Source organism: Sphingobacterium anhuiense, from assembly GCF_042686355.1.
GTDB classification, from domain to species: domain Bacteria; phylum Bacteroidota; class Bacteroidia; order Sphingobacteriales; family Sphingobacteriaceae; genus Sphingobacterium; species Sphingobacterium anhuiense.
Genome location: NZ_JBHUPE010000005.1, coordinates 57672 through 519044 on the forward strand (window position 1 = coordinate 57672; position 461373 = coordinate 519044).

Sequence of the window (461373 nt, forward strand, 5' to 3'; positions counted from 1 at the left end):
CTGATAGTCAAGGTAAAATTAAGGCAGAGGCTATCTGGGCTGGTACTTACGTAATCGAAAACAGTCATATGGCCGATCAATCAGGAACTTGGAACGATAAAACCTACAATAAGAATTGGCAGGGACTTACCGCAAGTTTTCAAGTAAAATAAAAGAAAAAGCGTCATCTAGAACGGTAATTCTAGAATGACGCCAAAGGTAGTCTAACGGTAATTAGGCTGCCTTTACTACTACGTTAAGCATGTAGTATATCCCTAAAAGTGTTACAATTAAAAGACAATGCAAAATAGCAAAATAATATTGACTATTGGTATGTCGTTATGCGTTTTGAATGGCGTAGCGCAAAATAAAACCAATAGTTATAAAGGCCAGGTAAGATCTGCGACTGAGGTGGTTCCTTTCGCAACAGTAAAAATAGATCAACAAATTATTCGTGCTGATAAAAATGGAAATTTTTCATTTACAAATAACAAATCTACTGTTGATATCCAAATAACTGCCGTTGGTAAAATCACGGTCAATAGACAGCAAGTGGTTTTGTCCAATTACTTCAATAGTCCTATTCTTATCGAAATGCAAGATGATAGTCAAGGGATCGATGAAGTAGAAGTGATGGGGCTTACAAAAATTAAAGAGATAAATCGTCAAGCCTTCAATGTTACAGCGATAGATGCAACAAAATTATATAATTCAACATTAAATATTGCAGATGCACTGGATAAAGTATCTGGTGTACGTGTACGTGAATCAGGTGGTGTGGGTTCGAATACGAGTCTGACACTTAACGGGTTCTCGGGTAATCATATCCGTTTCTTTTTGGATGGAATTCCAATGGACAATTTCGGTACTTCTTTTCAAATTAATAATATACCGATCAATTTAGCAGAAAGAGTAGAAGTATACAAAGGTGTTGTTCCCATTTGGTTAGGTTCTGATGCCTTAGGGGGAGCTGTTAACATTGTTACTTCTACTAAAGCACGCACCTTTGTAGATGCTTCATATTCCTATGGTTCTTTTAATACCCACCGAACAGCTGTCAATGCTGGTGTTACCAATAAAAACGGGCTTACGGTATTGTTAAATGCCTATCAAAACTACTCAGACAACGATTATACCGTAACAACATTAGTCTCTAATATCAATACTTGGGAATCGAAAGAAAATGTTAAAGTAAAGCGGTTTCATGATAAGTACCATAATGAGGCTTTAGTAGCTCAGGTTGGCGTGTCCAATAAAAGTTATGCAGACAAATTATTGCTAGGTATTACTTTGGGGCAGAACTACAAAGAAATCCAAACCGGAGCCCGTATGGTTTCGGTATTTGGAGGTTGGCACCGTCGCGGAAATACAGTTATGCCGACTTTAAAATATCAGAAAAATAATTTGATAAAGGGTCTGGATGTTACTTTAAACGCTAACTACAACTTTGGTAAGGAGCAGAATATTGATACGCTGAATAGACGGTACGATTGGTACGGTAATTATAAAGAAATGGGTACCAATGGGGAGCGTAGTCGACAGCTGTATGTTTATAAAAACAATGAAGGTATTGCATCTTTAGCAGCTAACTATAGACTTTCTGATCGTCAGTCTCTTTCTTTAAGTAATGTCGCGACTACTTTTAACCGTAAAGGAGAGGATGAACTCAATCCTCAAAATAGTAATCTTGAACAAGGCCAACGTTCTATCAAAAACGTGATGGGTTTAGGGTATAGTTATGATGTCAAAGATCATTGGAGTACAACAGTTTTTGGAAAAATGATCACACAGAATAATAAACTTGAGGAAGCTGAGTCCTCTTCAGTTACCCGCTTCGGGTATGGACTCGCATCTACATATTTTATTCAGCGGGATCTACAGATAAAAGCTTCTTATGAAATGACAAATCGAATGCCGACTTCCTACGAGATCTTTGGTGATCTGGAAAATCAAGAAGCCAATGGTAACCTCAAACCCGAACGCAGTCACAATATTAATTTGGGTGCTATATATGGGTGGAAGCAGGGCGATGATCATCGTTTTTCTGTAGCTGGAAATCTGATATATCGCTATTCTTTTGATTTTATTTATAATAGATTGAATAATAATCAATCGAAATTGGTGGCTGATAACCGCGATGGTGTGAGCACACGTGGAGGAGATTTAGATGTACATTATTCTTATAAAAACTTTTTGAATTTTGGAGGTTCATTGACTTACCAGTACTTACAAAATAAGCAAAAGTATGAACCTGGGTATACAGGAGTGAGCCCTGTTTATAATGACCAGATGCCAAATATTCCTTATCTATTTGGAAATACCAATGTAGATGTTTCATTCCATGATTTTGGTGGGAAAAATAACAAGCTAACGGTCGGTTACAATCTATTGTACGTACACGATTTTTGGCTGTATTGGCCTAGTCGTGGAAATTCATCTGCCAATAAAAAACAGATTCCTAAACAGTTAAGCCACGATGTTAATCTTGTATATAGCTTAGGTTCTGGTAAATATAATATTGGTGTTGAGGGACGCAATTTGGCGAACGCAAATCTTTACGACAATTTTAGTTTGCAAAAACCTGGACGCTCTTTCGCCATTAACTTACGCTATTATTTTCAGCGTGATCATAAATAAACAAATAGTAAATTTTAAATATTAATACATATAGCATGAATAATACACTTAAAACCGTGATTGCCATCGCTTTTTTAGCAAGCACGACAGTGTCATGTAGCGATAAGGATAAAATAGATCTTGATACAGTCAAGGGCAATTATGTGCTGGCAGTTTCTCCTGTAGCATCGACAGGTGTGGCAGATTATTTATTGACTGCACCAGATTTGGAATCGGGAAGAGTAACCACTGCAGGGCAGGGTGTGGAACAAGATGGTACCTATCGTTATTACGTTACACACAACAATAAGTTTTTTTCCATGCTTTACGGCCAAGGTAACCCTGGAGCAGTAGCCGTTTATAATTTATTAGATGGTAGATTAAACAAGCTTTCTGATTTTGTGACAGAAACTGTACAGGCTTTTGCACCCGTGAATGAGGATATCGTGATGATGAAAATTACGCGTGCTATGACTAATCCGTTGGTAAATTATTATCGATTGAATACCGATAATCTCTTGTTAGCAGGAGAAGGAACAATAAATGTACAAAAAGTTGCCGGAAACGGAGAGTCAGCATTCTTCACTTGGATAAAACAAGTCGGAAATAAAGTATATGCCCCTTATATGTCCATCCAGGCTTGCTGTAAAGCCGCATTTGATACTGCTTATCCTGATAGTGCTTATGTTGCGGTCTATTCATACCCCGAAATGAAATTGGAAAAGGTAATAAAAGATGATCGCATGAGTTATATCGGTCGTTATTTTAGAGATGGATTAGCCGTTGATGAGCAAGGGGATGTCTATGCTTTTTCTTCGGCAGTAGCCACAAAAGGTGGAGCTATTACCTCTAAAAAACCTTCTGCTATTTTACGTATAAAATCTGGAACTACTGAATTTGATAAAGGATATTATATCGATATCGAAGCTATCAGCGGGGGAAAAAACATTACAAATTGGATCTATGTAGGTAAGGGGAAATTTGTTGTTCAGATGACCACAAAAGCAGAAAAAGGTGGGTATACAGATGGAAAACGTATTGGTATACTGGATGTTTATAATAAAACATACCAAGATGTAACCGGAATGCCTGAACTAAGTAAAATTAAGGAGATTTCATATAATAATTATACAGCAAAAGATGGAAATGCTTTTATTGGAGTTGCATTAACAGATGCGGTGAGTTATGTATATAAAGTTAATGCGTCTACTGCAGTAGCAACACAGGGTTTGAAAGTTGAGGGGGGATCAATAACTGCTGTCACACGTATTCAATAAATATTTAGTATAAAAAATTGTTTCATATCAATAACAGATAGAGCATAAGGGAATCTCAAAGAGATTCCCAAGTTCTATCTTTTAATTTGCTTTTCTCATTATGATAAGTACAGTATGTTTAATATTGTTTATTGCATTTATGTTATGGATGAATACTTCCAAACGTATTGCATGGAAGAATAAATCCAAACTTTGGTCCTATCTTGCCGATCGAAAAAAACAATCACGTACAATAGCAATAGTTCTGTTCCTAATAGCTACTGCCTGCTTGATTTATGCTGTAGGTATAGCCAGTGGAATATTTGCTTTTTTTGTTATCCTGATGTGTATGGGCTGTCTAGTAGTCTTTTTCTTTCCTTTTTCCTACTTTGGTTATCGTGTAGTATTAGGAGTTTATTTATGTTCATTTCTGATTGAAGTATTTATCCATTAATATATGCCTGCTAATAAAAAATATTTAACAAAATCTCCCTGGATAAGGCTTTGTCGTATTTTGTTGGGAATCCTAGGTGGTTATACGGTCATGATCAGTTTTCATGTATTATTAACAGTATTATTTCCACCAGAAAATGTAATTGCTACAGCCTTCTTTACCGGATATTTACTTTGGGCATTTTTATTATTCTGGGCATTTTTAGAACCTAAATTGTGGCGGTTGGCACTAACTTATATTGGCCTTACTTTATTGTTTTCGCTACCTTATATTATCAATCATTAAGTTTATACCATGGATCAAAGAAAATATAATATTTACTTTCATACCCACACGATCAGTGGTATTGTTATCGCAGCACTGCTTTATGTGATCTTTTTTGCAGGCTCTTTCTCTTTTTTTAAAGATGATATCGCCGCATGGCAGAAAGGTAAATCACTTAGCAATGTAGAATCTCCTGCTGACTTCAATTATATATTGGATTCGATGGGAACAAAATATAATCTCCAAGGTAGAAATTTCGACTTCTATTTATTGAGGCAAGGACACGGGACTTATGTTAATATGAGTGTGTCACAAGATACAACGATCAGTAAACCTGTACCCAAAACCGAAAAATCAAAAGGTCGTAAGAGACGGGGAGCAAAAAATGAAGATTCGGCCTATTTTTTACACTCATTTGTAGACAAAACACAGAGTTCTTATGATGAAGGTTATGATATGGGTGAGTTTTTATATCGCTTACATTTCTTAGCTCCGCTTAATCAGATTCCGATTCGATTGGGAACTCCATTTGGTTACCTCCTGGCAGGAATTGTTTCATTTTTGTTTCTGTTTGCCTTGATTACAGGTTTATTTCTTCATTGGGATAAGATTAAAAATAACTTCTTTTTATTTAGACCTTGGAGTAAATGGAAAACAGTCTGGACCGACATGCATACTGTTTTGGGTGTTATCGGATTTCCATTTCAATTGATATTTGCCATTACAGGAGTTGTTCTTATCGTCAATTACGTATTGATTTCACCATTTAGTAAATTTATTTACAATGGTGATCAGGATAAATTATATCAGGAACTTCAGTATAACAGAACGATGGCGCCAACTTACAGTTATCAACCCTTAGCCAAAAAATTAGATGTCAATGCATTCGTAAACCAATGGATGAATGAATGGCCGGAATCGGACATTTCGAGACTTTATATCCGAAATTTTGGAGATAAAAGTATGGAAATTGCTTTAGAAACTAAACCTAAACCAAGTGCCAATTTTGCAGGTTCTGGTTACGTTCTTATGAAAGTAGCTGAAGGAAAAACTTCATCAATAAAATCGCCTAAAACAGATGCGACATACGTTGATTGGGTAAAAAGTTTAGTTTATCACCTGCATTTTGGCGATTTTGGAGGTAGGACGTTGCGTATTGTTTATTTCGTTTTGGGTTTACTGGGCTGTGTTGTCATTATATCAGGCATTATGATTTGGCTGGTTGCACGAGAAAAACCTAATATTCCTGCATACAAAAGGAAGTTTAATTTTTGGGCAGCCAATCTGTTTATATCTATGTCGCTAGGGATGCTTCCTGTCACTGCATTTAGCTTTATCGTCATCAAACTTTCCGCTACCGTTAATCAAAGTTTTATCTATAGCCTTTATTTTTATAGTTGGTTGGTGATGATCATTTATTTATTAATATTGCGTGATCTAACGAAAGTAAACAAGCATACGTTAGTTTTATCAACTATTTTGTGTTTGGCAGTGCCGATCGTAAACGGGATTGCTACAAACCTTTGGATCTGGAATACATTTCAAGCTAAATCATATGATATCTTATTTATAGATATGCTTTTTATTACGATGTCTATATTAAGTGCATTTGCTTTTTTTAAAGTAAAGAAACAAGCTAAATCCTTTAAAATATTGAAATAATTTTGTCCTGTTGTTTATCAGGAATTATAAGCATCTGGTTAAGTAAATTTTAAAAGCGTCATTCTAAATAAAGATATGACGCTTTTGTTGTTCAATACGCTATTTGCTAATCATATAACGAGCATGGAAAATTTTAAATGATGATAGTCTCCATCTCGATGCAGAGCTTTAAACTATTTCCAAATATTCTATTTCTCATTGCTATATCGTTAAATTTAAAAATGAATTTATTTTAGAGCACTTACAATATACTATCTTTACAATAGCTAAAAGTGAAAAGATGATAACCGTTGCCATAATAGAAGACGAGCCTGCAGTTCGTAAAGAGATCGCTTACCTGATACAGCAAGAAACCAATACCGAACTTGTCGGTTGGGCAGACAGCGTACATAAAGCCATTAAGTTGCTTGAAGAAAAGCAACCAGATGTGATATTGATGGATATTCAGCTCAAAGATGGAACAGCATTCGATTTGCTGAAAAAATTAAATCCCATTCCACAAAATATCATTTTCATTACTGCATTTAATCATTTTGCTATAAAGGCAATCAAGTATGGAGCACTAGATTATCTGCTCAAGCCTATTGATGAGGTAGAGCTCCATGAGGCATTAGAGCGGTACCGTCGTCGAAGGGAAAATAATCCGCAATGGATGCAACAATTGTCTTTAGCACAGAACTCAATTCAGATAGGTGAATTACCAGAAAGTATTGTTTTGAATTCCATTAATAACACACGCATTGTTTCTGTCAGTGATATTGTCTATTGTAAAGGTGATGGTCCATATACTTTTTTCTTTTTAAGTAATGGTGATAAGGAACTTATTTCAAGACCTCTAAAATATTACGAGGAACTTTTACCAGCTCCACATTTCTTGCGCACGCATCAGTCTTATTTGGTTAATCAGCAATATATTTCAGGCATTAATCGATCCGAATATATTGTTCTGAAAAATAAAGAAGAAATTCCAATTTCTACGCGACGGAAGAATGCAATATTAACCCAACTTTTTTCTAAAAAATGAGGCAATTACTATCCGTTATTTTTTCGGCATGGATGATCGTATATCTTTTTTCTTGTACAGAGAATGATAAGAAAGGTTTGCTGGCAAAATCTGATGATGCCATTTCGGATCAGATAAATGATTTGGAAAAAGTAGGAGCTAATCCAATCAATAGAGATTCATTGATTACTGTTTGGCGAAAACTCGATCGAAACCTCATTGTGAAAAATGATACCATACAATCATCAACCGTTAAATATCAATTGGCAAGGCTTTACAGTATGAAGGGCAATGATTCTGCTCGTGTCCTTATTGAAGATGCACTTGAACTGATAGATCCTATAGATGGTGGTTTTAAGAATAAGGCACTTATATACAATGGGATGGGGAATGTTTTGAGCATGAGTGCCCGGATGAAAGAAGCCAGTTATTATTATAACAAAGCAGCCGCAATTGTTTTAGCAGACTCAACGGTAGATCTGTCATTTATAGCAAAAACATCTATGTTACTATCTGCAGCACAAAGTAACCTCCTAAGCTTTCAATATGACTTAGCTGAAACAATGAACCGTGCTGCTTTGCCTATGGCAGATTCATTGCCACAAGGACATATTAATCGACAACGTGTGCTGGTACAAATGATACAGACTCTGAATAAGCGCCAGAAACCAGCAGATAGTATGGCTTTTTATCTTCAAAAACTGGAAGTGTTACATGCGCAGAACCCTGATAAATATAATATTAGTTTTCTATACGATTCTAAAATTCAATATTTTGAAAAACATAAGCAACTTGATTCGTTACTTCATTATCAGCTGCTAAAAATTAAATCAGATGGATATCTGTACAATGAAGAGGCAACTTCGAGCGAAATTAATAATCTTTTTATCGATTACTGCAATATTGCAGCTATTTATACGGCTCAAAAACACGCAACATTAGCCTCACAATTTCTTGAAAAAGCAAAACTTCTTAAGGAAAAACATACAGGACTAATTTTCGCAGACAGTGATCTCGTTTATCAGCAAAGCTTGGCATCATTGTACAATTTACAGGGAAAGAAAAATGAAGCCATAGCGGTATTGACTCAAACAGCAGAATTACAAAAAGGAATCTATCAGACAGAAAATACACAAGCTGTTGCAGAAATGAATGCTCTTCATCAGTTGCAGACTAAAGATCGCTCTATTCATAAATTAAATGAAGGTATAAAAATTAATAAACTGCAATTGCAACAAAATCGTTTATGGCTTGCCGTATCTGTTTTAGGTATCATCCTCCTTGGTGTCACCATATTGTTTTTGTTTTATAGTTTTCGTCAACGTCGTTTTCTTCAAGAAAAAGAAAAAATACTATTGCAGCAACAATTGTTACGCACACAGATGGAACCCCATTTTATCTTTAATACATTAGCAGCTGTACAGAGTTTTGTGCGGTTGGATAAAAAAGAAATTGCCATCAAATACCTCAACCGTTTTAGTCGATTATTGCGTAGCAGTTTAGAGCTCAGCCGCGAAAATCTTGTACCTCTAGATGAGGAGATTGAAACGTTAGAAAACTACTTAAGTCTGCAGCAAATGCGTTATGAAGATGCATTTAGGTATACTATATTACAATCAATCGAACATGATCTGGGAGCAATTATGGTTCCGCCAATGCTTATACAGCCTTATGTAGAAAATGCGATACTTCACGGTATCGATCTGGAAGACGGTCTAGGAGATATTAGTATTCATTTTGAGATAGAACAAGATATCTTACAAGTAAAGATTGCAGATAGTGGTAAAACTGAAACAAGTAATTTTGATCCTGCACACCGGTCATTATCAGGTACGATCAGTCACGAGCGAATACAATTATTGGGTAAAAAAGCAAGCGTCTCTATTACAGAAATTCCAGAAGGTGGCGGTACATTAGTAATTTTACGCATTCCTGTCGAATAGGAATAAATGTTCTGGAACTCATTTTATGTTTTGGCACGGCATTCGCCTTACTATATACAATATTATTCAATATGGCACAGAGACTTATTTTAATTTTATTACTATTCCTCATAGGAGATATTTATTTTTATCAGGCAATAATTACACTTTTTTCAAATCCGCTGATCCATGTCATTTATTGGCTTATTGATATTGTCGTACTGGGTGCTATTATAGTCACTATATTTCTGCGGAAACGTATTAGCGATATTCAGCGTTATGCATCGAGTTTGATCACAGCGATGTTGCTTATCTTTATTCCAAAATTATTTTCTGTTCCGATTCTATTATTGGAAGACATTGGTCGACTATTCCGCAATTTTCCGCCCAGGAATTTTTACGTTAGTGAACTTGTCGCAGTACTTGCTGGCATAGTCTTTTTGGCGATTATTTTCGGGCTGACTAGAGGTCGCCATTTTTATAGGGTTAGAAAAGAGATCTTGCATTTTTCAGATTTACCCGAAGCTTTCGATGGTTTTACCATTACACAATTGTCCGACATCCATTCTGGTAGTTTAAGTAACATAAAAGGTGTACAGAAAGGTATTGATCTTGCGAATGCCCAAAACAGTGATCTGCTCTTATTTACAGGAGATCTCGTCAACAACATGGCTTCCGAGATGGATCCATGGATTGATCTTTTTACCACCTTAAAAGCCCCTTATGGGAAGTATTCTGTTTTAGGTAATCATGACTATGGTGATTATACCAAATGGTCCAGTACATCACTTAAAGAGGCAAATCTGATGCGTGTTAAAGAAATACACAGTGAGATGGGTTTCAAATTATTACTTAATGAAGCTGTCTTACTGCATAAGCATGGACAACGTATTGCATTAGTGGGGGTGGAGAATTGGGGCAAAGGCGGTTTCCATCAGTTTGGCAATCTCAACCAAGCAACAGCTGCCATACCTGCCGATTCCTTTAAAATCCTGATGTCGCATGATCCATCACACTGGGATGCAGTTACTGTAGATCACGCTAAACATGTTCACCTCACCTTGGCCGGTCATACGCATGGTATGCAGTTTGGAATTGAGCTTTTTGGTTTTAAATGGAGTCCTATCCAGTACTTTTATAAACAATGGGCAGGACTGTACCAACGAGACGGAAAATTTTTATATGTCAATAGAGGCTTCGGTTATCATGGTCTAAAAGGCAGGGTGGGCGTGTGGCCCGAAATCACAGTTCTTACCTTAAAACGTTCTACCGACCAAGTAGAATAAATGAACCATTTGCAGTTTAATCTTTTCTTAAAATACCCTTTTCCACGCTTTCGTTGATGAGTTCTTCAGCATACTTCCATATCATAGTAGATCCCTCATTAATGATTTTCTTTTTTTCGAATACCTTACTGTAATCAACATCAAACTCTTTCCAGGTTCCCCCATTATTTGAAGTGTTTTGCAAGAGAGGTTCCAATCGATCCATTGTTCTCGCAAACTTAGCTTCAGGAGTTAGACCTGCCTCAAATTCTTCCCATACTGCAATAAATTCTTTCGACTGTTCTTGAGGTAACAGTCCAAAAATCCGATTAGCAGCCAGTCTTTCTTGGTCTGTATTAACATGATTTTTTTGCATATCGTAGATGAAGGTATCTCCAGCGTCAATTTCAACAATATCATGGATCAGAACCATTTTTACCACTTTCAATACATCAATTGGTTCGTTTGCATGTTCAGCCAAAATCAATGCCATCATCGCCAGATGCCAGCTATGTTCCGCATCATTTTCATTACGGTTACTATTGAACAATTTAGTTTTCCGTTGTATGTATTTGACCTTATCGATTTCTTTTATAAAATCAATTTGTTTCAATAAGATTTCAAAATCCATCTTGATAGTGTTAAGAGATTGTCTTACAAAGATAGTTTAAATTAAAAAAGTAATCCTACCTGGCTCTTTGATAAATTATTAAACATCATTTACTAAGTCATTTAGCCCTTTTCTAAAAGAAGTTAATAAAGCATGCATTTCATGTTAATATTGAATGCATACTTTATGACTTTACTCTATAGCTTTATAGGAAGAAAAACAATTTAATAATAACCAATTGCAGCTATTAGCATCTATTTATTTTAAAAGTTGATTAGGCAATCTATTAATTTATCAATTCGTATTGACACATTGATTTGATCGATCTCCTATAATTTATGAAAGTTGTGCTATCTGCAGTTTGTATTCAAAATATTTTTAAAAAATGAGTAAACTCCGACTAACCATCTTGTTTATAGTGCAAATGCTGATATTCGAAGCATTTCCGCAGCAAGAGAAGAATAACTATAAAATCGTTTTTAATACGCCATCTATCAACGAAACCGGTAATGTTCCAATTGGTAATGGCAGTCTAGGCAGTAACGTCTGGGTAGAAGAGAATGGCGATCTTTTACTATATCTGTCACGTAATGACTCACATTCTGAATTACAACGGCTGTTAAAGTTAGGAAGGATCAGGATTTCCTTTTCAGAGAGTCCTTTTTTTAAAGGGAAGCCCTTCCGTCAGGAATTGAATCTGAAAGAGGGAACATTAAAAATTCTAGCGGGGAAAAAAGGAGAGAAGTTAAATTTAAAGATCTTTATTGATGCAAACTCACCTGTGATGTATATTTCTGGATATAGTGAAAAACCAGTTCAGGTAAAGGTGACTTTGGAAAACTGGAGAAAAAATAAACATGAACTCAATACGGAAGAACTTGCTTCTACCTGGCTCTATAGAACCGGAGTTCCGGACGGGGCAGAAGCCTGGGAATCTGCAGATGTTTTTCTTAAAAAAACGGATGTTATTGCTTGGTATCATCGAAATGCCTATAGCAGTGTGCCTGTGCACATTAAGAAACAAGGAATGGAAGACTATGCGAATCAGATTATTGATCCCTTGAAGGATAATACTTTTGGAGGTTATATCAAAGCTTCAGGTTTAGTAAGTCTTTCCGATACCGTTTTACACACCAAGAGACCATTAAAAAACATTGATATTCGGATAGCAGGCTATACCCGGCAAACGCCTGATCCGGTAACTTGGAAAAAGGAAATTGCTGGATGGATTGCTCAGTCTCCTAGTCCTAAAAAAGCCTATGAACAAACCGCTAGGTGGTGGACAGATTTTTGGAATAGAGGATGGATTGATATTAATAATGGCTCTGATAGTTTATCAACGTACACCCAGACTTATATTCTGTCTAAATATCAGTTGGCCTGTCAGATGCGGAATGAATTTCCTGCTCGGTTCCAGGGAGGAATTTTTAATGTAGATCCAAAGTATGCCTATTATGGACCAGATGTACGTCAAAAGAATTACTCTGCAGATTATCGATTTTATGGTGTGAATTACTGGTGGCAGAATGTGCGCTTTTTATACCTGCCACAGTTTGCACAGGGTAATTTTGATATGATGAAGCCGTTTTTTGATTTTTATATCAAGCAATCGAAGACTTTTGAGGCTAGATCAAACAAATATTATGGTGCATCGGGTATCTATATGCAGGAATGTATCAGTACATTCGGCTTACCGGGAATGGGCGATTTTGGATTGGAATCCGATGTATATTCTGAAGAATATACAAAAGATATATGGCAACAATGTTTAGAGATGTCAGTGATGATGCTCGATTACTATCATTATACCGGTGACGAAGCATTTTTAAAAACAAAAGCGTTGCCTTGGGCACGAAAAGCACTTCAGTTTTACAATACACGTTTTAAGAAAGATGAGCAGGGCAAGTTACATATTTTTCCAAGCCACGGATTAGAAACATATTGGACGGATGTTGTCAATGATATGCCTTCTATTGCAGGACTTCATTATGTATTAGAAGAACTGTTAAAACTACCTCAAAGTACATTAACTCCTGAAGATAAACAGAATTGGACTACTATGCTGTCCACTATTCCCGATCTGCCGAAGAAAAAGGATAGTCTTGGGAATGTTGTGGTGGACAATGCCGCTTTTTATAATCCTCAAAGAACAAATTATGAAGCACCGGATTTATATTGTTTATTTCCATTTCGGATTTATGGAATCCATAAACCCAATATTAAAGAAGTTGAGCGAGCCTATTTCAATATGCCCAATCCAGGTCGGGTATGCTGGTATCAAACAGGAATTTTTGCTGCTCGTTTGGGTCTTGCCACAGAAGCTGCCAAAGATATTAAAGCCCGCAGCAGTGCATATCTAAAAGGTTTTCGATTTAAAGGATACATGGATAGCCCGCACGATTGGAAGCCAGATTATGACGGTGTTGGCAATATGATGAATACCTTACAGGAAATGTTGGTGCAATGTGACGGAGATAAGATTTATATGTTGCCGGCTTGGCCAAAAGACTGGGATGTAAATTTTAAAGTACATGCTTTTAAAAACACGATTATTGAAGGTACTTATAAAAATGGGAAAATGGAATTCTTGAAAGTGATGCCCGAAAGTAGAAGAAAAGATCTCATCTTTTAATGAGATGCCTCTTATAGAAATATGGAAAAAATTGAATTATAGTGTATGAATAGAGATAGTTTTAAAGGACTAATTATTTATACACTTATGAAAAAGCCACATCGCGTTGACTGTGAATAGAAAGAGTCTAACTCTTCGTGATACAACGTAGCGATGTGGCTTTTATGGTTTTAATTATTGTAGCGATATTGACGATGATGTCAAAATATCCAGCAGTTGCTTCGGTTTATCAATAATGAATGTTGCTCCATGTCGCTTTAATTCTTCGACTTCGCGAAAGCCCCATGAGACCCCGATTGCTTGCACACCAGCATTGTTGGCAGTATCCATATCGACCGACGAATCACCGACATAAAAGCAATCATCAGGTTTTACGTTCAGTATATTGAGCGTATCGAATACAATATCAGGATTAGGTTTAGCCGGATGTCCATTACGATGACCCAATATCAGATCAAATGAAATCTCTGGAAAATATTTAGTTACCAATGGCAGGACAGCTTCATGGTATTTATTCGATGCAATTGAAATCAAATAACCTGACGATTGCAGATCTCGTAATAATTGAATAATACCGGCATATGGTTTAGTATGGCTCTCGGCTTTTTCTTCGTAATATTTCTTAAATGCTGAAAGTAGGTGGGTTATAGTATCGTCTGTCCTCGCATCTTGAGGCAGTGCTCTTTCGATAAGCATTCGGACACCATTTCCCACAAATTTTTTGTAAGATTCAAGAGGATGAGTTGGATAGCCATATTGCTCAAGGATCGCATTGCAACTATCACCAAGATCTTGTAACGTATCTAACAATGTTCCGTCTAAATCAAATATTATAAGCTTCATGCCTTAAATCTAATAAAAATGATTTAAAAACAGTTTTGTGTATATACGAATTGATTGCAATAGTGCTACTTTAAAAAATATAAACGGATTTATACAAAGTAGCGACGATGGGATTGGTCATTTATTCTTTCAGAAGTATGTCGAGCGCACTCAATAGTAAGTAGAAATTAAAATAAAATCTTAATAATTGGATACAGATCTTTTTAAGTGAAGATTTCATATCTACTTAAAGAAGTAAAGACTAACTTTAAAAAGATATTTTACAAGCATGAACATTCAATTTTTACTCATACAAACTGGTTATTTAGATCCTGTCGATTTTATTACTCGAATTGCGATCGCATTTGCCTTAGGACTTTCAATAGGAGCAGAACGTCAGTGGCGGGACAAGAGCGCCGGACTACGTACAAATGCGCTGGTATCCATTGGAGCCGCAGCATACATGTTGTTATCTGTATACCTATATGGTGCAGATGGTGGCGATCCAGGACGTATTGCAGCACAGATTGTGACCGGTATAGGATTTCTCGGTGCAGGTGTTATCATGAAAGATGGCTTGACGATACGTGGACTCAATACCGCCGCAACGATTTGGTGTTCGGCCGCGGTCGGTACCTTATGTGGTATGGCCTTATATATTGAGGCTACTATTGTGACCGGTGCGATCCTGTTTACTCATATTGCTATGGGGCCGTTTAGTGATTGGTTAGGTGCATTAAAATCGTATAAAAGCAGAAAAGTACAGGAAGCCTTTTATTTAATCAAAGTCGCCTGTAAAGTTGAAGATGAAACCGATATCCGGAGTCATATTGTTGGTCAGATTGAGAATAGACATACATATTTGCTACGATCTGTCTTACGCAATGTGTCTGTAGAGAATGCAAACACGGTCATATTAAATGTAAAACTTTCAACAGTTGGTAAAAGTGACGATAAAATTGAAGAACTGATTTTTGAATTGACCAAAGTAAAGCACGTTCAGGAAGCCAGTTGGTTTTATTTAGGTAACTCTATGGAGAATTAAATCACTGGTTTACTTTTTCATCGCCATATGTTCTTTTTATAAAATGCAAGAGAGATGAATAGTCAGACAGGATTATCCATCTCTTTTAGTATTTTCGAATAACCAAAAACCATCTTTTTTATCCGGAATTAGGTAAGTTCCAAAGATCGAAAATCCACTTTCTTTATCACTTCGCCATTATCATAATAGTTTTAGCTTTATTTAGGCTAAAAGCAATTCCTTCTTTGTAATATCACTGAACATTATTTATTTGCGATGAAGACTGCGCAATCGATTGATTTAACTTATTAGTTTAATATTTGAGGTCATTTATTTATCTTTAAGTATAAACTTAAATTTTAATAACCACCACTGGAACTTTCTGAATCAAATAAGAATAGTCAAGAATTAGTTTGACCATTCTGTAATATCATGCATTATGAAAATAATATTTTGCCCACTATTTTTTTTATTGTTTCAATTCATTGTTCAGGCTCAGATCAAACCTGTGAAATTTGATACGAAGATCCTTTATAAGTTTACCTATCAGAATGATAGTACATCAATTGCTTCGAGGAAAAGTGTTTTTACACAACTGATGATTGGTGATCAAGAAAGTCATTTTCAGACCCTATCAAAATTTAGAGCTGATTCAGCATTATCCTTAAGTTCATTTAAAGTTGGTATTTTCTATAGTTATGGTTCTATACCACTTACTAATTTTTTAATTATAAAAAAGGATGATATGATTTATACCTATGAGCCTGTGAATGGGATAGGATTTGACGGTAATAATGAGTTGTCCTATTACGAAGAAAAGAAGGAGGGTATGCAATGGGAAATTCATCCAGATACAATCCATTTACATCAGTTTGTCTGTCAAAAAGCTGCAACCAATTGGGGTGGGAGAAAATGGACAGCCTGGTTCACCATGGATATTCCTATTTCAGATGGTCCTTATAAGTTTTGTGGACTTCCGGGTTTAGTTTTATCCGTATCAGATCAGGATAAGTATTTTACATTCGATATAGCTTCCATAAGCAAAGTAAATAGCATCTCATTCACTTTAGATCAACTACGTCCAGATCTTGATCTTCAAAAGACAACAAAAGATGCTTTTTATAAAGACCGAAAGAATTTAAGAAACAATATGACCGCATATGCTTTAGCAACTGGAACAAGGTTGAATGAAGAAGCTAAACGAAGAGTCACACTAGATACAAAGACAGATAATAACCACATCGAGCGGTATTAATTTGATGAGCCAAAAGATCATATGAGAGATAAGCTCTTTTTTACAGTCATTTTTATATTTGTTAGTTTCCATTCATTTGCCCAAACTTTTATTACGGGGAAATTACTCGACGAAAATCAAAAGCCAATCACTAATGTTTCGGTATCCTATAAGAAGATCGGTTCTGCAGCGTTGTTGGGGTTTTCAAAAAGCGATGCAGGCGGAGTCTTTAAATTGACGATCAAAGTCACCGATGTAGATTCAGTACAGATAGATTTTAATCATCTTAGCTATGCCAAACGTAGCGTACATGTTGTCAATGCTAGCGCTAACTATGCTTATATTTTAAAAAGCGAGGTGAGGAAGATACAAGAAGTAAAGGTATCTGATGTACCCGTTTACAATCGAAAAGATACGATCAATTATAATGTAGCCTCTTTTACGGGAAAACAAGATCGGGTAATAGGTGATATTATCAAGAAGCTTCCAGGCGTAGAGATGCGTGGAGGTGAGATTTTTTATCAAGGTGAACCTATCCAGCAGTATCGCGTCAATGGTTTGGATATGATGGGAGGACGCTATGGACTTATCAATCAAAACCTTCCTGCAGATGCGGTTTTGAAAGTACAGATTCTTGAAAATCATCAACCGATTAAAATGTTGGATAAGTTGGTTTTTTCCAATCGCGCCACACTTAATCTGCAGCTTAAGAAATTTACCACTACAGGTACAGGGAAAATTAGTTTGGGTGCCACCCCAGCGCTTTGGGATGCGAATATAACGCCGATGACATTTGCCAAGACCTTTCAAATACTTAATTCATTTCAGACCAACAATGTTGGCGACGATGTGTCACAGCAGTTAAAACCATTCTATTCAGGTACCGGGTATTTTTCAGCCCGATCTAGCTTTTCCGATGGTCCGACTTATCTTTCTATTCGAGATGTGGCCACTCCGGGTTTCGATCAGAAAAAATGGTTGGACAATCAAATTTTTCTAGTGAGTAGCAATATGATTCAAAAGTTGAAGAGTGGTCTCGAAGTCAAAGGCAATTTTTCTTACTTCCATGATAATCGAAAGCGTCAGGGGGCGACCATGACCCAGTATTTTACAAACGATGAAGTGATTCAAAATCAAGAAGTCGTGGACAATAGTTATGGTGTCGATGAGTTAAATATTGGGGTATTGGTCGAGAAAAATGAATCCAACATTTATCTCCGCAACAGTACCAATTATCGTAAGCAATGGAACAACAGTGTTGGCAATATTCTTTTTAATGAAGACATTCCTATACATCAAGACAAAAAATTTTCAGACGAAGCCTTTCTTAATTCTTTTTCACTTGGCCGTTTTATAGGTAAACAGTTGGTCAATATCACCTCCACGATAGAGTGGCACAGTACACCCCAACGTCTTTCAGTCAATCCAGGTCAATTTGAATCGTTGATCAATGACGGGAAACCATATGATCGGATGGGGCAGATCGTCCGTTTTAAGAGCTTTAATTTTGAAAACGGCTTGAGTCTATCACGTAAGATCAAAAGATGGACATTCTCGCCCAGTGTTCATCTGAACTATAATAGCAGTAAGTTGAACAGTCATATCGAGATAAAAGATCAGGATGACGTTCGAAAATTGGACACCGGTTATTTCAATGATATGAATAGTGCGCAGATGCAGTTGCGTATGGCGCTCCAAATTGGAAAAGAAGTGCGTAAGTTTAGATACAGTTTCAATCTGCCATTCAGTCAATATTACTATAATGTCAAACAGCAAGGGGTACAGCGCTTGAAAAATGAATTCCGGAGCAGTTGGAACCCATCTGCCTCGATGACCTATCTGCTTAACAGTAAAAACAGTCTCGGTACAAACCTGAGCGGAGGGAGAAACTTTGGTGGGCTTGGCAACTTCTATAATGGTTACATCATCAGTCAGTATCGGAGTATCCAAAAGTATGATGCACGCTTACTTAAAGATGAAAATCTCAGTACTGGAATAAATTATGAGTATAAAAACACGTTAAAGGCCAATTTTGCCAATCTGGGTTATAATGTCAGGATGAGCTGGCGCGACTATATGTTTAGTACCGCATTGGATAGTCTGGGACGCAGCACCACCGGTATTAATAATCGAGATGCAGAGAGTCTGTCTCAGGGGATAAGAGGAGGACTTTCTAAGTTATTTATAAGCATCAAAACTGTTGCTAAAATGAGCGGAAACCTAAGTTGGAGTGTATCAGATTATCTGCTCAATGAGCAGCTGGTTAAGCAACATGTAAATAGTCAATCATTCACTTTTGAGTTGATCAATTCATCATCATCACTGATTTCAGGAGATTATCGAGTTGCCATGGGGCGCACCCATAATAGATTGGCCGATGGGCTGAGCAATGAACTGTTGTACAACAATCACTTTTTCAACCTGGTATTTGTTCCCCATGATCGACATTTAATAACGTTGTCTAATTCTTTGTATGGGAATAATGTAAAGGCACAAAAGAGCCAATATTTTATGGATGCAACTTATCGGTTCCGGCTAACACGATGGCGTACAGATTTAGAGTTGACGGCATCCAATATTTTGAATAATAGAAATTATTTGCAACAGTTCTCTTCAGATTATGAGCTTATACAGAGTTATTTCGAACTCAGGCCAAGACAGTTTTTGATAGCAATGAGATTTAAAATTTAGAGCTTTTTCGCTATGTTCGATAATTCGAACAGATTTTGGTTTTTAAGGTCTTGGTTTATATTTGAATTGTAAAGAAATAGAATATGAAAATTACGACGCTATAACATGATTTTACAATGATAAAGATTTATTTGTGAGCTCTTAAATGGTGAATCTCCCTCTTTTAAATATTTTTTTTGCACTTTAGCAACATCAAATCTAAAGAACATAAGATCATTATGAAATTGAAAAAAATCTATGCAATATTGGCATTCCAGCTTATTGCTGGAGGTCTTTTTGCACAGGAACAGCTCGATAGCCTTGCTGTTACAAAATTAAGTCCCCTCTTTTCTCAACCGACTCTGAAGAATAACAAGCTGGTTGTCCCACAGATAAAAGGATATGAAGTCTCTCTGATCGGGTCGGATAATAAAGTGGTGATTGACTTAAATGGTCATATATCGCAACCTCTGATCGATAAAAAAGTTAATGTACTCTACAAGATCGTCCGTAAATCGGATCGGGCTTTTGGTGAAATTCCGATGAAAGATATTGTCATCAAAGGTGTATATGGTGATAAAGGAGTGGGGGAACAACCTTTCGTAATTCCTTCCTTGCGCGAGTGGTATGGTGTGAATGGCGTATTCCAATTGCGTCCTGAATCAGCGATCGTACTGGAACAACAAAATGAAGAGTCGTCAAAAGCTGCACAGCTTTTAAAAGAGGATATCAAAAAGTTGATCGGACTGGATCTGCCTGTGCGAACTGGAGAACCAAAAGCGGGTGATATTTTTATTGGATCTAAAGGTGACAAGGCTCTGGGAAATGAAGGGTATTCGCTAAAAATTGATGATGTCTTCAGTATTCAGGCTCCAAATTATAACGGTAAGGTTTTCGGAACGAGAACATTACTTCAATTGCTTGCTCAAAATAAAAAACAACTGAGCATACCGAAAGGTTTCTCTCGTGATTATCCTACATACCAAGTGCGGGGATTTATGCTGGATGTGGGACGTAAATTTTTTACGATCGATTTCTTAAATGATTATGTGGAGATGATGTCTTATTACAAGATGTCAAATTTCCATATCCACCTTACGGATAACGCCTTCGATAAATATTTTAACTACGATTGGGATAAAACCTATGCAGGTTTTCGGTTAGAAAATGAACGCTATCCAAATCTTGCCTCTAAAGATGGACACTATACCAAAGCTGAATTTATTGCCTTACAGAAAAAAGCGCTTCGTTATGGGGTGACTATTATTCCGGAAATCGATGTGCCTGCCCATTCATTGGCAATTAGCCATGCTATTTCTGAAGTAGGGAGCCGTAAGTTTGGAATGGATCATCTTGATCTGGATAATCCAAAAAGTTATGAGGTAGTCAAAAATATTTTTGATGAATATACAAAAGGCCCTAATCCGGTGTTTATCGGAGAAGAGGTACATATCGGAACGGATGAGTATGCAAAAAGTGAATCTGAGAAATTTAGAAAATTCACCGATTACGTGATCAAAGTGGTGCAGGATAATGGTAAGAAAGTACGTGCCTGGGGTGCTTTGACACATGCTCAAGGAACAACACCTGTTCGGGTTAAGGATGTACGATTAAACATGTGGTACAATGGTTATGCCGATCCTATCGCGATGAAAAAATTGGGTTACCAACAGATCAGTACTCCTGATGGTTGGTTGTATATCGTACCGGCTGCGGGTTATTATTACGACTACCTCAATACCGACAACCTGTATAATAATTGGGAGCCGAGAATGATTGGTGATATCACCTTTGAAAAAGGTGATCCGATCGTTGATGGTGGTATGTTTGCCGTTTGGAATGATATCGCAGGAAATGGGATATCGGAAAAAGATGTGCATAACCGTGTGTTCCCGGCCATACAGGTACTTGCTGAGAAAATGTGGGGAGCAACAGATCAACATACAAGTTTATTTACTTTCAATCAAAAGAAAAAATCAGTCATTGAAGCTCCAGGTCTAAATATGAGAGGTCATTATGCGGCTCTTGATGCTGTAATTGTTCACCTGAATTTTGATTCGCAAACGCGCAATCAAATGGATAACGAATGGAAAGAAGCTAGCACCACGGGTACTCAATTTGAAAAAGGTATAAAAGATAATGGTCTTAAGTTTACGGGTGAAACAAGTAAATTGATTTTACCTATTACTGAAATTGGTGAGCAGTATACGGTGTCTTTCTGGATCAAACCTGAGACAAATTTAGTTGGTGATCTGTTTGTATCGAAAAATGCAAAAGTTTTCAGTGATGGTAAAGGTCTTGGATATGCTCGTGACGGTTATCAATACTATTTTGATTATACTTTACCTATAAATGAATGGAGTCAGGTAAGCATCACAGGTGATCATATCGGTACACAATTGTATGTGAACGGTAAATTGATCAAGGATATGAAACCTTTTGATGTGGTGATGCCTTATAAGGATAAGAATAGTGGTAAAGAAATCAAGTATAAGAAAGTGCAGACCTTAGTTTTTCCGCTGTCCGAGATCAGCTTAAAAAATGCTATTTTAGATGAGCTAAAGGTTTATAATAAAAAATTGACCAGTCAAGAAATTGTGAGTGAATTTAGAACATACTAGCACTTTTTGACAATCATTTCGAACTGCTCTTTATATCTTTCATGCCTGCCATTTTGAAATGGTAGGCATGTTTGTTTTGAGTATAATCGTAAAAAAAGATATCATCCAATCTTTGGATGATCTCTTTTAAAAACTTTATTTTAGGATATAAGACGAAATGGAATAGTGCTGTTGCAAATTAATTTGAAACAGCGATGATGCTTTCAAATACTTTGTCCATAAAGAGTACAGTATCCATATTTTTTTCATACTTCCTATGTTCAAATAGAAGTTCAAAATTGCCGTTATATTTCATGGCAACAAGTTCAAATTTGCGTAGTTCCAGCCAGGTTGGAATCTCCTCGATACCGGGTACTGCGCAGGTGATGGTTTTAAAATTTCCTTGTTGCGTAATGCTATAATGAACATGGACCGGAGTAGAGGTCTTCTTCGGATAGCTGACCATAATGTTTTGTTTCATACTGAATATAAAAATGAAAAAATAGTTGATGCTGCTCACTACGAAGAGCAGGAATCGCTAAGTGCAGACGATCTGCCTAAAGCCTGAAAGATAGAAGAAGAGATGTCGTTATCAATGAACGAGGACGTAGCGTAATCTCAGTTTTTAATCACATTTATGTAAGATACTGAAATTAAGTTAAATAAATAAATAAATATTAGGCAATTGTTGTTTACACTATCATACCTTTTTAGAGCGTAAAATTATTGTGATTTATCGGTTATTTAGCGTTAAATTAATATCTTTAGAAATAGAGTCAACAGCATGTCTGACCAATTTCAAATAAACCGATCAAAATAATACCAAGATTATTATGAATACAAGAAGAGAATTTCTCCAAAAGGGATTTTTGGGAATATCTGGATTAGCCTTAGCCAGTACATTTCAATTGGAGGCACAAGCAACTACTTTAGTAAAAAAAGAAAAAGAAGATGGCTTCCATTTGGGGGTTGCAGGTTATAGCTTTGTCAATTTTAAGTTAGACGAGTCTTTAAGCATGATGAAACGGATGGATATTAATTACCTATGCATCAAAGATTTTCATCTTCCTTTTAAGAGTACAGCAACCGAAATTAGTAATTTTCATGAAAAGCTAAAGCAATCTGGTGTAACGGGTTATGCTGTAGGTCCGATTTACACCAATTCGGTAAAAGCAATCGACGATGCTTTCGATTATGCTAAACGTGTAGGTGTTAATCTAATCATCGGTATTCCGAATAAAGAAGATTTGGCCTATCTATCCAGTAAGACAAAAGAAACAGGGATACGATTTGCGATTCATAATCATGGTCCTGAAGATAAATTGTACCCGAATGCTACGGTGATTTATAATCTGATCAAAGATTTAGATGCTAACCTGGGGATGTGTTTTGATATGGGACATGATACGCGGGATGGACAGGACGCGATCAAAGATTTACAACAATATCACAAAAGAATATTTGATATACACCTCAAAAATGTCACTTCAGCAACTGCGGAAGGGACTACATGTGAACTTGGTCGCGGAGTCATTCATATTCCTTTATTTATAAAAGCATTGCGTAAGGTGAACTATAGTGGTAAGTGTAGCTTGGAACATGAAAAAGATATGGAGGATCCTTTGGCAGGTTTGGCCGAATCGACAGGATATTTTAGAGGTGTTTGTGCTGTTTAATCTGTTAAATAAATTATATGTTTTCAACTAAGTTAATCCCATATTTTACATCAGTGAATGTATGGCTATCCTTCTTGCTTTTCTTTATGATTGTTGTGGATGTAAGGGCGCAACATCAGGATCATGTTTTATGGTATAAAGAACCTGCTAAAAACTGGAATGAAGCATTGCCTGTCGGAAATGGCCGTTTGGGTGCTATGGTATTTGGAGATTATAATAAAGAGACGATACAGCTTAATGAGGAAAGTTTATGGGCAGGTACCAAACAAGATGCAAATGCGGATGCTGCTACAAAATTGCCAGAAATACAAGCGTTATTGATCGCTGGTGAAATTGAAAAAGCTGCTGCGCTATCCGAAAAATACCTAAAAAGCGACCCGTTAAGAATACGCTCTTACCAGTCTTTTGGAGAACTACAGATTGATTTTGCGAACGAACGGTATAAACCTGAACAGATTACAGATTATAGACGTGAATTGGATATTCAAAGTGGTATTACAACTGTCCACTATCAATTGAATGGGGTACAGTATAAAAGAGAAGTTTTTGTCTCGGCTCCTGACAATGTGATCGTCATCCGCTTGACGGCAGATAAACCGGGTAAACTTACTTTCCGTTTATCGTACGGCAGGGAGCAGGATGCTACTGCGATGCCACAGAGTGAAAAGGAACTGCGCATACAGGGACAGATTGCAGATCTTCCACAGAAAGATGCGAGTGAACCAGGTCTACATATGAAGTTTGCAGGTTTGATGCGAGGCGTAAACAAAGGAGGTAGCCTAGTGGCGACAGCCAATTCATTTTTTGTGAAAGATGCCGATGAGGTGTTGTTCTATTTTACCGCTACGACCGACTATAATTTCTCGATATTAAATTATGATCGTACGATCGATCCATTTTTACGTTGTCAGGAAATCATCGATAAGGTTAAAAATTTACCCTTTGACGAGGCTGAGAAACGTCATGTAAGGGATCATCGTAAATTATTTGACCGTGTGGTTTTTAATATGGGTACCCCTTCTCTGTTGCCCACCAATGAGCGTCTAAAAATGGTGAAAGACGGTCAACTGGATTTGTCTCTGATTAGTCTATATTTTCAATACGGACGCTATCTATTGATGGGATCATCCCGTGCGCCAGGTGTACTTCCTGCTAATTTACAAGGTATCTGGAATCAGGATATGAATGCGCCATGGAGTTCTGATTTTCATACCAATATCAATATCCAGATGAATTATTGGCCAGCAGAGGTGTGTAATCTTTCTGAAACGGTAGTACCTTTTTCAAACTTTATTTCGGCTTTACGTGAACCCGGTCGTGTCACCGCCCGGAAAACATACAATGCTTCGGGATGGACAATGAACCACCTCACGGATTTATTCGGACGTACCGCGATAACGGATGGTGTTGGATGGGGTACTTTTCCTATCGCAGCTTCATGGCTGGTACTACATCAATGGGATCATTATTTGTTTTCAAAGGATAAAGAATACTTGAAGAAAGAGGCTTACCCGTCAATGCAGGAAGCAGCGCAGTTTATGTTGGACTATCTTGTCGAAGATAAAAATGGAAATTTGGTCACAGCTCCTTCGAATTCTCCTGAAAATCAATATCGCATGGCTGATGGAAAGCAGTTTATGTTAACGTATGGTGCCACCATGGATGTACAGATCATCAATGAATTATTTCAAGCATGTGTGGAAGCAGAAACAATTTTAGGTCAAAAATCTGATTTTTCTGATCGCTTGAAAAATGCAATGAAAAAACTACCTCCGGTTAAAATTAGTCCACGCTATAACACGATTCAGGAATGGATAGAGGATTATGAAGAGGTTGAACCGGGTCACCGACATATTTCGCATCTTTTTGGTTTATATCCCGGGAAATCAATTAATGCAAATGACCCTGAAATTTTTGAAGCTGCACGCAGAACGATAGCCCGTCGTCGTTTTTATAATGAGAATGAAGGTAACCGTATGGGAAGCTATACGGGATGGAGTCGAGCTTGGATGATTAATTTTTATGCACGTTTGTTGGATGGCGATGAGGCTGGAAAAAATGTGCAGGAGCTCCTAGCTAAAACAACATTAAATAATCTGTTCAACACACATCCTCCGTTTCAGATAGACGGTAATTTTGGAGGTACTGCTGGTATAGCCGAAATGCTGATTCAGAGCCATAATCAGGAGATTCATGTTTTACCAGCATTGCCACCGACTTGGGCAACGGGTGAAATGAAAGGATTGCGGGCACGTAACGGACTGGTTGTGGATATGAAGTGGGAAAATGGAGTACTGACTTCAGCTACTTTATATACCATAGAGACTAAAAAGGTAACAGTGCGTTATAAAAATAAAGTAAAAACAATGAAAGTAACTGCGAATAAACCGCTGATTGTTCAATTGTAATTTTGATTTATCAATAAACACAAAGGGCTCCAATGCATTGGAGCCCTTTGTGTTTTTAATGGTATTAAAAAAAAAACCAACTGCATTTTAACCTATAAATACGTATCCAAAACTTAGTTCAAAAAATTTTAGATCCATTAGTAGTAAGCTAATGCATGATTGTTTTGAAGACTGTTGTCTTTTGCAAAGAAAACATAGGTAATAGTCAAATTTGCAGTAGTTGCTTAGCAACTATAGTTGAATCTTTACATCGTACAAATAGATCAGTATTTGTGCATGATAATTATAATATCTAAATCCAAAAGTACTTGAACTCATTCATCATATTTTTTGAATTACCAAAACTAATCTTACAGATGAAGTTCTAGCCTTTTATTCGGTATACGTATATAATAATGGAGACGCAAACACAGAATTTTAATCAATTATTTAAAGAATATTATACCAGGTCTTTTTTGTTTGCAAGATCTTATGTGCATTTGTGCGAAGTTGCTGAGGATATTGCGTCAGAGTCATTAGTGGTGATGTGGGAACGCATGCAAGTTGAAGAGATCTTGTCTCCAAAAAGTTTTCTTTTTAAAGTTGTTAGAAATAAGTCTTTGGATTATCTTAAACATCAAAAAATACGTGTCAGAGTGGTGGAATCTCTTGATGACTGGGATCGGAAAGAATTGCAGGTAGAAGCTTTACAACGAATGGATAATGAGATTTTTCTCGCTAAAGAAATTGCAGAAATTACTTTGGAAACTATCGCATATTTACCTTTAAAAACTAAAGAAGTATTTGAGATGAGTCGCCAGCAAGAGCTTAGCGGTAAAGAAATAGCGGACCAATTGGGGATTACGGTTAAAGGAGTAGAATATCATATAACCAAAGCCTTGAAAACATTGTCCGTCAGCTTAAGAGACTATTTGGTCGTTTAATAGTGTAGTTTTTTAGTATATATAACATGAAGTAATTAATAATAGATACTTCCTTATTTTAAAGGAAATTTTATACAGAAGTATTTTAAATCTGTAGATTGGTTCGTTTATGTTTTTTTGAAATTTGGAAGTATAACATGTATAATCTGGGAATAGATAAAATAATATTGGGAACTGCTGGTTTAGGTGGGGTATGGGGAAATGTAAAGGCAAAGGAATCGATCACTACAATTGAGTATGCCATGTCGCATGGTATAAGTGCAATAGATACTGCCCCAGCATATGGAGATGCTGAACAATTTGTAGGCAAAGCACTTGTACAATGGGAAGGTGAATTACCTAAGATTAGCACTAAAGTGGGACGGCTAAAAAGTTATAAGGCCGATCAGGCATCATATGATTATTCTGCAGATGGGATGAAAAGAAGTGTGGAAAATAGTTTAAAAACGTTAGGTATTTCGAATATTGATGTACTTTTTTTACATGATCCAGCGGCAATTCCTGCTGAAGAAATCGAAAATGTTGTTTCACAAATGCAATATTTTAAGCAGCATGGTTTTGCAAAGAAAATAGGTATTGGGGGTAATTTACCTGTTGCATTTGCGCCATACCTTGGAGATGATGTATTTGATGTTATCATGGAATATAATAGGCTTAACGCTTGTTGCATTGATGCGCTTCGTACAACTATACGAAGTTGTGAAAATACCCATAAACACTATTATGCGGCTAGCCCATTAAATATGGGACTATTAGGATGTAACTTTCAAGAATTTTTAAACTTCCCGCCAAGTTGGCTCGATATGAAGAGTATAGAACAAGCCCAGAAGATAGATGCAATTGCGCAACGATATCATATTCCCTTAGACGTATTGGCCTTACGCTTTATATGTACAATCCCTGCTTCATTTAAAATGGTGTTGGGGGCCGCAGATCATGAGCAGCTTATGAGTTCGCTCCATGCGATTGAAGCCGGTATTTTGCCAGCAGCTATTTATAATGAAATCCTTCAAACCTTTAAAAAATAATAAATGAATGAAATAGATGACGAAATTTTTAATGTTCAAAAAATTAGCATTAGAGTTTTAGAACCAGTGGCTAACGTCACGCCCTTTCAGGATGCAACAATGGGTCCATTTCCGTCTTTTGGCTTATCCATTATCAGAATAGAAGATGAGGATGGCTATATAGGAGAGGCACCGGTATACAATAGCTACACAAATATTTTAGAGACTTGCTTATTTCCAATTTTGTTTCACTGTAAAGGTATTCCATACAAAGAGTTTTTTCCGAAATTATATTGGTCAATTCGAAACGAAGGATTTAAAGGTGCGGCTTCAGCCTTATTGGGTCAGGTCGATATGGCTTTATACGATCTGGCTTCGAGACGTAAAAATATTCCTTTGTACCGCTATATTGGTGGCACTCGAAATACGGTCAAAATATATGGTAGTGGTGGCGGAACGAATTATACGCTGCAACAGTTGGAGGATGAGGTGCGTGTGTTTATGGAAGCTGGAGTGGATTGCTACAAGATGAAAATCGGAAAAGATTTTGGAACAAATATCAGTGAAGATATTGAGCGCGTAAAACATGTTCAACGTTTGGTGAACAATAGGATGAAGGTGGCAGTGGATGCCAATCAGATCTGGTCGTGTAAAGATGTGTTTAAATTTATTGACGCTATCGGCGAGCAATCTCTGTGTTGGATAGAAGAACCGATCCATTCTGCCGCATACGATCAGATCGAAGAGCTTTGTAAGCAAACCTCATTGACTGTCGCTTATGGAGAATCGGAAAGGACTTCAAAAATTTTTCCTATGCTGGCTAATTGTGGTGTTGGCCACCTGCAACCGGTACCGACACAATTTGGGGGTATGAAAGAATGGATGGAAGTACGAGATTTATCTAAATCACGCAATTTACAGCTTTCTTCTGGAGGTTATTCTTTATATTCGACCTTCCTAATGACTACTGCCGATGATAATGGAATGATCGAATACCTCTATTCGCTGATGTTTGGATTAGAAAAGTATTTTTTGATCTGCCCTACTTTAAGCAATGGACAGTTTCATTTACCTGAATCTGAAGGATTACCGGTACGGATAGATTGGGATTATTGTTATAAAGAAAATAAAGTAATACGGGAACAGATATGGGAAAAGCATCAAGTCTCGAATTACAATCCATTAGTAACGATGTAATAAAATAAAAACAACCATATTGTGAGCTTATCATTCAATTATATTGATTATTTAGTTTTAGGATTATACGCGTTAATCTTATTATATGTTGGATTTCGTTTTAATAAAAAGGAAAAGAATCAGCAGGATATATTTTTGGGTGGTCGCACACTGAAATGGTGGCAGATCGGTTTTTCTATTTTTGGTGCTAATGCTGGCCCTATGATGTTGATCGGTTTTGCAAGTATAGGTTTTACGCATGGTATTGTTGCAAGTAATTTTGAATTATTGGCCTGGGTCTTTCTCATGTTGCTCGCGATGGTTTTTCTTCCCTATTATTTGAAAACGAAGATCACTACAATCCCTCAATTTTTACTGATACGTTTCGGTAAGCGATCTTATAATTTCTTGATTGTATATAGTTTGATTTCTATTCTGGTGGTGTGGTTAGGAAGTGCACTTTATGCAGGAGGTTTGCTCATATCTGGAATATTCGGTATTACGTTATTTACTGCGATCGCAGTGATCGCGGTGATTGCAACAAGCTTTACGGCAATTGGGGGATTGAAAGCAGTGGTCCGGACCGGTGTATTTCAATCTGTTATCATTATCATCTCTTCTGTTATACTTACATTTTTAGGGTTTCAAAAAATTGGCAGTGTTGATGCATTAGTCAGTCAAACGCCAGAATCTTATTGGAAACTTTTTTTGCCAGCATCCAATGCCGCATATTCTTGGGTAGGAATTTTATTAGGTTATCCTGTCGTCGCAATTTACTATTGGTGTGCCGATCAGACCATTGTTCAGAAAGTGCTGGCGGCTAGAGATCTGAAAGAAGGACAGTACGGTGCTATCTTTATTGGAACCTTAAAAGTGATTATGCCGATTATATTTATCCTGCCGGGTATCATGTGTTATGTTTTATTTCGTGATACAGCGCCTGATAATGCTTATATCACAATGATCAAAGAGCTTATGCCACATGGTCTTCTGGGTTTAAGTATTGCCGCATTGATAGCTTCGTTGGTCGATACTGTATCATCAAGCTTGAATTCATTCTGTACTGTTTTTACGTTGGATGTTGTCCAGCAGTTTAAAGTTCTCAATCGGGAACAGCAGGTCAGGATGGGCAAATGGGTTACGGTGGTTGCAGCAATTGTTGGTGTAGGTATTGCACTTTTATTTTCGTATTCAGGTAAAGGATTTTTCGATCTAACACAAGGATTAGTGTCCATTCTTTCGCCACCCCTTGCTGTTGTTTTTCTATGGGGCATCTTTTGGAAGCGTATTAATGGTAAAGCGGCTGAAATCGTACTCTACGGTGGAGGATTCATTTGCTTGGTGTTAGGTGCTTGTCATGTACTTAATTATCCTTATGAAGGATATTGGCCTCATTTTTTAATGCTTTCTTTTTATATTTTTGTAGCATTGAGTGTTGTTATTGTTGCTGTAACTTTATTAACAAGGTCAGAAGTTAAAATGGAGGTCCCTACATTATTGGACGTTAAAGATAAAATGGGCAGTTCTAGTTCTATTTGGTGGACATGGGCTGCTCTTGCAACGGTTATGATTGCGATATATATTTATTTTAATTGATATAGTTATGAAAAATTTTAGGATAAGTTTTGTTTTATTATGCAGTTCTATCTTATTTGTCATGTGCAAGCAACCTGAAAATAATCAGGGTCCTACAACATTTGAAGAGAAAGTTTTTGTTGTGAATACGGTTGATAATGATGAAAAGCTACAGGAATATTTAACTTATCATAAGCAGGTATGGCCTGAAGTTGAGGCTGGATTTAAGAAAGCAGGCTATAAACGGATCACACTTTATCATTTTAAAGATCTCATTGTAATGACGATATCTGTCCCTGTGGGTGCTGATCTAGATGAAATGGGGAAAGTAGCTGAAGCCCATAATCCCAAATGCGCTTCATGGAATAAGTTAATGAATACCTATCAAAAAGGTGTCAATGGAACAGAAGAAGGGGAAAAGTGGGTAGAGGCTTTGCCCTTCTATGAATTTAACAATTAAAGTGATTCAATCTCGGCGGTAATTTTGTATTTCTTGGCAAAATCTCGAGGTGAACTTCCCTTGACATCTTTAAAATGCTTGTTGAAGTTGGAAATATTATTATAACCACTTTTGTAGCAGGTTTCCGTGATGTTGTAATTCCCTTCCATTAATAATTTGGCAGCATGCCCGATACGTATTTCCTTGATGAAATCGACTAATGTTCGGTTGGTCTGCATTTTGAAAAATCGACAAAAAGCAGAGGTGGACATCGGTACGACAGAAGCCACATCCTGAAGAGAAATATCTTCTTTAAAATGCTTAAATATATAGTCGAATACACGATTAATTCGATTGGCCTCAGTCGAAGTTTCGATAATATGAAATGAGGGTGATGATAGCGTTTTACATGTAGACGATAAAGCCAATTTGTCCAATAGTTGTAACATTAGAACTGCGCGTGTAAGTCCAGTGGCAGTCAACATTTGGTATAATATTTCCTTTGCATCAACCACAATTGTACCGGTGAACAATACACCTTTTGATGCATTTTCGAAAAGTTGATTCAAGTGCACTGCTTCAGGTTTTGTCAATAGATCTTTTCCGAGGAAATCGGGATAGAAATGTACGATAATAGCATCAGCAGGACGCTTGCTATTTAGCGTATTGTAATATTGCCAACAATGAGGCAAATAACTCCCCATAAGTACGAGTTCGTCTCCCTTAAAATCTTCAATATGATCACCTATAAAACGCTTTCCAGTACAGTTTTCCAATAAGGCTATCTCAAAATTCACATGTGATTTTAAGGAAGTATATTTCTTGATTTCCAATTCTTCTGCACGAATCGTAAATGATTGATCCGGCGGAAAGGTGAAATTTTCGTAGATGTGTTGCATAATATTAGTAATAAATTCTGGTAGAAGAGCAGATATTATAACGGGTTATATTCTTAGTGCACCTAAAGATATATAAAAAATGTAACTAAATAAAGCTGTTCTGCTTAAATATAATTGTGCGCAAAAATAACATTATAAAATAGCAAATTATTGGTGGTTATCCCTTTATATAATATTGAGATTTATTCCGATAAACAATCTGCGACCACAGGTTAGCATATCAAAACCAAATTATGAATTATACTATTGGAAGACAGGCATAAACTAAAGACTATGCAATTCTTTAGGTATAAATACTCTAATGAAAAATATAATTGCCTATGGATAAGAATATAGACGAATGAAAAAACAATGAAGGAATGCGACTCCTTCATTGCCCATTAATTTCCTAATTAACTAATCAAGAATATACTAAATTATGAAAAATGTCAAATTAATACACATTCTAAATTTTGGCAAAAAGACAAAGAATCTAACACTATTATGTGCGCTGGCTGCGATCAATAACTCGACCCATGCAGCAACAGAATTTGTTACTTTAAATACTGGTCAAATTGAGCTTGAAAATCAGAAAAATAATCAACAAGAAATAATTGTTTCCGGTAGGATCGTTGATGTAAATGGAAATCCTTTGAAAGGGGTTACTGTAGCTGAAAAAGGGAAGCGAAACCAGCAGAAAACAGAACAGGACGGTACATATCAAATAAAAGTTTCTTCTTCAAGTTCTTTAGTTTACACCTACATCGGATATGAGACTCTTGAGCGTGCAGTTCAGGGTAAAAGTGTTCATGATATCACAATGAAATTGGGAATCAGTGATTTAAATGAGGTTGTAGTTATTGGCTATACTTCTCAAAAGAAATCATTATTGACAGGAGCGGTTTCTACAATGAAAGTCGATGAAACATTAAATACAATTCCTACAACCTCAGCGGGAAATTTATTGATTGGAAAACTGCCTGGTGTAAATGTTAGTACTGTAAATGCGATTCCTGGATCGCAACCAAGCATCAGTATTAGAACAGGATCATCTCTTAATGATCAAAACGTAACTTACGTGATTGATGGTGTGGTGAGAGGTGCAGGAGATTTTAACAATTTAAGCCCTAACGAGATTGATGATATTACCGTTTTGAAAGATGCCTCATCAGCAGCTATATATGGTTCTAGATCTGCTGGTGGTGTTATTTTAGTGACGACAAAAAAGGGAAGTTTAGGTAAACCGACTTTTAATTTTTCGACGGGATATAGTATCGATACACGTACTAAAAATATGGGTCTAACCAGCGCAGTACAAGCGGGGGAATTGTATTCGCGCATCAATGGATCAGCAGATCCTGCTGGTTGGGCATGGTCACAGGAAGAATTGGACCATTATAAAAATATCAATAATGGATGGGGCTACGATCAGCTGGCGGATGTCTGGCAAAATCCAACAACGCAAACAAATAATTTAAGTGTTAATGGAGGTAGTGAAAAGGTGCGTTATTTCGGAGCTGGGTCTTACGTAAAGCAAAAGGGTTTTTTAGAGCCGATGACTTACGATAAGTATAATGTGAGAATGAATGTGACAGCTGATATTACGAAAGATTTAGAAATTTTCACAGGATTTGCGTTGTACAATGACATGACAGGACGCATTGCTGATAATGCCGATCCTGCTGATACTTATGGTAAATTGAGGATATGGCAACCTGATCAACCCGTTTATACAAATAATGGACAGTTTATAGATTATGGATGGATCGGTAATGTAGGAGCTCGTGTTACAGGCGCTAGTGGTTACGATAAGGAGAACCATTTGAAGCCACAATTGATTTTGAGTGGTACTTATAAAGCTCCTTTTTTAAAAGGTTTGAGTGCAAAGGCGATGTATAGTAGAAGTTGGGCTAATAATATGAGAAATCGCTTCTTTACAAATTATGATATGATGGTGATGAAGAGAAGTGGAACGAATAATCGTATTGTGTCTACCGATGATAATGATATTACAGGTGTGAGGAGATCAACATGGGTAGGTAAAGATTTTATTGAGCGCAAGTCTACTTGGAGCGATGACAAACAGTTTAATATGCAATTGAACTATGCAAATGTTTTTAATGAAAATCATCGCGTATCTGCAGCCTTAGTTACTGAATGGTATGAAGGTGCTGGTTCTGGTGTAACGGGGGGACGCGAAACCTTTCCAGTTTATAGAACGGATCAATTTTGGGCAGCGAGTGGTGCTAGGGCAGACACGTGGGGGGATGGAGATACGGATTGGGTGAGTGGACGTATGTCCTATATAGGTCAGTTTAATTATACTTATGCTAATAAGTATTTGTTTAACTTTTCTTTTCGTGAAGACGGTTCTATGAATTTTGCACCTGAACAACGTTGGGGCTTTTTTCCCGCTGGATCTGTTGGTTGGGTGATTTCTGAAGAAAATTTCTTTAATAAGTCAATCGTTCAGACCTTAAAATTGCGTGGATCGATTGGTTTAACGGGTAACGATGCTGTAGGAGGTTGGCAATGGCAACAATCGTATCAATCGGGTAGTTCAGCATATTTTGGTACTAGTCCATCGCGATCTGTAGGGTTAACTTATGGAAACGTAGTTAATCCAAATCTAACTTGGGAGAAAGCACTGAGTTACAATTTTGGTATGGATATGAATTTTTTGAAAAAATGGAATTTATCTGCGGATTACTGGTTCCGTAATTCTTATGATATTTTAGGAAACCGTCAAAATACACTACCGTCAACCTATAGTTTATCAATGCCTGCTGAAAATTATGGCGAGATTGATGCACAGGGAATGGATTTGCAACTGGGGTACCGCGATGGAGATGACAAAGTAAGTTATTTTGCAAACTTAACCATGTCTTACGGGTGGAATAAAGTAATTAAACAGGATTATGCAGAGAATGCGCAATGGATTGATATTCCTGTCGGTAAATCTAGAAGCAATATCACGGGCTGGGCGTTTGATCAGATTATCCGTACTCAGGAACAATTAGATGCTTTTAATCAAGCCAATCCTAAATATAAACATAATGGATTATCGCCTGAATTAGGAATGATGGTCTATAAAGATTTAAACGGACCCGATGGTGTTCCTGACGGAATTATAAACGATTGGGACCGGGTTATGCTCCGGTCAAAAAATTTCCCCGTCATATTTGGTCTGAATCTAGGAATAAGTTGGAAAGGGTTTCATTTAGAGACCATGTTATCTGGACGTTTAGGGGAAAAGAAATGGATGTCAGATTTAGCAGGTGGGGTAGAATGGAACCGAATGTGGGATCAATGGTATGATGATAGCTGGACTTCGGAAAATCCAAATGCAACCTTGCCGAAACGTATTGGAGCAAATAATGCAAAGACTTACCAAACGAATAGTGAATACTGGTTAAAAGACGCCAGTTTCATGCGCATGAAATATTTGACACTGAGTTATAATCTGCCTAAGAATGGAGCATTTTACAATAAAGTATTTGAGAATGTACGCTTGTTTGCTACAGGTACGAATCTATTTGTGTTGAGCAAATTTAATAAATATTATGATCCGGAGATCGGTAATGGGAATGCTTTTCCAGTGTTAAGGTCCTACAATTTTGGTATCGATGTTAAATTCTAAACCTAAGACGATATGAAACTTAAGAATATTATATATAGTACTGCTTTTGCATTGCTGTTAAGCAGCTGTAGTTTAGATTATGAAAATACGGCTACAATTAGTCCAGAAAATGTATGGTCTGATAAAGTGATGATCAATGCTTTTATGACAGATATTTATGGAAGGATGTTGCCAGAGTGGCCAATAGCTGCAAATGGAACGGATGAAGGTATGAATGGTCCTACAGATATGGGAAACTTGGCTAGGGGATTGATCGACGTCGATAATCAAGGTCAAAAGTGGGATTATGCAAATATAGATCGTATTAATTTCTTTTTAAAACAATTGGAGACCGTGACGGTATTGTCCGATTCAGAAAAGAAAACGATGATTGGTCAAGCTAAATTTTGGAGAGCCTGGGATTATTGGGGTAAGGTATGGGCAACAGGAGGCGTACCACTTATTTTGGATGTTCAAGATATTACAAATGTGCCTTCCTTGTTTGTCTCTCGCAATACTACCTCAGAATGCGTTGCTCAAATATTAAAGGACTTGGATGAAGCAATCGCCGTATTACCTGATACTTGGACCGGTGCAGATTATGGGAAAATTGATAAAGGAGTTGCACTGGCTTTTAAGGGACGTCTATTGTTGCAGTATGCAAGCCCGCTATTCAATCCATCTAATGATAAGGTACGATGGGACCAAGCTTATTTAGCAAATAAAGTGGCTGTTGATTTTTTAAAGACAGTAGGAAAAGGATTGTTTAATGGCAAATTTGAAGATATCTGGTATAGCGAACGTAATAATGAAGTAATTATGGTCAATCAGTATTACTATCCTGATCATAGATTGGATCAAAAGAATATTCGTCCTGAGCCATTAACTAAAGATAATGCCAATTTTAATCAAGCTATTTTACCCCTATTAATGGCTTATCCTAAAAAGAATGGATCAAAACTTGTCTTGGATGAAAATCGGTTGAAAAATGATCCAGCCTATAACGAACAGTTTATGACCGATTTTTATGTGGATCGGGATCCACGCTTCTATGCTACTGTTTTTTCTCCAGGTACAGCTTATCCAGCAAGTGATGTACTGTCAGGAGGGATGAAATATTGGAATGCCTGGCGTAAAGTGGCTGATCCGAAAGCAGAATTTGGCTTTAAGTATACCACCCTAATATTTGATCAGTTAGGTAAGGGAGTAGGTGGTAGTGCTTCCGGATACTTTCAACTCAAAGGTATTGATAAGGCATTGACCATACCTACAGTATATGATGCACAGACAGATTGGGTTGAAATCCGCTTTGCAGAAGTGCTCATGAACTATGGTGAATGTGCCAATGAGGTTGGAAAAAGTGCAGAGGCATTACAGGTACTGTATGACATACGTAAGCGAGCGGGAATTGAGCTGGGAACAGGAAATTATGGTATTACAGCTACTGATCAAGCTGGCATCCGCAAAGCGTATATGGACGAACGATTCATTGAATTTGCTTATGAAGGCAAACGTTGGACTGATATTCGTCGGTGGAAAAGATATGACTTGCTCAATACCATTAAGTTTCGCTCTGGACTTAATGCTGTAATTAAAAATGAACAAGATTTGAAAAATTTTGATTGGGCTAAAGATATGTATGATCCATCAGTACGCAAGTTGTTCCGTTTTGAATTTGTAGAATGCCTAGATGGTGATAAACAATATCAATTTAAATTGGATTTAAACCATTGGTTTTATCCGGTCCATAAGGATGTACTGAATCGGAATTCTAAAATAGAACAAAACAAAGAATGGGGAGGAACATTTGATCCTCTACTTTAAGATTTTTTTAACTAAGATAAAATGGCAACTTATTCACAAAATAAGTCGCCATTTTGTTTCATGAGAAGCCATCATTAGTTTTGCTCATAAGCATAAGTGCAAAATAACATTATAATAGATCAAATTATTGGTGGTAATCAAGATACAATATAGTGAAGTTTACGGTTGAATCTTTGAGATAAAGATTTACAGGAACGTCATGATGTTGTTTCTTGTTTAGAATCCGTAATAAAATTTCAAAGTTCTTCTTAAAGGATAATTAACAATTGAACCATTTTAACCTTAATTAAGGTCGGAAATGTAACTTATGCAGTTGGATCCGAAACTCGTGAAGAGGGGTTTGTTGTGATAAAATTGTGGGTGATAATGGCGACATTGAATGAACTGTTGAGATTAAAATGGATGAAACAACTTGGTATGTTATTGAGGATACACAAAAAAATAGCCAATGAAAATAAGTGAATTAATAGCTGTAACCTATGGGTGTCTGATATCAATATCCGTTTGCGGACAAAATTGGTTACCGGAGAAAAGAGACAGTCAAGTAAAATTACGATTATTGGACTGTTATTATGATAAAGCGAAATTAGTAAAGAACCAAGTGATCGGATCAGATTCGGAAAATTGGGAAGTTAAGCAAACAGTTGAAATCCTAAAAGATGGAGAGCAATCCATCTATCGTTTTACTTTTAAAGCTAAACGGGCAATGGACAATGTTGGCGTTGCTGTAGCTTTTGATGAATACGATTGGACCAGCGATAATTTTGTGATGATACCAGCAGTGGTTTATAACGGAAATAGACAACGCATTGTTAATCGGGAATATGCAACAGGATTGGATAAGTCGGATTATTTCAGAAAAGATCTGGCTCTAACGTCTAATCCGATTCCACAGCTTTCTCCTGAATTTGGAGCTAAATCGTGTATCGAAGTTAATGTGAGCAACACAGCAACGCCTTTAATCGCCTACTTGGACAGAAGTAAAGAAAGAGGAACTTTTTTATTTACGGATCAGGGCATTGATGTGAAAGAAGAAGTGAAAGATCATGCGTTGATTGTTGAAGAAAGTGCAGATCGTCGGGTGGCCAGCTTCGTCGTCAGTGCGCCTGGAGTAAGGGAGAAGAAACCTGAATTTATTGGCTTTAGTGAAAGCCCAGATCGAGGTGTTTCGGTTGCTATGGGCGATGAAATAACGATCAGAGTAACGAAGATTAATTTTCAAAGTAAAGATGTTGGAGCTTTATATAATCGTTTTATGCGTGAAAGAAAGGCACATGTTACAGCGGAAAAACCAAGAAATCTGATACCGATGAGTGAGGTACTCCTCAAGATGGCGAAAAATATCGATGAGCGTTATTACGTTGGTGATGGTGCTGCTTTTTATTGTCCAGAAAATGCAAACTGGATGTCTTATGGATGGGTCGGTGGTTTGATGAATACCTATCCCATGTTAGCACAAGGTGATAAAGAACATTTGGAAAAAGTGAAGAATACATTTGATTTTGCTCTTCTCCAAGGTAAAGGTAAAAGCGGATATTACTATGATGTCCTTGGTGCCGACGGAAAAGTCATAAACCGAGATGCAGCGAAGTGGATTCCTGGAATCGGATTGACCCGAAAAAATGCAGATATCTTGTACTGGATGATCAAACAGTTTATGTTGCTGGAGAAACAGGGGAGATCCAATGCGATTTCAGATGAATGGAAAACGAATATACGACAGCTTGCTGATGCTTTTGTAAAAACGTGGAAAGAAGAGGGAACATGGGGTAATTATTTTGCTATTGAATCGGGAAAGATAGCTGCATATAACACAACGGGCGGTGCTATGGCAGTAGGTGGCCTAGCACTTGCTTCGTTGTATTTTAATGTTCCAGAATATTTGGAAGTAGCTCACTTGGCAGCCAAGGACTATTACGATGGTTTTGCTTTGGTCGGTTTTACTTCTGGTGCTTGTGGGGATATTCTTCAAAATGCTGATTCAGAAACTGCTATTGCACTGACCACATCGTTGATGACCTTGTATGAAATAACAGGAGATGAGCACTATTTAGAAAAGACAAAACAATTGGCAGATTACACAGCATCATGGACGGTTTCATTTCCGTATCGTCTTCCAAAAAATACGGCATTGGCAAAGTTAGGAGCAAATTTAACTGGAGCTATTTGGGCCAGTACACAGAATAAGCATGGTGCTCCTGGATTTTGTACCCAATCTGGTGATGTGCTTTTTAAACTGTACCGTAAAACACAAGATACGCTATATGCAGATTTTATACGCGATGTGATTCATGCACATGCAGAAGGTATACAGCCGAACGGCAAGATAACAGAGCGGTTAACCTACTGTGACGCTGATAGCCGTGGTTCACGCGGAGATGGAGGACAAACCGGATGGAACGAGACCAATGGAGCAATGATGGCGCTGGAAATACCAGGGATACATGTACGTAAAGATCTGGGTATAGCTTATGCATTTGATCATGTCGAAATCAAGAGTACTAAAAAGACTAAGTCTGGGATGATCTTGACGGTAAGCAATCCTACTGCATTTGATGCGATCATTACAATTTTCGCAGAAGATGCCGCCACAGCTGGAAAACCTCTAGGGGAGAATGCGTTTTTGGATTGGAAGCAAAAGGTGACAATAAAAGCAGGAAAGTCTGCGACAGTAAAAATTTAGTAAATTCAACTTATAAAATAATTGATGATGTACGATAATAAGAGTTTTTTGAGATGTTATGGTTTGTTTCTATTTCTGATGGGAATCGGTCTTAGTTTGCAGGCACAAACTGTTTTGCAGACTGCATATTTTAAGATCGCGATAGATGGAAAGGGGTATATAACCAGTATGCAGAATATCACAAAGCATCCTTATCGAGAGTTTAGTCCTACCGATAAACCGTCACCTTTGATGACACTTTATAATGCAAAAAAGAGAACCTATTCTTACCCAGAGAAAGCGGTCTATTCGAAAAGTGAAAAAATTATTACAGTAGCTTATCCGAATGGATCTTCCGCAAGAATTCATATTGAACCGCATGCAAAATATTTTAAAATGAAGCTTTTGTCTTTGACAAATTCACAAGATATTGAAGCAATTCAATGGGGTTCATACCATACGAATATCACAAACCTAATGGGAGAGATTATTGGCGTGAGCCGAGATACAAGTGCTTCAGTAAATTATGCTATAGGTATGCTAGCGCTTAATGATAACACCATTGGCGGGACTGCCGATATTCAGGGTGATGCCGCTCCATTTCAATATATTATTCATTCTCCCGATGAAAAACGGTTTCCGTTGCCTTCTCATTTGCATGAAGGACAGGTTTTTACCCTTGGTGGAGATGGTGTTAATGATGTTGCATTTTACGGACATAAAGAACCTTACTATCGAATTTTATATGGAAATGCTGCGGAGGTGGATAAAAATGGTCGAATTTCAATTACTTATCAGTCGAGAGACAGACGTAGTGAACGCGAAGTGTATTTTTCTTTGATTCCAAATATGGCGATTAATACACCAAATCATTTACAGGTTCAACCTTTACCCGGTGTAGATTACATCGGATCTTCGATCGCATTTTGGGGTAGTCCAGACAGTACAGCATTAATGGATGTTGTACAAAATATTGTCAAAACGGAAGGTTTGCCTTATCCAACTGTAAACGGTAAATGGATAAAAGATCCAGCAGCTTACGTGCCGGATGTTCTGACGGAAGGTGGACAATATGATCATATGATTGATTATACGCATAAATTGGGTTTTAAAGCAATTAGTTTATATGATCAGGGCTTTGTTAGACCGGATCGCGGAAATTTGGGTTATTTAGATGGACGGAATTTTGAAAAAAAACCTCTGAAATTAACAACTGGAAATCTATCTCATAAAGAATTTTCTGATTTAGCGAAGAAGTATAATATCGTGATCGGTAGAACTCCTATTACTAATTCTTTGGCCCCTGGAACGAAAGATGCTAGTCCTATTCCCAGCGATAGCATATGGTACCAACAGAAACGTTTATTGGCGAAAAATATTGATGCAGTTGACACGCTACTCTATGTCAACGATCCGACGCATTTGCAGGAAATTGGAAGTTGGGAAGGCCATTCAAAGAGCTTGAACATTATTAAAATTGGTAAAGAGCTTATTCATTATCTAGGTGTGTCGGATAAGGCTCCATATCGATTGTTGAATGTTAAGAGAGGTTATTGGGATACAAAAGCAACTCCGCATCTGGCGCTGGATACGCTTTATAAACTGCAGGTAACGATTAACTATGGGTATGACGGACTGATTCCGAATATGCAATTGCAGGATAAGATTGCCGAGTATTATGCCGATTTAGCCTATATTAATGGATTGGGATATTATGATTTTGATGGTCAAGAGTTTTTATTTAACAACGGGCATGGGTATTATTCTACTAAAAGGTTTTTCCGAAAAATGTTTGAGAAAGCTAAGGTGCACGGTATAGCTGATATCCGTTTTACTGGTGCTACCCTTTCGGAAGGCTCTTGGCACTATCAAAGTATCTGGAATGTAGGTGGGGGGAAGAATCTGTATGATGCTGAGACACGAGAATGGGGCAGTGCCACAAGTCAGGGTAAAGATCTAAGAGATGTTTCTTATGCTAATTATTTTCCTGTGGGAATGGGAGGTAACTTTCCGATTACAGAAAAATCAAAAGTAGAAGAGTATGAACATATTCAGGCAATGGCTGTTGGTACGGGTGCTACATATAGCCTCAAATTAAATCAGAAAAATGTAAAAAGTTGCCCGCAGAAAGATCAGATTTTTAAAGTGATCCGTACTTGGGAAAATGCGCGTGCTGCAAATGCTTTTCCAAGATGGGTAAAACAACATCTTGTCGATCCAACGCAAAGTTTTAGATTAGAAGAGGTAGATGCAAATAACTGGAATCTATATCGTGTCAACCACAAAACTTCTGGGAGACAATTAATAGCAAAGTTGATTAGATCTAAGGGGTATTAAGTTTAGACGAATTAAAATGATGAGGTATCGTGATCTACATATTGTATTCGCTATTTGTACATGAAGAGTAATATTTAAAAAAATCAATATTTTGAACTATTAAAATAAAAACAGTTTAATTACAAATAATTCAAATGTAGTAAATAGTATTAAAGTATGAATAAGGATTGATTTGAAGAGATTTATCTTTATTTAGGTACCCGTATGAAAAACTCCATTCTTTATTAATAAAGAATGGAGTTTTTTTATGGAAAGCTATCTTTTCACTATGAGAAGGTGAATGATTGTATTTTTTTTATTATTTAATGATTTGATAATGAATTTGTTATTTATTGTTTAAATTGAAATATGATTATTTTTTTGAATTAGCAGTAAAATAGATTTTTTCTAATCTTCTGTTTAAGGTAATAGCTCTTATTTCAGGTTATTTGTTTTACACGCGGATGGTTAATTTAAAAAAATTAGACTTTTTAAAGATAGGCGTTATATCTGCTATGTTTGAAAGTTGCTAAAATAGCGTCATAATAAGTTAATATATAGCTTCTAAACGAAAGTTGATTTGTTGAAATTTATAGGTTAGAAACGAGTTGCATAAATGCGATACGTAGAAAACCAATAATATTGGTCAAGGGATAGAAATATAGTATTATACGATTCTAAACTAACATACCAGATCCAAATTATATCCTCAGTAATTTAATCTTCAAATAGAAGTAGCCTAAATTAATAAAGAGGCCATCTGTATGGATGTTTAATTGATCAGGTTAAGATGAAATGGTATATTAAAAATAATTTTGAATAAATATGTTGTTATTGGGAATAGACCTGGGTACTTCTTCGATTAAAGTATCTGTTATTGATGCCGTTACAAATAAGAAAATTATCTCTTGTCATTTTCCTGAAACGGAAGCAGAGATTTTATCATTAAATACAGGTTGGGCAGAGCAGGACCCTAATCTGTGGTGGACAAATACACAATTGGCCATTAAAAAAGCAAATGCATCTGGATTATACGACCCTTTGGATATTAAGGCTATCGGTATCGCTTATCAGATGCATGGGCTAGTAGTGGTAGATAAAGAGCAACGCGCCCTGCGTAATGCCATTATTTGGTGCGACAGCCGCGCTGTAAATATTGGTCAAAATGCATTTTCTGCATTAGAAGGAAAGGGATTTTTGAATAGTCATCTCAATTCACCAGGTAATTTTACAGCTTCAAAATTAGCATGGGTGAAAGAACATGAACCAAATGTTTATGAAAAAATAGACAAGTTTATGCTACCTGGAGATTATTTGAGCATGCGTTTAACTGGTGAAATCAATACAAATGTAAGTTCGATATCAGAAGGAATTCTATGGAATTTTGAACAACAGCAAATTTCAGATACGTTACTAACTTTTTACGGTATTGATCGCGAATTGGTGCCTAAAGTACAACCCGTATTTTCTAATTACGGATCGCTTCGTTCGGATGTAGCAAATGAACTGGGATTATCACCGCAAGCAGTGGTTTGTTACAAGTCCGGTGATCAGCCCAACAATGCATTATCCCTGAATGTTTTTGAACCAGGCGAAGTGGCCGCTACTGCTGGTACATCTGGCGTTATCTATGCGGTTACTGATCAAAGAGCACATGATCCGCAATCTAGGGTAAATACTTTCGCGCATGTTAATTATGAGTTCGAATCGGAACGTTTGGGTGTGCTATTGTGCATCAATGGGACAGGTATACAAAATAGTTGGATCAGTCAGGTCACTGGTAATGGAAATGATTATGAAAGTATGAATGCGAAAGCTTCACGTATAGCCATTGGATCTGAAGGTGTAAATATACTGCCTTTTGGAAACGGTGCCGAGCGGATGTTGAATAACAAAACGATAGGAGCACATATTCAAAACTTAGATTTCCTCAGACATAGCACGGCTCATCTTTGGAGGGCATCACAAGAGGGAATAGCATTTTCCTTTCGCTATGGATTAGATCTCTTAAGGGAAAACGGGATCACACCGCAAGTCATTAAAGCTGGTCATGCCAATATGTTTTTGAGTCCTGTTTTTCAAGAAGCATTTGCAGGAGTAACGAATACACCTGTAGAGCTTTATGATAATGATGGAAGTGTAGGGGCTGCTTTAGGAGCGGGTTTGGGTATTGGCATATTTGCGGATCGACAAGAAGCTTTTAAGGGGCTTCGAAAATACAAAACAATCGAACCAGAACATACTTCGCAATATGAGGAAGTATATGGTAAATGGAAACAATTATTAGAAGACAAACTATAAATTAAGATAAGATGAAAATTTTGACAGGAAATCATGTGTTCTTTAAACATGTAGAACAAGTTCAATTTGAAGGTGTAAATTCAGACAATCCGTTGGCCTTTCGTTGGTATGATCCAACACGAGTTGTCGCAGGAAGAACCATGGCAGATCATTTTAAATTTGCTTGTGCATATTGGCATTCTTTTAATGGTAATGGGGCAGATCCATTTGGTGGTCAAACGCATTTTTTTCCATGGGATAAGAAAGCAACAATCATGGAGCGTGCAAAAGATAAAATGGATGCTGCTTTTGAATTTATGACGAAAATGCAGTTGCCATATTACTGTTTTCATGATGTTGATTTAGTGGATTATACCGATGATATTCATGAAAATGAACGCCATCTTGATGAGATTGTTGCTTATGCAAAAGAGAAACAGCAACAGAGCGGTGTGAAATTGCTATGGGGAACAGCAAATTTATTCAGTCACCATCGCTACATGAATGGAGCATCTACCAATCCTGATTTTCATGTTTTGTCCCATTCAGGTGCTCAGGTTAAAGCGGCAATTGATGCAACGATTGCATTAGGCGGTGAGAATTATGTATTCTGGGGTGGTCGTGAAGGCTATATGTCCTTGCTTAATACAAATATGAAAAGAGAGAAAGAGCATTTAGCGAAATTTCTACATATGTCAAAAGATTATGCACGTAAAAATGGATTTAACGGTACGTTTTTTATCGAACCAAAACCATGTGAACCAACAAAACACCAATATGACTACGATGCCGCAACAGTGATTGGATTTCTTCGTGAATTTGATCTAATGGATGACTTTAAACTTAATCTTGAAGTAAATCATGCCACATTAGCGGGCCATACATTCCAACATGAACTACAGGTTGCTGCTGATGCTGGTTTATTGGGATCAATTGATGCAAACCGTGGTGATTATCAAAATGGATGGGATACGGATCAATTTCCAACCGACTTAACCGAATTGACCGAATCACTGATGATTATTCTTGAAGCAGGAGGCTTGCAAGGTGGAGGTGTCAATTTTGATGCTAAAGTGAGACGTAATTCGACAGATCCTTTGGATTTATTCTATGCACATATCGGTGGTATGGACAATTTTGCACGTGCATTGGTTACTGCAGATAATTTACTTCAAAATTCACCTTATAGAGAATTAAGAAAAGAGCGTTATAGCAGTTTTGATACAGGTGCTGGAGCAGATTTTGAGCAAGGAAAACTATCTCTTGAAGATCTTCGTGCTTATGCTATTAGTGAAGGAGAACCAAAGTTGGTGAGTGGTCAACAGGAGTTTATGGAGAATTTGATCAACCGTTATATATAACATATTATTCATTTATTATAAACCTACTTCTAATTATATGAATAATATCTTGGCGACCAAAGATTATTTGGTTTTTTTCATCTACTTTATCATCGTATCGGGGTACGGTATTTGGGTCTACCGGCAAAAGAAGACCAAACTCAATGGTACCGATTCTAAAGATTATTTTTTAGCAGAAGGCTCACTAACTTGGTGGGCCATCGGCGCTTCCTTGATTGCATCTAACATCTCTGCCGAACAGTTTATCGGTATGAGCGGCTCGGGCTTTAAGATGGGGCTTGCTATTGCGACGTACGAATGGATGGCCGCTGTGACATTGATTATTGTTGCGGTGTTTTTTATTCCGGTATATCTTAAAAATAAGATATTTACGATGCCCCAATTTCTGCACCAACGCTATAACGGAACCGTTGCCATGATTATGGCTGTATTTTGGTTGATGTTGTACGTAGTAGTCAATCTAACCTCAATTTTGTATTTGGGAGCACTCGCAGTTAGTAGCATTTCGGGTTTCGATTTAGAGGTGTGTATGTATGCTATCGCTTGCTTTGCTGTTATTATTACATTGGGAGGAATGCGGGTTATTGGGTTTACAGATGTTATTCAGGTTTTCTTCTTGATTCTAGGAGGTCTGGCAACCACGTATTTGGCGCTGAAATTAGTGGCAGAAAATTACGGTGGAGAAGGGGTGCTAGAAGGATATCAGATTATGGCTACTAAAGCAACTGATCATTTTCATATGATCCTACATCAGGATAACGAGAATTATTTGGATTTACCAGGGCTCACGGTATTGATTGGTGGTATGTGGATTGTAAACCTCAATTATTGGGGCTGTAATCAATACATCACACAACGTGCTTTAGGGGCAGATCTTAAAACTGCCAGAAATGGAATTTTATTTGCAGCTTTCCTGAAGCTTTTGATGCCCATCATTGTTGTACTTCCAGGAATTGCAGCTTATGTGCTATGGAAGGATGGCTTATTCCAACCTGAAATGCTTCAGAATGGTGAGGTAAATCCAGATCGTGCATATCCAGTATTATTAAATTTACTTCCTTCGGGTTTAAAAGGTCTATCATTTGCGGCTCTGACTGCTGCAGTAGTTGCTTCATTAGCTGGTAAATCGAATAGCATCGCGACCATCTTTTCATTGGATATCTATCAAAAGGTATTTAATAAGAAAGCAAGTGAAAAGCAATTGGTCAATGTTGGTAAAATAACGATCATATTTTCAATGGTACTTGCGGTGATCATAGCTCCTCATTTAGGGATAGATAGTAAAGGTGGTTTTCAATATATTCAAGAATATACGGGATTTGTTTCTCCAGGTATTTTTGCCATGTTTATCCTAGGATTCTTTTGGAAGAAAACAACTTCAAATGCAGCTTTATTTGCAACAATAGGTGGGTTTATTTTATCTGTTCTATTTAAATTTTTACCGCATATTGCAGATCTCTCGTTTTTAAGTGCTACTGGTTTTTCTATTTTAAATAAAGCGTCAGGACTGTACGAAATTCCATTTTTAGACCGTATGGGTTTTGTATTTGTCATCTGTATTATTGGTATGTTGATCATTAGTTTAATCGATCAGCGAAATGGTGTTGTATCAAAAGGATTGGAAATAGACAGAACAATGTTTAAACCGCATACCGGATTTATAATTGGCGCATTGTTGATCATCCTGTTGACGACTGCGCTATATATGATTTACTGGTAATTTAGAATGAAATTATTTTTTACAATGTTAACGTTGATTTGTTTAACCAGATCAACGTTTTCGCAAGACAAGGTGTTGTTTGAAGTGGGTGAAAAAGATAGTAAATCTTCTGAGTTTTCATTGTCTCCAAACCAATATGATAGTTTTCTAGCTAGTTTTTCAGGAGAGCCCACGTATTATGTGGGCTATTCTTTTTCAAATAAACAATGGCCTTATGTATTGCCAGGACCACTGGACCATTGGGCAGGTGGTGGTTATTGGGCGGGATTTCATCCGCGTCATTTTCCGTCGCTTTATTTTGAGCTAGTGCAGTTGGCAACTAAAGGTGAATGTGAATTTACAATTGATTTTGTAGGTGCGAAAACGGGAACCAACAAGATTCGTATCGAAGTGAATGGGCATCGTTTTGAAGAAAATATTGAAGGAGTGGATAGTAATACGCTTTTGGAAGGGAAAGCGCAAGAAACACACCCAGCTCATATCAAGATTCGATTTCCAGTTTCTTGGTTGAACAAGGGAATGAATAAGATTCAATTAGGGACAATAGCTGGCAGCTGGTCTATTTTTGATGCGATGGAATTGAAAACTCCAGCAACAGTAACATTAAAGCAAGCATCTTCTACATTAATTCGATCGGCCGAGACAGCGCCATTTGAATATTTACGAGATCAGGGCATGCGTATACAGCCCGTTCTTGTAGATATGTCTCAATTTGATGTAGCTAGAAAGTTGAGTTTTGAAGTGGATGGTAAATTAGTTGAAACACGTATCATTGAAGTCGGTGCTTCTATTCAAGAGATATATTTACCAGCACTACCAAACAAAAATGGAGTAAAAAATTCCATTTTAACCATAAAAGATGGTCAAAAGGTTGTTTATAGTGGTTCCATAAAGCGTTCGCGTCAAGAGCTACATAAACGGACAGATTATGTTGATTTGTTAATGGGAACAGGTAATTCCAGATGGATGTTTAAACCATCTCCAGCTCTTCCGTTGAGTATGGTACAGATTGCACCCGATAATCAGGATGAAACTTGGAAAGCCGGCTATGAATATACCATTGAGAATATCATGGGTTTTAGTCACTTTTGTGACTGGACCATGACTGGACTCTTAATGCAGCCTACATGTGGCGAACTCCAAGTTACTCCTGGAAGAGAAGCTTTTCCTGATGAAGGATACCGGTCTCGTATCGATAAAAAAACGGAGGAAGCAAAAGTGGGACATTATTCGGTATTCATGACCGATACGAAGATAAAGGCTGAATTGACTGCCACACGTAGAGCAGCATTGCAGAAGTATACTTTTCCTAAGCGCAATGATGCACGCATCATGATCGATATGTTTACACCAAGTGAGTATCCGCATAATTTGACGGATGCTAAAATAACCAAGGTAAATGATCGTGAAATTGAAGGCTATGCAACCTATTATAACGCCTTTACAGGTTATTCTCTTCAACAGGAGTACACGGTGCATTTTGTTTTGCAATTTAGTAAACCTTTTGACGCTATGGGAGGATGGGTTAATGAAGGTGTTGAGGCAGTGAAAGGTTATATACCGGAATGGAACCGGAATCATGAGTTTAAAAGTACAAATGATATCCGCATGGATATCAATGAAATTCATGGAAAAGGAGATCTTGGTGTTTTTGTGAACTATAAGACCACCGAGGGAGAAGAAATACTCGTACGATCCGGAGTTTCACTTGTGGATATCGCTGGGGCAAGAAATAACCTTAAAACTGAACTTTCAACTCCATTTGGATGGGATTTTAATCAGGTTGTTGCTAATTCGAGAACAATCTGGGAAGATTATCTAGGACGTATAGAGGTTGAAACAGATGATTACCTTCAAAAAAAGAAGTTTTACACAAATTATTATAGAGCTTTATCGGCTAAAGCAATCTGGAGTGATGTGGATGGTCGTTATCGTGATGAAGATGAGGAGATCAGACAATTAAAGGATAAGAAGGATGCTATTGTAGCGGGTGAATATTGGAATACTTTCTGGAATAATCAGCAACTTTTTAATCTCATTGCTCCGGAGATTTCATCTACTTGGGCACGTTCAGCTATACAACTTTATCAGAATACGGGTTGGTTTAATACCGATCCCGCAGGTATTGAACATACTGGTGTCATGGTCGCGATGCATGTAGCCTCTCAGATTCAAGGGGCATGGCAAAGTGGTATTCGAGACTTTGATCTCAGCATAGCATATGACGGATTAAAAAAAATGCTGACGGTTTCTCCTCAACGTTATCCAGGCGGTGGTACAGTTGGGGTGGAGCATCTGGACGTTTATAAAAAGTATGGCTATGTTCCTGCTGGAAAAGGTTATGTATCCAATACGTTAGAATATGCCTATGACGATTGGTGTCTAGCCCAAATGGCTAAAGAGCTAGGAAAAAAAGATGATTATAATTATTTCCTGAAAAGATCTGAAAACTGGAAACATATTTTTGATCCTAAAACCGGTTTTATGCGACCGAAGGATGAAAAAGGAAATTGGATAGAACCATTTGATCCTTATCATACTCCTGGATTTGTAGAAGGAAATTCTTTTAATTATAGCTGGTTTGTGCCACATGATTCCAAAGGGTTAGTAGAAGGTGTCGGACAATCACGGTTTATAAACAGACTGGATGAGGCAATGGAGAAATCAGCAAAAGCAAATTTTAATGCTGCTGGTGATAATTTTAGTGCTTATCCGTTGAACCATGGTAATCAGACATCAATGGAAGTGGCATATTTATTTAATTGGGCTGGTGCTCCTTGGCTGACCCAAAAGTGGTCGAGGGCCATACAAGAACAGTATTATGGAACCACACCCTACAATGCATATCCAGGCGATGAAGATCTTGGACAGATGAGTAGTTGGTTTGTAATGAGTGCCTTGGGTTTGTTTCAGTTAGATGGTGGTGCATCAACGACACCTACTTATGAGTTGGCTTCGCCACGTTATCCTAAAGTAACACTAAATATGGGAGGACGCTATGGCCGTGGTCAAAAATTTGTGATTGAAGCAAGAAATGCATCAAAAGAAAATAAGTATATCCAAAATGTAACACTTAATGGAAAGAAAGTCGAAGGATTTTTAATTCCTCAAAGTGCAGTATTGAAGGGGGGAAAATTAATTATAGAAATGGGAAGTACTCCTGTTAAATAGCGGAGAGTACTATTCCGAATTAAATCAAAAAAGTCATCGGGATGTCTACTTCCGATGGCTTTTTTGCATTACTCAGTAGGGATCAGTAATTGCAATTTTCTGTTTTTTTTTACTAGGGAGAATTCGTTTTGAATCGACTTAGTTATTGCACATCATGTTTTTAAGTAGAATTAAATCAAAATCAAGTTGATGATTGGAAACTAAAAGTAGAGATGAGTGAACCAGGTTGTACGAGCTATAAACATAAAAATATAATGAAATACTAAACGATGAGGAACAAGTTGAAAATATTATGGACGCTATGTTTCATCTTCATGTTGACCAATCTGAGTCAAGGTGTAGAACTGAAAACGAAACAAACTCAAATTACGCTTGATGACAAGGGATATTACAGTTCGATTAAAGTCGCAGGAAAGGAATTGTTAGGCAAAGGTAGTTATCCGATTTTGTCAGCAGTCAAGGCACAACAGATTATTCTACCTAAAGAATTAAAGATTAAAGGAGATCAGTATTTGCTTTCGATGGAAGATGGTCAACAAATTGAACTTAAGGTAAAACAGCTGGCGCAAGCTATCACTTACGAAATCATTAAGATCAGTGATGTATACAATATGGTTGTTTTTGGTCCGGTAAAGATCAATTCACATGAGGTTGTGGGAGAAATTGTGGGTATTGTACAGGATGTTGGTGTCGCATTTGGAATGCAGGCATTAAATGCAAAAACCAATGGTGGAATACCACAGGAATCAGCAAGTTTATATAGTTCTAAATTTACATACACAGGTGCTAATACGGAACTTTCAGTAGCCAGCGTTCCTTTCTATAATCTGGTCGCGGTTGATGCAAAAGATGGAACGGTTTTTCAATTGTCAGCCCGTAATAGACAAAAAATTGAATACCGGAAAGTGCAGCAGTTGGAAAAATCGCTGACACTTCCAGTTGCTGGTCCTGATGGATCGATAATCGGTGCGAAGATCGCTCTCTTTGGAGATCATAGGGATGCAATTTTAAATCGCATAGGGCATGTAGAATTGGAACAAGGATTACCACATCCCATGCTTGATGGTGAATGGGATAAAATATCCCGATCAGCGATGGATTCTTACCTGATTTCAAATTTTTCAGAAGAGGATTTTGACTTTGTTTTGGATAAAGTACAGATGGCCGGCTTTAGGAATGTGTATCATACGGATCCTTTTGAGACATGGGGCCATTTTAAATGGAAATCGTCTTTTGTTAAGGATGGAGATCAGGGTGTAAAGGTTCTGGTAGACAAAGCGAAGGCTAAAGGTATTCGTGTTGGGGTGCATACGTTAACTAATTTTTTAACCACTAATGATACTTATGTCACTCCGATTCCAAGTAAGCACTTGCTTAAACAAGGTGAGTTGAAATTATTGCACAATTTGAATGCAGATCAGCAAGAAATAGAAATTCAAGTGTCCGGTTTATTTGAAATGCCACTTTCCCTTAATGCTATGCAGATAGATGATGAGCTGATTACATTTGGTAAAGTTGAGAAAATGAACAATCGGATGCGGTTGACAGATTGTAAAAGAGGGGCTTTCGGAACAAAGGCTACTGCACATGATCAGGTACAACCGTTGTATAAATTATGGGATTATCCTTACAAGACATTATTCCCTGATTTGGTGCTACAGGATGAATTTGCACAACGACTAGCGACCATATTCAATACAACAGGCCTCAAGCAGATTTCATTTGATGGCCTTGAGGGCAGTATGTATACGGGTCATGACTACTATGCTACAGCACGTTTTATCACAGAATATTATAAAAACTTGAAAGATAAGACCGATTTGATTAATGATGCAAGTCGATTGGATCATTTTTTATGGCATACGCATACCCGTATGAATTGGGGAGAGCCGTGGGGTGAAGAAATGCGTAAGGGACAGGTCGAAAATAGAATCAAGAATCAGGAATATTTTAGACGCAATCTATTTCCACGTATGCTAGGTTGGTTTTTGGTTCGTTTGGCAGATCGTAAGTTTGAAACAACAACTTTAGAAGATCTGGAATGGGCTTTATCAGAGTCAGCTGGTTTTGATTCCGGATATGCAATGAGTATTAATATGCAGACACTCCGAAAACATGGTCAGATTGATCAGTTATTAGAAGCAATGAAAAATTGGGATGTGTTGCGAAAAGCGAAAGCTTTTAATGACGATCAAATGAAGCGTTTGCGGGATCCAGAAACGGAATGGCATCTTAAAAAAGTAACTGAAGATCAGTTTTTGCTCTATCCACTTTATATTTCAGATCGCTATCGTTGTGATTTATCGGAAATGCAACCCGGACAACCTGGCGGAGCTGATTGGTTCTGGCATGCCCCCAACGAAGGAACTTATGCGCTACGTTTAAAAGTAGAAGGTGGAGGAACAATTTCAAATCCTTCATTTACAACTTCCAAAGGTGTGATTAAAATAGAAGGAGCGATCGAAACCGATCAATACTTATTATTGGATCATGACGGAAATGCCTTGTTGACGGACAAAAATTTTAATACGATAAAGAAGCTTCCTGTCCAAGGTAAAGCCGTTTTGCCTCAAGGTAATTCAAGTATTGCATTTGCCTGTGACGTACAAGATGATACTCCAACAGAAGTATTGGTGCGATATAGTGTGAGAGGGGAAGCGGAGAAGATAACGAAAAGAAGATAAGGTAATCTTGAGCGCATCATCATCATATAGGATGCGCTCAATGAATGATAAAAATTAATGACTGCAATAATATTTGATATTACGTGTTTATCAACAGCAGGTAAAGTTATGGGCAGATGCCAAAAAGATATTATGATTAAATTTTTGAATTACAGCATTAGGAGTATGATTTGCTTCCTACTGTTTTTGTCATGTTTTTCAACTGCTAATGCGCAGCAGGTTTGGTCTCCAGATAATGGAAATGGAACATTTACAAATCCATTGATGTGGGGTGATTGGCCCGATCCGGACATCATCCGTGTCGGAGATGACTTTTACTTGATCTCGACAAGCATGCATTATGTTCCTGGAAGCCCAATAGCAAAATCTAAAGATTTGGTGAACTGGGAGATCGTTGGATATCCTGTAGAGCGTTATGATGAAGATCCACGTTTTGATATGAAAGGTGGTACTTTGTATCTCAATGGATCGTGGGCCAATACCATCAAGCACCATAATGGAAAGTTTTATGTTGGATTTTGTACACCTAAGAACTGGGGATGGGATAGAGGAAATTTTTCTATCTGTATTGCTGATAAACCAGAAGGACCATGGGAAAGAACTATTTTTCCAGAATTCTTATACGATCCAGGACTGTTTTTTGATGATGATGGTAAAGTTTATGTAGCGCATGGTCAAGGAACTTTGTACCTAACGGAATTAAATGCCGATGCTAAATCTGTAAAAGGTAAAGACGTTAAAATTTGGGACAAACGTTTTAAAAACGCTAATGAATTTGGAGGTGGATTTGGTATGGAAGGTGCTCATATGTATAAGATTAATGGAAAGTATTATATTACTTGTCCAGCTGGAGGTACGGAAGGATGGCAGATTTGTCTACGGTCGGACAATATTTACGGACCTTATGAGCATAAATTAATTATCAATGATAGCAGTTCTTATCCACCAAACGGTTTACACCAAGGTGGAATGGTGCAGTTAAAAAATGGAGATTGGTGGTTTATTATTATGCAAGATCGTGGGGCGATTGGTCGAGTACCTGTTCTTTTGCCTGTTGAGTGGAAAGACGGTTGGCCGATGTTAGGAAGCGGAAATAAAGACGTGATTACTTATAAAAAACCTAATGTTGGTAAAGTGTATCCTATTAAAAGTCCTGCAACAACAGATGAGTTTACAAAGCAAAAATTAGGTTTGCAATGGCAATGGAATCATAATCCTGATAATGAAAAATGGTCTTTAACAGAGCGCAAAGGATATATGCGCTTAAAAGCATCTTATGCCGATTCATTAAAAGTTGCACGTAACACACTGACACAACGCGTTCAAGGCCCCAATTCAGAAGGAACAGTTGAGATTGATTTAACGGGTCTGAAGGATGGTAACGTCGCTGGATTCGGAGTTTTTCAGTTTCCTTATGCTTTTGTAGCAGTAGAACAGACGGATGGTCAAAGACGTATTATTATGAATAACAATGATAAGATTATCGAGCAGATCGATAATTTTAATGGTGATAAAATTTGGGTCAGAGCACGTGTTACTGATCGAGATTTTATTGCTAAGTTTTACTACAGTATAGATGGAGAAAACTTTTTTGTTATCGGAAATGATCTCAAGATGCAATTAGAATTATATTGGACAGCCAATCGTTTTGCTTTGTTTAATTATAGTAAAGCTAAGACTGGCGTTGATGGGTATGCCGATTTCAATTGGTTTAGATTTACAAATAAATAATTTAACACGCAAAAAAGAAATCCCGCCGATCAATGATTAGCGGGATTTCTTTTTTATACAGACTTACCAGTTTCAGTAAGCGGTTTATTTTTTTATATCATCCAACGGAATAAGCTTGCGCCCCAAGAGAAACCAGCTCCAAAGGCTGTTAGCATAACAAGATCTCCAGTCTTCATCTGTTTTACATTTTCCCAGATACATAATGGAATTGTCGCTGCGATTGTATTCCCAAGGTACTCAATATTACTTAAGGTACGGCCTTCAGGAATATTTAATGAGCGACCTACAGCATCGATAATACGTTGGTTTGCTTGATGTGGTACTACCCAGTTGATATCCTCAACGGTTAAGTTGTTGCGCTGCATGACCTGCGTGCAGGCATCACTCATTGATTGTACTGCTTGTTTAAATACGGTTTTACCGTCTTGACGTAAGTATCTTTTTTGTGTATCTTGATCCGATAAGCTTATTGGATATTGAGTTCCACCAGCTTCAATATTTAGGAAAGCGCGACCATCTCCATTACTTCTCAAGTATGCGTCCATAACACCTCCTTCTGTAGAAGGTTGTAGTAATACAACTCCAGCACCATCTCCAAATAGGATGTTGGTTGAACGGTCATGGATATCGACATAAGTACTGATATTATCAGCCCCTACGATAAGTACATTTTTGTATCGTCCTGTCTCAACAAGTGAAGCACCCATATCCAGCGCATATAGAAAACCAGAACAAGCAGCGTTTATATCAAAAGCCCAAACATTTGTAAGACCTAGTTTTTCAGCGATGATGTTCGCAGTCGCTGGCATGGGCATATCAGGAGTTGAAGTTGCTACTAAAATTGCATCAATTTCAGCTAAATCTTTACCATACTTTGCTACGAGATCCTGAATCGCACGAACGGCCATGTCAGAAGTCGCCAATTCTTCTTCTAAGATGCGGCGTTCTTTGATACCAGTTCTTTTGATGATCCACTCATCATTCGTATCACATAATTTTTCTAAGTCAGAATTTGTTCGTTTATTTTGAGGGATATAACCTCCGATTGCGGTAATTGCAGCGTAAAGTTTATTCGGGAGAGTTGTATTCATATATTATGGTTATCATATTCAAGTATGATCCGCCTTTTGGTATTTAGTTTAATTTTATTATCTCTAATGAGTATGTTTATTTATTCTGCCTTTTTCTTTTTTCCAAAAAGAGTTGTAAAGGAGGTGTAAAAATAGGATAATTTCTACAACAGTATGAAAAATATTAAGATTGTGACAAAATGATTACGATGAATCACTTTTTTTGAACCGTTTTGCAAAACGGTCTAGTTATGATACCGTTTTAGTTTTATTGTTTAGAATATAATTTTGATAAAGTTGCTGTTGACAAAATATGTGAAATTATTGTAATGCAATTAAAACACGGTAAAAAACAGTCTGTTATTTAGATTTTTAGCCCTTCTTTATTATTTAACCATAACCTGCCGGAAAAAAAACGAAAATAATAAATTTCCAGAAATATTTCATAGATCCCTGTTGAATTAACGAATGGTTTTCTTAATTTGTTGTTCGGGAGCTCATTTTTTATAAAGGCAAAGCTTACCCCAATTGAATTTCTGTTATTAAAATATATATGCAATGATTCCATTTTCTATTCAAGCACCACTCGAAAATAGTAAGATAAGACTAGTTCCGCTACAGGATAATGACTTTGAAAGGCTTTTCGCTGTCGCTAATGATCCTAAAGTATGGGAGCAACACCCTAATAAAGATCGGTATAAAAGACCTGTGTTTGAAAATTTCTTTGAAGGTGCGGTAATCAGTAAAGGTGCCTACCTGATCCAGGATAAACTGTCCAATGAAATCTTAGGAAGTACACGTTTTTACAATTATAGTTCCGATGATAACAGTATTTTCATCGGTTACACTTTTTATGGTACAAAGACATGGGGCACTGGTATAAATCCTCAAGTAAAAAAAATGATGCTCGATTATATATTTGATCATGTGGATACTGTATATTTTCATGTTGGGAATAATAATGAAAGATCAAAAAAAGCAATGGAGAGATTAGGGGCACAAAAAATAGCTTTGGAAGAAGTGGCTTATCATGGTGAACCCACCCGTATCAACGTTCTGTATGCAATTAGAAAAGATGACTATTACAAAGTATGATGGGATTTAATAGGAGCTTTTTGCATTTTAAAATATAACATGCTGTACAAGTGCAAGCGCATATGTTTAGGAGATATTAGAATCATTAATTTTTGCGAAAATTTGAGTTAACTCGGACTTTTAGTTAGATGATTTCAACTTAGTGCAAAGAAGATTGTAAAAAGAACAAGATTTCATTGCTAATCTTGTCATTTTTGCTTGTGTAAATAGATTTTTCTACACCTAACTGTTTCATATGCTATCGTTTATCTTCAAGAAAATAAGTTAAATTTGTTTATAGCTCAATTATAAATGGAAACTTACGGCAACCCAGTATTAAATCGCTTACCCCAACATCTGAAACGTTTTATTGTACCGCAACAATATGATCGTTATACGGCAATTGATCAGGCTGTGTGGCGCTATGTCATGCGTCAGAACTATGCATATCTTCGTAATATTGCATATTATCCCTATATTCCAGGGCTTCATAAAGCAGGATTAACGATTGAGGAAATCCCAAATCTGCAAACGATGAACGACAGTCTTAAACATATGGGTTGGGGAGCGGCTACAGTGGACGGTTTTATTCCTCCTGCAGCTTTTATGGAGTTTCAAGCTTATCGGGTACTCGTGGTAGCAGCAGATATACGTCAGATTGAACATATTGAATATACTCCTGCACCAGATATTATTCATGAATCATCTGGACATGCTCCGATCATTGGAGAGCCTGAGTATGCGGCATATTTGCAATATTTTGGCGAGATTGGTACAAAGGCAATGTTTTCAGAGAAAGATTTTGAACTGTATGAGGCAATTCGTAACCTTTCTATCCTTAAAGAAAGTAGTAGTGCAACCGAAGAGCAGCTGTCAAGTGCAGAAGCAAAGCTTACTGCGATACAAGAAAATATGGGTGAACCTTCCGAAATGGCATTATTGAGTAGATTGCATTGGTGGACGGTTGAGTATGGACTAATTGGAACAGTAGATGATCCCAAAATTTATGGGGCAGGGCTTTTGTCATCAATTGGAGAAAGTGCGTCCTGTATGCGTAAAGAAGTTCCTAAATTACCTTATTCATTAAAAGCATTAGCATATTCATACGATATTACGAAGCCACAACCTCAATTGTTTGTTACGGAAGATTTTAATCAGTTGCGAGAGGTTTTAGATCAATTTGCAAATACCATGTCATTTCGGGTAGGGGGAAAAGTTGGTTTGGAAAAGGCTATTGCTTGTAAGAACCTATGTACTATTGTGTATAGCTCCGGATTGCAGGTCTCCGGACTTTTTCAGACAGGTATTGCTGGGAGTGAAATAGAATATATCAAGACTGTTGGTCCAACGGCATTAGCTTATGCAGATAAACAGCTTTCTGGTCATGGAAAGACGTATCATGCTGATGGATTTGGGTCCCCTGTTGGGTATCTGTTAGGAGCAGTCAAAGCACTGGAAGATTTTGATGCTGCTGATCTAAAAGAATATGGCATTGAAATAGGGCTGCACACCACACTTATCTTTACTTCTGGAATTGAGGTAAGAGGAGTTGTTCAGTCTATAGAACAGCGGGATAAAAAAAATCAATTGATTACCTTTTCTCCATGTCAGGTTGTCGATAGTAGATCCTGTCAGATTCTATTTGATCCAGAATGGGGAACTTATGACATGGCTGTAGGGAAACAGATTATATCTGTTTTTTGTGGAGCAGCAGATAAAGAAGCGTATGAGCAAGGAGCCTTTGTGTCAGAAACTAAAACAATCGTGCATCAACAAAATGAGGTCGAAAAATCAAAAAATAAGCTTTATAAAGTTATTCGTGACCGAAGAACAGGTCAAGAATCGGATGTTTTACTTAGTGAGATTTATCAGAATATAACACATAACTATCCCGAAGATTGGCTTGCTTATATTGAAACACTGGAATTGGCTATTCATGATGGAGATCATTTGTTAGCAACTCAAATTGAAAATCGATTGCTGGAAATTATTCAAGATCATCAACATTGGAGTAAATTGATTTTGGATGGCATTAACTTAGCTAAAAACGACCAAATAGCATTGCTTTTAGGACCTAAGTAATGCATATCTACGATTAGAACGAGATTTATTAGTATCCAGGGATACTAATAAATCTTTTCAGGGCTTCTAAGTAATAAAGAACTGCCATGAGCTATTGGTTTGATAGCTCATGGCAGTATGTATTTTGAACCGTATTTTAATATTAGGCTCCTAATAAAAGAATTTGCCAAGCTGAAATCAATTCACCTTGGTCTAACAGTTTTGCGGCATGCATCTGGAGCAACTTACGTCTTAGGGCAAGATCTCCGTGAGATTTTTCCCAGATTGCTATAATTTCAGGATTTACTAATAAAGTCTTCTCGTCATTCAATACAGGTAATTGCTCTACATTTGCCAATCGACCTAACTGATTTCCCGTAAGAATATCCGAATAACGGATATGTTCGGGAAGTGCGTCAACTCCTATACCTAAATTGCGGAGTGGCTTTGGGACTTCGAAGAGTGATTCTTTTGTTACTCGACTGTACCAATTCCCACCTAAACGGGCAACGAGATCAAGTGATTCCTGTGAGACTTCATTTTTATCATTTAGTAAGTTTTCATGAATATGCATCCGGACTATTTCTGCAATGACGAGATTTCCTGCTCCCGGACCATCACCGAGATTGATAATTTCATGAACTTTACATTCCAATTGAACTGGTGATTCTGCCACACGTGGAGGGCTGATCAGATCTGAAGCAATAGCCGTAAAACCTGATTTATCAAATTCATTAATTCCCTTTCCATATTCGGTGCTTGCGAGAGACTGTTGCTGCACCATGGAATAATTCACAATATTAATAACAACCTCTGGTACTTCTAGCATGTTGTCCAAGGTATGTTTAGTAGAACCGTCGCGCATTCGCCGCAATGGTGAAAAAACACAGATAGGGGGTTGCTGAGACATAAAATTAAAGTAGCTAAAAGGGCTCAGGTTGACATTTCCTGCCGCATCAATTGTACTTGCAAAACAGATAGGGCGTGGAGCTACCGCATATTTGATAAGATTATCAAATATTGCTTGTTGTTCAACTGGATCTATTACTGTTGTTTTTTCTGTAGTCATATGTTGAGTAGCTTATTTAATTTAGTGTTCTTAATTATTTGCGGCTATGATGTAATTTTGTAATCGACCTAAACCGGTAACTTCCATTACGATTTGATCGCCGATCTGTAACCATTGTTCTTTATGAGATGGATCATGCAGCTTCGCAGTCCCATTAAGCTCCAGAAAACAACCAGTACCAACAGTACCTGAGCCGATGACATCTCCTGGAAATACTTCAACACCATAGGATACACGTTCTATGATTTCAGCAAACGTCCAGTTCATATCGCGCAGGTTTCCTTTGGATACTAATTTTCCATTAACTGAGCAGGTCATTTCAAGATCATAACAGACGCCAATATGGCCCACGGGCGGATCAACACGATATTTTTCCAATTCATCTGCTGTGACAAGACAGGGGCCTATCACCGTAGCAAAATCTTTTCCTTTAGCAGGCCCCAGGTTAAGTTTCATTTCTTCCATCTGTAATGCTCGGGCACTGATATCATTCATGATCATGAAGCCACCAATATAAGAGTCCGCTTCTGATGCAGTTATATTTTTACCCTGTTTATCAATAACAATAGCAACTTCCAATTCAAAATCCAGTTTGTCTACATGTTTGGGCATGCAGGAAACAGCGCCTGGACCGTAGATAGCACGGTGGTTTGAAAAATAGAAGACAGGAAATTGATCAAATTCAGGAATCATCGCTAAACCACGGTTTCTACGGGAGGTTGCTACATGCTGACGAAATGCATAAGCATCGCGTAAAGAACCTGGACGGGGTATGGGAGCTTCTAAAATTGTGTTAGCAAGTGTATGGTGTGTTTCTTCATTTTTTGAACTAAAAAGCTTTTGATAGGCATCCTTCATGGCAGCTTTGATACTTAAAGCTGCATGGAGATATTTATCCATAGAATCTGGAAATTTAGAATCAACCTTCCTACAAGGATATATAGATATACCAATTAAAAAAGCCAGGTGTTCACTATCTTCCAGAATACAGGTAACAAGTTTCATAATGTCATGAATATAGTATTGAAATCGGTTTTCTCTTTTATTTATATATACGTTTCCAACGTTAAAAGAGAATTTTTGTACACCGTTTTTGATGTAATTTGGTTAAATATAGGAAGTTCGGGGTTAACTTTCTTTGTTTTTTATGAATTATTAAAAATTAAAATATTATATTTGATATAAACAAAAATCCAATTATGAACACCAGCAGACTCACATATGTAAGAGTCATTTTCGGAATGAGTGCTTTCTTGAAGGCCTTGATCGCTGCTGTGGTGTTTGCCCAGTATTAAATTTTTCCTCTTTTCTTATTTATCTGTGCTTGTGTCATTCGTTTGATCCATGCTTCACTATATATATCATTTCACTTTTTAAAACTTATTTACTTATGCCAATTTATCATCAATTGGGGAAAGTTCCTTCTAAAAGGCATACCGTATTTCGGAAACCTAATGGTGCTTTGTATTCCGAAGAACTGGTTTCTACACACGGATTCTCAAGCACATATTCGTTGGTTTATCACTGTCATCCGCCAACATTAGTTAAACGGATTGGAGAACCCTATGATGTGTCTCCTAAAATAGCACGGCGAAAGCATTTGAAACACACGAGTCTAAAAGGATTTGCTATAAAGTCGAAAGACGATTATCTGGAAAGTCGGGTACCGGTTCTGGTCAATGATGATTTGCATATATCCTTAGCGGCTCCTAAACAATCTATGACAGATTATTTTTATAAAAATAGTCAAGCAGATGAAATTATTTTTATTCATCAGGGATCAGGTGTCGTTAAAACAGGTTATGGTCAGATTCCATTTTCATATGGTGACTATATTGTTATTCCTCGCGGTGTGATTTATCAGATTCATTTTGATAAATCTGAGAATCGATTATTTATTATCGAATCCTTTTCGCCGATCCGTACGCCAAAGCGCTATCGAAATGAATTTGGTCAATTGATGGAACATGCGCCATTTTATGAACGCGATATTAGAAAACCGTCACAATTAGAGACTAATGATTCATTAGGTGACTTTGAAGTAAAAATTAAAAAACAGGGATTAATATATCCGTATGTGTACGGTAGTCATCCTTTTGATTTCATTGGATGGGATGGTTATCACTATCCTTGGGCGTTTTCAATCCATGATTTTATGCCTATTACGGGGAAATTGCATCAACCGCCACCGGTACATCAGACCTTTGAAACCGACAGTTTTGTTGTCTGCAGTTTCTGTCCACGTCTATATGATTATCATCCGGATTCGATTCCAGCTCCTTATAGCCACAGCAATGTGGACTCCGACGAGGTTCTATATTATGTAGATGGCGATTTTATGAGCCGTAAAAGTGTAGAGCGTGGTCAAATTACGCTACATCCTGGAGGAATTCCCCACGGTCCGCATCCTGGAACAGTGGAGAAAAGTATCGGTCAGAAACAGACCGATGAATTAGCGGTTATGATCGACCCTTTTAGACCATTAATGCTGACAGAAGAAGCTTTGGAAATTGAAGATCAAGAATATTTTAAATCCTGGTTGAGTTAATAATAAATTATAAAAGAAATCTAAAATGAAACAGACTTTTGCTGAAAAAATAGCTTTGGCGCAAGATTTTTTGCCCATTAACGGTACTGACTATATTGAATTTTATGTGGGCAATGCGAAGCAGGCCGCACATTTTTACAAGACGGCTTTTGGATTTCAGTCCGAAGCATATGCTGGACCAGAAACGGGGGTACGGGACCGTGCATCCTATGTTTTAAGACAAGGTAAGATTCGTCTGGTGTTGACTACCGCATTACGGTCAGACCACCTCATTTCAGAACATGTTAAAAAGCATGGTGATGGCCTTAAGATTCTTGCCCTCTGGGTAGATGATGCTACAAAAGCTTTTGAAGAAACAACTAAGCGAGGTGCTCAAGTGTATCAGGAGCCACAGGTATTATCTGATGAATATGGAGAGGCAGTTACCTCGGGTATCTACACTTACGGTGAAACGGTTCATCTATTTGTAGAACGTAAAAATTATAACGGTGTATTTTTACCAGGTTATCAAGCATGGGAAAGTGATTATCAGCCAGAAGAAGTAGGCTTGCTATATATTGACCATTGTGTGGGGAATGTTGGTTGGAACAAGATGAATGAAACGGTCGAATGGTATCAGCAGGTTATGGGCTTCGTTAATGTACTTTCTTTTGATGATAAGCAGATCAATACCGAATATTCTGCATTGATGAGCAAAGTGATGAGTAATGGAAATGGATATGTGAAATTTCCGATCAATGAGCCTGCAGAGGGACAAAAGAAATCACAGATTGAAGAGTATTTGGAGTTTTATGAAGGTGAAGGTGTACAGCATGCTGCATTAGCGACGAAAGATATTGTCAAAACAGTAAAAGAGCTGAAAGCGCGAGGTGTTGAATTCTTAGGAGCACCACCAGAAGCGTATTATGATATGTTACCCGATCGTGTCGGTCAAATTGATGAAGAAATAAAAATTATTCAAGACCTCGGAATACTTGTTGATCGTGATGATGAAGGTTATCTCTTACAGATTTTTACTAAGCCAGTAGAAGATCGACCAACTTTGTTTTTTGAAATCATACAACGTAAAGGTGCTCAGAGTTTTGGTGCTGGAAATTTTAAAGCTTTGTTTGAAGCAATAGAACGTGAACAGGCAAAGCGAGGAAATTTATAATCATAGATTAGCGAGAATATGGAAAACATGAAAGATCTGCTGCAGGCGTTTGAGCGTAAAAGACCTGAGATTGTATTTGAATGGAAAGATACGGAAACAGAGGCTGAAGGCTGGGTCGTTATCAATTCTTTGCGTGGAGGTGCCGCAGGAGGAGGGACACGCATGAGAAAGGGGTTAGATAAAAATGAAGTTGAATCATTGGCTAAAACCATGGAGGTTAAATTTACAGTTTCTGGACCTCCAATCGGTGGGGCTAAATCTGGAATTAACTTTGATCCTTCAGATCCACGAAAAAAAGGAGTACTTGATAGATGGTTTAAGGTGGTCACTCCGTTACTTAAAAATTACTATGGTACAGGCGGTGATCTGAATGTCGATGAAATTCATGATGTTATTCCTTTGACAGAACAGTATGGTCTTTGGCACCCGCAAGAGGGGGTATTGAATGGATATTTTAATGTGCGTGAAAATGAACGAATTCATCAGATAGGGCAGTTGCGGTATGGTGTTTCTAAAGTTTTGGAAGACCCGCAGTACAGTCCGGATATGAAGCGCAAATACAAAATTGCTGACATGATTACTGGTTATGGTGTGGCAGAAGCTGTTAAACACTTTTACAGATGTTACGATACCGATTGTATTGGTAAAAGTGCAATTATACAGGGATGGGGGAATGTAGCCGCGGCGGCTGCATTTTATTTAAGCAAATTAGGGGTTAAGATTGTAGGCATTATTGACCGTGCAGGAGGTTTAATAAATCCGTTGGGCTTTACAGAAGACGAGATCACTGCACTATTTTTAAATCGTAAAGGAAATGAACTAGCAAGCCCAGATTTGTTATCTTTTGAAGAAGTCAATAGCCAGATCTGGCGTATGGGTGCATCTATTTTTATTCCGGCAGCTGCTTCTCGTTTGGTTTCAAAAGAACAGGTAAGCGAATTAGTCACACACGGATTGGAGTTGATTGCTTCTGGAGCGAATGTTCCCTTTTCAGATCGGGAAATATTTTATGGACCGGTCATGGAATATGCTGATTCACAAGTCTCTGTCATTCCAGATTTTATAGCAAATTGTGGTATGGCTCGGGTGTTTGCCTATCTAATGCAACCTAATGTAGAAATTTCTGATGATGCGTTATTTTCGGATGTATCTCGAGTTATCGGGCAGGCAATAGATCGAATTAGAGCAATATCAGAATCGAAAATACATCTGTCTTCAAAAGCATATGAAATTGCACTTAAACAATTGGTGTAATCGAGATGTCAACATACAATGGAAAAAGCATTTGCTGAACGGCAAATGCTTTTTTCTGTAATTGATTTTTGATATCGTTTATTGTCTACCGTCTTTTTGTATATTTTCATTCGAATTATTTATACTAAACTCATTCTCTTTTAGTTCTTCTTCTTTCAGTTCATCCAAAATTTTTTTCAATTGTTTAACATAGGGACTATAAATATACTTCGTCCAAGCTAGAATGGATAAAATAAAAGTGAAACTGACAACCAATGTAAGAATGATGAATGATATAGTTTCGCTGTGAGATTCGGTAGTAAAACTGTCACCTCTTTCTAATTTAATTGTATTTACATATAATGCAATAGCCACAAGTGCTACGGGTAGTAAAAGAAAGCCAAAGGCATGGTATCGCTCAATATTAATTTTAAGCTCATAGTATATTTCCAATAGACTATCCTTTGTATCGGCTGTATAATCGTTGATTTTGTTGTAAAATAAACGGAAAAGGTTGAGATAATAGACTGATATAACAACTAGCAAAGCATAAGATGTGTAATAAATAATATACAACGATGGATGGATATGCATGACTTGTGGAAAGAATAGTAAAAATAGGATAGCTATAAACTGCATATACCATTCATTTTTCATTTTCCGTTTTAGTTTATCTAAAGGATGCTTAGCCTGCCCGAGCTGTTTTATTTTTGCTGGAATACGCACGTCATTTGTGCTTTCGGAATTCCATGCCGTTTTTAATTCATCAAGATTCATAATTTGTTTTTTTTATGATTTGTTGTAATTTTTCTTTCGTTCTATTCAATTTTACACGTACATTTCCTTCAGTTAAACCGAGCTGTATGCCTGTCTCTCGATGCGATAGTCCTTCCATAAAGTAAAAGATCAAAGCTTTTTCCACTGCATTTAGTTCCTGTACCGCCTGGTAAAAAATCTCTAGCTGTCTATCTTTTTCAGGATTGTAATCTTCATTTTCAGGCTCTTTTATATTGTCGTAAGTATAGACATCACTTCTTCGTTTTTCTTTTTTAAAATAGGAAATGGCTGTGTTAATGGCAACCCGGTACATCCAGGACGAAAAGGCACTCTCTCCTTTAAAGTTCTGATAGGATCTCCACAATTGTATGATGATTTCCTGTTGCAAATCTTCCCGATCTTCTGAACTGTCCATGTACAATCGAGCGACCTTATGCAAGATGCCTTTGTGAACCTCTACTAGGTTTAAAAATGTTTTTTCGATTAAAGAGTCTGCCTGCATATTATGCTTTTGCAAATGTTTTAATTAGTAATGCTTCATTTCTTTTCATAAACCTATTGCTTAAGGATATGTTCCTTTCTGTTTGTTAGTAAGTACAGGGTCCTGTTATTTCGTTACACTTTTTTTTGCTAAATTAAATCAATTCTTCTGGGCTGTTCTAAAAATAGGATTTTATCCGGATGAATTTACAAGTGCACATAGCCTAACTGAATTACGATTGCCATAAATTTCCTACGTCATGTATTTGTCCTGTTTTATGAATGGATTAATGCTATTGGTAATCCATTAGGTATTTGATTGTTCCGGAAGTTAGCTCAAAACTTTTTATATTGCCCTACACATACTGTGTACTTTTAAGTTCACTTCGGTTTTGGAAATCATTTATGCATGGCTTATTTATATACTATAACAATAAAACTATGATATTGATTTTTAATATTTCGTTTAGTAATTTGTTAATTACCCTAAGTTAAAATTATGTTAATCTTTTAATTTATTAGATTAAATGATGTTTAATTAGGGATTAGGGAAGTATTTGAGATTATTCTGAACCTGAGCATATAGGTTTAAAAATGAAAATGCCTCAGGTTGGGAGCCTTAGGCATTTTCTAACCAATTATTAATCTAAATTATGAATAAAAGTTATTTCAAATGTTGTGCCAAAAGATAAACTAGTTATTATTAATTGTGTTACATTAACAATATTACATGATTTGCAGTAATTTTAGTTACTTTCTTTAATTACTTTCTCTAATTGATAAGAGTTTTCGCCTAGTTTTGTAACTTTGATGGATATTCCCGCTTCAAGTTCCAACTCTTGTGCAGCAGCAGTTCCCAGACTGAGCACATGTGAACGATCCCTTCTATATGAAAAGGAACACTCATATTCATTATCAATAAGAATTCGGATTTTTTTTGTCTTATTTGGGAACAATTGTTTTAGATCCTTCGTTATCCTAATCTGATTTTTAGTAACATCTTCTGCAGTGATCTGATTTCCTTTCGAGGGAAGGATTGCCGTTTCTAAATTTATTGTTGTATTTTTTACTATTGAAGGTGTTCCATCAGTTGTTTGAGTAGCTTCTGATGCATTATTGTCTGCATTACCTTGATTAGTTACAGTAATTTCAGCTTTTTCAGTTTGAGCTTGCCCTTTCCCTTGTTTCTGATTATTGGTCGCACTTTTGGATTTCGCAGAACTTGATTTTGTATTTTCTTGTTTTTGATTTCCGGAGATATTTTCTGCTTGATCAGGGGGATTCTGCGTATTCACAGTCTTTCCTTGATGACTAGATACACTTTCTGTTTTGGTGGAATTCGGTGTATTTACCACCTTATTTTGCCCCGGATTGTTTTGCTTTCCTTGATTATGTCCTTTATGTCCTGTTTGCGCGGAACTGGAGTGAGACTGTGTCGTTTTTAATTGATTAGGAGTAGGATGCTCCGCTTTCGGGACGGCAGGAGTAGCCGGTGTGACTTTATTGATGATATTTCTAATGTAGTAATTCTTTATTCTTGATTTTTCAGTATTCCGTTCTTCAATCTCAAAATCTTCTTTATAAGCCTTGAAAAGGTGCGATATTTTTTCATATCCATAATTACGGGCATCAAAATCAGGTTTTCTTTTATTAAATAAACTACCAATTTCCCCTAAAAATGCCCATCCGCTTTCATCAGCCGTATCATCTACAGTGTCTTTTAATAGTTCGAGAGTCTCTTCATCCAATGCTGATATTTTATTCCGTTCAATTGGTGATGGTGTCGGACTGGTATTATTGTTTTTCTTTTTTACCGCCTTTTTTGAAACTTCTTTCTCAAGAATTTCCACATAGATAAACTTATCACATGAAGATATGAACGGTTTTGGTGTTTTTCTTTCTCCTATGCCAATGACAAGTTTTCCTGATTCACGTAGCCTAGTTGCTAAACGTGTGAAATCACTGTCACTTGAAACAATGCAAAATCCATCTACCCGATCCGAGTGTAGGATATCCATGGCATCTATGATTAAAGCCGAATCGGTCGAGTTTTTGCCCTGTGTATAACTGTATTGCTGAATAGGTGTTATAGCATGTGTCAAAAGACTGTCTTTCCAGTTTTCAACATAAGGACTAGTCCAGTCTCCATAAATACGCTTGATAGTAGGGATCCCATATCGCTTTACTTCATTCAATATCTCTTCTATCTTTTTATAGGAGATATTATCAGCATCAATTAAGATCGCTATTTTTTTTTCTGTTTCTTCTGGCATCCCTTATTTCTTTAATATGCACGATCTATTATTTTGCAATAAAATTCTAATCATTTATTTCTCTAATGTAATCTGAACGAAGTATAGTTGATAAAAAAAGCAGCGTAATACACTTCGTGGAAAAGTATTTAACGTTATTTTAATAGCTCTTCTCTTGTAAATATAATGGTTTCATTTAATATTTTTCTTAATCCATGTTCCGCTTTTTTCAATTATTGAAGCTATTTCATTGTTAGAGATTAAAACTGTTTATTTATGAAGGTATTATTGACCAGACTTGATCCTGTATAAAGCACTGAATGCCCGGCATCGTCTTTCTGTCAAAAACTTATTATTTTTGTTAAAATTTCAATCTTATGTTGATTATCGATTCACCTTCTAATAATGCTTATTTTAATATAGCATCGGAAGAATACTTATTATATAAATACCCAAAAGAAGCTATTTTTCTTCTGTATATTAATGCACCTTCAATTATCATAGGCAAATTTCAAAATACATTAGCTGAAATTAACTTGGATTATGTTCAAGCTCAAGGAATAAAGGTCGTTCGAAGGATGTCAGGTGGAGGAGCGGTTTATCATGATCTTGGGAATCTGAATTTTTCTTTTCACATCTTGTTGGGCGAAAATGATTTTATGGATTTCTCGACATTTACTCAGCCCGTCGTATCGTTGTTAAATAGTATGAACATACCTGCAAAATTGGAGGGGAGAAATGATCTGTTGATTGAAGGTAAGAAATTTAGTGGAAATGCCAAACTTGTAAAAAATGGAAAAATGATCCAACATGGTACGTTATTGATTAGTTCGCAGATGGAGGTACTGGGTGATGCGCTAAAAGTTAATCCTTTGAAGTTTATAGATAAAGCTGTCAAGTCCAATCGTGCACGTGTAATTAATCTGAATGAGTACTTACCACAAGATATGACAGTCTCAGCTTTCAAGCAATTATTGATTGAGGAGATGAGGAAGAATAATCCTGAAGCTAAGATTTATAAACTAACGGATGAAGATATTCTGGGGATCGAAAAATTGGTAGCAGAAAAGTACAGTACCTGGGAATGGAATTTTGGCTTTTCTCCAAATTACAATTTTAAGAAAGCAATAAAGATACCTGCTGGATTTATTGAAATACATTTAGATGTCCATAAAGGGTATATTGAAAAGGCGAAGATATTTGGAGATTTTTTTGCATCAAAACCAATTGAGGAGCTGGAGAATATATTGATCGGACAAAAACATGAGGCTGTCCACCTTGCACAATTACTGGAAAAGCATGATGTAACGGCTTACTTCGGTAAAGTCAATATTGCAGAATTAATGGAATTGTTCAAATAACTGTGGGTTATTTCAGTAGTACTCTTCGCTCGTTATTGAATTTTTAAGCCAATTTGAAGAGTGTTCATAATTTTTAAGTCTTACTTTACCCTTTTTCTTATTTGAAGTCAGCAAGAAGATCTCGCATCTTTGATAATTATGCTTCATTTTAACAAGTCCCTGACAAATGGACTTGCCGTCTTTAATCTTTATGGTTATGTTTGTCGTTTTGGGCATTGAAATTTGAAAACGGAAGTTTCAAATTTCAATGCCCATTGATTTAATATTAAAAAACGTCATGATTGCCGAAATAGAAGACAAAGAAATTAAACAGATTTATCAAACATCAATCATTCAGCAAACGGCCTATTGGTCTGAAGTAAAAAGATTACAGGGTGTAACTTCAAAAGCATTTAATTTTAAAACTAAAATAGCAGATCTTTATGTCGATTCCGAAGACAGTGCCTATTTTATAGGAGATCTATTGATTTTGATTCAGGCTATCGATCAAGAGCACAGTATTGCCTACGTTCCCTACGGACCAGAGATCGAACCATCGGTTGAAAATCAAGGCTATTTCTTGGAGCAATTGTCCGAGAGTTTAAGATCTTGTTTGCCTAAAAACTGCATTATGATTCGTTATGATTTATCTTGGGAATCACATTGGGCAAAAGACGATGATTGTTATGATATTAATGGCAACTGGTTAGGAGTTCCGGATAAAAAAATTCAGGAAATCCGTTTTAATTTTAATACCAATAATTGGAACTTAAGAAAAGCCAATACCGATATCTTACCTTCAAATACCATTTTTATGGATTTGAGAAAAGATGAAGATAGCTTATTAGGTGCAATGAAGGCCAAAACGCGTTATAATGTCCATTTAGCAAAGCGAAAAGGAGTCAACATTCGCTCTCTTGGTATGGATAGTTTAGCGATTTGGTATGACCTGTATAAACAGACTGCAGTGCGGAATAATTTCTTTTTACATGATGTCAGCTATTTTAGAATTGTACTTTCTGCTCGTGCTAATGATACCCTTTCACCGGCAGATGTTCATTTATTAGTTGCTGAGGTCGAGGGCAAACCCTTAGCAGCCATGTTTTTAGTCGTGTCAGCAAATAGGGGAACATATCTTTACGGAGCATCAGCCACAGAAAATAGAAATTATATGGCAACCTATGCATTGCAATGGCGTGCTATGCAAATCGCAAAAGAAAAAGGCTGTACTGAATATGATTTTTTTGGAGTTGCTCCGCAGGCAGATGAGTCACATCCGATGTATGGATTGTACCGATTTAAAACGGGTTTTGGTGGTGAAATCTTTCATCGTATGGGCTGTTGGGATTATCCACTGGATAATGAGAAATATAAATATTATACTTCTATGGAATTCAAGAACCAGAGTTACCACTTGAGTTAAATTAAAAAGGGTTGATCATCGCTATGATCAACCCTTTTCGATATTGAAATATGTTCCTATTTCTTGGATGAGTAAATTTTACACGGTTTCTTTTACTGCATCTACATTCCAACCTGATAGGATACCTCCATAAAAATAAAAAGTGACGTGGAATTTTTTATTACTGATTTTATCAGACACCAAATAACGTTCTGTAACATCATAGGAAGCTACTTTTTTGAAACTTGATAATTTTACCGCAGGAAGGCTGGTTGCAGTTTCTGAACCAGATACCATCTTTTGGATTTTAGCTGTGATCAAATTCATAATACCTTCTTTTTTGAAAGGATCTTTTTCAACCTTATTCGTCCCTACAAGAGGCATTATTCCATTGTTAGCTGCTTTTTTTGCTTTTGCCTGTGCAGTATAATTTTTAAATTTCTCTTTAATTTTAGGATCACGTATGCTGTTTACCGTAAAAATTGCGATTCCCTGTGCGCCATGATTTAAAGCTTCGTCCATCTCTGTAAACATAGCATCGCTATTACTAGCCATTAGTCCACAGTATAAACTGGTCATTTTATTTTTATCTCTTGCATTTTCAATTGTACAGTCTCTGACGAAACTTGCATCTTCCGTGTAGAAATTACTGTATACCATTGGGAATACCATATCCAGATTCCACTTTCCCCAATCTTGTCTTACCATTCGGGATGCCATTTTAGGAGTTGGAAATGGCGATGCTGCCATAATTTTTCCACTAGCATGTACAACGTCTGCGATCATATTAGCCACATCTGTAATCTGATCACAACGGAATTGTCTCCATTTAAGATCACTGGAAGGATCTTTCTGTGCTCTAGGATCATAGCCATATTGATCCTTAAATTTTTGGATTGCGACGGGATGATAACCATAATCCCAGGCCGCATATTCGCGATCTTGAACAATATTATATTTTGGCCAAAGTGTAGTTGGGAGTACAACATCTACATAGCGGTGATAATCGATCGATATACCATCTAAGCCCTCTACAGCACAGTATGATTCAATTTTCTTTTTAATATAGTCTTTGACTTCAGGTAAGACTGGAGATAAAAATTTATAATAACCGACGTATGCTGTTGTATCTGCTAGGCTTTTTCCGTTACGGTTTACACTGAACCATTCCGGATGTTCCTTTAATATCTTCTCGCGATCATGCTCCAGGTTCATGGTCCATAACCAAGCCACCACTTTAATACCATACTTATGTGCTATCGGGATAGCAACTCTGTAATCGTCGGGTGATGGTGCATTGAGCATCACTCCGTCAATACCTAGATATTGCATTTCACGGCATAAGGAATCAAAATTGCTTGTAGGTCTGTAATCCAACCAAGTCCAGAACATAGGCTGACCATCCTTTTCGGCCGCTTTTGTTTCAGAAGCGGTAAATAGAAATAGCCCAAAGAAAAAAAGAATGTAAAAACGCATGCGTGACAAATGAAGGTGATTCATAATTTATAGCTTTATTGAAACACGGTTTTGGTTATGTTTCGATTTATACTGTTTAAGCTGCAATATAAATATTTTTCATCAAAATGGACTAAATGGTTATAGCCTTTGGTTCGTTTTAATCATTAATTAGACAAAATGATTTTTATTGTTTGATCCAGCAAAAATTAAGGATAGCGTTAAATTTCTAAAAAACAACGTTACATGGTGTACTAAAAAACGCCTGAAGCGGGGAACTCCAGGCGTTTTAACTAACCAATTATTAACCTAAATTATGAATACATACTAAACGCATTTAGTATGCCGATTAATATAATTGAACATGAATTTTAACAGATTTTAACTATTTTCCTCACAATTTGATCATTTGTGTGGTATATTTAAGCAATAAGGTCAGTTGAGAGAACTCTTAATATGATGATGAGGAACATATCAGTTCTCTGTACGCAATGATAAAGTGGCATTATCATTGAAGAAAAGTAAAAAATGAAAAGTATACGAATTATTACGATGCCTTTAGGTTTTACCATTTTAGAAATTTCCAATAGTACAAGAGAAATTTTTAACAGCCATATGCCTGCTGTATTTTATAATGTAAATAGCATCAGCATACTCTAATTTTATTATTACGCAATTTCAAGCTGTTCTACATGAGAGAAAAAGTAAATGCCAGTCAAGAGATAAAACAACTTTTTGAAAGATTCGAGGCTCAACTTAGTGATCCAGCCTACATCGAGCTGGATTTCTTGGCTGCATTAATAGATATCTTTAGACCAAAGCGACGATCGTTATATTACCAGGTCGATATTGCGCCATTATTGATTTATTTAGAAGCTTCACCTGATGTCAGGTTCAGTTTTTCTTCTTATGTGCGTCGAGTTATTGATCATAAAGATTTTGATCAATTAATTTCAGATACCGGAATTATCAGTTATGCCGATTTTAGGTATGAGATCAAAAAGAGAATAACGGAGAAATATCTTCCTTCACAACCTCCCAAATCAACATTGCAATATGTGTTAAATCAGCTTTTCTATCATTCGCAAGATGCAGATTGGGTTGCCGTCATTCCCAATGATCAGTTGCAACGACTCTATCAGATATGTGATTTTAATTCATTATACGAGAGTGATGTAAACTTCGAAATCAAGGAGATTCTCTATGGTCTTGAAGTATTGGTTCAACGTATTACAGGTAGGGCAATGGAAACAGATGTCAACAAGATGGTTCCTGAATTTCAAAATTTTGATAGTCCATTTATTGCCATCATGCGTGAGTTTAGCGAACTTAACGATCGTTTTTTAGCGGGTAACTTGCATTTTATGACCTCGGATGATCTTGCTTATAAACAAATCCTGGTTTTGCATAAGCAATGTGAAAATTATATTGATACCGCCTTTGCAAACTCTCATCGTTTTGGCATCTCAATTAAGGTCAATCAATCTTTATTAAGGATCCGGCAACAATTGGAAAGAATTAAAGCCATCATTTCTTTTTTGGTTATTGATAAAGAGCAGGAAAAGGTTGATAAAAGTATTGCTTTTGCTCAGACGTTGATTGGTTACAACTGCCGTAAGAGTAATGTACGGAAGTTAGTTGGACAGAGCACACAGTTGTTAGCCTATGAAATTACGCACCATACTGCACAGACGGGAGAGCATTATATTACCTCAAGCAAGAAGGAATACTGGAATATGTTTCGGTCTGCATGTGGCGGAGGCATCATTGTAGGCGTTATGTGTATTCTGAAATTGTTTTTAGGAAAAGTAGAAACAAGTGAGTTTGGACATGCTTTACTTTATAGTCTGAACTATGCGATCGGATTTACAGCTATTTATCTCTTTGGCGCAACATTGGCGACAAAACAACCCGCTATGACTGCGTCTGCTTTAGTTGCTGCCATTGAGAATGGTGCATCAGGACAAGATGAGACCAGACATAGATACTGGAATTTTGCGGTATTTTTTGCAAGATTGTTCCGTTCACAATTCATTGCATTTGTAGGCAATGTGATAATGGCTTTTCCCGTAAGTCTTGTTTTAATATGGAGTATACAGGAACTTTTCCATTATAATGCGGCAGCAGGGAAATGGATGACCTTGGTCAATGATCTTAATCCGACCGAAACTCCTATGATCTTGCATGCTTGTATAGCAGGTGTTTTTTTGTTTTTGTCAGGAATTATTGCCGGTAGTATCTCTAACCGTGATAAACACAATTCAGTGTATTATCGAATCGAGGAACAACCGGTGTTAAAGAAAGTATTTGGGAAGGAGAAAACGGCAAAAGTTGCTCGTTTTTACGAAAAGAAATGGGCGGGGATCGTTTCGAATATCTGGTTCGGGGTTTTTATGGGAACAACAGCTTCAGTCGGTATGTTTTTAGGTCTTAATTTAGATATTAGGCATATTACATTTGCGAGCGGAAATTTAGCTTTAGGCTTATTTGGGAATAACATGTCGCTGACTACAGATATGTGGATCTGGGGCATTTTAGGTATAGGGCTTATCGGTTTTTTTAATTTTGCTGTTAGTTTTTCGTTATCATTGACGCTCGCATTTCGATCCCGTAATTTGTCCTTTGGAGAATTGATTAAAATGGCAAAAGCAGTCTGGATTTATTTTAAAATTAGTCCGAGGTCATTTTTCTTTCCACCTCAAGATAAATCGTAATATAGGTCTGCACATGTTAGCTATTTTAACTGGCCTTTTCTGATGGTGACACATAAAAGTTGATACCCTTCATCTGTTCTTAAGAATTCAAGATGATCCTGAACCAAATCCTTTTTGTTCTTATGGGTAATAATGATAGACATGGTCGGATATAGCCAATCCTTTGATTCACCACAATTATTATAATATTTATGAAATTCTGGAGCATCGAACATAAAGGGATTTAAGCCATCTGCCGAAATGAAATAATCCGTTTCTGAGCTTGTAATTTCCATCAGTTTAGTTTTAATAAGATCAAAATTGCGTTCTATAAACATGGTCTTATCCGATTTTTTCCAAGCATCAATCGCCTCCCAGGTAACTTGAGGATAAGTTGCTATTAATAGTTTTGACTTTGTTAAATCAACCAGTAAGTCTGTCTTTAGCCAATTTTCAAATTCTTTTTGAAAATTAATAAAGGAATAATGTAAACCGTCAGTTCCGAGAAAAGAAATTCGAGCGGGATCATCCAAAAGCTCTTTTGTTTTTTGGAGAGAGAAAAAATTTAGGGTTGGTTGGTATTGAAAATTTGCAATTAAAACATGATTACTGGTATCTAAAAGTACCTCTTGACCACCTACCCAAGTTATTAAGCTGTCTATTCCGACTCGTTTTTTTGTAGCTCCTTTTAAAGCAACCAGGAGACCCTTATGAACGCGGGTCAAGCCACTATACATCGCAGGAATGGCTATATCGCCATTCCGGTTAAAAAGACCTGTTAAATAGGTTTGCGGATCTCTAAATCGGATAAATCCCTCACTTTCACAATCGGCGCCATTGTCAATGATATGCAAACTATCGTGGCCAATTTTACGTCCTGATTTTGTTAGATAGAATGAATTCCATTGACCATTATTTTTTTCAGTAGCAGCTAAGATGTCATCAAAACGATTTGCTCTTGTGACACCTTCAAATTTTGGTTTGATTTTCACATGGCCAAGTCCATCTTTAAAACCAATAAGAGTACTGTCTTGATTATAAAATGCATACCATGGGTCACCTTGTTGGGCAAACAGATTACAGTATGTAAATACTAAAAACAAGGACAGTGTGAAATATCTCATAGGACTAAAAATAAAAATCTAATAAAAAGGTTCTGATGTAAATTCTGATCCGCTCAGTTTATTGCAAAGCTTGTTCGAGGTCTGCAATTAAATCTTCGATGGACTCCAGACCAACACTGATGCGAATAAGACCATCCGTGATACCGGTTTTCAGTCTGATTTCCCGAGGTATACCGGCGTGCGACATTGATGCCGGATGCGAGACTAAAGTATCTACAGTGCCGATTGAAACAGCTCGTGTACATATCTGTAGCTTATTGACAAAATCAATTGATTTTTCATATCCACCTTTTAGCTCAATACTCATGACAGATCCCGCATGTCGCATCTGCTTTTTGCTAATTTCAAAATCTGGGTGGCTCGGTAGACCGTTATAATGTACGCTAGTAATTTCCGGATGATTATTTAGAAAATAAGCTACATCTATGGCATTTCGGCAATGCTGTTCCATTCTTAATGGTAACGTTTTTATACCCTGTAAAACTAAAAAAGCATCAAATGGATTACTGTTTACACCCAATAATTTATGAGTCTGGTGCACGTAAGTCTGCATGGCATTTAGATCACGGCCAATCAGGACACCACCGATTGCACTACCGTGTCCATTTAAAAACTTTGTAGTGGAATGAAAAATAAAATCCACCTCATATTTAAACGGCTGTTGTAAATAAGGCGTTGCAAAAGTATTATCTACAGAAACCAGCTTATGATATTTTTTGGAAATCTGAACAACACGTTCAATATTGATGCATTGCATCGTTGGATTAGCGGGGGACTCAAAATGAACAAGCTTAATTTCGGGATTTGCTTTCAAAAGTGCTTCCAGTTCAGTGACATCTGTCATATCCGAAAAATAGGTTTTGATCCCAAATTTAGGGAGCATTTTCGTGATAAATTCATGAGTGCCACCATAAAGAGAAGGCGTAGCCAATAGTGCATCTCCGGCATTTAAGCAAGAGATAAATAAGGTTGACATCGCCGCCTGTCCACTTGAGGTTAACAGTGCCCTGGCACGCATTGGCGTTCCGTCTTCATTTAAGATCTTCCAGGTTTCAAGATCGGCTATAGCTTGAGCTGTGGCATCAGTAGTTGGATTTCCAAACCGGGAGTAAATATAACCAGAATCTTCACCGGAGAATCTTCGCATACCCTGTTCGGCACTGTCAAAAGTAAAAGTGGAACTGGCATATATGGGTGCTAAATGAGAATGGTGACCATGATTATGCAATTGATGTATGGCAAGTGTTCCAAAATCGATGCTTTTGTTATTCATTGGGTGTAGGTTTTAGGTGTATGATGAGTTTATTATTAAAATTACTTTCGGAAATTGTAGCAAAATATCAGATATTCCTGCAATACGAGCGCATGCGTGTGCTCTTTATCCTTAGCAGCATAAAGTAAGGTTATGATGGGATGCTCTTCCCATTTATCCAGATAAGAAATTAACTGTTCATTGTTTAGGAGTTCGTTTTTGTACTGGATTTTAAAGGTGTCCCATCGTTCCGGAACATGAGCATAGGCGAGCCGGGTTGCGGTAGAAGGTGCAATCTCAGTAGCCCATTCGTCAATATGAGCTTTTTCCTTAGTAAAACCTCTTGGCCATAGTCTATCCACCAAAACTCGATAACCGTCATGACTATCGGTTTCTTCATAGATACGTTTAATACTTATATCTGGTCGCATAGTTTAAATTTAGTGATAAATCCTGATAGCAAATCTATTTATGCATAATTAATATAAGTACAAACTGCTTATTTATTTCACTGGTAAATGGATCGATATCGAAATAAGTAGATCAATTATTAACAGATTTTAATCTACACAGAAACTTCTGAAACGTGTTAAACAGTAATTTGTATACTTATTTCAGTAATGGTGGTAAGTCACAATACATGATACTCACGATATTTGCTTTAGACCGAAGATCATTAAGCGATCGTGAGGGAAATTGTCTTGAATAAAGTTTAAAATGATATAAAGATTATGTAAGTGAGCAGAAGTAGAAAATGAAATGTAATTAGTTGTTTTTACTTTGGTCAATTTATGTTTAGTTTAGTTAGCTCCGAAACCCCATTTCGGAGCTTTTTTATTTCATTCTTTTAAAGAAAACGTAATTTGGTCTATAGAAGATGCAGATGGCTTCTTACAGATAGTTCACAATACCAGTCAGTAGCAATCTAAAATAAGGACAATTGAATGCCTGGTTTATTTGGATCAGGTTTCTGGGCTTTCCCCATTACGGTTCGACCATCATATTTCCAGGAATCGCGACGCTCCTGCTCAATGATTTCCTGAATATCAAACTGTGGGGTGAAATTCGATTCAGCCTGTAGAACAATTTGATGCAGTTTATTAATCGTACGTAATTTATCAGACTGTCCCAATTTTGATTTTTCTATTCCTTTTCTTAAAACAGCTATACTATCATCATATATAGTTATTGGTACAGGAAAAGGGTGGCCATCTTTACCACCGTGCGCAAAGGAAAAACGGGCCGGATCTTGAAATCGTGATGGACCACCGTGTATAACCTCACTGACCAAAGCTAGGGACTGCATGGTGCGGGGGCCTACACCTTTTAATAGCAACAGTTCTTCAAAATTGTCTGTCTGTAGTTCACGGGTTACGTATAATAAGGCACCCAGCCTTTTAAGATCAACATCAGAAGCTTGGATATCATGTCTTTGAGGCATGACTAGATGAGCAAACTCCTGTATAATCTTGGCAGGGTCTGTTTTTGCAATGGTAAGAATTCCTTGTCTGTTGGATATAGCGCCCGCAGCGGTCAGGTTTAATATCCGGCCCTGTGATATTCCGTTAATGCCCGTGTGAGGTTCATCAAGGAAAGATTTTAAATTTTCAGAATGCCAGTGATATCTTCTAGCTGTACCATCGTAATCATGCATACCCTGTTGCACCACCGTCCAGTTACCTTGATCGGACAAAATGAAATTATGTAAATACAGCTGATAACCATCTTGAATGGCAGTATTATCTACTTTTGCAGTTAATTTGCTAGCACGTACTAATTCATCTCCTGCTAGTCCGGTATGGTCGGCAACACGTAATAGTTCCATTGGAGTATCTTTGGATAATTTGCCTTTTCCTCCACATATATAGAGCCCTAAAGATGTGGATTGTGGATTGATAGCCCTTTTCAGAGCCCCCATAACTGATGTCGTGATACCAGAAGAATGCCAGTCCATACCGAGTACCGCACCAAAACTTTGAAACCAAAATGGATCGGACAAACGGCGTAAAACTTCATCTTTACCATAATCCGCCAGAATTGCCTCTACAATAGAAAGTCCTAATGCCGACATACGTTCATAAAGCCAAGCAGGCACTTTTCCATAGTGAAGAGGTAAATCGGCTGTCCCGGAACGTTTCATGTTGTTTTTGCTAATATTATTAGTGTAAATGTACAGGGATTTATTCTAGAAAACAAATGTCCGGATCAGCCTTCATTAAACCTAAGATTACAAAGTTTTTCGATCGTATTTTTGATCTTATAACTATTGTATCAAAAATAATTATTTTGTGAAAATTTAAATAATAACTTTATTTTCAACACTCTTATAACATAGTAACTCTTTGGATTGATTTTTGATTTTACTATCGTGGAGGCTTATTTAAACGTACCGCACACAAACAGTTTATTTAATACCCAAAATAAAAAACAGTCAAAAAGTAGAAGAACTAAATTATGATTTTAATAGTTGATGATAAACCAGAGAATATCTATTCCTTGCAACAACTGTTAGAGTCTAGAGGGTTTAGTGTAGATACCGCTTTTTCAGGAGACGAAGCATTGAGAAAGACGTTTAAGAATCGATATGCACTTATCATTCTAGATGTAAAGATGCCCGATATGGATGGATTTGAAGTGGCTGATCACTTGGCAAAGTATAGCAAAACCAAAGATATTCCGATTATATTTTTATCAGCAGCTAATCGCGACAAGAGATTTATAGAACAGGGCTATAAATCTGGCGGTATTGACTATGTGACCAAACCAGTTGATATGGATATATTACTGCTCAAAGTAAAAAATTTTTATCGACTATATGAACAGACTTTGGTTCTTAATGCCGTGCAAGAAGATTTAAAGGCCGAAATTGAACGCCGAAAAAAAGCCCAGTATTCGTTAGTCGCCAAAGCCAATCATTTACGTTTGATATTAGAAGCTCTTCCACAGATAGCATTTACTGTAACACCGGATGGGAGGATTGATTTTGTTAATCGTAACTGGTTTACTTTTTCTAGGACGCAAAATGATTTTCCAGAATGTCATCCAAACGATCCAGCTATTCTGGTAACTTTAAGATCACACATTCAAAAAGGAACTGCTCTGGAAATGGAGGTTCGAATAAAACCTCTAGATGCACAACTTTACCGTTATCATCTTTTAAGAATTGTACCTATTGAAGAGGATCAATTCATTACCCATTGGGTTGGTACTTTTACAGATATTGATGATCAAAAACAGCTTTCACAAAAGAAAGATGAATTTTTGAGTATTGCGTCACATGAGTTAAAAACACCACTTACCAGCATGCGTGGTTATGTGCAACTTCTGAATCGTTCTTTAAAAGACGAGCCACATTCAAAAGCATATAAATATATGAACCGGGTTGAAGGACAATTAAATAAACTAAGTACTTTGGTTGCAGACCTGCTCGATATTTCAAAAATTGATAATGGTAAATTATACGTCGATCACCAATTTTTTGATTTAGATGCTGTGATTGATACAGTGGTCGATACGATGCATCAGACTCAGGAAAAGAGAATATTAAATATTGAACGCACAGGTGAAAAGTTGGAAATCCCGATTTTTGGAGACGAGATGCGTATAGAACAAGTTTTGATCAATTTTATGAGCAATGCAATTAAGTATGGCCCAGATTCTGACCATATTATAATTCATACGGAAAAGGATGATAAGGAAGTGAAAGTCAGTGTGCAAGATTTTGGTATTGGTGTTCCGCCCCAAAATCAAGCGCCAATATTTGATAAATTTTATAGGGTAGAGGAGACTTCCGTACGCTTTCAGGGATTGGGATTGGGTTTGTATATCTGTGCAGAAATTATCCGTCAACATGAGGGACAATATGGTATGACGAGTAAAGCAGGTGAAGGTACCACATTTTATTTTACACTTCCTTTAAGAGTAGTACACTAAAATTACCAGAGTTTCCAAAAATGTGAAAAACCTCATTATCACCCTTGATGAAAATGAACATACTACAAAAATTTAGCACGAACAGTTTAAAGATAGAGCCATGGATAATAGAAAGAAGATTTTAATATTTGAAGATGATGTTTCCATTTTAGAAATTGTGACCATTATTTTAGAAGATGCGGGATATCATATTGCCATATCTGAGACCTCTCACGATATTATAGAGAAGGTTGCTGAACTGACACCCGATTTGATTTTGATGGACAATTGGATTCCGGATATTGGAGGGAAAGAGGCAACAAAATTATTGAAACAACATCCTTTATTTCAACATATACCCGTTATTTACGTTACGGCAAATAGTGATATTGCCTCTCTTGCAGCAGATGCAGGTGCAGATGATTATCTTGCTAAACCATTTGATTTAGAAGATCTTGAAAATATAGTTGCTAAATATCTGGAGTAGCATTTGAATTACTTAGAAACCTTTGATAAAATCACTTTTGAGAAAGACCAAAGATCAATAATCCAATAATAATCGTTCAGATTACAGTGACGACTATTATTGGATTATAGTAATGAACTAACTTAATTGCGGATCCGTTTTTGAATGTTTTCCAGTTTCCACACGGCCTGCAAAATGGCGTTCAAAAGCTGTATTAACTACATGTAAACTGAGATCATACCAGCCAGACTGTTGGTGTGTGTCAATTTTCCAAGTGATCGATTTTCCTGCAGGTAATGATACTTTTTTATGCCAGTTGCTATATGCATTATCTTTTGCATCAATAAGTAAGGCTTCTTTTCCTTCATTTATTAAAGTAATCAATAGGTTACCTGTTGCCTGCTTTCCTTTATCCAATTCATAAGAAGACTGTACCTGTAGCGCTTCATCTTTACCTTTAAATCCGCGCATAAATCCATTCGGGCCATAGGCTGTTAAAGTATAGGTATGGTCTTTAAAGTCCGATAAATTCCAGCTGAAATCTAGAGATTCTCCAGCAAGAACAGCAAAAGGCCAAAACTTCACACCACCTTTATAAGTTGAGCCTGCGTATACATTGTATGGACTGCTTAGCGCCATTTTTCCAAAAATGGAATTCCCTGCTTCTAGTTTTAAATTAATTTTGTTCTCTTTTTTATCAATTTTTTCATGCACATATAGTTCGTAAGCGAGTGCATTAGATGGTCGTTGTCCTTTTTCTTGCTTCGCTAATAACGAATTGCTTTTTTTATGAAGTTTCAATTGTACAATATCTTCCTCTGACCATTGGTGAAAATTATTGGGCAGTGGTAATTTTTTGGCTTCATCAATAGCTCGAATTTGTGCATTACGATCCAAGAAAGGAAGTTTTTTAGCATTGCCTGAAACAGCAGTGCGAAAGACAGATGTCAGATCTCCAGTAATTGCTCTTCTCCAGGAACTAATATTATCTTCATGGATATTTTTACCATATTTTTTATTTACGAATTGCTCAATAAATTGAATAGTAGACGTAATATCAAAAACTTCGGAATTGACCCACCCACCTTTAGACCAAGGGGAAGCTATAACTAAAGGAACACGATATCCTAATCCGACAGGTCCTTCTGTGGCATTCTCCTTATCAACACCTGCGTCCAATTCCTGTTGCAGACTGACATACTCGCCAGAAATATCCAATCCAGGCGATACTTTTCCCGAAGTAGGATCGACAGGATTCGGTGCTACAAAAGGAGGAACGTGGTCAAAATAACCATCATTTTCATCATAATTTAAGATGAAAATTGTTTTACGCCAGACATCTGGATTTTCAGTTAATATGTTTAAAATTTCTGAAGTAAACCATGCACCATACATAGGGGCACTAGGATGGTCTGAAAAATACTCTGGGGCGACCAACCAAGAGACAGTCGGTAGGTTTCCCGATTTTACATCTTGTCTAAATTGATGTAATACGTCACCTTTAGGAACCCGAATGTCTGTACCATGTTCATTTACGGTAATGGCTTCGCGATAATTCGGGTCGTTTTCATTTGTTTGGAAGGCACGACGGAAAAGGGCTTGTTCTGATGGTGATAGCTTGTTGAAGGAATCCGGTGTTAATGACTCAAGCTTTTTCTCAAAACTTAGCAACTGTTCTTTCTTTTGCTTCAGTTTATTCTGTTCTTTTTGTACACTTGTTGCTTGACCGTCCTGAAGGAGCTTCTCTATACCAGCGATTTCAGCTGGAAGCTCTGCTACGCGTTTCTTTAGAAATGCTAAATGACTTTCCTTAAATTCTATATGATATTGTGAAAACCACTCCAGATTATTATCCGTGTAATTGCCCAGTAACCCATCGTCTTGTAAGCCAGATTGTATGCTTACTTCATTTTGGTAAACCTTCCAAGAGACAGCCGCCGCCTCAAGTTTCTCTGGAAATGTTTTCCAGCTCGCCCAGCGGTTAAAATAAATATCCGAATTGCGTACTAATGGTTTTTCTCCTTTACCCGGTACACAGGTACCTGTCCAAAAAAAATGTCGGTTTGTTGTCGTACCGGTTATGGAAGAACAGAAGTTTTGATCGCAGATCGTGAAAGCATCAGCAAATGCATAGTAAAATGGATTATCTTCCCGTGTATAATAACCCATTGTTAAAGGTATGTCTCTAAAATCCTTATAGTCAGAACGTTTTGCGTCTATCCAATTGTCGTGTTTTCCCTGGTTGCGTGCAGCAGATTGATTCTCCCAGGAGTGTGGTAGATAGCTCGTCCAGGCCGCCTTAGATCTTTTAATATCCAACCGGAAAGGAGAGAATGTTTTTCCATCTTTTCCAGATTGTAACCATACTGGATTTCCATTCGGTAATTGTATCGCTCTAGGGTCTCCATAACCACGTACACCAGACAGCGTACCAAAACTATGGTCAAATGAGCGATTTTCCTGCATAAGCATGACAATGTGCTCCGCATCTAAAAAACTAGATCCGGCAAGAGGCTCGATTGCCATCGCTTTCTGTATGGCGTCGGGCAATCCCCATTCTAAACCCATCGCTCCAGCTAAAAGGGAGGCTTTCTTTAAAAAATCTCTTCTATTGTCCATTTCGTGTTTTATTGTCTTAATTAGGTTTAAAAGTAAAAAGAATTTGTAAGTATGTTGTGTAACGATTAGGTTTCAAAAAAAACTGTGGAAGATTTTTTCTCTCCCACAGTTTCATCATTAGCTAACGGTTTATTTCAAGATCCAGATCAGGTTATTGATATCATCAACACCATTAAATTGTCTTTTCAATGCTTCGTCCAGATTTGCACTGTTATTTTGAAATTCTACACTTGGGTAACGCCAGCGTACTGGAATTTTAGTCGGAGCGTCAGCATTTAAACTAGAGGCTGGATTGATCTTCCATTTTGGATAACCTGTACGTCTGTAATCGTAGTACGGCGTGATGCGTGCCTGTAAGAAACTAGCTAAGTACTTTTGATTAATAATTGCCTCGATTTGTTTTTCTTGATTTGTTGGAAATGTTGCCACATATTGTGCTGTCGCAGCAGCAATATAGTTAGCATCCATAGGCATGTCGTGTGTATATTGACTTGTAGCCGGTGTATTGCTAGCAATGAAACTCATGGAGGCCTCAATTCCTTTTTTATACCAATCAACAGCCGATTCTTTAATCCAGCCCCGGGATGCCGCTTCGGCAATTACGAAGCAGAGATGTGCATAACTGTACTGTTGTGTTGGTTCTCCTGTTACCAGCTCTGTATAGCGATCATTGAGTTTTGAAAAATCTTTAGATTTTGCAATTCCGCTCAGATTTTCAAAAGGTAAAGAAGGATCAACTCCAGTATAGGCATCAAAGTTATTTGGCTTTAAACCCTTTTCAAGTTGGGCTGCTGCAGGATTTGCATAGAAAAATAATCTTCTATCTTTTAATGCTTTCAATGGGCTGATGATTTCATCAGATACCATCGGATAAATGACAAAGTTATTTCCTACCTTATAAAAAGGATATACCTGACCACTTTTATCCGATCGCATTAATTGAAAGTTATCTGAATTTGAAGTGAAAATAGGTTTTCCAGCTAGAACATTTGCAAATCGTTCTTTAACTTTTAAATCAGTATCATCAGCTTTCTTACTTAACTGAATCAATACATTCAACTGAAAGCTATTGACAAGTTTACGCCATTTAGCCACATCACCGGCATATAAGGGATCTCCTTCAAATTTTGTTCCGGCAGCAAATAATTGATCTGCTTGATCCAGTTCTTTCAAGATACCTAAGAATACATCTTTTTGGCTTTCGTATTTTGGAAAATACACTTTCTCCGATTCACCTTGAAGAGCTTCACTATAAGGGATATCTCCAAGACTCATCGTTAGATCATAGAATTTGATGGCACGCGCAAAATGCATTAAGCCGTCATAAGAGCTTTTAAGTGCTTCACTGGTTGCAAATTTACCCATAAAGTGAGCGTCATTGATAGACGTTAAGCTCATATCCATGGTTCCCAATCCATTATATTGATAGCCTTCAACAAGTTCAGTCCATACAATCTGTTTTGTTAAAAGATAGGGTTGCATAAAACTCTTCTGACTGGACTGATTACTGATGTTTAGAATAATCCGTGTTGCCAACATCGAAGATTTTACTTTTTCAGGTGTTTCCGGATTGGTATTTATTTCGTCAAATTTAGAACAGCTTGAAAGACTAACAAGAGCTAAAGTAGCCATTGTTATCCATGTACTTTTTATTTTCATGATGGTATAATTGGTCTGCATTAAAAAGTCAGGTTAATATTAAATCCGATGTAGCGTAAAGAAGGCGAGCTTAAATCTTCCGATCCTACATCTGGATCAGCATATTTATATTCTTTGGTCCACAGAAATAAATTCTGTCCCGTGATACCTATACTTGCTTTTTTAGCTTTCATTTTGCTTGCAAATGCTGTTGGAACAGCGTAGCTCAATGAAAGTTCGCGCAATTTGATAAAAGTTTCATCCCAATAATTGCGACGGCCAGAATATGCAGATTTCCAGTAGGATTCGTAAGATACTACTTTGTCATTCGGTGCAAATACGCGTGTATCTTCTACAGCTTGACCGTACTTATCATAGGTCACACTTCCCGATACGATTTTTACACCTGGAGCAATATATGTTTTATTACCATTGACCACTTCTTCATAACGGTATTCATTATCCGAGTCGGGGTGGGCACCTGTTTGCCATAGACGGGCGTTTGTACCGGAATAGGACATCCCTTTGATACGTCCATCGATACTCAAAGATAGTTGGAAGTCCTTATAGCGAAATTGATTTGATAAACCCCAGAACCATTTTGGAGCTGTATAGCCAATCAGCTGACCAGCATATTTTCCAGATATTGGCATTCCTGAACTATTATGTACAATTTCCCCATTTGGCGATCTTTCCCAGTCTGAAGAGACAATGTAATCCGTTCTTAGCCCTTTTTTTACATATAGCGCATCAGCAGAATATTGTGGATCCAACTTATGGAAGTAATTCATGTTTTGAGATAGGTTTCCAATAATATCCCATTGAAAATCAGTGTTTTTTATTGGTGTTCCACCTACGGTGATTTCATGCCCTTTCGTCATGATCTCTTCTTTTGTATTGATCAGGCGGCGCTCAAATCCGGTCATGTTAGAGATAGAAGCATTAAGCATCTTGTTATGCTCGAGGCGGTAGTAACGCGTGTAGTTACCAAAAACTCTATTTTTTAAAACGGCAAAATCGAAACCAAACTCATATGAATCATTTTGAGTAGGTGATATGGCGTAATCCTTTATTGAATTTGGATAAGAAGCTGTTGGATAGCCATCCCATACGTTATTACTGATTGAAAATGCCTGTCTTACATCATAAGGATTAGGTGTTTTTTTGGTAACTACCCATGCGCCCCTTACTTTAAATTGATCTAACCACGATAGTTTAAAATCAATGAGATCAGTTAGTGATGCACTTGCGGAAAGTGAAGGGTAGAAATAAGAGCGGTTTTCTTCCGGTAAAGTCGATGACCAGTCATTACGGCCAGTAGCTTCTATAAAAAGAGCATTTCTCCAAGAAAGAGCTAATCGTCCATATAGCGCATTGGTCATTAATTCCGAACGACTCTGAACGGTACTGATCGGGTCAATAGAATTCCGTAAAGAGTAATAACCTGGTATTGATAGGCCATTAACGGTAGATGAATTACTCGTTTTATCTAATTTGTAATAAACCGATCCACCGGCCATTCCGTCAAATCCAAAGTCACCCCAAGTTTTCTTTGCCGTAAAGATGATATCTGAATTAGAACTGAATCCATTATACTGTGCATTCTGGAATTTTCCTTTATTATGAAATCCACCAAAACCTTCAAATCCTCCACGGGTACCATAAATACCCATCGGGTTTTGTTGCGTTCTTTCTTTACCATAATAATCATATCCCGAACGCACAATCACTTTACCCCAGTCATTAACTCTATAATTTAAGGTAACTGCTGCGTTAATTTTGTTGATCAGCTCCGGTGTTGTTTTTTCATAAGCAGTCAAATAAGGATTGTCATACCAGCCTTTGTACATCCAATTTTGAGATTGGTCTTTTACCAGCCAATAATCTTGATAATCTCGTAAATCATATTCTGCTCCAGTCCAAACTAAGATATTATAGATGTAACCTTGATTATTGTATCCCGATCCAAAATTACTGCTGGACGAATTGCGGTTGTAGCCAAGATTTGTTTCTAGATCGACTTTATTGCTTAATTTGGTTGTTCCCGTTACCGATATATTGGTTAAGTTCAACTGTTGATTTGGGTATTGCCCTTTGTTGTATATGTGACTTATGGATGTACGGACACTTCCGTTTTCACCCTGATTTGTAAAGCTCAGTGAGTTATTCGAAATAAAGGACGGAACTAGAAAGTTTCTGAAGTTATCTTTCCCACGAGAGGTGAGCGGCTGATCCTCCATTTGTTTGGTCATTGGATTCCATTGTGAATAGATTTTGCCAATATCCATTTTATCGCCCCAGACATAATCGTTATTGTTGAATTTTCCACCCTCTCCAGACGAATAAGAATGCTGTACCTCAGGGAGCTTAAGAAAACCAGAGAAGAACATATTATTGCTATTTACATTAATTTCAGCACCTTGTTCTTTCAATCCTTTTTTTGTGGTGATCATGATTGCACCTCCAGAGCCTCTTTCTCCATAAAGAGCCGCGGCTGCGGCACCTTTAAGAACATTCATATCAGCGATATTATCAGTTGGAATATCGCGCAGTGTCATATTTTCATAAAGTACACCGTCGATAACCAAAATCGGATTTAAACCGCGTACCTGAATAGCAGGTGTAGTATTAAATTCAGTACTGTTTAATACACGGACACCTGAAATTCTTCCGGTTAGTGTTGTTCCGATATCAACCCCTTTTACTTTTGATAATTCTTCACCACCAATATTTTGCGTGGCATAACCCAAAGATTTTTTATCCCTTTTGATTCCGAGTGCTGTTACCACAACCTCCTGTAATTCAGAAGCTGTTTTTTGCAATCGGACTAATGAAATCTGTGAAACAGGTATTTCTACAGTACCGTATCCAATATAAGAAATCTGAACAATTGCAGACGGATCTACTGTTTTTAAACTAAAAGCACCTGTATTATCGGTGCTTGTTGCATGAGTTGTTCCCAGCACACGGATTGTTACTCCGCTTAGGGGTAAACTAGTTTCTTGGTCGATGACCTTACCTTTTGTTTCACTTTGTTGTGTAGTAGCTGTGATTTGATTGTTTTGTACACCTTTCAAAGCACCATTCTTGGTGATCACATACATCTTGTCGTCAATTTTGTTGACCGATAACTCCCCGTTAGAAATCGTCTGGATGAAAGTCGCGATGTTGCTTTTGTTTACTTTGCTTAAGTCTGAATTTTCGCGCACCTGTTGGTTGGAAATAGAAGCATCATACCCAAATTTGATGTTGAGTTTCTTTTCCACTCTGGTGATCACAGACCCAATCCCTTCCTCTTGCATCGCGTGGGACGCCATTACCTGTAAGGCAAGTGCTTGAAGAAGGATCCCTGTTCCCATAATTTTAAAATAGTAATTGGTTTTTTTCATATTACTGATGTTTATAAATAATTGTCGTATTAAAAGCTCGATTTAAGATCTCAAGTGATTTATCCAGGTCATTGGAAGGTAAGTAGCCCGTGAAAATTTCAGCTTCAAATTTCTCATTGAGTCGTAGACGCTGCTCAGGATAAAGACTGTTTAAATCCGAAAATATTTTCTGTATAGGCTCCCGGTCAAAGGCAAGTAAATTATTTATCCAGTTGGAAGATTCAATAGTGTCAGTAGGAGAGACCTCAAAAGATTGTTTTGATTTATCAAATGCTGCTTTCTGCCCCGGTAGAATAATCACTTGTTTTAAACCACTTTTTACCTGTACTTTTCCATGGTTTAGGACCAAGATATTTTTGTAGGGGGTATTGATTAGGTTGAAAGCTGTTCCGAGTACTCTGACATCAAATGCACCCGAATTTTCCACGACAAATGCTTTTTTAGGATTCTTTGAAATTTCAAAGAAAGCTTCCCCGATTAATTGTACACGTCTTATGGTATCCTGTACAAAATCAGACAGTACGAGCAATTTAGCTCCTTGTTTTAAGGAGATTGTACTTCCATCATTCAATTTTATTTGCTTAACAAATTTGGTGGTGTTTTCGAAGTTAGATTCAGGTTTGTTGTGGTCCGAATTAATTATTCCCCTGTTATTTAAATAGAATAAGATGGAAAACCCAGTTATTATGAGTGCCGCCGCAGCTCTAAGAAAAACTTTGCTTTTCCAGATCGGTCTTACAGCTGGATATAATTTTTCACCCGTTATTGAAGCAAAAATCTCATCCGATTTATGATCGTTTAAAACAATATTTTTGTTCTCACCCTTTAAAACCTCTTCTAGGTTTGGGAGATCTTGTTCATCACAGTCCTGCAAAATCGTCAAGATTAATTCACGATCTCTATCCGAAGTCTCGGGAGATAAAAATTTTTTATATAAAAAGGTTAATTCTTCTTTACGCATCTTTTCGTATTGTTATAGTATATACGGGTGGTAAAGACGAAAAGACGATGGTAACTTAAAATATTCTTAAAAAAATTAAAAGCGCAATAGAATCCTTCATATGGGCTATGAGGTATTGCCTAACAGATTTATTTGCTTTGACCAATTGATCGCGGACGGTATTGACCGAAATACCCAATTGATCTGCGATTTCCTGATTATTTAAAAAAGCTTCTTTACTCAATAGAAAAACCTCTAATCGTGCTTTGGGAAGTTTACCGATTGCTTGTTTGTATAGGTTTTCTAAGTCTTTATAAGCGATGGACTCTTCGTTTGAATTGTCTATTTCATTATTTTTGTTCGCATCTGTTGTACTGTAGTCCAAGCGTACTTTGACTTTACGGAGTTCATCAAAAACAAGATTTCGGGAAGCAGTGTATAGATAAGCGCGCATATTACCCTCTTCATCCAGCGTATCCCATTTGTTCCATAATTTGGAAAAAACCTCCTGTACAAGATCTGCAGCCATTTCTTCATCTTTAAAATGCAAAAAGGCATACTTGAAAACTTTGTCTTTATAGGTTAAATAGAATTGTTTAAAATCTAAGGTTTTATTCTTAATGGCTAACATCCCCATATTCTCTCACTCTAATATTACTGCAAGTTTAGTCACAATTTTAGAAAAGAAAAAATGATCATCGTCTAAATGTGTTTTTAAGATCCATTTTTAAACTACCGAATAAGAGGTACTTAGTGCTCATATGACGTCAGTATTAAGAGGGTGTTAAATTAAGATCATGTTTTAAGCTGTGAAAAAGCTTACCTATCATTCCGAGATCTATTTTATGAAGAGCAATCTGTTATAAGTGAAAAAAAAAATCAATGAGGAACATATAAAATTAGAATTCCTAAGTTTTTCCTAAATGTGCCTATAAGTTTGTTTCAAACATTAATATCATGAAATTTATATATACACTTTTATTCTTTCTGTTCGTTTCCAACCCTTCATTTGCACAAGAAACCACAATACCTAAGCCAGCAAAAGTAAAGCACGCAGAACCGCTTTACTTAGATCTCATGCGGGATCTAGGCGCTAGAAAAGGCGAAGCAGAATTTAATGTGGGGTATGGAACAGGTCGTTTTAAAAATAAAGTCGAGCATAATGCCTTTATTGAATACGAGTGGGCTGTTGCCAATCGTCTGGGACTGGAAGTTGAAGTTCCTGTGCTATTTGCAAAAGATAATGTAGGGCAAAGAACCAATCATGTAGAAGGTTTAAAGTTAGGAACCCAATATACGTTTTTGGTGGATGAGAAAAGGCAAACGTCTTTGGCTATCGGGTATGTGCATGAAATGGAATTTGGCCGATCAAATCCAACTGTAAGAAATACACCTCTTTTTGATGGTTTTGTATCATCACCCTTCTTTATAGCAGCTAAGAATTTTCATCAGATCAGTACCTTGATTTATACAGGACCTGAATTTGAATATCACTTTAAAAAGAAAGAAATGGAAACCAATTTTGTATTAAATGCAAACGTGCATTATATGGTTCCCAATTCAAGTCATTATATCGGTATTGAAAATGATATGCGTTTGGAGCATGGTCATTTGGAATATATCATGAGACCTCAGATGAAGCTCGCATTATCTCCGAATTTTGCAGTAGGTTTAGTATGCGGTGTTCCGATAAAATCAAAAGAATTTCAAATGGATTTTATGACCAGATTAATTTGGGAACCAAAGTTTTAAGCCTACCAGCCTTGTTTTATAGTTTCTTTATATATTAAAAAAGCCTCAGTATTGTAATACTGAGGCTTCGGTTTCTTATGCTTCTCTTCTCATATCAAAAGATATGTAATTTTCAAAATACTCCAATGATCTTATGGGAGTAGTTCGATTGCTCAACAGTTCTAGATAATTTTTTGCCATCAATCTCCATGTTGATAGTTCTCCAAAACTTTGCGCTTTGAACCGATACCAAGCCAATAATCTTGGGGAATGATATAAAAGACTGATGTTTTCGCGCATCGCTTCTATATCATCGAAAGGTGTGAGTATGCCTCGGTCATCGATCAATAAATCCTTAGCGTGCCAATAGGGAGTAGCAATAACAGCTGTTCCAGCTCCAACTGCGAACGATAGTGTTCCACTACTTGATTGTTCCTTATGTTGATAGGGAGATACATAAATATCGCATGCTGTAAGATATTCTTTAAGCTGCTCATCAGATAAAAACTCATCTACAAATACAACTTTATCCTGTAATTCTAATTGTTCGACCAGATTTTGTAATTCATAACGATAGGATTCCCCTTCACTTGCCAATACATGAGGATGTGTCTTGCCGACAATAAAGTATTTAAAATCTGGTAAATTGAGACCTACCAAAGATTTAATGGCATATTCCAAATTTTTACTCCGTCTTATTAAGCCGAAGGTCATCATCATAAAATGTTGCTGTAAGCCTAATTTTTGTTTCGCTAGCCCTTGATTATAATCAAACTGAGGAACCCCATGTGGAATCATTTTAATCTTTTGATGATCCTGATTGGGAAAAATCTCTTTCAAAATTGTACACCCTTTGGGCGAAAGAGAAATGACCTGCTTTGATTTTTTCAGCAGTGATTCCATGATTTCTTTTTTCCTTAAGGTTGGATCTTGTATTATAGTGTGAAAAACCGTAATTAATGGTATATTTAAGTTATTGATCAGGTTATTGATGAAAATTCCGTCAGCACCACCAAAAATTCCAAATTCATGCTGTAATATGCAATAGTCATATTCTTCATTAATGATGCACGAGGCTTGAATATAACTATCCACTCGATCTTTATCAATAACAAATCTTACTGAGCTGTCAAATTGCTCTTTACCCAGTTTACATACTGCAATAAGGTCGACTGTAACATCTGGATCGAGTTCCATTCCTTGCTTCAGATCATTTGTGAAGGTTGCCAGTCCACATTGTTGGGGAGGGCAGGTACTAATAATGACTATCTTTTTCATATTACTGCCACTAATTAATGTTATTTTCTTCCTGCTCAACAGGTATATCCAAAATCGCCATCAATAATAAGTAGTATCCCCTGTCTAAGCCCATTTCTTTTGCTTTTTGATCGATATGCTCCATGATATATTATATAAATAAATGCTACGTTATTTTATGCAGATTGTGAATCAAAAGATGTACCTAAAACTTGTTTTTATGTACATAACCGTAGTTTTTAGGTCAGTTAAAGTAGATTATTACTTATCTACAGTACTAAGCGTAGAGCGTGCGTATTTGTACGGGCACATAGAAATATTCTTGTTTTTAGCGTTGGCTGATAAGGATTGGTTTGCTTTTGTTCTGAGGTAAAAAGCGAGATTACCATGCAAGAAATAGATAATTAAATATAATTTGCTTACAGGTGGTCGATAATTCAGCAAGAATGAATGTGGTCATTCATTAAATTTATTTATAAAAAATAAAAAGGCTTATACATAAAAATATGTATAAGCCTTTTTAATGTGGAGCATATCGGAATCGAACCGATCACCTCTTCACTGCCAGCGAAGCGCTCTACCAAATGAGCTAATACCCCAGTATGTCGTAAGACAGGACCAAGATAGTACTTTAATATGAAATTCAAAACATCGGCGTTCTAATTTTTTCATTAAGCTCTGTATTTTTTATTAGAATAGCTAGAGTAAGAGACTATTTTAGTTTATGCAGATTTAAAACTGTTTATTTTACATAAGTTAATTTATTGTATTTGAGGGTAATAATCTGTTTTCTTTATTTTTTAACCATAAATTTTTGATAAGTGAGATTTCACAAAGCCTCAACTTCGGACTATTATGTTCTTGTTAAATTTTGTTAAAAAATAATTACTTGAAAATGAGTGATTTGCTGATTGAATTTCTATTTTAATAGAAAAGACTACTAAATCTATATATAAAAATATTACTTTTGCCACATAATAAAGACTACCTAATTAGTAGACTATTGATTTTCAATAAATATGAATAAAAATAGTGTCTATGTTATATGCTTTATAAGTGCAGTATTAAAATTCTAAACAGTATTACATGCAGTTAACAAACAAAATTTTTCCATTAGTAGCCACGGTATTAACCGTATCAAGTGTGAGCCAGCTCCAGGCACAACAACGCAATGTACAAGGTAAAGTTACAGATGCCACAACAGGAAAAGCACTAGCTGGAGTCAATGTTGTATTCACTGGACAGACTAGGGGAACAACAACCAATTTAAATGGCGAATTTACACTTCCTGTACAACAGGTTACCGACGCCACTATTGAGTTTTCCTACATTGGTTATGAGTCACAACGGGTAAAAGCCGATGGCTCTAATCTGACTGTCGCTTTGCAGGTCACCAGTCAAAACCTTGATGAGGTTGTTGTAGTGGCTTATGGTACTTCTAAGCGTGCGAATATTACCGGTTCAGTCAGCACGATCAATGCAAAAGCAATTGAAAATAGACAGGTATCCAGTATTTCGAAAGCTTTGGAAGGTCAAGTACCCGGTTTACAGTCGGTCGCATCTTCTGGTCAGCCCGGTACCGATGCGGCGATCAGAATCCGCGGTATCGGTTCTATCAACGCCTCCAGTTCACCGTTATTTGTCGTGGACGGAAATCCATTTTCAGGAGATATCAACTCGATCAATCCCAATGATATTCAATCCGTTTCTGTTTTGAAAGATGCTGCTTCAAGCGCCTTATATGGATCTAGAGGTGCTAATGGTGTCATTATCATTACGACAAAAAGTGGTAAGTCTTCTGAAAATACGACGATCAATCTCAATTTTACCCAAGGTTATTCTGGAAGAGCGGTTCGTGACTACGATCAGGTATCTACGGATGATTATTTCCAAATGTATTGGGAGGCACTTCGTAATAAAAACCTTTCAAATGGCTTGACAGCCGCGCAGGCAGCAACAAATGCGACGAACAGTGTTATAACTGATTTGAATAAAAATCCATATGGGTCGGCATTTCCGCAGCCGGTAGGACTGGATGGGAAATTAGTTCCAGGAGCAAAAGCATTATGGAATGATCCATGGACCGATGTTTTGCAACGTACAGGTGTGCGTACACAAGGAGATTTAAGTTTCAGTGGCGGTGGTCCTAAAAATACCTATTTTATGTCCGGGAGTTATTTGGATGATCAGGGTATTGCAATTGAATCAGGTTTCAAACGGTATAATGTACGTGCCAATATCGATGGAAAGATGAAATCCTGGTTAAATGCAGGTCTCAATATAGCAGGTAGCAGTACACAGCAGAAATATCCGCAATCCGAAGATAGCAACACCGCTAATATTATCAATTTTTCCCGCTTAGTACCTTCTTTTTATCCTTACTACGAGCGTGCAGCAGACGGTTCTTATGTGCTGGATGAAAACGGAAATAAAATATATGATTTTGGACTTTACCGTCCGAGTGGCGCTACTCCAAAGAACAATCTGGCAGCTTCACTGCCTTTAGATAAAAATGATATCCGAAGAGAAAATGTTGCCGCTAGAGCCTACCTTGAGGCTGTTTTTTCAAAAGATCTGAAATTCCGATCTACTTATAGTCTAGACTATATCAATAGTAATACCCATAATTATACCAATCCTACGGTTGGTTTTGGTGTCGATACAAAAGGATCTGTGTCCAAATCCAATGTACGAACAGTAGGACAAACTTGGAACAATATTTTAACGTTTGATAAGCAGTTTGACCTACATCACTTGAATGTATTGGCAGGTCAGGAATATTATGATTTCAACAGTTCCAATATGAGTGGTAGTCGTCAGGGATTTGTACTTCCAGGATTTTACGAACCGGTCGCAGCGTCGCAATTGAATAATTTTACAGGATCTAGCGTCGATTACAGCTTATTGAGTTTCCTTGGACGTGCCGAATATAACTATGATAACCGTTATTATTTCTCGACCTCATTACGTACCGATGGATCATCCCGTTTTGCACCTGAAACCCGTTGGGGAACTTTCTGGTCAGTGGGCGGTTCATGGAAAATTGCGCAGGAAAATTTCTTGAAAGATGTTTCAGTTCTTAATCAGTTAACCTTGAGAGCTAGTTATGGAGGCCAGGGTAATGACAACTTGGGAACTTACTATGCTTACCAAGGCTTATATACTATTTCCAATAGTTTAGGTGAAGGCGGAACGGTTACAAGCCGATTGCCAACACCAGATCTGAAATGGGAGACAAACTTGAACTTTAATGTGGGTTTGGATGTTGCTGCTTTTAAAAATCGAGTTTCTTTAAGTGTGGAATATTTTAATCGCCAAAGTAAAGATCTGTTATTTACAATGCCGATGCCTTATTCGAGCGGTTATTCAGGTTATGATGCCAATATTGGATCACTTCGAAATAGAGGATTCGATATCGATATACACACGATCCCAGTACTGACTGAAAACTTCAGATGGAACTTGGATGTGAATCTATCTCATTATACCAATAAAATCACCTCACTGCCAAATAATAACAAAGATATCATTACGGGCACACGTGCATTACGTGTTGGTGGTACGATCTATGATTTCTTTATGCCGGAATGGGCGGGTGTAAATCCTGAAAATGGATTACCTCAATGGTATGTGGCCGATCAGGACGGGAAAAAAACAGATCAAAAAACATCTGAGTATACTAAAGCTGGATTTTTTGATGCCGGAAGCTCATTGCCTGATTTAATAGGTGGTGTAAGCAATAGCTTTAGTTATAAGAATTTTGATTTATCTGCTTTGGTCAGCTTCAGTTTAGGTGGACAAGTATTGGATAACGATTATATCCAGTTGATGCATACCGGAAATAATGTGGGAAGAGCGTGGAGTGTTGAAATGTTGAATCATTGGACACCAGAAAATACAGCTACAAACGTCCCAAAGTTGACGACAGATAATTTAAACTGGACTTCAACCTCCACACGCTTTTTATATGATGCAACGTATGCACGTTTAAAGAATGTGAGTTTAGGCTATAGTTTACCTGGAGATTTAATCCGACGAATTGGACTCGGTAAATTACGCGTATTTGCAACAGCAGAAAACTTGCTGACTTTTTATGGACATCAAGGAATGGATCCGGAGCAGACATTAAATGGAGCTACTTATTTCCGGTACCCGGCTATGCGTACCATTTCAGGAGGTTTACAGCTTGTTTTTTAATGTTTAGGCAATCATATAAAAATAAAACAGTATGAATATGAAATTAAAATCTACCTATATACTTTTGGCAGTTTCCTTACTCGGTACATCTTGTAAAGATGTCTTGGACACGAATCCGACAACTGCCGTCGCTGAGTCCGAGATTTATAAAACGACCGCGAATGTTGAAACGGTTATTAATGGAACTTGGAAATACCTCAATGATACGTTTTTCACGTATGCCAATCCAGGCTATTCAGCTATTTTGCGTACCAGTGATGCCATGGGGAGTGACGTTGCTTTAACGACAAAATACGGGTACCGCGATGCCTATACGTTTTCTGAACTCAATAATAACCGATCTTACCGCATTAACTCTTTCTGGACTTTGCTTTATAAAGTCATCGATAACGCCAATAATGTTGTTGCTAAAGTCGATGGCGCTGAAGGTAGGACAGAAGATAAGAATAGGTTAAAGGGGCAGGCAAAAGCACTCCGAGCATTTGCTTATTTAAATCTAGCATTTTTTTATCAGTTCAGCTACCAGAAAGATAAAAATGCGCTGACTGCACCAATTTATACCGAACCAAGTACGACAGCGACTAAAGGAAATCCGCGGGCAAGTCTCCAACAGATTTACGATCAAATTTTAAGTGATTTAAAAGATAGTCAAACACTTCTTGAGGGATATACACGTACCGAGAAATATAAGATCAATCAGAATGTTGTTCAGGGTCTCTTGGCTAGGACTTATCTGCAGGTTGGTGAATGGAAGCTAGCAGCAGAGGCTGCAGAAAAAGCAAGAAATACTTACAATCTAATGGGTGCAGCTGATTATCAGGCAGGGTTCAATGATCTTGGAAATTCAGAATGGATATGGGGGCATAAGCAAACGACTGAACAAAGCAATGCTAGTTATACCTTCCATTATTTAGACGTATCCTCGGATGCATCTTATTATTTCAGCTTCATGGCAGATCCTTACTTTAAGAATTTATTTGACGAAAGCGATACGCGCTACAGTTTATTCGAGTGGGATCCATTGGCTGGACGTGAAGGGTTTTTAAGATATAAAAAATTCAAATTTAAGCCCAATGTGATCGGAGATATCGTATATATGCGTTCTTCCGAGATGGTATTGATTGAAGCCGAAGGTTATGCGCGCGCAGGGTTGCAGGACAAAGCCATTGCTGCATTAAACACATTGCGTACAGCCCGTCAAGCAAAACTTTATGATGTGAGCCAAGGGAAAAACTTAATTGAAGAGATCTTGATAGAACGACGTAAAGAACTTTGGGGAGAAGGCTTCGCTTTATCGGATATTATTAGAACGCAAGGAAAAGTACAGCGTAAATTGTTTATTGATGAAACAGGTAAACCAATCCAAGTTTCGATCAAAACAGCAAATGGAGGTACTAAACTTGTTAATGGACAGGGACATCGCGTAGTGAAATTTCCGGATGGATCTAATTTCGTCGCTAATAGCCCATATTATCTATTCACTATTCCAAACGAAGAAATTGTTAGAAATCCTAATTTATAATATGAATTGCTTTTTAATAAAAATAGGCCTTTTACAGTAGTAAGGGCCTGTTTTTTTATTACTTATTTCACGCTCATTTTTAATCTTTCTGATTACATACTATTATATACTTTCAGTCAACTATAATTATTTTAGAGGTACTCGTTTGGCTAATGTTTTTAATGCTCCTTTATAAGAATCGACTCCGCCAAGAAAAGGTTTTCTTGTGTCCGAAAACAGTTGCCTTCCAGTCGCATCATAAATAGTCATTAAAACTTTTGTATCATAATTTGTACTGGTATAGCTGTTATTTGATTGAACCACAGTACCCTTTGTTTTATTATCTTTTTTCTTGTCATCATAAGATGCTACCCCAGAACCATAGCTGAATGTTCCTTTATTTTCAATATCATAAACCCCTAATATAACATAATCTACGCCAAATAGTTTAGCTAATTCCTCCGGTGTATGATTGGCAATTTCAGCCAGGTTAATATTATTTTTAGCTAAAGTAGCATTTGTCGTCCTTGCATCTTGGACTTGAATAGAAAGTGATCGTGACCTCAAAGCGTCGACACAGGCCTGCTGTACTTCTCGTCTCATCACATCGGTGGTAAGACCTTGGTCATTACTGGCAATTTCAAATGGAATAACAGCAAGTCTGTTCCCGCCCTGTATAGCGCTAGCTTGTAATGCTGTTGCATTTACTGTACTGCTGGCATTACCAGCTGACCTAAAGGATTCTTCTCTTCCATTGGCAAATACAATTTTATCAATTAAAGATTTTTTAAGTTCGTATTGTAACTCTTCACCAGTATAAGAAAACTTGATGATTTCGTCCCCAATCGTGATGACTTTTCCTTTTTTCTGTCCACCGTCCATCAGATAGATGACATCTTCTTTTTGCTGTGCAATAGTTGTGGTGGCGCATATCAGTAAAGTGAAGAGATAAATTGTAAATTTTAGAATGCGTTTCATAGTTATGTTAGATTAATTTTACCAGATTAAAGTTTTCTATCGTAGATTTTACACCATAAGCTGGCCCTGGGGATTAACAAATATCCATTAGAATTGGTTTTTAGTTGAAGGAAGTTTTCTTGAAAATAGTGGTTCTCTTTTAGCTTTTATTACTATTTCAGTTATTTGAAGAATATTTTTTCTAATGAAATAAACTGTTGCAGTTACTGTAGTGATTAAATCAAAAAAAACTTAGATTGTTAGTGTTTTTAGTATGAGCTAAATGTGAAATCTAAAATTTGTTTGATCGTATAGTATACCTTTAGATTACAAATATTGACTAGGTGTTTTTCGTAAAAATTTTTTAAAGAATTCTATAAAGGCACTAGAACTTGAGAAATCCAGCTCATCAGCTGTTTCGTTAACATTTCTACCATTGGTTAATAATTCTATTGATCGATGCAGCCTCCATTGTTGCCTCCAGTCTTGATAAGACATGCCTGTTTCTTTCATAAAAATGCGTCCAATTGTTTTTTCAGTTATCCCGATTTCTAACGCAAATTTCTTCATTATCGGAGGTTTCGACTTCCCTATATTCCATTGGTCTATATAGGGTTGAAATCTGGAATCCGATGGCTCTACTAAGGTTAAGTTTTCACGAGATGCGTGCTGAAATTCTTCAAAAAAAACAGCTGTTATATTTTTCTGATTGCTCCAGTGCATATCCCAGGGCCAATGCGATATACGTTCAATAACTTCTTTTAATAAAGGACTTATATTCATGATTATTAATTCATCAGGTAGGTTTTTGAACTTGTTGGGATCAAAATATATAGAACGATAAGCGACTGTATTTCTAATCGTAACGCTATGTAATACATTTGGTGGAATCCATGCTGCCATTGTAGGTGGTAATAAACTCTGCGTACTGTGTGTACGTATTGACATGCATCCGCTTGGAGCATATAATAGTTGCGCTTTTTGGTGTTTGTGGTTTCCTGAATCATGAGCATTCAATTCTGACGCAATACCAATTACAGCAGCATCTATTTGGTCGGGATCAAAGTAATCATCTTTAGCTATATATGTCATTGTCTTGTTATTGATATTTTTTGTCTTAATACCAATAACAAGGTACGATAAATCATGTGTTATTTTGCAAAATAATTAAAGTGAAAAATGAAAAATAAACCAAATTTAATGCTATTAATCATCTTGATTATGTTTCCACAATTTGTCGAAACAATTTATAGCCCTGCATTACCCGGTATCGCACAAGCTTTTCAGGTAAGCAATCAGCAGGCGTCGTTAACCCTATCATTTTACTTTATTGCTTTCGCATTTGGTGTAATCTTTTGGGGCATATTATCCGATATAATAGGGAGAAGAAGTGCTATGATCTGGGGACTATTTTCTTATGCAATTGGAGCTGTTATGGCACTATTTACCAGGGATTTCAATATGATATTAATCGCTCGGGTAGTCGCTGCTTTTGGAGCTTCCGTAGGTTCTATTATAACACAGACTATCCTTCGGGATGTATATCGAAAAGAAGACCTAGGTTCTGTATTTTCTATTATTGGAATTGCGCTCTCTTTAAGTCCTATTATCGGTTTTATAACAGGAGGTTATATGACTGAAAGCTTTGGATATCAGGGTGTATTTATGGTAGTTTTGTTAGTTGCGGTATTGTTGTTAATCAATGCTATTAAGTTTTTGCCTGAAACAAAAGCGCCTATTAAACAAGACCGTCCGAAAATTGGAGCAGTTTTGAGACAATTATTAAGTGATCGGATGATTTGGTTAAGTGCCCTATTAGTAGCATTATTCAACATCATGTTATTTAGCTACTACTCTTTAGGTCCATTTATATTTGAACAATCAGGGCATAGTGCAACACAATTTGGATATAGTGGCATTTTACTTGCCATTGGTTCATTAGCTGGGGGGGTACTGAATAAAAAACTTATTCATTTAAATTTTTCTGCACATCGATTGGTTTATATTTCATCGGCGATTTCTATAATCGGTGCAGTAGGCACCTTTATATTGCAGGGCAGTCTATGGTTTTTATTTCCCATGCTTTTCATACTGATTGCATTTAGTATTGCAATACCCAATATATTAAGTCAGGCACTTATTAAGTATAAGGATGTTGTTGGAACTGCGGGAGCCCTCTTTGGATTACTCTATTATATACTTATCGGTTTAGGTCTTACAGTATCAGGGTGGATTCAAGATTTTGGTTTAGTTCTTATAATTTCGTCTATATTGGCCATATTATTTGCTGGCGCATATAAAAAATCCGCCTCACGCACGCATTAGCACTATTGGAAAAAATAGTTACTTTTAGCCCATATCAGATCTAGTCAAGTGAATAAATTATTATGAAGAAAATAGCTTTTTTACAGATACACATTTAGGTCAGTAAGTTAATGTAGTACATGACGGTTTAGGTTCTGAAAAAATGAATTATCGGCAAGAGCCAGATACACATAAAGAAAATTTCACTGAAAAAATTTTGAATATTGATCACTGCATCAGCTAAAAATCATTTCATTGGCATGTCCAGTGAATGTTCCTATATCTAACATCGCGGGTTTTACTATTAATTTGACAATAAATTGTTCACTTCTGCTATGATTTCGTTGAGATCAAAAGGTTTTGCAAGAAAGCGGTCAGCTCCCGCCTCCATGGCAATCTTATTTCCATCCCCGCTTGCCGATATTACAAGAACGGGTAACTTTTTTATCTCCGGATTATCCCGAATTATTTTTAAAATCTCATCCCCCGGTAAGATGGGCATCCAAAGGTCCAGCAATAGCAGATCGGGCGATTGCATTAAAATTTCATTAATAATATGAATACTATTGATCTGTGGCAAAACCTCAAACCCTTCAATCTCCAGTAACATCTGGAGCACATCAAGTATTCCTTGATCATCATCACAAATCATTATCTTTTTCTTATCCATAGCATTAATTTTTTATGACCGGTAACGTAAAATTAAAGGTCGATCCTTCGCCAACTTCACTCTCTACCCATAACGTTCCTTTATGATTCACGATAATTTCATGAGAAACATATAGTCCGATTCCTAATCCGGGATATTTCTTTTGAATATTACTTGCTCTAAAAAACCTTTCAAAGATTTTAATCTTATCTTGGTGGCTGATACCCATTCCAAAATCTTTAACCGAAATTTTTACAAAATTTCCGACAGTATTGATGTAAACTTCGATATTTTTAGATCCTGGAGCATACTTGATTGCATTTGAAATTAAGTTGTTGAACACCTGTAAAATCTGCATTTCATCACCAAGTACAGAGGCATTTGTACATCCGGAAAATGAGATCTCATACTCAGGATTAACAACAGATAGGTTTTCAATTGCTTCTTTTATAGTTTTATCAATTTCAAAAGGTTCTAGATGTAGTTCTATATTGCCGGAATGAATTTTTGATGTGTCCAGTAATTTAGAGATCAGCTTATTTAGTTTTTCAATATATATAGAAACTTTATCAAGAGAGGTTGTGAACTGATCTGGGTTTTTAGCAGGATCCATACGCTGAAGTAGTTGTATCAGACTTTTTATTGTCGTTAACGGTGTCTTCAGTTCATGGCTTGCTATAGAAAGAAAATCATCTTTTCTGCGGTCCAACTCTTTTTTATCTGTAATATCCTCTATAGCAATGAGTATTCTATCCTTGTACTGTCCTTCAAACTCTATTCTATAAGCATTAAGAAGCATCACTTTTTTTCCAATATGTTGAAAATGATGCTCGACTTCATAATCGGTGACCGGATTATTTGTTGGCAATATTTTCGTTAAAAGATCTTTTAAAGTATCAATGTCCCATTGATGGTTTCCGAGTTCGAAAAGTACTTTCCCGACAGTCTCTTCCTGAGTAACTTTAAATGAACTTAGGAAATGATTATTGGCACTTAAAACAACATAGTTAGAATCGAGTACCAATAAACTTTCTCTTACCGTTTGAATGATACTGGCTAAAAAAGCTTCTTTTCCCATCAGTTCTTTCGTGCGTTGCTGTATTTTTTCCTCTACAGATGATTTCTCTTCACGCAAATCATACTCTATTTTTTTCCGATCTGTTACATCATTTTGTACTCCGATAAAGTGGGTGATCATTCCATCATCATTTTTAACAGGAGATATGAACAGTTCATTCCAGAACAATTGACCATTCTTTCGGTAGTTTCTAATTTCAACCCTACATTCTTTCCCATCTCTTATACTTTCTTTAATAAGTTGTCGCTCAGCTTGCGATCTGTCTTGTGCTTGTAAAAAGCGACAGTTGTGACCTATTATTTCATCCTTGTTATAGCCAGATATTTTTTCAAACGCGCTGTTACAATATATGATAGGATTATCGGGCTGCAAATTATCTGTGATAATAATACCCGAGTTTGCCGAATTTAAGGCTTGAAGATATATGTTGAGATTCTCATTTATCATAAAATTTATTTTCGTTACATGAAGTCTTTATCAGGATGTGTAGACTTCATTTCAAAATATATTAATTATAGAATCAATTTTACAAATACTATGCCTTTACAAGCAACTTATATTTTATAATTTTCTACAAGCGGATCATTTACGGCGCATTAAACCTTCCCGATAATCATCTTATTTAAAGATGCCTTACCATCATTTAGTGGACTTTATTTAGGTTTTAACGGTTAAAAATAAGTGAATTAAGTTTTTTATATCCATCCAATGGAAAGATAATTTATAACAAATTAGCATTGTCGATCAAACAGTATTTTTTGAATGAATATAACGTAGTGTTGTAGTTATAAACCGTAGAAATTCGTGAAGGCTAGGTATTTTTTGATTGTTCTTTACATGCCATAAGGAAATACGAATTTATTACATTTCGTTGTTAAAGATGATTTAAAAATGATGTTTTAATTGCGTTGGAAATTTAATTCCCTACTATATGTAATTTATAAATCGATCTTCTTGTTTAACTTTTACGTTCAGCGTTCATCTCCAGGACTTTGTCACAAATTGAATAAAATCAAAAGGGCCTAATTTTCATTAGACCCTTTATCTTGGCGTTCAACTGCACAGTAATTTTATGTTTCTTATCGTTTCCTCTTTTTTGTTTCATCATCCAAATGGTTTTGGGACAATTGGACTTTATTACTGTACTACGTCATTTATCGTTTTATACTAAATTAAAAGTATGTTTACTACTGATTTGTACTAGATGAACACCTGTCTTCAGAAAAAGTTCAAATAATTTTAAATATTTTTTATTTTAAGGATTTTCTAAATTAATTACACATATTACTTGTGTGCCTTTTTGTATATCATAGAAAGTATTCCGAATATCCAACCAGATATTTTTAAAAATTATAGCTGTTCTATCGAAGGTGTTTCGGCTTTAAATTTTGTTCTGCGGATTCGACGATTTCAGTAATTCTTTTTTGTCGCACCTGCGGTTGTCTGGCAAGAACAATCCATTGTAAAATAGCTTTCTTGACCGATTTGCTTAAACTTACATAGAACGCTTTAGCATGAGGTTTGGTTGCAAATGCGACTTCCAGATCTTTTGGAATAATTAATTCTTCTACCTCATCCAGTAATATCCACGAACCATTTTCTTTTGCGATTTCTATGCTCTTATGACCAGCATCGTGCATCAGTCCGCTGTCAATAAGATTGAGCACTTTTTGTTTATTAATTTTGGACCAAGTGCTTTTAGGTTTACGTTTGCTAAAATATTGATGAGAAGTTTCGTTGTCTACAGAAATCTTTTTACTGTCAATCCATCCAAAGCAAAGTGCAACATCAACCGCCTCACTCCAGGTAATCGATTTTTTTTCAGAACTTTTTTTATGAAAAACAATCCATACAGCCTGTTTTGTCTGATGGTTTTCCATTAACCATTCGCGCCAGGCGCTACTATCAGCGGGATAAAATATTTCTATTTCTTGCATCATCATTTAAAACGATTGTTTCAGGTTCTATTGCTCCAATATCGAGCGACTTATTATACCTTAAATGTAAACATAAACTTAATTGTACAGTTGCATTTTATTTGAAAAATAGAAAAAATGATGATTAGTCGCATTGTTTATACCTAAAACTCTTGCTGATTAATACATTATAAATCAGCAAGAGTTGTTTCATAAGAGGTACAGTTTATGTAGGTAAAGCAGTATCTGCTATTGATTATAGCGTTGCCATATTAATGACAAAACGGTACCGAACATCACCTTTTTCCATCCGCTTATACGCTTCATGAATATCTTTAATATCAATCAGTTCAATATCTGATACAATATTATGTTCAGCACAGAAATCTAACATTTCCTGCGTTTCTTTAATACCGCCTATACCTGAGCCGGCTAGACTTTTACGTCCATCCAGTAGTGCAAATGGTGGTATTTGAGAAGGAACTGCAGGAATTCCAACACAAATATGAGTTCCATTTGTGCGTAGGAGAGACAAATATGATGCGATATCATGTTCTGCACTGACGGTATCTAATATAAAATCAAATGTTCCTTTAGCCGCTTCAAACTGTTGAGGATCTGTTGTTACAACAAAATGGTGGGCACCTAATTTTTTAGCATCAGCTTCTTTTTTAGGTGAAGTACTGAGCACCGTAACATCAGCACCAAATGCCACAGCAAATTTCACTCCCATATGGCCTAAGCCACCTAATCCTAAAATAGCCACTTTGTGACCTTTTCCCACTTTCCAGTGGCGTAGGGGAGAATACGTAGTTATGCCAGCGCATAATAAAGGGGCTATTGCAGCTAAATCTAACTTATCAGACACATGTAGAACAAAATCTTCGTTAACGACAATTGTTTTAGAATAACCACCATAAGTAGGCATACCATCCGTGTATGGATTTACACCATTGTATGTTTGTACGTTACCATTTTTACAATACTGCTCCAATCCATCCTTGCAATTTTCACAATCTCTACAAGAGTCTACCATACATCCTGTTCCTGCTAAATCCCCGATTTTGAATTTCGTGACTTCAGCTCCTATTTGGACAACCTTACCTACGATTTCATGCCCCGGTACCATGGGAAATAAACCTTCAAACCAATCATTATTAATCTGATGTAGATCCGAGTGACAAACCCCACAAAATAAAATATCAAATTGTACGTCTTTAGGCCCCAGTTCACGACGTTCAAAATTCCATTCGGCAAGCTCAGCACCAGCCTGCTGAGCCGCATATCCTTTCGTTGTAATCATAGATTCTGTTTTTTATATAAATTAATGTTTTATTTGATAGCTTTTTCTAAACGCTTGCGGAGTTAAGCCTATATTTTTCTTAAAAAATTGATTGAAATTTGATTGATCTGCAAAACCGATGCTAAACCCTATCTCTTGTAAACTCCAGTCAGATTGTATCAATAAAGCTTTGCTCTCTTCCAGCAAACGATTTTTAATGTGCGTACTCACATTTTGCCCCGTATACTTTTTTAATATCGCATTTAAGTAATTAGGATGTATAGCGAGCGAGTTCGCAAATTCTTTAGCGGTTTTAATACGCACCGGATTATGCCTATTGATATCCGAAGCCTCAGCTTCCAATAATTGAAAAAAATCGTGGATCTGTCTATATTCTTCACTTACAATATCAGGTTTTGGAAAATTAGCAACTTGTAAACTTTCAATCATTACCATTTGCATATACGTTTGTAAGCGGTCCTCCGTCATGCCATCCTGATCTTCATATTGTTTAAGCATAATGGCGAACCAATGATTTAAAGAGTCTAGATCATTTTCGCCCAATCGAATGACATTTTTCTCTATTTTACTAAACAGTTCATATTTTTCCATTGCAACCTTTAAGATCGGCTGTTCATCCAGATAACGTTTTTTAAACAAGACGTAATATCCGTCAGAATCATCAGAAAGATTCTTCCAGGAGATAATTCCATTCGGATGCAGAAAGATAATTGTCGGCCTATCGATGTAATATGTGTGTGTACCGATAGTAAGAATACCTGTTCCTTTAGAAATATATAATATTTTATAAAAATCCCTGCGATGTGGAGACAAATAATTTTTACAAGGATCCTCTTTTCGGCTCACCACACGGATATTCCAATTCTCAAAATAAGCATGGCTTACCGGTAAGAAATCCGCTGAGTTTCGTAGCAAATCTACCTTTTCGATATCCGAAGTTTTCAACATAATGAGCTATTAAATATTTTATAGAATACAAATGTACCGCTTGTCTTTTTCAAAATATTATGATTTACTTTCTGTTTTTTATGAAAATCAAAGGTCACATCAAAACAAGATCCTGATAAGTGAAAATCAATATAGATGCGCCATAGCTAATTTAAATAATATTTAAGATAGTTGCTCTATTTCATTATCGGGGAGATCAGTATGTACTCCCATTTCTTCAAAATATTGGGGTCAATAAAAGCTGGAGGATTTGATGTTTCAGATTGGAGTATAAAAAAAATCCTTCTGAACTATTCAGTTCAGAAGGATATCAAGTGCGGAAGAAGGGACTCGAACCCCCACGCCTTGCGGCGCCAGATCCTAAGTCTGGTGCGGCTACCAATTACGCCACTTCCGCATTAGGATTTCTTTGATGTCGCAAATATAAAAACGAAACCTATACTTTGCAAGTATTCTGCTCTTATTCGTTATGGCCGATACAGATGATGCTGTTTATGAGCAGAATATTTTTTTAGCAAATTCATTTTTTTGTTGTTTACAATTCTATTTTAGCTTGATGATAATAAACATCAAGCTTTGAAAATATGATTTTATTTTGAAGCTTTTGCTCCCCAAAGCACCCAAATTAATCGAAAACTAGATTCATTTAATGTTCTGTATCAATATTGTTTTTTTTATAAAGCTGTTTTATATAGAAAACAGCTACTATTAGCGGGTTAAGAATCTTGGTAAATGGGTTTAAATATCCTAATTTTTATTTTAATATATTCATTTATAGGTTTTTGTGAAAGTGTGATAGCGATGTGAAATATCTTTTTTCTTTGATTATTTATTTAATGTTAATCTTTACCGCAGAAATAATTGAGCTATGTTTATGCTTTGCTGATGGTGACAATAGGACCATCGATTGGTAGTGCATATTACTTTTTTGATTATTAAATGAAATTTCAATTGTATGTTCATAATGGTACAGTTGAATTCACCTCAACAGGGATTAACGTGATCCTTGTTGAGTTCATTTTCTTTAAATATTATTGAACATCGATATTTGTGGTCACAAAATATCCTTCTAGCATGGAATTAATAAAAGGCGTCGATCAAATATTAGTACTGTATCTTTTGCATGAATTGCATAAAATCAAAAGAGTTTTAAAGTAAGGATGATGCTTTACTTAGCATTATCCCAAGGTTTAAAATCAGATGAGATCGGTTTTGTCAGATCAAATTCGACTGAAAAAACCCGTTCAGAACCTATTCGCCTGAGGTTGTAAGAAAACTTAGTTTCATTAATTGTTACCCACCAGACATTAAAAGCAGCGTAGTCGATTAGTTCTTCGGTTGCTGCATCAGCAGGAAATAGCTGCATCTCAGCTGTTCCTTCGTTGGTAGCGGTCCCGCCATAAAAAGTGATATTGTCTGGATTTCCATCTGGCTTTCTATGATCATGTTTTAACGCTACAAGATTATTGTTCAAGGAGAAGATCCAGGTACGTGATTTGTCGTCCCCTACAAAGAAGGGAACCTTGACTTCACTGTCACTATAGCGCATTACCTGCATCAACAAGCGTTTGCCGGTAAACCCGTCACCTTCCTTTCCGCCAGCAATAATAGTTCCTTCATAATAATTACCTAAATGTGTTTTAAAAGCTTGTATAAAAGCTTTTGAATTTGATTCCTGAGCATTCGATACGCTGATAACGAAATACGCAAGGACGAAGAATAGGGCTTTTTTCATATACATTGTTGATCGCGTTTACAATCTTATTTTATGGCTTTACTGCTGATTGCTGTATGAGATATTACAGTTTCATTCATAACAGTAATTTATTTTGAATTCTATAAAAGTACAAAAAATAAGCTTGATTTTGGCAGTATATTTAGCACTTAGAAAATATCGGTGAGCGATTTTGAGGTTCATAAATTTTTCACCTATCCTTAATACTCAATTTATATTAAAGCGAGATATTTGCTACAGATGAAACACCTTTGATCTAAAGAGTATACCTGTGAAAACAATAGACGAAATTCTATTAAAACGCCTTGTTGATGCTGATTACAGTGCTTTTAACGAGATTTATGACCATTATTGGAACCTGCTTCTTCGTATTGCCATTAAGAAAATAGGAGATGTTGATTTGAGCATGGATATCGTGCAAGATCTTTTTGTGGACCTTTGGCAAAGACGGCACACCATTACCATTCATACCGGATTACGGGCATACCTCATTTCGGCCTTATATCATAAACTCTTTCAGCATTTTAGAAAGCAAGGGATCCATGAAAAACATATTGACCAATACAAGTTATTAATACATGACGGTTTGTAAGAAATATTCACTGTGAATGGCTACGAAGAAAACTATACCCATGTTTTAGTTGCCATCGAACAGTCTATAGAAGATATGCCAGATCGCATGCGTGTCGTCTTTAATTTGAAATATCAGCGTAGTCTCAGTAATCTTGAAATCGCAGAACAATTAGGGATATCACTTCAGACTGTTAAAAACCAATTAAGCAAAGCATTGACACTTGTGCGCACACATATGCAACAGCAACAGTTAAATCCGATGGTCTATTTGTCGGTTTCATTATTATTGTTCTTCTAATCGGGTTTGTTGTACTGTTACAGATCTGTCCTTTTATTTAAAATAAACTTAACATAAACTTCATGCATTTTGCATGGTACGATCTCTTGGTTATCGCAACTATAGGGTGTATGCAAGATAGAAAAAGAGAACTGGAAGAGTTGATCAATAAATATTCGGAGGGACGGCTTACTGATCTAGAGCGTGGACACTTAATGAAGTGGATGCGCGAATTGGATCTTTCGAACGAAGAGCAGATTGATATGAACCAATCCTATCATAAAATGAAAGAACAGATTGATTCTCGTTTACTCCTGCGGGAGGTAGACGCCAAAAAGGTTGGTCATTCCTGGCAACTTTTGGGACAGGTGGCAGCAGTCTTGCTTTGTTGTCTTTCTTTGGGCTGGTATCTAGTAGACCGAGATCGTATTCATGAACCGCAGAAAGTTGAATACAGCACAATCATGCCATCTTTGATAAAGGCAATCAAGAAGGTTTGTACGGTGTCTAAGGATAGTTTAGTGGTATTGGAAGATGGTACTCGCGTTCATCTTTTGGCCAATTCGACGATGACTTGGACGCAACCCTTTCCGGATGACTGCCGTGCAATTCAATTGCAGGGAAAAGCATTTTTTGAAGTGGCCCACGATCATGAACGTCCATTTACTGTTCTAGCAAGCAATATTCTAACAACAGCGCTAGGAACCTCTTTCTGGGTTGTGCAGGACAATAAAAGTGCAAAACCCAAAATACGCCTGGTGACCGGACGGGTTTCCATCAAAGAGAAAACAGCAGATGGCGCAGTACGCTTACTTGCATTTTTGACTCCTGGGCAGTCGTGGAAAGAAACGGTAGCACCGGCTAGACAGCGCGATCGTCATCCGGAAGTAGAGGAGCGAATAGTGGAAGCAGCAGTCATCGATACGCTGACTTTTCATCATAAACCTTTAGAAGAAGTCTTGCCTGCCTTAGCATCATTATACCATACAACGATTCGCTTTTCTTCAAAAGAAGTTTCAGGGCTTTCATTTTATGGTACTTATACAAAAGATGATGATATCGCACAGATCTTACAGACAATCTGCTTTGCCAATGATTTAGAGATGACGTTTAATGCTGCAACCAATACCTATGCGATTACAAAAGTAAGCCAGTAAAAAAATAAAAAATAACCAGCAGCACCCTACGAAAAAGAGGGAGCCTGGACATATTATGCACAATTATTAATGAAAAATATGCGAATATCTTTAACTATGAAAATGCCTTCCAGCAGGGCTTTATTACTGCTATTAGCTATTGCTTTTGGCGAAATGGGCTTTTCCCAGGAGCGTGGAGAACTTGTTGTTATCGTGCAGGACGCGAAGGCAAAAGGTCTGGCCAATGCTACCGTAACTGTAAAGAATAAAGTGAATAATTTGAAGCGATCCGGCCAAGCTGATCAGCAAGGAAAAGCGGTGTTCAATAATCTGCCCGTAGACAGCAATTATTGTATTTTAGTAACTTATACCGGATTACAACCGAAAGAAGATTGCCAATACATCGTCACTTCGGGCAAGCGCTCAAGTGTTGTTTTTCAATTGACAGATACTGCTTCAAATAACATGGATGAAGTTGTCGTCATCGGTTATGGTACCCAGAAAAAAACCAATCTTTCCGGTGCTGTAGATTACATCAGTGGAAAAGTACTGGAAAGCCGTCCGATTTCAAATGCCGCACAGGGACTTCAGGGTATAGCACCAAATTTAAACATACAGTTTAATTCAGGAGCACCTGGTGCTGTGCCCAATATTAACATTCGCGGTATCACGTCCATCAATGGTGGAGATCCACTTATTTTAGTAGACAACGTACCTGTTTCGGCGGCTGAACTGATTCGTATTGCCCCACAGGACATCGAATCATTTACCGTGATTAAGGATGCTTCTGCTGCGGCAATATATGGCGCGCGGGCATCTTTTGGTGTTCTAATCATCACCACTAAAACGGGTAAGGGTGATGTTAAAGTAAGTTATTCAAATAATTTTACTTGGAATACGCCAACTGTTATGCCTGATAAAATAACGGATCCATATGTGTTTTCCAGATTATTGGAAACCTCTACTGATAATACCCCTTGGGATAATGTGAATTACTCCGATCAATTTTACCAATATGCAAGAGAGCGCTCTGACAATCCTTCTATTCCCGGAGTGCGGATCAATCCATCAGATGCCAAAGCTTGGGAATATATGGGCAATCGGGACTGGACACGTTACTTCCTTTCAGATTGGAATTCAACCCATTCACACGACCTGTCCATCTCCGGATCCAATGAAAAAGTACAGTATTACATCAGCGGAAGTTACAATCGCCAAAATTCACCCGTTAAACTTACAGAAGATTATTTTGACCGGTACAATCTGCGATCAAAAGTAAACTATCGACTTTCAGATTTTATATCATTCGGCAATAATACCGTGATTGGTAGTACGCGACGACTTGAACCTTCACAAATGAATTTGGCCGATATCTATAATATTTTTCCAACAAGCTACGATAAGAACCCTGATGGCACATGGGCTAATGCTGCAGCCGGAAATATCGCCGCACGGATGGTGGATGGCGGTAAAAGTGATCAAAAGCGTTTGGATGTACAGTCTACTTTTAATACAGAACTTCGTTTTTTTGGCAACAAGTTTAAACTGAATGCAGATTACACTTTTCAGCGCAATTCACTGAATAGAAACTGGTATACGACACAATATCAGATCGGATATGGACCTGACGATGTGCGCAAAGAAGGAACTACGGGGGCTTTCCGCGAGGCTGGCTTCTCCTATTACAACGTCTATAATATATACGGTACCTATATGCAGTCTTTTAACAAGCATCAGGTAAATGCTGTGGTCGGCTTTAATCAGGAAGACTATCGTTATGAGCTTATTAATGCCGAGCGTTCGGGATTGATTTCTGAATCATTCCCTACGATCCAATTTGCTACAGGAACCATGAGAATGGGAGAGGCTATTGATACCTATGCATTGCGCGGTGCATTCTATCGGTTAAACTACACCTACGACGATAAGTACATCGTAGAATTCAACGGCCGATATGATGGATCTTCTCGTTTTCCAAAAAGTAAGCGTTTTGGTTTCTTCCCTTCCGGTTCTGTTGCCTGGCGATTAGACCGTGAAAATTTCATGTCATCACTATCAGGTATTGATTTATTAAAGGTGAGAGCGTCATACGGACAACTTGGTAATCAGTCTGTATCCAACTATGGTTATCTTCCTTCTATGGAGAAAAAAGATTCAGATTACTTGCTTGGTAGCGAGCGAGGTATCTATATTCAGGTCCCTTCCTTGGTATCACCCAATTATACCTGGGAGAAAGTCAATACTGTCAATGTCGGCTTAGATGTCGCTGTGCTTAAAAATAAATTTTCAGCGAGTTTTGATTATTATTCAAGAAGCACATTGGGTATGCTGACGCTCGGTAAAGACCTTCCAAATATACTGGGAGCTGCAGAACCACGGGAAAATGCTGCTGATCTCAGAACTAATGGGTGGGAGTTGACGCTTAATTTTCAGGAACGTTTTGAAGTGGGTAATTCGCCATTGCACTTTAATGCTAAACTGCTGTTGTCAGATTCGCAGTCTAAGATCACCCGTTTTGACAATCCCAATAAAAGTATTTTACAATATTATGATGGCATGCAGTTAGGTGAAATCTGGGGATTGGAGAATAATGGTCTTTTCAAAGATCAGGCAGAGATTGCCAAGCTTGACCAGACTTCCATCATTCCTTGGGGAGCGTTATCCATTGTACCGGGGTGGCCGACCTATGTTGATCAGGATAATAACGGTAAGATAGAGAAGGGATATACCCTGGGCGACACAAAAGATCTTAAAATCATCGGAAACTCCACGCCCCGTTATCAATTTGGGGTAGACCTATCAGCAGATTGGAAAGGTCTTGACCTACGCGCATTTTTCCAGGGCATCGGCAAACGTGATTATTACCCTTTAGATTACCTATACTGGGGTACCTATCAGCAGCCTTACGGAAATTTTTATGGCCATTTGCTTGATTTCTACCGCCCTGAAAGTGATTCGGAGATCGATCGCGCAAAACATTCTCAAGCATACCTCAATCTAGGACTTGCAGATCAAAACCTCGATGCCGCTTATCCCATATTGCAGTCATGGCTGGCCGACCGTAATTTAGGGACACGTATCGATCAGGCACAGGGACTAGCGATTCCACAAACAAATTATTTACTGAATGCCGCTTATTTGCGACTCAAGAATTTAACGATCGGTTATACTTTACCTAAATCTTTTACTTCAAGAGCCAAGATCCGTCAGCTTCGGGTATATGTGAGTGGTGAAAACATCCTCGAATGGTCTGCTGTAAAACGCTATTTTGATCCTGAAACCCTTAATGAAAATACCTACACCAATCCTACCGCGGGTTCAGATCGTGTCGGCAATGGACTTACTTATCCTTTTCAACGCAGTTTTTCTGCTGGTGTCCAATTAACTTTTTAATCGAATATCATGATAAATAAATATATAAAATTAGCTTTTGTGTTTTCGGGGCTTTCACTTTTAGGAGGCTGTAATGATCAATATCTGGATCGTGTTCCAGAAACGGCAATCAATAATGAAAACTTTTTTAATACCGCCACCGATCTGGAACTGTACATTACAGGCTTGTATAATTTTTCTGGATTAGGCATTTATCAGGCAGACGCTACCAGTGACAATGCAAGTACGACCGGGAATGTGGAAATCAAAACCCTTATGGCCGGAAATGCATCTGCAGCAACTATTTCAGGTGGCTGGAACTGGGACCAACTTCGTAAGGTGAACTTCTTTCTGCAGCATATGCAGAAAGCACAAATCAGTGCGAGTGAGAAGGCACATTATGAAGGTCTGGGCAGATATTTCCGTGCCAGATTTTATGTCGAAAAAGTACAACGGTTTTCTGATGTACCTTGGGTGGATAAAGCATTGGAGGTGGGCGATACAGAGTATCTGTTTGCGAAACGCGATCCTCGCGCTACTGTTGTCGAAAAAATTATGGAAGACTTTGAGTTTGCTGCAAAAAATGTAGAGCCCAGAATCAAATTGGGGACAGTTAATAAGTGGGTTGTACTGCAAGAGTATAGTCGTTTTGCGCTCTATGAAGGCACTTACCGTAAGTATCACAAGGAGTTGGATTTAAAAGTTTCTGCAAATGATTTTTTGACCAAAGCACAGCAATTAAGTGAGCAAATTATGCGTGAAGGATGATTTAGTATTCATCAAACAGGAAAACCCAATCAGGATTATGGATCCTTATTTTTTAGTGAAAATTTAGAAAACAATAAAGAGGTTGTATTTGGCCGCTTTTATGCCAACAATGTACTCAATGCCGATTCATGGCCAGGTATGTTCGGTAATTATGAATATTATCCCTTGCGGGATCTGGTACAGTCCTATCTGATGAAAGATGGTTCCTTCTATTCGGCTCAAGTAGGATATGATAAGAATTCATTTGTGAAGGAGTTTGAAAACAGAGATCCCCGTTTATCACAAACCTATGCCTATCCGGGATGGGAGTTGATCTATTCCCACACTTATGCACAGGGAGCGGGATTGTATGTACAACAACTGGCGAAAAACTTTTCTGGCTATCATCAAATTAAAGGTTTTCAAAATACGCTGAGTCTAGAGGCTCGTAATAACTTAGATATTCCCTTGTACCGATATGCGGAGGTTCTTTTGAATTTTGCCGAAGCAAAGGCTGAACTGGGGTTGCTGACACAAGCCGATTTAGATCGAAGTGTCAATCTATTGCGTACAAGAGCGGGTATGCCCGCTATGACACTTGGCGAACGTATAGATCCAGTCTTGGCATCACGCTATGCCAATGTTGAAAGTAATCAACGGAATCTTGTATTGGAGATCAGAAGAGAGCGCCGTGTCGAACTTGCATTTGAAGGATTCCGATTTACAGATCTCATGCGTTGGAATGTGGGTGAATTATTAAAAAATAAGCGTGAAGGTGTCTATTTCTCTGGATTAGGAAAGCATGATATGACCGGTGATGGTATTCCCGATGTCGTACTGCTTGCATCTTCATCTTCAATTCCCGAAGTCAAAGAAAAAAATAGCCTGGGACGAGAATTACAATACTACCGTGTTGGACATTTTGGTCAGGATGTGGGGGTGTTTTTATCCGATGGCAATAGTGGTACTGTAGAGACGGTTGAAAATACAGGAACTTTTGAAACCCCAAAATTTTATTATCGTCCTATACCACAGGGAGAGATACTTTTAAATGATAACCTTAAACAAATATTCGGATGGTAAAGCATAATCCAATAATACGATTAACAGTAAGTTGTCTATTCTTGATGCTCTTTGGCATAAAGACCGTACAGGCACAAGATTTTAAATTTGCATTTCTGACCGATATGCACACGCATAGTGACTCTACATTGGGACAGGTAGCACAACGGCTTAAATTATTGTCGCCACAGGTGGAATTTATTATGAGTGGTGGAGATAATGTCGATATCGACAATTTAAAAAACACGGATCTACCGCTGGGAGAAAAACGATTCAAGTTGCTTAAAGATGTGTTTGAACATACAAAAAAGCCTTATCATATGGCTATCGGAAACCACGATAGATTACCGCGTGATCTAAGAAACGGTAAAAATGATTTTGAACTTTTCGAACGCACTTTTGGTCAGACTTATTACACCTTTGATCATAAAGGATGGAAGTTCATTGTGCTCAATAGTGTAGAAGTGCAGGATAATCAATACATCATTGGAGAGCAACAGTTTGCTTGGTTAAAGGGTATTATTAACAGTACAGCGAAAGAACAGCCCCTAGTTATTGTGTCCCATGTTCCTTTTTTATCCGTTTATTATCCTGTCCTGGAAGGACGTTATACCGCTGCCGATACGTTTACAAATCAAAAGCAGGTATTTGATCTTTTCAAAGAGCATAATCTGAAATTAGTACTTCAAGGGCATATGCATTTATATGAAGAGATTAAAGTGAAAGGTGTACAATTTATAACAGCAGGTGCAGTTTCTGGTAATTGGTGGCAAGGTAGTTTTGAAGGTACATTCCCAGGTCATCTTGAAGTTGACGTAAAGGGACAAAATTTTAGTTGGAAATACATCAAATAGACCAAATATTTCAGTAAAGTACTGTCGTAACTATCCCCCGGGAAATATTAAATTTTCTGGGGGATTTTTATTTTACTTCTCGCAAGGGTGGACTAGGTACGTTGCTTTTTATGCGTGATTTCTATCCATAATTTCTATTTTTTTTAACAGAAAAATAGTCTTTTCAGATGTCGATCACTGTTTTTAATACATCAAATCCAATTTGTATGATTTGATTTTATTTTTGAAGTATCAGCTATATTTATCTTTTAATGGTTCTTTTATCAGAAACATTTTTTTCCTTTATGCTGATTGCATTTGAAACTTAAAAAGTAAAGATATGAACCTTAAAAGTGTATGTTAGCTCTCTGTTAAAGGCTTAGGTATTCAGGTTGTTAAGGTGGTGTAGTGGCTTTTGGGTAGATTTTGCACATAATGGTAGATCGTATATCTAAAAGGTATTGCCTTGTATAAAAATCCGTTATGCCTGTGCATTTTATTTGGATTTTTTACTAAGTTTGAGATAAGGAAACTGTTGATTACAGGATTATTTATACCACATTTTATTGGAGAATAAGCAAAATATCGACCTTCTAAAATATTAAATATACTTTCCAAAAATAAATTATAATGGCAAATCAAGAAGATTATACTGCAAGCACTAGAATGTGGTTTAAGCAGATAACCAAGGAAAAGAAAGATGTTGCGTCCATTTATATATATGCCATTCTCAGTGGTCTTGTACAGTTGAGTATTCCGTTGGGTATCCAGGCTATTGTCAGTTTTGTTTTGGGTGCCACCATGGTCACATCGCTCTATCTGCTGATCGGTTTTGTGGTGCTGGGTACATTTTTATACGGGGTTTTCCGGGTTAAAGTCATGCAGATTATTGAGAAGATCCAGCAAAAGATTTTCGTAGAATATTCCATCGCTTTTGCCAAGAAACTTCCAAAAATAGACCTCGCCGCCACCAAGAAATATTATCTACCCGAACTTGTTAACCGTTTTTTTGATATTCTGAACCTACAAAAAAGTATTTCTAAAATTCTGCTCGAAATTCCAACAGCTTTGATACAGATCTTTTTTGGTATCATCCTGCTGTCTTTTTATCATGTCTGGTTTTTAGTATTCGGAGCAGTTGTGATCATTATTGTGGGTTGTATTTTTTATTTTACAATGGATTCGGGTATCCAGTCCAGTGTTGAAGAAAGTAATAAAAAATATGAGGTGGCTTCATGGCTCGAAGATATCGCCAGCGCTATAAAAACATTCAAGATTAATTCAAAATCAGATATGCATTTAACAGGTACGGATGAACGGGTGGTTCAGTATCTTGATCACCGGACTTCGCATTTCAAGGTTTTATTGTTTCAGTACAAATCCATCATTGGTTTTAATGTGACCATTACATTGGTTATGCTGGGAATAGGGACTTATTTGTTGATCAATCAAAAACTCAATATCGGTGCATTTGTTGCAACAGAAATTGTGGTGATCATGATTATGTCCGCGGTTGAAAAGCTGATTAAAAGTCTCGAAAGTTACTACGATATGATTGCTTCGGTACTCAAACTTCACAAGGTGACGGGGCTTCGTGAAGAATCCAATGGCGAGATTGTATTGGAGAGTACAGCAAGAGGAATGGAAGTTGTTTTTAAAGATGTCAGCTTAAATTTTGCTGACAGCCGTCCGGTTTTTATCCATTTGAATTTTACTATTCCGGCCAATAGCCTGACCATGATCTCGGGACAGGTAGGTGCCGGGAAATCCATGCTCTTAAATATGATAGCCGGTTTTTATGAACCCTCTGGAGGAACAGTCCTTTTTGATAAAATACCGATCAAAAATATTGACAAAATTGCCTTACGAAATCGCATAGGCCTGTACATGGAAGATATGACGATTATCAAAGGTACTCTTCACGAAAACTTAGTGCTTGGACGTGAAAACATCAGTACCGAAGATATACTCCGACTTGCTGAAGCAATCGGTATTGAGCAGCTATCCGATCAATTTAGCAACGGTTTTTATACCTTATTGAGTGAGACAGATACCGAGATTTCTTTTAGTTCAAGGAAGATGATCTTAATTCTGAGAGCGCTTCTTGGAAATAACCGTCTACTTCTATTGGAGGATCCTCTTGACGGGATGGATGAGGTATTTCGTAAAAAACTGACACAATATCTGGATGAAATCAAGCAACATACAACTGTGATCTTAGTGTCTAAAGAAAAAGAAGTAATGGAGATTGCGGATCAGCATCTCTACCTGCAAAACCGTACTATTGAAATTAAGTAAAGATAACGTGAACAGATGAAACTCAAATCATTCGATAAAATATACCATATCCATAAGCAGTCTTCAGTTAAAAACTGGTTTATCTTCATGGGTATACTGTGCTTTGTGACGCTTTTTTTACCCTGGACACAGAATATTAAGGTGAAGGGTACTGTGACCACGTTGTATCAGGATCAGCGTCCGCAGCAGCTCAATTCGCCTATTCCAGGTAAAATCATGAAATGGTATGTCAAGAACGGCGATTTTGTAAAAAAAGGTGATACCATACTGCAGCTAGCTGAAGTGAAAGATGACTATATGGATCCGCAGTTGCTGGAACGTACCGAGCAGCAGGTCAGCGCGAAGAAAGGTGTCCGTAATTATTACGAAGCCAAAGTGGGGACTACTGCAGATCAGATCAAAGCTCTCGGTGCTGGGCGAGAACTTAAGCTGGCACAATTGAGAGTGAAGATCAGTCAGTTAAATAATAAGCTGCAGGCGGAGCAGGCAGAACTTTTGGCTATAACCAACGAGTTGCGATTAAGCGAAGATCAATTTAACCGACAGAAAAAAATGTACGATGATGGTCTGGTGTCCCTTACCCAGTTGCAACAGCGAAATGTTTCCTACCAAAATGTTTTAGCTAAAAAAACAGCCATAGACAATAAGCTGGCGCAGACAAATCAGGAGATTCTAACGGTACAGATCGAAGAGCGCGCAACGATCCAGGATTATACTGAAAAGCTAAGCAAAACAGAAGGTGACAGATTTTCGAGTTTGGGGCAGATTGAGGGAAGTACTGGCGAAATAGCAAAACTTGAAAATCAGGTTGCCAATTATAGAGCGAGACGGGGATTATATTTTGTGCAAGCTTCTCAGGACGGACAGATTGTACAACTTAATAAAGGTGGTATCGGAGAAATCCTGAAGGAAACCGAAAGTATCGGTACGATCGTGCCCAGCAAGGTTGATTACGCTGTCGAAATTTTTGTGAGACCCGTAGATTTACCTTTACTCAAAGTTGGACAACGGGTGATGTGTGTGTTCGACGGTTTTCCTGCCATTGTATTTTCAGGCTGGCCAACCACGAGTTACGGAACTTTTGCAGGTCAAGTAATTGCTGTCGAAAATAATATCAATGCGAGCGGACTTTTTAGGGCTCTGGTCATGGAAGATAAAGGACAAAAGCCATGGCCTCCACAGATTAAAGTGGGGGCTGGGGTGCAAGGTATTGCGATCCTGAACGATGTGCCGATCTGGTATGAGCTGTGGCGAAATATTAATGGTTTCCCTCCGGATTATTATACAGTCAAAAATGAAAATAAAGCAACAAACGATGCAGCGGCAAAATAGTTATATCATCCTTATTCTGATATGTTTTTTCAGCCAATCTTCTTTTGGGCAGGATACTTTAAGATTATCGCGGAACGAGTTTTTGGCCATCGTCAAAAATTATCATCCGATGGCTTTCAAATATCGCTTAGAGAACCGTATTGCTGCTGCTGGTATACAGCAAGCTAAAGGTAATTTTGATCCTGTTCTGGACGCTAAAACGGGAGAAAAAACCATTGATGGCACACAGTATTATCAACAGCGTAATATTGGTCTAGGTATTCCGACTTGGTATGGTATAGAGGTGAATGGTAGTTACAGCTATTTAGATGGAGAAAAACTCAATAACAGTGATACAAGGGGAGGTTTATATCAAGTTGGCGTAACTGTTCCGTTGGCAAAAAATCTGCTGTATGATAAAAGACGTGCTTTATTGGAGCAAGCACAGATTGCGCAGCGTATGACGGAAGCCGAACAAACCGTGTTGACCAACGAGCTGATGCTGGAAGCGGAAAACAGCTATTGGGAATGGGTCAAACAATATGAGCTCTATCTACTGCAAAGGGAAACAGTTAACATCAATAAAGAGCGGCTGGCACTTGTGATCAAAACTTTTCAGTATGGTGAACAGGCTGCAATTGATACCACCGAAGCACTTTCGCAGCTGCAGAATTATGAGCTGGAGCAGCAGGATGCTTATCTTCAATTTGTCAGTGCGACACAAAAGCTTTCGGTATATTTATGGGAGGAGGACCTTAAGCCATATCCCGTGACTGAAGGGCTTATTCCCTCAGAAAGATTGCAGAACAATACTGACGATACGCAATACACCGATCTATTGGCGCAGGTGGATGCGCATACGCTAAATGGCCATGCTTCTGTACGTTATTATGATGAAAAAGGCAAAATATTAGAAAGCGAACGTCGCCTCAAATTGCAGAGCTTATTGCCCAAAATAGATTTTAGCTATAATTTTTATAATAAAGAAGGGTATACACACCAGTTTTTTCCACTTTTTGATAATAACTTCCAATATGGTTTAAAACTTGAAATACCGATTTTTTTAAGACAGGCAAGAGCTGATTATAAAATGGCAAAATTGAAGATCGATCAGAACAGTTTGGATCTGGCTTATAAAAGTCAGGAATTGGCAACTAAGATAACCGGCTACAAAAATGAAATCTACAACTATTGGAGTCAGATCGGTATCGCCACCAAAAACATGGATAATTATAAACGATTACTGATGGCCGAGCAATCCAAATATGCTAATGGCGAAAGTTCGTTATTTCTGATCAACAGCCGCGAAAATAAGCTTATTGATGCCCAAGAAAAGATCTTAGAATTAAGACTCAAATTTCTCAAAAGTTATAATAAACTGAAATGGACAAATGCTAATTTTGATTCGTCGGTAGCACTGCGCTAGTCAACACCATAGGTGTTTTGTGAAATGAATGGAGACCATTCTTTAATACCGCACGTTTTGGATTTTATCATTCCTTTCGTCACACTAGCTTTGTGTTAACCAAAAAATAAAACACGATGCAAATTTTTAAAGATAAGGTGATCCTAATTACAGGAGCCAATAGGGGAATAGGCCAATCACTTGTAAAGGTTCTACTTAATAATGGGGTAGGGAAAATATATACAACCTGCAGGGATTTAAAGAAAATGCCATCATTTAATGACGATCGGATAGTACCGTTAGAACTAGACATTACAGATGACCAACAAGTTGCATGGGTAGCAACCGTAGCTCAGGATACTGAAATTCTTATCAACAATGCCGGAACAGTAAACTCTGGAAATATCTTAGAAGGAGATCTCCTGGGAATGGATAATGATTTACAGGTTAATTATTTTGGAACAATAAAAATGATGCGGGCATTTGCACCAATTCTGATTCGAAATAAACCCTCCATTATGATCAATATTGTTTCTATTGCCGCTTACTCCCCTTTGCCATCTATTGCAGGATATGCGGCTTCAAAAGCAGCTCTTTTTTCTGCTACACAATCCGTACGAATTGAATTGGCTAAAAAAGATGTATCCGTCTATGCGGTCAATCCCGGAGCAATTGACACGGATATGAACAAAGGTAGTGATTGGGATATGCCCGATCCAGACAGTACTGCTATCCAAATACTGCAAGGTGTAGCTGACGGTAAACTCGATAGTATACCTGACGAAATGGGGCAGGGCATGTATAATGCCTGGAGAGAAGATCCTGCTAAACTGTCGAAGCTATTTGCCGACCTTTATTATGCGGAGAATGCGAAATAAACTTATCTTTTATCAAATCTTATTTTAATGTAAGCACAAGCTATACGGATATTCTTTACAATTGAATAATCGTATAGCTTGTAGTGACTTGATGGGATTTATTTCGTTAATGAAGTATTACGAATACTAATATCGATCGTGACCGAATAAAATAGTTTCGGCTGATAATGACGCTCTGTGCTTAAGCCAGCCATCTAGGTATCTTGTATCATGGACATTGTTACTTCTGTCCTTTGTCCATTTCATACCCCCTTGCACGCCTTTCATTTGTTCTTTAGAAAGCATGGTTGATTTTTCTTTTAACAATTCTAAATTTTTCATAGTGATAAAGTTTTATTTACGAAATTAAGATAAGGACAATTTACTGCTGTAATCGCTATAAATGTATATTCGGGGATTTTGGATTAATATTCGTTTGATCTTGGAACAAGATCAAACGAGCACTATGTGATTTTGCTAAAACGTTTTAAATATATAACAAGAAATTAAATTTAATTTTATTGATCGCTCCATTTATCTTATATTGGGCTCTTGTTTTTCTTGATTAAAACAGTTGTTTGGTTAATTAAACAGTAGTGAGATCATAGAATGTAGCGATCGGTTGTTAGAAATTGGTGTAGAAAAGATAACAAAAGAGGAAGTCGAGGAAGTTTAAACTAAGTGATCAAACTCCCGTAAAATAGCCATGATGATCTTCTTTTAGGGGTGATAAATAGTTGTAAATAAAATTTAAAAAAAAGCGATATATACAATGAAATATGTGAATTATATGGTTTGTGCAGGTCTATTCGTTGTTTTAGGCTGTGCTTCCAAAAAAGATAACCAACGTGATTCTTATGCAAAATCTGTTAATCCTTTTATAGGGACAGATTTTACGGGGAATACCTACCCCGGAGCGCAGGCTCCATTTGGTATGATCCAATTAAGTCCTGACAATGGTTTACCAGGCTGGGACCGCATATCGGGATATTTCTATCCGGATAGCACCATCGCTGGTTTTAGTCATACACACCTAAGTGGAACAGGAGCAGGGGATCTATATGATATCTCTTTTATGCCAGTTACGCTTCCTTACAAAGAAGCAGAGGCTCCACTCGGTATTCATTCCAAATTTACGCACAGCGATGAACAGGCACATGCCGGTTATTACCAAGTAAAATTGACTGATTATGATATCAATGTCGAATTGACAGCAACCCCTCGTTGCGGTATTCAGCGTTATACTTTCCCAGAAGCAGATGCTGCTGTATTTTTAGACCTGAAGAAAGCAATGAACTGGGATTCGACAGTTGATTCCCATATTGAAGTCGTCGATTCGGTTACGATACGCGGTTATCGATTTTCTGAAGGCTGGGCAAGAGGGCAACGTGTCTATTTCGAAACTCGATTTTCAAAACCCTTTATTGCCGTACACTTAGATAGTACTGCGATCTTATCCGTTACAGATACCTTAACAAAAGCTACTAAACGAACTGGAACAGCTTTTAAAGCCCGTTTTGATTTTAAAACAGCTAAAGGAGATCAAGTCACATTGAGTACAGCACTTTCCGGAGTGAGTAGGGAAGGAGCATCAAACAATTTAAAAGCAGAAGCGCCAAAAGATGATTTTGACTATTATCTCGCGCAGGCTGAAAAAAATTGGAATGATGAACTTGGCAAGATCGCTATCCAGACAGCAGATAAAGATACCAAGGTGAAATTCTATACCGCATTATACCATAGTATGTTAGCTCCTACCATATTTGGAGATGTAGACGGGTCTTACTTTGGTGCTGATCGGAAAATACATAAGGCCGAAAATTGGACCAATTATAGTACTTTTTCATTGTGGGATACCTATAGAGCATCACATCCATTATTTACCATCACTGATCCAGATCGTGTAAATGATATGATTAAGTCCTTTATTGCCTTTTACGAGCAACATGGTCGTTTACCGGTATGGAATATATATGGAAGCGAAACCGATATGATGATCGGGCACCATGCTATACCTGTTATCGCCGATGCCTATTTAAAAGGGATCGGTGACTTTGACATCAATAAAGCGCTTGAAGCTTGTGTCGCTTCAGCAAACACCGATGCATACAGAGGAGTTGGACTGTATAAAAAACTTGGCTATGTTCCTTATGACGTTGCTGATAAATACAATGCAGAGAACTGGTCCTTATCGCGCACATTGGAGTATGCTTTCGATGATCATTGTATAGCCGTAATGGCAAGCAAGATGGGGAAAAAGGATATTGCTGCTACATTTTTGGCGAGATCAAAAAACTTTAAGAATGTCTATAATCCAGCAACTTCGTTTATGCAGCCACGTCATAGTAATGGTCAATTTATAATCCCATTTGATCCTGAAGATTATAGTGAACATATCTGTGAAAGTAATGCATGGCAATATTTTTGGTCGGTACAGCATGATATTCCCGGGTTGATCAATTTAGTTGGTGGGGAAGAACGCTTTGGACAAAAGCTCGATAGTATGTTTACTTTACATCCTTCAGATACGACCAAACTGCCTATTTTTAGCACCGGTATGATTGGGCAGTATGCACATGGCAATGAACCGAGCCATCATGCTTTATATCTATTCAATGCTGCCGGACAACCTTGGAAAACTCAGCAATATGCTGCTGAGGTAATGGAAAAACTGTATCTAAATACTCCTTCTGGTTTGAGTGGCAATGAAGATTGTGGACAGATGTCTGCATGGTATGTCTTCAGTGCATTAGGTTTTTATCCGGTAGATCCTGTCAGTGGCCATTATGAGATCGGGACACCGCTTTTTGACCATAGTGAAATTATGCTTGCTAACGGTAAGAAATTTACAGTCAAAGCCAATCACGTCAGTAAAGAGAATATCTATATCCAATCTGTTTCAATAGATGGTAAGCCGCTTGAAACCAGTTATATCACGCATCAGCAATTGATGTCGGGTGCGACGTTGGTATTCGAAATGGGGAACAAACCAGGGCCAGTATGGTATAAGAAATAACTTGTAGGAATTAAAAAGCCCGGCATGGATCAACCATGCTGGGCTTTTTAATTTCTATTGATTTCAATAGGTTGTTTTTGAATAGGTAGGAATAAAAGTTAAACTATGAAATAAATTTATAATTTAACTTTTATTTATTCTGGATACAACGTACTGGATAGCTGAACACTTTAGAATAATCATTTGCACCCCATCTACAGAACTCCTATGACTCTCCGCAGGAAATGATAACATAATGTCACTGCTCTTTCTATTGGTCATAATATGTGCAGTTGTAAAATCTCATAATTCAGCTGAAGTGCAAGAAAATGGAATCCAATTCTTTGAACTTCTAATACCATGTTGTATTCTGTACTTCAAAGTTAATAGGTCAGTCGATCAAAAATGCGTGATAAACCTATCATATTAATATCACATTGCTACTTCATTAAGGTATCCTACTTGTAATGAGTTTTTTGTGTTGATTATTGAAATTAGTAAAATAAAAATACCGTCAATAGCTTCTGTGTTACCTCTCTAATAAAATGCTTGTATTGTTTAGTGATAATATTTTTCATCTATTGTAATGGTATTTGTTTAATAGCCGTGCTCATGTGTGATATATTTGTGATATATCCTTATTGTTTCCTTTTGAGAAATCATTGCAATATTTGTGGAAATTAATTAAAAATTTTATTAATCATCAAAAAATTAGAAAAATGGTTTTAGAAACACAGATAAAAAGAAGCTGGAAGACACTGGTTCTATCGGCTTTGGTGTGTGGGTCTTTGTATTCCTGTAAGGAAAGCAAAGACAGTGTAGCAGCGAGCGGCAAGGCTAGCGTCAATATCCACTTACTTGGCGTAGAAAACCCAGTTGTCGTCAATAAGAAAGCAAGTAATGGGAGCAGTATTGGAAACACAGCCCAGACTCAGGTGATTCCTTTAACAAACTCAAGTTCTTTTGAGGCAACATTGACAAACAAGTCTTCCGAGGCTAGTGGTAACCTATTACGGTCCTCATCGGGAAACCGTGCCGCAGTTACCGAAGAGAGGACACCATTGGCAGCTAATGTCAAGTATAAAATCGTGGTGTATAATGCAGATGGGGATTATGTAACAGAAAAGATCTACACAAATTCTGTTGACAATAATAGTGAAATCACATTGGATGCTGAAAAGACCTATACTTTTGTAGCCTATTCAGTCAATAGTACGGCAACAGTTCCAGGGGTGACTGCACAGAACGAACTCGCTAATGCCAGCCTGGATAACATAAGTGCAGATCTGATGTACTTTAAGAAAGATTTAACAGTTCATTCAGGTGAGAATAATCTTGATGTGGTGCTGAAACATCAGTATAGTGAGGTAACGACCAATTTAAGTATGGCAACTGAAATGACTGGAGCAATAACAAGCTTGGTTACGCCAACGATAAACCCTACGCATCCTAGTGCAAGTTTAAAATTAGCAGATGGTACGATATCCTACAATGGAAATACTGCAACTACTGCTGTACAATTTCCAGCTTTGGGAGCGGGCTTACGGACTGTATCGAGTATCCCTACACTGTTAATCCACCCTGGCGCTGCCAATGGTGTATTTAGTTTTGGATCAATTACTATTGATGGAGAGACAAGATCTAATGTAGGCGTTGCTGGATTACAGATTATACCAGGTCAACGTTATAACTTAAACCTAAACTTCAAAACTTGTACACAGCCAGTGACAGGAGGTGCGGATCTAAACTGGGATTATGCTGCTTCTGGATCAGGTGCCACTGTCAATGGTACATTTGTTCCTAACGGAAGCTTAGTTACACAGACATTGACAGCACCAGGTGCTGATTATGGATTTGTGTTTGATATTCTTCAATTAGACAACTCATTTAATATGGAGGTTAATGGTATCAAGCTGGCCACACAAGAAATTCAATTTGAATCTGGTATTGCCATTGCCCAAAAAAATGTGAGATATGTAGATGGAAGTGTTTATGGCGGAAACAATGTGGAAGGCGGTACAATCCAACAAATTTATGATATGGTAGGTACGGTAGCGCAGCCGCTTATTAGAGTTGTAATTAGTCGTACCGGTGAGGTTACTATGTATGGTAGCAAGACCTCAGGAGGTGCACTATATCCACTTGAACTGACACAAGGTTCATTTAATACGGTGCCATGGAGTTCGACTTCCAATACTGTAAAAATCACACAGGTAGTACAGGGTAAGACGACGATGGTGGGGTCAGGTAGTGGCAGAAAGAAAACTGCTTGTACACTGTAGGTAGAATCACAGAATGTTAACTTTTATTAAAATCATATTATGAATACTAATGAGCCCAAGAGAATCTATTTAAGTCCACGAATCGAATTGATGACAGTGGAAATGGAACAAGGTATTGCAGCGGCATCTGTTAGCTCCGACGTGCAACAATCATGGGATAATGCTGATGATGATAATCGTACCATCGACTGGTAATTTATCCGAACTAATTATTGTTTAATTCATCTTAGTTGCTCGACAGGTTTTAATAATTCCTGTCGAGCTTTTTTATGAGATAGACTAAAGATTTTAAACTGGGTACAGGAACAAATTCAGTTCAAATAGACTTCGAAAAGTCCTTAATCAGGGAAAAAAAGGTTCTTCTTTCATAAGAAGGACTTTCTTTTTTAGGGGGGGCGGACGTTTCCTGAATCCTCAAGTTTAAATTATTTGTTTTTTTTATGGTGTTAAGTGGTTGTTTATCAGTTTTTTATAAAGTGTGATATGAATGTGAAAGGCGGTTTTTTTTGATTCATTCTTTTAATGTAAATATTTGTCAAGCAGAATAAGGTAAGACATTCAGTCCAGGAATTGCGGGCTATAATGAATTATCGCTCGAACCTAATTTGTGTGGAGGTCCGTGATAATATAGTTGAATTTAGTCTATGGGTATCAATGTGGAGCTGTCGATTTTAATTGCTATTTCTTCTAAAAAAAAAGCAAAATTGGCAGCTAGCGGTTGAAGGAATTTATCTCAAAAGGATGGAAATATAGAAATGAGAATTTACTAAAAAATGATATATAATGGAAAGGAATAACTTCAATAATTTAATTGCTTTAGCGAAAAACAATAGCGCTGAGTTTTTGACGCTGTTCAGCGAAATCTATCCCGATTTTGTTGCCTCTTTAAAGACAATAAATCCCAAAATCCGCAGTAGTGAATTAGAATTTTGTGCCCTGACCTTTTTGAATTTTTCGACCAAAAATATTGCCCAATATACTTTTGTCACCATACGTGCTGTACAGGTACGCAAAAATAGATTGCGTAAAAAACTGAATATCGCTTCTGATATTGATTTTAATTGTTGGATGCGCGAGCAGGTCCAGCGAACTCCAATGATTGAACAAGAGCATATAGCTATTGAAACTATTTAGCAATGTGGTAAGTATTGAATTTCCCCTTGCAATTTTGAATTGATCAGTAATATTAAAGAAAATTTTAGGGAAGATTTATTTTCTTGCCTGAACAGCTTTTCAAGCACTAAATATTAAAATTTAATGACATATATAAAAGGAGTACAGTGTTGATATAATATGAATTCAAAAAGTTTTCCACTATTTATATTTTATATTGATCGATTCCAAGTTAGTAAATGATGGTTAGTTTTTATGTGATATCTATGTGATAGGTCATTTATCATCGTTTGTATTTCAAAATCCTAATCTTTGTTCCAACTAGTTTCATTTGATTTTGCAATTGCTTACGGCTGTGTAATTCGAAGGTTTATTAAATCATCAATCTAAAATTATAAATGGTCAGAAAGATTTATACCAAATATAAAATTGAAAAATAAATAGTCATGGAAACAAAAAATCAAAAGAAAAAGGAAAATTATATTCCTCCGATTTTGAGTATTATAATTGTAGCAACGGAGCAGGGGGCGGCTACTGGTTCTGCACAGGTTTCCCAGGGCGGATCGCCATTAGACGATGATTATCGGAAGTTAGAGGATTAGACAATTCGGGATGAAAAATGTATTCTAGAGATGCTTTGATATCTGTTTAATGATTTAAAATATCTAGATTTGCATCGCAGTAATTTAGGGCTGAAGGGAGCTTTAGACTGTTGTGATAGAACTATATAACAATTGATAACCTACCTAATGAGAAAACAACTTCTTTTATTTATTTTATTATTATTTACGATTAAAGCAATAGCTGGTGATGACAAGAAGCAAGCGATTGATTCACTCTTAGCGAAGTCGATGGAATTTGCTAGTAGAGGAGATTTGGTGACCTATATTGAGACGGTGATAAAAGCGCTTAATTTGGCCAATGCCGCCAAATATGACGAGGGAAAAGCAAAAGGGGGCTCTTATCTAGCAGAAGGTCTTGTGACTATAGGTTTATTTAAGGAAGGACTGAAGCAAATTGACCGTATTGAAACTACGGACTTCTATAAGAATGAAATTTTCATGCAATCAGAAGTTCATCGGTTACGGGGAAGAGCTTATGGGGGGCTCATGCTTTATCAGCAAGCCCTTCGGGAGTTCCGTGTGCAGCAGGGAGTGATCAAAAAGCTGGCAGGGGAAAAGCAAATAAAATCCTACCAGTTTAACTATGAAAATTTATCTGTTGTTTTTCAGCGTCTGGGACAACTGGATTCTATGCAAAAATATACAGAACTACAATTAGAGAACCTAAAGGTCTTTGAGGAAAAAGATGCGGCAATGCGTTATCAGATTGTTTATGAAAATCTGGGTAGGTTATATGTACAAAAGGGCGATTTAGTGAAGGCGCAACAATACCTTGACAAATCCGTGGAACTCATGGAGAAATATAAAATCCCTGTTGTTATGAATACCTATGGTGCTTTGGCTCTTTTGGAGAAAAAAAGAAAAAACTTTAAAAAAGCTGCAGCTTTTTATGAAGAGAGCCTAGCAAAAAAGCGGGCAGCCGGTAGCAGAATTGGAATGAAAAATTCATATCGGGAGCTGGCTGATTTATACCGAACAACCAACTTGGACAAAGCCAAAGCTGATCACTATGAAATGGCCTTTAGCCGACTCAATGATTCTTTGGAAAATGAAAATAGACAGGTCGTTGATCAGGTGCTCAATCAGATTTTGAAATTAAAAGATCAGGAATCTGATACCAAGGTGTCAAAATCAGTTACCGTTTCAATAATTGCTTTAATCGTGCTCATTGTTGCGATCACTTTTTTTGTATGGCGATCTAGGCACAATCGTAAAGTTTTGGGAGAGAAAGAAGATGCTTTACAGGAAACAGAAACCATCAACAAGGAACTGACAGAGCAGATCGGAGAAAATAAATTCAATAATCTGATAGAGCTAGCAAAAAGTAATAATCCAGAGTTTCTGACTTTATTTACCGAATTGTATCCGGAGTTTATACAGGCGTTGAAATCACTTGACTCAAATCTTAGAAGCACCGAGCTTGAGTTTTGTGCTATGGCCTTTCTCAACTTTTCAACAAAAAATATTGCCGAATATACGTTTGTGACAGTCAGAGCAGTACAGATTCGGAAGAACAGATTGCGTAAAAAATTTGAAATCCCTTCGGATGCGGATTTTAATAACTGGATGCGCGGACTTACGGAAAAGGTATATTAATGTTTCCATTATGTCAATCCACATACATGTCTCGGACCATTTATATTTCTATCTAATCTGTTCAATAGATCACAAACCAATTGTATCACGCATCAGCAAATGATGTCGGGTCCGACGATGGTATTCGAAATGGGAAACAAACCAGGACCTGTATGGTATAAATAATAATTGTGTGTAGTAGCACCGTTTTCAATTAGAGCGTTGCAAAAAGTTAATGGCTTTTTGCAACGCTTTAAAATGTTACAGCCCCTTTAAATATGAACAATCCTTCCACTTCCTCCAACTACTTTTATTCCAGTAGGGAATGTTTTCCAGAAACGGATGTAATGAAACTTACTTTCAAAGTCTTCACCACTGTAATTTCCTTTTAATTCCATGGTCAACGTAATAACTGCTGTATCATCTATGATGTTTAGATGTTCCATATGGGGAATAAGCTCACTGATTTTTAAGTTACCGTCACGGTAGCTCTGTAAATCCATTTCCTTTGTGATGACGTCTCCACTTGGAAGTACAAAAAGAAGATCATCGTGCAGCAATTCTTCAAGCACGTTTATATTACTTTTCTTGATCGCTTCATAAAGCCTATTTTCCTGATCTAAAATATCTGTGTCTATCATTGGTTATTATATTTTTAGCGTCCAACTTAAATGATTTATTTTTACTCCACTACTAATTTAATAAACTTTTAAAGAATAATTCTCCTCCTACTCCTGCTACATATATGGATAATTGCTGTGTGCCGAAATTACTATTAAATGGTAGATTGATAATTTGAAAGTGGCAACTGCGAAAAAGATATTAGTCCAGGCCCTTCTAGAGCATTGTATAACCTTTGAATATCGCCTTCCTTCGCAATTTGGTGTATTAACAAGGTGTTATTTTCCATGGAAACACAGCGTACATTATAGCGATGTAAAATTTCCCAGATGTTCTCATTTGTGTCGAATGATATTTTAAACAATGCGGCATTTAAAACAGAACCAAAAGTGATTGTAACATCCAGTACATCGGCTATTTTTTTAAGATTGAGTATTGTATTATCGATTAACACTCCTGGCATAGCTACTTCAATCGTTATCAATACTATTTCCGGAATATCTGTACGGGATTGTGAAATGGTCTCAATTTCTAATCCTAATTGATACATTGTTGAAATGATATCTGATAGTAAATCACGTTGATTTTTGCAATTCAAGGTGAACAATTTAGAGGTCATATTTTTCTTTTTCATAACATGGAATCAAAAAAAAAGCTTCCCAAATTTTTTGGGAAGCTTTTTATAATATTATTTATTTTTAAATATCTTACAAAGTATTAACCTCCCATTTTGAACAAATAATGACGATGACCACGACTGTAGCATTAATCAAGATGTTAATATTAATCTGTCCTAGATTGTTCATTATGAAAGTGTTTTCTTTTGTGTTTTTACAAAGAAAAGAAAATACTTTTATTATCCAATTTTTTTGAAGAATAATAATTTTTTTGATCAGAGTAAAATCACTGATCGCGTTTCATTGTCCATATTCATTTTGCAAGCCGCATGTATATCTCTGAACAGCAAGCCAAAAGGATGGTCTTATCATTCATTAAAACAGTAAATTAGAACTAATTACTTCTTTACTGCGTCAATTAAAATGGCAAGTTGTATACATGGATGATCGGAGCGGTTGCTCCAAGCGTGGTTAGTGCCCCTCTGAATGACAATATCTCCTGCTTTTAAAAGCGTTTCACCTTCGTCCATGATCAGATAAAGTTCTCCTGAAAGAATGATGATGTAATCCAAGGTTGAAGTTTGATGCATCATCGGGTGGGGCTGTCCGATTTTTACATGCACCCCCAGTTCTTTATCAGGAGGGATGGAGACATAACGAAAATACGTTCCGTTTTTTGGCGTTTCAGGGAAACCCTTATTGGGGATCTGCATTTCATAATCCAGGCTTGCAGGCATCTGTTGCGTATTCCAAACATCTGATATCACCAAATTAGGGAAATGTTCTACAGCATTTGCTACAATTTTATCTTCAAGGATCACAGACTTTCCGTTTTGGATTCCGGTGACGATTCTTCTTGGTATTTTATTCATGGATCATTATTAATTTATTTCCGTTCGTTTGATTGTATTTAAGCATACGATGAGCTTCCAGCACTGTTTCCGAGGAAAGCTTGCCTACAATTTTATAACTTGGCGGACTTATGGTTCCGTCTTGGATCATTTCCGCAATACGCTGGAGATTATCTTTGTAGTAGGCGTAATTTTTGGTTACGCTGTGCGCATAATTGGAGATATTCAAGATGCTTATTCCTTTATTAAAGAGCGTTTCACGGGATTTCGTAGTGGTCATAAAAGTAACATCAACATAGGTTCCATTAATTTTTAGCAATTCCGCTGTAATTTCGGCAATCTCGTTTCCAACCAGATCGATTCCAATATCAAATGGTTGATTATTGTTAACTTTAATCAGGTTATCTCTTAGATTAGGCAGTTTATAATTGACGATCTGATTTTCCTTTAGTCCCATATTCAAGAGCAGTTTAGTATTTTCCTCACTACCAGCAGTAGCAATGATCTGATCAATATTATGTGCCAATAATATCTTGACAAGAAAAGATCCGACTCCACCCGAGGCTCCCGTGATCAGGATTGTATCTTTCGGATAGATCTGGAGTCGATTAAAAATTTGTAGAGCAGTCAGCGCTGCCGATGGTACTGCCGCTGCTTCTTCAAAGGAAATTCGCTTAGGTTTGACAGCAACAATAGCTTCAGGAACGGTAATAAATTCAGCATATGTACCATTACTTCCCATTGATCCACTAGCACAGAGAACTTCATCACCAATTTGAAATTCAGGTACTTGAGCACCCTTATCCACTACGATTCCTGCCAGTTCTCGTCCCAATATCGGCGAACTGATCAGTTTTCTTTCGTGTTCATTTTCCAGCATCTGATAATCGATGGGATTAAAACCGCTTGCTTTTATTTGGATCAAAACTTCATGGTCTTTCGGTATTGGTTTAGGAATAGATCGATCTTCCAGCTGACCATGTTTATTGAGCATAACTACTTTCATGACGTGTTGATTTTATACAAAGGTATAGACAGAATAGTTTATATTTGCCACTAGTTAACCGTTGGTAACTAGTAACATGAAGGTAACTATTATGGCAAATATTATAGATAATGGTGTAGAAAGACCGGCGACATGTACAGAAGAGCTTTTTGCCATGCGCGACAGTCTCGATGTATTGGGAGGTAAGTGGAAACTGATGATTTTACGTTATCTGACCAACAGAACGGATCAACAAATTCATTTTAAGAAATTGCAACGCGGGATAGAAGGGATTTCTGCAAAAATGCTGAGTAAAGAACTCCGAGAGCTTGAAATCAATCTACTGATTACAAGAACCATTCAAGATACCAAACCCATTACGGTCATTTATGCTGTAACAGAATACGGGAAATCTGTATTTCCGGTAACCGAGACGCTGGTAAACTGGGGGTTGATCCATAGAGATAAAATTAAAAATTCGTTGTCATAAAATATCCTATTCCCTATTCCCAGTTAAATGGAAAAGGAAATAGGATATTTAACGTCAGTTGTTAAGCCATTGATCTACTTATGGAGTAGCTGTCAACAGGATGACAACACTTCTTCGGTTATTTTCTAAAACAGGATTTAATCCAATATTCATTAAGAAGTCTCCGGATAGGATCAGGTTTTCAGCGATCGTTTTATCGTCTTTATTCAAGTTTATTTCTTGGACTTTGTACGATTTATTCGGATCTAAACCTTGCCATTTGATCGGTTTAGTGGTTTTGAACACATGGTTATAAAAGGTGAGGTAATTGAACATCACTGCTTTACTTTTATCGCTGTTTATGTAGGCAAGACTAGCATAATTGTTTTCTCTAGGATTAGAAAAACGATAAAGATCACCATGCCACACGATATCTTTGATGTTATCGTATGTTTTGACGGCTTTTTGTGCGAAACTTAATTCTTCCGGACGCAATTCTTCTAGATTGAGGTCAAAACCCATTTTTCCCATCATGGCTACATCAATTTTAAATTTTAGATCCTGCTTCCCAAAAGTGGTGACATGGTTTGCACTTCCTATTGCGGGAAAGAACAGGGAGTTTTCATATTGCATAAAAATCCGATCGTAAGGATCTGTGTTATCACTTGGCCAATATTCACTAAAGTAATTTAATGCACCGTAATCGATACGCCCACCACCACCAGAACAAAGCATCATAGGAAGTTTCGGATACTTGGCGCGGAATCGTTCTAGAATCTTGTATAAGCCCAAGGTGTAGTCAACATAGAAATTATTTTGGTCACTTTGGAAACTCGAGTATGCATTGTATATGACGGCATTACAGTCCCATTTGATATAAGCTAAAGAAGGATTTTTCTGTAATAATTGATCAAGAGTGTTGAAGACAAAATCTTGTACTTCGGGATTGGATAAGTCCAGCACGAGCTGATTTCTAAAATAATATTCAGGCCTGTTTGTCTGCTTCACCACCCAGTTTGGTTTCTTTTCATAAAGTTCACTTTTGGGACTTATCATCTCGGGTTCTACCCAGATACCAAATTTCACACCAACTTTATCGGCTTCTTTGGTGATTGAGGCAATTCCATTGGGTAGTTTTTTCTTATTCTCATTCCAGTCACCTAATGCAGATGTGTCCGCATTTCGGGGATATTTATTTCCAAACCAACCATCATCTAAAAGGAAAAGATCAACACCTAATTTTTTTGTGTTTTCCAGCAGATGAAAGATCTTCTTTTCATCAAAATCAAAATAAGTACTTTCCCAGTTATTGAGCAAGGTGAGGCGTTCTCCGTTTCCATCAACCAGACGATTATTTTTTGCCCATCGATGGAAATTACGAGATCCCTCACCTATACCTTTCGTCGACAGCGTATAAGTGAATTTTGGGGTAGTGAAAGCTGTTTTAGGTTTTAAAGCATAATGCGATGCATAATTATTAATGCCTGCAATGACTCTTAAATTATCCTGCGGATCTTTTTCAAAATCAATTCTAAAGTTGCCGCTCCAATCCAAGCCACCTAGTAATACCGTTCCCTGTGTTTCATTCCATGTCTTATCCATACCAATGGCAAAGTAAGAACTCATCAATAAGTTGGTCCGGGTACCCAGTTTACTATCCAGTGTTTTGATACCATGGGTAAGTCTTTCTGTTTCTGGTTGCATTTCGGCTATCCAGTCACCGTGATAGCTACGCAAGTAGAAATCGTCTGATTTCAGGTTAAGATTAGCCGAAGCAAATTTGGTTAGTTTTACATTTTTTTTCTCTTCATGCCGAATAACCGTCCATTGTTCAAAGATGTTGTCCTGATAATTTGCCTGATAATGTAATTCGACATAAAAGGGGTATACTTCATCTTTCATAAAAATGGTGACATGCTGTTTTCCTGCGGTACTAATATCATTTTTATGGTCGATATATTTAAGATCTAAAGATTGATTTCCGTCAGCATGCTCGACGCTTATAGCAGGTTCAAGTAAGCTTCGGGTGCCCGAAGCCGCATAAGCAGATTGATACATGCTGGTATAATCATTAGCCTGTTTATATTGTTTGGTTACTTGTGTGTATTCATCCGATTTTGATAGTTTATTTCCAAGGTAGACCATATTGACATCTTTGTTTTCCTCTACATTCAGAACCAGTGCGATGTCAGCAGTTTCGAGAATGATATTTTTTGTTGTTTTGAGCTGCAATTGCGTTTGTTGTGCACTACTATCAAAAAAAATAGGGAGCAACAAAAATAGGAGCATAAATTTTGTCATATTGTTGGTTTAGGATTATGAAGTAACTAGCGCTTTTTTATTAAAGCCTGATGTATTCCAAATCGTATAGATCGGATGCATCGGTCTCGACTATAATAAATAGTAACGGTTCAACTAAGATAGTGATTGCTAGATTGTTCTCAAAATGATCAATCGTTATAATCAGTATTGCAGATTACTTATTTGATTTTTTTATGGTCTGTAGGGTTGAAGCTTATGAATTTTATCCAGGATATCAATGCCTGGGCAAAAGCGACATAATAAGTTAGCTATATGCTTTTACATATAATATGTCATTATATCATATTTTTATATGCTTATGCATATAATTTGATATTTTTTCTTATTTTTATATGTAAAAGCATATAAAATGAATATAATAGCAGAATTTGTAAAATCTAAAAGAAAGCAACTCGGACTCACACAAGAGGATCTTGCTGAAAGTGCTGGAGTAGCTTTAACAGTTGTCCGTAAGATTGAGCAAGGTAAAGATAATTTAAGTTTAACAAAAGTAAATCAGGTGTTAATGCTTTTTGGACATTTTTTAGGACCAGTTAATGCTAAAGATTATGAGACAGGGAATCATTAAATATAATAATATAATTGCAGGAACACTTACGGAAACAGAAGAAGGGACATATGTTTTTCAATATAATGAAGGATATATTAAAGAATTTCCTGATCAATTTATAACATTTCAAATGCCTGTAAGGAAGTTTCCGTATAATAGCGTGTCCATTTTTCCATTTTTTGACGGATTGATACCTGAAGGCTGGTTATTAGATATTGCAAGTGCAAGTTGGAAATTAAATCAAAATGATAGAATGGGATTATTATTGGCTTGTTGTCAAAACAGTATTGGCGCAGTATCCGTACACCCTATAGAATTGAACGAAGATGAATAAATGTCTGTATTGCTATAAAGAATTAGGTGAAAGGGAAATCGATTATCATCCTAAATGTTCTAAATTGTTTTATGGAACAGAGGAACCTCCCGTTCTACCATATCGTTTGGATGAAATGGAATTTTTGGCAAGAGAATCTGTACAACGTTCAATCACAGTACCAGGTGTACAACCCAAACTTTCTCTGGGCTGGATAAAAAATTTGTTAACTGATGGTCAACGAGGGCGATTAACGATTTTAGATGCCTTGGAAGGTAATTATATTTTAAAGCCACAAAATGCTTTGTATAGCCAAATGCCAGAAAATGAACATTTATCCATGAAATTAGCGGAGTTGTTTAACATAAAAACAGTTCCATATGCTATGATCAGACTAATCACTGGAGAGCTCTGTTATATTACCAAGCGTATCGATCGCAATGTAGACGGTTCAAAAAATCATATGATAGACTTTCTACAGATATTGGAGTTGGAAAACAAATATAAAGGTAGTATGGAATTGGTGGGTAATATGATAGGAAAATTGTCAAACCATACTTTGTTAGATAAACGTCGATTTTTTGAACTAACTGTTTTCAACTTTATCATTGGAAATAACGATATGCATCTAAAGAACTTTTCTATGCTAAACGATTCTTCTATGGGCTGGGTGTTTTCTCCAGCTTACGATTTGCTTAATGTCAAGATCATTTTTCCTAAAGATAAGGAAGATACAGCTTTATTATTAGGCGGGAAAAAGATGAAGTTTAGTAAAGGATATTTTAATCGATTGGCTGAAGTTTTGGGTTTAAATGATAAGCAAGTTAAAACGGTTTACAAAAGAATACTAGAATGGAATCCAAAAGCATTACAGCTCATTGATATTTCTTTTTTGAACGATGATAATAAATCTGCATTCAAAACATTAGTCGAGGAAAGAGCAAGTTTATTTTTATAATTTTTTTCTTTTCTACATTTCATATTCAAATGGGACTTGGAAATCAATGAATAGAAGTTATTTTTGGGATTTTCTGATTCCGTTTCCTGAGATAGCGACATAACATCAGACGCTAAAAGTAGCGCTCGCAAAAAAATATGAGTATAATTGTCTAAGTTATAGAGGTGCTAAAACTGATTTTATAATTAAGATTAGAGCAGGGGCTAAAATTTTTATTTAAATAATAAATTACAAAAGTATTTCCGAACAAATTATTGATAATTAGGAAATGCTTGCAAATCATATATTTACAAGAATTTCCGGTATTAATCGACTTAGAATGTCTTGCCTTAATCTACTGATTTATTATTCCAGATTGAATAGAAATTCTCCGCCACCTTGTTTCAATTTCATTGTTTTATCTTCCGGTCTAAATTCTAAAACAATCCCTGCCTGTTCAAATTTGAATTTATCTTTTTCTGTTGCTTCAAGAGGAAATGCCGATTGTCCTGTTGCCTGAGCCATCAACGTTTTTTTGTCTTTTGTAATCGTAATTTTCAAGGGGATTTGTTTTGACGCATAAATACCTAAATACTTGTCCAGATCTTCTGAAGATACTTCATGGCTGGAGAAATTTGGAATATCATATGGTTTATTATAAACGGCACTTAATAGCGCAATAGCAATATTATTATTATTGAAATTAGTTCCGTTTGAAGTTAAAGCAAAATCAATATTCTCGTCATCAAAATGAGAAAAGACAGAACTAAAACCATCAATTCCTCCGGTGTGTCCATATCCAATTTTGTCATAAAAAGGAATTTGAAATAAGCCTACCCCATATTGATCTTTGATGCTTTTCATGATTTCAAGATTTTCAGGATTCAACAATTTGCCATTAAACAGTGCATTGCTGAAATCGACCAAATCACTTGGTGTAGAAACAACTCCTCCAGCCCCCAAAGGAATAGAAATATCTGTTTCAGGTTGAAGAATCCATTTCTCATTAAAGGTATATGATTTGCATTCTTCTTTCGCTGGATTAATTTTTCCTCCCATATAGGTATTCTTTAAATCAAGAGGCTTTGTGATAAACTCTTTTAACAGATCTGTGTAACTTTTTTTGAAACTTTTTTCAAGCATGTAAGTTAGCAGTACAAAATTTGAATTGCTGTATTGCGCTTTGCTGTCAGGTTCAAAATCACTGCCCGCTTTTGCAATAATTGCTACCATTTCTTTTTCGGTCTTAGGCTGTAAATTCCAGATTAGATAATCCTTGTCATCCGTAAAATTATGTATTCCACTTCTGTGACTTAATAAATGTTCTACGGTTATTTTTTCAGCATTTTTAATCGTTGGAAAAAAGCTTTCGATGGTTTGATTTAGTTTTAATTTTTTCATTTCTACAGCTTTCAAAACCAAAACAGAAGTAAATGTTTTTGAAATGGAGCCAATTCTATACTTAGAATTTGGTGTTGCTTTCTTATTGTTCTCAAGATCAGAAAAGCCAACCGATTTGGAATAAATAAGTGTACCATTTTTTGATATAGCCACACTTCCCATAAATTTGTTATTTTGCTCCAGTGATGCAAAATACGAGTCTAGTTTTTGGGAGTCGAAATTTTGCGCATAGCTACCAGTCGAGATCAAAAGAAGTACGAAGTAACTTGAAATTTTTTTAAGCATAATAATTTGTCTTATGGTTTTTAATTTGATGGATAAAGAGCTGTCTTAATTTACAGTCTTCTTAGACTTTAAAGATAATTGTTTTAGTTTATATTTTAATACTTTACGAGTTTGATTTTCTCTAAATAAAATCCATGCGATCATTAGAATTGTGCTTAAAAAAATGGAGCCCAACAGTGTAAATAAGTTTTTATAGTAAATCATACTGATTCAATTGCACTGTCAATGATTTTTTTAATAGAATTCCTGTATAAAGAAGGGCGTTTTCATTTTTAACTCTATCATTACCTTAAATGCTTTATATTTGAATGATGATGGTAAGTGATATTTTTTACGGTAATTTCGAACTTGAAGATATTCTTAGCGAGCTAATAAACTCGGAGCCGGTTCAACGTTTAAAAAATATTCATCAGGGAGGTGCCATTTTTTTGGTCTCTCCACATGTTGATCACAGCAGATATGAACATGCTATCGGCGTTATGCTTCTGGTGAGGAAACTTGGAGGGAGTTTGGAAGAACAGGTTGCAGCTCTTTTGCACGATGTCTCCCATACGGCATTTTCACATGTTATCGATTATGTTCTGCAGCATAAAGGCGAAGATTATCATGAGCAAATTTTTGAAGAGGTAATAGCATCGTCTACGATACCTAACATTCTCGCTAAATATGGATTCAGTACTTCCTTATTGGAAGATCCAAAGCATACCTTGCTTGAGACGCCGCTACCTGCTCTTTGTGCTGATCGGATAGATTATACCATTAGGGATTTATATCATTTTGGCCTAATCGATATTGTGGAGGCACATGATTTTATAAGCGAACTTGGTGTTCAGGATGGTAAGATTGGTGTTCAGAGTGAAAGGGTAGCTTCATGGATTAGCAGTAAATACCTTCAGCTCAATAATGCATATTTCAGAAAACCGGAACATATATTTGCCAATACCAAGCTTGCAGAATTGATTGCTTTAGGACTGGAAAAAGGTATTCTTGTTTTATCAGATCTTTGGAAAGATGATCCTGCAGTTTTATCCATAATAAAGACCGATCCTGATCTCAATGCCGAACTTGAAAAAATCAAAAATTTGGAAGGTTTTGAAAGTTTTTCTGAATCTCAATCTAGAAAAATTTTCAAGGAAAGGATACTAAAGCCTATGGTTATAGGTACTTACTAACGAAAATCTTTTTTACCTCCACTAAATAATTTATATCTGCCAATTCCCCTTATAAATCGGTCAGAATAAGTGTGTGCACAGAAGCCTTAAATCCATATTTATAACAATAATGTTACAAAATGTATTACTTCAGATACTATAGGTTTTTTTTTGTCGTTAATTATTTGATAATGCTTAAATTTTAATGTAAATGTTTTCATTAAAATACTTTTTATTAATCGTTATCGACAATTTATAGATGATCTAAACTTAAAACCTTTGTATGAAATTTAGTGCTACCCAATGTAAACTATGGTTGTCGTATTATGCACCATCCTTGTTTTTTTTGCATGTCCTATTCATTATTCCTTGCGCTTCGGCAGCGCAGCAAAAAACGATCCTTGGTAAAGTGATCGATGCAGTGACAAAGACACCTTTACTCGGGGTTACGATAAAGCTTGACGATAAAAATGGTACGACCGTAACGACAGATAAACAAGGTGGTTTTGTATTAGACAATGGGGCAATAGGACAATCGCTTACTTTTTCATTTTTGGGTTATTCCAGTCAGACGATAAAAATAGATACGCGTACAAGCTATACAATAGCTTTAGCACCTATTTCCAATGTGATCGAAGAAACGGTTGTGGTGGGATACGGCCGTCAGAAAAAGCGAAATCTAACCGGCGCTATTGTTTCTGTAGGTGCCGCTGAAATTGAGAAAACAACGTTGCAGGATCCGATTTCCATTTTACAGGGACGGGCAGCCGGCGTGCAGGTATCGTCCAATTCTGGAGCGCCAGGAGGAGAAATGAGTATCCGTGTCCGGGGAAGTTCTTCGCTGAATTCGGGTAATAATCCGCTTTTTGTTGTAGATGGTATTCCGCTAGAATCCAATTCTATTTCTTCTTTAAATGGTACAGAAAATTCAGGTCTAAATCCAATGGCGGATATCAATCCAAGCGATATCGCATCCATTGAAATCCTAAAAGATGCAGCCTCAACAGCAATTTATGGTTCCCGGGCCGCCAATGGGGTTGTGATGATTACGACCAAACGGGGCGCAGCAGGAAAGCCAGAAGTAATATTGAATGCAAATGCAGGGGTAAGTTCCTTGACGCGAAAACTAAGTGTTCTTAATGCCAGACAATACCGAGAAGCAGTGTTGGACTCTTATCGTGGCATGACAGTCCCAGAAGACCCTTTCTATACGATTATCGATTCCCTCAACCCCATGAACAATGGTGATGTAGATTGGCAGGATGAGTTGATGCGTACAGCAAAACAGTATAAGTTGGATCTTTCTGTAAGAGGAGGTAATGAAGGAACAAAATATGCCTGGAGTTCTTCCTATTTGGATCAAGATGGAGTCATATTGAATTCGAATTATAAAAGGTTCACCTCCCGACTGAATGTTGACTTTACAATTTCAGATCGCGTGCGGATAGGGCAGAGCATTTCCTACACAAACGCGGTCAACAACCGAACGAATGCTGCTGGATCAGGGAATTTGAGTATTATTAGGAGTTTATTGATAAGGCCACCAAATATGTCGATGTACTTGCCCGATGGATCACTGAACGGCTATATGATTGGTCAGCGGAATCCTGTCGGTATGGCTTTGTTTTCGACCAATCTCAATAAGAGTAATCGTATCATTGGAAGCCAATATCTAGAAATTGATATCTATAAAGATCTTAAATTCCGGAGCAATGTCAATCTGGATTATATTGCAATGAAGGAAGATGAATTTATGCCATCGATACTGGACTACCGCGAAGGATACAATAGCGGTGCTGTACGATCTTCTGGAAATCTTACTTGGGGAAATGAGAGTTACTTTACTTACACCAAAAATGTAGCGGATAAGCACCATATTGGGGCGGTATTTGGGATGAGTTTTCAGAAATGGCGTTATGACCGAACAGGTCTCAATGGAGAATATTTTCCAAGCGATGATATCCGTACCCTAAATGGTGCATCTGTGATTTCCAACCAAGGTGTAAATGTCGCCTCCGAACATGCTATGCTTTCTTATTTCGGCCGGGTTACTTACGATTATGAGAGCAAATATCTGTTAGAATTCAATCTTCGTACTGACGGATCTTCCCGCTTTGGCCGTGATCGACGGTTTGGCTTCTTTCCCTCTGCATCCGCAGGATGGCGTTTTGTGGAAGAAGAAGGTATCAAAAATTTGGGCTGGCTCAGCGACGGTAAGCTCCGTTTTAGCCTCGGAAGTACTGGAAATGAAGCCATCGGTGATTACACATCGAGAGGAGAGTTTACCTTAGGAACAAACTATTTGGATTTTTCTGGTGCTGCGCCGACAGTGATGCCCAATCCGAGCCTAACTTGGGAGACTACCCACCAATATAATCTGGGTTTAGAGCTTGGATTTTTTAAAAATAGAATCCTGTTTTCAACAGATGCGTACTTGAAGAAAACAAAAGATCTGCTCTATAATGTGCCTACCCCCGGAACTTCTGGTTTTGAATATATTACGCAAAACATAGGGTCGATTGAGAATCGGGGCTTGGAATTTAGCCTACAGACTCGTAATCTAGAAGGAGCCTTTCGTTGGAGCACCAATGTAAACATTAGCTTGAATAGGAATAAAGTGACTTCTTTACCTGAAAATTTACTGACTAACGGGCATATCCAGAACGGTAATTTCCATATACTAAAAGAGGGTTTACCTATTGGCGTATTTTATGGATGGAATTTTCTTGGCGTGTATGCGCGTGATGAAGACAATACAAACAAGCTAACAAACGGAGCCAACGGAGCAGTCTTTGTAGGTGGAGACCCCATTTGGAAGGATGTCAACAATGATAAAATTATCGATCAGAATGACCGGGAGATAATCGGATATGCAGAACCTAAATATTTCGGCGGAATCTCCAACGATTTTAGCTATAAGAACTTTCATCTGAATGTGTTTTTTCAGTATGCTGTCGGTAATCAGATTTACAACGAATTGAATCATCAACGAAACTCAATTGTCCGTTACAACAATCTATCTAGCGATGCTCTTGATCGGTGGCGGGAGCAGGGGGATCAAACAGATTTTCCCCGATTGATTCGGGACGATCCAAAACAGTCCGATAGCAGAGTCCAAAGTAGATGGGTTGAAGATGGTTCGTATCTCAAATTAAAGAACGTCAATTTAAGATATTCTTTTGATTCAGCTTTGAGCAAACGGATCGGCCTGCGCAAACTGGATGCATTTGTTACTGCTACGAATCTGATCACCTGGACAAAATATACGGGCTTTGACCCCGATGTCAATTCCTATTCCGGTCTTCGTGTAGGGTTGGATGAAGGCTCTTACCCACAGAGCCGCACATTTACGTTTGGTTTAATCTTTGGACTTTAATAAATAACGATGAAAAAAATGTATAAATACATATTTTGGTCTATTCTTTTTCTATCTGTTACCAGTTGTTCTAATTCATTGCTGGATAAGGAACCGATTAGTAATTTTTCTGGAGAAGGCTACTATAAAAAGCCCAGTGATGCCCAAGCTGGAGTCAATGGAATCTATAATGGTTTACAAACTCTTTTCCGTCAAAATTATGCCCACTGGGGCGAGGGACGGGCTGATAATGTGGTGACCCGTCACGCCGGTGATCCTGCCGCGCTACAACAAAATACGTTAACGCCAATTATCAATTCAGCCCGTTGGGATAATTTTTATACTGTTATATCCCGCGCGAATTACGCAATCAAATATATTCCCCAAGCATTTGGAGATGAGGATAGCGAACTAAAAAAACAATTACTCGGGCAGGCACATGCATTGAGGGCACTCGCTTATTTTTACTTAGTTCGGATCTGGGGGGAGGTACCTTTAGTCATCGAACCGTACGAGGGTTTGGGTCAGGAGCTGTTTGTTCAAAAGAACACGGAGGCCGAAGTATTGGCTAAGGTAGAGGAAGATTTGATGTTCGCGACGGAGAATTGTGCGACAAATTATTCAGGAGCCGGGAACCGCGTGCTGATCACCAAAGGAGCTACTTATGCATTTCTGACGCAACTGTATATGTGGCAAAATAAATATGCGCAGGCGATAGAAATGTCCGAAAAAGTGCTCGCGGATCCGCAATATACCTTGGTATCGATCGAGGATTGGAATAACATTTTTGTAAAAGGGAGCAGTGCCGAAAGTATTTTTGAAGTCGGCTACAATGAAGTACAGACCAATAACCTCCGTATATGGTATGCCATGGGATCAGATAGTGACTATGTACCCAGTACATCTTTTATTGCGTCTATCGAACCGGGGGATCTCCGCAAACCACGAATTTACGATGTGTCCCAAGTGCAGCCACGTAAGATCTGGAAATTTTTTGGACAGGGATTTAATGACGAGAGTCCAGAACCTTCGTCAGGAAATATGGTACTTACCAGAGTGGCAGATATCGTCTTATTAAAGGCCGAAGCACATGCAAATTTAAACCAGCCCGTTGAAGCATTGGACTTACTGAACCGTATCCGCATTCGTGCAGGACTCGTTGCTTTGGATCAAAATAAAGCCAATAGCCAATTTGGAAGCTTACTAACCGGTATTTTGCACGAAAGATCTATAGAGCTTTGTTTTGAAGGACATCGGTGGTTTGATCTTGTACGTACTGGTACTGCAATTTCAACAATGAAACCGATCAACGGTCTCTCGGACAATCGAAATCTGCTATGGCCAATACACGAAGGTGAACTACTTAAAAATCCAAATTTGAAACAAAATGAATTTTATAGATAATCATATGAAGAAGATCAAATATTTCGTTACTTTTTTTCTGTGCATTTTTACTGTGTTGGTTACTTTTTTTAGTTGCGAAGTACAGGACAGCTTTGAATACGATTACGCAGAAGACAATAGCAAATTAAATATGTCTGCATGGGCCTATATCCAAAAAGATGATTCTTTGTCTTCCCTAAAAGAAGCAATTATGCTAGCTAAGGATGAAGCATTATACGAACGTACAGAGAAATCGACCTTTATTCTGCCCACGAATCGTGCGTTTAAGGCGTATTTAAAAGAAAATAATTACGACGCCATTGGTACAGTTCCAGTATCCATATTGAAAGATATGTTGCGTTATCATATTGTAAAGGCAGTAGTAAATTTTAATGATCCTGCTTTGGCTCCAAAGAACAAGCCCATTGCATATCAGACTGAAAATGGTCAGATTATGTACCTATCCCATACCGGTACGTATGTGGGGCTCATCAATGAAGGAACCAATAAGCAATGGCAAATCCGTACGTCAAATCTTGTTCCGGAAAATGGTGTTATCCATATTGTTGATCAGGTTGTTTTCTATTCCGAGAAGGTAAAATAGGCATATTGTTCCTGCATTTCCACAACAGTGAAAATGCAGGAATTTAATTTTCTGTGAGAAAGTACTGGATGTTCAAGACCTGATCCAATTACTTCTTATTTTGAAAGCCTGATTAAATAGTTTTTTTGTTCTTTCCGGTTCTATTAGATCAGTATCAGTTCCCCTCATCGCTTGTTAAAGATCCATATCATTTGTCTACGCAATTGTCGAAACTTCAATCGGTTATTCTTATTTGAATAATATTTTTGTTAATATTGGTATTACAGTACTAATTATAAATTTTGATGCTCCGTAGTACCTTACTGTCGATCAGTATACTTCTTTTTTCATGGATTACTAGTTTTTGTTTCAGTCAAGAGCAAGGAACAGTCTATTCTTTTAAGAACATCACTTCCGATCAAGGATTGGTACATAACCATATCAATTGCAGCCTACGAGATCAATATAATTACATGTGGTTTGGAACGGAATCTGGACTTAGTCGATTTGATGGACTTCAATTTACAAATTTCCGGTATTCATCAAACAAAGGTTTTGGACTGAGCAGTAATCGTATATCGGCATTATTTGAAGGACCAGGGGAGCAAATTTGGATCCGTACCCATTCGAAAATGAATGTGTACGATCAAAAAAAAGGAGTAATCATTCAAAATATAGATTCCATTCTTCAGACATGGAATTTACCGATTGGAGATCCTCAACTTATCCGCCATTTTGAAGATGATGAATATGCTGTTTTGTACAGCGATAATTCATTCATGCTAACACATACGATTTCAAAAAAAACGAGAAAATTTTCACCACTTAAGAATCAAAAAATAGTCGATGTTGTAAATTATTCGAAGGAATCTTTTTGGATAATCTATGAAAACGGGTTGACACAGCTCGTACAAAAAAAGACCTGGAAGATTCTTAAACAATTTTCTTTACCCGCCAGCAAACAGCGCGTTACGTATGGTTTATTTATAGATCGCGAAGGAGATCTGTGGATTTATTCAAAAGATGTTCCAATCGGCGTATTTTGGGTCAAAGCTGGATCGGATGAGATCAGTCATATCAAAGAGCAACTTTCGAATGTATTTGTAGGCAGTATCGTTCAAGATGAACAAGGTTTGATTTGGTTAGCTACTGATCATGGTGGAATCAACGTCTTTAATAAAAAGACGCAATCACTTTTTGTGATCAATCACGAGGCGTATAATTTAAGAAGTTTACCCTATAATAGTATTACCTCCCTGTATAAAGATCAGAAAGGCATCATCTGGGTTGGGACATACAAGGGCGGCATCAGTTATTATCACCCAAACTTACTGCTTTTTCCGGTATACCAAAATTATGCAGGATACGCCAAAACATTGCCATTTGATGATGTCAACAGGTTTATTCAAGATCAAAATCATAATTTATGGATCGGTACAAATGGTGGCGGTCTCTTGCATTATAACTTTCAAGATAAAGTATATAAACAATATCTGCACAATCCAAATGATGCAACTTCTTTACCCAGTAACGTTGTCGTAAGTCTGCTTCTGGATCAAAAAAATATACTTTGGGTAGGTACTTACCACGGGGGATTGAGTCGTTTCGATGGTAAAAGTTTCAAAACATACAACAAGGGTACTGATCGATTACCAGACGATAGCGTCTGGGAAATATTTGAAGACTCAAGAGGTCGTTTCTGGGTTGGAACACTATCTGCTGGTTTATATTTGTTTAATAAGGATACGGAAACGTTTTCCACCTATCGCTCGGGTGAGGGAAAGACAATTTCCAGCACCTATGTATCTGTCTTATTTGAAGATTCAAAAAATAATATCTGGGTTGGAACTGCTACAGGCATCGAACTGATTCGGTCAAATGGAGAAATACATCAATTTAATGAAAAAGAAGGCAAGTTGCGTCTTTCCAATGATTTGATATATGATATTAAGGAAGATGAGCTGGGTCGCATTTGGGTGGCCACTCAAGAAGGAATTAATATCATTCAGGATGAAACGATCCAATTCCTCAATACGAGCGACGGTCTGATTGACAATGCCGTACTGGCATTAATCAAAGATAATAAGGGCAATATGTGGGCCTCAACAGCAAAAGGATTATCTGAAATTGTTCCCAATCAAAATGCTAAGCAATTTGTCATTCGTAACTTCACCAAAGAACAGGGACTACAAAGCAATGTCTTTAATGAAAATTCAGCTTTAAAGATGGATAACGGACAGCTTATATTTGGAGGCCCCAATGGTTATAATATTATTGATCCAAATCAAATTTTGGGATCAAAAGAAAATATAACACCTGTTCTATCCAATATCTATCTCTTTAATCGTAAAATCAATGTTGGTGAACGTGTAAACGGCAAGGTTATTTATAATGAGGCACTGACCAATGTGAAGAAATTAGAACTGCCATATGACCAAAATGCGATCTCCTTGGAACTATCCTCATTTAATTATTTGCAGCAGGATAATCGGATCTACCAGTATCAGTTGGATGGACTCAGCGAGGAATGGTTTGATTTTGAAACGGGAACAATGAAGGCCAATTTTACGAATCTTGATTCCAAAACATACCGATTTTACATCCGACATTCAGTCGATAATGAAAGCTGGTCTGAAAAAACATTATTATTAACCCTCGTGATTGAGCCTCCTTTTTGGAGGAGCAATTGGGCATTAATGCTTTACGTGCTGATTTCTATTTCCTGTATCTACCTGTGGCAAGCTTGGGTAAAACTGCGGACAAAGACACGAAATCAACTGATAATGGTCAAAGAACAGGCGTTGCAAGCAAAAGAACTCGAAGAGTTGAAGACACGCTTTTTTACTAACGTAAGCCACGAGTTCAGAACGCCGATCAGTTTAATTTTAACCCCATCAGAGCAGCTTCTAAAAGAAGAAACAGATCTGCATAAAAAAGAAAATTTAAGGCTAATCAATAAAAATGCATCTCGTCTATTGATTTTGGTCAATCAATTGCTAGATTTTCGAAAACTGGAAAAAAACCAGCTTAGCCGTATGGATGAATATGGCGATTTAATTCTTTTCTGTAAAGAGCAGATTGAGCCCTTTTTCCAATTGGCCGAAGTCAATTCGCTCTGCATCGAGGTAATATATAACCGCGATCATTATCTCGGTAATTTTGACAAAGGAAAATTGGAAAGTATCCTATTCAATCTATTGTCCAATGCCATTAAGTTCAGCAGATCGGGAGGTACAATACATATCACGAGCACAATTAAGGAACAAAGCGATGACCTCGATATATGGCGATTAGAGATTAAAGACCAAAGTCCCGGGATACCGGAAGAATATCAAAATCGGATATTTGACCGTTATTTTCAATATGATATCAACAGTGGCCGTTTAAATCAAGGTACAGGTATTGGATTAGCCATTGTGAAAGAATATGTCGAGTTTCTCAATGGAAATATTTCCGTTCAGAGCAAAGTCGGAGAAGGATCATGTTTTGTGGTTGAAATACCGATTGAAGCGATTTCGGAAACATCAGTACGCCCAGAGAAACAAATCAACAAGAGAAATCAGATTTTGCTGATTGAAGATCATGTGGAGTTTTTAGAATATTTGAAAAGAAATTTAAACGATGAATACTTAGTTGATGGTGTCTGTACCGTACAGGAAGCAAAAGACCATCTGACAAAAAAGGAGTATGATTTAGTGATTGCCGATATTCAGCTTGCTGGTGAAAGCGGTATCGATTTTTGTACGTATCTAAAATCATCAGAACGTTACCGACATATTCCTGTCATTATGGTAACCGCTGTGCTGGATCAAAAAATACAGCTGCAGGCACTTCGTGCAGGGGCTTCAGATTATATTCTAAAACCATTTAATTTTGAATTGCTGAAATCTAAAATCGCCAGTGTTCTGGATCAAAAATCATCCCTGGTTAAAAAATACAAAAAGCAAATCGCAATCGAACTCAACCAGCCAGAGGTTGAGTCTGCCGACGAGAAGTTCATCCGCGAATTCATTCTTGAAGTCGAACGAGATTTGTCAGACTCGACCTTGTCGGTTGAAATATTAGCCGGAAACATGCACATGACCCGGGTGGGACTTTATAAAAAGATATTAGCCATTACCGGATATTCACCAACAGAATACATCAGGCATATCCGTTTAAAAAGAGCGATGCATCTGATACAACATTCCAGTTTATCGCTTTCCGAGATTGCGTATGAAGTTGGTTTTAGTAATCCCAAGCAATTTACGAAATACTTTAAAGGCACTTTTGGATTTTTACCATCCTATTATCGTAAAAGTCTGTAAATTAAATTATTGTGGTTTATTAGGGATCTTTATAGATCTCAGCAGTTAACATTAGATACCCTAATTGTTAACATAACACCCCCTTCTGGAAATAACTACTGCGCTATATTTGATCCTACCAATTCAAACGGTAAAAGGGAAATAACCAAAATTAAACCAGTAATTATTTATATATGCAAAACCTAAAGTTTGCTCTGAGCGGTATTATGCTTTTTGCACTTGTCCATCATGGAAATGCGCAAGTGAATAAATCCAATTTTATAAAAACCCAATCAGGTGTCAAGGTCAGTTTCAAAGGATCTGAAAGTGCCATTGATCAAGATGTTTATCTGGATGTGATCACGGATAAAATCATTCGCGTCACCGCACTTCCTTATGGCAATCCATTTCCATCACAAGCAAGTTTAGTGGTCGTAGACTCTTTACAGCGTCAGCTTAAATCCTTTCATGTACAACCAACAGATTCGACGATAAACTTAACAACATCGGATCTTATCGCTAAGGTTTCTTTGGTGAGCGGGAAAGTTGAATTCTTTGATTCATCAGGTAAGAGAATTTTGAGTGAATCAAAAAGAAATGCAGATGCATTCATTCCCGATAGTTATGCTGGCGATGCATTTTATCGACTAAATCAAGATTTTATTGTAGACACCGCTGAGGGTATATTTGGACTTGGGCAGCATCAAAACGCGATTATGAACTACAATCGCGGTAAACAGGTGACTTTGTTGCAATATAACACCGAAATCGGAATTCCTTTTTTAGTTTCGACAAACAATTATGGGCTTTTATGGCACAACTATTCCATCACCAAGGCTGGAGATACACGCGCTTTTCTGCCCCTCAATGCGTTTAAATTAACTTCTAAAGAGGGCGAGCAAGGTTGGTTGACAGCAACCTATGTGAATAAGCATAAAGATGACGAAGTTTTCCTGTCACGTCCCGAATCAATCATTGAATATAGTTATCTGACTGATCAGCATAAGTTTCCGAAAGATGTCAAACTCGTAGACAGTAAAGTTATCTACGAAGGCCGTATATCTTCTCCCTATTCAGGAAAACATGTGCTCCATTTTAAATACTCGGGTTACATGAAAGTGTGGATTGATGGCCATTTGGTTGCTGATCGGTGGAGACAATCCTGGAATGCAGGAACCTTTGAAATTGAACAACAATTTAAACGGGATGAGGATCATGATATCCGTATAGAATGGTTGCCAGATGGGGGAGAATCTTATTTTACATTCAATTGGCAAAGCCCTATTCCAGAGCAGCGTAAAAATATGTTTTCTTTTAACTCTGAAGCCGGTGATGCGATTGATTATTACTTTGTACATGGTCAATCGATGGATGAAGTCGTTTCTGGATATCGCCACGTGTCAGGAAAAGCACCAATTATGCCTTTATGGAGTTTTGGTTACTGGCAAAGTCGCGAACGGTATAAAACGCAAGCGGAGATTGAAAGTGTCGCAACAGAATTTCGAAACCGAAAAATTCCCATTGACAATATCGTACAAGATTGGTCATACTGGTCAGAGCCCGACTGGGGAAGCCAGCAGTTTGATAAGGCGCGATTCCCTGATCCAGCAGGGATGATCAAAAAATTACATGATCAAAATTATAAGTTGATGATTTCGGCATGGCCCAAGATCAATGAACAATCTACCGTCTACAAACAGTTCAGCGACAATAAATGGATTTACACCAGAAATATTTATGATGGACGGAAAGACTGGATCGGAAAAGGATATACATCGACTTTTTATGATCCCTTCAACAAAGGAGCACGCGATGCGTTTTGGCAATTATTAGACAAAAATCTTTTTCAAATTGGCGTCGATGCCTGGTGGATGGATGCCAGTGAACCTGATATACATTCAAACATCGATCTGAACGAACGCAAATCTGTCTTTCAGCCCAATATCGGATCATCAGTCCGCTATTACAATGCATTCCCACTTCAAAATGCAAAAGGAATCTATGAGGGACAGCGCGAAACAGATCCCAATAAACGTGTATTTATTTTAACACGTTCCTATTTTGCGGGCCAGCAACGCTATGCCGCGGCAGCGTGGAGTGGCGATATTGCTTCAAGATGGCATGATATGAAGGATCAGATTGCTGCTGGAATCAATTTTTCAATGTCAGGTACGCCTTACTGGACGATGGATGCCGGTGGCTTTTTAGTAGAGAATAGATTTCATAAGCCCAATCCTGCAGATCAGGAAGAATGGCGCGAAATGAATTCCAGATGGTATCAGTATGGAACGTTCCTACCTATATTCCGCGCCCATGGTCAATTTCCATTTCGCGAACCTTTTCATATAGCGCCAGAAGATCACCCTGCATATAAAAGCATGGTGTATTACATCAATCTGCGCTATAAACTTCTGGCTTACAATTACAGTATAGCCGCAAAGACATTTTTTGAAGACTACTCGATGATTCGTGGATTGGCAATGGACTTTCCAAAAGATCAGAAGGGGTTTAATATTAATGACCAGTACCTCTGGGGACCATCCTTATTGATCAGCCCAGTGACAGAAATGGGAGCCACTTCGAGAGTCATTCATTTACCCGAAGGAAGAGATTGGTACAATTTCTATACGGGCAAAATGAGTCAGGGAGGACAAGATATCACAGCAGAAGCTGCTTATGAGCGAATGCCCGTATTTGTAAAAGCAGGATCAATAATGCCAGTAGGCAGAACTATTCAATACACCACTGAGCAAAAACAAGATCTGCTCAACCTGTATGTTTACGATGGATCCGATGGTCAATTTACGCTCTATGAAGATGAAGGAAGCAACTATAATTACGAGAAAGGACAATACAGCCGTATCGACATGACCTATGACAACAAGACGAAAACACTCGTGCTAGCTGACCGTGTTGGTACGTTTGATGGTATGCTAAAGGATCGAAAATTCAATATCGTTTTTGTTGATCCTGCTCACGGCGCCGGTATCGATATCAAAGCAAAAAAATCAAAGATGATTTCTTATTCCGGAAAAACACTACAGGTTAAACTAAAATAAATACAACCGATTTTAAATTTAAATTATATGATAAGTAAGCAATTGTTTAAAAAGGGAATTGCCGTCGTCGTCATGACGGGCATGACCTCAGTTGTCTGTGCACAATCCTTTTCGGGATCCGTAGTTTCTGCTGATTCCAACTTGCCAATCGGGGGCGCAAGTATTAAAGTGAAAAATCAGGCAACCTCAACAAGTAGTAATGAATCTGGGAAATTTTCCATACCTGCAGCAAAAGGAACGATCTTGGTCATTTCCTATGTCGGTTATAAAACAGAAGAAATTGCTGCCTCAGGTACAGATCTGGTCATTCGTCTACAACCACTGGTATCCGATCTGGATGAGGTGGTTGTCATTGGCTATGGTGTACAAAAAAAGAAATTAAATACAGGAGCAAATCTTAAAGTAGAAGGCGAAGATCTGCAAAAACGTAATCAGCTCAATCCGCTACAGGCACTTCAAGGACAGGCACCAGGTGTATCCATCACATCGACCTCAGGGCAACCGGGAGCAGATATGAAAGTTGTCGTTCGCGGTTTAGGTACGATAGGCAACTCCGGACCATTATATGTGATCGATGGTGTGCCTGGAGGAGATATATCGGTATTAAATGCGGCAGATATTCAGTCGATAGATGTCTTAAAAGATGCCGCTTCTGCAGCAATTTACGGGTCTCAGGCTGCAAATGGAGTTGTTTTAGTGACCACAAAAATGGGTTCCTCCGGTAAAAGTATCTTGTCATTTGATGGCTTTACCGGAATTCAGAATGTAGCCCGAAAAGCAAAACTATTGAATGCCGACCAGTATAAAGTCATTATGAATGAGCAGTCGCTTAATTCAGGGGCATCCGTGATTAATTTTGATGGTATGGAAGGTTTAGCCAATACCAGTTGGTTGGACCACATGTTTAAAGACAATGCCCGAATGGATAACTATAATATTGGATTAACCGGTGGATCGGAAAAGTCAACCTATGCGATGTCCTTAAATTATGTTGCGCAAGAAGGGATTGTTGGGGGCAAGGATGTTTCCAACTATGAACGCTATGGCTTTCGCAGTAATTCGGAACATAAATTATTGAATAACTTTCTAAAAATAGGACAGCATCTCAATTTCAACTACATAAAAAATAGAGGTGTGAGTGTTGGCGACCAGTACAGCAATACGTTACGGGGTGCATTTAGCACATCGCCATTGTCTCCCGTCTATTCGGACAACGGCCTGTTCGGAAGTCCATTTAACGATACCTCCAATTCGCCTTGGTACAACGGAGACGGTAATCCCTATGGTAGTATGATGACCAATTCCAATAATAGCAATGATGGTCAGAAATTGCTGGCCGATGTTTTTGCTGAAATTGAACCAATCAAGGGTTTGAAAGTCAGGTCGCTGTTGGGATTTAATTATTATGCATCCGAATATAGAAGCTTTACGCCCATGTACCGCTTTTCAATTTACACCTACAACGAAGATCATACGACAACTTCTCAGAACATGAGCAAAGGTCATACGCTGACCTGGACCAATACAGCATCCTATGATTTTAATATCAATAGCGATCATCGGTTTTCAGCTATGGTGGGTATGGAATCATTGCGTTATCAAGGAACATATCTATCTGCTTCCAATTGGAATCTATTATCGCAGTTCAATGATTTTTCGCATGCTTACTTGGATAATACCACAGGTCAGGCGCACTTAGATGAGAAAGGTAATGTTGTAGAAACCCGGACAGTGGCTGGTAAACCGGAGAATATTACCCGCAGGGTATCTTATTTTGGACGTATGGGTTATAATTACAAAGAGAAGTATCTTTTAAATGCAACCCTAAGAGCCGATGCCTCATCCAAATTCTCCAAAGACAACCGTTGGGGTTATTTTCCTTCGGTATCTGCCGGATGGGTGATCTCTTCTGAAGATTTTTTTCAAGACAACTTAAGTGCGATAAACTTTTTTAAACTTCGAGCATCCTGGGGTCAGGTGGGTAACCAAGATATCGATGATTTTCAATATGCTTCGCCGATAAGTACTTCAACAGGTATCACTTCTGGCAACCCCGGAGCGCACTATGTATTTGGAACAAGCAATAACAATATCGCTGGAGCTTATCCAAGCCGGTTATCTAATCCATACCTGACATGGGAAACTTCCGAGCAGACCAATATTGGTATAGACGCCAAATTTAGCAATAATCGTTTGGACATTGTTACCGATTTCTATATAAAAACTACCAAAGACTGGTTGGTTACGGCGCCCGTACTGGCCACAACAGGTACAAGACCGCCATTTATCAATGGTGGAGACGTCAAGAATACAGGGGTTGAACTTGCAGTCAATTGGTCTGACCGCGTCAATGAACTGAAATATAACTTTGGTGTCAATGGTGCTTATAACAAAAATAAAGTTGGTCAGATTCCGACTGAAGACGGTATTATTCATGGTCGAACAGCTATGCTTTATGACAACTCGGAAGAGTTTTATCGTGCCGAAAACGGTCAGCCGATTGGATATTTTTGGGGATATAAAACCGATGGCTTATTTCAAAACCAAGCCGAAATTGATGCATGGAGAGATGCCGGAAAGGGTGTTCTACAGGCAGACGTACGACCAGGCGATGTCAGGTATGTAGACCAAAATGGCGATGGTGTTATAAATGCAACCGATAAAGTAAATCTCGGTGTAGGTATGCCAAGTTTTACCTATGGATTTAATCTAGGATTAGATTATAAAGGAATTGATTTTTCAATACAGGCCTATGGATCAGTAGGAAACAAGATCGTACAGTCCTACCGTAACCATGCGAACAAACAAGGAAACTACACCACACGGATCTTGGACAGATGGACTGGTGAAGGCACTTCCAATACCATACCGAGGGTTACCGAAACAAATGTCAACTGGCAATTCTCCGATCTCTACCTGCAAGATGGCGATTTTCTGCGCATCAGTAACATTACATTGGGTTATGATCTATCCAAAGTTCTCCGCTGGAAATTCACCAATCAGATCCGCTTCTACGTACAGGGTCAAAATCTATTTACCTTCACCAAATACGACGGTATGGATCCCGAAATCGGTTACGGCACAGATGGTTGGGTCTCAGGTATAGACTTAGGTTATTATCCACGACCTAAAAGTGTCTTGTTCGGTCTAAACGTTAAATTTTAAACACTAAAAATCATGAATAAATCTCATTTCATATACAGTTCTTTTTTAATGTCGGCCTTACTGTTCAACTCTTGTTCATCCAGTTTTCTCGATGTCGAGCCGATGACAAGTGTTTTAGAAAGTAATTTCTATAAAACAGTAGCCGATGCAGATATGGCCTTAGTGGGTTGTTACGATGGTTATCAGCGTACTGTGTCCAATGGTAGCCAGTCCTTTTATTTAACAGCTGAGGTTGCCGCAGACCAGTGTTTTGGCGGTACAGGTACGACAGATGGGCGTGCATTTCAGGCGATCGATCGGTTTGATATTTCAGAATCCTCTTCAGATAACAATATTTTTGATGGTACCTGGTCAGATTATTATGCCGGTATTTTCAGAACGAATACCCTTTTGGGTAAATTGGACGGGACAGACTTTGCTAATCAAACCGCTGCTAGAGCAAGGATTGAAGGGGAAACAAAATTTTTACGGGCCTTGATGTATTTTGATCTGGTACGTTTATTTGAAAAAATCCCTTTGCTAACGAGTGCTACTAATGAAAATATACCCCAAGCAGATCCTAAGGATGTATACAAACTGATCGTCGAAGATCTTAAGTTTGCGGCAAGTCATATTCCTGCAGATGCCTATCCAAAATCGGCAGCAGGAACCAATGATGGTCGGGCAACACCTTTAGCGGCAAAAGCATTATTAGCACGTGTCTATTTATTTTATACCGGATACTATGGTACAGAAGATATAGGTGTCACTAAAGCCGAAGCACTCGCCGGATTAGAAGATGTGATCAGCAGTGGGCAGTTTGCCTTAATACAAGACTTCAATGCGCTATGGCCGGCAGCGAGTTATGTTCCCAACAAAACCAACAACTCGTTAGATATATCCAAGTATGCCGGAAAAGGGAATTCAGAAGTGGTGTTTGCGCAAAAGTTCAATAATACCTCCAACTATAATGGTTATGTTGATGGCAATCGCTGGATCGTTTTCTTAGGACTCAGAGGTAAAAGCTGGTCTCCGTATGGCCAAGGTTGGGGTGCCTGTACCGTTAGTAAAAACTTCTATAATAAATTTAGTAATAATGATACGCGAAAAGAAGCCTCTATCATTGACATCGATGGAGAGGGCATTACTAATTTTGATCTGAGAGATCAACGTGAATATACCGGATATACCGTAAAGAAATATGCGCCAACCGCTTTACCGGACGGAACGACCAATACGGGAGGAGAGAAAGATATGCAGCTTTCTCAAGATCAGGATTATTTTGTGATCCGTTATGCCGATGTATTACTGATGGCTGCAGAGCTGGGTTCGGGCAATGCTCAAAAATATTTTGATGATGTGCGAAAAAGAGCTTACAAAAGCAACTTCACAGCTACCGCTGTATCCAAGGCTGCTATTTTAAGAGAAAGAGAATTTGAGTTTGCATTCGAGGGAATTCGTTATTGGGACGTTTTAAGACAAGGATTAAATAATGCTGCGGGCATACTGGAAACTTCCGAGGATGTGCTCAGTGGTTCTGTTCCTGAAAAAGTAACCGTTAAAAAAGAGAACTTCTTAAAGACAAGAGGTTTTATGCAGATTCCTAATAAACAGATCACCCTATCGAATGGCGTGCTAAAACAAAATGACGGATGGAATTAGTAAAACCGATCGTTGTTTGCTTTGATAAAAATTGTACAAAGATGAAAAATATAGTAAAGTATAGCATCTATTTCTTTATTGGAATAGTTCTGTTTGGAGCCTGTACTCCTGAAAAATATGAATTAGGGGATATCGATATTGCACCGGCCCAGATCGTAGAGGGCGTATCCTATAAAATTGAACATGATGCTTCGAATCCCAATATTATTTATTTGACCAGTTTGGTGGATGCAAAATATACACCCTTGTGGGAGCATCCTCAGGGACGTAGCCAAGATAAAAAGGTTACTCTGAGAATTCCATTCCCTGGAGAATACAAAGTGAAGTTCGGCGTTGAAACCCGCGGTGGTATTGTATATGGAGAACCTGCTACTTTTAAGGTAGAGGATATGTATGCCGAGTTTATCAGTGACGAAACTTGGACACTGTTGGCAGGTGGGGCAGGAGAAGAGAAAACCTGGTATCTGGATCTCGATCAAAATGGACTGTCTAGAGTTTTTAAAGGGCCATTATATTTTTATGGAACAGGTGACTGGTGGGGCAATGTCAATCAGCAGGGAAAACCTCTTAATAGCGATTCTTGGCTTTGGGATCCCACCTGGAAAGAAAATACCTGGCTTATGCCAGCAGGTGATTATGGAGAAATGACTTTTAATTTAAAAGGAGGAGCCAATGTCATCGTTAACCACAATATGCTAGGTAGAAAGCAAAAAGGATCATTCATGATCGATACGGATAAGAAGACGATCCGTATGGTTGATGCAACACCCTTACATGGTAAACCTCAAGATGGTATCGTGGTCGATTGGGGGGATGTTCGCATTATGTCACTGAATGAAAATACTATGCAACTGGCTGTCTTACGAGATCCTGTTCTATCACAAGAAGGTGCCGCCATGTTGACGTATAATTTTATTAGTAAAGCTTATCGAGAAAGTTTGGAGTCGAGCGATTAAAAATGGGAGTTACGTATTTTAATTTTCCAAAACAACAGATACGGAAGCACGTAAATCAATATTATTTAATCGTGATAAGCTACAATTTGCTACTCATACGTGTAGCATTATTTTTCGATATCGAGAAAGATTGATTGCGGTAGTAATAGTTATTATAAATAGAAGGTCTAATGAGAATTAGACCTTTTATTTTGGCGTTCAGTTAATCCAGTAATTAAGAAATTTTTTCCATTAGTTCGAAAATGAAAACACTATCAATATTATCATTAGTATTGAGCTAGCTTACTATGGCTTTGATACCGCGCGATTAAAAATTGAAGTTCCTGAAAAAGTTACTCAGGGACATGCTGTTCCAGGTTTCGCGGTTATAACGCTTGTGGTCGATTCTGAAAGAAATGTTAAGAGCTCAGAGATGATCAGATTCAAATCTGTATGTACCGATGAACTTGATTTTTAATTAGGAAATAAGTTGACGCATAAAATTTAAAAAGAATTGATAAGAAGTTAGAAATTCAACTATCAATGAACAAGGACGGTAATAGTCTTTTAATTAATTTTGTTAATGGCGAGGTGAAATGGACTAATGTTTCAATAAAAGGAAATTCAAAAGAAGATCTTAATATTTTTTTCTCCTCTGGAAAAGATGTACTTAATCCTGATGGAAGTCTCTGATATGTTAATGGTCAAGTAAGTGAATCTAATTTGAAAAAAAAGCTGTAGAAGTTTAAAAGGTTGGTATGGTGACAGTAAAATTTTTAACAATACTGAAAATGAATAGAGGGAGTCAAATCATAACACTGTTAATTCTGACAATTAGTAATTTTTTTCACAGTTGTAATTCTTCAAATATAAGAGTAGTGAAGTTAAAGGATGTGAAAATGAAAAAATTAGAGGTTGTATATAAGTACTGTGAGACGAATTTTAATAATATATACTTGGTAAATAGATATTATGCATCGCAACAGGACACAACGGATATTGAAAAATACTTTCTTTCGGTCCAAAATGATACTACTTATATTGGTTTACAACTTAGAGATTCATTGTTTTTCTTACCTTATTTGCTTAGAAAATCAAATGATTACACTGTATTTGATTTAAATGTATTTTCAAGAAGTGATGAGATTATTTTAAATTCCTCTGGTAAATTAAGAAAAGTTCAAGAACAACAAGGCCTAGACATTTATCAAGGTTTTGATTTTGAAAATGTTTACAATGAAAATATTACATTAGCTTTTGACGAAGGTTATATTGTGAAATCAACAAGGACAAAATATTTTCAATTTGAAACAGATACTACATTTACAGAAAAGTCTAGTAAAATTAAGATTAAGAATTTAAAATATTTTAAATAATTACTACTTGTTTATACTTTTGATATAAGAAGTGATTTTTCAAATTAAGTGCGTGAATGTAAGTGAATTATTTGTAAAATATTATGATGAAAATATATTTTACCCAAATATATAGAAATTATAAAACGTTATTCTTTGTACAATTCATATTTATAATATTTATTCTAAATTTTCAAAATTTGCTTTAATTATATTATATTATAATAGCAACAATTTCAATATTTGCAATTTATAGGATTGAGTACTGTTGTGGTGGACTTTTATTTCATTTTATATAAATGAAAGTACGTAATTAACGAAGTAAGTATATGGAACAAAATTTATTAGAAAATTATATAAAGGAGATTAGAACTATTGATTTAGCTAAGGCAAATATTTTTTCTCTGCTCTTATTCATACCCATCATTTTAGTATATGGTCTTCCCTTTTATTTGATATGGGGTGAACTGGATTTTATTGGAGTATTTGTGAATAGTTTTAGAGAAAACCCCCTCTTTCCGATAGCTGTTGTAATCGTTCTACTTGCTGGAATAGTTGTACATGAATTAATTCACGGCGTTACTTTTGCTCTTTTCGCGAAGCATGGATTTAAATCCATAAAGTTTGGAATCTTATTAAAGATGTTAACACCCTATTGCCACTGCAAAGAACCTTTAAGAGTTAGACAGTATATAGTGGGAGCTATTATGCCAGCCATTATTTTAGGAGTACTCCCGGCCTTTATCGCAATTTTTACAGGTAATGTGTTCTTGTTAATCTTTGCTATATTTTTTACGGGAGCCGCAGCTGGTGATTTTATGATCATCCACCTGATATGGAAAGAAGATAAAGATACGATGGTCTTAGATCATCCCTCAGAAGCAGGTTGCTTTATTTTCAAGAAAATATAATCAATACCTTACCCTACGTTTGTCAGAATTTATAAAAATACGCCAGTACAAACACCTCCAATAGCTTTAGTGATAGGGAAAATATATCGGAAAGGGATACATGATATAATTTTTCTTGATAAGCTTCAGAACCATTTATATTTCTTTATTAATTCCTCTAAAACTTTTTAAATAATATTTCCAAAATAGACTAGGGATTGCCTCTCCTCGGGGAACCTACTTCTATATACCTGTGGATACAAAATTTGGTAAGGTAGATCATTCTTACCATTAGCTCCGTGCGACAGCACGAATGTTACTTTGGCACCATACCGTAAACCAGGCTCTTAGTAGCACACAAAATTTTATGAAGGTTGTCATTACACATTTTACTGTCTGTGTGCCTTTCCACTGTTTCGTGTTGTGTTTAACACTTTTGACGAGAATGGGAAAGGCCAGGCGTATATTTTTATAGCCATTATAGGTAACTTTATAGTAATGGTATTGGTAATGAACTAGTTATTGACCCATGATAGACGTTAAGATAAGTATCCTTACGGATGAAGAACTCCTTCATATGTTGCAGACCGGCAGCAATCAAGCGTTTACGGTATTGTACGATCGCTATTGGAAGAAACTGTATACAGCGGCGGCCAATAAGCTCAACAATCTAGAAGAAGCCGAAGACATTGTGCAACAGGTCTTTGTCAGCATCTGGAACCGGCGGGAGGAACTGGAGATCCATTCTTCTTTCAGTTCGTACTTAGCCGTTGCTGTCAAGTATCGGGTACTTAAGTGCCTCAATGCGCGGTATAAGCACAAGCATTTCAGTGATATCGCTGCTGAATCTGTACTCTCCGAGCTTTCGGACGATTCTACACAGCAGTGGCTCGAATTTCATGAAGTCAATCAAAGGCTCCAGTTTTTGGTTGAGGCGTTACCTGAGAAATGCCGCCTGGTCTATGAGATGAGCCGTCTAGAGGGGCGCAGCCATAAAGATATCGCATCCGCACTCGAACTGTCGGAGAAAACCATTGAGTACTATATCACCAAAGCGTTGAAATTTATCCGGACAGGATTAAAAACATTTTTTCTCACCCTATGATAGTAGAACAGAAGCTGTGTGCAGTAATGAAGAAGAAAAAATATATAAAAGAGCTTCAGGGAGGTGTAAAGCTTCGTCCGAAAGAAATTTTGATCCTTCGGTTAGGGAAAGCTTTCCGATTTGGAACCTTAAGTAAAGCCGTGCAACAAAATTGATATGGAAAATAAACGCATCGAGTATCTAGCTTATAAATGGTTGAACAATACGATCAGCCCCGAAGAGGGACTCGAGCTCAATCAATGGTATCGTCACGGATTAGACAATCCGGTCTTCATTGGAGCAAACTATGCGACCACGGAAGAAGAACTTCGTGACCGCATGTATCAAGTTATAGAAAAGAATATTAATCGAAAGAGGAGAAGCGGTCATTGGCTCCGTATGGTAGCTGCAGCATTTGTTGTTTTAAACATCGGAGTTGGTATCTATGTGTATAGCACTAAGGAACAAGACCAAGAATTAGTAATTACCAATAGCGGTACAGCAGATATTGCTCCGGGGGGAAATCAGGCAACCTTGATACTTTCCGATGGTAGACGTGTTCAATTGTCGGATGTCGCAGACAGTGGAAGACTCGCCCTTCAGGAAGGCGTAGTCATCTCCAAGACAACCGACGGACAATTGGTCTACCATGTCAGTAGTAGCGCAAAGGCTGATCCCAAGGGTGTCATTGCTTATAACACTATTGAGACACCTCAGGGCGGACAGTATCAAGTTGTATTGCCCGATGGCACCCGCGTTTGGCTCAATGCCGCTTCCTCCTTTCGTTATCCCACCAACTTTTCTGCTACAGGCCGTAGGACAGTACAGCTAAGTTATGGTGAGGCCTATTTTGAAGTCAGTCCAGACAAGGAGCATCCGTTTGTGCTGTCTTCGGGTCGGCAGCAGCTGGAGGTGCTGGGCACACATTTCAATGTCAGTGCCTATACCGAAGATGCTACGGTGAAAACTACACTGTTGGAAGGAAAGGTCAAATTGACCGACAGACTCTCCAAGGAAGAAGTTATGCTTCGGGCGGGACAGCAGGCACAGCTATCGGGTACGGGCATACAGGTCAAGAACTTGGATGAAGGCAATCAGCAGCTTTGGAAAGATGGTAAGTTTATTTTTAACAATGAACCCATGGTATCCGTTATGCAGCAGATATCCCGTTGGTATAAAGTCAATGTTGTGTTTCAGGATTCTGTACAAGATGTGCGGCTGAATGGATCAGTATCCCGGTTTGAACATTTGTCTACGCTGCTGAGCAAATTGGAGCAGACCGGTCTGGTCAGTTTTAAACGGGAGGGTAATAATTTAGTGGTCATGAAACCTTAAATAAGAAACGAGAACAGGAACGTGAATACTTTTGCTTATTTAAATAAGACCGTAGGAGGGAAACCTCTTACGGTTTTTAAAAACACAGTAAGCATTTTTATAGCGATGCCTTTCGATCAAAATACTGTTTGAGTGTAGCTTTGTAATGAAACCGTAGGTGCGCGAGGTGCTTACGGTTTTTTGATGGAGCGTTTATGGTTAGCAAAAGGACTTCAAGTTTGACGTTTATTTTAGCTAAACCGCTAGGGATGTTGCGGTTCAAAGGAACATATTATTAGGAAAGACCAATATAAGATCGCACATAGGTAGATTTTTGGTAGCCGCAAAGTATAATTGCTTTGCGGTTTTTTTTGTTAAAACATGAGTACACGTTCCGCTTCATATGAAACAAACATTTTTTTACTGGGATCTCTAGGGATGCCCTGTTTCAAAGGAACCTTTAAGTATAAACTTACATTAAGGATTCATTATGAAATTGACAACGTTTTTTTGTTTTTTACTATTTTTAACAACATCTGTACACGCGCAGGAAAAAGACAAATACGGCAGACCGCCACTTGTACCCGGTATCGCGGAACTCAAAATCGGTGATCAGGTGCCCGATATTCTGATCGACAATATTATCAATAATGACAAACGCTCGATACGCACTTCAGATTATAAGGATAAATTATTGGTGTTGGATTTTTGGGATATATATTGTGGTACCTGTATTGCGAGTATGCCCAAATTAGATTCCTTACAAAAGGTTTTTGGTGATCAAATCAAATTGCTATCTGTAACCTGGCAACCTGAAGAAATGATCACAAAATTTTTTAAAACCAATCGTTTTTTAACAGAACATAAGCCACCTGTTAATCGTGCATCCGTGGTTGATGACCGTGCACTTCGTACCTATTTTCGTTATGAAACCAATCCGCATGTGGTGTGGATCTATAAGGGAAAAGTAGTGGCTATCACTGGAGGAGAATATATTACTGCTGGAAATATTCAAACACTATTGCATGGTAAACAGGTAGATTGGATTTTAAAAACAGAACGGTTTGATACTACTATTCCATTTGTTACCGTAAATCCCTTATGGCAAGAAGGCGCTGATTCACCCGATTTTGGCTATTCGGTTTTGGCAGGACAGGCTACTTCCGTTCCTTCATTAGGTGGTATCAATTACATACAAGATAAGGTGCATAATCAAAGTCGCATAGCAATTTATAATCAATCCATTTTTGATACTTATCAGATGTTACTTTATAACACAAAGCCAGATGAGATTACCTATAGCTTGCATCCTGCTCGTGTAGCATTAGAGGTCAAGAATCCCTCTCGCTATTTGTATAAAGAGGAATACGGTGAACAAACCGATTGGAATAAAAAGAATCTATTAAACTATGAAATGGTAAAGTCTGGTACTGTTAAACAAACTGAAATGTCCAAATTAGCGTTAGAAGATTTGAATACCAGACTCAAGATCAATGGCCGTTATGAAATGCGTAAAGTGAAATGTTTGGTCTTTGTTAAAACCGATAAACCTATTATGGATACGCTCGCAGTAGAATCGGGAGGAAAACCTATTGAAGGATTAGTAATTATGCGCTTAGATATGACACATAAGTATCCACCTGCAATCAATGAAACTGGTTTCGATGGCGGATTACGCATGGAACCAGATGATGGAACCATAGCTGGTTTACGTAAAGAAATTCAACGTCATGGCTTGGATTTAATTGAGGCCGAGCGTGAAATTGAAGTTTTAGTGATCTCTGATGCGAAATAGTAGCTTTAAATAGCAGGACCAATAAAATGTAGATTTTTTATTTTTTACTAAGCCGCAAAGTAACATTGCTTTGCGGCTTTTTTTATAGCACATGAATAGATATTTATTGTTTTGCTTTATCTTATTCCAGGTATATTTCTTTAGTTATTCATTTGCACAAGATTTTGAACTACGGGGTCGTGTGCTGGATTCACTTCAAAGAGGAATTGCAGGTGTATCTGTTCGTGTTTATACTGATAATGATAGTTTGAGTAGCGGAACTGACAAGAATGGAAACTTTTCTTTTCGTTCACTTCAAAGAGGAAATTTGAGCCTTATTCTTAGTAGCCTTGGTTATGAAACTTACAAAAAGAAATTGAATTATATAGGTGAAGATGTTATTTATGAATTACCAGCTATTGTCCTACGTATCCAGTCTCAACGCTTGCAGGAAGTTGCGATCAAAGTACCTAGTCCTATTCGAATTTCAACAGATACGATCGAATTCACGGCATCAGCATATCAAGTCGGCGAACATGACCGCTTAGAAGATCTCTTACGCCAATTGCCGGGATTGCAGATTGATGCCACGGGCAATGTGACAGCGATGGGGGAGTCTATGTACAAGTTACGGGTTAATGGGAAAGATTTTTTTACCAATAATCTGAAAGATTTTTTGAAACAGCTTCCTGCTGGTATCGTTGCCAAATTGCAGGTTATCGATGACTATGGCGATCAGGCCAATTTTACGGGGATCAAAGTGGGGAAAACTCAGAAAATGCTTAACCTGGTCATTAAGGATGGACAAAGCAAAGGTGTTTTTGGCAGTAATGAAGTTTCAGCCAGTACGCAAGGATTATGGAGCGTGGGACTGCAAGGTAATGTCTGGCTGGATGTCCATCAGCTCAGTGCCTATGCAAATCAAAATAATAACCGAACAGCTGAGGGTAGGCAGCGCAGTACAAATGCCGGGACTAATTATCGGTATTCATCCGATCAGATCAATTACTATGGCAATTATGGGTATAACGCATTAAAAAGTACAGGCGAATCTGAAACTTATGTCGAAAGTGTGACCAGCCAGGGCACCTTGTTTAACCGTATGCAACAAAGCAATAGTAACGACAATCAAGGTCATCAAATACAGTTAAATTTGCAGTCCCGCAGAAAAAAAGATTTCCTGAGTTTGCAGGTGTCGGGACAAAAAAATACAGGTTCATCCGAAAATCACAATATTTCGAAACAGACGGGTGTGATTGTGCAGGATCTGGATCATACGATTCAGAGCGACTCTAAAAATAACACGGGAAATATTGCACTCTCCTGGAGCCGGAATATGAGCAAGCTGGGACGAAGCTTAAGCGCCAATTTATCTGGTTCTGCACAAGGAGTAACAGCGGAGAGCCATATTCAGGATCAGCTCCGTTTTTACGATCAGCATATAGGCAGTTTTTTGAAAGATTCGATCAATATGCGTTTGTTGCAGGAAAAGAAAGAGCTAACGAATCTGGGTTTCACTGCTAAATATGTAGAACCCTTAAATGATCATGCCACAGAGACAACCAAGCGCAGTATAGATCTGGGCTATAGCCTTTCTCTGCGTAATGATCAACAGCACAGAGAAACGCATGTTAAGCAAGAAGATTTATTAATGCGCATCGATTCACTGAGTAATAACTATAACAGCTTATTCAACACGCAGCAGCTGGATATGAGTTATCGTGTAGCATCGCCCAAATTGCAGTATAGTTTAGGTCTCAGTCTCCAGCCTGCTCTTATGCGGATGGATGAGCGAGTACAGCATAAAAAGGTGGACTATCCTATGTTCAGTATCTTACCTATAGCCAGTATGCGTTATTCCCCTTCGTTAAAAAACAGCATCCAGATCAATTATACAGGTACTGTTACCGCACCAGCTAGCGATCAATTGATGCCCATAAGAGATATGCGCAATCTCCAACAGATCACGGTAGGCAATCCCGATTTAAAACCCAGTAAAAATCATGGGCTAAGTGTCAACCTCGCTCAATTAGAGCCTGCAAAGGGTAAAACCTATAATCTTTCTTTTAATGGATCGTTGCTACAAGATCAAGTCACGACCAATATTTTACTTTTGCCCGATACTTTGGGGACATTGCGTCAAGAGATCCATTATGTCAATGTAGATGGATCATACAATTTGGGTGTAAACTACGACATGACGCTACCTTTTGCAAAATTCTATCAATTCCGCTGGGCAACACAAATGAGTACGAATCATACTGTGAACTATCTGGACGGTATAAAAGGAGCAAACAAAACGCTTTATTTCAGTCAGCACCTTTCGTTGTCATGCAATAAAGAAAAATTGCGAAGTACCTTAAATTTCAATTATTATGCGACTAAGAGTACTGCTGGAGTGAATTCAGTTTTGCAAAATCGTATCGCAACTTGGGAAATAAGTGGTCATGCGCGTTGGACGATTTTCCCTTGGTTGATTGCAGGAGGCGATGGCAGTTATCGGATCAACAGCGGGTATAGCATCCCGATCAAAAATCCAATTTTGGTCAATGCTTTTATGGAGCTTTATTTAACAAAGCGAAAAGAACTCAGTGTACAAGTGCAAGTTTATGACCTCTTGGATCAACAGCAAGCTGTCGCCCTGATGGTTAGCTCGAATGCTGTTACACAGCGCAGCTTTAACCGGATCGGACGTTATGCGCTACTGACAGTTAAGTACAACTTGTCGCGCTTTGGAGGAACGTAATAATATTTATGTCTTTTACATTAGGGATAAGTTCTGCTATCGGAACTTATAAATACTAACCACTAAAACAAACTAAAAATGGAGCAACCACTTATTTTCCGATCCGACTGATAGTCTATAGGCAAAAAAGCCACGCTATGTTCGCGCATAGGCATGGCTAAATAGCCGGGTTCACAAAAGCAATCAATTTGAAATTTACCTATTAAACCCAACTAACCCAAAAGTATGGATTATTTTTATTTTAAACAAGGGGGACGGCATCGCTGGATTTCACCCCATAGTATGCTTGTTATGAAAATAACGACATTTTTACTGCTTATCGGTTGTTTGCATGCAAATGCAGATACCTATGGGCAAAAAGTTACCCTTTCCGAGCGGAATATTTCACTAGAGCGGGTTATTAGTATATTGAAACAGCAGACCGATTACGATTTTCTTTATGGGACGGACTTGAAGGCAGATGTCCGAAAAGTCAATATTGAAGCCAAAAATCAGGAACTTTCTATGGTATTAAATCATTTGTTTGGAGACCAATCTTTTACGTATACGATCTCTGATAAAACGGTTGTTATTAATTCGAAAAAATATTCGAATGATGATACAGAACAACAGCGTACGGTTCAAGGTAAGGTACTGGATGAAAATCGAAAACCTCTGCAAAGTGCTACGGTATCTGTGGAAGGAACGAGTCAGCGTACCCAAACGGATATTTTTGGTATGTTTACACTAGAAAATGTAATTAAAAATGCGACCATTCGCATTACCTATATGGGTTATGACACCCGAAAGATAAAGATATCAGATGTAGAAGCTTTTCTGGACGTGATTATGCGACAGTCTGAAAATACATTGGAAGAAGCTAATGTTGTCAGTACGGGTTACTACACTATTCCCAAGGAACGAGCAACAGGATCCTTTGAGTATGTGAATAATGAATTATTCAACCGGAATGTAGGGCCCGATGTGATCGGTAGATTAAAAGGAGTTACAACAGGAACAACTTTTGATACCAAGACTGAATATTATTTTCCAATGAAGGAAAGTAGCAATACCATTGCAGGCACTAGGAAAATAACACCTTTAAATACTTTTACCATGAGGGGGATTAGTACTTTAGATAAGTCTACAACTTTTAATGCAGGCACACCCGGAATATTTCCGCTAATCATTTTAGATAACTTCCCTTATGAAGGTGATATCAATCAGCTCAATCCCAATGATGTAGAAAGTGTGACGTTATTGAAAGATGCCGCAGCTGCTTCGATCTGGGGAACCCGTTCTGCAAATGGAGTTATTGTAATTACAACTAAAAAAGGAAAGCTGGATCAGCCGATGCGCATATCGTTTAACAGTAATGTCACTATTCGGGAGCGGTTGAATTTATTTTATACCCCTGTCATGAGCAGTTCGGATTTTATTGATATTGAAAAAGTTAATTTCGATCGAGGAGTATACAATAATCCATTAGCAAATTTCTATTCAACTGTCAGTCCAGTAGTAGATCTCTTAGCAAAACAAAGGGCATTACCACAGAACGATATTGCAGGACGTGCGGCTATTGATGTCGAGATTGATGCGTATCGCAATTATGATTCTCGGAAGGATATTTCCAAATATCTGTATCGCAAAGGTATATTGCAACAATATTCGATGAATTTGAATGGTGGTGGAAGGCAATTCAGTTATTATATCTCTGGAGGCTATGATCATAATGTCGGAAATGAGGTGAATGTTTATAATACGCGTAAAAACCTACGCAATGCCATGACGTTAAGACCGTTCAAGAACTTGGAGGTGAATAGTAATCTTTACTATAATAATACTCTGTACCATTCACCAACAATCTTTGATGGCAACCCTCAAAGAGTGATCGAGCACTTGCCAAATCAACCATATGTTCGTCTGGCCGACGAGCAAGGAAATCCTCTTGAGGTAATTAATCCGCAATTTTTTGGTGCGAATCTAAAGCATGGTTATCGGAAAACTGTAGGAAATGGAAGGTTGTTGGATTGGACTTATTATCCCTTGAATGATATTAATACCAATTACAGTGAAAGTGATGCCCATGAAATCTTACTTAATCTCAATGCATCGTATAAACTTCCCTTCGGTTTTGCAACCCAGATCAATTATCAATACAGTAAAAATAGTGAAATCACAACACGTTTTGTAGATAGAAACTCCTATTATATGCGAGATTATATCAATAGGTTTGCTTTATATGATGAGGACGATATCAATACCCCCGTCACCTTTCAAGTGCCTATTGGAGATGGTATTGAGCAACAAAACATTAATCGGGTATCATATATGTTGCGTGGTCAGTTAAATTTTGATCGAACTTTTAAAGATAAGCATCAGGTCAATGCCTTAATTGGTGCAGAACGAAGCGAAGCTCGAATTTTCGGACCACCTTATTACTCTTTGTTGGGGTATAATGCCGACCCGATGAGTTTTACACCCATTACCTATGATACCAATTTACCTACTTTAAATGGTTTATCTTCAGAAAAGATACAACGTGTTTTAAACATTCAGCCATCCTATTTTAACAGAACAACTAGCATATTTATGAATGCAGCCTATAATTTTAGCAAGCGTTATTTTTTAACCATAAGTGGGCGTAATGATGCGGGTAATATCTTTGGTATGGAGGCGAGTCAACGTATAAAACCTACATGGTCCTTTGGTACTGCTTGGAATTTGAGTGAAGAAGCATTCTTTCATCGCAATGTGTTAGAGTTGTTGAAATTTCGGGCGACATTCGGCTATTTAGGCAATGTCAATAATTCGGTTTCGGCATACCCAACGATAGTTTATGTCAATAAACCCAATGAGATTACAGGACGTACTTATGCTACGGTATCCTCTCCTCCTAATCCTGGTTTATTGCCTGAGCGTTCGGGGATCCTTAATCTGGGTGTGGATTTTGCCTTTAAAAATAACCGCTTATCCGGAACGATTGAATGGTTTAATAAAAACTCTAATCAGTTGATCGCTCCAACACCTGTTCCCATAAGCAGTGGTTTTCAGCAACTGTTCTATAATAGTGGATCGCTAAATACAAGGGGTATAGAAATGAATCTAAAATCCGTGAATGTGCAATATAAACAATTCAAGTGGATAACCGATTTCTTGTTGAGTTATTCAAAAACAATTGTCACTAAATACCTGCTTTCTATGAGTGAGGATTCATTTTGGTATGTTCCTACAAGTGGTTCAAATATCCGATCTACTTATAGAGAAGGGTATGCGCCTTTTAACCTATGGACTTATAAATTTGCCGGTCTAGATCCACAGACAGGAGATCCGCTTGGATATGATACTAACGGCAATCTGACAAAAAACTACGCGGAAATATTAAATAGTAGTAAGCTCAAGGATCTAGATGACTATGGTTCTATCTTTCCTGCATATTTTGGTACGTTTCGCAATACCTTTACTTGGAAATCAATATCCTTATCTGCTAATATATTTTATAAATTTAAATTTAAAATTATAAAACCAAGCCCTTTTAATACCTATGGCTTGACCAGTCCGGAGACATTGCCTACTGCAGAGTATGCGAATCGCTGGCAAAAACCTGGTGATGAGAAGATCACAAATGTACCTTCCATGGTGTTTCCCGGGGATGCGCTTCGAGATGAATTTTATGCTAAATCTTCTGCGCGAGTTATCAGTGGGGATCATATCCGTTTAGAAGATATCCGAGTCGATTATCGTTTTCCAAATATGAATAAATTATTTCGAAGTTTGCAGTTGTATTGTAATGTCAATAATCTAGGCATTATCTGGCGAGCTAATCGCTTTGGCATAGATCCGGATCGGTTTTTGGCTCCGCCGACCCCAAAAGCAATAACAATTGGTGTGAATGCTACCTTTTAATGAATTAAATTACATGAATTATGATATATTATAAAATTATATTTATCACTTTTTTGTTCCTTGCGCTGAGCAGTTGCAAGAAAGGTTTTCTGGATCAAAAGCCTGATCTTACAATGGCTGTACCACATACATTAGCCGATTGTCAAGCCATGTTAGATGATTATGCCCGTATGAATGCAGGCTATCCGGATCATGGGGAAGCTGCTGCAGATAATTTTTTTTTCTCGGATAATGTCTATAGAGATTTGATATATTTTAGTGAAACACCAGAAGATAAAGATAATTATCTTTGGAATCCGGCCGGTGAGCACGTTGAGCAGTGGCAAAACGGTTATAATGTGATCTATAGTGCGAATATGGTGTTGCAGGTATTGGAAAAATTTTCATCCTCAGACCGTGATTATAACAGTATAAAAGGCTCAGCTTTGTTTTATCGGGCCTTTGCCTTTTATAATCTGGCTCAATTGTTCTGTAAACCTTACATAGCCGAAACTGCAAATGCTGATCTGGGTATTCCACTGCGTATGACACCGGACCCTAAAGAACCCGTTACGCGAGGTACCGTAAAAAAATTATATGATCGGATCACACAGGATTTAACAGAAGCAGTAGCGCTATTGTCGAAAGATGTACCGGTTAAATCAAGACCATCTAAAGCTGCAGGATATGCTGCATTAGCACGAACTTATTTGGCGATGGAAGATTACGGTAATGCTGAAAAAATGGCCGATGAATGTCTAAAAATGCAAAGTATTTTAATAGATTACAATGTCACAAGTAATCCGGCAACGGCCACAACGGTAAATCCGAATGGATTTAAGCGTTTTTTAAGGTTTAATGCGGAGGTGATCTTCCAAGCAACAACAGGCTTTACACAATTGAGCTATGATCAGGCTATGGTTGATTCTGATTTGTATGATTCTTATTTATCGGGTGATTGTAGAAAGACCGTATTTTTTACCATGTCTTTTGATCCTTATACGGGGGAACCAGGCCATGCTTTTATCGGGAATTATGATGGAACTGATCCGAATAGGGAGAGCCCTAATTTGTTTGTTGGTTTTGCGACCAATGAGCTATATCTTATTCGTGCCGAATGCCGGGCGCGTGCCGGTCAAACGGGATCGGCCATGGCGGATCTGAATACACTTATGGCAAAGCGCATGAAACCTCCTTATGTGAACAGGACAGCAACAAGTGCTGAGGATGCATTGAAGCAAATTTTAGAGGAACGTCGTAAAGAATTGTTATTTCGAGGACTTCGTTGGACAGATTTGAGGCGCTTAAACCAAGATGCTCGTTTTGCTAAGACATTACATCGCAATATGAACAATCTGATTTATACACCCTTAAAACCAGATGATCTAAGATATGTAATGCTGATTCCTACCAGAGAGGAAATCAATTTAACCGATATGGCTCAAAATCCAAGGTAGTTTAGTGATTCAAACATTAATTAAAAATGAAGAAAATGAAAATATACTATATAAAATATAGCATCCTTTTTCTATTCGTAGTGCTGCTGTTTGCCTGCAAGCGAGATGATCTACATCCAAAGAATGTCCCATTGGCGAAAGTTATGGTATTCAATGGTATTGTTGAAGGAGGAAATATCAAGGTGAGTGTATCTCCACAAGATAAGAGCTGGAGTAGTATACCCGATGCTCAGTTCTCGTTTAATCGCCTCACTATGATTCCCTTTCTTACTCCCTCTGGAGTAAATATCGTCAAGGCGGTACAGTTGGCGGATACCACCAAAATATTTTATAGAAATCATGTGACCTTCCAAAACAATAATTTCTATACTCTTTATTTAACGGGTACAGCTACGAAGGTTGATACATTATTCCGAAAAGAGGTAAATTTACCCATCTATGTTCCTCTTGATGTTCGAAAGAAACTTACAGCTCAAGATAGTATGATTAATATTCGTTTTATTAACCTGTCTTATAATGGACCAAAAATAAATATTAATATAAAAAATAAAAATACGAATGAAGTTAGTGATCTTGATTATCAAAAATTTAGTAATTTTAAAGTTGTTAGTGCAATTGCAGATGAGATTGTTTTTGAAATAAGAAATGCTGCAGACCAGAGTTTGCTTTTAACATATTCATTAAATGCAAGATATTTTAGGTTTAAAACTGTAGATTTTGCTATTGTGGGATCGTATGGGAATCCGAATGTTCCTTACTTTGATCAATATAGCGTTGCTATTAATTCATTATTTTAATCTATATATTTTAGAATAATTTCATTTAAGCATTTTTTTTCAATAGGTTAATAACAAATACCTGTAGAATTTTTTCTACAGGTACTTTTGAACTGCTCGAGGGCAGGGTGACATCAGTCAATTTAATTCATCTTCTACTATTCAGAACAACAGAATCAAAGGTATTGATTTTGACGGCGCACTATAAATTTGTACCGTTCATTAAATTATACGTTTTCCCAAATCACTACGCAGGTCTCAGCAGTACGTTTGTACTTTCTAACTGATTATGCTGTGCGCGAATGATTTCACGATATAAGTTTGTTGTAAATATTGGGTGCCCCGAGTTATCAGACGCCTGAATCGCACATACTTTTATTTTAGGTGAGGCACATGAGGGAGGATTGCTTCCTACAAGTGTGTATTGATTAGGTTCTGATGGATCTTGTGGGCTTGCCGCTCCGGGGGTGAATGAATACCAAGGCATAATTTTAGTGCTTTTATAGATCAAAAAGCATAAACTTTATAATTGTGCTTACTCGATTGTAGGGTTTTCAGCATCGCCCTTTGCTTACTCGATCAAGGATTTTCAGCTTTCTCCTTTTGTCTGGCCAGACTACCTGAAAGACTATAAGTTTTTCAGGATTTCTTTGATACTATTTTTACCGCGTTGCAGTAGAATATTTTCAGTGTCTTTTTTCAACATAATAGCGTTGTACATTTCTTTTATCAGTTCATCCGTAATTACTGGCAGATTCTCATCACTAATTGCATGGATTGCGTAAACATGACTTTTAACTAAAGACCCTTGTTGTATTGGCTTACTTTCGCCATTGTATCTAATATATTGGTTGGATTCCGCAGGATCTTTAATTCCCTCTGATGGCGGTGTAAATAAAAACCAAGGCATAATATTCTCTTTATTTAGCTTAGCATGACTAAACTTTATGTTTTGCTTACTCTATAACAGGATTTTCAGCTTCGTCCCTAATCAAGTTTCATTTATCGGTTTTTTACTAAGGTTTGAGTAATACATTTGCACTTGCTGTGCCATTATGCTGTGCTCGAATGATCTCTCGATACAGCGGGATTGTGAATATAGGTTTCCCCATATTGTCCATAGCTTGTATCGCACAAACCTTACAACCTCCTAGACACGTGGGAGGGCTCATTCCAACTAATGTATATTGATTAGGATCAGATGGATCTTCTGTCCCAATTCCTGGTGGAATAAATTGATACCAAGGCATAATTGTAGCGCTTTTATACATCAAAAAGCATAAACTTTAATTTCTTTTAGTCTACTCTGTTTAGGATTTTCGACATGCTCCTTATTTTTTAGAAAGTTTTGCTCTAATCATTTATAGTTATAACTATGGCTTTAAAAGAACATTTGTACTTTCCGTGCTGGTTTGAAGTGCATTTGCTATCTGGCACACTAAACCCAATGTAATTATAGGTGATCCCATATTATCACTTGCTTGAATAGCACAGAGATGGATATTTGGACTAGGGCAAAAGGGGGGCGTGCTCCCTACAAGAGTGTAACTGTTTGGGCTACATATGTCCCCTCCAGTATATGAATACCAAGGCATAATTGTGGTGCTTTTATACATCAAAAAGCATAAACTTTAATTTTTTCTACCTACTCTGTTTTGGATTTTCGGCGTTCTCCTTTATTCTTTTTTATAGGTGGTACCAAATCTTATTGGTACCCTCCTGCAGGAAATATTCCTGTCTTAGAATGATGTTTTCACTGTCGCATCCCGATAATACCGCCGCTGACATTTCTTTTTGTAGCGACTCATCAATGATGGGCAATCCGGCTGCATCAAAGCAGGCTTTGATGGCGTAGATCTTGTCTGAACAGTCCCGGTTGGAGGGCGATTTTTTGCCGACTACATACCGTGTGTACTGCCGGGGATCGGTAGGATCCAAGCGCGTACCTTGTCTGGGTGTAAAGAGATACCATATTCTCATCTTGCTTTGCTTTGAATGAACCTAAATTCCTTTTCTTGCTTACTCGCTTACAGGGTTTTCAGCTTTCCCCTTTTTATCGCTACCATTTCTTGTTTTGAGGCGATGGTAAGCCCGTACCAGCATTTACTCTTATGGGCAAGTGGCCGGGCCTACAGCATGCACCTAAAATTAGAACACTATGAACATTATGATTTTCTAATCACATTCTTTGCAATGGCTTCCTTTGAGCAGTACATTTGTTGTGCTGGTTTGATTTTCCAATGCACAGCAGATCTCGGCTTCCAGATCGCAGGTGATATGGGGCTTTTTATGGTGATCCATCGCTTGTATGGCGCAGACCATCAGGTGGCCCTCACAGTATGGCGGATGATTGCCGTATAATGTGTACTGGTTTTCGTCCTTCGGATTTCCATCCTTTGAACAGCAGGGGGTGAATGTATACCAAGGCATAATCGGGTTGCTTTTATAGATCAAAAAGCGTAAACTTTAGTTATTTAAATAAATTAAACTGCATCATTAATACGCCCACAAGCGCGATACCTGTTAACCAGATGTTGACTTTTAAATGTTTCCGCCAGGTCATGTGTTTAAACATGCCGCCGCATGGGCAGGGATAACGTTCATAGACCTGAAAAATAATCCCGGAGACGTAGACTGTAAAAATCAACATCAGTGCGAATGAAAAGTAGAGGCCTAACAATCTGGTCTCCGGGAAAAGCAACATGAAGACAACCGAAAGCTCCAGCAGCGGTATCAGCAAAGTCAGGATCGGTACGCTCCACTTGGGGATTGCCTGTGAACCTAGTATATCGTGAAAGTATTTCATCTTGAAAAACTTCGGTATGGATGTGTAAGCCCAAAGCAGGACAAACAACAGAACAATAGCATATGTAATAATAGTCGCAATCATAATTGTAGTTTTTATCTGTGAACTAACTAAGACTAATTTCGCCAGAAAAGTGAGGGAAGGGTTATCAACTATTTGACAGTTTTGTAGTTGAAATTTTATCAGTAAAAATGTTTAACTAAAGACAGTTTTATTGTCAATAAATTGCACTATTTGTTGTTTCTCAATATATAAGGGGATTTCTTCTAAATAAATTTCTTTTTAACGAGAAATTTAAGGAAACGTATTCTAGTTTGGTATAGCCATTGTGGGATATAGAAAGTAATAACTCGAGCAGAAAAGTTTAAAAATTTCAACCCTATTTTTTGTTAAAAATCTGTTTATGATTTTACATGCTTAAACAACTTTTCAGTTGTCTTACTGGTATGGAATAAGTTTCTGCTTTTGTTTTTTTCGAGTCCACATGATATTATTGAGCTTGAAATCTTGAACTGGCTGAAAGACGCTCTATGGAAATGTAGAAAAAAAGTGAAGAGGTGCCGTAAATTTATTGATTTGTTCTACTTTTTTTTATCAAATAAAAATCCCCAGCACTTTCAGAACTGGGGATATCCTGGTTGATTTCTAATAAGCAAGGGGATCCACCCAACTTCATGTTTAAATAAAATAAATGATTTTTCAGTAACACATCTCATCTTTAAGGTCTTAAGAGTACGTTGATTCCTGTCATTCTATTTTGTAGCGCATTTGCGATCTCGCATATTAATGCAGGGGTAAGAATAGGATATCCCATATTGTCGTAAGCTTGGATAGCACATAAGTAATTATTTAATCCCGGACAAGAAGGTGGAAGCATTGTTAATAAGGTGTAATTATTAGGGTTACAAAGATCTCCCGGAAATGTAATCGGTGTATAAGAATACCAAGGCATAAAAGTTAGTTAGTTAGTTAGTTAGTTAGTTAGTTAGTTAGTTAGTTAGTTAGTTAGTTAGTTAGTTAGTTAGTTAGTTAGTTAGTTAGTTAGTTAGTTAGTTAGTTGTCTAATTAGCACATTTATTACGATCATCCAATCGGACATTGATCGTGTCGATCTCAAGTTCTAGGGCATTTATAATTTCCATACGTAACATCATATCGATATGGGGTAGCCCGCAATTGTCATCTGCTTGTATGGCCGCAAAAAAAAGTTTGGATTCAGAAGATTGGGGTGGCAAATCTCCCAATAAGGTATAATTAGTTGGATCCTGAGGATCACAAGAAGGCAATATTGGTGTAAAGGTGTACCATGGCATCATGAAGTGCTTTTATGAATCAAAAAGCATAAACTTTAATAAATGCCTACTCTGTTAGAGGATTTTCGGCATACTCCTGTGGTTTATAGTTGATTCTGTTAGATCGTGTATTGCATTAGCTTTCTCATCAAAAAGTAATCTTTAACCTGGATGAGCAATCCCAAAGACTTAAGAAGTATTCACGCTTCTTAAGTCTTTGGTAATTACATCATGAGAAAACCGAAAGCTCCAGCAGCGGTATCAGCAAAATTAGATTCGGTACGCCTCATCTTCGGGATTGAATTTGAACAGTATTTTGATATAAAAGTGCAAGTATTTGGTGTTTAAAATTTTTATCGATGTGCAGTGTCCATTTCCAATAAAATCATCTTTTGAAATGGGACAACAGTACATTGGTCGTATCTCTTCGGTTCTGTAGCGCCTGCGCTATCTCTCCCTGCAATGCTCTGGTAATAATGGGATGACCTAAATTATCACTTGCCTGTAAGGCTGATAAATAATAATTGGGCCCGGCGATGAAGGTGGAACAGATCCCACTAATGTCCAGTTATTGGGATTGGTGGGATTGGAACGACGTGAAGGCGTATATAAATACCAAGGCATAATCGTGATGCTTTTATAGATCAAAAAGCCTAAACTTTAAAATGTTTTAGGTCTACTCTATTATGGGATTTTCGACAGGCTCCTTTCGATTTTTTTAGAGGTGGTACCACACTTTGTTGGTGCCTTGCTGATAATATTCCTGCCCAGGATAATATGTGCACTGTCGCAGCCTGATAATGCGGCGGCAGCCTGCAGGGATTCATCAATAATGGGCAAGCCTGCAGCATCAAAGTAAGCATTGATGACATAGATCTTATCGCTACAGTTCCGATTGTGCGACGATTTTCTGTTCACACAGAGCGTGTGTAATGATGGGGACCTGAAGGATCTACCCGTTACCTTTCATGAGGGTAAAAGTTCTGCAAAATCCCCATCTAGAGTTTTTAACTATATAATCAGTTGCCGACTAATTGATTAATTTGTTTTTGACTTCATCCTTTTACCTCCTCTGTTAAAGGATTCCGGCCAATGCTGTGGTTGCTGTTATAAATTTCTCTTAAAGATACTTAAGAACGCAGTAGAACATTAACAGTGTCTATATGATTAAGAAGCGCCAGTGCTATTTCATTACACAATGCTGGAGTAATATTAGGTTTTCCTAAATTATCTGCAGCTTGTATTGCACATAGGTTATTATTTGGACCTGGGCAAGAAGGAGGGGTAGATCCTACAAGGACATAATTGTTTGGATCACATGGATTGTGTGGAAAGGAATCTATTGGATTAAATACATACCAAGGCATAATCGTGGTGCTTTTATCAATCAAAAAGCTTAAACTTTAATGAGGCTTACTCTATTACAGGATTTTCGGCATACTCCTATTGATAATATTTTTATAAATAATTTAACATCTCCTTACATTGGACAATTGCACATTTGCTGTATCTATACTATTTGAAATTGCATATGCAATCTCAGCGCAGGGTACAATAAGAGGTTTCCCCATATTATCCATTGCTTGTATGGCACATAGAAAAATATTTGGTGCTGGACATGGTGGTGGAGTAGATCCCACTAATGTATAATTATTTGGATCACACGGATCACAAGAAGGTGGAACAGGAGTGAATGCATACCAAGGCATAATCTTAACGCTTTTATCAATCAAAAAGCATAAACTTTAATAAATGCCTACTCTGTTAGAGGATTTTCAGCATACTCCTGTGGTTTATAGTTGATTCTGTAAGATCGTGTATCGCATTAGTTTTCTCATCAAAAAGTAATCTTCAACCTAGATGAGCAATCCCAAAGACTTAAGAAGTATTCACGCTTCTTAAGTCTTTGGTAATTACATCATGAGACAACCGAAAGCTCCAGCAGCGGTATCAGCAAAATTAGATTCGGTACGCCTCATCTTCGGGATTGAATTTGAACAGTATTTTGATATAAAAGTGCAAGTATTTGGTGTTTAAAATTTTTATTGATGTGCAGAGTCCGTTTCCAATGAAATCATCTTTTGAAATGGGACAACAGTACATTGGTCGTATCTCTTCGGTTCTGTAGCGCCTGCGCTATCTCTCCCTGCAATGCTCTGGTAATAATGGGATGACCTAAATTATCACTTGCCTGTAAGGCTGATAAATAATAATTGGGGCCCGGCGTTGAAGGTGGAACAGATCCTACTAATGTCCAGTTATTGGGATTGGTGGGATTGGAACGACGTGAAGGCGTATATAAATACCAAGGCATAATCGTGCTGCTTTTATAGATCAAAAAGCCTAAACTTTAATAAATGCCTACTCTGTTATAGGATTTTCGGCAACCTCCTTTAAGCTTATTTCATGGTCCATTCTGAAACAGGAGTATGAATTGCTGTTCCCCTTGAACTCGTTGGTTATACTAAGTTCGATAGAAATGTGATCGGGAGGTTAGCAGGTGATTGACAGTTTTACTGTCTTTGTGTAGACAAACATTTTTAAAAATAATGTCAGTTTAACTGTCAAAAACTTTACAGTTTGTTTGTAAAATCTTTGACAGTTTTTTGAATTTTATCTTCCCATGAGTTTTTTCTTCAGTCCTGTGTAACCCTGGCGGGTTAAGCCGACATGCATGGCCTTGGTTCCGACCGATGCAATGTTGCAGAATAAAGAATTTTCGGCTTCAAACTTCACGATCCGTTCACAGGATGGTTCGTTGAGCAGTAAGATCCGATGTTGTGAGGCCTGCTCATTGTGTACAATGATCTGCTCGATATGTGCGGATACTTCCGGAAATTCTTCCCGCAGGGTCAGCGCATCGCGGTAACTCATTGATAGCACAATGCCGGGTTCCAGCATCTGGATATAATGGGTTCGATCTTCGCCGCGAAGTAGGCTTGAAGCAAATAAAATAATTTCATTTTTCTTCCAGATCTGAGTGCCATAAGTGGCTCCTGTGGTTTTATTATAATAGTAACTGTGCACCATAGCCTGAGTCGAGAGCCATAAACGGCCCTCGTTTGCAGAACCGGGCGATTCGAGATCTTGGTATTTGATGGTTTTCTGGATCTGACACATGGGTGCGACACGCTCGAAAAGTAAAGCCTGTCTTTCGGGTGTCATGGTGAGTTTGGTTTCAATGTACTGTTTAATTACTTGGTTTTTATAATCTTTCATAATGGTTATATATTAACTTGAATCCCAGGAGGTATTCGGTATTGAATTGGTTTATTAGGTCAATAATAATCACGGTCTTCATACTTATTCCTGTTAGTCTGCGATACGGTACCTGATCCAAATCATAAAGGGATAAATGACCGTGCTGTTTGTTGTACTGCTGTTGATTGTGGGGAGCGGGGTGCTCGATACAATAATGTCTTTGACACCTGGTTTATCATCTGCTGCAACCGTCTCTTTGTCAAAACTGACATGAAGCTGCGCCTCCCAGGTGGTGGCGATGCCTTCGGAGAGGGTGTTTTTAAAGCTGGTGGGCATGTTGCTGATCTGCACGATCTGATTGATATGCAAATCGAAATGGGTGTTCATAAATTGGGCAAAATCGGCACGGATGTCTGCGATCAACACTTGTCGCTGTGCCAGGGTAAGTTGAAATAACTCGGTTTGAAATGCTGCAACTCCCGCATTGTTCAGGATTTTTTTCATAATACTTTTTTTTTAGGTTTTATTGCATAAAATTCGACACTTTTAGGAAACGAGTCAAGGGGTAAAATAGGTATTTTCTAAAATGTACATTTTTTGTACATTATTTTTTATCGTTGAATTTGCTGCCTTTAGGCCATATTTTGGCGAATTAGTGCTCTTCCTGTTGCATGAATGGAAATGGATGATCAAAAAAAAAAGAGGGATCATTTTTTAAAATTTTAACGTTAAATTCCCTGCTGCTTCGCCTTTTATGGGGCCTTTTTTCGGAAAGGTTTACTGTTTAAATATAGGGGAGGTATGGGATGCTGAAAAATGGACTCACGTATTCGGAAGTAGAGGGCCTGCGTATACATTTTACCATTCAATATTGTTTTTTATTTCGTTTAAAAGTAAAAAAATTTTATTTTGAAAATAAATCACTAATTTTAACTTGACATATGTGCTTAATGATGCCCATCCTTGTTTCAAGGTAGGCTTGCACTTCTAGCTATCATAAAACGATGAATACCTGAACCTTTTTATGAGAGTACCTGACCAAGGATGGAATACGTAATAAACCACGTTTTAGCAACGAATATTAAATATAAAAAATAGTTTTGCATCTTGCTTGCATGCAGGTATGGCACCAACAGTTCTACATTTGTTGTCAACTGTTTTTTTCCTTGTATTAAACCTTTATAAATATGAGCCAAAAATTAAATGAACAGCAATCCTTGCTACAGGTCGTTGTAAGTGAAAATCAGGAACGTCAAATTCGTTCAGAACTGGAGAATTTGGACTTACAGATTGATCCTAAAATTATCTTTTTTGATTTAGAAAGATTGAGTTTGCCAGATGGTTACTTGTCCATCTTCTCTTTCTACGGTAGTAACTTATCCATGCGCCTGATAAACTGTGTTTCAGAAAGTGAAAAAATGCTGTTTTCTACTCCTATTGAACCTGTCGTTACTTTTCATATCCAGATGACAAACGATCATTATAGTTGTTTTGAAGGCGACGCTAACCGGAGTCTGTGGATGACAGATCAAACCCGGTTATTTTGGCAAAATCAAGATACGGTTATCTATGAATTGCCATATGGCTTCTGCAACCATTTGGATCTGTTTTTTAGACCAGACCATTTTTTAGAAATGGCCGATCGATATCCCGTTTTGCGTGAAATGGCGATGGAAGTCAAAACAAGCGTATCTGGAAACTTAGATTTTTTTGTTGCACAGCTTGACGGCGATATCCATGATCTGATAGACCGGCTATTGGATGAGCTGCAGGATTATGCGGTGAGCAAAGAACGCTTTCAGCATCTCATTGAATGTTTACTCTTGCGCTGTATGGGTGTTGTTGTACCTGTCGAACCGATACCTGATGACGCTATACATGCAGATGATTATTATTTTGTCGATAATACCCCCCATACTTCTCAATACCATCGTAACCCCAGTTATTACAATAGGGAAGAATTTCAAAAACTTGTTGAGCGTATGCTGTGCTACACGGATGTAATATTGAAAGATAAATTTTATGCGGAAAAACTTGCCTATTTTGACCGCAAGAAAAATATAGTGGCGAGCAGGATGCTCATGAATAAAATAAAACATACTTATGCTACGATCATGGTTGATGTAAGTAATCTCGTGGCAGATTTATACTTGGAAATCGCTACATGTTTAGATAAGCAATCTGTAGATTATCCTTTGAATGAGAGTGGTTTGGAGGTGGTGGCTGAGGCCATTACATTTGTCTGTGATCAATCTTTTGCGCTGCGCCAGCCAACACATGAGGCTTTAGAAATGTATCACAAATGGTCTAAAAAAAGCGACCAGAATATGGATGAGGCAAGCAAGCTGTTGGAAAGTTTTTTATCAAAAATGGATATGAATTTGCCTAAGCTGGATGGATCTAAAGAATCTAAGGCGATCTTTTTTGAATATATAAAAGAGCATTTTGGTATGAAACCGCTTTCGTATTTTATAGGTGAGCAGGAAAAAGATAAACCCAAAGAGGTTGTTGAACTATACCACAAGCTAATGCAACATTTGCCAGATGAATTTACCATAACGGACGATGGTGAAATCAAGAAAAGCGACCTGATCCGTATTCTGGATGCCGCTTATGACACAAACGATGTTATTCCGATGTTGTTGGTCGAAATTGAACATTTTTCCAAGGACGTGCAGTATGTCGAACAACAAAGTTTTGAAAAAATATGCTGGTGGCTACTGGCTATAAAAGAAGGGAATAGCGATCTTCATCACCAAGATCTTGTGTTGCGTCAAGAGCGGCTATTTGGTCTGATGCAAGTTTATGAATCTGCGCTTGATGGAATGCATGCGCTCGAATGGAGTATTCATCAAAGTAGAGAGGTTTTCGTGGATTTGGCATCCAAACTTTTAAAAGTGCGATTCAGGATGGAGGAACAGAGGAGTAGCGGAACTTTTATGCTGTGCGTAAAAGCATTTATTCGAGCAGGAGATACCTATAAACTGCCAAAGGAGTAAGGATGGGAGCGTATAGACTTATTTGAAGGGTATAAGCCAGTCCATTGATACCGTAAAAAGTACGTGCAATAAGCAGTAACTATTTCTTAAATATTTTACCACTAAAAATGTGCTAAAAATAATATCTCACCGGCAAGTAATGGTGCTTAATCTTTTGTTTATACGATGCTGGTGAAGCTGTGGCTATTTTTAGTGACTGCTTTGTCCTGAGTATGGACTGGCTCGGCAAACCTTAGGTAGTTCTTTGCTAGCTGATCGCCAATATACCGTACACAAACAGCAATAAAAGGGTACAAAAAAGGCAAGAAAGGTGTAACGGAGTCTGCAGGGAGAAGCCTTGAAGGAATAAAGAATAAGCCTACAAACGGTAATGAATCGGTCATGAAATGCCAGACAAACGACAATGAAATGGTAATAAATAAGCAAGGAAATACCATGAAAGTTTAACATGAACTGCAATAAATAGGCAGACCACGACCGGAGCAAACAGACCACGATTAAAAAAATCTATTCTTTTCCTAACCAAATTAACACCAATTTCTAAGTTTCTTCGACTCGGCTTCGACGTGGCATCGGGATTTCATCGACCACAGTGCATGAAAAGTCGAAGCACGGTCGAACAAAAGTCAAGTGGAAGTAGAAAAAGAGGTGAAGAAAGGGATGAGCAAGTGTGCCACGAAAAGGACGGTGCAACTACGGTGTAAGTGTGGTACAGTTACGGAGAAACTTACGACAAGGTTAAAAGAAAGTCCAAACAAAGTGAAAACAAACACTTGTCAAAAAAACGTTTTTTCAGGATGAGGATGTTGTTAGCAACATATTGCTCAAAAGGCTTAGTGTATAGCTTAAGCGTTCGTAATGCGTATGCTAAGTATGGCTAATGCATTATCAACGATTAAGCTATGCTTGATTCATACTTAATCTGTACACGGAAAGCACTTTATTTCAAATGAGTGTTTTTAAGCGATTGATTTTATCAAGTCAGATAATTAGACTGGTTTTGCGTTAATGATCTGTCTAATCGCTTAAAAAGCTCTTCAAATCAAATGTATGGGGAGATGAGTGATGGTTTTATGGAAGATTTTATTGTTATTGTGGACTTCTGGGTAGCTGACCCGACTACGGGGAAAACGGTAACTTTTAGATTGTATCGCTTACTTGTCATAGTCATTGTCATCTTATTTTTTTATCAAAAAAACTCCCCAGCTGTTGCGGAGCTGGGGAATCATGGCTGGTTTAATTAAACGGGCGGAATCTTTCATTACCGAACGATTATCTATTTTATCCATTTGAACTATGACTAAGGTATAAAAGATATTCAACCGCGCGTTAGCACATTTGCGACACTTTTATTGTCAACCGCTTAACAAAAAGATTTGACGAATTAGGATCGGTATAATCAGGTCTAAGCTTGCCCCAAGCCAAAGAAGTAGGCGATGATCTTTAAGCCTTCAGCGGGTATTTTTCACAAAATTTTTCTTTAAAAAACAATAAGAACTTGATTATTGAAAGTAAATAATTAATTTTATCGTGATTGCCGTGTTCATGTGAAAGAAATCTTTGTTTAAAGATTGATTTGGTCATTATGCTATTTTATAACAATCAAGACGGGATTACATTAAAATAGCTGCTGATCGGCTTCCGGACACGTATAAACCAAATTATTGAAATGAAGGATACTTGCTTTATGTTGGTACACCAGCTATTTGCCAGAAGGTAATGGGAAAGGTACCGGTATGCTAATGTCAATTGCTTTCCCTTACGCTTGTTTTTAAACTCTTATAAATATGAACCAGATCGCTAAAGATAAGAAATCAAACCTACATGTTTCACTAACAGATTCTCCGGATCGCGCTTCAGTTCGCCTGGAAAAAGATTTTTATAATGATCGTTCTGGTGTTAAGCATAAACTAGTGGAGTTTGTCACAGATGGTGGGGGTGTCAATAATCAATTTTATTATGGTGATGATGCAACCCTGCGCTATTCTTTATGTATAGGAGACGGTGGAACCCCGTTGTATTCGATTCCGGAAGAACCGGTGGTTATGTTTCATATCCAGCAGGATAACGAGCAATACGCAAAATTTGAGCAATCGGATGAATGGAACCGCTGGAGCAGAGGTGAAATCAGATTAACCTGGCAGAGCAATGAGACAATCGTGTACGAGTTGTCTCCGGGTTATACCAGTCATATCGATCTGTTTATGCGGCCGGATCTCTTTCTCGAATTGGCCAACAAATACCCCGTCTTACGCGAACTGGCTATGGAGGTCAAAACTGCCCAGAATGGACATCTTGATCTGTTCGTCAGAAACCCTGATTTGTCAATTCATCTATTTGCAGCCGAAATGCTGGATGAACTTCAACGTTTTGAAGTAAGTACCCAACGGTTTCAACATTTGTGCGAGTGTTTGCTATTACAGAGCATGGGTATTGTACTCCCCGTTGAACCTCGGGCTTCGGATGCTGTGAAAAGGGAAGAGCATTTGGATTGGTCTCACTTTGATGAAAGCTTATTTCAATTTGATGATGACGACGAAGAGGATGAGTACGAAGGTGATGATCTATTTACACCTTACCAGGATTATCTTTTGGATAATTTGAAGGAATATGGTAAAGAAGAACTTGTCCGTAAATTTGATGTGGCAAGATTTGAATTCAATGAACTGAAATGCGATTATTTAAAAAATAAAAAGCTTCTCAAAAACCTGAAAGAGGGCTATTTGCTGATTATGGAAGATTCAGGTGAACTGCTGGCTGAGGCATACTTTAGCATGGCGCTAGCTCTGGATGCACAGACGGGAAAATTCTTGTTTGATGATCGCGAAATGAACATCTTGAAAGACGCAATTGTCTGCGTCAGTGATCAATCTTTTGAATTGCGCGCAGCGAAACCGGAACAGGTGGATTTGTATACGAAATGGAGTAAAAAACCTTATTTTCCAAAGCCGGAGATCATTGAATTTGAAAGTATGATGGAGATCATTGGGGCGCAACTTAATATTGATGTGTCCGAATGGGGCGATACAAAAGAAAGTACAGCTGTTTTTTGTGAACACCTGCAGGATCAATTGGGTGGCTTTCGTTCCTTTTCTAATTTTATGGGAAGGGATGAAAATGATAAACCGCAAGCACTTATCGAACTCTATCATATGCTGATGAATCAGCTGTCGGATGAGTTCACGATTACTGATGAAGGGGAAATCAAAAAAAGCGATATTATACGTATCCTGGACCATGCTTATGATATCAATGATCCGATACAGATGCTCTTGATAGAAATCGAGTACTTTTCTCATGATGAAAATTATGTTAAGATGCAGGATGAGGATAAAATACGTTACTGGATAGTGGCATTGGAGGACCGCAGTAAAGAACTTCAAAAACAAATTTCGATGCTGGAAAAGGATCGTCTATTTCGTTTGATCCACATTTATGAGCAATCTTCAGCTAGGATACAAGCGATCGATCAACAGGCCTACAGTGAAAAGGAAACGTATCAAAATATCACGGAATCACTTTTGATTATTGTAAAGGGAATGGAAGCATGTGCTACGAAAGAAATTGTGCTGGGGATCGCTAAATCAATGATTATCGCTAAGTGAAATGAATTGGAAAGTAAACTGTTAGTGACCTTTAAAAGCTCTCCAATTTTTATTCCGTGATGGGATCACTTTCTTCAATTGGATTGCTCTTGTCGTGTAAAATTGCTTGTCAAAATGAAGTATTGCTACTTGATGGTCCCTATGTAAAATAGGGACTGACCCTAATCCTTAAAATAAATCTTAATCTTTTTATTTTAAGGATTAGGGAAGTCTTCGGGTTTCGGAACCTTATTTCGGTAGAGTTGCTGTAAAAGCATGATCTATACCTTTATCGATGATATCCTTGTACCCATAATTTTATGAAAAGTAGATTCTTATTGCTTATTCTTTTTTTACTGTTAGCATGTACGGTAGATGCCCAAAATAAAGATGCTCAGTTGTATGCCAAAACGATAAATAGCAACAATGCGAGATCGCATCTCACTATACTGGCTTCGGATGAATGGAAAGGCCGTGAAGCGGGAACGCTCTGGGGCGATAAAGCAGCACAATATATTGCCGCTTATTACCAAAAAATAGGGTTGAAAGGTGCCGTTAACGGAGCTTATATGCAAGCGATAAATGCAAAGCGGGTTCCGCTATCAGAATCGCTAAAAGTAAACGGTGGTTCTTTTAAACCGGTGATCGATTTTTTTAATATGCCCGCTTCCATTTCACTTTCGGGATACGACATGCAGACGGACAGCATCCTCTTTGCCGGATACGGAGTTATTGACGAGGGCATGCAGCCTTATAATGATTTTCAGGATCATACCGTGGAAGGTAAAGTGGTCATGCTGCTGGGGTCGGGACCTCGGGATGCTGCATTTTCTTTTCAGCAGAAGATCAGCTACCTGTCCTTTCATAAAGCCAAAGCGGTACTCTTGGTAGAACCCGTAGTGGATAATAAATCGGATGGACTGCTCTTGCATCTCTCTGGCAATCCGATGATGCTGGAAGGATCTCCGGAACTGGCCTCGCTGGAAAAGATGGCGCAGGGGATGCCGATCATCTATCTGGGTAAAAAGGTAGCAGATGCGCTTTTAAAAGATGCGGGTACAGATCTTGCTGCTCTGCGCAAAAAACTTACTGAAACAAACAAGCCCTATCCTTTTGTTTTTAAAACGCATTTTTCAGCGCAGGCTTTGCGGGCATTGGAGACTGTTCATCCCGCCAATGTACTGGGCTATATTGCTGGCTCGGATCCCGTGCTGAAAGATGAGGTGCTATTGCTGAGTGCACATTACGATCACTTGGGTATAAATCCTTATGTGAAAGGGGATAGTATTAACAATGGTGCGGACGATAATGGATCGGGGACAACAGGGATGTTAATGCTGGCAGATGCATTTATGCAGGCAGTTAAAGCAGGAAAAGGACCTAAACGCAGTATTTTGTTTATGGCCACGACAGGCGAAGAAAAGGGCTTGTTGGGGTCGACCTGGTATGTCGGCCATCCGGTGATGCCTCTGGATAAGACGATTGCCAACCTCAATGTGGATATGATAGGCCGTACCGATACTTTACCGCATCCGGATAAAAATTATATGTATATCATCGGTGCTGACCGGTTAAGCTCTGACCTGAATCGGATCGTGAAAGAGACAAATACCAGCTATAACAAACTGGAACTGGATGAACGCTATAATGTGCGAAGTGATCCTTTTCAATTGTATTATCGGTCTGATCATTATAATTTTGCCAAGCATGGAATTCCGGTGACGTTCTATTTTGGAGGTTTTCATGGCGATTACCACAAACCCAGCGATGAAATTGAAAAGATCGATTTTGAACTGCTGTGCAAACGTTCGCAACTTATTTTTTACACGGCCTGGGAACTGGCAAATGCTGCGACAAAGCCGGTAGTTGACAAAAAAGAAGAAAAGTAGCCACTGCCCCAGCCAAGCACGTCCTGTCTCGGTTGTTCCTAGTGGTACCTCGAGGATTTGATCGTTGACGGTTTGTTGCATGCGCGTGATCTGTAGATTCCGTTCAATCTTCGCATGCTGTTTTCCTGCCGTTAACGGCAACATGTTGTGCAGGTGGCTTAACAGCACTTTTTGTTTTAAATCTTGCATAATCGTGATGAAATCTATCGCTATAGCGCTTATGTTAAAGGTTTTATGTTAAACGACATGAATTGCTTTTTTGCTACAATATATTGGTCTTGGCTAAAATAAAAACTTCTATCGGATTAAAAAATGACTTTCATCACATTTTTTTGTGCTCTTGGTCACATATCCTCTTTTTTCTTTCTTATCATCCTTTTTAGCTTCGAATCTATCGGTAAAAATACCCCGATATTCGGACTCTTTAAATCTATTTTTTTTTTGAAACGAAAGTAGAAAGTAATTTGCTTCGAGCTTGCGATATCGGAAATTGTTGTTCCATTAAGGTAAGTTGTAAGAATTCATTGCGAAAGTTTGCAACTCTGAGATGATCTGATGATTTTTTTAATTTTCGATTTTTAGCTGGTCTATCTATTACGTGTTTGCAATATTTATCTGTATTTTTAAGCTTCTGAAATAATTAGTTTAGAAATTGTATGTTTTTTTCATCTATTTTGAGTAAATTTTCGATTTAAAGGAAGTTAATCTTTTAATTGAAAATAGTGTATTTATTTTATTATAGTGAATTGTTTTTTCTATTATTTGCGGTTTTGTTAGGTTGAATTTTTATTTATTATTTGAAACAAGATTTTACTTTTGTAAGTTTACAATTTAATCTATACCTTTCTATATGATTAACGTATATGTAAAAAAGTATGTATTTTATCTTATTGGCATAATATTATTTTCGTTGCTTATTAATCTGGGAACTGCCTGGGATGATGTAATGGCCCGTATGCTAAAGCCGCTGTTTCGACAGGTCTTGATCGCGACCATTATCTTACTGCATTGCTATTTGTATTTTATTCAGAAACTGTCCTTTAGATTGCTAAATACTTGTCCATGGTTTGCTCAACTGGCGGATTATCGTAAATTTCGATCTTTTGTTTTTCTGAACGCTTTTCCGGTACTCTTTATTCATCTCCTGATTTTGAATTTTTTACTGTTGCAGCGAAATCATGGTTCACTGTTTAGAAGCGATTATTTTCATACAGACTTTTGGTTCTTCTTTATTCCTTTAATATGCTATACAACTTTTTTGTATTTTAAACCGCAGGAATTTTTGTTCCGAGCTTCTAAAAAGAAAGAAGTAAATCTTCCTGAGCAGGAAGATCAACTTCAATCAGCATCATCCCAAATTGAAACTAGCAAGAACCAGCAAAAAGATCGGTATTTAGAATTGTGGAAAGAGACCAAGGTGAAGAAATTTTTACTTGATCACTATTATGAGAATTATAAAAATCAGCAATGGCTTCTTAACGAGGATATTCCGCTCTGGAAATTGGTTTTATTTGAAAAAACAGCAACGGTTATGTTCGGTTATTTTGCAAATGGTGAAAAATGGGCACTGCTTAATTTTGATGATACCATTTTAAATAATCCTTGGGTGATAAAGATCAATCAAAGCACTTATGTCAACATGTTGTATGTTCTAGAGAAGACGGATTATCGTGTTATTTTAAAGATAAATGAACAGGTTAGCGAGCGTCCTAAAAAAGAGATCCGTGTAGAAGTCGTGACACTTTGTGAACAGGTGCAAAGAAGACTGGAGGCTGTTATTGATTGTGAAAAAATGGATTTCTTACTGCAGATAAGCCGCAGGATGAAATATAAAAATTATAACAACTTTTGGAAAGATGCCTATCTGGAACAGTTGGATGAAAGTAGACTAGAGGATCGTGTTGGAAGTATTGAAGACTGAGTTTGCTCCCATGCCTGATTGGTTTGCTATTTGTTTTTCATCACAGTTGCAGTTGCACAGGTTAAGTAAAAGGTGAAGGAAAATATCAAATCGGAATTGAACTCGTCTTTTTAATTGCTTAATTTTTTACAAAATTAAACATTGCGCATCTTCTGATAAGCGTTCCATTAAAATTGTTACCTTTGCGGAAATTTAGTGAAAACGATATGTTGGATAGGAAAAGGAATAGTTTTTTGTTTTTGATTTACTTGGTTGGACTGAGTATTATTGGTTTTTTGGCAACGGATATGTATTTGCCGGCATTTGATAGGATGCGTCTGGATCTTTCGACAGATAAAAGTAGTATCAGCGCGAGTTTAAGTTTATTTTTAGCAGGGTATGCTCTTGCGCAACTGGTCTGGGGGCCAATAGCCGATAAGATCGGAAAACCGAAAACCATCCTTATCGGACTCACATTGTTTACGCTGGCTTCTTTGTGTATCTTTTTTACCAACGATGTTCTTTCGTTACTTGTTTTACGTTTGCTACAAGCGATAGGTGTCTGCGCCGCCGCGGTAAGCTGGCAGGCTCTGGTTGTTGAATATTATCCGGCATCGCAGACCAATAAAATTTTCGCGACGATCATGCCGATGGTGGCTTTATCTCCGGCTCTAGCTCCTTTGCTGGGTGTCTATCTGTTGCAACATTTTGGATGGAGATCCATCTTTATCACCCTAGCTGGTATAGCCGTGCTCCTGATGCTGTATACCTTGACTTTAATGCGTAAACAAAAGTCGGATGCTCCGCATGATATAAAAACAGGTGAAAAAACGAAACAGTCTTATTTTTCACTTTTGAAATCTAAAGCGTATGTTGGAAATGTATTGCTCTATGCGTTCTGCTCGGGTTCGTTTTTTGCCTGGTTAACGGGTTCTCCATTTTTTCTCAAAGAACTGGGATACGACGAAAGTCAGATCGGTTTGAGCTTTGTTCCGCAGACCATTGCATTTATGCTGGGCGGATATGGCTATAGGGCGCTGGCAAACCGTATTGAGACAAAAAAACTGATGCCGGTTTTACTCATTTTATATTCCGTTTCTCTTCTAGCGATATATGCTATGAGTGTCATGATGACGCCTACGTTGACGTTATTACTGATTCCTTTCTGCGGCATGGCATTAGCAAACGGTGCATGTTACCCGATTGTAGTTGCGCAAGCACTACGTGTTTTTCCAAATAATCTGGGTAAAGCAGCGGGCTTGCAAAATGCAATTCAGCTTGGAATCTGTTTTATAGCGAGTGCTATCGTTTCTGTTTTTTCAAAAGATGCACTATTGGCTACGGCAATCGTTATGGTCGGGACAATTCCATTTATGTTAATCGCTTATAGGTTGACTTTAAAAGGTAAATAAAGATCATTTTACGGTCCCCGCCTCATGCTTTCGCCGACGGAAAATTCTCCCGGGTAGAGCAGTATGATATAATGATTGGGATCTTTTAATAATTTGAGATCCTGTAAAGCTGAAGCGTCTGGGGCAGTTGAAAATTCAACAGGATTGTTTGTTTTAGAGATCTGTACGGGGTAGATTGTTTTTTCTGTTAAGGTATCAGAATGTGTTTTTATTTTGATATAATTTGGATGATCAGGATCTAGTGTAATAATTTCTGAGTAGGGTTGTTGCGTTGTATCATCTCCAGAAACATACTGTACTTCGATCAAGCACATCCGTTGTTTTGCGATCAAGAAATGGGATACAGCATAGAGGAAGAATAGACCAGCGATCATACCCATAAAATAAATCAGTTGCTTCAACTGAAAATTGGAGAAAGTTACATGAACTTTCATAGACGTTCTTTTTGAGGGCGGTTTTTCCCTGGGGGTTTCCTCCCGGGAAAACCGCTCTTTTTTTTTGTCTTTATTTTTTAAGATAACCTCCTCATCGCTCGAATCGTCAGCAGAAGCTATTTCTGCCTCTTTATTTTCGAGTATTTCCTCGTCCGCTATGTGATTTTCCTGTTTTTGACTCCCTTGATCAATTGCTGTCGTATTTGCTTCAGGTACGATCGCTTTCTCATTATGATCAGGATCGCAAAATTCAGGTGTTCTTTTTTTTAAATGGCGCAATTCCCGCCATTTATGGAATGGTCTTGGGCCAAACTGTGTGAGTATGGCCAGTAATTTGACGATGTTTTCGTCGGGATTGCTGGTTTTGGCCGTTATAAAATTTTTAAGCGGTTTCAGTTTATCTAACGGAAATCGACGGATGCTGGTCTCCAGATCATCATATCGTTTGGTAGGATTAAAGAAATCCTGAAATACCTGTGTATCTTCTTTCGATAGTCCATTTGCAAATAATTTTAAACTCAAATCTCTTAGATTCCCAGGTGTGGGATTCTCAAGTTTTAGATCTAACTCATGTTGGGAAAGTAACTCCCTAAAGTTACTTATCACCTCTTTTTTAAATTCTTCAAACTCAAACATTGTCCCAAAATTAAAGTAACCCTAGTACCCGATTTTACGGTTTTCCGTAAAATAATAGACTCTTTACGCACTTTTTTGAACTGGAATTTTCGGAATTCTAATGGAATTTCTGGAATAATAACGGAAAGATTGGAAAGGTCGGAATCCTTTGATGTTTAGCTTTTTATCTGCGCTAATTTTGATTTCGAAATCAGTTGATCAATCGACTAGTTCTTTCTAGGAAAGCGACGAAAAGATTTCATAAGGAGTGGATATCGCGGTCGTTTTTAACCGGTTTGGGAAGCAGTTATTGGTTCCCGCGATTGAAGCTCACACACTTCCCAAAAAATTCAGAAGGCCTTCTGAAAACATTGTAGTAACCCCGGGCATGAAGCCCGCGGGACTACCAGGTTTTTGACTTTTAATTTTTTGAAAAATGTGGTATTTCATTTTAGCACTTTTATTTGGCAATCCTTCCAATACAGATACAAATCACCCTCAAGCATTATCCTCTGTGCAGGATGTGGACAATGAAGGAAATACTGGTCCTGTTCGTCCTGGTAAATAAGGATAAATAAATATCAGTTAAAATAAGGCAACAGAAGGTTGCCTTATTTTGTTTTTAAGCGTCTGGTTGTTTTTCCAGTAAAATTTCGATAAATTCGAACAAAATAAGTTCCTTATTGAAACGCTTTAGCTTATACATACTTATTGTCTTTTTTTATTCCTGTCAACAAGCAGTTATTCAAAAGGAAATTCCTATTGATAATCCGGCTTATGATAAGGCATTCGAGTATCTCGAAATGGGGAAAGCAGATAGTTCTTTCTTCTATTTTAATGCGGCAAAACAGGTCTTTTTGGAAAAAGGAGATAGTCTGCAAGTAGCCAAGTGTTTAATCAATATGGCGATTACCCAAAAGGAGCAGGGGGACTATTTTGGATCTCAGGAAACAGCGCTGCAGGCTGTTCCTTTTTTGGATGAAAATAATCCTGAACATCATAGTTTTCTGAGTATGAATTTCAATGCTCTTGGACTTTCTACAGATGAACTTTATGATTATCCAAAGGCTATTCTCTTCTATGAATTAGCAATTAAGTATTCTGACGATCCGCAAAATACACTGATCTATCGTAATAATTTAGCGAATGCTTATCTCTATAATAAGGATTATAAAAAAGCTCGTGAGATATATGATGGTATCATTGGTGGTACACATAAAAACGCAACTGAGTATGCGCGTGTGCTGTCTAATCTGACAAGAGTGAAATGGAAGCAGGATCCAACTTACCCTGCAATAAATGACTACCAAAAAGCATTAAAAATTAGGCAACAAGAGCATGATCTTCGTGGGCAAAATTCTAGTTTACTGCATATAACAGAATATTATGAAAATCGAAAACCTGATTCCGCGCTGTTTTATGCTAAAATACGTTATGATATTGCTAAAAAAATTGCTAGTCCAGACGATCAAATAAAAGCACTGAAAACATTAATTCAATTGAGTCCAAGTGACTCTTCAAAATATTATTTTAAAATTTATAATGTTCTAAACGATAGTATTCAGGAAACACGTCTTGTCGCAAAAAATCAGTTTACAATGATCCGCTATGAGGTAGAGAAAAATAAGGCTGATAACTTAACCCTGCAGAAAGACAATGCTGAAAAAGCCTATAATATTGTTAAACAGCGGATCTGGACATTCTGCGTTTCCTTGTTGTGTGTTACGGTTATTGTGGGCGGTACCTTGTGGTATAAGAGACGTAAGGAACGCTTGCAGTTTGAGGCGCAAAGTAAAATAAAAGCGAATCAACTAAATATCTCGAGAAAGATTCATGATGTGGTAGCCAATGGCCTTTACCGTGTTATGACAGAAATTGAGAACAGGGAAGATATTGACCGAGATGGGATCCTGGATCGCCTGGAAATGATGTATGAAAAATCCCGTGATATTTCTTACGAAACCGAAATAACTCCAGATGCGGAGCCAGATTGGCAAAAACAAGTTGCTGAACTATTAAAATCTTTTGTGACCGAAAATAGAAAAGTCATTATTGCTGGAAATGATGCAGAGCAATGGGAGGGGGTTACGGCACATATTAAGCATGAAGTCCATCACGTACTGCAGGAGCTGATGGTTAATATGCGTAAGCATAGCCAAGCAAGCGATGTGGTGATCCGTTTTGACTGGTCTCCTGGTCTATTGCGTATCTTTTACAGTGATAATGGTGTCGGGATGCCCGAATCGCAGGTAAACGGTAATGGTCTTACCAGTACGGGAAACCGTATTTCTAATTTAGATGGTAAGATTACCTTTGTCAATAATGCAGGGAAAGGGCTAAAGGTTGAGGTGTCCATTCCTATTTTTTAAAAAGATCTTATTATATGTTTAAAAAAGTACTTATAGCCGAAGATCATGAAATTGCCAATATTTCGGTTCAGAAAACACTTCAGGAGCTGGGGATCCAGACAGCAAAATATGTCTATTATTGTGATGATGCATTTACCTGGGTTAAAAATGCACAGCGGGACGGTGAACCCTACGATCTGCTGATTACCGATCTGACTTTCGAAGAAGATCATAATCCGCAACGTTTATCGGGAGGTCTGGCTCTTATTCAGGCAGTTAAAGAGATCCAATCCCAACTAAAAATTATTGTGCTATCTGCGGAAAGTCGGACTGCTGTTATTGATGAACTGTTTAAAAGCAGAGCCATCGATGGTTATGTGCGTAAAGCAAGACGCGATGCGCAATACCTGAAAGAGGCTTTACAGGCCGCACATCAGGATAAACTTTATCAGTCCCCTGAAATTAAACAATCTATCCGGGAAAAGAATTCACATGAATTTACTACGCTCGATATTCATATCATCGCCCTACTGGCAAAAGGAATACTGCAGAAAGATATTCCACATCATTTGCAGCAGCAACAGATCAAGCCATCCGGACTGAGCAGTGTTGAGAAAAGATTGAACCTGATGAAAGAGGTGCTAGAATTTTCGAAGAATGAACAGCTTATTGCTTATTCAAAAGATATCGGTTTAATTTAAATAAACCGATATTTTATCATTTCCGAGCCGGTTATACAAGGCTTTTGAATTTATATTCACAAAGCCAATTTCTGTCTATTTAGCACGTATTTTTTGTTATTGTAAAGAAGGTTTTAAGAGTTGAAACTGCAACCCTAAACGAAAGACATTTAAACGGGCAGCATCTGATGAGGATGCACCATCCATCTCCCCTCTATAGTTTTTAGTACCCCAGGCGTAACCGGCAAATACCGTATAACGGTCATAATTGACGTTGAACTGTAGGCGGGGTCTAAGATCCATTTTCATGATATCCTTGCCTCTGTCATTTTCAAATTCGGTTTCATTGCCTTTGTTGTCTTCAATACTTCCTTTTTCTTTGATCTGAAGTGTGTTGGCGATATCAACGCCCAGTTGCATATCCAAAGTAATAGGTTCAAATGAAAAGCGATAGCCAATGAAAGGATTGAAATTTAAAAACTGTTGGTTCAGCTTGGTCATGCCTATGGTGTTGTTCGTGTTTTCTGAGCTCTGAAGATATATTTTAGTTTGCAAGCGTTCAAATGCACCTTCTACACCTAATAAGAAATTGTTGCTAAATACGTAGCGGTAGTTGATCGCTCCGCCCAGGTTTATGCCATACTTTACTCCAAAAGGATTGTTGGTATAATAGTCCTGTGGGCTAGAACCGTTCAGGTTTGATCTAGAATCGCTTCCTGCTCCTGTAAAATTGGAAGAACCTGAAGTAATACCTATCCGCAATTCATGTGATTGGGAAAATGCAAGAATCGGGATACTGCATGTGAATAAGCTTGCTAGAATGATTTTCTTCAACATAAATGGAATTTTTAAATTATTTCATAACAAAGAAACAGTTGCTCCTTATATTGTGTTTAAATTTAGGTAAATCATGGCAATAAACCTTATTAAGAATTATTTATTTCGTGTACATTCATGTTGACAGGAATAACAGATCTTGTTGTCCCATAGCTACAAGGAGTGATATCGCTTTTTATTTGCGAAGAAAGTCGTGTTCGAAATAAAAACATCCCGTAATCGTTAGATTACAGGATGTTTTGAATAAGCGGTTTTACCAACCTGGATTTTGCTTGATTTTAGGATTAAGCGTCATCTGATCAATTGGAATTGGAGATAAATAATCCCGCTTCACTTTGAATTGAAAGCCATCTTTCAGCCCAGCTACGTTTTTGAAATATTCAATGTAACCATTTGCATCAACCGGTAAGCTTAATGCTGCCTTTGCTACAGGCTCAGGAATAGCTGCACCTTCCCACTGTGCTCTTTTTGCTCCTTTAGGTTTCCAGCCGACAAATTTTTCATCCATCGCTGCCCACCTGAATAAATCATCTGCGCGGTAGCCTTCAGCAGCCAGTTCGACTCTGCGCTCACGGCGGATCTCATTTAATAATGGACTAAGACTTGGAAACTCTTTGTTAGGATCATTCACAATGCCATTGATTTTCATGGTTGGCATGCCCACGCGGCTACGCAATTTATTAATGGTCAGATCCAAATCTGCATCTGTCAATACGCCAAGCTCGGCACGAGCTTCTGCATAAATCAAGTGCGCTTCTGCAAATCTGAAAATAATCTGTCCGGTTGTTCCCAGATCTTGCTGCTGGTTGTAATCGGGATTATGACCTTTGTATACCTGATAGCCGGTAATGGATTTATTCTCATTTGCGGCTTCGAATGTGGGGTATTCAAAAAGTGCGGGAGCTGCTCCTCCGGGTCTGTTGTTAGTCACGATGTGTTCATTATCGTTAACATATAAGGTCTGACGAAGACGTGGATCTCTGTTGGTGACTACATCTTTTAATGTCGCATCGCCTTTATACAGATTGCTGACGCCGATTGGACTTCCATCGGTGCACAAGTAAGCATCGACCAGGTCTTTTGTTAAACCTCTTCCAGCTCCTGTATTGGAGTACCGGTGCCAGCGGTGTCCCAGATTTAAGCTAATGTTGAAAGCTCGCCATAACAAGATTTCCGGATTGGTACTGTAATCTACCTGATTGAATAGTTTCCAGTAATCATTGGAGTTTGGTGCAAATGTAGCCAGGGCATAACCACCGGGATTGTCCAATAAATTTTTGGATACTGTTGCCGCTTTTTCAAGGTATACTTTACCTTCAGATCCTGCAACACCAAAGTCTGTTCCTTTATGGTATTTTTCCCAGGTACCTTCATATAATGCGATACGTGCCTGGAATAGCATCGCAACTTCTTTATTGATTCTAGAGGCTCCGGCTTGACCTTTAGTTGGGAGATAACTGATGGCCTGATCTAAATTGGACAATAAGGAATCGACAATGACATTACGCGGTAAGCGCTCATTATATACCTCCGGTGACGTAAGTTCCAAAGGTTTTGAGATCCATGGTAATGCACCAAAGGTTTTTAGTTTTCCGTAATAAAAATACGCTCTAAAGAACAGGGCTTCGCCGACATACTTTTTAACATTGTCAAAAGGTGCTTTTACTTTCGTATAATTGGCCAATAGGTAGTTGACATTACGAAGTGCGCTCCAGTCACTATAACTACCATATCCTCCTGCGCTTCCTGGTATGATGGTTTCGCCATTAAGCGCCGAGTTGTAACTGTTGTAGATCATATTGTCACTACCATCGGCATCTAGACTATAGATCCCCATGCTACCCCAATTGGTATAATTGGGAAGGGTACTGTAGAAACCATTGGCATATAACTTCAGGTCATTTTCGGTCTTCCAATATTCGCTGTCGCTGATTGCGGTAGCGGGTTTTTGCTCTAGAATGTCTTTCATACAGCCTGTGAGTGCTGAAAGTACAAGTCCTGATGCTATAAAAAATTGAATACGTTTCATTTTAAAGATATTTAAGCATTAAAAGGATAGGTTGATACCTGCTGAATAAGTCCGTTGCAAAGGATAGATTTTTGCATCATTGATGGATAATTCGGGATCCATTGTCTTGATCAACTTGGTCGATGTAAACACATTGTCAATGCTGACGTAGATACGCGCTTTACCAAAACCGGCTTTTTCTAACCAACTTTTAGGTAAACCATAACCAAACTGAAGATTTTTCAATCGCAGATAGGCGGCATTTTGAAGATAGCGTGTTTGCGTCTGGGTATTTTTACCATTTTCGCCAGTCAGGTAAAACTTCGGAAAGTAGCCATCTGGATTGGATTCAGACCATCTATCCATGTGCACATCGAAGGGTGAACTTTGCCACTCATCGCCGGTGATACCCCAGAAGTAGTTGGAACCTACCCATGCATCGCGTTTGCCGATACCCTGAATGAAGAAGGACATATCGAAGTTTTTATAGGTCACATCTCCTGTAAATCCATAGGAATAACGTGGAGTGTTGTTACCGATGACACTTTTATCGCCCGGATTGTCTACAGTATTCGTTCCAAAATCAATACCATCTATACCATTCCGATCAACATAACGCACATCACCTGGCTTCCAGGTCTGTCCGGATATTTTGCTCTGCGAAGGTGCTGCATCGATTTCTGCCTGATCTTTAAATAAACCATATGTGGTGTATCCCCAGATTTCCCCCATGGTCTGACCTGTATACCAGGTGCTGAGTGATCCTGTTGGATTTGGAAATTGTGTTATTTTTCCTTTATAATCGCTTAAAACAGCACGTAGACCATATTTTACATCGCCTATCTGATCACGCCATGCGACGCTTAATTCGAACCCTCGGGTCTCCATGGCTCCGTCATTAACAGGAGGAGGTGTGGTACCTAAAATACCGGGTAATGCAACAGAAGAAACGGCAAAATCATTTGCTTTCCGGATGTACCAGTCAAAGGATGTATTTAATTTATTCTGAAAGAAACTGATATCAGTACCTAAATTCAGCGTGGTCGTAGTTACCCAGGTTAAATCGGGGTTAACAATGCCTGGAGCTCTAACCGCAGCTTCACGGTTGCCTCCAAATAGCCAATCTGTTGAAGTTGGACTGGTTGTCCCTAAGCCAGGGTAAAAAGGATAATACTGTGGATTATTAGGATCAGTATCTAAGAATGCCTGATCACCTAGTGAACCGTAAGAACCTCTTAGCTTAAATGCAGAAACGGTCTCTTTGATCGGTTCAAAGAAGTTTTCTTTATCGATATTCCAGCCTACGGAAACACCTGGATAAAATTTCCAGCGCTGTTCTTGTAAAAACCGTGAGGTACCGTCGTAACGGCCATTGAATTCAAATAAATATTTTTCTTGGTAGTTGTAATTGAACCTTCCGAAGAAACCATCGGACGCTATTCTACGCACCTGATCGCTGATACCTGGCGCAGTGCCGTAAGTACCGGATAAGTAAGGAATATTGTCCGAGTACAATTGACTGTTATTGGCACCATAGTATTGGTATTCATAATAGTTCCGGACAAAACCTCCCAAAACACTGAAGTAATGGTCATTGACCTGCTTTTCATATTTGGTGAAAGCATTGATGATATGATTTTGAACCCGGTAATTAGATCTACTGAATGCATTTGGTGTTGTTCCTCCAATGGCTGTTTCCGCGCCACTTGGACGAACAGTAAATAGGGTCTTGGTATGTGAACTTTGATCCTGGAAAGATGCATCGAAAGTATAATTGGTGGTTGCTGTCCATCCTGGTGCCAGTTTGAAATTAAATTCGCCGGTCAGCATCGCTTTGTCAAGCGTGGACTTTGCACGCCCACCATCTTTATGCAAAAGGACGTCACTTGGGTCAGAATAATTTCCGTCAGGATTTTTTAATGCTACTGTTGGGAATTTACGCGCAATCTGATGCATGTAGTTTCCGCCTGTTTTTCCGCTGTACGTGTTTGGACTGTTGGTCAGTTCTTTGGAGAAACTGCCTCTCAGACTGAATTCCAACCAAGGGGAAATGGTCGTCGTTAGGTTTGTTCTTACATTGAAACGTTTGTAACGGTCATCTCCAAAGTTGTATAAACCTGCACGGTCGTTATAACCTAAGCCGACGTAGTATTTGCTGTTTTCGGAACCACCTGATACCCCCACATTATGTTGCTGATTAAAAGCAAGGTCTTTAAAATAAATTTTAAACCAGTCATTATTGGCATTACTGGCTCCCCATGCTAAATACTCATCTTTGCCGGCACCTGGGTCTGCAATGGTTTCCGTTTTTAGGGTACCATTTTGATAGGCAATAATCCGATCTATGGTTTCCTGATTAAAGATGGCACTTCTGCCGCCATTGATTGCCGCTTCATTGTAAAGGTTAGCAAAATCCAAAGAATTCAACATTTTCGGGAGATTGATCGGTTGGGCCCAGCTCAGGTTATTGCTGTAAGTAAGGGCTGGTTTACTCCCTTTTTTACCTTGTTTAGTTGTGATGAGAATCACACCGTAGGGTGCGCTGGAACCGTAAATAGCCGATGAGGCCGCATCTTTCAATACGGAAATGTTTTCAATATCATCCGGGTTGATTGAGTTGATATCGCCCCCTTGTACACCGTCGATGACGATGAGTGGTGAGCCCGAGGTGCCTAGGCCTGTGAAACCGCGAACATTGATATTTTGCGTCGCATTTGGAGCGCCCCCTCCAGATGCAGTTGTAATATTCAGACCAGGTAACTGTCCTTGCAATGCTTGACTGACTCTCGTGATGGCACGGTTCTGTAAGACCTCGCCACCAATTTGAGCCACAGCTCCTGTAACCAGTCGCTTATTCTGCTTACCGTAACCGACGACAACGACTTCATCGAGGTTGCTGGTCTGGCTTTTTAAAGTAACAGCAATAGTAGCCCCTGTGACTACTTTTTCTTGACTGCTATAGCCAAGGGCTGTTATGATCAATACTGAGTTGGATGAAGCCGCTATGGTAAACTGTCCTTTCGTGTCCGTGGATGCAGCAATGCTGGTACCCTTGACTTTGATGGTTACACCGGCAATAGGTTGTCCCTGTTCATCGGTGATTTTTCCAGAAATTGTTTTCTGTGCAAGTATACCCTTTCCATCTGGGGTATTGTCCAACACATTTGGCACGTGAAAGGGTGCTGCCTGAGCAATATTCGCCAATACACAAAAAGATGCGCCGATAGAGGCAACATGTTTTTTGTTGATCGGATACAGATAACCATATCCAATAGATTTTAAAAGTGATTTCATTAATGTAGGTTTTAACAAAAAAAATTAGGTTTTGCTGTTTGCTTGTTTTTTTGTTAAAATAGGCGTGCTTAGGTAGTGTTGTTGTTTAAGCAATAATTAATTGGTGAGATTAATTATCCTTGTTAAGTATCCCCCCTTTCTCTTTTAGTATCATATTTGTTTTTTTCATTTGGTTGTAATTGATAATTATTGGTTTGTTTGTGTTTAGGACTAAAATATAAAAAAAAGGCAGTATAACGTTTTAGTGAAGAATAAAAATGATTTAGCAAATTGTAACATGCAGATTACTAGTGTATTATTTTTATTACAAAGTTATTTTTCAGTTCTGTCTACGTAACGGATAGTTCATTTTACAAAGAAAATAAGATTTTATTTTGGTTGCTTAGGTAATTATTCTCATCTATGTGAAAAAATTATTTAGGGATAAGGATATTATACGTTATTTTTCTAATTATTTGTAATTAAGGTTGTTGTGATAGGGGTCTTCTTTTTCGGCAATCTGTTGAAGAATGTAGGAAATGGGGTATCAATTACCTTTCTTAATAAAAAATGGTTAACGTAGGACCTGTACGTTAACCATCTGTAAAAAATTACTAATTAATCAATTTGTTTGCAATCGATCTAGCTTTTTAGGGATAAACTGTATGCGACTGCAAACGTTGTAAATAAAAATTCGCACCTACCTTTAATGTGAATGATACAAAGTTAAAATTCCTGCTAATGGGATTTTACGGTTTCCCGTAAAATTTTGATTTTATGACATTTTTAATTTAATTATCCTTTTTAAAGCCAATAGACGCCTATTTTTTTTAAAAATATTTTTTTAAAATATGAATTCCACTATGCTTAGTCATTTAATAACATGCTCATTGGGAGAGGGAAGTTTGACTATGTTGTGATGATGAACCCGATTAAAATCAGTCCTAAACAGAAAAAGACACATCGTACTACAATGTGCCTTTTTTAATATGCTTTGAAACTGCAGCCCTAATCAATTATAACGATGCGAATTTCATCCAGTCTGCATTTTCTTCATAATCCATTAACGGATCTGCTGTGTTGTTGCTATGCAACTGACCAGCAAACATCGCTAGATCCATCTTGATATGCTGACGTGTTATTTCGGTCATCTTATCGTTAAACCCTGCATTGTTGATCAACAATACATATTGATAACAAACAACGCGTGCGATCATTCTTCCCAAAGTCATCATTTCGCGTTGTTTTGGCTGATCTGGAAGATTGAAATTTAAAATTTCACTGAAAAATGGTGCAGCAAGTTCTGTTCCTTTATATTGTTTTAAAAATGACAGAAGATTGTTTTCTTTGCTTTTGCGCATCAGTTTAGCAATTGCTTCAGCAATCTGTGTATATAACATTTCATTAGATCCTTCAAAAATCTGAAATGGTCTACTGTCTACAACACCTCTGCCGGCAATATGGTCTAAACGATATCCGTTTGCTCCGGATAATTGCAAGCATATCTGTGAGGCTTCCTGCATCAGATCTGTCACAAATGCTTTTACACTATTAGCATCTACACCATGACTAGATAAGTCATTGCTGATTGAGCTTACTGTGGTGCTGTATGCACACATAGCCGAACATAGTGTAAAGGCTGCCTGTAAACGTGATAACTGAAATTTAACAGCGTCCATTTCATTAAGGCGGATGCCTGTAACACGTCTTTCATGGCAATGTTGCATCGCTTCATCCAGCATACGCTTGATAAAGCCCATACCCATACCGGGAAACTGCAGTCTGCTACGGTGCAGTGTATCCAGCATTAACTTTATCCCAGTACTTTCTGGAACCAATCGCTGTGCTGCAGGTATTTTGATGTCAATATTATTGATTCCATAAGGAATAGCATATAGACCAAGACTGTTGTAACGTCTTTCAACTTCAATTTTTTGTTCTGCGGCTGCATCTTCCGTTAAAAAGAAATCAATATCACGGGTCAGATCGCCGTTTTCATTTCTTTTACGTGCAGTCACCAACCAGTAATCGGCAGCTCCTGTAAGACCTTGCCAATGTTTCTGGCCCTGTATGCTGTAATGATCTCCTACCTGCTCATAAGAAGTACGCATATTGAGCGCATCGCTACCAAAATCAGGCTCTGTGATCATCAAGCCACCCATTGCCTGGTTTTCCAAAAACTGTTTGAATACTTTTTCCTGAACGGTGATATTGCCATACTTCGCTAATGGTTCTAGAAAAAGGGCAATGTTGATTCCGAAGATAAGGGACAGCGATAACGATTCGTAAGAAGCGGCAGCTAGTACTCCCAGACACTCTTTAACATGTACTCCACGACCACCATGGCTTTCTGGAATAGCAACCGCAAGCGGTGTCATGTCCATGATTTTGCTCAAAAAATCAGGCGGTAAATCGCGCGATAGACTAAGGTTATTATAGTCATATTCCTGATTAAATAAGCTGGATAATCTTTCCTTAAATGAGGAAATGTAAATATCAAAATCTTGCGTCATGGTTGATTGTTCTAAAAAGTTAAGCATCTTAAAATGTAGGATTAAATGATGAACAATAACGAAGGGGCTTATGCAGATACCATTCTTGCTCAGCGTCTCCTAACTTCTCTGATGAGAAGTGAGTACTGAAGTAAGGTAACAAAAAACTTGTTAGCAAAAAATACATTTTTTTCTGGTTTAACATGAGTTTTATAAAAGTGATTGCATATTCACCATCGCTTTGTACAAAAATAAACCTAAAAACGCAATCTCTTTGTTTTATTTAGTATAAAGATTAGGACAAATCGTGCATGTGTGGCACGAAACTACCTCGCTTTATTTCGATAAGAGGTTGGTGACATGCCTACAATTTTCTTAAAGATGCGTGAGAAATAGGACGGATCGGAGAAATCCAATTCATAACATATGTCGGCAATGCTTTTGTTGGATTCGAATAGCAGGAGCTGGCTGTGCATCACCAGAACTTCCAGAATAAGTTCCTTTGATGATTTTTTAAAAACAGCGGAGACACATCTATTGAGATAATTGGGCGATACGGCTAATTTATCGGCATAGAAGCCAATTTCTTTCTGTTTCAGGTAATTTTTGTGCACAAGTTGTTTAAACATCATCGCAATCTCCTGACTGCGGTTGAGCATGTTGTTGGTATTGGAAAGCTTGATGATTTTTAATAGCGCTGATTTAAGCAAGCTTTCAAATAGTTCTTTATACGGAGATGCCGTATGCAACTCTTTGTAAAGCAATCTAAATAGCTGGTGCAGATCGTGATCATCTGCTGCAGAGAGATTGTGAAGCGGTGATATGGTGAAAATATTTAAAATTTCCTGCTCTCTGAAAATAGAGGTCATGGCTGCATCATTGACCAAAATACAATGTCCTTTGGCAGATTTATCAACTGATCTGATCACAGATATATTACCGTAGTTGCTCATGAGTATCGCCGGCGCCTGAACCACATATTCTTTGGGGCCGATCTGGTGTTTAAAATAGCCCTCGGTTATATGAACAAGTAAATTGTAACCCAGAAAAATAGGCGGTGTCGGAAATTTAATATACGGCGCAATTTCGCTCAGTCGAAATATTTTCACTGACGATTGCATGTATTTTAGATGTTCCAGACTGCCGGACATAAACCGTTCGACAAATTCGTTCGCATTTACTTGTTTTTCCATTCTTGATCCTAATATAATATTTCAGGTACTTACCGCCAAAGCTAAAAGATGTTTCTTTTCTGTACCAAAGTTACGCAATGAAATGATAGCAATTTTATACTAATCTTGTGCCAATAATCACCTTTATACATCTTTCTCCATCATATTAAGGTCGAGACTGCGCTAGGATGCCAATGTTTCTATACAGAAAAGGGCTATGTGTAAAACATAACCCTTTCTTTATTATTAGCTAATAGATTGCAGGATATGGTATTATCTTACTAATCCTGCTTTATATTATCTGTAGATCGCAAATTCTTCCATCGGATTTCTTACTTTCTTCATTGGCGCTAACCAATCTTTTTCAGCATCACGGTAGCCCACGTACATTAATGATACGCTTTTTAAACCTAAGCTTGCTAAGTCAAGTACTTCATCTACAATCTGATTGTTAAAGCCTTCAGCAGGAGTAGTGTCAACACGCAATTCCGCAGCCTGTGCCAATGCCAGCCCTAAAGCAATATAAGATTGTTTTGCGGTATGTACAAAATGCTGTTCTTCTGTCTGAGATGCGTATAGCTTTTTGATCATATCTGTATAACTATTGAATCGTCCTTCAGGCAATTCACGCTCTTCTGTTGTACGGTTGTAGATGGTATCGATGCGTTCTTCGGTATACTTATCCCATGCAGCGAATACCAACAAATGAGAACAGTCGCGCATACACTCTGGATTTAAAGCTCCAGCAACTAATCTTTCGCGTACTTCTTGACTTTCGACAACGATGATTCTAAAAGGTTGCAATCCTGAAGAAGTGGGTGCTAAGCGTGCCGCTTCTACAATTTTTTCGATGTCTTCTTTACTTACTTTTTTTGTGGGATCGTATGCTTTTGTAGCATGGCGCCACTGTAAATCTTCAATTAATGCCATTGTTTTAATTTTAATGATATGTTGATAACGGAGCGTGCAATTTTGATACTAAAAGATTTGTTCTTTTTGGTGTTTTCAATTGTCAGCTACTCCTGATATCAAGGTTATACTTCTGTTACTATTTTACTTTTTAATATTTTATTGGCAATGTTGCGCATACTTTCAATCTCTTCAGCACTGATCTCCAGTTCTTCTATTAACTTTTGCGGTATGCACTTAGCCTCTTTTTTCAGATCTTTTCCAGCTGTTGTCAGGAAGATTTCGACAACCCGCTCATCAACAGTACTCCGTTGTCGCACGAGCAGATGTTTTTGTTCGAGACGTTTCAGTAAAGGTGTCAGTGTACCGCTATCTAAAAACAGTTTATGACCGATCTGATTGACGGTCTGCTGGTCTTTTTCCCAAAGAACCATCAATACCAGGTACTGTGGATAGGTCAGTCCGATCTCATCGAGATGAGGGCGGTAGCGCTGAATGATTTCCCGGCTCAGTGCATAGAGGGGAAAACAGAGCTGATTGTCCAACTTTAAAAGATCTTTCATATCAATTTTGTTTGCGGTACAAATATAAGTATTATTTACAATTAAGTTGTGTGCAATTTAAAAATTGGACATTTTAATGTGTTTGTTGACAATGATATGGCATAGATGGGGATAGCAATATTCTTTAAAAAGTTGTCTTGCTATCCTTTTTTAATCGTTTTCCTTCAAGAGTTGTTTCCTAAGAAAATATATAAAATACGGTGTGGTTGAATTAGGTTAGAATTAACTGAAATATGATCTAAATAAATTGTATTTATAATTTTTAGTGTTAATTAATTGTTTTTAAGGGTGTTGTGGTTTATTTGAAAGTTTGCAAAACATTTTGACGGAGGCATTGGTTTAACTGAGAGTAAAGGATACTGATTACTTACTGTTGGCTTAGATTAGAGTCTTTATGAATAGACCAATTACTACTAAATACCGATTAACAATATTAATATCTTGTTGTTTACTGTTTGTGCAGCCCCTTTGTGCGCAACTGATTCGTTATGAGACAAAGGATTCGCTGAATGGGAAACCTAAAAGTACCTCTTTCTTAATCGGTCGTTTGAAATTAAACGGAATCTACGATATCAAGGGTAACCTGCATGGTAACAGTTCTTTTTTAATTCACGAAAATGATGTGTATGGTCGTGATAGGCCGGCATTTTGGGTGGATATGCGTCAGAGTCAAATTCGTTTTGCTTCTACAACGCAGCTTAAGAATGGCAAAGAGATCAGTGCCATGTTGGAAGGTGATTTTGAAGGCGGGCCTAACCGGACTTCACTGTTCAGACTGCGCCATGCCTGGATTAAGTATGATCACTTTACTTTGGGACAGAATTGGTCCACCTTTGGAGATCCAGATCTGTGGCCGGCAAGTTTGCTGGACTGGGATGGTCCGACCGGGATGGTTCTGAGTCGTCGCATTCAATTGAATTATAAAAACAAATTTACGGAAAAGGGCGGTGCTGGTTATGAACTTGCGATAGAGCAAATGGAACCCCGTAGATTGTATGATTATACCATCAATATAGATCGTGGGGTAGATTATGCACCGCGACGTATTCCTGACGTCATCGGTGCACTCCGCTATGATTACGAGGGGGGAAGCTTCTTGAAGGTCGCAGGGGTCTACCGCAATATTGCTTACGATTCGAAAGAAGTATTGACTGGCGATACGGATTATAGGTACAGGACAGCCAATGGCTGGGGGCTGACAGGGATGGCCAGTATTTTTTTTAATAAAAAATCAGGATTGGTCAACAACCTGCAGGCACAATGGAATATGGGGCGGGGTATTGCTGATTATTTTTTGGCTATCGGTGGTTCGGGACTGGATGGCTTCGCTCATGAAGAACAGCCCGGGGTGCTCAATTTATTGGATGTAACTGCGGGATTTATATCGTATCAGCGATTTTGGACACCTAAATTCCATACGATGCTTATGACTTCCTACAATCATTTTTCGGGCGGAGAAAATACGCTAAGTCCTTGGAATAAAATGAATAATTATCAGTTTACCTTAAATCTTTCATACAATGTTCTAGAAAATCTGATGCTGGGATTAGAACCACAGTTCGGTTATAAACAGCTGGAATTTGATGAGGGGCTTACAAAAGGGAAAAATGCAATGCGGATGAATTTTGGAATGCTATTTAATTTTTAACCAATCAAATCATATTACAATGAAAAGACTACTGATATCTTTAACCCTGCTGCTGTTCCTGCAGTTGGCCTATGGACAAAAGCCGAAGATCATCATATTGGCCACGGGTGGAACCATAGCTGGACAGGGGGCCTCGGCAAATCGTGCAGGGTATACTGCAGGAAAGATTCCGGTATCTGATTTGATCGGGGGTATTCCATCGATCAACGAAATCGCGGAGGTGAGCGGTGAACAGATTTCTTCTGTTGGCAGCCAGGATATGAGTTTGGATATCTGGAAAAAGTTAGCGGTTCGTATTAATGAGATTTTCAGTAAAAAGGAAGCCGACGGAATTGTGATTACACACGGTACCGATACGCAGGAGGAAACGGCTTATTTTCTGGATCTGGTGGTGGCTTACGATAGTCCTGTTGTTTTGACTGGCGCTATGCGTGCCTCTACCGCTATCAGTGCTGATGGCCCTAAGAATTTATTTGATGCCATAACGCTGGCGGCTGATAAGAAAAGCAAAGGTAGGGGGGTACTGGTATCTTTTAATGAATCCATTTTTAGTTCAAGGGACGTGACCAAATTGAGTACAACGAAGGTCAATGCATTTGGTTCACCTAATAGTGGGGCAATCGGTCAGGTGTTTGACGGGAAAGTGGAATTCTACAAATCTTCTGATCGTCTGGTAAAACCTTTGGCTCCTTTTAAAATAGATGCTAATACGGTCTTCCCAAAGGTTGAAATTGCATACATGTATGCTGATGCTTCACCAGCTTACCTCAACCTGCTGGTAAAGGAAAAGGCTGCGGGTATTGTCATCGCGGGTGTAGGGAATGGAAATTTTTCGAAAGCTTTTACCGAGCAGGTGAAGCAGGCTGTAAAGGCGGGAATTATAGTTTGCCGTGGAAGCAGATGTGTATCGGGTAGGGTCGTTGAAGATGGAGAAGTGAACGATGATGAATTAGGAACGTTGGTTTCCGATGATCTAAATCCACAGAAAGCCCGGATACTGCTGATGCTGGGTTTGTTAAATACACATGATAAAGAAACATTGCAAGGTTATTTCTTGCGTTATTAATAGCATTATAAACGATTATCATTTTAAATAATTAAGATTATGACATCTTCTCGAATTGAACACGATTTTTTAGGTGAAAAAGAAATTAGCAACGACTGCTATTACGGTGTACAGACGTTACGCGCGAAGGAAAATTTTGATATTACTGGAATTCCGATCGGTAGTGAACCTCTTTTTATAAAGGCATTTGGTTTTGTGAAAAAAGCGGCGGCATTGGCGAATAGAGATCTGGGTATTCTGGATGCAAAGAAAGCCGAAGCGATCGCGTATGCCTGCGACCGTTTGATCGCAGGTGAGTTTACGGATCAGTTTATCAGCGATCTGATTCAGGGCGGTGCTGGTACTTCTTGTAATATGAATGCCAATGAAGTGATTGCCAACCTGGGACTTGAATATCTGGGGCACCAAAAAGGAGAATATAAATATTTGCACCCGAACAACGACGTCAACTTGTCGCAGAGTACAAACGATGCTTATCCTTCTGCTTTTCGAATTGCAGTTTATCTTAAAATTGGGGCTTTCTCCCACGCTTTGGAGGATCTGCAAGGTGCATTTTTTAATAAAGGGAAGGAATTTGACGGTATTTTAAAAATGGGGCGTACGCAGTTGCAGGACGCTGTGCCGATGACTTTGGGACAGGAGTTTAATGCTTTTGCAACTACGCTGGGCGAAGATGTGCTACGTATCCGTGAGGCTTCGCAGTTAATTACAGAGGTGAACATGGGAGCTACAGCAATCGGTACCGGCGTGAATGCGCCTGAGGGATATGCACAGTTATGCGTAAAATACCTAGCAGAAATAAGCCAGGTTCCCGTTACGCTTGCCGCTGATCTGATCGAAGCGACTTACGATACTGGAGCTTTGGTCCAGTTGAGCGGAACGCTGAAGCGTAATGCGATAAAATTGAGTAAGATCTGTAATGATCTTCGTCTGTTGAGCAGTGGCCCTCGTTGCGGTCTTAATGAAATTAATTTACCGGCTATGCAACCGGGTTCTTCGATTATGCCAGGAAAGGTTAATCCGGTTATTCCTGAGGTGGTCAACCAGACCTGTTTTTATGTTATCGGTGCGGATCTTACCATTACGATGGCGGCAGAAGCTGGTCAGTTACAACTGAATGTAATGGAACCTGTCATTGGCATGGCTTTATTTACTTCCTTGCAGTACCTGACCAAAGCTTGTGGTACCTTGAAAGATAAATGTATCGTCGGTATTACCGCAAATGTTGAACATAGTAAAAATCTGGTGATGCAGAGTATCGGGATCGTAACGCAATTGAATCCGATATTAGGATATGAAGAATCTGCCTCTATAGCAAAAGAAGCTTTAAAAACGGGTAAATCTATTCACGAAATTGTGGTCATGGAGCGTAAGTTGATTACGCAGGCGAAGTGGGATGAGATTTATTCGATTGAAAATTTGATTCATCCTAAATTTATATCGAAATGATATTTGTGCAATTTGTGATTCTGTTGGCGATGATCTTAATCGGATCACGTATGAAAGGAATCGGTCTGGGTGTCATGGGAATGATCGGACTGTTTATCTTTGTGCTGTTTTTTAAAATGACACCGGCGGATCCGCCCATATCGGTCTTACTGATTATCCTTGCTATTGTAACGACGGCGGCGACTCTGCAGGCCGCAGGTGGTTTGGATTATCTGGTGAGTATAGCGGAACGTATAATCCGTAAGAATCCGAGTCAGATCACCTTTATTGCGCCATTTACGACCTATTTTCTTTGCTTGTTTGCAGGAACGGCTCATATTGTTTACTCGCTTTTGCCCATTATTGCAGAGGTTTCGGCTAAACAGCGTATTCGTCCGGAAAGACCGCTTTCGGTATCGGTCATTGCTTCGCATCTAGCCATTACGGGTAGCCCTATGAGTGCTGCAAGTGCCTCTTTAGTTGCGATACTGGCTTATTCTTCGGCTTCTATCGATATCATGAAAATCTGTATTCCGGCCGCGCTCTGTGGTATATTTGTTAGTATTTTGGCGGTAAGGAAAAAGGGATTGGAGTTGGATAAGGATCCGATATTTCTGGAGAAAATGAAGGACCCGGAATTTGCGAGTTCAATGGATCCTAGTCATATGGAAAATGGAACGACTCAATATAAACCAGCTCCTGGAGCTAAAATCGCAGTTGCCATATTTGGATTTGCAATTCTGCTGATTATATTTTTTGGCGCTTTTCCTGCTTTTGTTCCACATGTGGGTGGAGGTCCTAGTTTCAGTGTAAATGCGGATGGTACGATTAATCTGACTAGTTTGATCATCATGATCACCTTGTCGGCTTCAGCATTTATCATGCTGATAACAAAAACCTCTGCTGTAAAAGTCGCTAAGATGAGTTTATTTACATCGATGGCGACGGCTGTTGTTTCGGTGTTGGGTGTGGTATGGATGAGTGCTACGTTTATGCTGGCCAATGAGGCAGTTATTGAACATACTTTTAAGGATATTGTAACGGTATATCCCTGGACTTTTGCGATCGCTTTATTTTTGATGGGTGCTTTGACTTTTAGTCAGGCAGCGACAACAAGGACAATTATGCCAATGGGTTTGGCACTCGGTATTACAAGTCCACATTTATTAGCGATGTTTCCGGCTGTAAATGGTGATTTTCTGCTTCCTGGTTACCCGACATTGGTCGCTGCAATAGATTTTGATCGAACGGGAAGTACGAAAATTGGAAAATTTGTCGTTAACCATAGTTTTATGATTCCGGGTCTGGTTGCAATCGCCGTTACTATTTTTGTCGGTTTTATCTTAAGTGGTATACTGCTTTAGCTTGTGTAATCCACAGGTTCTGAAAGATTTTGAGAGACATCCTTTCTTCAGCAAAGGATGTCTTCTTTTAAGGTTAATTTTGATATCTTTGATTGGTATCAATGCTCTATTGATGCGATATTAGAACCTAATAAATAATTGATCCATTTTAAAACGCTGGAATCTGTATGCCTTATTTTAAAAAATATTTTTACTGCTTTGTGCTTGCTTTCTTTTTTTTAGAAACGAATTTACAAGCGCAACAGTTGGCTAGAACAGCCGATCGTCATAATTATACTTCCGGTGCCTTGATTCAGGAACGGCCTCAGGTGAAGTGGCGTTTTCAAACCGAAGGTCAGGTTTATTCTTCTCCCGTTTTATATGCCGACAAAATTATTATTGGATCCTGTGACAGTAATCTTTATGCTTTAAATAAAGCTGATGGAAGCGTATTCTGGAAATACAAGACAGGTGGGGAGGTAAGGGCTACTGTGGCGGTGGATCAACAGGTTGTTTATTTTTTAAGTGCTGATGGCTATTTTTATGCGCTAGATGTCCATACCGGAAAGCAATTGTGGAGATTTAAAACTGGCGGGGAAAGATCTTATGATAGCTGGGATTATTTTCATTCTTCGGCAGCTGTAGAATCGGGAATCGTGTATTTTGGATCTGGAGATGGACATATTTATGCGCTTGATGCCAAAAATGGAAAAGAAATCTGGAAATATAAAACAGCAGGTATTGTACATGCTTCGCCTACTGTGACAGCCCATGAAATCTTGATCGGTAGTTTTGATGGTTATTTTTACTGTTTAGAGAAAAATGGTGATTTACGCTGGAAATTTAAAACGGTTGGTGAGCATTATTTTCCGAAGGGAGAGGTGCAGTTTCATGCTGTTGCGGCGGACAGTTCTGTTTATTTTGGAGCCCGGGATTTTAATAGCTATGCTTTAAAAATTAAAGATGGTACTGGACATTGGGTTTACCATCAGCCCGGAAGCTGGATCAGTGTACCTAGTCTTGCTGGAAAACAGTTGCTGCTGACCATGTCGGATTCTTATAGTGTGCTCGCTTTGGATAAGGTTTATGGAGGGAAACTTTATGAACCACGGATTCCATTAAATACGTTTAGCAGTGCTTCGATCACAGATTCTGCTGCTTATTTTGGTGCATTGGATGGTGTGCTTTATAAGTTAGATCTTTCGAAAGGTACGGTTTCAAGTGTTTTTCAAACGGCATCCAGTAAACTGAACCGGTCAAATTTTTTTGATGAAAAAGATAAGTTACGAACTGGACTGGATGAAAAATATGCACATGATATCCATAAATTGTTTACGGGATACCTGCAGATGGGCAGTATTTTTTCTACGGTCTGGATTGATGGTCAATCACTGTATTTTGGCTCCGCAGATGGCGCTGTGTATGCGCTTGAATAGGCTTGTAAGGCATGTGATTTGTTTTTAGAGAAACTATTATGCTCCTTGTTTGTTTAAAAATTGCGAGCAATGATGTCTTGAAGGTTCTTGTTTGCTTTTATTATTGATTATAACAGAACAGGCATGGATATTTCTAATTTATTTGATTTAAACGGTAAAACAGCTATTATTACAGGTGGAGCAGCGGGTATAGGTAGGGCTTGTTGTCAGATGCTGGCTGCTTATGGCGCATATGTCGTGGTCGCTGATTATAACTTTTCTGCCGCGCAGCAAACAGCAGATGAAATTAATCAAGATGGTGGAAATGCACTAGCAATTGAATGTGATGTAACGAAGGATGAAGCGTTGGTTAATCTGGTGGATGCCGCCGTCTCCAAGTATGGAGGAATACATATTTTAGTAAATAATGTGGGTGGAGGTGGAGCAGGGAAAGAAAGTTCTGATCAGATCGCTGTTTCACAATTTGCCAAGGTATTTGAAATGAATGTTTTTAGTATGTGGCGGCTATGTCAATTGGTAGCGCCCCATATGAAATCGGCAGGTTATGGGAGCATAATCAACATGTCATCTATGGCTTCTATCAATACCAGTCCTGCAATTAGTGCTTACGCTTCTTCTAAGGCTGCGGTAAATCATATGACTAAAAATTTGGCATTTGATTATGGGCCGGAAATCCGCGTGAATGCGGTGGGTCCTGGAGCGGTTCGAACACATGCACTGAGTACAGTGCTGACGCCGGAAATAGAACGCAATATGCTAAAGCATACGCCCCTGCAACGCTTGGGGGAACCAGAAGATATTGCTGGTGCGGTGCTTTATTTTGCGGCTCCGATTTCCAGCTGGACAAGCGGACAGGTACTGTTTGTGAATGGAGGCGGGGTGCAGACCTTGGATTAGGGTTTCTGAATAATCATTTTTTTTATGTCATCTAAACTTTGGAGTACTGTTGCAATAGTTGCTGTTGTTTCGGGCAATTCTGTTGTATGGTAACTATGAAACTCCCATATTTCTAAAATTTCTTCAAGTGGAACGGTATACAATTTGTAAATAGGATTTAAAGAACGACACTGCAATACTCTGTCTTGAAGCAGTGTGATGGCTTTGAATATAATATCCTGCCCCTTTAAGACGACAAGCGCGAGTGATTCGGGTTTTATTTGGCTCCAGTCTTCAATAAATTTTCCTGTTATATCCATATTTTGCGGAAAGGGCAACATGGAGTCTCCAACTACAGGAAAGGTACGATAGGTTCGGTGCTTAGAAAGATTGGGAATATGATATTTCGGTAGCTCTGAAATATAGTCCGGATCAGCATACCCTCCAGATACATAGCCAGCTCGTCCTTTTATGGGCACATAGTCAACATGTTCCTGATCGGATTTGTCAACACTGATGGCCAGAACTCTAAGATTTCCGCCTTTGATATAAATATCGTTCCCAGCTTCCAGATCGCGAATCTTTAACTCACCTAGCTTACTGATGTCAACGGTCATTAAGGTATCTAAACTGATCTTAAAATAATTGGAGATGGATAACATAAAATGTGGTTCCATGGCTTTTGTTTTGCCAATTTCAATCAATGCAAGTTTTACCCGTGTTACATTGATGGCTTCGGAGAGCACTGCCTGACTGACTTTTTTACGCTCCCGGAGGAACTTTAGGTTATTGGTAAAAAATATTTTTGGTTCTTTATTTTCCATTTGCTATTATTAGAAACATTGATTTGTTTCTATTGGAAACAAATGTACTGTAAAATATTGATTATTTGTAAGGGCATTATCGTGACAGCTGACGATTTGGATTTATTTTTGTAAATAGAAAAATTACACAAAGTTGATCGGAAGAGCGTTAGTTAGTTAGTTAGTTAGTTAGTTAGTTAGTTAGTTACTGTAAGATATAGAATAATGAGTTGCAAACTTTGTTAAATTGATTGAGGTGAACAAGTTGAAAAACATAACGTATGCCATCGTGGATATTGAAACTACGGGTGGAAATGCCCGGGGCAGCCGTATGACAGAAATTGCGATTGTGATTCATGACGGCGAAAAAATCATTGATCGATGGGAATCGTTGATTAATCCGGAACAGCATATTCCATTGGCTATTTTTGCACTGACGGGAATTGATAACGAGCTGGTGGCAGATGCACCTGTATTTGGTGATATCGCCCAAAAGGTTTTCGATATGCTGGATGGGCGTATTTTTGTTGCTCATAATGTCAACTTTGATTATTCATTTATTCGTCATCAACTGGAAGAACAGGGGTATAAATGGACGGCACGAAAACTATGTACAGTACGGTTGAGCCGTAAAATAAGACCGGGTTTTCGATCTTACAGTTTAGGTAAGCTTTGCGACAGTTTAGCCATTCCTATTTCAAATCGCCATCGTGCCGGAGGAGATGCAGAAGCTACTGCGATTTTGTTTTCTTCTTTACTGCAGTGGGATACGGAAGGTGCGCTGGATGATATGCTGAAGAAAGCTGCTCCGGATCAACGACTCCCGCCTAATTTGGCACCGGAGGATTTTAAAGCTTTGCCACAGCATCCCGGAGTCTATTATTTTATGAACCAGTACGGGAAGGTTATCTATGTTGGAAAAGCCATAAATCTGAAGAAGCGTGTTGCATCTCATTTTACGGGGCACAATATCAATAAACAAAGACAACATTTTTTAAAAGAGATCTATCATATCACATTTGAGGTGTGCGCGACTGAACTCATGGCGCTATTACTGGAATGTACAGAAATAAAGAAGTTATGGCCAGCTTATAATCGTGCATTGAAACGTTTTGAGCCTAAATTTGGTTTGTTTAAATATGAAGCACAGAACGGCTATCTATATCTTGCGGTCGGTAAATTGAAAAAGCACTGCCAGTGCATTCAGGTTTTTAATATGGAATATGATGGGGTACAGGTCTTGCGGCAGTTGATGGTCAACTTTGAGCTCGATCATCGTATGTGTACATTTGGTGCTACGGAAATACCTTACGCAAGCAGAGGCTGTGCTGATCAACCGGAATTACCGGAAGTTGAAAAACATAATGCCCAAGTAGAACTGGCTGTAGATCATCTTCTGGAACAACAACCAACTTTTGTAATTGTTGATAAAGGAAGAACGCCGGAGGAGAGAAGTTATGTCTGGGTAGAGCAAGGGAATTTTTATGCCATGGGTTATCTGGATGAATATACGCAATTGGAGTCGATGGAAGATATCCGATCTAGTTTACAGCGATATCCCGGTAATCATTATATGATGCAACTGATTAATGCGTACATCGCAAAGTATCCGAGAAAGGTAACTTATGTGAACGATTGTCAGAAAGCTGTCGTATTACCTGAATTAACCGGAGATTCGGATGAAGAATCTTTGATCTTGTTTTAAGTATCCTTATTATTGATTTAAAATAAAAAATAAACGAATGGAGTTTATACTTTCAAAAATAAATATTGTTGTTTTCTTGTTTCTTGCCGCGATGCATCTGTATTGGGTATGCAATGGGCAGTTAGGAATTGCGGCCACGATCCCAACAAAGTTGAATGGGAAGAGAGTTTTTACCCCCAGTCGGTTTGGAACCTTTATCGTCGCTGTTGGTTTGTTTCTGTTTGCGGTGCTCAATATGGTTTTTGATGGCCTTGTTCAGGTACCAATAGCACCCTCTTATGTTGTTTATGGTATGTGGATTATTGCCGTTATATTTCTACTTCGATTTATAGGGGATTTTAAATATGTTGGAATAACTAAGAGATTTCGGAAATCTGTCTTTGCTCAGAAAGATACTTATTTCTTTAGTCCTTTATGCTTATTTCTGTTTGTTTCTCATGTTGTGCTCGTCATTGACTAGTTCATGCTATAGGTATTTCATGTAGGGAGATTCAATATTTGACTAATAGGGTTTGGGGATACTTTGGCAACGATATCCGTAAGGAGTCTATTATATAGTTTTAATCATTTTTATAAGATGAAAGCGGATATTAAAATTAAAATCGCATCTGGAGCGGAACTGGATGGAATACTTGCGTTACAGTCTGCGAATCTGGCTTCCAATGGTGGTACATTGTCAGGTGAACTTGGGCGGGAGCAAATTGTAGCCATGATGCAAGATATGCCTCAAGTAGTGGCTATATAGGACGATCAAGTTGTTGGATATTTATTATCTACATCTAAAATGGTTTATAAAAAGCATCCTGTACCGATTCTTGATGCTATGTTTAGTGCTTACAGTGGTGCTTTAGATTCGTACGTGTATGGTCCAATTTGTGTAAATAAGCAACAGCGCGGAAAAGGGGTGGCACAATTGATGTTCAGCGAACTTATCAGGCAAGTGCCTAATCGAGAAGGAATCTTATTTATTAGAAGAGATAATGAACCTTCTTTGCGGGCTCATGAGAAAATGGGCATTACAAAAGTTGGCAGTTTCTTTTTTAAAGATTTGGCATTTGATGTTCTTGCTTATTTGTCTGCCGCAGCTGAGAATAACAAATAGAATCTTAAGCTCAAAATAGATATTGATGACGACCAACTCGGTTTCAACGAGTTGGTCGTATTTTTTTGTCGTAATTAAAGTGTTTTGACGTACTTTTAGATGTGATCTATTCCTGCTTTATATTGTGGACTGTGGTCTACTTTAGTGAAAATGTGAGGGGCATTCATTTCAATGCCTGCAGCTAGAAAATCGTTCAAAATCAACTGAAAGATCTCGGACTGTGCCAGTGCGATTTCAGCAGACTGCGAAATGTAGACATTTAGTTCATAGAGGACATAAAAGTCATCCAGTTTCTTCTGCAACACAAAAGGTGCTGGCGTGGTATTGACCCGTGCTACACGCGGAGGTATGTTTAAGAGCATTTCATGGATGCGTTCCCAAGGTTCTTCATAGCCTACTGTTAATTCGACCTGAAAACAAATTCCCTGATCTGAAAAGGTGGAATAGTTCACGGTGTTCCCTGACAAGATGGATGAATTAGGGATGGTTATCTCCTCATTTTTAATGGTCCTGAGTCTTGTGACCAGCGGTGATTTTTCAATCACTACCCCAGTTTTATCCGCTATGGTGATGCGGTCTCCGATTCGGAAAGGTCGCATATAGGTAATCACAAGACCTGCAATAATATTGGATATTGCTGAAGATGAACCTAATGAAAATAGCACCCCAATAAATACGGATATACCTTTGAAAATATCCGAGTTAGATCCTGGTAGATAAGGGAATATCAGGACGAGTGTAAATGCTTGCAATAGAAAGCGGACAATGGTAAAAGTCGGCATCGCAAATTCACGATGGAAACCATTCACTTCTAGTTTTCCTTTGTCAATCTCCGTAAAGATGTATTTTACCAATCGGACGGCATAACGCATGACAAATAGGATAACAAATACCGTGATGAGATTGGGGATATAATCCCAGATCGCTAAAAATGCCTTTTTTAGAGGTTTGGTAAATAGGCCGATCAAACTATTGGCCCAACTTTGTGTAAAGGGGAAGACACTGAATACAATAGGCAACATGATAAAGGCCATTAATATGATAAGTGCCCAGCGTAACATGTTGATGCTATTGATCAGGATGCGGGTTTTTTGAACGGAACTGACTAAAACATAATTCTTGATTTTGACATCTTTGATCAGCTGTGTGCGTTCGGTCATGATCCGCTGCACACTGTAATCTTTAATTTTATTGATCAATAGTATCAATAAGTAAAAAACAATAAAGATGAGCGCGATAAGCCCGATGCGGATCAATAATTTTGAAATACTGTTTTCTTCTTTTTCTCGGTTAATGGTTTCCTGAATACTTTTTAGATATTGTTTTGCGATTTCTTCTTTACTTTTTCCTTCAAGCAGTGCGTCTAACTCAGTAACTGAAGTGATAATGAGGTCTTTATATATAATATCTGAACTGATTTCATTGTTTTCAATTTTGAAGGAATCGACCTTTACGAAATCATCTTCGTATAAGTTTTGAATGCGGGTGACGACATTGTCAGCTCGGTCTTTTGCTAAAGATGAACCGAGTTTGTTGTATATGTAAAACAGCGTATCGTTAAATGGAGCGACAGCATAACGTTTGGTGTTTTTTTTGATTGAATCAACTTTTATTTTTAACTGCTGATTTCGGATGATATTTTCTTCATCAAAGTTAGTGAGCTGTTGTTTTAGGTCTTCTTTCTTTGCGCTATTTTGTGTCTTTAGATTTGTGATTTCATTTTGAATCTTAACACGTTCTAAAGAGTCGTTAATCTGTTGCTGCCTGATCCCATTTAATAGGGAGCTCAGTCCAAGTTCTTTTGTATTAACTGAATCTGTCTCCTGAGCCGGGAGCTGAAGGACGGCTGAAAAGCATAATAAAGCAGTAAGGAAACAAATGTAAAGTCTTTTCATATTGCAAGCTATTTTTTGATTCTAAGCCATATGACGAATGTACTTATGGTAGATTTAGTAGACCAAACATAGATAATTTTGCTTGTATTACACAATGCGGCCCTTAGATATTCTGCTATGAAACGATACATTGTGCCATCTGGGCATCTTTTCTTGAAAGAAAACGTCCCATAACACGATTAAGTTCCATGGGACGTTTCCGATTATTTGTTAATGATCATTGAAGCAAAATAAGTGATGTATCTTTTATGGAGTGGTGCTGGTCACTTTTTTTTGCCCTCTAAATTTTGAACGAATCACCTGATGATGGATGGTCATGAGGGCAAGAGTTGCAGTTACCAATATAGGCAATAGTGATAAATAAACCGTATAATAGATTTCTTCATCGAAACTATAGGTACTCCACGAGGATTCTCGATCTACAAAAATACTGTAATTCCAAAAGAACCAAAAGCTGGTCAATAGCACGAATTCTATTGCTATTTTATATCGGTTTTTCTTAATCTTCGCTAATAAAAGAAATAGTAGGGTTAGGATAATGGCGTTGCATAAAGAAATGAAGCATGCATCGTATATGAAACTACAGTCTAGACAGCCACTTGATGTTTGATCTGCTAATTTTCCCATCGACCAATATGTTTGAATAAAAGTAAATGCAAATAGTATCATCGCAACAAAAGCTGTACTTCTCAATAATTTAAGGATGCTTTTTTTCATTTATCAGTATTTATTAAATAAACCCGCAGGCTTGCTGTGCAAGTCACTGCGGGTGGCAACCGCTAAGTTACAATTCGTTTTCCTCAAACATCTTGGCGTCGCGGGTATTTTTTTGTACAGCGATGGCTGAAAATATACTTAAGCAGAATGACATGGCATAAAATCCTTTTTCACTAAGCAGCAGATCGGCGTTCCAGAGCCCTACGGTAAGTAGTACCATTGCAGCAATTGTTGCAAACCAGCTAAGGCCATAATAAAGATCGGTTACGGCAATGCCTTCTGCTTTGTCTCTTACACTTTTCTGTACGGAGATTACGGCAAATAAACCGAATAATAGGATCGTGAAATAATACCCTTTTTCATTGAGCTCCATCGTAGCGTTCCAAAGCCCGATACAGTATCCCATGGAGCCGGTTAGTAAAGCAAACCAGGATGCGCCGATGAATGCACCTGTAGGTTTGAATGGATTTTTTGTTTTTTCTTCGTTTTTTGTAAGTGGAGTGTTCTCCTCTGTTTTGTGTTTTAGCGGTTCCATAATTTTTGTTTTTTTATGTGTTATTATGGAAGCAAATGTCCGCTGTTGTCGCTAGATGCACAAATGAGATATTTGAAAATACTGATGATATAAATTAATTTTTTAGTAGGTTTGTTTTTAAAATTAACCTATTATGGATGCGCTTGCGACATTAATAAATTTACTTGGTGATCAGGATAAAAAGGATTTTAAGGCATTTATGCGCAAGAAGAATAAGCGACACGATGTTAAAAATATTCTTTTATTTGAATTGCTAAATACTGACGATATAAATGGCTTAGAAAAGCTGTTAAAAAAAACAAAAAGCAGGGATTCTTACCATGCTTTGCGTAAAAGACTGCATGATAGCCTACTTTTATTTCTATCTCAGAAGACATTTGAAAGCAATAACAGTCAGGCTTCGGAAGTGATGCGTTTAATTGTCGTAAGCCGTTTTCTTTTGGAAAATGATGTGGATAAAACTGCTTTCAAGTGCTTGGTGAAGGCCGAGCAAATCGCAACAAAACTGGAACATTATAATTTATTGAACGATATATTGCTTCTTAAAATAAACTATGCGCATAGTGAAGCTTCAGAAAATTTAGAAGACTTAACAACACGTTTTCTGGTCAACCAGCAACATATGCAACGGGAGGCAAAATTGAATCTGGCATATGCTTTTCTGCGTCAGGAAATGCGTGAGGTAAATCTGAAAGGTAAAGTGGTCAACTTGGCCGCACTGATGCTCGGGACCATACGAAAATATCAGATCGCAGTCAAAGATTTAATGAACTATAAGTCTATTTATCAGATACTTTTTATAGCCAATGAATATGCGGCTATTCATCAGGATTATAGTTTTATAGAACGTTATATTCAGCGCATCCAACATTTTATTCAGGGAAAGAAGAAAGCGGATGAATCTCACTTATTTTATCAGTTGCATGTCCTTTATTTTTTGGCAAACTTTCATTTACGCAATAGAAGCTTTGACAAGAGTGCGGATTATCTTTCTGAGATGAAGAACCAAATGGAACAGCACCGTTTTCATGAATCTCAATTTTATCCACGGCATCAGTTGTTATCGGCTCTGAATCTATATTTTACTGGAAGGGGTGGAGAAGGAACAGCTGTATTGATGAAGGCTTTGGAAATGACAACAAAAAAGACAAAACAGGAGGACATAGAAGATTTAAGGATATGTTTAACGATGTTTTTATCGTTGCAGGATGACCGATCTTGCTTACGCCATCTTGCCTTGTTTCAGCATACTGATCAGTGGTACGAGAAAAAAATGGGTATGCTTTGGACCATTCGTAAAAATCTGATGGAAGTTTTGGTTCATGCACAGTTCGGGCATATCGAACTTGCTGTTTCAAGGTTAAGTAGTTTCAAACGTCGATACAGTGGTTTTCTTACAGAAACTCATGAAGAAAGGGTATTACATTTTGCGAGTCTTGTGGAGAAATATTTCAATAAGCCTGATATTGTGTTTAATCCTGTATTTCAAAAAACTGCGGTCGATCTGTTAAAGAATAAAGAACATGCGGATATTTTTCATATCTGTTTTATTTCATGGCTGATCGCTAAGTGGGAGAAAAAGTCGGCCTATCAAATCGTACTTCAGCATTTGTCCAGTCAACATACACCCGAAAATATTTAGATGGTGCAATATGGAATCCTGATAAATCTTTTCCTAATGTAATCTTAATATTTAGGATTAAAAATAACTTCTCTCCGCGGTGCTTGTTGTATGGTTATGGAGTCTTTGTATTTTTCTGGTACGAGCGGTATTTTACTGCCTTATAAAAATAAAAGTTTTTATCCCGAAAATCTTCAGGAGAAAAGCAGGCTTGCGGTCTATGCTTTATTATTCAATTCATTGGAGGTAAACAGTTCATTCTATAAAATACCACGTGGAGAAACTGTGAAACGATGGGCAGATGAAGTACCGGATAGGTTTCGTTTCACCTTTAAATTATGGAAGGGAATCACTCACGCAAAAGGTTTGATCTTTGACGCGAATGATGTTACTCATTTTTTGAAGGTGATTGCCGAAGCAGGCGAGAAGAAAGGTTGTTTACTGATTCAGTTTCCTCCCTCTGTTACGTTTAATGCCGCTGTGCATGTCAATCTTTTGCTAGAGACTGTTGTTAATGATGAGCATATAAAGGGATGGCGGGTATGCGTCGAGTTTCGGCATCCATCTTGGCATTGTGAAGATACATTTAGCCTGTTAAATTCGTACGGAGCCAGTCTGGTGCTGCATGACAAGAATAGTAATGGTATGCAATTGTCCTATAGTGAAACAGATTTTATTTATCTGCGATTTCATGGTCCCAATGGTAATTACCGGGGCAGTTATGAAGATGATTTTCTACAGGAATATAGTTCATATATTCGGGAATGGTTAGCTGAAGGGAAAGAGGTTTTTACTTACTTTAACAATACGATGGGCGACGCAATTCAGAACTTGAAGTTACTGTCGGAATATGTGAATGATACGTATTAATATAGTAAGTGGTATCGATTTTATAATCAATACCACTTAGCTAATGTCAAATAGCTTGAACCTATATCTTCTGCTTCAGAAGATCAGCATACCAATGTCCCGAAGATTTAACGATGCGTTGTTGCGTTTCAAAATCAACATATACTAAACCAAATCTGGGATGATAACCTTCTGCCCACTCAAAGTTGTCGAGAAAAGTCCATGCAAAATACCCATTGACCTGAACTCCTTCTTGTTTGGCTCTAAGTACTTGGGCAATGGTCGACTGTAAATACTGCACTCTCTTGGGGTCATCGACCTGATTGTTAACGACCTCATCAGGAAAAGCGGCTCCATTTTCAGTGACAATCAGTGGCGGTATGTTGGGATAGGCGCTGAATTTTTTCAAAACATGGTATATCGACTCAGGAAATACTTCCCAATTCATGGCCGTGAGTTCGACTTTTCGCGATTTTGCACTTACAATTTTTGCACGTAGGTAAGGGACGAATAAGGAATGACGGATGATTTCGCGGGTATAATTTTGTACTCCGATAAAATCCATGTCAAACTTTAGCTCGTTTTCATCATTATGCTTGATATATTTTTCAATTCTTCTTAGAATTTTGATCTCATCTGTAGGATAGCCCATACCTAGCAGGGGTTCTATGAAAAATCTATTGAGTAATACATCTGCTTTTTTAGCCGCTAAAATATCTTTTTCTCTTCCGGTGAACGGTTCAATATGCGAACAGGAGAAAGTGGTTCCAACGGTACTGTCTGGTTGTATTGATTTAATAATTCTTGCGCCCTTGGCCTGTGCTAGTGATGCATGATGTGCAGCTGCTAAAAAGTAATCGATTCCTTTTTTTCCAGGTGCATGTACGCCAAAGAAATATCCTGCAGCGCTAAATACCGCAGGTTCATTTAAAACCATCCAGTTTTTTACCCGATCGCCAAAGTGTTTGACACAGAGTGCTACATAATCAGCAAACCAGTCTGTGACTTCCCTGTTGATCCATCCGCCTCTTTGTTCCAGGGCATGCGGCAGATCCCAGTGATAGAGTGTTATCCAAGGTGTAATCCCTAATTCTAAAGAAAGATCAATGAGTTTATTATAGAAGTCAATGCCTGATGGATTGGCTTCTCCTGTACCTTGCGGTAGAATACGGCTCCAGGCAATGGAAAACCTGTAGTTCCTAATATTTAAGCTGTGCATCAAATGGAGATCTGCTATGTAGCGATTATAGAAATCGCAAGCAATATCTCCGTGCTGGTTTTTAAAGATCTTATTCTTTTTTTTTACAAATGTATCCCAAATAGAAAGGCCTTTTCCATGTATATCATGAGCTCCTTCAATTTGGTAGGCGGCTGTAGAAACTCCCCAAATAAAATCTTCGCCAAAGGAATCTTTAGTTAAAATCATTTACGGAATTTATTTTCTCAAGTGGTGCAAATATCACTTATTTAAGTTGTTTTAATATTTGTGAAATCTAAGAGGAGAATAGAATGAACTAAACTGCACTAGAAAGATACGAAATAATACCCTTTGGAAGAAATGTGTGATCGTTTTCATAATTCAAATGTTTTAAACCACTGTTTACATTAATTTGCTTATATAAATTTACAAAGCATATGTTAACTGTGTATGAATTGATTATGAAGTTTTTGAGTATTGTCAGGGCTCTTGCTTTTTAAACTATTTCATCACCATATATTTTTTGATATACCGATCTGTGTTAAGGATTCAATAGTTGGTTCAGAGAGCAGATGGAGATCGCGTTGTTTTTGGAATTCTAAGAAAGCGGGCATATTTAATAATTCTTTTTGAATGGCCTCATTTTTATATTGTGACATATGGATAAAGGTGTTGCTGCCATTAACCTGGAATATCGTATATACAAATTGATGATTGTCCAATTCTTTAAAGGCATCAAGAAAAATCTGAATGTTTTCTTTGTTCGCATCAACATAGTCTTCTTTGATGGTATAAGTCACTTTTATAGCTATCATGGGGTATCTTTATGAATGAATACTGGTTTATGTATTCGAAGATAATGAATTTGATGCTATGGAAATAAAAAAACTCCGAACGAACAATTGGATATTGTTGGTTCGGAGTTTTTATTTGAATCGAATGATCAGCTTTTCACGGGTTACTTCTTGGTTTCAGTAACTTTACCACAGGTAAGCATCGCAGATCCATAGTAAGGATTTTTAATCGCAGTTTCATTGCTTAACCAATAGCCTTTTTTCATCGGGCAATATTGATAATACACTGGTTGGCTGACCTTATCACTGCTTTTTACGATTTGCCACATGATCGTTGAAACTTCATTGAATGATGCACGCTGTTTTTCAAGATTGCCTGCTTTTGCTAATTTATCTACTTCAAGGGTCAAGTTATCTTTCAGTTTGAAAGCGCTTTCTGCTTTTACCACTTTCTGAAGTGCTTGAATGGATTCGGAAGCCTTTTTCTCATCACTGCTTACCAATGCATTTTTTACACCATAATATTTACTTAATAGTGTTTCTGTATTTTGGGCAAGTGCCACATGTCCAAATAGTGAAATTGCCAATATCAATAAGTTCTTTTTCATATCTATTTTCCGTTAATCATTTAAAGATAGTTTTAAAATTTTACTTTTGAACTGCTTCGTTATTTTCTTGATTTCTAAAGCAGAGGTTCTGTATTCTGTGTCTTTCAAATGCACTCGGCTTTACATTTTGCTATACCTGATGCTGACGAAGCTGTACTTCCTTTTCGCTTTCCTTTATTGATCTTATGTCAATATTAAAGTCTGCTGTATGGACTTTTCCATGTATTTTAAACTGCACCCACATCTTGTATTTACCAGCCTTTGTAATGTTTGTTTCTGCGTATATCGGGTATTGTACATGTGGTATGGGCCGGATCTGTAAAAACTCTTTATCCGTCTTATTGATCATTAATATATGAGCTGATGTTCCCAAATACTGTTCCAAACTACTGTTATGCAGTTTCTTTTCGCATTTTTCGATGGCTATCTTTATACGTTGTATGTTGCCGGTTTTAAAATTATCGGTATTTTCAAGGATAATTGTATAGTCATCTATGTAACATATCTGTTTTTTTGAAGTGACCTCACGAGAAGTCATATAGTACCCTTTCACTTCGATTTCTAACATGTTTAAGACATGTTCTTTGCCAAGAGGTTTAAAATAGGTGAACAAATGGTATTTTCCACCGTTATGAAAAGTCTGTGTTATAGCATAGCTACCGTCTTGCTGCAGCACTGGATGGATGTGTCTGAACCAATTAAGATCTTCACTAATGACCATGACATGAATGTTCATTTCATCAGAAATGTCCAATGCTACTTGTTTTTGTTTTTTTTTGATTGCAAATAGTAGTCTAACGGGATGTCCTGCTTCAATAATCTGTGGTAAAGTTGCTAATTGTACCTGATATTGATCTGGATTTTCCTGTTGAACAGATCTCAGATCCATTCCACATGTCGAACAGCTGTTGCCTTGAGTCCCGTTTACTTCGGGGGGCATAGGACAGGTGTATATGCTCATCTGAGGTGCATGGCGGTGGTTTTCCATATCTGAAGATTTGCTTTGGGTGTAATTGCGGAATTTCGATATGCTTCCGCAATTACTTAACCCAAAATTCTTAGTGTTTAAAGAATCTGTTTAATTCTTTTTTAAGATTTTAAAGGTTCGATTTTAAAACCTGATTTCTCTACGATCTCGATAACTTCCTGTTCCGATATCCCATCTGTCTTAACTGTAAGTACTTTATCTCTACTGGCTACGTCTACTTCCCAATGGTTAATACCCGTTTTATCAGTTAGAAAAGGAGTTACTTTGGTTACACAGCCACTGCAGTTAATATTGGTCTTGAATTGAAAATTTTGATTATTGCTTTCCATTTTATTTTATTTTATTTTATTTTTTAGCGTTTGTTTATAATACAAATTTCAGTAAAAAAATACGGTGGCACTTTACGTTATTTGCTATTTGATTTGTAATATTTACTGATTATAGTCATGCTATTGATCATGCTGTTTTTATTATCGTGTCATGTGTAATCTTGCTCTCAATAGTATCCCGGATAGTGTTGAGAAGGCGTCATACTATTATGCGATGACAATGGAAACAGACTGATCTAAAGGATAGCTTTGGCAAAGTAGAATTTTACCTTCAGTGACTTCTTCATCCGAGAGGGCATAATTGTTTACCATTTTGATCTGACCATTTTCTTGGATTGCCCAACATGAACCGCAGGTGCCTTTTTTACATGAACTGGGCACGTGAATGGCATGGGCACTAATGGCTTCTAAAAGGGATTGCCCTGGTTGCACATCAATGAGAGAAGTACACTCGTAGGTCTGTTCTTCATTGTCTCTGTAATGAGTCTCAAAGTAGCTGACCAGTATTTCTTTGTGTTCTTCGTTCTCAATAACGATGATATTATCGGTTATGACCGGATCAAAATATTCGGTATGGATATTTGATTCGGGTATCTGTAAAGCGCGCAGTGTCTCACGATACAACTGCATCAGTTCTACTGGACCACATATGAAGTAATGAGCTTTATTTTTTTGCTTTATATACTGTCCAATCAAGCTTTTAATGATCGGTTGAGAAAATCGACCGGAGATACTGTTAATGCCTTTAATCTCTTTATTAAGACGCGTAAATGAATGAAAAATACGCAACTGCTTGTTCTTTTCCATTTCTTCCAGTTGGAATTTGAATATGGTGTCCTCCGGGCTGCTGGTGGAATATAGCAACAAAGGGGGATAAGTGGTTTTAATAAGACTTTTTAGCATAGAGAATAAGGGTGATATTCCACTTCCACCTGCAAGAAAAACAAGTTCTGAATCAGGGATAATATGTTTCTTCAAGATAAAGTTGCCTATAGGTGCATCGATATCCCACTCGCTAATATTTTTTGCATTGTCCACTAGATAATTGCTCATTTTTCCCCCAGCAACTCGTTTAACTGTAATGGACGGGAATTTATCGGCAGGTGCGGAGCTAAAGGAATAGGATCTCTTTAAGGGTTCTCCGTTAACAATACAGGAAATATTAAGATACTGACCAGGCTGATATTCAATCGTATCCTGGTCAGTACTGAAAAATATGGTTACAGCATCTTTGGTCTCCTGTATAACCTGATGCGTGGTCCATTTATATTTTTTCATATGGTTTTAACGTTTACTTTTTAAGTGTCTTAATGAAAATTACAGCCATGACTGCTGCAATGAGACATATGATGGAAGCTGCAAAAAAACCGGTTTGAAAACCTGTGTTCAAAGCGGTAGCTTCTGTGGCTCCTGTTGCTTTTATAGCATTGGTTTTTGCCGCGGAAATGGCAACTATTATAGCCAGTCCTAGAGCTGAACCGATTTGATAGCTGGTATTTACCAGACCGGAAGCAAGGCCGGTTTCTTCAGGTTTGGCACCCGACATCGAAGCGATAGTGCCAGGTATATACGTTAGTGACATACCTAAAGCGCCTAATAAAGATGCTGGCAATACATTGATTATAAATGTACCATCAGAAGGGATTGTGCTAAAAAGAAGGAGTGAACCTGCTAAGGCAAGCAGACCTGCTACCATATTTGCTTTGAAGCCAAATCCAGCGACTAATTTACCTGTAAGACCAACCATCAGAAACATGATCGCAATTGTCATCGGTAAAAGAGCAAGTCCACTATTGAAAGCTGTGTAATGCAGGGTTTGCTGCAGGTAAAGATTGAGAAAAAACCATAAGGGTATCCATGCTGCCGCTAATAATGCCATCACCACGTTACCTGATAAAAGATTAGGGACTTTAAAAATAGCAAGGGGAATTAAAGGCTCCCTTTTCTGTTTCTGTATGATAATGAATATAATGAACAGCAACAATGATAAGCCCAGTAATCCACTGGTTTGGACTGATATCCAACCGGCATTTTCTGCAGATATAATAGCATATACCATTACAATAAGGGCTACCGTTGCTAAAATTGCACCGACGATATCTACTTTTCCTTTACGGGTAGTTCCTTTGAACAGTAGTTTTTGACTGAAGAATAATACAGCAAGTCCTACTGGAATATTAATTAAGAATAACCAATGCCACGAGAGCCATTCGGTTATGGCTCCACCAAGGAATACACCGGCTGAACCACCTGCAGCAGCAGAAGCCCCCCAGAAACCTAATGCTTTATTAAGTTCTTTGGGATCGGTAAATTTGGACAGTACTAAAGTAAGTGCTGCAGGGGCTATAAGTGCAGATCCTAAGCCCTGTAAAGCTCTTCCGGTATTGAGGGCGGCCTCTGACCAGGCCACACCTGCTAAAAGTGACGCTCCTGAGAGAATGGCAAAACCCCACATGAAAATCTTACGTGCGCCAAAGAGATCGGATAAACGTCCTCCTAGCAATAAGAAACCTCCAAATAGAATTACATAGGCATTAAAAATCCATTGTAAGCCACTTTGTGAGTAGCCAAGATCGGCTTTTATTGCCGGTAATGCCACGCCAATAATAGAAGTGTCCATGATCACAATAAATTGTGCGGTACATAGTAAAAATAATGCTGCCCAGCGTTTACTGTACGGAGCAGTTGGATTTACGGTACCTGTTTTATTTTTATTCATTTTTTATTTAATTAATGGTAAGTAATTATAGGCTTAGCTGCCCGATAGCATGTTTTAATTTTACATGTAGAACCTGTATCTTATATATCGCATTGAGGTTGTTGATCTTTGCTTGTGTCAATGCCAGTTCCGCATCTGTCAACTCAAGTCTTGACCCCAGACTGTTTTTGAAACGGTCATCTACCATCTGATGGTTTAATGTGGCAGACTGCACCGTTTTTTCTTGGATGTTTAATTGGTTAACTGCTTCCTTCCACTGACTGATCAACGTTGCAAGCTCGGTTTTAACTTCATCTTTTAAATCGTTTAATCGTATTTCTTCCTGTCTCATTTTGATTTTGGACTGGTTGATTTTGGACTTGGTACGGTTGCCATTGAAAACAGGTACTGTAAGCTGGAGCCCTAAGAAGGATGTTCTGGGTAATGCATATTGACCAAACTTAAAATTATCCGCTTGTGCCTGCAGCTGATACTGACCGATTAGAGAAAGCTGTGGCAATAGCTCTGCTTGGATCACCTTCATATTTTTCTGTTGCAGTGCTATGGTAAGTTCTTGAATACTGAGATCTTTTCTGTTTTTTTCGGCAATAGCCAATGCGGCATCAACTTGATGAAACTCATGCTGACTTGTTTCGATGTTCAGTTCTAGATTGTCAGATAGCTCAATTTCTGCAGGATCTTCTAGTCCGATCAGTCTTTTGAGTTCAATGCCTGCTACCGTTACATTGTTTTTTAAGTAAGAAACGGATGATTCCAAATTTGCGACAGCAACGAAACTTCTTAATGTATCTGATTTTAAACCTCTGCCTTGGGCCAATAATGAACGGGAATCTTGCAGTGCTTTTTTATTTCTCTGAAGACTTTGTTCTAGTAGATCAAGCTGACTGTTCATCATCAACAGATCAAGATAACGTGTAGAGACCAAAAGGGCAATCTGGCTTTTGAGGTCAGCTGTTTTTTCATTTTGAATCGATTCATTAATCTTTGATACTTTTTTCTGTCGCTGTATGCCAGGTGCAAGAATGGATTGGTGCAGTGTTACAAAAACATCGTAAGTGTTTTTCCCGCCGAAAGCTACATCTTGAACAGGTTTGTCCGTGCCGGCAAATGAACCAGGAAGAAAGATGATCGGTCTTTCAAAATAACGCGAGTAGGCAGCATTAGCCGATATACTCGGAAGTAATCCACCTTTGACTTCATTGGTTATTTCTCGTGCATGGATTTCTTCCAGTATTTGCACCTGTATTGCTTTATTTCCCTGTTTTGCCATTTCCAAAGCATCTTTGAGTGCCAGCATTTTTTTCTGGGCATACAATGGTTTACTGCTACCAATGAGTAGCAGTAGGGTAACGATGTATAGGATATTTGTTTTCATTGAATTATAATTTGTGGTGATGTTCACTTGTTACGGTATACATGCTTTTCCTTTATTTTTTGCTAAGCAAATCGCTGCTTATTGCGGAGGAAATGAAACCATCATGAGCATATTTTTTCCCTTTTAGATTTATTTGTAACCCTATTCAAGATATTTCGATCGCTTCATCGTTTTTTTGTGTGGGTATGCTCATGATCTGTTTCAGTTTAACTTAATGTTGTATTTCGATAGCGCGCTGTTCAGTTGGTTCCTCAACAACAGCTTTTGAAGTTTTCTTACTTGATAAATACGAGTAAACTGCCGGAATAATAAATAGGGTGAGGATACCTGAAAAGACAAGTCCTCCGGCAATCACGATTCCTAATGACTGGCGGCTATTGGCTGTCAGTGCAATGGGCAATGCACCAAATATCATGGCAAGAGACGTCATGAGGATCGGTCTAAAACGCTGCTCTGCAGCTTGAATTGCGGCATCGTATTTCGAAAGGCCTGTTTCCTTGAGGTGGTTGGCAAATTCAACGATCAGAATTCCGTTCTTAGTAATCAGTCCTACTAATGTAATAATCCCGATCTGGCTGAATACATTTAAACTCTGCTCATACCAGTAAAGACTAAGCACTGCTCCAGCAATTGCCATGGGTACGGTAAGCATAATGGTAAGTGGATCGCGCATGCTTCCAAATTGTGCTGCCAGAATCATATAAATAAGTACGAGTGCCAGGATGAGAGTAAAGGTGATATTGCCTTGACTTTCGGTATAATCTCTGGACTGACCGGCAAGTGAACTTTTGAATGTTTCGCCCAGTACTTCTTTTTTTATTTTTTCGATTTCCTGTATACCTTCTGCGAGACTTACTCCTGGCGCTGTTGCTGCAGATACAGTTGCTGATGTATACTGATCATAGCGATAAATGGCCGCTGGACTAACGGCTTCTTCCATTGTTATCAGGTTATTAAGTGGAATCATCTGTCCTGAAGTTGAACGGACATAAATCGTATTCAGATCGCTTTTATCATTTCTGTACTGGCGGTCTAATTGTCCGATCACTTCGTACTGGCGGTCGTTGCGTAAGAAATATCCGTAACGCTGTCCTGAGAACGAGAGCTGTAAGGTCTGGGCTATTTCTTCGATGGACACGCCCATCATAGAAGCTTTTGCACGATCGATATTTACTTTCACCTCAGGTTTGTTGATCTTAAGATCAGCGTCAATGAATAGCAGTTTTTTACTTTGGCGTGCAGCAGCCAGGAATTTTGGAAGCACAGTCGTCAGACTATCTAAGTTCGGAGCCTGAAGAACATATTGAATAGGCATACCACCACCATAACGGGTTCCGATTGTTGGAGGTAAATAAGGGAAGAGCAGAAAGCCTCTAAATTTACCCGCAGCTGCTCCATATTGGTTATATAGATCCTGAATGCTGGATTTTCTTTCCTTTGGATCTTTAAGATAGATACTCTGCACGGCTACGTTGACCGGTGCTGGGGCCGGAATGAATGAAATAGCGACCATGGAGTAGGTTTGGTACAATCCGTCGGTCGAGTCATTTACATACTTTCCAACTTCGGTCATATGCTTTTTCATATAATCAAAAGAGACACCTTCAGGAGCTATAGCGATGAGGTTCATGTTAGAACGGTCTTCTACTGGTGCTAGTTCTGAAGGAAGTTGCTTACCTATAGCATAAATAAGCAGGGTAGTGCCTGCTAAGAAGACCCAAGCTAACCATCGAACGCGCATAAATGCAATCAGTAAATAGGCGTAGCCATTGTTTAGACTAACGAAAAAGGGTTCGGTGAAACGATAGAACCAACTCGGTTTTTCTTTTTTCTTCAAAAAGTATGCACTTAGCATAGGGGTCAGTGTAAGTGCTACAAATGCTGAGACCAATACTGATCCTGATACGACAATGGCAAATTCTTTGAAAAGTTGTCCACTGATACCACCCATAAAAATAATGGGTAAAAATACGGCTGCTAACGTAATTGTCGTGGAAATAACGGCGAAATAAATCTCTCTTGTACCTTTAAATGCCGCCTGAATAGGGGACATACCCTCTTCAATTTTTTTATAGATATTTTCTAACACGACAATCGCATCATCTACGACCAGTCCAATGGCAAGTACCAATCCAAGAAGTGTCAAGATATTGATCGTGAAACCGGCAATATACATAATGAAAAATCCGGAAAGAATGGATACCGGAATGGCAAGAACGGGAATAATAGTAGATCTCCAGTCTCTCAGGAATAGAAAGATAATCAAAACCACGAGTCCGAATGCTATGAATAACGTTTCTTCGACCTCTTTAATAGATTCGCGTACGGAGCGCGTATAGTCAAACCCTACGATCAAACGATATTCTGAAGGAACTTCTTTTCTTAATTGATCTAACCTTCTGTAAAACTCATCGACGACTTCTATGGCATTTGCTCCACGTTGTATCTGAATAGCAACACCGACACCGATACGGTTCAGATTTCCTGTTTCGTTGATGATGGCAGTACGTTCATTCTCTTCTCCTAATTCGGCTGATCCAATATCTTTTAATCTGATGATGGTATTGTCAACTTGCTTAATGAGCATTTCTTCAAAATCTTTTACAGAAGTTAGGCGTCCCATCGTCCGGATGCTTAGCTCACTGTTGTTTCCTTCGATTCGACCTGCCGGCAAGTCAATATTCTCGCGGAGTAATGCTTGTCTTATATCGGCAGGAGTAAGTTGATATGCCGCAAGTTTTGCTGGTTCAAAGCGCAATCGCATAGCATACTTATGCTCGCCTACTATGGCTACATTATTAATACCAGGGATAGACTGCATTCTATCTTTGATAGTCGTAGAAGCAAGGTGACTTACTTCTTTTATATTTTTGGTGTCGCTTTCCACTTCCAGGAATGCCACCAGATTGTCTGGTGATGATGCCTTTTGTACGATTGGTGGATCGACATCGCTCGGGAGCTGTTTACGAGATTTGGAGACTTTGTCTCTAACATCGTTCAGCGCATCCTCAATGTCAATTTCCCGATTAAATTCGATTGAAATAACACTTACCTGTTCTCGCGATTCGGATGATATGGTCCGTATCCCACTTGATTCGGCAATGGATTCTTCCATCGGTCTGGTCAGTTTAGATGCAATTACATCTGGACTTGCACCAGGATAGAAGGTAATGACCGTAATGACGGGTGGTTCTGTTAACGGGAATTCGCGGATACCTAATTGTTTCCATCCTATTATTCCTAATATGACGATAAGGAGAGAAAATACCCCGGCCAAGACGGGTTTTTTTATACTTAAATCTGATATACTCATGAAGCTAAGATTTGAAATTAATTAATTTGACAGGACAGCTTTTACAGGGGTACCGTCTCCTAAGCGCAGCATATTGGAAACAATGATGCTGTCGTTTGGCATGATACCAGACGTTATGATTGCGTCCTTTTCTGTTCTGTTACTTACGGTGACTGCCATCGGTTTTGCAACCCCATTTTTGATCACAAAAACAGCATAGCCTTTTTCACCTGGTGATAAAGCCTCAGTTGGAACTGTTATTCCTTTTGCACCTTGATTATTTACTTGGAAGTACACTTTAGCCGATAGACCTGCCCGGAATTGTCCGTCAGCATTATTTGTTATTGCTTGTACCTGTAAGCTTCTGCTTTGTGCTTCAAGACCTGGTTCTGTAGCTGCTATTGTAGCGAAATATTCGGTATCGGATAATTCGGATGTAAACTTAATTTTGCTTCCTGTCTTTATCAATGGTAAGTATTTTTCTGGGACAGAGAAGTTGATCTTAATAGCGCTTTGATCCTGTAAGGTCACGAGTGCCTCTCCGGGAGATACATAGGCTCCGAGATGTACTTTTGAAATACCAATTTTCCCGGAGAATGGCGCCCGGATTATGGTCTTTTCTAAATCTACTCGAAGCAGCTGTTCTTGTGCATTTAAAGATTCGAATCGCATAACGGCCTCATCATATTCTTGCGGTTTTACGGTTTCGGTTTTTAATAGATTGCCAAGTCTTTCTTTATTCAATTTAGCGAGATTCAATTCGGCACCTACTTGTTTCAAACGGGATCTGATATCGGCATCATTGAGTTTGTAAAGTACGGTTCCTTGACTGATATAACTACCATCTTTAAAAGATACCTGAGTAATCTTCTGAGGGAGCTCGCCAACTATGGAAACTTCTCGATAAGGCATCATGGTGCCGACGACGGCTTCTTTTTGATCGAGTTGCTCTTCCTGTGCGATGATGATATCTACGGGTAATTTACTGGCATCTGCGGACGGTGTTGGTGCTTTTTCTGACGTTTTTTCTTGTTTATTTTCACAAGAAATAAGTAAGATGCTGAGTATGGGAATTAAAATTCCTAATCTTTGTATTGTGTATTTGTATAACATGTTTTGATGTTTTATTTTTAACAATCGATTAAATTTCATTGCCAAAATTAGATACAAATGCGACCGTACTTTTACAGAATTACAGATAAGAGTTATGATATTTATTTTGATGTTTTAGATCGTTTTTTGCTGAATGGCGTGAGTGGAATCGCTTAACATCTTGGCAAAAAATAGGAACTCCTGTTCATGTATATAAACAGGAGTTCGAATAAATATTTGAATTAATTAATGCGGTCTATTAACGCTAATTTTCTTTAGCAGTTTTCTAAACTTGGTTTTTATTTTTTGATTGCTCTTCTATAATTGCTAGTTTATTGCGTTTCATTCTTTTATAATGGGAAGATGTAAAACCTGTGTATTTCTTCAACTGGTTTGACAGGTGTGCAGGACTACTGTACCCTAGACTATAGGCAATTTCAGATAAGGAGAGTTGTGTATAAAATAACAGTTCTTTTACTTTCTCTATCTTCCTTGAGATAATGAATTTTTCAAGTGTCAATCCTTCTGAGGATGAGAATAGTGCACTTAATGAATCATAATCTTTACGTAATTCGTCGCGGATAAGTGTTGAGAATTTAATGCGTTCGCCAGTGTCTAATTGTTTTTGAATGCCTTTTTCTACAGCGCTTTTAATCTGCGAGATGAGTCTCTGATCTTTGTTATATAGTAAATCAAAACCATACTTCTGCAACATGGTTTTGATAACTTGCTCTTCAAGGATTTTATCCCTTACTTTTAGAATTACTTCACCTAAGCGTATGTCGGAAATCTCCAAGCCAAGCTTTGGTAATTCTTCTGACAGAATGTATATGCACCTATCGCACACCATTCCTTTGATTAATAGTTTCATGGATAAAATAAATGTTTAATATTGATTGTGTTATGTGATCAAAATTGCGTTTTTATCAGTAATAAAATATTACGTTATTTCTTGTTTATTTTATGAAATTTTAAGAATCATGAAAATAATCGACAAATTTATTAGCATAAAAAATTACAAACTAAACAAGTAAAAGCAGCAATAATTTACGATCAATCATACAGATTTTTGTATGAAGTAAAAACGTGAAAAAAATGAAAAATAGACAAAATACGGAAGATCAAATTTTAAATGTGCTTAAAGATTATGAATCAGGAAAAAGTGGTACGGAGCTGTTTGCTAAATATGGTGTATCAGGGACAAATATTTTTGAACTGAAGAAAAAATATAAGGACTTAGGGACAGATATCTTGAAAGAGTTTATAGATCTACATGACGAAAATTATAGGTTGAAAACGATGTATGCTGATTTAAGTTTGCAATACCGTAAACTGAAAGATGTATTAAAAGAGGATTTCTAAATGAAATATCCGATAAGTAGTATCTGTCGGGAAAAAGTGTTCAATAAAGTAGGTATAAACAGGGTGTTATTATTAATCAGCTATGATCTAAACATAATTTCAGGGATACTTTATTGTATTTTAAGGTATCCCTGAAATTTAAAATCTTTTAATTGCCACAACAACCTGTTGCACAACTTGAGTCTTGTGTGATGTTATCTGCGACTTTATAGCCCGCTTTTTCAATCGTTTCAATTACCTCCTTTTTTTCATTGTCATCTTCATAGTTGATGAACAACTTGCCACTTTCAATTTTTTCGATTGTAATGCCTGCGATACCTTGCACAGCACTGTTCACTCTTGTTTGGCAATTAGCACTCTGCATGTCTGGTATACTCAATTCTATTTTTTTCATTTTTAACTAATTTTGATATAGCAAATTACCGGATAGTTATTGAATCCTATATTACACTTTTTCCTATTTGATTTGCGATATTTACTGATGGAATGGTGTATTGTGTCGAAGTCGAGACTGTTCTCTGTAATTGATGAAGGTGGTTCAATAGAAAAGGCGGCCCTTAATGATGGAACCGCCGATTTAAATATTGTGCTTTTTATTTAAAGTCGAAATTATAGTTACTGTTTTTTTGCAATAGGTGTGTAGTCGGGAAGATTAGTTACTCTTATCGTATCGATCCCTTCCAAAGACCATGTAATAGGAAGCATGGTCATATAGCCGCATTTCGGACATTGGTCTCCTTCTATACCGATCATCTCCTTATGTGATGGACAACCTGTAATAAAATTACCATTTTTATCAAGTGCGTGACCGAGTTCATTTTCGTACTTGTTTACTCTTTTTGTTGCCCCATTATTCTGAGCAACTTCCGTATGATTGGGGGTATCTCCATCTTGATGATCATGTCCTTTTTTTGCACTTGTGTTATCGCTGGCACAAGCTGATAAAAATGCAATTGCCAAGGTCAGTATCGCTATTATAAATTTGTTTATTTTCATATTGTTACGATTAATAGTTTATCATCTTCTAGCTCTTATTGGGTTATTTTTTCCATTTTAACCGCAAGCTATTGCTTACCACACTTACACTGCTTAGGGCCATTGCTGCTCCAGCAAACATGGGATTGAGCAAGAAACCATTGATCGGAAAAAGAATTCCTGCAGCAATGGGAATGCCGATAAGATTATAGATAAATGCCCAGAACAGGTTTTGCTTAATTGTTGCTACAGTCTGTTTCGAAAGACGTATAGCCTGTGAGATTTTTGACAAGTCGGATGAAATAATAGTCATTTTGGCGACATCCATTGCTATATCACTTCCCTTACCCATGGCAATACTGACATCTGCCGTAGCTAGTGCGGTACTGTCATTAATACCATCGCCTACCATTGCTACTGTTTTACCTTCTTGTTGTAGTTTTTTTACAAAATCAGCTTTATGTTGCGGTAGTACTTCGGCCTTGTAGTTCGCTATGCCCGTCTGCTGCGCAATGGCTTTTGCGGTAGCTTCATTATCACCTGTAAGCATATACAATTCGATGCCCATCCGTTGCAATTGCTTAATGGCCTCAATAGATGTTTCTTTTATCTTGTCTGAGATTGCGAGTACGGCCAATGCTTGATGACTGTCTGCAAACCAGATAACTGTTTTTGATTGTTCACTCCATTTATCAGCTTGCAGCTGTAGTTCATCTGTAATACTGATATTGTTTTCCAGGAGTAATTTTCTATTACCTGCCCAATAATTTTCATTATTGTAACCTGCTTTTGCACCTTTGCCTGTTATACTTTCAAATGTGCTTAGTGAAACGGGAGCTGTACCTGCCATATGTTTAACGACTGCTTCAGCTAAAGGGTGTTCAGACTGTTTTTCTAAACTGAATAAAATCTGCTTTACTGTTTCATCCTCATTTAACCATTTGATACCGGTAACTTGTGGTTTTCCTTCCGTGATGGTTCCAGTTTTATCCAAAACAATCGCATTTACTTTTTTTGCTAATTCAAGACTTTCAGCATCTTTAATCAAAATTCCATTTTCTGCTCCCTTACCAACACCGACCATAATTGCGGTAGGTGTAGCTAATCCCAAAGCACATGGACATGCAATCACTAATACTGTTACTGCAGCCAGAAGACCCTGTACTAAACCGCTTTCGCCACCTAATACAATCCATAACACAAAAGTGATAAGCGCAATGCCAATAACTACGGGAACGAAGATACCTGCGATTTTATCGACAAGTTTTTGTACAGGAGCTTTGCTTCCTTGTGCATCTTGAACCATTCTTATGATTTGCGCAAGCATTGTTTCCTTACCAACTTTGACCGCGGTAAATTGGAAACTTCCCTTCTGATTGATGGTTCCTGCAAATACTTTCTCATTTTCGATTTTCAACACAGGAACAGGTTCTCCACTCAACATACTTTCATCAACATAAGAATTACCTGATTTTACGATACCGTCTACAGCAATTTTTTCTCCCGGCTTTACCAATATAACATCTCCTGCATTTACATCTTCAATTGCTGTTTGTTTCTCAGTACCGTCAGATTGTATTACCATCACTGTTTTAGGTTGTAATCCCATCAGTTTTTTTATAGCCGACGAGGTGTTTCCTTTCGCTTTTTCTTCAAGTAGTTTTCCTAAGAGAATAAATGCGATAACCACGGCAGCAGCTTCAAAGTAAACGTGTGCGTGTAATCCTCTTGCATGCCAGAAATCGGGTGCAATCATATTGAATACACTGAATATATAGGCTATACCTGTGCTTAAGGCTACTAGGGTGTCCATATTGGCCGAACGGTGTTTTGCTTGTTTCCATGCATTGATATAAAAATCTTTACCTAACCATAGGACAACTGGTGTGGCAAAAAACCACATGATTTCATTGCCATAGGGCATATCCATAAAAAACATACCGATAGTCACTACAGGAAGTGAAAGTAGGATCGCCCAAATGGTTTTATTTTTTAGTGTACGGAATTTCTTTTCATGTATTGCCTCTAACGTCTCCTGTTCTTTGGCTTCGTCTTCAATGAGTAAATCGAATCCGATGGACTGCACTGCTTTTTGGAGCGCTAATGGGTTGGTCATATTGGGAAGATACTCTACGGATAGTCTTGCTGTAGCAAAATTGACAGCTGCATTGACGACGCCGTCAGCATATTTAACACCGCTTTCTGCACTGATGGCACAAGACGCACAGGTCATATTAAGGACAGGAAAGGATTGTTTTACAGTAGTAACGCCATAACCTAAATCCTGGATGGCTTTAACAGCCGCCGTCACGGTATCGGTATCATTGACCGTTATCGTTGCACGGCGATTGTTTAGCTCTACTTTGTGGCTTTCAATACCTTTAACCTGTGCTAATCCTTTATCTACAATCAAAGCACAATGTTCGCTGTCTACATCTTCTAAAGGAAGGAATATTGGTTGCCTATTATTCGTTGCCATATTTTGTATCTTTTATTTTATGATACAAAGTTGAGAACAATTAAGGTTTTGGGTATTGCACTTTAATGGAAAAGAGTTGTAAGATTTACACCTCGTCCAACGGTGTTCTTTTGTCTTCTTTGATCTGCTTGAACTGACTTGGTGTAAGCCCTGTTACTTTTTTGAACTGGTTGCTTAAGTATGCAACACTGGAATAGTTAAGGCTGTCAGCAATTTCGCTTAAAGACAATTCGTCGTATCCTAACAGTTCTTTGACTTTTTCAATCTTTTGGGCAATAAAGTATTTTTCGATCGTCGTGCTTTCAACTTCTGAGAATAGGTTTGAAAGATAATTATAATCATGTTGTAACTTATTGCTCAAAATATCGGATAGGTTATTTTTTGTTTCACTGTCTTGGTAATGTACCAATTCAATAATAACGTTTTTGATACCCTCAATGATTTGACTTTTTTTATCGTCAATGACTTCAAATCCTCTTGCTAATAGATTTTCATTCAGCATTTTAATTTGATCGTCCGATAATTCTTGCTTCAAAGCCACTTTTCCAAGGGTCACATTTTCTGTTTGAACGTCAATTTTTTTTAATTCACTCTGTACCACCATGATACAGCGGCCGCATACCATGTTTTTTATATATAGTGTTGCCATATTTTTTCTTTATATGCTAAAATAATGTATGAAATCGAACAGGTAAATGTACAATTAATATTTATAGGTCATCAATTTTTTAAAAATTTGGCGCTATTCCTAAGTGCATATGCTTGTTGTTTATAAAGGATTAATGGGTATCATACTGCGACCCCTAATCGACCTATGCATTGTTCGTTAAACTTCCTCTTTGATCAGAATCGGGTAGGGGTATTCTGTCTTTCTAGGATAAGTTTTTAGAGTTAGAGGAAGGTTTGCCGATATTTCTGAGGGCTGATTCCTATCAATTCTTTGAATAGGTTTGAAAAAGTCGGAATACTGTCGTAACCGATTCTGTAAACAATTTCGCTAATATGCAGGGATTGGTCTTCTAATAATTCTAATGCGAGCTGCATACGGCTTAATTTTATAAACTGAAAAATGGTTATATCTGTTTCTTTTTTAAATTGTCTTGACAATGTCCGCTCGGGAATATTTACGTGTTTGGATAAGGATGTTATTGTAATCTGTTCACTGATTGATTGCGTAATATATTCAACAACTTTTAGGAGTGACTCGGACTTTGGTGGTTGTGCATGAAGTTTTAGGGGGCTGACTAATATATGTGATAACATTTTTTTTAAAGACGCTAATCCAACTTCTTTCAGTTCTTTATCGGACCAATATTGTACGCCAAAGGCTAAAAGATTATCAAGTAAGTTTGATGGAGAGAAAATAGCGATATTTCCCCAATGTGCAATAGGGTACTGTTCCTTATTCAAATCAAGAAAGATCGTCTTGAGTTTTAAATTGGGCGACCTTGATATTAATTTATGTTTGACATGTGCGTCAACATAAGCGTAGTGGCGGGCAGGAATACAAAAACTTCCCTTTTCTGAGTAGAGATATATGGCGCTCATTTCGGGGGAGATCAGCTGTGCTTTTTCATGATCATGTATCTCGGTATTAAATTGACCAAAATACCGGATCTCAATATCTCCATCTTCAATAACTTTTGTACAATCTAGTGTTGATATATAAGCTTTTGGCATAATTAGATAAGTATTGCTCTATTTTCAAATATAACAAAATAAAATCTGTCTTTATTTTTGGGAAAAAGAAATAGGATGAATAAGAAAAAAATAGATATTTTCGATACAACTCTTCGTGATGGCGAGCAGGGACCTGGGTGCTTGCTGACTCTTCAATCAAAACTGGAAATAGCCGAACAGCTTGAATTTCTCGGTGTTGATATTATAGAAGCCGGTTTCCCTGTGAGTTCTCCTGCAGATTTTAAAGCCGTACAGGAAGTTTCAAAATTAATTAAAAATGCTAAAGTGTGCGCATTGGCAAGAGCTCGTGAACTGGATATTGACATGGCGGTTGATGCCCTCAAAAATGCGGTGTGCCCTCGTGTGCAACTTGGTATCGGGACTTCGGATATTCATATTAAAAATAAATTTAATAGTACCAGAGATGAAATTTTAGCCGTAGCATTTAAAATGGTGCGGTATGCATCAAAAAAAATTGAAGAGGTGCAATTTTTTGCTGAGGATGCTGGTAGAGCTGATAATTTATTCTTAGCAAAAATGGTTGAAAATGTAATTGATGCGGGAGCAAAGGTTGTTAATTTACCGGATACAAATGGTTTTTGCACACCATTTGAATATTATGAAAAGATAAAATTTGTGATTGACACTGTTCCGAATATTCATAAAGCTAAAATCTCTGTCCATTGCCATAATGATCTGGGAATGGCGACTGCAAATACGATCGCAGGTCTGCTGGCTGGAGCTAGCCAAGCGGAAGGGACTGTGAATGGTGTTGGTGAAAGAGCTGGAAATGCCGCTTTGGAGGAAATCATTATGACGCTTATGATTAAAGATCTGCCTGTGTATACGACTGTGAATCCGATCTATATTAGTAAGTTGAGTAAAATGGTCGAAAGGGCTATGTCGAATGCTGTTCAGGCGAATAAGGCTATTGTTGGGAGAAATGCATTTGCGCATTCTTCGGGAATTCATCAAGACGGTGTACTCAAGGACAGAAGCAATTATGAAATAATCGATCCTGCGATGATCGGTTTCGAGTTACCGGATCTTATACTGACAGCCCGAAGTGGTAGAGCTGCATTGAAAAATAGGATACAAACGCTAGATATACAATTTGTAGAAAAGGAATTTGAGCTATATTATGACTGTTTTTTGCGGTTAGCGGATACTAAATCTATTGTAACTGATGCTGATCTCGTGGATTTATGTCATGATATTAATAAGAGATAAGCTGACGTGTTGAATTTCCTGATTCTTTATAGCATAAGATAGGATCATTTTTTAACATATGTAAAATTTATAATCAATGCTTTTGGTCAATTTTGTACTCCGCATGATAGGTTGATTACAATAGATATATAAAATTGAATTGATTATAAATGAGTAAGTATGGATCTTAAGAAGATATTAGTGGAAATTTATCCATTGCCTGAAGAATCGATTTCGAAGTTGATGCTATTAATTCGAGAAGTGCATTTTCCAAAGGGGCATATTATTATTAAAGCTAATAAAATCGAAAAGTCGATCTATTTTATCAAAAAGGGAATTGTCCGAGCTTATGCTGAGCATGAAGGTTTACAACGTACTTTTTGGTTCGGTGAGGAAGGTGAAACTATTCTTTCCATGAAAAGCTATGCTGAAAATGAAAGGAGTTATGAATTTATAGAATTAATGGAACCTTGTCAACTTTATGAACTTGAGATAAAAGCAGTAAAACATTTATTTAACGAAGATATTTACATTTCTAATTGGGGTCGAAAACTTGCTGAAAAGGAATTGATAAAAGTTGAAAATAAATTGATATCCCGGGAGATACAATCTGCAAAAGAAAGGTATGAGTTGTTGGTGAGTAAAAATCCGAGTTTATTGCGTCGGATACAATTGAAATATTTGGCCTCTTACCTCGGGATAACGCAAGTTACGCTAAGTAGGATCAGAAAAAAAAGTTAGGGCAATATTATTATAACGCATTTAATAATGAACGTTTTATTTGCTGCAAGGAGTAATTATAAAAGGGTTTTCATCCAATTGACTGAAAACCCTTTTGTTATTTTAGTTCGGAGGTCTGGTACTGCTGGATTCATTAAGAAAGAACTTATTTGTATGTAGGTATTATTTAACATATGTAAATTTTTATCTGTTTTTGATTTATCAATTTTACACCCATATTAAATATGATTTGCTAAATAAACAAAATTCAGATATGGAAAAAACGATAGGATCGGTTAGGCAGTTTCTTGAAGCTAATTTTTTACATTTTAATGCGGCGAGTCTGGTTGACGCAGCGAAAGGTTATGAAGCTCATTTGGAGCAGGGGGGTAAAATGTTGGTTTCATTAGCCGGAGCAATGAGTACTGCTGAGCTGGGAATTTCATTGGCAGAAATGATTCGACAGGATAAAATCGCGATCATAAGCTGTACGGGTGCTAACCTCGAGGAAGATATTATGAATTTGGTTGCACACTCGCATTATAAAAGAATTCCAAATTATAGGGACTTAACTCCTCAAGATGAGTTAGATCTTCTTAACAGTAAATATAACCGCGTGACGGATACTTGTATACCGGAAGAGGAGGCATTCCGGAAAATACAGGTTCATATTGAGAAAATCTGGAAAGATGCTGAGCAAGCTGGTGAAAGATTTTTTCCGCATGAGTATATGTATAAACTTTTATTAAGTGGTGTTCTTAAGGATGTATATGAAATTGATCCTAAAAACTCCTGGATGCTTGCCGCAGCGGAAAAGAATCTACCGATTGTGGTCCCAGGATGGGAGGATTCGACTATGGGAAATATCTTTGCTTCCTATGTTATAAAAAATGAATTAAAATCATCAACGGTTAAGAGCGGTATTGAATATATGGTCTGGTTAGCTGACTACTATGCGAAGCATGCTATTGATCAAGGTATCGGTTTCTTTCAAATTGGAGGTGGAATTGCGGGCGACTTTGCGATGTGTGTAGCGCCAATGCTGGAGCAGGATCTTGAAATGGAAAATATTAAAAAGTGGCGATATTATTGTCAGATCACAGATTCAACTACTTCGTTTGGTTCGTATTCCGGATGTATCCCGAATGAAAAAATAACCTGGGGTAAACTGGACGTGGATACTCCTAGTTATGTTATTGAGTCCGATGCAACAATAGTTGCTCCTTTGATCTTTGCCTATCTTTTAAATCGATAACATATTTCTTCATTATGGTGTGCATCTCGTGATGCACACCATAAATCTAAAATTTTTAATAATTGAATAATGCATGATATCAAAAATCTGAGATGGTTCTGTTTGTTTCTTTTCACACTGTTTGTGTCTGTATCAAAGGGGAATGCTTCGGATGCAAAGAGTTCTCAAAAGGAAAATATAGATCGCTTCATACAGCACCATCTGGAGGATGACTATTATTTTTCGTTGTTTAAAGACGAAGAGAATAACCTCACTTATGGATTTCCTTTGCCAGTGATATTAATAGATGAGGGTATTAACATATTTTCATCATCTAGGTTTATCCATACGGATGGTCCTGTCCAGATCGAGGATAAGTTTTATCGTATAGATCATAATAAAATTTATCGAACTGATGGGAATGGGGATAAGCTAGTTGAAGCTAATAAATTTGTAAAACCGATCGATTTGTCTATTACAAAAAATGTTGTTGGTTTGATTTTGACTGCTGGTTTAATGTTTTTTATGTTTATAGCATTGGCAAGATCATATCGGAAAAATAAGCTGCCACAGGGATTTGGACGAGTGTTAGAGCCTCTTATTATCTATGTGCGCGATGAAATGGCTAAGCCTAATATCGGCTCTAGATATCAGGAGTTTTTGCCTTATCTTCTTTCTGTTTTCTTTTTAATATGGATTTTAAATCTGATTGGGTTAACTCCTTTAGGTTTTAATATTACTGGAAATATTACGGTAACATTATGTTTGGCTTTATTTACTTTAATCATTACCAATATGAAGGCATCTAGGAGTTATTGGAAGCATATTTTCTGGATGCCAGGTGTTCCAATTCCTTTTCGTATCGCATTGATGCCGATTGAGGTTATCGGAATTTTTACCAAAGCTTTCTCATTAATGATTCGACTGTTCGCCAATAATGTAGCTGGTCACACTGTTATTATGGGGCTTATTGCAATTATTTACTTATTGAATAATCAATTGACATTGGGGGGAAGTATTGCTGTTTCACTTTTACTGACTTCCTTTTTGTTTATTATCAAGTTATTGGCGGCATTTTTACAGGCATATATCTTTACAATGCTTTCCTCTCTTTTTATTGGACTGGCGGTGCAAGAGGATGAGCATCATTAATTCATGACGGGGGCTAACTTCAGCTTAGGCATATTTTTTTTCCTAACAACTTCGTACCGCTCATAACAAAGGAGCTGTATGAAGTTGTTTTTAATATGGACAGGTTTACATCAGTCCAAATTTCAATCCGATAAAAAAAGTTCTTGGTCGACCAGGACCATAAATATAATTACTGTCTCTATTTTTACCGATATCAAAATCTTTCTGATATTGATTGAACATATTCTGAATACCAATATTGAATTGAAGATCTTGCTTAATTTGTTTTAAGGTAAATCGATAGGATAATTTGATGTTATTTTCTAAAAATGTGGGTGAGGTGTTAAGGACATCCTGATCAATGCCTGGGGCACCTGCAAAATGAGGTACTTTCATCGGACCAGTCAAAACTCCTGATAAAACGGCATTGAAGCGATTCTGGGGCCAAAAACTGAGTGTATAATAACCGTAAAGATCGGGCGAACGCAGATATTTTCTTGTTCCTGAAATAGTTGAAGACCAAGATACGGCTTCATCATAGGTTGATTTTTGGAATGTTAAACCCGTCTCAAGCTGTATTTTCTGATCATAATTGAATCTTCCTTCAGCTGTGATTCCTCTTACGGATGAGCTGGATCCATTTTTTCGTAAGAGTTGCTGATTGTTATTTTGATCGGTACCGATTTCTTCTAAAACAAAAGTATTATACAGCCGTGTGAAAAAGCCATCTACCGTGAAACCGTAGATAAAATGTTCGCTTGCTTTATTGAAATCTAATGAAACGTTAAAGCTATTGGATGTTTCTGCGATCAGGTTGTCATCTGTTCTAATGACGGAAACTCCACCTCCGGCAAAAGCCATATGCATGTCGGTTTCTAATGCTTGCGGTGCTTTAAACCCTCTCGCATAGGATGTGCGAAGCTGGGTTTCACTACCCAATTTATATAATGCACTTAACCTAGGGGTCAGTACAAGTTTATCTATACGATTGGATTTATTTAACCGTAGTCCTGATAGAACGGTTAATTTTCGGGTTACTTCCCAGTCACTTTGTAAAAAAGCACCCAATAGATTGACATGCTGATCAATAAGATAATCATATGCCTTAATTTCATCGAAAGTGTATTCATATTGATTTTCAATTCCGGTGGTAAAGGTGTTTTTTCCATTCAGAAAATCAGAGCTGATGTAATTGTATTGGACTCCGCTTTGAATGGAGTGATTTTTTGTATGCCCCCAGGCATCGATCTGATCTATACCTGTATAATGTGTTCTTTTTGTGTTTTGAGCAGCGCCATAAACGCTAAATGAGCTTTCTTTATCCTTTGCCTGATGTTCATAATTGAAGCCTCCCACTAAGATATTATGTAATCGATACTCGGACTGGTCGGCTTTGTCGGCCTGTAGATCTAATTTATTTCCACCTTTTCTTTCTTCGTTAATACTCCAACCATTTATTTCTAGTTTATCCTGAGGAGATAACTTAAAAAATGAATTGAAACCAAAGGAGTTGTTTTGTAACATGGGCATTTCGGAAAACCCATCGCCATTTGCATCGTAAGAATTACGATTGCGGTTAGATGCAAAGAAAGAAACTCCCGCATTTTGCTCTTCATTGACTGCTGTTAGATTGGCATTGAAAAAATGATCCCAGGTTTTGTTGCCCATTAATGAACTGTTATTTGAAAGTGTAAAAGAGCTTTTTTTGGCTTGCTTGGTTAGAATATTGACTGTTCCGGCTATAGCTGAAGAACCATATAAGACTGATCCGCCACCTCTGACGATTTCAACACGATCAATCATGTTGGCAGGTATCTGTTCTAATCCATATAAACTCATCAACGAACTAAATACGGGCCGACTATTAATTAAAACCTGTGAATAAGAACCTCCTAATCCATTCATCCGCAATTGAGAATAGTTGCAGGTCTGACAGTCTATTTCCATACGTAGACCGGGCTGAAAACATAATCCGTCTGCTAAGGTGTTGGATTGTGTGATGTTGAATGTTCTACTATCAAGGATATTGACTGCTACAGGACTTTCGGATTTTTTGCGTTCCGTGCGGGTACCGGTTACAACGACACTATTTAAGCGATTGCTGATCGAGGTCAATGCTACATCTCTTACTTGAAGTTTTGTATCTGCTATTGTTAACGTTAAAAGCTTTGTCGCAAAACCAATGAAACTTACTTTGATCTGATGCGAACCTACAGGGATATTTTGCAATTCATAATTTCCTGTGCTGTCTGCTTTTGTGGCAAGACCTAATAGGGGAATGCTTACTGTGGCCCATTCAATAGGTTCTCCTTCGCTATCTGTTATTTTACCTTTTAGACGTGCAGTTTGGGCAGAAAGAGTCAAACTCATCAAAATGAGGACTCCTGTTATTAAAAAAATGTTAATGTTCATTATGTAAATATTATTTGTTAGTCATGCAAATCTATAAAGTTTGTATGAACTAACAAATTATTTATAACAATATTGTTAGATTGTGCTAATAATTAGTAGTTTTGTTATAATGATATCACAGACTGAAGAAAATTATCTGAAAGCATTATTTGCTTTGACGAGTACAAAAGGTGAAGCCAGCGTAAATGAATTAAGTAAACTGCTGGATATAAAAATGCCTACCGTTAATGGTATGATGAAACGCCTCAGTGAAAAGGATTTTGTTATTTATGAGAGTTATAAACCTTTGAAACTTACGGAAAAGGGTAAGAAAGAGGCATCATTGATTATTCGGAAGCATCGTCTTACGGAAATGTATCTTGTGGAGAAAATGGGTTTTGGCTGGGAAGAGGTACATGATATTGCGGAACAAATTGAACATATAAAATCTCCGGCATTTTTTGAGAAAATGGATGAAATTTTAGGTTTTCCTGAAGTGGATCCTCATGGTTCTCCCATACCAGATGTAAATGGTAAATTAAAATTAAAAGAGTTTATTAAATTGAGCGATTGTAAAAGTGGTGATGTCGTAAAATTTATGGCTGTTAGACCTTCTTCGGAAGAATTGCTTAAATTTTTAAATAGCCGTCAATTGATTCTTGGGGCTGTGATTACGATAAAATCTGTTGAATTATTTGATAAGAGCATGTCTGTTAGTTACTCGGGTGATGGAACCGAGGTTTTAAGTAGTATGGTATGTGAAAAATTGCTCGTAGAACATATCAGTAAATAGGATGGTCTTTTTGCTAATGCCAGCAATTAGTAGTTTTAGAAATTGTAATTTTAAGTTTCTCATACTATTTTGAAGCTTAAAATGCTTTGATCTTTTAGGATTACTTGTAACATTTTGAGTACCAAAACTCAATTTTAGAACAGCTCAATGAGTTGTTTTTTTTATAATCAAACGTTTGACTAGATTGTCTAGGGACTTTCGGATAATTATCATCCGTTTCTGGAGAATCTGGTGTAAAAATTGCCTTTAATGTATATTATTATATATTTGAAATACAATGGAAGGAGGGGCTTATTGTTATCGTTTTTATGTGCGTCGATAATTAAGATCTGCTCGTTTTGTCATATTTCAAACCAATAATTATGTACCTAAGATATCAATTGTTATCATTTATTCTTTTTGTTTGCATGTACTCATTTGCTGTGCAAAAAACTGAAAGTTATCCTCGAAAATCTAATCAGAACTTGGCATTGCGTCTAGATGGCCATGATAATGATGTAAGAACGGGGATGGGTGTTTTACGGAATGAATGGACGATAGAAGCATGGATAAAAGGTGATGATCGTATATGGAAAGAATATGAAGCTATTTTTGGTGGAGGTGAGTATAGCGATCTAAATAGTTGTGATAATATGCCGTTAGTGGTTAAAAATGTTTATTTGCATAGTAATGGCGCAGGGATTACTGCTCCAGAGAAATTGGATGATAATTGGCATCATGTAGCGGCTTCCTGTAATGGGATGTCTACCTTTTTATACTTAGATGGTAAAGAAGTGGCTCGTAAAGATACAGTTGTTGCCATATTGCCGGGCGCAATCGGTCTTAACGAGAAAAAACAAAGTTTTGGCGGATTGATTGATGAGGTTAGAATATGGTCAAAAGCTGTTTCTATCAACGTAATCAAAAAGTGGAAAAATAAATCTGTTGAAAGATCGCACCCCCAGTTTTCGACCCTTGTAGGCTATTATACATTTGATGATTTTAAAGATGTGGTATCGGTAAACTGGGTAGGAAAGGGACATCTATCTTATCACTTGAGAAATGGGCGCAGTGACTATTATGGTGAGCTTCCTATGGCATATACGGTAGAAAATACCAATGTTTCTTTTCAAAATTTTAATAAGAAACAGCAATTGTTTAATGCGGTCGTCGTACAGAATGAATGGGATTTAGAGCAAGGTACTGTAGATGGGCAGCTGTTAAAATTGAGGATCGTGGTACAGGGGGATCAAAAAGCGCTTAGCTTGGACGAAATTAATCTTGATCTCACGCAAAACTCTTCCTTGAAGGATCTCAATGAAATAAAATTGTATTATACGGGACAGTATCCTAAATCGAATATTAAACAGCCTATTTTTGATGGTACACAGCATCTCGAAGGGAAGATGATTTTTAGGAATAAGGATGTAAAGGATAAATTTTACTTAAAACCAGGTGTTAATTATTTTCTCGTCAGTGCTGCTGTTCAAGATAAAGCGGAAGTCGGGCATCAACTGGGTGCGCTCATTACTCATTTCGTTTTGTCTGGAAAAAAATATAAACCTGAGATCGAGGAATCAAAGGTGAAACAGTTTGTTACTCCTAAAGACAAGAATAATTTTGTTAAAGTGCTACAATGGAATATCTGGCATGGTGGAGTGCATTTGGGTAAAGATAAAGGCCGAGAACGCATTATTGATTTGATCCAAACTTCTAATGCGGATATTATTACCATGCAGGAAGGGTATGGTGCACAGGATACGATCGCAAAAACTTTGGGATTTTATTTACAAACCAAATCTTCAAAGGACAATCTGGCATTGTTCAGTAGATATCCTATCAAGAAGATCCAATCAAGTGAACCGTTTAAATCTAATCCTGCAACGATCAAACTACCTAATGGACGTGATATTATAGTGAATGGCTGCTGGCTTAGATATGCGTATCGACCTGAATATACAAGTGGTTATCAAAACTTTGGTATGGAACCTAAAACCTGGGTTGCAGAAGACGCTATACTTTCTTTGGTGGATGTGAGAAATTTATTAGAAAAGGATGTTGATCCTTATGTTGAATCTGTAGATCAACCTATTATAATAGGCGGAGATTTCAATTCTTATAGTCACCTGGACTGGACAGAGAAAACTAAAGATCTGCATTTTGGTTATGGTGCTGTACCATTTCCGACATCGAAGTTTATGATAGAAAACGGTTTTAAGGATTCTTTTCGTGAAATTAATCCTGACGAATTAGGTAATCAGGGCGGAACTTTTGCACCTATATATGGTCAAATGCCTGATGCCAGAATAGATTTTATTTACTATAAGGGGGCTATTCAGGCTATCTCATCAAAAATCATTAGGACAAGTCCGGAAATTGATGACGTTTGGGCTTCTGATCATGCTGCTGTGATGACGATCTTTGAAACTACGTTAGGTAAAAATATTAATAAATAGATCTCGATCGTACTTTCATGAAGAATTAAAGTTATTAGCAATTGTTTATTTGATCTATACTTTACTAATTGTTCTGAAACCAAAATTCGGGAACAGTGTATCGCGCAAAAAAGTAAAAGTTTTTGAAAAAAAATAATCAATCTGCGATTTGATTTTCTCAAGGTATCTCCAGTAGTACCAGAATTGGATCTACTACTGGAGATTTTAATTTATTGCTTTTCTAGAACCCATTTTTGATTACTAGTACCAATATTATTATTGATACTGTATAATACAACTTGTGTATTATCACTCGTGCTACTTCCGGGATTGTCGATAATGTATCCTTTGCTGAGAATGGTTTTAATGTAAACTGTATTATTGCTCTCCAGAAAATTGATGGTCCATTGTTGATTTTGGTTTGTTGAATTGGTATACTGAATTAATCCTGTGTTGATGTCATCAATACTTCCTGGAATATCGATAGATTTGGAACTAGCAACATTTACTAAAGCATACCCAGCGCTTCCGGCAACGATTTTCCATTTTTGTGAATCACTTATGCTATTGCTATACTGTACGATCTGAGCTGCATTAGCGGTACTATTATCGCGAACAGTGAGGTATTTGCCGCTGCTTACATTTTTTATTTTGTAGGTATCATTCGCACTGAAAATGGTGAGCGGAATTAATTTTGAGGCTGCTTGTTGATTAAAAATATCTGTTAATGTTATGCGGACTGTATAATTTCCTGATGTTAAACTGCTTGATAACGTGTCCACTCTTTTTTCGGGTTTAATTTTCTCCTGCGTTTGTATTACAGACCCTGAAGCATTTAAAAGCTCAAGTTTATAACTAAGCTGCGGTGATTTGTTTTCATTTATTCCCCAGGATACAATCAGCTTGTTGTTGTGGTAACGTGCAGTACTATAGCTGTTTTCTATGGTCGTTAATTCCGGTGCATTACCTTGACCTGCCTGTTCTGGTAAATTTAGTACCCGCCCTGTACCAAAGGCTGGATCTGGCGTGGTGGAACCACCGTGTTCCATGAAATATGCGTCTTCTGTACTGTTGTATCCGACATTAAAGGCGCGATCAAATTGACCATTACGTACTGAATCATTGTCATTGGCAGAGAAATATCGGCTATTTGATTTTTCCCAAACGTTATTGATACTTAAATTCCAATTGTCTTTAAGAAATGCTTTACGGTGAAATCTACCATCATAATTTGGATTATCTCCGACCCAATTTTCTAAAAATGTTCCAGTACCTGACCCCAGATATCCTGCGCTTGCTTCACGGCCAATTGTAGAGGTATGCAACCATTTTCCTGTAGATAAATCTTGAACAAAATTGGCAATATATATTTTTCCATTTTCCTTCCAGGAACGAATGACCATATTATACCAAGTGTTGAGCGTCCAATTATAAGGATTTAATGTCTTTTGCCCATCGCCTTCACCACCAAATCGGCTGGCAATTGTTTTGCTATCGAGATAAGAGTAAAATGCTAAATTATTTGTTGCAGTATTTTTGTCCCACAGTGATGCTAGCATAATATTGGAAGTGCCATAGCGCAGGTCTGGTGTATCTTGAAGTCCCATATAACCGCCGTTATAATTTAGGACAGAAAAGTATTCCGTTTTTGCCGTATTTGTGATCTTTATTTTGCTCATTTTCAATATTGCATCAGAAGTGAAACTGTAAACAAGATGTTGTGAAGGAGCTGCATTACTACCTGTCAATGTGAGGTTAAGTAAATCTTTGTCACTTTGTGAGATTAGATTTGAAGGCTTTTCTAATCCCGATTTTACAATTTCCTTTGAACACGCTATTGTGCTCAATGCAGCGAGAAATACGCTGTGAATCATTAATTTTCTCATAAAAGGATCTGTTTATAATGGGTTTTTATTGCGTATTCTTTCCGCAATGGTATTAAGGTAGGAAGTTTTCATTGAATAATTAGCAGCTGTTTTTAATGAAATCGATTGCGCAATTTTTAGTGTAATAAAAGGATGGGGGGCAGATCGTGAGCTGTTTAAGATGTTGATTTTCAGTTTTATTCAGAATGCTGCCAAATTTCTTTAAAAAAAATCATCAGTTTTTTGTTTAGACAAACAAACTTATGCTCGGTTACTATTGTTATATAATTAAGTTGCTAAATATTAAAACATTAAAATAACATATATTATGGGAAATTTATTATATATAATCGCAGTCATTTTAGTCATTATCTGGGCGATCAGTTTTTTAGGAGGTTTCTACAGTGGCGGTATTATCCACGCTTTATTAGTCATTGCAATAATTGTAGTATTGTTGCGTGTTATTAGAGGAAATGCATAAACTTTAACTTACTGATAAACATTCAGGATATTTCAAGAAGGTAGGTTGAAAAGAGACTTTTTAAAAGTCTCTTTTTTATTATATAGGATCTGAATAAGGTGCAAATGCGTAATCTAGTTCCTACTTTTTTGATCTGGAATAAGCAGATGGACTGACACCTTTGCTATTTTTATAGAAATGAGAGAAATGACTTTCGTCGTTGAATCCAAATTCGTCAGCAATCTGTCTGAAAGTAAAAAGTCCTGACGTTAATCGTTTATCGATCAATGTTATTTTATATGCTGTTAGATAGTCGCGATAACCCATGTCGAAGTTTCTTTTAAAATAGGTGCTGAAGTAAGTAGGTGCAATATTAAAGTGGGCTGCAATTTGTTTAATTTGTATTTGCTTTGGTTCATAAATATGTTGGTGAATATAAGAAACAAGAAGTTCCTTTGCCGGGAAATTATTTATTCCAAATAATAACATTTTTGTCATCGTTTCTATGATTATCCCGAATATGGAAAGAATCTGATGGAAAACAAGTGGAGATGTGGAAAGTGATCCAACACTATTATAAAGTAAGATATTATCTATTGTATTCCTTAATATTTTCCTTATCTCTGGATTGAATTCTAGTTTTATTTCTTTCAATATTTTATTATTCATGATCGCAATAGGCTTATTTAGTGTTTGATTCTGTTGCGTCCAATGATTGCTATTACTGAAATAATCGTCAGTGAATTTGATTGCTATTACCCTTGTCCTTTTTTCAATTTTGAAATTATGTTCATCTTCAGGTGATATTACAAAGAGATCTCCTGCGTTATAGGCTAAGCTGTTGTTGTTGATCTCATGAATTCCCGACCCTTTATAAATATATACCAGTTCATAGTAATTCTGTCCATGAACGGTTAGGTGGAAGTTGGATTCCTCAAAGTCAAATAACTTCAACGCATCAAATTGCTTGAGTTTGGTCATATGCGAGGCTGATTTATGTAATACTTCTCTTTGTTAAACTTCGTGATACATCTTTTCCAATACTCAAAAATTGTTCTAAATACCGTTGATTACCATAATTATTATAACTTCTTTATTTTTTGTTTAAAACAAATATACATACTAATGTTGTTTTTATACATGCGATAGGGATAAACAGGGTGATAATTTTGCTGTCATAAATTAGCAAATTTTCACATGGATAATTTTGTAATGATCGCTTTCTGTATTAGTGCAGGAATGATCTTTCAGCATGCCAAATTCATGCCTCATGATGCACATAGAGGTATTAATATCTGGATATTGTATCTAGCTTTACCAGCTGTATCATTTAAGTATATTCCACATATCACATGGAGTAATCAGATGGTTTTTCCTGCAATCTCTCCCATTATTGTCTGGGCAGGAAGTTGGATATTTATGGAATTCTACTGTCGTTATAAAAAGTATGGGCAACGTACCCGCAGTACTTTAGAATTATCTAGCGGTTATAGTAATACTTCTTTTATTGGATTTCCCTTAATTACGGCCTATTTTGGAGAACATGATCTGAGTATTGCTATTATTTGTGATCAGGTGATGTTTGTTCTTTTGTCTACTGTTGGAATTATTGCGGCAGTTAAAGGAAATCCTTCCGATACAGGGGGAGTTAAAGTTTCTTTATTAATTAAACGCTTATTTACTTTTCCTCCTTTTATCGGTTGTGTTAGCGCTCTTTTTTTGTCCAAATTTATCGATTTGCAGATAGCTGAACCATTTATCAATAAATTAACAGCTACTGTTGGTCCGCTTGCTTTGTTTTCTGTAGGTCTACAGCTCAAGTTTAAAGGGTGGAAACAGCAAATTTCACAACTTTCAATGGCGATGTTATATAAACTGGTGATTGCACCTGGTTTGGTACTGTGTATTGCGATTATTATGGGTATTAAAGGGGATATCGCCCGCATCAGTATATTTGAAGCCGCTATGCCAACATTAATTACCTCGGGCATTATTGCAGAGCAGTTTCGGTTAAATGCCCGGTTGGTGAATCTGATCATAGGGATCAGTATTTTAGTAGGGTTTGTAACGACTGCATGTTGGAATGGAATAATGGATTATCTCATGATTTAATAAGTTTTAATTTTCAACCTTAATGTATGACAATTCTTAAAGTTTAGATTTCAGTTTTGTTTTTGAATTCATTTGTTTCTCTATTTTTCAGTTCCGCTGTAATTTCCTTTAGCTTTTTGAAAAGAATGATTGCGATCGTTGATAGTGAAAAAGGTATCGCTAAAAGGGCACTGAACTTTTTGGTTATGGAAATATAAATCCCCATTGCTAATAGCAATACCAACATTGAGGTTAACGTAATGGCTATGACTGCCGTTGTTTTTTTTGCTTGCAGCAATTCTTCATTGCTGTATTCACTGATTGGTTTTTTATTCATAAATAGGTTTCGTTTTAATAATTTAAATTTAATATCGCTATTTTTTTTGTCGATTTTTACTACAGTGAAAAGCAAAGGTTAGTTTAATTGTTTTTATCTGTTATTCATAAGTTTTAAACTTAATCTTTTTTTGACTTTGCAAATCGTTTTGCTAGGTAATTTCTAACAGGAATATCATATAATTTTAAACAGATATAAGCCAAAATAATACTTCCTATGACTACAGCTGCCGCGCCAGGTAAGGATTGCTCGAAAGTGAGTTTATTATTTTTTACCCAGGCATAGTAAAGATAAATAAAAGGATAATGTACAGTATATAATGGGTAAGAAATGTCTCCTAAGAATCGACATAATCGAGTTGTATATTTATCTGTGCTTTTGCCTGAAGCGCCTAGATAGACAAGAATAGGGAATATTACTACGCAACAAATGGTGTCATATAGCCCATTTATCCATAAGTGCTCTGCTCCACCTAGGCGGGGTAGGGCTAATAGGGTCACTATAGTGATACTGCATATCCAAAAGGCTCCCTTAATATTAGCGGGTCTGAAAATTCGGGAGAGCAATAAGCCGGCAGAGAAAGAAAATAGAACGCGTAAAAATCCTGCTGTAAATTCTATTTCAGTTAACGAGAAACCGGCACAAATGTCCCCATACGGTCCTGCAATGGCAAATGTTGCTAAACCACAACCTGCAATAAAAACTAATAATGCTAGAATCTTGGTTGAAAATTTTCGAATAATTAAGGCATAAAGAATATTTCCAATATATTCAAAGAATAATGACCAGCTCGGTCCGTTTAGCGGAAACATCTCACCTAGACCCCTAACTTCATGTCCCGGCATGGCCGGAATAAGTAATGCATTTAATAATGTTGCTCCAAGTAAAGCCACTACAGTTACGGATGATACATCCCATACTGAACATCCTTGAAAGTAAAACATAATTGCACCTATAACAGCTCCCATTACAACCATCGGGTGTAGCCGTATGATTCTGCGTCTGATAAAATCTTTTGTAGACATTTTTGACCAGCGATCATCATAAGCATAACCGATAACAAATCCAGATAAAATGAAGAAAAAATCAACAGCTAGGTAACCATGATTGATACGTTGATCCAAATGACTGGTCGCAAATGCTTCAAAAATGTGAAAACATACCACAGTAATTGCTGCTACACCCCGAAGTCCATCCAGTACGTTGTAATGTGGTTTATTAAGATCGTGTGTGAGCGAATTGGTTTGTGTGTTTAGCATGCAGACAAATTTGATTAGTAGTATATTTTTATTGAATAGCCAAAAGACCGTGAATATAGGAATTAATTACAGTTTTTGAAATAATTATGATCTTAAAAAATGGAAATTTCTTTCAATTTTCGTAATATTTTTGCTATTATTATAGTTATTAGATTCATTAGTTGTAATTTGCTCAATATTTATGCAATTATAATACCTTACAATGAAAAGGAAACTAAACCTATTATTTCTCTTTCCTATATTATTGGGATTTACCAATAATATTGAAAAGCCAGTACATCAAAAAGTAAAAAATGAAAATGTACATTATTCAACGACAGCTACATTACATGCTCAGGATAGCTTAAAAACTTTATCAGGAGCTCCGGCAGACCTGATTATGACCTCTTTTACAGCTGCGGATCTTACTCCTAGTCCAGCTTGTTTAGCTGTGGCGCCTACGGGTGAAGTTTACGTTGGGGTTGATATGATCGGATCTTTAGGAAAAGATATGGGTAAAGGGTTTATCCGCAGATTTGTTGACACGGACAACGACGGGAAAATGGATAAGCATACTGATTTTGCACGTGTTGATAATCCCCGTGGTATTTTTGTTTTAGGTGATCAAGTTTTCGTTTTGCATACGACGTTTGATGCATCGACTGGAAAAGCAACAGGAATGGATTTAGTTGTATTTGAAGATAAAAATCAAGATGGGGTTGCGGATGGGGTAGCTAAACCACTTATAGTGGGTCTAAGTAATACCAAATATATTCAAGAGCGTGGTACGGATCATGCTACTAATGGAATAAGGATGGGTATTGATGGATGGATGTATATTGCAGTTGGTGATTTTGGATTTCATAATGCAACAGGTACAGATGGCAAGAAATTGACCATGCTGGGGGGAGGAATTTTACGTGTGCGTCCTGATGGAAAAGAAATGGAAATATATACACATGGATTACGTAATATCTATGATGTCGCTATTGATCCATATATGAATATCTTTACCCGTGATAATACCAATGATGGTGGCGGTTGGGATATTCGTTTTTCGCATCAGATTCAATCTGGAGAGTACGGCTATCCTTTGTTATTCCAAAATTTTACAGAAGAGATTATTCCTGCTTTGGCCATGTTAGGTGGTGGATCGGGTACAGGATCTTTATATATGGACGAGGATACTTGGCCTGAAAAATATAATAAGGTACCGATGATGGCGGATTGGGGCAGAAGTTTCTTATATATGCATCATGTTACACCAGATGGACCAAGTTTTACACAAAAAGAAGAAGAATTTATCCAATTGCCACAAATTACAGATTTAGATGTGGATGGTTCCGGCAGGTTATATCTAGCAGCTTGGGATGGAGCTGGTTACTCAGGTAACCCGGATAAAGGTTATGTTGCGCGCGTAGTACCAAAAGGATGGACATACAAAGCTTTTCCTAATACGAAGAAAGCATCTATTGGCGAGTTAACTAATCTTTTGAAATCGGGTAGTGCAACAACTAGGCTTTACGCGTCACAAGAACTTGTTTCCAGATCATCAGATGAAGCAACAGCAGCTGCTATTAGTATTGCTAAAGACAAGAGTTTAGGGCTCAGTGCTCGTGTTGCCGCAATATATACTTATGCACAGTTGGCAAAGGAAAAAGCAATTCCGGTTTTGGTTGAACTTACAAAGGAGGATCAGATCCGTGAATTTGCGTTACGTGCTTTGGCTGACCGTATGGGATCATTAGAGCAAGTGCCAATTGATCCATTCATTGATGGATTGAAAGATGCTTCCGTACGTGTACAAACGGCTTCAATGGTTGGTTTGGGTCGCTTGGGCCGAGTAGAAGCTGCTAATGCATTATTGCAGACAAAGGTGCCGGCATCTTTTGTTGCTCCCGCTAAAGGAGTGGAGGGGCCACACGATAAACCTAATGCCGCCATTATACCTGCACATCTAGCGGTTAAAGCGTTAGTTCGCTTAAATGCAGTTAATGCAAGTGTAGGTTTTTTGGGAACAGAAAATCCTGATCTAGCTTTATGGGCTATGCGTTATATGCACGATGCCAGAGCAGTTGATGGCTTAATCGCTGCTTATGGAAAATCAAAAGATCAAAAATTTAAAGATAAGATTCTAGTAACCTTAGCTCGCTTATATAAGAAAGAAGATGCTTATGATGCTTCGTGGTGGTGGGGAACTCGTCCTGATTCGCACGGGCCATACTATAAAGGAGTTGTTTGGGAATCTTCACCGGTCATTGAGAAATTCCTGAAGGCAGAGAGCGTAAAAGCTGGAGCGACGAAAAAACAATTTTTTTCGGATCTGAATGAGAAATTCCGTATGGAAATTGCTTCTTTTAATGTTGCTAAGAAAGAGGTTGCTGTAAAAGAAGTTAAGGAGAAAAAAGTTGATTTAGAAAAAATCAAAAACCAAAAAGGGCAAGTAGGAAAAACATCCATTGAGGATATTATGTTAGCATTAGCTAAAATAAAAGGTGATCCGGTAAAAGGAAAAGCGCTATTTACAAAACAAGGATGTTTTGCATGTCATAGTCTTAGTAAAAGTGAAACGATGAAAGGACCATTTATGGGACAAATTGGTGCAATCATGAATCGTGAACAGATTGCCGAATCAATTTTAAAACCAAATGCTTCAATTTCTCAAGGATTTGCAACAGTTTTGATCAGCACTAAAGACAAAAAGAGTTTTATGGGTTTTGTGACACAGGAAACTGCTGATAAAGTTGTATTGAGAGATATTGCTGGATCTGTTACGACAATCAAAAAAGCTAATATTGCAAAACGTACGGAAATGGGTAACTCGATGATGCCCGCTGGATTGGCAAATTCATTAACAGTTGAAGAATTTGCTTCACTAGTTGCGTTTCTAGCAAAACAAAAATAAGAAGTCTTAACATTTATATCATTAGAGGCCGTCAGCTACATTTAAGTTGGCGGCCTTTTTATGTTTCTTGTCAGCCTAATGATAAATTATTTATGGATATCTTTTGCTATAATAATCGAAAAGGAAATTGATCTTTGATTTGGACTTGACAAAATAATATAAAATAGATAATTTAACATATAGAAAAAGATTCATGATTTTTAACGGATCGTTTTTTTATAATTTGCTCGGGATTATAGTCTACAGCTACTTAGACTAATCGAGAAGAGTAAAAAACAAACAAACTTAAAGCCGTTCTGTGTTGTTATATAATAAAAATATGTTCGGTCAAAGACAGCTTATGAGTTGTACTTGTGGAACTATTTTGTTGAATAATATAATATATAACAGGTTTTTGAGGTTATATCATTGAGTATCATTTTTTTAATTAAATTGAGTATGGGAATACGTTTTTATGTCTGTCTTTTTTTCGTGGTAAGCTCGATCACATGTTTTGGTCAAATCAATATTGATAAGATGCGCTCAGATTATGCTTTAGCTGTAAAAGATAAAAAGCTCTGTGAAACGAATCTTAAAATCTTAGATGAGGGAGCAAATACAGTAACCGAAAAAGGATATCTTGCCGCATATGAGATTCTTTGGGCAAAACATAAAAACAATCCATTTACCAAATTAAGCCAGTTTAAGAAGGGTAAAAACTTATTAGAATCTGTTATTGTCAAACAAAAAGACAATATCGATCTGCGTTTTATCCGTTGGTCTGTGCAAACCCATGCACCCTCATTTCTCAATTATAGTAAAGATCGAATAGATGATAAAGAGTTTTTGGTGCATAATCTAAAAAAACTACCGAGTCAGGAAGGAAAAAAAATCATTTATAAATATCTGAGCGAAGCCAACAGCTATCTTAAGGGAGATCATGCATTCTCAAAAGCTGAGCTTGCTGAACTTTCAAAATAGTAGCTTAATTTTATAAATGGTTCCGTATAGTTTGTAAGAAAGATTACTTACTATTTTAATTTCTTGTTTTTAGAACATACTTTAATAGTTATTGAATGTTTTAAAAATGAGATTTTTTTTTTTTGGTTCTTACTTCTGCAATTACTTGTTTTTTATTTTTGAAATTAATTAAATGATCTGGACATGTAGTCTATCTAGGTATAGCTCTATAAAATTATTTCTATCCTTTTTGGTTTATATAAATAATTTTTTAAGAGATTAAGTTGAATTATAAAGGTTAAGCTGATCACCATACTTACTATATAGGAATGATTAATTTCCTATCCTAACAAATAGAAACCCCTGTAATCCGACAGAATATCGATTTCAATGTATTGCAATCAATTGTTTAAATAATTATCGTACTTATTCACTACAGCTGCAAGTACCCGAATTTATATAATTTACGAAAATTGAGAAGATTGAAGTCTAAAGTATTCGCATTATCAATGAAGTCTAGAATAATCTAATGCATGTTGTAATGATTAATGGGCAAGAACTAAGTGAAATTTACTTAGTTCTTGCCCATTAAGTGCATTTATATTTACTGTAACTAATACATGGAAGTATTATACGTTAAATTATCCTCTGGTTAACCAACCACTTCTTCCCGCAGTTGCAATTGCATAAGGTGTGATCCAGAATAGTGAAAGTGCGTAAAAAATACTATATGTATATGCCCAGATTGCTTCCTTCTTATTATCACTTTTTGAAGCAAAAAAGAATGCTTGGACGCTTGAAAAAATCAATATGCCGACAAAAGTAGCACTCAGAAACATTAGTGGATAATGAAATATTGTCCATAGCATTAATACAAGCAAAGGATAAGAAAGTAAGACTTTTTTCCACTGCATAAGCAATAAGATACGCGTACCCAATTTTTTACCTTCTCGGAAGTTGGTAAAAGCAAAACGGCTCATCATGATGTTTTCGCGTACATTACTTCTTTCCCAACGGATATACATTTTATATAGATTTTTGTATCGTACGGGAGTATCAGTATACACATAAGCATTGGACTGAAATAGTACGTGATATCCTTGTTTTAGAATCATATTTGTCATAGCACGATCTTCCCCAATATCTGATGGTTGATCCATAAAGGTCTGGTTAATCCAATCTTCAAGACAATTCATGACCGATTCTTTTCTGTATGCAGATAGGGCTCCAGGTGTACACATTACTGAACCTAATACACTTTGTGCAGAGCGTACAAATTCAAAACTAAATATAAAACTAACACTGAGCATACGTGGAATAATTGCTTTCTTATTGTTTAAAACACGTACATTTCCTGCAACTGCTCCACAATTCTCATTTTTTACAAAAGGAGAAACCATATTACGCAAAGTGTCTTTTTTAACAATAGAATCACTATCAACTGTAATAAATACATCGCCTTTTCCTAATTTGAATCCACGATATAATGCATGTCGTTTACCCATATTCTTAGGTTGCTTATAGATTTCCACACGGTCACCCAATTCTGCTTTGGCACGCTGTATCCAGGTAAACGTATCATCTTTACTTCCATCATCAATAGCAATTATCTGAAGTTTCTTTTCTGGGTAATCACTATTAGCGAGACTGTGTAAGGTATCATACACCAGATGACCTTCATTATATGCGGGTACTATAATGGTACATGAAGGCAGCTCCTCATTTGAAACCGAAGCTATCGGTTTATACTTCATATGTAAAACAATTAGATAAACTAAAAAGCTTACGCTAGTTAAAAGTAAAAAAATACCAAATCCAACAAGCAATGTTCCACCTATACTGTTTAATCGTTCAAATCTTAATGCTTCAAATTCTGTTTGAAGCATATACAGACCGAAAACCGATGTTAGTAAGATCAAAAATGTAAAGCCCCAAATGCTATATTCTTTGAGACCATATTGCATTGTTTTACGTAACAAATTATTTTTTTGTTGTTTCGATTCCAGCTCTTTTGAATTAAATACTGCTGGCTTGACTTGCATCTTAACCTCCGATGAGGGAGTGAGAACTTCTTCCATGTAATTCATATTCTTCTTTATTATGAGTGTGTGCTAATGCATTTGATTTTGCTATCAAATGATAAACTATCTTTTGTAATAAGAATATTACGATTGACTATTTACAAAACACATGCCCTAATAACCATTTAAAAAATATGTTAATTGCTAATTGTAACAAACTTGATATAATTATTGGTGTCATAAACAACTGATTTATAGTGGTGTTATCGTCGTTTTTTGATGCTTTGGTATACTTGTTAAATATCTGTTAGATAAGTAGATATTTAAGGTTTTTTAACATTTCGGACATGTTGTCCTATGTTATTTATTCTTTTTTGTTGTCACTTGAAGACAGTAAATAACCAAAATTATCTCATTGGCTGATGATTTACTGTTACCATCTGGAAAATTAAGCAACTAAATTTGTACAGAAGTTATGATAGGGTCTATGTTAAAATTTTGGCACTAATTATTCAATTAAGGTTGAATTTAATTTCTTGGAGTATATGCGTAAATCCAAATCTTGCTCGAAGGATGATAGATTATAAGTAATTCAATTATACAATGATGAAGCTTAAATATTTTACCCTTGATTTTGTCTATCCGCTATAATAACGATTTGCTTATTAAAAGTAAGTATATCGACCTCAAGAGGTGTAATGTTACTTCTAATATAGTGGAGAATTCTAATATCTAAAAATAATATGCTAATATTTTTAGATATAATAAATTATAGTTATATTAGTACTATTAATATTAGTGTACTTTATAGTTTGATTATGGAAAAAAAACCAGCTTGCTGTCCGCTTTGTGGTGCTCGCACAGAATGGATTACCGAATTTATGAATGCGTCTTATGTACAGATTCATACTTGCTTAGATATTCACTGCTGTTATGGATTTTTAGTAAAGGAATAATGAGCGGGTGTGAAAAATTGATATATTGAAAGGGTGTTTACTTCATTTTTATGTATAAGTAGTGCTTAAAGGAGTTAGTCTTGCGTGGCTAATTGGTCGTGAATTTGTTATACAGTTTACGAAATAAATTGCAGATCCCTAAGTCTGTGGAGAAAGGCTATTCAGAAAAAGATTCCGGTAAGGTGTAGTAATATCATGCGGGTAAGAATATTTATTCTTTTTCCCTGCTTATATGAGGGAAAAAGAATGTGTATAGTATGAGGTTTAATATGAAATCAACATATTGAGATGGGGTGTTATTTCATTGAAACAACTAGGCCTTTCTACCTCGTCTATAGGATTTTGCTTACTTTATTTTTCAGATTGCTTTTTAGGTTTTTTTACAAGGATGTATATTGAGAATGCAAAGACGGTGAAATAGACAGCTGCTAATGCGGGTTTCTCAAATGTAAAATTTTCAAAGTCGAACTGTTTAAATAGGGTCACTCCGAGTATAATAGCGATAATGCTAAATACAAATAATATTGATTTTCTGTTGTCCATATTTTTAATGTTTTATAAGTAAGTCGATTAGTGTTCCTATTGTTAATGCAATTGTTACAGAAGTTAATATTCCTAACACGAATGCGGCAAATGCTTTTAAATAATTTATAGTCTTCTTTTTGTCAAAGAAATGACCAATAGCCCAACTACAATAGGCAATACCAATCATACCTCCAAATTGCATTAAGTCAATTTGTATCAAACCATATAAGCAAGCAAAAAATGCATATATAAGCATCTCTATACCTGTAACAAAGCATAGTAATATTAAAATTTCAAAAAAATTATAGTCATATTTTTTGAAAAATATTTTAACCCAAAAAGCAGTAAATACTCCCAGTATGATGTTGGCATAGCCATAGTGACTTTGTACCCAGCTGAAAATTCTGCCTGTGGTGGTTGTTGAGATTCCGTCATATTTTACATAACCTTCCTCAATATGGAAAAATCCGTTAACAACTGTATATAGAAGGGAAGTGATGATGATAAAAATAATAGGTTTTACAAGTCGAGCTCTATTTTCTGAAATATAACGTCTCACATTGTCCCCAGGGCTAGTTATTAATTCCTTGATGGTATATAGGATACCTCTTTCAAAATGTAATACATGTTCGATCTCGTGTGCAATATAATGCCCATCTATTCTCTTAAGTTTTGAAGGTTGTCCGCAGTTTGGACAGTAATTCTGATATACTTCGTTGTTGCAACTTTTACAATTCATCTCTCTTCATTTAATAATTTGGCTAGTATTTATTTACAAATGGTTAGATCGGTAGCAACTTCCATTTTTAATATAAATATTGAAATGTATATGGATGAAACAGTTTGTCATTATCCATGAGTCAAATGTATTAAGTTTAATTGTTAGTACGCATCGATCCTATTAAATCTACACTTTTGTGTAGGATTAAAATCAATACTCATTTTGCAATCAAATTGAATATACAGAAGCTAAGTATTGCATGATATTGCGAAATTGGTTGCTTAATTTTTATAATTGATGAGCATAAGTGCATCTTACTATGAATTAGAAAAGTGACAGTTCAATTGCTATGGCTGTAGCTTCTGTAATACTTTTTACTTTTAACTTGGAGAATATTTGCTTTTTGTAGAATTTAATAGTATCGATAGAAACAAAAAGGATTTCAGCTATTTGCTCCATTGTTAATCCTTGGGCAGAGTATCTTAGAACATCTTTTTCTCTTTTTTTTAATAATATTGCAGGTTTTTCTGACCAAATATTATTGATCAGATCATATTCGAAATAAGATTTGTCAAATTCATTCTTTATTCTAATATTTCCCGCTTTAGCATGAGACGATATGGACACCAAACAAAGTGCTATCCAAAGGTTTGAGGAGTTGTCTAGTAGGAGAGGCTTTAGCTTGTGATTGATCAGAATTGGTTTTCCTATTGGTTGCTTAAGGTGGAAGTCATATGAAATGGAATGTTGCATCCGATCTTCTTCCGATAGATTTTTGAGGAAATCAAAGCCACTATCATTAATTTTTTTTAATAGTAGAAGATCTTCTTCAGGTACATTATCAAGATAATGCTGATAACCATTTTTCAAAACCTCATCAGCTGTACGACCACAAAGAAATATTGGATTGTCGGACACAAAAAGAAATCCCTTTTTATAATAATCAATCAAATACACACTTTGATAAGTTAATTGACTGAGTGATCTCGCAAAATCTACGATAGGTTTGGTTATATTATAATCCAGCTCATTAAGAGTATCTTTAAAATGTACGGGCTCAAAAAAATCATCAATATTTATATTCATAAAGTAAGGTTAGTAGGTATAAAATGGTTATCTCTTAATCTATTTTACAAAGTAATGAAAAATGAAGGAAAATCGAACCTTAAATTTAATGTGACTTTGGATCATTTTTATGTATCTTGAAATGTAAAAATTAGTTGTACATAGATTAAATTAGTTAATTAAATGATGGTAGAAATACGGAATGCGATTGAATCTGATTGAGATATTATTAAATTTTGAAAAAGGAATAGTAGATGCTGAAAGACCCTTTGATGACAGTTTAAAAGAAGGGGAGATTCACTACTATGATTTAATGGATCTCATTCGAAGTGAGCGAGCAGCGTTATTGGTGGCTGTTGTTAATAATGAAATTGTAGGTTCAGGCTATGGTAAAATTTTGGAGGCGAAACCGTTTCAAAAACATAAGGAATACGCGTATTTGGGTTTTATGTATGTGAAGCCCACATTTAGAGGTCAGGGTATTAACGGTGTAATTTTACAAAAACTTATGGAATGGGCTAAAAGCCGTGGTTTAACGGAAGTTAAATTGGATGTTTATGATGCAAATGTAATCGCTAAAAATGCCTATCTAAAAGCGGGATTTAAACCCCATTTATTGAAAATGCGGTTAGACTTGTAAATCCTTTTACATTGTAAATTTATAGCTATGTCACTTAATAAAAGTGATCGTGTTACAAATCTGCCTTGGAACTTATCTATTAAATATTTTACATTATAATACTTAACAAAGAAAGCCAAGATACCTAAAGTAACCAAGGTATACGAACTGATGTAGTAAGATCCAGCCCGTATACCTTGATTGTAATTATTCTTATGAAGACTTTTATTTCGCTAACAGCGCGAGTAATTCTTTCGCTGTTTCTTCTGAAGAACCTGGGTTCTGTCCAGTAATTAAGTTACCATCTTTTAAAACATAGCTGTTCCAATCCTCTCCTTTACTGTATATCCCTCCAAGTTTTACCAGTTCATCTTCTACTAAAAAGGGAACAACATTGGTCAATTGCACAGCTTCTTCTTCAGAGTTCGAAAATCCTGTAACTTTTTTCCCTCTAACTAATGACGAACCATTAGTATCTTTTACGAAGCGCAATACTCCAGGAGCATGACATACTGCGGCAACTGGTTTATTGTTCCTCCAGAATGCTTCAATAAGTGCGATAGACGTTTTATCATTTGTTAGATCCCAAAGAGGACCGTGTCCTCCCGGATAAAAAATGGCATCATAATCTTGCTCACTTATTTCCTTTAATGGAATGCTGTTTGCTAGTTTAATTTTCAGTTCTTTATCTTCATCAAATCGTTTTGTTGCTTCTGTCTGAAATTCTGGAAGCGCACTTTTGGGGTCTATGGGTGGTTGTCCGCCTTTAGGAGAAGCAATTGTTACATTTACACCTGCATCGGCCAAAACATAATAGGGAGCGGCAAATTCTTCAACCCAAAAACCTGTTTTATTACCTGTATCTCCAAGTTGGTCATGCGATGTCAGTACAACCAATACTTTTAAATTCTTTTTTTCCATCTTTGAAAATTTTAAATGTTTAAAATGATATCACAAAATAGGGCATAAATCATTAGACCTTTATGTGATATACATCACATTTTAAAGAAAGTTTGTTTTGGTGATATATGTCAGATTATTTGACCTGATAAAGTCTGCTTAATGTTTCGCGCGAAACTCCGAGATATGCCGCAATTAAATGCTTTGGTACCAGGTTATAAAGATCGGGATATTGTTGCATGAGTTGCTCATAACGGCTTCTAGCGTCATTGTTAAGCAAAGAGAGGATTCTTTTTTGTAAACCTATATATCCTTTATTTGAACGCCATCTTAGAAATGTTTCTATCTCGTGAATTTCTTTGCAGACTTTTTCCCGGTCTTCACTAAATAGGCAAAGAGCATTGGTGTCGATAACACAGTCTAGATTGACAGTCGCCTTTTTATTATTATGAAGTGCATCATAATCAGATGCCCACCAGGTTTTTGTCGCAAACTGTAGAATATGCATCTTTTGTTCATCGTTGACAAAGAAAGTTTTTAGGCAACCATTTAGAACAAAATATTCACATAATACACGATCCCCTATATTTATAACAGATTGTTTTCTTTTAAAGGATACAGGTTTTAAAAATGAGAAAAAGTAATCAAACTGTTCATCACTAAGCTGGACAGTTTGTTCTATATGATTTCTAAGAATTTCACGATCGGACATGTGTAACGTATGGATTTGTATAGAAAATAATACCTAAAAATAAGTATTCTTATTTAAGATTAGGAGCGATTTTCAATCACTAATTGTTTGTTTAGATCTGAATCTTATTTGCTATTGTAATGTTAGATTCAGTTCTATTTGGTTATGAAAGTTATTTGAAATTAATCTTCATAATTTTATTTGCATTTCGTTAAAAGCTTTAAAATTTATAAACAAATGCATTGATATTCATACCAGCACCTACGGAAGCAAATAGCGTGATGTCTCCTTTGTTGATCTTGTGTTGAGGCAATTCCCCTTGAAGTATCATCGCTAATAAAGTTGGTATGGTTGCAACGCTATTATTGCCCAATTTCTGAATGATCATAGGCATAATGTCGGGTGGTTGTGGTGTATTGTACAGTTGGTAGAATCTATGCACAATAGCTTCATCCATTTTTTCATTAGCTTGGTGTATGATGATCTTAGCAAGATCTTTTATGTCATATCCACTCTCGTCAAAGCATTTTTTCATCGCTTTTGAAACATTAGTCAATGCGAACTCATATATTTTTCGCCCTTTCATTTTCAAGTATTTTGTGTCAGAATCTTGATTAAAATAGGAGGGGCCAAAATATAAATAATCAATCTCATTGAGTGTGAAAGAAGCCGAAATATGGGATTTAAGACCCGAATCATCATCGCTAGATTCCATTATCACTGCTCCTGCACCGTCAGCATAGATCATACTATCTCTATCATGAGGATCTATGACGCGGGAAAGCGTTTCAGCACCAATGATCAGGCACTTTTTAGCAAGCCCTGCTTTGATAAAGGCGTTTGCCTGAATAACACCTTCCACCCATCCTGGACAACCAAAAAGCAGATCATAAGCTACGCAGAAGTTATTTTTAATTTTTAAAAGATGTTTTACACGTGAAGCAAGGCTTGGTACCATATCAGATTGGATAGAGCCGTGCTTAACATCGCCGAAATTATGGGCAAAGATGATATAATCCAAAGTTTCAGGGTCGATCTGCGCATTTGTTATCGCCTTTTGTGCAGCCTGAAATCCTAGATCGGATGCCACTTGATCATGCGTAGCATATCGTCTTTCTTCGATTCCAGTAATCTCTTTTAGTTTTTGTGTGATTATCTCATTGGACTGTTTTAGAGGCTGTTCATTTTCATCAAAAAATGTGGAATCTTGAAAAAATGTATTTTTAACGATGTGGGATGGAGTATAATGTCCAGTACCTATAATTTTGCTACTCATTTTCTTATATTACTTAATTAATTTAGCGATAATTACTGAGACCAGCAAATCTTAGTTATTGAAGAGGGAATAAATATTTTATTTGTAACTGATCAACCAGCTTCAAACAAACCTCGATAGTTAATTCTCCAGTGCTTTGGACAAGAAATGAATATCTACTTCTTGTACTGGCAAGGAGGTAGATTTAGTCAATTTACTTCCAAAACGTTCGGGATTCTATAAACAATTCAATCTGATTGATTACAATTAGGAGTTTTTTAATGATATCCTGAGTCCAGAACCGGAATATCGTATATTCTAGTTCACGCAGAGCAAGGTTAGTGCGTACGTCTTTTTGCATATTACGTTCGATTTTCGGTATCCAGAATAAACGGTTAGATTTAATACGGTTTCGGTTCTTTTCCAGTCAAAGCCGTGCCAAAATTCACCATCGACAAAAATAGCCAGTTTACATTTTTTTTATGACGATATCAGGTGTTCCGGGAAGTGATTTATCATGTAATCGTATGTTTTTTGTCTATAGTGCTTACCGTAGGATCAGTTCTGGTTTTGAATTTTAACTCGTATTCTTGCCATATTCCAACTTCGTTTGAGGCTTCTATAGAAACTAGCTTTCTTCTGGAAATGCGGTACATGGATTTTTTAGAATCGGATTAACTGCGTTGTTTTTCACTTAGTGTAACAGCGATTTTCCTAAGACTTACTCATTTCATCTCTTTGATTGCACTGATCTTCTTTATATATTATTTGATTTATCTTTTCCAAACCACCAATAGAAAATGCATCCAATTACATTGAATAGTACAACAGCTACTATCCACAGTATCCTCTTGTCACCGGGTATATTATCATTGGTGATGATGTGATAAATCGTGTACACGACCAGAAGAATGGGAACAAGAAGATAAAGCATTTCTGTGGTTCCGATATTGATAAATGATAAGTTCATAGCGTAGAAAATGTTCGTTTACTATCGCGTGATCGCAAAATATATGACATAGAACCAGCTACAGATACCATGGAATATGGCCCAGAGTATTGATTTGTTTCGATCCCAAGAAGTAACAACTGCTATCACCGAACCTAAGCCAATTCCCGATTTAGTAACGATTTGTGTGGTGTTTTCTGTAAAATCCTGTCCAAAAACAAATGAAGTGATTGATAGTAGGAATATAAGTAAGGTTAGTTTTTTCATAATAATGCGCCTTTAGGTTTTAATTCCGGTGTTATATGGGACAAAGTGTATTCCTGTTTTTTTTTGAGTGATAAGCTTTCGCTTTAGCTAACTAAAATTACAACATTTATGTGACCAGGGCAAATAATTGTTGTTGTATATTCAGATTTGCCATCATTGCTGTTCTATAATTAAAGAGAATAACAACCTATTTTCCCATGCAAAAAGATATACTGAGCAAGAAGCTGAAATTAACTGTAGACGAGATAAAAAGTCTACGATTCTTAAAATGCAGATGGCTTCTTGATAATTTCATTTTGATATACTGTAATATTTCTATAGATTTATCTTCAATTATATTTCTTTTTTAAGAAAAACCTAAGCACAATACTACAATGAACTTGAAGGGAATGCCTTGCAATATAGAAGAGTTTAATCGCTTCCAATTGGGTGATGAAGCTGTATTTCATAAGATATTTGTGTTTTATAAGCCTTTCCTGTTTCGGAAATTTAACCAATTTTGTTCTTCCAATGTCGAGGTGGAAGAAGTATTGCAGGAAGTGTTTGTACAATTATTCTTAAAAAGACAGCAGATTCCAGATATTCAATCGATTTTTCCTTTTTTGTATATAGTTGGAAAGCGGATGTCCATATCTTACTTCAGGAAAGCAGTGGTAAGGGAACAATATATGCTAAAAAATCAATCGCAATTTAATGAAGCATATGACTGCCTGGAAACCCACATTGAAACTAAGGATCTATCCGATATTCTAGAATCTATTATTAAAGACCTTCCAACGCAGCAGCAGAAAATTTTTCGTATGAATAAACTTGATGAACTTAGTTATAAGGAAATCGCTGCTGAAATTGGTGTATCAAAACATACAGTACGAAATCATCTAGCTACAGCTTGTAATTTTGTACGATTAAAATTGGATAAGATTCTTTACCTACTTTTTTTTATAAAAATTATTTTCTGACTAGTACATCCTTTCTACCTAGTGCGATTAGTATAATAGAGCAAGGGAAATAAAAGATGTCCAAAGTAGAAGCATATAAAAATTTGATTCGCCAGTTTTATGCGAAGTCTGTCCCCGAGGATTCGAAAGCCCATTTTGCCCAGTATTTAGAAGATCCTGAGTTCTTAGAAGCATGGGAGCAGTTGATCGATGATGATGAATTAGATCGTGCTTCATCCTCAGAACCAGACGATGATCAATTATTTGATAAAATAAAATTCGATTCCCGAATTAAGGAATATTTAACGACAGTACCTCTGCGTAAAAAACTCATTTCCACAAAAGTTTTCAAAATTGCTATCGCATCCTTAATCCTGTGCACAACTGTGGGCAGTTTTTTAATTTGGAATATCAATCGTAAAAGCAACCCGACTCTGGTGAGTAATACTAAAGACTGGGTTGTTCCTGGAAAAGAAAGAGCTCAAATTATTCTAGAAAACGGTCAGGTTATCGACCTTGATAAAATTACAGGTGATACGGTTATTGATAATGGTGCATTCGAAATCCTAAAATTGGCGGACGGTTCAATTTCATATCGCATGAAAAAGGGTGATCATAATGAAAAAAAAATTGCCTACAATACAATTGTTACTCCCCGTGGCGGTGAGTATAATCTGAAATTACCAGATGGAACCAGAGTATGGTTAAATGCAATGACCACCCTTAGGTATCCCATTGTGTTTGATAAAATAAAGCGGGAAATTTATCTGCAGGGAGAAGCATATTTTGATGTAATGGCGCAGCAGGAAGATGGTCGGCGAATCCCTTTTGTTATTCATACTGGTGGTCAGGCGCTTGAAGTGCTTGGGACAGAATTTAACCTTCAAAATTATGGACAGGACATTGTAACAACCTTAGTTGAAGGTAAAGTAAAACTAAATTTTGTGGACAGTCGTCTTGATGATCAATATCTAGCACCAGCGGAACAGTCTATTTTTTATACCAAAGCAAATAAAGTGATTAAAAATACCGTTGATCCCTATTATTTTACAGCCTGGAAAGATGGGAAATTTGCTTTTAGCAAAACCTCCATTCAAGATGTAATGGGGATCATCAGTCGGTGGTATGATGTGGATGTCATTTATAATACTAAAATTGAAAATTTTGAATTTTCAGGCACAATATCTAGATACGAAGATTTTCGAAAACTGTTAAAGACCATCGAATTGGTAGGAGGTATACATTTTGAAATTGAAGGAAGAAAGGTATATGTCAAAAATTAAAGCAATAAAATAACCAATCGGAACTATACATATCGCTATTGAAGGGACGAATGTATAAGTCGAACATTAATAATACAAAAGAATTGGAAAGGGGTATACATTTCAAAATTGAAGGGAGGAAAGTATATATGGAAAAATAACGATACAAACTTTTAAAAAAAATTTCAGGAGCGTTGCGACCGCCCCTGAAGTTTTTGTCCTTTATAAGACAGCTGACAAATCAACTTATTACAAAAATTAAATTAAATCAACCGAATGCAAAAATACAAAAAAAATCGGTGGGGAATCCCTATGGAGTTTAAACAGATTTCCTCCCTTAAACCATTGGCTATGAAGTTGTCGATTGCGATCCCGCTACTATTTGCTACAAGTTTTCATGTTAGTGCTAATTCTTACGGTCAGAAGATCAATCTTAATAAGAAAAATGTGAATCTGGAAACTTTATTGAAGGATATACAGAAGCAAAGCGGCTATAATATATTATATAAAGAGTCTTTGATTGCTCACATTCGAAAAATAGATGTGAAATTTCAAAATATCCCACTTGAATTAGCACTTAATGATTTGTTGGGAAAATATCAGATTACTTACAAATTGATTGATAATAATATTGTGTTGAGTCAAAGTACTACGGCAAAAGTTCAAAGTACTCCTGCAGTGGTTGACAAGATGATACAAAAACAGATCAAAGGAAAAGTTTCGGATCAAAATGATCAACCTTTGGCCAATGTTACCATAAGTGAGGTAGGTACAAATAATAAAACATCCTCCGATGCGACGGGTTCGTTTAGTCTTTCGGTGAGTGGTGAAGCGACATTGCTCCATTTTAGCATGGTAGGTTACAAAAATAAGGATATCCAAATTGGGAATAACGAGTTTTTACAGGTTAAGCTAGAACAGACCATTATGGCGATGGATGAGGTAGTTGTAGTGGGATATGGTTCTCAGAAGAAAACTGTAGTTTCAGGCGCTATTGCTACTGTAAAGGGAGAAGATCTTGCTAAATCATCGTCAGTCAATCTTTCTAATTCTTTTGCAGGAAGATTGCCTGGAGTAACCGCCATGCAAAGTAGTGGCGAGCCTGGTGGAGATGGTTCTTCTATTCGTGTTCGTGGTATCAATTCCCTACCGGGAGGAAATACGAGCCCATTGATTGTAATTGATGGAGTTCCACAGCGCGCAGGAGGTTTTGACCGTATTAATCCTAACGATGTAGAGAGTGTGTCGGTGCTGAAAGATGCATCAGCAGCCATCTATGGCTCCCGTGCAGGTAATGGTGTTATCCTCATTACAACGAAGCAGGGTAAAGTTGGTAAAACGCAGTTTTCTTACGATTTTACTTACGGTATACAACGTCCGACACGTACACCTAAAATGGCCAATTCTGAGCAGTATACTTCTATTATAAACGAGGTAACGACAGTTTATCCCCAAGATAGTGATAAGTGGGGAGAAATTTGGAAAGCAATAAATACAGGTGATGGAAAATATACTTCTCCTACAGGAGTGATTGAGGCTGCATTTACGCCAGAAGAGAGACAAAAATATGCTGATGGTTCAGATCCTTTACGTTATCCAAATACAGACTGGTTTGCTTCTACGATAAAAGATTGGTCGCCACAGCAGCGACATAATTTACAGATCAATGGAGGTACCGAAACTACCAAATATCTGATTTCATTAGGTTATTTAAATCAGGATGCGATCTACAAAAATTCAGCAACATATTATAAACAGTACGATTTGCGCGCAAACCTAGAATTTAAGTTGGGCAAATATGTTACTGCTAGACTTGGCATAACAGGTCGTGAAGAATCCCGTAATTTCCCTACACGCGGAGCGGGCACGATCTTTAGATCTTTGATTCGCGGTCTGCCAACTGAAATTGCGACCTGGCCCAATGGTCTTCCTGGCCCAGATTTAGAAAATGGTGCCAATCCGGTTGTAATAACCACTGGTGCAACGGGCTATGACAGAAATACAAGAGATTATTTGCAGAACACAGGTGCCATTGATTTTAGAATACCAGGTGTTGAGGGACTTAAATTAACTGGAACAGCTTCAATTGATAAATATTGGGGAAGATCGAAAAGATGGGAGACCCCGTGGACTCTTTATGATTGGGATAAGGTAAGTTTTGAGGCCGATGGAGTAACGCCATCACTGGTAGGGTATGTACCAAAAGGTATAGAGCCTAAAGCTCAGCTTCGTGAAGCGGCGGAGGATCAATTAGCAATCAATTTATCTGCTTTGTTATCCTATGAAAAGACATTAACAGGAGGGCATAATATCTCCGCGATAGCAGGGTTAACTCGTGAGACTGTCACCAATAATGGTTTTTACGCAGATCGTAGGGATTTCGCCTCGACATTAATAGAACAGTTAAATTTTGGTGATCGCGAACGGCAGACCTTGGGAAATGAGAATACTTACGATCGTGCACGTTTAAGCTACTATGGAAGGGTCAACTATAATTTTCAGGAAAAGTATCTTTTTGAATTTAATTGGAGAGTGGACGGTTCTTATGTTTTTCCACCTAATAAAAGATTTGGTTTCTTCCCTGGAGTTTCAGCGGGATGGCGGGTATCCGAAGAAGGTTTTTTCAAAGATAATGTTAGGTTTGTTAATAACCTGAAGTTGAGAGCATCTTGGGGCCAAATGGGGGCAGAAGCTTATTATGGTGGTTCTTTTCAAGAATATAAATACTTAGCATTGATGAATACCGGGCAGGGGGTATTCAGTGATAAACTCTATCAGACTTTATATGAGAGTACCATTCCTAACCCTAATTTCACATGGGAAGTAGCTAATAATAGCAATGTTGGATTGGATGCTTCTTTTTTAAATCATAAACTGGCGCTAGAACTGGACTTCTTTTATAATAAACGGACCAATGTTTTGACAAAGAATCCTGGAGTTGTACCTATCAGTTCGGGTATTTCGGGTAATCTGCCAATTGCCAACCTTGGCAATCTGATCAATAAGGGGTATGAGTTTAAATTGACTTATACCGATAAAATCGGTGATCTTTCTTTTAATGTAGGCGTTAATGGTGGTTATGCAAAAAACAATGTGCAATACTCCAGCGATGTTGTCAACACCTTACCCTATCAGCAACAGATCGGAAGAGTAACAGACTCTTGGCTAGTGTATCAATATGATGGTGTTTTCAAAGATCAGGCTGCTATTGATGCGAATACTGTAGATTACACAGCTTTAGGATTGAAAAATGGCAAGCTATTGCCTGGTGATATGAAATATGTCGATTATAATGGCGATGGTAAAATTACAAGTGACGATCGTGTGCGATTGGACAAAAATGGTACCCCAACTTTTACAGGAGGTCTTGTATTAGGCGGTGATTATAAAGGTTTTGATTTCAGTATACTGGTACAGGGGGCTACTGGTGGTATGCGACGAATGGGCCCTACAGAATCGGGATTAATAGGGAACTACCTGGAGTGGAATTATGATAACCGTTGGAGTATTGATAATCCGAGTGATGTTGATCCTCGACTTACCAACCGTTCGGATACTTATTATACAACAACCGACAATACCTACTGGATACGGAGCACCAATTATATCAGATTAAAGAATGTAGAGTTGGGATATAGTCTTTCCAGCAATTTGGTCAGTAGAATAGGGATGAGCTCCATTCGTTTTTATACCAATGGCATTAATCTGTTAACCTTTGATAAAATCAAAATTTGGGATCCTGAATCTGATAATAGTACGGGTCAATTCTATCCGCAATCGAAAATTATCAGTTTTGGCGTAAAGGCTATATTTTAATCAAATCATAAATAATAAAATAATAAAATGAAGACATTGATCAAAAATAGATTTCTTTATATGCTAGCAGTTATGCTATTGTTTATGACAGCATGCAGTACAGATTTTCTAAATGTAACACCTCGAAATGATTTTTCAGATGCCACCGTATGGCAAGATCCAGTGTTGGCTGAAAAGTTTGTTAGTGATATTTACAACGTATTTGAAGCAAGTAATTCCGGTTTCACAGAACAGATGCAGGCTTCTGCAACTGACGAATCATTATGGAACCATACTGATGCTTTTCTTTTGTTGAACACAGGAGCGATCAACGGTGCTAATGAAGGCTGGGGTGGTACATCAAGATGGTGGGAGCGTATGTACACCTATATCAGATTCAGTAATATTGCCATAGAAAGACTGGGAGATGTCACCAAAAATGGTATTAGCGATATAAAAGTAAAAAATGAATTATTGGCACAGGCTTTCTTTATCCGTGCTTATTGTTATCACCAATTGTTAAGGTATTATGGCGGTGTGCCTCTTATTCTAAATAGTTATCCATACTCTGAAGACCCGATTATCTATCAAAAAGAACGGGCAACTTATGAAGCCTGTACAAATCAGATTTTAAAGGACTGTGATGAGGCTTACAAGCGTTTGGGGGATGGTAAACTTGAAAAAGGCAGGATTAATTCGTTAACTATTCTAGCGCTCAAATCAAGAACTTTAATTTATGCAGCAAGTGATTTACATGATCGAGCTAAACTTACTTCTAAGGTAACAGATCTAAATGACCTATCTGAAAAACTACCCTTATTGGCATATGCCGCAGGATCGCAACAAGATCGCTACCGTTTGGCACAAGCAGCAGCAAAAGCGGTTCTAGATGCAGGAACAGGATATAAGTTAAATCTTACAGCACCTGTTACTCCAGCACAAGGAAGATTAAATTACAAAAGTATTGCCATGGGAGGGGGTAGTAAAGCGCCAGATATGGATATCACGGCAGCATCAGATATACTATATGCCCGTTATTTTATCACGGAGCAGAGTTCTTCACATGCTAGAGATAATGGTCCCAATGGTTATAATAACTGGGGGGGAAATCAACCTATAGGTCTTTTGGTGGATGATTATGAAATGAATGATGGAACAAAATTTGACTGGAACAATCCCATTCATAAAGCCAGTCCTTATAAAAACAGAGATCCTCGTTTTTATGCATCCATATTATATGACGGTGCTGATTGGAAACCGAGAAATAATCCGATCGATCCAGCTAATCAGATACAAACAGGTGCTTACGATCTAATTTTAGCCGGTAAGTTGACAAAATTTTCAGGATTGGATACAAAACAAGGACCTAAAGAGGCACACAACGGAACTTGGACAGGATATTACATTCAAAAGTTTATTGACCCAGATCCAAATATTGTAGATGCTCAAGCAAGACAGTTTGTACCTTGGCCTTATTTTAGATATACAGAAGCAGTTTTTAATTATGTGGAAGCAAGTATTGAACTAGGGGAATTAGAAACAGCAAAAACCTGGCTGAATAAAATTAGGTTTAGAGCAGGTATGCCAGCTATCACTGCAACAGATCAAAATACGCTGAGGACAATATACCGTCAAGAAAGACGTATAGAAATGGCTTATGAACAGCAACGTTTTTTTGATGCCCGAAGATGGCTTATTGCTAATGAAACCATAGGAAGAAAGGTCACTATTGTTAAAATTGATGCTACTTTCAAGCCAGGTAAGTCATTAGCAAATGTTTATAAATATGACGAGTCAATTTATAATTATACCTACACACCGCAAGAATTCAATACAAAAGAAAACCGGGTTTGGAAAAATCAAGTTTATTTTCTTCCGCTATCACGGGATGAAATTCGGAAAAATCCATTGCTTGTACAAAATCCAGGGTACGTGGAGTAATAGATTGTTTTAAGAATTAAAACTGAAATACATATTCCTAAATTTTAAAACATCTGAACATATGTTCAGATGTTTTTTTATTACGAGCTTACTACGAAACAAACATTACCGTTGTAACAGCCAACTAAAGAGGGTTTATTTAAACTGATAAATATTTTAATTTGTGAACAACGATTTATTTTTTAATCTTTTGACTATCATAGCACTCAGTTCTCGATTTTAGCAGGATCAATAGAAATTTCAGATTTTGCCCGTAGCAAATATGAGGAAAAAATCATTCATGTATGATAGAGCAGGAACATTAGTATGAGAATAAAAATAAGCTAAGTAAGCCTATACTTTAGTTTTTTAGTGTCCCTTTTATTAGCGTGAAATCTATTTTATTTATGAGTGTAATAAAATCTATAGGATTAGTAGTTTTTATTGGAATAAAAAATTATATTTGCAAAGTGTTTTAAAGAATAAGCACACTAAACCCTGATTAGAGACAGTCAGGATCAATCACCTAACTAAAAAACAGCAGTATGAAATATTATTCTACGCTTGATGACTCAAACCTTTTTAGACATTATGAAGATGATGTTTTAATTTCTTCCTTAAATTTTTTCACCATCCTATTCCATTCCGAATACCTGGATTACGATTCTCGAATGTGTTGTTAAAACGACAAACTAACAAAAAGGGGAAGCAAGCTTCCCCCATTTTAAAAATTAGATGAGGTTCTGATTCCCAATTGGCGTTGTCGTCAGAAACCTTTTTTTACCTTAATTTTCTACAAGAATATGAAAAAAAATCAAAAGTATCTGATTTTTCAGGTACTCTTTGTCCTAACTGTGCATTTAGGGCAACCAACCTATTCCCATGCACAAAGTAAATCTACTCCTATTGTTAATGCGGCTTTTGAAGGGAAAGTTGTTGACCAGGTTAATGGAAACCCAATAGTGGGGGCGACTGTAAAGCTGCAAGGTGTGACACATTCTGTCCAAACAGATAGTCATGGAAATTTTCAATTTATTACGGGACAAAAATTACCAGCTACAGTCATCGTTTCTTTTCTCGGTTATCAATCGCAAACTGTAGAAATCACATCACCCAAAAGTATCATAAAATTATTGCCCACAGCTTCTAATTTGGATGAGGTTGTCGTTATCGGTTATGGAACAACAAAAAAACAGGATGTAGTTGGTGCCATCACAAAGATTAATGCAGGGGAAGTCAATAAAATACCTGTAGCCAGTTTTGATGCTCAGTTACAGGGGAAGGCAGCTGGATTACAGGTCGTAGCCAATTCTGGAGTTCCGGGAGAAGGTATATTTGTCCGTGTCAGAGGTACGACTTCTATTAATTCAAGCAGTGATCCGCTCTATATTATTGATGGAGTCTTTCTAAACAATACAAGCTTACAAAATGCAAATTTAGGAGGTCGTACTACATCCCCATTAGCCGATATAAATCCGGCAGATATTGAATCGATAGAAGTACTAAAAGACGCTTCAGCAACAGCAATTTATGGATCTAGGGGAGCTAATGGTGTTGTTATTGTAACGACTAAGCAGGGAAGTTATGGTGCAAAAACAAAAATTGATTTTAATCTTTCCAATGGTTTTGTTCAAGCGGATAAATCGACTTTGCCACATTTGGCATCTGGACCAGAAACCGCGGCATTAGCGAATGAATGGTGGATTAATTCGGGGATCGATAAACCATCATTAAATCAAAACTTTTCTAACAGACCTTTTCGACCGGTTAACGAAGGAGGTCGTGGCCTACCTGAGGAGCAGCAGACATATGATCGTTTAGATTTTATTCTAAGAAATGGACGTGTGCAAGATTATAGTTTAGGTATTCAAGGTGGAGGAAATAAGTCCCGATATTATATAGGTACTGGGTATACAGATCAAGAAGCATTTTTTAAAGTTATCGATTTCTCACGAGCAAATTTTAAGTTTAATTTTGATCAACAGCTAAATGAACGCATTAAGATCGGAATTACAAGTAATATTGCTAGAACAAAAAGAAATCAAGCACGTACAGGTGACGGTCCGCAGGTCAGTTTGTGGAATTCTGCAGTTTCTTCGGCTACCTATACAGCGACACACGATCAGGAAGGGGTGGCTACAGGATCTGATAATACTTATGTATTAGTTGATAATTATGATGTCAATACATTAAGTTTACGTTATATCGGAAGTGTTTTCGCTGAAGCAGATATACTTCCCGGTTTAAAATTCAGGAGCAGTTTTAGTGCTGATTACAACAAATATGATGAAAATCAGTACTGGAATACCAATACTAGTATTGGAAGAGCTAACAATGGACAAGCAACGTCAGGAATTTCTGAAAATACCACTTGGATTAATGAGCAGACCTTAAACTATCAAAAACAATTCAATAGCGTTCACAAAATTACGGCTTTAGTGGGCAATACCTTGCAGCATAATACTTTGAATTATTTGTACGCAGAAGGTAATGGATTTGCCAACAATAGTTATAAATTAATTTCTTCAGCTTCTACCCGTACTTCATCTCAGGACTGGACAGCTTACTCTATTGCTTCTTTTTTCGGAAGAGCAGGATATCAGTATTCCGATAAATATTTTGCAGAAGCGACATTAAGAGCTGATGCTTCCTCCAAATTTGGAAAAAATAATCGTTGGGGATATTTTCCAGCTTTCGCGCTTGCTTGGCGACTGAAGCAAGAGGACTTTTTGAAAGATGTAAACTGGTTAAATGACCTGAAAATTAGAACATCCTATGGAATTACAGGTAATCAGTCAGGGATCAGCAATTTCGCTTCACGGGGACTTTGGTCCGGAGGTAGTTCATATGCCGATGTTATCGGTTCTCCTTTACCAGGTATAGGGCCTCAGCAACTTGGTAATGATGACTTGAAATGGGAGACAACAGCACAGTATAATATCGGTTTTGATGCAGAGTTATTTAAAAATAGATTATCTATTACCCTGGATGTTTACGATAAATATACTTCCAATATTTTACTGCAACAACCGATTAAGACTTCTTCTGGTTTTTCCCAGTATTGGGCCAATGTTGGCGAAGTGAGTAACAAAGGTTATGAGTTGACTATTAATAGTGTTAATATTCAAAATCAAAATTTTACGTGGAAAAGTAGTTTCAATATCTCAGGAAATAAAAACAAAATAGAAAAACTACCGACCCAAATTACGCAGTATACACGTGATTGGGTGATTTTAAAAGAAGGACAATCTTTGAATTCATTCTGGCTCTATGAGCAGTTATCTGTTGATCCTAAAACCGGAAATGCCATATTTGATGGTCAGCTGGAAGATGGAACAGTTCCAGTAAATGCCCGCAAAATTATGCATAATGCATATCCTAAATTTTATGGGGGTTTAAATAATTCGTTCAGCTATAAAAGTTTTGATCTCAGTGCAGCACTTTCTTATCAATTTGGTAACTACACTTTAAATCTGGAGCGCTACTTTAGAGAACGTAACCCTACTAGCGGGGGAGTATTTGAAAATGTGCTAAACCGCTGGCAAAAAGATGGTGATATTACCGATGTGCCCAGATTAACATCGATAGGGAATAACTATACCATTGATCAGAACAGCCGTTATTTAGAGGACGCATCCTTTGTAAGGCTTAAACAATTGTCGATAGGGTATACACTGCCGAAATCTTTCTTGAGTAAAGCTGGAATTAGTAATACTCGGATATATTTTCTAGGCTCGAATTTGTTCCTTTGGACAAAATATACAGGAGATCCTGAATCTAATGTTACCTCAAATCCGAATGCACAGGGACTTGGATCATTCGGAACTCCACCTCAGCCCAGAAGCTTTCAGCTTGGATTTAACCTAACACTATAATTTCACCTAAGATAAAAATAACAGATGAAAATTCTTAAATATAGCTATATATGGACTTTGGCCGTGACGTTTACACTGTCCTCATGCGAGAAATTTTTGGAAATAGATCCTCGGATTTCTACCTCTGATCAGGTGACAATCAATGATGAAAATTCTGCACACACTGCCGTTAGAGGGATATACAATCAGTTGCAGTCAGACGGATATTACGGGTATACATTTCAGACTATCGGTTTTTTCTCCGGCGATAATATTGAATATACAGGAAGCCAGATTGTGAACCAATCTTTAACCAATCACAGTGTAAGAGCAGATTTACCCGCTTTAGCCACAGCATGGACTGCGATATACAATACGATCAACCGTGCGAATAATGTGATTGCTAAAGTACCGGCCCTATCGGTTACTCCAACTTTTACAGATGCGGTAAGAAATCAACTGGTCGGAGAAGCCTATTTTCTTCGGGCATTGTCTTACTTTGATCTAGGTAGAACCTGGGGTGGGGTACAGCTTGTCTTAGTCCCAACATCTTCTTCCAGCAATCTAGAGAATTTAAAAAGATCTTCTTTAGCAGATACCTACCGGCAAGTACTGGCAGATTTGATAAAAGCAGAAGAACTTTTACCCAATAGTACCAATCGTATCCGTGCAACCCGTAAAACAGTTTGGGCACTTCGCGCACGCTACCATCTTTATCGGGAGGAATGGAAAGAAGCAATTACTTATGCCAGCAAATTAATTGATGATAAAAGTAATTATAATCTTTTAACACCTTACTCTTCATTTTTTGCAGACAATGCTTCAGGAACAAATGAATCCATATTGGAATTATATTATACAACCAATGTCGTTAATACCCAGGCTTATCAATGGCAACCCAGTACAAAGGGAGGAGTAGGCTGGATCCGACCTTCAATGGGAATTGTTAATTTATTAAATAATAAATCGATCGCGGGAACGCGTCAATCTTTAATTTCTAAAGTAATATTAAATGGTGTGGACAATTGGTTCGGCAATCTCTATTATAGAACTAATGGAACAGATCCAGCATTTCTGATCCGAATAGCTGAACTATACTTGATCCGTGCGGAGGCATATGCGCAGGATAATGATATTGCCAAATCTCTTGCAGACTTAAATGTAATCAGAAAACGTGCCGATATTCAGGAACTTAATATAGCTGATAAAGCAACATTATTATTAGCCATAGAACAGGAGAACCGGATTGAGTTTGCATTTGAAAATCATCGCTGGTATGACCTAGTGCGCACAAGACGTGCAAAAACAGTTCTTGGAATAGATGAAGATTTTCGACTTCTTTTACCAATTCCGTATGCGCAGATTCTGATCGATAAAAATCTAGAACAAAATCCTCAATATAAATAAATATTTTTATGGAAATAGCTATTTCAACTAAAAAATGGAGTTCAGCTGAGAGTTTCTCCATCCGGCTTTTATTTATCTTTTTTATTATTTTGACACTCCCATATGATGTTCATTTGTATCACGCTCTTCGGCACTTCAGCTTTGAATCTGCATATCAGTTAGCGACTTTCAGAACATCGTTTATAGCTGAAAGCGATTATGTGGGGAATCATTTTGAGGGATTTTATAATTGGCTCATAGCTTTAGTTATTGCTTTTTTTGGTGCTGTTATATGGACTAAAAAGCGGAAGAGTCAAGAACATGAGCTCTACTATTGGCTTAGGGTACTTTTACGTTATCGTTTGGCTTTTGCCATTATTGCTTCAGGAATAGTTAAGCTGGTGCCGGTTCAGTTTCCAGCTCCAACGCTTAGTGATTATAATACCGAATACGGCGATTTTTTATTATGGAAGATTTATTACTTAAGTACTGCAATCACTAAAGCTGGGTATGTTCCGGGCATAGGAGTTTTAGAGATAACTGCGGGTGTACTCTTGGTATTCCGAAAAACAGTAGCAGTAGGGGCAGGTGTGTTAATTGCTCTTTTAGCCAATATTGTCATTGTCAATTTTGTGTATGAATTGGGAGAACAGGTGTATAGTCTATTCCTATTATTGATTGCCATTACCTTATTTTCCTATGATTTACCCCGTTTTTTTAATGCAGTTTTTCGGCAGGTGAAAACACAGCCAGAGATTGTTAACCCGCTAGTTTCACAGCCTCTCAAAAAACTAAGGGTACTATTCAAAGGTGGGTTTTTACTATTTTTTATACTTTTTGGATTTTGGACCTACAACTCCTGGAAAAGTAGTAATTACCCATACCCAAAGGAATCTGGAATAGCGCATATCCGAGGTTTATACAACGTGGATGAGTTTGTTCTTAATTCAGATACATTAGCCTACTCCCTGACCGACAGTAGTCGGTGGCAAAATGTGGTGTTTGAATCTTGGAATACTTTTAGTATAAAACGAAAATCAGATATCAAAGCAGATCTTCATAAACCTCGTATTATTTGGCAAGCTGATTCACTTCGCAATTTTGAAAATATCGGAAATGGTGGTCGGGAATTTTACCGTTATACCTTTGCTCAGGTTCCAGATGGACGGTATCAGATCCGTGCAATAAATAAGAGAAATGCAATACAATCATTTCAATTTGAATTGCAAAAGAGTGGTGAAAATGTGTTATTGCTGTTAGGAAAGAATGAACAAGGAGAGTCCCTACAGGTTAAATTGCGCAAAATTAATAAAGAATACCTCTTAGACAAAGGCCGTAGAAAGCCAATTTCCATTTATTAAATTATTTCACAATGTCAGCTATAAAAAATATGTATCCGGAGAGAAGTTCTATATATCGTGCTTGGTCTACTTGGGAGAAAATAAGTTTTAGATTTGCTTTTATTTTTTTTATACTACTGGTAGTTCCCATTCAATTTTCCTGGTATAAAAAGTTATTTGAAGATTTTTCATTTTATGGACTATTGGCGAATGTCTCCGGTTTCAGACCGGAATTTATAGAGATTTCGTCAGAAAGTGGTAAGTGGGGAATAGATTCTTATGCCACATGGGCTATTGCGGCAATTATTTCGGCTATTGGAACCGCAATCTGGACTTGGTTAGCTAGTGGGCGCCAACGCTTGTCATACAATCAACTTTATTATTGGCTTAGAGTACTGGTTCGCTATCGTATCGGTCTAGGATTGATTGCATTCGGTTTTATTAAATTTTATCCGATGCAGATGCCTTTTCCTTCAATCGCAAACCTGCATACCGATCTGGGCGATTACGCACCTTTTAAATTATACTGGCAGTCCGTAGGAGTTTCTGTTTGGTATCAGATATTCTTAGGTTTCTTAGAAATAGGAGCGGGTATATTGATGTTTTTTAGAGCCACGACGGCCATTGGAGCTATTATCAATGCAGGTGTATTATATAATATTGCCCATGCTAATTTTGCCTATGACGGGGCTGTTCATGTCTATAGTTCTTACTTTGTATTGTTATCCTTGTTTTTATTGATCCTGTATATTCCAGATTTATATCGGTTGTTTATCAAAAAAGAAGCAATTACGCCACAGTATTATCGTATAAAGTTGGACAGTAGGACTAAAAGGCGTGGATATTATCTTGCTAAAGCACTTTTTATCTTGGTATTTGTCTTTGTGTATGGTGCTTACCGCTATGATTTTCATTATTATCAGGGGCGATTAAAAGAACCCGTTATTCCAGGATTTTCCAAGGCAGTAGGCCATTATACGGTTAGCCAATTTATCTTAAATGGCGATACCTTAACCTATTCGCCTTATGATTCAGTGCGTTGGCATGATGCCGTATTTGAACGATACTCAACACTAGTGTATAAAGTTAATAAAAAACAACCTATAGATCTAAGAAATGGAACTCCCCATAAGACAGATCTTTTTAAAGATTATGAGTTTACTGGCCGTGCCGGCGGTAGAGTATATCTATATTATGAAATTGATTCTTTGGAGAATGCGATTTATGTCGTCAATAAAGGAAGGAAGTTTAATGAAAACTTCGAAAAGGAAAATAAAAAAGAAAATGAAGTTAATCTCAAAAAACTTTATCAAACAGCAATCCGTGATAGCATTGGTATTCTCAAATGGAAATATGAACGACCTTCCACAGAACAGATCGTGCTATCCGGTCAAGATGTGAGTTTTGATTCTATTAAAGTCGTTTTAGATAGAATTCCAGAGCAACCTTTACTTGGAAAAGGCTGGTTTTCAGAAAATAAAAAATATACTTATGTACAATAAATTAATTGTTCTATTTGTCTTGGTAATGATAGCATGTTCTGGTGTCAATGCGCAATCGTATGAAAATCTTACTGTGACAAAATTTGAGAAAGGGATCTCTGGAAAGCGGCATCAGCTCGTTGATGTGCGGACTCCAAAGGAATATGCTTTAGGGCATCTTGAAGCAGCGTCCCTGGCCGATTGGAAAGATTCGACAGTATTTGTTACTCAAATTGGGGTTTTAGATAAATCAAGACCTGTTTACATTTATTGTCGATCTGGCAATCGAAGTAGTAAGGCTGCATCATGGCTTATTGAGCATGGTTTTAAAATAGTATACAATCTTCAGGATGGGATAATCGGCTGGGAACAGTCAGGAAGAAAAATAGTTAAAGCAGATGATAAATAGAAGAAGTTTTCTCACGCAAAGCCTACTACTAGCTGTGACAGGTATATGGGCACAGACAAAAAAAGTAAACGATAGACAAATTATTTATCAATTTTTTGATTCAGGTTTAGCACATTTCTCCTACGCCGTCTTAGTAGATAAAAAAATTATTTTAATAGATCCTGCACGTGATGCAGGATCTTATTATACTTTTGCTAAAGAGCATGGGGCAACGATCATTGGTGTGATAGAAACTCACCCGCATGCTGATTTTGTCAGTTCCCATCTCGAGATCGCTAATTACACCAAGGCGAAGATTTATATTAGTAAATTACAGAAAGCAAGTTTTGAGTTTGAACCTTTCGATGCAGGGAACACCATTAGATTAAGTCCATCTATTAGACTAAAAGCAATCTCTACACCTGGACATTCTCCAGATAGTATTTCTGTTGTATTAGAAAAAGACAAAGAGCCACATGCTGTTTTTACGGGCGACTCCTTATTGTTTGGCTCCGTAGGCAGGCCAGATTTACGAACATATTCAGGCGAATTTACTACTCAGCGTGAGCAATTGGCAAAGCAACAGTTTCATACGATGCATGATATCTTCGCACTATTTCCAGATAAAACCCTTGTCTATCCTGCACATGGGGCAGGCTCTCACTGTGGTAATGCTATTCGCAATGTGAAAGAAAGTACAATTAGGGAAGAGAAACGAACCAACCCTGCTTTCACTTGGCTCGATGAAGATGAATTTGTAAGGCAATTGTTGCTCAACCAGCCCGATATTCCCCAATATTTCCCTTATAATGTAGAAATCAATAAATTAGGAGCGAATGAGTTGCATAAAGCATTGTCAGCTGTTCCCATACTTGACAATAATTATTGGGAAGAAAGTGCACTTTTTATTGATACTCGCCCTTCTTCAGCTTTTCGAATAGCGCACAGGAAGGGAGCACTAAATATTCCAGATGCTGATAAATTCGAGACTTGGTTAGGCACTTTAATTGCCCCTCACCAGGGATTCTATGTTGTGGTTTCAGAGGTGTCAAAAATCAAGCCTATGCTACTGAAAACCGCAAAGATCGGATATGAAGTATTTGTTAAGGGTATATTTGTCTATAATCAAAACAGCGCAGATTTAAGTATAAATGATTTTGATTCGGACCTCCTTAGGGCTAATCAAGACCGATATACCATTATTGATGTTAGAACTGAAAAAGAAGCCACGGATAAATATTTCGATAGGGTAATAAATATTCCACTTTCCGAGTTAACGGAGCGTGTGCTAGAGATTCCTGATGGAAAAACGGTACTTGTACACTGTGCTTCTGGCTATCGCTCAGGAATAGCGGCAAGTTTAATTTTGCGTTTAAGACCTGAGCTAAATATTATGGATATTTCCAATGCGATTACTAAATTTTAACATTATCTTCGATTATGTCTAAAGCTTATGATGTTATTATAGTCGGTTCGGGACCTAATGGAATTGCCGCAGGTATTACATTACAGAAAGCAGGATTGTCTACGCTCATCATTGAAGGTCGTGATACTGTTGGCGGAGGCATGCGTACGGCCGATTTGATTGAACCGGGATATCGACATGATATCTGTTCTGCTATCCATCCAATGGCTTTGGCTTCTCCGTTTTTTACCGCTTTGGATTTACGGGCGCACGGACTGGAATTTATTTTTACGAAGTACCAGGCTGCTCATCCCTTTGACGATGGTTCTTCGGCATTTTTAAGTCGCTCTATTTCAGAAACTGCCGAGGGATTAGGTTTGGACAGAGAGGTGTACCGCGATTTGATTGACCCTATTGTTTCCGAGTGGGATTATATCGCTTCTGCAACAATGGGTCCTTTTGAATTTCCGAAACGTCCCCTTCTATTGGCTAAATTTGGACTGCAGGCTTTAAAACCAGCGGCTACAATGGTCCATAAATTCAAGGAAACTCATACAAGAGGATTATGGGCAGGTATGTCTGCGCATGCCATTCAGCCATTTACTAATATAGCTTCTTCAGCAATAGGCTTGATATTAAGTGCTGTTGGACATAAATATGGATGGCCTATTCCTAAGGGCGGATCACAGGCTATTGCCGATGCATTAGTTTCCTTGTACACTTCCTTAGGAGGCGAATTAAAACTTAATTATTTTGTAAAAAATATTGATGAGCTGGCACCGTATAATACCGTTATGTTTGACCTAACACCGAAGCAGATCTTAAAAATAGCAGGACATAGATTGTCAGCTGCCTACAAAAAAAAGCTGGAATCTTATCGTTACGGCATGGGGGTTTTTAAAATGGATTTTATTATTGATGGAGAAATTCCGTTTTTAGATGAGCGATGTGGAGATGCTGCTACTGTTCACTTAGGTAATACTTATGAAGAAATAGCTGCTGCTGAATCACTGACATCAAAAGGCGGATATCCCGAAAAACCATTTGTAATGCTCGCTCAGCAAAGTAAATTCGATAACAGCCGAGCACCTGCCGGTAAAAATACTGTTTGGGCTTACTGTCATGTACCTAATGGTTCGACCAGAGATGTTTCGGTTGCAGTTGAAAATCAGATTGAACGCTTTGCGCCGGGATTCAGAGAACAAATAACTGCAAAAAGTACAATGAATACAGCACAATTGGAAGCCTACAACCCAAACTATATCGGAGGAGATATCAATGGTGGTATTATAGATATCCGGCAATTATTTACCAGACCAACGGTACAGTTAAGACCCTATAGAACATCCGATCAACAGATTTATATTTGTTCATCTTCTACTCCTCCAGGGGGAGGAGTACACGGTATGTGTGGTTATCATGCCGCTAAAACAGTACTAAAAGATTGTTTCAATATTTTATTATAAAGGTATTTTTGTATGATGTTTTACATCATTGCGAAAATCTTAATTAAGTGCATCACTTCATGATTCAATAGAACAAGCTCATTAATCGTTATTATTTATAGTTACTTTTATTTTGAAAGCTAGATTTTTATTGTGTTTAACTCAGACATCTAAACTTATTAATTCATCTGAGGAGATATCTTTGTGATGAATTTTTAATTGAACATTTTTTCTTTTTATAAATAAAAAGAAAAAATGTTCATAATCTAATTGATTATTGTAATAATTGAAAGTATTGATAAAACTTGGACTTTAAATTCGATATTACGTTCCACTAAATTACTTGCCAAGTACTACGATATTAATTTCATTACCTGGTTCGAGACCACTAATACCTCCTCCAGTGTATTTGACGGTGTACTTTCCAGGTTTTATGGAATAGTTTTTTGCTAGATTAAATACAGTACTCACGCTATCATGAGGAGGTACTTGAATATAACTTTCTTCAGGAGGCGGCATCATCCGTTTGGCCATAGGGCCTGTAAATTCGGCTTCGTTCCCTTGAACATCTATAATTTCCATGTATTTACCTAAAAAGGGTTCAAAAGGTGTTTCCCATTTACAAAAACGTTGCATCGTATCTGAGTGGTTTGCCACTGTGAATGATAATATCACAGAATCGGTTGTTAAATTGTTAGAATAGGCTCTCAAATGTGTTGCCAGTTTGGGAATTACTGTAAGAGTTTGTTTTGTTTTACTTGCAGAGCTTACTGTTTTTTGATTTTGGCAACCTGTAAACATTATAATTCCTACACCAATTATTAAAGAGAATTGACGAACCATATTTTTTGAGCTTTGGTAGTTTATTTGAATGAAATTTCCGATACTTCTATTAATTCAGGACCACCCTCAATTGGATAACCTAAAACTTTTTTACCTTTCAGAGTGACTGATTTATTAACAAAGTCATCTAACTTGACGCGAGAGCTTTGCAATGCATAGGTTTTATTTTCCGAATTTATCTTATGTGTTCCATATTGAAAAGTAGTCATTCCTAGCGGAGTTATTTCTCCTGTTAGAACTATTGTACTCATACCACCAGTCTTTTTCATTGTGCAACTTGAAAGTAGGCCTACGAGCATGGATAACATCACGATCTTTTTCATACTTAAATAAACGCAGAAAAACGAAGTAATGCTACAATTTTAATAATTAAAATGTTGAGGTCTAATACTGGAAAAATTCTATTATAATCTTTCTATGATTATTATTTATAAATCGTTATTCATTAATAATTTCTCCGATTTAAAATTTTACAAGGTATTCGTTTTAGTGCTTCTTTATGAATGATTTAGGATATTCTTGATTCTTCAAAACAACGTTTTCGTGATTTATGCAATCGTTTGTTTCGTGCTTTTATTTTGTCAAACTTAAATAAAGAATCACTTTTATAGTAAACTAGAAGGTAACCAAAACCTATTATAGTTGTGAAATATTATAAACTTAAATTAAATTATCGATGAGAAAATTATGTTTTTATGCGTTTGTATTATCCTTGTTTAGTTATCTATCCTCATGCAAAGTTTCTGAGGGATGGGAACCTGTCATTTCTGATCCAGAACCACAAGGTTTAGCTATTGCAGATTCGGTCCAGCTTTTTAAAGTTACTCCGTCAGCGGCGACGGTAGCAGATCGATTACAGTTCCGTGCCAATCACAACGATATGCAGGTCACAGGTTATTATGCAGCTCCAAACAGTACGATCACTGTAAATGTTCATGTAATTAATGGTAATACAGCGGCTCGACTTGCCATAGGTACTCCTTTTAGAGATAACATAAGACCTGTAAGGCAGTATTTCAATCTCACTTCCGGTCAGCAGACATTTACGGTTGATGAGTATGGTGGTTTGGTTTATTTAATCTATACAGCTAATAATTATACAACAACTGGGGAAATCGAGATTTCCTTTGATCAAGGATTTATTCCTGTTCCTTTCTTTCAAAAAGGTAAGACTACACATCAACAGTGGATAAAGACGCTCGATTCTTTAAAGAATAATGTGCCAGATGTTGTGTTTTCATCAGACCGAACAGTTTTAGTCGCAAATATGGACGAGGCTTTATTATTTAAAAATGAAGATCAGCAGCTTATTGTCAATCGCCTAGATTCTATTATTAATTTTTCCAATTACATCAGTGGTTTAGGTGGTACAAACGGACTTCATGCGATACCCGATAATAAACACCTGATTACTGTACGAGATTCGGCTTCGGGCGGCTATATGGCCGCCGGTATTTCTATTTATTATACAGAAGGACTATCTTATCGTATGTTACAACCGAAATATCTTTCCAATACGAATGGCTGGGGTATTTGGCATGAAGTTGGGCATACTTATCAACAAAAGGGGTGGACCTGGGGTGGATTAACGGAAACAACGGTCAATGTTTACTCCTTGGCTTCTGAAAGAGGGTTTGGCCTTCCAATTAGTCGAATTACAGCTAATAACTTATGGCCGAAGCTAAGTAACTATTTTCTCAAACCTTTATCTGAACGAAATTATAATTCTGGAGACAATGATCTTAAACTTATTATGTTCTATCAGTTACAATTGGCATTCGGAGATAACCTATATATTCAATTAAGTAGAATAAATAGAGAGGAAAGGCCTAACGTTTCAAGCGATGAAGACAAAATGCGTTATTTTATGCTTACTACTTGTAAGATCACGCAAAAGGATTTATCGGACTTTTTTAGAAAATGGGGATTAAAAGTTAATGAATCGGTTTATACAGAAATAGCTAATCTACAATTACCTATACCTGCTCAGGATCTTACTAGTCTTAGGGACTAAATTCATGCTGTAATCATTTTGATGCAATGCATTCAGAATTCTGGAAAATTTACTGCATTGTATCCTAAACCTCTCTTGTCTGAGAAATTATTTCTCGACATGAGAGGTTTATTAGTAAAGCAGACTGACTGAATAAACTGAGCTACTCTCGTTTGGACAAAAGCTAATTTTTAGAGTTATATTGCTGTTATATTATAGAATAGTTCATTACCCTGATTTTATATCCTAATACATCTAAAAAATCCGTCCCTTTGTAATCTAAATTTCTTCGAGTTAAAACATGGCGCAGCAATTGTGAAGGCAAAAATGTTTTAACTTTTTTATATTTAAAACAATACCTTTATCATCATCGTTTATTAAGTATGCTGAAGTGACTAGTACAAATTAATTTGAATTATTTAAAGTAATAACCCGTGACGATCGTCTACAAATGCATGGATGCTACTCATACCTTAAACATGTCTTATAAAAAAACATCTTCAATATCCGAGGTCGTCAAAAACTATGGCTCACAATTGCTTCGTTTCATCAATGGAAAGGTTAAAAAGATAGAGGATGCTGAAGATATTTTGCAAGAAGTATGGTATCAGACAAGCCGGCTTTCTAATATCGACCAGTTGGAGAATATGAGCGGATGGCTTTATGCGGTGGCTAAAAATAAGATAACAGATCTATATCGTAAAAAGAAACCAGAATCTTTGGAAGATCATACCTATGAAGATGATGAGGGAAAGATACAGATTAAAGAAATATTACTGGCTGATGATACAAATGATGCCGAGCTGAAAATGTTCAAAGATCTTTTTTGGGATCAGCTTATGAAAGCTTTGGATGAATTGCCCGAAAAACAGCGAAATACATTTTTATGGCATGAGATTGAGGATATGACGCTACAGGAAATAGCAGATCAGGAAGGAGAAAGCATAAAGACTATCATCAGTCGTAAAGGATATGCTGTGAAGCATCTTAGAGAAAGGCTTCGCGTGCTTTATAATGAAATTTAATATTAAAAGATAACTTATGAACAATAGATTTAGTGGCAATAAAAAGAAAAAACTTTTTTTTATGATCCCTTGCGGAATCACACTTGCCTTATTATTTGTATGGGGAGTACAGTTACTCTGGAATGTACTTATGCCCGAAATATTTGGTTTAAAGATAATCTCTTTTTGGCAGGCTTTTGGTCTTCTACTCTTATCGAAGATTCTTTTTGGTGGTTTTAGATTTAAAGGTCGTAGAGGTGGCAGGTGTCATGGACATGATTTTAACAACCCTTCACAACAGTTCAGTGATGAGGATAGATCCAGATTCAAAGCAGAATGGAAACGTAGATTTTCAGCAGCTTGCCACGATCGGAATAGAAATGATGATGAAATTAAAAAGCAGTAAAAGGAATATAGATTAAAGTAAAAAAGAGCAACGAAATTCATTTTGTTGCTCTTTTTTTATACGCTACAATTTCTTTCAGGCCCATAATACTTTGAAAAAAGATATTTTTTTTAAAGTATTATGGATTCAAGTGCGTCTTCTATCAAAAGGCCTTTAAAATAATTATAAAAAAACAAGACATGAAAAATAAAATTCGATTTATCATACCAAAGCTCTTAGGAGTAACAATCGTTGTAGGTTTATTGTCCTTCGTCATCGGACTGCTTTTTAAATTATTAGTAGCAGCTACGATTCTGAGTGCGGTAGGGATATTTATAGCTAGCAGGATGCGTAATAAGAAATCTAAAAAAATGTTGCGGGAATATTGGACCCCGGTTACGCCTGATTTTAGAACAGATAACAGTTCGCCATTGCGTCCATTTTCTCACAAAGTTCAACACACTAATTTCGCCATTATCCCGATCAATTAATTTTAATACAAAGACAATGTTTAATAGAAATAATAACACCGCAGACTGTTTTGCTAAATACAGCAATTTAAAAAATCAATTTGAACAGCAATTTGGAAAGTTTAGAAATGAGTTTTCTCGTGACATACGTCCACTTGTCAATATCGAAGAGAATAGTGCATTTTTTACACTTCAACTCTATGCTGCTGGTCTCAAGAAAGAGCAGTTTAAAATTGAAATAAAAGATAAAATATTGACAATTTCGTATGAAGCCCCTGTGCAGGACCAGAGCGAAGAGCAGTATATGTACCGTGAATTTATTCCCCAATCTTTCCGTAGATCGTTCCAGTTGAACGAGCAGGTCTCCAATGTCAATTTAACAGCAAGTTATGAAGAGGGAGTTTTAACTGTGATTCTTCCAAAAGACAGCACATCTTATAGACCAGCCCAACATGTTAAGGTAGGTTGATGATTATTTGTGGTTTTGTAATAAAAGAAATGGCTTAGTGAAAACTAGGCCATTTTTTCATAAAAATAATATGAACCGTTTGTTATTAACTCTTGAGGGCTTCACCAGTTCTATGTTTTTCTCAATGTAAGAGGGTGCATATACTTTTTTAGGCTTTTAGAGTCGGTCAAGTTACTCAGCTAGGGACATTTTAGATTTACCATCAACAACAACTTTTTGTCATTAAAATGATTCTCTATGCAACGATATTTTACTGTTCAACAACGTGATCATGTGTCGTATTGAAATTACTCTCTTGATCCAGCGACAGGGAGATAAATGAAAGAAATGAGTTATACTTTTTAGGTATCGATTATTAATTAATTGATACTTTTTTGTTATTGTATGAGGTTTAGGAAGCCGTATTGATTGTTTATTAAAATCCTGATATGAAAAATGCCAGAGGTATTTTTGACTTTTTTGAACAGCAAACTTTCAATAGTCAGATATCATGTGAGATTGAAATATATACTTTCGGGAATGTTGGAAAGCAATTTGGATTGGCAATGGATAACCAAACTTTAACTAACGAATCTTTGGGATTGACAGCGCTGAGATCTTTGTATTTATCAAAGCTCCATATGATGAACAGGACGATTTTTTGACGAGCAGATCTTATTTATTTAATCTTTTTTATTATCCTTATTTTCTTGTGATTTCGGGGTATATTATTTTATATATTTTGGGAGCTACTTAGGAATGCTTCGCTTTTTTTCTTAGGTTGTCTCCATTTTTTATGCGCATAGGGTTGGAAATATGAGGGGTGAGAAATAAAATAGAGTCATTTTTTTGATGCAAAAATTGAATTAGATAATCACAAAATAGCATTTTTCAAAACTTTTTATTTGGGTAATTTTACAGCATGTTAAAGGGGTAAAATAATACAAATTACAAAATAGCTTAAAAATAAGATGAAAAATTGATTATGGGAAAAATATATGCAATAAAATCATTTAAAGAACTATCTAATGAGGAGCTCTACCAAATATTAAAGCTTAGAAGCGAGGTGTTTGTGGTAGAACAGCATTGTGTTTTTCAGGATATGGATAACAAAGATCAGGAGAGTTTACATGTTATGTGCTATATAGATAACAAGTTAGCTGCATATACTAGAGTTCTTCCGGAAGGATTGAGTTTTGAGGAAGTATCTATAGGAAGAGTAATTACATCTCCGCTTTATAGGGGGCTTGGATTAGGAAAAGAAATAATGGAACAATCAATAGCGGTTTGTGAAAAGCTGTTTGGTATTACGCCTATACGAATTGGTGCACAGCTTTACCTGAAGAAATTCTATAACGAATTCGGATTTGTGGAAATTGGTGATGTATACATTGAGGATGGTATCGTACATATTGAAATGGTAAGGAATTCAAATAATTAGATTAGGTTAAGGACGTTTTTAATAATGATATTGGGATCATCTTTACGCCAGTTGATGTAAAGATCTGTATAAAAAGGTAGTGAAATGAAACGAACACCTGTTGCATTGTTGAGATCATATGATTGGGGTAAAATAGAAACACCTAGCCTTTTTCTAATCAGAGGTATAATAGTTGATCCAAATTGACAAGAAATGTAGGATTCTGAATCTATGTCATAATGGGCAAAAACCTTTTTAATTAGAGTAGCATAACTGCTATTTAATCCTCCATAGGTCAGTATAAACTTTTGAGCACTGAGATTAGCGTTAGAAATATCGTCGCTAGTTTTAAAATCATGATCTTCAGGGACAACAAGACAAAGATTTTCAGTACTCAGTTTTTTCGAATTAATAAATGGGGAGTGGTTGATATCTCTGCTGAATAACATATCAATTTTGTAATTTTTTAGTGATTCTTCTTCCTCTTCATAAGCAAGCTGTAGCAGCTCTATTTTTAATTTCGGAAAAACGGACGAAATTTTTGATATCATGTCGGGCAGGACTGCTGAAGACAAGGAATCTGGATATGCCAACTTGAGTGTGCCACACTCCCCTAAATGGATTTGAAGAGCTTGCTGCTGTATGATATCAAGATTAATGAGTTCTGCTTGCCACTTATCCTTTAGAAACACACCTGTGGCCGTTAATTTTACATTTCTCTTGTCTCTATAAAAAAGTTTGAGATTCAATTCGCTTTCCAAGGCCATAATCTGCCTGCTAAGTGCTGATTGAGTAATACCTACTTTTTCAGAAGTATTCCAGAAATGTAGTTCATCGGCTAATGTAAGAAAGTATTTAATCTGTTGAATATCCATCATGCAATTTAATCAAAAATCGGATATGTCATTGATAATTGAGATATTTAATACCTGTATTAGCACTTACGTAAGGTAGAATTTTTGTGATTGTAGAAGCTGAAAAAAATATGAAATGTTTAAATTATGAATTGGAATTTTTACCAGATAAGATAACACTATGCAAAATATAGCAATAAAAAGAGTTACTCTTGATGACATTACAGTACTGCAGAAAATCGGCAGAGAAACATTCTTTGAAACATTCTCCAACAGCAACTCGGAGGAAAATATGCAACAGTACTTAGAAGATGGTTTTTCTGTTAAAAAGCTCAGGGAAGAATTAGGGAATAGGGACTCTGAATTCTATTTTGCGGTACATGATGAATACGTAATTGGTTATTTAAAACTAAATTATGGAAGGTCACAAACCGAATTGAAAAATGAAGCGAGTTTAGAAATCGAACGAATTTATGTATTACAGAAATATCAAGGAAAAAAAATTGGCCAAATACTATATGAAAAAGCAATTCAGATTGCACATGATAAACAGGTCAAATATGTATGGTTAGGTGTTTGGGAACAAAATCTGCGAGCGATTAATTTTTACAAAAAAAATGATTTTATCGAGTTTGATAGACATATTTTTAAGTTGGGTAATGACGCGCAGACTGATATTATGATGAAAAAAAATATTACCATATAACGATCGTTTTTTTAAGTGATTTAATATCATATTGTAAATTCATAAATATCTAAATAGACATGAATAGGTTCTTTGCGTCTTTTTACCTGTAAAAGATTTCTATTGAGAAAGAAGCATTGATGCGATCGGCTGTAAATCTAGAATTGCTACTATATTTTAAGGAGAGGCTTAATATTGGGAAGTCTATGTTAATTTTCCAGAAGCCAATTAATTCCTACGACCAACATGATGATGACAGCAATTACATATTTTATTTTGATCACTTGTTGTTTTCGATAAGCAATGTAAATACCACAGGCCATAATAATAGCAAAGGCAATAATAATCCAGCCAAATGAGAGATTATTTCCAAGTTTAATTTCCATTATAATTTTAGTTTTGATTTAAATGTTGATGATGTTGTAAAATGAATGTTATTTAATCTTTTTCAATTATAACATTGGTTATTTTATAATTGAAATTAGTATTGTCTCGTTCGCTTTCAGGTTTTTCTAACTCAGTGTAATGTACTGTACCTGTCATCTTATATGTAGTATGTTTTTCGAGATTAATCTTTTCTCCAGTATTATCAACAACGTAAAAATCTTTAAGTGAGTATTTTTTTTGGTCCATTGGAATCTCAAATAAAACGTTATTCTTATTCGTTCCAATAGGAAGAATAACACTGGTTGCAGTAAATTTTTCCGAGCTGAATGCACTGGATTTTACAACGAAATTCATAGGTATGAACGTTGATTTACCTGATGAAAAAGTAAATAGGGGAGCATCAAATTCACCAATTAATGTTATAGATTTATCCTCATTGTCATAATTGGATTCCATTGCTTTAATGGTATCGATGGATGAACCATTGCAAGAGGATAGGGATATAAGACCAAGGGATGCGAACAGCAGAGCTGGTATTTTTATTGCCATATAGCGTTTTATTATTGTATGGTTAGTTCTCTATTTCTATAAAAATACAATGTTATTGAATAAATTTTGAACAGCATTTTAAATTCGTTAAAGATGAATTTAAATTCGTTATAAGATGGGCTTCTATGTAAAAGAGGGTGATTGTGAAGGAGTGTATAAAAAAGGAAGTATTCAACTAGAACACTTCCTTTTTTATGATGTTAAATCACTGAGAACCATTTTTGGTAAAGATGTCCAATAAATGGCAACTCTTTTTCTTCTCCTTTAACAGCACTTAGGATACCTAAAACAAGCATCACAAGAATAGCAATTCCGATGACAGATACTAAAATATTACCAACCATGGGAATAAATCTTAAAATGCCGGCAACTAGTGCAGTAACGGTTATTCCGATACTTTGGCGAATATGAAATCTTCCTAAATTGGTCGCATTTTTACTATTCATAACAAGTGCGGCGACAAGGCCGATGATGGTTAAATAGGCTATTATTGCAACTGTCTTTCCATCATTGGTGTCTGCCGAAATGTTTTTATTCTCTCTCATAACTAATTATTTTATTTTCCCCAAATTTAGAAGCTTTGCCTATTTGAAACTATAGCCGAAATTGGGGGTATTTATAATACGAGAATAGTAATGCGATTAAAATGATCTCAATAACCTAGAAAGTCAGCACTGTATAATGAAAAGAGTTGGTTAGACCAATATTTAATTCTTTTGAAATGAAATGTTCAGTACTATTTTTGGTTAATCACTATCCACGCTCCAATAGAAAACATCGTGATATAAACCTTTTTATAATGTAATCTATATTAACGAGATGAATAAGGTATGGTTAGTTAATTATCAAAATCTAAAGCTTATATCTTAGATTTTGATAATTATTTTTTGAAAGGTGAAATTTTGATCACATAACAGTGGCTGTGATGTGTATCGTTAGCTATGATCATGATACAGTGTAATAGACATGTAAATCGGTCTTGAATAACATAAATAGATCTGTTGTAGCTATTTCAATTATTAAAAAAACTATTTTGATCATTCTTATTGATTTATTGCTGGTATAGCTGTAATGATTTTTGTTGTAGCTAAATTGATCAAAAGATTTAGTCTGTCTTTGTATGTCTGCGAAATTTCTCCACTTATGTTCGGATCAAATAATTCTTTTTTTGAAATTGGCACACTGTAAGGAAGTGGCCATGCCCGGAGTGATTTGGCGATCGCATCCATGGTATTGATTCCTTGCATCGCTTGTACCCCATCCGCCCAACATACTAGCCCCACTGTTTTATCCGTTAGGTATGGATTATTTTTCTTAGCACTTACCTCTAGCCAGTCTAAACAGTTTTTCATGACCCCAGGGATGCTTCCATGGTATAATGGAGCTAACCAGAAGTGTATATCGGCCTCCCGAAACAGGTTGTTCATAACCTGTACACCATTAGGTATTCTGGTCAATGTACAGTCGAATAGCGGAATACCACTATCTGCAAGGTCAAATATGTGACTTTCAATGCCGAAATTTTCTAATCCTGATTTTATGTATCTGGATAATAGGTTTGAGGTAGAAGATGATCTTCGTTCTAATGCTCCGTTAAATATTATTGCTTTCATAGCGCTTATTTTATTATTTAAAAATGACTTTAGGCAGACCGATTTCACCATACATAAGTGTTCTTACAATAGGTTTTAAACGTTGAGTTGCTAACATATAGAGTGCGGGATGTAAATCAGGCCGTGCGCGGAGGACTACTTTTTGATTTTTAAATGATGAGATAGATGCATTTTCAATATTTGATTTCCACAGTTCTAATTTCATAGAATCAACATCTATGAAATCAAAATGAGCGGCATGAGGTTGTAGTTTATCGGCTATGATCATATATACCCAGGGTGGAATAATAGCATCAGCTGAACAGTACACTGCAACTGTTTTTGCCACAAATACGGAAAAATCAATTTCTGAAATAGCTATTTTGAATTCTTTCTCTTTTACAATCATGCCCATAAAAAGTAGGTTTTTAATATCAAATTCTGCTATTTCATCTGCTGGCATAAAGTCCAGCAGATCGAAAGCGATTATGCCAGATGCAGTTACTTTATTTATAAATTGTTCCTCTGCCATTTTGCGTTTATTTATAGATGGTTGCACTAATTTAAATTGTTAAAAGAGCCTCTTCGTATTTTTTTTCAACAGCAGCCCAGTCTAATACTGACCAGAAAGCATCTAGATAATCGGCTCTTTTGTTTTGATATTTAAGGTAATAGGCATGTTCCCAAATGTCCACCCCTAGTATAGGCAATCCTCGATTTGTTACATTAATATCCATCAGTGGATTATCTTGATTTGGCGTACTGCTTATCGCTAGCGCACCACTGTAGGAAACAAATAACCAAGCCCAGCCTGAACCAAACTGTCCTGATCCTAGTTTTTTAATTTCTTCTTTAAGTTGATCAAGACTACCAAAGCTCCGATTGATGGCTTCGACCAATTTTCCTTCGGGAGTAGTTTTTGCTGTGGGTGAAAGGATACTCCAGAAAAGGGAGTGATTATAATGACCGCCTCCATTATTACGCACCGCTGGACTGTATTTACTGATATGTTTTATTAAATCAGGAAGTTTCAGATTTTTGATGTCGTCTTGTTCAAGTGCCTTGTTTAAATTATCCACATATGCTTGATGATGGCGGCTATGGTGGATGGTCATGGTCAGGGTGTCAAAGTGTGGCTCTAGTGCTTCGTAGGTATAGAGAAGGGCAGGGAGTTCAAATTTGCTCATAGTATAACTGTTTTAATTAAATCCTTGAACAAATTTAAAGAGATTTATTTAATAAAACAAGTATAATCTTGTTTTATCATTGAGCTATAAATTCTGTTGATATATGCTTCAATTTGGCACGTAAAAATTACAGCTTGTTGAGAAGCGAAGAAGAATTGCAGCGATGTACCTGTAGAAAAATTGTTCTTAAATTCAAGTATAAAGCATTTTCATATTGTCTATGCAATTCTACACTAACCAAATCTCAAATAAGGGGTGTTTACAAGTAAATCACCCCTGTGATCATCATTTAACTAAGATAGTTATTGCATTCGTTTTTATCATTTTCCACTTTCATTTTCCTCATATCTTTCTGTGGCCGATTTATCTTCTGCTACACCAGATTTCCAGTAGGAGTACGCATAAAGTTCTTCTTGTTTCCAGCCTTTTTCTTTTCGTAAATAATGACGTATTTCTTTCACAGAAGAAAATTCTGCCGCTACATAACCCGAGCGGGAGTGCTCTGGAAGTGATTGTTGTTTAACAACTGCTGCTATGTTACTGCCTAATTGAGGACTGGAGTTGTAGAGCCAAATAAATTTGATATCCGCTTTGGTCGATAATTGCTGTTCATCCTCTTTGCTGTGTACTTCGATGATACAGATACCTTTTGCTGTCTCGGGCAGATCCTCTAATATTGCTCCAAGCACCGGAATGGCAGTTGCATCACCTACTAAGAGATAGTTAGCTGCTTTCCCGTATAATTCACTTTTACCATCTTTCATTAAAACACCCAGTAGATCACCTTTTTGAGCATGAATTGCCCAAGAAGATGCAGATCCTTCATCACCATGTGCAACAAAGTCAATATAAATTTCTTTTTTTTGAAGATTGATGCCCCTATGTGTGTAGGTTCGAACTATAGGACGAATCTCATCGGGTTGGGGTTTCCACTGCTTTTTGTCATAATCAAATTCTGGAAAATAAACGGTGTTGATTCCCGCGGGAGGTATAAGTATCTTGTTGTTGACTCCGATTGTCGTATTACTGAATGCTGGAACACTTTCGCCTGTGAGGAATATGCGGATATAATGTGGTGTAATATATGCTTTACGGCTTACCGTTAATGTAGCCTGTAGGGGTTTGAAATTTTGTTTACTCATTTTATACGTTAATTAACTTATTTTCTTAATGGTCTCTTGAAAATCTGCAACGTGATTATTTCATTTTGGGCATCTGTACTTGATGGGAATAATGATAAGCGGAGCGGTGCATATTCAATTTTACTATTAAGAATAATTCTAAATAATTTATATATTTGTGCAAATATAAGAAGTTAATTACCCTAAAAAGGTCTGTGAAAAGGAATAAAAGATCCGCGAGAAGGAGAAACTGAATCAAAATTTAACATATAATGACGCTACGATTGTACAATACCGATATCTCTAATTTGCTTTTGGAAAAAGAGTATCCGGATGTTTTACCTGCATCGGATGGTGGAATACAGGAATATACAACTCATCTCGAACTTCCAATCGGAAAGGGATGTTACCGTGAAATATATTTTGAGGGAGTACATATTGGTTTTGGTGATGCTATTTTGTCCAATAATCTAATGCTGTATTTTGAAAGTGATTTTGAAACAGTAGAGATGCATTTTGCTCTAAAAGGTAAAAGTACTGCGATCACAGAGCATTTTAAAAAAGAGGTAAGTTTTGATTCTCACCAACATAATATCATTTATGCCAACCAGCTACATGGGAAGATGAAATGGGAAAGTGATGTTTTTCAGTTATTTGAGATTAATTTGGCCCCGTCATTCTTTAAAAGATATCTTCCGGAGGATACTCTTTTATTTGACAGATTTCGAAATGCAATTGAAAAGGGATATTCTGAGACAATAAATGTGGAAAATAATCGAATTAGTCGTCAGATGTATGAGATTATAGATGACATTATGAACTGTCAGAGAAAAAATGTTTTTAAAAGAATGTTTCTCGAGGCAAAGGTAATTGAGCTCCTATTGCTGCAGTTTGAACAACTGAGCGAAGTGGCTCACATCCATGTTTCTTTAAGAAAGGAAGATATTCATAAAGTGTATGCGGTGCGGGAGTTTATTATGAATAATCTCAATAATGCTTGTTCATTGATTGAGCTGGCACATCATGTGGGTACAAATGAGTTTACACTTAAAAAGGGTTTTAAAGAGCTGTTTGGAACAACAGTTTTTGGATTTTGGACGGATGCTAAAATGAATCAGGCTAAACTGATGATTACCGAACAGGATATGAGTATCAGTGAGGTTTCGGACAGTATAGGATATAAAAATCCACGTCATTTCTCGGCGGCTTTTAAAAGAAAATTTGGTGTTATCCCGAGCCAGTTTAAAAAGTAAACTACATCGGTCTCATTTTTAGCTGAATACCATCCTCACATAATATGTTAAATTTATTCACTATTGTTAATAGTAAATAAAGGTTTAGCGTACAAATATGTAAAGCACCGATATCGTTTCTTGTTATTTATTCTGTACCGCGGTTTGTCTTCTTCATTAATATTCTAGCTTTTCTTAATTGCAACGTGGCATGATGGAGTAATTTGGCATTATATAAAATCCATCCGCCTATCATTCCGATGACGCTTCCGATAAAAATATCAATCATACGTGCAAAAAAGATCTCGTTGGTGTCTTGCGTTAACTGTTTACCAGATTCAGAGAGGAAAATAGTTAGGATCGTAATAAAAACAACTGCAATTGCATAATTCCTTACGACTAAGAATTCTACGATGACTTGCAATAGGGTAATACTTATGACCATAATAAGTGGCGTTGGGTTTCCTGACGCAATTAGCCAGGTAATTCCAAGACCAACTAATGTTCCGGTTATACGCTGTGTTGCTCTAAGCCAAACATGCTTAGAGCTGCTTCCCTGCATTACCGCTAAGCAAGAAATGGGGATCCAATATGGTTTTTCAATGTTTAACGAAAATGCTACAGCTAAAGAGAAAGCCATAATGAGTCCAAAAATGAGAGATTCTACAATATTGGTGTAACTCGATTTACGATGAATGCTATTTTCGGGCTGATTATTCTTTTTTAGAGTCAGTAAGCTATATATTAAACCGATACCACAGGTTAATATGGTTCCCATTGCAACATAACCAATTTTTTCGGCTATATTTTCAGGTTGAAAAGGGGAACAAATGGCAGTAGATGCCAGCATGATGAAGAAGAAATTGCCTGGTGGACGGGTAAGTTGAAGCTTATGCAGGGAGTAATGTACTCCGAAGGAGAAAAGACCCAATGCAATAGGAGCAATCATTGGGTTGAACGAAAATAACAATCCAACCGAAAAAGATAGCATAAGCCCAAAACAACAAGTCATCAGTAAGATCATGCGTTCGATAAGCTTATCTGATTGAATGTATAAGATTGATAGTCCAGCTAGGGATCCCAGCTTTCCAGCTTCAATGTTGTCCATATACCAGCCCAGAATCATAGGAATGCCTACACTTAATCCTGCGACGATGGGAAGATGCCATTGTCTACTTGTTTTATTAAATTTAAAAAACGATTCCATGAGTTCTTCTTTTTGACCTGGTTTCTCTAACGAATTAGTTTGTGGCTCTAATTTAAAAACCAAACAAAGGTAATGATGTTTTTTATTTCTGATAATTTTCCATTCTCATTTTAGACTGTTGACTCTTTATGCAAAAAACTGGAAGTAGTATTTTATGTTTTAATTGAATATCTAAATGGAAAGCTCATTGTGAGTCTGCTCTCTTTAGGTTATTTCCGATTACTAAAAAAGTTAAACCTATACAGAGGGATAAGATAAAATAGCAGATCGCTAATGTCTGTTGGTCACCAACATTCAATAGACTGACCAGGCTGTAGCTGGCAAAAGAAGTCACGATATAAGCCCCGCCACTGGTTAATCCACCTGCTGCGCCTGCATATTGTGGGAACCGTGTCAAACAATAGGTGAAGTAGATGTTGTACATAAATCCCATTAGGAAATGCATTAATAAAGCAAAAAACATCAGAGAAAATAAGCTGTAATACCAGAATGCTGTTGCAAACATTAAACAGGCTAATGTGGCTTGTCCGATTGTTGCTAGTCGTAGTTTTTTTAGCATAGACTTTGCTAACATAGCTTTACTCAGTAGGCCTCCGAACAGTAAAAATAAGCCAGAAAGAAGAGACATATTTCCGGTCATGACAGGAGAAAAATTAAAGTCATGCTCGATCATAAAAGGTGCAGACATCCCAAATACAATAGCCATAGCGTAACTGAATCCCAATAGCACGATGCCCATGCTGAAGTCTTTAGTGCTCAACATCACTTTAAAAGCATTAACTGTACCCGAAATGCGGTAGGGTTTTTGTTCTTTTAGTGTTTCTCCTGTAAACCGGTACTCCAATAGAAACATAATGAGTGCATAAATAGCAAGGAAATAAAAATTTCCTTTCCAGCCAACATAATTTTGCAGAAACCCGCCTAAGAATGGTGCAAGAATGGGGGCGGATGACCATACAATAGATAGTAATGAGGTGTAATTTTTTAATTTGTCACCGTCATAAACATCCACGAGAAAGCTACGTTTGGATACCATAATAATAGAAATGACTAAGCCTTGGATGGCCCGCATACCGATTATAAAATAAATATTGGAAGAGTTGATCAGTAAGATATTGCTCAGGATAAATAGTACTAATGCTAACATGCTTAATCTGTAACGGCCATAACTGTCCACTAAACTTCCTAGAAGAAGTTGTCCCAGTCCATAAAAAATGAGATAAACTGTCAGGGTTAATCGGACACTTGATATGGAGGTTCCCAATGCGGTTACCATATCCGGAAAAGAAGGGATGTAAATGTCCATCGCAAAACCGGAAAGCGGTATAAGCATAAATGTCAAAATAGTACTGATACCCTCGTGTTTCTTTTCTTGTCTTCTCATCCTAAAATCATATTATCTTGATCAACCTGTTTCCTTAATGCTGTCAGCAAAATTAAAGGAAGATCGATGTATTAAAAAGACAGGATTCAAAGTTATTTTTACGAAAATCAAACTTGTTTCATAAATCTTTCCCGGTGAATTTTAGGCGTAATAAGCGCATGCTTTTTAAAGAAGGAAGTAAAGTGTTGCGGATATTCAAAACCTAGACCCTGACCGATCTGTCCGATGGTCCAGTCGCTATTTTCCAATAGTTTTTTACCCTCTAATAATAAGCGTTCCTGAATATGCTGAGAAGTCGACTTTCCGGTCATTGCCTTAAGCAGATGGTTGAGATGATTGATATGGGTATTTAAACGATTGGCATAATCAGCAGGACTTTTTAAATACAGAATCTGTTGCGGTGACTCTAGTGGAAACTGATTATTTAATAGGGTGAAAAACTGATGTACTAATCGGTTGCTTGCCGGAATGCGCTGTCCATCGATGGTTTCGCGATGTACTTTGATAACGTTGTAGATAATGAGACGCAGTATGCTGTCAATGATTTCATTTTTAAACATATGTCCATCCATATGTTCTGACGCAAGTCTTTCAAAATAAAAAAAGAGCTCCTGGAATTTTGCCTGATCGAGATGGATGTAGGTAAACGGTTTCGCTATCATCTCTTCATGCACGCGGTCGAATTCTAGTTTCATTTCTTTGGTTAAAAATGATTCATTGAAAAGGCAGACGTAACCGTCCTGATTTGCAGCAAGTGGTTCCCAGCCATAATTGACTTCCGGGCGTGAGAAGAATATGGTGGGCCGGTCTACTTTTAGCTCACCCTGATCTGTAATTAAAATTCCGGGATTCTGTGTGAGTGTTATTTTGTAATAGTCTCTGCGTGCATAGGGGAGACTTAGCATACAGCTCTCCGTTTTGATGACATTGAAATGTAAAGCATTCCGTTGAGAATGGATGAGATCTAAAGGGATTTCTTTCTTTATATTGGTATAATAACCTAATAAATCTTCTGTTTGCATCTTTTTAATTAATTACATAATTCAAAGATAGTGAATTGCTTTTTTATACGGAGAGAGTAGTTGAAATGTTGTGTATTTATTACAGCTGCTTGCATAGTTTAATTATTTTTTAGGAATAATTTCTACCCATTTTTTTTCCAAGTATAGGGTCGTTCCTTTGATTTTGGTTGCATCTATAAATGTGGCTTGAACAAAGTTCCCAGTGATATTTTTATATTTTAATTTTAGGCCTTTCTCATCCAACCCGGAAGTTTCATAATAGGCGCCTAATGGAAGTTTAAAGGGATTGTTCTTAACGTCGTTGGTGAAAATGGATAGTAAAAATAGTCTTTTGGAATTGGTGTCAGGTTTTTCATAGCCAAATATACGATGATCAAGTCTCATATTGGCGTGCAACGATGGGATGTCGCTTTTAACATGTAATGCTGGATAATTAATTTATTCAAGTGTTTTATTTGCTTCCAGTATTAAGTTGTTGATACTTTGGTTAATGGAACGGATAACGGCTTGTAATTGGTTGATCATAGCTGCTCTGGAGTGTAAATCATCAGCAAAGTAAATGCCTCCATCAGAAAATATAACAGATTGGTTTCCCTGATTTTCATTGCTATCAAACTGATAATCGATCCATCGTGTTTTGAGATTGTGCAATAGGGAGCTACTACCATCATTACTAAATTCTTTCTCACTCAGCATATACCAGATAAAAGGTGAAAAGCTTTGATCCGAATCATTTTCTGTCCACACATTTCGTAATAGGTTATGAGGATGAAAAAACTCAACCTTTTTTCCTTTGGGATTTAAGGTGAAAAAACCAAGGCCTCCACCAAGAACCCCACCTGTAATACCTACAGCATTATTGACATTATTATTGGTAATGAGAGCTCCGGCTATTGATGCAGCCGCACCCAGTGCAATAGAGCCCACGACAAGTTTATTATTTCTTGAAGCATTGATATTATCTATATATCCAGCGACCTGATCGACGCGTTCTGCTTCACAATCTAGTTCGGCTGCTGCGGCATTGATATCTGATAGTGCTAGAAGCAGTGTTCTATTGACCTTATTGTTGATCGTTAGCTTACGAATTTCTGCACTAACACTAGTATTGCCTTTAAGTTTTTGTAATTCTTTTATCTCCTTGGTCAGTCCAAGAGCATAAAGCATAAGGATATTTTGCCTTGAGAATACACTGTTTAATTCATCGTGGATGGCTAGAGAATCTATAGCGTAATTAGGTAATGTCTGCTCTGCCTTTAGAAAGTAGGTTGGTGGTATGCAATAACTATTTTTAAGGGTCAGCATAAATGCTGTATTCTTATTAACGGAGCAGGACGTCATAAACCCTATAAATAAGGCTGTTGTAATGATTTTCGATTTGGTTGCTAAAAACATAATGATGCTAATTTTGTATATTATTGGCTCAAATCACTATAATTCTGTACGGTTAATAATAACTGAATATACCGAATTTATTTTATTACTGTTGCTTATCGGTAAAATATCTGTCATAAAGTGTGTTTTTAATTAATATGGATTTAATATGTAGGTTGTTTTTAGCTGAGTGATTTGGATGAACTAAAAAGGAGATAGCCAGGTAAGTCGTACTAATAAAATTTGAATTTCAGGTTTCGTTATTTAATAGCAGGCTGCCGCAGTGGCTTGATATTTAATCATCATGATGATGCATTTGTTATTTATAATCATATAGCAAGAATTATTAGTTTTGGAAAAATAGGTTTACATTAGAGAAAGTGAAAATATTTCTGGACTAATTGAACCGGTACATAAAGGGAGCAGTGTGAAAATTCAGTACTATGTGAATTTCAACTGTTATTCGTATTGTAGATGAGTCATAAAACATAAAAATCAATGGAAAAAAGAACAGTACTTGTATCAGGCGCTAGTATTGCTGGTCCGGCTTTAGCATTTTGGTTACATCGATTTGGTTTTGATGTCACCATCGTAGAGCGTGCAGAAGAATTGAGATTAGGCGGACAAAATATAGATGTTAGAGATGAAGCTCAGAAAGTAGTACAGTTAATGGGGCTCGAAGATGAAATCAGAGCAGCAAATACAGGTGAACTAGGAATCCGTTTTGTTGATGTTAACAATCATACTTTAGCTGAATTTCCTAAAACTAATGGTGGATTCGGAACCGCAGAACTTGAGATTTTGCGTGGAGATCTTGCGCAGGTATTTTTTAATGCGACTAAAGATAATATTCCCTATATTTTTGGAGATCAGATTCTAGCTTTAGTAGAAGCTGAAGATAAAGTGAATGTTACTTTTAAAAATAGTACTCCGCGCTCCTTTGATTTGGTCATTGCTGCTGATGGAATTCGTTCGTCAACACGGAAGCTAATTTTTGGAGATGAGCCCGTGATCAAATATATTGGAGTTTACTGCTCTTATTTGACTATTCCACGTATTGATTCTGACACGTCATGGGCTTATTGGTATAATGCACCAGAATCAAGAGTATTAAACCTAAGACCAGATAATGTAGGAACCACCCGTGCATCATTTTCTTTTCTATCGCCAGAGAAAGGGTACGAAAAACTTAGTTTGCAAGAGCAGAAAGGAATTTTGAAGCAAAAGTTTGCTGATGCTGGTTGGCAGGCACCACGTCTGCTACAAGGATTGGAGGAAAGTAAAGATGTTTATTTTGATAGTATAAGTCAAGTGAAGGCACCTCGATGGACCAATGGAAGATGTGCTATGGTTGGGGATGCGGCTTATTGTCCAACTCCGATGTCAGGAATGGGGGCAAGTCTTTCTATAGTTGGTGCATATGTATTGGCTGGAGAATTGTCGAGACACCAGAATCATCAAGATGCCTTTGAAGCTTATGAAAAGTTAATGCGCCCTTATGTTGAAGATATTCAGAATCTACCCCCGGGAGTACCATGGCTAGCACATCCGAAAACAAAGTTTGGAATCAAAGTGTTCAATACTGTCCTAGGAATTGCATCAAGTAAATTAGTGAAAAAAATAGCAAAGCTCTTTGGCGGAAAAGGGAAAAAAGAAATAAAAGAGCGTATCCAATTACCTTATTATAACAAGTAAATTGATTAGGTAGATTAGTATATAAGTAAATTATGAAAGTGCTTATAAAAATGAGGCATGATTAGTGCATAAATTGTTTTGAAGATAGGTTTTTATAATACTTGCCGATTTACTAGACCTAATGTTTCATAAACTCTATCAGATTTTAAATTTCATATTATGAGATCGGTGTTGACGATATTATTCTTTTCATTTTTGTTTACTGTACAGGTGTATGGGCAGAGTAAAAGTGTTTTTGAAAAGACTGTAGATTCTTTAAATTTGATTGGTCAATCTGAAAAGATCATCCCATATTTGGAGATGCAGGTAAAAAATCATCCTGAAAATGAGGTTTTGTTACGCTTAACGGGATACCAATATCTCCAGATAGGTAATTTAGTACTGGGTGAACAATACTACAGGAAGGCACTTTCCATCAACCCCTCCTGTTCACGTTGCTATTTAAATATAGGTCTAATCTATGCCGCTAAAAAAGATTTTACTCAAGCTTTAACTTACTTGGATACGGCAGTGGCGATTGATCCAAAGGATTATCGACTGTTTGATGCTCGAGGTACGATATATCACCAATTAAAACAACCAAAAAAGGCTTTGGAAGATTATGCTAAGGCAATCCAATTAAACCCGAATGATTTGCGACCTTATTTGAACAGAGCTCAAGTGTACTTTGAGCTGGAAGATATGGATGCCTCCTGTCAGGATTTTACTACTGCAAAAATGCTCGCACAACAGTTAAAAGTTAATGACCCCGCATTTTTTAAAAGGATAGATGATGCATTGCTGGATTTTTGCGATAATAGTAAAGCTAGCTTTTATTACCAACGCGGAGTGGCTTTTTATAATTTAAAAAAGTTTGATAAAGCGCTGGAAATTTATGATTCCGGGCTCACTAAATTTCCCAATAACGCTATGCTTTTATCTTTTCGGGGTAACACACATCTTGCGCTAAAAGATTTTAAAAATGCAGCATTAAATTATGATCATGCATTAGCCAATAAAGAGGGGTTGATGAGGGAATTAAAACGTAATCCGAGGTTTGCATATATGAGCGAGCAAGATATACAATCTTATTACAATGCATCAATAGCAAGTATATATTATAATAATGCCGAATGTAAAGTTCAATCTGACAATCTGGATGAAGGGTTATCTGCTATAAATAGCGCAATAACGTTAATGCCTAATGGTAGTAGTTTTGAAAAGGAGTTATATTGGAATAGAAGGGGACATATTTATTTGCTTCAACATCAATATAAACTTGCTTTGGCAGATTTTGATCAGAGCATCCAGAGCAATGATAAATATGCAGTAGCGTATGTCAATAAAGCAATTGCTCAAGTATGTTTATCTGAAAAATCGGAACAATCAAAAATAATTATTAGCAGTAAATTGCCGAATCAACCGTTTAAAATGAACTGGGTTATGAAATCCAAAAAAGATAAGCCAAATCTGTTAAATGCTTTGGGAGATTGTAATAAGGCAATTGAGCTGGATCCTAATAACGGGTTTTCATATTATGTCAGAGGGCAAATTAAACAGCTTTTGAATGATGTATATTATTGTTCCGATTTGCTCAAAGCAAAAAGAATGGCTATTCAAGTAGAAGATATTTTGCTAGTTGATTGTCTGAAATAATAAATATAAAAATTACGAAAATTAAGTTGATTCGAAAATGAAAATCATTAAATATTTGCCCATAGGTTTAACCTTAGTTGCTACTAATGACTATACACAAACAAAATCTGCTAAAAAAGCTACTACCAAAAAGACAAATATAACTGGACCACCTACAATTGTAATTCATGAAGAATATAAAGAAACTGAATTATCTTCCCCGAGGCTTTTGCTTGGAAATAAATGTAGATACGACCCTAGCCCCAAATGTTATTTTTAGAGAGGTGATCGAAATAAGTGGTAATCGGGTTGATAGCAGAGCTTCCTTTAAAGATTGGAAATTAGGGATAAAAAAGATCGAAAAAAGGATACTATTGTAGAGTGTAGAATTAGTTCAAGCATACTGATGAAGCTGACAAAATATGATGCAAATGTCTCTTACTTTAATCAATAAAGAGACGCGAACATTTAAAATATTTTATGATCAGGATAAGAAAATAAATTGTTTGCAGGATCTCAGTTATAAAAATAGATATGAATTGACAGAGTTTGAAGGAGCAACACCTGTGATCTAGTGGTATAAAAAAATAGGTATTTTTAAGAGAACATAACTTCCTTTAAATATTAAGAACTAATACCGCTACTATCTTTGTAGTGAGTTTGCCTAAAGTTATAGTCAGCTTAAAGGTCAAAGTAAAAAGAGCTAATTCATGTCCATCTGATTTAGCTCTTTTTTGCTGTTGTACATATGGTAAAGATCTGAGAATTGAGATATTTAACTGCTCACTTACGAAAAAGTTATATCGTGAAAATCATCGTTATCAGCGATTGAAAATTCTTTTTTGAAATGATCATATTTATATAATGAAGTGCCATAATTCAACAAGGATCTACCATTATCGTAATTGTTTTGATAGAATATCGGAGCATAATATAATGTAATGCCGATGTTTTTAAAATCATATCGTATGCCAGTAGTGATATAAGTCTGAATCATTTTTTCTTTTTGATCACCGGTGAAGGGTTCTATTTCCATATAGCTATTTTCATTTTCCCAGTTTTCTATCTCTTTGACCAAAAAATTAGCATCATTACGGTTAAAAAACTGTCTTTTATAGCCTAAGTTTTGAATATTTTCAGTCAATTCAATTTCAGCCACTATTTGTGGAGGCTCAGGATATTTTAAACGATAATCTTGAAGCTCTTGAGTGAATCGGTCATTTTTTTCCTTTTCCTTTTGCTCGAAGAATTCTTCTAGAGTAATGTTCTCAGTCTCAAGTTTATCCTGAATTTCTTTTTTTAATCTTAATTTTGGCTTTCGGTTTTCTTCTTTATTCATAATACTGGTTATTTATAGGTAACTAACTTTTTGTTGTACCTCGGTGTATCAAAACTTTTCAATCATTAAATAAATGGTATATGATCGTGAATCCTTTATAAATCGTGTCGTGAATCCTCTTTTGATTCTCACAAACCATGTGAAATATAAACTTTAACGTGTTTGTTAGATTTATTTTAAAAATAGTATATAATTATAGGGTTAATATACGGAATAAAATTCAATCATTTATCTTATGATGTAATTATTGCTACTTATTGGAAACTATCTATTTTTATTTTAAATTGTTGTACAGCAGTTTCTTTCAGGAATAATGATGTTCGTGCAAAAGATTATCTTCTTTTTTATTAAAGAAAAATAAAAAGTTTATCTATTTATGGGATTTTCCAACAATTGTATTTCTGGTAATTATACTTCACTGAATCTTAATTTATTAGGAAGGTTTAAAGATCAGATAAATTTCATTTGATATTTTTTTTTGTTTAAATTTAGTTAGTTGAGATAACCAAAATAGAACGTTAATTTTTTGAAAAATTAGAAACCAATGGAAAACGAATTCAATGACATTAATAAGTGTCCATTTCATAATGGAACATTGCGTAAAGCTGTTGCTGGTGGAGGTACAACAAATCAAGATTGGTGGCCAAACCAGTTAAAAGTTAATTTATTGCGTCAACATGATGTAAAGTCTGATCCTATGGGTTTGGATTTTGATTATAAAAGAGAATTTGAAAGTTTGGATCTGGATGCAATAAAAAATGATTTAAAGGAATTAATGACACAATCTCAAGATTGGTGGCCTGCGGATTTTGGTCATTATGGACCATTATTTATTCGTATGGCTTGGCATAGTGCAGGGACTTACCGTGTTGGTGATGGACGTGGGGGGGCAGGTCGTGGACAGCAACGTTTCGCACCTTTAAATAGCTGGCCAGATAACGTGAGTTTAGATAAAGCAAGACGATTGTTGTGGCCTATAAAACAAAAATATGGACGTAAGATTTCTTGGGCAGACTTATTGATTTTAACTGGAAATATGGCTCTGGAATCTATGGGCTTTAAAACTTTGGGTTATGCAGGAGGACGTGAGGATGTTTGGGAAGCAGATCAGGATGTATATTGGGGCTCAGAGAAGACATGGCTTGGTGGCGACGTTCGTTACGCAGATGGATCTGAGGGAGTAAAGGAAGGACATGGCGTATTGGTGTCTGACGATGACGCTGATGGTAAGATTCATAGCCGAAATTTAGAAAACCCATTGGCAGCAGTTCAAATGGGTTTAATTTATGTAAATCCAGAAGGACCTGATGGTAATCCCGATCCTATTGCGGCGGCAAAAGATATCCGGGATACTTTTGGACGTATGGCTATGGATGATGAAGAAACGGTCGCATTGATTGCCGGCGGGCATACGTTTGGTAAAACGCATGGAGCAGCGTCTGCTGATCATGTTGGTAAGGAACCTGAATCTGCTGGTTTAGAATCTCAAGGACTCGGGTGGGAAAATTCTTTTGGTACAGGGAGAGGTGGAGATACCATTACTTCAGGTCTGGAAGTGACCTGGACAAGTAGACCTACAGAGTGGACAAATCTGTTTTTTGAAAACTTGTTTGATTTTGAGTGGGAGTTAACAAAAAGTCCTGCTGGAGCTCATCAGTGGGTAGCTAAAGATGCTGGTGATATTATTCCGCACGCGCACGATCCGAATAAAAAATTAAAACCGACTATGCTGACAACAGATCTTTCTTTGCGTTTTGATCCTGAATACGAAAAAATATCACGTCGATTCAAGGATAATCCACAAGAGTTTGCCGAGGCATTTGCTCGAGCTTGGTTCAAATTAACGCACCGTGATATGGGACCTCGTTCTCGTTATTTAGGTGCTGATGTGCCTCATGAGGAGTTTGTATGGCAGGATCCACTTCCTAAGGTTGATTATGTTGAGATAGATGAAATGGATATTCAATCCTTAAAAGCACAGATTTTAAATACAAGTCTATCGATTTCGGAACTAGTATCTACAGCATGGGCTTCGGCTTCGACTTTCCGTAATTCGGATAAACGGGGGGGAGGAAATGGAGCTCGAATCCGCTTAGCTCCGATGAATGCCTGGGAGGTCAATAAACCGATGCAATTAAATAAGGTGTTAACAGCATTAAAAGACATTCAAACACGGTTTAATAATGCACAGTTTGGAGGGAAAAAAGTTTCAATTGCTGATCTGATTGTTTTATCGGGTGCGGCTGCTATTGAAAAAGCGGCGCACCAGGCAGGTTATGATGTGGAAGTTCCTTTTATTTCGGGGCGTACAGATGCTAGTCAAGACCAAACGGATGTAGAGTCGATTGCTTTCTTAGAGCCACTAGCAGATGCATTCAGAAATTATCGTAAATTAAAAAACAAAGCAATATCTACCGAAGAATTATTGATCGATAAAGCACAATTATTAAATCTTTCAGTTCCTGAAATGACTGTTCTAATAGGAGGTCTTCGTGTACTTGATGTCAATTTTGACGAATCTAAACATGGTGTATTTACCTCACGTCCAGGACAGCTGACCAATGATTTTTTCGTAAATCTTTTAGATATGGCAACGCAATGGAAGCCAATGGATGAAACGAAAGAATTGTATTTAGGTACTTGCCGTAAATCGGGTCAACCGAAGTGGACTGCGACACGTGCTGATCTCGTATTTGGCTCGCACGCTGAACTTCGGGCTGTTGCAGAAGTGTATGCTGAGTCTGGCAATGAAAAGTCATTTGTGGATGCTTTTATAAAAGCTTGGAATAAAGTGATGAATGCTGATCGTTTTGATAAGATATCTTAAATAAGGGTTTAATCAATACCCTTTAGAGCATATTCATTTGCTTTGGCTTGGATGAAGTCATTCAGTCACCGATACTATTTAATTCCTATTTATATAGAAAATCCTCTCATTTAATTTGAGAGGATTTTCTATATAATGCTATTCGAAACCTTTTGCAGAAGATACGATACGGTATGCACAACGTCTCGCGCCCGCTATGATATGATCAGTACGTTGTACGGAAACGGATTCGCCTAAGACGGATTGAAAAATCTGAAGTTCTGAAGCACAAAATCCTTGGCAGACTTTAGCCGCTGCACAAATAGGACAATGATTTTCTATTAGCAGATATCCCTCGTCATCTTCAGTATAATCTGCCATGTAGCCCTCTCGGGTACGAATGGAGACTAATCTTTCAATCTTAGACTTTAGATTGGGTAAAGGGTCGATCTCTTCGTGATATCTTTTTTTTCCTGTTGCTTCATTGACTTCAATGATCGTCTGTAAAGCTTCTGTCCCTATTGACTCTTTAATTATTGTCAATAATTTCACCGTTAACTCTGCATGGGTATCCGGAAATTTGCTGTTTCCGAGTTCTGAAATATTGAAATATTTTTGTGGCCGCCCGACTCCCTTTGATTCCGTCTCTACTTTAATCAAGCCTTCATCCATAAATTTAACCAGCTGTTGTCTAACACCTTCTTTGGTTATTTTTAATTCATGGGCAATGTCGAGTGCCGTTAACGGACCTCGCATTTTCAGTAACATTAAAATTCGGTTTGTCGTCATAAAATAATAAAACAAGTATTTGGTTGTTTTATTATTCAAAATTACTACTTTTGTCACACTTATCAAAATCGATACCTGTAAGTCTACTTCTTCTGATTATCAAATTTGGTAAATGCTAAGTAAGAATTGTAATAATTATTTTTATGTGGAAAGATACACCAGAAATACACCGTCCGAAAAAGATTGCTCAGTCAGCATCTCTTGCCTTTACAACTGTTGTTCCCTATTGGAATATACTAAAGAGGTAATTTCACTACTATAAAGATGAAAATCTAATTTTTATCACTAGAAAAGAGTAAAAATATCCCCAAGCTAAATACAGGTTTGAGCGGGGAGCGGGATTCCTATGTCTAGTCTTTAACGATCATATGTACGGAATATCAGGTAAAAGCTCATGCCCAGTTTATCACTTATTGTTTCATTACTAAATTATTATCATGAAAAAAACTCACTTATATCTATTGTTATTTCTCGTCTCGGGAATGTTCTCCTGCGATTCAAAGAAAGAAACAGCAACAAGTGAAATAATTGCCTACCCTGTACTAACACTAAAATCTGAAAAAACGACTCTATCGGTTGAGTATCCAACGACGTTAGAGGGATTGCAGACGGTAGAGATTCGTTCTAAAATAGATGGTTATATCGAGGAAGTCTTTATCGAAGAAGGCAGTCTTGTGCACGCTGGGCAAAAGTTATTTAAAATAGATGCCAATCGATTCGTGCAGGATGTAAATCAACGGAAAGCGGCAGTATTAGCAGTGGAAGCAGCCCTAGAAACGGCTAGTATTCAAGTGTTGAGAACGCAGTCTCTCGTGGACAAGAAAATCGTAAACTCATTTGAATTGACGACAGCGAAGAATGTAGAAAGGGTTAAAAAGGCTGAACTTAGTCAGGCAAAAGCAGCATTGTCAGATGCACAATCACAACTAGCATTTACGCAGATTGTTAGCCCAATATCAGGTATAGTAGGACGGTTGCCACTTAAAAAGGGCAGTCTGGTCAGCAGTACTTCTGAAACTGCTCTGACCACAATCGCGAATACGAAGGAAGTATATGCGCATTTTTCTTTGAGTCAGAAACAGCTTAATAGCTTTCTAAATCAATATCCAGGTAAGAGCATGGCTGAGAAGTTGAAAAATATACCTCAAGTTAATTTACGGACTGCTGATGGGAAAGATTACGGGTTTAAAGGAAAAATTCAGAGTCTGAGCGGGGTGATCAGTTTAGAAACCGGATCTGCAAATTTTAGAGCATTATTTCCAAACCCTGATGGTTTATTATGGAGCGGAGCGAGCGCAACTTTACAGCTTCCGGCGACAATTGATGAAGCAGTGAAGGTTCCTAAAAAAGCGGTTTTTGAAATGCAAGGAAATTACTATGTCTATACGGTAGATGCTAAAAATACTGTACACCTTACCGAAATAAAGGTATTGCCGATAGCAACGGAACAACACTATGTTGTGCAATATGGGCTTGCGCCTGGTGATATGGTTATCACTGAGGGAATTGGAAACCTAAAAGATGGCATGCAAATTCAACCTAGTCCTGTATCCACAAAATAATAGAGAAGAGATGCTGAAAAAATTCATAGAAAACCCCGTTCTATCGACGGTAATATCGATAATAATTGTAATGCTGGGAATCCTGGGACTGATGTCACTTCCTATTTCACAATATCCTGAAATTGCACCTCCGACAGTTGTTGTAACAGCCTCTTATCAAGGAGCAAACGCGAATGTTGTTATGAAAAGTGTGATCATACCATTGGAGGAGCAGATTAATGGTGTAGAGAATATGACTTACATGACGTCTACCGGGAGCAATAATGGTACTGCAACTATTACCATCTTTTTTAAACAGGGAACGAATGCGGATATGGCCGCAGTGAATGTGCAGAATCGGGTGAGTAAAGCTACCAGCCTGCTACCTGCAGAAGTTATTAAAGCAGGAATTACAACAAGCAAGCAGTTGAGCAGTACGGCTTTTAGTTTTTTGCTTTACAGTAAAGATGGGAAATACGATAGGAAGTTTCTTGATAACTACCTTCGTATAAATATTATGCCTCAGATGAAAAGGGTTGAAGGTGTTGGGGCTACAGAGATTTATAGTGATCAGGAATACTCCATGCGTATCTGGTTGAAACCGGATGTCATGGCTACTCATGGTCTTATTCCGGAAGACATTATGGCAGCATTAAAGGAACAAAATATTGAAGCTGCACCGGGGAAAATAGGCGAAAATAGCCGCCAATCATTACAATATGCATTGAAATATACGGGGCGCCTCGAAGATCCTGAACAATTTGAAAATATTATCTTGAAAAATGGTGTTGCGGGCGATTACTTACGGTTAAAGGAGGTCGCAGATATTGAATTTGGCGCTCTGGATTATACGACATCGCTAATTACGCAGGGAAAGCTTTCTTCGGGAGGTGCCATTAGCCAGATTTCGGGATCTAATGCAAGAGATTTGATCATTGCTTGTGAAAATATTTTAAAAGAAGCGTCAAAGGATTTTCCTCCAGGAGTTGAATATCATACTTTCTTGAATGCGAATGATTTTTTGGATGCTTCGGTTGAGAAGGTTATTTATACAATTATTGAAGCATTTATATTGGTTTTTTTAGTGGTCTTTCTCTTTTTACAGGATTTGCGTTCGACTTTGATTCCAGCAATCGCAGTACCGGTAGCCATTATTGGAACATTTTTCTTTTTGAAGCTTTTTGGTTTCACCATTAACCTCCTTACTTTGTTTGCACTGGTGTTGGCCATAGGCATTGTGGTCGATGATGCTATTGTTGTCGTCGAAGCAGTTCATGCAAAACTAGATCAAGGGGCTAAATCGGCCAAGAAAGCTACGCTGCATGCCATGAGCGAAATCAGTGGTGCCATTATTTCAATTACTTTGATTATGTCAGCGGTTTTTGTACCAGTCACTTTCATTACAGGATCTGCTGGAGTGTTTTACAAACAGTTTGGACTGACATTGGCAGTAGCCATTATTATTTCGGCAATAAATGCGTTGACATTAAGTCCCGCTCTATGTGCTTTACTGTTAAAACCCCATGTAGCAGATGTTGAAAAGCCAAAGGGTTTCTTGCCAAAGTTTTTTACCAGTTTTAATGTGGCTTTTGAAGTAGTAACCAATAAATATATTGGTGTCGTACGCCTTTTAATCCGTCATAAATGGATTTCATTTGTAGGTATTGCAACATTTGCGTTGGTATGTTATTTCTTGGTAAAAACAACACCGACAGGTTTTGTCCCTAATGAAGATGGTGGTGCTATCTATGGAAATGTGGTTTTACCCCCGGCATCTACTCTAGAACGTACGGAAAAGATTGCATTTGAAGTCGACAGTATTGCGCGCAGTATACCGGAAGTCGAATTATCTTCTACACTCTCAGGCATGGATTTACTGCACGGTACAGGAGGTTCTTATGGAGCATTGTTCATTCGATTAAAACCCTGGAAAGAACGTGCCGGGAAAGAGAAAAGTGCTGCAGCTGTTGTTCAGAAATTATTTCAAAAAACTGCTCATATCAAAGAGGCAAGTATTATCTTTTTTGCTGCACCGACATTGCAGGGGTTTGGTAATAGTAATGGTTTTGAGCTGCAGCTACAAGACAAAACAGGTGGAAATTATCTACAGTTTAATAAAAATATCGATACGTTCATTGGTGCTTTAAATCAACGCCCTGAAATCAATTATGCTACGAGCTCTTTTAATATTGGTTTTCCTGAGTTGGAAATTAATGTCAACGTAGCCCAATGTAAGGCCGCAGGTGTAAGTGTTAATACGGTACTGACGACACTTCAGGGATATTTTGGAGGTATCTACGCCTCCGACCTTAATCGCTTTGGAAAGCAATACCGCGTCATGATGCAGGCAGGAGCTGATTATAGAGCAAAAGAAGAAGATATTAATAAGATTTACGTGCGAACTTTAAAAGGTAATATGGCACCGATATCTGAATTTGTTACTTTGAAGAAGACGTATGGACCGGAATTTATTCAACGTTTTAACTTATTTACTTCAAGTACCATAACAGGGATACCGAATGAAGGATATAGCTCTGGAGATGCTATTAAAGCAATAGAGGAGACAGCGGCTCAAACTTTAGACCGTGGCTATGCTTATGAATTTTCGGGTTTGACACGCGAAGAGCTGTCCAGCGGTAGTCAAACAGTATTAATATTTTCACTGTGCCTTCTTTTTATCTATTTCCTTTTAAGCGCTCAATATAAGAGTTACATCCTGCCACTTTCTGTTCTTTTATCATTGCCAATCGGTTTGGCAGGAGCATTTATTTTTGCGAAGCTATTTGCGGTAGATAATAACATATTCTTACAGATCAGCCTCATCATGTTGATCGGTTTATTGGCTAAAAATGCGATTCTTATTGTGGAGTTTGCACTCTTGCATCGATTGAGCGGAAGAACATTGGTGCAGTCTGCAATCTATGGCGCAAAATCAAGGTTAAGACCTATTTTAATGACCTCCTTTGCATTTATTTTCGGATTGATTCCATTGATGTTAGCTACTGGTGCCGGTGCATTGAGTAATAAATCTATCGGCACTGCGGCTGTAGGGGGGATGTTGATCGGGACTGTATTTGGTGTATTTGTTATTCCTATTTTATTTATTGTTTTCCAGGCATTACAGGAGAAACTCTTTGGTGTCAAGGAGCCAAGTCATACAGCCCGTATATTAGAAGATGAACAGTAACATCTTATGATTCTAGTTATTCGCTCGTTTAATAAATGAAATTTTCGTGCTTAGCGCATGTAACCTTATGCTAGCTTCATGTTGATCAAACAGAGAAAGCTAGTGTGAAAATTTAAAAATAAAGATATGATACATTATTATAGTCAATTGAAAAAAAAATCCTATGGACTGGCATTCATGTCAATACTGGGACTTTTGGCCTGGAGTTCTTGTCACGTAACCCGTCCCTATAGTGTGCCGGAAAATAAAGTAAAAGACAGCTTTCGGTCACCTACTTATAGTGCTCTTGATTCAGGTTATGTGAAGAATATAGCTCATGATACGACCAATATAGCTAAAGTGAAATGGTCTGATATGTTTACAGATACGATGTTGCAGCAATTGATCACAGAGGGGTTACAGGCAAATATAGACATCAAAATTGCAGTTGAGCGGATTACAGAGGCGCAGGTAAATGTGCGATTAAAAAAAGCGGCTTTTTTACCTTCATTGGAAGCTAGTGTCTCTGCCAATAAACAACAGGTGCCTACTTTTCAAAGTTTTGGTTATCCGCGTAATAATACCCAATATGATATGCGATTAAATACGGACTGGGAAATTGATATCTGGGGTAAACTTGGAAGTGCTAAACGAGTTGCATTGTCACAGCTTTTAGCGACTGATGCCGCAAAGCGTGCAGTGCAAACACAGTTAATTGCCAATATCGCCTCAGATTATTACGAATTACTGGCACTGGATCAACAGTTGATGATAATTAAAAAAACTGCTGAGAATCGTGCTGAAGATGCAGCCGCAATAGCGGAACTTTTTGAAAATGCAATGCTTAACGGCGTAGCGGTAGTACAGAGTAAAGCAAACTATTATGAAGCAGAACTAGATGTACCGGATATTGAGCAAAAGATTAAAGAAACTGAAAATAGGCTTAGTTTTTTAGTAGGCCGACATCCTGGTGCCATCCTTAGACAGTCTCTAATGAAACAACAGGTGAATTATGATTTAAATCCTGGAATTCCCGCACAATTGCTCGCGCACCGTCCTGATGTTCAAATGGCAGAATTTAATTTTAGAGCGGCATTTGAGGAAACGAATGTAGCACGTACATATTTCTATCCTGCATTATCTATAACAGCTGCTGGAGGTTTTTCAAATCTTGGTTGGAATCAATGGTTTTCGAGTGCTAGTTTATTTGGTTCTATAGCAGGGGGTATTGCACAGCCTATTTTCAATAAAGGTGTCAATAAAGCAAGACTGTCAACTGCTCAAGCAAGACAGCAACAGGCGTTGTATCAATTCGAGAAATCTCTACTGGTAGCCAGCCAGGAAGTTTCTAATGCGCTTTTTGAATATGATACGGCTATGAAAAAAATGAAATCCCGCAAAAAACAACTTGAAGCATTAACGCAGGCTGTTGCATTTAATAAAGAATTGTTCCTGAACCACCAGAACACCAATTATACCGATGTACTAACAGCAGAGCAAAATCTGTTACGTGCAGAATTGAAAAATATAGCAGATCAAAGTCAAAAATTGTATGCTGTGGTTCAATTGTATCGAGCCCTTGGTGGCGGTTGGGATTAACGGCTAGTAATAAAGGGCTACCTGAGATAATGGTAGCCCTTATACTATTGACTGTAGGCTATTAAGCTCCTAAAAAGTCTTTTTCTAAATCTAAAGGGGCAATATAGCTTCCATTTTTGTATACGCGCATATTTCCACCTGAAATCTCGTCGATTAATAATAGATCTCCAGTAGCTTTATCTCTTCCGAATTCCAATTTGATATCGTAAAGTTCTAAATCCTTCTTTGCCAATTCCGTTTTTATGATTCCACAGATTTTTTTTGTTAAAGATTTTAATTCTTGATAATCTGCTTTTGATAAAATATTTAATAATTCCAAAGCATCATCCGAAATTGTAGGATCGCCTCTTTCGTCATCTTTAATCGTTACTTCCACAAAAGCATCTAGCGCATCACCTTCTTGGCAATAAGCAGCGTATCTTCTCAAGAAACTGCCTACAGCACGGTATCTACAAATGACTTCCAATCCTTTCCCAAATGGAGTCGCTTCTTTAACCACCATACTAACCTCATCTAAATTAGCGGAGACAAAATGTGTTGCAATACCCTGTTCAGCTAAACGCTCGAAGAAGAACTGGGTCATTTTAAGCCCTGACTTTCCAGCACCATCAATGGTTAGCCCAACAGTATTTGCTCCAGGATCAAATACACCATTTTCACCAGTTACGTCGTCTTTAAATTTCAATAGTACTTGATTTTGTTCTAGACTGTAGACATCTTTGGTTTTACCCTTGTAAATTAAATTCATAAATAATAAGAATAGATCAATGTAACTAGCAAAAATAATGTAAATATTATAAAGAAAGTTGATTTCAGATGATAATTATGAATACTTGAGGTTTTGAATTGATTAAAAGTCGATATACAACTTTAAGATTAGGATTATATTGCGGATGTAATTAAAATTATCTAAGTTTAGCCTTTGTAACCTATGATGATCTTAATATAATGTTACCTCTATTCGATTTAGCAGAAAAGGAACTTTTGGTAAATATTGCCAAGAATGGGTGGGGACAATGGAACTTTAATTTTATTGATTAGAAATTAAATTTGTAACCTAATATTATTTACAAGGGCAGTGATGAAATGTATTTTTCACTGACCTTAAAAAAGAGGAATCTTAAAATATGTTGAAAACTACATTATTGATCAGTGCTGGGCTTTTAATAGGGCAATCTATGTTTGCGCAAGAATCTGTCAAGTTGAAAGATCTGGATCTATCTCGTGCTTGGCAGGAGTATGGCACTGTGCAGAAGGGAAGATCAGTTACGGGCGAACCTGTAACGATTAATGGGACAGTTTCTGATGATGTGCTTGGAGTGCAAGCGAAAAGTATGATCAAGATTAAGCTGGACAAAAATGCAACGCGTTTCGTTGCTCAAGTAGGAATAGCTGAATCTAAGATCGATGTTAAGGATAATTCTTTGACCATTATACCATTAGTGGACGGGACCAAATTGCATTTCGTTCAAAAGGAAGGACAAAAGCAGTTTGTAGGTGTTACAAAGAGTAAATCTGTCTTAGAAAAAGGTTCCGTAAAATTTATTTTGAAAGGTGATGGTAAACCTATTTTTACAAGTTCAGTAATTAAAGGCGGAGATCGTCCTCAGCAGATTGACGTCTCTTTAAAAGACATAATGTATCTTGAACTTGTAGCCGAAACAACTGATGATGGACCTAGTGGTGATCACGCCGTTTGGATTGCACCAAAGATTGATTATAAAACTGTAAAACCCGTACTTGTTGACGTTGGAACAGTGGGTTCGGGTTCCACTATGGATGCAGGAATCAGTAAGCAACTTGCTGCGAAAATCAAAGCATTGCCACGAATGAAAGAATTGTCATCAGAGAAGACTGCATTTGATTGGTTAATTACTCCTCAGAAATCTAAAGCTGGAATTTACACTTCGGCAGATGGTAAAAGTATTATAATCGCAAATGCAATGGTGTCGCGAACTTTTCGGATTTTTCCTAATTTGGCGACGGTAGATATTACGAACCGTATGTTAGGGGAAAGCTTGATTAGGGCAGTAAGTAGTGAGGGAACGATACAGATTGATGGTAAAAAATGGAATATTGGCGGTTTAAATGGTCAAGAAGAACGGGGATATCTTAAGAATGAGTGGTTAGATAAAATGACAACATTACCGGAATCGTTTATGGTAGAAGATTTCGAAATAAAACCACTGGAAGAACGAATCAAATGGGCCCGCAATCGCTGGGCACTTAATAAAGAACAGGTATCAGGTCAGCAACTTGTATTTACCCTTCGTGGTGAACGAGAGTTGAAGGATGTGAAAGTGAAGCTTTATTTTAGCATCTATGATCATATTCCGGTAATTAGTAAAAGAATGGAAGTGATTAATGAATGTACATTACCAATTAATATTGACTTCTTTCAATTGGAATATTTGGCATTCTCAGAACCTGAGTCACCCGGAGATGGTGATCCTTCAGTTTTTAGATTACCCAATATTCATGTTGAGAGTGATTTCGCCGCAGGAGGAGCCTTTACTGAAAAAACAACTGATATTACAGAAAAATGGGTAACAGATCCTGCATACACTTCGCAACGTAATTATCTCTTAGAAACACCTTGTGTATTGGATGTATCACCTACGCTTGGTCCAGATTACAACTTAGAAAGTAAAGGAACTTTTCAATCCTTCACGGTTTATGAAATGCCATTTGATAGTGATGATCGCGAGCGTAAGGGATTGTTTACACGTAAAATGTACCGAACCATAGCGCCATGGACCAGTGAGAATCCCATCTTTATGCATCTAACGTCAACCGACCCTGAAGTGGTACATAGAGCCATAGATCAGTGTGATTCGACAGGTTATGAGATGATTATACTGAGCTTTGGATCGGGGTTAAATGCGGAAGATATCTCCGATGCAAATATTGCTAAATTTAAGGGATTTGTTGATTATGCACGGAGTAAAGGCATTGATATGGGATGCTATTCCCTATTGGCCAGCAGATGGATCAGTGATGAAGTCGATGTTATTAATCCCGAGACAGGTAAACGTGGTGGGATGCGCTTTGGAAGTTCCCCATGTCTGGCTAGTGATTGGGGGTATGAGTATTTTGAGAAAATAAAATACTTTTTTGAAAAGACAGGCATGAAGTGTTTTGAGCATGATGGTTCTTATCCCGGAGATTTCTGTGCTTCGACTACCCATGCACATCACGAGGGTCTAGCAGATTCACAATGGAAACAATTTCAGAAGGTTACTGAACTTTATCACTGGATGTCTTCCAAAGGAATATATATGAATGTACCCGATTTTTACTTTTTGAACGGATCTAATAAAGTTGGAATTGGCTACAGAGAAGCGAATTGGTCTTTACCTCGCGATCGTCAGCTCATGCATGCACGTCAGTTAAATTATGATTGTACATGGGATAGAGTTCCCTCTTCTTTATGGAGTTTTGTGCCCTTAGTAGAATATCAGGGAGGTGGAAAAGATGCGACCTTAGAGCCTTTGAATGACCATCTTCATGAATATAAGATGCATATGATCCAAAATTATGGTGCAGGTGTGCAAGCATGTTACCGAGGGCCTCGTCTCTACGATACACCAAAAACGAAAGAAATGGTTGTCGATGTGATTAAATGGTATAAGCGTTATCGCAATATATTGAACAGTGATATCATCCATTTACGTAAACCTGATGCTCGGGACTGGGACGGAATGATGCATGTGAATCCTGATGAAAAAGAGAAAGCTTTTGCATTATTTTTTAACCCTACAGATAAAGAAATCGTACGTAAAATTCAGGTACCGCTTTATTATACCGGATTGTCCACAACAGCAAAAATTAGAGAACAAGAAGGTAATTTAATATCTTACCAATTGAAACGTGATTACACGGTAGAATTGACGGTTAAAATACCAGCAAATGGATATACTTGGTATGTGGTAGAATAATCTACTTTTATCCACAGGTTGAAAGCGCTAAAGCAAATTTCCTGCTTTAGCGCTTTTTTTAATCATGTTTTTTAAGGTAACGTAGCTTGTGAATTTTTTCTTTAGAAAGTTTTCTATAAAACGTATGTTTTTATTATAAGTTTATATACTGTTTATTTGATGAAGCACCAGTATCGAAGTTGATTGATTTTTCCGATAATATAATGGATTTTCACAAAAATAAAAGGTATAGTTCATCTATATTTGTTCCATATTTAATAAAATAGAATAGAAATTCAATGAAAAAATCAATTTTTATAGCGATTGCGACTGTAGTAGGGTTTGCTTTTCATACTCACGCTCAGGAGTCTAAGAAACATGAAATCAGAATCGATTATAGTGATGCAACTCCATTGGTGATAGCAGATGTATTTACAAATGCTTTTGTCAGCGCAATATCGGGAAGCGAAAGTTCAAATGAAAAAGCATTTGGTATGCTGTCGGCGGGATATCGCTATGCGCTGAGTAATCGATTTTCGATAGGAGCCGATCTAAGCTATGCTAATGCTTCTTCAGATATGAAAAATAAAAGTACAAATGAGATTACCTATAGGAAGAGTAATTTCTATATGGTACTACCTACTGCTAAATATTCTTATGTGAAACGAGGAATCATTGATTTTTATGGTACAGTTTCTTCTGGAGCAATATTGGCTAACGGTAGTGATAGAACAGATCATGAAAAGACCACTACTAATGATGTTATCTTTGCTTTTCAGGTAAATCCATTGGGTTTGCGAATTGGTAAAGATTGGGGTGGTTTTCTTGAAGCAGGTTATGGTTTTAAAGGCATTTTTGCACTAGGCGCAAGTTACCGTTTTTAAATATATTGATAGATTTTAATGTAACTTATTTAATATATAACGCAGTTAAAGCCATGCCACTAAGCACGGCTTTTTTTGTTGAAAAATAATATAGTATTTGCTCAGAGGTAGATTAAGAGTCTTTTATATAGAAAAGTTGCTGGAAATATGTCGGAAATTTATAAAAGGGCTCTCGCTTAGTTTGTTTGTGTCTCCTTTTATTTTTTATATCTTAGGAATAGTAAACTAAATATAAACCTGAAATCAATTGATTTATCATATCCTGATCCTTTAATGTTAAATTATTCATTTTAATTGGTGGGGATAGTTATAGGTAAACTTTTGTAATGGCAATCAACGCCTACATTATGATGAATAGACAAAAATTTATTAAAACCTCTACATTATTAGCGGCATCTGCATTATTTTTTAAAAGAACAAAGGTGTTGGCAGATTCTAAAAAAATACGCATTGGTGTAATCGGTGTAAATGGGATGGGATGGTCCAATTTGACCGCAATATTAAAAAATACAAATGTAGTTTGCACTGCACTTTGCGATGTAGATGAAAATGTTCTAAATAGCCGTGTTTCCGAATTGGAAAAGCGTGATATAAACGTTAAGACATATATTGATTATAAGCAATTATTAGCAGATAATAATGTTGATGCTGTGATTATAGGAACTCCCGATCATTGGCATTGTTTGATGATGGTGGATGCCGTTACGGCGGGGAAACATGTCTATGTAGAAAAACCGATTGGCAATTCGATCAAAGAATGCGAGCTTATGGTAGCCGCCGCTCAAAAGTATAATGCTATTGTTCAAGTAGGGCAGTGGCAACGAAGTCAACAGCATTTTGAGGATGCTATGAAATTTCTACATGCTGGTAGTCTCGGTAAGGTAAGAATGGTTAAAGTATGGGCCTACTTAGGTTGGAAGAAGGATGTTCCAATTGTCCCGGATTCAGCAATTCCGGCAGGAGTGCATTATGATAGATGGTTAGGACCTGCAACCAAGAGACCGTTCAATGCAAATCGTTTTCATTTTAATTTTCGGTGGTTTTGGGATTATGCAGGTGGTCTGATGACAGATTGGGGAGTACACATGTTGGATTTTGCGTTGATCGGTATGAAAGTTTCGGATCCACGCTCGATCATGGCCGCAGGAGGAAAATTTGCTTACCCCGATGATGTTGAGGAGACACCAGATACCTTGACAACTTTATATGAGTTTGATGGGTTTAATGTGCAGTGGGAACATGCAATAGGTATTGATGGTGGACCTTATAACAAAGGTCATGGTGTGGCTTTTATAGGAAACAATGGTACTTTAGTACTGAATAGACAGGGTTGGGAAGTATTGCCAGAAGGGGATCGAATGGCTGCTGTGCCATTTCAAAAATCAAAAGATAATGGTTTGGAAAGGCATATGGACAACTTTGTTGAAGCAATTCTTACGCGAAATAAAAGTATTCTGAAAGCCCCTGTTGAAGCGGGTGCACATATTGCCATTTTATCTCAAATGGGAAATATTGCATACAGAACAGGTAAAAAATTGTACTGGGATAAGGACAAACGTCAGTTCTCAGATAAAGAAGCGAATAAGTATTTGGCAGCAAATTATCATAATGGTTATTCGTATCCTAAAGTGTAGATATTTAGGATTGCTAGTTACTTGTGGGAAATATTAAATATTATTTTAGGATTTTTTTATTGCATTGCTATCTATTCTTCGAATAGTATTGTTAATTGTTGAGAAAATTATGCATCTACATGTTATAAGAACAAAAATATTATTTGTCTTCCTATGAGGATATACTATTTTTTGACTTTTTATTGTAAATCTATAGCATTAAAATTATTTGGGTTTTCCTTGTTCTCATCTACTTTTTTTAGAATGTATGAATTGACGGTGTAACTTTTTGATCAAAAATATGATCTTTTAGATTTTATATAGTTGTTACAATAACTGTTGCATAATTTAAGAGAATTAAAAAACTATATCTGAACATTTTTAGTAATTTTTATTAGAAATAATTACAGAAGTTGATTTTAAGTTGTTTGAGTTGTTATATTATTCTTTTAATAGAAGAAAGATTCTTTAGCATTGTTTTTTATTCTCAAAATTATCAAAAAATACAAAGTACTATTTGTTCCATGTTTACATCATATTTTTCTTTATTAAAATCTAGTTGTTATATTTAGATCAACCAAATAATAAATTTTTGTAAAGTTTAATTCTTAACATGCTATGAAAACTCTCCAATTTAATGTGCCGACAACACAAGGACAAAGCTTAACGATACAAGAAGATGTAATGGATTCATTTTATCCGTATTTGCATAAGCATCAGGAGGCACAATTGATGTGGATAAAAAAAGGTCAGGGCGTTTTGGTTGTTGAAGATACTTTGCATCCTTTTAAAGAAAATGATATATTTTTTTTGGGAGCAAATCAGCCTCATGTATTTAAATCGATGTCTCAAAATGGCTTATTTAATGAATCAAGATCAATTTCTATCTTCTTTGATCCGCACGGAAAGTTGAAGTCCTTGTTTTCATTAGGTGAGTTTGAGTCTCTGAATCATTTTATTAACAGTAATTCTCGTGGATTTAAAGTTCCAGACGCTTATTTTAATCAAATTTCTGAAAGAGTCGTGCAATTAAAGAGTGCAGATGAGCTCGATAAATTGATGCAGTTCTTTTATTTGTTACGCTCTTTAGCTATGATTTCTAAAGAAACAGATCCCCTTTGTATAGAAAGAATTGAATTTAATCAGGATGAGCCGATTGGTGTTAGTCGAATCAGTTTAATATGCAATTATATAAAAGAGAATTTTAAAAAGGAACTGAGTTTAGAAGATGTGGCCAACTATGCAAACTTAACCCCGCAGGCCTTCTGTAGGTATTTTAAAAAGCATTGTGGAGTAACTTTTGTATCTTACTTAAACCGCATTCGTATAAAGGAAGTCTGTAACCACTTAAATGAAGGTGATCTAGAGAGTGTATCCTTTATTGCCTATAATTGTGGTTTTAATAGCATCACTAATTTTAATCGTGTTTTTAAACAAGTAAGAGGGTGCAATCCGAAAGAATATACGGATAATTACAAAAATACTGTTTTTACTGGAATTTAATAAAAATGTATCTTGCTGGATAATGCTGCTGTAGAGCTATAATAATATTTAACATTTAATGTTAAAAAACTGCTCATCTTTGTTAAGATAAGGTTAAGATTCAAAGGTTACTATTGATAACTTAGTTATTACATAGACATGATAAACTAACATTTGAATCACTATTTTATGAAAAAAACAGCTATTACATTTCTAGCGGCTAACTTGCTGGTCAGTTCGGCTATTTATGCGCAGACCGTACTGAAAGGTAAGGTGGTCGGTCAAGATGGAAAACCAATCCCAGGGGTTTCCATTTCCTTACAGGACGGTACAGGAACACAAACTGGGCCTAATGGTGATTTTTCTATTTCATATAGACAATCCGGTATCTTAAATGTTTCGGCTATTGGTTATGAACGAAAACAAATTAACCTTACAAATCAAACCAACCTCTCTATTACATTAGCCTCAAATACGGAAAGTTTGGACGAAGTGGTGGTGACAGCCATGGGTATTTCAAGAGATAAAAAATCTTTGGGATATGCCGTTCAAGAAGTAAAAGCCAAAGAGTTGACTGATGCTGGGCAATTAAGTGTAACTGGAGCTTTAACAGGTAAGGTTGCTGGGGTACAGGTAAATCAATTTGGTGGAGCAGTAGGTTCTTCTGCGAGGATCTCTATTCGAGGAAACACATCACTTTTAAATGATCAACAACCTTTAATTGTAATCGATGGAGTACCAATTACTAATAATTCACAAAGAAGTGGGGATAATACCTATGGAGGTGTTGATTATGGTTCGGGTTTAAATGATATCAATCCAGAAGATATTGAAAATATTACTGTATTAAAAGGTGGATCCGCAGCTTTATACGGTATGCGAGGTGGTAAAGGTGTCATCATGATCACTACTAAGTCCGGTAAGCGCGCTAATAATGGTGTGCAAATATCCTATGATGCTAATTTCAGTATAGATAGAGCATCAACGATTCCAAAGTATCAAAACCTTTACGGCCAGGGGTCACGCGGTGACGAATATAATTATGGACTTTTAGCTAAGGGAAATGGATTAACTTACCAACAATTTGCGCAAGATAGTTCTTTTTCATACGTGGATGGGGCTGGAGGAGGAATAAATGATGGATTTGATGAATCTTGGGGACCTCGTTTAGATATCGGATTAATGCTTCCTCAATTCAATAGTCCTACCGTTGATGGGGTTAGACAAGCTACCCCTTGGATTTCCCATAAAAATAATGTTAAAGATTTTTTTCAGACAGGTTTTTCTCAAAATCATAACCTCTCCTTATTAGCTAAAAGCGATCGTTCGTCAACCCGTGCTTCAATATCTTTTAGAGATCAAAAAGGAACAGTTCCAAATACGGATCAGAAGAAATACACAGCTCAACTGAATAACGAATATAAGATCAGTGATAAGATAACATTCGACATTATGTCGAATTATACCCGGACTGAAAGTGATAATTTGATTATGCAAGGATATGATGGAGCTAATCCTATGAATGGATTGATTTGGTTCGGTAGACAAGTCGATATGAAAGATCTGAAAAGAAATTGGGATCAACGTGATGCTCAAGGTAATTATACCTATTATAATTGGAATTCGAATTATCATATGAATCCATATTATACGATGAATGAATCGCTAAACTCTTTGCAAATGAATCGTATTTTTGGAAAAAGTTCGCTTTATTATCAACCCTTTGATTTTTTGAAATTTGAGGGGCGAGTAGGTGTAGATTATGCTAACGCTAAGAGGTTTGAACGAAATTACTTCAATTTTGACCATTTGAATGGTAGTTTTAGCGAAAACAAAAATAATAGAACAGAGTTTAACGCTGATTTTATAGCAAATTTTAATAAACAATATGGGGATTTCAACATATTAGCTACAGCGGGTGCAAATTACCGCGATTATCAAATGAATCTAAATACACTTGGAGCAACAGGTCTGAATGTCCCTGGAGTTTATACGATCGCGAATAAGATTGGACCTGCTGAAACAATAATGGATAATGAGCACAATCGCTCTAATTCCATTTATGGTCAGGCATCCGTTGGCTGGCGAGATCAATTATATGTTGATGTGACTGCTCGAAATGATTGGTCTTCAACTTTAACAAAGTCATTCTTTTATCCATCAGTAAGTATGAGCTGGATCCCAACAACTTCTTTTGAAAGTATTAAAGGGGATTTCTTGTCATTTATGAAATTGAGATTGAATATTTCAGAGGTAGGTAATGCCACAGATCCGTATCGCAATAGAAATTATTATTATGCACAAACTGATGCATTTAATGATTTAGCGCAGATGTATAAAAGCATGACATATGCGATTGAGAATTTGGTTCCAGAATCTATAAATACTTGGGAAACAGGAGTAGAATTAGGATTGTTCAATAATCGATTACATGCCGATTTTACTTATTATCATAAAAATGCGAAAAATCAATTACTTCCTGTAAATACATCAAATACAGTAAGTTTTACAAGAATGTTCTTGAATGCGGGTAATATTGAAAGTAAAGGTGTTGAACTTCAATTACGAGGTGATATTCTAAAGAAGGAAACTGGTTTGAATTGGACTGCGACAGCAAACTTCTCAAAAGATAAAAGTAAAGTTTTAGAATTATATCCAGCTCTAGATTTGAAGGATTATCAAATTGGATGGACTTGGGGGATTGCCAATATGGCTAGAGAAGGTCAACCATGGGGAACATTAGTAGGACCAGGATATGATCGTGTTGAAGATGGAGCAATGAAAGGTGCTATTAAGGTTACAAGTGCAGGTTTAGTTCAAAGTAAAGCTGCGCAAAATATAGGCAATGTTGTTCCAGATTTTTTAGCAAGTTTACGTAATGATTTTACTTATAAGGACTTTAGTTTTGGCTTTATGTTGGATTTTCGTAAAGGTGGAGACATTTGGTCACAAACGATGTCACATGGTTATACAACGGGTGTAGCAGAGATTACAGCAGCCAATGGAATACGCGAACGTGCAATACTTGCAGGAAGAGATGTAATGACAAATGAACGCTTTGCGATGTCTGATGGTAAGGGTGGATGGATAGAAAATAATATTGAAACGACCGCTCAAGATTGGTATGAGGGTGGCGGTATTGCAGCTATGTATGTTTTTGATGGTTCATTTTTGAAATTACGGGAAGCCTATTTTACGTATAATTTACCTCAACATCTTTATAGTCGAATTAAAGGGATAAAACGGGCAAATCTATCTGTAATCGGATCTAATTTGGCTTTGCTTTGGGTAGATAAGTCAAATACCATGAGAATAGATCCTGAATCAGGAGGTGTTTCAAGTGATTCTAGGGGTGTTGGTTTTGAACAAGCAACGGTTCCAAATTCTAGAAGTATTGGTTTAAAACTAGGATTTACTTTTTAACCTTTGTTCCGTTCGGTAAAATGATATTTCAATTGAATTAAAGAATCAGAAAGATGAAAAAAATACTATTTAATATAAAATTTGCTTCGATACTCGCGATAGTTTGTCTAGCAGGTTGTACAAAAGACTTTGAGAAAATTAATACGGATCCAGATGCATTACCTGATGTTCCACCTCAAAATATGTTGATCAATGTACTCCGTAATGCAGGAGAACAATTTGGCGGGGATATCGACGGTTATGGCACCTTTGCTGGTTATATTGTTAAAATTCAATATCCGGACAATATGAGTGGGTTGATTCCGACCAATAATTCTTATGGAAATCGTTGGGCTGCTTGTTATTATAACATTACGCAGATGAATGATCTTTTAAAGAAAACCGAAGAACGAGCGCAAGCATTTAAGAATGTAAGAACCATCGCACGAATTTGGCAAAATTATATGTGGTCGCATTTATTGGATGGGTGGGGGGATATCCCGTATTCTGAGGCGTTTAAAGGGATGCCAGGAGATGGGAGTTTGTTGAAACCTAAATATGATAAACAAGAAGATATTTTTCCTGCCGTGTTAGCTGATTTGAAAAAGATTGCAGATGAAATGGATAAAGGGATTGGAGAAGATATAATTGGAAATTATGATATTATTTATAATGCAGATAATAATACAGCATTAGATGTGGAGATGTTAAGATGGCAGAAATTTTGTAATTCTTTGCGTCTTCGTATGGCTATGCGTATTTCTGCGGTATCACCAGCTCTCGCCAAATCGACAATTGAAGAGATTGCTGGAAATAAAGATAAATATCCAGTTTTGGAAACTAATGCCGAAAACTGTTATTTATATTATCCAGGGACACTACCATATATGGAACCCTGGTATAAATCTGGTATCAATGGGAAACGTATTGATAACTGGGGTATGTTTGACATATTTATAAATTACTTAAATGAAGTTGAAGATCCAAGAATTGCTTCAGTAGCACAGAAGACAAATGGGGGAACATATGTTGGTTATCAAAATGGATTAACAACATCGCCTAGTCCTTTAAGGTCGGTATCATGGATCGGTGAGCATTACATTAATAATGCAGGAGGATATACACCATTTTATCGATCAAGTGAAACCTATTATATATTAGCGGAAGCAGCAATGCTAGGTTATAATGTTGGAACAACAGCCGAAGTGGCATATAATAAGGCGGTCATGATTTCCATGGAAGATAATGGCATATCTGAAGCTGATGCAAAGGCCTATTTAGCAGGTAAAGGAAAGTTCAATAATACAAAGGAGAGAATATGGTGGGACATGTGGGTCGCCCTGTTTAAGGAGAATTACGAGGGTTGGGCACTCTACAGAAGAACAGGGATTCCTTCTACAAATTATCCTTCTTTAAATTCAGTATTTAAAGGAAAACATGATGATCAACCATGGCGATTGCCTTATCCGAATAATGAATATTTATACAATAAGGTTAATACGGAGGCTGCAGCAGCTGGAGTGGTTGACCAATCTTGGGGTAAAAGATTGTGGTGGGCAAAAGATAATGGCAAGAACTAAATTTCATGTGTTTATGTTTTCTGAGGAGCGGGGTGACAGAAGTCACCTCGCTTTTCTTTTACAGTTAATTGATATTACAAAATAGAGATCAACATAGTCTTTGGTTTGGTACCTCAAAGGACTTTTTAATCTGCTATAATTAGAATCCCTAAATAAGAAATTGTTCTAATGGCTCCTTTGTGTTAAAAAACGAATCTCTCTTAATGATCTCCATAACCAACATCATCCAGTTTACCTTTAAACACTTTAAATTGGATAATGAAATAAACAATAACCAATACAGCGGCAACAGAAAACCATCCCAGCCCAACAGATAATCCATATTCGTGTGCTGCAACATTCTGCACAGTCAAGGAAGGATTTACGTTATTGGTCGAAGGTAGTAAGATTGGGAACATGGATGCGATAGTAGATCCGAAACTTCCGAAGATAAATAGGGCCGAAAATATAAATCCTGATAAGTCTTTTTTGAATTTTTTAATTTGAAACTGTCCAAATAGTCCAATACCAGCAATGATCGGGAAAATCCAAAGCCAGTAATAAGTTCCAAAATTATGCAGTGAAATTGGTTTCACATAGTGCCACACAAAAGCAGATAAGATTACTAAAAATAATAATACAAAGTTGAGCTTAAATATGACATCTTTTAATCGCTGGCTTAAAGAGCTCGAAGTTTTTAATATAATCCAGTTAGCGCCGTGAATAGTCAGTGTAACAACTGCGACTAGGCCTAATAATATGGTGAACCAGTCAATGATACCCTGATGTTCTGCCAGTGGATCAAATGTTGGGTTCCAAAGTGCCAAAAAGAAATAATGTGGTTCCTGTGTAGAGACACCATTTTCGACCATTCCAAGGTTTACTCCCCGGACAACATTACCTAAAGCCGCTCCAAAGAATAAAGCAAGCAGGAGGCTGGCTAAGCCAAAAGCCTTGTCCCAAAGCGCTTCCCACATGCGGTTATGCACCTGGCCTCTTAATTCTAAACTTATGGCTCGAAAGATAAGTAACCAAAGAACAAGCATCAGGGGTAAATAGAAGCCACTGAAAGCTGAAGCATATAATGTCGGGAAAGTAAAAAATAAGACCCCTCCCGAAGCGATAAGCCATACTTCATTAGCATCCCAAAAAGGTCCGATAGAATTTGTTACTGCTTTTCTTTCTTCTTCTGTCTTCGCAAAAAAGAGATGAACAATTCCTGCTCCAAAGTCATAACCATCTAGAATAACATAGATTCCCAGCATGATCATTAATACGATAAACCAAAATATTTCCATGATCAATTACGTTAAGGAGATTTGAGGCTCAGGACCTTTTCTTATTATTTTTAACACAAGCATTAAAAATAATAATCCTAATAATATATATAGTCCAACAAACCCGAGTAAGGTAAATAGGGCGTTACCAGAAGAAACGGTTGGAGAAACGCCATCTACCATGCGCATCAGGTTGTACACAAGCCAGGGCTGTCTTCCTAGTTCAGCTGTATACCATCCTGCAGTATTAGCGATATAGGGAAAAGGAATCATAAACATGATGATCCAGAGCAACCATTTTGTCTGAAATAATTTGTTTTTCCAAAGTAAAAACGTGGCCGTTACCATTATTGCAATAAAAATGGTACCTAGGCCCGCCATGATATGATAACCATAATACAGTCCAGGTACATTGGTAGGATGTGTAGATTCGTCAAATTCATTCAAACCCTTGATCTCTGCATCCCAACGTTGATAGGTAAGAAAGCTAAGGACATTTGGAACAGCAATTTTGTTATCTAACTTTTTATTTTGCATATCTGGCTGACCAATAAGTACGATTTCTGATCCCCCTTTTTCCGTCTTAAAAATACCTTCCATAGCCGCAAAGGTGACCGGTTGATATTTGACAACATTCTTAGCGGCCATATCGCCTGTTGGAAAAGCAACTACAATAGAGGATATAACACCGAAAATGACACCAGTTTTAACGAACATTTTTCCAAATTTGCTGTGTTTATTACTCAATAAGTAAAAAGCACCTATGGATGCTACAAAGAAAGAACTCGTAATCAGAGAACCTGCCTGATTATGTAAATAGGAAGGCCATAGCCATGGATTATTAAAAAGTGCTGTAAAGTTATTTAATACAAATTTTCCATTTTCTAATATTTCATATCCCACCGGATACTGCATCCAGGAATGGGTTGCAATGATGAGAAAACCACTCGCCCAAGAGCCGATAAATACCATTAATCCAGAGAGGAAATGGAGCTTATGGCCAAGTAGCTTTTCTCCAAAAAGAAACATCCCTAGAAAGGACGATTCTAGAAAGAAGGAGAACATACCCTCCATAGCTAATGTTTGTCCGATAATGCCACCCGTTAATTCGGAAAATTTTGCCCAGTTCGTACCAAATTGAAATTCCATTGGAATACCCGTGACGACACCCATTGTAAAGTTCAAAGCGAATATTTTCATCCAGAATTTTGCAGCATGATTGTATTCTTCAATTTTCGTTCGTAAGAATTTCCATTTGAAGTAAACGATCATCAGGGAGAGGCCCATCGTTAATTGCGGAAACAGGTAGTGAAAGGTAATGGTGAAAGCAAACTGTAACCGATTGTAAAGTATCATGTCTTCCATACGACATTATATGAGGTTAAAATATAACCTAAATATAATTGTTTTTTATATGGGAAACAATAAAGTGCTTTTACTTATTTGTTATAATTTTTATAAACCATCCTGCAGATTGAGTGGGATGCGCAATGGCTATTATATAATATGAAGTGCTTGTTGATTTTAAGGTATTTATTGGCTGAATAAAGGTTATCAAATAATAATCTTTAGTAAAGCAACATAGTTGCATTTGTGATATTATTTATTATATTTGCAACATAGTTGCGTATATGGCGACTTTGAATTGTTTTACTTAAATCAAAATCTAATCATGAAAATGAAATTTATCAAACGTATTGCTGTAGTGCTATTGGCTTCAGTGGTTTTTTTAATTGGAGTATCGTCTTGTAAAAAGGATGAACAGGTTCCTGTTGAGAAGGAAGAAATTAGGGCATCTCTACAGTTTACGGAGCTTCAGGGAACCAAAGGGGCAGGTCATGGAGACCATTTTCACGGTGTAACCACTGCGAAGGAAGGTGCTGTTACTACTGTAAACTTTGATGCCTCTGGTAACGCTTTAACAAAAGGTGCGATTAACTTAGATGCTGAGCTCGCTTACAAAGTGGATTTAAAAGTTTACGATGAAAAAGGAATAGAAATTCAAGATAATTTTGTGAAGAATCAGGCAACAGCTGGTGAGTACAAGGCATTTTTAATAGGAGACAAATTAATCGCAAATGCAAATACGGAGACAAATGGAGGTGCTATTTTTCAACCACGAGAAACGGATTATGCTGATGGAACTAAAGTTAATGGTAAATATGAGATGACAGGCCTGAAGGCATTTTTTACGTTGGGCTCTGAAAACAAAGGAAAAACGAAAAAACTAATTTATTCCTTGCGGAAAATAGAGCCTGGAGTAAAAGCTACGATTGAACGTGTCGATTTACTTGATCAAGGCTATGCTGGCAAATTTAAAGGTGCAAACGTGCTCGAATTAAAATTTGATATTAAATAAGGTTTTTTATTTCACCTGAAAAGGTAAAGAGGTGTAACCATTTTGATTACACCTCTTTTACAACATATTGCGTTACTTTAAAAAGTAATTTTTCTGGTACAACGGGTTTAGTACATAAAACCCTGTTAGCCCTGTGATTTTTCTAATAGTGAAATAGCATCAAACAATACGCCAGCTTCACCTCTAAAGGTGCCTGATCCTTCAGGTTTATTATCCTTTGTGTACCACTCATAAAAGCCTTTATTTTTTATTACCCGATCCAACATCGGTTTCATTTGTTCATATGCCTCCTTTTCGTAACCATTTTTCACCAACTGTTGTATCATACGGCCACCGAACCAGGTCCAATCCCCACCGTTTTGATATCCATATGGATACATCCCTTTATTTTTGAATGAACCTGCAGGGTAAGTCGGATAGATCGTCAAGCCGATTGTAGCGGCACCGGAATCTTTCACATTTTTGACCATCTTATCTAAGGCTGTTTTTATTTGCTCCTTACTTAGTAAATTGGCTTCAATAGCAATAGCAGTACCACCATGATAGTAGATCTGATTTTCATCGAAATCTGAAGAAAATGGTGATCCATTGATATAAATATGAGGGATAAATTTTTGATTTTTTTCATCCCAAAGATGCTTCATTGTATTGGTAGCGATTTCATCGCGGATGGGTTTCCACTGGGATGCTTTTTCAGGAACAAGTTCTATATAATTATCCAATGCAATTAGAAACATTGCATTATCATAAATGTCTAATGCAATATGAGAATTTTCATCTAAATGCACACCCCAATCATGTTCAGGTTGTACATCACCCCAATCAACTGTTGTTGCGCCCCAAAGTAAACCATAAGTTTTATTGTATCGTTCATTCATTAAGAACTGGAGGGCATTTTCCATCTTGTCTTTAACGCTACTATTACCCACCTTGGTCGATAAGAAAGATGTATCCTGGGATGCGTTCACATACTTGTAAACAGCCTGAATCAAAGAAGTTTCCTGATCTGTTTCTACTGTATTTTTATGCCCCGCATAATCTGGAGCTAATACATTTGTTATCGTATAGTAGTCAGATGTGCCATTTTTTAAGCTCGCTTTTTTAACAAAGCCATCTGCAATATTCCCATCAGGCCCCTGTAGTTTCAGAAATATAAGCAATTGATCTTTGATTTGCTCATGAGGATGCACTTGTGTAGCTAAATTGATAAAGGTATTGTAATCTCTGATCCATACCTCTCCATATCCATCTCCAGCATTGAAACCGGATTTTATGGTATTGGTTGCCATATCTTTGACTAGTTGAAAACTACTGTCTTTTTTCATGTCGGCCTGCCAACTGTTTTGTGTTCCTTTGCTTCCACTTGGATTGCAGGAAAATAAAAGAGCAGAGGAAGCTATTGCAAAAAATAAGTTTTTCATATTTTTAAATGTTTAGTTTAAAATTGGTTACATTTTGAATCTTTAACGTACGATTGGATCACTTTTGCCGGCTGTTTTCCAAGGTTACGAAGTGTATATGATCCTGTTGCAGCTGGAATGGCAAATGTCTCAACATAATTAAAAACTTCCCTCATACCATTTGCAGTTGTTAATTCCACAGCCTCCCCTTCAACAAGCATCAGAATATGACACTGATTTTTTGTTTCAATCGTTACCTCTTGGTCAAAGTCATAGCGTACAACATCATAAAAATGATCCTCATGAGTAGCTAAGTGAACTTTTGTTGCTTGATCATCAATTTTGTGAAAAACAGGTTTTGCAATTAAGGTATCGTTGACTACTTGTCCTTTTCTTTCAAAATTAAGATTGTCAAAAGCACGGTCGATATTTAAAGGACGTGGTTTGCCATCCAAATCAGGTCTTACCCAATCGTACATTTTAAAGGTGAAGTTGTAGGGAGTCGCACTGATTTCTAGAACTAAATTATCGATACCCGACGAATGTACAGTACCATGTGGAATCAAGTATAAATCATGCTTTTTAGATTCAAATTTTTGAATATATTGATCTACCTCAATGGCTTCTCCGGTTTTAAAACTATGTTCTAAAGCCGTGCGAAACTCATTTTTATTGATGTCGTCTTGAAAACCCAGGTATACTTGTGCATCTCCTTTTCTGTCAACAATGTAGTAGGTTTCATCTTGGGTAAAGTTTTCTCCAAATTGTGACTTTGCATACTGCGGGCTAGGATGGCACTGTATTGATAAATTTCCTCCATCAAAGGTATCTAAGAAATTGAATCTGATTGGAAAATCTACACCAAATCTTGGTTCAGCCAGACCCAGTATATTTTTGCCTTCAGTGAACATTAATTGATCAAATGAAATTTCCAGAAGTAGATCATTAAATTTTAATGACAAGCCATTTTCCGGAACAATCATCTCAAAGGACCAGGCGTAGTTTTTTGCGCTTTGATCTATCCCTGTTAGATGATTTTTCATCCATTGTCCACCCCAAACACCGGATTCAAATGTCGGTTTTACTCTAAAATAATTAACAGACATTTCATGCAAGGTCTGTCTTAAATCAGAACCACTCATCCAAGGTAGGGTTTCGTCAGATTGTTGATCGGCCATGATTTCGATACTAGATAGGATCGAATTTTTATGGCTATTTAACGATTGCCAATCCACAAAATAATATCGTTTGTAAATCTGTTTTGGATCTTTTGAATTGCTGCATCCTAAGTTCCATGCTTTCCCAGCTCTCATGCGCTGAATTAGGACACTTTTAGGCAAATCAACATACATAATTGAAGCTTGATTATCTAAAAGAGCTGCTCCAGGTCCGTAAAAGATGATATACTCTTGGTTATTTGCGAGCATATCATGGAATTTCGCTAATTTTTCAGCGTTAAAATAAGAAGATAATGGAAGAGGAGATTTTTTTCCAAATAAGGGATCATTTCCACCAAGATAAGGTGCTACCTGATTATTAATAATCTCTTCTGATAAAAGTGCTTCATCAATAGCGATGAAGCGCGGTTTAATACCACAATTTTCAAATTCTTTTGAAATATTTTCGATGACAAATTCCCAGTTTACACCAACAAAACCATCGATGATATGTATCTTCTTGTCGTGAAATATACGGGCCAGTTTTTGGAATGAGTTTGAAATTTCACCTGTAGCAGGGAAAGCGGGCATAATATTGTACTGTACCGTTGCTGAGTCTGTAGTGATATGCATGTTAAATTATTTTGTTGAAATCTGTTAAATGTATAGATAACTTATTTACGGGCTTTATCTTTCCAATATTTCTCTATTTCTTCTAGAGGCTTACCCTTAGTTTCAGGTAAGAATAGGAGTACGGTTATAAAAGCAATCGCACAGAAGAATGCAAATAGCCAAAAAGTGTAGCGAGCTCCCCAAGCATGTAGGATGATGGGGGTCAATTGACCGATAATGGCATCTGAAATCCACATAACCAAGATACTGATACCCATGGCGCGTGCTCGGATGGAATTTGGGAAAATCTCTGAAGCAACCACAAATTTTAAAGGACCAATAGAAAAGGCAAAGAAAAACATAAACGAAAGTATCGAAATGATTAAAGCCGTATTGTTAATCTCTTGATTTGTTGCAAATAGAAACCCGGTCACAATTAAGCTGAGGGTAGCCCCCAATGTTCCAAATACATATAGAGGTCTTCGTCCCCAGTTGTCCACTTTCCATATTGCAAAGCATGTGAAAAGTACGTTTGCAAGTCCAAAGAACAATTGCGCATGATAGGAATTGCTCATCGAAATGCCTGAATCCAAAAGAATCGTCGGACCATAGTAAACAATGGCATTAATACCACTAAGCTGTGAGAATAGCGGTAAGAGTAAACCCAGTAAAAATGCTTTTCTGTAAACCGGAGAAAAAAGATCTTTTAGATTTCCTTTCGTTTCAGGTGGGCTATCTTGTAGATTTGGGAGATTAAGTTTAGCACTTATTTCAGCTATCTCAGCGTTTCTTCCAACTTTTAGTAACCAACGTGGGCTTTCAGGAACAAAATATGCTCCAATAGAAAGTAATATTGCAGGTATTGCTCCAACTAAAAACATGATCCGCCACTGTCCATGGTTTTCCGAGGGAAGATGTTGAATAATCAGATAATTACTGATATAAGCGATAAGAATACCAAAAGTAATTGCAAGTTGATAGGAAGTCACTGCTCGGCCCCTAAATTGGCTGGGGGATATCTCTGCAATGTATAGCGGAACAACAATAGAGGCAATCCCCACACCTATGCCACCAAGACCGCGAAAAAGAATAAGCATCATATAGCTCGTGCTCAGTCCACAACCTATTGCGGATACTAAAAATAGAATAGATGCAACGATAAGCGCAGGCTTGCGGCCATACCTATCGCTAAAGCTACCTGTGAAAATCACGCCCACTATACAGCCAATTAAAGCCGAACTAACAAATATGCCCTCTTGGTTTGGCGTTAGTCCAAAAAATTGTTTTACTAATGGTAACGCTCCTGCGATAACGGCCATATCAAATCCGAAAAGTAGCCCCCCTAGTGAAACGATACATAGAATAAGGATGAAAAATTTATTCATATTAAGGTTTTATAATTAGTATGTGTATACATACAAACATATATTTATTTTTTTAATAATGCAAAAAATCTTACTTTAGCCTAAGTAATAAATATGATGATTCTTAAAATAGACCATAAAAGTCCGATACCATTACATATACAGGCCGAAAATTTGTTACGGGAACTGATTAAGCAACCGGAGTATATTGATGGGAAATTATTGCCAAATGAAATTGAACTGGCTAAGCGCCTGGCAATTTCACGTTCAACTTTGCGCCTGGCAATTAATAAGTTGGTTTACGAAGAGCTGTTAATCAGGAAGAAGGGGATCGGTACTAAGGTAGCAAGTGCCAAATTCAGTTCAAAGTCCAAAAATTGGTTAAGTTTCTCCCAAGAGATGAAAAATCGGGGTCTCGAGGTGAAAAATTTTGAACTTCATGTCAGTTGGGAAATTCCTGATAAAGCAGTTGCACAATTTTTTGATGTACCAGAAGATTTGAAGTTACTAAAATTAGAACGTTTGCGGGGCAAAAAAGACGATCCCTTTGTTTATTTTATCTCTTACTTTCATCCACGTATTGGGTTGACTGGAGATGAAGATTTTAAACGTCCGCTTTATGAAATATTAGAAGCAGATTTTCATATTGTAGCCGATCTGTCTCAGGAAGAACTGGATGCGATGGCTGCTAATAAATTTATCGCCGACAAGCTTGAAATAGCTATTGGTGCACCTATTTTGTCAAGGAAAAGATTTGTCTTTGATCAATCAGGAAGGCCTATTGAATACAATCTTGGATATTATCGTGCTGAGAGTTTTACGTATACCGTCGAAAGTAGACGCGATTATTAGTATATAAAATGAATCTGGATAATTAATTATCCAGATTCATTTGTAACAAAGTTTTTATTTTTTATCTAAAGTTTCTTTAGCCCAATCGTTCATTAGTAGAATCGCTTTGCTTAAAACTCCGGCAGAGCCTTTGAACTTACCAGAACCACTAGGAACATCATTTTTTCCATACCATTCGTAAAACCCTTTGTTTTTAACAACTCGATTGATCATAGGTTGAATCTGTTGATAAGCCTCTTTTGTATAGCCGTTTAGTACTAATTGTTGGATCATTCTGCCACCAAACCAGGTCCAGTCACCACCATTTTGATAAGCATAGGGCTTTGACATCCAGCCTTTAAAAAATCCTTCTGGGTAAGTAGGGTAGATTGTAAGTCCAATACTAGGCATGCCAGATAACCGTACATTTTCTAACATTTGATCATTTACAATTTTAATCTGTTCCTTACTTAGAAGTCCCGATTCAATAGCTATGGTCGTTCCACCGTGGTAATGAATTTTATTTTCATCAAATCCTTCAGGCAATGGCGAATCTTTAGGATAAATATGTGGAATGAATTTTTGCTGTTTCTTATCCCATAGGTGTTTCATGGTGTTGATCTCAATTTCCTTTTTCAGACTTTTCCATTCGTTTATTTTTTTTGCGTCGGGCATAATATCAATAAGTGTTTTAAGAGCAATGATGTACATGGCATTGTCGTAAACATCAATCGCTTCATTGGATAGATTATTCCAGTCACAACCAAAATCATCATGTGGTTGGACATCTCCCCAGTCTGCGGTCATTGCTCCCCAAAGCAGTTTATATTCTTTATTGTATCGTTCACGATTTAAATAATCCAGCATCAGTTGAATGCGGTCCTTAACAAGTATACCACCGATGTTTTCTTCAAGAATACTATGATCTTTTGTTTTTGTAATGTATTTGCCCAGAAGTTGAATAAGTGAGGTTTCTTGATCAGTCTCTACGGTATTCTTAAAGCCTACATGTTCAGGATCGTTTTCCGAATAATAAGGAGTATCATCGTGCCAGGTGAAGTCTTTTTTCAAGACATAACCATCAACCATTTCGCCGTTCTTTTGCTGCATCTTAAAGAATACTAAGATAGCTCCTCTCACTTCCTCTTTAGTACGTTCTTCTAGTGCGGTTTCGATAAAGGTATTCAAGTCGCGCGCCCATATTTGGGAGTAGCCGCTTCCAGCATTGAAACCTTCTTTAATGACCTGTCTTGCCAGGCTGTCTACAAATATTAAATTCTTATCAGCTAAAATGGTTTTTGCGAGTTGAATATCCTCAGTTTTCTGTTTAGATGAACAGCTTGCTAATAAAAGTGCGATAGTAAAGATTGATATACATCTTTTCATAATGAATTAAATTTGGTTTATTCTGTATGTGTATACATTCAAAAGTATGAAAAATCAACGTATGATTTCAATTTTTAATGCTTTAATTTATTTAGTATTCATAATTTTACAATTATTTTCCATTTCAGTAGATTTACTGTTTACTATTTTTTAAAGCTTAATTTCGAAGTATGTCTATACATTTGAAATTTATTTTATAAGTTTGTGTGTAAACCTTAAATACGATGATAAAAAACATTTTCATATATTGTTTGGGAGTGCTGAGCTATATTTCGTGCTCCTACGCACAGCAAAAACAACATTTAACCCAATATGTTAAACCTAATATAGGTTCGGTTCATAGTCGGTATTTCTTTTATACTCCAGCGGCAGTACCTTTTGGAATGGCCAAATTAGCACCTAGTACAGATGGTAGTTATGGAAACCGCTCCGGCTGGGAGGCTGTTGGTTATGATGATAGACATCATTCAATAGCAGGATTTCCCCATTTTCATGAATTTCAAATCGGCGGAGTTGTCTTTGCACCAACAGTTGGGGAAATAAAAACCAATGCTGGTAAAGTGGATGTGCCCCATAGTGGTTACCTGTCTTCTTTTGATAAAGCAGATGAATTTGCCACATCAGGATATTATCGTGTCAAATTAAAAGATTATGATGTTCAGGCAGAATTAACGGCCACAAAACGGGTAGGGTTTCATAAATATACATTTCCTGCAACTGATTCAGCGAATGTAATTTTTGATATCGGTCATGTCATGGGGGAAAGCGGTCCCGTCATTGATGCTGAGGTCACTTACGATCAGCAACATGTATGGGGTTATGTGATAACAAGTCCGCTCTATGTGCAGAAATATCAAAAAGGAGCCGATATAAAAATGTATTTTTTTGCTGAGATTGATAAGTTGCCTGTCGCTTATGGTACCTTTTTAGATTCAGAAACTTTTGCGGATAAAAAAACGATAAAAGGTAAAGGAGCAGGTCTCTATTTACGCTTTAAGACCAAAAAAGGTGAAGCGATTGAACTAAAGACAGGTCTATCCTATAGTTCGATTGAAAATGCTAAATTGAACCTGCTTCAGGAAGCTAAAAAGTTAAATTTTGAGAAAGCTAAGAAGAATGCACTTCAGATTTGGGATGCCGAATTGGGGCGTGTTCTTGTTGAAGGAGGTAAAATTGAAGACCGGACTAAGTTCTATACAGCGCTTTATCATGCCTTATTGGGAAGAGGCTTAGCCAGTGATGTCAATGGTGCATATCCTAAGAATGACGGTAGTATCGGACAGATTCCTTTAAATGGGAAAGGTATTCCGGTACATCATCATTATAATACTGATGCCATTTGGGGAGCTTTTTGGAATCTGACACAATTATGGTCTATTGCATATCCTGATTATTATAATGATTGGATCCAAAGTCAATTGCTCGTATATAAAGATGCAGGTTGGTTAGGAGATGGTATTGCTAATAGTAAATATGTTTCCGGTGTGGGTACTAATTTTACTGGTTTGGCAATCGCTGCCGCATATAATGTTGGAATCAGAAATTATGATGTTGACTTAGCCTACCAGGCAGTTAGAAAAAATGAATTAGAATCTAAAGATCGGCTTCCGGGGGCAGGAAAACTGGATGTAGGAGTTTTTGTCAATAAAGGTTATTCCCCTTATATAAAAGATGAGACCGGCAATCCAGAGCTCTTAACTAATGGATCTCCATTTGGTGCTTCGCATACCTTAGAGTATGCCTTTTCAGCTGCAGCGGCGGCACAATTTGCGAAGTCTTTGAAACATGAGTCGGACTACAGTGTGCTCAATAAATTATCAAATGCATGGCGGACGTTGTATGATCCCTCAACCAAATTTATGAGACCTAAGGATGGTGAAGGAAGATTCATTCAAAATTTTAATCCCTATGAATCATGGCGTGGTTTTCAGGAAGGAAACGCCTGGCAATACACTTTTTATGTTCCACACGTACCGCGGGAGTTAGTAAAACTTGTCGGTCAAGATTTGTTTAATCGACGTTTAGATAGCATATTTACAATTTCGCAAAAGAATATCTTTGGAGGAGGCGCACATATTGATGCCTTTGCTGGGATTGAAAGCCTCTATAATCATGGCAATCAACCTAATTTACATATTTCCTGGTTGTTTTATTTCTCCGGACGACCGGACCTAAGTCAGAAGTGGGTACGTGCAATCTGTAATGAATTCTATGGAACAGAAGCAATACACGGTTACGGTTTTGGACAAGATGAAGACCAGGGACAATTAGGGGCTTGGTACGTGATGTCAAGCATGGGATTGTTTGATGTAAGAAGCTTAACCAGTGAAAACCCATCTTTTCAAGTTGGGGCTCCTCTTTTTGATCGTGTAACTATTGAGTTGCCTAAAACATTACGCAAAAATAAGTTTGAGATCGAGGTTAAAAATCAAGATACAAGTAGGATATATTTGGATCAGATCCAATTGAATGGAAAGATCTTGTCTGGTCAGGAGTTGCCGTTTCAAGACTTGGTAAAAGGGGGGAAGATGAGCATTGTTTTAAAGAATAAATAATAATCATCATTCATATTGTGATCCATGATGGTCCGTATTCACTAATTGTGAATATGGACCATTTTTCGTTTTAATACATTGGATTTAAATTAGGGTTTGCGGGTGATGGATACAGCTACGTACTACATCATAACGATGTTCAAGGTACGCTAATCTGCTGAAAAGGTGCCCACTTTTTCATGAACTTTAATTTTAAGTATTGATGCCTGTTTTGTTGGTTAAATTGATAAAACTTGCAGATATGTGTTAAGTATTTATTAACTTAACATGGACGTAATCAAATTCTACATTTGATAATGTATACTTAACAATTAACCAATATTGTAAACCTTTTCTTTGTTGCCAAAGGAAATGAAACCAAAAACCATGAAAAAAAAGTATGTTCTACTGCCCATAATGATTGGGCTGTCCCTACCCAATTGGGCCAACAGTAAACCTGCATTTCTGTCTTCTACCATTGATTTCGAATGGAAAGATCTAAAGCAAGAGACTATTAAAGGAAGTGTAAAAACTCCAAATGGTAGCCCTGTTATGGGCGCTTCCATTACGAACCTATCAACTGGTAAATCTACGCAAACAAATGCTGATGGGGCATTTGAAATTGCTGGAACCATGGGACAAAACCTTAAAATTACAATGGTGGGCTACCATGCACAAACACTCAAAATTGAATCGAATGTTTTAAAGGTAATGCTGCAAGAATCCGATCAATCATTGGACGAAGTTGTTGTAGTAGGTTATGGGAGACAGAAGAAAGTCAACCTGACGGGAGCAGTGACTCAGATTGATTCCAAATTTTTAGAAGATCGACCCGTAGCCAATGCAACACAAGCATTACAAGGTGCAGTTCCCAATGTAAATGTAACGTTCACCAACGGACGTCCCGGAGGTGGAGGAAATGTCAATATCCGTGGATTTGCCTCCATTAATTCCGTCAATGCACAGCCCCTTATTTTAATCGATGGAGTACCTGGAAATATCAATACCATCAATCCGAGAGATATTGAATCGATTTCGGTATTAAAGGATGCCGCGGCTGCGGCAGTCTATGGTGCTAGAGGTGCATTTGGAGTCATGTTGATAACGACCAAGAAAGGAAAGGCTGGGAAGATGAACATCAACTATAGTAACAACTTTGGTTGGGCAGGTCTTACAGTAAATACGGACTTTATGACCAATGGTTATGATGCCGCTAAATTGAACGATGAAGCTTTTGTACGCGCAACGGGTAACCGTTATACCGGTTACACCGATGAAGATTATGCCGAGCTATTAAAACGTAAAAATGACCCTTCATTACCATATGTGGTGATTCAAAATAGAAATGGTAAGGATCAATATGTCTATTATGGCAATACAGATTGGTGGAATGAAATATACCGGAAGACACAAACTTCCATGGAGCATTCGTTGAATTTTTCGGGAGGTACAGATAAAATCGACTATTATATCTCGGGTAGATTATACGAGAAAGGTGGATTGATGAAAATCAATCAGGATAAATATAATGCCTATAATGTTCGCTCTAGAATCAATGCACAGGTTACACCATGGTTGAAAGTAAGTGCGAATACTCAATTAAATTATCAAAACTACACGTATCCAGGATGGAATTCAAGTCCTGATAACAATAACAATTTTATTTCAACAACCGTACACGCTTTGCCGTCGTATGTTCCTTTAAATCCTGACGGTACAGCAACTTATCGTACCGAGTTGAATAATTATAATATCGGTGATGGTATTTTTGCCGATTTGTTGCATGGCAAATCTAAAGGCGGTCAAGATCAATTTGAATTTATCAATATGTTTGAGGCTGTTGTTAAGGTCAATGAAGATTTGAATATTACCGGTAATTATACCTATACCCACAATCCGGTTCACAGTTGGAACCGCCGTACCCAAGCACCATGGTCCGTTTTCCCTGGGGTAGTAGATTTATTGGGTAATGATACATTTACGGAAAATATTGTTAATAATCCAAAACACTCGCTCAACATTTTTGCCAATTATAACAAGCAGTTAGGCGATCATCAAATTGGTGGAACAGTAGGTTTCAATCAAGAAACGACAGGCTATAAACGCATTGGTGGTACTGGCAACAATTTATTGTCAGAAGATCTGAACGATTTTAATTTAGCTACAGGACAGATGCAATTGCTGGGCGGAGCAAACACCTGGGCACTGAGAGGGTATTTTGCTCGTGTTAATTATAATTACAAAGGTAAATATCTATTGGAAGTAAATGGTCGATATGACGGTACCTCTAAATTTCCTGTAAAACAGCGAAATGGATTTTTCCCTTCTTTCTCAGGAGGATGGCGCTTGTCTGAGGAAACATTTATGGAGGGTGCAAAATCCTTTATCAATGAAGCTAAGCTTAGAGTCTCTTATGGAGCTTTAGGTAACGCTCAGGAAGCAGATGCGTACGGATACCTAGAATTGTTACGGTCAGGTCAATCTAACTATATTACGCAAGGGGCCAAATCACAATATTTGAGTATACCCCTGCCTATATCAGCCGATCTCACCTGGGAACGTACAAGTACACTGAACTTTGGTACAGATCTAGAATTTATGAAAAATCGGTTGAACGTTTCATTTGATTATTACATCCGAAATACATTGGATATGCTGATTCCCGGTAAGACTTTATCTGCTGTATTTGGTGCAGCTTCACCTAAAACAAATGCCGGCGATCTTCGAAATAATGGTTGGGAGGTTTCGCTCGCATGGAAAGATCGGGTGGATTTAAATGGAAAACCATTTGGTTATAATATCGGTTTAGGATTATCCGATTCTAAAGCTAAGATTACCCGATTTGACAATGAAAAGATGTTATTAAGCAACTACTATGTTGGCCAAGAACTAGGAGAAATCTGGGGATATAAGACCGATGGATTTTTCAAATCAGAAGATGAAATTGCGAACTGGAAAGTCAATCAAGATTATGTCGATAAGCAACGTTTAGCAGCGACAGGAGATTGGTCTAAGTTGCATCCGGGCGATTTAAAATTTGTAGATATCGGAGGTAAGTTAGATGAAAATGGTAAGAGTATCGGACCTGATGGGAAAGTTGATGCAGGTGATAATACCCTCACTAATCCGGGCGATCAGGTGATTATTGGTAATAGCCGCGCACGCTATACTTTTGGTGTTAATCTTGGTGCTAACTGGCAAGGTTTTGATGTTTCTGCATTCTTCCAAGGTATCGGAAAGCAAAATTGGTGGCCTGGCGCCAATGCCGATAAATTCTGGGGACCCTATTCAAGACCTTATTATTCATTTGTTCCAAAAGATTTCGAACAGGATGTTTGGACACCTGACAATACCGATGCTTATTTTCCGATGTTACGTGGATATATTGCGTTAAATGATCGTGGGTCATTAAATGTAAAATCAGATCGTTATTTGCAAGATTTGGCTTATATCCGTTTAAAAAATCTAACCTTAGGTTATACGGTACCACAGCATTTATTAAAACGATTGAAGTTGAGTAACTTACGTATCTATGCTTCAGGTGAAAACCTATGGACAGCAACGAAATTAAGGTCAAAATATATCGATCCAGAACAAGCTGCTCAAGAAGCAAATGGACGTTCCTATCCCGTGTCTAAAACTATTTCCTTTGGTTTAGATTTAACATTTTAAAATATGAAAAAGACATTTTTAATATATGCATTGCTAGGTTTTGGTCTTGGATCTTGTAATAAAGACTACTTGGGACGAGAACCTGAGTCCAGTATAAAACCTGAAGATTCCTTTAAAACAGTGAAGGATCTAGGTTTATTTACCAAATCATTTTATGATGTTGCACTTCCTTCAGCAGAAGGGGTTTACAACGAATCTGTTGATAATATAGTTAAATCCACGTTGGATGATGAAATAACGGGTAAGCGAATTGTACCTGTAAGTGGAGGTGGATGGACATGGGATAATTTGCGGAATATCAATTTTTTTCTAGAAAACTGTTTTAAAACCGTACCTGAAAATCTAGCGGCGCCTTACGCTGCTGAAGCCCGATTTTTTAGAGCCTATTTTTATTTTGACAAACTGAAGCGTTTCGGAGATGTGCCTTGGTATGATAAGGTGCTCAGCCAATATGACGAAGAGCAATTGTCACGTTCGCGCGATCCACGGACGTTAGTTGTCAATAATATTATGGCCGATTTGGACTATGCAATTAAGAATCTCGGTACCGAAGTCAATGATGAACAAGTAAATAAATGGACCGCATTGGCATTGAAATCACGGGTAGCATTGTTTGAAGGGACGTTCCGGAAATACCATAAGGAATTTAATTTACCGGATGCCGAAGTGCTGCTCAAACAAGCCGCTGCTGCATCGTATGAAATTATGGAGAGTAAGAAATACAGTATCTATAATGCGGCAGGTACAGACTCGTACGGTGCTTTGTTTAGAAGTGTCGACAACATCGATAAGGAGGTTATGTTGACAAGAAAATTCTCCGATGGGCTACAGATCTGGCACAATGTTAATTATTATACTATTACGGCTTCTTATGGTAAACCAGGTTTAGAGAAAAACTTAGTAAACTCCTATTTAATGAAAGATGGATCACGATTTACTGATAAACCTAATTATGATAAAATGACTTTTAAAGATGAGATTGTCGATCGCGATCCACGTTTAAGTCAGACAATCCGTACGCCGGGATACAAACGTATCGGTGGGGCTGCGCCTGTTGCTCCAAATTTTGGTAATTCAGTCACGGGTTATCAATTAATCAAATTTGTTGGCGATGTCAAATACGATAATTTTAATCGATCCGTAAATCCGATGCCTATCTTTCGATATGCTGAAGTACTATTAAATTATGCCGAAGCTCAGGCAGAATTAGGAGTTATCAAACAAAGTGATTTGGATATGTCAATCAAGTTGCTGCGAGATCGGGTAGGAATGCCAAATCTAGATTTAGCCCAAGCTATAAGTCGGCCAGATCTTTACTTAGCACAAGATTACGATCCCAACAATGTTATGGGCGCTTTTAAAGGAGTAATTTTGGAAATACGGAGAGAACGTCGTGTCGAATTGGTCATGGAATCTTTCCGTTGGGATGATATCAGAAGATGGAAAGTAGGTCAAATGGTGACGCGTCAATTTAAAGGCATGTATTTTCCGGGAACTGGAAAATACGATCTTGATAATGACGGAAAGGATGATGTTTGGATCTATGAGGGAGACAAGCCCGTTGCGAAAAATATACAGTTGTTAAAGTTGGGATCGGAAATATTGTTAGAAAACGGTAACAGTGGAAATGTCATTATCAATAAACATATTACCAAGAAGTTTGATGAAGGACGGGATTATCTATATCCACTTCCAGTACAGGAGTTACAGTTAAATCCTAATTTAAAACAAAACCCTTTTTGGGTAAATTAATCTAATAAAAGTTCCTATCACAATCTATATATTTGTTGATAGGAACTTTTTTAAACCCAAACCTTTATGATGAAAATTACGCCAAAACCCCTGTTGGTATTTTGCTTGTTACTTGTATTAACTACTGGTATTTTTGCGCAACAACAGGAGAATATCAACATTACCCATTTGCCTTATATCCAGGGGGTCACCAATAGTTCCGTTCATATTATCTGGACGACTAATAAACCAGCTACAGGTTGGGTGGAACTTGCACCGGACGATTCATCCCATTTTTATCATACAGCGAGACCAAAGTTCTTTGCTACCGAATATGGTTTCAAAAAAGTTGGAACTGTACATCAGGTTACCTTAACCAACCTTAAGCCGGGCACCGTGTATCGTTATCGGGTATACAGCCAGGAGGTTTTGAAGCATGTTGGCGTTCAGGTTGAATATGGGAAAATCGTTGCAACGAATGTCTATAAGGAAAAGCCTTTGTCTTTCCGGACACTCGGTTCTTCCTCGAGGACCCAATTTGCTGTGGTCAATGATATTCACGGACGTAATGAAGTGCTCAATAAACTTTTAGATCTTTCCGACCTTCCGAAACAAGATTTTATTGTCTTTAATGGCGATATGGTTGATAATTTATTAAGCGAAAATCAGATGTTCGCAGGTTTTATGGATACAGCTATTAAACGCTTTGCAAGTGAAAAACCCATGTTCTATTCAAGGGGTAATCATGAAACCCGTGGTCCGTTTGCGATTGAATATCCACGTTATTTTCCAACACCGACAGGAAAGCTTTATTATCAATTTAATCATGGAGAAACAGGAGTTATCGTACTTGATTGTGGCGAAGATAAACCTGATACCGATATGGAGTACAGTGGCATTGTCGATATGGATCGCTACCGCACAGAACAGGCTGAGTGGTTAGAGAGAGCAGTGGAAAATACTGAATTTAAAAACGCCAAATATAAAGTAGTTATCTGTCATATGCCTCCATTTGGTGGTTGGCATGGTGAACAGGAAATTCTGGATAAGTTTGTTCCCATTCTTAATCGTGCCGGTGTGCAGGTCATGTTGAGTGGGCACTTGCATCAGCATATTATCAAACCGGCAACAGCAGAGATCAAATTTCCAATTATAGTAAACTCAAATAATAATGTGTTAAAAGTTGATCTGACATCTGTAAAAGGAACTTTTCAAGTTGTCGATCAACAAGGTAAAATGGTGGATGAAGTAGTCATAAAACCATTGCACTAACTTACACAATCGTGCTGGTCAAAGAACAGCATCAATAATTTAAAATAGCAAAAGCAATCACGGGAGATCTCCTATGGTTGCTTTTTTTATCCTAAATAGTATCAGTTGTTTATCAAAAATAAAAAAAATCACCTGTACAGATCAAAACCTGATAAGCAGTCGACATTCATAATATATTACATGATAACCCTATTTTTATCCATTTAATAGATTTCAATACTTGGTTACATTTGTAATAAGAGTTTAATTTATTCACTAATTATTATGATAAAACAATACCTAGGGATTTTTCTATTCCTATTTTTTATACATTATTCTGCAACAGCTCAGGAACATCAGAAATTGGATGGGGTATGGCGTTTCCGGTTGGATGAAAAGAATGTAGGGCTGGCACAAGGTTGGCAAAAACAAGATTTAGATAAACGTATTGCTATTCCTGGGACAACCGATCAGGCCAATTACGGTGAAAAAACTACGGGTTCAGATTTTGGGATCTTGACCCGAGCTTATAAATATTACGGTCCCGCTTGGTATCAAATGGATTTTGTTGTACCTGCGAACTGGAAAGATAAACGTTTATATCTAAATTTAGAACGTGTGATGTGGGAGTCTAAGGTTTTTATTGATGATAAAGAGATTGCAACGTACGATGCGTTAAGTTCTGCGCATCTTCATGACCTTGGGTATGTATCACCTGGAAAGCATCGTTTGACAGTACGTGTCAATAACGATATGATCCACAATATAGGAGACAAAGGTCACGTCTACACAGAATATACACAAAGTATTTGGAATGGCATGGTTGGTCAGGTAGAGTTGATTGCTAAAAATGCGATAAGATTACAAAATCCGCAAGTATTTACGAAGATCTCTCCAAAAAAGCTGCAGATAAAAGATACTCTCGTAAATGAAGGCGGGAAGCGTAGAAATCTTTCGCTATCCATCATATTATCAGATCGTAAGACGAAGGATAAAGTCTTTGAGACAAAAAAGAATATTGACGTGCGAGGCGTACGACAAGTATTGGATATAGAAGAGCAGATGCCGGATTTAGTGAAATTATGGGATGATATGAACCCAAATTTGTACACGCTTTCTATTCAAGTTCTAGATAAGAAAAACAATGTGTTGGACACGAAGGAAATGGAAATAGGCTTTCGTGAGATTACAGCTTCTAAGTCAAAAATAATGATAAATGGCAAACCTGTTTTCTTTCGCGGAAACCTAGATTGTGTCCATTTTCCTTTGACAGGATATCCAGCAATGCACGTTGAAGAATGGGAACGTATTTTTAAAATATACAAAGATTATGGTTTAAATCATGTTCGCTTTCATTCTTGGTGTCCTCCTGAAGCCGCATTTCAGGCAGCAGATCGTCTAGGGTTATATCTACAGCCTGAAGTAATATGGTTAGACTGGTGGATGGCCGCAGATAACCCAGGCCGTGAAGAGATGAATACAAAAGGCAGACCGCAAGGGTTGGGCAGTAATCCTTCGGCAGATGCTTTTACACAGAAAGAGATTTACCGCATGTTTGCATCTTACGGTAATCATGCTTCTTTTGCAACCATGTCTATCGGTAATGAGTTGGGGAATTCAAATTTCGATGTGATGGAGTCGTGGCTAAAACCTTATAAGGAAAATGATAACAGAAGATTGTACGCCGTTTCATCCGCACGTAAGATCACGGATATGGATCAATTTATCGCGACACATTATATCGATAAGCTTGGTGGTACGCGAGGTATACTCGGAGCGCACACCGATTGGGATTTTGAAAAAGTATACAGTCAGTCTAAAATACCTGTCATTGCACATGAAATTGGGCAGTGGCCCGTATATCCGAAATGGGATGAGATAAAAAAATATACAGGAGTATTAAAAGCACGCAATTTTGAAGAATTCAGAGAGCAGGCGCGCAAGAACAATATTGAGGAACAGAATGAAGAATTTGTTCAGGCATCAGGAGCTTTGAATCAAATCATGTACAAACATGAAATCGAATCTTTCCTAAGAACGCCGTCTGCGGCAGGTATACAGTTGTTAAGTATGCAGGATTATCAAGGTCAAGGCGAAGCACTGATAGGCTGGTTGGACGTATTTTACGATAGTAAGGGAATCACAACACCCGAGAAATTTAGAATGCATAATGATACCACTGTTACCCTCTTGCGTATACCCAAATTTGTATGGAAGGCCGAAGAACCATTTTTAGCCAAAGTGCAACTGGCACATTATGGATCATCCGATATACAGGATGGTATCTACTGGAATATCAAAGATGAAGAGAGTCGTGTAATTGCAAAAGGTACCTTTGCGAAAAGAACATTTGCTAGAGGCACTTCAGATCTCGTTGGTGAAATTAAAACCAATTTATCTGCGGTTCAAAAAGCAGGTAAATTGACCGTAGAAGTTGGTTTGGAAAATAGAGCCAATAAAAATGAATGGCAGATATGGGTATATCCTACAGTTAAAAAAGAGGAAACGAAAAAGGTCTATGTTGCAAATAGGTTTGATGCAAAAACTGAAGAAGTCCTTAAAAATGGAGGGACGGTATTACTGGATGCTTCCGATCTTGGAAACTTAGAGACCTCCGATATCATCAGTTATTATCCATTGTACTGGTCATTAACGTTCTTCCCGGGGCAAGGGAAAAATACCATTGGTATGATCGTAAGAGATAAGCATCCTGCATTCAAAAGTTTTCCTACAGATTCACATAGTGACTGGCAGTGGCAGCATATTTATGGTGGAGCAAGAGCATTTTATATCAATGATTTTCCTGCCTCATACAGACCATTGGCACAACCTGTAGATGATTTTCACAGAAATAATAAGTTGGCATCTATATTTGAAATGAAAGTGGGGAATGGAAAGTTGTTGGTGACCGGTTTTAACATACAAGATGAAAAAAATATTGTAAGTCAGCAACTTCGTTCAAGCTTATTAGCTTACGCCGCTTCAGACGATTTTGATCCAAGTTTCGGTCGTGATGCCTCTCAGTTACGTAAAACGTTTACTTATATCGAGCCCTTAAAGACAGCTGTACCCTCTGAATTTTCAAAGGCAGTTTTATATGTAGAAGCAGGTAAATTGTCTAAGAAAATCAATCAAAATATTGACTGGACAAAAGATCTCGATCAGAGTGAAAGTAAAAAGGGGACAACCTATACAGTTAAAGCCGATGGTGTTTGGAAGGATGAAACAAGTGCCGCTTGGCAGGGAAAGGAAATAGAGGTAGACCTAAAAGTACCACAGGGGATGATCGGTTCTCTATATCTGTTTTTCCATGACTGGAACAGTAATGGACGTGAAGCAGATATCAATTTCGAAGGACGTGACTATACACTCACACGCCATGATAAAGAAGGCAAATGGGTCAAACTTCACGTTATGCGGGAAGATTCTAACGATGGTAATTTAAAGCTTAAGATAAAAGGAACGAAAGGACCTAATATTATGCTTTCTAAGCTGTCGCTTGTTGAAGATGTCGAATAATATATATCAACGTGTTATAAAAGGCCTTCCCATTCGGAAGGCCTTTTTACGTATCATCCATGTATGATATGTAAAAATGGATATCTCGAATTAAAATTATCATTCCTTTAACTTTTGATGGCTAGATTTAAGTATGGGTAGTATCTCATTATTTATTGGGTATATAAAGATGTATTTAGTTTTGCTAAACATTTTGTGTTTTTTAATATGTAATTGACTGTTTATTAATGTAAAATTTATATTAAAGTTTACTTATATTAAATTTTTGTTTATAAATTTGAAATTAATTCATGTTGTTTTTTTGTATGCTATTTACATCTTTAAGTGGAATGATTTAATAATGGGAAGAAATACAATTAATGGCAATTAACGTAATAAAAGAACCAAATATTTATGATGAAAATGAAAAAAAATATCTCAATTAATTTATTGTTGATTTTGACCACTGTTTGTACAGCGCTAGCAGCTGGACCTAAAAGTAAACGAATAGTAATGATCGCATTGGACGGAATTTCTGTCGAAGGATTCAAGCAGGCACATACACCAAATCTTGATGCTTTAATGGCAGAAGGAGCATTATCGATGACTACTAGGGTGGTCATGCCTTCCGTAACCCTTCCCAATTGGACCAGTCATCTTACTGGAAGTGGGCCAGAACAGCACGGAGTAGTAGATAATGGCTGGCAGATCGATAAATTCAAATTACCAGCAGTGGTAAAAGATGCTCAGGGTTATTACCCTTCTGTATTTACTGTTGTCAAAGAACAAATGCCAAATGTTAAAACTGCCTTTTACTATAACTGGATTAATCTCTTCTACCCGCATAATCAGAAAAATTTTGATGAAGTTAGCTACTTAAAAGATGATGCCTATATTGAAAATTACGATAAAGCATTTAATTTTATTGTGAAAAATAAGAAAGATCCAACCCTTGTATTCCTTTACTCAGTACATACCGATCACGCCGGGCATAGTCATAAATGGATGTCTCCAGAATACATCAAATCGATTGAAGAAGCTGACGTGCAAATAGGCATATTTTTAGAGAAAATGAAAAAAGAAGGTCTATATGAGAGCACCAATTTTATGTTCTTATCCGATCATGGTGGTATTGAATATGGACATGGAGGTGTATCTGTCGATGAAATGATTGTACCATGGGGAGTCACAGGGCCGAAAATCAAGAAAGGATTAAAAATTGAAGAACCTAACAATACGGTAAATACGGCAACTATAATCTTGCATTTGTTTGGACTTAAAAAGCCGTTAGCGTGGACAGGGGAAGTGCTGGAATCTGTGTTTAAATAAAGAATAATTAATATGAATAAAAGTTATCCGAAGACTAATCTAAACATCGTATAACAAAAGTTCCTTCATTTGGAAATAAAAAATAAAGGGTTGAAAATAGTTCAGCCCTTTATTAATTCATGGTATAGACAAAATGTGGTTAAAGACGGATAATCCGTATATACGCAACTATCTCCACCAGCTAATGAAGTGTGCGTATCAGTAATTTCATTAAGCGTCGCTATATGTTTAGGCTAATCAGCATTAGCCAAGAATTTTCTTCCAAATCCGATCAAATCCACAGGGTCACCTGAATCAATAATTGGATAATACCCAGTAAAGATAAAGAGTCAAAATCAGAACTAAAAAAGAGAGCGGAATGAAATAAATCCATCCCGCTCTCTTTTTACAGACGTTATCTTACTTAAGACTATCAACTTGTGTCGCATCTAATGCTTCAGCAATCCTTTTATAAGTGCCTGCTAGCGATCCGCCACCTGAACAGTAATAATTTAAAACTCCTTCATCTTCAGGTTTTTCTGGTGCTATCGTTAAAGAAGTACCATCGAAAGTAAATAATACATTCTTTCCTTGAAGTGAGGCCTGATAAACTCCCTCTTTAATTTTTGTTGCATTTTTATCAAGTGTACAAGTCGGTTTTTTCTTATCAGCACGAGATCTTACCTGTATCGTGATACTGCTATCCTGTTCGCTTTTAATCGTGACACCAACCCAGTCAAATCCTTCAGCTCTTTTATCATAGTCAGCAGTAACATAATTGCCATCTATGGTCAATACAGGTGCCGCTTCAGTCGCTGTTGCCGGGGCTTGGGTTTTGGAAGTTGGTTGATTACAGCTGCTAAGTGTCAAAAGGAAAAATCCGGACACAATCATGCTTTTTAGAATATACATTTGATGTGATTTTATAGTTACTTTAGTATAGCAAAAGGCCGACCAAACTGATGTCTAAATGAAGAAAAATCGAAATATGATGATTTTATTAACCGCTGTAACCTGCATCAATGCAGATCGGATAATATAGCATCATATCGGGTTAATATTGTTTCATTAAGTTGTTTTCTATCCGACTAACTTTATTATGATAATTAATGATTGCTTGTGATAAATAAATTTGAATAATAATATCTGCCCTATATGTTGCGAATTTTCTTACGTTCAAGCAGAAATTATAAACGACTAAAATTTTAGCATTAAAATAAATTATGATCAATAAAAAAAACACCCTCGTTATGATGCTTTTAGCCATAGGTTCCTATACCTTTGGGCAGTCAAAGGTTCACGTGCCGGCATCATCTACACAGCCGAGCAAATATCAGCTGGAGCAAATCAAACGCAAATATGGCATGTTCGTGCATTTTGGAATCAATACTTTTCATAATGAGGAATGGACAGATGGATCAAAACCAGCCTCCTCCTACAATCCGACAACAATCGATGCGAAGCAGTGGGTAGCTACAGCCAAAAATTCTGGAATGAAATACATGATCCTGGTGGCTAAGCACCATGATGGTTTTTGTCTATGGGATAGTAAATATACCGAATATGATGTTGCAAACTCTGGTAATAAAACAAATGTTGTAGAAGCGATAGCTAAGGAATGTGAGAAGCAGGGTATCCGTTTAGGACTTTATTATTCATTATGGGATCGGAAAGAAAATGGAAATGTAAAGGATGTAAAAGCAGACTTTGCTTATAATAAATATATGCTGAACCAAATCAATGAATTATTGGAGCTGGCGCAGAAACATACTAAAGTAGTCGAGTTGTGGTTAGATGGTGGTTGGGAAAAGGAAAACTACCGTTGGCCTATTCAGCAACTTTATTCCAATGTAAAACAGCTTGCACCGCAATGTCAAGTAGGGGTTAATTGGACGGTTGGTTCTCCAAAAAATATTGACCAACATCCCGTACTTCCAAATGATCAGCAGGAATATTTTCCAATCCGTTATTTTCCAAGTGACTTTCGTTTAGGCGATCCCTATCTTCCTAAAAATCCAGACCCAAAATTGTTTCTAAACCAAGGGCAGGTTTATTATATGCCGTTTGAGACAACAGTAGTTTTAGGGAAAAGATGGTTTTATCATACCGATGATAATACGCCCCGCCCTGTTCAGGAATTAGCAGATATGTATAAAAAAGCAACAGCTCAAAATAATATTTTGATCTTAAATGTAGGTCCAAATCGTGAAGGTAGAGTCAAAGATACTGATGTGGAGGTCCTACAAAAGCTTAAAGTAAATCTAGGCTTGTAATAGCATCTTTTCTAATCAGAAGAATTGACATCATCAAAGAAGGGCTTTTACGACTAGCAAAGTTCCTTCTTTGATGATGTTTTTTTAAGGCATCAGGTATTAATTAAGGCAGACTTTCCATTTTAAAATCAGAAAACTTGCCTACCCCTGCAAATAGCAGGTTGATTCCCGCAATTTTTCCGATTGATCTTTCATATTTGGTTTCAAACACTTTTTTATCTCCAATATATAGCGAAACGATCTTGTTGATGATGGTGAGTTTTACAGATTTCCCCATTGAAAGGTCATGCCCCAAAGCGCGTAAATCTTCAAATTTTCCACTTTTTGATTTTTCGGAAAATTGATATGAACACCAGCTCACGCACTCCGGTTTCATTAATGATAAAAAGTGCTTATCATTTTCGCCAAATAAGGTAATATCTAATTGAGAGCATCGCACACCAGGTCTCGGTTTTGAAGTGGTGATAAAAGCCTCTAGGAACATATTATCGCCCGATATTTCACTGTGCCGAATAGAAGCGTAGTTTGTGAAAAAAGTCTTGATGGTATCTACTCCAGCAGCCAGTATCTGTTGGATATTGACAGTCGGCGGGATATTTTTATTGTTTTGTTGAGGCAGTGCTATCGGGTAGACCCTTACCGTATCTCCCATGATCTGGGCTGTCACCTCCCAGCCGTTGGTCTCCAGATATACCTTACTTGTATCCACTACTTTATTCTTATAACGTAAAACCGGATAATAGACCGCGGGTAATTCATAATAATGTGTCAATGTGCTGTCTTGAAATCTGGTCCGGGTATCCTTTCTGTCCTTAAGCTCAATTTCGTAATCTGCAAACTTTAGGTTATCACTATTTTTGGGAATCAGCTTGAATACTGCAGAATGAGGACTATGTCCATTAGGATTAAGGCATTTGAGGGATACCTCTGTGGCACCGGACTTATTGGGCCACCACAACCATACGGCAATCAGAGCTAACAATACCCCTGTTATACTCAAAAAGTAGAATCTATGTGTACAACTATCTTTCGGTATATGTAGCGGTTGTACTGTAATGGTTGGTTCTGCAGGAGGGTTGATAGACTGTGCGACTTGTTGCACAGTTTCAAATTCCTGCCAATCTCGGAAGCCAATGAAGACGGCAAGTGCATCCCGGGTTGCTTTCTGAGGATAATAACGCTCAGTTGTTTTTAGTTTGCCAAATAATCTTTTTAACGTGTTTTCACTGATCAGGACCTTAGTCTCCCTTCTCAATAAAGCACTCAATTGCACATAATCATTATTCCTCCAGGTTTCTATTGCAGTGCTGCCAAATTTGGAAGCGACTTTTTGACAACAGAGCTCCAATAATCTGAAGTCATTACCAATTTTGTCTTGTCCAAAGTTGTTTTTACTCATAATTAATTTATTGGTAATAAAGGTTTTAAGTTGTTGTTAATAATGGTTTTTGTTTGTACAGAAATGGTTGCCTTAAACAGTGATTTCTTATCTAGTTTTGGTAGTGGATTGACATCCTAAAGCGTAAACCAATCTTAAATAAAACCAAATATATGAATTTAAAACTTTTATTATTCGTGCCCTGTCAATTCTTTTTTCTGCAGCTAGAAGCACAGCAAAAGGGAATTACAGGAAAGGTAGTGGACGGTCAAACACAGCAAGCTATGGCGGGAGTGACGGTCATGATCGAAGGATCCGGTAAGCAAACGAAAACTGATGCTACTGGCTCATTTGTCATTAATGAAAACCAGCAGCAAGCTAGTCTACTTTTTTCATTTGTAGGTTATGAGAACCAGAAGTTACTTTACCAGGGGCAACCATTAAAAGTTATGATGAAAGCTGCCAACCGTGACTTGGATGAAGTTGTTGTTGTTGGATACGGCACGCAACGTAAAAAGGATCTAACAGGTGCTATCAAGTCAATCGGATCTGAAGATATTGAAGGAAGACGTACGGTACAGATTTCCGAATCTTTACAAGGAAGCATAGGTGGTGTTAGTGTTACGCGTAGTAGTGGAGCGCCTGGTTCAGGTGCTAATATTTTAATACGGGGCATCACAACAATAGGGACGAACAGTCCTTTGATAATCGTTGATGGTTCTCCAGTAAATAGCATTGATCATATTAACCCTATGGATGTCGAAAATCTAACGGTACTAAAAGATGCCGCTTCAGCTGCTATCTACGGCTCTAGGGGAGCAGCAGGCGTGATTTTAATTACCACAAAGAGAGCAAAAGCTGGACAGCAGAGTTTAGATTATGCTTATGAACTTGGCGTACAGGAAATTACAGCATCACCAAAATACGTAGGGATTCAAGATTATATGCGCTATTTTAATGAACAGCTCACCAACGATGGCGGTGCCGCCTTATATGCGCAGGAGCACATTGAAAATTACCTGACCAACAATGCCGAAAATCCTGATGAATTTCCGAATACGGATTGGCAAAAAGCGGTTATGACCAATAAAAACCCTTTGCGTAACCGTCATGAATTGGTCTTTACAAGTGGCAATGACAGAATAAAGACCAAAGCTTCCATGGGATATACCAAACAAGGTGCTTTCTATGACAATTATGACTATGAGCGCTTGTTGATGCGTGTTAACAATGATTTAAAAATATCGGATAAATTTAATCTGAACCTAGATCTGGGTTATAAGCGAACAAATACGAATGAATTGCCTTATAATGTAATCTATAGAGGAAGAACCTTACCTGCATTCTACGACGATCATTATACTGATGGCCGGTATGCGCCCGGAAAAGATGGCGATAATCCTTTAGCAGAAATCTATGAAGGCGGTAAAAATAAATCACATCTCAATCAGCTTTCCGCCCGGGTCGCGCTTCATTACAAGCCTGTGAAAGGATTGACTTTGACTGCTCAATTAGCGCCTATTCTTGATTTTGATAAAGTAAAAGATTATTCAAAAAAAATCGAATATACCGATATCAACGACCCTGCTCGTATTATAGCGCAAAATAGAGCACGAACTTCTTTAAATGAATCCAGAACAGAGAACTATGCGATCAATACACAGTTACTTGCAAATTATAACTTGACAGTAGATGATGATCACAACTTTGATGTACTGGCAGGTTTTGAGGAGAATTACAGACATTACGAGGGCTTGGGAGCCTCTAGACAGGGTTTTGCTCTATTAGGGTTCCCATATTTAAATGCAGGTGCTATAGATCTAAGGGATAACTCCGGATCGGCAAATGAATCGGCTTTGCACTCTTTTTTTGGTAGACTTCAATATAATTATAAAAGTCGTTATTATCTGCAGTCTAATATCCGTGCCGATCGTTCCTCACGATTTGCACCAGCCCATAGACAGGCAGTTTATCCGTCAGTTTCAGGTGGATGGGTATTAACGGAAGAAAATTTTTTAAAGGACAACAGCGTTGTCAATTTTTTGAAACTGAGAGCGTCCTGGGGAAGATCAGGAAATGAACGGTTGCGGGACAGAAACGATAGCGACAGTTACTATCCTTATCAAGCACAGATAGATTTTACAAACGCATTGTTTTACCAAAATGGAAAGATTGTGCCGCTTCCAGGTGGTGGACAACAGGTATATGCCGTTGAAAACATATCCTGGGAAACCAGCCAAACAACCGATTTCGGTATGGATATGTCATTCTTTGATTCACGGTTGTCAGTTTCTGCAGATTATTACAATAAAAAAACCTACGACATTCTACTGCCATTGGATATTCCGCTTTATTTGGGTTATGATAAGCCAAATCAGAATGCCGGAGAACTCGGAGTTAAAGGCTGGGAAGTGGAGTTGGGCTGGGCTGATAAAATAGGTGACTTAAAATACAGTGCGGCGTTAAATGTAGCCGATGCGAAGTCCAAAATTTATAATTTGAAAGGAACGGAATTTTTAGGAGATCAGATTATCCGTCAAGGAAGTGAATACAATGAGTGGTTCGGATATCAGTATGATGGTATTTTTCAAACAATAGAGGAATTGACAGGTGCACCTGTTTTGAATGCAAATACAAAGGTGGGGGATCACAGGTATATTGATGTCAATCAGGACGGCAAAATAACGCCAGATGATAAAGTACTTTTAGGAGGTGCGCTTCCTCGTTTTCAATATGGTGGAAATATTCGTTTAGATTATAAAAATTTTGATTTCGGCTTAGTATTTCAAGGAGTTGGCAAAAAGCTGAGTAGATTAAATTCAGAAGTGATACAGCCTTTTGCGGAAGGATTTGGAAGTTTTCCAGAAGAGTTGGTCGGTAAATTCTGGAGCAGTAACAATACAGCAGAACAGAATGAAAAAGCTATTTATCCGAGGCTTTCGAGGGTTTCCAACAGTAATAATTATGTGCTTTCAAACCACTGGCTGATTGACGGATCATATTTCCGGATCAAAAACCTGACTTTAGGATACACGGTTAAACATAACCTAATGAACAAAGTGGGAATTAAAAGTGTACGCGTTCACGCCGCTGTTAACGATCTGTTTTCTAAAAGTAAGTTTCCTAAATATTTAGATCCGGAGGCTGCTAATTATGCTTATCCTATTACACGTACATTTTTATTTGGAGCCAGCCTCAGATTTTAAAACCAATTAATAGAAAACAACATGAAAAAATACCTATATATAGCAACCTTATCCTTGACATTAACTTCTTGTCATAAGTTAGATCTTAATCCGCTATCGGAAGCTACTAATGAGAATTTTTATCGAAACCAGACTGAACTGGAACTAGCTGTTAACGATCTTTATCGATCAGATTTTTGGGGAAAAGATAATGAGCTTTATTCGGATAATGAATGGCATCGTGCACAATTGACGAACGCAGTTATAGGGGGTACCATGAATTCGGAAGATTCAGGGGTGCGTACTTACTGGTTGGTCTCTTACAAAGCAATTGCAAGGGTTAATTCTTTTATGAAAAATAAAGATAAAGCTGTCGACAATACAGCCGCAAGTGTCATTAGTCGATTGACAGCTGAAATGCAGGTTATCCGTGCTTATCAGTACGCGAAACTGATCACGCATTTTGGGGATGTTCCCTTTATTGAAGGTGTATTGACTTTAGAAGAATCTTACGGAAAAGATAGAACGGATAAAACCAAAATTATGGAGTTCGTTTTTAAAGAATTAGATGAAGCTGCTGCAATATTACCAGAATCATATGGTAGCGGAAGTGTGCAGCGTTTAACAAAAGGAGCCGCTTTAGCAATCAAAGCGCGATTAGCGCTATATATGGAACAGTGGACAGTTGCAAAAGAGGCATCTGCACAGGTAATAGCTTTAGCAGATAAAGGCATTTATCAGTTAAACACTAATTTTGGAGCTGTATTTACAAAACAGGGAAGTTTGACCAAGGAAATGATCTTCTGTATTCCACGTAGTGAAGTAGATAAAGTCAGTAATGGAGCAGCGTATGTTCAGGACTATATCTCTCGTAATGCTGGTGGATTTGGAGCATGGTTACCTACACGTGATCTGGTAGATGCATTTGAGACGACAGAAGGAAAGCCAATCGATGAATCGGCAACTTATAATCCCCAAAATCCATTTGCTAATCGCGATCCGCGATTAGCCGCCACTGTAGTTCCATTTAATACACAATGGTTGGGTTACAACTATTCGCCACATCCTGATTCTTTAACTGTCCACAGTTCCAAATTTGGTAGACAGGTGAGTAACAAAGATTCACGTGCAGTGGCTGCTTTTGCAAGTTATACCGGATTCTTATGGAAAAAAGGTATAGATCAGTCTTGGGCAGATCGCTTAGTCGAAGATAGTGATGTCATCGTATTTCGATATCCAGAAATTTTACTAACTTATGCTGAAGCAAAAGTGCAGCTTGGCGAAGCTGATGAGTCGGTTTTAAAAGCGATCAATACGATACGTGCAAGAGCTTACCAAAAAAGTGTTGAAAATATAACTGATTATCCCGCTATCAAAACTTTAAATGTTGTCGAATTAACAAAAATAATCCGTCGTGAACGCCGGGTTGAGTTTGCTAAAGAAGGATTACGTTACATGGATTTAATTCGATGGCGCTTGGCGGAATTTGCTTTGACCAAACCGGTTATTGGTTTGCCCGATCCTGCAAAACAAGATCGAAGCAAATGGCCATTTCCAGGAGTTACACCAATTGATGATATGGGCATAGCCGATTACTCAGGCTTTGGAAGCCATGTGAAAAATCTTATTGAACGTAAATTTGATAAATCAAAACAATATTTATGGCCTATTCCAGCAGTTGAAATACGAATAAACCCAAATATCAAGCAGAATCCGAACTATTAACCACGTAATATACCTTAGGTGCAATATCGTATCTGGCACTGGTCGGGTACGATGCAGTGCACAATTTTATACTATAAATATGAATCACTCAATGACTGAATTAACGAAAAATCGAATCGTTTCTTGGAAGAATAAGGTAACTTTTGCTTTAATATTTTCAGGTGCTCTGGTTTATCAAAATGCACATGCGCAACAAAAACAAAGCTATAAATCTGTAAGTGGTATTTATCCACATTTGGCGATGTATAACGAAGAAGGGGAGGCTGGTACTGGAGCTGTTATGCCATGGGCTGGTAAGCTTTGGGCGATTACTTATGGGCCTCATTTACCGCACGGATCTTCAGATAAATTGTATGAAATTGATGCCAGCCTCAATCAGGATGTCCGTAAAGAAAGCATTGGCGGCACACCCGCCAATCGCATGATCCATAAAGAAAGCAAGCAGCTTTTTATTGGCCCCTATGCCATCAGCGAAACCGGTGCAGTACGGGTTATCCCAAATAAAGAAATGCCCGGAAGGCTTACCGGAAATGCACGTCACTTAACAGATCCTACCAATAAGATCTTCTACGGAACTATGGAGGAAGGCATTTACGAGGTAGATGTACATACGCTCAATGTTAAATGGCTCTATTCGGACACCAATCTTAAGCCAGCAGCTAGACGTAATATTCCAACTGCTGATCTGCCGGGATATCACGGCAAAGGACTGTACTCTGGGCAAGGCGTATTGGTCTACAGTAATAATGGCGAGTATGGAGACAAAGCATTAAAGCAGTTTGATACACCTTCGGGAAGTTTATCTGAATGGGATGGGACGAATTGGAAAATAATCCGCCGAAATCAATTCGTTGAAGTGACAGGTCCTGGAGGTGTGGAAGGTAATGCAAATCCACAGACAGATCCTATATGGGCAACAGGTTGGGATCATAAGTCCGTATTACTGGGTGTACGAGGAGAAGAGAAATGGATCTTCTTTAGATTACCAAAAGCAAGCCGTAGTTACGATGGTGCTCATGGTTGGAATACCGAGTGGCCTCGTATTCGTAATGTTGGAAAAGAAGGACAGAACGATTATATCATGACTATGCACGGTATGTTCTGGTCATTCCCGGGGACATTTACTAATAACACGACAGCAGGAATACGTCCTAAGTCAGCTTATCTAAAAGTAATTGGTGATTTCACAAGATGGAATGATAAACTTGTCTTTGGTACCGACGATTCTGCGCAAAAGGAATTTTTAAATAAAAGAAAAGCAAAAGGAAATTTGGAAGGACCTGGGCAGTCACATTCCAATCTTTGGTTTACCGATCGCAGTACGATTGATCATTTAGGACCAAAAGCCTCAGAAGGTTCAGTATGGCAACAGGACGATGTAAAAGCTGGCGTGTATTCCGATCCGATGTTGTTCGCAGGCTGGAACAATCGTTCATCATGGATGCACAACCACAGTGAGAAAGCCATTGTATTGACGGCAGAGGTCGATCTGAAAGGGGATGGTAAATGGTCTAAAATAGGAGAGTACCCTTTAAAGGCAGGTGAAACGCTTCATAAATCTTTCTCCTCAAAAGAGCAGGGCGAGTGGATTCGTCTCAAATCAGACAAAGATGCTCATTTAAGTGTGCATTTTACCTATCACGATGCAGATAAGCGTGAAACAAAAGCGGATAAAATATTTACAGGCATATCTACAGACGGGGAGTTTTCTGGTGGTCTTTTATATAGTTTAGGGCATAATCGTAGAAGTTTGGGTCTATTAGCTTACGATTATAATAACAAAGGACAGAAGCAGAAAGTCGGCTATTATGAAATGGATGATAAGTTCAATCTGGTACCAAAATCGGATGCAAAAACAGAACAATTAATTGAGACAAAGTATAGCATTCCACAGCAGGTAGTCAATCTTGAACCATCATCGGCCTTGATTGTCGATGACAAAGGTCGTCGCTGGAGATTGCCTTTAGGAGACGACTCATATACGTCATTGACCAATGATGGAGCACTGCGCATCTGTAGAGAAGTCGCAACCGAGCGTGATTTATTTAATCTGCACGGAACGTTTTATGAACTTCCGGCAGAAAATGCAGATGGTTATGCAAAAATACGCCCTGTATCATCGCATAATCTCAAGATCAATGATTACGCTTCTTATCGTGGTATGCTGATCATGACGGGACTGGATCTGGATAAAGCAAATTCCAATTTAGAGCACATCTTTGTTTCTACAGATAAAAAAGCTGCGGTATGGGCGGGAGCCATTGATGATCTTTGGAAGTTGGGTAAACCAAAAGGGCATGGTGGGCCATGGTATAAAACTGCCGTTCAAAAAGGAATTTTTTCCGACCCTTACCTAATCGGTTTTTACGATCAGAAATCATTAGCGCTATCGCACAATGGAAAGGGAACCGTCAACATCACATTAGAGGTTGATCCTGGAGGAGATGGTAATTGGATGACCTATAAAACACTTGCCGTGAAAAATGGACAGATACTTAAATTTGATTTTCCGGAAGACTTTCAGGCAAGATGGATCCGCTTTGTAACGGACCAGAATTGTGAAGCCACAGCTTGGTTAGATTATAAATAGTTATAATAATGAATGTTTTATTTTTAGAGTGTAATGGATATTAAATATATCATCTATATAATCAGTTTTTTCGGGCTAATTGAGAAAGGGTTCTCTCAAGAACTTCAACAGCATTCTACTAAGAATTGGGAAGACTTTCGAAAGGATTATAAAGTTCCAAAATGGTTTGCAGATGCGAAATTTGGAATCTGGGTTCACTGGGGAGCACAAACCCAACCTAAACAAGGTGGAGGGTGGTACGCTCGTAATATGTACCAGCAAGACGTTGGAAAGGAGCTGTGGGGTAAAAATGCATATCCGTATCATAATAAGACATACGGACATCCATCAAAAATAGGATATAAAGACGTAGTGAATGAATGGAAAGCTGATTCACTAGATACAGATGCTTTGTTAAAATATTTCAAAAGCTTAGGGGCCAAATATTTTGTTGCCCTTGCGAATCACCATGATCACTTCGATAATTTTGAATCTACTTATAATCCATGGAATTCTGTCAATGTAGGGCCAAAGCGCGATATTATTAGTGAATTTGAAAAATCTACACGAAAATATCAACTTCCATTCGGTGTCAGTTCACATGATGATCGATTTTTGTCTTGGTGGCTACCAGCTTTTGGTGCAGATAAAGAAGGAGCGTATAAAGATATTCCTTATGATGGTCGACTAACAAAAGAGGATGGTAAGGGGCTTTGGTGGGAGGGGCTTGATCCGGCAGATCTCTACGGATTACCTCCAGAAATGAGAGATGAAGCCTATTTAGTATCTGTAAAAGAAGCATGGGTAAAAAGGACAGTAGAACTAGCTACTAAATATGATGTAGACATGCTATGGTTTGATGGATATGGATTTCCTTATGGTAATTATGGTAAAAAAGCGTCAGAGGCATTTTATAATTTTAAATTAGAAAAATATGGCAAATTGGATGCTATAGTTGCTGGTAAATTTAAAGATGAGCCTTCGACCGTGATGGATGTAGAGCGTGGTGGTGCAAATTCTATTCAGAATTTACCTTGGCAAGGTACGTTGACATTTACAAGTTGGTTTTATAAAGAAGATAGACAGATTTTGCATAATGCACGCACTGTTGTGGAAATGTTGGTGGATATGATAAGTAAAAACGGAAATTTATTACTAAATGTTGAATTATTACCAAACGGTAAAATACCAAATAATCACAGATTAATACTAGATTCCATTGGTGCGTGGGTGAATATGAATGCTGAAGCTATTTATGCATCTAAACCATGGACGATTTATGGGGATAATCTACAAGGTAATCGAAAAGGAAATGGATTAGCTGAAACTGATCTCGATGGTGCGAAAAAGCAAAATAATGACACAGATTTTAATGAAAGAACTATAAAAAGTTCTATGTATCCTGCAGATGAAGTGCGATTTACATGCAAAGGAAAAAATCTATATATTTTTGTTATGAATCCGAAGGAAAAAAATATTCTAATACCATCTTTAGCGCTACAGAAATCGCAAAGAAGAATTTCAAAGATCAATTTGCTGGGGAGTAAAGAAAAAATCCATTTTGATCAAAATCAGAATGGATTAACTATAAACCTACCAAATAAATTACCTACAGAACTTGTTATCGTATTCAAAATAGAAGGATTAACAAACTATATGTTAAATTAATCATATGGAGACATTAAATGGTATCAGTGCACTCACATTAATATTTACGGCGTTACTGCTATTGGCTATCGGTTACCGATTTTATGGTCTGTTTATAGCTCAAAAAGTGCTCAGGCTAAATGCAAAAAATAGTACACCAGCCAATGAATTTGCTGACGGGCAGGATTATGTGGTGACCAATAAGAACGTATTGTTTGGTCATCATTTTGCAGCCATAGCGGCGGCAGGACCGCTCGTTGGTCCGGTACTGGCTGCTCAATTTGGTTATCTGCCCGGCACACTTTGGATTTTGATCGGGTGTGTTTTGGGGGGCGGGGTACATGATATGTTAGTGTTATTTGCATCGATCAGACATAAAGGTCAAAGTTTAGCCAGTATTGCAGCCAAAGAGATCGGTCCTACCACAGGTTTAGTTGCTGGCTTTGCCATCCTTTTTATCCTTATCCTAACATTAGCAGGGTTGTCTTTAGCCTGTATAAGTGCTATGCATGAAGCACCTTGGTCGCTTTTTACGGTTATTATGACTATGCCTATTGCGATCATTATGGGTTTGATAATGCGCTACCGTAAAGATAGTGTTCTATTTGCAAGTGTCTTAGGAGGTGTATTGCTCATTGCTGGCATCATTGGCGGACATGGCTTGATGCAGATGGAGCAGATCAGTAACCTGTTTCACTGGCGTGTTTCTACGATTTCTATCGCCATTGCTGTGTATGGCTTCTTAGCATCTGTATTACCTATGTGGTTGCTTTTAGTACCCCGAGATTATCTGTCCACTTATTTAAAAATAGGGACGATCATCATGCTTGCCGTAGGAATTATATTTGTCAATCCGAATATGGAGATGCCTCCTTTGACAAGTTTTATACATGGTGGCGGACCTATTATCGGAGGGCCTGTTTTGCCTTTTATATTTATCGTTATTGCATGTGGTGCCATATCTGGATTTCATGCCATTATAGCGACAGGTACGACACCCAAAATGATCGGAAATGAAAAAGATATTCTTTTTGTGGGATATGGAGCCATGCTTGTCGAAGGTTTTGTGGCGCTAATGGCCCTTATTGCGGCCTGCACCTTAGTGCCGGGAGATTACTTTGCGATCAATACACCTGCCCATCTATATGCTGATTTTTTAAAAGCAAACCCTAGTCTGCACATGGTCGATCTACCTCATTTTAGTGAGAAGATAGGGGTCGATCTGCAAGGGCGCACTGGCGGAGCGGTATCCTTAGCGATAGGAATGGCACATATCTTTAACAGTATCCCATTTATGGATCAGCTCATGGCCTACTGGTATAATTTTGCCATTATGTTTGAAGCTGTTTTTATCTTAACGGCTATCGATGCAGGTACGCGCGTGGGACGCTATTTTCTACAGGAAATGATAGGTGGATTTGTGCCTCGGTTTAAAGATAAAAATTGGTGGCCGGGCATTATATTATGCAGCTTTCTATTTACGTTTGCTTGGGGCTATTTGGTATTTACTGGAAATGTGAGTAGTATTTGGCCTTTATTTGGCATCAGTAACCAACTTCTTGCTGCCTGTGGCTTGATCGTATGTACCACGATGTTACTTCGTATGAACCGAGGGAAATATGCGTTATGCTCCGCTATTCCTGGTGTATTTATGGCATTGATAACATTTTGGGCAGGTTATTTACAAGTAATGGATATCTATTTACCTGCACACGATTACCTTTTGGCAAGTTTAGCAATAGCGGCTATGGCACTGATGTGTATTGTTTTTGTAGCGGCATTTAGGAAATGGAGTAGTCTTTTAAAAAATAAAGGAAGCTATGTAGATTATTATGGAGAAGTCGTAAAAGAGGTGGTAGAACGTTAAAAGTAAAAGACTTTTCCTGATAGGCATGATCAGGAAAAGTCTTCCATTATTATTTTTTTAGACATGATTTTTGGATTACGCCCGTTTATTACTCCGGTTTGTCTGATACTTTTTCGTATTCGAGCGTTCCCAGTTTATCACTTGTGATTACCCTCTTTTTTGCATCAAAATAATCCACATTGAATGGAACAGTAAGTATGCTGATTTTAACAGTTAGTACTTTGTTATCATCAGAAAGTTTCCATTTGCCTTTACGGGAGTTTTTACCGCTGATGCCCTGAAATTTACCCCCATCCATAAATATTTGGTAGGTTTCTTCTGGAGTTGTTACCTTGCCATCTTTGGTTCGTTTGACAAGTTTCCATTTTCCGATAAGTTCCTTCGAGGTTTGGCTATAACTCCATAAGCCGGTCAGACAGAGAATAAGGGTGATTAATGTTTTCATAGATTGCTAAAATTTATATGTAATTTAAATATTTCAATTTAATCTTCTTCTAAGTATCTTTTATATTTGGATCAGATATCATACATTATTTTCATTCTCTAAAACGAGAACCTATAGCAGCAGTTGATTTTCCCTTTAGTGTAACTTATACAAAATACCGGAAAGTCGAATTCCGGCGGTAAATTTAATATATGGTAAAGTTTAAGTTATGTCAGTGCTGTGTTTGCTTTTGAGCTTAAAACCATTTATTTGTCCAAGATTAGGTATCTTGCAAGGAAATTTTAAGGTAGAAAATTGTGACGCATCAAGAACGGACAAGTAAAATCAGAAAAGAGATAACAGAGTCATACAAGGCATTAAAATCTAAATATCCTTTGCTAAAATACCAAAATGCGATAGGGCTCAGCATTTTTTTACTCTGTGTAGGCCTGAGTTTACTAATGGGATATCTGTGGTATATTGATGTTGTTCCGGCTTGGAGTTTAATCGTCGTAAATGCATTTTTGTTTGGCGTTTTGCATGAATTGGAACATGATTTAATTCATTACATGTACTTTAAAGGTAATAAAGCCATTCATAATGTGATGTTATTTTCGGTATGGATCCTAAGACCTCTAACTTTAAATCCATGGTTTAGGCGCACACTGCATTTACATCACCATCGTTTTTCAGGGACTTTACATGATGTCGAAGAAAGAGGAGTTACCAATGGTGAAAAATGGACATTGAAACGTCTTTTGTTTACTCCGGATTTGGTATTAGGAAATTTACTTCGCGTCAGAGGATTATTCTCCGATATCAAACGTGAAGTAGACAATGGCAATTTGAAATTTGAAACTGCTCATAAACTTAAGCTGTGCGGTGTCTTTGGATTAATTCCACTGACCATCGTTTCACATATCCTTTTATATTTTTTTGGTGCAGATTTATTACTTGACTTTTTAAATCGAAAATTTGATATTGGCTTTGTTTTCCCAATAGTGATTAAATCAATATTAAGCTGGTGCAATCCTATTATCTATATTATTCTATTACCAAATTTATTACGCCAGTTCTGTCTCCATTTCATCACTTCAAATTTACATTATTTTGGAGATGTAGAGAAAGGAAACGTGATCGAACAGACGCAGATACTAACCGTTTGGTGGACATATCCATTTCAGATATTCTGTTTCTTTTTTGGATGGACACATGGTATTCATCATTTTGTTGTGAATGAATCTTTTTATGTAAGGCATATCGCCCGTAAAAAAGCACATGAAATCATGAAAGCACATGGTGTCCGTTTTAATGATATGGGAACATTTAGAAGAGCAAACCGTTTTAATGAAATAAGTTAGTTTTTTAAGTCTTGGAATTGCGAATGAAATTGATTGTTGGCGCTTGGATGTAGGTCTTATTACTATCTTCCTGTGCCATTATCTTCCTTGAAGCAAGCCACTCGATGTCGCTTTCTCTTTCGCTTCTTTTAACTTTTCTTTTTCATTTTTATAATTGACTTTTAACTTTTCGAGACGTATTTTCTTTTCGCTTTTGCTTAAATAATGATCATTCTCAATAAGTTTTTTGTCGGCATCATAACGATTTTCCAATTTTTCTAATGCCTCATCTGCGTTGTCGGTTACGTTATCTTTAATCGATGCTCGTTCATCACCATACTTTTGCAACCAGTTTTTTTGTTGTTCAGCAGTTAATACATTAAAAATTTCTTTCTTATGCTGTAAGGCCAGCTCACGTTTCTTCTGTCCCTTTTGATAGCCGGATAAAGATGAATTGCGGCCTATTGCTTCAAACTTAGACGCTGTACTTTTATTTATCGCATTAATTTTTTCTTCCTGTTGAGGAGTTAGTCCGAGCTCTTGATCATGTTCCAGACTATCGGTGTATATAGCCGTACTTTCCTTTTTTGCTCCATTTTGTTGCGCGCATGCACTAAAACTGAGTGTAAAAAGAGCGATACCTGTTAATAGAGTAAGTTTCATCATATTAATTTATTGAGCTTACATACGTTGAAAACCGTGCCAAAGACCCCTAAGTTTATCATCAATAAATTCAGTTTGCACAGAAGGGCGGTAGAGCATGAGAAGAGATGTTATAAAGGTTAAGTGGTTTTTGAATCAGTAAATTTTACAAATCAAACTCAAAATACCGTAAAATAGCAAGCGCAACTTTTCCTCACCTTTGTATTGTCCTCCTGATAATAAATATTGAGGTAGGATGGAAAACAAAAAGGTAGATTTCAAGATTTAGTCTACAAACAACATGCATATATGAAAAATTTAAAAAATATATTTTTAGGATTGACAGCGATGACAACATTAGCGGCCTGTAACAATCCAGGAAATAGTAAAAACAAAACAGCAAATATGATAGCACAACAAGACTCGACTCACAATCACGAACATACTTACGCATGTACGATGCACCCTGAAGTAACAGGACATAAAGGTGATAAATGTAGTAAATGCGGTATGGAATTACAGCCTATTCATCAGGAAGATTCGACCAAGTTAGCGGTAAGTATTTTAGCTTCACCACAACCTATAGAAGCCGGAAAACAAACAGCGCTGTCGATTTCTATCAAAGAGAATGAAAAAAATGTCGTACTAGAGGAAGTACATGAAATGAAAATGCATCTCTTGGTTGTAAAGGAAGATTTATCTTGGTTTGATCATATTCATCCCGAAGAACAGCAAGATGGCACTTACGGTGTGAAAGAAACATTTCCGGTCGCAGGAAACTACCTGTTGTTTACAGATTATAAACCTAAGGGATTGGGTGGAGAAGTTGCGATGAAGAAACTTGAAGTAACTGGTACTTCGGTTAACAGTTCTTTTGAATTGAATCCAAAAGCAATAGCAACAACGGCAGGTTATACTGTTACTTTGATTAATGCAAATGATTTAAAAACAAATCAAACGCAAGATCTGCAATTCTCTGTAGAAAAGAATGCTAAGAAATTAAAGGAAGGTGATTTTCAAAATTATTTAGGAGCAACGGCTCATATCGTAATGATCGGAGCAAAAGATAAAGATTTTCTTCATATCCATCCAGTATCAGATAAGCGCTTTCCGATATATGCGCAAACAAATATTAAAAAAGCGGGGATATACCGCATGTGGGCACAGTTTAAAATTGACGGACAAGTGCACACGGCAGATTTTACAGTTGACGTAGCTCAGGGAGAGAAAGGTAATGATGAAGGAAAACACCATGAACATCAACATTAAATGATCATAAATAATTAATGTAAGAACGCCTAACTTTTTAATTAAAGTTAGGCGTTCCTGTATTAATTTTCATTCTGTAAATAATGATCTCGATTGAAATCTACAGTACAATAACATTTCCGAAAATAAAAGAGATAATAATCTGTAGGCTCTTTTATGATGACAGTTTATGCAATAATATCTTCATTTTTTTTATTTGATTTTGCTTCGAGATAAGGATTGTGATAACGTTTGTAAAACAATTTCTTGTCATCTCTATAGCTGGAGATAGCTCCCAGCTTATGCAATAATTTGATATAGTACCAAGCGAGATCCACCTGATGAGGTTTGAAACCACTGCGTGCACTTTTAGGAAATAAATGGTGATTGTTATGCCATTCTCCTGCGACAATTCCGGGCCATACCTGGTTGATAGATTTATCATTCACACTGAAATCTGTGCCTTCCTTTTGTTTATCTTCTCCTTTTGCATGACCTTCATAATTAAAAGTACGGACACCAATTCCCCAGAAAGCTGCTGCACCAAACAAACTGCAAGCAAGTGGATGACCGCCTATTAGGAAAAATACGCTGTACCAAAATGCCCAGTTTAATAATGAAGATACTATAGCATAAACAGGAGGTACATAAGAGCCCCATTTTTTATATTGATGATAAGAATTCGCTGGTACACCCGTATGTGACATCAGGGATTTAACTCTGTTATAATCCTGCTCATTCAGGTTCTTAGATATCGGCTGGTGATTGACATCTGCAAGAAAACAGTATAAAAACCCAGCCTGGGCATTATAAGGATCACCTGGTTGATCTGATTTGGCATGATGTACATGGTGTGATATAACATATATTTCTTCTGGAATAACACTGATTGTGAGATTTTGCGTAACAAACCGCCAAAAAGGATTTTTAAACTTATAGGCTCCATGTGTACAGTAGCGGTGGTGCCAGATCGTTCCATGGGTCCCCATGATGATCATACTGTATACAAAGGCCGCTAGAACTGTCCACCAGGTCAGGTAATTCGTTAAAAAAATAAAGAAAAAGGGAATAAGACAGGCAATCTTGAACCAGCTGAAAAAAGGAAGCCAATTTCTACGGTCCTTAAAGATGTTAAGCCGCTTAAAGAATTCGGTAATGATTTCTTTATTACTGGGCTTAATAAGTTTGCCCGTCGCATCTTGCCACCCGTAGGAAGGTGGTTGAAGTACATGGTCTAAAAATGATATGTTATTAATAAATTTATAGTTTAGTGTGTTCGTAATTCTATTTTTCATTGCAAATCAATCATAGTGATCATAATATTTAAAATATTTACAATTGAAAAATAGTGGTATAGATCGATAAATGGAGTTCCAAATTTGTTCAGTACGGGATTTGATCTGTTAAAGTAATTAATGCAAGTATATTCTTTTGGAAATTAATCACAAGCACATGATAAATACCATTCTTTGCGTGGTTGATGAAACTGATTTAAGTTGGGAGGGTACATTAAAAAATGTAGTTAATTAGCACAGATGCTAATTACTACATCAAAAATACCGAGAATTAAAATAATTCCCGAATTCTTTTATCTTGCTATGCGCACATTAAATGCGTTAACACCTTTTTGACCGTTTTCTACTTCGTAAGTAACGTTTTCGTTTTCGCGAATATCATCCATTAGACCTGTTGAATGTACAAATACATCCTGACCACCGTTTGCTGGTGTAATAAAACCGAAACCTTTGGTAACGTTAAAGAATTTTACTGTTCCTTCTTGCATTATATTATTGTTTTTATTAAAAATTATTTAATTCTGAACTACTGTAAAAGACATAAAATATGACTTCCAGAAGTTAATCGATCTGCTAGAAAGAAAAAGGATGTGTGTAAATTGAAGGTTGATTGGAGTCAAGCTCTAAGAGTACTGCGCACTTTTTATGAATAACAAAAATTAGCAATTGATAGGAGTAAACAGACAGTGTAGGGCAAACCTACTGTTTTATTAAACGTAATCATGCTTGATTCTAAGACAAAGATAAGCTTTGATTATTTAAAATCAAAATATTTTTTCTAAAATAAATTTTTTTTATTATTTATGAAATTTTAAAACTGTTAATCAACAATAGATATGTGGTCTCAACAGTTTAGCACAAGGGGGAATTAGGGATTTCTGTTTTATATCCGACTACTATTGAATTTCGGATTAGATTGACTCGAAATATTTTGAAATGGAAACTTCCGATAAAAACTGGCTAGGTAGCTACGAACTCAAATTAGAGGTATTTACAGGTTATTGACAACAACAATGGGATACGAAATCAGAAAAATTTTAGATTCTTTCTTCGTCAGTAGTTACGCTAAAAGAAGGTAAACTTTTATATCTTGAAATTTTTTAATGGAGCAGAATGACAAGATGCCACTTTGGTAGGTATAAGTCATCTTTTTAATATCAGTTGGCTCGTGATATGCCAGGGGGATTTAGGTTTTAACAAGTATCAGTTATGGGACAAGCCTCATATTGGCGTAATAAATAAAAAACATATGATATTAATTAGATGAAGGTCTCCTGTATGAACTGAGAGGCTTTTTTTTAAACAAGTTCATTCCTAAAAACATTTTGATTTTAAAAAAAGATGTTAATAATGCGCGCAAATCGGGTAATATAACGTGTATTTGGGATAGATTAGTTTAATAAATTTAGGATAACAAACCGGTTGTGAATTAAAGCATCCTATTATTACAATTTCTGGTCAAACTTGGTTGATAGACTTGTAATTTATACTGTGATAAATAGCGGGCTGAAATACGATGCCCCATCCATTTATAGTTTAAAAAAACTACATAGTTTTGCTTTGCGTAAATTTTGTTAAATTAGTTTTGAAAACCTTAATCGTGATGCAGATTTAATTGCTGCATTATAAAAACTATAACTTATTATAAATAATCAATTTTTCATCTTATGAATAATGTTCTAACGTATTTTCCTCGAATATTAGCAATGTTACTTTTTAGTATCGTTTGGAAGGGGAATACTGCTATTGCTCAGTCTGCTGTGCCTAAAAAAATCTATATTGCCAAGACGGGTAAAGATAGCAATCCAGGAACTGTAGATAAGCCTTATGCAAGTCCTTCTGCAGCGTTTGAAAGTGTTGCTAAATTGAAGAAAACTGGCTATAAAGGAGCGGTTGAGGTGCTGATTAGCAAAGGTGAATATTATATTAACAAACCACTTATCGTTGGAACTGAATTGTCTGGTACAGCAGATGCACCATTTACGATTAAAGCGATTGATGGGGGAAGTGTTACTTGGAGTGGGGCTGTACCACTTAAGCTATCTTGGACAAAAGGTGCTAACGGTATCTGGCAAACTCAGGTACCAAAAGGCATAAATTTCCAAAGCCTATTTGCAAATGGAAAGCAGCTCATTCGTGCACGATATCCAAATTATGATCCAGCAATACTTCCGTTCAATGGGTATGCCGCTGATGCAATTAGTCCAGAACGTGTGAAGAGCTGGAAAAATCCTGTAGGTGCTTATGTACATGCGTTGCATATCGGCCGATGGGGTGGGTTTCATTATCGTGTTGTAGGTAAGGATGCTGAAGGAAAACTGAAACTGGAAGGGGGGAAACAGAATAATAGACCTAGTGCTATGCACGATACCTATCGTTTTGTCGAGAATGTTTTTGAGGAGTTGGATGCAGTTAATGAGTGGTATCTGGATGAAAGTTCTGGTACATTATATTATTATCCTGCCACAGGAGTAAATCCTAATAACCTACAATTGGAGGCACCACAGTTGGAGAATATCTTAACCATTCAGGGGAGTTTAACACAACATGTGCATGATGTACATGTAGCAGGTATTCGCTTTGTCTACACGGCGCCTACTTTTATGAAGACTTCCGAGCCTTTACTGAGAAGTGATTGGACTATTTATCGGCAAGGAGCAGTTAAAATCGAAGGAGCGGAGCGTTGTGAGATCAAAGGATCGGAATTTGTTGACTTAGGTGGTAATGCCATTTTTGTCAGTAATTATAATCGGGATGTGAAAATCTCAAATAATTTGATTGAACGCATAGGTGCTGGCGCAATCAATTTTGTAGGAAATCCTGATGCAGTAAGATCGCCGTCTTTTCGTTATGAAAATTTTGTAACGGCAAATGAAATGGATACGATTCCAGGTCCTAAATCGGAGGATTATCCGATGAATTGTGAGGCTAGTGATAACTTGATTCGTAAAATAGGAACGATCGAAAAACAGGTTGCTGGAGTTCAGATCGCAATGGCCTCGTCGATCAAAGTACTGCACAATACCATATATGAAGTTCCTAGATCAGGAATAAATGTTGGCGATGGAACATGGGGTGGCCATGAAATTGCTTATAATGATGTATTTCATACTGTACTTGAAACGAGTGATCATGGTGCATTTAATTCTTGGGGAAGAGACCGGTTTTGGCACCCTGACCGCCAAGAAATGGATCGACTAGTAGCGTTACATCCTAATTGGGTAACGTTAGATGCGGTGAAGACCACACTTTTACATGACAACAGATTTCAGTGTGATCACGGTTGGGATATTGATCTGGATGACGGCTCGACGAACTACAAGATCTATAATAATATTTGTTTGAGCGGTGGCCTCAAACTTAGAGAAGGGTTTTATCGAAAAGTATATAACAATGTGATGATCAATAATGGTTTTCATCCGCATGTCTGGTTTAAAAATAGCCATGATGTATTCAGAAATAACGTGGTTATGACGGCTCATCAGGATATCCAGGTTAAATTTTGGGGAGATACGGTTGATAATAATTACTACACGAGCAGTCAGACATTGTTAGACGATCAATCAAAAGGAATAGAAAGCAATGGAAAGGTGATCTTAGCTAAATTTAAAGATGCGTCAATTGGTGACTTCAGGTTAGATGTTCCTAAACTTGATGGCTTTGAAAATTTTGACATGCTACATATGGGAGTTCGTAATCCTCGTCTTAAAGCATTAGCCGAAGGACCTCAAATCCCTCAGGTAGCAGAAACGAGAGCAGATGGTAAAAAAGATATTTATACGTGGAAAGGAGCAACCCTCAAATCTATTGAAAGCTTAGGTGAGCAATCTGCGGCTGGCCTAGCGTCCATAGCTGGTGTATTGGTACTCAAGGTGGATGAAGGTAGTGCAACATATAAAAACGGATTGCGGATAGGGGATGTGATTATAGGGTGTCAAGATGAAAAGGTAAATCATCTAGCCGACCTACAGCGAATTTTAAAACGAGATGAAGCTAAAGATTCATTTACCTTAGTTGTTCATAGGAACCAAAATAAACAAATTATTGTGATCAAATAATTGACTATTAAAAGCTTGTTGTTGCTGTTTCTACTGAAATTAAGCTACTTTCAAATGATTATGTTTGATGATATAGATTGGATCTTCATACGGATAGAGAAAATCTTTAGATCTACAATAAATGCCTCTCAGATAATTTTTGAGAGGCTTTTTTATGGTAAGGATTTTATAAACCATACTAAACTTAAGTTTTTTTTAAAGATGTTAATAATGCATGCAAATCGGGTAATATAACGTGTATTTGGGATAGATTAGTTTAATAATTTTAGAGTAACAAACCAGTTACAAATTAAACCAATTATCTATGTACTTATTTAAACCTATAGTGCCTGGTGCATATCGCATGCGGGTATTTCTAAAGAAAACCACCATACCATTGGTAGTGCCGTTCTTTTTAAGCACGCTGTACCTTCCTGTACATGCGGCATATGCAAAAACCTATCAACAGCAGGTTTCCATCACTGGAACTATTAAAGATGCGCAGGGTGCAGTTCTTGCCGGTGTTACTGTTCAGCTTAAGAGAACAAATCAAACCGTTAAAACCGATGAGCAGGGACGTTTCAGTCTCAATGCTACCGCAAAAGATGTTTTGCATATTACCTCTGTTGGCTATACGCCGCAAGATGTTGTAGTCGGGGATGCAAAAAACTATAGTATTACGCTACAGGAAGGTAGTGAGCAGATCGAAGAAGTGGTAGTTGTAGGATACGGTACCCAGAAAAAAGTCAACCTTTCCGGGTCTGTGGCTAGTGTATCGGGCAAGACCATCACTGAGCGTCCGGTTCCTAATGTGCAAAATCTATTACAGGGGCGAATCGCCGGTCTTGAGGTGGTACAGCCCACGGGTGAGCCCGGCCGGGACAATGGGAGCATGCGGATAAGGGGTCTTGGGTCTAGCGGTGCATCGTCCGATCCGCTCGTACTCATTGATGGAGTTATTGGCTCGATGTCGAACTTGTCTCCTCAGGATATTGAAAGTGTTACTGTTCTTAAAGATGCGGCTTCGGCTTCCATTTATGGTGCACGATCAGCGAATGGTGTTATTTTGGTAACCACCAAAAAGGGTAAGGTAGGAACCAGTAATATTGAATATACTGGAAACTGGGGAACCAGTGAAGCAACTAAATATCCCGATCTGATCACCAATTCGGTTACCTATATGGAAATGTACAATTCGGCTAGAGCGCGAAGCGGACAACCGGCAATGTATACGCAGGCGCAAATCGATAGCTATAAAAATAACCCCAATAGTGCCCAATACCCTAATTTTAACTGGTTGGATCATGTTTTGGGAAAAGGACCTATTCAGAATCATAATCTTAGCGCTAACGGTGGAAGTGAGAAGAGTACACACAATATCTCATTCAATTATCTGGATCAGAATAGTATCACGAAGGGATATTTGTATAAAAGGTATAATGGTTTAACAGATTATACCACACAGGTGCATAAAAGGGTAAAAGTGGGAACCAATGTCAATTTTTCTTATCAGGATTTTAAAGCGCCCTGGTTGACCAATGATGATCTCTTGTTATTGGCCTATGCGGCTGCACCTACATTCTCACCTTGGTTACCAGATGGTAGCGGTAGATCGGCTGGACGTGATTATATGAGTACAGGAGGAACTAACCGCACGCCTGAGGAAGTGTATAATACAGGTGTGCAGCTGACTAAAAATTACAATGTCAATGCGCAGGCATTTGTAGATGTCGACCTTCTGGAAGGTTTAAAATGGTCTTCGAAGGCAGCATTTACGTTTTTTAATCAAGAATATAAACAACGTCAGTTTGGTAGTCCGGCATACGCTTTCCATCCGAATGATAAAGGCGAATATGAGCAGTCAGGCAATGGAAATCCGGGCTTTGTTGGACTGAGGCAATCATCTGGTCGAAATATTACCAAAACATTCTACTCAACACTAAACTATATAAAGACGATCGCTGAAGATCATAATATCAGTGTATTGGGAGGCTATGAACAGCAGGATAATAGAAGTACTTCCCTAGGAGGTGGCCGTTATAACTTCCCTAATAATACGATCATGGAATTGGATGGAAGTTCTCCAAAAGATCAAACTTTGAACGGCAGCTCGTTTGAGTGGGCACTCAAATCTTTCTTTGGAAGAGTGAACTACGACTATAAGGGAAAGTATTTCTTGGAAGGGAATATCCGTCATGACGGTACATCACGTGTTGATCCGAAATATAGATGGGGAACATTTGGCGGTGCATCTGCTGCTTGGCGCATTTCAGAAGAAGATTTTATTAAAAATGGAGCAACATGGCTGGATAATCTAAAATTGCGGGCATCGTATGGAGCGTTGGGAAATCAGGAAATTAATAATTATCCTTATCAGGATATTCTTGATGGAACGACATATACGTTTAATGGTCTGGAAGCAGGGGTTATGAAAACACGTCTGGTAGAAAAGAACTTACGCTGGGAGAAAACCGCGATTACGGATTTTGGTTTAGATGTAGATATTTACAAAGGACTTTTTGGTGTAACCATCGACTGGTACAATAAAAATACAACAGATATCTTAGAAACAAGAACGGATGTTCCTGCAAGTATCGGTTTATCGCCTCCCATCGTGAATGCAGGTGCTATGGTCAATAAGGGGATCGAATTTGAACTGAGACATCAGAATCGCATTGGCGAATTCAATTATGGAGCTAATGTAATCTTTAATAGATACCGTAATAAAGTAACGAGCAGATTGGCCGAAACGTTAGGAACAATTGAAGTTGGTCAACCCTATAATAATTATTTCTTGTACGATTGGATCGGTATCTTTCAGAGCCAGGCTGATATCGACAATTCACCTAAACAGCCAAATTCTGGGGCAGTTAAACCCGGTGACCTGAAGATGCGAGATGTGGACGGAAATGGAAGTATTGGTCCAGAAGATCGTATAAGGATCAGTCGATTTCCGGATTACAGTTATTCTTTCAATGTTTATGCAGGTTGGAAAGGATTTAATCTAAGTGCATTCTTTCAAGGAGTACAGGGACAAAAGGTGCAGGTTAGCCAATGGGGTTACGATCCTTTTATGCAGGGATCAGCACCACCGACGAGATTTTTGGATGCATGGACACCGACTAATCCGAGCAACACCGTTCCGGCAGTATACCTGTCAGGTTATGCCGGCGTATCGGGATACCCGTCAACATACTTCTTGCAGGATGCATCTTACTTACGGTTGAAAAATCTATACCTGTCTTATACTTTTCCTGAGTCCATTACCAAAAGTATCGCGGCTAAAGGGATCACGGTGTATGTGTCTGGAGATAATCTGATTACTTGGACCAAATACGAAGGTAATGATCCCGAAAGATCAGGCTCTGGAAGATTTGCACAATTTCCGCAGCTTAAGATGTACACTGCAGGAATTAAGATCAAGTACTAATCTAGACGGTTAGAATAATGAAAAAAAACGGATAGTAATATAAAAATAGCAACAATGAAAGCAAAACATACTAGCATATCTTTGATCACAGTTTTCATGATCGGTATGCTTACCTCTTGCAATAAAAACTTTCTGGATAAAAATCCGACTGCAGCTATAGCTGGGGAAACTTTTTGGACAACTGATGCAGATGCAAAGTTGGCTTTAGCAGGTGTATACAGACGTTTACAGTCTGGTTTTTATGGACAGGGAAAATTATGGTTGGATACCTACTCGGACAATGCACTGGATCGACATAGTTTTTATGGTTTTGGCGATCTCACACAGGGCATCGTTAACTCAACGAATGTCACCGGCACATTTTACAATACCCCATATTCAGGAATCTCGGGATGTAATTATTTTTTAGAAAATATTGACAAAGCTCCAAGCACCGATGCTCAAAAAGCAGTGTATAAGGCTGAGGTTAGATTTATCAGGGCTATGTTTTACTTCGACTTGGTACAGGCTTTTGGTGGGGTGATCCTGTATGAGACGGAGCCAAAGACTGTGGATGAAGGTAAGATTGCGAAGAGTTCGAAAGAAGATATATTAAAATTTATTCATAGTGAACTGGATTATGCAATATCTAACCTTCCTGATCTCGCTTATACAACTGGTCATGCCGTAAAAGGAAGTGCGCAGGCCTTAAAAACCCGCGTATATCTTTATCAGCAAAATTGGCCTTTGGCAGCAAGTACAGCAAATGATATCATTACTGGAGGTAAATTTCAGATCTATCAAGGGGGGTACCAAAATCTCTTTTTCACACCTACGCAACAAAATAATCCAGAAATTATATTTTCAACGAAATACTCCGCTCCCAATAATCCACAGGGAGGTGAAGGATTGTTGGTGGAAGTGGCTTGGTACGGAAGTATCGCACCTTATCAAAATCTGGTTGATGCTTATGAGATGGCTAACGGTAAAATGATCAATGAACCGGGCTCAGGTTATATCGCAGCAGATCCATACAGCAATCGAGATCCTCGTTTAAAATATACGATCAAAGTACCGACTGAAGAATATATTAATCCGGATGGATCAGTATTTGAAGAGTCAGATCCGCTATTGACGACTTATGTTCAGAAAAAATACGTAGACCTGTCGATGCTGCCGTTCAACAGAACAAAGACGCCACTGACAGATCAAAATATCATCCATACCCGTTACGCAGATGTTTTATTGATGTATGCCGAGGCCAAAAATGAAGTGAGCGGTCCTGATCAAAGCATCTACAAAGCGTTGAATGAAATCCGGGAAAGAAAAAGTGTAGGTATGCCGAAAGTAAATGAGGCAATGTACAATACGAAAGACAAGTTACGTGATTTTATCTTGCATGAAAGACGGATAGAATTAGCTTTGGAAGGACACCGCTATTATGATCTTAAGCGTCGTAATCAAATGGAAACTGTTCTTTCAAAAATTAAAAATCCGGGCGGAGTACAATTGAAATTTGGTGAGAAGAATAATGTTTTACCTTTTGCGCAGGATGAACTGGATAAAAATAAACAACTGAAACAAAATGATGATTACACTCCGTAATCCCTAAACCCTAATGTTGAGTATGAGCATGAAAAGCCCCCTGATATTATGGTCAGGGGGCTAATTTACATTATAGGTTATGGCCTCTTACAGATGAGGACATATATTTACCCCGGTATTCCCGAGGTGTTAATCCTTTGAATTTTTTGAAAAACTTGTTGAAATTTGAAAGACTGTTAAAACCGCAATCGTAAGCCAGATTGTTTACCCGGTAGTCTTCCTGTGTCAGCAGTTTGCAGGCATGTCCGACACGTACTTCATTGACAAATTCTACAAAGGTTTTTTGCGTTCTACTTTTGAAATAACGGCAGAAAGATTGTTTGTTCATATAGATCATCTCCGATACGTCTTCCAGATGGATTTCTTTCGCAAAATTATTAAAAATATGCTTTAAAATAATGTCCATGCGGTCATTGTCTTTGAGCTGATAGGTATTGGTATAACCTGCTCCAGTCAGTAAGTCGTATTCTTTAGTCTCACTCAGTATTTGCAATATTTTAGTTAAGAGGTTCAAACGGGTGAGTACGTCAACTTCATCTGCTAATTGGATCAATAAGGTTTTTATCTGCAATTTGGTTTTACCTCTAAAACGCATACATCGTTTACTCAGCTGAAAAAAATCAGCAAGCGTTTTGACGTTTCCGAATTGGGAAATAATCTTAAGAATCTTATCCGGATGAAAAAATAGGGTCACTGACTTAGCTTGATTTTCATTCTCAGTAGCAATGAAATACTCTTTCCTATTGTGCCAGACATGAGGAATGTTAGAACCTACCAAAATGAGATCATCTTGGCTAAAACTTTCAATGCTGTCACCGATCATTCTGGTGCCTTCACTTTTGACGACATAATTTATCTGACATTCTTCATGAAAATGAAATAGCGTTGAGAAATAGGGCGAATTGACGATTTTGGTGTCAAATACATCATTTTCTTTACCTTCTAATATTTTAGCTGGAACTGGTTTCATAATATCTAGATCTTTAATATGCTCCCGAAGCAATGCTCTATTGCTGCTATATTAAAGTTTGGTTTTTTAATTATGCTAATATAGCGTATAAATTGGTGAATTGCCAATTGGTTTTTAATTTTTTAAGCCTTTAACTTAGTAATGATTTAATTCACTATTAAGATATAATAAAAGTATATAGCATGTTGACAGTATTTTCATTAAAAGGCAAGACAGCCTTGATAACAGGTGGCGGAACAGGAATTGGTTTTGGGATAGCAAAAGCAATGTTGGAGGCCGGTGCGAGAGTGATCATTATCGGACGTCGTGAAGAAACGCTTCAGCAGGCGCAACAGGAGTTAGGAGGGGATGTTCATTATTTTGTTTTTGATCTGGCAAATACCGAATCTATTCCTGAATTGATAGATCGTATAGAATCTGCAGTAGGACCAATTGATATTTTGGTCAACAATGCTGGTGTTCATTTAAAAAAATATGCATTGGATACATCTGATGCTGAATTTGAAAAAATTATTCAGACCAATGTGATCAGTGTATTTAGCCTAAGCAGGTCGTGTGCTGCTAAAATGGTAGAAAGAAAAGATGGTGTTATTTTATTTATTGGCTCTATGACCGGAATGTTTGGTATGGATCGTGTATCGGCCTACGGCACTTCTAAAACTGCTTTGACTGGTTTGATGCAAAATCTGGTCACTGAATTTTCAAAATATAATGTTCGGGTCAATACGTTAGTTCCGGGATGGATAGAAAGTCCGATGTTTTTTAAAGCTATAGGCGATGATCCGCAACGAAAAGAAAAGATTGTCAATCGGATTGCTATGGAAGGGTTTGGAAAACCTGAAGATGTGGGGAATGCCGCTGTTTTCCTTTCCTCTCAAGCAGCACGTTATATTACCGGAGTTTTATTGCCCATTGATGGTGGGGCGACGGTTAATTTTTAACGTTCAGATTTAGATTGTCTAATTTATAGATTATAAAAGAAAAATATGAAAGCAATTATATTGCATGAACCAGGCCGGTTCGAATTAATTACCAAAGAAAAGCCATCAGATCCTGAACCGGATGAAGTGCTGTTGAAAATTAAGAAAGTATCGATCTGTGGTACTGATCTGCATGCCTACAAAGGCAAACAGCCTTTTTTTACTTATCCTCGTATTTTAGGGCACGAAGTATCGGCCGAGATTATTGCATTAGGAAGTGAAGTGAAAGGACTTAAGGTTGGCGACAAGTGTACAGTAGAACCGTATCGTAATCTGATAGAAGATCAGGCTGTGCGCAGAGGGAAAACAAATTGTGGGAGCACTTTTACTGTATTGGGCGTTCATGAGGATGGGGCTATGCAGGAATATATTACTTATAAAGCTGTCAATGTACATCTTACAGATGGACTTGATGACGATCAGATTTCCTTGGTCGAACCGCTGGCGATTGGTGCGCATGCTGTAGACCGCGCTCAGATCTTGCACGACGACACTGTTCTGGTCATCGGCGCAGGTCCAATCGGATTGGGCGTTGCTGCTATCGCACGCTTGTCGGGAGTGAAAGTTGCGGTTGTGGATTTGTTGCAAGGCAGGTTGGATTTTATTAAGCATAAATTTCCTGAAGTAGAAACCATCTTATTGTCCGATCATACTGAAGATGCTATCAAAAATGCTTTTCAAGGGGAGTTACCGACTATGCTGTTTGATGCAACGGGTAGTAAAGTATCTATGGAAAATTCCTTTAACCTCGTTGCTCAAGGGGGAACGATTGTTTTTGTAGGATTATTTGTAGGTACAGTTACCTTTGATGACCCTAATTTTCATCGGAAAGAAATTACCTTAAAAGCTAGCCGTTCCGCCCGTGCTCAAGACTTTAAGAAAGTAATCCAGCTGTTACAAGCAGGACTTATTGATACGGAGGGTTACATTACCCATCGTATTCCGTTTGACAATCTTATTGAAAATTTTGAAAAGTTGTATCAACCTGATCAAAATCTGATTAAGGCTGTTATTGATTTTTAATTTAGAAAATTGTAAGTGCTGACGAAGAAACTCAGCTTATTACAAGAGCGAGTTCCTTTTACTAGCTCTTGTAATAAATTAATATAAAATTATACATATAATAATAGCTATATTCTGTAGGTTTTAAGATGATTTATAAAGATGATCTCAGTAATGAAGTTATCCGAATTGAATGTTAGTTTAATTTGATGTGGCGCAGAAAAAATTCTGTGCCACATTTTTGCTTAAGCGGTATAGATGCTTCGTGTACTTAGTAAACACATCTCTTTTAGTTGATCGTATATCTTTAGTGCAGTTGATGTTCTGGGTAATCAAATTGAACAAAAATACAGCATACCAGAAGCTATTGTAAGGTTTTAGGTTAATATAGCATCAATACTGATTAATAATCCGTCAATCAAACCTGTTTATTTACTATAATTTTATGATCAGTTAAAAGCCAGTGATAAAATAAACCTTATCGTGGTAAATCGAAATACGTAGTGGTTAATCATATTATGATCTCTTGTACACCTGTGCTGTTTATGTCTAAATCAGGATGACTGATGTGACAGTTTTGCATAGTTGTTTTGATTGAAGATGTCCAAAAGATTGTGTGCGTTGACATGGAGCGAAATAATTGATGCTGACGGAATAGCTAAATAATGAATAAAATAACTGTTTAATAAATAGATGATAACGAGATTTGATATCGAAGATAAACGCTTCCCTTTGAATACGGGAGCGGGAAGTGATGCCGTGCATAAAGACCCAATTTATTCTTATGCGGTAACTAGATTAGTGGATGACAAAGGCCGCATAGGTACTGGATTAGCATTTACCATTGGAGCCGGTAATGATTTAGTATGTAAGGCAGCAGCCTTTTACGCTGAACGCTTAGTGGGTAAAGGGATAGAAGAAACGATGGCCGACTTTGGCCGTATATTCAATGCGCTGAGCAATGAACAGCAATTTAGATGGTTGGGTCCCCATAAAGGAATTGTGCATTTGGCACTGGCTTCAGTGACCAACGCTTGTTATGACCTTTGGGCAAAAACCAGAGGCGTGCCACTATGGAAATTGTTGACTGATCTGACAGCAACGGAGATTGTGAATACCCTTGATTTATCGTATTTAGAAGATGAATTGACCGCTCAGCAAGCGATTGCTTTGCTAGAAACGAATTTGGCCACGAAGGATAGCCGTATGGGTATCATTGATAGTGGCTATACGGGATACGATACTTCAGTGGGCTGGTTTAACTACTCGGATGAGCAAGTGCGCGAGAATTGCCGTAGGGCTTTAGATAATGGTTTTAGTGCGATGAAACTGAAGGTTGGAAGTACGGATCCGCTCCGTGATATTAAACGTGCTCATATTGTAAGGGAGGTAGCCGGCGATGCCGCTACTGTCATGCTGGATGCAAATCAGCAATGGACACTTCCGCAGGCACTGTCGATCTGTGATGAACTGAAAGCGATGAATCCCTATTGGATTGAAGAGCCGACACATCCAGATGATATTCTAGCACATAAGACATTAACAGATGCAATAGCGCCAATTAAGGTTGCAATGGGTGAACATGTCCCCAATCGTATTGTATTTAAGAATTATCTACAGCTAAATGCCGCTGGATTTGTGCAGGTCGATGCTGTCAGGGTAGGTGGTGTTAGTGAATTTATCAGTGTAAGTTTATTATGTCGAAAATATAATATTCCGGTAGTGCCTCATGTGGGCGATATGGGACAATTGCATCAGCATCTGGTGCTTTTTAATCATATTTCCATGGGTCATGAAGCATTATTTTTAGAACATATTCCGCATTTAAAATCCCATTTTGTACATCCTGTACAGATTGAAGGGGGCGTGTATAAAACTCCTATGGAAGTAGGAAGTAGTTGTGATTTACTTTAATTAATAACCTGATGTTAGGATCTTTAGACTTAAGTATTGCAATCATCTATATCCTGCTTATACTGGCGGTAGGGATATGGGCGGGCGTAAGTCAGAAACTTGAAAATAAGGGCTCGGCGAGCGATTATTTTTTAGCGGGCAAATCGTTGAAATGGCCGGCAATAGGACTTGCTCTTTTTGCAACAAATATATCAACGGTCCATTTAGTTAGTTTGGCACAGAGCGGATTTGATACCGGGTTGTTGAATGGTAATTTTGAATGGATGGCAGCTTTTACCCTTATCCTGCTTGCTTTGTTTTTTGTACCGTTTTATCTGAAGTCAGGTGTTTCAACTTTACCAGATTTTTTAGAACGTAGGTACGATAAAGCAAGTCGTGAATGGCTGACGATGATTTCCATTGTATCGGCAATTGTGATTCACATTGCCTTTTCGATGTTGGCAGGGGGGATTGTACTTAAAACACTTTTTGGTTTTGATATGTATCTGAGTATTACTGTCATCTGTATTATCACGGGGATCTATACGATACTCGGAGGTTTACGGGCCGTGGTTATAACGGAATCTATCCAAACCATTGTCCTGTTGGCCGGTGCTTTTATCATCAGTTTTGCTGCTTACGATAAAATGGGTGGATGGGTATCGATGAAAGACGTTTTGGTTGATGAAGGTCAGCTTGAACGATTATCGATGTTGCGTCCCCATGGGGACAGCAGTGGTATGCCGTGGTATGCCGTGATCTTAGGTTACCCCATTTTAGGTATCTGGTACTGGTGTGCAGATCAGACGATTGTGCAGCGGATACTAGGGGCGAAGGATGAAAATCATGGTCGAGTGGGAGCACTCTTTTGTGGGTTTATTAAAATCTTGCCGGTTTTTATTTTTGTTCTTCCTGGATTATTTGCCTACACTTTATTTAAAACTGGGCAGTTGGATCTGACAAGCTTAGGTGTTGACGTTGCCGGAAATGTAAATTCAAAAGGTATCTATACGTTGATGATTACACAATTGTTGCCATCTGGTTTGATCGGGGTATTGGTCGCAGCTTTGCTATCGGGTTTAATGAGTCAGATATCAGGTGCACTCAATTCTATTTCCACTATGGTCAGCTATGATATCTATAAGCAGAAGAGACCACATGCAACAGATAAGCAGCTTATAACTGCAGGTAAAATTTCGGCAGTAGTAGCGATGGCTTTTTCTTTAGCTCTTCTTCCTTTGTTAGATAAATACGAAAGTATATTTAATGGAATCAACGATGTAATTGCACATATCGCTCCGCCGATAACATGTGTATTTCTTTTAGGAATCTTTTGGAAGAAGGCTTCTGCGGCATCTTCGAAATGGACACTATGGATCGGTTCTGCATTGGGTGTGATTGTCTTTATCGCCAATAAGCTTTTACCAGGAACATGGATAGGCCAGGTCCCCTTTATGGTGATGGCCTTTTACCTGTTTATAATCTGTGTGTTGATACAAATCATATTTTCTTATCGTTTTCCTGTGCAACATACAGCCGAAAGTAAGGAATTATACTGGAAAAATCCACTGGAACCTCTTAGGGGAAAAGCTTGGAAAGGTATTGGAAATTATAGGGTATTATCGGGACTATTGTTATTAATTGTTGTGGTATTATATGGAATATTTAAATAAAAAGGTATTAGTTCGATCTGTAATCGGGGTAGTGATGTTTTCATTAATCTTCGTCGGCTGTAAAGATAGCAGTTCACTTCAAAAGGTGAAACGGTATGCATCTGTAACCGGACTTAAGGAAGAGAAAATAGAGGAATATAAAAAGCTCCATGCAGCGGCATGGCCTAGTGTGTTGAAAATGATAAAAGAATGTAATATTCAGAATTACTCCATTTACTTAAAAAAAATAGACGGAAAAAACTACCTCTTTAGTTATTTTGAATATGTAGGTGATAATTTTGAAATGGATATGAAGAAAATGGGAGATGATCCGGAAACTAAACGCTGGTGGAAAGAAACAGATCCTTGTCAAATTCCTTTACCAGATGCTGCGGCAAAGGGTGCAACTTGGTCAGATATGGAAGAGGTTTTTCATACGGATTAGAATGTACCATGTTTTCTTTAAAAACTGTATGGAAATTTCATATATAAGTTGTTTAAAATTTTTTTTCATACAGTTTAAATTTCACCATGTCTACTAAAATATCTTTGTATGAGCACTTGTTGCATCATCTAAATTTGTAAATTGTAAACAGAAAATAAACAATTAAACGGAGTGGAATGCGTTTATTTTTACCAATTAAAACCGACACTCATAACTAATAAACGCAATGAATAATAGAAAGCACATCGCTTCTTATCTGGTTATCCTATGCTTCGGAATCTCTGGATTGAAAGCCCAGAACACAAAATTGAAAGCCCAGGATGCAAAAAGGAATAAAATTTGGTTTGAGAGTCCGGCTAATGCTCTTGTTAAAGATGCAGCAAGTGGATGGGAAAGTGATCCCGAATGGCTGAAAGCATTGCCTGTAGGTAATGGTTCACTTGGAGCAATGGTCTTTGGTGATGTCAGTCATGAACGTATTCAGCTTAATGAGATGACGTTATGGAGCGGTAGTATGGATGAAGGTGATAATCCTGATGCTCCTAAATCACTTAGCAAGATCAGAGAATTGCTTTTTGAAGGTAAGTATAAGGAAGCGACCGAGCTTACAAATAAAACGCAGATTACAAAAGGAAAGGGTTCTGGTTCCGGAAATGGGGCAAATGTGCCTTTCGGCTGTTTTCAGACTTTAGGTGATCTACGGTTAGATTTTGGATCGGATAAGCCTTATCAAAACTACTATCGCGAACTGGATTTGATGACCGGAATTGCACGTACAACCTTTGTGCAGGATGGTGTTAAATTTACGAGGGAAGTGTTTGCTAGTTATCCGGATCAGGCTATTGTCATCCGTTTGACTGCGGATCGTCCCGGAGCAATTCAGGTTGCTCTGAACCTGGATCGACCGGAAAGGTTTGAGACACGTGTGGTTGACAATAAGCTGCAGATGTCAGGAACAATGGACAATGGCAGAGGAGGCGATGGAATGAAGTATATTGCACAGGTAACTCCAGTGCTGGAAGGCGGAAAGATGAGTGTTCAAGGTAAAGCGATCCAGATTATAGGGGCAAATGCAGTGACACTGATTGTGACGGCCAAAACGAACTATAAGCAAGAATATCCAACATTTATCAATGCAAACTTTGAGAAAGAACATAATCAGATTGTTGCAAAAGCGGTAACAAAAACATATCCATTGCTTAAAAAGCGCCATATGGAAGATTTCTCTTCTTTTATGAATAGAGTGGACTTTAGATTGGGAAATGCGAAGAATGATCAAGCGACAAACACCTTGATGGCTAATAATGTGCAATCAGGGAATGAACAGGTATTGTATCCATTATATTTTCAGTATGGTCGATATTTGCTGTTATCATCATCACGAGATGGTGGATTACCGGCAAATCTGCAGGGAATCTGGGCTAATAAAATACAGACTCCGTGGAATGGTGACTACCATACGGATATCAATGTACAGATGAATTATTGGCCGGCGGAAGTGGCAAACTTATCGGAATCACATCGACCATTGATGGACCTGATTGCTTCTTTAGTGGCACCGGGGCAGAAAACTGCAAAAACGCAATATCAAATGTCGGGATGGGTACTGCACCCGATTACCAATGTATGGGGATATACTTCTCCTGGAGAAAGTGCGAGCTGGGGCATGCATATAGGTGGTGGCGCCTGGATAGCGCAACATATCTGGGAACATTATTCTTTTACAAAGGATAAAGTCTTTTTAACCAAAGCTTATCCGATCTTAAAAGAGGCTTGTCTATTTTATCTGGACTGGTTGGTCGCTGACCCTAAAACTGGTTTTTTGGTTTCTGGTCCTTCTCCATCTCCAGAAAACTCATTCAAAGCACCGGACGGATCTGTGGCACAGATCAGTATGGGGCCTTCGCACGATCAACAGGTGATCTACAATCTTTTTAATAACACACTTAAATCGGCTAAAATAGTAGGCGGTGAACAAGATGGTTTTGTAAAAAGTGTTGAGGCGGCTAAAGATAAACTGGCAAGACCAACAATAGGAGGCGATGGCAGGTTAATGGAATGGGCACATGAATTTGAGGAAGTTGAACCTGCTCACAGGCATTTGTCACATCTATTTGCCTTTTATCCGGGTAATGAAATAACGGTGAATAAAACACCAGAGCTAGCTAAGGCGGTACAGAAATCTTTAGAAAAACGAGGTGATGATGGTGTGGGATGGACCTATGCATGGAAAATTGCACTGTGGGCAAGGTTGCATAATGGTGATCGTGCATTGACGATGTTGAATAAACAGTTGAGACCGACGGGAGATATGAATACAAAATATGATGGCGGTGGTGGGACATATTATAATATGTTTGATGCTTGTCCTCCTTTTCAGATTGATGGTAATTTTGGTGTGATCGCAGGAATGGCTGAAATGCTTTTGCAAAGTCATGAAGATTTTATCGAATTGTTACCCGCACTTCCTAAGGATTGGACTGAAGGTGAAGTATCAGGTTTAAAAGCACGAGGAGCTGTCGAAGTGGATATGAATTGGCAGGGCGGTAAATTGAAGTCCGCTTTTGTCAAAGCAAAGTACAGTACAACATGTAAGATTAAGTATAAGGAGCGTACAATTGAAGTAAAACTAATACCGGGTAAAAGCGTTAATTTACAGAAATTGTTATAATCGTGATCAAGGTTGTGGCATAAAGTTGACAAGAAAAAGCTTACGGGCTTTTAATAATAAATAGCTATAAAAAAGATCGAGTTCAATGAAAGAATTGAAGGATAAAGTAATCTTGATTACCGGCGGTACAGCGGGAATTGGATTGGCCTGCACACAAGCGTATGTGGCTGCAGGGGCATATGTGGCTGTCATCGGATTGGACGAGCTGAGTGTTGCGGAAACGATAAAAACAATAGGTGGTGAGCATCTGGGGATTTGCTGTGATGTATCTCAAGACAAGGATGTACGGGAGAGTATCGAAAAGACAATAGCCCATTTTGGAAGGTTAGATGCTATTCATAACAATGCCGGATTGGGTTCCCCATCAAAACCTTTACATACAACAACAGATAAAGAGTGGGATCTCTTGATAAATGTGAATATCAAGAGTATTTTGTTGACGACACGTCATGGTTATTCGTATTTAAAAGCGTCGAAAGGCTGTATTTTACATACGGGTAGTTTGGTGGGAGAGATCGGACAGGAAAATCATGCGGCTTATTCGGCGACAAAAGGTGCAATCAATGCACTTACTAAATCAATGGCGCTGGACTATGCAAAAGATGGAATAAGGGTCAATACTGTGCTTCCTGCAGCAGTGATGACGCCCATGCTTAAGACATGGGCTCAGGAGCAGGCCGATCCCGATAAGGTCTTTGATTTTTTGAAAGATATTCATGCATTGGGCTACTGCCCTGAAGGTGATGTGATCGCTGATGCCTGCGTATTTCTATTGTCTGATAAAGCACGCTTTATTACTGGAATTAATTTACCAGTGAGCGGCGGAGCGGAATTGGGGTATAGAAGAAATGTGTAGTGTACAACGTGTACTTAATCTTATTGATGAAGCAGGAAATAAAGATAGCCTAGGGGTGTCAAATTAAAGTTGAAACTCTGGCTCGGAGAATAAAGTTTGATGCTGTCAATTGGTGTGTTAAGAATCGTCGATTACATATTTATTTTTTGGAATGATAGTATTATTGAATTAGAATCAATAAAAAGGTCTTATATTTTCAGTGTGGTATTAAAAAAAAGGAAAGTTCATCTACCGGATAGGTGAACTTTCCTTTTTTTTTACATGTTTTTGAGCATTTTGTCTATTGTCTATACCGCTGTCTGCTAGCTAAATTTGTGATTGTGTTAAATACACGATGTTGAATAAGGAATAAGCAAAAACTATGATAACAATTAAAAATTTTCTTCGCTATGGTCTGCTTTTAAATGGCTTGACCTTTGGTGCTGTTGGTTATGCGCAGGAGAAACTGGATCTCTCCGGCAAATGGTCGGTTGCATTGGATTCTTTGGATGTTGGTGAGAAACAGGGGTGGCCGACACAATATTTTAAGCAATCCATGCTTTTACCGGGTACGACTGATGATGCTGGTTTGGGAACTGCAAATACGCTGAAGCCCGCTCTTCAAAAACCACAAGTGTCACACTTGACACGTAAACATGCGTATCTAGGTTCTGCCTGGTATAGTAAAGCTATCGCTATACCCAAGGCTTGGGACAAGAAGAGGGTGATCTTAAAACTGGAAAGAACAATCTGGAAAACAAACGTCTGGGTAGATGGTCAAAAGGTAGAATTGGAGGAAAATAGTCTAATTGCCCCTCATTTTTATGATATAAAACCTTATTTAAAGGCGGGAAAAGAGCAACAGATTACAATCAAAGTGGACAACCGCAAGCTTTTTGATATCAGTACTGATAATATGGGACATGCTTATACCGATCATACACAGATTATCTGGAATGGTGTTATCGGTGAGATTAGTCTGCAGGCATTGGATCAGGTTAACCTTTCCGATTTACAGGTTTTTCCTGATTTAACTCGGAAAATTGTTAAAGTAAAGGTTAAGGCACATAATTTTGGTAGTAAAGCAATTAAGGCTGCGCTTAATGTGCAGATTGGACAGCAAGCTAAAAATGAAATATATCCGAACAAGGAACTTGTTTTGAATCCCGGTGTAACAGAACTGGAATACGAATATCCGATTGCGGGTGATGTAAAAACCTGGAGTGAGTTTACTCCTGATCTGTATACTTGCGAGGTATTCTTGAAAACCAAAAAACATCAATCTAAGGAAAATGTGCGTTTTGGTATGCGCGAATTTGCATCAAAGGGCAATGCTTTTGAATTGAATGGCATGCCTGTTTTCCTGCGCGGTACTTTAGAATGTAATATTTTTCCTTTAACCGGACATCCTCCCATGGATAAAGCGGGATGGGAGAAAGTTTTTGTGACGGCAAAGGAATGGGGTTTGAACCATATCAGGTTTCATTCTTGGTGCCCACCTAAGGCAGCATTTGATGTTGCGGATGAAATCGGGATGTATCTGCAGGTCGAACTTCCGGTGTGGTCTTTAACGATTGGACAAGATGCGCCTACTACAGCATTCCTGTATCAGGAAGCAAGCCGTATGATTCGTGAATATGGTAATCATCCTTCTTTTATGATGTGGAGTATGGGTAATGAGTTGCAGGGAGATATGAAGACGTTGAATAAGTTGGTCGATTCATTAAAATCGGTAGACAGAAGGCATCTGTACGCTAATACATCTTACACGTTTGAAAGAGGACATGGGGATCGACCTGAATATAATGACGATTTTCTGATTACCCAATATACGAAAGATGGTTGGGTAAGGGGACAGGGTGTATTTAATTCGAAATCACCGGCATTTAATACAAATTATGAAAAAGCGGTTGCGAATTTTCAAGTTCCAATTGTAACCCATGAAATCGGTCAATACGCAGTATACCCTAATCTGAAAGAGATTGATAAATATACGGGTGTATTGGAGCCAATCAATTTTAAGGCGGTAAAAATTGATCTGGAAAAGAAAGGGATGTTGGGGCAAGCCGATTCTTTTACGTCTGCTTCAGGAAAACTAGCAGCAATTTTATATAAAGAAGAAATAGAAAGAGCGCTTAAAACAGGTGGAATAAGTGGTTTTCAATTGTTGGATCTGCATGATTTTCCCGGCCAAGGAACGGCTTTGGTTGGATTGCTAGATGCTTTCTGGGATAGTAAGGGTGTGATTGATGCGAAGACTTTCAGCCAGTTTAATGCGCCGATTGTTCCTTTACTTCATTTTCCAAAAGCAACGTATATGAACTCGGAACGATTTGAAGCACAGATTGCGGTATCGAATTATGGTGGCAAAATACTTAAAAACCAGGAAATCGTATGGCGCATCAAAGACGGGGATAAGCTTTTGAAGAGCGGAACAGTTGTTGGTAATCTTTCCAATGGATACAATGCGGGCATTGGACAGTTGCAGTTTGATTTGGGAGAAGTACCGAAGGCATCAAAATTGTCTGTGGAAGTTGATCTAAAAGGTAACGCATATACCAATAAATGGGATATCTGGATATATCCAGCTTCACAAAAAGTTGTTTATGGTGATGTGCATTACACAAGAGATGTGAATGAAGCATTTACATTGCTGAATCAAGGGAAAAAGGTCTTATTAAATCCAGACTGGAAAAAGATTAAAGGGCTGGAAGGTAAATTTGTACCTGTATTCTGGAGTCCGGTTCACTTTCCTAAACAGGCGGGAACAATGGGTATGTTGGTTGATCCTAATCATGCGATGTTTAAAAAATTTCCAACAGACTTTCATACCAATTGGCAATGGTGGGATCTGAATATCAATTCCACAACTATGATCGTTGATTCATTGTCAGGAGGTCAATCAGTGATTCAAATGGTTGATAATTTTGCCAACAACCGCAAATTGGCTCTAGCTTATGAAGCGGAGGTAGGGGCTGGTAAACTGATGTTGGTGTCGATAGATCTTGCTCAAAAATTGGATGAACGTTTTGTAGCAAAACAATTGCTGATTTCTACGCTAGATTATATGAATAGCAATCAATTTAATCCAACAGCCATTCAAAATCCGCAGCAGATAAAAGAATTGATGATAAAAACAGACAAAGAACAATTGAAAACGGATCCCAATAGTATTTATTAAATAAGAACTATAGCGGTGTAATCGATAACGGACTATTTTTCTGATTTTTAGTCCATGAATAAAATCTATTTAAGTATCAAAGAAAAAGCGATCAAGTAGAAATACTACTTGATCGCTTTTTCTTTGATGTACTTATTTTCTATTGTAGAGTTCGCATTTTGTTTTTTTACTAAAACTGTCTCTCGTACTAATGAGATGTTTTTACATGCTTTTCATTCATTCTTACATTTTTACGAGACCATACTCTTTTACTTTTGCTTTGAACCAATTATCAAATCAATAATGAAAGTGAACTTAATATCATGTTGCCTTTGGGCAACGCGGCTGTCTGTCCCGAAATGGCATCAAATAGCCTTACTTAATGTTTTTTGTGCCATAACTATTAGTGCTCAAGCACAAAATAATATATCGGTTCAAGGAGTAGTACGTAATGAACAAGGTGTTGTTATGGAAGGAGTGAGTGTCAGGGCAAAAGGGACTGCAATCGGAACACAAACGGATATCAATGGTGCTTTTAAGTTGAGTGTACCAAATCAAGAAACGATCCTACAATTTTCTTATATTAATTATATCAAGCAGGAGATAGCTGTTGGTAAAGAAACTCAATTAACAGTTACATTATCTTCTGAGAATAATGTGATTGATGAAGTTGTAGTTGTTGGCTTTGGGCAACAAAAACGAACGAATCTAACTGGATCGGTCGCTGTTGTAGATAAAAAATCATTGGAAAATAGGCCTGTTAAGAATGCTCTGCAGGCACTACAGGGGCTTGCTCCAGGATTGAATATTTCTCAAAATAACGGTTCTCTGGAAAGTAATCCCTCTTTAAATATTCGTGGAAGTGGTACAATAGGACAATCGTCATCAGCTCCTTTAGTTTTAATAGACGGAGCGGAGGGATCATTGACTGCTTTGAATCCACAAGATATAGAAACGGTTACTGTGCTTAAGGATGCGAGTACTGCCTCCATTTATGGGTCGAGAGCAGCGTTTGGTGTTATTCTCGTAACGACCAAGTCTGGCCAAAAAGGGAGTCGCCCCGTAGCTTCTTACAATAATAGCTTACGGATAAGTACGCCTGCATTAACATTGAAAACGATGGATTCTTATTCATTTGCAAATTATTTTAATCAAGCGCAAGTTAACGGAAACGGTGCACCTCACTTTGATCAAGAACATCTGGAGCGCATTAAGCAATTTCAAGAAGGTAAAATAACGACAAGTATTATTCCGAATCCTACCAATCCTACACAATGGGATGATGGATATATGAAGGGGAATGATAATGTAGATTACTTTGATTTGATGTATAAAGATAATTCTTTTGGACAAGAACATAATCTAAGTCTTGCAGGCGGTAGCGATAAGACAACTTATTACGTCTCTGCGAATATATTGGATCAAAAGGGTTTAATGGCATTTAATACAGATGTCTACAAAAGATATTCGATGTCAGCACGCATAAATTCGCAAATATCCAGTAAACTAAATTTAAATTATATAGGAAGACTTGTTCGTGAAGATTTTAAAAAACCAACGGATCTCAATAATTCTTTTTATGACAATTTAGGCCGTCAGGGCTGGCCAACCTTGCCTTATAAAGATCCCAATGGATTTCTCTATAATTCACCCTCACCTGTAATGGGGATGATGGAAGGTGGAGATTATAAGACCGTTAAAGATATCAATACACAACAGGTGCAGCTTGTTTTTGAACCTATTAAGGATTGGAAAACCTATGGTACTGCAACCTATAGAATCACGAGCCGTTTTGATAATACTTTTTCAAATCAACTTTATAACCATGATGTCGCAGGAAATCCAATTCTTTATAAAAACTCTTCCTATGTAGCGGAATACGCTTATAAAGAAAACTATTATAATATCAATGCCTACACCGAGTTGACCCGCAATTGGAACCTGCATAACTTTAAAGGAATGGCTGGTTTCCAAATCGAAAGTGCTGCTTATCGTGACCTAAATGCCTCTCGAGATGGTATTATGATTGTTGGACAACCTGTCATTGATTTAACTTCAGGTACAGCTCCTGATGGTCAACCGAAAGCCCCTGTAGTATCTGGGCAGTATCAGGATTGGGCATCAGCAGGTTTTTTCAGCCGTGTTAATTACGATTATGATTCAAAATATCTGTTGGAAGCAAGTATGCGCTATGATGGCTCATCTCGATTCAGAGCAGACAGTAGATGGGGATTCTTTCCATCATTTTCTGCAGGCTGGAATCTGACTAAGGAAAGTTTCATGGAGAATACCAAATCATACATCGATATGATCAAACTTAGGGCTTCATATGGTGAACTGGGAAATCAAAATACCAATGTTTGGTACCCAACTTATGTTGTAATGCCGGTAGGTATTGCATCTGGAAGTTGGCTTGTGAATAATCAGCGTCCCAATACGGCATCTGCTGCAGGACTGGTGAGTGCAAATCTGACATGGGAAACTGTTAAAACATTAAATATGGGGGTTGATTTTGCTTTACTAAGCAATCGTTTATCGGGTTCATTTGATGTTTTTCAAAGAAAAACATTGAATATGGTGGGACCAGCACCTCAACTGTCCAATACCTTGGGTACTGCGGTGCCTCAAGCGAACAATACGGATTTAAAAACTAATGGATTTGAATTAACATTAGGATGGAGAGACAAAACTGCGGGTAATTTCGGATATAATGTTAAGTTTTTACTGTCGGATTATACTTCTACTGTTACCAGGTATCCAAATTTAACTGGTTCATTTAACGGAGGCTATAGAGAAGGGCAGAAGTTGGGTGAAATATGGGGATATGAAACCATAGGGATTGCCAAGTCTAAGGAAGAAATGGAAAGTCATTTAAATAGCTTACCTAACGGCGGACAGTCTGTCATTGGAAGTCAATGGGAAGCTGGTGATATCATGTACAAAGATTTGAACAATGATGGAAAAATTGATTTTGGGTCTTGGACAGAATCGGAACCGGGGGATCGCAAAGTAATTGGAAATAGTACACCGAGATATGCTTTTGGGTTTAATATGGGAGCTGATTATAAAAACTTCGATTTCAGTATGTTCTTACAGGGAGTAATCAAACGTGATGTATGGCAACCGGGTTATTATTTCTGGGGCGCCACCTCGAATATTTGGGCATCTACCGGGTTAACACAGCATATGGATTATTTTAGAACTGCAGATAATATGTTTGGTGAAAACCTTGATGCATACTATGCGCGTCCGGTATTTGGCACGAATAAAAATCAGGAAGTTCAAACACGATATTTACAAAATGCAGCTTATATCCGACTTAAAAATATTCAGATCGGATATACTATTGATGCTGATGCGCTCAATAAAATCGGTATATCAAAGGGAAGGATATACCTATCGGGTGAAAATTTATGGCAAAAATCGAATGTTGCGACCATGTTTGATCCGGAAACCATAGACGGCGGATCCAGCGGTACGGTATATCCACTTACCAAAATGTGGGCAGCAGGGTTAAGTCTTACATTTTAATTCAAAAAAACATGAAATTACTAAAATATCTTACTTTAGTGTTACCGCTGTGGATGGTAGCAGGATGCAATGATTATCTCGATATTACACCCCCTTCGCAGATAATCCCAGAAAAATATCTTAATGAAGAATCGCAATTAGCAAGTTATGCTATAGGACAATATCCTAATATTCTTCCATCACACTCCGGTTGGGGCTTCGGCACATTTGGAATTGATGCTGGAACGGATAATATGATATCACCGGATATAAACAAGCGATATCTACCTGGCGAGTGGAGAGTGGATACTGAGGGTGGTGCTTGGGAGTTTTCGAACATTTATCAGATGAACTTTTTTCTGAATAGCGTCTTGCCAAAATGGAAGGCTAAAACAATAGTGGGAAATCAACAAAATATCGAACATTACATTGGTGAGATCTATTTTTTACGTGCGTATATCTATTTTCAGAAATTACAGGAGTTGGGTGATTTTCCGATTATTAGGAAGGCAATGAATGATAAAGATCCGCAAGTTTTGATCGAAGCAGCAAAGCGAGATCCACGCACCGAAGTTGCCCGGTTTATCATCTCGGATCTAGATTCGGCAATCACGTTATTGAAAAGCACATCGATAGATGGTGCGAAACAACGTATCTCTAAAAATGTGGCGTTATTATTGAAATCTCGAGTTGCTTTGAATGAAGGAACTTGGTTGAAATATTTCAAAGGAACGGCATTTGTTCCTGATGGTGCTGATTGGCCAGGAAAAACGAAAGATTATACCAAAACATATGCTTACCCAACAGGAAGCATCGATGGTGAAATTAACTATTTTCTTTCTCAAGCGATGGATGCCTCTAAGCAGGTGGCAGATCAAATTGATCTGGTGCCCAACACTGGAATTATTGAATCACCAAATAACGAAAACCCTTACTTTTCGATGTTTGGAGCAGTAAATATGGCAGGATATAGTGAAGTTCTTTTATGGAGACAGTACAGTGAAAGTCTTGTAACACATAATGTTCCTGTGTATGCACAACTAGGTAACTATGCGGTTGGCTTAACGCGGAGCTTGGTGGAGAGTTTTCTTATGAAAAATGGACTGCCCATATACGCTGCCGGATCAGGGTATCATGGTGACGATTTTATTGCAGATATTCGCAAAGAAAGAGACGGTAGATTGAACTTGTTTTTAAAAGAACCGGGTCAAAAGAATATTCTTGTTAATTTAGGTGCTGGGACACATGGTACGCCAATAGAACCTTATCCAACTATAGGTTCGACTACTGCAGAGCGACGATACATTTCTGGTTATACCATTCGGAAAGGGATATCATATGATGGAGAACAGACGAATAATGGCATGGGGTATACAGGGAGTATTACTTTCCGTGCAACAGAAGCCTATCTCAATTACATAGAAGCATCTTATGAAAAAAATGGTAGCATTGATGCAACCGCTAGGAATTATTGGCAAAAGATCCGCCAACGGGCGATGGTTGATGTGGATTTTGAAAAAACAATAGCCGCAACTCAAATGGGATCAGAGGTAAAGGATTGGGGTGCTTATTCGGCTGGAAATCTAATTTCTCCGACCTTATATAATATCAGAAGAGAGCGGAGAAATGAACTGATGGCAGAAGGATTACGATTAATGGATTTGAAACGCTGGCGCTCTATGGATCAGTTGATAAATAAGGCTGATCACTTTGAGGGTTTCAAATTATGGGGACCCATGAAAAGTTGGTATAAACCAGATCAACTTGTTTATGGTGCCGATGAACCAAAGGCTATTGTATCTGATCCTAGTTTAGGAGTATATCTTCGTCCACATGAAATTCGTCGGAATATGCTTTCTTATAACGGAGTACGGTTTACTTTAGCGCACTATTTGTCACCAATCGCGGTACAGCATTTTCAACTTGCCTCAACAGATGGTTCAGTAGCGAATTCAGTTATTTACCAGAATCCTGGCTGGCCAACAGCAGCAGGGCTTGGAGCAAAATAGATCAGTTTCTGTTTTTTAATCTGCTATTTCTATTTTATTGTATAAATAAAATGGAAATAGCAGATTTTTTTTGAACAATTGTATTACGATTATGCCACGAATTGCTTCCTTGTGTCTGATGTTTCAGAGTAAAATGGTAATATAGGCTTAGTATACGTTAATTTAGTTTTCATCTTTTACAGGACTACGAGGTAAATTGCACATTGAATAATGCTCAGTACTATTATTCAAAATTTAAATAACTGTGTTAATCAAATTATTAAAATCATGAATAAATCTATCCTATTGACATCTATGTTAGGACTTGTCTCTATATATGGTCATGCACAAGTGAATAGTAAGAAAATACCTGTTAAGAATACGTACGAAATTAAGAGTACAGATAATCCCGAAGATATATTAAGGAAAGCCGTTCATGTTGTGCCTACAGCAAATCAATACCAGGCTTTAAAAAATGAATTTATTGCTTTTATCCATATAGGACCCAATACATTTACTAAAATGGAATGGGGAAATGGTTTGGAGGACCCGAAGATCTTTGATCTTAAAAATCTAGATACTGACCAATGGTGTGAGGCAATGAAGGCAGCTGGTATGAAGAAAGTAATCTTAACAGTAAAACATCATGATGGTTTTGTTCTTTGGCAGAGTAGGTATACAAAACATGGCATTATGTCTACAGGATTCAGAGAGGGAAAAGGTGATATTTTGAAAGACTTAACAGCTTCCTGTAAGAAGTATGGCTTAAAACTGGGGGTCTATTTATCTCCAGCAGATCTTTTTCAAATTGAAAGTGCTGATGGGCTTTATGGTAATTTAAGCGAATATACACAACGTACGATTCCTCGTGAAGTGGCAGGAAGACCATTTAAAAATAAAACAAAGTTCAATTTTAAGGTAGACGATTACAACGAATATTTCTTAAATCAACTGTTTGAATTACTGACGGAATACGGTCCGGTACACGAGGTTTGGTTTGATGGTGCACATCCGAAAACAAAGGGTGGACAAAAATACAATTACGATGCTTGGCGTGAACTGATTAAAAAGTTGGCTCCGGAGGCCGTCATTTTTGGAAAAGAAGATATCAGATGGTGTGGGAATGAATCTGGAAACACGAGAAGTACAGAGTGGAATGTAATTCCATATAACGACGATCCTGCAGGACTTCAGAATTTTCTTGATCTTACTGATGAAGATTTGGGGAGTCGGGAGAAGGTTTTAAAGGCTAAATACCTACATTACCAACAGGCCGAGACAAATACTTCGATTCGAGAAGGATGGTTTTACAGAGACGATACGCATCAGAAAGTCAGAAGTACAGATGACGTTTTTGATATTTATGAACGATCGGTCGGCGGTAACTCTACGTTTCTTCTGAATATTCCACCAAATAGAGATGGAAAATTTTCACCTGAAGACGTTAAGGTGCTGCATGAAGTAGGAAGCCGTATTAAAGAAACTTATGGTCAGAATCTTTTACGTGGAGCAAAAGGAAGCAAGGAAACATTGGATGACAATATGGAATCTTTTAGCGTGTTGTCGGATAAAAATCCAGAACTGATCTATACAACAGTAAAACCGGTGAAAATAAATCGCTTTGTTATTCAAGAAGCTGTAAGTACAAATGGAGAGCGTATTGAAAAGCATGCTGTAGATGCTTGGATTGATGGTCAATGGAAAGAGATTGCGCATGCGACTAATGTGGGATATAAACGTATTCTTCGTTTCCCTGAAGTGACGTCGGATAAATTCCGTATTCGCATATTGGAGAGTCGAGCAACCCCTATTATCAGTAATGTTACCGCACATTATGCTCCTGGAAGACCTCCGCAATTGGTCTTTAATCGTAGTGTAGATGGTATGGTTGCTATTGTTCCTTTGAAGAGTGAATTTGGATGGAAACCCCATGGTGAGGATATTCTTAAAAATCTAAACACCAATTTTAAAATACACTACACGTTAGATGGCAGTCAGCCTACAGCACAGTCGCCTGTGTATACGCAGCCGATCGCTGTAAAAGGCGGACAGGTAAAAGCTGTAGCAATCAGTACTGATAAATTGGTCGGTGCGGTGGCAGAAGAAACAATTGGTATTGCTAAAAAGCAGTGGAAAATTATCGATAATAGCAGTGAGGTTGATAAGCATGGTGCGAAGTTGGCATTAGATGCAGACCCAAAAACGTATTGGCAAACAAATGAAAATGGCGTTGTACAACATATTTCGATAGATCTTGGACAGCAGTATAGTTTAACAGCATTTAGTTATACACCACAAAAAGAAAACGGAAAAGGGATGATGGCTAAAGGTGTGATAAAAGTTAGTAATGACGGAAAAAACTGGAGTGATGCTGAACGATTTGAATTTGGGAATCTAATTAATGATCCGACAAAGCGCACACATCGATTTTCTAAAAATATCCAAGCACGATACATCACAGTTGAATCGACAGAAATAACTGGAGGAGGAAAACTTCTTACTGTAGCTGAACTGGATTTTATTGAATAACCGATTTACATTTAATGTCTATGTTTGAAAAACCAATAAATATCAATTGTACGCTTGATATTTATTGGTTTTTTTTATAATTTGATAGTCCAATTTGACTTAATATGAAATCTGCCTAAGTAGGTTGACAACTTACTGCTTTAAAATTTATTCCAATGAAAGATATTAGTGACTATTCGCTTTGCCAATTGATTAATGAAGGCTCTGAAAAGGCATATACTGAAGTCTATAATAGATATTGGGCTAGTATTTATTTAGTTGCAAAAAATCGTACGCGAGACAATGAAATTGCAGAAGAGATCGTTCAGACTATTTTTTTTAATCTATGGCGAAGAAGAACTAGTGTTCAGATCTTAGACTCATTTCAGCCCTATTTGGCAAAAGCTGTAAAGTATGAAATTATAAATTATTATGCACGGAGTAAACATCGGGAGAACTATTTAGATTGGCTTTCAAAATATAGGAACCATTTGATTTTACGATTGAGGAAGAACTTGACGCTAAATTTCTAAGTGAAATCATTGAAAGAACAGTATGTGTGTTACCTGAAAAATGTCAACTTATTTTCCGGCTACGGGTAGAAAGTGGGTATACGCAAAAAGAAATAGCGACGGAGCTGGAAATTTCTGAGAAAACAGTAGAAACGCAATTGTTGAAAGCACGAAAGCGCATTCGTACCGTTTTAGGTACAAGCGGTGCATTGAAAGCACTATTGATATTCTTAAATATTTAAAGTTATTTTTAGATCAAGAGTGCAAAATTTATGTTTGCAAACTCTCGTAAATTCTTAGATGTATTAGATTTTTTTAAAAAATAATATTTTGGAGTAGGGGATAAGGTCTTTACGATTGGTAGGTAGTATAATAAGCCTAAGTACCCAATCATATGAAGGACCAATTATCCTTAAACCGAATTCAAGAACTTTCAAAAAAAGTTCTAGATAAAACTATTTCTGAAGAAGAACTGATCGAACTCGACCAGTGGTATTCTTCCTATAATGATAATGAAGTAACTGAATTATCAGAACAGGAATTGCAGGATCTCGGGCGCAAGCTGTATACCATCATAAAGGAAAAGAATAATCCACCTAAACAAATCAATTTTATTCGAATTATCTCAAGTTGTGCCGCTGTTTTGGCAATGCTAATTATTGGTTATTGGGTATATCTCTCTTTTAATAACGGAAACGAACATGCGCATGTAGAAAACAAACAGGCAGTTATAAAAGATGCTAAAGGAAATGAACACACTTTTGATGATCTACAAGTAGGTGAACAGCGCCAGGTAGGTGATCTTGTTTACACCAAAGAGAAAGATGGTTCTATCGTCTTTTTGGAAGGCAATACGAATCAATCCAATAATGAAGTGTCGACAGTCATTACACCAAAAGGCGGTGAATATAAAATCCATCTCCCGGATGGAACTATGGTGTGGATGAATGCCGATTCAAAATTGGAATTTAATGTTGCTTTTTCCAAACATCAGCGTTACGTAAAATTGCAAGGTGAAGCATACTTTGAAGTAAAACACCTCCACAATAAACCTTTTATTGTGGAAACACCCAACGAAAAAATTAAAGTACTCGGAACTAAATTCAATGTCTATGCTTACCGGTCGGGGCAAAAATCAATTACTTCGCTTACTGAGGGAAGTGTACAGGTTGCGCCAGTACGTCGTGAGGAAAGAGGTATTGTATTAGCTCCTGGTCAACAGTCAGTAAGATCTGGAAATAATGTCCGAGTGCAAGATTTTGATGTGAATGAAGTTCTTGCCTGGAAAAATGGAGAATTCATGTTTAACCAAGCTCGTCTGGAGGACGTTACGGAGGCTCTTTCCAGATGGTATGATGTTGAATTTGAATTTGCTGATGCTGAATTGCGGTCAGTAGAAATCTGGGGAACATTGTCTAAGTCTGAAAAATTGGAAGAAAATCTGCTTGCGCTGCAAAAGACACAAAGTGCAAAATTTGAAATTAAAGGAAGGAGGGTGATGGTGATAAAATGATCTACTTATTATGAAGCTAGAGAGGGGCAACTCTCTAGCTAATTGATAAAAATAACCAATTAAAACGTACTAGTTAATTTTAAATCTAACCAAAGATAATGAATAATGTAGAGAACTGCTATCGGTGCTTTGAAAAGTATCCGGGAGTATGTAGGTGGAAAAAACTGAAGCTTGTATTTACGTTCGTATTCCTAATGGTCTTACATGTAAATGCAAATACATTTAGTCAGACTATTTCATATTCCAAATCAAATGTTTCTTTAACAGACTTTTTAAAAGTCGTTAAATCAAAGACCAATTATAATATAATCGCGAAAGGAAACCTGTTAAAGGGGAAAGTGCTCAAAAATGTAAAATTAGTAAATACTCCGTTGGAAGAGGCTTTACAACAGGTGTTATTTCCGCTGGATCTTCAATATATTATGGAGAAAAAAGCGATTATCATCATCGAAAAAAAAGAAGAAGTCCGAAAGATGAGTGCTGTGACCAAAGTAAATTATACTCCTATACAAATTGCAGCACCTCTAAGTCAGCAAGAGAAAATAGCGGTGTCTGGGACGGTGAAGGATTCTTTGGGAACTTCTATATCAAGTGTATCTGTCACGGTAAAAGGTAGGTCTGGAACGGGGACAACCACGGATCAAAATGGACGTTATATTCTAGATATTAATAAGGGAGAAACACTTATTTTTCGTTCTGTGGGGTACAGGCCACAAGAGGTGCCGAATGTGGTCAATACAATTCTTAATGTAGTTTTAGTTTCTGAGAATCAAGGGATCGAAGAAGTTGTGGTCGTTGGATTTGGAACTCAAAAAAAGGAGAGTTTGGTGGGAGCTGTGACGACGATCAGCCCTAAAGAACTAAAGACTTCATCGAGTAATCTGACGACAGCTTTGCAGGGGCGGGTAGCAGGTATGATTGCTTATCAAACATCGGGTGAACCAGGGCAGGATAATGCGCAGTTTTTTATCCGTGGTGCAGCAAGTTTTGGATATAAGACAGAACCATTAATACTGATTGATGGTCTAGAGCTGAATTCTACCGATTTAGCGCGCTTACAGCCAAATGATATTGAAAGTTTTTCGATTTTGAAAGATGCTACGTCTGCCGCAGTGTATGGTGCTCGAGGTGCTAATGGAGTGATATTAGTAACGACGAAGAGAGGTCGAGAAGGAAAGGCAATCTTAAACTTTCAACTCGATCGTAATACATCTGCACCTACCAGAAATTTAGAATTAGCCGATCCTATTACGTACATGATTAAGGCTAATGAGGCGGCGATAAATCGTAGTCCCGAGGCTGTAACGCCTTACTTTCAAAGTAAGATCGATGCAACAATTGCGGGAATGGATCCTAATCTCTATCCGGCCAATGACTGGATGGGTATGTTGCTCAAGAAAAGTACAACCAATACCAAAGCCAATATGAGTATAAGAGGGGGCGGAAAGGTGGCTTCTTATTTTGTCACCGGATCGATGAATACGGATAACGGTATTTTAAATGTTGATAAGCGTAATAATTTTAATAATAATATCAAATTGAATTCGTACTCGCTGCGATCAAATGTGGATATGAAATTAACATCTTCGACAGATCTGGCTGTCAGGATGTATGGCAATTTTGACGATTATAATGGTCCATTGAACGGAGGAAGTGCTGTATATTCCAGCATTGTTAATACCAATCCGGTTCGTTTTCCGGCATACTATAAGCCAGATGAGGCAAATGAATTTACTGAGCATATTTTGTTTGGAAACTATCAATCAAGTGAAGGTGCTGGTTTTTACAACAATCCGTATGCAGAAATGGTGAGAGGGTACCAGGATTATTCAAGGTCCTTGATGCTTTCACAATTGGAGTTAAAACAAGATTTGTCTGAGATTTTGCTACAAGGGTTAAAGTTAAGATTTATGGCGAGTACACAACGACGTTCGTATTTTTCTATTAGTAGAAAATACAATCCTTACTACTACATGCTGGATGAGGGGAGTTTGATGAACGGTGTTTATAATCTCATTCAATTGAATGAACTTACAGGCAGTAATACGCTTGATTACGGACAATCTCCTAAAGAAGTGGCGACTTCTTCATACGGAGAGCTGGCGCTAAATTATGATCAAGTATTTGCCGATAAGCATTCGGTAAGTGCTTTGTTGGTTGGTATTTTAAGAAATAGTATAGAATCAACAGGAAACACCACTACATTACAAACCTCTTTGCCGTATCGTAATTTAGGGGTTTCGGGTAGGGCAAGTTACGGTTATGATAGCCGTTATATGGTTGAGTTCAATTTTGGACTCAATGGTTCTGAACGTTTTCATAAAGATAGCCGCTATGGCTTTTTCCCTTCCGCAGGGGTAGCATGGAATATCTCAAATGAAAATTTCTGGAACTCCATGTCTGATATTGTCAAACAATTTAAACTTCGTGCTACCTATGGTTTTATCGGTAATGATGCTATTGGTGGTCCTGGAGACCGTTTTTTCTATTTATCAGATGTTAACTTGAATAATAGCGGGATGAGTTACACATTTGGGGAAAATTTTACACGAAACCGGCCAGGTGTATCGATTAATCGATATGATAATATTTTGATTACATGGGAGAAATCAAGACGCTTGAACCTTGGTATGGATCTGAATATTAAAGATTTTACAATTGTTGCGGATTATTCAACCGACCATCGTACAAATATATTGATGGATCGGGCATTTATTCCAAGTACGATGGGGTTGGCAGCTCCAGTGAGGGCAAATGTAGGTAAGGCCAAATCTGAGGCTTTTGAGGCTTCTATAGATTATAATAAGGGTTTTTCTTCGGGTTATTGGTTAGGATTGCGTGCAAATTTTACTTACGCGACTAATCGCTACTTGGTCTACGAAGAACCTGAATTTTCAAAAGGAGAGGAATATCGCAGTGTTATCGGTAATCCGCTTAGTCAAGCGTATGGTCTGATTGCAGAACGTCTGTTTATAGATGAAGAGGATATCCGTAATTCTCCGTTGCAAACGTATGGAGAATATATGCCCGGAGATATTAAATTTCGGGATATCAATAGAGATGGCCGTATCACAGATGCAGATCGCGTTCCCCTTGGTTTCCCGACTTCCCCAGAAATAACCGTCGGTTTTGGTTTTTCAATGGGATACAAAGGTCTCGACTTTTCATCCTTTTTCTCTGGATTAGGGAGAAGGTCTTTTTGGATAAACTACGATGCAACAAGTCCATTTATCGGCGACCAACGGGCATTCCTGAAAGCATATGCCGACGACCATTGGTCTGAAGAGAATAAAAATTTGTATGCTTTATGGCCAAGACTAAGTTCTGCAGTGAACAATAACAATGCCCAGCAGAGTACTTGGTTTATGCGGGATGGTTCTTTTCTGAGATTAAAACAGATTGAATTAGGATATACGCTTCCTGACCATTGGCTTTCTAAACTTAAAATTTCAAAATTACGGGTGTATGCTCTTGGAAATAACCTGTTGACATTTAGTAAGTTCAAGTTGTGGGATGTGGAGTTGGGTGGAAATGCTTTTAATTATCCGATTCAACGTGTTTACAATTTTGGTATCAATCTAACTTTTTAAACTTATGAAAACAAAAAATATATTATCAGGTATTTTGATAGCATCGGTGATGTTGATCAGTTCCTGTAAAAAGTTTCTGGATGTGGTGCCAGATAATATTGCGACGATTCAGGATGCCTTTGTAAGTAAAGCAATGGCTGAACGATACCTGTATACCTGTTATTCTTATTTACCCGTTGATGGTGATCCAACGACAAACCCTGCATTTCTTGGTGGAGATGAAATATGGCTATATGAAGGAATTGATCAAAATGCTATTATTGATTACAGAGCATGGCTTATCGGCCGTGGAGAAATGGGGATTACTAATCCGGTATTGAATTACTGGGACGGGGCATATGGAGGTAAAGATCTTTATCAAGGAATTCGAGATTGCAATATTTTCTTAGAAAACATAACTATTCCACGTGATCTTAATTCTTTTGAACGTGATCAGTGGATCGCGGAAGTCAACTTTTTGAAGGCATACTATCACTTTTATTTATTTAGGATGTATGGTCCTATTGTTTTGGTAAAGGAGAATCTACCTATTTCATCAACACCTGAAGAAGTAAGAGTGTATCGGGCCACAGTTGATGAAACAGTGGATTATATTGTGGAAACTTTAGATAAGGCTATTCCAAATCTTCCGGATAAAGTAGAAAGTCCCATTAACGATCTGGGTAGAATTACAAAACCTATTGCATTGGCCATTAAGGCTCGTGTTTTGTTGCTCGCCGCTAGTCCATTATTTAATGGAAATACGGAGATGGCTTCACTTATGGATAATACTGGAAAGCAGTTATTCAATCAGGTAGAAAAGAAGGAAAAGTGGACAGTTGCAATGAATGCTGCCAAAGAAGCGATTCTTTCGGCAGAGGCCAGTGGTTCAAAGCTTTATGATTTTTTGCCCACAGCAGGAACAGGAACGCTTTCAGATGAAACACGTACTTTATTGTCAATACAGGGGGCAATAACGGAAAAATGGAATCCTGAAATTATCTGGGGATTGACAAACAGCAATACTTCCACATTGCAAGATGCTTCTATGGCCCGTGTAGTCAATAATTATAGCATTTTATCGTGTATTTCACCTACTATGAAAATGACAGAGCTGTTTTATTCAAAAAATGGGGTGCCGATAAAGGAAGATAAAACTTATCCTTTCGCTGATCGATTTGCCTATCGCGTGGGAGAGGTTGATCATAAATACTATGTGAAAGAAGGTCAATCTACCATACAATTGCATTTTGATCGTGAACCTCGGTTTTATGCCGATATGGGATTTGATCGGGGAATCTGGTATGGTCTCGGAAAATATGAAGATGGAACTGTTAATACGAATTACGTCAAAGCCAGATTTAAAGAGACTGCTGGGAAGACGAATATCCGTAATTTTTCTGCAACAGGTTATTGGCCTAAGAAATTAGTTAATTACTTGAATACGATGTACGAAGGAAGTGATTATAGTATCCAGCGATATACCTGGCCGAATGTACGTTTGGCAGATTTATATCTGATGTTTGCAGAGGCCTCTAATGAAGCTAATGGTCCTGGTGATGATGCGCTTGTATATCTGGATAAGGTACGGACACGCGCTGGCTTGAAAGGAGTAAAGGAGTCTTGGACAAATTATTCATCTAATCCAAATAAGCCTGCGACGAAAGAAGGTCTTCGGGATATTATCAGACAAGAGCGGTTAATTGAGATGGCATTTGAAGGAAGTAGATTCTGGGATTTAAGAAGATGGAAAACTGCGCCTGAAGTAATGAGCCAAACAATTAAAGGCTGGGATATCAATCAGGAAAGTATGGAAGGATTCTATAGAGAAAGAGTCCTGTTTACGCCTCGCTTCGAAATAAAAGATTATTTCTGGCCGATCATGGATAATAATATACTAGTCAATAAAAATTTAGTTCAAAATTTGGGATGGTAATTAAAAGATCTATTATGAAAATTAAAATATTACGATTGATCTTACTTGGTTCGATATTATGGACTATTAGTTGTAAAGAAGATCTAGGTACAACAGAACCGCTATCATCGGATGGGAAAGGTCCAGGAGTGGTCAATGACGTTAAAATAGAAAATGGTCCGGGACGTGCTGTGTTACATTATAAAGTCCCCACTGATGCAGACTTGTCTTATGTTAAAGCGAGGTATGAGATTAGACCTGGTGTCTACAGGGAAACAAAATCTTCAAAGAATAATGATTCGTTGGTGGTGGATGGTTTTGGAGAAGAAAAGATATACAAAGTCGAGTTGACAGCTTTTGATAAAGGTGAGAATAGCTCTACCCCCGTTGTCATAGAGGTAAAGCCAACTATGCCGCCTATTATAACTCTAGCAAATACGATTGGACTAATCGATGATTTTGGGGGAATGGGGATCATTGTCAATAATCCGTCGGAATCAGATTTCAGAATTTTAGTTTCACAAAAAGTTCCAAGTTCAAATATGGAAAGACCTATTAGTACTTTTTATACAAAGGTAAAAAGTATCTCTTTTAATATTAGAGGTTATCAACCAGAGCCTGTCACATTTGTTGTAGTCATCAAAGACAAGTTTGGGAATACTTCCGCACCTATTGTTAAAGATATTTTACCTATTGAGGAACTGCTTTTGGATCGGAATCTTTACCGGGCCATTAAGTATGATAATGACACGCCACCTTTAGGTTCAGGTCGTGATATACCCGCCATTTGGAACAATACATTTGGAGACGATGCTTGGCATTCAGGTAATGGAAAGATGCCGATGTCTGTTTCTTTTGATCTGGGTAAAAAAGTGAAGTTAAGCCGCTTTAAATATTTTCCCAGAACGTCCAGTAATAGTTTCATATTTAATCATTACAACCTAAAACGATTTGAAATATGGGGTTCTAATAATCCATCTAGTGATTGGTCCAGCTGGCAGTTGGTTGGGACCTATGAATCTAAAAAACCTTCAGGTTTGCCAACAGGGCAATTGACTAATGATGATATTGCCTATGCACGTGCCGGAGAGGAGTACGGTGTTTTAACATCAGCACCAGAAGTGCGCTATATCCGTGTCAAAATGCTAGAAAGTTGGTCTGGGTTAGATGGAGGACAAATATCAGAAATGCAGTTTTGGGGACAGTATAAAGAATAATAAAATATGAAAAATATAATAAAATTATGGTATGTATCGGGCTTATTATTGATCGTAATAAGTTGTTCAAAAATGAACGATCCTATTGCGCCTTTTATTAAAGGGGGGGAAATCAGTTATGCTACCAAGGTGGATTCTTTAAAGAGTTTTTCGGGTCGAAATAGAGTATCATTGACTTGGGAACTTCCCGCTAATCACTCTGCTCATAAAGTGTTTGCTTTTTGGAATAAAGATCAGGATTCTGTCGAATTGCTATTTAAACCTGTTAAAGGAAAACTTTATGAGGCAGAAATCAAAAATCTGCAGGAGGCAACTTATTTATTTGATATATACTCATTTGATAAGGAAGGGAATCGGTCTATTAAAACCTTGACTTCTGTCAATGTCTATGGCGAGCGCTACGAGGCAACCCTTTTAAATAGGATTTTATTGAGCGCTAAGATTGATGTAAATGATCAATTAACAGCTTTATTTGCTAATGCTGAGGAAGGAAATGTAGGAACGGAAATTGTTTATACGGATATCTTGAATAAACAGAAAAAAGTAAATGTAAACCGCTTGCAAAATGAGATTGTTATTGCAGATTGGAAGATAGGAACTCCGGTCTCATATCGATCTTCTTATAAACCAAAAGCAAATGCTATTGATACCTTTTATGTTAAGGAGGCCGAGATTATGAAGATAACAAAAGATATTACTGCGCAATATCTTAAAAATTTTCAACAACCTTTTTTACCTGTTCAACAAGCTAACCGGTTTCGGGATCCGTTAAACTGGACTGTGAATGCTGCGGTACAGAATCATAGCGGAATGGGTGGCTGGAGTACGGATGACAATACGGTACTGAATATGGAGTCGGGGTGGGGCTCAACTAATATTGTTAATGGAAAAATGTATCAAACAACTATGTTACCTAAAGGAGAATATAGGTTACAAGTTGAATTGGGAGCATTTGGTTTAGGAAGTTCGACGGTGAAAATAGCGGCTGTTCCCGGGCAGGTGATGCCTGATTTTGATAGTAATAAGCAAGTGCCAGGTGCTTATGGAAGTACAAGTTTGGAACTTAAAAGTTTTGATTTTACCGTTCCGAATGATGGTCCGGTTACAATAGGATTTATCGCAATTATGACTGGCGATCAATATTGGCGGGTTCGTAAAGTGACGCTTTATCGTAACTTTTAATTGAGCACTTCTAAAATTTTATATTCAAATTGAAAGTTTAGTCGGAATGTTTATTCCGGCTAAACTTTTGCTGTTAGGACTCTCTTGGTGTAATGATTTTTTTTATCTTTATATGATATCTAAACCTAAAACCGATGATTAAAAATCTATTGTCTATTTGTATCAAATGGATCCTTATTATGCTGAGCACTATTGCGATACTTTTTGCTCAATCTAAGGGTAAAATTTATTGTATCGGACAGGAATTCACGACAGGATCTGCGATGTTTATGCCTGAGAAAAATAGTTTTCCGGCACAGTTGGGAGGGATGTTCGGCCAAGAGTATCAAGTATTTTTAAATGGAATGGATGTCGTAACAAACGCTCCGATATCTATTGATAATCATGTATTAAAACATTTGGATGATCTGAATATTAAGAAAGGAGATTTTCTGATTCTTGATCTGAATCATGATGTTGATTTTTCACAAGGAGATGATAGCAAATTATTGAAAAATATCACTTCATCAATCAAGAATGGAGCTAGAGTCGTATTACTTAGTACTCCTAGTGATATTGATACTAAAATTCAATCGGCTAAAGTGGCACAACTGCAGGACCTTGCTTTTAAAAGCAACTGTGAAATACTGAATTTGTCTCCTGCTTTATATGGAGGTGATGTCTATCTGGATAAGGAGAAAAGGCTAACGTCTATCGGTGCTAGTCTTGTTGCAAAGCGGTTATATGAGCTTATAAAAACGCCAGTAATCGGATCTTCAAAAATTAAAATTCAAAATGGAAAGCGTGAGTCTTTTTATGGATTTTCTTCTGAAACGTTCGATTTTGAAGGTAAAGAAGCGAGAGTTGTGAAACCTAAAATCGTTGCTAAAGGAAGTCCCTGGATATGGCGTGCACGGTTTTGGGGGCATGAACCTCAATTGGATATTGCGATGTTGGAACGAGGATATCACATTGTTTACTGTGATGTTTCCGAGCGTTTTGGTAATGAAGAATCTTTACAGATCTGGAATAATTTTTATCGATTTCTACAGCAATCTGGACTGAATAAAAAAGCGATCATGGAAGGGATGAGTAGAGGTGGGGTATATATATACAATTGGGCTCTTCGCTATCCGGATCGTGTTAGTGCCATTTATGCCGATGCACCAGTGCTAAATTTTAAAAGTTGGCCGGGAGGTAAAGGAAAGGGAAAAGGAAGTCCGGAGAATTGGGAGATCTTTAAACAGGCTTATAAGCTGACAGAACAGCAGGCTATTGAATTTAAAAGTTCACCCTTGGACCGTGCGTCTGAAATTGGTTCATTAAAAATTCCGGCGATTCATGTTGTCGGTGATGTGGATGATATAGTACCGCCGGATGAGAATACGCTTCCTTTTGCTAAAGCTTATATTGCTGCTGGCGGAAAATTGGAAATTATACACAAACCAACTATTGGACATCATCCTCACAGCTTACCTGATCCAACGCCACTCGTAGATTTTCTGCTAAGAGCAGATGATCGTAAGCTGAACTTTGCTGTTATTGCCGCAGCAGGATCGGAATATCGGGCTGGAGCTGGTTGGAATCCAAATATGGGCTGGTGGGGAGAAAATGATGATATTAACCATATTCTGGATAGTAGAAAACAAGAGTTAGACATTTTATTTGTCGGCAATTCGATCACTCAGGGGATCGGTGGTAAACGAGCACATCTTCCTTATAAACCTGGTTACAATGCATTTGAATCGGTTTTTTCGTCATACAAATGGGATTGTGCCGGAATAGCTGGCGACCGAACACAGAACGTACTTTGGAGGTTAATCAATGGTAAATATAAGGAGGCCGCTCCTAAAGTTGTTGTAGTGACAATAGGTGTCAATAATTTCTTAGATGGCGATACGGCTGAAGAAATTGTAGCAGGTATTCTGGAAATAAAAAAATGGATACGTGCCAATATGAAGGATTCTAAATTGATCTTAACTGGCCCTCTACCTGTCGGAGTGGAAGGAACGGATCCACGCCGAAAGAAATATGAGGACATACATCGTCTTTTGGAACTTCAGACTAAGGATGAAGGCTGGATCTATATGCCGTTATCCGATACGTTTATAAAAGCTGATGGAAATTTATCGTTGGATGATTATAGCCCTGATGGGATCCATCTGTCTGGAGGCTATACGAAATGGGCGCAAGCGTTGTCAAAAGTAATTCAAAAGGTATTAGGTGAATAAATTTCTTTTGAAGCGTAATGCGCTGTGGCTAGGTAGTTTCTTGCAAGCGCTAAAATATTAGACAGGACATAAAATTAATTTTAAAATGAGAAGAGCCCAATATTTATTGGGCTCTTCTCATTTCGTCTTATTACCACTAATTTTTCGATTTATATCATCTTAGGGAAGTTTTATATTTGACTATATTTTTTCAAGTTCTATTTTTTCGTCTGCTTTTAAAGAGATATTATACGTGTCTCCTTCTTTACTGATCGTTTTATTAGATTTTGATTTTAATGGTTGCTCATAGCGCAATCTTAAAATACCGGTTTGTTCTGCTTTAATAATCAATTTATCAAGTTGACCGTTTGTTTTAGAAGCGCTAATTAAAAAGCCTCCTTCTGCCCTGAGGTCAGTAAAAGAAATGTTTTTCCAACTTGTTGGGATTGCAGGAAATAGCTCCACATAACCTTGTTTGCTCTGTAGCAGCAATTCGTGGATACCTTGTGCAAATGCAAAGTTGCCTTCTAATGTAAATGGTCGATAAGTAAAACCTGAATATTGTCCACCTTTCTGGTCTCCGTTGACATGGAAGGAATTGGTCGAACAAAAGTTATTTGCAAATTTTTGGAGATTAAGAACTGCCTGATCGCCATCTTTTGCACGGGCATGTAAACAAGCCATCCAGCTAAAGGAATAACCAACCCAAGCACGAGTGCCTAATTTTTCTAAATGGCGCATTGATTTTGTGATCTGATCTTTATCTTCTGCTTTATTGATATCCAAAAGACCTAGTGGATAGATGGATAAATAGGGAGACATGTGACGGTGCGAATGTTCCATTGGTACATCGACCGCAACCATTAATCCTGTTTCATTTTTTGCATAACCGGGTAGTTGTGTTCCTACAGCTCTCCATGCTTTGGCATCGTTTACTTGTCCGCTAGCTTCGCTTACTTCTGCCGCAGCTTCAAATAGAAAATGGGCAAGAGCGAGATCAAAATTGGTCCAATCTTTAAACCAGGCATTTGTGCTATTGTCATTATATTCAGGACTTGCGCTAAGTGGAAGATAACGTTTTCCATTGCGTACCTCTGTAATGTTGCGAAGGTAAGTGGCCGATTCGATAATGTACGGTAATGCTCTTTCCTTAAGAAATTTCTTATCCATACTGTACTTCCATTGCATATAGAAATGGTGTGCGGTCCAAGCGCTTACTGTTGGTGAAAGGGCATATTGAACCCAGCCGCCCATGGGGATTCCACTTAATGTCAGAACGCCGGGAATGTTAAGACCTTCAACACCAAAATACTGTTTGGTGTAAGCTAAATTGGCAGGTCTGATTTTCCATAACCAGTCTGTGAAAGTTTCGGCTTCAGCAAGTCTATTTCCGGTATAGGTAGGCCAATAGCTGAGCTGTGTATTCAGATCATTATGAAAATCTCCTTTCCAAGGGGGTAATCCACCATTATCTGCAGTCCAAACTGCTTGAAGTGTAATGGCTGGAGCTCCTTTTCGTGCTGCAGCACCGAGTTTATACATTTCCAAATAGTATTGTCTTTGTAATAAAGCATCAGGTATGTTTATCGCTGATTGCTTCCAGTAAGCATGCCACCAGGAGAGATGAGTTTCTGTAAATTTGCTGGTGGTTTTTGATTGAATCTCTTTATTTAAGTTTGCTTTTTCATTATTGGATACAGTCCACATACCAATAAGCTTATTGGGCGAGACTTCTTTCCACTCCAATAATACTTCATAAAACCTATTTTCATAGGTCGGCTGGTGAATAAGCTGGCTGTGTGTTGATGTGGTCAACTTCCCTTGTGTATAGCCGAGTCGCGATAGACTTTGTCCATCGACTACGGACACTTCATTACTATTATCAGAAGCCAACGCATATTGATGTGGAAGTAATTTGGGAAGTGCATTTTGTATATTTTGACCTGTAATCTCAAAATAACCCACTGGTTTATCTGCATGAATAAAGCAAGTAAATGTGTTTCCGTTATCAAAGCGGACGGTGTTTGTTGCCGTTTTTATATCCAGTACATTGGAGACGACTTTGCCCAAAGAAGCGAGGTCAAAAGACATGGCTGCCGCAGGTAGTTTGGTTGGGTAGGGATAATCCCCATAAGGATTGTCACCCCATTTTTGTACTTCGGTATATTGCCCCGAATGGAGTTTTTGCTGTACCCATTTGAAGTCATGTTGTTCAAGTTGAAATGCCTTACGCTCGTCCCATAGATCGGCACGATCCAAAGAAAGTCTTAAGGTATTATCGTTTTGCCAGATTAATGCGCCAAGCATACCATTTCCTAAGGGGATGGCTTCGTCCCAACGGGTTGCTAAATGTTCGGATTGAAGATTGTCCTGCTTAGAAGGTTGTGCGTATAGCGGACAGGTTAGCGTAGCTATCGCCATTAATGATAATAAATATGATTTCATTGAAAGCTCTAATGGTTCTTGCCAAAGTTAAAGAATTCACTAAAGTTTGTTTGGATGTTTATTATCAATTATTGATGCAAAGTTAACCTTTAATAATTTATCAACTTGTATTAATACCTGTATTAGGGAATTACATGTCCATTTCTTTACGATATTCCCGTGGACTTTTTCTCATAATAGTTTTAAAGAATTTATTGAAGTTGGTTAGATTTTGATAGCCACTTTGGTAGCAGATTTCAGAAATTGACAGTTGTTTATTCATTAGCAATTTGCACGCATGTCCGATACGCATTTCATTAACAAATTTAGAGAATGATTTTTGGGTATGGCGTTTGAAAAAACGACAAAAGGCATTGGGTGTCATATTAACCAACTCTGCTGCGATCCCTAAGGACACTTCTTCACGAAAATTCTGCATGACATAAATGTATACATTATTAATACGATTGGTTTCTTGTTCTCCAAAACTAGGTTTATAGCCTTCTGAGGCTAAATTTTCGCATTCTTCTGCCTGATGGAGTAATTCAATAAGATTTAGAAATCCTGTGATTCTAGAAAAACTCTTTTTCTGTGCTAGACTTTTGATTAGTTCGGTCGCTTGTTCTAAGGTCTGCCCATGAAATCTTAATCCTCGTTTTGATCTTTTGATGAATTGCTGCATAGCACTAATAGTTGCTTGATCATCTGTAAGTTGTAGTAAGAAATCCGCTGGAAAATAGAGTACGATTGCTCTTGCACGTTCATTATGTTGGGGATTAAGAAAAATATCGTCATTACGCCAGATGTGAGGGATATTTGGTCCCATTAGCACGAGATCTCCGGCACTAAAGCTATCGACATGATTGCCAACGACACGTTTTCCATAACTCTCTAAAATTAGGACGAGTTCACATAACTCATGGAAATGTAAGGGGTTACTTAAAAACTCCTGATCGACCTGCTTGATGAGGATCGTCTTCTCATTAGGGGGAGACAGTTCAATAAATTGTGCTTTCATATTAGGATATGATGATTAATAATTGTCAAACAAATATAAGTAATAATTTTTTGAATAAAACAATACTGATTGTTTTGTCATGTTAAATTATGAAGATGGGTGTAAAAAGTTTTATTTCATGTGTATCAAGTTTTAGTTTGTTGTCTTCAGGAGCGATAACTTTGAATTCTATGTACGCGTGGTCGCTTCATATACAGTTGTAATAAATATTTGATGTGTATAATAACCAATTTTTAAAATGAAGGTGTTGAAATTAGTAATGATATTTTTGTTTTTGGCTGTTTTTCATCTCGGTGCTTTAGGGCAGGAGTTTGCATATGAGTTGCCTAAAAAAACAAATCAGGTTAAAAGTCCTGTTCTATCTCTGAACGGAGAGTGGCAGTTTCAATTTGATAAGCAATCCGATTGGGCACCAATACAAGTACCTGGGGAAGCCGTGATGCAAGGGTATGGAATAGAACATGATAAATCATTTTTTTATAAAAGAAAGTTTACGCTTCCGAAAGATTTTAAAGGGAAAAAGATTGTCTTACGGTTTGATGGTGTCTATAGTCAAGCGACATTAAGTATTAATGGTAAAGTGATCAGAACGCATAAAGGAGGATTTACACGCTGGGAAACCGATATCAGTCCTTATGTTAATTTTGATAAGGAAAATGAAGTTTTTCTGGAAGTTCAAGATAAACTGGATGATATATCTTACGCTTCGGGGTATGCACATCATCCGATTGGAGGGATATTAAGAGATGTTACCCTATTTGCAACCGCTGTAAATAGCATACATGATTTTGGTGTTGAAACAGATTTGGATCAGCATTTTAAGGATGCTGTCTTAAAATTAAATTATACGTTGGAAGAGGCGCAAGGTGTTACTGTTCATTATGCATTATATGATAGTAAGAATAAACTCGTTCCCGAGTCTGAACAACAATTTGTGGTAAACAAAGGTCACAATAGCAATAGTTTTCCAATAGCTAATCCTTTGAAATGGGATGCTGAACATCCTAATCTTTATCGTCTTGACGTTAAAATTAAAAAAGACGGTAATGATACGTATGCGTTTAGTAAAGCGATCGGATTTCGTGAAGTTAAGATTGTTGAAGACCAGATGTTTGTGAATGGGAAACCTGTTAAATTAAGAGGGGCTAATCGTCATGATGTTCATCCTACTTTAGGCCGTGTTAGTGTACCTTACTACGATAGTTTGGATGTTAAATTGTTTAAAGATGCTCATATTAATTTTGTAAGAACTTCACATTATCCGCCATCAGAACGATTTGTTGAATTCTGTAACCGCTATGGAATTTATGTAGAAGTAGAAACAGCTGTTTGTTTTGTTGATACCTATAGACAAAAGAATTATGCACCTGGTGCTACTCAAAATGATCCCAATCACACGGATCAATATCTGAGCCAATGTCGCGAAATGGTCAATACTTTTAGAACACATCCATCGGTTATTATCTGGTCTATTGGAAATGAATCTATCTACGGAAGTAATTTCAGAAAAAGTTGGGATCTGGTTAAAAATGCCGATCAAACCAGACCTGTTATCTGGAGTTATCCTGGATCGCAATCTAGTGATGCGAAGATTTATGAAATATTGAGTATGCACTATCAGGATGTTAATGGTAACCTGACACAGTTTGGAAAGACAACCAAAGGATATGAAGGACATGGTATACCAGCTTTGTTTGATGAATGGGCACATCCTGCTTGTTACACTTATCAAACCTTACGTGATGATCCGAATATTAGAGAATTTTGGGGAATCTCGATGGATATGATGTGGGGAAGGTTATTTCCGACCAAAGGTGGATTGGGTGGTGCGATCTGGGGATATGTAGATGATACTTTTAATATTCCGCAAAATTTAAAAAAAGGTACACCATTTTGGAATGAATTTGCAAAATCTGCTAAGCCAGAGGGATATCAAGGCCATGCTGTAGGATATGGAGAATGGGGTATTGTTGATATGTGGAGAAGACTTAAACCTGAATTCTGGTCGACGAAGAAAGCACAGTCTCCCATTCGGATATTAAATGAGGGCAAGATCGTGAAGAAGTTTTCGGCTAATAAACAAATTCTATTTGATGTGTACAATCGGTATGATCACACCAATTTGAATGAAGTAAAATTAGCATATACTTATGAAGGACGTACGAAGACAATTGCCTTGCCTTCCATTGAACCCCATGCTAAAGGACAATTTGAATTACCGGCGGAAGAATGGAAAGAGGGTAGTGCAGTACGCTTAAACTTTATTGATCAGGATGGACGCGTTGTGGATACTTACGAATACTATTTTGGTGAACGACCTATCGATATGCCTGAAACTTCACATAAAGGGAAACTTAAACTTGTGGAAAGTAAAGAAAATTTTATCATCAAGGGACATAATTTTGAAATACCTATTTCGAAGGAAACAGGGTTGATTGAAGGTGCAACTACTAATGGGAAGGTGTTTATCGAAAAAGGACCTTTCTTGAATATGGATGTAAACCTGAATCATTTAACGGGTGCAGAGGTTAGAAAAAGCGCGAACAAATATTTGATTTACGATAAAGATTGGAAGAAAACTACTGTTAAGTGTGAAATAAAAGATGGAATTGCGTTTATTTCTATTGCTGGATCTTATCAGGGTTTACAAGTATATTTTGATATTACCATTAAGCAAGAGGGGGAAATGACAACTGCTTATCGAACTGTGGGAGAGCCTAATGGGTACTTGAGGGAGATCGGAGTAAAGTATTATATGCCTGATGATCTGGATCATCTGAAGTGGAAGAGAGATGGATATTGGAATTATTACCCGGAAGGAGAATTCGCAGGGAATGAGGGTAGTGTCGATCTTTATAAAAGTAAACAAGCAAATTATGGTGTTAAACCGACTCAAGGATGGGATCAAGACACGCATAATTATTATTACTGGTCCGATAGAGGTGCTCGAAGTGAAAATCCATTGACCAATAAAGCAAAAAGTATGAAAGAGCATGCGTTTTATTATACCCTTTCTTCAGGAAAGTCATCCCGGGTTTCTGTAATAGCTCCTAAGGGTGATGTAGCTTGTCGCATAGACCGTATGGAGGGTGAGCAAGTTATACTGTTTGTCAATAATAAATGGGATTATCCTGAAATTGCCTGGGGGAACTACTGTAAAACGTTAGAAGCGTCTCCATGTAACGGTGCTATAACCTTAAGATTTTAATTATAAAATTAACTACATATGTTAACTTGGATTGATCAATTGATCTATGTGCTTTACTTCATTCTTGTGGGTGGATATGGATATTATATCTATAAGAAAAAGGAGACTTCGGGCTCTTTAAGTCATGATTTTTTCCTCGCAGAGGGATCATTAGCATGGTGGGCGATTGGAGCGTCCATCATTGCTTCTAATATATCTGCAGAACAGTTTATCGGAATGTCTGGTTCCGGATTTGCTCTGGGGATTGCAATTGCTTCTTACGAATGGATGGCAGCCCTAGGTTTGATCATTGTCGCGGTATTCTTTTTGCCTATTTATCTGAGGAACAAGATTTATACGATGCCCGAATTTCTGAGAAAGCGGTTTGATAATCGGGTGAGTATGATCATGGCTGTGTTTTGGGTCTTGGTATATGTTTTTGTGAATCTTACATCAATCCTATATCTGGGAGCTTTGGCAATACATGCAATTGCGGATGTTCCATTTGTATGGTGTATCTGGATTTTGGCCATATTGGCTGGATTTATTGCCTTGGGGGGAATGAAAGTCATTGGTTATACGGATGTAGTACAGGTAGTCCTGTTAATTATCGGTGGCTTGACCACAACTTATATTGCACTAAGCTTGGTAGCTGATGCTGAAGGATTGTCAGGGTGGTGGAATGGCCTGAAAGTATTGAAAGCAGAGGTGCCTTCTCATTTTCATCTTTTTATTGAAAAAGGACAATTGACTAAACCCGATGGTGGTGATGCTTACATGGATCTACCGGGCTGGTCCGTGCTGATAGGTGGTATGTGGATTATGAATCTTTCTTATTGGGGTTGTAATCAGTATATAACACAACGGGCATTAGGAGCTAAAAATCTAGCCACTGCGCAACAGGGTATGTTGTTTGCCGCATTTATGAAATTACTGATGCCTTTGATTGTCGTTTTACCAGGTATTGCTGCATTTTATCTGTATCAGAGTGGGAATAATCCGCTATTTCAAAACGGTATGATGGACGGAGATATCGTTAAGCCTGATAAAGCGTATCCATTACTGTTATCGATTTTGCCTACTGGATTTAAAGGAATGGCTTTTGCCGCATTGACGGCAGCTATTGTGGCTTCATTAGCTGGCAAAGTGAATAGTATTGCGACAATTGTATCGCTGGATATTTATAAAAATACGCAAACCAAACCGATTGAAGAGTCTTTTTTAGTCAAATTGGGTAAAATCTCGGTTGTAGTTTCGCTATTTATTGGAGCTGCATTAGCACCATTATTAAGTAATCTGGATCAAGGGTTTCAATTTATTCAAGAATTTACGGGCTTTATAACACCTGGTGTACTGGCTATTTTCTTAATGGGTATTTTGACAAAATGGACAACTTCTAACGCCGCTATTGGTGGAGCGCTATCGACTTTCTTTTATTCGATTTTGTTTAAGAATGTATGGTTGGATCAGATGCCTTTTATGAATCGTATTCTTGTGGTTTTTGTCTGTACAGTGATCACGATGACGGTCATTAGTGTCTTTGATAAGAAAAGAAAAAAGCAGCAGGCATTGATCTTAGAGAAGGAAATGTTTGTGGTGTCGGATTTATTTAAAGTGGTTAGTTTGTTAATTATAGGCGTGTTGACCGCCTTGTATATCGTTTTTTGGTAATCAATAATAATAGCAATAATAAAAAATATAAAATGGAGACAAATTTGCAAGTAGAGTGGAACAATGATAAGGAATTATTCGCGCTGATCCGCAGAGAATTATTTACAGCAGTCATTGGTGATATTATGGATAAGATGGGGATGTACCATCAGTTTTTACCACCCAATATCCGTTCCATTCGTGACGATATGTTTGTTGTGGGGAGAGCAATGACTGTATTGGAAGCCGATGTAAGTTCATTGGGAGAGTCAACATCTAAAAATCCGGTTCTAGCTAAAACTTTTGGGTATATGCTGGAAGCTTTGGATGATCTTAAAGAGGATGAAATCTATATTTGTAGTGGCTCGTCACCAAGTTATGCTTTGTGGGGTGAAATCATGAGCGCACGAGCAAAAATGCTGGGTGCTGCTGGTGCGATTGTAAATGGCTATTCTAGAGATACGAATGGTATCTTAGCACTAGATTTCCCTTGTTTCTCAATGGGTAATTATGCACAGGATCAAGCTCCTCGTGGCAAGGTGATTGATTGGAGAGTGCCAATATGCATCAACAATATTATGATTCAAGATGGAGATATTTTAATCGGAGATATTGATGGTGTTTGTTTAGTGCCGAAGGAGCATGAGGTTGAAGTTTTTACTCGGGCATTGGAAAAAGCACGTAGTGAAAAAATTGTTCTGAAAAAGGTTTTAGAGGGTATGGGTGCTAAAGAAGCTTTTGATACCTATGGTATCATGTAATAAGAAGCTTATTACTCATCAACGAACAATTAAATTATACATAAACCGAGCATGTGTGCTCAAGATGTAATGTTATTCCGATGAATATAAAAAAGATTAACGCAGTAATGGTTGTACTGCTACTGGGGTTTGGACACTTAGGTCTGGCGCAGCAAAGTGCTAACATAAAAATACTTTCTCCTTTACCTGCGAAGGTGGAAGGTATCGATCAACCGCAGATCTCATTAAATGGATTATGGTCCTTTCGGGTTGAAAATGGAAAACCTGCGACTATAAAAGTTCCTGGTGAATGGGAAATGCAAGGATATGAGGTTAAAGCGGGTGAAAAAGCGGTTTATGAAAAACAGATTTCTATTCCCGAATCTTGGAAAGGTAAACGTATTGCCATTAAATTTGATGCTGTCAGTTCAAATGCTGTGGTGAAAATGAATGGGCAATACATCGGGGAACATGAAGGAGGTTTTGTCGCCTTTGAAATGGATGTTACGAAAGCCGTGAAGTCGGGTGCCAACGTCTTGACTGTCGAGGTCCGCGCCAATACGATCAGTGATATTCTTTCGTGTGTGTCCCAGTACGCAGCGCATACGGTTGGCGGTATTTTGAGGAAAGTGACTTTATTTGCGCTTCCTGAGACTCATGTTGCTGATTTGGATGTGGAGGTTAAATTTGATCCTAAATATCAAGATGCTAAACTTCATTTGCAAGCACTTGTGGCTAATCATAAATCCGGAAATCAAGATCTAGCTATTCAATATACGCTAAAAGATAAAAGTGGTAAAACTGTTTTTGAAAAGAAAACAGCTAAAAAATCGGCGATAGGAAATCAGACAATACCGTTTGATCTGGATATTCGGGTATCAAAGCCAAAGCATTGGACTGCTGAAAGTCCGTATTTGTATGAATTGACTACTTCATTGTTGAATGGAACTCAAGTGGTACAATCGAATGTACAAAAAGTTGGTTTCCGTGAGATTAAGATTCGAGGTAATGAACTTTTGGTTAATGGTCGTCCGGTTAAGTTGAAAGGGGTAAACCGTCATGCTGTACATCCGTTAATGGGTAGAGCATCTGATCCAATTTTGGATAGAAAAGATGTTGAAGTGTTTTTAGCGGGTAATCTCAACTATATCCGTACTTCCCACTACCCACCTTCGGAAGAGTTTTTAAATGCGGCAGATGAACTGGGCTTGTATGTAGAAAGTGAATCGGCTTTAAACTGGATACAGCACCACGCTTCACCTATCTGGCGTCATTGGAATTATCAAGATCCGAAATTTTTGCCAACAATGTTACGTGCAAATATGGATAATGTCGTGAGTAATAGAAAGCATCCATCGATCATCTTCTGGTCATTGGGTAATGAGTCTAGGTGGAGTGATTTATGGGCTGAAGTAAACAAGACTGTAAAAGCGTTGGATAAAACCCGACCTACTGTATTTCATGATCAAACTTGGGGAAGTTTTAACAATGCTGGTAGTAAAGCTGATATTGCTAATTATCACTATCCCGGAATTAATGGACCAAAGGCTACAGATACAATGAGCAGACCTACTTTGTTTGGTGAATACGCGCATTTATCTGATTATAATAGAAGAGAACTATTGACGGATCCAGGGGTAAGAGATGCATTTAATGCACCAATGGTCACTTATTTTGACTCGATGTATGTTCATAAAGGGAATTTGGGCGGAGCAATTTGGAGTGGTATTGATGATACTTTCCATATGCCGGATGGACGGATTGTAGGTTATGGACCTTGGGGACCAATTGATGGCTGGAGAAGAGAAAAACCAGAATATTTTGGGATGAAAAAAGCCTATTCTCCAGTACGTATTTCTAATTTGAAAAGTAATTCCAATAATATCACCTTCGATGTTGAAAATCGTTATGATTTCCGTTCATTAAAAGATGTGGAAATAAAAGTGATGGTTGATGGTAAATTAATTCCGGTAACTTCTAATCTGCAAGCTCGTTCAGCAGGTAAACTTGTTGTCCCAAATGCTTCGGGTGTATTCAATAAGGTTGAAATTATTGTCAATGATGCTCGTGGTTTTGAGGTTGAACATGAGATTTTTGAAATGCCAAAAGCAGTAACAGTAAATGGAACACCTAAAGCATTAGCTTTGAAACAGGATTCTGCATTTGTTTATATTAACCAAGGAGATGTTGTGTATACGATCAGCAAAACTTATGGATTAATGACTGCTGCTAGAACTTCTGGTGAACAAGTACTTTCCAAAGGACCATCTGTTGCGATTATCGCAGCAAATGCCGAGGATGGTGGAAAACCAAATGTAGCAGGGGAGACGTATCAAAATAATATATATCCGATCAAGCATTATGAACAGTACACTTTGTTTGCTACACAGGTAAAGGCTCGGGATGATAAAGATAGTATCGTTGTCGATTTGAATCTGACGTATCAACAAGGTACAGGTAAGCAACAGTTCATTTTTACAAAAGAAGGTCTGTTTAAAACAAACTATGAAATGAATTATCAGGCTGCTGAAGTTTCTGTTTATCAGTATGGTTTAATGTTAGAACTGCCTTTACACTATGATGAACTTAAATGGTCTAGAAAAGGAGATTTCTCTTATTATCCCGAAACGCACATAGGTAGAAATCATGGTGTAGCGAAGTTAAATGCGAACAACGTATATGAGGTTGAAGCGCATGGTGAGCCGGTTGCGAAAGCTTGGAAGGATGATGCAAATACGATGGGATCAAATGATTTTAGGTCTACAAAGGCTAGAGTGGTGACTGCTTCTTTAAAGACTGCTGATCGTAAACAGGTGAATCTATTAGCTACAGGCAAGCAAGCTTCCCGTACATGGAAACAGGATGAACATATTCAATGGTTAGTTGCTGATTATACAAACAGTGGTTCTGAGCCCTTTTATGGAAGTCCCTTTACAGATGGTCGGATTACGCTTAAAAAAGGTGATGTGATAAAAGGAAGTATGATCTTACAGATTGATTAATACGTAACTTTAAATAGAAAAATAGGCATAAACTTTCGTTTATAAAGTTTATGCCTTAATGAATAAATATGGATTCGTTTTAGAACCATTAAAAATTAAAACGAGTGTAACGAGCTTAAGATGTCGTTGAAAAAATAGACTCATAAATATATATTCTAATGAAAATAGTGGATGTAAAAGTCTGGTTGGTAGAGGGAGTGAAATACAACTGGACACTATTAAAAATTTATACGGATACAGGTCATACTGGTGTTGGGGAAGCAACAAATTGGCCAGGAAGTCCTTTGGTGTTTGAAGCAGCAAAACATGTAGGTCAGCGTATAATCGGTTTAGATCCGATGCGGACTGACTTTATATGGACAAAGCTTTACCGTGATCTCAATTGGGTTGGTCCCTATGGTGCTAGTATGTGTGCCATCAGTGGAATAGATATGGCGCTCCTGGATTTAAAAGCTAAAGTGTTAGGTGTGCCTTGTTACGAATTGTTGGGAGGCGCTTTCCGTAAAGATATTTTGCTTTATGCTAACTACTGGTTTACTGGTGGTGGACATAATGGAGAAGATTATGCCGCACAAGCGCTTAAAGTAAAAGAAGCTGGTTTTACAGGTCTTAAATTTGACCCTTTTGCGCATACAAATTATTTGTATGGAGAAGATCTTGCTTCTAATTTAACCTTGACTTCGGAGCAACAGGATTTAGCATTTAATGTGAGTAAAGCTGTACGTGATGCGGTTGGTCCTGATTTTGATATTATGATCGAGACACATGCAATGTTGAATTATCGGGTTGCAGTGAAGATGGCACAACGCTTATCAGCATTAGATATTACCTGGTATGAAGAACCTGCAGGTCCGGAAAGCGCAGATACTTTACGAGCTATGCGTGAACGGATTCCTTCAAATGTATCTATTTGTGTCGGGGAACGTCACTATACAAGACATGGTATCCGACCTGTTTTGGAAAAAAATATCTGTGATATTATGATGCCCGATATTACCCGTTGTGGAGGACCATCCGAAATGAAGCGTATGGCAACGATGATGGAGGCCTATAATGTTTTATTAGCGCCACACAATCCAAATGGACCTTTGTCGACATTGGCAAGCGCACATGTATGTGCTTCTGTGCCTAACTTCTTTAGACAGGAATTTATGTTTAACGATGTTGCTTGGAGAGATACTGTTATCGATCATCCAATTGCGGATATGGTTCAAAATGGTGTACTTTCATTAAGTGACAGACCTGGATTAGGAGTGGATCTAGTAGAAGAGGAAATGGAAAAACATCCAGGAATATTAGAACCAAGACCTGGATTTTACGTTTAATAGTTACGATGGCATTATCAATTGATTTAAAAGGGAAGACTGTATTAGTCACGGGAGGGATATCTGGTATTGGACTTGGTACTTCTATCCGATTTGCTCAAGCCGGAGCTCGCGTTATTGTATGCGCAGAGCAACCTGCTGATGGAGTGCAGGTACAATACTATCGACAACAGATGAAGGTCTATACTGATGATGCAATTTATTATCAGGTGGATTTAACCCAGGCTATGGAGATTCAACTGTTCGCAGATGAGTTGCTTCAAATTTATGGAAAACTTGATGTAATCGTTTCTAATGCAGGAATGAATGTATTTGATACTGTTGAAAACTGTAATCAGGAAAAATGGGATCTCAATCAACATCTTAATCTTGAATCACACTGGCAGGTGGGAAAAAAAATGAAACCATTACTAGATCGAGCTGATCAAGGTGTTTTTATTATCATGACATCTAATCATGCTTATTCTTCTATGAAAGGTTGTTTTCCATACAATGTAGCTAAAGCAGGGTTATTGGCTATGGTGAAGGCCATGGCTATTGAATGGGCTCCTCATATTCGTACTGTAGGTATTGCTCCTGGTTTTATTGATACACCTGGAAATCAAAAATGGTTTGATTCTTTCGATGATGCAGAGAAGGCAAGAGCTTCTACTGTTGCGCTTCATCCTGTGAAACGTTTAGGGACTCCTGAGGAAATCGGTGCTTGGTGTGTGTTTTTAGCGAGCGATTATGCTGCGTTTGCTAATGGAACGACCTACCTTATTGATGGTGGCAGAAGTGCTTTGATGCAGGATTAAGGAGAAGGATGGAATTCATAAGATTATACATCTTTATAATATTTTAGTATATGGTAAAGGATTGGATAAGATGGTATTTTTACTTTTCTTATTCAATCCTTTTACGTTTAAGAGGATTTAGGAAAAGGCAATCTAAATGATAAACCGAGCTATAAACTCACACATAATTATATTCTAATGAAAAATGCACAATTACTAATCAAGTCAACTTGTCAATTAGGTGAAAGTATTTTATGGGATAATCGTAATGGAGGCATCTATTGGGTTGACATCTTAGGTAAACAAATTTTTAAGCATAAGTTTGGTAGTGGACAGACGAGTATCTGGAATTTGGATGACTATGTCAGTAAAATTGTATTAAATGATCGTCACGGTTTTATCTTAGGTATGCAGGGTATGTTGGCATCTTGGGAAGAAGCTACAAATATAGTAAAACCTATTATTGATATTCCGCACGAGAATGGTCAGATCCGAACAAACGATGGTGGTCTGGATCCAGAAGGTAATTTATGGATTGGAACAATGCATATGGATGCCATTCCTGGGCGCGGCAAGTTATATTGTTATAAAGATCAAAAATTGCATGTCATGCTTGATGCAGTTTCTATACCTAATGGAATTGTATGGAGCGGAAAATTACCCTATACTTATTTTATTGATACTTTTACTAATGAAATACGTCGGTATGATTTTACAAAAGATACTAATGAAACTGCCCATTATGATGTGTTGGTTAAAATTCCATCGGAGTACGGTTCTCCGGATGGTATGTGTATAGGTCCTGATGGAAACTTGTGGGTCGCCCATTGGGGTGGATACGGTGTTTACTGCTGGGATATCCATACTGGAAAATTGTTAGATATAATATCTGTTGATGCACCGCATGTTACTTCCTGTATTTTTGGAGGACCCGATAATAAAGATTTGTTTATTTCAACGGCAAAAGTAGGACTACACGAACAGCAACTTTTGAAATACCCTAATAGTGGTTCGGTGTTTCATTATAAAATTTCATAATAAAAAATGAATGCGACTTATCATACTCTATGAAAGTGTGATAAGTTGTATTTCTTTTTATCAATCAAAGCTTATTGATTGATTTGGTCGGTCGGTATGTAGTATTGCTGACGATAAATTTTGGGAGTGATACCCATTTCTTTGTTGAAACTTCTTGAAAAATGATAAGGATCAAAATACCCTAACTTAAAAGCGATTTCTTTTATTTTATAGGATGAATATTTTAGATATTGACAGGCTTGTTCGAGTCGGATCCGATTATAATAGGTCATTGGTGAGCTATTCATCTTTTCTGTAAAGAGTCGTGTAAGATGTGAAGACGAATAACCGACCAAGTTAGCTAATTCCTGAAGTGTTAGCTTTTTTTCTAAATTTTCTTTCATAATTGCAATGCACTTATTCATGATATTTTCGCTATTCAGACGACTATTACGAAGATAATGCTCTTGATACTTTAAGGATGCTAAGAAATAAAGTAGTGTAAAACTAATATAATCCAATGTCTCTGCATGATAACCAAATTTCAAATTTTCATAAATATTATGAAAAAGATCCAGGCTGTGTTTTTTACTCTGTGGACCTGTATTTTTTAATGCAAGTGGTTTACCTTTTAAGGATTGAACTAATCCACTATCTTCTCCTTTGAAATGTAACCAATAGATGCTCCATGGATTGCTATCTCTACTTCCGTAGCTATGTGCCTCGCCTGCAGGAATAAGGTAATAGGTATCCGCTGATAAATGTACTGTTCTATTTTCATGTGTTACCCATCCCATACCCTCCGAACAATAGATGAGAATATGTTCGTTGCATCCCTGATCCCTGTTTCTAAGATGATACCTAGCTTCAGGATAATAGCCAATATGGGTAATAAATAGATTTTTTTTAGCTGGTAGCAGTTTCTGCATTTGAAGAATATCCAATGGTAATGCTATCGCTTCTTCGCCTTTAAATCCTTCAGAAATAGAAATTTTTTTAGTCATAATTAGTCGGATTGTTTTCGATGGTTATAACATGTCTTTACAATTTAAACTAGAGGTACAAGCTATTTTACGAATAATTTTCAAATCTTCAATATGCAATTTTGAAGCACTTAAATCTATATTTTCATCATAATAGGATCCCTAGTTATCAAGGTGTATTTATTAGGGATTATTGTTACCTTTGGTAATATGCTTATAATTGTTTTGCTTTACCAAAGATAATGTTGGTTTAACAGGAATAGATAGCGTAAATTTTCATTTACATGGATTATTTTCTTTTATAAATTTGAAATGAAGAAATTTGAAAATAAAAAAGATGGCTTTGATGGCGAGGTGTGCGTTGTCGTTCCCCCAATTGTTGTTAAACAGAATAGTTTGGAAAAAATTTCTGGTAATTTTTACATTACAGATATTGGTTATTTTCCAAAAGCAAGGTTTCATTATCGCCAACGAGAAGAAGGATGTATGCAACATATTCTGATCCATTGCGTGGATGGGAGAGGAGAAGTTTCTATTGGCAACGACTTATACCATATCCAGGCGAATGAATATATTTTAATTCCGGCCAATACGGCACATACCTACCAAGCAGATCATAATAATCCATGGACAATTTACTGGATACATTTTAATGGTAGAAATGCCGGAGATATTGTGGATGGTATATATAAGAATGTTTTGCTTAACAAAAATTCATTTGTCTTTGGAGAAGAAATGAAATCTATTTTTGAGAAGATGTACACATTACTTTTAAAAGGATATGGTCGTGAGATTATGGAATGTCTAACGATGACTTTACCTTATTTTTTAAGTGGATATCTTCATCGTGAGTTGTCTAGTAATTGGCAACTGGAGAATAAAGGGGATATTATCAACAGTTCTATATTATACCTTAAAACTAATTTTAGTGCTAAAATCAGTTTAAAAGATATTGCTGCTAATAGTAATCTTTCTGTTTCACATTTTTCAAAGCTCTTTAAAATGCGTACGGGTTATTCTCCGATTGAATATCTGAATCACCTTAAGGTACAGAAAGCCTGTTATATGTTGCAGTTTTCGGATAACAGGATATCGGAGATTTCATTCGATCTAGGTTTTGAGGATCAATATTATTTTTCGAGACTTTTTAAAGATCATATGGGTGTATCGCCTTCTCACTATCGAAACAGTGTTAAATTGGATGAGAATATAATCCATTAATTCACACGAATTATACATCCTTAAGTTTGTATCTCTTTCTAATTTAGTCGTTCTAAAACCAAGTTTATGAATGCTAGAGAAAGTAAGGTATTATTATATAGTTTGATTGCCTCTTTAGGAGGCCTGCTGTTTGGCTTTGATATTGCCATCTTTTCGGGGACTATACCTTTTATTGTGCCACATTTTAACCTTGAACCTGATCAGTTGGGCTGGGTGGCAAGTTGTTTGTACGTTGGTTGTATCTTTGGGGCTATGGCTTTTGGAAGAATCGCTCAACGATTAGGAAGAAAACCTTCTTTAATTCTAGTATCCGTCATTTTTATTGTATCATCTATTTTCATGGGAATAGCCAATACCATTGATAGTATTATCTTTTGGCGTATTGTGGCGGGGTTTAGTGTCGGCGGAGCTTCTATTCTGTCACCACTTTACATTGCGGAAATAAGCCCGCAGAAGATCCGGGGTAAAATGGTTTCCTTAAATCAGATGGCTATTGTAATCGGAATTTTGTTGGCATATCTGTCCAATTATTTTCTTTCGGGTATTGAAGGCAACTGGCGATGGATGTTTATTAGTGGGGCAGTTCCTGCTGCAGCTTTTTTAATAGCATCATTTTTCTTTCCGGAGAGTCCAAAATGGTTAATTTATAAGGGAAAACTTGCTGAGGGTACGCGTATTCTTGAAAAAACGGTGGATGCGGCGGAACTGGTCAGTGAACTGGAATATTTACAGAGTCAAAATACAAAGGGAAAAGATTCTATCGGTGGGATCTATCGCTCCATTTTTCAAAAACCATATTCTTTTTTGTTATTGATAGCTATCGTAATCGCTGTTTTTCAGCAAATATCGGGCGCTAATGCGGTCTTGTTTTATGCGCCAATTATTTTTGAAAAAGTTGGTATGGATGTCGAAAATCAATTGTTAATACAGATATTAATTGGTTCAGTCAATCTGTTGTTCACATTGGTAGCTATTCGAACAGTCGATAAATTTGGGCGAAAAAAATTGATGATGATAGGTGCAGGGACTATGGCAGTTTTATTGCTCTTGATCGGGCTTTCTTTCCAGGGTGATTTTATTCCTCAAAAATTTGTTAGTGCGCTGGTTCTTCTTTTTATTGGAACATATGCGGCAACATTGGCACCTGTTACCTGGGTTATTATTGCTGAAATTTTTCCATTAAGAATAAGAGAACAGGCCATGTCAATCGCTTCCGCCTTTTTATGGGTTGCATGTTTCGGAATTACTTATGTTTTTCCAGTCATGATTGCCACATTGACCACATTTCAGACATTTACCATATTCGGGGGGTTATGTGCGATCTATTTCTTATTCCTTTGGCTTTATGTGCCAGAAACTAAAAATAATCGGGTCTAACATCATTGAGATGTTTTAATTGGTGAAATTTTAAACTCCATGAGTTGAAAATGTATTTAGCCTTCAGACGCTAAAGAATTATATAAATATTAATAAACAAAGCACACATTATTTTAATGAACGAAGTAAAAGATAAAGTCGTCATCGTCACGGGGGCAGGGAAAGGTATTGGAGAGGGTATTGCAACATACTTCGCTGCATGTGGTGCTAAAGTCGTCATCGCTACCATCAGCAATCAGGAAGGTGAAGAACTACAAAAAAAACTAACTGATAAAGGTTATCAGGCTTATGCTGTACAAACTGATGTTTGTTCTGAAGAGAGTGTGATCAATATGGTTGCAAAGACAGAACAATTTTTTGGATCGATCGATATATTGGTCAACAATGCGGGTATCACGTTATTTAAATCAATTTTGGAAGCTACATTGGAGGACTGGGATCGTGTTATTAATACAGATTTGAGAGGGGTATTTTTGTGTACGAAGTATGTTGCCCAGAGTATGATAAAGCACGCTAGTCATGGATCAATTATTAACATATCTTCTAATCATGCTTTTAGAACTTTACCCGATACAGAAATGTATGCAGCAGCTAAAGGCGGGGTCAATGCCATGACAAGAAGTATGGCGCTAAGTCTCGGGAAATATGGAATCAGGGTTAACTGTGTATGTCCAGGGTTTACGGATACATACCACTATCAAAATTGGTTGGCCGATAAGGATAACCCATCACAAGTCGAAGCTGATGTTGTGAAATTGCATGCAACTGGTAAAATTTCGACACCATTAGATATTGCTCATATGGTTGCGTTTTTAGCTGGTGAAGCAAGTTCTAATATAACAGGTGGTGAATTTATGGTTGATGGAGGATTGACTGCTGGTCTTTATCATGCGGATAAATTTTAATGTATGAAAATAATAGCATACGAGCTTTTTAAAGTACCACCGAGATGGTTGTTTTTAAAAATCGTCACAGACGAAGGGATAATCGGCTGGGGTGAACCTGTTTTAGAAGGTAAAGCGGACACGGTATGTGCTGCCGTGCGTGAGCTTATGGATACACTGATCGGTAAAAATCCGATGGATATTGAAGACCACTGGAATATGATGTATCGAGGTGGGTTTTACCGTGGGGGGCCTATTCTCATGAGTGCAATAGCAGGCATAGATCAAGCACTTTGGGATATTAAAGGTAAATTTTATAATGCCCCAATTTATGAATTACTTGGAGGGAAATGCCGTACCGAGATTGAAGTTTATTCATGGGTAGGTGGCGACGAACCACAGGTTATTTTGGAGGAAATTCAAAAGGTGGTTGATCTCGGTTTTCGGACGATCAAGATAAATGGCACCAATAGCATGCGCTATTTGGATTCTTATGCTGAAATCGATGCGCTTTTGGAGCGGATGGATTTGATAAGAGAGCGCTTTGGTAATCAGATCAATGTCGGAATTGATTTTCATGGTCGGGTACACAAACCTATGGCTAAGATATTGGTTAAAAAATTGGAAGAGTACAATCCTATATTTATTGAAGAGCCACTGCTTTCTGAAAATATGGAAGGCATAGAGCAATTGGCAAAATTGACCCATATTCCTATTGCACTAGGAGAGAGACTTTTTTCACGCTGGGATTTTAAGCGGGTATTGGAGAGTAGAGCTGTTGATATTATCCAGCCTGACCTTTCTCATGCTGGAGGGATTACGGAATGTCGGAAAATTGCATCTATGGCGGAGGCTTATGATGTAGCAATAGCTCCTCATTGTCCTCTAGGACCTATAGCACTTGCTGCCTGTCTGCAATTGGATGCTGTAGCTCACAATGCTGCGATTCAGGAGCAGAGTCTGGGTATTCATTACAACACTTCTAACGATCTTCTCGACTATGTCTCGAATAGGGAGGTTTTTTCATATGACAGAGGGATGGTAAAGATACCAAGTGGTCCCGGATTAGGTATCACAGTTGATGAAGATTATGTTAAAAAGATGAGCTTGATTGGTCATGACTGGCATAATCCAATATGGAGAAATGAGGATGGTTCAATAGCCGAATGGTAGTTTATAACAAATAAGATTATGAGTTTTAAAGAGAAATTGAAAAATAAGGAAGTGGTGATCGGACCTTTTTCTAAGACCTCTGATGCGGGGATGATTGAAGCGATGGGATATTCGGGTTTTGATTTTATAATCATTGATTTGGAACATGGACCTAATGATATTTTAAACGCGCAAAATTTGGTGCGAGCGGCTGAGATCTCAAATACTTTTCCAATTATTAGAGTTGCAGAAAATGGCCCAACGGAGATTGGAAAAGCGCTCGATATTGGTGCAAAGGGAGTGCAAGTTCCTCAGATTACAAATGCTGATGAAGCAAAGCAAGCTGTTCAGTATGCTAAATTTGCACCATTGGGTATGCGGGGTGTGTGCCGCTTTGTACGTTCGGCAGCGTATTCCAATACAGACCGATTTGAGTACTTTAAATCGGCAAATGATAACTATTTGATTTTGCAACTGGAAGGGGCTGAGGCTATTCAAAATGTGGATGAAATTATTGAAGTGGAAGGTGTTGATGTGATTTTTATAGGTCCCTATGATCTATCGCAGGCTTTGGGTGTGAGCGGTCAGATCAACCATCCTTTGGTACTGGAAAAGATGAAAGTTATTATTGATAAATGTCGGACAAAGGGATTAGCAACCGGTGTATTTACGGATAACTTGAAAGATGCTAAATCTTGGATAAAATTAGGTGTCAATTATATTTCTTATTCGGTAGATGTAGGTATTATTCAAGAAGCTTCGAAAGCGATTTTACAAGAGCTGACTTCCGGGGATTAACATGTAAGAATGGCTAAATATCCGATTCTTATTTAATAGGATTCCAGTCTTACTGGATGAGAATCGGTTTGCTCGTAAATTTTTTTTAGCATAATTCTGACAAACCTAATCGTAATAGTGGGGGTAAATAGAAACGTTTTTTAAAGTTTATTCCTTCTTAATCAATATGCCAATATTGAGATTCGATTGATAAAAGTTCGAATTATTAGTCTATTTTCCTCACAGTAATGTCATTGAATCTAGAAGAAAATTTCCCTTGGAGTCATTTTCTTTTTGCTTCATGCTTCACATTAATCTAATCTTAAATTCTACAACTTTAGATTCTTTTCTTTCATTTTAATAGTATTTCATATAGTATTATATCTCATTTTTCAATAAGGGGTAATATAGTATGTAATGTGGTTAGTAAAGTTTGAGTATTTGATTTTTGTAATAAACATCTTTGTTTAAAGCAATTATGAGATTACAAATATGTATCCATACAGACTGACCAATTTATTTTCACTTTTAATACGTCATGCCATTAAAGGTACTTGGAGACTATATGCCAGTTTTAGTGTTCTTTTATTTCTAGTAAAGTTAACATGCGCTTCTCCTCCTATTTGATGAAAAATACGATTAGCTCTATTCTTGAATGCATCCATATTATACATGAACTAGCATAAATCTACATCTTAAACGTCTTCGAAAATAATGCTTTTTCTGCAAATATTAATCTTTAATTAGTTGATTTTTATATTGTTGTGTGTTTTTTTATGCAAGATTGTTTTGAACAAAATGAAGATAGCTGATTTGTTTCAGTGTGAAGAGTAGGGACTACAGGGATTGGTAATAATATTATACACAAATGCTAAAAAGAAAGGAGGTAAATGAATAAATCGTGCTAAGTGAATTATGATAATTAAATAAACCAATAATTAAAACCAAATCAATTAACTTATAAATTTAAAATTATGAAGAGAGTACTACTCTTGTATTTCTATATTCTATTAGTATTAAAAGTTTTTCCTCAAGAAACTTTGAGTATTAGTGGTACCGTGAAAAGCGATTTAAATGAAACATTACAAGGAGTTACTGTTTCTGTGATCGGACAAAAGGTAACAGTCATCACAAATGCACAGGGGGCCTTTACAATAAAGTTGACAGACCCCAAACTCGCTAAGTTGAGATTTTCATATGTAGGTTTTACAACTAAAGAAATAGCTGTTGGAGAGACAACAGATTTTAACATTATACTTGAAAAAAGTGAAGCAACGGCTATGGATGAAGTGACTGTTGTGGCATTTGGAAAAGCTAAAAAAACTTCAATTACAGGATCTGTTGTTTCAATCCGAGCGCAAGATTTGAAGGGGCCGAGCAGCAATTTGACGACCGCCTTGGCTGGAAAAGTACCAGGTATCATTGCCTTTCAACGGTCTGGGGAACCAGGTCAAGACAATGCTAACTTTTTTATTAGGGGAGTTGGAACATTTGGTGCAGGTAAGCAAGATCCTTTAATCTATATTGATGGTATAGAAAGCACTCCTACAGATCTTGCACGTCTAAATCCAGATAATATTGAAAATTTTTCAGTTCTGAAAGATGCTGCCGCAACTGCCTTATACGGTTCTAGAGGTGCGAATGGAGTATTGTTATTGACAACAAAGAATGGTGAATTAGGAAAAACAAAAATTAACTTTCGATTGGAAAATAGAATTTCTGGGAATACAAAAAGTTACAAGTTAGCTGATAATATTACCTATATGCGTTTAGCAAATGAGGCCGTGTTAACCAGAGATATTTTAGGAGCTCCGCCTTATGATCCTAATAAAATTGAAAATACAGCCGCAGGTAAAGATCCTTTATTGTATCCTAATAATGATTGGATGGACTTGCTTATAAAAGATTATACACACAATTTTGCTGCTAATTTAGACGTGAGAGGTGGAAATGAAAAAGCGACGTATTTTGTTAGTTTCACATATGATGAAAATAATGGTTTGTTAAAAGAAGCTAAGTTAAATAACTTTAAAAGTAATGTTAAAACACAGGCCTACTCACTACTATCCAATATCACAATCAACTTTACAAATACTACAAAAGCAACGATAAGTGTTAGAGGAGTATTTGATTCTAATAATTCACCAAGGGGAGGAGGCGCAAGAATATTTACGCTCGCAAATTCAGCGAATCCGGTAGCTTTTCCAGTTCTTTATGATCAAAGTTTTTTACCGTATGCTCAACACCCATTATTTGGTAGTGCATTAACACCTAATTCGACAAACACTTTATATACAAATCCATTTGCGACTTCAGTGTCAGGTTTCCAACAGTTTAATAGGTCGCAATTAATTCCGAAAATTGAAATTTTTCAAGGTCTAGAAAAGCTCACTGAAGGACTTAGCGCCAGGGTCATGGCTTACACACAACGCGATGCTGATTTTACTTTAGCAAGAGGATATAGTCCATTCTATTATCAACTCAGACAAATTGGTGGAGAGAATATCCTTAGCCTGTTAAATCAAACCACACCGGGACAACCTCAGATTGGGCAGCCGCCTACCGAGTATTTAACTTATGAACCTGGTGCTAAAAATGTCTCAACGATTATTTATGGAGAAGGTGTGCTTGATTATAGAAGAACGTTTAAAGATAAGCATACCATTGGAGGCCGGGTTATTAGTACGATTCGATCATCCCTTAATGGTAATGCAAATTCCTTACAGTTATCACTTCCAAAGCGAAATCTGAACTTAATGGCCCAAACTAATTATTCATTTAAGGATAAATATACCGCAGAATTTTCTTTCGGATATAATGGATCTGAAAGGTTTTCAGATCGTAAGCGATTTGGATTCTTTCCTGCAATCAGTGGTGCATGGATCATCAGTAAAGAGAAATTTTTAGCAGATTCAAGAATCATCAATAACTTAAAACTTCGTGCTAGTTATGGTAAAATTGGTAACGATCAAATTGGTGAGGATGCCGATCGTTTTTTCTATTTATCAGAAGTTAGTCTTAATGCAGGAGACAAGGGATATACATTTGGAGAAAATTATGGATATTTTCGACCGGGTATAAGTACCTCTCGATATGCGAATAGTGAAATTTCTTGGGAAGAGTCTAAGCAAAGTAACATAGGAATAGAAGCAACACTTTTTAAAGACTTCGATTTGACCATTGAGGCATACAAGCAGGAGCGTTCAAGTATCCTCCTGACGAGGACTAATATACCAACGTTAGTGGGTCTTCAAGCTCCTGCAAGAGCAAATATTGGAAAAGCAAGCAGTAAAGGAATAGATGCAAATATTAGTTTTACACGCTATTTTGGAACTGATTTTTGGATTAAACTAATGGGCAATCTCACTTATGCAACTAGTAATTTGATTTTCAATGAGCAGCCGATATATCCTGATGGTTTAACTCATTTAGATCGTCTTAATAAACCTGTTAATCAAATTTATGGTTTGATTGCAGAGCGATTGTTTACCGATGAAGTTGAAGTTAGAAATTCTCCGACACAAAGTTTTGGTTTATACGGTGCTGGGGACATCAAATATCGTGATATCAATGGTGATGGTAAAATTAGTAATCTTGATATAGTTCCTATCGGGCTTCCGACTGTACCCGAAATCATTTATGGATTTGGCGGGTCTTTTGGAGTTAAGCAATTTGATTTTAGCTTTTTCTTCCAAGGATCAGGCAGATCTTCTTTTATGATCAATGCCAACTCTAATCGAAATGATGCAGGTGATGTATTGGGAATATCTCCTTTTGTAACGGTAGGTGGTTCACAATCTGGATTATTAGATGTTATTGCTCAAAATCACTGGAGTGAAGATAATCGTGATCCTTATGCATTTTGGCCACGTCTAAGTAGTGAAGTGATACAAAATAATGTTCAAAGTTCTACTTGGTGGTTACGTCGTGGTGATTTTTTAAGACTAAAACAAGTTGAATTGGGATACAATTTCTCGGAACGAATTGCTAAAAGAATTGGTTTATCTAATCTTCGATTATATGGGAGTGCTTTAAACCTATTGACCATGAGCAGTTTTAAGATTTGGGATGTCGAAATGGCTGGCAATGGGCTTGGTTATCCTTTACAGCGTGTGTATAATTTTGGAATAAAAGTCATCTTATAGACGTATTTGATATGAAAAATAATTTAAATATAAAAATGCAGTACAAGCGAGTGTTTGTGTCAGTAATGATTTTAATGTGCATCATGATTATTTCAGGATGCACAAAATATTTAAATGTTGCACCTGATAATTTACCTCGAGTAGAAAATGCTTTTGCACTTAGGAGTGAAGCAGAAAAGTACTTATTTACTTGTTACTCTTATATCCCTGATGAGGGAAGTACTGCATCGAATCCGGCTTTTTTAGGAAGCGATGAGATGGTCGCGCCTTTAGTTAGTCGATCTAATAGTTTAGCGGCAAACCTACCTAGAGGAAATCAAAACGTAGTGGATCCTTATTTTAACAATTGGGATGGAAAGAATGGTGGTGTTCCGCTATTTCAAGCGATACGTGATTGTAATATTTTTATAAAAAATATGCAAGACATGAGTAAGGTGCCCGATATAAACCTAGATGAACGAAATAGATGGATAGCTGAGGGACAATTTTTGAAAGCTTATTATCATTTTATTTTGATGCGTGCTTATGGACCAATTCCCATCATGGAAGTAAGTCCTGAGATTGATCAGCCGATCGAAACGATGAAACTTAGTCGTATGCCAATAGATAGTGTAACAAACTTTATTGTTAACTACATTGATTTGGCTGTGCCTAATCTACCCATAGCAATTGCTAATACCGTAAATGAACTGGGGAGGATAACAAGACCTGCAGCATTGATGTTAAAAGCTAAAGTTTTAATTTTAGCAGCGAGTCCATTGTTTAATGGAAATTCAGATTATACTAGTTTTAAAGACAAAAAGGGTCAGCAGCTGATAAGGGCTGATTATGACGCGAGTAAATGGGAAAAAGCCGTTCAAGCTTGTAAAGAAGCAATTTTAATCAGTGAAGCAGCTGGAATAAAATTGCACAAATTTAATTCGGAACTGTTTAAGTTAAGTGATACAACAACTTATCAGATGGGTCTACGAAATGCTGTGAGTCAAAAATGGCAAAATTCAGAATTAATCTGGGGTAATTCTAATTCCAATACAAATTATACCCAAGCGGTTACTGTGGGACATTTTGATGGTCGTTATGGTAGTAGTAATGGTGCAATTGCAGATGTGGGAGCAACAATGAAATTAGCAGATCTGTTTTATACTGCTAATGGAATTCCTATTGCCGAGGATAAAACCTTGCAATTTGGAGACAAGGGAGAATTGCGTACAGGAGTTAATAAGGAACGCTTCAATAATCTGTTGAATTATCAATCTTCACGTTGGAACTTTGATCGTGAGAATCGTTTTTATGCAACACTGGCATTCGACGGTAGCATTTGGTACCAGGAAGGAAGCTTGACTCGAACCGATGAAAATACCTTTAATATACAGTCGAGATTAGGAGGTCCGAGCTCTGGAACACCCCTTCCCCCATCGGGATTTTTTTGTAAAAAATTAATTAACTGGAAGTTTATGTGGAGTGCTGATAATGGTATCAGTTATGAACGTTATCCATGGCCTAATATGCGATTGGCAGATTTGTATTTGCTTTATGCTGAGGCACTAAATGAATTGTCTGGACCGAGCGATGAAGTGTATACCTATTTAAACCGAATCAGATCTAGATCAGGTTTGAAGAGTATCGAAGAAAGTTGGAGCAATTATTCCAATAATCCCACTAAGTACCAAAATAAAGAGGGACTGCGACAAATCATTAGACAAGAGCGAGGAATCGAACTAGCATTGGAAGGTAGTCGATTTTGGGATGTTAGAAGATGGAAAACAGCTTCTTTAGAAACAAATGGGAATGTGCAAGGATGGGATATATCACAAAGTTCACCTTCTTTATATTACCGTGTTTTGACCTTTTATAGCCAGCGTTTTGTCGCTCCTCGTGATTATTTATGGCCTATTGCTGAAGACAACTTATTAGTTAACGAAAATCTAGTGCAAAATCCAGGTTGGTAATTCTATAATAATATGAAAAAGATTAAAAATATATTTTTCACCAGCATCATCAACTTAGGATTGGTGATGCTGAATGGCTGCCAGAGCGATATGTTAAATGCTCCTATAGAAAATAATACTGCAAAACCAGATGTGGTGACCAATATAAAAGTAGAAAATAAAAATGGGGCTGCTTTGTTGACTTACACCTTACCCTCTTCGGAAGATTTACTCTATATTAAAGCCGAATATGAAATTCGTCCTGGGGTAAAGAGAGAAGCAATCAGTACTTTTTATACGAATCAATTATTGGTTGATGGTTTTCATTCTACTGATGAACATCTGATCACTTTATATGCTGTTAGTCGTAGTGAGATTAAGTCTGATCCGGTAAAAGTGACCATTAAACCATTAAAATCACCTATTCAACGTGTTTTTGAAAGTTTAGCTATTATACCAGGCTTTGGAGGACCGAATATAAAATTTGAAAATAAAGATCGAGCACCTGTTGTTATTATTCCAATTATTAAGGAAAGTCAAGGACAAATAAAAAGTTTAGAAAAAATCTATACTCAAACTTCATCGGGTAATATAACATTACGTGGACAAGAAGCTATCGAAACCAATTTTGGATTTACAGTTTCGGATAAATTTGGAAACGTTACTGATACAGTTTATAAAAATATAACACCTTATAGCGAGGCCAAGTTGGATAGAACTAAATTTGCTGAGTTTCCGCTACCTGGAGATGCGGCTTTGGCGTATGGGACATTTGTGAGGTATTTGTGGGATGGTAATTACACTGGGGCTCGGTGGCCATGTATATTTACTACAGAATCTGCAAGTACACCGCAAACTATTACAATTGATTTGGGCGTTACTAAAGCCCTAAGTAGATTGATATACTTCCCTCGAACTGAAGATGGAACTAATTTTTACAGAAGAGCTTGTATGAAAACATTTGAAGTTTGGGGAACAAATAATCCCTCATCTAATGGGAGTTTTGACAATTGGACGTTATTGGCCTCAAATACCATTGTTAAACCTTCTGGACTTCCTTCAGGTCAGGAAACTGCTGAAGATAAGGCGTATGCAGAGCAGGGCTGGAGTACGGAGTTTGAACCTGGATTACCTCCATTTAGATATATTCGAATAAAAAATCTTAAAAATTGGGAGAATACTTTCTCGATTATGGGTACACAAATTGAAGTTTACGGAAGCAAATAACATAAATCAATGAAAAGAAATATTATATTGAGTATTATGGCAATTGCCTGTTTTACCTCTTGTAGAAAAATGGATGATTATAAATCATTCCAAGGAGGTAAGGAAATTTATTATCCTGGAATATTGGATTCTGCACGTGTGTTTTCGGGTAATAAAAGAGTGTTATTATGGGGGCTTTTTACATCAGATCCAAAGATTGTTAAGTATAAGGTTTTTTGGAATGGAAAAGAAAGTTCAATAGAAAAGGACATCGTTCGATCTATAAGTATTGACACTGTAGAGTTGTTTTTGAATAATTTGAATGAAGGAGGTATAAGTTTTGAAGTAAGAACGTTTGATGCAAAAGGTAATAGTTCTGTACCTGTTAATGTGAGCGGTATTGTTTATGGAAAAAATTATGCAGATGGTTTGATTAATAGAGGTTATAATAGGGGGACGACAGTTTATGATGACAATACTGGAGTGTTGACAATTGATTGGGTTAGTGTTGATCCGACTGCTATTTTTACTCTAGTGGAATACATCGATACTAATGGAGAAAATAGAAAGTTAAAAGTAACAGATGCTGAAGCTACAAAAACCTTTATTACAGATTATAAAAAAGGGACTAATATTGCCATTAACACCGCATACTTGCCCAATACTACTGCTATTGATACTTTCTATGTCGCAAAAAAAGAAATATTTAAGAGGTAATTATCGTTGTAAATTTACTGTATCGATTATTTTGTATGATAAGTAAAATTATGAGAATTTAATGATTGTTAATAATTTTTGGTCTGTTAAGCTGCAATATGTAATATATGCAATTAGGTTTTATTAATCTTATATGGTATAAAGCAAACTAATGATATTATGTTGTTGCAATAATAGTACAGATAGATTATGATCCTTAAAATTTCTTTTAGAAATTAAGAAGAAAGGTTAATAACAGTCTTGTCATGATAATGGCAAGACTGTTATTATAATAAATGTTATTTTTTAATTTGTGGTTGCTTTGAAAATTATTCTCTAAAGGTAGGATAGTTTACTTAATGATCAATATTGTTTTAGAATCAGGTCTTGGATTGATATATCTTGCAGTTATAAGTTTTTTAAATTATAATCTTCTTAAAAATGCAAATTGTGAAAAATTGGTCAGTATTCATTTTAATGATATTTTTTGCTTCATAATAGGTGTAGATATGTGTAGGAACATATTTAAACGATATAAATAATATGTTCTATTGCTATTCCCAATATACCAACTCGACCATTGAAGCCTCCTTTGTTTATTAGAATTTTTTTCTATAAATGCCACTATTTATTGTCGTGTCTGAGGGAAAAATTTGTTTATAAGCAAATTCATAGGTTGAAGATGCTTCCGCAGGTAAATTTACTGAGCTCTGTACTCTAAATTCATTGGGTATGGTAATGCGTGGCTGGGTAATCTGATGATAAAACTGTGCTATATAGGTCTACGACGCTGATAAATAATTTGAGGTGTCTAGCTTGAATATTAAGGAATCACGTGGTTGAAAAGACCGGTAGTTTTTTTATTTAACTAAAAATGTCACGTGTAAAATGATTAAAGAAACTTGAACATATTCTCAGATTATTGGAACAATATTGACGATAGACCACTGATGAAAAAGTAATGAAATTTTTTAGAGTTAATATTTGTTGTCTTATCTGATAGTTTTTGTTATTTGAATTTTCCGTTAGCCTGTATCTCTCCTGTATTAAAAAAAAAAGTGTTTTCCCATATATTTGGGGTAGAAAAGTTTAATTACAAGATAGAATTGGTTTAGTTGTTTATTGAAAGGAAATTTATATTTGAGTTATAAGTTTGTTGTTAACCAAGTAGACAGTCTGTAGATCCAACAACTATAGATATAAACATGAGATCAATTTTTTTTATGTCATTTGAAATAGATAAAAAAGGAAGGTGGATAAACTCTACTCTTGAAGGTCATTGTTTTGACAGAAAATTAGCATTGGCATTGGCTCGATTTTTTAAAAAGCATGGCCAGAAAAAAATCGTTGATCTAGGTTGCGGCCCTGGTTGGTATGTACGCATATTACGTGAAAAGAACTTAGTCGCGAAAGGATACGATGGCAACCCATATACTCCAGATATTACATTACAGATTCTAGCTGACGGAACACATTGTGAAGTATTAGATCTAAGTAAAAAGATAATTTTTGAGGAAAAATTTGATAGTGTTTTAAGCTTAGAGGTCGGAGAGCATATACCTGAAAAATATGAACATATTTATTTGGATAATATTGCTAAAAATGCAACAAACTATGTTGTATTAAGCTGGGCTATTATTGGCCAATTGGGTAACGGCCACGTAAATTGTAGAAATAATGAATATATCATAACACAAATGCAAAAAAGAGGATT

331 protein-coding genes and 2 tRNA genes (2 of these 333 running past the window's edge) are annotated in these 461373 nt (G+C 37.4%); 209 read left to right on the forward strand and 124 right to left on the reverse strand.

Features of this window, described 5'->3' with window-relative positions; genetic code table 11:
• The 9 genes from ACFS6I_RS12460 to ACFS6I_RS12500 all read left to right on the forward strand — a co-directional run.
• On the forward strand, nt 1-152 hold the end of the coding sequence (locus tag ACFS6I_RS12460) for a hypothetical protein (protein WP_380920988.1). Its footprint begins 556 nt before the window's first position; 152 of the gene's 708 nt are visible here — the last part of the coding sequence; its start codon lies off the left edge, out of view; it ends in the stop codon at nt 150-152.
• Between the two features lie 127 nt (nt 153-279).
• Nucleotides 280-2616 (forward strand): TonB-dependent receptor domain-containing protein, encoded by a 2337-nt coding sequence (locus ACFS6I_RS12465; RefSeq protein WP_380920990.1) that lies wholly within the window; start codon nt 280-282, stop codon nt 2614-2616.
• A 35-nt stretch (nt 2617-2651) separates the two neighbouring features.
• Nucleotides 2652-3872 carry a DUF4374 domain-containing protein gene (locus ACFS6I_RS12470; protein ID WP_021189973.1) on the forward strand — a complete coding sequence of 407 codons (1221 nt, stop codon included), beginning with the start codon at nt 2652-2654 and terminating at the stop codon, nt 3870-3872.
• A gap of 100 nt (nt 3873-3972) precedes the next feature.
• On the forward strand, nt 3973-4305 hold the full coding sequence (locus ACFS6I_RS12475) for a hypothetical protein (RefSeq protein WP_132770794.1): 333 nt from the start codon (nt 3973-3975) through the stop codon (nt 4303-4305).
• A gap of 3 nt (nt 4306-4308) precedes the next feature.
• A complete protein-coding gene (locus tag ACFS6I_RS12480; protein ID WP_380920993.1) occupies nt 4309-4590 on the forward strand; it encodes a hypothetical protein in 282 nt (93 codons plus the stop codon).
• 9 nt (nt 4591-4599) lie between these two features.
• A complete protein-coding gene (locus ACFS6I_RS12485; protein ID WP_380920995.1) occupies nt 4600-6231 on the forward strand; it encodes a PepSY-associated TM helix domain-containing protein in 1632 nt (543 codons plus the stop codon).
• Between the two features lie 280 nt (nt 6232-6511).
• Nucleotides 6512-7255 (forward strand): LytR/AlgR family response regulator transcription factor, encoded by a 744-nt coding sequence (locus tag ACFS6I_RS12490; RefSeq protein ID WP_380920997.1) that lies wholly within the window; start codon nt 6512-6514, stop codon nt 7253-7255.
• Nucleotides 7252-9177, forward strand: a complete 1926-nt coding sequence (locus ACFS6I_RS12495) for a histidine kinase (RefSeq protein ID WP_380920999.1) — start codon at nt 7252-7254, stop codon at nt 9175-9177. Before ACFS6I_RS12490 ends, ACFS6I_RS12495 begins: the two co-directional genes overlap by 4 nt.
• 71 nt (nt 9178-9248) lie before the next feature.
• Nucleotides 9249-10442 (forward strand): metallophosphoesterase, encoded by a 1194-nt coding sequence (locus ACFS6I_RS12500; RefSeq protein WP_380921001.1) that lies wholly within the window; start codon nt 9249-9251, stop codon nt 10440-10442.
• Nucleotides 10443-10458: 16 nt separating this feature from the next.
• On the opposite strand, the gene ACFS6I_RS12505 is transcribed toward ACFS6I_RS12500, so the two are convergent.
• Nucleotides 10459-11052 carry an HD domain-containing protein gene (locus tag ACFS6I_RS12505; protein WP_380921003.1) on the reverse strand — a complete coding sequence of 198 codons (594 nt, stop codon included), beginning with the start codon at nt 11050-11052 and terminating at the stop codon, nt 10459-10461.
• A 364-nt stretch (nt 11053-11416) separates the two neighbouring features.
• Here ACFS6I_RS12505 and ACFS6I_RS12510 point away from each other — a divergent pair, with 364 nt between their 5' ends.
• Nucleotides 11417-13663 carry a DUF5703 domain-containing protein gene (locus ACFS6I_RS12510; RefSeq protein WP_380921005.1) on the forward strand — a complete coding sequence of 749 codons (2247 nt, stop codon included), beginning with the start codon at nt 11417-11419 and terminating at the stop codon, nt 13661-13663.
• Between the two features lie 174 nt (nt 13664-13837).
• On the opposite strand, the gene ACFS6I_RS12515 is transcribed toward ACFS6I_RS12510, so the two are convergent.
• The gene (locus ACFS6I_RS12515; protein WP_380921007.1) at nt 13838-14506 is read right to left on the reverse strand and encodes an HAD family hydrolase; all 669 of its coding nucleotides are present in this window, start codon (nt 14504-14506) and stop codon (nt 13838-13840) included.
• 268 nt (nt 14507-14774) lie between these two features.
• On the opposite strand from ACFS6I_RS12515, the gene ACFS6I_RS12520 reads away from it, so the two are divergent.
• The 4 genes from ACFS6I_RS12520 to ACFS6I_RS12535 all read left to right on the forward strand — a co-directional run bounded on the left by ACFS6I_RS12520 (nt 14775) and on the right by ACFS6I_RS12535 (nt 22034).
• Nucleotides 14775-15530 carry an MgtC/SapB family protein gene (locus ACFS6I_RS12520; RefSeq protein ID WP_132842725.1) on the forward strand — a complete coding sequence of 252 codons (756 nt, stop codon included), beginning with the start codon at nt 14775-14777 and terminating at the stop codon, nt 15528-15530.
• 418 nt (nt 15531-15948) lie between these two features.
• A complete protein-coding gene (locus ACFS6I_RS12525; protein ID WP_380921009.1) occupies nt 15949-16764 on the forward strand; it encodes a GLPGLI family protein in 816 nt (271 codons plus the stop codon).
• Nucleotides 16765-16785: 21 nt separating this feature from the next.
• Nucleotides 16786-19434, forward strand: coding sequence for a hypothetical protein (locus ACFS6I_RS12530; RefSeq protein WP_380921011.1), 2649 nt, complete (start codon nt 16786-16788; stop codon nt 19432-19434).
• Nucleotides 19435-19652: 218 nt separating this feature from the next.
• The gene (locus tag ACFS6I_RS12535; protein ID WP_380921013.1) at nt 19653-22034 is read left to right on the forward strand and encodes a family 20 glycosylhydrolase; all 2382 of its coding nucleotides are present in this window, start codon (nt 19653-19655) and stop codon (nt 22032-22034) included.
• A 178-nt stretch (nt 22035-22212) separates the two neighbouring features.
• On the opposite strand, the gene ACFS6I_RS12540 is transcribed toward ACFS6I_RS12535, so the two are convergent.
• A complete protein-coding gene (locus tag ACFS6I_RS12540; RefSeq protein WP_380921015.1) occupies nt 22213-22494 on the reverse strand; it encodes a hypothetical protein in 282 nt (93 codons plus the stop codon).
• A gap of 352 nt (nt 22495-22846) precedes the next feature.
• On the opposite strand from ACFS6I_RS12540, the gene ACFS6I_RS12545 reads away from it, so the two are divergent.
• The 7 genes from ACFS6I_RS12545 (at nt 22847) to ACFS6I_RS12575 (ending at nt 31238) form a co-directional block, all read left to right on the forward strand.
• A complete protein-coding gene (locus ACFS6I_RS12545) occupies nt 22847-23689 on the forward strand; it encodes a sugar phosphate isomerase/epimerase family protein (protein WP_380921017.1) in 843 nt (280 codons plus the stop codon).
• Nucleotides 23690-23706: 17 nt separating this feature from the next.
• The gene (locus ACFS6I_RS12550) at nt 23707-26097 is read left to right on the forward strand and encodes a glycoside hydrolase family 95 protein (protein ID WP_380921019.1); all 2391 of its coding nucleotides are present in this window, start codon (nt 23707-23709) and stop codon (nt 26095-26097) included.
• Between the two features lie 395 nt (nt 26098-26492).
• Nucleotides 26493-27020 carry an RNA polymerase sigma-70 factor gene (locus ACFS6I_RS12555; RefSeq protein WP_380921021.1) on the forward strand — a complete coding sequence of 176 codons (528 nt, stop codon included), beginning with the start codon at nt 26493-26495 and terminating at the stop codon, nt 27018-27020.
• A gap of 137 nt (nt 27021-27157) precedes the next feature.
• The gene (locus tag ACFS6I_RS12560; protein ID WP_380921023.1) at nt 27158-28048 is read left to right on the forward strand and encodes an aldo/keto reductase; all 891 of its coding nucleotides are present in this window, start codon (nt 27158-27160) and stop codon (nt 28046-28048) included.
• Nucleotides 28049-28051: 3 nt separating this feature from the next.
• A complete protein-coding gene (locus tag ACFS6I_RS12565; RefSeq protein WP_380921025.1) occupies nt 28052-29224 on the forward strand; it encodes an enolase C-terminal domain-like protein in 1173 nt (390 codons plus the stop codon).
• A gap of 21 nt (nt 29225-29245) precedes the next feature.
• Nucleotides 29246-30799, forward strand: coding sequence for an SLC5 family protein (locus ACFS6I_RS12570; protein WP_380921027.1), 1554 nt, complete (start codon nt 29246-29248; stop codon nt 30797-30799).
• A gap of 7 nt (nt 30800-30806) precedes the next feature.
• Nucleotides 30807-31238, forward strand: coding sequence for an L-rhamnose mutarotase (locus ACFS6I_RS12575; RefSeq protein ID WP_380921029.1), 432 nt, complete (start codon nt 30807-30809; stop codon nt 31236-31238).
• Here the strand turns inward: ACFS6I_RS12575 and ACFS6I_RS12580 are convergent.
• Nucleotides 31235-32116, reverse strand: coding sequence for an AraC family transcriptional regulator (locus tag ACFS6I_RS12580; protein ID WP_380921031.1), 882 nt, complete (start codon nt 32114-32116; stop codon nt 31235-31237). The two genes, ACFS6I_RS12575 and ACFS6I_RS12580, sit on opposite strands and share 4 nt — an antisense overlap.
• Before the next feature lie 418 nt (nt 32117-32534).
• On the opposite strand from ACFS6I_RS12580, the gene ACFS6I_RS12585 reads away from it, so the two are divergent.
• From ACFS6I_RS12585 to ACFS6I_RS12630, 10 genes are all read left to right on the forward strand, one after another.
• On the forward strand, nt 32535-35735 hold the full coding sequence (locus tag ACFS6I_RS12585) for a SusC/RagA family TonB-linked outer membrane protein (RefSeq protein WP_380921032.1): 3201 nt from the start codon (nt 32535-32537) through the stop codon (nt 35733-35735).
• Between the two features lie 12 nt (nt 35736-35747).
• Nucleotides 35748-37538 carry a RagB/SusD family nutrient uptake outer membrane protein gene (locus tag ACFS6I_RS12590; protein WP_380921034.1) on the forward strand — a complete coding sequence of 597 codons (1791 nt, stop codon included), beginning with the start codon at nt 35748-35750 and terminating at the stop codon, nt 37536-37538.
• Between the two features lie 448 nt (nt 37539-37986).
• Nucleotides 37987-40221, forward strand: coding sequence for a hypothetical protein (locus ACFS6I_RS12595; protein WP_380921036.1), 2235 nt, complete (start codon nt 37987-37989; stop codon nt 40219-40221).
• 24 nt (nt 40222-40245) lie between these two features.
• On the forward strand, nt 40246-42537 hold the full coding sequence (locus ACFS6I_RS12600; protein WP_380921038.1) for a hypothetical protein: 2292 nt from the start codon (nt 40246-40248) through the stop codon (nt 42535-42537).
• Between the two features lie 804 nt (nt 42538-43341).
• Nucleotides 43342-44817 (forward strand): xylulokinase, encoded by a 1476-nt coding sequence (locus ACFS6I_RS12605; RefSeq protein WP_380921040.1) that lies wholly within the window; start codon nt 43342-43344, stop codon nt 44815-44817.
• An 11-nt stretch (nt 44818-44828) separates the two neighbouring features.
• Nucleotides 44829-46157, forward strand: coding sequence for a xylose isomerase (gene xylA, locus ACFS6I_RS12610; RefSeq protein ID WP_380921042.1), 1329 nt, complete (start codon nt 44829-44831; stop codon nt 46155-46157).
• Between the two features lie 37 nt (nt 46158-46194).
• On the forward strand, nt 46195-47877 hold the full coding sequence (locus ACFS6I_RS12615) for a sodium/sugar symporter (protein ID WP_380921044.1): 1683 nt from the start codon (nt 46195-46197) through the stop codon (nt 47875-47877).
• 6 nt (nt 47878-47883) lie between these two features.
• Entirely contained in the window at nt 47884-51048 is a 3165-nt protein-coding gene (locus tag ACFS6I_RS12620) for a GH92 family glycosyl hydrolase (protein WP_380921046.1), read from the forward strand.
• A gap of 269 nt (nt 51049-51317) precedes the next feature.
• A complete protein-coding gene (locus ACFS6I_RS12625) occupies nt 51318-53732 on the forward strand; it encodes a hypothetical protein (protein ID WP_380921048.1) in 2415 nt (804 codons plus the stop codon).
• A 165-nt stretch (nt 53733-53897) separates the two neighbouring features.
• A complete protein-coding gene (locus tag ACFS6I_RS12630; protein WP_380921050.1) occupies nt 53898-55463 on the forward strand; it encodes a glycoside hydrolase family 43 protein in 1566 nt (521 codons plus the stop codon).
• Nucleotides 55464-55555: 92 nt separating this feature from the next.
• On the opposite strand, the gene ACFS6I_RS12635 is transcribed toward ACFS6I_RS12630, so the two are convergent.
• Nucleotides 55556-56554 (reverse strand): beta-ketoacyl-ACP synthase III, encoded by a 999-nt coding sequence (locus tag ACFS6I_RS12635; RefSeq protein ID WP_183916799.1) that lies wholly within the window; start codon nt 56552-56554, stop codon nt 55556-55558.
• A 537-nt stretch (nt 56555-57091) separates the two neighbouring features.
• On the opposite strand from ACFS6I_RS12635, the gene ACFS6I_RS12640 reads away from it, so the two are divergent.
• Both ACFS6I_RS12640 and ACFS6I_RS12645 read left to right on the forward strand, forming a co-directional pair.
• Nucleotides 57092-57628: a GNAT family N-acetyltransferase gene (locus ACFS6I_RS12640; protein ID WP_380921052.1), complete on the forward strand. Its 537-nt coding sequence runs from the start codon at nt 57092-57094 to the stop codon at nt 57626-57628.
• Nucleotides 57629-57919: 291 nt separating this feature from the next.
• Nucleotides 57920-59689: an aromatic amino acid hydroxylase gene (locus ACFS6I_RS12645; RefSeq protein ID WP_183916795.1), complete on the forward strand. Its 1770-nt coding sequence runs from the start codon at nt 57920-57922 to the stop codon at nt 59687-59689.
• Between the two features lie 142 nt (nt 59690-59831).
• On the opposite strand, the gene ACFS6I_RS12650 is transcribed toward ACFS6I_RS12645, so the two are convergent.
• Together ACFS6I_RS12650 and ACFS6I_RS12655 are read right to left on the reverse strand one after the other, a co-directional pair.
• Nucleotides 59832-60737 (reverse strand): flavin reductase family protein, encoded by a 906-nt coding sequence (locus tag ACFS6I_RS12650; protein ID WP_183916793.1) that lies wholly within the window; start codon nt 60735-60737, stop codon nt 59832-59834.
• A gap of 30 nt (nt 60738-60767) precedes the next feature.
• Complete coding sequence (locus ACFS6I_RS12655) at nt 60768-61742, reverse strand: fumarylacetoacetate hydrolase family protein (protein ID WP_380921055.1); 975 nt, start codon at nt 61740-61742, stop codon at nt 60768-60770.
• Nucleotides 61743-62127: 385 nt separating this feature from the next.
• Between ACFS6I_RS12655 and ACFS6I_RS12660 the strand changes: the two genes are divergently transcribed.
• The 3 genes from ACFS6I_RS12660 to ACFS6I_RS12670 are packed head-to-tail and all read left to right on the forward strand — an operon-like array spanning nt 62128 to nt 65692.
• A complete protein-coding gene (locus ACFS6I_RS12660) occupies nt 62128-63285 on the forward strand; it encodes a homogentisate 1,2-dioxygenase (protein WP_380921057.1) in 1158 nt (385 codons plus the stop codon).
• Between the two features lie 25 nt (nt 63286-63310).
• Entirely contained in the window at nt 63311-64438 is a 1128-nt protein-coding gene (hppD, locus tag ACFS6I_RS12665; RefSeq protein WP_380921059.1) for a 4-hydroxyphenylpyruvate dioxygenase, read from the forward strand.
• Nucleotides 64439-64456: 18 nt separating this feature from the next.
• Nucleotides 64457-65692: a Glu/Leu/Phe/Val dehydrogenase dimerization domain-containing protein gene (locus ACFS6I_RS12670; RefSeq protein WP_380921061.1), complete on the forward strand. Its 1236-nt coding sequence runs from the start codon at nt 64457-64459 to the stop codon at nt 65690-65692.
• Between the two features lie 78 nt (nt 65693-65770).
• On the opposite strand, the gene ACFS6I_RS12675 is transcribed toward ACFS6I_RS12670, so the two are convergent.
• The 3 genes from ACFS6I_RS12675 to ACFS6I_RS12685 all read right to left on the reverse strand — a co-directional run bounded on the left by ACFS6I_RS12675 (nt 65771) and on the right by ACFS6I_RS12685 (nt 69201).
• Nucleotides 65771-66448: a hypothetical protein gene (locus ACFS6I_RS12675; RefSeq protein WP_380921063.1), complete on the reverse strand. Its 678-nt coding sequence runs from the start codon at nt 66446-66448 to the stop codon at nt 65771-65773.
• On the reverse strand, nt 66438-66965 hold the full coding sequence (locus tag ACFS6I_RS12680) for an RNA polymerase sigma factor (protein ID WP_232789196.1): 528 nt from the start codon (nt 66963-66965) through the stop codon (nt 66438-66440). The genes ACFS6I_RS12675 and ACFS6I_RS12680 overlap by 11 nt, the downstream gene beginning before the upstream one ends.
• Before the next feature lie 709 nt (nt 66966-67674).
• Nucleotides 67675-69201 (reverse strand): NYN domain-containing protein, encoded by a 1527-nt coding sequence (locus tag ACFS6I_RS12685; RefSeq protein WP_380921065.1) that lies wholly within the window; start codon nt 69199-69201, stop codon nt 67675-67677.
• A 356-nt stretch (nt 69202-69557) separates the two neighbouring features.
• Here ACFS6I_RS12685 and ACFS6I_RS12690 point away from each other — a divergent pair, with 356 nt between their 5' ends.
• Together ACFS6I_RS12690 and ACFS6I_RS12695 are read left to right on the forward strand one after the other, a co-directional pair.
• A complete protein-coding gene (locus ACFS6I_RS12690) occupies nt 69558-70541 on the forward strand; it encodes a lipoate--protein ligase (protein ID WP_380921067.1) in 984 nt (327 codons plus the stop codon).
• A 277-nt stretch (nt 70542-70818) separates the two neighbouring features.
• On the forward strand, nt 70819-71943 hold the full coding sequence (locus tag ACFS6I_RS12695; protein ID WP_380921069.1) for a lipid II:glycine glycyltransferase FemX: 1125 nt from the start codon (nt 70819-70821) through the stop codon (nt 71941-71943).
• 78 nt (nt 71944-72021) lie between these two features.
• Here the strand turns inward: ACFS6I_RS12695 and ACFS6I_RS12700 are convergent, their stop codons facing one another.
• The gene (locus tag ACFS6I_RS12700; protein WP_380921071.1) at nt 72022-73422 is read right to left on the reverse strand and encodes a family 10 glycosylhydrolase; all 1401 of its coding nucleotides are present in this window, start codon (nt 73420-73422) and stop codon (nt 72022-72024) included.
• Nucleotides 73423-73905: 483 nt separating this feature from the next.
• Between ACFS6I_RS12700 and ACFS6I_RS12705 the strand changes: the two genes are divergently transcribed.
• Together ACFS6I_RS12705 and ACFS6I_RS12710 are read left to right on the forward strand one after the other, a co-directional pair.
• Nucleotides 73906-74037: a hypothetical protein gene (locus ACFS6I_RS12705; RefSeq protein ID WP_259194763.1), complete on the forward strand. Its 132-nt coding sequence runs from the start codon at nt 73906-73908 to the stop codon at nt 74035-74037.
• Between the two features lie 32 nt (nt 74038-74069).
• Nucleotides 74070-76091 (forward strand): hypothetical protein, encoded by a 2022-nt coding sequence (locus ACFS6I_RS12710; RefSeq protein ID WP_380921073.1) that lies wholly within the window; start codon nt 74070-74072, stop codon nt 76089-76091.
• Between the two features lie 20 nt (nt 76092-76111).
• Here the strand turns inward: ACFS6I_RS12710 and ACFS6I_RS12715 are convergent, their stop codons facing one another.
• From ACFS6I_RS12715 to ACFS6I_RS12730, 4 genes are all read right to left on the reverse strand, one after another.
• Nucleotides 76112-77194 (reverse strand): hypothetical protein, encoded by a 1083-nt coding sequence (locus tag ACFS6I_RS12715; protein WP_380921075.1) that lies wholly within the window; start codon nt 77192-77194, stop codon nt 76112-76114.
• A gap of 58 nt (nt 77195-77252) precedes the next feature.
• A complete protein-coding gene (locus ACFS6I_RS12720; protein ID WP_380921077.1) occupies nt 77253-78467 on the reverse strand; it encodes a trans-sulfuration enzyme family protein in 1215 nt (404 codons plus the stop codon).
• Nucleotides 78468-78508: 41 nt separating this feature from the next.
• A complete protein-coding gene (locus ACFS6I_RS12725) occupies nt 78509-78877 on the reverse strand; it encodes a DUF488 domain-containing protein (RefSeq protein ID WP_380921079.1) in 369 nt (122 codons plus the stop codon).
• 494 nt (nt 78878-79371) lie between these two features.
• Nucleotides 79372-80586, reverse strand: coding sequence for a DUF763 domain-containing protein (locus ACFS6I_RS12730; RefSeq protein WP_380921081.1), 1215 nt, complete (start codon nt 80584-80586; stop codon nt 79372-79374).
• A 314-nt stretch (nt 80587-80900) separates the two neighbouring features.
• Here ACFS6I_RS12730 and ACFS6I_RS12735 point away from each other — a divergent pair, with 314 nt between their 5' ends.
• On the forward strand, nt 80901-82379 hold the full coding sequence (locus ACFS6I_RS12735) for an ATP-binding response regulator (protein ID WP_380921083.1): 1479 nt from the start codon (nt 80901-80903) through the stop codon (nt 82377-82379).
• Between the two features lie 100 nt (nt 82380-82479).
• Complete coding sequence (locus ACFS6I_RS12740; protein ID WP_021188089.1) at nt 82480-82845, forward strand: response regulator; 366 nt, start codon at nt 82480-82482, stop codon at nt 82843-82845.
• Nucleotides 82846-82962: 117 nt separating this feature from the next.
• On the opposite strand, the gene ACFS6I_RS12745 is transcribed toward ACFS6I_RS12740, so the two are convergent.
• The 5 genes from ACFS6I_RS12745 to ACFS6I_RS12765 all read right to left on the reverse strand — a co-directional run bounded on the left by ACFS6I_RS12745 (nt 82963) and on the right by ACFS6I_RS12765 (nt 92041).
• Complete coding sequence (locus tag ACFS6I_RS12745) at nt 82963-85443, reverse strand: phosphocholine-specific phospholipase C (protein ID WP_380921085.1); 2481 nt, start codon at nt 85441-85443, stop codon at nt 82963-82965.
• 129 nt (nt 85444-85572) lie between these two features.
• The gene (locus tag ACFS6I_RS12750) at nt 85573-87102 is read right to left on the reverse strand and encodes a SusD/RagB family nutrient-binding outer membrane lipoprotein (RefSeq protein WP_380921087.1); all 1530 of its coding nucleotides are present in this window, start codon (nt 87100-87102) and stop codon (nt 85573-85575) included.
• Between the two features lie 20 nt (nt 87103-87122).
• Nucleotides 87123-90470: a SusC/RagA family TonB-linked outer membrane protein gene (locus ACFS6I_RS12755; RefSeq protein WP_380921089.1), complete on the reverse strand. Its 3348-nt coding sequence runs from the start codon at nt 90468-90470 to the stop codon at nt 87123-87125.
• Nucleotide 90471: 1 nt separating this feature from the next.
• A complete protein-coding gene (locus tag ACFS6I_RS12760; RefSeq protein ID WP_380921091.1) occupies nt 90472-91431 on the reverse strand; it encodes a FecR family protein in 960 nt (319 codons plus the stop codon).
• A gap of 55 nt (nt 91432-91486) precedes the next feature.
• Entirely contained in the window at nt 91487-92041 is a 555-nt protein-coding gene (locus tag ACFS6I_RS12765) for an RNA polymerase sigma-70 factor (RefSeq protein WP_243656113.1), read from the reverse strand.
• 326 nt (nt 92042-92367) lie between these two features.
• Between ACFS6I_RS12765 and ACFS6I_RS12770 the strand changes: the two genes are divergently transcribed.
• A complete protein-coding gene (locus ACFS6I_RS12770) occupies nt 92368-93162 on the forward strand; it encodes an HAEPLYID family protein (RefSeq protein WP_380921092.1) in 795 nt (264 codons plus the stop codon).
• Between the two features lie 75 nt (nt 93163-93237).
• Here ACFS6I_RS12770 and ACFS6I_RS12775 read toward each other — a convergent pair whose 3' ends face one another.
• On the reverse strand, nt 93238-94419 hold the full coding sequence (locus ACFS6I_RS12775; RefSeq protein ID WP_380921093.1) for a glycosyltransferase: 1182 nt from the start codon (nt 94417-94419) through the stop codon (nt 93238-93240).
• Nucleotides 94420-94924: 505 nt separating this feature from the next.
• A tRNA-Ala gene (locus tag ACFS6I_RS12780) sits at nt 94925-94997 on the reverse strand.
• A gap of 487 nt (nt 94998-95484) precedes the next feature.
• Here ACFS6I_RS12780 and ACFS6I_RS12785 point away from each other — a divergent pair.
• Nucleotides 95485-98595 (forward strand): SusC/RagA family TonB-linked outer membrane protein, encoded by a 3111-nt coding sequence (locus ACFS6I_RS12785; protein WP_380921095.1) that lies wholly within the window; start codon nt 95485-95487, stop codon nt 98593-98595.
• Between the two features lie 37 nt (nt 98596-98632).
• Nucleotides 98633-100117: a RagB/SusD family nutrient uptake outer membrane protein gene (locus ACFS6I_RS12790; RefSeq protein ID WP_380921097.1), complete on the forward strand. Its 1485-nt coding sequence runs from the start codon at nt 98633-98635 to the stop codon at nt 100115-100117.
• Between the two features lie 126 nt (nt 100118-100243).
• Here the strand turns inward: ACFS6I_RS12790 and ACFS6I_RS12795 are convergent, their stop codons facing one another.
• Nucleotides 100244-101074 carry a hypothetical protein gene (locus tag ACFS6I_RS12795; RefSeq protein ID WP_380921099.1) on the reverse strand — a complete coding sequence of 277 codons (831 nt, stop codon included), beginning with the start codon at nt 101072-101074 and terminating at the stop codon, nt 100244-100246.
• Nucleotides 101075-101380: 306 nt separating this feature from the next.
• Nucleotides 101381-102145, reverse strand: coding sequence for an AraC family transcriptional regulator (locus tag ACFS6I_RS12800; protein ID WP_380921101.1), 765 nt, complete (start codon nt 102143-102145; stop codon nt 101381-101383).
• 87 nt (nt 102146-102232) lie between these two features.
• On the opposite strand from ACFS6I_RS12800, the gene ACFS6I_RS12805 reads away from it, so the two are divergent.
• Nucleotides 102233-103378 (forward strand): multidrug effflux MFS transporter, encoded by a 1146-nt coding sequence (locus ACFS6I_RS12805; protein WP_380921103.1) that lies wholly within the window; start codon nt 102233-102235, stop codon nt 103376-103378.
• 283 nt (nt 103379-103661) lie between these two features.
• On the opposite strand, the gene ACFS6I_RS12810 is transcribed toward ACFS6I_RS12805, so the two are convergent.
• The 7 genes from ACFS6I_RS12810 to ACFS6I_RS12840 form a co-directional block, all read right to left on the reverse strand.
• Complete coding sequence (locus ACFS6I_RS12810; protein ID WP_132845051.1) at nt 103662-104027, reverse strand: response regulator; 366 nt, start codon at nt 104025-104027, stop codon at nt 103662-103664.
• 4 nt (nt 104028-104031) lie between these two features.
• Entirely contained in the window at nt 104032-105531 is a 1500-nt protein-coding gene (locus tag ACFS6I_RS12815) for a PAS domain-containing sensor histidine kinase (RefSeq protein WP_380921105.1), read from the reverse strand.
• Between the two features lie 914 nt (nt 105532-106445).
• Nucleotides 106446-107027 carry a YdeI/OmpD-associated family protein gene (locus tag ACFS6I_RS12820; protein ID WP_380921107.1) on the reverse strand — a complete coding sequence of 194 codons (582 nt, stop codon included), beginning with the start codon at nt 107025-107027 and terminating at the stop codon, nt 106446-106448.
• Between the two features lie 229 nt (nt 107028-107256).
• Entirely contained in the window at nt 107257-108303 is a 1047-nt protein-coding gene (locus ACFS6I_RS12825) for an NAD(P)-dependent alcohol dehydrogenase (RefSeq protein WP_380921109.1), read from the reverse strand.
• A gap of 21 nt (nt 108304-108324) precedes the next feature.
• Nucleotides 108325-109251 (reverse strand): AraC family transcriptional regulator, encoded by a 927-nt coding sequence (locus tag ACFS6I_RS12830; RefSeq protein WP_380921111.1) that lies wholly within the window; start codon nt 109249-109251, stop codon nt 108325-108327.
• Between the two features lie 315 nt (nt 109252-109566).
• Nucleotides 109567-109648 (reverse strand) — tRNA-Leu (locus ACFS6I_RS12835).
• 771 nt (nt 109649-110419) lie between these two features.
• Nucleotides 110420-110986, reverse strand: coding sequence for a hypothetical protein (locus ACFS6I_RS12840; protein WP_380921113.1), 567 nt, complete (start codon nt 110984-110986; stop codon nt 110420-110422).
• A 271-nt stretch (nt 110987-111257) separates the two neighbouring features.
• On the opposite strand from ACFS6I_RS12840, the gene ACFS6I_RS12845 reads away from it, so the two are divergent.
• The 11 genes from ACFS6I_RS12845 (at nt 111258) to ACFS6I_RS12895 (ending at nt 124878) form a co-directional block, all read left to right on the forward strand.
• Nucleotides 111258-111578, forward strand: coding sequence for an RNA polymerase sigma factor (locus ACFS6I_RS12845; protein WP_380921115.1), 321 nt, complete (start codon nt 111258-111260; stop codon nt 111576-111578).
• A gap of 12 nt (nt 111579-111590) precedes the next feature.
• Complete coding sequence (locus ACFS6I_RS12850; RefSeq protein WP_380921117.1) at nt 111591-111857, forward strand: sigma-70 family RNA polymerase sigma factor; 267 nt, start codon at nt 111591-111593, stop codon at nt 111855-111857.
• 62 nt (nt 111858-111919) lie between these two features.
• A complete protein-coding gene (locus tag ACFS6I_RS12855) occupies nt 111920-112993 on the forward strand; it encodes a FecR family protein (RefSeq protein WP_380921119.1) in 1074 nt (357 codons plus the stop codon).
• Nucleotides 112994-113071: 78 nt separating this feature from the next.
• Nucleotides 113072-116365 carry a SusC/RagA family TonB-linked outer membrane protein gene (locus ACFS6I_RS12860; protein ID WP_380921121.1) on the forward strand — a complete coding sequence of 1098 codons (3294 nt, stop codon included), beginning with the start codon at nt 113072-113074 and terminating at the stop codon, nt 116363-116365.
• A 9-nt stretch (nt 116366-116374) separates the two neighbouring features.
• Nucleotides 116375-117112, forward strand: coding sequence for a RagB/SusD family nutrient uptake outer membrane protein (locus ACFS6I_RS12865; protein WP_380921123.1), 738 nt, complete (start codon nt 116375-116377; stop codon nt 117110-117112).
• 138 nt (nt 117113-117250) lie between these two features.
• Nucleotides 117251-118174, forward strand: a complete 924-nt coding sequence (locus ACFS6I_RS12870; RefSeq protein WP_380921125.1) for a RagB/SusD family nutrient uptake outer membrane protein — start codon at nt 117251-117253, stop codon at nt 118172-118174.
• The gene (locus ACFS6I_RS12875; protein ID WP_380921127.1) at nt 118168-119007 is read left to right on the forward strand and encodes a metallophosphoesterase family protein; all 840 of its coding nucleotides are present in this window, start codon (nt 118168-118170) and stop codon (nt 119005-119007) included. The genes ACFS6I_RS12870 and ACFS6I_RS12875 overlap by 7 nt, the downstream gene beginning before the upstream one ends.
• 609 nt (nt 119008-119616) lie before the next feature.
• Complete coding sequence (locus tag ACFS6I_RS12880) at nt 119617-121284, forward strand: peptidase domain-containing ABC transporter (RefSeq protein ID WP_380921129.1); 1668 nt, start codon at nt 119617-119619, stop codon at nt 121282-121284.
• A 15-nt stretch (nt 121285-121299) separates the two neighbouring features.
• Nucleotides 121300-122616: an HlyD family secretion protein gene (locus tag ACFS6I_RS12885; protein ID WP_380921131.1), complete on the forward strand. Its 1317-nt coding sequence runs from the start codon at nt 121300-121302 to the stop codon at nt 122614-122616.
• On the forward strand, nt 122579-124021 hold the full coding sequence (locus tag ACFS6I_RS12890) for a TolC family protein (RefSeq protein WP_380921133.1): 1443 nt from the start codon (nt 122579-122581) through the stop codon (nt 124019-124021). Before ACFS6I_RS12885 ends, ACFS6I_RS12890 begins: the two co-directional genes overlap by 38 nt.
• Before the next feature lie 116 nt (nt 124022-124137).
• The gene (locus ACFS6I_RS12895) at nt 124138-124878 is read left to right on the forward strand and encodes an SDR family NAD(P)-dependent oxidoreductase (protein WP_183911727.1); all 741 of its coding nucleotides are present in this window, start codon (nt 124138-124140) and stop codon (nt 124876-124878) included.
• Between the two features lie 126 nt (nt 124879-125004).
• Here the strand turns inward: ACFS6I_RS12895 and ACFS6I_RS12900 are convergent, their stop codons facing one another.
• On the reverse strand, nt 125005-125199 hold the full coding sequence (locus ACFS6I_RS12900) for a hypothetical protein (protein ID WP_132770695.1): 195 nt from the start codon (nt 125197-125199) through the stop codon (nt 125005-125007).
• A gap of 430 nt (nt 125200-125629) precedes the next feature.
• On the opposite strand from ACFS6I_RS12900, the gene ACFS6I_RS12905 reads away from it, so the two are divergent.
• From ACFS6I_RS12905 to ACFS6I_RS12930, 6 genes are all read left to right on the forward strand, one after another.
• Nucleotides 125630-127873, forward strand: a complete 2244-nt coding sequence (locus ACFS6I_RS12905) for a GH92 family glycosyl hydrolase (protein ID WP_380921136.1) — start codon at nt 125630-125632, stop codon at nt 127871-127873.
• A 698-nt stretch (nt 127874-128571) separates the two neighbouring features.
• Nucleotides 128572-130134, forward strand: a complete 1563-nt coding sequence (locus tag ACFS6I_RS12910; RefSeq protein ID WP_380921138.1) for a hypothetical protein — start codon at nt 128572-128574, stop codon at nt 130132-130134.
• Nucleotides 130135-130173: 39 nt separating this feature from the next.
• Nucleotides 130174-130329 (forward strand): hypothetical protein, encoded by a 156-nt coding sequence (locus tag ACFS6I_RS12915; RefSeq protein WP_168127226.1) that lies wholly within the window; start codon nt 130174-130176, stop codon nt 130327-130329.
• A gap of 588 nt (nt 130330-130917) precedes the next feature.
• The gene (locus ACFS6I_RS12920; RefSeq protein WP_380921140.1) at nt 130918-131268 is read left to right on the forward strand and encodes a helix-turn-helix transcriptional regulator; all 351 of its coding nucleotides are present in this window, start codon (nt 130918-130920) and stop codon (nt 131266-131268) included.
• 425 nt (nt 131269-131693) lie between these two features.
• Nucleotides 131694-131849 carry a hypothetical protein gene (locus tag ACFS6I_RS12925; RefSeq protein ID WP_380921142.1) on the forward strand — a complete coding sequence of 52 codons (156 nt, stop codon included), beginning with the start codon at nt 131694-131696 and terminating at the stop codon, nt 131847-131849.
• 147 nt (nt 131850-131996) lie between these two features.
• A complete protein-coding gene (locus tag ACFS6I_RS12930; RefSeq protein ID WP_380921144.1) occupies nt 131997-133466 on the forward strand; it encodes a transcriptional regulator in 1470 nt (489 codons plus the stop codon).
• Between the two features lie 251 nt (nt 133467-133717).
• On the opposite strand, the gene ACFS6I_RS12935 is transcribed toward ACFS6I_RS12930, so the two are convergent.
• The 4 genes from ACFS6I_RS12935 to ACFS6I_RS12950 form a co-directional block, all read right to left on the reverse strand.
• Nucleotides 133718-134086 carry a nuclear transport factor 2 family protein gene (locus ACFS6I_RS12935; RefSeq protein ID WP_380921146.1) on the reverse strand — a complete coding sequence of 123 codons (369 nt, stop codon included), beginning with the start codon at nt 134084-134086 and terminating at the stop codon, nt 133718-133720.
• A gap of 134 nt (nt 134087-134220) precedes the next feature.
• Nucleotides 134221-134700, reverse strand: a complete 480-nt coding sequence (locus tag ACFS6I_RS12940; RefSeq protein ID WP_380921148.1) for a hypothetical protein — start codon at nt 134698-134700, stop codon at nt 134221-134223.
• A 381-nt stretch (nt 134701-135081) separates the two neighbouring features.
• Entirely contained in the window at nt 135082-135555 is a 474-nt protein-coding gene (locus ACFS6I_RS12945) for a cupin domain-containing protein (RefSeq protein WP_380921150.1), read from the reverse strand.
• Entirely contained in the window at nt 135548-136540 is a 993-nt protein-coding gene (locus ACFS6I_RS12950) for a quinone oxidoreductase family protein (RefSeq protein WP_380921152.1), read from the reverse strand. The genes ACFS6I_RS12945 and ACFS6I_RS12950 overlap by 8 nt, the downstream gene beginning before the upstream one ends.
• A gap of 91 nt (nt 136541-136631) precedes the next feature.
• Here ACFS6I_RS12950 and ACFS6I_RS12955 point away from each other — a divergent pair, with 91 nt between their 5' ends.
• The gene (locus ACFS6I_RS12955; RefSeq protein ID WP_380921154.1) at nt 136632-137009 is read left to right on the forward strand and encodes a winged helix-turn-helix transcriptional regulator; all 378 of its coding nucleotides are present in this window, start codon (nt 136632-136634) and stop codon (nt 137007-137009) included.
• Nucleotides 137010-137087: 78 nt separating this feature from the next.
• Here the strand turns inward: ACFS6I_RS12955 and ACFS6I_RS12960 are convergent, their stop codons facing one another.
• Entirely contained in the window at nt 137088-139289 is a 2202-nt protein-coding gene (locus ACFS6I_RS12960) for an alpha-galactosidase (RefSeq protein ID WP_380921156.1), read from the reverse strand.
• 370 nt (nt 139290-139659) lie between these two features.
• On the opposite strand from ACFS6I_RS12960, the gene ACFS6I_RS12965 reads away from it, so the two are divergent.
• From ACFS6I_RS12965 to ACFS6I_RS12975, 3 genes are read left to right on the forward strand one after another with little or no spacing between them, the layout of a single operon-like run.
• Nucleotides 139660-139878, forward strand: coding sequence for a type II toxin-antitoxin system Y4mF family antitoxin (locus ACFS6I_RS12965; RefSeq protein ID WP_132770669.1), 219 nt, complete (start codon nt 139660-139662; stop codon nt 139876-139878).
• Nucleotides 139859-140194: a HipA N-terminal domain-containing protein gene (locus ACFS6I_RS12970; protein WP_380921158.1), complete on the forward strand. Its 336-nt coding sequence runs from the start codon at nt 139859-139861 to the stop codon at nt 140192-140194. The genes ACFS6I_RS12965 and ACFS6I_RS12970 overlap by 20 nt, the downstream gene beginning before the upstream one ends.
• Entirely contained in the window at nt 140187-141131 is a 945-nt protein-coding gene (locus tag ACFS6I_RS12975) for a HipA domain-containing protein (protein ID WP_380921160.1), read from the forward strand. Before ACFS6I_RS12970 ends, ACFS6I_RS12975 begins: the two co-directional genes overlap by 8 nt.
• A gap of 345 nt (nt 141132-141476) precedes the next feature.
• Here ACFS6I_RS12975 and ACFS6I_RS12980 read toward each other — a convergent pair whose 3' ends face one another.
• Nucleotides 141477-142796, reverse strand: a complete 1320-nt coding sequence (locus ACFS6I_RS12980) for a serine hydrolase domain-containing protein (RefSeq protein WP_380921162.1) — start codon at nt 142794-142796, stop codon at nt 141477-141479.
• Nucleotides 142797-143104: 308 nt separating this feature from the next.
• Between ACFS6I_RS12980 and ACFS6I_RS12985 the strand changes: the two genes are divergently transcribed.
• The 19 genes from ACFS6I_RS12985 (at nt 143105) to ACFS6I_RS13075 (ending at nt 177635) form a co-directional block, all read left to right on the forward strand.
• Nucleotides 143105-143968 carry an HD domain-containing protein gene (locus ACFS6I_RS12985; protein WP_380921164.1) on the forward strand — a complete coding sequence of 288 codons (864 nt, stop codon included), beginning with the start codon at nt 143105-143107 and terminating at the stop codon, nt 143966-143968.
• A 262-nt stretch (nt 143969-144230) separates the two neighbouring features.
• Nucleotides 144231-147323 carry a SusC/RagA family TonB-linked outer membrane protein gene (locus ACFS6I_RS12990; protein ID WP_380921166.1) on the forward strand — a complete coding sequence of 1031 codons (3093 nt, stop codon included), beginning with the start codon at nt 144231-144233 and terminating at the stop codon, nt 147321-147323.
• Between the two features lie 18 nt (nt 147324-147341).
• Complete coding sequence (locus ACFS6I_RS12995) at nt 147342-148706, forward strand: RagB/SusD family nutrient uptake outer membrane protein (protein WP_380921168.1); 1365 nt, start codon at nt 147342-147344, stop codon at nt 148704-148706.
• A 4-nt stretch (nt 148707-148710) separates the two neighbouring features.
• On the forward strand, nt 148711-149289 hold the full coding sequence (locus ACFS6I_RS13000) for a fasciclin domain-containing protein (protein ID WP_380921170.1): 579 nt from the start codon (nt 148711-148713) through the stop codon (nt 149287-149289).
• Nucleotides 149290-149573: 284 nt separating this feature from the next.
• Nucleotides 149574-153575, forward strand: coding sequence for a hybrid sensor histidine kinase/response regulator (locus ACFS6I_RS13005; RefSeq protein ID WP_380921172.1), 4002 nt, complete (start codon nt 149574-149576; stop codon nt 153573-153575).
• Between the two features lie 173 nt (nt 153576-153748).
• Entirely contained in the window at nt 153749-156613 is a 2865-nt protein-coding gene (locus ACFS6I_RS13010) for a glycoside hydrolase family 31 protein (RefSeq protein WP_380921174.1), read from the forward strand.
• A gap of 27 nt (nt 156614-156640) precedes the next feature.
• A complete protein-coding gene (locus ACFS6I_RS13015) occupies nt 156641-159778 on the forward strand; it encodes a SusC/RagA family TonB-linked outer membrane protein (RefSeq protein WP_380921176.1) in 3138 nt (1045 codons plus the stop codon).
• A 12-nt stretch (nt 159779-159790) separates the two neighbouring features.
• Entirely contained in the window at nt 159791-161419 is a 1629-nt protein-coding gene (locus ACFS6I_RS13020) for a RagB/SusD family nutrient uptake outer membrane protein (RefSeq protein WP_380921178.1), read from the forward strand.
• A gap of 41 nt (nt 161420-161460) precedes the next feature.
• A complete protein-coding gene (locus ACFS6I_RS13025) occupies nt 161461-162375 on the forward strand; it encodes a hypothetical protein (RefSeq protein ID WP_380921179.1) in 915 nt (304 codons plus the stop codon).
• A 522-nt stretch (nt 162376-162897) separates the two neighbouring features.
• Nucleotides 162898-163047 carry a hypothetical protein gene (locus ACFS6I_RS13030; protein ID WP_380921181.1) on the forward strand — a complete coding sequence of 50 codons (150 nt, stop codon included), beginning with the start codon at nt 162898-162900 and terminating at the stop codon, nt 163045-163047.
• Nucleotides 163048-163253: 206 nt separating this feature from the next.
• The gene (locus ACFS6I_RS13035; RefSeq protein ID WP_380921183.1) at nt 163254-163730 is read left to right on the forward strand and encodes a hypothetical protein; all 477 of its coding nucleotides are present in this window, start codon (nt 163254-163256) and stop codon (nt 163728-163730) included.
• A gap of 308 nt (nt 163731-164038) precedes the next feature.
• Nucleotides 164039-164620 carry a DUF3267 domain-containing protein gene (locus ACFS6I_RS13040; protein WP_380921185.1) on the forward strand — a complete coding sequence of 194 codons (582 nt, stop codon included), beginning with the start codon at nt 164039-164041 and terminating at the stop codon, nt 164618-164620.
• Between the two features lie 508 nt (nt 164621-165128).
• A complete protein-coding gene (locus ACFS6I_RS13045) occupies nt 165129-165704 on the forward strand; it encodes an RNA polymerase sigma-70 factor (RefSeq protein ID WP_380921187.1) in 576 nt (191 codons plus the stop codon).
• Between the two features lie 156 nt (nt 165705-165860).
• The gene (locus tag ACFS6I_RS13050; RefSeq protein WP_380921189.1) at nt 165861-167018 is read left to right on the forward strand and encodes a FecR family protein; all 1158 of its coding nucleotides are present in this window, start codon (nt 165861-165863) and stop codon (nt 167016-167018) included.
• 469 nt (nt 167019-167487) lie between these two features.
• Complete coding sequence (locus ACFS6I_RS13055; protein ID WP_380921191.1) at nt 167488-168792, forward strand: TlpA family protein disulfide reductase; 1305 nt, start codon at nt 167488-167490, stop codon at nt 168790-168792.
• Nucleotides 168793-168883: 91 nt separating this feature from the next.
• A complete protein-coding gene (locus ACFS6I_RS13060) occupies nt 168884-171517 on the forward strand; it encodes an outer membrane beta-barrel protein (RefSeq protein WP_380921193.1) in 2634 nt (877 codons plus the stop codon).
• A 225-nt stretch (nt 171518-171742) separates the two neighbouring features.
• Nucleotides 171743-175402, forward strand: coding sequence for a SusC/RagA family TonB-linked outer membrane protein (locus ACFS6I_RS13065; protein ID WP_380921195.1), 3660 nt, complete (start codon nt 171743-171745; stop codon nt 175400-175402).
• A gap of 20 nt (nt 175403-175422) precedes the next feature.
• Nucleotides 175423-176838, forward strand: a complete 1416-nt coding sequence (locus ACFS6I_RS13070; protein ID WP_380921197.1) for a RagB/SusD family nutrient uptake outer membrane protein — start codon at nt 175423-175425, stop codon at nt 176836-176838.
• Between the two features lie 35 nt (nt 176839-176873).
• A complete protein-coding gene (locus ACFS6I_RS13075) occupies nt 176874-177635 on the forward strand; it encodes a hypothetical protein (protein WP_380921199.1) in 762 nt (253 codons plus the stop codon).
• Between the two features lie 226 nt (nt 177636-177861).
• Here the strand turns inward: ACFS6I_RS13075 and ACFS6I_RS13080 are convergent, their stop codons facing one another.
• From ACFS6I_RS13080 to ACFS6I_RS13090, 3 genes are all read right to left on the reverse strand, one after another.
• Nucleotides 177862-178101 carry a hypothetical protein gene (locus tag ACFS6I_RS13080; RefSeq protein ID WP_380921201.1) on the reverse strand — a complete coding sequence of 80 codons (240 nt, stop codon included), beginning with the start codon at nt 178099-178101 and terminating at the stop codon, nt 177862-177864.
• A gap of 141 nt (nt 178102-178242) precedes the next feature.
• Complete coding sequence (locus ACFS6I_RS13085; RefSeq protein ID WP_380921203.1) at nt 178243-178524, reverse strand: hypothetical protein; 282 nt, start codon at nt 178522-178524, stop codon at nt 178243-178245.
• A gap of 106 nt (nt 178525-178630) precedes the next feature.
• Nucleotides 178631-178864, reverse strand: a complete 234-nt coding sequence (locus ACFS6I_RS13090) for a hypothetical protein (RefSeq protein WP_380921205.1) — start codon at nt 178862-178864, stop codon at nt 178631-178633.
• A gap of 886 nt (nt 178865-179750) precedes the next feature.
• Between ACFS6I_RS13090 and ACFS6I_RS13095 the strand changes: the two genes are divergently transcribed.
• Nucleotides 179751-179975, forward strand: coding sequence for a hypothetical protein (locus tag ACFS6I_RS13095; RefSeq protein ID WP_380921207.1), 225 nt, complete (start codon nt 179751-179753; stop codon nt 179973-179975).
• A 109-nt stretch (nt 179976-180084) separates the two neighbouring features.
• On the opposite strand, the gene ACFS6I_RS13100 is transcribed toward ACFS6I_RS13095, so the two are convergent.
• The 7 genes from ACFS6I_RS13100 to ACFS6I_RS13130 form a co-directional block, all read right to left on the reverse strand.
• Complete coding sequence (locus tag ACFS6I_RS13100; protein ID WP_380921209.1) at nt 180085-180504, reverse strand: MauE/DoxX family redox-associated membrane protein; 420 nt, start codon at nt 180502-180504, stop codon at nt 180085-180087.
• A gap of 634 nt (nt 180505-181138) precedes the next feature.
• The gene (locus ACFS6I_RS13105) at nt 181139-181372 is read right to left on the reverse strand and encodes a hypothetical protein (protein ID WP_380921211.1); all 234 of its coding nucleotides are present in this window, start codon (nt 181370-181372) and stop codon (nt 181139-181141) included.
• Between the two features lie 109 nt (nt 181373-181481).
• Nucleotides 181482-181736: a hypothetical protein gene (locus ACFS6I_RS13110; protein ID WP_380921213.1), complete on the reverse strand. Its 255-nt coding sequence runs from the start codon at nt 181734-181736 to the stop codon at nt 181482-181484.
• 1445 nt (nt 181737-183181) lie between these two features.
• Nucleotides 183182-183421, reverse strand: coding sequence for a hypothetical protein (locus ACFS6I_RS13115; RefSeq protein ID WP_380921215.1), 240 nt, complete (start codon nt 183419-183421; stop codon nt 183182-183184).
• A gap of 365 nt (nt 183422-183786) precedes the next feature.
• Entirely contained in the window at nt 183787-184026 is a 240-nt protein-coding gene (locus ACFS6I_RS13120; RefSeq protein ID WP_380921217.1) for a hypothetical protein, read from the reverse strand.
• Between the two features lie 299 nt (nt 184027-184325).
• Nucleotides 184326-184931 carry a hypothetical protein gene (locus ACFS6I_RS13125; RefSeq protein WP_380921219.1) on the reverse strand — a complete coding sequence of 202 codons (606 nt, stop codon included), beginning with the start codon at nt 184929-184931 and terminating at the stop codon, nt 184326-184328.
• A 93-nt stretch (nt 184932-185024) separates the two neighbouring features.
• Complete coding sequence (locus tag ACFS6I_RS13130) at nt 185025-185417, reverse strand: hypothetical protein (RefSeq protein WP_380921221.1); 393 nt, start codon at nt 185415-185417, stop codon at nt 185025-185027.
• 683 nt (nt 185418-186100) lie between these two features.
• Here ACFS6I_RS13130 and ACFS6I_RS13135 point away from each other — a divergent pair.
• From ACFS6I_RS13135 to punC, 6 genes are all read left to right on the forward strand, one after another.
• The gene (locus tag ACFS6I_RS13135) at nt 186101-187912 is read left to right on the forward strand and encodes a hypothetical protein (RefSeq protein ID WP_380921223.1); all 1812 of its coding nucleotides are present in this window, start codon (nt 186101-186103) and stop codon (nt 187910-187912) included.
• A 1058-nt stretch (nt 187913-188970) separates the two neighbouring features.
• Entirely contained in the window at nt 188971-189156 is a 186-nt protein-coding gene (locus tag ACFS6I_RS13140) for a hypothetical protein (protein ID WP_380921225.1), read from the forward strand.
• 543 nt (nt 189157-189699) lie between these two features.
• Entirely contained in the window at nt 189700-191517 is a 1818-nt protein-coding gene (locus ACFS6I_RS13145) for a hypothetical protein (protein ID WP_380921227.1), read from the forward strand.
• 299 nt (nt 191518-191816) lie between these two features.
• Nucleotides 191817-193385 carry a M28 family peptidase gene (locus ACFS6I_RS13150; protein WP_380921229.1) on the forward strand — a complete coding sequence of 523 codons (1569 nt, stop codon included), beginning with the start codon at nt 191817-191819 and terminating at the stop codon, nt 193383-193385.
• 850 nt (nt 193386-194235) lie between these two features.
• The gene (locus tag ACFS6I_RS13155) at nt 194236-195306 is read left to right on the forward strand and encodes a hypothetical protein (RefSeq protein WP_380921231.1); all 1071 of its coding nucleotides are present in this window, start codon (nt 194236-194238) and stop codon (nt 195304-195306) included.
• 206 nt (nt 195307-195512) lie between these two features.
• Nucleotides 195513-196697 carry a purine nucleoside transporter PunC gene (punC, locus tag ACFS6I_RS13160; RefSeq protein ID WP_380921233.1) on the forward strand — a complete coding sequence of 395 codons (1185 nt, stop codon included), beginning with the start codon at nt 195513-195515 and terminating at the stop codon, nt 196695-196697.
• A gap of 8 nt (nt 196698-196705) precedes the next feature.
• Here punC and ACFS6I_RS13165 read toward each other — a convergent pair whose 3' ends face one another.
• A complete protein-coding gene (locus tag ACFS6I_RS13165) occupies nt 196706-197767 on the reverse strand; it encodes a hypothetical protein (RefSeq protein WP_380921235.1) in 1062 nt (353 codons plus the stop codon).
• A gap of 415 nt (nt 197768-198182) precedes the next feature.
• Here ACFS6I_RS13165 and ACFS6I_RS13170 point away from each other — a divergent pair, with 415 nt between their 5' ends.
• The 3 genes from ACFS6I_RS13170 to ACFS6I_RS13180 all read left to right on the forward strand — a co-directional run bounded on the left by ACFS6I_RS13170 (nt 198183) and on the right by ACFS6I_RS13180 (nt 200795).
• A complete protein-coding gene (locus ACFS6I_RS13170) occupies nt 198183-198314 on the forward strand; it encodes a hypothetical protein (RefSeq protein ID WP_021188240.1) in 132 nt (43 codons plus the stop codon).
• A gap of 115 nt (nt 198315-198429) precedes the next feature.
• Entirely contained in the window at nt 198430-200115 is a 1686-nt protein-coding gene (locus ACFS6I_RS13175) for an ATP-binding protein (RefSeq protein ID WP_380921237.1), read from the forward strand.
• A gap of 14 nt (nt 200116-200129) precedes the next feature.
• Nucleotides 200130-200795: a response regulator gene (locus ACFS6I_RS13180; protein ID WP_183911779.1), complete on the forward strand. Its 666-nt coding sequence runs from the start codon at nt 200130-200132 to the stop codon at nt 200793-200795.
• A gap of 96 nt (nt 200796-200891) precedes the next feature.
• On the opposite strand, the gene ACFS6I_RS13185 is transcribed toward ACFS6I_RS13180, so the two are convergent.
• From ACFS6I_RS13185 to ACFS6I_RS13215, 7 genes are all read right to left on the reverse strand, one after another.
• Entirely contained in the window at nt 200892-201611 is a 720-nt protein-coding gene (locus ACFS6I_RS13185) for an outer membrane beta-barrel protein (protein ID WP_380921240.1), read from the reverse strand.
• Nucleotides 201612-201864: 253 nt separating this feature from the next.
• A complete protein-coding gene (locus ACFS6I_RS13190; protein ID WP_380921242.1) occupies nt 201865-203640 on the reverse strand; it encodes a RagB/SusD family nutrient uptake outer membrane protein in 1776 nt (591 codons plus the stop codon).
• An 18-nt stretch (nt 203641-203658) separates the two neighbouring features.
• Nucleotides 203659-206913, reverse strand: a complete 3255-nt coding sequence (locus ACFS6I_RS13195; RefSeq protein WP_380921244.1) for a SusC/RagA family TonB-linked outer membrane protein — start codon at nt 206911-206913, stop codon at nt 203659-203661.
• A gap of 995 nt (nt 206914-207908) precedes the next feature.
• Entirely contained in the window at nt 207909-209405 is a 1497-nt protein-coding gene (locus tag ACFS6I_RS13200) for an acyl-CoA dehydrogenase family protein (RefSeq protein ID WP_380921246.1), read from the reverse strand.
• 305 nt (nt 209406-209710) lie between these two features.
• Nucleotides 209711-210577, reverse strand: coding sequence for a helix-turn-helix domain-containing protein (locus ACFS6I_RS13205; RefSeq protein ID WP_132771045.1), 867 nt, complete (start codon nt 210575-210577; stop codon nt 209711-209713).
• A gap of 276 nt (nt 210578-210853) precedes the next feature.
• Nucleotides 210854-211486, reverse strand: coding sequence for a nitroreductase family protein (locus ACFS6I_RS13210; RefSeq protein ID WP_380921248.1), 633 nt, complete (start codon nt 211484-211486; stop codon nt 210854-210856).
• 104 nt (nt 211487-211590) lie between these two features.
• On the reverse strand, nt 211591-212028 hold the full coding sequence (locus ACFS6I_RS13215) for a MarR family winged helix-turn-helix transcriptional regulator (protein ID WP_021188245.1): 438 nt from the start codon (nt 212026-212028) through the stop codon (nt 211591-211593).
• A 394-nt stretch (nt 212029-212422) separates the two neighbouring features.
• Between ACFS6I_RS13215 and ACFS6I_RS13220 the strand changes: the two genes are divergently transcribed.
• From ACFS6I_RS13220 to ACFS6I_RS13245, 6 genes are all read left to right on the forward strand, one after another.
• The gene (locus tag ACFS6I_RS13220) at nt 212423-213676 is read left to right on the forward strand and encodes a hypothetical protein (protein WP_380921251.1); all 1254 of its coding nucleotides are present in this window, start codon (nt 212423-212425) and stop codon (nt 213674-213676) included.
• A gap of 19 nt (nt 213677-213695) precedes the next feature.
• Complete coding sequence (locus ACFS6I_RS13225) at nt 213696-214742, forward strand: type II asparaginase (RefSeq protein ID WP_380921253.1); 1047 nt, start codon at nt 213696-213698, stop codon at nt 214740-214742.
• A 39-nt stretch (nt 214743-214781) separates the two neighbouring features.
• Nucleotides 214782-216191, forward strand: coding sequence for an aspartate ammonia-lyase (gene aspA / locus ACFS6I_RS13230; protein ID WP_168127312.1), 1410 nt, complete (start codon nt 214782-214784; stop codon nt 216189-216191).
• Nucleotides 216188-217534: an anaerobic C4-dicarboxylate transporter family protein gene (locus ACFS6I_RS13235; RefSeq protein ID WP_380921255.1), complete on the forward strand. Its 1347-nt coding sequence runs from the start codon at nt 216188-216190 to the stop codon at nt 217532-217534. Before aspA ends, ACFS6I_RS13235 begins: the two co-directional genes overlap by 4 nt.
• Before the next feature lie 167 nt (nt 217535-217701).
• Nucleotides 217702-218949 carry a PQQ-like beta-propeller repeat protein gene (locus ACFS6I_RS13240; protein WP_380921257.1) on the forward strand — a complete coding sequence of 416 codons (1248 nt, stop codon included), beginning with the start codon at nt 217702-217704 and terminating at the stop codon, nt 218947-218949.
• 123 nt (nt 218950-219072) lie between these two features.
• Nucleotides 219073-219846 (forward strand): glucose 1-dehydrogenase, encoded by a 774-nt coding sequence (locus ACFS6I_RS13245; protein WP_380921259.1) that lies wholly within the window; start codon nt 219073-219075, stop codon nt 219844-219846.
• On the opposite strand, the gene ACFS6I_RS13250 is transcribed toward ACFS6I_RS13245, so the two are convergent.
• Nucleotides 219843-220649, reverse strand: a complete 807-nt coding sequence (locus tag ACFS6I_RS13250; protein ID WP_380921261.1) for an XRE family transcriptional regulator — start codon at nt 220647-220649, stop codon at nt 219843-219845. The genes ACFS6I_RS13245 and ACFS6I_RS13250 overlap by 4 nt on opposite strands.
• A 235-nt stretch (nt 220650-220884) precedes the next feature.
• Here ACFS6I_RS13250 and ACFS6I_RS13255 point away from each other — a divergent pair, with 235 nt between their 5' ends.
• The 4 genes from ACFS6I_RS13255 to ACFS6I_RS13270 all read left to right on the forward strand — a co-directional run bounded on the left by ACFS6I_RS13255 (nt 220885) and on the right by ACFS6I_RS13270 (nt 223435).
• The gene (locus ACFS6I_RS13255; protein WP_380921263.1) at nt 220885-222333 is read left to right on the forward strand and encodes an exonuclease domain-containing protein; all 1449 of its coding nucleotides are present in this window, start codon (nt 220885-220887) and stop codon (nt 222331-222333) included.
• 37 nt (nt 222334-222370) lie between these two features.
• Nucleotides 222371-222793: a DUF3995 domain-containing protein gene (locus ACFS6I_RS13260; protein WP_380921265.1), complete on the forward strand. Its 423-nt coding sequence runs from the start codon at nt 222371-222373 to the stop codon at nt 222791-222793.
• 117 nt (nt 222794-222910) lie between these two features.
• Nucleotides 222911-223078 (forward strand): hypothetical protein, encoded by a 168-nt coding sequence (locus ACFS6I_RS13265; RefSeq protein WP_380921267.1) that lies wholly within the window; start codon nt 222911-222913, stop codon nt 223076-223078.
• A gap of 39 nt (nt 223079-223117) precedes the next feature.
• Nucleotides 223118-223435 (forward strand): GNAT family N-acetyltransferase, encoded by a 318-nt coding sequence (locus tag ACFS6I_RS13270; RefSeq protein WP_380921269.1) that lies wholly within the window; start codon nt 223118-223120, stop codon nt 223433-223435.
• Nucleotides 223436-223530: 95 nt separating this feature from the next.
• Here ACFS6I_RS13270 and ACFS6I_RS13275 read toward each other — a convergent pair whose 3' ends face one another.
• From ACFS6I_RS13275 to yiaA, 3 genes are all read right to left on the reverse strand, one after another.
• The gene (locus ACFS6I_RS13275; protein WP_380921271.1) at nt 223531-225330 is read right to left on the reverse strand and encodes a mechanosensitive ion channel family protein; all 1800 of its coding nucleotides are present in this window, start codon (nt 225328-225330) and stop codon (nt 223531-223533) included.
• A gap of 246 nt (nt 225331-225576) precedes the next feature.
• A complete protein-coding gene (locus ACFS6I_RS13280; RefSeq protein ID WP_380921273.1) occupies nt 225577-226047 on the reverse strand; it encodes a hypothetical protein in 471 nt (156 codons plus the stop codon).
• A 67-nt stretch (nt 226048-226114) separates the two neighbouring features.
• Nucleotides 226115-226582, reverse strand: coding sequence for an inner membrane protein YiaA (gene yiaA, locus ACFS6I_RS13285; protein ID WP_380921275.1), 468 nt, complete (start codon nt 226580-226582; stop codon nt 226115-226117).
• A 133-nt stretch (nt 226583-226715) separates the two neighbouring features.
• Here yiaA and ACFS6I_RS13290 point away from each other — a divergent pair, with 133 nt between their 5' ends.
• Nucleotides 226716-228224 (forward strand): hypothetical protein, encoded by a 1509-nt coding sequence (locus ACFS6I_RS13290; RefSeq protein ID WP_380921277.1) that lies wholly within the window; start codon nt 226716-226718, stop codon nt 228222-228224.
• A gap of 96 nt (nt 228225-228320) precedes the next feature.
• Nucleotides 228321-229073, forward strand: a complete 753-nt coding sequence (locus ACFS6I_RS13295; RefSeq protein WP_380921279.1) for a DUF72 domain-containing protein — start codon at nt 228321-228323, stop codon at nt 229071-229073.
• Between the two features lie 61 nt (nt 229074-229134).
• Here ACFS6I_RS13295 and ACFS6I_RS13300 read toward each other — a convergent pair whose 3' ends face one another.
• The 11 genes from ACFS6I_RS13300 to ACFS6I_RS13350 all read right to left on the reverse strand — a co-directional run bounded on the left by ACFS6I_RS13300 (nt 229135) and on the right by ACFS6I_RS13350 (nt 242318).
• Nucleotides 229135-230478 (reverse strand): GH1 family beta-glucosidase, encoded by a 1344-nt coding sequence (locus ACFS6I_RS13300; RefSeq protein ID WP_380921281.1) that lies wholly within the window; start codon nt 230476-230478, stop codon nt 229135-229137.
• A gap of 281 nt (nt 230479-230759) precedes the next feature.
• Nucleotides 230760-231065: a hypothetical protein gene (locus ACFS6I_RS13305; protein WP_380921283.1), complete on the reverse strand. Its 306-nt coding sequence runs from the start codon at nt 231063-231065 to the stop codon at nt 230760-230762.
• Between the two features lie 143 nt (nt 231066-231208).
• Entirely contained in the window at nt 231209-231652 is a 444-nt protein-coding gene (locus ACFS6I_RS13310; RefSeq protein WP_021190746.1) for a DUF3347 domain-containing protein, read from the reverse strand.
• A gap of 130 nt (nt 231653-231782) precedes the next feature.
• Nucleotides 231783-232640, reverse strand: a complete 858-nt coding sequence (locus ACFS6I_RS13315) for a heavy metal-binding domain-containing protein (protein ID WP_380921285.1) — start codon at nt 232638-232640, stop codon at nt 231783-231785.
• Between the two features lie 101 nt (nt 232641-232741).
• Entirely contained in the window at nt 232742-232969 is a 228-nt protein-coding gene (locus ACFS6I_RS13320) for a heavy-metal-associated domain-containing protein (protein ID WP_021191694.1), read from the reverse strand.
• A gap of 207 nt (nt 232970-233176) precedes the next feature.
• Nucleotides 233177-234247, reverse strand: coding sequence for a flavin reductase family protein (locus ACFS6I_RS13325; protein WP_380921287.1), 1071 nt, complete (start codon nt 234245-234247; stop codon nt 233177-233179).
• A 13-nt stretch (nt 234248-234260) separates the two neighbouring features.
• Nucleotides 234261-235688, reverse strand: coding sequence for an MFS transporter (locus ACFS6I_RS13330; RefSeq protein WP_380921289.1), 1428 nt, complete (start codon nt 235686-235688; stop codon nt 234261-234263).
• Nucleotides 235689-235713: 25 nt separating this feature from the next.
• Entirely contained in the window at nt 235714-237063 is a 1350-nt protein-coding gene (locus ACFS6I_RS13335; protein ID WP_380921291.1) for a TolC family protein, read from the reverse strand.
• A gap of 211 nt (nt 237064-237274) precedes the next feature.
• Nucleotides 237275-240376, reverse strand: a complete 3102-nt coding sequence (locus ACFS6I_RS13340; RefSeq protein ID WP_380921293.1) for an efflux RND transporter permease subunit — start codon at nt 240374-240376, stop codon at nt 237275-237277.
• A gap of 21 nt (nt 240377-240397) precedes the next feature.
• Nucleotides 240398-241468: an efflux RND transporter periplasmic adaptor subunit gene (locus ACFS6I_RS13345; protein WP_380921295.1), complete on the reverse strand. Its 1071-nt coding sequence runs from the start codon at nt 241466-241468 to the stop codon at nt 240398-240400.
• A 265-nt stretch (nt 241469-241733) separates the two neighbouring features.
• Nucleotides 241734-242318, reverse strand: a complete 585-nt coding sequence (locus ACFS6I_RS13350) for a helix-turn-helix domain-containing protein (RefSeq protein ID WP_380921297.1) — start codon at nt 242316-242318, stop codon at nt 241734-241736.
• 224 nt (nt 242319-242542) lie between these two features.
• On the opposite strand from ACFS6I_RS13350, the gene ACFS6I_RS13355 reads away from it, so the two are divergent.
• Nucleotides 242543-242809 (forward strand): transposase, encoded by a 267-nt coding sequence (locus ACFS6I_RS13355; protein WP_380921299.1) that lies wholly within the window; start codon nt 242543-242545, stop codon nt 242807-242809.
• Between the two features lie 148 nt (nt 242810-242957).
• Here ACFS6I_RS13355 and ACFS6I_RS13360 read toward each other — a convergent pair whose 3' ends face one another.
• The 5 genes from ACFS6I_RS13360 to ACFS6I_RS13380 all read right to left on the reverse strand — a co-directional run bounded on the left by ACFS6I_RS13360 (nt 242958) and on the right by ACFS6I_RS13380 (nt 247943).
• Nucleotides 242958-243203, reverse strand: coding sequence for a heavy-metal-associated domain-containing protein (locus tag ACFS6I_RS13360; RefSeq protein ID WP_380921301.1), 246 nt, complete (start codon nt 243201-243203; stop codon nt 242958-242960).
• Between the two features lie 221 nt (nt 243204-243424).
• Nucleotides 243425-243805, reverse strand: coding sequence for a hypothetical protein (locus ACFS6I_RS13365; RefSeq protein WP_346600331.1), 381 nt, complete (start codon nt 243803-243805; stop codon nt 243425-243427).
• A gap of 43 nt (nt 243806-243848) precedes the next feature.
• Complete coding sequence (locus tag ACFS6I_RS13370; protein ID WP_132841841.1) at nt 243849-246263, reverse strand: heavy metal translocating P-type ATPase; 2415 nt, start codon at nt 246261-246263, stop codon at nt 243849-243851.
• A gap of 85 nt (nt 246264-246348) precedes the next feature.
• Nucleotides 246349-246912, reverse strand: a complete 564-nt coding sequence (locus tag ACFS6I_RS13375; protein ID WP_380921304.1) for a helix-turn-helix domain-containing protein — start codon at nt 246910-246912, stop codon at nt 246349-246351.
• 242 nt (nt 246913-247154) lie between these two features.
• Nucleotides 247155-247943: a helix-turn-helix domain-containing protein gene (locus ACFS6I_RS13380; RefSeq protein ID WP_380921306.1), complete on the reverse strand. Its 789-nt coding sequence runs from the start codon at nt 247941-247943 to the stop codon at nt 247155-247157.
• Nucleotides 247944-248018: 75 nt separating this feature from the next.
• Here ACFS6I_RS13380 and ACFS6I_RS13385 point away from each other — a divergent pair, with 75 nt between their 5' ends.
• From ACFS6I_RS13385 to atpB, 4 genes are all read left to right on the forward strand, one after another.
• The gene (locus ACFS6I_RS13385; RefSeq protein ID WP_380921308.1) at nt 248019-249173 is read left to right on the forward strand and encodes a 2-isopropylmalate synthase; all 1155 of its coding nucleotides are present in this window, start codon (nt 248019-248021) and stop codon (nt 249171-249173) included.
• Between the two features lie 159 nt (nt 249174-249332).
• Nucleotides 249333-249893, forward strand: a complete 561-nt coding sequence (locus ACFS6I_RS13390) for a Crp/Fnr family transcriptional regulator (protein ID WP_208701938.1) — start codon at nt 249333-249335, stop codon at nt 249891-249893.
• A 253-nt stretch (nt 249894-250146) separates the two neighbouring features.
• Nucleotides 250147-251127, forward strand: coding sequence for a deoxyhypusine synthase family protein (locus ACFS6I_RS13395; RefSeq protein WP_380921310.1), 981 nt, complete (start codon nt 250147-250149; stop codon nt 251125-251127).
• Nucleotides 251128-251196: 69 nt separating this feature from the next.
• The gene (atpB, locus tag ACFS6I_RS13400; RefSeq protein WP_380921312.1) at nt 251197-252258 is read left to right on the forward strand and encodes a F0F1 ATP synthase subunit A; all 1062 of its coding nucleotides are present in this window, start codon (nt 251197-251199) and stop codon (nt 252256-252258) included.
• Between the two features lie 105 nt (nt 252259-252363).
• On the opposite strand, the gene ACFS6I_RS13405 is transcribed toward atpB, so the two are convergent.
• Nucleotides 252364-254649, reverse strand: coding sequence for a TonB-dependent receptor (locus tag ACFS6I_RS13405; protein ID WP_380921314.1), 2286 nt, complete (start codon nt 254647-254649; stop codon nt 252364-252366).
• 109 nt (nt 254650-254758) lie between these two features.
• Between ACFS6I_RS13405 and ACFS6I_RS13410 the strand changes: the two genes are divergently transcribed.
• Together ACFS6I_RS13410 and ACFS6I_RS13415 are read left to right on the forward strand one after the other, a co-directional pair.
• Nucleotides 254759-255421 carry a metal-dependent transcriptional regulator gene (locus tag ACFS6I_RS13410; RefSeq protein WP_132841854.1) on the forward strand — a complete coding sequence of 221 codons (663 nt, stop codon included), beginning with the start codon at nt 254759-254761 and terminating at the stop codon, nt 255419-255421.
• A gap of 422 nt (nt 255422-255843) precedes the next feature.
• Nucleotides 255844-257856, forward strand: coding sequence for an endonuclease/exonuclease/phosphatase family protein (locus ACFS6I_RS13415; protein ID WP_380921317.1), 2013 nt, complete (start codon nt 255844-255846; stop codon nt 257854-257856).
• A gap of 209 nt (nt 257857-258065) precedes the next feature.
• Here the strand turns inward: ACFS6I_RS13415 and ACFS6I_RS13420 are convergent, their stop codons facing one another.
• Nucleotides 258066-259721, reverse strand: a complete 1656-nt coding sequence (locus ACFS6I_RS13420; protein ID WP_380921319.1) for a DUF3472 domain-containing protein — start codon at nt 259719-259721, stop codon at nt 258066-258068.
• Nucleotides 259722-260028: 307 nt separating this feature from the next.
• Here ACFS6I_RS13420 and ACFS6I_RS13425 point away from each other — a divergent pair, with 307 nt between their 5' ends.
• Entirely contained in the window at nt 260029-260181 is a 153-nt protein-coding gene (locus tag ACFS6I_RS13425) for a lmo0937 family membrane protein (protein ID WP_108158845.1), read from the forward strand.
• Nucleotides 260182-260301: 120 nt separating this feature from the next.
• On the opposite strand, the gene ACFS6I_RS13430 is transcribed toward ACFS6I_RS13425, so the two are convergent.
• On the reverse strand, nt 260302-261141 hold the full coding sequence (locus tag ACFS6I_RS13430; RefSeq protein ID WP_380921321.1) for an AraC family transcriptional regulator: 840 nt from the start codon (nt 261139-261141) through the stop codon (nt 260302-260304).
• A 216-nt stretch (nt 261142-261357) separates the two neighbouring features.
• On the opposite strand from ACFS6I_RS13430, the gene ACFS6I_RS13435 reads away from it, so the two are divergent.
• Nucleotides 261358-262272: an AEC family transporter gene (locus tag ACFS6I_RS13435; RefSeq protein WP_380921323.1), complete on the forward strand. Its 915-nt coding sequence runs from the start codon at nt 261358-261360 to the stop codon at nt 262270-262272.
• 43 nt (nt 262273-262315) lie between these two features.
• On the opposite strand, the gene ACFS6I_RS13440 is transcribed toward ACFS6I_RS13435, so the two are convergent.
• Nucleotides 262316-262588, reverse strand: a complete 273-nt coding sequence (locus ACFS6I_RS13440; protein WP_132770376.1) for a redox-active disulfide protein 2 — start codon at nt 262586-262588, stop codon at nt 262316-262318.
• A gap of 119 nt (nt 262589-262707) precedes the next feature.
• On the reverse strand, nt 262708-263847 hold the full coding sequence (locus tag ACFS6I_RS13445) for an acyltransferase family protein (RefSeq protein WP_380921325.1): 1140 nt from the start codon (nt 263845-263847) through the stop codon (nt 262708-262710).
• 202 nt (nt 263848-264049) lie between these two features.
• Here ACFS6I_RS13445 and ACFS6I_RS13450 point away from each other — a divergent pair, with 202 nt between their 5' ends.
• Nucleotides 264050-266731 carry a DUF7133 domain-containing protein gene (locus ACFS6I_RS13450; protein WP_132770374.1) on the forward strand — a complete coding sequence of 894 codons (2682 nt, stop codon included), beginning with the start codon at nt 264050-264052 and terminating at the stop codon, nt 266729-266731.
• A gap of 438 nt (nt 266732-267169) precedes the next feature.
• Nucleotides 267170-267691 carry a hypothetical protein gene (locus ACFS6I_RS13455; protein WP_021191673.1) on the forward strand — a complete coding sequence of 174 codons (522 nt, stop codon included), beginning with the start codon at nt 267170-267172 and terminating at the stop codon, nt 267689-267691.
• A 620-nt stretch (nt 267692-268311) separates the two neighbouring features.
• On the opposite strand, the gene ACFS6I_RS13460 is transcribed toward ACFS6I_RS13455, so the two are convergent.
• From ACFS6I_RS13460 to ACFS6I_RS13475, 4 genes are all read right to left on the reverse strand, one after another.
• On the reverse strand, nt 268312-269748 hold the full coding sequence (locus tag ACFS6I_RS13460; RefSeq protein WP_021190265.1) for a glycosyltransferase: 1437 nt from the start codon (nt 269746-269748) through the stop codon (nt 268312-268314).
• Nucleotides 269749-270998: 1250 nt separating this feature from the next.
• Nucleotides 270999-271190, reverse strand: a complete 192-nt coding sequence (locus ACFS6I_RS13465; RefSeq protein ID WP_380921328.1) for a hypothetical protein — start codon at nt 271188-271190, stop codon at nt 270999-271001.
• Between the two features lie 4 nt (nt 271191-271194).
• Nucleotides 271195-271911, reverse strand: coding sequence for a DUF3667 domain-containing protein (locus tag ACFS6I_RS13470; RefSeq protein WP_380921330.1), 717 nt, complete (start codon nt 271909-271911; stop codon nt 271195-271197).
• 306 nt (nt 271912-272217) lie between these two features.
• Nucleotides 272218-272979: a response regulator transcription factor gene (locus tag ACFS6I_RS13475; protein WP_132770368.1), complete on the reverse strand. Its 762-nt coding sequence runs from the start codon at nt 272977-272979 to the stop codon at nt 272218-272220.
• Between the two features lie 181 nt (nt 272980-273160).
• Between ACFS6I_RS13475 and ACFS6I_RS13480 the strand changes: the two genes are divergently transcribed.
• Nucleotides 273161-273598 (forward strand): GNAT family N-acetyltransferase, encoded by a 438-nt coding sequence (locus ACFS6I_RS13480; RefSeq protein WP_380921332.1) that lies wholly within the window; start codon nt 273161-273163, stop codon nt 273596-273598.
• A 204-nt stretch (nt 273599-273802) separates the two neighbouring features.
• Here ACFS6I_RS13480 and ACFS6I_RS13485 read toward each other — a convergent pair whose 3' ends face one another.
• From ACFS6I_RS13485 to ACFS6I_RS13505, 5 genes are all read right to left on the reverse strand, one after another.
• Nucleotides 273803-274498, reverse strand: coding sequence for a type 1 glutamine amidotransferase domain-containing protein (locus tag ACFS6I_RS13485; RefSeq protein WP_380921334.1), 696 nt, complete (start codon nt 274496-274498; stop codon nt 273803-273805).
• Between the two features lie 115 nt (nt 274499-274613).
• Nucleotides 274614-275189 carry a Crp/Fnr family transcriptional regulator gene (locus tag ACFS6I_RS13490; protein WP_132841873.1) on the reverse strand — a complete coding sequence of 192 codons (576 nt, stop codon included), beginning with the start codon at nt 275187-275189 and terminating at the stop codon, nt 274614-274616.
• Nucleotides 275190-275388: 199 nt separating this feature from the next.
• The gene (locus tag ACFS6I_RS13495) at nt 275389-276444 is read right to left on the reverse strand and encodes a 3-oxoacyl-ACP synthase III family protein (protein ID WP_380921336.1); all 1056 of its coding nucleotides are present in this window, start codon (nt 276442-276444) and stop codon (nt 275389-275391) included.
• A gap of 736 nt (nt 276445-277180) precedes the next feature.
• The gene (locus tag ACFS6I_RS13500) at nt 277181-277393 is read right to left on the reverse strand and encodes a PLDc N-terminal domain-containing protein (protein ID WP_021190273.1); all 213 of its coding nucleotides are present in this window, start codon (nt 277391-277393) and stop codon (nt 277181-277183) included.
• 21 nt (nt 277394-277414) lie between these two features.
• Nucleotides 277415-277639, reverse strand: coding sequence for a hypothetical protein (locus tag ACFS6I_RS13505; RefSeq protein WP_132770364.1), 225 nt, complete (start codon nt 277637-277639; stop codon nt 277415-277417).
• A 389-nt stretch (nt 277640-278028) separates the two neighbouring features.
• Here ACFS6I_RS13505 and ACFS6I_RS13510 point away from each other — a divergent pair, with 389 nt between their 5' ends.
• From ACFS6I_RS13510 to ACFS6I_RS13560, 11 genes are all read left to right on the forward strand, one after another.
• Nucleotides 278029-278598, forward strand: coding sequence for an RNA polymerase sigma factor (locus ACFS6I_RS13510; RefSeq protein ID WP_168127332.1), 570 nt, complete (start codon nt 278029-278031; stop codon nt 278596-278598).
• Between the two features lie 56 nt (nt 278599-278654).
• The gene (locus ACFS6I_RS13515) at nt 278655-279860 is read left to right on the forward strand and encodes a FecR family protein (protein ID WP_168127333.1); all 1206 of its coding nucleotides are present in this window, start codon (nt 278655-278657) and stop codon (nt 279858-279860) included.
• A gap of 255 nt (nt 279861-280115) precedes the next feature.
• Nucleotides 280116-283655, forward strand: coding sequence for a TonB-dependent receptor (locus ACFS6I_RS13520; protein WP_380921339.1), 3540 nt, complete (start codon nt 280116-280118; stop codon nt 283653-283655).
• A gap of 27 nt (nt 283656-283682) precedes the next feature.
• Nucleotides 283683-285575, forward strand: a complete 1893-nt coding sequence (locus ACFS6I_RS13525) for a RagB/SusD family nutrient uptake outer membrane protein (RefSeq protein WP_380921341.1) — start codon at nt 283683-283685, stop codon at nt 285573-285575.
• Nucleotides 285576-286357: 782 nt separating this feature from the next.
• Nucleotides 286358-289429, forward strand: a complete 3072-nt coding sequence (locus tag ACFS6I_RS13530) for a SusC/RagA family TonB-linked outer membrane protein (protein ID WP_380921343.1) — start codon at nt 286358-286360, stop codon at nt 289427-289429.
• Nucleotides 289430-289453: 24 nt separating this feature from the next.
• Nucleotides 289454-290815 (forward strand): RagB/SusD family nutrient uptake outer membrane protein, encoded by a 1362-nt coding sequence (locus ACFS6I_RS13535; protein ID WP_380921345.1) that lies wholly within the window; start codon nt 289454-289456, stop codon nt 290813-290815.
• Between the two features lie 8 nt (nt 290816-290823).
• Complete coding sequence (locus ACFS6I_RS13540; RefSeq protein WP_380921347.1) at nt 290824-292155, forward strand: beta-carotene 15,15'-monooxygenase; 1332 nt, start codon at nt 290824-290826, stop codon at nt 292153-292155.
• Nucleotides 292156-292166: 11 nt separating this feature from the next.
• The gene (locus tag ACFS6I_RS13545; RefSeq protein WP_380921349.1) at nt 292167-293636 is read left to right on the forward strand and encodes a hypothetical protein; all 1470 of its coding nucleotides are present in this window, start codon (nt 292167-292169) and stop codon (nt 293634-293636) included.
• Entirely contained in the window at nt 293626-294024 is a 399-nt protein-coding gene (locus ACFS6I_RS13550) for a rhodanese-like domain-containing protein (RefSeq protein WP_380921351.1), read from the forward strand. Before ACFS6I_RS13545 ends, ACFS6I_RS13550 begins: the two co-directional genes overlap by 11 nt.
• The gene (locus tag ACFS6I_RS13555) at nt 294014-295429 is read left to right on the forward strand and encodes an MBL fold metallo-hydrolase (RefSeq protein ID WP_380921353.1); all 1416 of its coding nucleotides are present in this window, start codon (nt 294014-294016) and stop codon (nt 295427-295429) included. The genes ACFS6I_RS13550 and ACFS6I_RS13555 overlap by 11 nt, the downstream gene beginning before the upstream one ends.
• 14 nt (nt 295430-295443) lie before the next feature.
• Nucleotides 295444-296874, forward strand: coding sequence for a phytoene desaturase family protein (locus ACFS6I_RS13560; RefSeq protein ID WP_380921355.1), 1431 nt, complete (start codon nt 295444-295446; stop codon nt 296872-296874).
• A gap of 318 nt (nt 296875-297192) precedes the next feature.
• Here ACFS6I_RS13560 and ACFS6I_RS13565 read toward each other — a convergent pair whose 3' ends face one another.
• On the reverse strand, nt 297193-297528 hold the full coding sequence (locus ACFS6I_RS13565) for a hypothetical protein (RefSeq protein WP_380921357.1): 336 nt from the start codon (nt 297526-297528) through the stop codon (nt 297193-297195).
• A 188-nt stretch (nt 297529-297716) separates the two neighbouring features.
• Nucleotides 297717-298019, reverse strand: coding sequence for a hypothetical protein (locus ACFS6I_RS13570; RefSeq protein WP_380921359.1), 303 nt, complete (start codon nt 298017-298019; stop codon nt 297717-297719).
• Nucleotides 298020-298372: 353 nt separating this feature from the next.
• Here ACFS6I_RS13570 and ACFS6I_RS13575 point away from each other — a divergent pair, with 353 nt between their 5' ends.
• The 7 genes from ACFS6I_RS13575 to ACFS6I_RS13605 all read left to right on the forward strand — a co-directional run bounded on the left by ACFS6I_RS13575 (nt 298373) and on the right by ACFS6I_RS13605 (nt 303437).
• Entirely contained in the window at nt 298373-299710 is a 1338-nt protein-coding gene (locus ACFS6I_RS13575) for a M60 family metallopeptidase (protein WP_380921361.1), read from the forward strand.
• Between the two features lie 458 nt (nt 299711-300168).
• Nucleotides 300169-300714: an RNA polymerase sigma factor gene (locus tag ACFS6I_RS13580; protein WP_237682795.1), complete on the forward strand. Its 546-nt coding sequence runs from the start codon at nt 300169-300171 to the stop codon at nt 300712-300714.
• A gap of 16 nt (nt 300715-300730) precedes the next feature.
• A complete protein-coding gene (locus ACFS6I_RS13585; protein WP_380921364.1) occupies nt 300731-301099 on the forward strand; it encodes a hypothetical protein in 369 nt (122 codons plus the stop codon).
• Between the two features lie 179 nt (nt 301100-301278).
• Nucleotides 301279-301569: a hypothetical protein gene (locus ACFS6I_RS13590; protein ID WP_380921366.1), complete on the forward strand. Its 291-nt coding sequence runs from the start codon at nt 301279-301281 to the stop codon at nt 301567-301569.
• A gap of 16 nt (nt 301570-301585) precedes the next feature.
• Complete coding sequence (locus tag ACFS6I_RS13595; protein ID WP_380921368.1) at nt 301586-302017, forward strand: Hsp20/alpha crystallin family protein; 432 nt, start codon at nt 301586-301588, stop codon at nt 302015-302017.
• Between the two features lie 428 nt (nt 302018-302445).
• The gene (locus ACFS6I_RS13600) at nt 302446-302661 is read left to right on the forward strand and encodes a hypothetical protein (protein ID WP_380921370.1); all 216 of its coding nucleotides are present in this window, start codon (nt 302446-302448) and stop codon (nt 302659-302661) included.
• Between the two features lie 320 nt (nt 302662-302981).
• Nucleotides 302982-303437, forward strand: a complete 456-nt coding sequence (locus tag ACFS6I_RS13605; RefSeq protein WP_380921372.1) for a GNAT family N-acetyltransferase — start codon at nt 302982-302984, stop codon at nt 303435-303437.
• Here ACFS6I_RS13605 and ACFS6I_RS13610 read toward each other — a convergent pair.
• The gene (locus tag ACFS6I_RS13610) at nt 303434-304294 is read right to left on the reverse strand and encodes a LysR family transcriptional regulator (protein WP_380921374.1); all 861 of its coding nucleotides are present in this window, start codon (nt 304292-304294) and stop codon (nt 303434-303436) included. The genes ACFS6I_RS13605 and ACFS6I_RS13610 overlap by 4 nt on opposite strands.
• A 157-nt stretch (nt 304295-304451) precedes the next feature.
• On the opposite strand from ACFS6I_RS13610, the gene ACFS6I_RS13615 reads away from it, so the two are divergent.
• Nucleotides 304452-304976, forward strand: a complete 525-nt coding sequence (locus ACFS6I_RS13615; protein WP_380921376.1) for a GNAT family N-acetyltransferase — start codon at nt 304452-304454, stop codon at nt 304974-304976.
• 188 nt (nt 304977-305164) lie between these two features.
• On the opposite strand, the gene ACFS6I_RS13620 is transcribed toward ACFS6I_RS13615, so the two are convergent.
• The 7 genes from ACFS6I_RS13620 to ACFS6I_RS13650 all read right to left on the reverse strand — a co-directional run bounded on the left by ACFS6I_RS13620 (nt 305165) and on the right by ACFS6I_RS13650 (nt 309812).
• Nucleotides 305165-305341, reverse strand: coding sequence for a hypothetical protein (locus ACFS6I_RS13620; RefSeq protein WP_021189353.1), 177 nt, complete (start codon nt 305339-305341; stop codon nt 305165-305167).
• Between the two features lie 52 nt (nt 305342-305393).
• On the reverse strand, nt 305394-305891 hold the full coding sequence (locus ACFS6I_RS13625) for a hypothetical protein (protein WP_346580700.1): 498 nt from the start codon (nt 305889-305891) through the stop codon (nt 305394-305396).
• A gap of 200 nt (nt 305892-306091) precedes the next feature.
• Entirely contained in the window at nt 306092-306436 is a 345-nt protein-coding gene (locus ACFS6I_RS13630) for a DUF4870 domain-containing protein (protein WP_380921379.1), read from the reverse strand.
• A gap of 498 nt (nt 306437-306934) precedes the next feature.
• Nucleotides 306935-307504: an NADPH-dependent FMN reductase gene (locus tag ACFS6I_RS13635; RefSeq protein WP_380921381.1), complete on the reverse strand. Its 570-nt coding sequence runs from the start codon at nt 307502-307504 to the stop codon at nt 306935-306937.
• A 13-nt stretch (nt 307505-307517) separates the two neighbouring features.
• Complete coding sequence (locus ACFS6I_RS13640) at nt 307518-308015, reverse strand: DUF2480 family protein (protein WP_132770321.1); 498 nt, start codon at nt 308013-308015, stop codon at nt 307518-307520.
• 31 nt (nt 308016-308046) lie between these two features.
• Complete coding sequence (locus ACFS6I_RS13645) at nt 308047-308670, reverse strand: superoxide dismutase (protein WP_380921383.1); 624 nt, start codon at nt 308668-308670, stop codon at nt 308047-308049.
• A 320-nt stretch (nt 308671-308990) separates the two neighbouring features.
• On the reverse strand, nt 308991-309812 hold the full coding sequence (locus tag ACFS6I_RS13650) for a siderophore-interacting protein (RefSeq protein ID WP_380921385.1): 822 nt from the start codon (nt 309810-309812) through the stop codon (nt 308991-308993).
• 251 nt (nt 309813-310063) lie between these two features.
• Between ACFS6I_RS13650 and ACFS6I_RS13655 the strand changes: the two genes are divergently transcribed.
• A complete protein-coding gene (locus ACFS6I_RS13655) occupies nt 310064-311044 on the forward strand; it encodes a helix-turn-helix transcriptional regulator (protein WP_380921387.1) in 981 nt (326 codons plus the stop codon).
• A gap of 127 nt (nt 311045-311171) precedes the next feature.
• On the opposite strand, the gene ACFS6I_RS13660 is transcribed toward ACFS6I_RS13655, so the two are convergent.
• The 5 genes from ACFS6I_RS13660 to ACFS6I_RS13680 form a co-directional block, all read right to left on the reverse strand.
• Nucleotides 311172-312230, reverse strand: coding sequence for an FUSC family protein (locus ACFS6I_RS13660; protein ID WP_132770308.1), 1059 nt, complete (start codon nt 312228-312230; stop codon nt 311172-311174).
• A gap of 184 nt (nt 312231-312414) precedes the next feature.
• On the reverse strand, nt 312415-313614 hold the full coding sequence (locus tag ACFS6I_RS13665; RefSeq protein WP_380921389.1) for an MFS transporter: 1200 nt from the start codon (nt 313612-313614) through the stop codon (nt 312415-312417).
• Nucleotides 313615-313721: 107 nt separating this feature from the next.
• Nucleotides 313722-314636, reverse strand: a complete 915-nt coding sequence (locus tag ACFS6I_RS13670) for a helix-turn-helix domain-containing protein (protein ID WP_132770305.1) — start codon at nt 314634-314636, stop codon at nt 313722-313724.
• Between the two features lie 102 nt (nt 314637-314738).
• Nucleotides 314739-315020, reverse strand: coding sequence for a hypothetical protein (locus ACFS6I_RS13675; protein WP_346580708.1), 282 nt, complete (start codon nt 315018-315020; stop codon nt 314739-314741).
• A 54-nt stretch (nt 315021-315074) separates the two neighbouring features.
• Nucleotides 315075-316031: a hypothetical protein gene (locus ACFS6I_RS13680; protein WP_380921392.1), complete on the reverse strand. Its 957-nt coding sequence runs from the start codon at nt 316029-316031 to the stop codon at nt 315075-315077.
• A gap of 477 nt (nt 316032-316508) precedes the next feature.
• Between ACFS6I_RS13680 and ACFS6I_RS13685 the strand changes: the two genes are divergently transcribed.
• From ACFS6I_RS13685 to ACFS6I_RS13700, 4 genes are all read left to right on the forward strand, one after another.
• Nucleotides 316509-317705, forward strand: a complete 1197-nt coding sequence (locus ACFS6I_RS13685) for an FAD-dependent monooxygenase (RefSeq protein WP_380921394.1) — start codon at nt 316509-316511, stop codon at nt 317703-317705.
• A 159-nt stretch (nt 317706-317864) separates the two neighbouring features.
• Nucleotides 317865-319340 (forward strand): tetratricopeptide repeat protein, encoded by a 1476-nt coding sequence (locus ACFS6I_RS13690; RefSeq protein WP_380921396.1) that lies wholly within the window; start codon nt 317865-317867, stop codon nt 319338-319340.
• Nucleotides 319341-319507: 167 nt separating this feature from the next.
• Nucleotides 319508-319699, forward strand: coding sequence for a hypothetical protein (locus ACFS6I_RS13695; RefSeq protein ID WP_380921398.1), 192 nt, complete (start codon nt 319508-319510; stop codon nt 319697-319699).
• Nucleotides 319700-319750: 51 nt separating this feature from the next.
• Nucleotides 319751-319894: a hypothetical protein gene (locus tag ACFS6I_RS13700; protein ID WP_165905894.1), complete on the forward strand. Its 144-nt coding sequence runs from the start codon at nt 319751-319753 to the stop codon at nt 319892-319894.
• 212 nt (nt 319895-320106) lie between these two features.
• On the opposite strand, the gene ACFS6I_RS13705 is transcribed toward ACFS6I_RS13700, so the two are convergent.
• Entirely contained in the window at nt 320107-320658 is a 552-nt protein-coding gene (locus ACFS6I_RS13705; RefSeq protein ID WP_380921402.1) for a hypothetical protein, read from the reverse strand.
• 544 nt (nt 320659-321202) lie between these two features.
• Between ACFS6I_RS13705 and katG the strand changes: the two genes are divergently transcribed.
• Nucleotides 321203-323485, forward strand: coding sequence for a catalase/peroxidase HPI (katG, locus tag ACFS6I_RS13710; protein WP_380921404.1), 2283 nt, complete (start codon nt 321203-321205; stop codon nt 323483-323485).
• A 138-nt stretch (nt 323486-323623) separates the two neighbouring features.
• Here katG and ACFS6I_RS13715 read toward each other — a convergent pair whose 3' ends face one another.
• On the reverse strand, nt 323624-324232 hold the full coding sequence (locus tag ACFS6I_RS13715; protein WP_380921406.1) for a helix-turn-helix transcriptional regulator: 609 nt from the start codon (nt 324230-324232) through the stop codon (nt 323624-323626).
• 458 nt (nt 324233-324690) lie between these two features.
• On the opposite strand from ACFS6I_RS13715, the gene ACFS6I_RS13720 reads away from it, so the two are divergent.
• From ACFS6I_RS13720 to ACFS6I_RS13730, 3 genes are all read left to right on the forward strand, one after another.
• The gene (locus tag ACFS6I_RS13720; RefSeq protein ID WP_380921408.1) at nt 324691-325815 is read left to right on the forward strand and encodes an efflux RND transporter periplasmic adaptor subunit; all 1125 of its coding nucleotides are present in this window, start codon (nt 324691-324693) and stop codon (nt 325813-325815) included.
• The gene (locus tag ACFS6I_RS13725; protein WP_380921410.1) at nt 325775-328981 is read left to right on the forward strand and encodes an efflux RND transporter permease subunit; all 3207 of its coding nucleotides are present in this window, start codon (nt 325775-325777) and stop codon (nt 328979-328981) included. The genes ACFS6I_RS13720 and ACFS6I_RS13725 overlap by 41 nt, the downstream gene beginning before the upstream one ends.
• Before the next feature lie 126 nt (nt 328982-329107).
• Nucleotides 329108-330559, forward strand: a complete 1452-nt coding sequence (locus tag ACFS6I_RS13730) for an efflux transporter outer membrane subunit (protein WP_380921412.1) — start codon at nt 329108-329110, stop codon at nt 330557-330559.
• A gap of 61 nt (nt 330560-330620) precedes the next feature.
• Here ACFS6I_RS13730 and ACFS6I_RS13735 read toward each other — a convergent pair whose 3' ends face one another.
• Complete coding sequence (locus ACFS6I_RS13735) at nt 330621-331307, reverse strand: phosphoribosylaminoimidazolesuccinocarboxamide synthase (RefSeq protein ID WP_380921414.1); 687 nt, start codon at nt 331305-331307, stop codon at nt 330621-330623.
• A gap of 379 nt (nt 331308-331686) precedes the next feature.
• Here ACFS6I_RS13735 and ACFS6I_RS13740 point away from each other — a divergent pair, with 379 nt between their 5' ends.
• The 6 genes from ACFS6I_RS13740 to ACFS6I_RS13765 all read left to right on the forward strand — a co-directional run bounded on the left by ACFS6I_RS13740 (nt 331687) and on the right by ACFS6I_RS13765 (nt 343437).
• A complete protein-coding gene (locus tag ACFS6I_RS13740; RefSeq protein ID WP_380921416.1) occupies nt 331687-334497 on the forward strand; it encodes an NPCBM/NEW2 domain-containing protein in 2811 nt (936 codons plus the stop codon).
• A gap of 278 nt (nt 334498-334775) precedes the next feature.
• Nucleotides 334776-335360, forward strand: a complete 585-nt coding sequence (locus ACFS6I_RS13745; protein WP_380921418.1) for a hypothetical protein — start codon at nt 334776-334778, stop codon at nt 335358-335360.
• A gap of 347 nt (nt 335361-335707) precedes the next feature.
• Entirely contained in the window at nt 335708-336994 is a 1287-nt protein-coding gene (locus tag ACFS6I_RS13750) for a Gfo/Idh/MocA family protein (protein WP_380921420.1), read from the forward strand.
• A 597-nt stretch (nt 336995-337591) separates the two neighbouring features.
• A complete protein-coding gene (locus ACFS6I_RS13755) occupies nt 337592-338476 on the forward strand; it encodes an AraC family transcriptional regulator (RefSeq protein WP_380921422.1) in 885 nt (294 codons plus the stop codon).
• A 168-nt stretch (nt 338477-338644) separates the two neighbouring features.
• Entirely contained in the window at nt 338645-341878 is a 3234-nt protein-coding gene (locus ACFS6I_RS13760; protein WP_380921423.1) for a SusC/RagA family TonB-linked outer membrane protein, read from the forward strand.
• 53 nt (nt 341879-341931) lie between these two features.
• Entirely contained in the window at nt 341932-343437 is a 1506-nt protein-coding gene (locus ACFS6I_RS13765) for a SusD/RagB family nutrient-binding outer membrane lipoprotein (RefSeq protein WP_380921425.1), read from the forward strand.
• 200 nt (nt 343438-343637) lie between these two features.
• Here the strand turns inward: ACFS6I_RS13765 and cydB are convergent, their stop codons facing one another.
• Both cydB and ACFS6I_RS13775 read right to left on the reverse strand, forming a co-directional pair.
• Nucleotides 343638-344714: a cytochrome d ubiquinol oxidase subunit II gene (cydB, locus tag ACFS6I_RS13770; RefSeq protein WP_380921427.1), complete on the reverse strand. Its 1077-nt coding sequence runs from the start codon at nt 344712-344714 to the stop codon at nt 343638-343640.
• A 6-nt stretch (nt 344715-344720) separates the two neighbouring features.
• The gene (locus ACFS6I_RS13775) at nt 344721-346058 is read right to left on the reverse strand and encodes a cytochrome ubiquinol oxidase subunit I (RefSeq protein WP_380921429.1); all 1338 of its coding nucleotides are present in this window, start codon (nt 346056-346058) and stop codon (nt 344721-344723) included.
• A gap of 307 nt (nt 346059-346365) precedes the next feature.
• Here ACFS6I_RS13775 and ACFS6I_RS13780 point away from each other — a divergent pair, with 307 nt between their 5' ends.
• Entirely contained in the window at nt 346366-347052 is a 687-nt protein-coding gene (locus ACFS6I_RS13780) for a hypothetical protein (RefSeq protein WP_380921431.1), read from the forward strand.
• A gap of 125 nt (nt 347053-347177) precedes the next feature.
• Here the strand turns inward: ACFS6I_RS13780 and ACFS6I_RS13785 are convergent, their stop codons facing one another.
• Genes ACFS6I_RS13785 through ACFS6I_RS13795 form a run of 3 tightly spaced genes read right to left on the reverse strand, consistent with a single transcriptional unit; the run spans nt 347178 to nt 351606 of the window.
• Nucleotides 347178-348473 carry an amylo-alpha-1,6-glucosidase gene (locus ACFS6I_RS13785; RefSeq protein WP_380921433.1) on the reverse strand — a complete coding sequence of 432 codons (1296 nt, stop codon included), beginning with the start codon at nt 348471-348473 and terminating at the stop codon, nt 347178-347180.
• Between the two features lie 17 nt (nt 348474-348490).
• Nucleotides 348491-350242, reverse strand: coding sequence for a class I mannose-6-phosphate isomerase (locus ACFS6I_RS13790; protein ID WP_380921435.1), 1752 nt, complete (start codon nt 350240-350242; stop codon nt 348491-348493).
• 41 nt (nt 350243-350283) lie between these two features.
• A complete protein-coding gene (locus tag ACFS6I_RS13795) occupies nt 350284-351606 on the reverse strand; it encodes a sugar porter family MFS transporter (RefSeq protein WP_380921437.1) in 1323 nt (440 codons plus the stop codon).
• Between the two features lie 93 nt (nt 351607-351699).
• Between ACFS6I_RS13795 and ACFS6I_RS13800 the strand changes: the two genes are divergently transcribed.
• A complete protein-coding gene (locus tag ACFS6I_RS13800) occupies nt 351700-352437 on the forward strand; it encodes a GntR family transcriptional regulator (protein ID WP_380921439.1) in 738 nt (245 codons plus the stop codon).
• Nucleotides 352438-352491: 54 nt separating this feature from the next.
• Here ACFS6I_RS13800 and ACFS6I_RS13805 read toward each other — a convergent pair whose 3' ends face one another.
• Nucleotides 352492-353802 carry a hypothetical protein gene (locus tag ACFS6I_RS13805; protein ID WP_380921441.1) on the reverse strand — a complete coding sequence of 437 codons (1311 nt, stop codon included), beginning with the start codon at nt 353800-353802 and terminating at the stop codon, nt 352492-352494.
• A gap of 224 nt (nt 353803-354026) precedes the next feature.
• Here ACFS6I_RS13805 and ACFS6I_RS13810 point away from each other — a divergent pair, with 224 nt between their 5' ends.
• The 6 genes from ACFS6I_RS13810 (at nt 354027) to ACFS6I_RS13835 (ending at nt 367817) form a co-directional block, all read left to right on the forward strand.
• A complete protein-coding gene (locus tag ACFS6I_RS13810; RefSeq protein WP_380921443.1) occupies nt 354027-356357 on the forward strand; it encodes a GH92 family glycosyl hydrolase in 2331 nt (776 codons plus the stop codon).
• 366 nt (nt 356358-356723) lie between these two features.
• Complete coding sequence (locus ACFS6I_RS13815; RefSeq protein ID WP_380921445.1) at nt 356724-360008, forward strand: SusC/RagA family TonB-linked outer membrane protein; 3285 nt, start codon at nt 356724-356726, stop codon at nt 360006-360008.
• Between the two features lie 3 nt (nt 360009-360011).
• Nucleotides 360012-361760: a RagB/SusD family nutrient uptake outer membrane protein gene (locus tag ACFS6I_RS13820; RefSeq protein WP_380921447.1), complete on the forward strand. Its 1749-nt coding sequence runs from the start codon at nt 360012-360014 to the stop codon at nt 361758-361760.
• A 66-nt stretch (nt 361761-361826) separates the two neighbouring features.
• On the forward strand, nt 361827-363011 hold the full coding sequence (locus tag ACFS6I_RS13825; protein ID WP_380921449.1) for a metallophosphoesterase: 1185 nt from the start codon (nt 361827-361829) through the stop codon (nt 363009-363011).
• Nucleotides 363012-363275: 264 nt separating this feature from the next.
• Nucleotides 363276-366509: a sugar-binding domain-containing protein gene (locus tag ACFS6I_RS13830; RefSeq protein WP_380921451.1), complete on the forward strand. Its 3234-nt coding sequence runs from the start codon at nt 363276-363278 to the stop codon at nt 366507-366509.
• A gap of 402 nt (nt 366510-366911) precedes the next feature.
• On the forward strand, nt 366912-367817 hold the full coding sequence (locus ACFS6I_RS13835; protein ID WP_380921453.1) for an alkaline phosphatase family protein: 906 nt from the start codon (nt 366912-366914) through the stop codon (nt 367815-367817).
• A 399-nt stretch (nt 367818-368216) separates the two neighbouring features.
• On the opposite strand, the gene ACFS6I_RS13840 is transcribed toward ACFS6I_RS13835, so the two are convergent.
• On the reverse strand, nt 368217-368708 hold the full coding sequence (locus tag ACFS6I_RS13840; RefSeq protein ID WP_380921455.1) for a hypothetical protein: 492 nt from the start codon (nt 368706-368708) through the stop codon (nt 368217-368219).
• A gap of 311 nt (nt 368709-369019) precedes the next feature.
• Between ACFS6I_RS13840 and ACFS6I_RS13845 the strand changes: the two genes are divergently transcribed.
• On the forward strand, nt 369020-370069 hold the full coding sequence (locus tag ACFS6I_RS13845; protein WP_380921457.1) for an alpha-L-fucosidase: 1050 nt from the start codon (nt 369020-369022) through the stop codon (nt 370067-370069).
• A 103-nt stretch (nt 370070-370172) separates the two neighbouring features.
• Here the strand turns inward: ACFS6I_RS13845 and ACFS6I_RS13850 are convergent, their stop codons facing one another.
• Nucleotides 370173-371468: a hypothetical protein gene (locus ACFS6I_RS13850; protein WP_380921459.1), complete on the reverse strand. Its 1296-nt coding sequence runs from the start codon at nt 371466-371468 to the stop codon at nt 370173-370175.
• A 152-nt stretch (nt 371469-371620) separates the two neighbouring features.
• Between ACFS6I_RS13850 and ACFS6I_RS13855 the strand changes: the two genes are divergently transcribed.
• From ACFS6I_RS13855 to ACFS6I_RS13875, 5 genes are all read left to right on the forward strand, one after another.
• A complete protein-coding gene (locus ACFS6I_RS13855; RefSeq protein ID WP_380921461.1) occupies nt 371621-374653 on the forward strand; it encodes a SusC/RagA family TonB-linked outer membrane protein in 3033 nt (1010 codons plus the stop codon).
• Between the two features lie 21 nt (nt 374654-374674).
• Nucleotides 374675-376357 (forward strand): RagB/SusD family nutrient uptake outer membrane protein, encoded by a 1683-nt coding sequence (locus ACFS6I_RS13860; protein ID WP_380921463.1) that lies wholly within the window; start codon nt 374675-374677, stop codon nt 376355-376357.
• Nucleotides 376358-376448: 91 nt separating this feature from the next.
• Nucleotides 376449-378947, forward strand: coding sequence for a hypothetical protein (locus tag ACFS6I_RS13865; protein ID WP_380921465.1), 2499 nt, complete (start codon nt 376449-376451; stop codon nt 378945-378947).
• A gap of 33 nt (nt 378948-378980) precedes the next feature.
• The gene (locus ACFS6I_RS13870; protein ID WP_380921467.1) at nt 378981-380594 is read left to right on the forward strand and encodes an alpha-L-fucosidase; all 1614 of its coding nucleotides are present in this window, start codon (nt 378981-378983) and stop codon (nt 380592-380594) included.
• Between the two features lie 4 nt (nt 380595-380598).
• Nucleotides 380599-382440: a carbon starvation CstA family protein gene (locus ACFS6I_RS13875; RefSeq protein ID WP_380921469.1), complete on the forward strand. Its 1842-nt coding sequence runs from the start codon at nt 380599-380601 to the stop codon at nt 382438-382440.
• 88 nt (nt 382441-382528) lie between these two features.
• On the opposite strand, the gene ACFS6I_RS13880 is transcribed toward ACFS6I_RS13875, so the two are convergent.
• Complete coding sequence (locus tag ACFS6I_RS13880) at nt 382529-382885, reverse strand: lipocalin-like domain-containing protein (RefSeq protein WP_380921471.1); 357 nt, start codon at nt 382883-382885, stop codon at nt 382529-382531.
• A gap of 296 nt (nt 382886-383181) precedes the next feature.
• Between ACFS6I_RS13880 and ACFS6I_RS13885 the strand changes: the two genes are divergently transcribed.
• Nucleotides 383182-384225 carry a fatty acid desaturase gene (locus ACFS6I_RS13885; protein WP_380921473.1) on the forward strand — a complete coding sequence of 348 codons (1044 nt, stop codon included), beginning with the start codon at nt 383182-383184 and terminating at the stop codon, nt 384223-384225.
• A 78-nt stretch (nt 384226-384303) separates the two neighbouring features.
• Here the strand turns inward: ACFS6I_RS13885 and ACFS6I_RS13890 are convergent, their stop codons facing one another.
• Nucleotides 384304-384870, reverse strand: coding sequence for a hypothetical protein (locus ACFS6I_RS13890; protein ID WP_380921475.1), 567 nt, complete (start codon nt 384868-384870; stop codon nt 384304-384306).
• Nucleotides 384871-385155: 285 nt separating this feature from the next.
• Here ACFS6I_RS13890 and ACFS6I_RS13895 point away from each other — a divergent pair, with 285 nt between their 5' ends.
• Nucleotides 385156-386115 carry a heavy metal-binding domain-containing protein gene (locus ACFS6I_RS13895; protein ID WP_380921477.1) on the forward strand — a complete coding sequence of 320 codons (960 nt, stop codon included), beginning with the start codon at nt 385156-385158 and terminating at the stop codon, nt 386113-386115.
• A gap of 167 nt (nt 386116-386282) precedes the next feature.
• Here the strand turns inward: ACFS6I_RS13895 and ACFS6I_RS13900 are convergent, their stop codons facing one another.
• Both ACFS6I_RS13900 and ACFS6I_RS13905 read right to left on the reverse strand, forming a co-directional pair.
• Nucleotides 386283-387389: a fatty acid desaturase gene (locus ACFS6I_RS13900; protein ID WP_380921479.1), complete on the reverse strand. Its 1107-nt coding sequence runs from the start codon at nt 387387-387389 to the stop codon at nt 386283-386285.
• Nucleotides 387390-387682: 293 nt separating this feature from the next.
• Nucleotides 387683-387877, reverse strand: coding sequence for a cold-shock protein (locus tag ACFS6I_RS13905; RefSeq protein WP_380921481.1), 195 nt, complete (start codon nt 387875-387877; stop codon nt 387683-387685).
• A 1179-nt stretch (nt 387878-389056) separates the two neighbouring features.
• Between ACFS6I_RS13905 and ACFS6I_RS13910 the strand changes: the two genes are divergently transcribed.
• The 3 genes from ACFS6I_RS13910 to ACFS6I_RS13920 all read left to right on the forward strand — a co-directional run bounded on the left by ACFS6I_RS13910 (nt 389057) and on the right by ACFS6I_RS13920 (nt 396440).
• Nucleotides 389057-391447 (forward strand): PDZ domain-containing protein, encoded by a 2391-nt coding sequence (locus ACFS6I_RS13910; protein WP_380921483.1) that lies wholly within the window; start codon nt 389057-389059, stop codon nt 391445-391447.
• 304 nt (nt 391448-391751) lie between these two features.
• Complete coding sequence (locus ACFS6I_RS13915; RefSeq protein ID WP_380921485.1) at nt 391752-394856, forward strand: SusC/RagA family TonB-linked outer membrane protein; 3105 nt, start codon at nt 391752-391754, stop codon at nt 394854-394856.
• Nucleotides 394857-394910: 54 nt separating this feature from the next.
• A complete protein-coding gene (locus ACFS6I_RS13920; protein ID WP_380921487.1) occupies nt 394911-396440 on the forward strand; it encodes a RagB/SusD family nutrient uptake outer membrane protein in 1530 nt (509 codons plus the stop codon).
• Nucleotides 396441-396510: 70 nt separating this feature from the next.
• Here the strand turns inward: ACFS6I_RS13920 and ACFS6I_RS13925 are convergent, their stop codons facing one another.
• Nucleotides 396511-397410: an AraC family transcriptional regulator gene (locus tag ACFS6I_RS13925; RefSeq protein ID WP_380921489.1), complete on the reverse strand. Its 900-nt coding sequence runs from the start codon at nt 397408-397410 to the stop codon at nt 396511-396513.
• A gap of 182 nt (nt 397411-397592) precedes the next feature.
• Here ACFS6I_RS13925 and ACFS6I_RS13930 point away from each other — a divergent pair, with 182 nt between their 5' ends.
• The 19 genes from ACFS6I_RS13930 to ACFS6I_RS14020 all read left to right on the forward strand — a co-directional run bounded on the left by ACFS6I_RS13930 (nt 397593) and on the right by ACFS6I_RS14020 (nt 430172).
• A complete protein-coding gene (locus ACFS6I_RS13930; RefSeq protein WP_380921491.1) occupies nt 397593-398351 on the forward strand; it encodes an SDR family NAD(P)-dependent oxidoreductase in 759 nt (252 codons plus the stop codon).
• Nucleotides 398352-398396: 45 nt separating this feature from the next.
• A complete protein-coding gene (locus tag ACFS6I_RS13935; RefSeq protein WP_380921493.1) occupies nt 398397-399413 on the forward strand; it encodes a zinc-binding alcohol dehydrogenase family protein in 1017 nt (338 codons plus the stop codon).
• Nucleotides 399414-400085: 672 nt separating this feature from the next.
• Nucleotides 400086-401306: an enolase C-terminal domain-like protein gene (locus ACFS6I_RS13940; RefSeq protein WP_380921495.1), complete on the forward strand. Its 1221-nt coding sequence runs from the start codon at nt 400086-400088 to the stop codon at nt 401304-401306.
• Between the two features lie 11 nt (nt 401307-401317).
• Nucleotides 401318-402958 carry a sodium:solute symporter gene (locus tag ACFS6I_RS13945; protein WP_380921497.1) on the forward strand — a complete coding sequence of 547 codons (1641 nt, stop codon included), beginning with the start codon at nt 401318-401320 and terminating at the stop codon, nt 402956-402958.
• Nucleotides 402942-403382, forward strand: a complete 441-nt coding sequence (locus tag ACFS6I_RS13950) for an L-rhamnose mutarotase (protein ID WP_380921499.1) — start codon at nt 402942-402944, stop codon at nt 403380-403382. Before ACFS6I_RS13945 ends, ACFS6I_RS13950 begins: the two co-directional genes overlap by 17 nt.
• Before the next feature lie 226 nt (nt 403383-403608).
• Nucleotides 403609-406053 (forward strand): glycoside hydrolase family 95 protein, encoded by a 2445-nt coding sequence (locus ACFS6I_RS13955; protein WP_380921501.1) that lies wholly within the window; start codon nt 403609-403611, stop codon nt 406051-406053.
• 85 nt (nt 406054-406138) lie between these two features.
• Complete coding sequence (locus ACFS6I_RS13960; RefSeq protein WP_380921503.1) at nt 406139-406909, forward strand: SDR family NAD(P)-dependent oxidoreductase; 771 nt, start codon at nt 406139-406141, stop codon at nt 406907-406909.
• A 361-nt stretch (nt 406910-407270) separates the two neighbouring features.
• Nucleotides 407271-410069 (forward strand): sugar-binding domain-containing protein, encoded by a 2799-nt coding sequence (locus ACFS6I_RS13965; RefSeq protein WP_380921505.1) that lies wholly within the window; start codon nt 407271-407273, stop codon nt 410067-410069.
• A 282-nt stretch (nt 410070-410351) separates the two neighbouring features.
• Complete coding sequence (locus ACFS6I_RS13970; protein WP_380921507.1) at nt 410352-413579, forward strand: SusC/RagA family TonB-linked outer membrane protein; 3228 nt, start codon at nt 410352-410354, stop codon at nt 413577-413579.
• An 11-nt stretch (nt 413580-413590) separates the two neighbouring features.
• Entirely contained in the window at nt 413591-415567 is a 1977-nt protein-coding gene (locus ACFS6I_RS13975) for a RagB/SusD family nutrient uptake outer membrane protein (protein ID WP_380921509.1), read from the forward strand.
• A 267-nt stretch (nt 415568-415834) separates the two neighbouring features.
• A complete protein-coding gene (locus ACFS6I_RS13980) occupies nt 415835-418075 on the forward strand; it encodes an alpha-L-fucosidase (RefSeq protein WP_380921511.1) in 2241 nt (746 codons plus the stop codon).
• Nucleotides 418076-418230: 155 nt separating this feature from the next.
• Nucleotides 418231-418587, forward strand: coding sequence for an RNA polymerase sigma factor (locus ACFS6I_RS13985; RefSeq protein ID WP_380921513.1), 357 nt, complete (start codon nt 418231-418233; stop codon nt 418585-418587).
• 8 nt (nt 418588-418595) lie between these two features.
• Nucleotides 418596-418808: a sigma-70 family RNA polymerase sigma factor gene (locus ACFS6I_RS13990; RefSeq protein ID WP_380921843.1), complete on the forward strand. Its 213-nt coding sequence runs from the start codon at nt 418596-418598 to the stop codon at nt 418806-418808.
• 152 nt (nt 418809-418960) lie between these two features.
• Nucleotides 418961-420079 carry a FecR family protein gene (locus tag ACFS6I_RS13995; RefSeq protein WP_380921515.1) on the forward strand — a complete coding sequence of 373 codons (1119 nt, stop codon included), beginning with the start codon at nt 418961-418963 and terminating at the stop codon, nt 420077-420079.
• Nucleotides 420080-420177: 98 nt separating this feature from the next.
• On the forward strand, nt 420178-423669 hold the full coding sequence (locus ACFS6I_RS14000) for a SusC/RagA family TonB-linked outer membrane protein (protein WP_380921517.1): 3492 nt from the start codon (nt 420178-420180) through the stop codon (nt 423667-423669).
• A gap of 4 nt (nt 423670-423673) precedes the next feature.
• Nucleotides 423674-425584, forward strand: a complete 1911-nt coding sequence (locus ACFS6I_RS14005) for a RagB/SusD family nutrient uptake outer membrane protein (protein WP_380921519.1) — start codon at nt 423674-423676, stop codon at nt 425582-425584.
• A 14-nt stretch (nt 425585-425598) separates the two neighbouring features.
• Nucleotides 425599-426780: a DUF5000 domain-containing lipoprotein gene (locus tag ACFS6I_RS14010; RefSeq protein ID WP_380921521.1), complete on the forward strand. Its 1182-nt coding sequence runs from the start codon at nt 425599-425601 to the stop codon at nt 426778-426780.
• Between the two features lie 6 nt (nt 426781-426786).
• Nucleotides 426787-427962, forward strand: coding sequence for a DUF4998 domain-containing protein (locus tag ACFS6I_RS14015; RefSeq protein WP_380921523.1), 1176 nt, complete (start codon nt 426787-426789; stop codon nt 427960-427962).
• 134 nt (nt 427963-428096) lie between these two features.
• Entirely contained in the window at nt 428097-430172 is a 2076-nt protein-coding gene (locus tag ACFS6I_RS14020) for a GDSL-type esterase/lipase family protein (RefSeq protein ID WP_380921525.1), read from the forward strand.
• Between the two features lie 180 nt (nt 430173-430352).
• Here the strand turns inward: ACFS6I_RS14020 and ACFS6I_RS14025 are convergent, their stop codons facing one another.
• The gene (locus ACFS6I_RS14025) at nt 430353-432596 is read right to left on the reverse strand and encodes a glycosyl hydrolase family 95 catalytic domain-containing protein (RefSeq protein WP_380921527.1); all 2244 of its coding nucleotides are present in this window, start codon (nt 432594-432596) and stop codon (nt 430353-430355) included.
• Nucleotides 432597-432726: 130 nt separating this feature from the next.
• A complete protein-coding gene (locus tag ACFS6I_RS14030; protein WP_380921529.1) occupies nt 432727-433593 on the reverse strand; it encodes an AraC family transcriptional regulator in 867 nt (288 codons plus the stop codon).
• Nucleotides 433594-433831: 238 nt separating this feature from the next.
• Here ACFS6I_RS14030 and ACFS6I_RS14035 point away from each other — a divergent pair, with 238 nt between their 5' ends.
• The 7 genes from ACFS6I_RS14035 (at nt 433832) to ACFS6I_RS14065 (ending at nt 445311) form a co-directional block, all read left to right on the forward strand.
• Nucleotides 433832-436801, forward strand: a complete 2970-nt coding sequence (locus ACFS6I_RS14035) for a glycoside hydrolase family 2 TIM barrel-domain containing protein (protein WP_380921531.1) — start codon at nt 433832-433834, stop codon at nt 436799-436801.
• An 18-nt stretch (nt 436802-436819) separates the two neighbouring features.
• Complete coding sequence (locus tag ACFS6I_RS14040; protein WP_380921533.1) at nt 436820-438451, forward strand: sodium:solute symporter family transporter; 1632 nt, start codon at nt 436820-436822, stop codon at nt 438449-438451.
• 32 nt (nt 438452-438483) lie between these two features.
• Nucleotides 438484-439191: an RraA family protein gene (locus tag ACFS6I_RS14045; RefSeq protein WP_380921535.1), complete on the forward strand. Its 708-nt coding sequence runs from the start codon at nt 438484-438486 to the stop codon at nt 439189-439191.
• An 80-nt stretch (nt 439192-439271) separates the two neighbouring features.
• A complete protein-coding gene (locus ACFS6I_RS14050; protein ID WP_380921537.1) occupies nt 439272-442172 on the forward strand; it encodes a glycoside hydrolase family 2 protein in 2901 nt (966 codons plus the stop codon).
• Nucleotides 442173-442330: 158 nt separating this feature from the next.
• The gene (locus ACFS6I_RS14055; protein ID WP_380921539.1) at nt 442331-443497 is read left to right on the forward strand and encodes a mandelate racemase/muconate lactonizing enzyme family protein; all 1167 of its coding nucleotides are present in this window, start codon (nt 442331-442333) and stop codon (nt 443495-443497) included.
• An 8-nt stretch (nt 443498-443505) separates the two neighbouring features.
• The gene (locus tag ACFS6I_RS14060; protein ID WP_380921541.1) at nt 443506-444294 is read left to right on the forward strand and encodes an SDR family NAD(P)-dependent oxidoreductase; all 789 of its coding nucleotides are present in this window, start codon (nt 443506-443508) and stop codon (nt 444292-444294) included.
• Nucleotides 444295-444471: 177 nt separating this feature from the next.
• Nucleotides 444472-445311 carry an SMP-30/gluconolactonase/LRE family protein gene (locus tag ACFS6I_RS14065; RefSeq protein ID WP_380921543.1) on the forward strand — a complete coding sequence of 280 codons (840 nt, stop codon included), beginning with the start codon at nt 444472-444474 and terminating at the stop codon, nt 445309-445311.
• A 71-nt stretch (nt 445312-445382) separates the two neighbouring features.
• Here the strand turns inward: ACFS6I_RS14065 and ACFS6I_RS14070 are convergent, their stop codons facing one another.
• Complete coding sequence (locus ACFS6I_RS14070; RefSeq protein WP_380921545.1) at nt 445383-446294, reverse strand: AraC family transcriptional regulator; 912 nt, start codon at nt 446292-446294, stop codon at nt 445383-445385.
• Nucleotides 446295-446585: 291 nt separating this feature from the next.
• Here ACFS6I_RS14070 and ACFS6I_RS14075 point away from each other — a divergent pair, with 291 nt between their 5' ends.
• From ACFS6I_RS14075 to ACFS6I_RS14120, 10 genes are all read left to right on the forward strand, one after another.
• Nucleotides 446586-447494, forward strand: coding sequence for an AraC family transcriptional regulator (locus ACFS6I_RS14075; RefSeq protein WP_380921547.1), 909 nt, complete (start codon nt 446586-446588; stop codon nt 447492-447494).
• A 66-nt stretch (nt 447495-447560) separates the two neighbouring features.
• Nucleotides 447561-448871 carry a sugar porter family MFS transporter gene (locus tag ACFS6I_RS14080; protein ID WP_380921549.1) on the forward strand — a complete coding sequence of 437 codons (1311 nt, stop codon included), beginning with the start codon at nt 447561-447563 and terminating at the stop codon, nt 448869-448871.
• A 116-nt stretch (nt 448872-448987) separates the two neighbouring features.
• Nucleotides 448988-449776, forward strand: a complete 789-nt coding sequence (locus ACFS6I_RS14085) for an SDR family NAD(P)-dependent oxidoreductase (protein WP_380921551.1) — start codon at nt 448988-448990, stop codon at nt 449774-449776.
• A gap of 3 nt (nt 449777-449779) precedes the next feature.
• The gene (gene dgoD, locus ACFS6I_RS14090) at nt 449780-450928 is read left to right on the forward strand and encodes a galactonate dehydratase (protein ID WP_380921553.1); all 1149 of its coding nucleotides are present in this window, start codon (nt 449780-449782) and stop codon (nt 450926-450928) included.
• Between the two features lie 18 nt (nt 450929-450946).
• Entirely contained in the window at nt 450947-451705 is a 759-nt protein-coding gene (locus tag ACFS6I_RS14095) for an HpcH/HpaI aldolase family protein (RefSeq protein WP_380921555.1), read from the forward strand.
• A 953-nt stretch (nt 451706-452658) separates the two neighbouring features.
• Nucleotides 452659-455829: a SusC/RagA family TonB-linked outer membrane protein gene (locus ACFS6I_RS14100; RefSeq protein WP_380921557.1), complete on the forward strand. Its 3171-nt coding sequence runs from the start codon at nt 452659-452661 to the stop codon at nt 455827-455829.
• Nucleotides 455830-455840: 11 nt separating this feature from the next.
• On the forward strand, nt 455841-457778 hold the full coding sequence (locus tag ACFS6I_RS14105) for a RagB/SusD family nutrient uptake outer membrane protein (RefSeq protein WP_380921559.1): 1938 nt from the start codon (nt 455841-455843) through the stop codon (nt 457776-457778).
• A gap of 12 nt (nt 457779-457790) precedes the next feature.
• Nucleotides 457791-458984 carry a DUF5000 domain-containing lipoprotein gene (locus ACFS6I_RS14110; RefSeq protein WP_380921561.1) on the forward strand — a complete coding sequence of 398 codons (1194 nt, stop codon included), beginning with the start codon at nt 457791-457793 and terminating at the stop codon, nt 458982-458984.
• A gap of 9 nt (nt 458985-458993) precedes the next feature.
• Nucleotides 458994-459680 (forward strand): DUF4998 domain-containing protein, encoded by a 687-nt coding sequence (locus ACFS6I_RS14115; RefSeq protein WP_380921563.1) that lies wholly within the window; start codon nt 458994-458996, stop codon nt 459678-459680.
• A gap of 1184 nt (nt 459681-460864) precedes the next feature.
• Nucleotides 460865-461373, forward strand: partial view of a class I SAM-dependent methyltransferase gene (locus ACFS6I_RS14120; RefSeq protein ID WP_380921565.1) — the 5' portion only. Its footprint extends 91 nt past the window's final position; 509 of the gene's 600 nt are visible here — the first part of the coding sequence; its start codon is at nt 460865-460867; its stop codon lies off the right edge, out of view.

Coding starts and splice junctions, on each gene's coding strand:
- ACFS6I_RS12465 (WP_380920990.1), top strand. CDS start 280: ATGCAAAATAGCAAAATAATATTGACTATTGGTATGTCGTTATGCGTT.
- ACFS6I_RS12470 (WP_021189973.1), top strand. CDS start 2,652: ATGAATAATACACTTAAAACCGTGATTGCCATCGCTTTTTTAGCAAGC.
- ACFS6I_RS12475 (WP_132770794.1), top strand. CDS start 3,973: ATGATAAGTACAGTATGTTTAATATTGTTTATTGCATTTATGTTATGG.
- ACFS6I_RS12480 (WP_380920993.1), top strand. CDS start 4,309: ATGCCTGCTAATAAAAAATATTTAACAAAATCTCCCTGGATAAGGCTT.
- ACFS6I_RS12485 (WP_380920995.1), top strand. CDS start 4,600: ATGGATCAAAGAAAATATAATATTTACTTTCATACCCACACGATCAGT.
- ACFS6I_RS12490 (WP_380920997.1), top strand. CDS start 6,512: ATGATAACCGTTGCCATAATAGAAGACGAGCCTGCAGTTCGTAAAGAG.
- ACFS6I_RS12495 (WP_380920999.1), top strand. CDS start 7,252: ATGAGGCAATTACTATCCGTTATTTTTTCGGCATGGATGATCGTATAT.
- ACFS6I_RS12500 (WP_380921001.1), top strand. CDS start 9,249: ATGGCACAGAGACTTATTTTAATTTTATTACTATTCCTCATAGGAGAT.
- ACFS6I_RS12505 (WP_380921003.1), bottom strand. CDS start 11,052: ATGGATTTTGAAATCTTATTGAAACAAATTGATTTTATAAAAGAAATC.
- ACFS6I_RS12510 (WP_380921005.1), top strand. CDS start 11,417: ATGAGTAAACTCCGACTAACCATCTTGTTTATAGTGCAAATGCTGATA.
- ACFS6I_RS12515 (WP_380921007.1), bottom strand. CDS start 14,506: ATGAAGCTTATAATATTTGATTTAGACGGAACATTGTTAGATACGTTA.
- ACFS6I_RS12520 (WP_132842725.1), top strand. CDS start 14,775: ATGAACATTCAATTTTTACTCATACAAACTGGTTATTTAGATCCTGTC.
- ACFS6I_RS12525 (WP_380921009.1), top strand. CDS start 15,949: ATGAAAATAATATTTTGCCCACTATTTTTTTTATTGTTTCAATTCATT.
- ACFS6I_RS12530 (WP_380921011.1), top strand. CDS start 16,786: ATGAGAGATAAGCTCTTTTTTACAGTCATTTTTATATTTGTTAGTTTC.
- ACFS6I_RS12535 (WP_380921013.1), top strand. CDS start 19,653: ATGAAATTGAAAAAAATCTATGCAATATTGGCATTCCAGCTTATTGCT.
- ACFS6I_RS12540 (WP_380921015.1), bottom strand. CDS start 22,494: ATGAAACAAAACATTATGGTCAGCTATCCGAAGAAGACCTCTACTCCG.
- ACFS6I_RS12545 (WP_380921017.1), top strand. CDS start 22,847: ATGAATACAAGAAGAGAATTTCTCCAAAAGGGATTTTTGGGAATATCT.
- ACFS6I_RS12550 (WP_380921019.1), top strand. CDS start 23,707: ATGTTTTCAACTAAGTTAATCCCATATTTTACATCAGTGAATGTATGG.
- ACFS6I_RS12555 (WP_380921021.1), top strand. CDS start 26,493: ATGGAGACGCAAACACAGAATTTTAATCAATTATTTAAAGAATATTAT.
- ACFS6I_RS12560 (WP_380921023.1), top strand. CDS start 27,158: ATGTATAATCTGGGAATAGATAAAATAATATTGGGAACTGCTGGTTTA.
- ACFS6I_RS12565 (WP_380921025.1), top strand. CDS start 28,052: ATGAATGAAATAGATGACGAAATTTTTAATGTTCAAAAAATTAGCATT.
- ACFS6I_RS12575 (WP_380921029.1), top strand. CDS start 30,807: ATGAAAAATTTTAGGATAAGTTTTGTTTTATTATGCAGTTCTATCTTA.
- ACFS6I_RS12580 (WP_380921031.1), bottom strand. CDS start 32,116: ATGCAACACATCTACGAAAATTTCACCTTTCCGCCGGATCAATCATTT.
- ACFS6I_RS12585 (WP_380921032.1), top strand. CDS start 32,535: ATGAAAAATGTCAAATTAATACACATTCTAAATTTTGGCAAAAAGACA.
- ACFS6I_RS12590 (WP_380921034.1), top strand. CDS start 35,748: ATGAAACTTAAGAATATTATATATAGTACTGCTTTTGCATTGCTGTTA.
- ACFS6I_RS12595 (WP_380921036.1), top strand. CDS start 37,987: ATGAAAATAAGTGAATTAATAGCTGTAACCTATGGGTGTCTGATATCA.
- ACFS6I_RS12600 (WP_380921038.1), top strand. CDS start 40,246: ATGATGTACGATAATAAGAGTTTTTTGAGATGTTATGGTTTGTTTCTA.
- ACFS6I_RS12605 (WP_380921040.1), top strand. CDS start 43,342: ATGTTGTTATTGGGAATAGACCTGGGTACTTCTTCGATTAAAGTATCT.
- xylA (WP_380921042.1), top strand. CDS start 44,829: ATGAAAATTTTGACAGGAAATCATGTGTTCTTTAAACATGTAGAACAA.
- ACFS6I_RS12615 (WP_380921044.1), top strand. CDS start 46,195: ATGAATAATATCTTGGCGACCAAAGATTATTTGGTTTTTTTCATCTAC.
- ACFS6I_RS12620 (WP_380921046.1), top strand. CDS start 47,884: ATGAAATTATTTTTTACAATGTTAACGTTGATTTGTTTAACCAGATCA.
- ACFS6I_RS12625 (WP_380921048.1), top strand. CDS start 51,318: ATGAGGAACAAGTTGAAAATATTATGGACGCTATGTTTCATCTTCATG.
- ACFS6I_RS12630 (WP_380921050.1), top strand. CDS start 53,898: ATGATTTGCTTCCTACTGTTTTTGTCATGTTTTTCAACTGCTAATGCG.
- ACFS6I_RS12635 (WP_183916799.1), bottom strand. CDS start 56,554: ATGAATACAACTCTCCCGAATAAACTTTACGCTGCAATTACCGCAATC.
- ACFS6I_RS12640 (WP_380921052.1), top strand. CDS start 57,092: ATGATTCCATTTTCTATTCAAGCACCACTCGAAAATAGTAAGATAAGA.
- ACFS6I_RS12645 (WP_183916795.1), top strand. CDS start 57,920: ATGGAAACTTACGGCAACCCAGTATTAAATCGCTTACCCCAACATCTG.
- ACFS6I_RS12650 (WP_183916793.1), bottom strand. CDS start 60,737: ATGACTACAGAAAAAACAACAGTAATAGATCCAGTTGAACAACAAGCA.
- ACFS6I_RS12655 (WP_380921055.1), bottom strand. CDS start 61,742: ATGAAACTTGTTACCTGTATTCTGGAAGATAGTGAACACCTGGCTTTT.
- ACFS6I_RS12660 (WP_380921057.1), top strand. CDS start 62,128: ATGCCAATTTATCATCAATTGGGGAAAGTTCCTTCTAAAAGGCATACC.
- hppD (WP_380921059.1), top strand. CDS start 63,311: ATGAAACAGACTTTTGCTGAAAAAATAGCTTTGGCGCAAGATTTTTTG.
- ACFS6I_RS12670 (WP_380921061.1), top strand. CDS start 64,457: ATGGAAAACATGAAAGATCTGCTGCAGGCGTTTGAGCGTAAAAGACCT.
- ACFS6I_RS12675 (WP_380921063.1), bottom strand. CDS start 66,448: ATGAATCTTGATGAATTAAAAACGGCATGGAATTCCGAAAGCACAAAT.
- ACFS6I_RS12685 (WP_380921065.1), bottom strand. CDS start 69,201: ATGCCAGAAGAAACAGAAAAAAAAATAGCGATCTTAATTGATGCTGAT.
- ACFS6I_RS12690 (WP_380921067.1), top strand. CDS start 69,558: ATGTTGATTATCGATTCACCTTCTAATAATGCTTATTTTAATATAGCA.
- ACFS6I_RS12695 (WP_380921069.1), top strand. CDS start 70,819: ATGATTGCCGAAATAGAAGACAAAGAAATTAAACAGATTTATCAAACA.
- ACFS6I_RS12700 (WP_380921071.1), bottom strand. CDS start 73,422: ATGAATCACCTTCATTTGTCACGCATGCGTTTTTACATTCTTTTTTTC.
- ACFS6I_RS12705 (WP_259194763.1), top strand. CDS start 73,906: ATGAAAAGTATACGAATTATTACGATGCCTTTAGGTTTTACCATTTTA.
- ACFS6I_RS12710 (WP_380921073.1), top strand. CDS start 74,070: ATGAGAGAAAAAGTAAATGCCAGTCAAGAGATAAAACAACTTTTTGAA.
- ACFS6I_RS12715 (WP_380921075.1), bottom strand. CDS start 77,194: ATGAGATATTTCACACTGTCCTTGTTTTTAGTATTTACATACTGTAAT.
- ACFS6I_RS12720 (WP_380921077.1), bottom strand. CDS start 78,467: ATGAATAACAAAAGCATCGATTTTGGAACACTTGCCATACATCAATTG.
- ACFS6I_RS12725 (WP_380921079.1), bottom strand. CDS start 78,877: ATGCGACCAGATATAAGTATTAAACGTATCTATGAAGAAACCGATAGT.
- ACFS6I_RS12730 (WP_380921081.1), bottom strand. CDS start 80,586: ATGAAACGTTCCGGGACAGCCGATTTACCTCTTCACTATGGAAAAGTG.
- ACFS6I_RS12735 (WP_380921083.1), top strand. CDS start 80,901: ATGATTTTAATAGTTGATGATAAACCAGAGAATATCTATTCCTTGCAA.
- ACFS6I_RS12740 (WP_021188089.1), top strand. CDS start 82,480: ATGGATAATAGAAAGAAGATTTTAATATTTGAAGATGATGTTTCCATT.
- ACFS6I_RS12745 (WP_380921085.1), bottom strand. CDS start 85,443: ATGGACAATAGAAGAGATTTTTTAAAGAAAGCCTCCCTTTTAGCTGGA.
- ACFS6I_RS12750 (WP_380921087.1), bottom strand. CDS start 87,102: ATGAAAATAAAAAGTACATGGATAACAATGGCTACTTTAGCTCTTGTT.
- ACFS6I_RS12755 (WP_380921089.1), bottom strand. CDS start 90,470: ATGAAAAAAACCAATTACTATTTTAAAATTATGGGAACAGGGATCCTT.
- ACFS6I_RS12760 (WP_380921091.1), bottom strand. CDS start 91,431: ATGCGTAAAGAAGAATTAACCTTTTTATATAAAAAATTTTTATCTCCC.
- ACFS6I_RS12765 (WP_243656113.1), bottom strand. CDS start 92,041: ATGTTAGCCATTAAGAATAAAACCTTAGATTTTAAACAATTCTATTTA.
- ACFS6I_RS12770 (WP_380921092.1), top strand. CDS start 92,368: ATGAAATTTATATATACACTTTTATTCTTTCTGTTCGTTTCCAACCCT.
- ACFS6I_RS12775 (WP_380921093.1), bottom strand. CDS start 94,419: ATGAAAAAGATAGTCATTATTAGTACCTGCCCTCCCCAACAATGTGGA.
- ACFS6I_RS12785 (WP_380921095.1), top strand. CDS start 95,485: ATGCAGTTAACAAACAAAATTTTTCCATTAGTAGCCACGGTATTAACC.
- ACFS6I_RS12790 (WP_380921097.1), top strand. CDS start 98,633: ATGAAATTAAAATCTACCTATATACTTTTGGCAGTTTCCTTACTCGGT.
- ACFS6I_RS12795 (WP_380921099.1), bottom strand. CDS start 101,074: ATGAAACGCATTCTAAAATTTACAATTTATCTCTTCACTTTACTGATA.
- ACFS6I_RS12800 (WP_380921101.1), bottom strand. CDS start 102,145: ATGACATATATAGCTAAAGATGATTACTTTGATCCCGACCAAATAGAT.
- ACFS6I_RS12805 (WP_380921103.1), top strand. CDS start 102,233: ATGAAAAATAAACCAAATTTAATGCTATTAATCATCTTGATTATGTTT.
- ACFS6I_RS12810 (WP_132845051.1), bottom strand. CDS start 104,027: ATGGATAAGAAAAAGATAATGATTTGTGATGATGATCAAGGAATACTT.
- ACFS6I_RS12815 (WP_380921105.1), bottom strand. CDS start 105,531: ATGATAAATGAGAATCTCAACATATATCTTCAAGCCTTAAATTCGGCA.
- ACFS6I_RS12820 (WP_380921107.1), bottom strand. CDS start 107,027: ATGATGATGCAAGAAATAGAAATATTTTATCCCGCTGATAGTAGCGCC.
- ACFS6I_RS12825 (WP_380921109.1), bottom strand. CDS start 108,303: ATGATTACAACGAAAGGATATGCGGCTCAGCAGGCTGGTGCTGAGCTT.
- ACFS6I_RS12830 (WP_380921111.1), bottom strand. CDS start 109,251: ATGTTGAAAACTTCGGATATCGAAAAGGTAGATTTGCTACGAAACTCA.
- ACFS6I_RS12840 (WP_380921113.1), bottom strand. CDS start 110,986: ATGAAAAAAGCCCTATTCTTCGTCCTTGCGTATTTCGTTATCAGCGTA.
- ACFS6I_RS12855 (WP_380921119.1), top strand. CDS start 111,920: ATGCATTTTGCATGGTACGATCTCTTGGTTATCGCAACTATAGGGTGT.
- ACFS6I_RS12860 (WP_380921121.1), top strand. CDS start 113,072: ATGCGAATATCTTTAACTATGAAAATGCCTTCCAGCAGGGCTTTATTA.
- ACFS6I_RS12865 (WP_380921123.1), top strand. CDS start 116,375: ATGATAAATAAATATATAAAATTAGCTTTTGTGTTTTCGGGGCTTTCA.
- ACFS6I_RS12870 (WP_380921125.1), top strand. CDS start 117,251: ATGTTCGGTAATTATGAATATTATCCCTTGCGGGATCTGGTACAGTCC.
- ACFS6I_RS12875 (WP_380921127.1), top strand. CDS start 118,168: ATGGTAAAGCATAATCCAATAATACGATTAACAGTAAGTTGTCTATTC.
- ACFS6I_RS12880 (WP_380921129.1), top strand. CDS start 119,617: ATGGCAAATCAAGAAGATTATACTGCAAGCACTAGAATGTGGTTTAAG.
- ACFS6I_RS12885 (WP_380921131.1), top strand. CDS start 121,300: ATGAAACTCAAATCATTCGATAAAATATACCATATCCATAAGCAGTCT.
- ACFS6I_RS12890 (WP_380921133.1), top strand. CDS start 122,579: ATGAAAATAAAGCAACAAACGATGCAGCGGCAAAATAGTTATATCATC.
- ACFS6I_RS12895 (WP_183911727.1), top strand. CDS start 124,138: ATGCAAATTTTTAAAGATAAGGTGATCCTAATTACAGGAGCCAATAGG.
- ACFS6I_RS12900 (WP_132770695.1), bottom strand. CDS start 125,199: ATGAAAAATTTAGAATTGTTAAAAGAAAAATCAACCATGCTTTCTAAA.
- ACFS6I_RS12905 (WP_380921136.1), top strand. CDS start 125,630: ATGAAATATGTGAATTATATGGTTTGTGCAGGTCTATTCGTTGTTTTA.
- ACFS6I_RS12910 (WP_380921138.1), top strand. CDS start 128,572: ATGGTTTTAGAAACACAGATAAAAAGAAGCTGGAAGACACTGGTTCTA.
- ACFS6I_RS12915 (WP_168127226.1), top strand. CDS start 130,174: ATGAATACTAATGAGCCCAAGAGAATCTATTTAAGTCCACGAATCGAA.
- ACFS6I_RS12920 (WP_380921140.1), top strand. CDS start 130,918: ATGGAAAGGAATAACTTCAATAATTTAATTGCTTTAGCGAAAAACAAT.
- ACFS6I_RS12925 (WP_380921142.1), top strand. CDS start 131,694: ATGGAAACAAAAAATCAAAAGAAAAAGGAAAATTATATTCCTCCGATT.
- ACFS6I_RS12930 (WP_380921144.1), top strand. CDS start 131,997: ATGAGAAAACAACTTCTTTTATTTATTTTATTATTATTTACGATTAAA.
- ACFS6I_RS12935 (WP_380921146.1), bottom strand. CDS start 134,086: ATGATAGACACAGATATTTTAGATCAGGAAAATAGGCTTTATGAAGCG.
- ACFS6I_RS12940 (WP_380921148.1), bottom strand. CDS start 134,700: ATGAAAAAGAAAAATATGACCTCTAAATTGTTCACCTTGAATTGCAAA.
- ACFS6I_RS12945 (WP_380921150.1), bottom strand. CDS start 135,555: ATGAATAAAATACCAAGAAGAATCGTCACCGGAATCCAAAACGGAAAG.
- ACFS6I_RS12950 (WP_380921152.1), bottom strand. CDS start 136,540: ATGAAAGTAGTTATGCTCAATAAACATGGTCAGCTGGAAGATCGATCT.
- ACFS6I_RS12955 (WP_380921154.1), top strand. CDS start 136,632: ATGGCAAATATTATAGATAATGGTGTAGAAAGACCGGCGACATGTACA.
- ACFS6I_RS12960 (WP_380921156.1), bottom strand. CDS start 139,289: ATGACAAAATTTATGCTCCTATTTTTGTTGCTCCCTATTTTTTTTGAT.
- ACFS6I_RS12965 (WP_132770669.1), top strand. CDS start 139,660: ATGAATATAATAGCAGAATTTGTAAAATCTAAAAGAAAGCAACTCGGA.
- ACFS6I_RS12970 (WP_380921158.1), top strand. CDS start 139,859: ATGAGACAGGGAATCATTAAATATAATAATATAATTGCAGGAACACTT.
- ACFS6I_RS12975 (WP_380921160.1), top strand. CDS start 140,187: ATGAATAAATGTCTGTATTGCTATAAAGAATTAGGTGAAAGGGAAATC.
- ACFS6I_RS12980 (WP_380921162.1), bottom strand. CDS start 142,796: ATGCTTAAAAAAATTTCAAGTTACTTCGTACTTCTTTTGATCTCGACT.
- ACFS6I_RS12985 (WP_380921164.1), top strand. CDS start 143,105: ATGATGATGGTAAGTGATATTTTTTACGGTAATTTCGAACTTGAAGAT.
- ACFS6I_RS12990 (WP_380921166.1), top strand. CDS start 144,231: ATGAAATTTAGTGCTACCCAATGTAAACTATGGTTGTCGTATTATGCA.
- ACFS6I_RS12995 (WP_380921168.1), top strand. CDS start 147,342: ATGTATAAATACATATTTTGGTCTATTCTTTTTCTATCTGTTACCAGT.
- ACFS6I_RS13000 (WP_380921170.1), top strand. CDS start 148,711: ATGAAGAAGATCAAATATTTCGTTACTTTTTTTCTGTGCATTTTTACT.
- ACFS6I_RS13005 (WP_380921172.1), top strand. CDS start 149,574: ATGCTCCGTAGTACCTTACTGTCGATCAGTATACTTCTTTTTTCATGG.
- ACFS6I_RS13010 (WP_380921174.1), top strand. CDS start 153,749: ATGCAAAACCTAAAGTTTGCTCTGAGCGGTATTATGCTTTTTGCACTT.
- ACFS6I_RS13015 (WP_380921176.1), top strand. CDS start 156,641: ATGATAAGTAAGCAATTGTTTAAAAAGGGAATTGCCGTCGTCGTCATG.
- ACFS6I_RS13020 (WP_380921178.1), top strand. CDS start 159,791: ATGAATAAATCTCATTTCATATACAGTTCTTTTTTAATGTCGGCCTTA.
- ACFS6I_RS13025 (WP_380921179.1), top strand. CDS start 161,461: ATGAAAAATATAGTAAAGTATAGCATCTATTTCTTTATTGGAATAGTT.
- ACFS6I_RS13030 (WP_380921181.1), top strand. CDS start 162,898: ATGAACAAGGACGGTAATAGTCTTTTAATTAATTTTGTTAATGGCGAG.
- ACFS6I_RS13035 (WP_380921183.1), top strand. CDS start 163,254: ATGAAAAAATTAGAGGTTGTATATAAGTACTGTGAGACGAATTTTAAT.
- ACFS6I_RS13040 (WP_380921185.1), top strand. CDS start 164,039: ATGGAACAAAATTTATTAGAAAATTATATAAAGGAGATTAGAACTATT.
- ACFS6I_RS13045 (WP_380921187.1), top strand. CDS start 165,129: ATGATAGACGTTAAGATAAGTATCCTTACGGATGAAGAACTCCTTCAT.
- ACFS6I_RS13050 (WP_380921189.1), top strand. CDS start 165,861: ATGGAAAATAAACGCATCGAGTATCTAGCTTATAAATGGTTGAACAAT.
- ACFS6I_RS13055 (WP_380921191.1), top strand. CDS start 167,488: ATGAAATTGACAACGTTTTTTTGTTTTTTACTATTTTTAACAACATCT.
- ACFS6I_RS13060 (WP_380921193.1), top strand. CDS start 168,884: ATGAATAGATATTTATTGTTTTGCTTTATCTTATTCCAGGTATATTTC.
- ACFS6I_RS13065 (WP_380921195.1), top strand. CDS start 171,743: ATGGATTATTTTTATTTTAAACAAGGGGGACGGCATCGCTGGATTTCA.
- ACFS6I_RS13070 (WP_380921197.1), top strand. CDS start 175,423: ATGATATATTATAAAATTATATTTATCACTTTTTTGTTCCTTGCGCTG.
- ACFS6I_RS13075 (WP_380921199.1), top strand. CDS start 176,874: ATGAAAATATACTATATAAAATATAGCATCCTTTTTCTATTCGTAGTG.
- ACFS6I_RS13080 (WP_380921201.1), bottom strand. CDS start 178,101: ATGCCTTGGTATTCATTCACCCCCGGAGCGGCAAGCCCACAAGATCCA.
- ACFS6I_RS13085 (WP_380921203.1), bottom strand. CDS start 178,524: ATGCCTTGGTTTTTATTTACACCGCCATCAGAGGGAATTAAAGATCCT.
- ACFS6I_RS13090 (WP_380921205.1), bottom strand. CDS start 178,864: ATGCCTTGGTATCAATTTATTCCACCAGGAATTGGGACAGAAGATCCA.
- ACFS6I_RS13095 (WP_380921207.1), top strand. CDS start 179,751: ATGCACCTAAAATTAGAACACTATGAACATTATGATTTTCTAATCACA.
- ACFS6I_RS13100 (WP_380921209.1), bottom strand. CDS start 180,504: ATGATTGCGACTATTATTACATATGCTATTGTTCTGTTGTTTGTCCTG.
- ACFS6I_RS13105 (WP_380921211.1), bottom strand. CDS start 181,372: ATGCCTTGGTATTCTTATACACCGATTACATTTCCGGGAGATCTTTGT.
- ACFS6I_RS13110 (WP_380921213.1), bottom strand. CDS start 181,736: ATGATGCCATGGTACACCTTTACACCAATATTGCCTTCTTGTGATCCT.
- ACFS6I_RS13115 (WP_380921215.1), bottom strand. CDS start 183,421: ATGCCTTGGTATGCATTCACTCCTGTTCCACCTTCTTGTGATCCGTGT.
- ACFS6I_RS13120 (WP_380921217.1), bottom strand. CDS start 184,026: ATGCCTTGGTATTTATATACGCCTTCACGTCGTTCCAATCCCACCAAT.
- ACFS6I_RS13125 (WP_380921219.1), bottom strand. CDS start 184,931: ATGAAAGATTATAAAAACCAAGTAATTAAACAGTACATTGAAACCAAA.
- ACFS6I_RS13130 (WP_380921221.1), bottom strand. CDS start 185,417: ATGAAAAAAATCCTGAACAATGCGGGAGTTGCAGCATTTCAAACCGAG.
- ACFS6I_RS13135 (WP_380921223.1), top strand. CDS start 186,101: ATGAGCCAAAAATTAAATGAACAGCAATCCTTGCTACAGGTCGTTGTA.
- ACFS6I_RS13140 (WP_380921225.1), top strand. CDS start 188,971: ATGAGTGATGGTTTTATGGAAGATTTTATTGTTATTGTGGACTTCTGG.
- ACFS6I_RS13145 (WP_380921227.1), top strand. CDS start 189,700: ATGAACCAGATCGCTAAAGATAAGAAATCAAACCTACATGTTTCACTA.
- ACFS6I_RS13150 (WP_380921229.1), top strand. CDS start 191,817: ATGAAAAGTAGATTCTTATTGCTTATTCTTTTTTTACTGTTAGCATGT.
- ACFS6I_RS13155 (WP_380921231.1), top strand. CDS start 194,236: ATGATTAACGTATATGTAAAAAAGTATGTATTTTATCTTATTGGCATA.
- punC (WP_380921233.1), top strand. CDS start 195,513: ATGTTGGATAGGAAAAGGAATAGTTTTTTGTTTTTGATTTACTTGGTT.
- ACFS6I_RS13165 (WP_380921235.1), bottom strand. CDS start 197,767: ATGTTTGAGTTTGAAGAATTTAAAAAAGAGGTGATAAGTAACTTTAGG.
- ACFS6I_RS13170 (WP_021188240.1), top strand. CDS start 198,183: ATGTGGTATTTCATTTTAGCACTTTTATTTGGCAATCCTTCCAATACA.
- ACFS6I_RS13180 (WP_183911779.1), top strand. CDS start 200,130: ATGTTTAAAAAAGTACTTATAGCCGAAGATCATGAAATTGCCAATATT.
- ACFS6I_RS13185 (WP_380921240.1), bottom strand. CDS start 201,611: ATGTTGAAGAAAATCATTCTAGCAAGCTTATTCACATGCAGTATCCCG.
- ACFS6I_RS13190 (WP_380921242.1), bottom strand. CDS start 203,640: ATGAAACGTATTCAATTTTTTATAGCATCAGGACTTGTACTTTCAGCA.
- ACFS6I_RS13195 (WP_380921244.1), bottom strand. CDS start 206,913: ATGAAATCACTTTTAAAATCTATTGGATATGGTTATCTGTATCCGATC.
- ACFS6I_RS13200 (WP_380921246.1), bottom strand. CDS start 209,405: ATGACGCAAGATTTTGATATTTACATTTCCTCATTTAAGGAAAGATTA.
- ACFS6I_RS13205 (WP_132771045.1), bottom strand. CDS start 210,577: ATGGAAAAACAAGTAAATGCGAACGAATTTGTCGAACGGTTTATGTCC.
- ACFS6I_RS13210 (WP_380921248.1), bottom strand. CDS start 211,486: ATGGCATTAATTGAAGATTTACAGTGGCGCCATGCTACAAAAGCATAC.
- ACFS6I_RS13215 (WP_021188245.1), bottom strand. CDS start 212,028: ATGAAAGATCTTTTAAAGTTGGACAATCAGCTCTGTTTTCCCCTCTAT.
- ACFS6I_RS13220 (WP_380921251.1), top strand. CDS start 212,423: ATGAATAGACCAATTACTACTAAATACCGATTAACAATATTAATATCT.
- ACFS6I_RS13225 (WP_380921253.1), top strand. CDS start 213,696: ATGAAAAGACTACTGATATCTTTAACCCTGCTGCTGTTCCTGCAGTTG.
- aspA (WP_168127312.1), top strand. CDS start 214,782: ATGACATCTTCTCGAATTGAACACGATTTTTTAGGTGAAAAAGAAATT.
- ACFS6I_RS13235 (WP_380921255.1), top strand. CDS start 216,188: ATGATATTTGTGCAATTTGTGATTCTGTTGGCGATGATCTTAATCGGA.
- ACFS6I_RS13240 (WP_380921257.1), top strand. CDS start 217,702: ATGCCTTATTTTAAAAAATATTTTTACTGCTTTGTGCTTGCTTTCTTT.
- ACFS6I_RS13245 (WP_380921259.1), top strand. CDS start 219,073: ATGGATATTTCTAATTTATTTGATTTAAACGGTAAAACAGCTATTATT.
- ACFS6I_RS13250 (WP_380921261.1), bottom strand. CDS start 220,649: ATGGAAAATAAAGAACCAAAAATATTTTTTACCAATAACCTAAAGTTC.
- ACFS6I_RS13260 (WP_380921265.1), top strand. CDS start 222,371: ATGGAGTTTATACTTTCAAAAATAAATATTGTTGTTTTCTTGTTTCTT.
- ACFS6I_RS13265 (WP_380921267.1), top strand. CDS start 222,911: ATGAAAGCGGATATTAAAATTAAAATCGCATCTGGAGCGGAACTGGAT.
- ACFS6I_RS13270 (WP_380921269.1), top strand. CDS start 223,118: ATGGTTTATAAAAAGCATCCTGTACCGATTCTTGATGCTATGTTTAGT.
- ACFS6I_RS13275 (WP_380921271.1), bottom strand. CDS start 225,330: ATGAAAAGACTTTACATTTGTTTCCTTACTGCTTTATTATGCTTTTCA.
- ACFS6I_RS13280 (WP_380921273.1), bottom strand. CDS start 226,047: ATGAAAAAAAGCATCCTTAAATTATTGAGAAGTACAGCTTTTGTTGCG.
- yiaA (WP_380921275.1), bottom strand. CDS start 226,582: ATGGAACCGCTAAAACACAAAACAGAGGAGAACACTCCACTTACAAAA.
- ACFS6I_RS13290 (WP_380921277.1), top strand. CDS start 226,716: ATGGATGCGCTTGCGACATTAATAAATTTACTTGGTGATCAGGATAAA.
- ACFS6I_RS13295 (WP_380921279.1), top strand. CDS start 228,321: ATGGAGTCTTTGTATTTTTCTGGTACGAGCGGTATTTTACTGCCTTAT.
- ACFS6I_RS13300 (WP_380921281.1), bottom strand. CDS start 230,478: ATGATTTTAACTAAAGATTCCTTTGGCGAAGATTTTATTTGGGGAGTT.
- ACFS6I_RS13305 (WP_380921283.1), bottom strand. CDS start 231,065: ATGATAGCTATAAAAGTGACTTATACCATCAAAGAAGACTATGTTGAT.
- ACFS6I_RS13310 (WP_021190746.1), bottom strand. CDS start 231,652: ATGAAAAAGAACTTATTGATATTGGCAATTTCACTATTTGGACATGTG.
- ACFS6I_RS13315 (WP_380921285.1), bottom strand. CDS start 232,640: ATGGAAAACCACCGCCATGCACCTCAGATGAGCATATACACCTGTCCT.
- ACFS6I_RS13320 (WP_021191694.1), bottom strand. CDS start 232,969: ATGGAAAGCAATAATCAAAATTTTCAATTCAAGACCAATATTAACTGC.
- ACFS6I_RS13325 (WP_380921287.1), bottom strand. CDS start 234,247: ATGAAAAAATATAAATGGACCACGCATCAGGTTATACAGGAGACCAAA.
- ACFS6I_RS13330 (WP_380921289.1), bottom strand. CDS start 235,688: ATGAATAAAAATAAAACAGGTACCGTAAATCCAACTGCTCCGTACAGT.
- ACFS6I_RS13335 (WP_380921291.1), bottom strand. CDS start 237,063: ATGAAAACAAATATCCTATACATCGTTACCCTACTGCTACTCATTGGT.
- ACFS6I_RS13340 (WP_380921293.1), bottom strand. CDS start 240,376: ATGAGTATATCAGATTTAAGTATAAAAAAACCCGTCTTGGCCGGGGTA.
- ACFS6I_RS13345 (WP_380921295.1), bottom strand. CDS start 241,468: ATGTTATACAAATACACAATACAAAGATTAGGAATTTTAATTCCCATA.
- ACFS6I_RS13350 (WP_380921297.1), bottom strand. CDS start 242,318: ATGAAACTATTAATCAAAGGAATGGTGTGCGATAGGTGCATATACATT.
- ACFS6I_RS13355 (WP_380921299.1), top strand. CDS start 242,543: ATGAAAAATAGACAAAATACGGAAGATCAAATTTTAAATGTGCTTAAA.
- ACFS6I_RS13360 (WP_380921301.1), bottom strand. CDS start 243,203: ATGAAAAAAATAGAATTGAGTATACCAGACATGCAGAGTGCTAATTGC.
- ACFS6I_RS13365 (WP_346600331.1), bottom strand. CDS start 243,805: ATGAAAATAAACAAATTTATAATAGCGATACTGACCTTGGCAATTGCA.
- ACFS6I_RS13370 (WP_132841841.1), bottom strand. CDS start 246,263: ATGGCAACGAATAATAGGCAACCAATATTCCTTCCTTTAGAAGATGTA.
- ACFS6I_RS13375 (WP_380921304.1), bottom strand. CDS start 246,912: ATGGCAACACTATATATAAAAAACATGGTATGCGGCCGCTGTATCATG.
- ACFS6I_RS13380 (WP_380921306.1), bottom strand. CDS start 247,943: ATGCCAAAAGCTTATATATCAACACTAGATTGTACAAAAGTTATTGAA.
- ACFS6I_RS13385 (WP_380921308.1), top strand. CDS start 248,019: ATGAATAAGAAAAAAATAGATATTTTCGATACAACTCTTCGTGATGGC.
- ACFS6I_RS13390 (WP_208701938.1), top strand. CDS start 249,333: ATGGATCTTAAGAAGATATTAGTGGAAATTTATCCATTGCCTGAAGAA.
- ACFS6I_RS13395 (WP_380921310.1), top strand. CDS start 250,147: ATGGAAAAAACGATAGGATCGGTTAGGCAGTTTCTTGAAGCTAATTTT.
- atpB (WP_380921312.1), top strand. CDS start 251,197: ATGCATGATATCAAAAATCTGAGATGGTTCTGTTTGTTTCTTTTCACA.
- ACFS6I_RS13405 (WP_380921314.1), bottom strand. CDS start 254,649: ATGAACATTAACATTTTTTTAATAACAGGAGTCCTCATTTTGATGAGT.
- ACFS6I_RS13410 (WP_132841854.1), top strand. CDS start 254,759: ATGATATCACAGACTGAAGAAAATTATCTGAAAGCATTATTTGCTTTG.
- ACFS6I_RS13420 (WP_380921319.1), bottom strand. CDS start 259,721: ATGAGAAAATTAATGATTCACAGCGTATTTCTCGCTGCATTGAGCACA.
- ACFS6I_RS13425 (WP_108158845.1), top strand. CDS start 260,029: ATGGGAAATTTATTATATATAATCGCAGTCATTTTAGTCATTATCTGG.
- ACFS6I_RS13430 (WP_380921321.1), bottom strand. CDS start 261,141: ATGACCAAACTCAAGCAATTTGATGCGTTGAAGTTATTTGACTTTGAG.
- ACFS6I_RS13435 (WP_380921323.1), top strand. CDS start 261,358: ATGGATAATTTTGTAATGATCGCTTTCTGTATTAGTGCAGGAATGATC.
- ACFS6I_RS13440 (WP_132770376.1), bottom strand. CDS start 262,588: ATGAATAAAAAACCAATCAGTGAATACAGCAATGAAGAATTGCTGCAA.
- ACFS6I_RS13445 (WP_380921325.1), bottom strand. CDS start 263,847: ATGCTAAACACACAAACCAATTCGCTCACACACGATCTTAATAAACCA.
- ACFS6I_RS13450 (WP_132770374.1), top strand. CDS start 264,050: ATGAAAAGGAAACTAAACCTATTATTTCTCTTTCCTATATTATTGGGA.
- ACFS6I_RS13455 (WP_021191673.1), top strand. CDS start 267,170: ATGGGAATACGTTTTTATGTCTGTCTTTTTTTCGTGGTAAGCTCGATC.
- ACFS6I_RS13460 (WP_021190265.1), bottom strand. CDS start 269,748: ATGGAAGAAGTTCTCACTCCCTCATCGGAGGTTAAGATGCAAGTCAAG.
- ACFS6I_RS13465 (WP_380921328.1), bottom strand. CDS start 271,190: ATGGACAACAGAAAATCAATATTATTTGTATTTAGCATTATCGCTATT.
- ACFS6I_RS13470 (WP_380921330.1), bottom strand. CDS start 271,911: ATGAATTGTAAAAGTTGCAACAACGAAGTATATCAGAATTACTGTCCA.
- ACFS6I_RS13475 (WP_132770368.1), bottom strand. CDS start 272,979: ATGAATATAAATATTGATGATTTTTTTGAGCCCGTACATTTTAAAGAT.
- ACFS6I_RS13480 (WP_380921332.1), top strand. CDS start 273,161: ATGCGATTGAATCTGATTGAGATATTATTAAATTTTGAAAAAGGAATA.
- ACFS6I_RS13485 (WP_380921334.1), bottom strand. CDS start 274,498: ATGGAAAAAAAGAATTTAAAAGTATTGGTTGTACTGACATCGCATGAC.
- ACFS6I_RS13490 (WP_132841873.1), bottom strand. CDS start 275,189: ATGTCCGATCGTGAAATTCTTAGAAATCATATAGAACAAACTGTCCAG.
- ACFS6I_RS13495 (WP_380921336.1), bottom strand. CDS start 276,444: ATGAGTAGCAAAATTATAGGTACTGGACATTATACTCCATCCCACATC.
- ACFS6I_RS13500 (WP_021190273.1), bottom strand. CDS start 277,393: ATGAACTTATCATTTATCAATATCGGAACCACAGAAATGCTTTATCTT.
- ACFS6I_RS13505 (WP_132770364.1), bottom strand. CDS start 277,639: ATGAAAAAACTAACCTTACTTATATTCCTACTATCAATCACTTCATTT.
- ACFS6I_RS13510 (WP_168127332.1), top strand. CDS start 278,029: ATGCCTTGCAATATAGAAGAGTTTAATCGCTTCCAATTGGGTGATGAA.
- ACFS6I_RS13515 (WP_168127333.1), top strand. CDS start 278,655: ATGTCCAAAGTAGAAGCATATAAAAATTTGATTCGCCAGTTTTATGCG.
- ACFS6I_RS13520 (WP_380921339.1), top strand. CDS start 280,116: ATGCAAAAATACAAAAAAAATCGGTGGGGAATCCCTATGGAGTTTAAA.
- ACFS6I_RS13525 (WP_380921341.1), top strand. CDS start 283,683: ATGAAGACATTGATCAAAAATAGATTTCTTTATATGCTAGCAGTTATG.
- ACFS6I_RS13530 (WP_380921343.1), top strand. CDS start 286,358: ATGAAAAAAAATCAAAAGTATCTGATTTTTCAGGTACTCTTTGTCCTA.
- ACFS6I_RS13535 (WP_380921345.1), top strand. CDS start 289,454: ATGAAAATTCTTAAATATAGCTATATATGGACTTTGGCCGTGACGTTT.
- ACFS6I_RS13540 (WP_380921347.1), top strand. CDS start 290,824: ATGGAAATAGCTATTTCAACTAAAAAATGGAGTTCAGCTGAGAGTTTC.
- ACFS6I_RS13545 (WP_380921349.1), top strand. CDS start 292,167: ATGTCAGCTATAAAAAATATGTATCCGGAGAGAAGTTCTATATATCGT.
- ACFS6I_RS13550 (WP_380921351.1), top strand. CDS start 293,626: ATGTACAATAAATTAATTGTTCTATTTGTCTTGGTAATGATAGCATGT.
- ACFS6I_RS13555 (WP_380921353.1), top strand. CDS start 294,014: ATGATAAATAGAAGAAGTTTTCTCACGCAAAGCCTACTACTAGCTGTG.
- ACFS6I_RS13560 (WP_380921355.1), top strand. CDS start 295,444: ATGTCTAAAGCTTATGATGTTATTATAGTCGGTTCGGGACCTAATGGA.
- ACFS6I_RS13570 (WP_380921359.1), bottom strand. CDS start 298,019: ATGAAAAAGATCGTGATGTTATCCATGCTCGTAGGCCTACTTTCAAGT.
- ACFS6I_RS13575 (WP_380921361.1), top strand. CDS start 298,373: ATGAGAAAATTATGTTTTTATGCGTTTGTATTATCCTTGTTTAGTTAT.
- ACFS6I_RS13580 (WP_237682795.1), top strand. CDS start 300,169: ATGTCTTATAAAAAAACATCTTCAATATCCGAGGTCGTCAAAAACTAT.
- ACFS6I_RS13585 (WP_380921364.1), top strand. CDS start 300,731: ATGAACAATAGATTTAGTGGCAATAAAAAGAAAAAACTTTTTTTTATG.
- ACFS6I_RS13590 (WP_380921366.1), top strand. CDS start 301,279: ATGAAAAATAAAATTCGATTTATCATACCAAAGCTCTTAGGAGTAACA.
- ACFS6I_RS13595 (WP_380921368.1), top strand. CDS start 301,586: ATGTTTAATAGAAATAATAACACCGCAGACTGTTTTGCTAAATACAGC.
- ACFS6I_RS13600 (WP_380921370.1), top strand. CDS start 302,446: ATGAAAAATGCCAGAGGTATTTTTGACTTTTTTGAACAGCAAACTTTC.
- ACFS6I_RS13605 (WP_380921372.1), top strand. CDS start 302,982: ATGGGAAAAATATATGCAATAAAATCATTTAAAGAACTATCTAATGAG.
- ACFS6I_RS13610 (WP_380921374.1), bottom strand. CDS start 304,294: ATGATGGATATTCAACAGATTAAATACTTTCTTACATTAGCCGATGAA.
- ACFS6I_RS13615 (WP_380921376.1), top strand. CDS start 304,452: ATGCAAAATATAGCAATAAAAAGAGTTACTCTTGATGACATTACAGTA.
- ACFS6I_RS13620 (WP_021189353.1), bottom strand. CDS start 305,341: ATGGAAATTAAACTTGGAAATAATCTCTCATTTGGCTGGATTATTATT.
- ACFS6I_RS13625 (WP_346580700.1), bottom strand. CDS start 305,891: ATGGCAATAAAAATACCAGCTCTGCTGTTCGCATCCCTTGGTCTTATA.
- ACFS6I_RS13630 (WP_380921379.1), bottom strand. CDS start 306,436: ATGAGAGAGAATAAAAACATTTCGGCAGACACCAATGATGGAAAGACA.
- ACFS6I_RS13635 (WP_380921381.1), bottom strand. CDS start 307,504: ATGAAAGCAATAATATTTAACGGAGCATTAGAACGAAGATCATCTTCT.
- ACFS6I_RS13640 (WP_132770321.1), bottom strand. CDS start 308,015: ATGGCAGAGGAACAATTTATAAATAAAGTAACTGCATCTGGCATAATC.
- ACFS6I_RS13645 (WP_380921383.1), bottom strand. CDS start 308,670: ATGAGCAAATTTGAACTCCCTGCCCTTCTCTATACCTACGAAGCACTA.
- ACFS6I_RS13650 (WP_380921385.1), bottom strand. CDS start 309,812: ATGAGTAAACAAAATTTCAAACCCCTACAGGCTACATTAACGGTAAGC.
- ACFS6I_RS13655 (WP_380921387.1), top strand. CDS start 310,064: ATGACGCTACGATTGTACAATACCGATATCTCTAATTTGCTTTTGGAA.
- ACFS6I_RS13660 (WP_132770308.1), bottom strand. CDS start 312,230: ATGGAATCGTTTTTTAAATTTAATAAAACAAGTAGACAATGGCATCTT.
- ACFS6I_RS13665 (WP_380921389.1), bottom strand. CDS start 313,614: ATGAGAAGACAAGAAAAGAAACACGAGGGTATCAGTACTATTTTGACA.
- ACFS6I_RS13670 (WP_132770305.1), bottom strand. CDS start 314,636: ATGCAAACAGAAGATTTATTAGGTTATTATACCAATATAAAGAAAGAA.
- ACFS6I_RS13675 (WP_346580708.1), bottom strand. CDS start 315,020: ATGAGACTTGATCATCGTATATTTGGCTATGAAAAACCTGACACCAAT.
- ACFS6I_RS13680 (WP_380921392.1), bottom strand. CDS start 316,031: ATGTTTTTAGCAACCAAATCGAAAATCATTACAACAGCCTTATTTATA.
- ACFS6I_RS13685 (WP_380921394.1), top strand. CDS start 316,509: ATGGAAAAAAGAACAGTACTTGTATCAGGCGCTAGTATTGCTGGTCCG.
- ACFS6I_RS13690 (WP_380921396.1), top strand. CDS start 317,865: ATGAGATCGGTGTTGACGATATTATTCTTTTCATTTTTGTTTACTGTA.
- ACFS6I_RS13695 (WP_380921398.1), top strand. CDS start 319,508: ATGAAGAATATAAAGAAACTGAATTATCTTCCCCGAGGCTTTTGCTTG.
- ACFS6I_RS13700 (WP_165905894.1), top strand. CDS start 319,751: ATGTCTCTTACTTTAATCAATAAAGAGACGCGAACATTTAAAATATTT.
- ACFS6I_RS13705 (WP_380921402.1), bottom strand. CDS start 320,658: ATGAATAAAGAAGAAAACCGAAAGCCAAAATTAAGATTAAAAAAAGAA.
- katG (WP_380921404.1), top strand. CDS start 321,203: ATGGAAAACGAATTCAATGACATTAATAAGTGTCCATTTCATAATGGA.
- ACFS6I_RS13715 (WP_380921406.1), bottom strand. CDS start 324,232: ATGTTACTGAAAATGCGAGGTCCGTTAACGGCACTCGACATTGCCCAT.
- ACFS6I_RS13720 (WP_380921408.1), top strand. CDS start 324,691: ATGAAAAAAACTCACTTATATCTATTGTTATTTCTCGTCTCGGGAATG.
- ACFS6I_RS13725 (WP_380921410.1), top strand. CDS start 325,775: ATGGCATGCAAATTCAACCTAGTCCTGTATCCACAAAATAATAGAGAA.
- ACFS6I_RS13730 (WP_380921412.1), top strand. CDS start 329,108: ATGATACATTATTATAGTCAATTGAAAAAAAAATCCTATGGACTGGCA.
- ACFS6I_RS13735 (WP_380921414.1), bottom strand. CDS start 331,307: ATGAATTTAATTTACAAGGGTAAAACCAAAGATGTCTACAGTCTAGAA.
- ACFS6I_RS13740 (WP_380921416.1), top strand. CDS start 331,687: ATGTTGAAAACTACATTATTGATCAGTGCTGGGCTTTTAATAGGGCAA.
- ACFS6I_RS13745 (WP_380921418.1), top strand. CDS start 334,776: ATGAAAAAATCAATTTTTATAGCGATTGCGACTGTAGTAGGGTTTGCT.
- ACFS6I_RS13750 (WP_380921420.1), top strand. CDS start 335,708: ATGATGAATAGACAAAAATTTATTAAAACCTCTACATTATTAGCGGCA.
- ACFS6I_RS13755 (WP_380921422.1), top strand. CDS start 337,592: ATGAAAACTCTCCAATTTAATGTGCCGACAACACAAGGACAAAGCTTA.
- ACFS6I_RS13760 (WP_380921423.1), top strand. CDS start 338,645: ATGAAAAAAACAGCTATTACATTTCTAGCGGCTAACTTGCTGGTCAGT.
- ACFS6I_RS13765 (WP_380921425.1), top strand. CDS start 341,932: ATGAAAAAAATACTATTTAATATAAAATTTGCTTCGATACTCGCGATA.
- cydB (WP_380921427.1), bottom strand. CDS start 344,714: ATGGAAATATTTTGGTTTATCGTATTAATGATCATGCTGGGAATCTAT.
- ACFS6I_RS13775 (WP_380921429.1), bottom strand. CDS start 346,058: ATGGAAGACATGATACTTTACAATCGGTTACAGTTTGCTTTCACCATT.
- ACFS6I_RS13780 (WP_380921431.1), top strand. CDS start 346,366: ATGAAAATGAAATTTATCAAACGTATTGCTGTAGTGCTATTGGCTTCA.
- ACFS6I_RS13785 (WP_380921433.1), bottom strand. CDS start 348,473: ATGAAAAACTTATTTTTTGCAATAGCTTCCTCTGCTCTTTTATTTTCC.
- ACFS6I_RS13790 (WP_380921435.1), bottom strand. CDS start 350,242: ATGCATATCACTACAGACTCAGCAACGGTACAGTACAATATTATGCCC.
- ACFS6I_RS13795 (WP_380921437.1), bottom strand. CDS start 351,606: ATGAATAAATTTTTCATCCTTATTCTATGTATCGTTTCACTAGGGGGG.
- ACFS6I_RS13800 (WP_380921439.1), top strand. CDS start 351,700: ATGATGATTCTTAAAATAGACCATAAAAGTCCGATACCATTACATATA.
- ACFS6I_RS13805 (WP_380921441.1), bottom strand. CDS start 353,802: ATGAAAAGATGTATATCAATCTTTACTATCGCACTTTTATTAGCAAGC.
- ACFS6I_RS13810 (WP_380921443.1), top strand. CDS start 354,027: ATGATAAAAAACATTTTCATATATTGTTTGGGAGTGCTGAGCTATATT.
- ACFS6I_RS13815 (WP_380921445.1), top strand. CDS start 356,724: ATGAAAAAAAAGTATGTTCTACTGCCCATAATGATTGGGCTGTCCCTA.
- ACFS6I_RS13820 (WP_380921447.1), top strand. CDS start 360,012: ATGAAAAAGACATTTTTAATATATGCATTGCTAGGTTTTGGTCTTGGA.
- ACFS6I_RS13825 (WP_380921449.1), top strand. CDS start 361,827: ATGATGAAAATTACGCCAAAACCCCTGTTGGTATTTTGCTTGTTACTT.
- ACFS6I_RS13830 (WP_380921451.1), top strand. CDS start 363,276: ATGATAAAACAATACCTAGGGATTTTTCTATTCCTATTTTTTATACAT.
- ACFS6I_RS13835 (WP_380921453.1), top strand. CDS start 366,912: ATGAAAAAAAATATCTCAATTAATTTATTGTTGATTTTGACCACTGTT.
- ACFS6I_RS13840 (WP_380921455.1), bottom strand. CDS start 368,708: ATGTATATTCTAAAAAGCATGATTGTGTCCGGATTTTTCCTTTTGACA.
- ACFS6I_RS13845 (WP_380921457.1), top strand. CDS start 369,020: ATGATCAATAAAAAAAACACCCTCGTTATGATGCTTTTAGCCATAGGT.
- ACFS6I_RS13850 (WP_380921459.1), bottom strand. CDS start 371,468: ATGAGTAAAAACAACTTTGGACAAGACAAAATTGGTAATGACTTCAGA.
- ACFS6I_RS13855 (WP_380921461.1), top strand. CDS start 371,621: ATGAATTTAAAACTTTTATTATTCGTGCCCTGTCAATTCTTTTTTCTG.
- ACFS6I_RS13860 (WP_380921463.1), top strand. CDS start 374,675: ATGAAAAAATACCTATATATAGCAACCTTATCCTTGACATTAACTTCT.
- ACFS6I_RS13865 (WP_380921465.1), top strand. CDS start 376,449: ATGACTGAATTAACGAAAAATCGAATCGTTTCTTGGAAGAATAAGGTA.
- ACFS6I_RS13870 (WP_380921467.1), top strand. CDS start 378,981: ATGGATATTAAATATATCATCTATATAATCAGTTTTTTCGGGCTAATT.
- ACFS6I_RS13875 (WP_380921469.1), top strand. CDS start 380,599: ATGGAGACATTAAATGGTATCAGTGCACTCACATTAATATTTACGGCG.
- ACFS6I_RS13880 (WP_380921471.1), bottom strand. CDS start 382,885: ATGAAAACATTAATCACCCTTATTCTCTGTCTGACCGGCTTATGGAGT.
- ACFS6I_RS13890 (WP_380921475.1), bottom strand. CDS start 384,870: ATGATGAAACTTACTCTATTAACAGGTATCGCTCTTTTTACACTCAGT.
- ACFS6I_RS13895 (WP_380921477.1), top strand. CDS start 385,156: ATGAAAAATTTAAAAAATATATTTTTAGGATTGACAGCGATGACAACA.
- ACFS6I_RS13900 (WP_380921479.1), bottom strand. CDS start 387,389: ATGAAAAATAGAATTACGAACACACTAAACTATAAATTTATTAATAAC.
- ACFS6I_RS13905 (WP_380921481.1), bottom strand. CDS start 387,877: ATGCAAGAAGGAACAGTAAAATTCTTTAACGTTACCAAAGGTTTCGGT.
- ACFS6I_RS13910 (WP_380921483.1), top strand. CDS start 389,057: ATGAATAATGTTCTAACGTATTTTCCTCGAATATTAGCAATGTTACTT.
- ACFS6I_RS13915 (WP_380921485.1), top strand. CDS start 391,752: ATGTACTTATTTAAACCTATAGTGCCTGGTGCATATCGCATGCGGGTA.
- ACFS6I_RS13920 (WP_380921487.1), top strand. CDS start 394,911: ATGAAAGCAAAACATACTAGCATATCTTTGATCACAGTTTTCATGATC.
- ACFS6I_RS13925 (WP_380921489.1), bottom strand. CDS start 397,410: ATGAAACCAGTTCCAGCTAAAATATTAGAAGGTAAAGAAAATGATGTA.
- ACFS6I_RS13930 (WP_380921491.1), top strand. CDS start 397,593: ATGTTGACAGTATTTTCATTAAAAGGCAAGACAGCCTTGATAACAGGT.
- ACFS6I_RS13935 (WP_380921493.1), top strand. CDS start 398,397: ATGAAAGCAATTATATTGCATGAACCAGGCCGGTTCGAATTAATTACC.
- ACFS6I_RS13940 (WP_380921495.1), top strand. CDS start 400,086: ATGATAACGAGATTTGATATCGAAGATAAACGCTTCCCTTTGAATACG.
- ACFS6I_RS13945 (WP_380921497.1), top strand. CDS start 401,318: ATGTTAGGATCTTTAGACTTAAGTATTGCAATCATCTATATCCTGCTT.
- ACFS6I_RS13950 (WP_380921499.1), top strand. CDS start 402,942: ATGGAATATTTAAATAAAAAGGTATTAGTTCGATCTGTAATCGGGGTA.
- ACFS6I_RS13955 (WP_380921501.1), top strand. CDS start 403,609: ATGAATAATAGAAAGCACATCGCTTCTTATCTGGTTATCCTATGCTTC.
- ACFS6I_RS13960 (WP_380921503.1), top strand. CDS start 406,139: ATGAAAGAATTGAAGGATAAAGTAATCTTGATTACCGGCGGTACAGCG.
- ACFS6I_RS13965 (WP_380921505.1), top strand. CDS start 407,271: ATGATAACAATTAAAAATTTTCTTCGCTATGGTCTGCTTTTAAATGGC.
- ACFS6I_RS13970 (WP_380921507.1), top strand. CDS start 410,352: ATGAAAGTGAACTTAATATCATGTTGCCTTTGGGCAACGCGGCTGTCT.
- ACFS6I_RS13975 (WP_380921509.1), top strand. CDS start 413,591: ATGAAATTACTAAAATATCTTACTTTAGTGTTACCGCTGTGGATGGTA.
- ACFS6I_RS13980 (WP_380921511.1), top strand. CDS start 415,835: ATGAATAAATCTATCCTATTGACATCTATGTTAGGACTTGTCTCTATA.
- ACFS6I_RS13985 (WP_380921513.1), top strand. CDS start 418,231: ATGAAAGATATTAGTGACTATTCGCTTTGCCAATTGATTAATGAAGGC.
- ACFS6I_RS13995 (WP_380921515.1), top strand. CDS start 418,961: ATGAAGGACCAATTATCCTTAAACCGAATTCAAGAACTTTCAAAAAAA.
- ACFS6I_RS14000 (WP_380921517.1), top strand. CDS start 420,178: ATGAATAATGTAGAGAACTGCTATCGGTGCTTTGAAAAGTATCCGGGA.
- ACFS6I_RS14005 (WP_380921519.1), top strand. CDS start 423,674: ATGAAAACAAAAAATATATTATCAGGTATTTTGATAGCATCGGTGATG.
- ACFS6I_RS14010 (WP_380921521.1), top strand. CDS start 425,599: ATGAAAATTAAAATATTACGATTGATCTTACTTGGTTCGATATTATGG.
- ACFS6I_RS14015 (WP_380921523.1), top strand. CDS start 426,787: ATGAAAAATATAATAAAATTATGGTATGTATCGGGCTTATTATTGATC.
- ACFS6I_RS14020 (WP_380921525.1), top strand. CDS start 428,097: ATGATTAAAAATCTATTGTCTATTTGTATCAAATGGATCCTTATTATG.
- ACFS6I_RS14025 (WP_380921527.1), bottom strand. CDS start 432,596: ATGAAATCATATTTATTATCATTAATGGCGATAGCTACGCTAACCTGT.
- ACFS6I_RS14030 (WP_380921529.1), bottom strand. CDS start 433,593: ATGAAAGCACAATTTATTGAACTGTCTCCCCCTAATGAGAAGACGATC.
- ACFS6I_RS14035 (WP_380921531.1), top strand. CDS start 433,832: ATGAAGGTGTTGAAATTAGTAATGATATTTTTGTTTTTGGCTGTTTTT.
- ACFS6I_RS14040 (WP_380921533.1), top strand. CDS start 436,820: ATGTTAACTTGGATTGATCAATTGATCTATGTGCTTTACTTCATTCTT.
- ACFS6I_RS14045 (WP_380921535.1), top strand. CDS start 438,484: ATGGAGACAAATTTGCAAGTAGAGTGGAACAATGATAAGGAATTATTC.
- ACFS6I_RS14050 (WP_380921537.1), top strand. CDS start 439,272: ATGAATATAAAAAAGATTAACGCAGTAATGGTTGTACTGCTACTGGGG.
- ACFS6I_RS14055 (WP_380921539.1), top strand. CDS start 442,331: ATGAAAATAGTGGATGTAAAAGTCTGGTTGGTAGAGGGAGTGAAATAC.
- ACFS6I_RS14060 (WP_380921541.1), top strand. CDS start 443,506: ATGGCATTATCAATTGATTTAAAAGGGAAGACTGTATTAGTCACGGGA.
- ACFS6I_RS14065 (WP_380921543.1), top strand. CDS start 444,472: ATGAAAAATGCACAATTACTAATCAAGTCAACTTGTCAATTAGGTGAA.
- ACFS6I_RS14070 (WP_380921545.1), bottom strand. CDS start 446,294: ATGACTAAAAAAATTTCTATTTCTGAAGGATTTAAAGGCGAAGAAGCG.
- ACFS6I_RS14075 (WP_380921547.1), top strand. CDS start 446,586: ATGAAGAAATTTGAAAATAAAAAAGATGGCTTTGATGGCGAGGTGTGC.
- ACFS6I_RS14080 (WP_380921549.1), top strand. CDS start 447,561: ATGAATGCTAGAGAAAGTAAGGTATTATTATATAGTTTGATTGCCTCT.
- ACFS6I_RS14085 (WP_380921551.1), top strand. CDS start 448,988: ATGAACGAAGTAAAAGATAAAGTCGTCATCGTCACGGGGGCAGGGAAA.
- dgoD (WP_380921553.1), top strand. CDS start 449,780: ATGAAAATAATAGCATACGAGCTTTTTAAAGTACCACCGAGATGGTTG.
- ACFS6I_RS14095 (WP_380921555.1), top strand. CDS start 450,947: ATGAGTTTTAAAGAGAAATTGAAAAATAAGGAAGTGGTGATCGGACCT.
- ACFS6I_RS14100 (WP_380921557.1), top strand. CDS start 452,659: ATGAAGAGAGTACTACTCTTGTATTTCTATATTCTATTAGTATTAAAA.
- ACFS6I_RS14105 (WP_380921559.1), top strand. CDS start 455,841: ATGAAAAATAATTTAAATATAAAAATGCAGTACAAGCGAGTGTTTGTG.
- ACFS6I_RS14110 (WP_380921561.1), top strand. CDS start 457,791: ATGAAAAAGATTAAAAATATATTTTTCACCAGCATCATCAACTTAGGA.
- ACFS6I_RS14115 (WP_380921563.1), top strand. CDS start 458,994: ATGAAAAGAAATATTATATTGAGTATTATGGCAATTGCCTGTTTTACC.